Consider the following 454,305-nt stretch of genomic DNA (forward strand, 5'->3'; position numbering starts at 1 on the left):
GGCGAGCTGTTCGCTCCGCCGGCCCGTGTCCCGGTGGCGGACGTGTACGTGCCGCCCCGCTCCCCCGGCAGCCTGGCCGCGCCCCGGTCCGGGCCGCCCGTCCGGGAGTTCGTGCGGCCCGCCGCCCTCCTGCCCGTCACCGCCTCGGCGGGGCAGGTGCGGGCGCTGCTGACCGGCTCGCCCGACGTCTCCGGGGTGCTGCTCGTGGACCAGGCCGGGGTGCCCGTCCGCTCGGTCCACCGGTCCCGCTTCCTGCTGTCGATGTCCGGCCGCTACGGACACGCCCTCTACGCGGACCGGCCCGCCTTCAAGCTGGGCGACGCGCCCCGCACGGTCGGGGCGGACGCCACCGCGTGGGAGGTGCTGGACGTGGTCGCGGTCGGCGGCCGCGACCGTACCTCGGACGACGTGGCCGTCGTCGACCACCGCGGCCGGTGCGTGGGCGTCGTCCGCCTCGCCGACCTGGTCCGGGCGCTGGCCGAGACCCGGGTGGAGGAGGCGGCGGGCCTCAATCCGCTGACCCGGCTGCCCGGTTCGGACGCGATCACCGCCGAGGTGGACCGGTGGCTCGCCGAGGGGCGGACGTTCGCGCTGAGCTGGCTGGACATCGACCACTTCAAGCAGGTCAACGATGGTGCCGGGTTCGCCGCCGGCGACGAGCTGATCCGTTCGGTGGGCCGGACGCTGCAGGCGGCGGTCGCCGGGCACGCGCGCGTGGGCCACATCGGCGGGGACGACTTCCTGGTGCTGGCGCAGGAGGAGGTGCTGGACGCCCTGGCCGGCCCGGTGCTGGACACGCCCTGGGCGGCGGGCGGGCGACCGGTGACGCTGTCCCTGGCGACCGTCGTGTGCGGGCCCGGCGAGGTGTCCGACCACCGGCAGGCAGCCGCCCGGCTGGCTCCGCTGAAGAAGGCGGCGAAGGCGCTGCGCGGGACGAGCTGGGTGCTCGCGCGTGCGGGGCTGCCCGGGTACGAGATCCGGCGTGGCTCCGGGGCGGCCCCGGCCCAGGCGGGATACGCGGCGGCGGAGCCGCTGGGCTGAAACGCCGCTCAGCGCAAGGGCGTTGCCCGCCCGGCCGCCGGAAGGAGGGCCGCCGCGGGCCGGAGCGCGGCCCGGGGAGGACCGGGCGGACGGCCGGGCGGGAAACGCTGTCACCGTTGCCGTCGGCGACCTTGACGGCCTCCGGGCGCCGGTGAACACTTCCGGGTGTCAGCCGACATCGCCGTACATTCTCGGTGCAATCAGGCACTGCGCCATGGGCTTCTTCCTGCTCAACGGCCCTTCCCACAGGGCGGGTCGGCTGCGACGGCACGCTCGTCACGGACGCCGGGCGGGGCGCGGGGCCCTCCCTGCCTTCGGCTGAAGTCGCCAAGGGAACCGTTCCTGCACGGACGGCCGGGGCCACTCCCCGGGCCGGCGCCAAGGGAGCCGCCATGAGCAACGGAGACATTTTCGTCGGCGAGACCATCGGCACCGCGATCCTGATCCTGTTCGGTGCCGGCGTCTGCGCCGCCGTCACCCTCAGATACTCCAAGGCACGCGCCTCGGGATGGATCGTCATCGCGTTCGGATGGGGGTTCGGCGTGCTCGCGGGCGCGTACACGGCCGCTCCCCTCTCCGGCGGCCAGCTCAACCCCGCGGTCACCATCGGGATCGCGGTGGACACCGGTAAATGGGACAAGGTCTGGGTCTATCTGCTGGGCCAGATCGTCGGCGCCATGCTGGGCGCGGTCCTGGCCTACCTCGTCTATCTCGCGCAGTTCCAGGCCAACGTCCGCGAGGTGGGCACGACCGAGGGCACCATCGAGGAACCCCTGCCGACCCTGGGGATCTTCTCGACCATCCCCGAGATACGGAAGCCCGTCGCCAACCTCATCACCGAGATCATCGCGACGATGGCGCTGGTGCTGCCCGTCCTCGCCTTCGGGCTGACCAGGGGGCTCGGCGAGTCCGGCACCACGGTGCTGATCGTCTCGCTGCTCGTGGTCGGCATCGGGCTCTCCCTCGGCGGGCCCACGGGGTACGCCATCAACCCCGCCCGTGACCTCGGTCCGCGCATCGTGCACACCTTCCTGCCGATCCCGCACAAGGGCTCGTCCGACTGGGGCTACGCGTGGATCCCGGTGGTCGGCCCGCTGATCGGCGGGGCACTCGCCGGCCTCGTCTACAACCTGGCCTTCTGACCAGCGATCCGACCCAGCGACCCAGCGACCCAGGGACAGCCATGACGGACACCGCCGAGAAGTACGTCGCCGCCATCGACCAGGGCACCACGTCCAGCCGCTGCATCATCTTCGACCACGGCGGAGCCGTCGTCGCCGTGGACCAGCGCGAGCACCGCCAGATCTTCCCCAAGCCCGGCTGGGTGGAGCACGACGCGACCGAGATCTGGTCCAAGGTGCAGGCCGTGGTGGCGGGAGCGCTCGCCAGGGCCGGGCTGCGCGCCGACCAGCTGAGCGCCCTCGGGATCACCAACCAGCGGGAGACCACGGTCCTGTGGGACCGGGCCACCGGCAAGCCCGTGCACAACGCGATCGTCTGGCAGGACACCCGTACCGCGGCCCTGTGCCACGAACTGGGCGGCGGGGACGGCCAGGACCGCTTCCGCGACCGGACCGGGCTGCCGCTGGCCAGCTACTTCTCCGGCCCCAAGGCGGCCTGGCTGCTGGACCACGTGCCCGGACTGCGCGACCGCGCCGAACGCGGCGAGATCGCCTTCGGCACCATCGACTCCTGGCTGATCTGGAACCTCACCGGCGGCACGGACGGCGGCCGGCACGTCACCGACGTGACGAACGCGGGACGCACCATGCTGATGAACCTGGAGACGCTCCAGTGGGACTCCTCCATCCTCTCGGCGATGAACGTGCCCGAGGCGGTCCTGCCCGAGATCAGGTCGTCCGCCGAGGTGTACGGGACCGCCGTCGGCCAGTTGGCGGGCGTGCCCGTGGCCTCGGCCCTGGGCGACCAGCAGGCCGCCGTGTTCGGCCAGGCCTGTTACGACGTCGGCACCGCCAAGAACACGTACGGAACCGGCAGTTTCCTGCTGCTCAACACCGGGGATCGGCCGGTGCCGTCCAAGAGCGGGCTGCTGACGACGATGGGCTACAAGATCGGCGGTGAGGCGCCGGTGTACTGCCTGGAGGGGTCCATCGCGATAACGGGCGCGCTCGTCCAGTGGTTCCGCGACCAGCTCGGCATCATCCGCACCGCCGACGAGATCGAGACCCTGGCGGCGAGCGTCGACGACAACGGCGGCGCCTACATCGTGCCCGCCTTCTCCGGCCTGTTCGCCCCCTACTGGCGCTCCGACGCGCGCGGCGTCGTCACCGGCCTGACCCGCTACGTCACCAAGGCGCACCTCGCGCGCGCGGTGCTGGAGGCGACCAGCTGGCAGACCAGGGAGGTGGTGGACGCCATGTACCAGGACTCCGGTGTGCGGATCACGACCCTCAAGGTCGACGGCGGCATGACGAAGAACGACCTGCTGATGCAGCACCAAGCGGACGTCCTGGGCGTGCCCGTGATCCGCCCCCGGGTCTCCGAGACCACCTGCCTGGGCGCCGCGTACGCGGCCGGCCTGGCCACGGGCGTGTGGAACGACCTGGACGAGCTGAAGTCGCACTGGCAGCGGGACGCGGAGTGGGCCCCGGCCATGGAGGCGTCGGTACGCGACCGCGAGTACCGCAACTGGCGCAGGGCGGTGGAGAAGAGCTTCGGCTGGCTGGAGGACGACGAGATCTAGGTGCCGCTGACGCACCCGCACGCGCGCGTGCGGGTGCGCGCGCCGGGACCACGGCCCGTACCCCGGTCGGCGGGGGTACGGGCCGTGCCGCGGTCGCGGTCAGGTCGGGAGCGCGGCGCGGCGTTCGGCCGCGTGCTCCATCGCGTGCCGGACGACTCCGACCAGTACCTCCTTGACCGACTCCCGATCGCGGGCGTCGCACAGCAGGACGGGTACGCCGTCGTCCAGGTCGAGGGCCTGCCGCACCGTCTCGGCGGGGTACCTGGCCGCGCCCTCGAAGCAGTTGACGCCTACGAGGAAGGGGATGGAGCGCTTCTCGAAGTAGTCGACGGCGGCGAAGCAGTCCTCCAGGCGGCGTGTGTCGGCCAGGACGACGGCCCCGAGGGCACCTTCGGACAGCTCGTCCCACATGAACCAGAACCGTTCCTGGCCGGGCGTCCCGAACAGGTACAGCACGAGGTCCTCGCGCAGGGTGATGCGGCCGAAGTCCATGGCCACGGTGGTCGTGTGCTTGCCCTCCACGCCGCTGGTGTCGTCGACCGGGCGCCCGGCCTCGGTCAGGGACTCCTCGGTGCGCAGCGGCCTGATCTCGCTGACCGCGCCGACCAGGGTCGTCTTGCCCACGCCGAAGCCGCCGGCCACCAGGATCTTGAGCGTGACGGGCTCGACCGGTGGCACGCGGCGTTCAGAACGCCCGAAGATCATCGCTCTCTTCTCCTGCTCGGTGGTGGTCGGGCGACGGCCGGCCGTAGCCGCCGCCACCGGGGGTCTCGATGACGAGCACGTCGCCCGCGCCGACGTCGGTGGAACCGCTCGCGCCGAGGTCGGTGACGGTGCCGTCGGTCCGCTCCACCCGGTTGGCGCCGAGGGCGCCGGGCTCGCCGCCCGCCATTCCGTAGGGGGGAACCCGGCGGTGCTGGGAGAGCGTGGAGACGGTCATGGGTTCGAGGAAGCGGATGCGGCGCACGGCGCCGTCACCGCCGCGCCGGCGGCCCGCGCCCCCGCTGCCGCGCCGTACGGCGAACTCCTCGAGCCGGACGGGCAGGCGCCACTCCAGGATCTCGGGGTCGGTGAGCCGGGAGTTGGTCATGTGGGTCTGCACGACGTCGGCGCCGGGGAAGTCCGGGCCGGCACCGGAGCCGGAGGCGACGGTCTCGTAGTACTGGTGTCGTTCGTTGCCGAAGGTGACGTTGTTCATGGTCCCGGAGCCCTCGGCCTGGACGCCGAGCGCGGCGTACAGGGCGCCGGTGATGGCCTGCGAGGTCTCGACGTTGCCCGCCACGACGGCGGCGGGCGGTTCGGGGGCGAGCATCGAGCCGGGCGGTACGACGATGTCCAGCGGGCGAAGGCAGCCGTCGTTGAGCGGGATGTCGTCGGCGACCAGGGTGCGGAAGACGTACAGGACCGCCGCGTCGACCACCGCGGAGGGGGCGTTGAAGTTGGTGGCGAGTTGCGGCGAGGTGCCGGTGAAGTCGATGGTCGCGCGGCGCTCGGCGCGGTCGACGCGCACCTGGACGCGGATGACGGCGCCGGAGTCCGTCTCGTAGGCGTACGCGCCCTCGTCCAGGGTGTCGATCACCCGGCGGACGGCCTCCTCCGCGTTGTCCTGGACGTGCCGCATGTAGGCGTGCACGACGTCGAGGCCGAACTCCTCGATCATGCGCCGGACCTCGTCGACGCCCTTCTGGTTGGCGGCGATCTGGGCGCGCAGGTCGGCGAGGTTGGTGCGGACGTTGCGGGAGGGGTGGCGCGCCCCGGTGAGCAGGCGGCGGGTCTCCTCCTCGCGGAAGCGGCCGTCCTCGGCGAGCGGCCAGTTGTCGAAGAGGACGCCCTCCTCGTCGATGGTGCGGCTGTGGGCGGGCATCGAGCCGGGGGCGATGCCGCCGATCTCGGCGTGGTGGCCGCGCGAGGCGACGTGGAAGAGGATTTCGGGCTCACTCTGCGTGTCCGACGCCGGGCCGGTGCCGAAGACCGGGGTGATCACGGTGACGTCCGGCAGGTGGGTGCCGCCGTGGTAGGGGTCGTTCACGGCGTAGGTGTCGCCGGGGCGCATCGAGCCGCCGCGGCGGCGGATGACCTCTTTGACGCTGGTGCCCATGGATCCCAGGTGGACGGGGATGTGGGGCGCGTTGGCCACCAGGTTCCCGTCCGGGTCGAACAGGGCGCAGGAGAAGTCCAGGCGTTCCTTGATGTTGACGGACTGGGCCGTGGACTCCAGCCGGGCGCCCATCTGTTCGGCGATCGACATGAAGAGGTTGTTGAAGACCTCGAGCAGGACCGGATCCGCCTTCGTGTCCAGCTCGGAACTCTGCGTGACCGTCGTGTGTTCCATGAGCAGATGCCCGTCGTCGGTCGCCGCGGCCCGCCAGCCGTCGTCGACGACGGTCGTCGCGCCGGCCTCGGTGATGATCGCGGGTCCGGTGACGGGTTCGCCGGGTGGCAGCGCCTCCCGGCGGTGGAGGGACACGTCGCGCCAGGATCCGCCGGTGTGGAGGCGGACCTGTTCCGGTGCGGCGGGCAGGCCCTCGTAGGGGGCGAGCGCGGACAGATCGGGGGGTGCGGTGATGCCGGTGGCCTCGACGGAGAGGGCTTCCACCACGATCGGGCGGTCGAGGGTGAAGGAGTACGTGGCGCGATGCCGTTCTTCGAAGGCGTGCCTCATGGTGGCGGGCTCGGTGAGCTCCACGGTGAGGGTGGTGTCGGTGCCGTCGTAGCGGAGCTGGGCGCGGCGGGTGACCTCGATGCGCTCCTCGGGGACGTCCTCCGCGCGGAGTTCGGCGCGGGCGGCGCCCTCCAGGTCGTCGGCCGTCTTGCGGACGCCGGGCATCGAGGCCGCTTCCAGGGGTGCCTCGACGGACCGCTCGCGCATGGCCGTGGTGTCGGCGAGACCGATGCCGAGCGCGGAGAGGACTCCGGCCATGGGGGGTACGAGGACGGTGCGGATGCCGAGCGAGTCGGCGACCGCGCACGCGTGCTGGCCGCCCGCCCCGCCGAAGGTGGTCAGGGCGTAGCGGGTGACGTCGTGACCCTTCTGGACGGAGATCCGCTTCACGGCGTTGGCGATGTTGGCCACGGCGATCCGCAGGTAGCCCTCGGCCACCTGTTCCGGAGTGCGGTCGTCGCCGGTGCGCTCCCTGATCCCGTGCGCGAGGGCGGTGAAGCGGTCGCGGACCAGGTCGGCGTCCAGGGGCTGGTCACCACGGGGGCCGAAGACCGGCGGGAAGTGGGCGGGCTGGACGCGGCCGAGCATCACGTTGGCGTCCGTGACGGTGAGCGGTCCGCCGGCGCGGTAGCAGGCGGGGCCCGGGTCGGCGCCGGCCGAGTCGGGGCCGACCCGGTAGCGGGAGCCGTCGAAGTGGAGCACGGAGCCGCCGCCCGCGGCGACGGTGTGGATGTCGAGCATCGGGGCGCGCAGCCGTACACCGGCGATCCGGGTGGTGAAGACCCGCTCGTAGTCGCCGGCGAAGTGCGAGACGTCGGTGGAGGTGCCGCCCATGTCGAAGCCGATGACGCGGTCGAAGCCGGCCCGCCGCGACATGCGGGCCATGCCGACGATGCCGCCGGCGGGCCCGGACAGGACGGCGTCCTTTCCGCGGAACTGCCCGGCCTCGGTGAGGCCGCCGTTGGACTGCATGAACATCAGCCGCACGCCGCTGAGCTCGTCGGCGACGTGGCGCACGTAGCGGCGGAGCACGGGCGAGAGGTAGGCGTCGACGACGGCGGTGTCCCCGCGCGGGACGAGCTTCATCAGCGGGCTGACCTCGCTGGACAGGGAGATCTGCGGGAAGCCGGTGCGCGCGGCGAGGGCGCCGATCGCCTGCTCGTGGGCGGGGTGGAGGTGGCTGTGCAGGCAGACGACGGCGACCGCGCGGATCCCGTCGTCGAGGGCCTGCCGGAGCGGTCCCGCGAGGGCGTCGAGGTCGGGTGCCCGCAGTACGGTGCCGTCGGCGGCGATCCGCTCGTCGACCTCGATGACCCGTTCGTACAGCTGCTCGGGCAGGTCGATGCGGCGGGCGAAGATGGCGGGGCGGTTCTGGTAGGCGATGCGCAGGGCGTCGGCGAAGCCGCGCGTGATCACCAGGAGGGTGCGTTCGCCCGCGCGTTCCAGCAGGGCGTTGGTGGCGACCGTGGTGCCCATGCGGACGGCGTCCACGGGGTCCTGGGAGTCGCCGAGCAGCTCGCGGACGCCGGCCACGGCCGCGTCGGCGTACCGGGCGGGGTTGTCGGAGAGCAGCTTGTGGGTGCGCAGGCTGCCGTCCGGGCGCCGCGCGACGATGTCCGTGAAGGTGCCGCCTCGGTCGACCCAGAACTGCCAGCCTGTCACGTCACCACTCCGCTTCCGCGCCGGTCACAGCGCCCGGAGGCCGTCGATCACGTCGCGCAGAATACTCTCGTCCGGCAGCTCGGCCGGGGGAACCGGGCGGGTCACATGGACGAGTTCCGCGTGCACGAGATCCCCGATGAGGACGCGCACCACCCCGACCGGGAGATCGAGCTCCGCGGCGAGCTCCGCGATCGACTGCGGCGCGGCGCGGCAGAGTCCGACGATCTCCACGTGCTCGGGCGCGAGCGTCGTGTCCGTCTCGGCGTCGCCCGCTCCGGGTTCGGTGACGACCACCGCGATCAGATCGAGGCGGTGCTGGGCCGGGCTCGTGGTCCGGCCGCGCGTCATGGCGTACGGACGGACCACCGGTCCGGCCTCGTCGTCGAACCAGTGGCTTGTGTCCTGACCCTCTCCGCTCATGCCATCCCACTACCCGCCTGCGGGCAGATCGGTGCGCGGAACCGAGCCCAGATGCACGCCGACCCGCTTGACCAGGAGCGTCATCTCGTAGGCGACCTGCCCGACGTCGGAGTCGGCGTCCGAGAGGACGGCGAGGCAGCTGCCGTCCCCGGCGGCCGTGACGAACAGGAAGGCGTCGTCCAGCTCGACCACGGTCTGCCGGACGCTGCCCGCCTCGAAGTGGCGGCCCACGCCCTTGGCGAGGCTGTGGAAGCCGGACGCGACCGCGGCGAGGTGCTCGCCGTCCTCCCTGCTCAGGTCCTTGGACACGCCCGTGGGCAGGCCGTCGCCGGAGAGCACGACGGCCTTGCGGATGCTGGCGACCCGGTCGACCAGGTCGTCCAGGAGCCAGTTCAGCTCGCCCTTGCCGGTCTCCGTGAGGCCGGTGGCCTTCGGTGCGGTCATCGACCGTCCCCCTTTGTCGTTCCTTGTGCTGTGCTGTCGCGGGCCCCGTCGTCCGAGGCGTTCTCCTTGCGGCCGCGCTGCCAGCCGCGCTGGAGCGAGGCCATCCGGCTGCGGACCTCGTCGGCGTCGCGGTCGGCGGGCTGTGCCGGGGCGTCGGGGCGCCGTGCGGTGTCCTGCTTCAGCTGGGGGGCCAGGTTGGCCTGGCGCACCCGCCGGGGCAGGGGCCCGGTGCCGGGCTCGGGCACGGGGGCGGGCTCGGGCACGGGGGCGGGGCCGCCGGTGGGCGGGGTGCCGCCGCCCGGCGCGTCCTGCCGCGGCCGGGTCCGTCCGGGCAGTGCCGGTGCCGGGGAGGTCTCGTCCGTGTCGCCGGTTCCCGGGGCGGCGGTGCGGTCGTCGGTGCGGCCGGTGAGTCCGGCGCGCCGGGCGGTCTCGCCGCGGCGGCGGGCGGGCAGCGGCGCCAGGGCGCCGGTCTCGGGCCGGAACGGTCCGGCCGGGGGCTGCTCGTCGGGGTCGTCGCGGCGGGTCCGGTGCTCGCTGACGGGCCTGCCGTGGGAGCTGACCAGTTTCGGCGTCTGCCGCCGGGGCAGCGGCACGGGCCCGGCGGCCGGGCCGTCGTCGGTGCGCTCGGCGGCCGGCTGGTGGCTCTCGCCGGGGCGGGAGACGGCCTGCTCGTCGGTTCGGCGACGGGTGCGGCGGTGGCGGAACAGGCCACCGCGCTCGCTCTCCTCGTCCGCCAGGGCGCCCGGGAAGTCGTCGAGGGCGTCCAGGTCCACCGGCGCCTCCAGCTCGACCGGGCCGTCCAGCAGGGAGGCGGACAGCCCGGGCAACTGGACGGGGCCTCCCGCGCGGGCCGGGGTGAGGCTCGCCCGGGGCTCGGTCTCCCGGGTGGGGCGGTCGAGGCGGAAGCCGATGCCGTTGGTGTCCGGGACGTCGTCGGACAGCAGGGCGTCGGGGATGAAGACGACTGCGGTGGTCCCGCCGTAGGGGGACGGCTGCAGGGAGACACGGACGTTCTGGCGCTGGGCGAGCCGGCTGACCACGAACAGGCCGAGCCGGTCGGTGTCCGAGAGTTCGAACTCGGGGGTCTCGGCGAGCCGCAGGTTGGCGTCCAGCAGTGCTTCGGCGGTCATGCCGAGACCGCGGTCGTTGATCTCCAGGGTGAAGCCGTTGGCGACCCGCTCGCCGAGGACCTGCACGGCGGTGTGCGGCGGGGAGAAGGCGGTCGCGTTCTCCAGGAGTTCGGCCACGAGGTGGGTGACGTCGGCGACGGCCGGGCCGGTGACGGCGACCCGGGGCAGGCGCCGGACCTCGATGCGCTCGTAGTCCTCGACCTCGGCGACGGCGGCGCGCACGACGTCCATCAGCTGCACCGGCCGGCGCCACTGCCGCGAGGGTGCCGCGCCGGAGAGGATCACCAGGCCCTCGGCGTGCCGGCGCATCCGGGTGGTGAGGTGGTCGAGGCGGAACAGGTCGGCGAGTTCGTCGGTGTCCTCGGTCCTGCGCTCCATGGTGTCGAGCAGGGTGAGCTGCTTGTGCAGCAGGACCTGGCTGCGGCGGGCGAGGTTGACGAAGACCTCGGAGACGCCGGCGCGCAGTTCCGCCTGTTTGACGGCGGCCTCGACGGCGGCGCGCTGCAGGGTGTTGAGTGCCTGGCCGACCTCGCCGATCTCGTTCTTGTCGTACTCCAGGCGTGGCACCTCGGTCTCGACGTCGACCTGCTCGCCGGCCGAGAGGCGGCGCATCACGCTGGGCAGCCGTACCCCGGACGCCTCGTGGGCCTCCAGGCGCAGCTGCCGCAGGTCGCGGATGAGGGCGCGGCCGACCCGCACGGACAGCAGGACGGAGACGAGGAGGGCGACGAGGCCGAGGACGCCGGCGACCGCGGCCTGCGCGATCACGCCGACGGCCACGGGCCGGGTGCGGTCCTGGAAGCGGTCGCCGGCCTGGTCGTCGAGGGTGCCGAGGTCGTGGAGGGCGCTCGCCGCCGCTGAGTCCCAGCTCTGGGCGGTGACCCCGCGCGGGGTGCCGGACCGGCTCTCGACGACGGCGTGTTCGGCCGTCAGGAGCGGGGCGGTGGTGGCGCTCTTCCAGAAGTGTTCGTACCGCTCGCGTTCCGGGTCGGGCAGCACCGGCAGGCCGATGTCGTACAGCAGGCCGCGCTGGGCGACGAAGTCGGAGATGTGGCGGGTCTCGTCGTTCGAGAGCCTGCCGACCACCAGTGCCGAGCCGAGCAGGGCGTCCTCGCGGGAGAGGAACTCGCGGGCGCGGGCGAGGGTGACCAGGGCCCGTGCCTCCTTGTCCATCTCGACGTCGTCGATGTTGTCGAGGGCGGCGAGAAGGGTGAAGCAGGGGTCGACAAGGCGGTTGTAGCCGTCGAAGGCCTGGGCGCGGTCGACGGTGCGTTCCTCCACGCCGTGGCGCAGGGAGTCGAGTCCGTCGAAGGCGTCCAGGACGGTGGTGAGGCGCTCGCTGTCGTCGGCGTCCATGCCGTCGCGGACGTGGTGTCCGCGGGCGTTGCGGCGTACCTCGGCGACGGCCCGGTCGGTCGCGGCGCGGGTGCGGTGCAGGGCCGAGAGGGCGTCGGCGGCCCGCGGGTCGGCGAGGTAGACGAGGGTCTGGCGGCGTTCCTGCTGGAGCACGCGGACGGTGTCCTCGGTGGGGTAGCCGACGTCCTGGACGATGTCGGTGACCCGGAAGAGCCGGGTGACCTCACGCCCCGTGAGCACCGTGGCGAAGCCCCAGACGGCGGTCAGGGACACCAGCGGCACGAGAAGCAGCGCCACGATCTTCCGGCGGATCGACTTCCCGCGAAAGCGCATGGCCTCCCCCAGCTCGACCCCCGCCGGGCGGGGGTACACATGTCCAACAGCAAACGGCGCGAGCCTACTACCGCCTCACAGATAACTCGAAGACATGTCCGGAGGGCGAACTTCCGCGCCGGGGGCGAGAGATGACGAGTTGTCCGGGCATTGCGGGAGATTGCACCCGCGATGTGGGTGCCTGCGGCGGGATCGGCCGAAGCAGTACGGACAGCCGGTTGGCTGGAATTTTTCGCAAGTGGGGAATCTTCGGGAGCTGTTGTTCGTCCTTCTTTCTGAGAATCGGGTGCGAAATCGGCCACACGAGCCGCAGCCCGCACCTGGGCGGCGTAAAACAGCGCAAGCCGGGCAGCCACTGGGGAGACGGGGTCTTCGGACATCGGGGCGAGCGGTCTGCTGGCGGTGGGGAGTGACACGGTGATGGGCACGGCGGAGCAGCGTAAGGCGCCCGAGCGGAGCGTGGCGGAGCGCTCGGCGGAGCGAAGGGGCCGGGAGGCGCCGGATCGCGACGTCCCGGCGCAGAGGCGCGCCGGTGCGGGCGCCGGGAGTGAGCGGAGCGCGGATCACCGTCCCCTGTGGGTCGAGGAGCCCGCGCGGCGGTACCGGATGCCCGACCCGGTGCGTACGGCCGCGGTGCGGGCCGTGCTGATCATCTCGGTGACGCTGATCCAGGCCATGGTGGCGTTCCTGTGCACCATGGCCGAGTCCTGGCTCGCCTTCCCCATGGTGATCAGCAGTGTGGTCAGCACGGTGGTCGCCACGTGGGCGGTGGTCGACGTGTGGGTGACCCGGCAGGTGTGGAAGCAGCGCTACGGCGTGGTCTCCGAGCCCAGCAGCACAGCCCGTTCGCTCCGCCGTGAGCGCCGTGCCCAGCGGCGCCAGGAGCGTGCCACGTCCCGGGAGCAGGCGCGGATACGCCGCCGTGGCGGCGCCGGGCAGCTGTCGCACCCCTGACCACCGGGGCGGCCGGCCGGTGCGCGTCGCACGTCCTGACCGGCCCGCCCGCCATCGGTCGGACCGGTCAGGCCGCTCGGGCCGCTCAGGCCGGACGCTTGTACATCCGGGTCGCGGTGATCTCGCTGTGCACCGCCTCGCCCGCCCGGGGCTGCTGCGGCAGTCCGGGCCGCAGGTGTTCCTCCACGCTGATGTACTTCAGGCCCGCCCTGAGGTCGGCGTCGTTGCGCAACCGGATGACCAGCGGGAACTCGGCGAGGGCGGTCGTGTCGAACAGGCCGGTGGTGTACAGCAGCTGGACGCCGAGGGCATCGGAGACGGCCCGCTGGAGCTCCAGCAGATAGGTCGCGTTGGCGCGGCCGATGGGGTTGTCCAGGAACAGCGTGCCCGCGTGCCGGTGCTTGTCGCGCCCCCGGTCGTTCGACCGGAGCGCGGCCATCGTGCAGTACAGGGCGATGGCGGCGGTGAGCAGCTGTCCGCCGGAGAAGACGTCGCCCATCTGGCCGACGGGCACGCGTTCGGCGCGCAGGACGGCGTCGGGCTTCAGGATCTCGACGGCCACACCCTTGGGCTGCAGCGCCGCGGCGACGCCGCGCAGCAGCAGGGACATGCCGTCGCGGCGCAGGTCGGAGTTCTTCCTGACGGCCGCGCGGGTGGCCTCGTCGACGACCTCGCCGAGCCGTTCGGTGAGCGTGGCCTGGTCGGGCTCCTCGAAGCGGATGCGCAGGAACTCCTGCCCCGACCACTCGCCCAGGCCCTCGGGGAGGCGGGAGAGCCGCTGGGCGGAGCGCAGGGTGGCGAGGGCCGACTCGACCAGACCCCGGAGCCGGTCGACGATCGAGTCCCGGTTGCGTTCCAGCTGGGCGAGTTCGTCGGTGAGGACACGCAGCCGGGGCGCGAAGGCGTCGGCCCACTTCTGGGCGTGCTCGGGCAGCGTGGCGGCGGGCAGCTCGCGGATCTGCTGCCGCGCGGGCGTGCGGACCTGCTCGTAGCGCGTGGAGTTGGCGTGCCGGACGAGCACGTCGCTCGCCTCGCGCACGGCGCCCTCGGCGGCGGACAGGTCGGCGGCGCAGCCGCGCAGCGAGCGGCGGGCCTCGGCGGCCGCATGACGGGCCTCCTCCAGGCTGCCGGGGTACGGCTCCGGCTCCTCCTGGTCCTCGTCCGGGGTGTGCTCGCGCAGCAGGTCGCGGAGCATCGCGGCGATCTCGTCGAACCCGCCGGCCGCGTCCTCCGCGGCCCGGTGGGCCTCCAGCAGCTCCGCGTGCGCCTCCCGGGCCTCGGCCAGCGCCCCGGTGCGGGCGGCGAGTTCGGTCGTGGCGGTGCGCAGCAGGGCCTGGGCGTGCTCGGCGTCGCGCGGCACGAGGTCCTCGGGCAGTTCGGTGTGGGTTTCGGCGTCCTCGGGGGCGTGCCGTTCGGCCTCGCCGCGCAGCCGGCCGAGCTGCTCGCTCGCCGTCGACATACGGGTCTCCAGGAGCTGCACGAGCTCCTCGGCGCGCGCGGCGGCGGCCTGCCGGGAGGGGCCGTCGGAGCCGTCGGGCGACTGCAGGAGCTGCTCGGCGCGGGTGCGGACCTTGTTGCTGAGCCGGTCGAGTTCGGCGCGGGCCGCGCTCTCGTCGCTCTCCGCGCGGGCCTGCTCGGCGCGCAGGTCGGCGCCGACGCCCACCTTCTCGTACAGCTGGGAGGCGGCGCGGTAGGCCTCGCGGAGGGCGGGCAGCGACGCCGTGGGCGAGTCGGCGTCCGCGGCCGGCACGTCGTCGGGGGCGCCGGCGATCTCGGAGCGTTCGGCGCGCAGGGCGCGCGCGGTGCGGCGGGAGTCGTCGGCGGCGCGCTGGGCGGCGCGGCGGTCCTCGTCGGCGGCGCGGGCGCGCTCCAGGCAGGTCTGGGCGCGGGCCTCGGACTCCGCCGCCTCGTCGGCGAGTTCGCGGAGCCTGGCCTGCCAGCCTGCGCGCTCGCGCAGCCGGTGGGCGAGTCCGGCGAGGGCGTCGGCGGCGCGGCGTGCCTTCTGCGCGGCGTCCTGCCGCTCCTCGCGGACCCGGGTGGCCTCTGCGGCGATCTCGTCGGCCTCCGCGCGCGTGGTGCGGGTCTCGGTCAGTTCGGCCTCGGCCTCCTCGGCGAAGGCGCGGGCCTCCCGGGCGGCCTCGGCGAGTTCGGTGAGCCGTCCGGCCGGGCAGCCGGTGCGCCAGGAGGCGAGCCGGGCGGCCAGTTCGCGGTCCTTGCCGAGGCGGGCGGCGCGGGTACGGATCTCCTCGTCGCGCTCGGTGGCCCGGGCGCGCAGCGCCTGGCGTTCCTCGTCGGCCGCGTGCTCGTCGTGCATGGCCGGGTTCGGGGGCACCAGGAAGACGTCGCCGGGGGTGGTGCCGGGGGCCGGGGTGGGGGCGAGCAGGGCGGCGGCGGTGCCGACGGCCACGGCGGAGCGCGGCAGCAGGGCGGCGTCGCCGAGCGCCTCCCGGGCCCGTGCGTGCGTGTCCGGGTCGGTGATGATGACGCCGTCGACGAGTTCGGGACGGGCGGCGAGCACACGGGCGTGGTCGGCGGGGGTGACGGCCTGGGCGAGGTAGCGCCAGCCCGGCAGGGCCGGGATGCCGTGCTCGCCGAGGTACTCCACGGTGGCGAGCACGTCGGGGCCGGGCGGCAGCAGTCCGCCGTCGCCGAGGGCGCCGAGGATGCGGGCGTCGTCGGCCGCGGCGGTGCGCAGGTCGAAGAGGTGCCGTTCGGCGGCGGAGACGGCGTCGTCGAGCAGGGTGCGCAGTTCGTCGGCGTAGCGGTCGAGTTCCTCCGGGCCGAGCGGGCCCTCGGTGAGGGGGCGGGCCTCCTCGGGCGCGTCGGGCGCGGGCGCGGGGGCGGCCGCGGTCTCGGCCGTCCGCGGTCCCGGCACGCCGGGCCGTGCCGCGGTGGGGGCGCCCGGCAGGCTCAGCAGCTCGGCGAGCCGTTCCTCGGCGGCCAGGGCCTCGGCGAGGCGCCGTTCGGCCTCGTAGGAGCGCTCGGCGGCGGTCGCCGCGTCCGCGGCGCGGGCCGCGGTCAGCTCGGCGCGGGACTCGGCCGAGGCCGCCTCGCGGGCGTGCTCGGTCGCCTTGCGGGCGGCCTCGCGGGCGGCGTCCCAGGCGGCCACGGCGGTCTTCTCCGCGTCGTTCGCGGCGAGGGCGGCGCGGGCCGGGTCGGCGTCCGGGGTGCTGTCGTCGAGCCAGCCGGCGCGGACCGCCTCGGCGGTCTCCTGCTCGACCTCGGTGAGGCGCTGGCGCAGGTGCCCGGCCTCGCTGCGGGCGCGCTGCGCCTCGGTGGCGGCACCGGTGGAGTCGCGGTAGGCGCTGTCGCCGGCCTCCTGGAGGGCGGCGGAGCGCTCCTCCTCCTCGTTGGCGAGGGTCTCGGCGCTCCCGGCGGCGGCGTTCAGGGCCCGGACGAGGTCGACGGCGGCCTTGGCGCGGGCGGCGAGCGCGGGGGCCGCGTCCCGCTCGGCCTCCTGGATGGCGGCGGAGACGCGGGCGGCCCGGTCGGAGGCGGCGCGGTGGCGGAGCACGGCCTCGGCGGCCTGCCACGCGGCGTGCAGGGTGCGCGCGTCGGCCAGTTCGCGCTTCTGGGCCGCGGCGGACTTCTCGGCGGCGGCGAGCGCCAGGGAGGCGTGCCGGTAGGCGAGTTCGGCGGCGACCAGGGCGCTGCGCTCACGCGCGCCCTCGGAGTGCGTGACGGCGTAGGCGGCGGCCGTGACGCGCTGGGCCAGGTCGGTGGCGCGCACCCGCTCCCGCACGGCGCGGGCGGAGAGCCGCCGGGCCAGGGTGCGCGTACGGCGCTCGGCGCCGGTGTGGACGTCCCGCGCGCGGGAGCGGGCCTCGGCGGCCTCGACGATCCGCCCGAGCAGATCGACGGAGCCGGCCGTGAAGTCACGTTCGGCGATGAGTTCGGCGCGCCGTCCCAGCTTGTTGCCGAAGCCGCCGACGAGGTCGGCGAGGCCGTCGGTGTCGCGGGTGTCGGTGACCGCGCGCAGCAGCAGGTCGGTGAAGTCGGAGTCCTTCTTGACCGCGAAGAGGCCGGCGGCCTCGCCCTCGTCGGCGTTCATCTCGCGCTGGTACCGGAAGAGTTCGGGGTCGAGGCCGAGGTCGCCGAGGTGTTCGATCCAGCGGTCGTGGATCTCCTCCCAGTGCACCTCGAGGTGCGGGTACGCCTTGCCCGCCTCCGTGAGGGCGTCGCGGAAGCCCTTCATGGTGCGGCGGCGGCCCTGGGCGCCCGAGGCGCCTTCGACGGGCGGCCGTACGGCGGTGGACTCGGCGACGGGCAGGTTGTCGAGGCTGAGGCCGGGGCCGGGCCGGAAGGAGTACCAGGCCTCGGCGAACTTGCGCGGGTCGTTGGAGACCTGGCGTCCGCGCCACTCGCTGGCCTTGCCGACGACCACGCACTCGCCGGTCTGCACGTGCTGCCACTCCAGGGCCACGTGTCCGCAGTCGTCGGCGAGCAGGAACTTGCGCAGCACGCCGGAGCTGGCGCCGCCGAGGGTGTTGCGGTGGCCCGGCAGCATCACCGAGAAGATCAGTTTGAGCAGTACCGACTTGCCGCCGCCGTTCTCCAGGAAGAGCACGCCGGCGGGCGCGGGCCGGCGGGGCGGCCCGGACGGCTCGTCCTCGAAGAACTCCGCCTGCGTGGGCGCGGGGTCGGGCACGGGCTCGCCCACGCCCCGCAGGTCAAGCACGGTGTCGGCGTAGCGCGCACCGGCGGGCCCGATGGAGTAGAGGCGGACCCGGGACAGCTCGTACATGGCGGACTCTCGCGTTAAGTCTTCGGAAAGGTGCGGTGGTTCGGGGGCCGGGGCGGTTCGGGGCCGCGTCGGCCGCGGGGCGTCAGGAGTGGAACGGCAGCCCGGCGTCGGCCACCAGCTCCAGGTCCTCGGTGTCCTCGGCGGGCAGCAGGCCCGGGGTGCCGTCGGTGACCGGGACGACGCCCAGCTCCAGCAGTTCGGTCATGGCGGCGCCGCCGGCCATGTCGCGCACCTGGAGCTGGTAGCGCGCCGTGGTGCGGTAGGTGCCGCCGTGTTCGTCCCCGGTGCGCTGCAGGAAGCCCGAGTCGGTGAGGAAGGCCGCCGCCTTCGCCACCATGCCCGTGGTGGAGGCGGCGGGCCGGCGCGCGTCCTTGGTGGCGCCGGTGGCGCTGCGTCTGGCCCAGATCCGCCAGGCGGCCTCCAGGCCGGGCGCTTCGGTAGCCGGGTCGGTGTTCTCGCCCTGGGCCTCGGCGCGCTCCTCCAGCCTGCGGCAGGCCTGCCGTACGAAGGCGTCGACGCCGTTGACGGTGACCCGGCCGATGTAGGAGTCGTCGGCCAGGTCCTCGGGGCGCGGGAACGCCAGGGCGGCCAGGGCGAGGTGGGCCAGTCCGTGCAGGAAGCGGTCACCTGAGTCGGCGGTGGTGCGACGCGCGTAGTCGCCCATGCGGACGGCGAAGACGGAGTCCTCGGCGGCCGTCACGGCCATCCCGGCGCGCGGGGAGACCTCCAGCACGACGAGCCCGAGACCGGCGGCGACGGCGTCCGCGAGCCGTGCGAAGGCCGGGTCGTCGCGGTAGCGGCGCAGCAGCTCCGTGTACTCCTGGTCGCGGGCGGGCTGCAGCTTGGGCTGCAGCCCGAAGGCGACGAGCCGCGCCGCGTCGGCGGCGTCGGCGGGGGTGACGGCGGCGGGCGCCGACGGGGCTGGGGCCTCCGTGTCACTCCACTCGACGTGCTCGCTCACGGCTTGGGCTCCTTGTCGCGTACTCGGTCTGGCTGGTGCTGGGTCATGCCGCTTCCGTCCGGTCAGCGGCCATGCCCGCCGCGTCCAGCAGGGCGGTGCCGACGATCAGGTCGGCGCCGCCGAACTCGGGGTCGTCCAGTTCGGTGCCGTCGTCCACGGCGAACAGCAGTTTCTCCTCGCCCTGGCGGTAGGCGGTGCCCACGGGCGGGCTGGCCGCGTGGACCGCCAGCAGGGCGACCAGGTAGGCGAGGTCGGGGTCGCCGGTGCGGCGGGCCTGCGCCAGCAGTCCGGACAGTCTGCGGGGTGCGTCGGCGGGCAGGTCGAGCAGCTCCATGGCGGTGGCGAGCTGTTCCTCGCTGAACCGGCTGTCGTCCGGGGTCGCGATCAGGTCGGGTTCGGGCATCTCCGCGCCGAGGTGCTCGCGCTCCACCGGCGGGGTGAGCAGGATGTCGACGAGGTCGCCGACCCGCACGGACACCGGGGTGCGCAACCCGGTGCCCTGGGCGAAGAACGCGTCCGTCACCCGGATCGCCCGTTCCAGGGGCAGCGGGAGCACGGGGGCGACCAGGTGGCCGTACAGGTCGAGGCCGGAGGTCGTGGTGGGCGTGGCGAAGGCCTGCCGGTCCTGTTCGGCGCGGAACAGCGGGCCGGCCTCCAGGAGGCGGGACTGGAGCTGGGTGTGCCGCCGGATGCAGTCCTTGACGATGTCCACCAGCTCGGCGGCGCGGCGCTTGTTCCCGGAGTCCTCGGTCTCGTCGCGCGCCTTGCGGATGTTGGTGAGGATCGCGTTCTCGTGGCGGTAGCGGTCGGCCACGTGGTCCAGGGCCTCGGCGATCATGTCGGGCACGGCGTTGAGCCAGTCGACCGCGCGCACGTTGCGCCGGGTGGCCTCCAGGGCGCGGCGCAGGGTCTCGGAGTACTGCACGGTGCGGTAGCGGGCCTGTTCGGCGGCGAGCTGGGCGTCGGCGAGGCGGCCGCGGTTGATCAGCACCTCGAGCTTGACCTCGGCGGCGATCTGGGCGCTGGTGACGTCGGTGTCGAGGGCGCCGACCAGGACGTTGACCGCTTCGTCCGTCGTGCGGAGGTAGACCGTGCCGCCGGGGCCGGGTACCTCCTCGATCAGCTTGAAGTCGTAGTCACGGCGGACGTAGGTGCCGTCCGGCTCGAAGGTGCCGTACACCGCGCGGAAGCCGCGGTCGACGCTGCCGACGTTGATCAGGTTCTCCAGGACCCAGCGGGCGACACGCTCGTGCTCGCCGGCCGGGCGGTGCGGGGCCTGGGCGGCGATGCGCGGGACGAGCCGGGCCACGATCTGCTCGTGGTCGGCGCCCGTGTCGAAGTCCATGTTGAGGGTGACCAGGTCGATCGCGGACAGGGCCACCTCGGCCATGCCGTAGACCGAGTACTCGCCCGCCAGGTTCGCCTTGCGCGCGTCGAGGTCGTGCAGCGGCGCGGTGCAGGCGAGCGCGCGCAGCCGCCGCGCCAGCCCCTCGTCGGCGGCCGGGCCCGGCGCCGGGCGCGGCCCCGCGCTGAGCTGGGGCGGAACGCTGTCCGTCGAAGCAGGCGAAGTCACGGTGCACAGACTAGGTCCTCGGTCTGACAACGACCCAAACGACGCAGAAGCGACGGCCGTCACACAGGCGCGTCAGGACCCGGCGCCGTCCTCGCCGACCCGCCGCAGGTAGACCTCGACGACCCGGTCGAGCGAGTCCGTGAGATAGGTCTCCAGCAGCCGCTCCGCCCGGACGTGGTCCCCGTCCTGCAGGGCCCGCAGGATCTGGCGGTTGCGGGCGAGGTAGGGCTCGTGCAGCCGGCGCGGGTCGTCCACGACGTGGAAGGCGAGCCGCAGCTCCGCGAAGACGCTGCGCATCAGCTCGTCGGTGCGCTCGCTGCCGGCCAGCGCGACCAGCTCGCGGTGGAAGTGGATGTTGGAGGTGCCCAGCGCTTTCCAGTCGTTCCGCGCGGTGGCCAGTTCCCCCTCGGCGACGGCGGCGGCGAGCCCGTCCAGGGCGTACGGCGGCTCTCCGAGGCCCCGGACGACGGCGCACTCGACCAGCGTCCGGGTGCGGTAGATGTCCTCGACGTCCTCCACGGTCAGGACCCGGACGAAGACGCCGCGGTTGAGCTCGTGGACCAGCAGGCGCTCGTGGGTGAGCAGCCGGAACGCCTCGCGCAGGGTGTTGCGGGAGACCCCGAGCGCGCCACCGATGGCGTCCTCCGACAGGCGGGTCCCGGGCGGGAAGAAGCCTTCGGCGATACGGCTGCGGAGGATGTCCGAGACGCGTTCGGCGGTGCTGGTGCGCCCCAGGAGGGCGCGGTCGTCGGCCAGTTCCGAGAGCTGCTCTGCCATGCCCGGAATTCAATCGCAGACCGGGGGACGAGACAACGCGGGTATTGAAGGATCGTTGAACGATCCTCTACGGTGCTCGGCAGAACACCGGCACGACACCGGCACGACACAACTCAGGCACGTCACCGCTCAGTTGCCCGCACCCTCCGTCCCTCTCTGCGAGGTGCCCATGAGCACGACACCCCCGCCCCGGCCCGTGACGCCGGGCCTCCGACCCGCTCGGACCGAACAGGACGCCGGGACCGGCGCGTTCGGCTGGCTGCGCGCCCTGGGGCCGGACGGCCGGCGCGCCTTCGCTGGCGCTTTCGGCGGATATGCCCTGGATTCCTACGACTACTTCACCCTGCCGCTGAGCATGGTGGCCCTCGCCGCGTACTTCGGCCTGGACAGCGGCCAGACGGGCCTGTTCACCACCGTCACGCTGGTGGTCTCCGCGATCGGCGGCGCCGCGGCCGGCGTCCTCGCGGACCGCGTGGGCCGGGTCCGGGCCCTGATGATCACGGTGGTCACGTACGCCGTCTTCACCGTGGCCTGCGGCTTCGCCCCCGACTACGAGACGCTGCTCGTCTTCCGCGCCCTGCAGGGCCTCGGCTTCGGCGGCGAGTGGGCGGTGGGCGCGGTCCTGGTGGCCGAGTACGCGAGCGCCAGGCACCGCGGCCGTACCCTCGGCGCCGTCCAGAGCTCCTGGGCGGTCGGCTGGGCGCTGGCCGCGCTCGTCTACACGCTGGTCTTCTCCTTCGCCGGCGACGACCTGGCCTGGCGCGTGATGTTCTGGACCGGGGCACTGCCCGCGCTGCTCGTCGTCTGGCTGCGCCGCCGGGTGCACGACGCGCCCCGGGCCACGGCGGAGCGCGAACAGAGCGCGCGGCGCGGCTCGTTCGCGGCCATCTTCCGGCCCGGCGGGGCCGACGGCCCCGGGCTGCTGCGCACGACGGTCTTCGCCGGGCTGCTGTCCACGGGGGTGCAGGGCGGCTACTACACGCTGGCGACCTGGGTCCCGACGTACCTGAAGACCGAACGCGGTCTGTCCGTCGTCGGTACCGGCGGCTATCTGGCGTTCCTCATCTCCGGCGCCTTCCTCGGCTACCTGACCGGCGGTCATCTGACCGACCGGCTCGGCCGGCGCCGCACCATCTGGCTGTTCGCGCTGCTCTCCGCCGTGTGCACCCTGGCGTACGCGCACATCCCGCACGGCGCCGACACCCTGCTGCTGGTGCTCGGCTTCCCGCTCGGCTTCTGCATGTCGGCGATCTTCAGCGGGTTCGGCTCCTACCTCAGCGAGCTGTACCCGACGGCGGTGCGCGGCACCGGGCAGGGCTTCACGTACAACACCGGCCGCGCGATGGGCGCGGTCTTCCCGACCCTGGTGGGCTTCCTGGCCGACGGCTGGGGCGTGGGCGGCGCGCTGGTCTTCGGAGCGCTCGGCTACGGCCTCGCCGCGCTGGCGCTGCTGGGGCTGCCGGAGACGCGCGGGAAGGAACTGACGTGACGCGGCCGGAGCGCACCGGGGACCGGCCGGTGATTCTCGTCGACGAGCACGCGCACGCGTGGAGCCCGCGCACCGCGCGGACCCGCTTCCGGCAGGGGCTCGCGGGCCCCACGGCCGGTGTCGCGGCGGGCCACACGCAGGCCAACCTGATCTCGGTCCCGGCCGACTGGGCGTACGACATGCTGCTGTTCTGCCAGCGCAACCCCAAGCCCTGCCCCGTGCTGGACGTCACCGACGCCGGTTCACCCGCCACCGTCCTGGCCGACGGCGCCGACCTGCGCACCGATCTGCCGCGCTACCGGGTGTGGCGGGACGGCGAGCTGGTGGACGAACCGATCGACGTCCGGGCGCACTGGCGCCCGGACCTGGTGTCGTTCCTGCTCGGGTGCAGCTTCACCTTCGAGTGGGCGCTGGCCGCGGCGGGCGTCCCGATCCGGCACGTGGAGCAGGGCCGCAACGTGCCGATGTACGTGACCGGCAGGCAGTGCCGCCCCGCGGGCCGGCTGCGCGGGCCCATGGTGGTGTCGATGCGCCCGGTGCCGCCGGAGCACCTGCGCAGCGCGATCCGGGAGAGCGGCCTGCTGCCGGCCGTGCACGGCGGCCCGGTGCACTGCGGTGATCCCGCGGTCCTCGGCATCGAGGACCTGGGCCGCCCCGACTTCGGCGACCCGGTGGACGCGGCGCCCGACGACATCCCGGTGTTCTGGGCCTGCGGGGTCACCCCGCAGGCCGTGGTGACCGCTTCACGGCCGCCGTTCGCCATCACCCACGCGCCGGGCCAGATGTTCCTGACCGACGCCCGTGACGACCAGTACCGCGTGGTCGGCGTCGACTGACACCGGCCGCGCACCCGCCCCACCCGAGGATCCGGAGAGAACGAGGACCATGACCGCGATCGATCTGAACGCCGACCTGGGCGAGGGTTTCGGCCGCTGGCGGCTGACCGACGACGAACGGCTGCTGTCCGTCGTCAGCAGCGCCAACGTCGCCTGCGGCTTCCACGCCGGCGACGCGGCCACCATGCGCCGGGTGTGCGAACTGGCCGCCGCGCGCGGGGTGACGATCGGCGCGCAGGTCTCCTACCGGGACCTCGCCGGGTTCGGGCGGCGCGCCATGGACGTGCCGCCCGCCGAACTGGCGGCCGAGGTGGCCTACCAGATCGGCGCCCTGGAGGTGTTCGCGCGGGCCGCGGGAGCGCGCGTGGCCTACGTCAAGCCGCACGGCGCGCTCTACAACCGGGTCGTGCACGACGAGGAGCAGGCCGCCGCGGTGGTCGACGGGGTGCTCCTGGCCGGCGGCGCGCTGCCGGTGCTGGGCCTGCCGGGCTCGCGGGTGCTCGACCTGGCCGCGAAGGCGGGGCTGCCGGCCGTCACGGAGGCGTTCGCCGACCGGGCGTACACCGACCGGGGCACGCTGGTGCCCCGCGGCAGCGAGGGCGCCGTGGTGACCGACCCCGAGGCCGTCGTGGAGCGTTCGGTGAGCCTCGCGCGCTCCGGCGTGGTCGCCGCCCACTCCGGCGCGCGGATCGAGGTGCGCGCCCGTTCGCTGTGCCTGCACGGCGACACCCCCGGCGCGGTGGAGCTGGCCCGCCGGGTGCGCGAACGCCTCACGGCGGCCGGGGTACGGGTGGAGGCCTTCGCATGAGGGCGCTGCCCGTCGGCGACGACGCGCTCCTGGTGGAACTGGACTCGGGCGCCCAGGCGCAGGCGCTGCACGCGGAGCTGCTGCGCCGCCGCGCCGAGGGCGCGCTGGCCGTCCGCGAGATCGTGCCGGCGGCGCGCACGGTCCTGCTCGACGGCCTGGCCGATCCGGCGCTCTGGGCGTCCGAGCTCACCGCCTCGGCGGTGCCGCCCGCTCCCCCGCGCGCACGGGAAGCGGTCGAGCTGCCCGTGCGCTACGACGGCCCGGACCTCGCCGGGGTCGCCGCCCACTGGGGGGTGTCCGAGCGGGAGGCGGCCCGGATCCACGCGAGCACCGAGTTCACCGTCGCGTTCTGCGGGTTCGCACCCGGCTTCGGCTACCTCACCGGACTGCCCGCACGGTACGACGTCCCGCGCCGGGCCACCCCGCGCACCTCCGTGCCCGCCGGCGCGGTGGCGCTGGCGGGGCCGTACACGGGCGTGTACCCGCGTTCGTCGCCGGGCGGCTGGCAGCTGATCGGCAGCACGGAGGCGGTGCTGTGGGACCACGCGCGCGTACCGGCCGCGCTGCTCTCACCGGGCGACCGGGTGCGCTTCGTGCCGGTGGCGGACGCGTGAGCGACCGCGCGCTCCTCGTCGTACGGGCGGGAGCGCTGACCACCGTGCAGGACCGCGGGCGGCCGGGGTACGCGCATCTGGGCGTACCGCGCTCCGGAGCGCTCGACCCGGGCACGGCTGCCCTGGTCAACCGGCTGGCCGGCAACGGGCCGGACGCCGCCGTGCTGGAGACCACCCTCGACGGCTGCGCCCTGCGCCCGCGTTCGGCGGTCACGGTGGCGGTCGCGGGCGCGCACTGCCCGGTCTCGGTGGACGGCCGCCCCGCCGCCTGGGGCGCCCCCGTCGCGGTGCCCGCGGGAGCGCTGCTCCAGGTGGGGGCCGCCGTGGCCGGGGTGCGCGCGTACGTGGCCGTGTCCGGCGGCGTCGCCGTGGAGCCGGTGCTCGGCAGCCGCGCCACCGACCTGCTGTCGGGCCTCGGGCCGGCGCCGCTCGCCGACGGCACGGTGCTGCCGCTCGGCGTCCCGGCGGGTCCTCCCGCGCGCGTGGACGGTGTCCCGCGGCCGCGGCCGCCGGCCGAACTCGTCCTCCGGGTGGTTCCGGGGCCGCGCGCCGACTGGTTCACGGCGGGTGCGCTCCGGGACCTCGCCACGCGCGCGTACCGGGTGTCCTCGGCGAGCAACCGGATCGGGCTGCGCACCGAGGGGCCCGCCCTTGAGCGGGCCCGGACCGGCGAGCTGCCCAGCGAGGGCATGGTGCTCGGCGCGGTGCAGGTGCCGCCGGACGGGCGTCCGGTGGTGTTCCTGGCCGACCACCCGACCACCGGGGGCTACCCGGTGATCGCCGTGGTGCGCGCCGCCGACCTCCCCGCGGCCGCGCAGGCGGTCCCGGGCACGCCGGTCAGGTTCGTTCCGGTGCGCCGCCGCTGAGTCCCGGCGCCGGGTGCGGCATCCGCCGCCGGGAGCGCGGCCAGCGCCTCGGCCACGGCCGAGGAGGCGCGCAGGTCGAGCCGGGCGCCGGTGCCGCGGGCCTGGTGGCGCAGCTCGTCGGCGGCCAGCCGCAGCAGCTGGGGCAGCAGGTCGTCGCAGCGCCGGACCACCCAGCCGGTGCCGGCGGTGGCGAGCCACCACAGCCGGGCCGCCCGGGTCGGCGCCGGGAATTCCGGTTCGGGCGACGGCGGCGCGCCGGTGGCCAGTCCGGAGGAGCTCAGCAGGGCGTGGAAGCGCACCGCGAACTGCCGGTGGCCGCGCTCGCCCGGGTGCAGCCGGTCCGCGCTCCACAGGGTGCGGTCGGTGAGCCAGGCGCCCCGGGAGGCGTGCAGGTGGACGGCCCCGTAGCGGTCGGACAGCGCGTGGACGACCGCGTTGACCGCCTGCTGGCGGCGGGCCAGCGGGCGGGCGAGGGCGCCGGGCAGTCCGAGCATGGCCCCGGGGTCGGGCAGGCAGGCGGTGAGCAGGGTGGCGCCCTGGCCGGTGAAGGCCGCGCAGACGGCGTCGAGCCGGGCGGCCACGGCCCGGACGTCGAAGGTGCGGCGCAGCGTGTCGTTGACGCCGACGACCACGGACACCAGGTCGGGGCGGAGCGCCAGGGCGGCCGGTGTCTGCCGGTCGCGCACGTCGCGCGTCTGCGCCCCGCTGACGGCGAGGTTGGTGAACTCCACCTGCCCGGGGTCGGCGGCGAGGCCGTCGGCGAGCAGCGCCGCCCAGCCCCGCCACCCGCCGCCGACGGGGTCTCCCACGCCTTCGGTGAGCGAGTCCCCGAGCGCCACGAAGCGGACGGCTCTCATGCGGCGCCCTCCCGCGCGGCGGGCCGGGCCGGCGCGTCCCGCCGGCCGAGCACCTCGGTGTCGTGCGCCGCGAGGAAGGCCTCGACGGCCGTGCCCCAGCCGAAGCACTCCGCACGCGCGCGTGCCGCCTCGCGGCGCTCACGCCCGGGACGCGACAGGACCGCCTCGACGGCGTCCGCGAACGCCTCCGGGCGGTCGGCGGCGGCCGCGCCGGCCGCGCCGATCACCTCGGGCAGCGCCGACGAGGCGCTGGCCACCACGGGGGTGCCGCACGCCAGGGCCTCCAGCGCGGCCAGCCCGAAGGTCTCGGCGGGCCCGGGGGCCAGGCACACGTCGGCGGACGCCTGGAGCGCGCCCAGCGCGGCCCGCCCGGAGACGTGCCCGAGGAAGGTCACCGGCAGCCCGCGTTCCCGGGCGCGTTGTTCGAGGCGGGCGCGCAGCGGGCCGTCCCCGGCCACCACGAGAACCGCGCGCCGTCCGCGCCGCACGAGCTCCTGGAGGGCGTCCAGGGCCGTGCCGGGGCGCTTCTCGACGGAGAGCCGGGAGCAGAGCACGAGCAGCGCCTCGGCGCCGCGCGCGTGGCGCGCGCGCAGCGCCGGGTCGCACAGCGCGGGGTGGCGTTCCATCAGGTCGACGCCGAGCGGCGCGCGTACGACGTTGCGGGCGCCGATCCGCACGAACTCGCGCTCGGCGTACTCCGTAGTGCACACGACCCGCGAGTAGACGTGCGCGGTGCGGGTGTTGAGGGAGTCGGCGGTCCGCCGGGCGAGGTGGTCCGGCAGGCCCCAGGTGCGCAGGACGCCGTCGGCGGTCTCGTGCGAGACCATCACGGACGGCACGCGGGCGCGGCGGCCCCAGCGCCCGGTCCAGCGCAGGGTGGTGCGGTCGGAGACCTCGAGGCGGTCGGGGGCCAGGTCCTCCAGCAGGGCGGTCACCCGCCGCCGGTCGGTCAGGACGCGGTAGCCGCCGGTGCCGGGCAGCAGCGGTCCGGGCAGGGTGACGACCCGTCCCTGCTCGGTGTCGCGGTCGGTGAAGCGCTCGCCCGGCACGATCAGCACCGGTTCGTGTCCGGCGGCCAGGTAGCCGCGGCCCAGTTCGCGCAGGGCCGTGCGCAGGCCGCCGGAGGCGGGGGTGACGAAGTTGGCGAGCCGGACGATGCGCAGCGGTGTGCCGGTCATGCCGCCACCGCCGTCCGGCGTGCCGCGAGCACGTCCTCGTAGTGCTCGATGAGCTGGTCACCGACGGCGGCCCAGGTGCGTTCGCGCACCCGGGCCCGCCCGGCGGCGCCGTAGGCGGCCCGCAGGTCCGGGTCGGCGGCCAGGGCGGTGACCGCCCCGGTGACGGCGGCCGCGTCGTGCGGCGGGACGAGCAGTCCGGTGCGGCCGTGGTCGACGAGGTCGAGCGGGCCGCCGGCGGCGGGCGCGACCACCGGCACCCCGCTGGCCATGGCCTCCTGGACGGTCTGGCAGAAGGTCTCGAACGGGCCGGTGTGCACGAACAGGTCGAGCGACGCGAAGATCCGGGCGAGTTCGTCGCCGGTCCGGCGGCCCAGGAGGACGGCGCCGGGCAGGGCCTCGGTGAGCGGGGCCCGGCTGGGGCCGTCGCCGACCACCACGAGGCGGACGCCCGCGAGTCCGGCGACGCCCGCCAGGAGCTCGACGTGCTTCTCGGGGGCGAGGCGGCCGACGTAGCCGACGATCAGTTCGCCGTTCGGGGCCAGTTCGCGGCGCAGGGCCGCGTCGCGGTGGTCCGGCCGGAACCGGGCGGTGTCCACGCCGCGCCGCCACAGCCGGACGCGGGGCACGCCGTGCGCCCGGAGGTCGTGCAGGGCGGCGCTGGACGGGGCGAGGGTGCGGTCGGCGGCGGCGTGCACGGAGCGGATCCGGCGCCAGGCGGCGGCCTCGCCCGCGCCCATGTAGGTGCGGGCGTATCCGGCGAGGTCGGTCTGGTAGACGGCTACGGCCGGGATGCCGAGCCGGGCGGCGGCCGCCATGCCGCGGACGCCGAGAACGAACGGACTGGCGAGGTGGACCACGTCGGCGCGGTGCCCGGTGAGCGCCGCGCCGAGGCGGCGGCTGGGCAGGGCGACACGGACCTGGGGGTAGCCGGGGAGCGGGAGGGAGGGGACGCGGACGACGGGGCACGGCGCCTCGAGTGCGTCGGCCCTGGTGCCGGGCGCGGTGGCCGGCGCGACGACGAGCGGGAGGTGACCGCGGTCCACGAGGTGCCGGGCGGTCTGGAGCGCGCAGTGGGCGACGCCGTTCACATCGGGGGGAAAGGATTCGGTCACGATGACGACACGCATACGGGTGTTCTCGCCGTACCGGACGTGGCCGCGTCAACGTCGATCTTTCCGGCCGGGGAACGTCCCATGAGCGTTGGACCGCGCACCCTCGCGGGTCAGGCGGCCGCCACGCCCGCCTGACCCGCGGGTCACCCGGTGTTCACCCGGCGGGCGGATCGCCGCCCGCCCCGGGTGTCGTCGTCGGTGCCGGCCGGGTCACACGGCAGGTGCCCGGGTCACACGGCAGGCGCGTCCGGTCCGAAGCGGCTGCGGACGGCCGTCTGCACCTCGTCCTCCTCGGCCGGGTCGGCTGCGAGGCGGCGGAGCCGTTCGACGACCCGGGTGTCACCGGTCTCGGCGTGCCGGGCGGCCAGCTCCCGGGTGGTCTCCTCGCAGTCCCACAGGCACTCGACGGCGAAGCCGGCGGCGAAGGAGGGGTCGGTGGCGGCGAGAGCGCGGGCGGCGCGGCCGCGGAGGTGGGAGGAGGCCGTCTCGCGGTAGACGTGGCGCAGGACGGGGGCCGCGCAGGCGATCCCCAGGCGGCCGGCGCCGTCGACCAGGGTCCACAGGGTCGGGGCGTCCGGGCCCTCGCCGCGTACGGCCTCGCGCAGGGCGCCGAGGACGAGGTCGCTGTCCTTGGCCGCGCCGCGGCAGGCGAGCATGCGGCCGGCCGCGGCGCCGAGGGCGTCGGGGCGCTGGGCCCAGCGGCGGGCCCGCTCGACGGCGGCGATGCTGCGCATCCGTTCGAAGGCGTCGACGGCGGCCTCCACGACGAGCGCCGACCCGTCGGCCACGGCCTCCTCGATCAGGGCGAGGGCGTCGGGGTCGTTGCTGTCGGCGAGGTAGCGCAGTGCCGTGCAGCGGGCGCCCTCGGTGCCCGACCTGGCGGCCTGGAGGATCTCCGGCCGGTCCTCGGGTCCGGCCACGGCGACCAGGCAGCGGGCGGCCGGCACATGGAGGGCGGCACCGCGCTCGACGCCCTGCTGGGCCCATTCGAAGACGGCGCGCACGCTCCACCCGGGGCGTGGCCCGGTGGGCCGCATCTGGCGCTGCCAGCGGTCGAAACAGCCGGCCTCGTGGGCGGCACGCACGCGTGCGGCGATCGGTTCGCGCGGGTCCTCGGCCCACAGCCGCCATGGCCGCGGCTCGAAGGCGTCCCGTACGGCCGCGGCCAGTTCGGCCTCGCCCTCGGCATCGGTGGCGAAGCGGGCCAGCACGGGGGCGGCGAGGGCGCGCAGGCCCGCGTCGTCGTCCCGGAGGGCCAGCTCGTCCAGGGCCCAGGCCCAGTTGGAGCCCTGGGCGGCGTACCTGCGCAGCAGTTCGAGCGCGTCCCGCCTGCCGTAGGAGGCGAGGTGCCCGAGGACGGCCAGGGCGAGCCCCGTGCGGGACTCCTCGTCGTCGAGGACGTCCTCGCAGTCGAAGAGGTGCGCCTCGACCGCGTCCAGCTCGCCGTTCAGGTCGAGGTAGAGGCGGGCGTAGTAGAGGGAGCGGTTCTCCACCTGCCAGTCGTGGCGGGGGTCGCGGAGCACACAGTGGTTCAGGGCCGCGAGCGCTTCGGCGCGCGGTGCGGTGAGCGCGTGCAGTGTGCCGTCGCCACGGCCCCGCTGGAGCAGGCCGAGCAGCGTACCGCTGGGCGCTATGACCGGATCGAACATGGGAAACAGCCTCACATCAAGCGTCGACGCAACCGGGAAACACGCACTACCTGGCCACGTGACACAACGTCGGAGCGCCCGCCGTCTCTTGCTTGCTGTAGACCATCTCTCTCTGCCTCTCGTCGGTGGCCCATGCGGACCGCATCACGGCCCGCGCGGTGCGGCAACACCTGCCCAGCCATCGCGTCCGTGAATCACGTCGTCATGATGACCCGCGCTGTGAGCTGCCGCGACCGTATTTCCGGCGGCCTTGTACCGCCTCCCCCGTTTTCCGTGTCGTACCTGCTCAGGACGTTCGCGTCAGTGTGTGCCGAACAGTTCCAGAATTTCCGTCTTGCCGAACATGCGGGCGGTGTCGACGGCCGAGGGGGTGCCCGCGGCCGGGTCGGCGCCGGACTCCAGGAGCGCCTTGATGACATCGGTCTCACCCTTGAAGACGGCGCCGGCGAGCGGGGTCTGGCCCCGGTCGTTGATGCGGTCGGCGTCCGCGCCCCGGGCGAGGAGGGCACGTACCGCGTCGGCGTGCCCGTGGTAGGCGGCGAGCATCACGAGGGAGTCGCCCCGGTCGTTGGTGAGGTCGGCCGGAACGCCCGCGTCGACATAGGCCACCAGTTCCTCCGTCCGGCCCTGCCGGGCCAGGTCGAAGATCTTGGTCGCCAGCTCCACGACCTCGGGGTCGGGGGCTTCACTCATCGGCCGGACCGCCTCTCGTTACAACCGTTCAGGTGAATCGCAAGGGTACTGGCTCGCGCCTCACATCACCCGAAGTGCCCGAGGTAAAGATCACCGCAGACCCCGGCGCGCGCAAGCGCCCAGCTCAACCGGCCCACCGAGGGCTCCACCAGCCGGTGGAAAAGGGCGGGAATTCACCCAGTTGCACCTTTTATCGTATAGATACATGCTGTGATCCTGGAAGAACTCAGGGTGATTGTCCCCCTCGACACCAGGAGGCCCCGAATGATCCTCTCCATCTCAGGCGTCATGCTGCTCGGCGTCGTCGTCTTCCTCTTCTTCCGCAAGGACGGCCTCAAGGGCTCGCACGCGTGCACGTCGGCCCTGTTCGGCTTCTACCTGGCCAGCACGGGCATCGCGCCGAGCATCAAGGCAGGCGGCGAGAGTCTGGCGAGCCTCCTCGGTGGCATCAAGTTCTGACGCCCACGTCCCGCCCGTACGCACCATCAGGAGACAGCAGTGGCCCGGCGCCCTCTTCCCCGCATTCTGAGCAAGGACAGCGCGCAGATCGCCCGGACGCAGATCGCCCGGAGCCGGGAACTGGCCCGGACGGCGGCCGACAGTGCCACCGATGTCCTCCACCCGCTGATCACGGTCTCGCGCGGGCTGCGCCGGCTGGCCTCGGCCGGGCGGCGCAGATGGGTCGAGACGCCCAAGGACAAGCGCGGGCCGCTGCTGTTCCTGGCGGCCTCGGTGGTCCTGGTCGTGGTGCTGGCGCCATACGGACCGCTGCTCGCCGCCATCGCCCTGATGGCGGCGGCGGCATGGCAGGGCCGCGACCGCACCCCGCCGGCGCCGGACGGTCCCGACGAGTCGCAGGCCGAGCGGCTGAGGTCCCTGTACGAGGCGCTGGTTCCCTACTTCTCCACCGACGGGGACCCGGCGCCGCTGTACGCCCACGGCGGGGAGTGGGAGAAGGCGTTCGACACGCACGAGTTCGACGACACCGGCCGCGTCGGTCACCTCGTGATCCGCTACCCCGCCTACTTCCCGGACGGCGAGGGCGAGGCCCGGGCACGGGTCGAGCAGCTGCTCGCCGCGAAGGCGGGGCGGGGCCGCGAGTACCACTTCGCGTGGGACGAGGAGGGCAACCGGCTGACGGTGACCGTCCTGGCCCCCCTGCCCACCGACATCGCCGCGCAGCGCTTCGTCACCGCGCCGGGAGAGACGGTCCTCGGCTTCACCGACCCCACCGAGGTGCAGCGCACGCTCCCCCTCTCCTACGGGGACGAGCAGCGCGACACCCCGCCGGTGGTCTGGCGGACCGGTCTGCGCTCCACCGAGCCGCACCTGCTGGCCATGGGCCACCCGGGCAGCGGCACCTCGACCCTGCTCCGCTCGATCGCCCTGCAGGCGCTCCAGTACGGCGACGTACTGATCGCCGACGGCGGCGGCACCGGCGAGTACGCCTGCCTGATCGGCCGGGACGGCGTGCTGGCCGTGGAGTGCGCGCCGGCCGGCGCGCTGGCCAGCCTGGAGTGGGCCGCGCAGGAGACCGAGCGGCGGCTCGTCGCCATCAACCGGGCCCGGCAGGCGGGCGACCCGCCGCCGGAGGACACCCGGCGCCCGCTGTGGCTGATCCTGGACCGGCCGAGCGTCTTCACCCACCTCACCGCGGCGGAGGGCCGCCAGGACCCGCAGACCCTGCTGCAGATGCCGCTGCGGCACGGACGCGCGGCGAACGTCACCGTGGTCGTGGCCGAGCAGTTCGAGAGCGCGGAGGCGCTGAGCGACGCGGTGCGGCAGCACACGCGCGCGCGAGTGGTGCTGGGGCCCGCGTCGCCGGAACAGCTGCGGACCGTCCTCGGGGCGCCGCCGCACACGACCCCGCTGGCGCAGGTGCCGCCCGGGCGGGGGTACGCGCGGCTGGGCACGGGTCCCGTGCACCGGCTCCAGGTGCCCTCGACCCCGGATCCGTACGACGACGCGACCGGTGACGCGGACCGGCAGGCGGTGTCCGCGCTGCTGCCCCCGCGCACGACCCCCGCCGACGCGGCACCGGCGGAGCCGCTCGGGGCGGCCGCACCCGTGGAGACGGCACCGCTGGCCGCGGAGGCGATGGCGGCCGAGAGCTCCTGAACACCCGACCCGGCGGCTGGCGACGCCTCCCCCGCCGAGCGGCCCCGGTCACCTGCGGGCTGTCGGCCGCAGGGGCCGCCGGGCGGCTCGCCGGGTCCACCACGCCACGAACGTGCGAGCTGGGGCTGCCCGGTCTCCCTAGGCCACGAACGTGCGCGGTGCCTCCGTGCCGCCCGTCGCACCGGTTTCCACCAGACGGGCCGCCGCCGCGAGGCGTACCGCCGCTTCCTCCGCCACCGCTCCGCCGACCGTGAACGGCAGGCGGACGTAGCCCTCGAAGGCGCCGTCGACGCCGAAGCGGGGGCCCGAGGGGACCCGGACGCCGACCCGCTCCCCCGCCTCGGCCAGCCGCGAACCCGACAGGCCGCCGGCCCGGACCCACAGGGTGAGACCGCCGTCGGGCACCTCGAACTCCCAGTCCGGGAGCTCCCGCCGGACCGCCGTCACCAGGGCGTCGCGGTTCTCGCGGGCCTGGGCGCGGCGCAGGTCGAGGGCCTGCTCCCAGCCGCCGGTGCTGAACAGCCAGTTCACGGCGAGCTGCTCCAGCACGGGGGTGCCGAGGTCGGCGTACGCGCGGGCGGCGACCAGGCTGCGGATCACGTCGGGGGCCGCGCGCACCCAGCCGATCCGCATGCCGGCCCAGAACGCCTTGCTCGCGGAACCGACCGTGATGACGGTGGAGCCCGCCGGGTCGAAGGCGCACACCGGGCGGGGCATCCCGCCGTCCGCGTACTTCTCGTCGAGCCACAGCTGGCCCATCGTCTCGTCGGCCACGAGGACCGTCCCCGCCGAGCGTGCCGCGTCGACCATCCGGCGCCGCTGGTCCTCGTCGGCGAGCGCGCCGGTCGGGTTGTGGAAGTCGGCGACGACGTAGGCGAGCCGGGGCGCGGACTCGCGCAGGACCTGGCGCCAGCGGTCCATGTCCCAGCCCGACAGGCCCTCGGCCATGGCGACGGGGACGAGCCGTGCGCCCGCCTCCCGCATGAGCTGGAGGATGTTGGCGTAGGACGGCGACTCGACGGCGATGCGCTCGCCGCGGCCCCCGAAGAGGTGGCAGATCGCGTCGATGGCGCCCATCGCGCCCGTCGTCACCATGATCTGCTCGGGCATCGTGGGCACCCCGCGCGCGGTGTAGCGCTCGGCGATCATCGCGCGCAGGGCGGGGAGCCCGGCCGGGTAGTCGCCGTGGGTGTGGGCGTAGGGCGGGAGCTCCTCCAGGGCGCCCTGGACCGCGCGGGTCAGCCACGGCTCGGGGGCCGGGAGCGAGGCGCAGCCCAGGTCGATCACCGAGCCGAGGGCCTCCGGGGGCAGGGGCTCGAGGCCGCGCGCGGGCAGCGGGTTGCCCGCCGGGACGGCGGTCCAGCTCCCGGCGCCGCGCCGGGACTCCAGGAAGCCCTCGCCGCGCAGCGCCTCGTAGGCGGCCGCCACCGTGGTGCGGCTGACCGAGAGGCCGAGGGCCAGTTCGCGTTCGGCGGGCAGGCGGGCGGCGACCGGCACCCGGCCTTCGAGCACCAGGAGCCGGATGCCGTCGGCGAGCGCGCGGTAGGCGGGCGGACGGCGCGTGCCGGGGGCCGGGCGGTCCTGCTGGGAGTTGAGCAGCCGCGCGAGCTGTGCGGCACCTACCGCTGAGGTCCACTGAGCCACTACGATCAGTCCACCTTCCCCGAATTGGCCATGGATGGGGTTCGGTCCCACGCCACAGAGTGTCATGCATCAGGCCACCGCCACCACCCAGGGGGGTTTCTCATGTCCACTCACGGCGGACTCGGACGACGACTGACGCAGTTGTACGCGGGGCTCGCGCTGTACGGCGCGAGTTCCGCGCTGCTCGTGGCGTCGGGGCTGGGCCTCGAGCCGTGGAACGTCCTGCACCAGGGACTGGCCGAGCTCACCGGGCTGACCATCGGCGTGGTGTCGATCGTGGTGGGGGCGGGGGTGCTGCTGCTGTGGATTCCGCTGCGCCAGCGGCCCGGCCTCGGCACGGTCTCCAACGTCTTCGTCGTCGGCCTGGCCATGGACGGCACCCTGGCCCTGCTGCCCGGCGTGCACGGGCTCGCCGTCCGGGTGCCGCTGCTGGTGGCGGGCATCGTGCTGAACGGCGCGGCGACCGGTCTGTACATCGCGGCGAGCTTCGGCCCGGGCCCGCGTGACGGACTGATGACCGGGCTGCACCGGCGCACCGGCCGTTCCCTGCGGCTGATGCGGACGGCGGTCGAGGTGACGGTGGTGGTCACCGGCTTCGCGCTGGGCGGCACCATCGGCGTCGGCACCCTGCTGTACGCGCTGTCCATCGGGCCGCTGGCCCAGCTCTTCCTGCGGGTGTTCGCCGTTCCCGCGGCACCGGACGGCAGCACGGTCGTTGCCGAGGGGACACCGGGGCGCGCGATACTGCGTTCGTGAGCACCACGACGCGGCACGTACGCCATCCGTACCTGGACCACCCCGGCCCGATCGCCTTCGCCCACCGCGGCGGGGCCGCCGACGGCCTGGAGAACACCGTGGCGCAGTTCGGGCGCGCGGTGGAGCTGGGCTACCGGTACATGGAGACCGACGTGCACGCCACGGCCGACGGCCGGCTCGTCGCCTTCCACGACACGACCCTGGACCGGGTCACCGACGGGGCGGGCCGCATCGCCGACCTGCCGTGGCAGGACGTGCGGCAGGCGCGGGTGGGCGGGCGGGAGCCGGTGCCGCTGTTCGAGGAGCTCCTGGAGACCTTCCCCGGCGCCCGCTGGAACGTGGACGTCAAGGCGGAACCCGCCCTGCGGCCGCTGCTGGAGCTGATCGAGCGGGCCGGCGCCTGGGACCGGGTCTGTGTGGGCTCCTTCTCCGAGGCGCGGGTGCTGCGGGCGCAGCGGCTGGCCGGGCCCCGCCTGGCCACCTCGTTCGGCACCCGCGGGGTGCTCAGCCTGCGGCTGCGCTCCTGGGGGCTGCCCGCCGCGGTGCGCAGGTCCGCCGTGGCCGCCCAGGTGCCGGAGGCGCAGTCGGGCGTCCCGGTGGTCGACCACCGCTTCGTCCGCGCCGCCCACGCGCGCGGGCTGCAGGTGCACGTGTGGACGATCAACGAACCGGAGCGGATGCACCGGCTCCTCGACCTGGGTGTCGATGGCATCATGACCGATCACATCGACACGTTGCGCAAGGTCATGGAGGACCGCGGCGTCTGGGTCTGAGCGCCCGGGACGGCCGGCCCGCGCCTTCGCACGGCACTCCGGCGGGGAAGCGAGGGCACGGGTGGGCACCGAGACCGTGCGGGCAGGGGCGGCCGACGAGGCCGCGGGGCTGAAGCGCGAGCAGCGCGGCTGGTACTTCTACGACTGGGCCTGCTCGGTCTATTCGACGAGCGTGCTGACCGTGTTCCTCGGGCCGTACCTCACGGCGGTCGCCGAGCGGGCTGCGGACGCCGACGGCTATGTGCACCCGCTGGGGGTGCCGGTCAGGGCGGGGTCCTTCTTCGCCTACTCGGTGTCCCTGTCGGTGATCGTGGCGGTCGTGGTCATGCCCCTGGTGGGAGCGGCCGCGGACCGCGGCGGCCGCAAGAAGCCGCTGCTCGCGGCGGCGGCGTACACGGGGGCGGCCGCGACCACGGGTCTGTTCTTCCTCGACGGCGACCGCTATCTGCTGGGCGGCGCACTCCTCGTGGTGGCCAACGCGGCGCAGTCCGTCGGCATGATGCTGTACAACTCCTACCTGCCGCAGATCGCCGCCCCCGAGGAGCGCGACGCGGTCTCCTCCCGGGGCTGGGCCTTCGGGTACGCGGCGGGCTCCCTGGTTCTGGTGGTCAACCTGGTCCTGTACTCGGCGCACGACTCCTTCGGGCTCTCGGAGAGCGGCGCGGTGCGGGTCTGCCTGGCCTCGGCCGGTCTGTGGTGGGGCGCCTTCACCCTGGTGCCGCTGCGCCGGCTGCGGGACCGGCACGCGCGCGTGGAGGAGGCCGGCGTCCCGGGACCGCGCCGGCTGGCCGCGACCGTCCGGGACATGCGCCGGTATCCGCTGACGCTCGCCTTCCTGCTGGCCTATCTGGTCTACAACGACGGCATCCAGACGGTGATCTCCCAGGCGTCGGTCTACGGCTCGCAGGAACTGGGGCTCGGGCAGTCGACCCTCATCGGCGCGGTGCTGCTGGTGCAGGTGCTGGCGGTGGCGGGCGCGCTGGGGATGGGGCGGCTGGCCCGGACGTACGGAGCCAAACGGACGATCCTCGGTTCGCTGGTGGCCTGGACGGTCACGCTCGGGGCCGGCTACTTCCTGCCCGCCGGGGCGCCGGTGTGGTTCTTCGTGCTGGCCTCCGGTATCGGGCTCGTCCTGGGCGGCAGCCAGGCGCTGTCCCGGTCGCTGTTCTCCCATCTGGTGCCGCCGGGCAAGGAGGCCGAGTACTTCTCCGCGTACGAGCTGAGCGACCGCGGGATGAGCTGGCTCGGGCCCCTGCTGTTCGGCGTGACGTACCAGCTCACCGGGAGCTACCGGTCGGCGATCATCTCGCTGGTGGCGTTCTTCGTGATCGGTTTCGCCCTGCTGGCGCGGGTACCGGTACGGCGTGCGATCGGCGCGGCGGGCAACCCGGCTCCGGACACGATTTAGCACTCAGCGCGAAAGGGCGGTAGTGTACGCGTTTGGCCTGCCAGGCGGACCGTTACTGCGCGTCAAAGATGCCGAAACGCTGGGTGACATCTGCTAGCAGATGTGACAAACCGGGCGCCTGTGGGTACAACAAGGGGCGGCTACGACGGCGACGCATGACCCGGAACGGGACTCGGAACGGGAATCTTTACCGCCGACCGGACGTTGACCGGATGACGACGACAGCGACACCTGTCCTGTGGGCGACAAGCCCGGGAGGCACGATTCATGAGTGAGCGAGCTCTTCGCGGTACGCGCCTCGTGGTGACCAGCTACGAGACGGACCGCGGTATCGACCTGGCCCCGCGCCAGGCCGTGGAGTACGCATGCGAGAAGGGACATCGCTTCGAGATGCCCTTCTCGGTCGAGGCGGAGATCCCGCCGGAGTGGGAGTGCAAGGTCTGTGGTGCCCAGGCACTCCTCGTGGACGGCGACGGCCCTGAGGAGAAGAAGGCCAAGCCCGCGCGTACCCATTGGGACATGCTGATGGAACGGCGCACCCGTGAGGAACTCGAAGAGGTCCTCGAGGAGCGCCTGGCGGTTCTGCGTTCGGGGGCGATGAACATCGCGGTTCACCCGAGGGACAGCCGCAAGAGCGCGTAAGACAAGCGAAGAACCGCGGGCGCCGTACGTGACTCACGTACGGCGCCCGCGGTTTTCCACCGGCTCAGCCGGTCAGTTCTCCCCCGGGTCAGCGGGTCAGCGGGGGCCGCTGCTCCTCCGGCTCCGGGCCGCGCTCCCTGATGACCTCGCCCTGGACCACCTTGCCGTCGGGGCGGTGGATGCGGACCTGCTGGAAGGCGTCGCCGAGGCCGCCCGGGGCGGCCCGGCGCAGTCCGCGCTCCAGGGCGCTCTCGGTGAGGCGGCTCACGGCCGTACGGACCGGGGGCAGCAGCAGGAGCAGACCGGCCGCGTCGGAGATCAGGCCCGGGATCATCAGCAGCAGGCCGCCGAGCATCACCAGACCGTTGCCGCCGCCGCGCTCGGGGGAACCGCCGTCACGGAGCGCCTCGCTGAGGTTGCGGAAGGCGCGGCGGCCCGCACGCTTGATGACCACGGAGCCGGCGACCACGCCCGCCACCAGAAGCAGGAACACGGTGAGGCCGCCCGCCGCGCCCGCGACCAGGGTCAGCAGCCAGATCTCCAGCACCAGCCACACGGCGAGCCCGAGCGGCAGGTACCGGCGCAGCCGGGAGCGGCGGGGCCGGGCGGTGGGCGGAGCGGTGGCGGGACCAGTCGTCATGGTTCCAGTGTGCCTGGCCCCGCCTCAGCGCGGGATAAGCGGGGACTCAGCCCCCACCGCCACGGGCTCAGCCCTTGGCGCCCTTGCCCTTGAGCTTGTCGACGCGGTCCCCGACACCCCAGGCGGTGACCCGCCACAGGGCCTCGACCACGATGTTGCGGCTCATCTTGGAGTCGCCCAGCTCGCGCTCGACGAAGGTGATGGGGACCTCGACCACGTGGAAGCCGGCCCTGACCGCCCGGCGGGCCAGGTCGACCTGGAAGCAGTAGCCCTGCGAGGCGACCTCGTCCAGGCCCAGACCCTCCAGGGTCTCGCGGCGGAAGGCGCGGTAGCCGCCGGTGATGTCGCGCAGCGGCAGGTCGAGGGCCAGGCGGGAGTAGAGGCTGCCGCCGCGGGAGATGAACTCGCGGGACTTGGGCCAGTTCACCACCCGGCCGCCGGGCACCCAGCGCGAGCCGAGCACCAGGTCCGCGCTCTTGAGGGCGGTCAGCAGCCGGGGCAGTTCCTCGGGCTGGTGGGAGCCGTCGGCGTCCATCTCGATCAGCACGCCGTAGCCGTGCTCCATGCCCCAGCGGAAGCCCGCGAGGTAGGCGGCGCCCAGGCCCTCCTTGCCCCTGCGGTGCAGCACCTGGACGTGGTCGTCCTCGGCGGCCAGCTCGTCGGCGAGCTTGCCCGTGCCGTCCGGGCTGTTGTCGTCGGCCACCAGTACGTGGGCCTCGGGAACGGCCCTGCGCACCCGGCCGACAATGGTCTTGATGTTCTCCGCCTCGTTGTAGGTCGGAATGATCACCAAGGCCGTGCCGAGCGGCCCGAACTGCCTCTCCTGGGCCTTGGCCGCGAGGGTCCCGTCGCCGTCGTTCACTGCTGCCCCTTCATGTCGTACGCAGGCGTCCACCATAGTGGGCCGGGCCTGGGATGACGTGACCCCTCGTTCGTACGGGGGTGTCGATTCCACAAGAGTGGGGTAAGAATGCCCGTTTCGGCACTTCGGCACGCGACGGATGGGGGCCCGGCGCCCTTCGGGCCGACCTGGGACCCGCTGGCTGCGGGTCGACCGAAAGCCGTTGTCTACTGAGCGCCCGGGCCCCACCCGGGTCACACCTTGCCGACCGGCCGGACCGCTCACTCGGCGGCGCGGGCGCTGAGCCTGGCTCCCGGCGACGGTGCCCCGGTGCGGACACCGTCCTGACCCAGCTGCGCTGCGACGAGTTGCGTGAACGCTCCCCGGTCGGGCGTCCGGTGGTGGACTCGGCCGAACCTACCGGCCCCCGGCCGTCGACTGTCAACAGCCCTCCGACCTGCGCCGACGTCCGCCGTCACCGGGGTGACCAGGGAGGATGCGCAGGTGGGGCGAGGCGAGGACGGCGGACGATCACCACCCCGCCGCCCCGGGAGATCACTCGCCCGGCCCTACGAACACCGTCCGTCCGCCCACCACGGTGCGCAGGCAGACCGGCAGGTCGCGGCCCGGGGTCAGGTCGGGCAGTCCGGGGGTACCGGAGCGCGGGTCGGTCGACCAGCGGGCCACCCGGTCGTCGGGCGCCTGGACGACCAGCTCGTCGGTCCGCCAGACGGCGTAGTCGGCGGGCGCGCCCGGCACCAGGACGCCCGCGTCGTCGCGGCCGACGGCCCGCCAGCCGCCGCGCGTGTGCGCGGTGAACGCGGCGCGCACCGAGACCCGGTGCTCCGGGGTGCGGTGGAAGGCGGCGGCGCGGACCGTGCCCCAGGGGTCCAGCGGGGTGACGGGGCTGTCGGAGCCGAACGCGAGGGGCACCCCGGCCCGCAGCAGGGCGGCGAACGGGTTGAGGGAGCGGGCCCGCTCGGCACCGAGGCGCCGGGCGTACATGCCGTCCTCGCCGCCCCACAGCGCGTCGAAGGCGGGTTGCACGGAGGCGATCAGGCCCAGCTCGGCGAAGGCGGCGACGGTCTCGGGGGTGAGCATCTCGGCGTGTTCGACGCGGTGCCGTGCGGCCCGGACGCGACCGAGGCCGACCTTCTCGGCGGCGGCGCGCACCCCTTCCACGACGGCGGTCACGGCGGCGTCGCCGATGGCGTGGAAGCCCGCCTGGAGGCCGGTCTCGGTGCAGGCGACCACGTGGGCGGCGATGTCGTCGGCGTCCAGGTAGGCGGTGCCGGTGGCGTCGCTGTCGGCGTAGCGCTGGTGCAGGCAGGCGGTGTGCGAGCCGAGCGAGCCGTCCACGAAGAGGTCGCCGGCGGCGCCCCGCGCACCCAGCTCGCGGGCCCGGGCGACGCCCTCCTCGCCCTGTTCGGCCCAGTAGCCGACGACGCGCGGGCCCGGCAGCCCGGCGGCGAGCCGCAGCAGGCCGGCGAAGTCGTCCTCGGAGGAGATCCGGGGACCGCCGCACTCGTGCACGGTGCCGATGCCGAGCGAGGCGGCGTGGGCGAGCGCGGTGCGCTGCGCCTCGGTGCGCTGCGCCGGGGTGACGGCGGCCAGGGCGGCCTCGCGCGCCACGTGGTGGTCGTCGGCCGTGAGCGGCGCGTCGGTGCGGCCGAGGTCGCCGGGCAGCAGGTCCAGCAGGGCGGTGGTGACGACCGCCGAGTGGACGTCGATGCGGGAGAGGTAGAGCGGGCGGCCGCCGGTGGCGGCGTCCAGTTCCGCGCGCGTCGGCGGCCGGCCGCCGGGCCAGCGGGCGGCGTCCCAGCCGTGGCCGAGCAGCACACGGTCGTCCGGGCGGGCGGCGGCGAAGTCGCGGACGAGCGCGAGGGCCGCCTCAAGGGAGGGGGCGCCGGACAGGTCGAGTCCGGTGAGGGCCAGGCCCGTGGCGGTGGTGTGCACGTGGGCGTCGGTGAAGGCCGGGGTGACCAGGGCGCCGTCGAGGTCGACCACCTCGTCCACGCCGTCGGCGAAGGCGTCGGCGGCGCCCTCGGAGCCGACCCAGGCGACCTGGCCGCGCTCCACGACCATCGCGGTGGCGAAGGGGTCGGCGGGGCTGTGGACCTCGCCGCGGCGCAGGAGGACGGTCTGGGGCTCGGCGGACTGCTCACTCATGCCCGACAGTCTCTCGCGTGCGCGGGAGTCACGTGTCATCGGGGCGGCCGCCCGCCCCGGGCCGCCGGGCGGGGGCGGCGCCCGCCGCCCCGGACCTCGGCGCCCCGGCCTCAGACCTTGGGGGGACGCGCCTCGTACGGGGTGGACAGGACGACGGTGGTGCGGGTGGAGACGCCGGCGAGGGTGCGCACCCGGGCGAGCAGTTCCTCCAGCTCGTGCGGGGTGCCGACACGCACCTTGAGGATGTAGTTCTCGTCGCCCGCGACGCTGTGGCAGGCCTCGATCTCCGGGACGCCGGCGAGCCGGTCGGAGATGTCGTCCGGCGCGCTGGGGTCGAAGGGTTTGACCGAGATGAAGGCGGTGAGCGGCAGCCCGACGGCCTCGGGGTCGACGACCGCGGCGTAGCCGCGGATGACGCCACGCTGTTCGAGCCGGCGCACCCGCTGGTGCACGGCCGACGTGGACAGGCCCGTGGCCTTGCCCAGGTCTGTGTAGCTCATCCGCCCGTCCTTGACGAGCAGCTGCACGATCTGACGGTCCAGCTCCTCCATGGCGCCAAAACCTACCGTGCCTCTGATCTTCTCGGATACCTCGGCAACGCAGGTCACACCGGGTTCGGCACAAAAGCCACCGCACCGGGCACCCAGGAGCGGCATGTGACGAACACCACAGCGGAGGGACGGCCTCCGTGATGGTCTCGTGATTACCACCGGGACCGGGCGGGAAGTGCTTGCTGTGGTCGAGGCCGCAGCGCCGTCACGGCCCAGCCTTAGGGGGAGAATCCCATGCAGAGTGTGAAGCGCCCTGGTCGCTCCGCGTCCAAGCGGCACCAGCCGGTCGTCGAGCCCGAGCCGGAGGGCGTCGAACCCGACGCCTACGACGACGATCTCGACGCCTACGACACCTTCGAGATGTACCGGGTGGTCTGCCCGGACTGCGCCCAGCCGATCGCGCTGCTGGCGGACGAGGAAGTCCTGCCGGAGCACGCGCTGTGCGCCTCGCCGTGGAACCCGTTCGGGCTCACGGTCTGTGCGGGCACGGGCCGCGCGGCGGCCGAGGCCCGCCCCGCCGACGAGACCGTCACCCCCCAGGAGCAGGACACCGCCCTGCTGCTCACGCTCCCCCAGGGTCTGAACTGGCGGACGCAGCCCTTCTCGCACGTCGGCGGCCCGGGCTCGCGCCCGATGCACGTGCCGGTGATGCGCGGCCAGGCCGCCGCCTGAGCCCTCCGCCGGGCCCGCTCAGTACCGGTAACCGCCCCGCACCATGGCGCGCAGACTGTCGTGGTGCAGGATCAGTGTGTCCGGGTCCGCCGGAACGGCGGCCTCGCCGAAGTGCACCTGGCGGTACGCGATGCGCAGCATGACGATCGCGTGCCGCAGGGCGGCGTAGAGGGTGTGGAACTCCATGTCCCGCGGGGTGTGGCCGGTCAGGCGCGCGTAGCGCGCCTCGACGCGGTCGCGGCGCAGCAGGTCCGGCAGTCCGCGCTGTCCCGAGGCCACCGTGAGGTCCTGGAAGAAGCGGTGCAGGTAGACGGTCCAGCCGAGGTCCACCTCGCGCGGGGCGAGGGCCGCCATCTCCCAGTCCAGCACGGCCACGGGGTCGAAGCCGTCGTAGACGACGTTGCCGATGCGTGCGTCGCCCCAGGTGAGGACGGGGGCGCCGGGGTCGCGCGGCCACAGCAGCTCGAGCCGGTCGAACGCGGCCTCGATGAGGGGTGAGCGGGCGCGGCCGTCGACCACCCAGGCGTAGTAGGCCCGTTGGGCCGTCACATGGCGGCGCAGCGCGTCACCTCCGTCGGGACCGCCGGGTTTCCCGGGCCGTCCCGGCGTCGGCGGCTCCCCCGGCGGCGCGAGGAACCCGGCCTCGGCCGCGGGGACCTGGTCGTGCAGCCGGGCGAGCAGGCCCACCGTGGCGGCCTCCAGGTGCGCGCGCTCCGCCTCGCTCGCCGCGTGCAGCCAACTGCCCTCGTAGGTGTAGGGCATGACGTCCGGCGGGACCCGTCCGGCCACCCGTTCCATGACGAAGAACGGCGCCCCGAGCGGCTCCGGGTCCTCCTCCAGCCACAGGGTCCTGGGCACCGGGACGTCGGTACGGGCCGCCACGAGTTCCAGCGTGCGGTACTGGCGGGCCATGTCGTACTCGGGGAAGATGGTGTACGCCGCCGGGTCGGCCGCGAGCCGCAGCGCGCAGGACCGCGCGGGTGGCCGGGGGTGCTCGATGTCGAAGAGCAGCGTCTCGCTGGACATGCCGTTGGACGCCGGCACGGTGACCCCGGTGGCCCGGGCGCCGGGCAGCCGGGTGCCGAGCCAGCGGGTGAGCCGCCGGGCGAGCTCCTCGGGGTCGCGGGTGCTGGTGCGCGGGCGCGGTGCCGCGGTCATCGCTTCCTCCTCACGGTGCGACCGAGTCGAAGCCGGTGAAGCCGCTGGGGTCGTGGCGGCCGAACGAGCCGTGCTCGAAGATGCCGTGGCCCGTGCGGCCGTCCATCCGGAAGCGGGCGGAGTGGTCGGTGACGCCGTAGGCGGCGAGCGGGTGCGGAGCCGTCATGTCGTAGGTGCGGCGGTCCACCCAGCCCCGGCCCCGCCAGGTGCCGTGCTGCCAGTCGTCGGCGGGCGGGTAGCCCGCGCCGACCGCGAGCGGGGAGGAGGTGAGCACCTCCACGTCCAGCTCCAGCGGCTCGCGCGGGCCGCCGAGGTGGAGGACGGCGCGTTCGGGGTGCCTGGTCCCCGGACGGTAGGTGATCTCCGCGTGGGGCCAGCCCAGTTGGCGGTCGCGGTGGCCGGGGCGGACGAGGGTGGCGTCGTTGAGGGAGCGGTGGCCGTCGGCGTCCTCCTGGACGACGACCATCAGGAAGCGGTCCTCGAAGCGGACCGGGCACCAGATCCAGTGGAAGCCCTCGGCCGGGTGCTCCTCGGCGAGCCGGCCGCCGTCCTCCCCCGGTGTCGGGCGCACGCCCCAGCTGCGGTCGCGGGTGCCGGTCCAGTCCCCGGGGGTGACGGTGAAGGTGCGGCCGCCGGCCCGGATCGTGCCCTCGGCGGTGCCCGCCTGGACGAATCGGCGCCCCTCCAGGGTGAGCCGGTCGCCGCGGCGCTGGAGGTGGTGCGGCTCCCACAGGGCGGGGAAGGCCGCGGTCCAGACGAGGTCGCAGGACAGTTCGTCGTCGCAGACCAGCCGCAGTCGCCGCAGGGGCTCCTGGACCTCGATGCGCAGCGGGCCGACGGTGAGCCGCGTCCGGTCCTCGCCGAGTGCGTCGGAGGCGCGGACCGCGTGCAGGGTGCCACCGGTGCGCACGGTGGCGTAGGCGTCGATCACCCCGAGGTTGGGGTACACGCCGAGGCCGAGGACGAGCAGGGCCCGGCCCGCGTGGTCGAAGACGTGGAAGATGCAGCGGTCGTAGGCGTTGCGGTCGCCGGTGGCCACGTGCTTCATGGACAGCGGCACCTGGTGCACGGGGTACTCGTCGAGCGGTACGGGACGGTCGTCGGCCACCTGGACCCCCTGGGACGGATAGCTGACGGTACGTCAGGTGATCGTGGGAGGCCAGAGGGGGAACCGGCCGCCGCCGCGGAACCGGCCGTCGCCGCTGAACTCACGCGCGATTCCGCCGCGCGGTGACCTGCCCGGGCCGCGCCGCGTTGTCCCGGGTATGACCCCCCTGTACTCGGCGACCGGGCGTCAGCGCCGGATCTTCGTGCCCCGGCCCGCGGAATCGGTTCCGCCGCCCGTGCCGCAGGACCCGCCCATCTACCTGGACCTGATGCGCGTCTGGGCCGACCGGGGGCGCACCCTGCCGGGCCGCCACGACCCGGAATGGGTCAGGCTGGCGGCCCCGACGGTCCTCAGGGGGCAGTTCAGCGACCCTCCGGTCCTGCCACGTGACGGGCGATGACCATCCGCTGGATCTGGTTCGTGCCCTCGACGATCTGCAGCACCTTGGCCTCGCGCATGAAACGCTCGGCCGGGAAGTCGGCGGTGTAGCCGTAGCCGCCGAGTATCTGCACGGCGTCCGTGGTGACCTTCATGGCCGTGTCGGTGCAGTGCAGCTTGGCCATGGCGGCCTGCTTGGCGAACGGCCTGCCCGCGTCCCGCAGCCGGGCGGCCGCGAGGTAGAGGGCCCGGCCCGCCTCGATCTGGGTCGCCATGTCGGCGATCATGAAGCGCAGGCCCTGGAAGTCGGCGATGGGACGGCCGAACTGCCGGCGCTGGGTGGCGTAGGCGACCGCCTGGTCCAGCGCGGCCTGGGCCACGCCGATCGCGCAGGCGGCGATGCCGAGCCGCCCGGAGTCGAGCGCGGACAGGGCGATGGCGAAGCCCTGGCCCTCCTCGCCGATGCGCCGGTCGTCGCCGACGCGGACGCCGTCGAAGTGGACCTGGGCGGTCGGGCTGCCCTTCATGCCCATCTTCTTCTCGGGCGCGGCGCCGCTGACCCCCTCGGCGTCGCCGGGCACCAGGAAGGCGGTGATCCCGCGCGGGCCGTCCTCGCCGGTGCGGGCCATCACGGTGTAGAAGTCGGCGATGCCGCCGTGCGTGATCCAGGCCTTGGTGCCGGTGATCACCCAGCCGTCGCCGTCCCGGACGGCCTTGGTGCGCAGGGAGGCGGCGTCGGAGCCGGAGGACGCCTCGGAGAGGCAGTAGGCGCCGAGCAGGCCGCCGCCGAGCATCGCGGGCAGGTGCTCCACCTGCTGCTGCTTGCTGCCGTACGCGGCGAGACCGTAGGAGGCGAGCGTGTGCACGCTGACGCCGAGGCCGACGGTCAGCCGGGCCGCCGCCAGCTCCTCCAGGACCTGGAGGTACACCTCGTAGGGCTGGTCGCCGCCGCCGTACTCGGAGTCGTACGGCAGGCCCAGCAGCCCCGCGTCGGACAGCAGGGAGAAGACCTCGCGCGGGAAACGTCCGGCGTCCTCCTCCTCGGCCGCCTTCGGCGCGATCTCGCGCTGCGCGATCTCACGGACGAGCGCGAGCAGATCGCTCGCCTCTTCCGTGGGCAGTTGACGCTCCACCGGCTGCGGGTCGCGGTCGGACATGGCGTCGCTCTCCTCCCTGTTCGGGCGCATCGGCGGACGTGCGCCTTGGGTGGGGGCGGCTCCGCCTGATCGTTCAGTGGGCCGAGGACACCCGCTCCCGGGTCTCGGAAGCTGCTGACCAGCGGCTGTGCCGTGAGTATGCCCGATCGGCGACCTCCCGTCACCAGTTAACGACCGCTTACTTCAGGAATCCAGCCGGAACCGCGGACACCCCTCGATTGGTCCGCACCATTGACGCATTGGTCTAGTCCTCCTACTGTGCATTACCAACGCTTTACCGCGTTCATGCCAATCGGCGCGCGTTCCCCTCCCCCCACGAGGAGCCACCCGATGCACAGCACTCCCCGCCGTCCCCGCGCCCGTCTCCGGGCGCTGCTCGCCGCCGCCTGTTCCGCCGCCCTGGGGGCCGCACTGCTCGCCGGAGCGGGCACCGCGTCCGCCGCCGCCCCCGCCGCGCCGCAGGTCAAGGCGGGCTCGAAGGTCGTCGGCTACTTCACCGAATGGGGCACCTACGACCGCAAGTACTTCGTGAAGAACGTCGAGACCTCGGGCTCGGCCGCCAAGCTGACCCACATCAACTACGCCTTCGGCAACGTGACCGGCGGCAAGTGCGCGATGGGCGACTCCTACGCGGCCACCGACCGCGCCTACACCGCCGCCGAGTCCGTCGACGGCGTCGCCGACACCTGGGACCAGCCGCTGCGCGGCAACTTCAACCAGTTGCTCAAGCTGAAGAAGAAGCACCCGGGCCTCAAGGTGCTCTGGTCCTTCGGCGGCTGGACCTGGTCCGCCGGCTTCGGCGAGGCGGCGAAGAACCCGGCCGCCTTCGCCCAGTCCTGCTACGACCTGGTGAAGAACCCCAAGTGGGCGGGTGTCTTCGACGGCATCGACATCGACTGGGAGTACCCCAACGCCTGCGGCAACACCTGCGACGCCAGCGGCCGTGAGGCGTTCAGGAACGTCATGGCCGCGCTGCGGTCCAGGTTCGGCTCCGGCAGCCTGGTCACCGCGGCGATCACCGCCGACGCCACCGCCGGCGGGAAGATCGACGCGGCGAACTACGCGGGCGCGGCCCCGTACGTCGACTGGTACAACCCGATGACCTACGACTACTTCGGCGCCTGGGACGCGGCCGGCCCGACCGCCCCGCACTCGCCGCTGAACTCCTACACGGGCATACCGAAGGCGGACTTCCACACCTCGGCCACCATCGCCAAGCTCAAGGGCCTCGGTGTCCCGGCGTCCAAGCTGCTCCTCGGCATCGGCTTCTACGGCCGCGGCTGGACCGGGGTGACCCAGGCGGCACCCGGCGGCACGGCGACCGGCCCCGCGGCGGGCACCTACGAGCAGGGCATCGACGACTACAAGGTGCTGAAGGCCAAGTGCCCGGCCACCGGCACCGTGGCGGGCACGGCCTACGCCAAGTGCGGCAGCGACTGGTGGAGTTACGACACCCCGGCGACCATCGGCACCAAGATGACGTACAAGAACCAGCAGGGGCTCGGCGGCACCTTCGTGTGGGAGCTGAGCGGCGACACCGCGAACGGTGAGCTGATCAAGGCGATCAACTAGGCCGGCACACGGGTGCCGGGCGGTCGGCGCGCGCCGGCCTCCGGGGCGGGAGCGGGGGACCACGAGCCTCCGCTCCCTTCCCGTGCCCGGGGTGGTCAGTCCGGGCGGCGGGCCGGCGGCGGGGCCGGGTGGGACGGATCCAGCTCCTCGACCGCGCGCAGGGCTCCGCCGAGTGTCTTCACCAGCAGCTCGCGCATCGTCTCGCGGGAGAGCGCGGGACGGTCGATCCAGTCCAGGGTGGCCCCTTCGACGCCGCACACCCAGGAGAGCAGGCCCATGCGCGCCGGCGGGGCGATCTCGGTGCGGCCGTAGGCACCCTCGGCGATGGTGGCGATGATCGCCTCGCGGACACCGTCGCGGATGGCGTGCACCTCGGTGTCGAAGCCGACCCCGCCGCTGACGATGGTGCGGTAGGCGGCCTGGTGGTGCTCGGCGAAACGCAGGTAGCCGTCGACCGTGCGGTGGACGCGGTCCACGGCGGGCAGCTCCGCACCGCTCGCGGCGAAGTCGACCAGGTCGGCGACGGAGTCCCGGACGATGGCCAGGTAGTAGCCGCGCTTGGACTGGAAGTAGTAGTAGATCAGCCCCTTGGCGACATGCGCCTGGCGGGCGATGTCGTCCATGGACAGCGCGTCGTAGGACGTGTCGGCGAACAGCCTCCGCCCGATGGCGATGAGTTCGGCACGACGTGCAGCGGAGCGCTCGGTGCCGCGCGCCCGGGTACGGGCGACGGCATCCTGGTGACGCAGATTCACTTTCGACCCTGGTCTGGGAGGTCGGCGGGACCTCCGCAGTATGTCAGGTCATGCGCGCCGGGCCCGGGGCCGGGTCAGAGCAGGCCGAGCCGGGTCACGAGCATCGCGACCACGGCCACGAGCACCCAGCCCAGGACGTGTTCGAGGACCCGGGGGCCGTCCTGGCGGGGCCCGCCGGTACGGACGCGGGCGGCGGTGGCCTGGTGTGCGCTCATGAGTGCTCGCAGAGGTCGGACGGACGGATGATGTCCCCCCACCCGGTGCTCCCCACCGCTCCACCTTGCCACCCGCGTCGGCGTTCGCCGCGGAGACGTTGCTCACACGGGACCGCCCCGGCCGGACCGGTCAGACCACGCCCACCGCCGCGAGCGCCTTGCGCTGCACCGGGGTCGGGTGCGCCGGGAAGTACAGGTAGCAGACCCCGCCGGTGCCGGAGACGACCTTGCCGGAGGCGTTGTAGCGCTTGGTCCGCAGCCAGATGTTCTCGAACTCCCGCCGCAGGTAGACCCGCCGGACCGCGTCGTCGCCCGGCGAGGCCGGGTCGTTGGCGATCACGTCGCCGTCCGCCGTGAAGCCGATCACCGTCATCAGGTGGCCCGAGGTGCCGTAGCCCGCGCCGGTCAGCTCCGTCTTCAGGAAGGACTGGGACGTTATGGCCGGGATGCCGGCCGCGACGAGGGTCTCCAGGTCGGTCAGCGAGGCGAGCCGGGTGACCACGCCCTGGATGTCGTCGAAGGTGGCCGCGTAGGCGGCGTTGAAGGGCCAGTTGCCGCAGCCCTCGTACTGGAAGTCGTAGGTGTACCGGGCCGCGTGGTCCACCTGTGGGTCGGCGTAGGACGGGTCGACCCAGGACAGCTGCTGCGGGGTGAGCCGGCCGCCCCAGTACTCGACGATCATCTGCGAGGAGGTCGGGCTGCACCAGGCCTCGCCGCCGTTGTCGTACTCCGGGTACTGGCCCTTGTGGATCTCCTGCGAGTAGCGCGGGACGGCCAGCTCCCGGTCGAGGCCGGGCGCGGAGGCGGGGACGGTGAAGCGGTCGGGGATGTCCGAGCCCATGACGCCGAGCCGCCAGACCGTCGGGGTCAGCGTGGTGCCGGGCTTGCGGTAGAGCGTCAGGCGCAGCCGGTAGGAGGCCAGGCGCAGGCCGCTGCCGGCGTCGTCGATGGCGAAGGTGTCGGTCCAGATCGAGCTCTTGCCGTCGCTCTGGTCGTCCACCGAGGTCCGCTTGATGTCCTGGTCGCCGGCCGCCCAGCGGCCCATCACGTACCAGGGGGTGTCGGTGCCGTCCGAGTAGCCGCCCTGGAGTTCCACCTGGATCCAGGTGCCCGCGGGGGTGTGCGCGTTCCAGGAGGCGATGGCCTCGGTCGCGGGCACGGCGAGCCGGTGGACCGGCGCGGTCCACGTCGCGAACTCCCAGGTGGCGGTGGTGCCGGTGTGGGGGTCGGTGTAGTCGGTGCGGCCGGCCACGGTGCCGATCTCGACGCCGGGGCGGCGGCCGGCGACCACCCGGACGCCTGCCGCGGTGCCGCAGCGCCAGTCGTGGCTGGTCGTCCAGGAGTGGTAGTCGATGGGCCGCAGGGGCGCCTCGGCGGGGTCGGCGTCGGCGGCCGCCCGTGCGGTGCCGGCGGTCGCGGGAACGGCCCCCGTGGCGACCGCGGCGGCCACCGCGGCGGTGAGGACGGTGCGGCGGGACGGCTGCTGGGCTCTGCTCATGGGCGCGGTTACCCCCAGGTGTCCGGGTCGGGGCCGGTGCGGTGCGTGGCTGTGGGCCAACTATGGAGGAGACGCCATGCCCCTGCCAGCACTTCGGCGCACGGCGCGCCACCAATATTGGTCTGGCCCAGTGGAGGAAAGCGCGAGGTCGGACCGTACCGGGCCCCGGCGCACGGCTCGTCGGCCGCGCGCCGGGGTCTGAGCCGCGGGCGTCAGATGAGGTCCATCGCGGCGACCTCGTCGGGACGGCCGTAGCTGACCGGACCCTGGAAACGGCGGCGGGCGGTGGCGAACCACCAGACCGTGGCCACGAGGAGGACGACGGCCAGCGCGATCGGCGCGTAGTTGAAGGAGTCGACGGTGATCGGCGAGGCCTGCGGCAGCATGAACAGGACGCTGCTGAGCAGGATCCAGATCACCGCGAGCCAGCCGATCGGCCGGCCCCAGCGGCCCAGGTGCCAGGGGCCGGGCCGGAACCCGTCGCCGAGCCGCAGCCGCAGGAAGATCGGCACGGCGTAGGCGAGGAAGAGTCCCACCACGTTGACGCTGACGATGGCGGTGAAGGCCGTGTGCGACCACCAGCCGGGGACGACGAGGCCGAGCGAGCAGGCCACCGCGAGCCACACCGCCTTGACGGGCGTACGGGTGCGCGGGGAGACCGAGTGCCACCAGCGGGAGCCGGGCATGGCGCCGTCCCGGGAGAAGGCGAAGATCTGCCGGGTGTTGCTGGTGAGGTTGGCCAGGCCGCAGAAGAGCATGGCGCCGATCACGATGAGGAGCATCGCCTTGGCGGTGCCGAGGCCGAGGCCGTCGATGAGGATCTGGACGGGCGGCGCGGAGGAACCGGCCACCTTGGCGTAGTCGCTAATGCTGTAGACCAGTGCGAGCATCAGGATCAGGCCGGTGATCGCCGAATAGCCGATGGCGCGGGTGATCCCCTTCGGCGCGTTGACCGTCGCCTGGACCGTTTCCTCGGACATGTGGAAGCTGCCGTCGAAGCCGGTGAAGGTCCAGCTGGTGACCAGCAGTCCGAGCATGCCGCCGTAAAGCCCGCTGGAGAAGCCGGTGTTGTTCACGAAATGTGTCACGAAGGACGCCGACTGATGATGGTCCGGCATCACGATGAGTGCGCTCACGATCACCACCAGTCCGATCAGCAGCCACCAGACGGAAATCCGGTTCAGCAGGGCGACGAGCTGGACGGTGTAGGTGTTGGCGAGGCCCTGCAGCACGATGATCAGCGCTGTGATCAGCACCGTCTGGTGCACGGTCGGCCGGTACGAGGGCCACTGCAGGGCGACGAACGCCTGGACGAAGGTCGCCGCCGCATAACCCGTGGCGGCGGTGCCGCCGATCTGGCCCACGAAATTCAGCCAGCCGGTGAACCAGGACCAGGCGCCCTTGTGCCGCTTGGCGAGCTTCCCGGCGGAGAAGTACAGCGCACCGCTCGTCGGATAGGCGGAAGCGACTTCCGCCATGGCCGCGCCGATGAACAGCACCATGACGGAAACGCCTATCCAGCCGAACACGAGAATACGGGGTCCGCCCGCGTTCATGCCGTAGCCGAAGGACGAGAAGATACCCGAAAGGATATTGATGATGGTGAACGAGATCGCGAAATTGTCGAACGCCTTGAAGCGTCGGGTGAGTTTCCGCGGATAACCCATGGCGTGCAGGGTCGCGTCGTCGTCGAGCGCGACCGGGTCCGCATCACCACGGGACTTCGCCCGTGGCGCCGATGTCCGATCCGACACAGTTCGGCCTTTCTCTGGTGGGGGGCAGGGCACGTGCGCGGTCAGGCGGGTCCCGGGACGGGCAGGCCGCAGGCCCGGCGCGCCCTGGAGAGCTGCTCGGCGGGGTCGCCGAAGGCGCTCCAGGGCATGCGTGAGGCGTACGGGCCCATCGCCGTGAACACCGCCCGGGCCTCGAACTCGCGCTGGGCCATGACCAGCGCGTGCGCGAGGTAGGCCAGGTCGAGCACCGGGGTGAAGCGGTAACCGGTCGCCCTCGGCAGCCAGTGGTGGTAGATCGCCAGGGCGGTGGAGCGCCACTGGGGCTGCTCCCAGACCCGGTCGGCGAGCAGTTGCGTGGGGTTGTAGCTCTCCACCAGGGCCACCAGCGGCAGCAGCCGCAGGACGGAGTCGGCGGGCGCCCGCTGGCTGAGGAACGCGGCCACGTCCCAGGCCGCGTTGACCGAGCCGCCGTGCCGGGTGAAGAAGAACGACAGGAAGCGGTGGTGCCCCTCGCGGTGCCAGGGGTCGAGCGACAGGATGTGCGAGAACAGCCGCCAGGGCCCGGGCGGAGCGGTCAGCAGCCCGTGCGGTGCGGGATCGCGCAGCCGGTGCAGCCGGGCCATGGCCAGTCGGGCGACCCAGGGCGTGGGGTCCTTCGGCGCCACGGCGGCCGCCCGGTCACAGGCGGTCAGGGCGATCCGCTCCAGCGTCTCGGCCCGCTCGTCGCGGTCGTCGGCGGCCCGGATCGCGCGCTGCACCGCGACGCGGGCCCACATCAGCGTGGACTCGGGCCCCGGCTCCTCGGCGAGCCAGCGTTCGACCAGGTCGCTCCCGGCGGCCTCGGAGGCCAGCACCAGCGAGCGGTGGGCCCGCAGCGGGAAGTCGGAACGCGTCTCGGCGAGGGCTTCCTGCGCGTATCGATAACGCCCGGCGCGCACATCGACGCATACGCTCGCCAGGACGCGGTCGTCGGCCGCCGGATGCCAAACATAGTGCCCTTCGAATAACTCCGCGGCCATGTCCCCCTGTCCGTCCCCGTTCGATGTGTGCGTGGTCGCGCAGGAGGCACCTTACTCAGCAGCGGAGGCACCGGGAACGCCGAATTTCACATATCGGTCAACGGATCGGGAACGAATATCCCTTTGATTGACCGGAGGTCAGCCAGTGGTTCAAGAAGTGACGTTTCCGGGGCCGCCGGTCCGGTCCCTATGGGCCGCTACTAGACTGTTTGCGGGAAAAGGCCCCCACACCGCACCACACCTCAGGAACCGTCATTCACGACCTCGCCGCCCGGCTGCGCCGGCTCCCCCCGTCCTGCGGACCCGTCCGGCTGGTCGCCGTGGACGGCCACGCGGGCTCCGGGAAGTCCACGTTCGCCGCGCGGCTGGCCGCCACGCTCGGCGGGGCACCGGTCCTGCGCCTGGACGACATCGCCAGCCACGAGCGGCTCTTCGCCTGGACGGACCGGCTGATGAGCCAGGTGATCACCCCCTACTCCCGCGGCGAGGACGCGCGCTACACGCCGTACGACTGGCGCGCCCGGACCTTCGGCCCGCCGCGACCCCTGCCGTCCGCTCCCGTGGTGCTGCTGGAGGGGGTCGGCGCCGGACGCAGGGCACTGCGGCCGCATCTGGCCCGGCTGCTGTGGATGGAGCTGCCGCGCGAGGAGGCCTGGGCGCGCGGCCGGGCCCGGGACGGGGCGGAGCAGCGGGAGTTCTGGACCGGGTGGGTCGAGGCGGAGCGGGCGCACTTCGCCGCGGACCCCTCGCGCCCCCATGCGGACCTCCTGGTGCACCAGACACCGCAGGGGTACGAGGTGCTTCCGGGGCCCGCCGGCGAGGCTTGGACCGGACCAGTTCCTCACCCAGGGTGACGGGCCGTCCGTGATGTGGTGAACCCGTGAAGACCCCTGCGGGGGAACTTCTTTGACTGCTCCGGGGACGCTTGACCCGGGGACCGTGCAGGTCTTACGTTCTCAATGTGCGGCCCTGCGGAGCCGCCCGAAGACGCGAAGCCCCCGGTTGTTCCCCCGTGATCGGGGGCTTCGTTCTGCCCTCAGGGCCCCTTTTCCGCCGCTTCGCGCGCCGATCCGCTCACCCTGTGTCACCTCACGGTGCGCGCCCCGTCTGCTCCCACCTCGTCGAACGGCCCGTGCGGCACCCTACGGCGCGCGGTGCTCCCGCGGGTACGATGCCTTCGGTGCGACCTTCGAGCGGCTGCCCCGCGCACCGGCAACTCCGGTCCGCGGCACAGCGGTTCGACCGCGGCGGCCGCCGGGCGCCTGCCCGGCGGTGAACCAACGGGGGCACGGTCTGTGGGGGACGTGATGGACTTCGGCACGCAGGGCCCCGAGGCCCCGGCCGACCTCGCCTGGCTGCGAGGCGTGGACGCCTACACGATGGGCGCCTACCCGCAGGCCGAGGAGGAGTTCCGGGCTGCGGCCCGGCTGGACCCGGGGATGGCGGACGCCTGGCTCGGGCTGCACGCCCTGCGGGTCGACACGACGACCGCGCTGCTGCGGATGTTCCGGCACCGCGAACGCTTCGGGGAACAGCGCGCCCGGCACCGCAGGACCCTCAACTCGTGGTACTGGCTGGGCTGGTGGGTGCAGCCGGTGCTGGAGAGCCCGCGCGACCTGCTGCTGGCGCACGCCTCGCACTGGCTGGACGGCCGGCACGTGCCGGAGCTGGACCGGGCGCTGGCCGGGCTGCCGCCGGTGGACACCGACCCGCAGGTCCGCTTCCTGCACTCCTGCCGTGCCTACCTGGTCAAGGACTGGGACCAGCTGGTCCGGCACACCGACCCGCTGCTCGACGACCAGCTGCTCGGCATCGAGGCCGGCCTGTTCGGCGGGATGGCCCGGGTCAGGCTGGAGATGTACGGGCAGGCCGAGCCGCTGCTGTCGGCGGCCCTGATGCGGTGCCGCAGCGAGCAGCCGCAGCGCAAGGAGCTGCGCTACTGGCTGGCACGGGCGCACGAGGGGACCGGGCGCAGCGCCGCGGCGCTGCCGCTGTACCGGGCGGTGCACCGGGTCGATCCCGCCTTCATGGACACCGCGGCCCGGCTCGCGGCGATCGCCGAGGGCGACGGCTACGACGACTCCGCCGACCTCGCGGCGATCACCCTGACCGGTACCGGGGCCGACGCGGTGGACGGGCCGGACACCCTCGATCCCCTCTTCGGCACCGAGGGGCGCGACCTGCGGCTGTCCGAGCCGGACCTGCCGACCGGACCGCTGCCGTCGGTGCCCGGTCCCGCGGTGCGCCTGAAGAGCGGGATGCCGTCCTCGTCCTGGCCGCTGCCGGGGGGCCCGACCGACTCGGTGTTACTCGAGGAGGCGCTCGCCGAACTGGAGCGCATGGTGGGGCTGGAACCGGTCAAACGGCAGGTCAAGGCGCTGTCCGCGCAGCTGAACATGGCCCGGCTGCGGGCCGGGCAGGGGCTGCCGGTGCAGCCGCCGAAACGGCATTTCGTCTTCTCCGGGCCGTCGGGGACCGGCAAGACCACGGTCGCCCGGATCCTCGGCCGGGTCTTCTACGCGCTGGGACTGCTCGGCGGTGACCATCTGGTCGAGGCGCAGCGGGCCGACCTCGTCGGCGAGTACCTGGGACAGACGGCCGTGAAGGCCAACGAGCTGATCGACTCCGCGATCGGCGGGGTGCTGTTCGTGGACGAGGCGTACTCGCTGTCCAACTCGGGCTACGGCAAGGGCGACGCCTACGGGGACGAGGCGCTGCAGGTGCTGCTGAAGCGGGCCGAGGACAACCGGGACCACCTCGTGGTGATCCTGGCCGGCTATCCGGAGGGCATGGACCGGCTGCTCGCGGCCAACCCCGGTCTGTCGTCCCGTTTCACCACCCGGGTCGACTTCCCCTCCTACCGGCCGTCGGAGCTCACCGAGATCGGCAAGGTGCTCGCGGCGGAGAACGGGGACCTCTGGGACGAGGAGGCGCTGGAGGAGCTGCGCTCCATCGCCGGGCACGTGGTCGACCAGGAGTGGATCGACGAGCTGGGCAACGGGCGCTTCCTGCGCACGCTGTACGAGAAGAGCTGCGCGTACCGGGACCTGCGGCTGTCGGGGTGTCCGGGGGCGCTGTCCCGGCAGGACCTGGCGACCCTCAGGCTGCCGGACCTGATGCAGGCGTACGGAGAGGTGCTGTCGGGGCGCGGACCGCAGGACCCGTCGGCCCTGTGAGCACCGTGCGCCCCCGAGGGGGCGCACGGGCGGGCCGACGGGTCCTGCCGGGCTCGCGCGGCGGGCGCCGGGCCGTGCCGCCGGCACGACCTAGGTGGTCAGCGCCTCCTCCGGCTCACCGCTCGTCCTCGGTTCCGTCAGGCGGACGTCGCCCGCCTGACGGTGCGCGGGGTCGCGCACCTCGCCGACCAGCAGCTCCAGCACGTCCTCCATGGCGACCAGGCCCAGCACCCGGCCGGACGCGTCCGCCACCTGCGCCAGGTGGGTGGCCGCCCGCCGCATGACGGTCAGGGCGTCGTCCAGGGCGAGTTCGCTGCGCAGGGTCGTCATGGGGTGCCAGATGTGCTGGGGCACCGCGCGCTCCGAGTCCTCCAGGTCCAGGACGTCCTTCACATGGACGTAGCCCATGAAGGCGCCCTTCTCCGTGGCCGCCACGGGGAAGCGGGAGTAACCCGTACGGGCCGTCAGGGCGACGATCTCGCCGGGGGTCACCGCCGGCGTCACCGTCACCAGCGACTCACGGCGCAGCAGGACGTCCGTCACCGGGCGGGAGCCCAGCTCCAGGGCGTCCTCCAGGCGCTCCTGCTCCTCCGGGTCGAGCAGCCCCGCCTGGCCGGAGTCCTCCAGCAGGCGGTTGAGCTGCTCGCTGGTGACGACGGCCTCGACCTCGTCCTTGGGGTCGACACGGAAGATCCGCAGGATGCCCTGCGCGCACGCGCCCAGCGCCACGGTGATCGGCCGGCAGACCCGGGCGAACCAGACCAGGCCGGGGCTCAGCCACAGCGCGGCCTTCTCCGGAGCGGCCATGGCGAGGTTCTTCGGGACCATCTCGCCGATGACGAGGTGGAAGAAGACCACGGCGGCGAGGGCGATGACGTAACCGAGCGGGTGGATCACGCCGTCCGGGAGGTGGACCGCCTCGAACAGCGGCTCCAGCAGGTGCGCCACCGTCGGCTCGGCCACCGCGCCGAGCGTCAGGGAGCAGACGGTGATGCCGAACTGTGCGGCCGCCATCATCTGCGGCAGCCGCTCCAGGCCGTGGATCACCTGGCGGGCGCGGGCCGTGCCGAGCGGCTCGATCTGGCTGCGGCGCACGGAGACCAGCGCGAACTCGGCGCCGACGAAGAAGCCGTTGGCGAGGACGAGCAGCGCGGCGAAGAGCAGTTGCAGGACGCTCATCGCACGGCCTCCGCGACGTTGACCGCCGGGACCGTGCGGACCAGGCGGACCCGTTCGGCGCGGTAGTGGCCGACCTGGCGGACGGACAGCCGCCAGCCGGGCAGTTCCGCGCGGTCGCCGGGTGCCGGGATACGGCCGAGCAGGTCGGCGACCAGGCCGGCGACGGTCTCGTAGGGCCCCTCGGGCACGTCGAGGCCTATGCGCAGCAGGATGTCGACGCGGCAGCTGCCGTCGACGTCCCAGGCCGGCCTGCCGTCCTCCGGCAGGGCGACGGCCAGCTCGGGCACGTCCTTGGCGTCGTGCTCGTCGCGGACCTCGCCGACGAGTTCCTCGACGATGTCCTCCAGGGTGACCACACCGGCCGTGCCACCGTACTCGTCCACCACGACCGCGATGGGCTGCTCGCTGCGCAGCCGGGCCAGCAGGGGCTGGACCGGGAGCGTCTCGGGTACGAGCAGCGCCTTGCGGGCGATACGGCTGACCGGGGTACGCAGCCGGTCGTGCACCGGGACCGCCAGCGCGTCCTTGAGGTGGGCCATGCCGACCATCTCGTCGATCTTCTCCCGGTAGACGGGGAAGCGGGAGAGGCCGGTGGCACGGGTGAGGTTCACGACGTCCTCGGCGGTGGCCGAGTCCTGGAGCGCGCTGACCTTCACCCGGGGGGTCATGACGTGCTGCGCGGTGAGGTCGCCGAGGGACAGGGTGCGCACGAAGAGGTCCGCGGTGTCCTGTTCCAGGGCGCCGGCCTGGGCGGAGTGCCGAGCCAGGGACACCAGTTCGCCCGGGGTGCGGGCGGAGGCCAGCTCCTCGGTCGGTTCGACGCCCAGGGCACGCACCAGCCGGTTGGCGACCGTGTTGAGCATGGCGATCACCGGCCGGAACAGGCGGGAGAAATGGTGCTGGGGACCCGCGACGAAGCGCGCGACCTGCAGCGGCCGCGACACCGCCCAGTTCTTGGGCACCAGCTCGCCGATCACCATCTGGACGGCGGAGGCCAGCAGCATGCCGACGACCACGGCGACGCCGGAGACGGCGCCCTCGGGCAGTCCGACGGCCGTGAACGGGCCGCGCAGCAGGGTGGCCAGGGCCGGTTCGGCGAGCATGCCGACGACCAGGGAGGTGATGGTGATGCCCAGCTGGGTGCCGGAGAGCTGGAAGGAGAGCTCCTTCAGCGACTCCACGACCGTGCGGGCGCGCTTGTCGCCGTCGGCGGCGGCCTTCTCGGCTTCGGGACGCTCGACCGTCACCAGGCCGAATTCGGCCGCCACGAAGAAGCCGTTGGCGAGAATCAACAGGAACGCCGCTCCGAGGAGCAGCAGGGAGAGGGTCACGCTGCCACCGCCTTCCCGCTGTGTCGGGTCGGGGCGGCGCAGGTACTACAGGACGATCCGTCCATCGCCGGAGGGGGTCACTCCTCGGGTAGCAGGAGCCCCTGGCACCGGGCGGCGCACAGGGACGGAGGCGCAGCGAAGGAGCGCCTCCGCCACCAGGTTAATCAAGACACGGGCCAGGGGGGCAGGGTGGACGCCCCCGAGTCAGCCCTGATCTTGTGTTCCGCGGGCCGCGGAGCGGGCCTCGGCGAGCGCCCGCAGGGTCCGGGCGTCGGCGATGGCCCGCTGCCGGGCGATGCCCGGCTGGATGCCGAGCGCGGGCAGGCTGGTGCCGTCGCTGAGGTTCAGGAAGACCCAGGGATCGCCCGGACGGAGGTTCACCTGGACGATCTCCGCCCAGGCGAGGCGCCGCCTGCTCGCGATGTTGACCACGGTGACGCCGCTCTCGTCGGCGACGACCCGCACCCGGGCGAGCTGGGCCAGCACCCAGAAGATCAGCGCGGCGGTGACCACGAAGGTGAGCCGCTCCCCCGGGCCGAGGTCGAGCAGCAGGGCGATGCCCGTGATCACCAGGAAGATCACACCGGCGGCGGTGAGCAGGATCACCCGGGTGTGGCCGGGCCGGAAGGTGACGGGCAGGTCGGGCAGGTCGGACATCTCGGTGCGTGTCCCTTACAGGCGGCAGGCGTGGATGGCCGTGGTGAGGATGGCCCGGGCGCCGATCTCGTAGAGGTCGTCCATGATCCGCTGCGCCTCCTTGGCGGGGACCATGGCGCGCACGGCGACCCAGCCCTCGTTGTGCAGCGGGGAGACGGTCGGCGACTCCAGGCCCGGGGTCAGCGCGACGGCCTTCTCCAGCTGCTCGACCCGGCAGTCGTAGTCCATCATCACGTAGGTCCGGGCGACCAGGACGCCCTGGAGGCGGCGCAGGAACTGCTGGACCTTGGGCTCCTCGACATCGGCGCCGGTGCGGCGGATGACGACGGCCTCGGACTTCATGATGGGCTCGCCGAAGACTTCCAGGCCCGCGTTGCGCAGGCTGGTGCCGGTCTCGACGACGTCGGCGATGACCTCGGCGACGCCCAGCTCGATGGCGGTCTCGACGGCGCCGTCCAGGTGGACGACGGAGGCGTCGACGCCGCTGTCGGCGAGGTGCCCGGCGACGATGCCCTCGTAGGAGGTGGCGACCGTCCGGCCCTTGAGGTCGGCGACGCCCGTCGCGGTGCCGGGCTTGGCGGCGAAGCGGAACGTGGAGCGGGCGAACCCGAGCGGCAGGATCTCCTCGGCGTCGGCGCCGGAGTCGACCAGCAGGTCGCGGCCGGTGATGCCGATGTCGAGCCGGCCGGAGGAGACGTAGATCGCGATGTCGCGGGGGCGGAGGTAGAAGAACTCGACCTCGTTCACCGGGTCGACGATCCGCAGCTCCTTGGACTCGCGGCGCTGCTGGTAGCCCGCCTCATGCAGCATCTCCGCCGCAGGGCCGGACAGGGAACCCTTGTTGGGGACGGCGATGCGCAGCATGGGGCGGGCTTCCTTCGCGTTGGTGGGGTGTGCCGGTGGAATACGGGCGGGGCTCAGAGGTGGGCGTAGACGTCGTCCAGGGAGATCCCGCGGGCGACCATCATCACCTGGACGTGGTAGAGGAGTTGCGAGATCTCCTCGGCGGCCGCGTCCTTGCCCTCGTACTCGGCGGCCATCCAGACCTCGGCGGCCTCCTCGACGACCTTCTTGCCGATGGCATGGACGCCCTTGCCGACCAGCTCGGCGGTGCGGGAGGTGGCGGGATCGCCGGTGGCGGCCTTCTGCTGGAGCTCGACGAAGAGCTCCTCGAACGTCTTCTTGGACATGGTGAGCCCCACCCTACGCGGTGTGCGGGACTCCTCAGTGCCAGGGTTCGGATACTGAGCGGAGTGTGACGGCGGTGGCGACGGCCGCGGTCACCGCCTCGTGTCCCTTGTCCTCGCTGGAGCCCTCGATGCCGGCGCGGTCCAGGGCCTGGTCCTCGGTGTCGCAGGTGAGGACGCCGAAGCCGACGGGGACGCCGGTGTCCACCGAGACCTGGGTGAGGCCCTGGGTGACGCCCTGGCACACGTAGTCGAAGTGGGGCGTGCCGCCCCTGATGACGACGCCGAGGGCGACCACGGCGTCGTAGCCGCGGCCCGCCAGGACCTTGGCCGCGACCGGCAGTTCGAAGCTGCCGGGGACCCGGATCAGGGTCGGCTCGTCGATCCCGAGGTCGTGCAGGGCGCGCAGGGCGCCGTTCACCAGACCGTCCATCACCTTCACGTGCCACTGTGCCGCGATGACGGCGACCCGGAGGTCACCGGCGTTGCGTACGGACAGTTCGGGTGCGCCCTTGCCGCTCACGTCTCTCCTAAGTGCTGCTGTGTGCTGTCGGGGTGGTTCGTCTACTGGTTGGCGCAGGTGGTCGCGGACGCCGCCGCGGGCGCCGTCGCGGCCGGGGTGTCGAGCCAGGGCAGGTCGTGGCCCATCCGGTCGCGCTTGGTGCGCAGGTAGTGCAGGTTGTGCTCGCCGGCCTGGACCGGCATCGGCTCACGGCCGTTGACCCGCAGGCCGTGGCGCAGCAGCGCGCCGGTCTTGTCGGGGTTGTTGGTCAGCAGGCGCACGCTGCGCACGCCGAGGTCCGCGAGGATCTGCGCGCCCGCCCCGTAGTCGCGGGCGTCGGCGGGCAGGCCGAGTTCCAGGTTGGCGTCGAGGGTGTCGCGCCCCTGCTCCTGGAGCTCGTAGGCGCGCAGCTTGGACAGCAGGCCGATGCCGCGTCCCTCGTGGCCGCGCAGGTAGACGACGACGCCGCGGCCCTCCTCCTGGATGCGGGCGAGGGAGGCGTCGAGCTGGGGGCCGCAGTCGCAGCGCAGGGAGCCGAAGACGTCGCCGGTGAGGCACTCGGAGTGCACCCGGACCAGGACGTCCTCGCCGTCGCCGATGTCGCCGTGGACGAGGGCGACGTGCTCGACGCCGTCGAGGGTGGACCGGTAGCCGTAGGCGCGGAAGGTGCCGTGGCTGGTGGGCAGGCGGGTCTCGGCCTCGCGGCGGACCGTCGGCTCGCTGGCGCGCCGGTAGGCGATCAGGTCCTCGATGGAGATGATCGTCAGGCCGTGCTTGCGGGCGAACGGGATCAGCTCGGGCAGCCGCAGCATGCGGCCGTCCTCGCCGGCGATCTCCACGATGGCGCCGGCCGGGCGCAGGCCCGCGAGCCGGGCGAGGTCGACGGCGGCCTCGGTGTGGCCGTCGCGGACCAGGACGCCGCCGGGCCGGGCGCGCAGCGGGAAGACGTGGCCGGGGCGGACCAGGTCGGTGGGCTCGGCCGTGCCGCTCGCCAGGAGCTGGAGCGTGGTGGCGCGGTCGGCGGCGGAGATGCCGGTGCTGACGCCGTGCTCGGCGGAGGCGTCCACGGAGACGGTGAAGGCGGTCTTCATCGACTCGGTGTTGTCCTCGACCATCTGCGGCAGCCGGAGCCGGTCGAGTTCCTCGCCCTCCATGGGGGCGCAGATCAGGCCGCGGCACTCGCTCATCATGAAGGCGACGATCTCGGGTGTCGCCTTCTCGGCGGCGATGACGAGGTCGCCCTCGTTCTCCCGGTCCTCGTCGTCCACGACCACCACGGGGCGGCCCGCGGCGATGTCGGCGACGGCCCGCTCGACGGGGTCGAGCTCGAAGTTCTCGATGGTGTCCGTGTCGTACAGGGGCGGTGCCGAGGTCATGCCGGGGCTCCTTCCAGGACGGGCCGCGGGCTCTTGCGGGAGCGCAGCCACCAGTCGCGCATGCCCCACAGGACGAGCGCGCCGTAGATGACGTAGACGAAACCGGAGAAGGCGTAGCCGTTCGCGAAGTTGAGGGGCACTCCGACGAGGTCGACGAGCAGCCAGGCGATCCAGAACTCGACCATGCCCTTGGCCTGGGCGTACATGGCGACGACCGTGCCGACGAAGATGTAGGCGTCGGGCCAGGGGTCCCAGGACAGGCTCGGGTAGGCCGTGAACAGCAGGGCCACGGCGACGGTGCCCGCCGCGGCGGCGGCGGCCATGGCGGCGCGCTCGCGCCAGGTGGCGAACCGGGGGGTGATGTGCCCGTCCGCGGAGCCGTCCCGGTCGCGCCGCCACCGCCACCAGCCGTACAGCGCGACGGCCATGACGACCGTCTGCTTGCCGGCGCTGCCGGTCAGGTGGCCGTAGAAGGCCGCGAAGAGGACCAGTCCGGACAGGAACTGGACGGGCCAGGTGAGCAGGGAGCGGCGCCAGCCGAGGGCGAGGGTGATCAGGCCGAGGATGTTGCCGACCATGTCGGACCAGATGATGTGCTGGCCGAAGAGGGTGAAGGCCTCGGAGTTCATCCAGTTCACTTGGTCGCTCCCTGGGCACGGTCGCCGAGGAGCCGCTCGACGTACTTGGCGATGACGTCGACCTCGAGGTTGACCGGGTCGCCGGGCTGCTTGCGGCCGAGCGTGGTCAGGGCGAGGGTGGTCGGGATGAGGCTGACCGTGAAGTGGTCGGTCCCCGCCTCGACGACGGTGAGGCTGATGCCGTCGACGGTGATGGAGCCCTTCTCCACCACGTACCGGGTGAGTTCGGCGGGCAGCGAGATCCTGACGATCTCCCAGTTCTCGGACGGCGTGCGCGCCAGGACCTGTCCGGTGCCGTCGACGTGGCCCTGCACGATGTGGCCGCCGAGGCGCGCGCCGACGGCGGTGGGGCGCTCCAGGTTGACGCGGGACCCGACGGTCAGCGCGCCGAGGCTGGAACGCAGCAGCGTCTCGGCCATGACGTCGGCGGTGAACTCGTCGCCCTCGTGCTCCACGACGGTGAGACAGACCCCGTTCACGGCGATGGAGTCGCCGTGCTGCGCGCCCTCGGTCACGATGGGGCCGCGGAGCCGGAAGCGGGACGCGTCGCCGAGATTCTCGACGGCGGTGACCTCACCCAGCTCTTCGACGATTCCGGTGAACACTTCCCGGGTCCTCCTGCCTCACTAGGGCACGGACTCCGGGGCCTGTCGATGACGACAGAATGTACGGGTGAGCGCATCGTGAGAATCGCCGACGCCGAAAAGGACCCGTCCGCATACGGACGAGCCCAGATACGGCGACGCGCACACATGCGTGCTCGCCCGCCGCGCACTGCCTCCCATCCGGACTTTAACCGTCGGTCCAGGAATTTCACCTGGTCAACCGGCCGCTGGAAGCGACCGGGTCGCGGACTGTAACCGCCGGTTCGGACTTTCACCGACCCCGGAGTGCGCTGCTTCTGGTACAGGGCCAGTGTGCCACGTCCCGGGCTGATCCATGCGGGTGAATATGTGTGGGGTCACTCACAGACCGTCCCGGCTGCACTTCTTCATGCGTCAATTGGTCCGGACCATTGACCCCATTGGTCTAGTCCTCTTAGGGTGCGATCGGGCCCGGTGGCGGTGTCGACGGCCCTTGCCCGCCGCCGGGCCGCTCCAGCGCGTGCCGCGCCCGCGTCGCGGCCCCCGGACGCCGCGGCCACCCCGCCCCGTCGTCCTCAGTGGACCGCGGGTCCGAACAGTTCGTCCTGAGCGCGGTCCCTCGCCGTCAGGAGGGCTCCGCGCAGGACCGCCGTGCCGCCGAGGATGCTGGGGCGGACCTCGGTGAGCAACGGGGACATGCCCCGCAGGCGGTCCTCGACCCGGGCGGCGAGCACCGCTCCCCCGGCCCGGCCGACCTCTCCGCCGAGGACCACGCAACCGGGGTCGAGGATGGCGACCACGGAGGCGGCGCCGACGGCGATCCGGCCGGCCAGGGCGTCGAGGAAGCGGTCCGCCGGACCGTTCGCCGCCACCGGAGAGCCGGTGAGCAGCGCCACCGCCGCGCCCACCGCCCCGGCGGCACCGGGTCCGTCCGTGCCGTCCGCCGCCGGCAGGCCGTGCTCGCGTGCCAGCGCGCCGATCGCGGCGGCCCCGGCCAGTGAGTGGAAGCCTCCGTCGCAGTCCCTGGCCGAGGGCGGCGAGGCCGTCCCCGGGACCGGCAGGAAGCCGATCTCGCCGGTGCCGCCGGAGGCGCCGCGGCGCAGGGCGCCGTCCAGCACGACCGCCGCGCCGACCCCGTGGCCCAGCCACAGCAGTACGAAGGTGTCCCGGTCGTGGGCGGCGCCCTCGCGCTGCTCGGCCAGGGCGGCCAGGTTGGTCTCGTTCTCCACCGTCACCCGCGCCTCGGGCAGGCGTTCCTGCAGGGCGGCGGCCAGCCGCCGGTGCCAGGCGGGCAGCCCGCCGGAGTCGCGGAGGTCGCCGGTGGCGGGGTCGACGAGCCCGGGCGCCCCGATGCCGACGGTGTGCAGCCGGTCGGCGCCGGCCTCCTTCGCGGTCCGCTCCACCGCCGTCACCACCTGCTCCACGGCCGGTCCGGTCCCGGTGTCGCCGCCGATGGGCACGGACACCTCGGCCAGCACCCGGCCCACCAGGTCGGACACCAGCACGACGACGCCCTCGGTGCGGACGTCGAGCGCGGCGAGCTGCGCGCGGTCGGCGACGATGCCGTACAGCCGGGCGTTCGGACCCCGGCGCAGTTCGCCGGACTCCCCCACCACCGCGATCAGACCGGAGGCGGTGAGCCGTTCGACGAGGTCCGCGACCGTGGGCCGGGAGAGTCCGGTGAGCTGCTTCAACTGCCCCGCCGTGAGCGGGCCTTCCTGCTGGAGCAGCCGCAGGGCGAGCCGGTCGTTGATGGCCCGGGCGGTGCTCGGTGATGCGGGCATGACGGGCATCCTCCCAGACGCGGAACGGCGCGAACGCTCACTATCTATCAGGCAGGGTCCCTGATAGTTTACGGCGGAACAGCGTGGGGCGCGGTGGGGCGCCCCCGGGGAGGGCTGGAAACATGGGTGACGTGGCCTGCACGCGCGGGGAAGCCAGGCGCGCCCGGTACGCCGTGGCGGCCGTGTTCGCCGTACACGGTGCGGTGACCGGGTCCTTCGCGACCCGGGTGCCGTGGATCCAGGACCACGCCTCGCTGAGCGCGGGGCAGCTCGGCTTCGCGCTGGCGTTCACGGCGCTGGGCGCCTCGTGCGCGATGCCGTTGGCGGGCCGGATCAGTCACCGCTTCGGCAGCCGCGCCGCCCTGCGCGGGCTGCTCACGCTGTGGACGCTCTCCCTGGTCCTGCCGGGGCTCGCGCCGAACCTGTGGACCCTGTGCCTGGCGATGTTCACCTACGGCGCCAGCGCGGGCATGGCCGACGTGGCGATGAACGCGCTGGGGGTCGAGGTGGAGCGGCTGCTGGAGAAGTCGATCATGTCCGGCCTGCACGGCATGTGGAGCGCCGGCGCGCTCGTCGGCTCGGCCGCGGGCACGCTCGCCGCTCATCTGGGCTCGGACGCGCGCCTGCACTTCGCGCTGGCCGCCGCGACCCTCACCGCGCTCGGCCTGGTGGCCTGCACCTGGGTGCTCGACCTGCAGCCGGCCGAGGACGAGGAGCCGCCGCCGCGGTTCGCGCTGCCACCCCGCTCGGCGCTGCTGATCGGCGCGGTCGGCTTCTGCGCGGTCTTCGCCGAGGGGGCGAGCCTGGACTGGTCGGCCGTGTTCCTGCGGGACCGGCTGGACGGCTCGGCCGGGGTGGCGGCGGCCTGCACGACCGGCTTCATGCTCACCATGGCGGTGGCCCGCATCGCCGGGGACGCGGTGGTGAACCGGTTCGGCGCCGTCCGCACCGTCCGGGCCGGCGGTGTCGTGGCGGGCCTCGGCGGTCTGCTGATCGTCGTCGCGGGACACCCGGTGGTGGCGATGGCCGGGTTCGGACTGATGGGGCTCGGGATCGCGGTGGTCGTGCCGCTCTGCTTCGCGGCGGCCGGACACGCGGGCCCCCACCCCAGCCAGGCGATCGCGGGCGTGGCCACCATCACCTACACCTCGGGGCTGATCGCGCCCGGCCTGATCGGCGGCGTGGCCCAGGCGACCAGCCTGATGGTCTCGTTCTGCGTGGTGACCGTGCTGGCCTGCGGACTCGCGGTGTTCGCCGGCGTCCTGCGCACCGCCGAGCGCGGCGGCGCGCCCCAGGTCAGTCCGCGGGCCGCAGCAGTTCCCGACCCACGGTCCTGAACCCCTCGCTCCACGGCGCGGGGCGCAGGGTGGTCGCGTCCAGCCGGACCAGCACCCGGGTGCCCCGCGCGTAGGTCCGCGTCCCGTCGGCCGAGCAGAAGCGGAAGCCGTAGGTCAGGCCGGTGGTGCCGAGCCGCTCCAGCCACAGGTGGACGGCGTAGGTGCCCGGACGGGTGACCGGCGCCTCGTAGCCGATGGTCAGTTCCCGCACCGCGTTGCAGGCGTCGCCCGCGGCCGCCCAGTCCCCGTCGAAGCGGACGCCGTGCCCGTTCCACAGCTCGGTCCAGGCGCGCTCCACCATCAGCGGGTAGCGGGCGTTGTGCAGCAGCCCGAGCGCGTCCAGGTCGTCGAAGTGGACGGTGACGGGGATCAGCCGGCCGTACGGGAGGGCGGGGGCGGTCGGGGCTTCGGCGGTCACGGGAGGGGCTCCTGAGCGGCGTAGGGGCGGTGGGGACACCTCCATACTAAGCGACCGCTCAGGAGCCCCGGTCGGGAAGCCCCTGGTCAGACGGCCAGGCGGTCAGCCGGCGATGGAGTCCAACTGCTCGGCGGCGGGCCGCAGGGCCCACAGGTCACCGCCGGGCGGCGCCTGGAGCCGGGGCACGGCCGCCTCGGCCGCCGCGTCGCCGGCGTCGGCCGCCGCGTGCACGACGTCGCTCGCCGCGTAGCGCAGGAACTCCAGTTCGGGGTGCGGCCACGCGGCGGCGCCGGTCGCGGCGGGGAGCAGGTAGTCGACCGCACGGAACAGGCTCTGCCCGTCCGGCCCCCGGTGGGACCAGAGGTCCACGCCCACGTGTCTGCCGACGGCCGCGAGCCGGGTGTAGGCGACCAGGTCGAAGGCCGAGTAGTGCCAGCTCCGGGTGCGGGCGAGTTCCTGCGGCTGGCTCCCGTCGGCGGCGATCTGCGGGTCGATACGCCGGGCGCGGGCGTCGAGCACGGTCCGCCGGGCGAGGCCGGTGTCACCGGTGGCGCGGGCGAGGGCGGCGAGCTGGAGGTCGTAGAAGGTGCCGTGGTTGTTGGCGGCCGCGCTTTCCTGCCGACCGAAGTCGCCGCCCTTCAGCCAGCCGAGGAAGTCCGTGTTCCACCGGTTCATCGCGGTGCGGTCCGCGCGGCTCCAGCCGGGTGCGCCGGCGGCGAGGATCGCCTGGGCGTCGAGGACGCCGGTGTACGACTGCGAGAAGTCGATGATGCCGATGGCCCGGCCGTCGTACTTGCACGGGATGAACTGGGCGTGGTCCAGCTCGGGGTTCATCCGGGTGGCCGGGTCCAGGAACCAGGTGCGCAGGATCCGCCCGGCCTTCTCGGCGTAGCTCCGCCTGCCGGTGTAGTACCAGGCGAGCGCGAGGTCGTAGGTGGAGTCGAAGACCTTCTCGGCGTCCTGGCGGTCGGTGCCGGTGTCGACCTCGGGATTGCGCTGCCCGTCCCGCTGGACGTAGGGGCAGCCCCAGGGGTTCTGGGCGGTGGGGGCCGTGGTGGGCCACCAGTAGGGGGCCTGGCTCAGGTAGTCGTGGACGTCGCCGCCGGGGGCGGGCCTCGGCTTGTCGACGACCGTCCAGGGGCCCTGGTCCAGCCAGGTGTCGGCCCGGTCGGTCAGGTCCCGCAGCGCACGCCGCAGCCGGGGGTCATGCGGCAGACGGGCCCGGGTCCGCTGCAGACGGGCGCCGTCCAGGACGACCGTCCGCGGGGCCCCGGGCTCGGCGTGGGCCGATGCCCGGGCCCCGGGCGTGGCGCGCACGGAGGCGTGGGCGCCGGGAACGAGCACCGCCGCGAGGCTCACCAACGCGGCCAGCAGTACGGCCGCACGGGATCTTCCACCCATCGGACTCTCCGATCATCACTCGATCACTAGTCATACATGTGAACACAGTTCATGAGTGGGACCAGGTGAGCGTAGGGCGGCCAGGTAACCCTGACAATGGTTCGGACCGTCTTCACGTACAGAGAAAGAGAAACCCCACCATGGACCTCGGCGTGCGCTGGAAGCTGCACGGTGACGGGCGCACCCCCGCGCCCGGAGCGGTGGTACGCCCCGACGAACGGCTCTCCTGGCCGCGCACGGTGGGCCTCGGCGCCCAGCACGTCGTGGCGATGTTCGGGGCCAGCTTCGTGGCCCCCGTGCTCATGGGCCTCGACCCCAACCTGGCCATCATGATGTCGGGCGTGGCGACCGTGATCTTCCTGCTCGCCACCCGCGGCCGGGTGCCGAGCTACCTGGGCTGCTCCCTGTCGTTCGTGGGGGTGGCCGCCGTCATCCGCGCCCAGGGCGGCACGAGCGCCACGGTGACCGGCGCGGTGCTGGTGGTCGGCGCCGTGCTCTTCCTGGTGGGGCTCGCGGTGCAGCGCTTCGGGGCGCACATCATCCACGCCGTCATGCCGCCGATCGTCACCGGCGCCGTGGTCATGCTGATCGGCTTCAACCTGGCTCCCGTGACCGCCTCGACCTACTGGCCGCAGGACCAGTGGACGGCGCTGCTGGTGATGCTCTTCACCGGTCTCGCGGTCGTCGCCCTGCGGGGCTTCTGGTCCCGGATCGCGATCTTCCTGGGCCTGATCTTCGGCTACGGCATCTCCTGGGTGTTCGACCAGGTCCTCGGCCCGATCCACTCGGTGAACGCGAGCGGCAAGGTCACCGACCACCTGCGGCTCGACCTCTCCGGCGTCTCGAAGGCGGAGTGGATCGGCCTGCCCTCCTTCCACGGCCCGTCCTTCCAGTGGTCGGCGATCCTCGTGGCGCTGCCCGTGGTCATCGCGCTGGTCGCGGAGAACGCCGGGCACGTCAAGGCGGTCGGCGAGATGACCGGCACCCGCCTCGACGACCAGCTCGGCACCGCGATCTCGGCCGACGGCGTCGCCTCGGTGCTGTCCACGGCGGTCGGCGGCCCGCCCAACACCACGTACTCCGAGAACATCGGCGTGATGGCCGCGACCCGCGTCTACTCCACCGCCGCCTACTGGGCGGCCGCCTGCTTCGCCCTGCTGTTCGGCGTCTGCCCGAAGTTCGGCGCGGTCGTGGCCGCGATCCCCGGCGGCGTGCTCGGCGGCATCACCGTCATCCTCTACGGCATGATCGGCCTGCTGGGCGCGCAGATCTGGATCAACGCCAAGGTGGACCTGCGCAACCCGCTGAACCTGGTCCCGGCGGCCGCGGGCATCATCATCGGCGTCGGCAACGTCTCCATGAAGTTCAGCGAGCACTTCACCCTGAGCGGCATCGCGCTCGGCACCCTGGTCGTCATCACCGGCTACCACGCCCTGCGCGCCCTGGCACCCGCCCACCTCAAGCCGCAGGAGCCGCTGCTGGACGAGGGCACGTCCACCTACGACGACGAGGGCGACGAGCGCACGGGCGCGTAGTCGGGCGGCCGGCGTTCCCCCGTTCCGGCGAAGCACCGGTCCGGTCGGCCCACGGGGCGGTGCGCGGCTGGGACCCTTCCCCCATGGCGCAGTTGGAGCACTTCACCACCCCCGTCGACGCCGTGCTCGCGCGGATGCGCGCGCTCGACGCCGGCCTGCCCGAGCGGGACGGGGTCGCCGTGTTCAACCGCGTCTACCTCACCGTCACCGGGGAGGTGGGCCGGCTCCTGGACGCCGGGGCGTTCCCGGACCCGGGGGCGGCGACCGCGCTGGACGTGCGGTTCGCCGAGCGGTACCTGTCGGCGGTCGACGCGGCGGAGCGGGGGCACCGGCCGCCCGCCTGCTGGCGGCCCCTGTTCCAGTTCCGCCGCCATCCCGGCGTACGGCCGCTGCAGTTCGCGCTGGCGGGCATCAACGCCCACATCGGGCACGACCTGGCGCTCGCCGTGGTGGACGCCTGCCGTGAACTCGGCTGCGACCCGGGCGACCTGGAGGACGAGTTCGACCGCGTGGGCGATCTCCTGTGCGCGCTGGAGGAGCGCATCCGCGAGGACCTGATGCCGGGTCCCGACCTGCTCCAGATCGCCGACCCGGTCACCCACCTGCTCGGCTCCTGGAGCCTGGACCGGGCCCGGGACGCGACCTGGGCCGCGGCCCGGGCGCTGTGGGCGCTGCGCCACTGCGACGACGTCGCCGAGGAGTTCACCGAGCGCCTGGACGCGGCGGTCGGCTTCGCGAGCCGCATGCTGCTGACCCCGTGCGGCGGCTGACGGGGCCGTTCCGGCCAACCTGCGCCGGGCCTCCCGAAACCGCGCCCCGGTCTCTGTAGGTTGAAGCGGCAACCGATCACGAAGGAGCTCACGACACATGGCTACTCGGCTCGGACTCGGTCTCCCGCAGAACCGGCAGTACGACCTCGGCAGGGACGTGCCCGACGTGGCGCGCACGGCCGAGCGGATCGGATACGACAGCCTCTGGGTCTACGAGCGCGCCCTCTACCCGGAGCCGGCCACCCAGGGTCTGTACGGCGTACCGGGACTGCCCTGGCCCGACTCCTACCGGGGTGTCGCCGAGCCACTGGTCACCCTCACGCTCGCGGCCGCCGCCACCGAACGCGTCGAGCTGGGCTCCAGTGTGCTGGTCGCACCGCTGCACCTGCCCTTCCAGCTCGCCAAGGCCCTCGCCACGCTGGACGCGGCGAGCGGCGGCCGGGTGCTCGCCGGATTCGGCACCGGCTGGTCCCACGACGAGTACGCGGCGGCGGGCGTGCGCCCCTTCGAGGAGCGCGGCAAGGTGATGGACGAGCTGATCGACGTGTGCCGGGCGGTGTGGGGCCCGGACCCGGTGGTGCACGACGGCCCGGTCAGCAGGATCGACTCGGCCGTGGTCGGGCCCAAGCCGGCCCGCCCCATCCCGATCCTCCTCGCCGGGTCCGGCAAGCGGGCGCTGCGCCGGCTGGTGGACCACGCCGACGGCTGGCTGCCGGTGGGCGCCGGGGTCGAGCAGATCGCCGCCCAGTGGGCCGAGCTGCAGGACCTGGCCGCCGAGCGGGGCCGTCAGCAGCCCATCCGGACGGTGCTGCGCGTCAACGCGGTCCACTCGGCCAAGCCGTACGACGGCGACGACCGCCGGCCGTTCCAGGGCGACGCCGACCAGATCGTGGCGGACCTGGTCCAGCACGCGGAGCTGGGTCTGGACGAGATCCTGGTCGATCTCCAGGCGGCCACGCGGGACGCGCAGGAGCTCAAGGACGTCGCCGCCGAGGTGTTCGAGAAGGCGCGGGCGGCCGGGGTCTGATCCGGCCGGCCACCCGCGCCCAGGTCCGCGTGCCCAGGTGGGTACCGGTCAGTCCTCGGGCAGTTCCACCGGAGCGATCTCGTCGTAGACGTCGCCGGGGCCCGGGTTGGTCGGGTCGGTCTCGCCGCCGAAGTGGTGCATGACGCCCCAGACCGCGTTCAGCGCGGTCTGGATCGCGCCCTCGGCCCAGCCGGCCGTCCAGGAGATGTCGTCGCCGGCGAGGAAGATGCCCCGCTTGTCCTCGGCCAGCGACTCCTGCATGAAGTGCGTGAACAGGCGCCGCTGGTAGCGGTAGTGACCGGGCAGGTTGGCCTTGAACGCGCCCATGAAGTAGGGCTCGTTCTCCCAGGAGACGGTCACCGGGTTGCCGATGATGTGCTTCCTGATGTCGACCTTCGGGTAGATCTCGCCGAGCGACTTCAGCATGACCTCCATCCGCTCGCTCGCGGACAGCGGCAGCCACTTCAGGCTGTCGTCGCACCAGGTGTACGACAGGCAGATCACGGCGGGCTTGTCCGGGCCGTCGTCCAGCAGGTACGTGCCGCGGGTCATGCGGTCGGTGAGCGTCATCGACATGACGTCCCGCCCCGTCTCCTCGTCCTTGTCCAGCCAGAACGGCCGGTCGACGGGCACGAAGAGCTTCGAGGACTCCATGTAGTGGGTGCGCTCGATGGCGGTCCAGTGGTCGATCGGGAAGAGCGAGTCGTCACAGGCGATCTTGGACAGCAGCATCCAGGACTGGGCGGTGAAGATCGCCGCCTGGTACGTGCGGATGTCGCCGTTCGCGTCCGTCACGGTGATCCGGTTGCCCGCGGTGCGGTGCAGCCGGGTCACGGCGGGGCGCGGTTCGCCGTCCGCGTGCAGGCTCTTCAGCGAGGTGCCGTACGGCCAGTGGACGATCTTCTCCGGCTCGCGCTCCCACAGGCGCAGCGGGAGCTGCTGGGACCCGCCGACGATGCCGCGGTGGTGGTCGTCGGCCTCGGTGTAGACGACCCGCAGGATCTCCAGGATGGAGTTCGGGAAGTCGGTGTCCCAGCCGCCGGTGCCGAAGCCGACCTGGCCGAAGATCTCGCGGTGCCGGAAGGACTTGAACGCCTCGGAGTCGCAGAGGAAGCCGTAGAAGGTCTGGTTGTCGAGTTTCTCGACGAGCTTCGCCCAGATCTCGCGGATGCGCGGCACGTCCCGCTCCCGCATGGCGCGGTTCATGTCGGAGAAGTCGGCGCCCTCTTCGAGGCACCTGTTCCAGGCCTCGGCGACGTCCCGGTACACCTGGGGCAGGTCGGCGACGGTCTCGGCGTAGTGCGACTCGCCCTTGAGGTCGACCACGGTCGACGGGGTCGCCTCGGCGAGCGGGTTCGGGAACGGCCGGGTCTCCAGGCCCACCATGTCGATGTAGTGCTGGAGCGCGGTGGAGGACGGCGGGAAGCGCATGGCGCCCATCTCGGCGGTCAGCGACTCGTCGCAGCCCTCGAAGCCCACGGTGCGCAGCCGGCCGCCGATCTGGTCGGCCTCGTAGACGACGGGCTTCAGGCCCATCTTCATCAGCTCGTAGGCGGCCACGATGCCGGACAGACCGCCGCCGATGACGGCGACCTCGGTGCCGTGCTCGGTCGCGGGTATCTGGCCGAGGCCCGCCGGGTGGGCGAGGAAGTCGTCGTAGGCGTAGGGGAAGTCCGGGCCGAACATGGTGATCGGCGGCTGCTGCTCGTCGGCGTGCTCGACGGCGTTGGGCACCGTGGACGTCATGGGGTACGGACTCCTTGCGCGGGGGTGGTTCGGGGAGGGCTCGTCGGGGGCGGACGGGTCCGGGGGGCCGGGTCAGGGCCCCGGTGGGGTCAGACCAGGGACCCGTACAGGCCGGGACGGCGGTCCTTCAGGTACGGGTTGGCCTCGCGGGAGGCGGCGAGGAAGGCGGGGTCGGCGTCGGCGACGATCAGCTCCTCGCCGCGGCCGGCGCGGCTGCGGGCGATCCCGTCGGGCCCGGCCAGGGCGGAGAGCCCGAAGAACTCGAACTCGCCCTCGTGGCCCACCCGGTTGACGTACGCGACGTACATCTGGTTCTCCCAGGCGCGCACCGGCACCAGGGACTCGGCGACGAACTGGAACGGGTGCATGTTCGCGGTCGGCACGACGAGCAGGTCGGTGCCGGCCAGGGCGTGGGCGCGCGCGTTCTCCGGGAACTCGACGTCGTAGCAGATCATGATGCCGACGGTCAGGCCGCCCAGCCGGGCCTGCACGAGGGACTGCTCGCCCGGGGTGAAGTGGTCGCGCTCGGCGCAGCCGAAGAGGTGGGTCTTGCGGTAGTTCGCGAGCCGGGTGCCGTCGGCGGAGATCAGCTGGGCGGAGTTGTACACCGTCTCGCCGTCGCGCTCCGGGTAGCCGTAGACGACGGCCAGGCCGTGCCGCCCCGCGATGTCCGCGACCGCGTCGGCGGAGTCGCCGTCGGCGGGCTCGGCGAGGCGGGCGATGTCGTCGCCGATCGCGTACCCGGTGAGGAACATCTCCGGCGCGGCCAGCAGCGCGGCGCCGGAGGCGGCGGCGCGGCCCGCGGCGGCGTCGAGGACCTCGAGGTTCTCGGCGACGGAGCCGGGGCGGCCGGAGCTCTGGAGCAGGGCGGTGCGCATGCGGGGTCCTCACCGGGGAAGCGGGGGGTTCTGGGCGGCCCGGCCGGGTTTTCGGGGGCCACGAAGACGGTACGGTCGCCGCGCTCGGCCGGACAAGCGGGAGCCGTTGCGCGCCTGTGCGCGGTTCGTTGCGTGGAGACCGGGCCGGGCGGCGATTCGTTGCGCGCGCCCGGTGCCGGTTCCGGTCCACCGCCGGACGCGGCCGGGCTCGGGTCCCCCACCTGCAGGGGGCTGCCGTGGCAGCCGCGGCTCCAGGCCGTGCCCGGCCCGGGGTCTACAGCTCCCGCAGCCGGTCCATGATCTCCCGCAGCAGCGCCGGATCGGTGGCGGGGCCGTCCGCCGTGACGCGGCTCGGTTCGCCGATGCGGACCAGGCCCGCCTCGGCCAGGTCGCCGAGCAGGACCCGCAGGACGGTCAGCGGCAGGTCGGCGTCGGCCGCCAGCTCCACGACCGGTCGCGGGCCGCGCCTGATGAGGTCGAGCAGGGCGGCGCGGGCGTGGTCGACGTCCGGTCCTGGGGTGCCGGTGTCCAGCGCGCTGACCGGGGACATCAGGTCGATGGGGTGCGCGCCCGAGGGCCGGGTGCGGCCGCGGGTCACCGTGTAGGGGCGCACCATCGACCCGGTCTCGTCCTCGTACCAGTGCTCGTCGCTCACCGGCGGGTCAGGAGGCCGAGCGGTCGGCGGCGTCCAGGTGGCGGCCGAGACGGCGGACGAGCAGGGCCATCTCGTGGGCGAGCTGTCCGACGTCGGTGCCCGCCTCGCTCAGCACGGCGAGGCGGCTGCCGTGCCCGGCGGGGGTGATGAAGAGGTAGGCGTCCTCCAGCATGACCATGGTCTGCCGCACTTCCCCAACCTCGAACCGCTCCCCCGCCGAGCGGGCGAGGCCGTGGAAGCCGGAGCAGACGGCGGCCAGGTGCTCGATGTCCCGTCTGCGCATGCCGTCCGAGCTGCTCAGCGCAAGACCGTCGGCGGTGAGCAGCACGGCCTGGCGGACGTGGTCCGTGCGGGCCACGAGGTCGTCGAGCAGCCAGCCGAGGTCCGTCCCCGGCGCGCCGGCGACCGGGGACGGGTTCTCGGGGTTCTGGTCGTCACCGTGCATCGTCGGTGTCCGTCCCTTCGTCGGCGTGGGTGGGCACTGCGTCCGCGTCGGTGGGGCCGGCGGCGTCGGTGACGCGGGTGATGCCGGTGATCGACTCGCCGCCGTCGGCGAGGCGGCCCTCTCCGTCGGGTCCGTCCGGGCCGCCGGCCGCGGGCAGGCCCTTGCGGCCGCGGTCCAGGCCTCGCTGGAAGGCGCCGAAGATCGCGCGCATCTCGTCGGCGCCGATCTCGCGGGCGGGCGCCGCGGCCCGTGGCGGCGGCTCCTCACGCAGCTCCCGGGCGAGGGAAGCCTGCCGGGTGCGGGTGGGCAGCACGGGGGCACCGGGCGCCTCCGGCGCCTCGGGCACGGCCCCGGCCGCGCTCCGCCGCCTCGACGGCAGCGCCACCGCGGGCTCGCCCGCCTCGGGCCGCTGCCCGGGGTGCGGCTGCGCAGCAGGGGGCCCGGGAGGGGGGTCAGCGGCGTCGGGTACTCTCCGCCGCCGCGACGGCAGCTCGGCCGCCTCCGGACGCCGCCCGCGAAACGGCAGCTCGGCACCGGGCTCCGGAGCGGCATCAGCGGCGGTGCCCTCACCACCAGCGGGATCGGCCCCGGCGACGGAGCCGGGGGCCTGCGCCGAACCGGCGCCCGCCTCCGCACCAGCAGTGGACGCGACACCGGCGACGGAGCGGGCCACGTTCCCCGCGCGGGCGCCGTCCACGGCCACCGCACCGGCACCGCTCCCAGCCGCACCCGCACCGGCCACCGCCCTCGGGCCGGGACCCGCAGCCGCGCCCAGGCCCACACCCCCACCGCCCGCACCCTCCACCTCGGCCAGGACCCCGCGGGGCAGCAGTACCACCGCCGTCGTGCCGCCGTACGGCGAGTCGCGGAGGGTCACGGTGATGCCGTGACGGGCGGCGAGGCGGCCAACGACGTACAGGCCGAGCCGGTCGTGGCGGGTGGGGTCGAAGGCGTCGGGGTCGGTGAGGGTGCGCTCGGCGTGGGCGCGCTGCTCGGCGTCGAGGCCGAGGCCGCGGTCGTCGATCTCCAGGACGAAGCCGCCGCCGACCCGCCCCGGGCGCAGGGTGACCTGGGTGTGCGGCGGCGAGAACACCGTGGCGTTCTCCAGCAGCTCCGCGAGCAGGTGGGCGATGTCGGCCACGGCGTCCGCCGCGACGGCGGTCTCGGGCATCGGCGGGACCACCACGCGGGTGTAGTCCTCGATCTCGCTCACCGCGGAGGCGACGACGTCCGCGACCGGCACGGGCCCGCGCCAGCGCCGGCCGGGCGCCGCCCCGGAGAGGATGATCAGGCTCTCCGCGTGCCGGCGCATACGGGTGGTCAGATGGTCGATGCGGAACAGCTGGCGCAGCACGTCGGGGTCGTCCGTGCGCCGCTCCAGCGTGTCGACCAGCTTGAGCTGGCGGTGCACCAGCGCCTGGTTGCGCCGGGCGATGTTGAGCAGCACGGCGAACAGGCCCCGGCGCAGGCCGGCCTGTGTGACGGCGGCCTCCACCGCGGCGTGCCGCGCGGTGTTGAACGAGCGGGCGACCTGCCCGATCTCGTCGTCCCCCGTCTCGTCGGCGGCGAGTGGCGGCGCCTCGGCGAGCGCGTCCACCCGCTCCCCCGCGCTCAGCCTGCGCATCACGTCCGGGAGCTGCCGGGTGGTGAGCACGTCCGCCTCGTCCCGCAGGGTCTCCAGACGGCGCGAGATGCGCCGGGCGCCGCGTACCGCGAGCCACAGGGACAGCGTCACGGCGGCGAGCCCGGCCGCGCCGACGACGGCGGCCCTGGTCAGCTCGTGATAGGCGAAGGCACGCCCGCGCGCGGCGGAGTTCTCGGCGGAGCGGGTGCACAGCCGCATGTAGCGCTGGACGGCCCGGTCGGTGGTGGACCGCCAGGTGTCGGCGGCGACGGCCTGCCCGGCCCGCCCGGCACCGGCCCGCAGCAGCGCGTCCTCGCCCCGCGCCAGCGCGCGGTAGGTGCCGTCGCTCTGGAACCGTACGAACAGGGCGCGCGAGTCGGCGGGCAGGTCGGGCACGTAGGTGCGCTCGAAGACGCGCCGGTCCTCGATCGTCGAGGTCAGCATGTCGTACTGCCGGTCGGTGAGGGTGCCGGCGGCGCGCGCCCCGGCGACCAGGGCGTCCTCCCGGGAGACGAACTCGCGGACCCGGACGAGTTCGGTGACGACCTGGGCCTCGCGGGCGAGCTGCCCGGCCTGGAGCGCGGTGAGCGTGGACTGCACGTCGAAGCCGGGCTCGACCAGCGCGCTGTAGGCGTCGACCGCCCGGTCCCAGGTGATGTCCCTGGCGAGCACGCGTTCGCGCAGTCCTTCGAGTCTGCCGGTGGCGGCGACCATGGTGTCCAGGGCCTGCCGCTGGCGGTCGGTGAGCCGGTCGCGGTCCCCGTCCCGGACCGCCTGGCGCAGGGCGTCGACGGCCCGGTCGGTGCGGCGCTGCTGGCCCAGCAGGTCTCCGGCGGCGGCCGTGCCGCGGCGGGTCCCGAGGTAGGCGGCGGACATCCGGCGCTCGATCTGGATCTGCCCGACGGCGGTGTCCACGGGGGTGCCGAAGTCCTCGTACACCCCCTGGAGCCGGATCAGCGCGCGCAGTTCGGCCGTGACCGACACCATGGCGAAGCTCCACAGCGCCATCAGGGCGACGGCCGGGGCGAGCGCGAGCGCCACGATCCGCGAGCGGACGGTGGTGGGACGGCCGAGGGGCCAGCGCATGGATACCTGCCGGTGTTACCAGTCGGTAGAAAGTCCGGCACAACCTACGGGATCATTACCGGCCACGCAATGGTGACCTTCGGTAACCCCTGGTCACCCGACGGGCAGGGTGAAGGTCGTGACGACCGCCGCGTGGTCCGAGGGCCACTCGTTGCCCGCCACGTCCGGCCAGGGCCGCGGGGTGCCGGTGACCAGCGTCCGGGAGTCGAGCACGGTCAGTCCGTGGTGCAGGACGTAGTCGATCCGGTCCTGCGGTTCGGGCCGCCCGCTGCCGTCCTCGTGCACCGGATGGACGGGCGACCAGGTGTGCCCGGGTTCGGCGGCGGGGTCGGGGTGGGCCTCGCGGAAGGAGTCGGCGAACCCCGCCTTCTCGGCCGCCTCGGTCACCGGCCACCGTACGTCCGGCCAGTCCAGGTGCGAGGGGCAGTTGAAGTCGCCGACGAGCACGACCGGGACGCCTTCGCGCGCGGACCCGGCGATACGGTCCAGCGCGTCCCGCAGCTGGCCGAGCCGCAGCTCCTCGTGGGCGGTCAGCTCGTCGGCCGGCAGTCCGTCGAAGGCGGCCTCGTACGGCCCGTACGGCGTGTAGTGCAGGTGTGCGGTCCAGACGTCGACCTCGTGGCCGGGTGCGACCGCGATCCGGACCCCGGCCGCGCCGTAGAAGCCCACGTCCGGGTCGCCGAAGCGGGCGGTGACGGGGTGGCGGCTGAGGATGCCGAGGTTCTCGCCGGCCCGGTGGTGGTGCCAGCCGAGGGCCTCGGCCAGCTCCTGGGCGGCCGTCCCGCCGGTCTCCTGGAGCCCGACGACGTCGGCACCGGCGGCGAGGACCGCAGCGACCTGCTTGGCGCGGTGATCGTCGACCTGGCTGCCGCCGAGCCACAGGTTCCAGCTCATCACGCGGAGCCGGGGCACGACCATGCGTTCCAGGCCGGCGGCCGTGACCCCGGTCAGGCTGTCCCGGACGGTCCGGCCGGGCGCCTCGGCGATCGGCGCGAGCGAGGGCACGGCCAGCACCGCGCACCCGGCCGCCTCGGCGGAGGCCACGCCGGTCGCGGTGTCCTCGACGGCGACGCAGGCCGCCGGGTCGACGCCGAGGTTACGGCAGGCGGCGAGGTAGGGGTCGGGGGCGGGCTTGGTGCGGGCGGTGTCGTCGGCGGTGACGGAGGTGGCGAAGCGGTGGGCGCCCAGCGCGTCGAGCACGACGTCGGCGACCGCCCGCGGGGACGCGGTGACCAGGGCGGCCGGGATCCGGTCGGCGGCGAGGGCGTCCAGCAGCTCGACGGCGCCGGGGCGGGGCACGACACCGGTGCGGACGCGCTCGGCGAACTCGCGGTGCAGGTCGGCGGCGAGCCGGGCGGCGGGCGTGCCGGTGGCCGTGGCGAGCCAGTGGGCGGTGTGCTCCACCGGGCGGCCGAGCACCTCCGGCTGGTCGGCGTCGGTCAGCGCGCGTCCGGCGACCTGTTCGACCGCCTCCCACCACAGGCGCTCGGTGTCCACGAGGGTGCCGTCCATGTCGAAGAGGACGGCCCGCAGCCGGGGGTGGGGGCGGTTGGGGGTGTGGGGGGTCACGTCGGGTCTTTCCTCACTTCTGGATGCGTTCGGCCACCAGCACCGGCCGCTCGGGCAGCGACACGGTGACGGCGGTTCCGGCGCCGAGGCCGGCGGCCTCGTGGGCGGGCAGGTCGGCCTTGGCCTCGGTGCCGTCGGCCAGCCGTACGGTGACCCGGACGACCGCGCCGAGGAAGGCCGTGGCGACCACCCGGGCGCCACCCCGCTCGTCGGCGCGCAGCCGTACGGCCTCGGGCCGCACCAGCACGTCCACCGGGCCGTCGGGCACCTCGCCGTCGGCCGGCAGCCGCTGCCCGAGCACGTCGGCGGTGCCGTCCTTCAGCACGCCCGGCAGCCGGCTCATGGTGCCCACGAACTCGGCGACGAAGGCGGTGGCGGGCCGGCCGTACAACTCGGCGGGCTCGGCGCACTGTTCGAGCCGGCCGTCCCGCATGACGGCGACCCGGTCGGCGACGGACAGCGCCTCCTCCTGGTCGTGGGTGACGAAAAGCGTGGTGATGCCGAGCTCCTGCTGGAGCCGGCGGATCTCCTCGCGCAGGGTGAGGCGCACCTTGGCGTCCAGCGCGGACAGCGGCTCGTCGAGCAGCAGCACCCGCGGGCGCAGCGCGAGGGCGCGGGCCAGCGCGATGCGCTGCTGCTGGCCGCCGGAGAGCTGGTGCGGGTAGCGGCCACCCTTGTCGCCGAGGCCGACCAGCTCCAGCAACTCGCCTGCACGGGAACGGCGTTCGGCGGTGCGGACGTTGCGCATCCGCAGCCCGAAGGCGACGTTGTCGAGGGCGTTCAGGTGCGGGAAGAGGCTGTACGACTGGAAGACCATCCCGGCGTCGCGGCGGTGGGCCGGGACCCGGGTGACGTCCTCACCGTCCACCAGGACGGCACCGGAGTCGGGGTGCTCGAACCCGGCGAGCATGCGCAGCGCGGTGGTCTTGCCGCAGCCGGACGGGCCGAGCAGGGCCAGGAACTCGCCGGGCCGGACGCTCAGGTCGAGTCCGTCGAGGGCGACGGTGGACCCGAACTCCCGCCGCAGTGAGCGGAATTCGACGGTGGCGGCCTTGACGGCCGTTGCCTTCTCGGGCGTGGTGACGGTCATGGCGGTTCATCCCCGGTCAGAAGCGGTTCGGGCGCGTCCGCCGCCGGCACCGGCGAGCGCGAGGAGCAGGGCCCAGGTGACGAGCAGGCTGAGCACGGACACGGCGACGGACATCTGGGCCTGCGACCCGCCGACGTCGTAGATCCACACGGCGAAGGGCCGGAAGCCGAGGAGCTGGGCGACGGTGAACTCGCCGAGGACCAGCGCCAGGGTGAGGAAGGACGCGTTCAGCAGGGCCCCGCGCAGGTTCGGCAGCACGGCCCTGACCAGCGCCCGCGGCCAGGAGGCACCGCAGCTGCGGGCGGCCTCGACCAGGGTCCGCACGTCGACGGAGCGCAGTCCGGCGTCCAGGGCGCGGTGGACGAAGGGCAGCGCCATGACGACGTAGGCGAGGACCAGGACCACCGGGAAGTTCTCGTTCTGGATCGCCACGAACGTCTGGAACAGCGGGGTCCGGGACAGGTGCTCCGGCCCCCACTTCAACACGGTGACGATCCCGGCGACGAACGCGATCGGCGGCACCACCAGCGGCAGCGAGCACACCACCTCGACCACCGGCCGCAGCCGGGGCGCGCCGAGCCTGAGCGCGACCGCCGCGGGCACCATCAGCAGCAGGACGACCGCGATGGTGGCGACGGCCAGTTCCAGCGAGAGCAGCAGGCTGGAGACGAAGCCGTCGGTGGACAGGATCCTCGTGTAGGCGTCGAACGTGACACCGTGCCCGGGCACGTCCACCGTGAAGATCACGGAGGCGGTGAGCGGCACCAGGAAGTACAGGGCTGCCAGGCCGAGGACGGCCCATCGCCACGGGGTCAGGCGTCGAGCCATCGGGCGCTCCGTCGTTGCAGGGGCAGGTACACGGCCATCACCAGGCCCGCCACCAGCACCATGTCGAGGCTGAGGGCGAGGGCGACGTTCTCCTGGCCGACCAGGACGTTGCCGGACAGGGCGTCGGCGATCTGCAGGGTGACCAGCGGGACCGCGCTGCCGACCATCGCGGCGGCGGTGGCGTAGGCGGCGAAGGCGCTGCCGAAGAGCAGCACCAGGCCGCCGAGCAGGGAGGGCGCCAGCACGTGCAGGGCCACGTGCCGCCAGTACTGCGCCCCGGTGGCGCCGTTGTTCAGCGCGGCCTCGCGCCACTGGGAGCGCAGGCCCTCCAGGGCCGGGGTGATGGTGAGGACCATGAGCGGGATCAGGAAGTAGAGGTAGACGAGGACCAGGCCCCAGAAGCTGTACAGGTCCCAGCCGCTGTCCTTCAGGCCGAGGCGCACGGTGAGCACGCCGGCGTTGCCGAGGGTGGCGACGAAGGCGAAGGCGAGCGGGACCCCGCCGAAGTTGGCGAGCACACCGGACGCGGTCAGCACGGCCTCGCGCAGCGCGCGGGAGCGGGAGCCGACCACGGCCTGGGCGAGGGGCAGCCCGAGCAGGGCGCCGAGCGCAGCGGAGACCGCCGACAGCTTGACGCTGCCGAGCAGCGCGGTGAGGTACGGGCCCTGGAGCGAGGTGGTGAGGTTGCCGGTGGTGTACGAGGTGGCGCCGGTGGCCGGGTCCTTGGCCGTGAAGGCGCCGTCCAGGACGGCCAGGGCCGGCAGTCCGAAGGCGATCGCCGTGAACACCAGCAGCGGCACCACGGCCAGCCAGCCGAGGGCGTGGCGCCGCCGCTTCGCCGGAGCGACGGGCGCCACGTCCGCGCGCGGGAGGGCGGCGGTCATCCGGAGACGGCCTTGCCCCAGCCCTGCGCGAGGGCCGTCTTGGCCTTGCTCTGCTGGTCCTCGGTCGGGAAGGCGGGCGTGCCGGTGACCTTCGGGAGCTTGGCGGCGGCTGTCTTGTCGAGGGTGCCGGCCTTGTCCATGGCGGTCATCAGGGCGGGGCGGGCGTAGCCCTTGAGCCACAGGTTCTGGCCCTCGGTGCTGTAGAGGTACTCCTGCCACAGGCGGGCGGCCGCCGGGTGCGGGGCGTCCTTGTTGACCGCCTGGGAGTAGTACTGCGCGTACTGGCCGTCGGCCGGGATGGAGACCTTCCAGTCCACGCCCTTGGACTTGAACTCGTCGGCGTAGCCGGCGTTCAGGTAGTCCCAGTCGATGGAGATCGGGGTCTCGCCCTTCTCGACGGTGGCCGGGGTGGACTCGACGGGCGTGTAGTTGCCGTTCTTCTTCAGCTTGGCGAAGAAGTCCAGGCCGGGCTGGATGTCGTCGAAGGAGCCGCCGTCGGCGAGGGCGGCCGCGTAGACGCCGCCGAAGGCCGAGCCGGACTTGGTGGGGTTGCCGTTGAGGGCGACCTGGCCCTTGTACTGCGGCTTGAGCAGGTCCTTGAAGGTGGTGGGGCAGGTCTTCACCCGCTTGGCGTCGCAGCCGATGGAGATGTAGCCGCCGTAGTCGTTGTACCAGCGGGCCTGCGGGTCCTTCTGCGCCTCGGGGAGGTCGCCGTAGGCGGCCACCTTGTACGGCGCGAGCAGGCCCTGCTGGGCGGCGCCGAGGGCGAAGGAGCTGCCGAGGTCGAGGACGTCGGGCGCGCGGTCCTGGCCCTTCCTGGAGGTGACGGCGTTGATCTCGTCCTGGCTGGAGCCGTCGGGGCTCTCGTCCTCGATCTTGATGCCGTACTTCTTCTGGAAGCCGTCGATGATCGCGCCGTAGTCGGCCCAGTCCCGGGGCACCGCGATGATGTGCAGCTTCCCCTCCTTCCTGGCCGCCGCGACCAAGGCGTCCAGGCCGCCGAAGTCGGCCGCCGAGGTGGCGGTGGCGGCGTTCTTGCCGGTCTTGGTGGTGCTGGCCGCGTTGTCGGGGGCGGCGCCGCAGGCGCTCAGCGCGAGCGCGGCGACGACGGCGAGGGAGCCGCCGAGGACGGCGTTTCTCGGCAGGGACACGGTCACGGTCTCTCCAGGGGGCGCACGAGGGTGAGGTGGAGCGAAACTTGTCTGAACAAGTTGGCCTCAGTACGCCCGGCGTCGATGTCCCGTCCATGAACGCCGGTGAAACACCGGCCCCTGATTCCCTGCACACTTCCGGCCGCAACCGATCATGCTCGGCTGTCGACTAGGCTGGTCACGCTGTGCACAGCGGCCTACGCAGAGGGGAAGCATGACGGCGCGACACGAGGAGATCGCGGACGAGCTGCGCCGCGCGATCGACCGGGAGGAGTACACGGTCGGCAGCCGGCTGCCCTCGGAGTCGGAACTGGCCGCGCACTACGGCGTCTCGCGCGGCACCGTCCGCCAGGCCGTCGCGGCGCTGACCGCCGAGGGGCTCATCGGGTCCCGGCAGGGCGCCCGCCGGGTGGTGCTGGCCGGCCGCCCCAACCAGAGCTTCGCGGAGCTGCGCAGCTTCGCCCAGTGGGCGCGGGCCATGGGCCGGGAGGCGACCGGCCGTGTGGTGACCCAGGAGTACCGCCCGGCCGGCCACGAGGACGCCGTACGCCTGCAGCTGGCCGTCGGTGTCCCGGTGCTGCACGTGCTGCGGGTACGCGGCCTGGACGGCGAGCCGGTGCTGCTGGAGCGGACGGTGTACGCCGACTGGATCTCCCCCGCGGTCGAGGCGATCGAGCCCGACTGCGCCTCGGTCACCCAGCGTCTGTACGACGACACCGGTCTGGTCTTCGCCTACGGGGAGCACGTCATCGACGCGGTGGCCTCCGGCGCGCTGGACGCCGAGCTGCTCGGGGTGCGCCGGACGAGTCCGCTGCTGCGGGTGCGGCGCGTGACGACGACGCGCGAGGGGCGCCCGGTGGAGTGGTCGGACGACCGCTACCGGCCGGACGCGGTGAGCTTCAGCGTGCACAACTCGATCGGGAACAATCCGCTCGCGCGGAAGAGGGCGGAATAGCGCCCGCGAGCCTCGACCGTCGCCGGGCGCGGGCCCGCTGTGGCGGTTCGCGCAGTTCCCCGCGCCCCTGGGAGGGCGCGCGCTCGTCGCCAGGTGCGGGTCCGCTGTGGTTGCCCGCGCAGTTCCTCGCGCCCCTGGGCGTGCTCGGTCTGCGGCTTGCCGGCTAGCCCGGGGCGCCGGAGGAGAAGCGGCGCAGGAGGGGGGACAGGACCAGGACCGACTTGGTGCGTTCCACGAAAGGCTCGCCCGCGATGCGCTCCAGGACGCGTTCGAAGTGGCGCATGTCGGAGGCGAAGACCTGCACGACCGCGTCCGCCTCGCCGGTGACCGTCGACGCGGCCACGACCTCCTGGTAGCGCTCCAGGCCGCGCTGGATGGTCTCCGGCGAGGTGTTGCGCCGGCAGTAGATCTCGACGAACCCCTCGGTCTCCCAACCGAGGGCCGCCGGGTCCACCCGGACGGTGAAGCCGGTGATGGCTCCGGTGGCCCGCAGCCGGTCCACCCGCCGTTTGACGGCGGGGGCCGACAGGCCGACCATCTGCCCGATGTCCGCGTAGGAGCGGCGGGCGTCCTCGGCGAGGGCGTGCACGATGCGTTCGTCGAGATCGTTCAGCACGGGCGGTGGTTCACTTCTCCGGTTCGGTCACTTCTCTGCCGCCGGCACGACGTCCGGGGCGGCGGTCGCGAGGCGGGAACGGCGGTAGCCGTACCCGAAGTAGAACACGAGCCCCACGGCCATCCAGACTCCGAACACGACCCAGGTCACGGCGGACAGGCTGCCCATCATCCACACACAGAAGGCGAAGCCCAGCGCGGGCAGCACCGGCGACAGCGGGACGCGGAAGGTGCGCTCCATGCCCGGGCGGGTCCGGCGCAGCACCACGACGGCGACGTTGACCAGAGCGAAGGCGAACAGCGTGCCGATACTGGTGGCGTCGGCGAGCTGGCCCAGCGGGACGGCGGCGGCCAGGACACCGCAGAACAGGGAGACGATCACCGTGTTGGCGCGCGGGGCGCCGGTCTTCGGGTGCACCCTGGCGAAGATCTTGGGCACCAGACCGTCGCGCGACATCGCGAAGAGGATGCGGGTCTGGCCGTAGAGCACGGTGAGGACGACGCTCGCGATGGCGATGACGGCGCAGAAGGCCAGCAGCGTGCCCCAGAAGCTCTGGCCGGTGACGTCCTTCATGATCTGGGCGAGCGCGGCCTCGGAGTCGTTGAACTGCCGCCACGGCTTCGCGCCGACGGCGACCGCCGCGACCAGCACGTACAGGGCGGTCACGATGACCAGGGACAGCATGATGGCGCGGGGCAGGTCGCGCTGGGCGTTCTTGGCCTCCTCACCGGCGGTGGAGGCGGCGTCGAAGCCGATGTAGGAGAAGAACAGCGTGGCACCGGCCGCGCTGACGCCCGCCATGCCGAGCGGCATGAAGTGCGCGTAGTTGCCGGACTTGAAGCCCATGAAGCCGATGGTGCAGAACAGCACCAGCGCGGCGATCTTCACGCACACCATGATGGTGTTGGCCCGCGCGGACTCCTTGGCACCGCCGAGCAGGAACACCATGGCGAGGATGACGACGATCAGGGCCGGCAGGTTGAAGACGCCGCCGTCGACGCCGGGCGGGTTCGCCAGGGCCTTCGGGATGGTGACGCCGATGGTGCCGTCCAGCAGCTCGTTGAGGTACTCGCCCCAGCCGACCGCCACGGCGGCCACCGAGACGCCGTACTCCAGCAGCAGGCACCAGCCGCAGACCCAGGCGATGAGTTCGCCCATGGTCGCGTACGCGTACGAGTACGAGGATCCGGCCACCGGGATGGTGCCCGCCAGCTCGGCGTAGGACAGCGCCGAGAACAGCGCGGTGAGGCCGGCGATCACGAAGGAGAGGGTGACGGCCGGGCCCGCCTTCGGCACGGCCTCGCCGAGGACGACGAAGATGCCGGTGCCCAGCGTGGCACCGATGCTGATCATCGTCAGCTGCCACAGTCCGAGGGAGCGGCGCAGCGACCCTCCCTCACCCTGGCCGCCCTCCGCGACCAGGCGTTCGACGGGCTTGCGTCGCATGAGGCGCGCGGCGACGCCCGGGGACGCGGGGGCTGCCGTTCTCTCGTTCTGCGGGGGTGCGCCTTGGTCGAGCACGCGCGGGCTCCTTATCGCTGCCGGTCGATGCGGGCGGGGACGGGCGGGAGCCCCGCAGGGGCAGGGACCCGCCGAGCGGAGTCCCCGCCGCGCCACGTACAGCGCAGCACACTACGGGGGACCGCTTCACGGGCGTAATGCAGCAACCTTGCGCGCCCGGGCATCATCCTTGCGTTCATCCGCCCGGAACGCCGATTCGTTGCGCCCACGCTCACGACCGTTGCGCAACCCCCTCACCAGCGCCTTTTACGGAGTCTTGAGGAGCACGGCGCGGCGTACGGACCGGCGCGCCACCGCACGGGCCCCGGGAACGCCGACGGCCCCCGCGCCCTCCCGGTCGGGAAGGGGGCGAGGGCCGTCGGCCGGGGCGGCACGGGCCGGCCCGCGGCGGCTCAGCTCCAGCTGGCGTGCAGCGGCTTGCCCTCGGCGTAGCCGGCGGCGCTCTGGACGCCGACGATGGCCTTCTCGGCGAACTCCTCCAGGGAGCCGGCGCCGGCGTAGGTGCAGGACGAGCGGACACCCGCGATGATCGAGTCGATCAGGTCCTCGACACCGGGACGGGCGGGGTCCAGGAACATGCGCGAGGTGGAGATGCCCTCCTCGAACAGCGCCTTGCGGGCCCGGTCGTACGACGACTCCTCCGAGGTGCGGTTGGCCACCGCGCGCGCGGAGGCCATGCCGAACGACTCCTTGTACAGGCGGCCGCCCGCGTCCTGCTGGAGGTCGCCCGGGGACTCGTAGGTGCCCGCGAACCAGGAGCCGACCATCACGTTGGACGCGCCGGCCGCGAGGGCCATGGCCACGTCGCGGGGGTGGCGGACACCGCCGTCGGCCCACACGTGCTTGCCGTACTTGCGCGCCTCGGCGGCGCACTCCAGGACGGCGGAGAACTGCGGCCGGCCCACGCCGGTCATCATGCGGGTGGTGCACATGGCGCCCGGGCCGACACCGACCTTGACGATGTCCGCGCCGGCGTCGATCAGGTCCTTGACGCCCTCGGCGGAGACGATGTTGCCCGCCGCGATCGGCACCTGCGGGTCGAGCGCGCGGACCAGCTTGATCGCGCTGATCATCGACTCCTGGTGGCCGTGCGCGGTGTCGATGACGAGCGTGTCCACGCCCGCGTCGAGCAGCTGCTTGGCCTTGCCGGCCACGTCGCCGTTGATGCCGACGGCGGCGGCGACGCGCATCCTGCCGCGGCTGTCGACGGCCGGGGTGTACAACGTGGCGCGCAGCGCGCCCTTGCGGGTCAGGATGCCGGCGAGCCTGCCGTCCTTGTCCACGGCGGGCGCGTAGCGGCGGTTGTGGGTGTCCAGGGTGGTGAACGCCTCGCGCGGGTCGATGTCCGCGTCGAGCAGCAGCAGGTCCTTGGACATGACCACTTCGAGCTGGGTGAAGCGGTCGACGCCGCTCAGGTCGGCGTCCGTGACCACGCCGACGGGGCGCTGCTGGTCGTCGACGACGACACCGGCGTTGTGGGACCGCTTGGGCAGCAGCGCGAGGGCGTCGGCGACGGTCTGGTGCGGGGCCAGCACGATCGGGGTGTCCAGCACCAGGTGGCGGCTCTTGACCCAGGAGACGACGTCGGTGACCACGTCGATCGGGATGTCCTGCGGAATGACCACCAGGCCGCCGCGCCGGGCCACCGTCTCGGCCATGCGGCGGCCGGCGATGGCGGTCATGTTGGCGACGACGAGCGGGATGGTGGTGCCCGTGCCGTCCGGCGAGGAGAGGTCCACGCCCTGACGCGAGCCGACCGCGGAGCGGCTCGGCACCATGAAGACGTCGTCGTACGTCAGGTCGTACGCGGGCTGGATGTCATTGAGGAAACGCACGTGCCGCACATCCCAGTCGATCAGAGGTGACCCCCCGACGGGTGCGCCAGGGGGAAAGAAGCACGTACTTCATTCTCCCATGACGCACGCGCTGTCCGGCCCTCACAGAACCTCCAGGCCCGGCGGAGAGGGGCTAGGAGGATCCTCCAAGGGCCAGGACGACGGCGAGCCGGGGCGTGCGGTCGACGGCCTCGGCGAACACGTCCTGCGCGGTCTGCCACTCGCCGGGGGCCGCGTCCGCGTACGGCCGCCAGCCCCGCACGACGACCAGCATCCCGCGCTCGACGGCGGTCCCGGGCCACACCGTGTGGTCGCCGAGGGAGTCCGCGAGCGCGTCCCAGTTGCGGCCGAACCAGTCGGGCAGCGCCAGCGCCCGGGCGGCGCGGTCCATCAGGCCGGCCTTGTCGGTGACGCCCGTGAGGTCGAGGGTGACCACGAGCCGGTCCGTCAGGTCTTCGCTCATCTCAGCACCGCCCGGAACGAGTTGTAGTGGTCATCCGTGTAGTAGACCTCCCCGCGCCGGCCGGTGACGAGCCGCCGCGCCCCGCGGTCGTGCGCGCCGGGGGTGGGCACCGTGTACTCGTGGTAGTAGCCGCGCGGGTGGCCGGGCAGCAGCCGCTCCAGGTTCCCGAAGACGATGCCGTCCCTGGCGTACGGGAAGGGTCCGCCCCGGTCGATGAGGGCGAGGGTGCGCCGGGCCTCGGCCGGGAGCCGGGACTCCGGCACGGTGGCCGTGCCCCGGGCCCATGCGGGCGTGGACACGCCCGAGGCCGGCGCGGTGCCCGCGGTCGTGCCCGGGTCCGTGCCGGGTGAGCACCCCGCCAGCAGGGCGCACAGGCAGACCAGCAGCCCCGCGAGGGCGCGCAGGAGCCGCGGCAGCCGCGGGAGCGGTCGGGGGGCGGGACGGGGCAGCATGCCGCCGATGCTGCCACGCCCGTCCCGTCACGTCCGCCGTGCGACCCACCGCGGGTCCGTCATGCCCGCCGGCGACCCACCGGGGGGACCCGTCAGGTGCGGCGCGCGGACTGTCGCGGAGCTGCCTCAGTGACCGTCCGGGTCCGCCCGGCTGAGGGCGGGCTTCGGGGTCGGGCCCGCCGTCATCAGGTAGTCGGCCGCCGAGGTGTCGGTCACCAGGCTGGTGACCAGACCCGAGCGCAGCACCGCGTCGATCGCGGACGCCTTGCGCTGGCCGCCGGCGATCGCCACGACCTCCGGGATACGGCGCAGCTGGTCGGTCTTGACCGTGATGCACCGCTCCCCCAGGTCGCGCCCGATCCGGCGGCCCTCGGCGTCGAAGAGGTGCGCGGACATCTCGGCGGCGACACCGAGCGACGCGTAGTGCGCGCGCTCCTCGTCGCTGAGCATGTCGTGCACGGTCGAGATGCCGGGCTCCCAGGAGCCGATGGAGACGCAGGCGACCGTGACCTTGTCGAAGTACTCGAAGGCCCGGGCGATGCCGGTCTGGTGGCGCAGCGCCCCGGCGGTGGCCGCGTCCGGCAGCAGCATCGGCGCGTAGATGGGGTGGGCGTCGCCGCCCGAGACCTGGGCGGCGCGGCGCACCGCCTCGACCGAGCCGCGCTCGGCGGTCCCGGCGTCGTACACGCCCGTCAGCTGCACCACCGTGCACGGCGGCAGCCGGTCGAGCGCCGCCGCCATGTGGATGGTGGAGCGGCCCCAGGCCAGGCCGAGCACGTCCCCCTCGTTGACGAGCTCGCCGAGCAGGTCGGCCGCGACCTCGCCCAGGTTCTCCGGGTCGGGGGTCTCCTCCGCCTCGGCCGGGGACTCGACCACGACGGCGTGCCTGAGGCCGTAGCGGGCGCGGAGCGCGTCGGAGCGCTCTGCGTCCAGCTCGGCCGGGACGCGGATCTCGATCCGAACGAGATCCCGTTCGAGGGCGGTCTCCAGGACCCGGGCCACCTTGAAGCGGCTGACGCCGAACTCCTCGGCGATCTGGATCTTGGACTTGCCCTCGAGGTAGAAGCGGCGGGCCATGGCCGCCGCCTGCACCAGCTCAGCGGGTCCCATCCGCATGGCTGACCGGCCCGCCGACATACCCGACACGGCGATCTCCTCACTGCTGTTCACACTCTGGATTCGCCGTTCATCCTTGCAGATCCGGCGCGACTGCTCCGCCCTGATGGGCGGCCTACATTCAACCGTTCACATAGCCGTGGCTCAGTGGTCGCATGCCCAGGATGCCTGGGCGGTGGCCGCGTCCGCCTGGTTGCGCAGTGCACGTACCGCCTCCGCCGGGTCCTTCGCCCCGTAGACCGCCGACCCGGCGACGAAGACGTCCGCCCCCGCGTCCGCGCAGCGCTCGATCGTGGAGGCCGACACACCGCCGTCGACCTGCAGCCACAGCTCGAGTCCGTGCTTGCCGATCAGCTCGCGGGTGCGGCGGATCTTGGGGAGCATGATGTCGAGGAAGGCCTGGCCGCCGAAGCCCGGCTCGACCGTCATGATCAGCAGCATGTCGAGCTCGGGGAGCAGGTCCTCGTACGGCTCGATCGGCGTCGCGGGCTTGAGCGCCATGGAGGCGCGGGCGCCCTTGGCGCGGATCTCCCGGGCGAGCCGTACGGGCGCGGCCGCCGCCTCCACGTGGAAGGTGACGGAGGAGGCGCCCGCCTCGACGTACTGGGGGGCCCAGCGGTCCGGGTCCTCGATCATCAGGTGGCAGTCCAGCGGGGTGCCCGTGGCGCGGGCCAGTGACTCCACGACCGGCACGCCGAGCGTGAGGTTCGGGACGAAATGGTTGTCCATGACGTCGACGTGGAGCCAGTCGGCTCCCTCGACCGCCCGCGCCTCGTCCGCGAGGCGGGCGAAGTCGGCGGACAGGATGCTGGGGTTGATCTGCGCGGCCATGCCCCAAGCCTGCCATGTCGCTGCGCTCGGCAGTAACGGTGGTCTGTCGCGGTTGGGCTACGGCTGCCGGCCGGTGGGGGCTGGTCGCGCAGTTCCCCGCGCCCCTTGACGAGTTTCGGCTGCCGGCCGGTGGGGGCTGGTCGCGCAGTTCCCCGCGCCCCTGAGGTGGGGACAGCCGGCCGGGAGCATCGGTGTCCTGGGGGCGCGCCTCTTCTCGGGTCAGGCGGTGCGGCGGATCAGGGACAGGTACATCGCGTCCGTGCCGTGCATGTGGGGCCAGAGCTGGATGTCCGGGCCGTCGCCGAGGGCGGGGACGTTGGGAAGGAGGGGGCGGGCGTCGACGAGTTCGGTGTCGGGGTACTGCTTGAGCACGTCGGCGACGACCGCCCTGGTCTCGGCGAGGTGCGGGGAACAGGTGGCGTAGCCGACGATCCCGCCGACCCGCACCGAGTCGAGCGCGGTGCGCAGCAGGGCGCGCTGCAGCGGGGCGAAGTTCTCCAGGTCCTCCGGGCGTCGCCGCCACCTGGCCTCGGGCCGCCTGCGCAGGGCTCCCAGGCCGGTGCAGGGCACGTCCATCAGCACCCGGTCGAAGGTGCCGGGCCGCCACGGCGGCCGGGTGCCGTCGGCGGCGATCACCTGGTACGGCCCCGGGTTGCCGTCCAGGGCCTTGGCCACCAGGCCCGCCCGGTGCGGCTGCTTCTCGGAGGCGAGCAGCACGGCGCCGCGCTCGGCGGCGAGGGCGCCGAGCAGCGCCGCCTTGCCGCCGGGGCCCGCGCACCCGTCGAGCCACGCGCGGTCCGGACCGTCGAGCGGGGCGTTCGCGAGCGCGAGGGCGACCAGCTGGCTGCCCTCGTCCTGCACCCCGGCCCGCCCCTCGCGGATCGCCTCGACGGCTCCGGGCTCGCCGCCCTCGGTGAGCCGCACGGCGTACGGGGACCAGCGCCCCGGCACGGCGGCCTCCTCCCGGAGCAGCTCGTCCGTCGTGGCCCGGCCCGGCCGGGCCACCAAGGTCACCTCGGGCCGCTCGTTGTCCGCCTCCAGCAGGTCCTCGATGCCGGCGCGGCCGCCGCCCAGGGAGTCCCACAGCGCGGAGACGACCCAGCGGGGGTGCGAGTGCACGACGGCGAGGTGGTCCTCGGGGTCCTCGTCGTAGGGCGGCGCGACCTTCTCCAGCCAGCCGTCCAGGTCGTTCTGCGCGACCTTGCGGAGCACGGCGTTGACGAACTTGGCCCGCCCGTCGCCCAGCACGACCCGTGCCAGCTCGACGGAGGCGGACACCGCCGCGTGCGTCGGGATCCGGGTCCCGAGCAGCTGGTGCGTGCCGAGGCTCAGCACGTCGAGCACCGGTGGGTCGACCTCGCGCAGCGGCCGGTCCACACAGGCCGCGATGACGGCGTCGTACGTGCCCTGCCTGCGCAGCGTCCCGTACACCAGCTCGGTGGCGAGGGCGGCGTCCCGCGCGTCGAACTTGTCCGGCCCCTCCTTCTCGCGCGCCTTGCGCAGCAGCGGGGGCAGCACCAGGTTGGCGTACGCGTCGCGCTCGTCCACGGCGCGCAGCGCCTCGAAGGCGAGGATGCGGACGGGGTCCTTCTGGGGACGGCGGTAGGGCTTGGCGGGCCGGTGCGGCCGCCGGGACTGCTCGCTCACGAAAAGGTGCTCCGGATGGGAAGAAGGGGGTGCGGTTCCCAGCGTACGTCGCGACGCGGTCACCCCCGCCGCCCGGGGCGGAGCGGGCGGCCGCCGTCGCGGCGGGCGCTCAGCCGCCGACGTGCTCGCCCTCGGCGATGCGCACCCCGCGCGCCCAGTCAGCCGCCCGCATCGGCTTCTTGCCCTGCGCCTGCACCCAGAGCAGCTCGACGGCGTAGGAGCCGGTGCCGACGTGCACGCTGTTCTTGCCGACGGCGAGCTGCCCGGGGGTGAGGTCGGTGCGCTCGGGCACCGGCACGGCCTGGACGATCTTGAGCCGCTCGCCCCGGAACGTGGTCCAGGCGCCGGGGGCCGGGGTGCAGCCGCGCACCACCCGGTCCACGCGCAGCGCGGGCGTGGCCCAGTCCACCTGGGCGTCCTCGACGGTGATCTTGGGCGCGAGGGTGATGCCCTCCGCCGGCTGCGGCACCGCCTTCAGGGTGCCGTCCTCGATGCCGTCCATGGTGGCGGCCAGCAGTCCTGCGCCGGCGAAGGCGAGCCGGGTGAGCAGGTCACCGCTGGTGTCGGTGGGCCGGATCTCCTCGGTGACCGTGCCGTAGACGGGGCCGGAGTCGAGGCCCTCCTCGATGAGGAAGGTGGCGGCACCGGTGATCTCGTCGCCCGCCATCAGGGCGTGCTGCACGGGCGCGGCCCCGCGCCAGGCGGGCAGCAGCGAGAAGTGCAGGTTGACCCAGCCGTGCGCCGGGATGTCCAGGGCGGCCCTGGGCAGCAGCGCGCCGTAGGCGACGACCGGGCAGCAGTCCGGGGCGATCTCCCGGAGCCGCTCCAGGAACGCGGGGTCCCGCGGCCTGACCGGCTTCAGCACCTCGATGCCGGCCTCCGCCGCCCGTTCGGCCACGGGCGAGGCGACCAGCCTGCGTCCGCGCCCTGCCGGTGCGTCGGGCCGCGTGACGACGGCGGCGACCTCGTGCCGCCCGGAGGCGATGAGGGCGTCCAGGGCGGGAACGGCGACCTCGGGGGTACCGGCGAAGACCAGCTTCATGGGCGGGATCGGGCCTCTCGGGCGGGGGTTGGACGGGCAGCGCACCAGTCTATGGCCCGCGCCTGACCACCGCCCCGCCGGCCACGGGCGGAGGGCTCCCCGGGAGCGGTGGTGCACGAAGGGGAGGGCGGCGTACGCATATGCCTGTACGCCCCCAGCCCGTGACCAGCGGAGCGCCTACGCGTTGGTCAAGAAAGAGTTGACCACATCGGGCCGCTTTCGCGGGCCCAGTTCCTTTCAACGCCGGTTCGAGAGGCTTGTTCATGGCCGACCACGCAACCCACGACGCCCAGGCCCGGGCCAGCCTGCACTTGCTGGTGCGGGACATCGAGCGGGTCCGCCGGCAGGTGGACGCACTGCGCACGCTCACCGCCCAGCTGGGCAACGTCTACCGTCCCCGCCGCTCCGGCCCCTCCACGGGCTTCGTCGTCTACGGACGGGCACCCGCCCCGACGGTCCGCCTCGCCCAGGAGCTGCGGGACAGCGTCGAGACGCTGGTCACGGCCGCCGTGGACTTCGACCGCTCGCTGGGCTTCTCCTGGGACGCGGTGGGTTCGGCGCTCGGGGTCACCAAGCAGGCGGTGCACCGCCGTTACGGCGCCCGCCGCGCCGCCACCCAGGCCGCCGCCGAGACCGAGCGGGCGACCGAGCCGTCCGGCACCCGGACCCTCAACCCCGCGCTGCCCGCACTGCCCGCACTGCCCGCGGTCCCGACGGTGCCCGCCGCCCGCTCCATGCCCACCCAGCCCACCGCGGGCAGCCCCACCCTCCGCGAGGACCCCCGTCCCACGGCCTTCCCGGGCCCCCGCAACGGCTGACCGGCACCGGCCACCCCGCCCTCCCGGCCCCCTCCGGGAGGGCACCGAAAAACACCGCCCAAGCATCCCCACCCAGGGGCGCGGGGAACTGCGCGCCCAGCCCCCACCACCCCGCACCCAAAACGCCCCCCCCCCCGCCGGGACGGCACCCTCAGCCGATGTCGGGCGGATCGATCCGCACCCGCACCGCTTCCCCCGCCCCCCGCGCCATCCGCGCCGCCTGGGCCGTCTTCAGGGCGGCGGCCAGCGCGGAGCCGCTGCCCGGCGGCACCCGGACCAGCGCCCGCTCCCAGTGCTCGCCCGGCGGGGGCGCGCCCGGTCTGCGGGGCCGGCCGGGGAGGGTCGGCGGCACCGGCACCGGACCGAGCACCTCGGCGTCCTGCGGCAGCTGTGCCGCGCCCAGGAACTCGGCCACGGCCTCGCCGGTCCCCGAGACGGCCGCCATCCGGGACACCGGCGGGAAGCCCAGCTCGGCCCGCTCGGCCAGTTCCCGCACCGCGTGACCGACGGGGTCCCACCGCACCAGCGCCTGCACCGGCCGCAACGTCGGCTCGGCCACCACGACGACGGTCCCGTGCTCCCCCTGCGGCCGCACCAGGGCACCGGCCGCGATCCACCGGCGCAGCGCGTCCTCCCCGGCCCGCAGGTCGGGCCGGCCGAGCATGGCCCAGCCGTCCAGCAGCAGGGCGGCCGCGTAGCCGCCCTCGGCGACCGGCTCGGCCCCCGGGGTGCTCACGACCAGCGCGGGCGTGCCCGGCACGGTGTCCAGCACGTGCTCACGCCCCGAGGTGCGCACCGGCACGGCGGGGAACGCCCGCCCCAGCTCCTCGGCGGTCCGCCTGGCCCCGACCACCTGGGCGCGCAGCCGGAAGCCGCCGCACTCGGGGCAGTGCCAGGCCGCCTCCTCGCGCCCGCACCAGCCGCACGTCAGCGCTCCCGCGTCCCGCGCCTCCAGCGGCCCGGCGCAGTGCCGGCACCGGGCCGGCGCCCGGCACCGGTCGCACGCCATGCGGGGCACGTACCCCCGGCGGGGCACCTGGACCAGCACCGGTCCGTGCCGCAGCCCCTCGCGGACCGCCTGCCAGGCGAGGGTGGGCAGCCGGGCGGCCCGGGCGGCCTCGTCGCGCGCGAGGTCCTCGTCGCCGACGGTGCGCACCAGGGGCGCGGCCCGCCGTACCTCCTCGCGCCCGGCGACCAGGGGCCGCGCCCAGCCGCTCTCCACCAGTTGCGCGGCCTCGACCGTGCAGCTCCACCCGCCCAGCAGGAAGGCGCACCGGTCGAGGGCGGCGCGCAGCAGCAGCACGTCGCGTGCGTGCGGCTGGGGGGCGTGCTGCTCGCTGTGGCTGTCGTCGCCGTCGTCCCAGATGGCGACGAGCCCGAGGTCCCGCACGGGGGCGAACATGGCGGCCCGCGTCCCGACCACGGCCCGTACGGCGCCGCGCCGGACCGCCAGCCACTGCGCGTACCGCTTCTCGGGTCCCGCGTCGGCGGTGAGCAGGGCGTGCCGGCCCTCGCCCAGCAGCGCGGTCAGCGCGGCGTCGACCCGCGCCGCGGCCCGTCCGTCGGGGACGACGACGAGCGCGCCGCGTCCCGAGGCGAGCGTCGCGGCGACGGCCCGGGCCAGCTCATCGCTCCACTGCGGGCCCGGCAGGGCGCTCCACACCGCCCTGGGCGCTCCCCCGGCGGCCAGCGCGTCCAGGAAGGCGCCCCCGTGCTCGTACCGCGTCCAGGACCCGGCGCCGGGCGCGGACGGCGCCGGCAGGGGTTCGGGCGAGGGGCGTCGCTCGGCGCGGGCGCTGCGCGGCGGGACGGCGAGTTGCAGCACGTCGGCGAGGCTGCCCGCGTACCGGTCGGCGACGGCCCGGGCGAGCCCGAGCAGTTCCTCGCTCAGCACCGGCTCGGGCGACACGACCTGGGCGAGGGCGGCCAGCGGTCCCGCGTAGTCGGACTCGGCCCGCCGCTCGACGAGGTACCCGTCGATGAGCCCGCCGCCCTCCCGGCGCCCCTCGCGCACCCGGCCCCGGCCGGCCCCGAACCGCACCCGCACCCGCACCCCGGGCTGTGCGTCGGCGTCCATCTCCTCGGGCACCGCGTAGTCGAAGTACCGGTCGAGGTGCAGCACGCCCTTGTCGACGAGCACGCGGGCGACCGGCAGGTCCTTGGCGAGCGCGGCCCCGCGCCAGGTCCGGGGCTTGGCCCGGGGCACGTCGGCCCGGCGGACGGTCTCCCGGATGAGCGCGAGCTGCTCCGGCGGCGCCCCTTCGGCCCCGCCGTCCGTGCCGTCCCCGCCGTCCCGGGGCGCCCCGTTCTCGCTGCTCACGCTTGCATTCTTACCAAACGGCACCGACAACCGGACCGGACGGCCGAGGCCCGGCCCCCGTGCGGGGACCGGGCCTCGGTGGATGATCCGTGCGGGTTACAGACCCTTACAGACCCACGGCCTTGCGCAGGGCCTCCACGCGGTCCGTGCGCTCCCAGGTGAAGTCGGGCAGCTCGCGGCCGAAGTGGCCGTACGCCGCCGTCTGGGCGTAGATCGGGCGGAGCAGGTCGAGGTCGCGGATGATCGCGGCCGGACGGAGGTCGAAGACCTCGTCGATGGCCTTCTCGATCTTCTCGGCCTCGACCTTGGCCGTGCCGAAGGTCTCCACGAACAGGCCGACCGGCTCGGCCTTGCCGATGGCGTAGGCGACCTGGACCTCGCAGCGCGCGGCCAGGCCGGCGGCGACCACGTTCTTGGCGACCCAGCGCATGGCGTAGGCGGCCGAGCGGTCGACCTTGGACGGGTCCTTGCCGGAGAAGGCGCCGCCGCCGTGCCGGGCGAAGCCGCCGTAGGTGTCGATGATGATCTTGCGGCCGGTGAGGCCGGCGTCGCCCATCGGGCCGCCGATCTCGAAGCGGCCGGTCGGGTTCACCAGCAGGCGGTAGCCCTCGGTGTCCAGCTTGATGCCGTCGTCCAGCAGCGCCTTCAGCTCCGGCTCCACGACGAACTCGCGGATGTCGGGGGCGAGCAGCGACTCCAGGTCGATGTCGGAGGCGTGCTGGCTGGAGACCACGACCGTGTCGAGGCGGACGGCCTTGTCGCCGTCGTACTCGATGGTGACCTGGGTCTTGCCGTCGGGGCGCAGGTAGGGGATGGTGCCGTTCTTGCGGACCTCGGAGAGGCGCTTGGACAGGCGGTGCGCCAGGAAGATCGGCAGCGGCATCAGCGTCGGCGTCTCGTCGGACGCGTAGCCGAACATCAGGCCCTGGTCGCCGGCGCCCTGCTTGTCCAGCTCGTCCTCGTCGCCCTCGACCCGGGACTCGTACGCCGTGTCGACACCCTGGGCGATGTCCGGGGACTGCGCGCCGATCGAGACGGACACGCCGCAGGAGGCGCCGTCGAAGCCCTTCTTCGAGGAGTCGTAGCCGATCTCCAGGATCTTGCTGCGGACCAGGGTCGCGATGTCCGCGTAGGCCTTGGTCGTGACCTCGCCGGCCACGTGCACGAGGCCGGTGGTGATCAGCGTCTCGACGGCGACGCGGGAGGACGGGTCCTCGCGCAGGAGCGCGTCGAGAATGGTGTCGCTGATCTGGTCAGCGATCTTGTCGGGGTGACCCTCGGTCACGGACTCCGAAGTGAACAGGCGACGGGACACAACGCTCCCTGGGGTTGCAGCGGCTGCTGGCTGATCATTGGCGGACCACGCGCGGAGGCTGCGCCCGGCGTCGTCCGTGAACAGTTTATCGGTCGCGCTCGACCACCGGCCCACCCGTCTCGCCTCTCGGGAGCGCTGTGACCTGCGGCACGGGCATTCTGCACAATGCCGCGCGGCCTTGGCCAGGGGCGCCACGCGGGATCGCACGACATCGTGGTACGGAAAAATGACACCGAACGGCCGAATCGATGCGGTGCGAACGGCCCAACCGGCTCAGCCCAGCCGGACCGCCACGAGGTCCCAGACGGTGTCCGCGAGGGCTTCCTTCGGTCCGTGCGGAACGGGCGTCTCGCTGCCGTCGGCCCCGAGCACGAGGGCCTCGTTCTCCTCGGAACCGAAGGTCTTGCGCTCGCCCACCTCGTTCACCACGAGCAGGTCGCAGCCCTTGCGGGCCAGCTTGGCGCGCCCGTTGGCCAGGACGTCGTCGGTCTCGGCCGCGAACCCGACGACGACCTGTCCGGGGCGGCCGCGCTCGGCCGAGATCTCCGCGAGGATGTCCGGATTACGCACCAGGACGATCGGCTCCGGCTCCTGGCCGTCCTTCTTCTTGATCTTGCCGGAGGCGTAGACCGCGGGGCGGAAGTCGGCGACGGCGGCCGCCATGACCACGGCGTCGGCGTCCCCGGCGGCCTTCAGGACCGCCTCGCGCAGCTGCACGGCGGTGCCGACCTGGACGACGTCGACGCCCGCGGGGTCGGCGAGACCCGTGTTGGCGGCGATCAGGGTGACCCGGGCGCCGCGCGCGGCGGCCGTGCGGGCGAGGGCGTAGCCCTGCTTGCCGGAGGAGCGGTTGCCGAGGAAGCGCACGGGGTCGAGGGGCTCGCGGGTGCCGCCGGCGGAGACGACCACGTGCCGGCCGGCGAGGTCGGGCCCGGCCGCGCCCCGGGCCAGCACCCGGCGGCACACCTCGAAGATCTCCGCCGGGTCGGGCAGCCGGCCCTTGCCGGTGTCGACCCCGGTGAGCCGGCCGACGGCGGGCTCGACGACGACGGCGCCACGGCGGCGCAGCGTGGCCACGTTCTCCTGGGTGGCGGGGTGCTCCCACATCTCGGTGTGCATCGCCGGGGCGAAGACCACCGGGCAGCGGGCGGTGAGGAGCGTGTTGGTCAGCAGGTCGTCGGCGAGGCCGTGGGCGGCCTTGGCGAGCATGTCGGCGGTCGCCGGGGCCACCACGACGAGGTCGGCGTGCTGGCCGATGCGGACGTGCGGGACCTCGTGGACGGCGTCCCAGACCTCTGTGGAGACCGGGTTGCCGGACAGCGCCGACCAGGTCGCGGCGCCCACGAAGTGCAGGGCGGAGGCGGTGGGCACCACGCGCACGTCGTGGCCCGACTCGGTCAACCGCCTCAGCAGCTCACAGGCCTTGTACGCGGCGATGCCGCCACTGACCCCCAGAACGACCCTCGGCTTGTCCACCATCTCTCCCCGGCTCGACGACGTACGCGCCCTCGTACCGAGCAACGTACGGGACCATCACACACCACAGGCCCGGCAGGGTCCCCCTCCGGGGGGAGTGGCTGCCGGGCCTGTCGGATGAAGCAACTGCGATCGGGCGGTGCCGTTACGCCGGGCCCTCGATGGCCTCGGAGGTCAGCAGGCCCGCGTTGATCTCGCGCAGGGCGATCGAGAGCGGCTTCTCGTGCACGTGGGTGTCGACGAGCGGACCGACGTACTCGAGGAGGCCCTCGCCGAGCTGCGAGTAGTACGCGTTGATCTGGCGGGCACGCTTGGCCGCGTAGATCACGAGGCTGTACTTCGAGTCGGTGGCCTCGAGGAGCTCGTCGATCGGCGGGTTGATGATGCCCTCGGGCGCGGTGATGGAAGAGGACACGCTCTACCTTCCGATGGGTGGGAAAGAATCAGTCGGTGTGACCCGGTCGAACACGGCCGTCACGATCACACAACGTCCATCAAGGCTAGCAGCTCGCTGGCCACGTCCTCGACGGAGGTGTTGACCAAGGTCTCGTCGAACTCCGGCTCGGCGGCCAGTTCCGTCCTGGCCGCGGCCAGACGGCGCTCGATGACCTCGGGCGGCTCGGTCCCCCGGCCGGTCAGCCTGCGCACCAGCTCCTCCCAGGAGGGCGGGGCCAGGAACACCAGCTGGGCGTCGGACATGGACGCGCGGACCTGCCGCGCGCCCTGGAGGTCGATCTCCAGCAGGACGGGCTCGCCGTTCTCCAGCCGCTCCAGCACGGCCGCGCGGGGCGTGCCGTAACGGTTGCCGGCGAACTCGGCCCACTCCAGCAGTTCCCCGTTGGCGATCAGCTTGTCCATCTCGTCGTCGGTGACGAAGAAGTAGTGGACTCCGTGCTGCTCGCCGGGGCGCGGCTTGCGGGTCGTCGCCGACACCGAGAGCCAGACCTCGGGGTGTTCCTTGCGCATATGAGCGACGACCGTGCTCTTGCCGACCCCCGAGGGGCCGGAGAGCACGGTCAGCCGCGGACGTTCACTCATGCAGCGATTATTCCAGCAATCCCGGGGTGCCCGGGACTCCCGGTCCGGCGGGAGCCGGACTCAGGAACCGGTGCTGCCGAACTCACGCTCCAGGGAAGCGATCTGGTTGGACCCGAGACCGCGCACACGGCGGCTCTCGGAGATGCCCAGACGCTCCATGATCTGCTTGGCGCGGACCTTGCCCACGCCCGGCAGGGACTCGAGCAGCGCGGAGACCTTCATCTTGCCGATGACGTCGTTCTCCTGGCCCTGCTTGATGACCTCGTGCAGGGAGGCGCCGGAGTGCTTGAGTCGATTCTTGACCTCGGCCCGCTCCCGGCGAGCCGCGGCGGCCTTTTCGAGCGCGGCTGCGCGCTGTTCAGGGGTAAGGGGCGGAAGAGCCACGCCTACGTCACCTCGGATGTCGAACTGTCGGATACGGACCGGTGAGGAACCTAGTCGCCCCACACCTGGGGAGCCACGAGCAACACGCTGCCCGTTCTCCCCCACTGTTCTGAGGGGCGCGGGAGGTGCCCCCACTGCTCGGAGACTAGCGGTCAAGTCCGCCAGAGTCAGCGAGAACAGCGGAAAAGTACTGGTCAGCCGCCGTCAGGCCGGACATTTCAGACATACTGCCCCCGATTTGAGGATGTATTCACGCTCAAGCCGTCCCGGCACCGCCCGCCGAGGGCCGCGCGGAGGACTCAGCCACCGGCGACGGCGGTCCTGATCTCCTCCGCGAAGCGCTCCGTGGCCGCGCGCAGCGCCCTGACGTCGGGACCCTGCCGCAGCACACCCCGGCTGACGTTCGGCACGACGTTGCGCAGCGCCGGCCCGAACACCGCGGGGAGATCGGCCGGCGTCGCGCCCTGCGCCCCGACACCGGGCGCGAGGAGGGGGCCGTTGACCGCGAGGTCGTACGCCGACAGGTCGCCCACCGTCGCGCCGACGACCGCGCCGAAGGAGCCCAGCGGCTCCTCGCCCGCGTTCTCGGCGGCCAGGTGCGCCAGGACGGTGGCGGCCACGGTGCGCCCGTCGGCCCGCACCGCGTGCTGCACCTCGGGGCCCTCCGGGTTGGAGGTGAGCGCCAGCACGAACAGGCCGGCCCCGCTCTCCCGGGCCAGGGCGACGGCCGGGCTCAGCGAACCGTAGCCGAGGTAGGGCGAGACGGTGAGGGCGTCGGAGAACAGCGGGGCGTCCTTGTGCAGGTAGGCCTCGGCGTACCCGGCCATCGTGGAGCCGATGTCGCCGCGCTTGGCGTCCATCACGACCAGCGTGCCGGCCGCCCGTGCCTCCTGGACGCACGTCTCCAGGACGGCGACGCCGCGTGAGCCGAACCGCTCGAAGAAGGCGCTCTGCGGCTTCATGACGGCGACCCGGTCGGCCACCGCCTCCACGACCGTGCGGCTGAACCGCTCCAGACCGGCCACGTCGTCGCCCAGGCCCCACTCGGCGAGCAGGGAGGCGTGCGGGTCGATGCCGACGCACAGCGGGCCGCGCTCGTCCATCGCGCGGCGCAGACGGGCGCCGAAGGGCTCCAGAACACTCATGCGGACTTCCTCACGTCGGCGCCGACCGCGTCGGCGAGGGTGGCGTACGGGCTGGTGCGCAGACGCGCGGCGAGGCCCTTGTGGACGGCGCGGGACCAGAAGGGACCCTCGTAGATGAACGCGCTGTATCCCTGGACCAGCGTGGCACCGGCCAGAATGCGCTGCCAGGCGTCCTCGGCGGTCTCGACGCCGCCGACGCCCACCAGGGTGATCCGGTCGCCCACGCGCGCGTACAGGCGGCGCAGGACCTCCAGGGAGCGCTCCTTGAGCGGGGCGCCGGACAGTCCGCCGGTCTCCTTGACCAGGGAGGGCGCGGAGCGCAGGCCGAGGCCGTCGCGGGCGATGGTGGTGTTGGTGGCGATGATGCCGTCCAGACCGAGCTCCACGGCCAGGTCGGCGACGGCGTCGACGTCCTCGTCCGCGAGGTCCGGGGCGATCTTCACCAGGAGCGGGACGCGCCGGTGGGCGACGGTGCGGTCGGCGGCCTCGCGGACGGCGGCGAGCAGCGGGCGCAGCGCCTCGGTCGCCTGGAGGTTGCGCAGGCCGGGCGTGTTCGGCGAGGAGACGTTGACCACGAGGTAGTCGGCGTACGGGGCGAGCCGCTCGGCGGACTTCACGTAGTCGCCGACGGCCTCCTCCTCGGGCACGACCTTGGTCTTGCCGATGTTGACGCCGACGACGGTCCGGAAGACCGGCTCACGGGTCGCCAGGCGGGCCGCGACGGCGAGCGAGCCGTCGTTGTTGAAGCCCATGCGGTTGATCAGCGCGCGGTCCGCGACGAGCCGGAACAGCCGCCGCTTGGGGTTGCCGGGCTGCGGCTCCCCGGTGACCGTGCCGATCTCCACGTGGTCGAAGCCCAGCATCGACATGCCGTCGATGGCGACGGCGTTCTTGTCGAAGCCGGCGGCGAGCCCGAAGGGGCCGTGCATGCGCAGCCCGAAGGCCTCCGTGCGCAGCTCCTTGTGGCGGGGCGCGAGGGCGGCCGCGACGAACGTGCGCAGCACCGGGACGCGCACCGCGAGACGGATCCAGCGGAAGGCCAGGTAGTGGGCCTTCTCGGGGTCCATCCGCTTGAAGACGAGATTGAAGAAGATCTTGTACATGGTGTCCTCATGAAGAGGGGGACACCGTTTCCGGTGTCCCCCTCAGGGCTGCTAGTCGCGGGCCGCGGTCAGGTGTTCCGCGTGTTCCTGGAGCGAGCGGACGCCCACGTCGCCGTGGTTGAGGGCGTCGATGCCCTGGACGGCCGCCGCGAGCGCCTGGACGGTCGTCAGGCACGGCACCGAGCGGGCCACCGCGGCCGTGCGGATGTCGTAGCCGTCGAGGCGGCCGCCGGTGCCGTACGGGGTGTTGACGATGAGGTCGACCTCGCCGTCGTGGATGAGCTGGACGATGGTCCGCTCCCCGTTCGGGCCGGTACCCTCGGACTGCTTGCGCACGACCGTGGCGTTGATGCCGTTGCGCTTGAGGACCTCGGCGGTGCCCGAGGTGGCGAGCAGCTCGAAGCCGTGGGCGACCAGCTCGCGCGCCGGGAAGATCATCGAGCGCTTGTCGCGGTTGGCGACCGAGATGAAGGCGCGGCCCTTGGTGGGCAGCGGGCCGTAGGCCCCCGCCTGCGACTTGGCGTACGCCGTGCCGAAGACGGAGTCGATGCCCATGACCTCACCGGTGGAGCGCATCTCCGGGCCGAGCACCGTGTCCACGCCGCGGCCCTGGATGTCGCGGAAGCGCGACCACGGCATGACGGCCTCCTTGACGGAGATCGGCGCGTCCAGCGGCAGCTCGCCGCCGTCGCCGTTCGCCGGGAGCAGGCCCTCCGCCCGCAGCTCGGCGATGGTCGCGCCCAGCGAGATGCGGGCGGCGGCCTTCGCGAGCGGCACCGCGGTCGCCTTGGAGGTGAAGGGGACCGTGCGCGAGGCGCGCGGGTTGGCCTCCAGGACGTAGAGGATGTCGCCGGCCATCGCGAACTGGATGTTGATCAGGCCGCGCACCCCGACGCCCTTGGCGATCGCCTCGGTGGAGGCGCGCAGGCGCTTGATGTCGAAGCCGCCGAGGGTGATCGGGGGCAGGGCGCACGCCGAGTCGCCGGAGTGGATGCCGGCCTCCTCGATGTGCTCCATGACGCCGCCGAGGTACAGGTCCTCGCCGTCGTAGAGGGCGTCGACGTCGATCTCGATGGCGTCGTCGAGGAAGCGGTCGACGAGGACCGGCCGGGAGGGGCTGATCTCGGTCGACTCGGCGATGTAGGAGGCGAGGCGGGTCTCGTCGTAGACGATCTCCATGCCGCGCCCGCCGAGGACGTAGGACGGCCGGACGAGGACCGGGTAGCCGATCTCGTCGGCGATGGCCTTGGCGCCCTCGAAGGTGGTGGCCGTGCCGTGCTTCGGGGCCGGCAGGCCGGCCTCGGCGAGGACCCGGCCGAAGGCGCCGCGGTCCTCGGCGGCGTGGATGGCCTCGGGGGACGTGCCGACGACCGGCACGCCGTTGTCCTTCAGGGCCTGCGAGAGGCCGAGCGGGGTCTGGCCGCCGAGCTGGACGATCACACCGGCGATCGGTCCGGCGAGGGACTCCGCGTGGACGATCTCCAGCACGTCCTCGAGCGTCAGCGGCTCGAAGTACAGGCGGTCGGAGGTGTCGTAGTCCGTGGAGACGGTCTCCGGGTTGCAGTTGACCATCACGGTCTCGTACCCGGCGTCGGACAGCGCGAAGGAGGCGTGCACACAGGAGTAGTCGAACTCGATGCCCTGGCCGATGCGGTTCGGGCCGGAGCCCAGGATGATCACCGCGGGCTTCTCGCGGGGCGCGACCTCGGTCTCCTCGTCGTAGGAGGAGTAGAAGTACGGCGTCTTCGCGGCGAACTCGGCGGCGCAGGTGTCGACCGTCTTGTAGACCGGGCGGATGCCGAGGGCGTGCCTGACCTCGCGGACGACGTCCTCGCGCAGGCCGCGGATCTCACCGATCTGCTGGTCGGAGAAGCCGTGCCGCTTGGCCTCGGCGAGCAGGTCGCCGGTCAGCTCGGGCGCCGCGGCGAGCTCGTCGGCGATCTCCTTGATCAGGAAGAGCTGGTCCACGAACCACGGGTCGATCTTCGTGTACTCGAAGACCTCCTCGGGCGTGGCGCCCGCGCGGATGGCCCGCATGACGGTGTTGACGCGGCCGTCGGTGGGGCGCACGGCCTCGCGCAGCAGGGCGTCCTTGTCGCCGGGCTCGCCGACGAAGGTGAACTGGCTGCCCTTCTTCTCCAGCGAGCGCAGCGCCTTCTGGAAGGCCTCGGTGAAGTTGCGGCCGATGGCCATGGCCTCGCCGACCGACTTCATGGTGGTCGTCAGCGTGGAGTCGGCCTGGGGGAACTTCTCGAAGGCGAACCGCGGGGCCTTGACGACCACGTAGTCCAGCGTGGGCTCGAAGGAGGCCGGGGTCTCCTGCGTGATGTCGTTCGGGATCTCGTCCAGGGTGTAGCCGACGGCGAGCTTGGCGGCGATCTTGGCGATCGGGAAGCCGGTCGCCTTCGAGGCCAGCGCCGAGGAGCGGGACACGCGCGGGTTCATCTCGATGACGATCACGCGGCCGTCCTCGGGGTTCACCGCGAACTGGATGTTGCAGCCGCCCGTGTCGACGCCGACCTCGCGGATGACGGCGATGCCGACGTCGCGCAGGATCTGGTACTCGCGGTCGGTCAGCGTCATCGCGGGCGCCACGGTGATCGAGTCGCCGGTGTGCACGCCCATGGGGTCGAAGTTCTCGATGGAGCAGACGACCACGACGTTGTCGTGCTTGTCGCGCATCAGCTCCAGCTCGTACTCCTTCCAGCCGAGGATGGACTCCTCCAGGAGCACCTCGGTGGTCGGGGAGAGCGTGAGGCCCTGGCCGGCGATGCGGCGCAGCTCCTCCTCGTCGTGGGCGAAGCCGGAGCCGGCGCCGCCCATGGTGAAGGAGGGGCGGACGACGACCGGGTAGCCGCCGAGCGTGTCGACGCCCTTGAGGACGTCGTCCATGGAGTGGCAGATGACCGAGCGGGCGGACTCGCCGTGGCCGATCTTCTTGCGGACCTCCTCCACGACGCCCTTGAACAGGTCGCGGTCCTCGCCCTTGCGGATCGCCTCGGGCTTGGCGCCGATCAGCTCGACGCCGTACTTCTCCAGGACACCGTTCTCGTGCAGCGAGATGGCGGTGTTCAGGGCCGTCTGGCCGCCCAGGGTGGGCAGCAGGGCGTCGGGACGCTCCTTGGCGATGATCTTCTCGACGAACTCGGGGGTGATCGGCTCGACGTAGGTGGCGTCGGCGATCTCCGGGTCGGTCATGATCGTCGCCGGGTTGGAGTTGACGAGGACCACGCGCAGGCCCTCGGACCTGAGCACGCGGCACGCCTGGGTGCCGGAGTAGTCGAACTCGGCGGCCTGGCCGATGACGATCGGGCCGGAGCCGATGACCAGGACGGACTGGATATCGGTGCGCTTAGGCACGCTGGCCCTCCATCAGGGAAACGAAGCGGTCGAACAGGTAGGCGGCGTCGTGCGGACCCGCTGCTGCTTCGGGGTGGTACTGGACGGAGAAGGCCGGCTGGTCGAGCAGCTGCAGCCCCTCCACGACGTCGTCGTTCAGGCAGACGTGCGAGACCTCGGCGCGGCCGAATTTCGTCTCGCTGACCTTGTCGAGCGGCGCGTCCACGGCGAAGCCGTGGTTGTGCGCGGTGACCTCGACCTTGCCGGTCGTCCGGTCCTGGACCGGCTGGTTGATGCCGCGGTGGCCGTACTTCAGCTTGTAGGTGCCGAAGCCGAGGGCGCGGCCGAGGATCTGGTTGCCGAAGCAGATGCCGAACAGGGGCGTCCTGCGCTCCAGGACGGCGCTCATCAGTGCGACGGGGCCGTCGGCGGTCGCCGGGTCGCCGGGTCCGTTGGAGAAGAACACGCCGTCCGGTCCGACGGCGTAGACGTCCTCGGCCGTCGCGGTGGCCGGGAGCACGTGCACCTCGATGCCGCGCTCGGCCATCCGGTGCGGGGTCATGCCCTTGATGCCGAGGTCGATGGCGGCGACCGTGAAGCGCTTCTCGCCGACCGCGGGGACGACGTACGCCTCCTTGGTGGCGACCTCCTCGTAGAGGCTGGCGCCCTTCATCTGCGGCTGGGCCTGGACCCGCTCGACCAGCTCGGCCTCGGGGGCGACGGCCTCGCCGGAGAAGATGCCGGCGCGCATCGAGCCGCGCTCGCGCAGGTGGCGGGTGAGGGCGCGGGTGTCGATCCCGGAGATGCCGACGACGCCCTGCGCGACCAGCTCGTCGTCCAGGGAGCGCTTGGCGCGCCAGTTGGACGGCACGCGCGCGGGGTCGCGCACGACGTAGCCGGAGACCCAGATGCGGCCGGACTCGTCGTCCTCGTCGTTCCAGCCGGTGTTGCCGATCTGCGGGGCGGTCGCGACGACGATCTGGCGGTCGTACGACGGGTCGGTGAGGGTCTCCTGGTAGCCGGTCATGCCGGTGGAGAAGACGGCCTCTCCGAAGGTCTCCCCCACGGCCCCGTAGGCGCGGCCGCGGAAGGTGCGGCCGTCCTCCAGGACGAGTACGGCGGGAAGCGCCGTGTTCCTCTGGGAGGAGCTTCCCCTGGTGGAGGTCGTCATCGCGCGCCTTCCGTGTCGTTGGTCATCTGGTTCAGTGTGTCGACCCATTCGGTGTGCTCGGCCGCGTGGTCGGAGCGGAAGCCGGAGTCGATCAGCTTCTCGCCCAGGGCCCAGGTCACCACCAGCAGTCCGCCCTCGGTGAGGACCTTGCCGGCGATGCCCTTGTCGAGCCGGGCGCCGCGCAGCGCGGCGGTGGGGACGAAGAAGTCGGTCGCGCCGGGGCGCTCGACCTCCAGGCCCGCGTCGGTCAGGGTGAGCGAGGCCCGGCTGCGGGTGCCGAGGCCGTGGGCCACGATGCGGTCCAGCCACTGCCCGGCGGTGGTCGAGCCGTGGTAGCGGCCGCTCATGCTCAGTTTCACCGGGCCGGTCTCGTCCGGCGCGCTGGGCGGCTCGGGCAGGTCGCTCTGGAGCGTGCCGCGCCACTTCCAGCCCTCGCGCATCAGCCAGTAGACGAGCGCGACGAAGAGGGCGAGGCCGACGAGCCAGCCGATGCGGCCGGGCCAGTTGGTGACGTCGGCCGACTTCTCGGCCTCGGCCAGCAGGATCACAGGTGTCACGTGAGCTTCCCGTCGACGAGCGTCGCCTTGCCCCGCAGCCACGTGTGGGTGACTCGGCCCGGCAGCTCGCGTCCCTCGTAGGGGGTGTTGCGGCTGCGCGAGGCGAAGCCCGCGGGGTCCACCTGCCCACGGTATGCCGTGTCCACCAGCGTGAGGTTGGCGGGCTCACCGACCGAGACGGGACGGCCGTGTCCCCGGGCGCCGCCGATCCGCGCGGGCTTGGCGGACATGCGGTCGGCGACGCCGGCCCAGTCCAGCAGGCCGGTCTCGACCATGGTCGCCTGGACCACCGAGAGGGCGGTCTCCAGGCCGACCATGCCCATGGCGGCCGCGGCCCACTCGCAGTCCTTGTCCTCGTGCGGGTGCGGGGCGTGGTCGGTGGCGACGATGTCGATCGTGCCGTCGGCCAGCGCCTCGCGCAGGGCGTGCACGTCCCGCTCGGTGCGCAGCGGCGGGTTGACCTTGTAGACCGGGTTGTAGGTGCGCACCATCTCTTCCGTCAGGAGGAGGTGGTGCGGGGTCACCTCGGCGGTGACGTCGATGCCGCGGGACTTGGCCCAGCGGACGATCTCCACCGAGCCGGCGGTCGACAGGTGGCAGATGTGCACCCGGGAGCCCACGTGCTCGGCGAGCAGCACGTCGCGGGCGATGACCGACTCCTCGGCGACGGCGGGCCAGCCGCCCAGGCCCAGCTCGGCGGAGACGACGCCCTCGTTCATCTGGGCGCCCTCGGTGAGCCGGGGCTCCTGCGCGTGCTGGGCGACGACGCCGCCGAAGGCCTTCACGTACTCCAGCGCGCGGCGCATGATCACGGCGTCGTCCACGCACTTGCCGTCGTCGGAGAAGACGGTGACGCCGGCGGCCGACTCGTGCATCGCGCCCAGCTCGGCGAGCTTCTTGCCCTCCAGGCCGACGGTGACGGCGCCGATGGGCTGCACGTCGCAGTAGCCGTGGTCCCGGCCGAGCCGGTAGACCTGCTCGACGACGCCGGCGGTGTCGGCGACCGGGAAGGTGTTGGCCATGGCGAACACGGCGGTGTAGCCGCCGCTCGCGGCGGCGCGGGTGCCGGTGAGGACGGTCTCGGAGTCCTCGCGGCCCGGCTCGCGCAGGTGGGTGTGCAGGTCGACCAGGCCCGGCAGCAGCACCTTGCCGTCGGCCTCGACGACCTCCGCGCCCCCGGCGTCGAGGTCGGTACCGACCGCGGCGATGGTCTCGCCGTCGATCAGCACGTCCTGCGGCTCACCGCCGAGCACCTTCGCACCCCGGATCAGGATCTTGCTCATGGTTCTACTTCTCCTCGGTGGTACGGGCGTGGGTGACGGCGGGCTCGTTGCCGCCGAGCAGCAGGTACAGGACGGCCATCCGGATGGAGACGCCGTTGGCGACCTGCTCGACGACCGTGCAGCGGTCCGAGTCGGCGACCTCGGCGGTGATCTCCATGCCGCGGACCATCGGGCCGGGGTGCATCACGATGGCGTGCTCGGGCATCCGGGCCATGCGGTCGCCGTCGAGGCCGTAGCGCCGCGAGTACTCGCGCTCGGTCGGGAAGAAGGCCGCGTTCATGCGCTCGCGCTGGACGCGCAGCATCATCACCGCGTCGGACTTGGGCAGCGTGCTGTCGAGGTCGTAGGACACCTCGCACGGCCAGGTCCCGACGCCGACGGGCACCAGCGTGGGCGGGGCGACGAGGGTGACCTCGGCGCCGAGGGTGTGCAGCAGGTCGACGTTGGAGCGGGCGACCCGGCTGTGCAGGACGTCGCCGACGAGGGTGATGCGCTTGCCGGACAGGTCCTGGCCGAGTCCGGCGTCCCGGCCGACCAGGCGGCGGCGCATGGTGAAGGCGTCCAGCAGGGCCTGGGTGGGGTGCTGGTGGGTGCCGTCGCCGGCGTTGATCACGGCGGCGTCGATCCAGCCGGAGTTGGCGAGGCGGTAGGGGGCCCCGGAGGCGCCGTGCCGGATGACGACGGCGTCGACGCCCATCGCCTCCAGGGTCTGGGCGGTGTCCTTCAGGGACTCGCCCTTGGACACGCTGGAGCCCTTGGCGGTGAAGTTGATGACGTCCGCGGAGAGGCGCTTCTCGGCGGCCTCGAAGGAGATCCGGGTCCGGGTGGAGTCCTCGAAGAAGAGGTTGACGATCGTGCGGCCGCGCAGGGTCGGCAGCTTCTTGATCGGCCGGTCCGCGACCCGGGCCATCTCCTCGGCGGTGTCGAGGATCAGGACGGCGTCGTCGCGGGTGAGGTCGGCGGCCGAGATGAGATGACGCTGCATCTGTCAGGCTCCGTAAGGCAGTTCATTCGGGAGGATTGGGGCAGATCGGCGCATGGGTCGGCACACCGAGGCGGCCGTGCGCCCGACTTGCTACTGGCCGTCCGGCTTCACACCGAGCAGCACGGTGTCGCGACCGTCCTCCTCGGCGAGCTGGACCTTGACCGTCTCCCGCAACGACGTGGGGAGGTTCTTGCCGACGTAGTCGGCCCGGATGGGCAGTTCCCGGTGGCCGCGGTCGACCAGGACCGCGAGCTGCACCGCGCGCGGGCGCCCGATGTCGTTCAGGGCGTCGAGGGCGGCGCGGATGGTGCGGCCGGAGAAGAGCACGTCGTCGACGAGGACCACCAGGCAGCCGTCGATGCCGTCACCGGGGATCTCGGTGCGGGCGAGGGCGCGCGGCGGGTGCATGCGCAGGTCGTCGCGGTACATGGTGATGTCGAGCGAGCCGACGGGGATCTTGCGGTCGGTGATCTGCTCCAGCTTGGCGGCGAGCCGCTGGGCGAGGAAGACCCCCCGGGTCGGAATGCCGAGGAGCACCACGTCGTCGGCGCCCTTGGCGCGCTCGACGATCTCGTGGGCGATGCGGGTCAGCACCCGCGCGATGTCGGGGCCCTCGAGAACGGGCCGCGCGTCGGCGGTGTCAGGGTTCGCGTGCGAGTCCATACGAAACGGACCTCCTTCTCCGCCTCACGGGACGGACCTTAAAGGACGTCGGATTTGCGCCATCTACCGTAGCAGGCCCGCGGACGGCCTCGATCACCCGGTTGGCTCAATGCGTCGCCGTCACCACGGAAGAGTCGGTGTGGACCATTCGGCTTGACGCATGAGAGTCACGCTGCGTAACCTCACAGTGAGTTACCAGCCGCGCGGCGGGAAGCAGAGCCGACCGCCGTCGACACAGTGTCCGGGGAGCTATATGTCCAGCGAATACGCCAAACAGCTCGGGGCCAAGCTCCGGGCCATCCGCACCCAGCAGGGCCTTTCCCTCCACGGTGTCGAGGAGAAGTCCCAGGGTCGCTGGAAGGCCGTGGTGGTCGGTTCGTACGAGCGCGGTGACCGTGCCGTGACCGTGCAGCGTCTGGCCGAGTTGGCCGATTTCTATGGCGTCCCGGTGCAGGAGCTGCTGCCGGGCACCACGCCGGGCGGCGCCGCCGAGCCGCCGCCGAAGCTGGTCCTGGACCTGGAGCGGCTGGCCACCGTGCCGGCCGAGAAGGCCGGCCCGCTGCAGCGCTACGCGGCGACGATCCAGTCCCAGCGCGGCGACTACAACGGCAAGGTGCTCTCGATCCGCCAGGACGACCTGCGCACACTCGCCGTCATCTACGACCAGTCCCCCTCGGTCCTCACCGAGCAGCTGATCAGCTGGGGTGTCCTGGACGCGGACGCGCGCCGCGCCGTGGCCACCCACGAAGACGCCTGAGTCGCCCCAGACCTCAGCAGAAACGTGCCGCCGGGGTGGCTGGAACTGTACGGTTCCAGCCACCCCGGCGGCTTTCTGCGCGCCTCGCGGGGCGTCCGGGCACCGGGATGCCGGAGGGCCCGCAGCAAGCGCGCTGCGGGCCCTCCGGCGTCTTTCCCGTGACGGGCTCTACGCCTCGTCGCGGCGCAGCGTCGGCTTCAGCTCCTTGAGCCGGCCGAGCAGGCCGTTGACGAACGCCGGCGAGTCGTCCGTGGAGAACTCCTTGGCGAGCTGCACCATCTCGTCCAGCACGACGGCGTCGGGCGTCTCGTCCACCCAGATCAGCTCGTAGGCACCCAGGCGCAGGACGTTGCGGTCGACGACCGGCATCCGGTCGAGCGTCCAGCCCACCGCGTACTGGGCGATCAGCTCGTCGATGCGCCGCGCGTGCTCCGCGTAGCCCTCGACCAGCTGCATGGTGTACTCGCTCACCGGCGGCTGCCGGTCGTCGGTCCGGGAGAGCCGGATCCAGTCGGCGAGCACCGTCAGGACGTCGGCTCCCCGCTGGTCGCCCTCGAAGAGGATCTGGAAGGCGCGCTTGCGGGCCGTGTTGCGGGCAGCCACGGTTAGCTGTTCACCCGGCCGAGGTAGTCGCTCGTGCGGGTGTCGACCTTGATCTTCTCACCGGTGGTGATGAAGAGCGGGACCTGGATCTGGTGGCCGGTCTCCAGCGTGGCGGGCTTGGTGCCACCGGTGGAGCGGTCGCCCTGGACGCCCGGCTCGGTCTCCTGGATGACCAGCTCGACGGCGGCCGGCAGCTCCACGAAGAGCACCTCGCCCTCGTGCTGGGCGACGGTGGCGGTGAAGCCCTCGATCAGGAAGTTGGCGGCGTCGCCGACGGCCTTGCGGTCGACCATCAGCTGGTCGTAGGTCTCCATGTCCATGAAGACGAAGTAGTCGCCGTCCATGTACGAGAACTGCATGTCGCGCTTGTCGACAGTGGCGGTCTCGACCTTGACACCGGCGTTGAAGGTCTTGTCGACGACCTTGCCGGAGAGCACGTTCTTGAGCTTGGTGCGCACGAAGGCCGGGCCCTTGCCGGGCTTGACGTGCTGGAACTCGACGACGGACCAGAGCTGGCCGCCTTCGAGCTTGAGCACCAGGCCGTTCTTGAGGTCGTTCGTGGAAGCCACGGTTGCGGAATCTCCTGGACTGACGTACGACCCCGGGGCATGCGCACAGCGCGAGGCTAGAGCGCGAGCAGCTCCTTGGTCGTGATGGTGAGTAGCTCGGGTCCGCCGTCCGCCTCGGGGCGCACGACGAGCGTGTCATCGATCCGGACACCGCCCCGGCCCGGGAGGTGGACCCCCGGTTCGACGGTGACCGGCACGCAAGCGTCCAGTTTACCCATGGCCGCGGGGGCCAACTGCGGGTCCTCGTCGATTTCGAGTCCGACACCGTGTCCGGTCAGCGCTGGCAGCGCCTCCGCGTACCCCGCGGAGTCCAGGACCTGCCGTGCCGCGCGGTCCACGTCACGGAAGGCGGCACCGGGCGTCAGGGACTCGCGTCCGGCCCGCTGAGCGGCGAAGACGAGGTCGTACAGCTCGATCTGCCAGTCCGCCGGCGAGGTGCCGATGACGAAGGTGCGGCCGATCTCGCAGCGGTAGCCGCGGTAGGTGGCGCCCAGGCAGACGGAGAGGAAGTCGCCCTCCTCCACCCGGCGGTCGGTGGGACGGTGGCCGGGGCGGCCGGAGTGCGGGCCGGTCGCCACGGAGGTGGGGAAGGCGGGGCCGTCGGCGCCGTGGTCGACCAGGCGCCGCTCCAGCTCCAGCGCCAGGTGCCGTTCGGTCCGGCCGACCAGGATCGACTCCAGCAGCTCGCCGAGGGCCTGGTCGGCGATCTCGGCGCCGATGCGCAGGCAGGAGATCTCCTCCTCGTCCTTCACCACCCTGAGCTGCTCGACGGCGCCGCCGATGCCGGTCAGGCGCAGCCCGGGGGCGACGGAGGCCAGGGCCTTGTGGCGGCTGACGGTGAGGTGGTGTTCCTCGACGGCCAGCGAGTCGGCGTCCTGGGCCGCGGCGAGACCGGCCGCCGCGACCGCGGGATCGCCCCCGGGTGAGGGCAGGACGTGCAGCCTCAGGCTCTCGTCCGGCCGGCCCTCGAAGGGGCGGTCCTCGGGCGGGCCGGCGCACACCAGCAGGTCCTCGCGCCTGCCGAGCAGCAGGACGGAGTCCCGCGGCGCGGCGGCGGCGAGGTAGCGCACATTGGCGGGGCGGGAGATGAGGGCTGCCGCGGCGCCGGCCGCGTTGCAGCGCTCCCTCAGCCGGGATCGGCGGGTCGCGTACACCTCTGACATGAGATGAGCGTAGGAGTTCTGGGCGCTTTGTGCCGGTTGGGTGGGGCCGAGTGGGGTTCAGGGGCCGTGACAGGGCGCCTCGCGTGACCTGGTGGGCGAGCCCGGCCGCGCCGCCCCCGCGCCGCCGGAGCGGTCGCGGCGGCCCTTGGCTCCCGGTCCGCTACCAGGCCGGCGGGCTGGCGATGGCGCGCGCCAGGACGTCGTCCAGGATCCTCGCCGTGCCCGGGACGTCGAGCTGGGAGTTGTCGATGATCGGCAGGCCCGAGCCGTACCAGCCGGCCATGCGGCCGTGGATGCGGGCGACCTCCTCGTCGGAGAGCCGGCGGTTGCCGGTCCGCTCGGCGTTGCGCTCCAGGACGATGTCCAGGCCCGGGAGCAGGACGACCGGCAGCAGCCCGGGACCCACGTGCCGCTTCCAGCCGCCGAGGCCCACCACGGGCCGGTCGGGGAAGACGGCGTCGTCCAGGATGCAGGAGATGTTGTTGGCCAGGAAGTTCCGGGCCGCGAAGCCGCAGGTCCGGCGGGCGAGGCGGTACTGGGCCTCGGAGTGGTCGTTCCACCCCGACTGGGGGTCGGCGAAGCCCGAGCGGACCCATTCGCGCACGTCGTCGAGGCTGATGTGGGCGGTGGGCACCCGGCGGTGGTCCGCCCAGTACTTGGCCACGCTCGTCTTGCCCGCGCCCGCCGGACCGATCAGCAGCACGGCGAGGGTGGTGGCCGCCGGGTCCGGGGCGCCGGCCGTGACCGGCGGGGCCGGCGGCATGGCGACCGGGCCGCCCGGCGGCAGCGGCACGTGACCGGTGGTGTCGGGCGGCGGCGGCGCGGGGGCGTGCCGGGGCGCCGGGGGCTGCGGGTGCCCGGGCGCCACGGGGGCGGAGGTCGGCACCGGTCCGGCTCCGGTGCCCGGGTGGCCGGGGGGCGGCACGGGGCCCGTACCGGCACCGGTGCCCGGGTAGCCGGGTGGCGGAGGGGGCACGGGTGCGGGACCCTGCGGGGCTCCCGCGTGGTGTGCGGCCGACGCCCAGCCGGCGTGCGGCCCCTGCCCCGGCTGGTGGGGCGGCAGCGGAGACCCCACTGCGTGCTGCATCCGTTGCCACTCCGTCTCGTACACACATCTGGCGCTGGCAGGCGGGTGCGGAGCCCGCTCCCTACCGAACGGTACCGCCCCCGGCCGTCGTTTGGTGAAACGACCGGGGGCGGTCCGAAGTGCCCGGCCCGGCAAGGAATCCGGGCGCGGGGAACAGCGGGGTGCCTACTGGCCCACTTCTCCGTAGGCGGCGAGCAGGACGGCGGGGTCCGGGCCCTCCAGCACGGTCGGCCTGGCCAGGCCGTCCAGCACGATGAAGCGGAGCAGGTCGCCGCGGGACTTCTTGTCGACCTTCATCGTCTCCAGCAGCTTGGGCCACTGGTCGTAGCGGTAGTGCAGCGGCAGCCCGACGGCCTGAAGGACGCTGCGGTGCCGGTCCGCCGTCGCGTCGTCCAGCCGGCCCGCGAGACGGCCCAGTTCGGCGGCGAAGTGCATGCCGACCGCGACCGCGGCGCCGTGCCGCCACTTGTAGCGCTCGTTCTTCTCGATGGCGTGGCCGAGCGTGTGACCGTAGTTCAGGATCTCCCGCAGGCCCGACTCCTTCAGGTCCGAGGAGACGACGTCCGCCTTGACCCGGATCGACCGCTCGATCAGCTCGGCCGTGTGCGGGCCCGCCGGCGTGCGGGCCGCCTCCGGGTCGGACTCGATCAGGTCCAGGATGACCGGGTCGGAGATGAAGCCCGCCTTGATGACCTCGGCGAGACCGGAGACGTAGTCGTTGACCGGCAGCGAGTCCAGCGCGGCCAGGTCGCACAGGACACCGGCGGGCGGGTGGAAGGCGCCCACCAGGTTCTTGCCCTCGGCGGTGTTGATGCCGGTCTTGCCGCCGACCGCCGCGTCCACCATGGCCAGCACGGTGGTCGGGATCGCGATCCAGCGCACTCCGCGCAGCCAGGTGGCGGCCACGAACCCGGCGAGGTCCGTGGTGGCGCCCCCGCCGACGCCGACGATGACGTCGGTGCGGGTGAAGCCGGACTGGCCGAGCGCCTTCCAGCAGTAGGCGGCGACCTCGGCGGTCTTGGCCTCCTCGGCGTTGGGCACCTGGATGGCGACGGCCTCGTAGCCCTGGCCGGCCAGGTCGGCGCGCAGCGCGTCACCGGTCTCGGCCAGCGCCTCGGGGTGGACCACCGCGACGCGCTTGGCCCGGGGACCGATCAACGCGGCCAGCTCGCCGAGGAGTTGCCGGCCCACCAGCACCTCGTACGGGTCGGTGCCCGCGGTGCCGGCGACCTGGATCCGGGTGACTGCCTCGCTCATGCTTCCTTCAACTCCAGTGCGTCCAGCGCCTCTTGGGTGACCTCTTCGGGGGTGCGGCCGTCCGTCGGCACGACGGCGGTGGCGACCTCCTCGTACAGGTGGCGCCGGGCCTCCATCAGTTCGCGCCACTGCTTGCGCGGATTGACCGCCAGCAGCGGCCGGGCCACGTTCAGACCGGTGCGGCGGACCGCCTCCTCCACGTCCATCGAGAGGTAGACCACCCGGTGCCCGGCGAGCAGCGCGCGCGTGTCCGCGTCGAGGACGGCGCCGCCGCCGAGCGCGAGGACACCCGCGTGCTCGGCGAGCCCGGCGGCCACCGCGCGCTTCTCGATCGCGCGGAAGGCCGGCTCGCCCTCGTCGAGGAAGATGTCGGCGATGGTGCGGCCCTCGGCGGCGACGATGTCGTCGTCGGTGTCGCGGTAGCCGACGCCGAGGCGCTCGGCCAGCAGCCGGCCGACGGTGGACTTGCCGACGCCCATCGGACCGACCAGCACGACCGCAGGCACGGCGGTCACCGGATGTGGAGGTTGTCGAGGTACGACCGCACGTTGCGGCGGGTCTCCGCGACGGAGTCGCCGCCGAACTTCTCGGCGACCGCGTCCGCGAGGACGAGCGCCACCATGGCCTCGGCGACGATGCCGGCGGCCGGCACCGCGGAGACGTCCGAGCGCTGGTGGTGGGCCTGGGCCTCCTCACCGGTGGTGACGTCCACGGTCCGCAGCGCGCGGGGCACGGTCGCGATCGGCTTCATGGCCGCCCGCACCCGCAGCAGCTCGCCGGTGCTCAGGCCGCCCTCGGTGCCGCCGGCGCGGCCGGAGACGCGCCGGATGCCCTCGGGGGTGTTGACGATCTCGTCGTGCGCCTTGGAACCGGGCACCCTGGCCAGCTCGAAGCCGTCGCCGATCTCGACGCCCTTGATCGCCTGGATGCCCATCAGGGCTCCGGCGAGCCGTGCGTCCAGTTTGCGGTCCCAGTGCACGTGCGAGCCGAGGCCGACCGGCACGCCGTACGCCAGCACCTCGACCACGCCGCCGAGCGTGTCGCCGTCCTTGTGCGCCTGGTCGACCTCGGCGACCATCGCCTTCGAGGTGTCCGCGTCCAGGCAGCGCAGCGGGTCGGCGTCCAGCCGCTCGACGTCGGCCGGGGTCGGGTGGACGCCCTGCGGGGCCTTCACGGAGCACAGCTCCACGACGTGCGAGACGATCTCGATGCCGGCCGTCTCCTTGAGGTAGGAGCGGGCGACGGCGCCGAGGGCCACCCGGGCCGCGGTCTCGCGGGCGGAGGCGCGCTCCAGGATCGGGCGGGCCTCGTCGAAGCCGTACTTCTGCATGCCGGCGAGGTCGGCGTGCCCGGGGCGGGGCCGGGTCAGCGGGGCGTTGCGGGCGAGGCCGTCGAGGATCTCCCGGTCGACCGGGTCGGCCGCCATGACCTGTTCCCACTTGGGCCACTCGGTGTTGCCGACCATGACCGCCACCGGCGAGCCGAGGGTCAGGCCGTGCCGCACACCGCCCAGGAAGGTGACCTCGTCGCGCTCGAACTTCATCCGGGCCCCGCGGCCATAGCCGAGCCGCCGCCGAGCGAGGTGGTCCGCCACCATCTCCGTGGTGATCGGCACGCCGGCGGGAAGCCCCTCCAGCGTCGCGACAAGTGCGGGACCGTGGGACTCCCCCGCGGTCAGCCAACGCAGCCTGCTCAACGGTGCTCCTCAGTGTTCGCGCCCGGTACTGCCCGGCGTACCCGAGTCTCTCGTGTACGGCGACGGCGCCACCGGGTGCGCGACTGCCGGTGCGCCACCTCCGATCCTCCCACGTCCGCGGCCCGGTCCCGGCCGCCGGTCCAGCAGGCGGGACGGAAGACGCGGTTCAGCGGGCCGCGAGCGCCTTCTCGCCGGCCTGCCGCATGGCGTCCAGCGGGGCCGGGGAGTGCCCGGTCATCCGCTCGACCTGGAGGACGGCCTGGTGGACCAGCAGGTCGAGGCCACTGACCACGGCCCCGCCGAACATGGACCAGCGGGCGGCGAGCTCGGTGGGCCAGGGCTCGTAGAGCACGTCGAAGAGGGTGGCGGGGCGCTCGGGCACGGCGGCGGCGAGCGCGTCGGTGGTCCCGGCGGGGGTGGTGGCGATCACCAGGGGGGCGCTCAGGGCCCGGCCGGCGTCCGCCCAGTCGGCCGTGCGCAGGTCCACGTCCAGCCGCTCGCCCCACCGGCGCATCTCGGCGGCGCGGGTCTCGCTGCGGACGTAGGCGACGACCTCGCCGGTGCAGATCCGGGCGAGGGCGGCGAGCGCGGAGGAGGCGGTGGCGCCGGCGCCGAGGATCGCCGCGGACCCGACCTCCTCGATGCCGTGCTCGCGCAGGGCGGCCACCATGCCCGGGATGTCGGTGTTGTCGCCGACGCGGCGGCCGTCCTCCTCGAAGACCACCGTGTTCACGGCGTCGACCGAGGCGGCCGTCTCGCTGATCTCGTCCACCAGCGGGATGACCGCCCGCTTCAGCGGCATGGTCAGCGACAGCCCCGCCCACTGTGGCCCCAGCCCGTCCAGGAAGCCGGGCAGGGCCGCCTCGTCGATCTCGAAGCGGTCGTACGACCACGCGGTGAGGCCGAGCGCGTCGTAGGCCGCCCGGTGCAGCACCGGGGAGAGCGAGTGGGCGATGGGCGAACCGAGCACGGCGGCCCGGCGGGCGTCAGTTGCCCGAGCTGGCATTGAATTTGTCCTTGAGCTGTTTGAATTCTTCGTACGTCTTGGCGAATTCGGTGTTCGTCGTACCGTCGGTCGCCACGAAATAGATCCAGCCGTCGTGCGTCGGATTCAGTGCCGCCTTCAGCGCGTCCTCGCCGGGATTGCCGATCGGACCGGGCGGAAGTCCCTTGTGGGTGTAGGTGTTGTACGGGTTCCGGTTGGTGTTGATCTCCCGTTCGGAGATGTGGATGTTGCTGGTGCCCTTGAGGTAGTTGTACGTCGAGTCGAACTGGAGCAGCTGGTTGGTCTCGGTGTTGGTCGGCTTGAGGCGGTTGTAGACCACCTCCGCCATCTTGCGGAAGTCGTCGTGCGTCTTGCCCTCCGCCTGGACCAGGCTCGCGACCGTGACGAGCTGGAAGGCGTTGTCCAGGCCGAGCGCCTGGGCCTTCCTGGTGAGGCCGAAGGCCGCGTAGCGCTCCTTGGCCTGGCCGATCATCTGCTTGAGGACCGCGTCGGGCTTCATGCCCTTGGCGGCCGGATAGGTGCCCGGGAAGAGGAAGCCCTCCAGCGGGTCCTGGACCCCGGTGGAGTTCTGCGCCCAGCTCGGCATACCGAGGGCCTTGATCTGCCCCTTGGCGGCCTTCCTGGTGGTTCCGCTTGCGACACCGAGCTGTTTGTCGATGGCCTTGTAGACCTCGGCATTGCGCTCGCCCGGTTTCACGAGCACATTGCTCTGGCTGCGCGGGTCGAGCATCAGCAGCACGGCGCTGGCGGCGGACATCTCCTTCTTCATGAGATAGGCGCCCGCCTGGATCTGGTCACCCTTGGGGTTCTGGCCCTGCGCGTGCACGAACGCGTCGGCGCTCTTGACCACACCGGCCGCTTTCAGCCGGCGGCCGATCTCCCAGCCGCCCGCGCCCTTGGGGATCTCGACGGTGACGGACTCGCTGGTGCCCTCGCCCGCGTAGTCGGGGGCGGTGCCGAAACGATTTTGGTAGAACTTGTAGCCGAAATACCCGACGCCGCCGAGGCCGCCGCCGAAGACGAGCACGACCACCATGCAGGCGCAGCCGGTGCGCCGTTTCTTGCTCTTGACGGGCTTCTTGCCGCGCCGCTCGCCGCGGCCGGCGCGGCTGTCGGCCTCGTCCTCGGCGTCGTCGTCGGCGCCGCCCCCGGCGAAGAAGGCGTGCTCCTCCCCGTCGGCGCCCGGCTCGGGTTCCGCTTCCGGTTCCGGCACGGCCGCGGGCCGCCTGCGGCCGGGCGGCTGCGGCGGCGGGTAGGCGTCCTCGGTGCCGTAGAAGTCGGGCTGCTCCCCGCCGTAGGCCGCGGGCTGCTGGCCGTAGGGGTCGCCGGGGTCGGCCGCGTACGGCACATGGCCGTGGCTGCCCGTCGCGTCCCAGCCGCCCTGGTGGTACTGCTGCCGGCCCTGCGCCGCGTACTGCTGATCGTGCTGCGGGTCGTGACCGGCGTACTGCTGGCCGAAATGCTGCTGGTGCTGCGGGTGCTGCTGCTGTCCCTGTTCGTCGTAGTACGGGTACTGCTGCTGGTCGTACCCGGACTGCTGCTGGGCCCAGTCGTCGTACTGCTGCTGCTGCGGCTGCTGCGGGTACTGCTGCGGCTGGCCGCCGTAGGACTGCTGACCCGCGTGGGCCTGCTGTCCTCCCCATCCGCCGTCCCCGTACAACGGGTCCTCCGGATGCCACGGTTCGGAGCCAGGGCCCCGGCCATACTCAGTCATCGATCCCCTACGAGCCGCGAGGCCGACGGTGGTGCGGCCGGTGGACCGGCTGCCGTTCCGCCTCTTGCTGTGCAGCGGCTGTTCGAAAACCGCCGCATCGCGCGGAACGTTACCGTATCGCGATCAGATGACCACTTCGACGCCCTCGCCGGGTGCTTTACCTGACACCCGTTCGGATTCCAGGGCCTGCTGCAGAATGATGACGGCTGCGGCCTGGTCGATGACGGCGCGGCCCTTCTTGGATTTCACCCCCGAGGCACGTAGTCCCTGACTGGCCGTCACGGTCGTCATCCGCTCGTCCACCAGCCGGACCGGCACCGGGGCGATGCCCCGGGCGAGCTCCTGGGCGAAGCCGCGGACCTTCTGCGCGGCCGGGCCCTCGCCCCCCTTGAGGGAGCGGGGGAGTCCGACGACGACCTCGATCGGTTCGTACTCCTCCACCAGCTGACGCAGCCGGCGGTGGGCGGCGGGGATGTCCCGGCCGGGGACCGTCTCCACCGGAGTGGCGAGGATCCCGTCGGGGTCGCACGAGGCGACCCCGATCCGGGCGTCCCCGACGTCGATCGAGAGCCGACGTCCTCTGCGCATGTCCGACCGTTTCCTTACGTTCTCTTACGTCTTCTTACGCAGCCGTCACTTGGCCGTCTCGGTGACGAGACGCTCGACGGCGTCGACGGCCTCGCCGACGGCGGCCGGGTTCTGGCCACCGCCCTGGGCCACGTCCGGCTTGCCGCCACCGCCGCCACCGAGGGCCTTGGCGGCGGTGCGCACCAGGTCACCGGCCTTGAGACCACGCTCTCGGGCGGCCTCGTTGGTGGCGATGACGGTGAGCGGCTTGCCGTTGTTGACGGTGAAGAGGGCGACCACGGCGGCCCGGCCGCCCTGGATGCGCCCCCGCACGTCGAGGACCAGCTTGCGCAGGTCGTCCGGCGTCGTGCCGTCCGGCACCTGGCCGGTGACGACGGCGACACCGCGGACGTCCTTGGCGGACTCGGCGAGACCGGCGGCGGCCTGCAGCACCTTCTCGGCGCGGAACTTCTCGATCTCCTTCTCGGCGTCCTTCAGCTTGCCGAGCATCGAGGAGATCTTCTCCGGCAGCTCCTCCGGGCGGCCCTTGACCAGCTCCTGGAGCTGGGCGACGACCGTGTGCTCGCGGGCGAGGAAGTTGTACGCGTCGACACCGACCAGGGCCTCGATCCGGCGGACACCCGAACCGATCGACGACTCGCCGAGCAGCTTGACCAGGCCGAGCTGGGCGGTGTTGTGCACGTGCGTGCCGCCGCACAGCTCCTTCGAGAAGTCGCCGATGGTGACCACACGGACCCGCTCGCCGTACTTCTCGCCGAACTCGGCGATGGCGCCCTGCTTCTTGGCCTCGTCGATGCCCATGACCTCGGCGTGCACGTCCAGGTCGCGGGCGAGCACCTCGTTGATCTTCTGCTCGACGTCGGTCATCACGGCCGTCGGGACGGCGGACGGCGAACCGAAGTCGAAGCGGAAGCGGCCGGGCTGGTTCTCCGAACCGGCCTGGGCGGCCGTCGGGCCGAGGGCGTCGCGCAGGGCCTGGTGGGTGAGGTGGGTGGCCGAGTGGGCGCGGGCGATGGCCTTGCGGCGGCGGGCGTCGACGGAGGCGTGGGCCTTGGCGCCGACCGTCACCTCGCCGACCTGGACGACGCCCTTGTGGACGTACACACCCGGGACCGGCTTCTGGCAGTCGCGGACCTCGATGACGGCACCCGAGTCCACCCTGATCCGGCCGGTGTCGCCGATCTGGCCACCGCCCTCGGCGTAGAACGGGGTGCGGTCGAGCACGACCTCGACCTCGTCGCCCTCCGTGGCGGCCGGGGAGGAGACGCCGTCGACGAGGATGCCGACGATCGTGGTCTCGCCCTCGGTGTCGGAGTAGCCGATGAAGTCGGTGGCACCGGCGGAGTCGGCGATCTCCCGGTAGGCGCCCATGTCGGCGTGGCCGGTCTTCTTGGCCTGGGCGTCGGCCTTGGCGCGCTCCCGCTGTTCCTTCATCAGGCGGCGGAAGCCGTCCTCGTCCACGGACAGGCCCTGCTCGGAGGCCATCTCGAGGGTGAGGTCGATCGGGAAGCCCCAGGTGTCGTGGAGCAGGAACGCCTTGTCGCCGGAGAGGACACCGGAACCGGCGGCCTTGGTCTCGGCGACGGCGGTGTCCAGCACGTTCGTGCCGGCGTTCAGGGTCTTGAGGAAGCGGGTCTCCTCGGCGAGGGCGACCTTCTCGATGCGCTCGCGGTCGGTGACCAGCTCCGGGTACTGCTGGCCCATCATCGCGATGACGGTGTCGACGAGGTCCTTGACGACCGGGCCGGTGGCGCCGAGCAGCCGCATGTTGCGGATGGCGCGGCGCATGATGCGGCGCAGCACGTAGCCGCGGCCCTCGTTGCCGGGGGTCACACCGTCGCCGATGAGCATCACCGACGTGCGCATGTGGTCGGTGACCACGCGCAGCGAGACGTCCGACTCGTGGGCGTCGCCGTAGGCCACGCCGGTCAGCTCGGTGGCCTTGGCGATGACGGCCATGGAGGTGTCGATCTCGTACATGTTCTGCACGCCCTGCAGAATCATGGCGAGGCGCTCCAGGCCGAGGCCCGTGTCGATGTTCTTGCTCGGCAGCTCGCCGAGGATCTCGAAGTTGTCCTTCCCGATGCCCTCGCCCCGCTCGTACTGCATGAAGACGAGGTTCCAGATCTCCACGTACCGCTCGTCGTTGACGGCCGGGCCGCCCTCGACGCCGAACTCGGGGCCGCGGTCGTAGTTGATCTCGGAGCAGGGTCCGCACGGGCCGGGGACGCCCATGGACCAGTAGTTGTCCTTCATGCCGAGGCGCTGGATGCGCTCCTTCGGCACACCGACGACCTCGTGCCAGATGCGCTCGGCCTCGTCGTCGTCCTTGTAGACGGTGATCCACAGACGCTCGGGGTCGAGGCCGTAACCGCCCTTGTCCTGGGGGCTGGTGAGCAACTCCCAGGCGTACTTGATGGCGCCTTCCTTGAAGTAGTCGCCGAAGGAGAAGTTGCCGCACATCTGGAAGAACGTGCCGTGCCGGGTGGTCTTGCCGACCTCTTCGATGTCGGGCGTGCGCACGCACTTCTGCACGCTGGTGGCGCGCGCGAAGGGCGGCTTGACCTCACCCAGGAAGTAGGGCTTGAAGGGCACCATGCCGGCGGGGACGAGGAGCAGAGTCGGGTCGTCCGCGATGAGCGACGCCGAAGGGACGACGGTGTGCCCGCGCTCCTCGAAGAAGCTCAGCCAGCGGCGGCGAATCTCGGCCGACTCCATCAGTGGTCCTCATTCCGGTTGTGCGAGTACGTCGTGTCGTCGGCGTACGTCGGGTTGCTGCGGTTGTTCTCGATGGCGGTGTACCGCCGGGGTGCGGGGAGTTCGGGGTCGGCGCCGATGCCCAGCGCCTCGCCCAGCTCGGCCTCCCGCCGTGCCATGTTGTCCCGGACGTCGAGCGCGAAGACGACCGCGCGGTCCTTCAGGCGGTGACCGGTCTCCAGTGCCTTGTTGGCCGCGGTGGCGGCGAGGCTCTCCGGGGTCAGCTGCCTGAGCTTGCGGTTGACCTTGGTGGTGGCCCACACACCGGCGGCGACACCCGTGCTGAACCAGAACGTACGGCGGAACATCGCTCGGTCTCAGTCCTTACTTCCGCTTGCGTCGCGCGGCGGGGACCGTGCGGCCCACGATCACCGTACGCCGGGGCGACTTCGGGGGCACGTCCTCCTTGCGGCCGCCCAGGGCCCGGCGTACGCCGTAGCCGAAGGCCGCGACCTTGACCAGCGGGCCGCCGAAGGTGGAGGCCACGGTGGTGGAGAGCGCCGAGGCGTTCGACGTGACCTCCTGGACGTCGGAGGCGATGGCGTCCACCCGGTCGATCTGGGTCTGCGCGGAACGCACGGCCGCGGAGGCGTCGGCGAGCAGGGGGACGGCCTGATCGGTCACGTCCGCCACGAGTTTGGTGGTCGCCTTGAGCGTCTGGGCCAGCCTCACCAGTGCGACGGCGAGGAAGGAGACCAGGATCGCCCAGAAGACGGCCACCAGGATCCCGGCAACCTCTCCACCGGACACTGTGCGCACCCGCTCCCTGAAACGTGCTCTGAACTTCGGAACCATGTAAAAGCAGTGCACCGAGCCTATCGCGCCGGGCGCGGGGCTCCGTACCGGATTACCGGCGGCGGCCGCGAGAGTTGCGGGAAGCGATTGTACGGAATGAACACGGTTCAGTACGCTCCGTGTCCCATGCGAGGTCCTCAGCGCCCCGGTCCCGCCACGCGTGGCGATCTGCCCCCCGAACTCACCGCCTTCGTCGGGCGCTCGGCCGAACTGGCCGGGCTGGCCGAGGCGATGGGGACGGCCCGGCTGGTGACGGTGACGGGCGTCGGCGGCGTGGGCAAGTCCCGCCTCGCGGTCCGGGCGGCGGCCCGGTCGGCGCCCGGGGACGCGGTGTGGTGGGTCGAGCTGTCGCCGGTCCGCGATCCGCAGTCCGTCCACTACGCGCTGGCCGAAGCGCTCGGCCTGACCGACCACACCACCCGCACGCCCGTCGAGGCCCTGTGCCGGCACCTCGCCGGCCGCCGTGCGCTGCTGGTGCTGGACGGCTTCGAGCACCAGGTGGAGGCCGTCGCCCTGCTGGTCTCCCGGCTGCTGCGCGAGCTGCCCGGGCTGCGGGTGCTGGCCGCGGGTCGGCGGCCGCTGGGGCTCGCGGGCGAGCGGCTGTTCCCGCTGGCCCCGCTGAGCGGGGACGAGGCGGTGGAGCTGTTCGTGGACCGGGCGCGGCGGCAGGGGCCGGAGCCGGCGGACGGCCCGGCGGTGCGGGAGCTGTGCGAGCGGCTCGAGGGTCTGCCGCTGGCCGTGGAACTGGCCGCGGGACGGCTGCGGGCGCTGTCCCCCGCGCAGCTGCTGCAACGGCTGGACGACCGGTTCCGGCTGCTGACCGGCGGCGACCGGGACGCCCTCCCCCGCCACCGGGCGCTGCGCACGGCGATCGGCTGGAGCCACGAGCTGTGCACGCCCGCCGAACGGCTGCTGTGGGCACGGCTGTCGGTGTTCGCGCGGACCTTCGACCTGGAGGCGGCCGAGTACGTGTGCAGCGGCGACGGTCTGGCCGCCGAGGACGTGCTGGACGTGCTGTCGGAACTGCTGGCCCAGTCGGTGCTGACCCGCGAGGAGGGCCCGGCCGGCCCGCGCTACCGGATGCTGGACACCGTCCGGGAGTACGGCTGCGACTGGCTGGAGGCGACCGGGGACGCGCCCCGGCTGCGGCGGCGGCACCGGGACTGGTACCTGGGCCTCGCGACCTGGTGCGAGCTGGACTGGTTCTCGCCGCGGCAGCGCGAGGTCGCCGCGCGCGTGGAGGCCGAGCTGCCCAATCTGCGGGTGGCGCTGGAGTTCTGCCTGACCGAGCCGGACGAGGCGCATCTGGGCCAGTACCTTGCGGGCTCGCTGTGGTTCTGCTGGGCCGGCTGCGGGCGGCTGTCGGAGGGGCGGCGCTGGCTGGAGCGGAGCCTGGAGCTGGACTCGGGGTACGAGCGGTCCCGGCTGAAGGCGCTGTGGGTGCTCGGCTACGTGGCGGTCCTGCAGGGCGACACCGTGCCGGCGCTGGCCGCGCTGCGGGAGTGCCGGGAGCAGGCCGAGCAGGTCGCCGACGGGGCGGCGGTGGCGTACGCGGAGCACCGCACCGGGTGTCTGGCACTGGTCACGGACGACATGGCGCGCGCGGAGACGCTGCTGCGCTCGGCGCTGGAGCGCTACCGGGAGATCGGTGAGCTGAACAGCAACGTCCTGATGGGCCAGGTGGAGCTGGCGATGGCGCGGGCGTTCCAGGGTGATCTGCCGGACGCGGTGCGGCTGTGCGAGGACGTGCGCCGGGTGTGCGAGGACCACGGGGAGCGGTGGGCCCGTTCGTACGCCCTGTACGTGCTGGCGTACGCGGCCTGGCGGGACGGGGACCCGGTGGCGGCGCGGGAACTGCTCCAGGACTGCCTGGAGGACGCGCACACGTTCCGCGACCTGCTGGGTTCGGTGCTCTGCATCGAGCTGCTGGCCCTGGTCACGGCGGGTCAGGGCGACCCGGCCGAGGCGGCGGTGCTGCAGGGCGCGGCGGCCCGGCTGTGGCCGTCGGTGGGGCTGCCGCTGTTCGGTTCGGCGTACTACAACGCCCCGCACGAGCTGTGCGAGACGGCCGCCCGGCAGGCCCTCGGCGACGGCCGCTACGAGGAGTGCGTGCGCGAGGGGGCGCGGCTGGACCGGGACGCTGTCGTGGCCAGGGCGCTGGGGCACGGCGGGGTCCGGCCGCTGCCCGCGCTGCCCGCGCCGCGCGGGCCGGTGCCCTCCGAGGGCGAGGCGGGCAGACGCGAACCCGCCGCCTCGCCCACCCGGAAGGGCGGCGAGACGGCGGGCTGAGAGTGCTGCGCCGGGGCTGGGATCAGCGGGCGTAGTACTCGACGACGAGCTGCTCGTCGCAGATCACCGGGATCTCCTTGCGGTTCGGCTCGCGGTCCAGGCGGAACGCCAGGGCCTTGAGGTTCACCTGCAGGTAGCGCGGGGTCTCGCCGTCGGGGGCGAAGCCACCCTCACGGGCGATCTGGAAGAGCGTCTTGTCCTTGGAGCGGTCGCGGACCTGCACGACGTCGTCCGGACGGACACGGAAGGACGGCTTGTCGACCTTCTGGCCGTTGACCTGGATGTGGCCGTGGACGACCATCTGACGGGCCTGGTAGATGGTGCGGGCGATGCCCGAACGCAGGACCAGGGCGTCGAGACGGCGCTCGAGCTCCACGATCAGGGCCTCACCGGTCTTGCCCTGGACCTTGGACGCACGCTCGTAGGCGCGGACCAGCTGGCGCTCGGAGATGTCGTACTGCGCGCGCAGGCGCTGCTTCTCGAGCAGACGGACCTTGTAGTCCGAGTTCTGCTTGCGGCCGCGGCCGTGCTCGCCCGGCGGGTAGGGGCGGGCCTCGAAGTACTTGACGGCCTTCGGGGTCAGCGCGATGCCGAGGGCACGCGACTTCTTGACCTTGGGGCGGGACTGGTTCGCCACTGTCTGTTTCTCTTTCCTGGTTTTCGGCTTGTCAGGGTTGAGGGAGGTCGCATCCGCAGCCGGGGAAACCCGTCCGGTCCGTGTCGGACCTGCCGGGCAGCCGCTCCCCTGATCTGGGCACATACGTGCAGCACGCGAGTGGCCCACCGGCCGGTCCCGGGATTCCGGGTGGTGGTGGGCTGCCCGCGACACCGTTCGACGGTGCGCGACGCTCCTGGAGTCGGTCCGCGAGGGACCGGGTCTCCGGCTGGCTGTCCCGTTCTGACTGCACGGGACTCAGCACTTCGGGGCAGTCTACAGGCTGTTCATGAGCGCCTGCGACCGAGGTGCTTCCTGGTCCACTCGACGGCGTCGGCGTACCGGGCCTCGGTGCCGTGCCGGGTCGGGGTGTAGTACTCGCGGTCCTTCAGGGCGTCCGGGGCGTACTGCTGCGGGGCGATGCCCTCGGGCAGGTCGTGCGGGTAGACGTAGCCCTGCGCGTGGCCGAGTTTGGCGGCGCCCTTGTAGTGCCCGTCGCGCAGGTGGGCCGGCACGGGGCCGGCCAGGCCCTTGCGGACGTCCTCCATCGCCGCGCCGATCGCGGTGGTCGCCGCGTTGGACTTGGGGGCGAGGGCGAGCGCGATGGTGGCGTGGCTGAGGGTCAAGGATGCCTCGGGGAAGCCGATCATGGCGACGGCCTGGGCGGCGGCGACCGCGATGGGCAGCGCGTTCGGGTCGGCGAGGCCGATGTCCTCGCTGGCGGAGATCATCAGCCGGCGGGCGATGAACCGGGGGTCCTCGCCCGCCTCGATCATGCGGGCCAGGTAGTGCAGGGCCGCGTCGACGTCGGAGCCGCGGATGGACTTGATGAGGGCGCTGGCGACGTCGTAGTGCTGGTCGCCGTCGCGGTCGTACGTCACCGCCGCCCGGTCGACGGTGCGCTCCAGCGTCTGCAGGCCGATCTCGCTCTCGCCCTGGTCCAGGGCGGCGCCCGCGGCGGCCTCCAGAGCGGTCAGCGCGCGCCGGGCGTCGCCGCCGGCGATGCGCAGGAGGTGGTCCTCGGTGTCCTCGGGGAGGGTGACCGCGTTCTTCAGGCCGCGCTCGTCCGTCAGCGCCCGCTTGAGCAGGCCCCGGACGTCGTCGTCGGTGAGCGGTTCGAGGGTGAGCAGCAGGGAGCGGGACAGCAGCGGGGAGATCACCGAGAAGTAGGGGTTCTCCGTGGTCGCCGCGATCAGGGTCACCCAGCGGTTCTCGACGGCCGGCAGCAGGGAGTCCTGCTGGGCCTTGCTGAAGCGGTGGATCTCGTCCAGGAAGAGGACGGTCTCCTTGCCGAAGCCGCCGGTGGCCCGGCGGGCGCCGTCGATGACCGCGCGGACCTCCTTGACGCCCGCGGTGATCGCGGACAGCTCCACGAACCGTTTGTCGGTGGCCTTGGAGACGACGTAGGCCAGGGTCGTCTTGCCGGTGCCGGGCGGGCCCCAGAGGATCACCGAGGACGGTCCGGCGGGGCCGCCGCTGCCCTCTCCGACCAGCCGCCGCAGGGGCGAGCCGGGCTTGAGCAGATGCTGCTGGCCCACGACCTCGTCGAGCGTGCGCGGGCGCATGCGCACCGCCAGGGGGCTGGCCGCCGGGTCCTTCTCCTGGCGTTCCTCGGCTGCTGCGGTGAAGAGGTCGGGTTCCACGCTGAAACCCTAAAACACGGCACTGACAATCGGCGCCGGGCGCCCGGCGGCCCCGCCCCGAACCGTCAGCTGGTCCAGAAGTCCCACCAGCGGGTGAGGACCAGCATGCCGATGATCCCGACGTGCAGGACCGGCAGCACCCAGGTGAACTCGCCGAAGAACGACTTCAGCCAGTGCGGGGCGGCCAGGAAGTCGTTGCGGACGTTGAACGAGGTGACGTACCAGAACATGGTGATCGTGGCGACCCAGGCCAGCGAGCACCACAGGCAGAGCGCGTTGATCCGGTACAGGGACTGGAACTGCAGCCAGGTGCAGAAGGCGACGCCGAAGAGCGTGCCGAAGTTGAAGGTCAGCCAGTACCAGCGGGGGAAGCGGGCGCGGGCCAGCAGGCTCATGCCGACGCAGACGACGACGCCGTAGCAGACCAGGCCGAGCATCGGGTTCGGGAAGCCGAACGCCGCGGCCTGCTTGCTCTCCATGACGCTGCCGCAGGAGACGACCGGGTTCAGGCTGCACCCGGGGGTGAAGGACTTGCCCGCGACCTTCGCCTCGAGGATCTTGAACTTGTCGAGCGTGATGACCCAGGCGGCGAGCAGTCCGGCCGCGCCGGTGATCACCAGCAGCAGCGCGAAGGCACGGCTGCCGCCCGCCGTGCGCGGCCCCTCGGCGGCACGCTCGGGACCGGGCTGGGTGGAGACGTCCTTGACTGTCGTCTTGCTCATCACGCCGATTCCGTCACTTGAGAGTCGGACCTTCTTCGGGCACGGGTCATTCTGCCGCACCCGCGCGGGTGGGCACCGTTCGCTTCCCATAAGGATGTACGTACGACGAGTGCCTTCCGTTCGGTTCCGGACACCGGCCGCACGCCGCACGACAAGGGCGCCGGAGCCCCCCTGGAGGGAGCGTCCGGCGCCCACGCGCGCGTGCGGTCGGCTAGCCGAGCCGCGACTCCAGCTCGGCCACGATCTCGTTGACGCCGATCGCCGTCTGCTCGCCGGACTCCATGTCCTTGAGCTGCACGACACCCTCGGCGAGGTCGCGTTCGCCGGCCACCAGGGCGTAGCGGGCCCCGCTGCGGTTCGCGTTCTTCATGGCGCCCTTCAGGCCCTTGCCGCCGTAGGAGAAGTCCGCCGCGATACCGACCTTGCGCAACTCGGTGACCTTGGCGAACAGCACCCTGCGGGCCTCCTCGCCGAGGGGCACCGCGTACACGCTGGTCGAGGAGGGGAGGTCCAGCTCGACGCCCTCGGCCTCCAGGGCGAGGACCGTGCGGTCGACGCCGAGGGCCCAGCCGACGGACGGCAGCGCGGGACCGCCGATCATCTCGGACAGGCCGTCGTAGCGGCCGCCGCCGCCCACGGCGGACTGGGAGCCCAGACCGCCGTGCACGAACTCGAACGTGGTGCGGGTGTAGTAGTCCAGGCCGCGCACCAGCTTCGGGTCGTCCTCGAAGGCCACGCCCGCCGCGCCGATCAGCTCGCGGACCTCCTCGTGGTACGCCTTGCAGGCGTCGCACAGGTAGTCGCGCAGCAGCGGAGCGCCGGTGAGCTGTTTCTGCACCGACTCGCGCTTGTCGTCGAGGACCCGCAGCGGGTTGATGTCGACGCGTCGGCGCGTGTCCTCGTCGAGGTCGAGACCGCGCAGGAAGTCCTGCAGCGCGGCCCGGTACACCGGCCGGCACTCCTTGTCGCCCAGCGAGTTCAGCAGGATGCGGAAGTCGCGCAGGCCCAGAGAGCGGTACGCCTGGTCGGCCAGGATGATCAGCTCGGCGTCGAGCGCCGGGTCCTCGGCACCGATCGCCTCGGCGCCCACCTGGGAGAAGTGCCGGTAACGGCCCGCCTGCGGCGCCTCGTAGCGGTAGTAGGAGCCCGAGTACCAGAGCTTCACCGGCAGGTTGCCCTGGCGGTGCAGGCTGGCCTCCAGCGCGGCGCGCAGCACGGAGGCGGTTCCCTCGGGCCGCAGGGCGAGCTTGTCGCCGCCCTTGGTCTCGAAGGCGTACATCTCCTTGGTGACGATGTCGGTGGACTCGCCGACACCACGCGCGAACAGTTCGACGTTCTCGAAACCGGGGGTCTCGATGTAGCCGTAGCCCGAGTTTCGGAGCGGGGTCGCGATCGCCTCGCGGACCGCGAGGAAGACCGCGGAACGGGGCGGGATCAGGTCGTACGTGCCCTTGGGGGCCTGAAAGGTGCTCACGGAAGCTCTCTCGTCACATTCCTCGTCGGGGAGCCTCGAAGGCTCCCTGGCCGGCGGCCACCTGCCGCAGATAGGGGTTGGTGGCGCGCTCCTGGCCGATGGTCGTCTGGGTGCCGTGGCCGGACAGCACCACGGTGGAGTCGTCGAGCGGCAGGCACACGCGGGCCAGCGACTCGAGCATGTCCTCCATGGAGCCACCCGGCAGATCGGTGCGTCCGACGGAGCCGGCGAACAGCAGATCCCCGGAGAAGAAGATCGGCGGGATGTCCGCCGCCCCGGGCATCCGGAAGGTCACCGACCCCTTGGTATGGCCCGGCGCGTGCGCGACGGAGAACTCCAGTCCGGCCAGCGCGAGGGTGACGCCGTCGGTCAGCTCCTTGACGTCGTCGGGCTCCCCCACGGTCAGCTCGCCCATCAGCGGCATGCCGATCGACCGGCCGAGCGCCTTCTCGGGGTCGCTCAGCATGTACCGGTCCTCGGGGTGGATCCAGGCGGGTACGTCGTGCGCGCCGCACACGGGGACGACCGAGGCGACGTGGTCGATGTGGCCGTGGGTGAGGACGACGGCGACGGGCTTGAGCCGATGCTTCCTGAGTGCTTCCTCGACTCCTTGGGCGGCCTGGTGGCCCGGGTCGATGATCACGCACTCCTCACCGGCGGCGGGGGCGACGAGATAACAGTTCGTCCCCCAGGCCCCGGCGGGGAACCCGGCAATGAGCACGATCGTCCTTCGTTGTGTCGATACGGGAGGTCCCACGGGCGGTCGGCCCGTGGTCCAGAGCCTACCGGCGCTGCCGTTTCCTCAGCGAACCCATATACGGTACGGGGCTACACGCGGCTGTCGGCTCAGAGGACGCACGCGTACCGGTCGACACACGACACGCATGAGGAGAGAACCCGGTGGTCAGCCAGGAGCAGCGGCGGCGTCAGCTCGCCCGGGAGAAGTTCTTGCGGCAGCAGCAGCGGCGCACCAGCGCACGGCGCAAGGCGAACGTGCGGAACTCCGTGATCGCGTCGGTGCTGGGCGTGGTCGTGATCGGCAGTGTCGCGCTGTACACGACGGGCGTGCTGAAGAACGGCGACGACGACAAGAAGACCAACGCCGGCGCCGACGTCACCCCGAGCGCCACGCCGAGCAGCAAGGCGCCGGACCCGTGCGCGAAGCCGGCCGCGGGCTCGATCGGCAAGCTCCAGTGGAAGAAGGAGCCGGCGATGACGATCGACACGTCGGCGAAGTACACGATGAAGCTCGCGACGACGTGCGGTGACATCGGCATCGCGCTGAAGACGTCGGCGGCTCCGCACACCGTCAACTCCTTCGACTTCCTCGCGGCCAAGGGCTTCTTCGACCACACCAAGTGCCACCGTCTGACGACGAACGGCATCTACGTGCTGCAGTGCGGCGACCCGACGGGCCAGGGCAGCGGCGGCCCGGGCTACACGATCCCGGACGAGAACCTGAAGGACGCGAGCCTGAAGGGCAACAAGTACCCGGCGGGCACCGTGGCGATGGCCAACACCGGCCAGAAGCACACCGGCGGCAGCCAGTTCTTCCTGGTCTACAAGGACAGCCCGCTGCCGCCCAGTTACACCCCGTTCGGCACGATCGACGCGTCCGGCCTCAAGGTGCTGGACAAGATCGCGGCCGCGGGCGAGAACACGGGGGCGGGCGACGGCGCCCCGAACGCGACGGTCGTCATCAACAAGGCGACGGTCACCAAGTCCTGACGCCGTCGGCGAGATCACTGCGGCCATCTGCGGAATTTCGGTCGCGCTGGATGCGGACAGGCAACCCGCCGGTCGCCTATGTTGGCCGTGACGAAACTGTGGACGATGCCCGGGGGCGCTGAGACCCGCCGCAGGCATCATGTGGAGGAGGCGCTGTGAGCAGCGACCCGTGGGGCCGCGTCGACGAGACGGGGACCGTGTACGTGCGTACGGCCGACGGCGAGCAGGTCGTCGGTTCCTGGGCGGCCGGCTCCCCTGAGGAGGCGCTTGCCTACTTCGAGCGCAAGTACGAGGGCCTGGTTGTCGAGATCGGCCTCCTCGAGAAGCGAGTGAAGACCACCGACCTGTCGGCGAAGGACGCCCAGACCGCGATCGACCACCTGCGCGAGCAGGTGGACGCGCACCACGCGGTCGGCGACCTGGAGGCGCTGAAGACCCGGCTGGACAAGCTCGTGGCGACGGTCGAGGCGCGGCGCGAGGAGCGCAAGGCACAACGGGCCAAGCAGTCCGACGAGGCCCGCCGGGCCAAGGAGGACCTGGTCACCGAGGCCGAGCAGCTGGCGCAGTCCGACCAGTGGCGGGCCGCCGGTGAGCGGCTGCGGGCGCTGGTGGACACCTGGAAGGGTCTGCCGCGTCTGGACCGCAAGTCCGACGACGAGCTGTGGCACCGGTTCTCGCACGCCCGGTCGGCGTTCTCCAAGCGCCGCAAGGCGCACTTCGCGCAGCTGGACGCGCAGCGCGAGGAGGCGCGCAAGACCAAGGAGCGGCTGGTCTCGGAGGCCGAGGCGCTGTCCGGTTCGACGGACTGGGGTCCGACGGCGGCGCGCTACCGCGAGCTGATGGCGGAGTGGAAGGCCGCGGGCCGTGCCCAGCGCGAGCACGAGGACGACCTGTGGAACCGCTTCCGCGGCGCCCAGGACGTGTTCTTCGCCGCCCGCAGCGGGGTCTTCGCCGAGCGGGACGCCGAGCAGGCGGAGAACCTCAAGCTCAAGGAGGAGCTGGCCGAGGAGGCCGAGAAGCTCCTGCCGATCTCGGACCTGAAGGGCACCCGGGCCGCCTTCCGCTCGATCAACGAGCGCTGGGAGGCCATCGGCCACGTCCCGCGGGACGCGCGTCCGAAGGTCGAGGGCCGGATGCACACGGTCGAGCGGGCCATCCAGGAGGCCGAGGAGGCCGAGTGGCGCCGGACCAACCCGGAAGCGCGTGCGCGTGCCGAGGGCCTGACCGGACAGCTGCAGGCCGCGGTCGACAAGCTGCGCGGCCAGATCGAGCAGGCGCGCGCCCAGGGCAACGCGTCCCGGGCCGACAAGCTGGAGCGTGAGCTGGAGGGCCGCCAGGCGCTCCTGGACCAGGCTCTGAAGGGCCTGCAGGAGTTCGGCGGCTGATCCCTCGCCGACCACGTGGAAGGGCCCCGTACGCCGTACGGGGCCCTTCTGGTGTTCCGGGTGGCTCGGCGGCTCCGTGGCTCCGTGGCTCCTACGAGCGGGTGCGCGCCGAGGTCACGCGGTAGACGTCGTACACGCCCTCCACGCCCCGTACCGCCTTCAGGACGTGGCCGAGGTGCTTCGGGTCGCCCATCTCGAAGGTGAACCGGGAGGTGGCCACCCGGTCGCGGGAGGTCTGGACGGCCGCCGAGAGGATGTTGACGTGCTGGTCGGACAGGACCCGGGTGACGTCCGACAGCAGACGGGAGCGGTCCAGGGCCTCGACCTGGATGGCGACCAGGAAGACCGAGGACTGGGTGGGCGCCCACTCGACGTCGAGGATGCGCTCCGGCTCCCGGGACAGTGACTCCACGTTGACGCAGTCGCTGCGGTGAACCGATACACCGCTACCGCGCGTGACGAAGCCGATGATCGGGTCGCCCGGGACCGGGGTGCAGCAGCGGGCCAGCTTCACCCACACGTCGTCGACGCCCTTGACGACGACGCCGGGGTCGGCGCTGGAGCGGCGCTTGCGGCCGCGGCCGCGGGCCGGCGGGACCGTCTCGTCGATCTCCTCGGTGGCGGCCTCCTCGCCGCCGAGGGCCTGGACGAGCTTCTGCACGATGTTCTGCGCGGAGACATGGCCCTCGCCGATCGCCGCGTACAGCGCGGAGATGTCCGAGTAGCGCATCTCGTGGGCGAGGGTGACCAGGGAGTCGCCGGTGAGGATGCGCTGGATCGGCAGGTTCTGCTTGCGCATGGCGCGCACGATGGCGTCCTTGCCCTGCTCGATCGCCTCGTCGCGGCGCTCCTTGGAGAACCAGGCCCGGATCTTGTTGCGCGCCCGGGGGGACTTGACGAACCCGAGCCAGTCCCGGGACGGCCCGGCGCCGGCCGCCTTGGAGGTGAAGACCTCGACCAGGTCGCCGTTGTCCAGGGTGGACTCGAGCGGTACGAGCCGGCCGTTGACCCGCGCTCCTATCGTGCGGTGGCCGACCTCGGTGTGGACGGCGTACGCGAAGTCGACCGGGGTGGCACCGGCCGGGAGCGCGATGACGTCGCCCTTGGGCGTGAAGACGAAGACCTCGTTGCGGGACAGGTCGAAGCGCAGGGACTCCAGGAACTCGCCGGGGTCCTCGGTCTCCTTCTGCCAGTCGAGCAACTGCCGCAGCCACGCCATGTCGTTGATGGCGTCCTTGTCCTTGCCGGACGCCTTGGGCACGTCGGTGCGGACCTTGGAGGCGCCGGCCACGGCCTCCTGCTTGTACTTCCAGTGCGCGGCGATGCCGTACTCCGCGCGCCGGTGCATGTCGAACGTGCGGATCTGCAGTTCGACGGGCTTGCCGTTCGGGCCGATGACCGTCGTGTGGAGCGACTGGTACATGTTGAACTTCGGCATGGCGATGTAGTCCTTGAACCGGCCGGGAACCGGGTTCCATCGCGCGTGCACCGTGCCGAGGGCCGCGTAGCAGTCGCGGACCGTGTCGACGAGGACACGGATGCCCACCAGGTCGTAGATCTCCGCGAAGTCACGGCCGCGGACGATCATCTTCTGGTAGACGCTGTAGTAGTGCTTCGGGCGTCCGGTGACGGTCGCCTTGATCCGGGCGGCCCGCAGGTCGGCCTGGACCTCGTCGGTGACTATGGCGAGGTACTCGTCACGCTTGGGCGCCCGTTCGGCGACCAGCCGGACGATCTCGTCGTACATCTTGGGGTAGAGGATCGCGAACGCGAGGTCCTCCAGCTCCCACTTGATGGTGTTCATGCCCAGCCGGTGGGCCAGCGGCGCGTAGATCTCCAGCGTCTCGCGCGCCTTCTTCTCCTGCTTCTCGCGCTTGAGGTAGCGCATGGTGCGCATGTTGTGCAGGCGGTCGGCGAGTTTGATGACCAGGACGCGCGGGTCCTTGGCCATGGCCACGACCATCTTGCGCACGGTCTCGGCCTGCGCGGCCTCGCCGAACTTGACCTTGTCCAGCTTCGTGACGCCGTCGACGAGCAGCGCGACGACGTCGCCGAAGTCGCGGCGCAGGTCGTCCAGGCCGTACTCGGTGTCCTCGACGGTGTCGTGCAGCAGCCCGGCCATCAGGGTCGCCGGGTCCATGCCCAGCTCGGCGAGGATGGTGGTGACGGCGAGCGGGTGCGTGATGTACGGGTCGCCGCTCTTGCGCTTCTGGCCGCGGTGCCAGCGCTCGGCGACCTGGTAGGCGCGCTCGATCTGCCGGAGCGTCGAGTTCTCGATCTTCGGGTCGTTGCTGCGCACTATCCGCAGCAACGGCTCCAGCACCGGGTTGTACGGGTTCGCGCGCTGGACGCCGAGGCGGGCCAGGCGGGCGCGGACGCGGTTGGAGGAGCCGGAGCGGGCGGGCTGTCCCGCGGCGGGGCGCACCGGCGGGGCCGGTTTGGGACGGGCGACTTCGGCAGCCTTCTCCACCGGCGCGGACTGGGCGTGCTCCACCGCCCCACGCGTGTCGTTCTTCGCGTGCGACACGTTCGGCGCGGGTTTGGCCGCGGCCGCCGAGGCGGACTCGGGCTTGGCGGCGGTCAGGTGCTGGGCCTCGTCTGGCAAGAGGACTCCTCGTGCGCGATCCGGGTCCCCGGTCAGGCCCCAGACGTACATGGTAGCGAGCCGACGCGCCCGGTGCCGACGAGGCCGTACACAGCGGTCGGGGGCCCGCGTGCGCCGCGGGCCCCCGACCTCACCTCACCTCAGCATCGCGTCGGATGCCCGCGGTGATGAGCGGTTACGTCACTTCCAGTTGAAGAGCGCCGCGCCCTTCACCTTCATCTCCTTCTCGGCGAGGACGTTCCCCCACGGCACCTTGACGCTGCCGGTCTTGCCGCAGCCGGCGTTGTACCACTTCTTCCGGCCGTTGACGAAGCCCTTCACCTGGACGCAGATCGAGCCGCCCCGGTAGACCGCCCAGGTGTAACCCATCTTCAGCCCCGGACGCCCGAAGTGGCCGCAGCCGTCGTTGACGGTGCTCCACCGGCCCGGGAGGCTGACTGCCCGGTTCCAGTCACCGCAGTCGGCCGGTGAGACCTTGGACGTCACGACCGGTGAGGGAGCCGGGCTCGCGCTGGCGGTCGTCGCGCCGGCCGTGAGAGTGGCCGCGGACAGAAGCGAGACGACCCCCGTCGCCAGCTTGCCTGACATGTTCATCGAATCTCCTCCTGTGGTGTGCCTGGTCAGTGGCACACCAAGATCCCATCATGGCAGGGGCATGACTGGGTACAGAGTTGAGATAGATCTGAGCTACGACTCGTGGACGCACTGTCACCGGCGGCCGTAGGCGAAGGGCGCCCGGGATGTCCCCGGGCGCCCTTCGTGCCTCATCCGGCTCTGGCTGGCTGCCGGCGGTCCGTCTCAGATGGTGAGGAGTGCCTCCAGCGGCGCCCCCGCCAGAGCCGGCTCCAGCCGGCCGCGACCGCCGAGGAAGGCGAGTTCCATCAGCACCGCGACGCCCGCCACCTCGGCACCGGCCCGGTGTATGAGCCGGATCGCCGCCTCGGCGGTGCCTCCGGTGGCGAGGACGTCGTCGACGACCAGGATGCGGTCGCCCGAGGTGAGGTCCTCCGCGTGCACCTCGATCTCCGCCGAGCCGTACTCCAGGTCGTAGGCCTGACGCAGGGTCGCCCCGGGCAGCTTGCCCGCCTTGCGGACCGGGATGAAGCCGAGGCCGGCGTGGACGGCGACCGGGGCGCCCAGGATGAAGCCCCGGGCCTCCAGGCCGACGATCTTGGTCGCGCCGGTGTCCGCGGCGATCCCGGCGAGCGCGCCGGTCAGGCTCGTGAACGCGTCCGGGTCCGCGAGCAGCGGGGTGATGTCCTTGAACATCACGCCCGGCTCCGGGTAGTCCGCCACGTCCCGGATGCGGCTGAGGAGCAGCTCCTGGATGTCCGTCATCGGCGCTTCCCGGAGGTCCTGCCCCGGCCCCGGTTGCGGGAGACGGGCTGGTTGCGCGGGCCGACGACGGCGGGTGCGTTGTCGTCGGACTCGTCACCGGCGGTGCCCCGGGCGTCCGCGAGGTCCTCCCCCACCGCGGCCTGGGCGCGCTTGGCCAGCACCCGCTTGCGCAGGGCCTTCATCGCCGGCTCGCGCTCCTTGAGGTCGGCGACGAGCGGGGTGGCGATGAAGATCGAGGAGTAGGCACCGGCCGCGAGGCCGACGAACAGCGACAGCGAGATGTCGTTCAGCGTGCCGGCGCCGAGGAAGCCGCCGCCGATGAACAGCAGGCCGGCCACCGGCAGCAGGGCGACCACGGTGGTGTTGATGGAACGCACCAGCGTGCCGTTGATCGACTGGTTGGCGATGTCGCTGTAGGTGAAGCGGGTCTGCTTGGTGATGTCCTTGGTCTGCTCCTTGAGGCTGTCGAAGACGACGACCGTGTCGTAGAGCGAGTAACCGAGGATGGTCAGCAGACCGATGACCGTGCCGGGCGTGACCTCGAAGCCGACCAGGGCGTAGATGCCGGTCGTGATGGTGATGTCGTGGATGAGCGCGACGAGGGCGGCGATGGCCATGCGCCACTCGAAGGCGATCGCCAGGTAGATCACCACGAGCACCATGAAGATGCCGAGGCCCTCCCAGGCCTTGTTGGCGATCTGCTCACCCCAGCTGGGCCCGACCAGGTCGGCGGCCAGCTTCTCCGGGTTGAGCTTCAGGTCCTGGGCCAGCTTCGTCTTGATCTGGTCGGACTTGCCGGTGTCGATGCCGGCGATCTGGATGCGCAGGCTGCCGTTGCCGAGCTTCTGCACGATCGCCTCGTGGCCGGAGGCGTCCTTCGCGAACACCTCCGCCTGCGCCACCGAGGTGCTCATCTTGACCGGCGTGGTGAAGACCGCGCCGCCCTGGAACTCGATGCCCATGTTCAGGCCGCGCACCGCCAGGCCGAGGATGGCCGTGATGGTGATCAGGATGGAGACGCCGTACCAGATCTTGCGCTTGCCGACGAAGTCGTAGCTGATCTCGCCACGGTGCAGTCGGGCACCGAGGTTGCCGAGTTTCGACATCGCTCACGCCTCCTTCGGGTCGGCAGGGCCGGCGGCGGGACCGGCGGGACGGCGGGTTCGGCGCAGCGGCGGCTGGGCACCCAGGCTCTTCGGGTCGAGGCCGGACCACTTGTGGCCGTCGGCGAAGAACTTCCGGCGGGCCAGCAGCGTCATCAGCGGCTTGGTGAACAGGAAGACGACGACCACGTCGAGCACGGTGGTCAGACCCAGGGTGAACGCGAAGCCCTGGACCTTGCCGACGGTGACGATGAACAGCACGGCGGCGGCGAGGAACGACACGAAGTCGGAGACCAGGATGGTGCGCCGGGCGCGCGGCCAGGCACGCTCGACGGCGGGGCGCAGCGTGCGGCCCTCGCGGATCTCGTCCCGGATGCGTTCGAAGTACACGATGAACGAGTCCGCGGTGATACCGATGGCCACGATGGCACCGCAGACGGCCGGGAGGTTCAGCGCGAAGCCGATGGCCGGGCCGAGCAGCGACATGATCACGTAGGTGAGGATCGCGGAGACCAGCAGGGACGCCATCGCGACGAGTGACAGACCGCGGTAGTAGATCACCAGGTACAGCACGACCAGCGCGAGGCCGATCGCGCCGGCGAGCAGACCGGCGCGCAGCTGCTCACCACCGAGCGCGGCGGTCACCGTGGTGACGGACTGCTCCTTGAAGGTCAGCGGCAGGGCGCCGTACGACAGCATGTTCGCGAGGCTCTGCGCCTCCTTCTGGGTGAAGCTGCCGGAGATGTACGCGTTGCCGCCGGTGATGGCGGTCTGCACGTACGGGTGGGAGACGACCTCGTCGTCCAGAACGATCGCGAACTCGTTCTGCGGGGTGGTCCGCTGCGCCAGCTTGGCGGTGACGTCGGCGAACTTCTTCGCCCCGCTGGAGTCGAACGTCATGTCCACCTGCCAGCCCCCGGCACCCTGGGTGTTCAAGGTGGCCTGGGCCTTCTTGATCTCCGTGCCGGAGACGTCGACGGGGCCGAGCAGGAACTTGCTCCAGACCTTGCCGTCCTTGCCGCAGGCGACGGTGGTCTCCCCCGTCTTGACGTTCCGGCCGGCGACGGCGCGCTGCTTGGGGTCGTTGCAGTCGAGCGTGGCGTACTGCTTGGCCGCCGCGGCGGCCGAGGGGTCGGCGCTGCCGGACGCGGCAGGAGAGGGGCTGCCGGCTGCCTTCGGGCTGCTGCTCACGGACGGCGAGGCGTCGGCCTTCAAGGCGTCGGTGACGGCGCGGCCCTGTGAGGTGGCGCCGGCCGAAGGGCTGGCGGAGCTCCCGGAGACCTTGTCCTGGGCCTTGGCCGAGCCCGACGCGCTCGGAGAGGCGGAGCCGGCGCCCGGGGAGGCGGAGCCGCTCGGGCTGGCGCTCGGGGTGGGTGTCGCCGCGCCGGTCGTCGCCTCGCGCTGGATCACCGGCCGGAAGTAGAGCTTGGCCGTGGTGCCGACCTGCTGGCGTGCTTCCTCGGAGTTCGTCCCCTTGGGGATGTTGACGATGATGTTCCGGTCGCCCTGGGTCTGCACCTCCGCTTCCGAGACACCGAGCCCATTGACACGGCGGTTCATGATGTCGACCGCGGTGTCCATGTTCGTCTTGTTGATCGCGTTGGGCTGCCCCGGCTCGTTGACGGCTTCGAGGGTGATGCTCGTGCCGCCGGCGAGGTCGATGCCGAGACGCGGGGTGCGGTGCCCGGAGGCGAACATCCCGGCGGTGAGCGCCACGATGGCGATCAGAATGAGGGCCAGCGAGCGCCCTGGCTTGCTCTGGGCGCTCGCGCTCCGGCCCTTCTTAGGTGCTGCCACCTTCTCGTACTCCCTCTCGGGCCGCCCCGCTGCCGGTGGGCGCGGTCGGCCATGACATGGTGTCGGGATCCCGTGCGGAGACACACGCGGCCGGGGTGCGCGGGGCGCGGTCGGTGCCGCGCCGCACACCCCGGGACGTGGCTACTTCGCGTCGGCGTCGCCGTCGGTCTTCTTCGGCTCTTCGTCGGCCTCGGCCTTGGCCTCGGCAGCGGCGGCGGCCGCGTCCGTCCTGGCCTCGGCGGCGGCGGCCGCGTCGGCCTTGTCCTCGGCGGCGTCCTGCTTGCCCAGGTCGACGGCCTTGTCGTCGGAGGCGGCGGCGGGCTCCTCCGAGGCGTCGGTCCCGGTCAGGGAGGAGGCGTCGTCCGGGACGATGTCCGTGTCGGACTTCAGGTCGTGCTCGACGCCGTGGACGATGCGGTTGTACTCGTCGTCGGTGAGGACGGCGCCGATCGCGTTCTTGGCGAAGAGGAGCTCGACGCCCGGTCCGGCGTCGAGGAGGACGGTGTCCTCGTTGACCTCCTTGACCGTCGCGTACATGCCCCCGATCGTGCGGACGCCCGAGCCGGGCTGCAACTCGTTGCGCATGCTGGCGGCCTGCTGCTGCTTCTTCTTGGCCGATCGCGTCATCAGGAACATGGCCGCGATGAGCACGATGAAGGGGAGAAGGGTAAAGGCATTCACGGGACGGAATTTCCTTCGCGCGACCGCGCGGAGAGCGGCCTGTTGGATGGGGGTGGGTCGGCGCCGCCCGCAAGGGCGGCATCGGCGGAGTCTAAGCGAGTCCGCGCGCATGGAACAACGCTCAGCATGGCACCTGGGTTCCTGCTCAGGCCAATGTCCCGGCCGTCACGAACGCATCACGCCGCCCTCACGCCCCGAACAGGTCCCCTTGTCCGTTTCCCGCGGCCGACGAGCGGGGCGGGGTCAGACCGAGGTGCTCCCAGGCCGCCGGGGTGCCGACCCGGCCCCGTGGCGTACGGGCGAGCAGACCCTCCCGGACCAGGAAGGGCTCGGCGACCTCCTCGACCGTCTCGCGCTCCTCCCCCACCGCGACCGCCAGCGTCGACAGACCGACCGGACCGCCGCCGAACAGTTTCAGCAGCGCCTCCAGGACGGCCCGGTCGAGGCGGTCGAGGCCGCGCGCGTCGACCTCGTACACGGCGAGGGCGGCCGCGGCGATCTCTCGGGTGATCAGGCCGTCCGCCTTGACCTGGGCGTAGTCGCGCACCCGGCGCAGCAGACGGTTGGCGATGCGGGGCGTGCCGCGGGAGCGGCCGGCGATCTCGGCGGCGCCGTCCGGCTCGATCTCGACGTCCAGCAGGTGCGCCGAGCGGTGCACGACCCGTTCCAGCTCGGTGGGCTCGTAGAACTCCATGTGCGCGGTGAAGCCGAAGCGGTCGCGCAGCGGGGGCGGCAGCAGGCCGGCGCGCGTGGTGGCCCCGACCAGGGTGAAGGGCGGCAGTTCGAGCGGGATGGCGGTGGCGCCCGGGCCCTTGCCGACGATGACGTCGACCCGGAAGTCCTCCATGGCCATGTACAGCATCTCCTCGGCGGGCCGGGACATGCGGTGGATCTCGTCCAGGAAGAGGACCTCACCCTCCTGGAGGGAGGAGAGGATCGCCGCCAGGTCGCCCGCGTGCTGGATGGCGGGGCCCGAGGTGATGCGGATGGGGGCGCCCATCTCGGCCGCGATGATCATCGACAGGGTGGTCTTGCCCAGGCCGGGCGCGCCGGAGAGGAGCACGTGGTCGGCGGTGGCGCCGCGCGCGCGTGCGGCGCGCAGCACGAGGTCGAGCTGTTCGCGGACCTTCTCCTGCCCGATGAACTCGCCGAGGTCCTTGGGCCGCAGGGCGGCCTCGACGGCCTGGTCCTCCCGGTCGGCGACCGAGCCCACCAGCCGCTCCTCGGCGGTGTCGGACGTGTCGTCCCAGTTCATGAATGTGCCTCGACAGGGGTTGGGGTCAGCGGGCTCGGTTCAGGGTCTGCAGCGCGGCCTTCAGCAACTGGCCCACCTGGGGCGTGCCGTCGGCGGCCTCGGCCTGCGGGGCCACGGCCGCCACGGCCTCCTCGGCCTCGCGGGTGGCGTAGCCCAGGCCGATGAGGGCGGCGTGCAGCTGGTCGCGCCAGCCCTGGGTGACCGGGGCGCCGACCGCGGGGGCGCCGGTGGGCGCGCCGAGCCGGTCCTTCAGCTCCAGCAGCAGCTTCTGCGCGCCCTTCTTGCCGATGCCGGGGACGGCGGTGAGGGCCTTCTCGTCACCGGTGGCGACGGCGCGGCGCAGCGCGTCCGGGGTGTGCACGGCGAGCATCGCCTGGGCGAGCCGGGGGCCGACGCCGCTCGCGGTCTGGAGCAGGACGAAGACCTGGCGCGCGTCGTCGTCGGCGAAGCCGTAGAGGGTCAGGGAGTCCTCGCGGACGACCAGGGAGGTGTGCAGCTTGGCGGGCCGGCCGACGCGCAGCGTGGAGAGCGTGTCGGGCGTGCACTGGACGGACATGCCGACGCCGCCGACCTCGACGACCGCCGCGTCGGGGGCGAGCGCGGCGACCGTGCCGCTGACGAAGGCGATCATGCCGTACGGCCTTTCGTTGCGTGGGCGGTGTGCAGGGCGACCGCCCGCTGGAGCCGGTTCTGGGCGGGGGCGCGCCAGATGTGGCAGATGGCGAGGGCGAGGGCGTCGGCGGCGTCGGCGGGCTTCGGCGGGGCGCTGAGCCGCAGCAGCCGGGTGACCATGGCGCCGACCTGGGCCTTGTCGGCGCGGCCTGTGCCGGTGACGGCGGCCTTGACCTCGCTGGGGGTGTGCAGGGCGACCGGGATGCCGCGCCGCGCGGCGCAGAGCATCGCGACGGCGCTGGCCTGGGCGGTGCCCATGACGGTGCTGACGTTGTGCTGGCTGAAGACGCGCTCGACGGCGACGAACTCCGGCCGGTGCTCGTCGAGCCACTGCTCCAGGCCCTGTTCGACGGCGAGCAGCCGGAGGCTGAGGTCGGCGTCGGCGGGCGTGCGGACGACGCCCACCCCGAGCATGGTCAGCGGCCGGCCCGCGACCCCCTCGACGACGCCCACACCGCACCGCGTCAGTCCGGGGTCCACCCCCATCACGCGCACGCGCCCCTCCCTTCGACCGCCTGTTCCCGCAGGCTATCGGGTACCACCGACAACGCCCCGCAGCGGCGCCGGGAAGGCGACGGGCCGACGGGGTGTCCCGTCGGCCCGTGAGAACCCGTGCAGCCCTTCGGCGGTGCTGCGCGTCGACTACGCGTCGACCTTCTCCATGATCTCGTCGCTGACGTCGAAGTTGGCGAAGACGTTCTGCACGTCGTCGCTGTCCTCGAGCGCGTCGATCAGCTTGAAGATCTTCTTGGCGCCCTCCTCGTCCAGTTCGACCTGGACGGACGGCACGAAGCTGGAGTCGGCGGAGTCGTAGTCGATGCCGGCCTCCTGGAGGGCGGTGCGGACCGCGACCAGGTCGGTGGCCTCGCTGATGACCTCGAAGGTCTCACCGAGGTCGTTGACCTCCTCGGCGCCCGCGTCCAGGACGGCGCCGAGGACGTCGTCCTCGCTCAGCTCGCCCTTGGGGACGATGACGACGCCCTTGCGGCTGAACATGTACGACACGGAGCCCGGGTCCGCCATGTTGCCGCCGTTGCGGGTCATGGCGACCCGGACGTCGGAGGCGGCGCGGTTGCGGTTGTCGGTGAGGCACTCGATGAGCACCGCGACACCGTTGGGGCCGTAGCCCTCGTACATGATCGTCTCGTAGTCCGCGCCACCGGCCTCGAGACCGCCGCCGCGCTTGATGGCGGAGTCGATGTTCTTGTTCGGGACCGACTGCTTCTTGGCCTTCTGGACGGCGTCGTAGAGCGTCGGGTTGCCTTCGAGGTCCACGCCGCCCATGCGCGCCGCGACCTCGATGTTCTTGATCAGCTTCGCGAAGAGCTTGCCGCGCTTGGCGTCGATCACGGCCTTCTTGTGCTTCGTCGTGGCCCATTTAGAGTGGCCGGACATCTGCCTGTCTCCTTCGCGTAACCCATCTCTGCAACGACTCCAGAGATCCTACAAGGACTCCGGTGTCCGGTTGGCGCGCACCATGTCGACGAACAGCGAGTGCACGCGGTGGTCGCCGGTCAGCTCCGGGTGGAACGACGTGGCGAGCACGTTGCCCTGGCGGACCGCGACGGTGTGGCCGTTGTGCTCGGCGAGCACCTCGACGTCGGCACCCACGGACTCGACCCAGGGGGCGCGGATGAAGACGCCCTCCACAGGATGGCCCTCGACGCCCTTGACGTCGACCGCTGCCTCGAAGGACTCGTTCTGCCGGCCGAAGGCGTTGCGGCGCACGATCATGTCGATGCCGCCGACGGTCTCCTGGCCCGAGCGGGGGTCGAGGATCTTGTCGGCGAGCATGATCATGCCCGCGCAGGTGCCGTAGACGGGCATGCCCGCGCGCACGCGCGCACGGAGCGGTTCCATCACTCCGAACATGACGGCCAGCTTGGAGATGGTGGTCGACTCGCCGCCGGGCAGGACGAGACCGTCCACCTCGGCGAGTTCCTCGGGGCGCCGCACCGGCCTGGCCACGGCGTCGGCCGCGGCCAGGGCGATGAGGTGCTCCCGTACGTCGCCCTGGAGTGCCAGGACGCCAATGACGGGGGTGTTCATGTGGTTCGGTGCCTTACCAGCCGCGGTTGGCGTAGCGCTCGGTCTCGGGAAGGGTGTCGCAGTTGATGCCGACCATGGCCTCGCCGAGGTTGCGGGACGCGTCCGCGATGATCTTCGGGTCGTCGAAGGCGGCGGTGGCCTTCACGATGGCGGCGGCGCGCTTGGCCGGGTCGCCGGACTTGAAGATGCCGGAGCCGACGAACACGCCCTCGGCGCCGAGCTGGCGCATCAGGGCGGCGTCGGCCGGGGTGGCGACGCCACCGGCGGAGAAGAGGACCACCGGGAGCTTGCCCAGCTCGGCGACCTCCTTGACGAGCTCGTAGGGGGCGCGCAGCTCCTTGGCGGCGGCGTACAGCTCGTTGTTGTCGTAGCCGCGCAGGCGGGCGATCTCGTTCTTGATCTGGCGCAGGTGGCGGACGGCCTCGACGACGTTGCCGGTGCCGGCCTCGCCCTTGGAGCGGATCATGGCGGCGCCCTCGGCGATGCGGCGCAGGGCCTCGCCCAGGTTGGTGGCACCGCAGACGAAGGGGGTGGTGAACGCCCACTTGTCGGAGTGGTTGACCTCGTCGGCCGGGGTGAGGACCTCGGACTCGTCGATGTAGTCGACGCCGAGGGACTGCAGCACCTGGGCCTCGACGAAGTGGCCGATGCGGGACTTGGCCATGACCGGGATCGAGACGGCGTCGATGATGCCCTCGATCATGTCCGGGTCGGACATGCGGGCCACGCCGCCGTCCTTGCGGATGTCGGCCGGGACCCGCTCCAGGGCCATGACGGCGACGGCGCCCGCGTCCTCGGCGATCTTCGCCTGCTCCGGCGTGACGACGTCCATGATCACGCCGTTCTTGAGCTGCTCGGCCATGCCGCGCTTCACACGGGCGGTGCCGGTCTCGGGAGCCTGGTTCTCGGTGGTGGACACGGGTGACCTCACTGATGGGGTTGAGAGTTTCTGCAGCGTCGAGGTAACGCGAGCGGACCAGGCCACAGCAAGGGCCAATGACAAGCCGGTGGATCCTTTTGGCCCGCGGGCGGCTCAGGCGACGCGCTCGACCAGGGCGGCGGGCGGCTCGTCGTCCATCTCGACGGCCAGCGGGAAGGGGGCGTGGCCGGCCAGCCGGAACCAGCGGACCTTGCGGTGCTCCCGGAGCCTGCGGGCGGCGCCCACGGCGTCGTTGTGGAAGCGGCGGGCCATGGGGACCCGGCGCACGGCCTCGGCCAGCTCACGGGCCGCCTCCTCGCCGCCCGGGGCCTCGCGCACGGCCTCGACCTGCCGTGCGTCCCCGAAGACCGCGCGCAGGGCCTGGCTCAGCTCGCTCTCCGCGACCTCCCGGTGCTCCTCCTCGGCCTGCCGGGCGGCGTGCGCCGCCTCGTAGAGGACGATCGAGGCGGCCGGGTCCAGCACGCCCGAGGTCGCCAGTTCCTGGGCCACCGAGGCCCGGCGCAGCAACTGCGCGTCGAGCGCGGCCCGCGCGGCGTCCATCCGCACGTGCAGCCGGTCGAGCCGGCCGGCCGTCCAGCTCAGGTACAGGCCGACGGCGACGAGCGCGACGAGGATCCAGATGAGGGTTGCGGTCACGGGCGAAGGCTATCGGTGGGCCACGGTCAGTCGCGGGCCAGGCCGAACCGCGCCCGCAGGCCCGTCCGGTCGTCGGTGGCCACCGCCGACGTGCCGGTGGTGACCGTCTCGTACACCGACAGGATGTCCGCGCCGACGGTGGACCAGTCGAAGCGGCGGACGTGGGCGCTGCCCCGCTCGCGCAGTTCCTCCCGCCGGTCCGGGTCCGCCAGGAGCCTGACGGCCGCCTCGGCCAGGGCGTCCGCGTCCTCGTTGGCGAAGACCTCGCCGGCCGCGCCCTGGTCGAGGACCTGGACGAAGGCGTCCAGGTCGGAGGCGAGCACGGGGGCGCCGGCCGACATGGCCTCGACGAGGATGATGCCGAAGCTCTCGCCGCCGGTGTTGGGCGCCACGTACAGGTCGACGCTGCGCAGGAAGCGGGCCTTGTCCTCGTCGCTGACCATGCCGAGGAACTCGACGCGGGAGCGCAGCTCCTTCGGCAGGTCCTCGACGGCCGCCTCCTCGTCGCCGCGTCCCGCGACCAGCAGCCGGGCGCCCGGGCGGGCGGCGAGGATCTTCGGCAGGGCCCTCATCAGGACCGGGAGCCCCTTGCGGGGCTCGTCGATACGGCCGATGAAGCCGAGCGTCTCGCCCTGCCACTCGGGGCGCGGCTCGGCCTTGGCGAAGAAGTCGACGTCGACGCCGTTGGGGATGACGACCGCGTCGCCGCCCAGGTGCTCGACCAGCGTGCGCCGGGCGTACTCGCTGACCGCGATCCGCGCGCTGATCTTCTCCAGCGCGGCCTGGAGGATCGCGTACGCGGCGATCATGGCGCGGGAGCGGGGGTTGGAGGTGTGGAAGGTGGCCACGATCGGGCCGGAGGCCGCCCAGCAGGTGAGCAGGCCGAGCGAGGGCGACGTCGGCTCGTGGATGTGGACCACGTCGAACCCGCCCTCGTGCAGCCAGCGCCGTACCCGGGCGGCCGACAGGAAGCCGAAGTTCAGCCGGGCCACCGAGCCGTTGTACGGCACCGGCACCGCGCGCCCGGCCGACACGACGTAGGGCGGCAGCGGGGTGTCGTCGTCCGCGGGCGCGAGGACGGATACCTCGTGGCCGAGGCGGATGAAGTACTCGGCCAGGTCACGGATGTGGAACTGGACGCCACCGGGCACGTCCCAGGAGTACGGGCAGACGATCCCGATTCTCACGAGGGTCCCTTCGCGGGGTCGAGGTCGGCGAGCCACAGCCGCTGGAGCATGTGCCAGTCCTCCGGATGGTCGGCGATCCCGGTGGCGAAGGCGTCCGCCAGCGCCTGTGTCATGACGGACGTCTTCTCGGCCCGGGTACCTGATCCGGGCACCTCGATCGCCGGGTGCACCTGGCCCTTCATGACGGGCGAGTCGTCGTACCAGAGGGTGACCGGCAGCAGCAGGGCGCCGGTCTGCTGGGCGAGCAGGGCCGGGCCGGCGGGCATCCGGGCCTTCTCGCCGAAGAAGTCGACCTCCACGCCGGAGGCCGACAGGTCGCGGTCGGCCACCAGGCAGACCAGGCCGCCGTCGCGCAGCCGTCGGGCCAGGGTGCCGAAGGCGGAGCCGCCGCTGTGCGGCAGCACCTCCATGCCGAGGCCCTCGCGGTAGGCGACGAAGCGGTCGTACAGGGTCTCGGGCCTCAGCCGTTCGGCGACCGTGGTGAACGGCGTCCGCAGCTTGGTGGTGACCCAGGCGCCGGCCAGGTCCCAGTTGGCCAGGTGCGGCAGGGCGAGTATCACGCCCTGCCCGGAGGCCAGGCCGTCGGTGAGGCGGTGGATGTCCTTGGGGTCGAAGCCCGTGCGCACCCGCTCGGCGCTCCAGGCGGGGAGCCGGAAGGACTCCATCCAGTAGCGCAGGTACGACCGCATGCCCGCGCGCGAGAGGGCGCGCAGGCGCTCGGGCGTCGCGTCGGGCACCACGCGCGCGTAGTTGGCCTCCAGCCGCAGCACGCCCTTGCCGCGCTGCTTCCAGGCGAGGTCGGCGATGGTGCGGCCGAGGCGGACCGCGACCGGTTCGGGGAGCCTCTTCACGGTGCCCCAGCCGACTCCGTAGAGCGTGTCGCTGAGCCGGTCGGCGGCGCTCACGTCGAGGCCCCGCTCCCCCGGGCCGCGTCCTCGCGCGCGGCCGCCTCCGCCTCGGCGGACTCGCGGCGCACGGTGACCACCCGCTGGACCAGCGTGACCAGGCTGCCCACGGCGACGATCCACAGGGCGACCGGCAGCAGCCACTGGATGCCCGGCACCCCGAACTTGTGCAGGCCCGCGAAACCGGCGGCGACCAGCGAGATCACCAGCCGCTCGGCGCGCTCGACGAGCCCGTTGACGGCCACCGGCAGCCCGATCGACTCGCCGCGCGCCTTGGTGTAGGACACCACCTGTCCGCTCGCCAGGCAGAAGATGGAGACGGCGCACAGCGCGTTGTCGTCGCCGTTGCCCGCGTACCACAGCGCGAAGCCGCCGAAGATCGCTCCGTCGGCGACCCGGTCGAGGGTCGAGTCGAGGAACGCGCCCCAGCGGCTGGAACGGCCGAGCTGGCGGGCCATGTTGCCGTCGACCAGGTCCGAGAAGACGAACAGCGTGATGACGACCGTGCCCCAGAAGAACTCGCCCCTGGGGTAGAAGACCAGCGCGCCCGCGACCACACCGGCCGTGCCGATGAGCGTGACCGTGTCGGGGCTGACGCCCCGGCGGATGAGAAACGCGGCGAACGGTGTGAGGACACGCGTGAAGAATGCACGCGCGTACTTGTTCAGCATGGCCTTCCCGAGGGTCGGTGTCGCCGCGGCCCTGATGGCCTCCGGCTGGCCCATCGTAGCCACGCGCGCGCGTGCGTGACGGGCGGGCACCCGCAGCCGGTGGCGCGATCCGGTGCGGGCCGGCGCGCACGGGGTGCGCGTGGCGCGATCGGCCCGCCGCGGTGCCGGGCGACGTCGTTCGTATGGACGCGACGTGACGGGAGTGGAAAGCTCGAAGGACCGCGGGCGTCGCCGGAGCCGCCAGTGCACGCGGTGCCGCGTGTCCGCGCCCACAGTGACCTCACCGTCCACGGGAGGCAGGATCATGGGCGACAAGGCGCAATCACACCCCGGGGCCGCCGGCAGGGCTCTGACGGCCGACCACCCCGCGTCCGTACGGAATGTGGTGCTGGTCGGCCACTCCGGTTCGGGCAAGACGACCTTGGTGGAGGCTCTCGCGCTGACCGCGGGGGCCGTGAACCGGGCGGGCCGCGTGGAGGACGGCGGCACCGTCTCCGACTACGACGACATCGAGCACCGGCAGCAACGCTCCGTACAGCTCTCCCTGGTGCCGGTGGGCTGGGACGACATCAAGATCAACCTCCTCGACACCCCCGGGTACGCCGACTTCGTCGGGGAGCTGAGGGCCGGTCTGCGCGCGGCGGACGCGGCCCTCTTCGTCGTCTCCGCCGCGGACGGCGTGGACGGCTCCACCCGCATGGTCTGGGAGGAGTGCCAGGCCGTCGGCATGCCCCGCGCGATCGTCGTCACGCACCTGGAGGCCGCGCGCGCGGACTTCGAGGAGATGACCCGGGTGTGCGCCGAGGCCTTCGGCGCCGACGACCCCGACGCCGTGCTCCCGCTGTACCTGCCGCTGCGCGGCCCGGAGGGCCCCGACGGGCACGCGCCCGTGACCGGCCTCGTCGGGCTGCTCACGCAGAAGGTCTTCGACTACTCGGCCGGGGAGCGCAAGGAGTCCGAACCCGGCGAGGACCAGCTCCCGGACATCGAGGACGCCCGCAACCGGCTGATCGAGGGGATCATCGCCGAGAGCGAGGACGAGACCCTCATGGACCGCTACCTGGGCGGTGAGCGGATCGAGCTCAAGACGCTGATCGACGACCTGGAGCGGGCCGTCGCGCGCGGCACCTTCTTCCCCGTCCTCGCGGCGGCCCCCGCCGCCGACGGCGGCCGGCAGGGCCTCGGCACCGTCGAACTGCTGGAACTGATCACCGGCGGCTTCCCGACCCCGTTCGAGCACCCCATGCCCGGGGTCACCACGATCGACGGCAGGCCGCGCGAGCTGAAGGGCTGCGACACGCAGGGCCCGCTGGTCGCCGAGGTCGTGAAGACCTCCTCCGACCCGTACGTCGGCCGCGTCTCCCTGGTCCGCGTCTTCTCCGGCAGCCTGCGCCCCGACGAGACGGTGCACGTCTCCGGGCACGGCATGGCCGACCGCGGCCACGAGGACCACGACGTCGACGAGAAGATCGGCGCCCTGTCCATGTCCTTCGGCAAGCAGCAGCGCCCGGTCACCCACGCGGTCGCCGGCGACCTGGTGTGCGTGGCCAAGCTCGGCCGCGCGGAGACCGGGGACACGCTCTCGGCCAAGGACGACCCGCTCCTGATGGAGCCCTGGCAGATGCCCGACCCGCTGCTGCCGCTCGCCATCCAGGCACACAGCAAGGCGGACGAGGACAAGCTCTCGCAAGGGCTGTCCCGGCTGGTCGCCGAGGATCCGACGATGCGCCTGGAGCAGAACCAGGACACCCACCAAGTGGTCCTGTGGTGCCTGGGCGAGGCCCACGCGGACGTCGCCCTGGAGCGGCTGCGCAGCCGCTACGGCGTCCAGGTCGACGTGGTGCCGCACAAGGTGTCGCTGCGGGAGACGTTCGCGACGAAGGCCGCCGGGCGCGGCCGGCACGTGAAGCAGTCCGGCGGCCACGGGCAGTACGCCATCTGCGAGATCGAGGTGGAGCCGCTGCCGGGCGGCTCGGGCATCGAGTTCGTCGACAAGGTGGTCGGCGGTGCGGTGCCGCGCCAGTTCATCCCGTCGGTGGAGAAGGGCGTACGCGCGCAGGCGGCCAAGGGGGTGGCCGCCGGCTATCCGCTGGTGGACGTGCGGATCACGCTGCTCGACGGCAAGGCGCACTCGGTGGACTCCTCCGACGCGGCCTTCCAGACGGCGGGCGCGCTGGCGCTGCGCGAGGCCGCGGCCGAGACGCGGATCCATCTGCTGGAGCCGGTGGCCGAGGTGACGGTGCTGGTACCGGACGACTACGTGGGCCCGGTCATGAGCGACCTGTCGAGCAGGCGCGGCCGGGTGGTCGGCACCGAACAGGTGGGCGCCGGGCGGACCCTGGTCCGGGCCGAGGTGCCCGAGTTCGAGATCGGCCGCTACGCGATCGACCTGCGCTCCCTGTCGCACGGCACCGCGCGCTTCGACCGCGCCTACGCCCGGCACGAACCGATGCCGCCGCAGATCGCCGAACGGATCCGCGAGCAGGCGGGCGAGTCCTAGGCCGGGGGCACGGGAGAGACGGGGTTCACCACCCGGTGCGCCCCGTGCGCCGGCGGGCGGCTTCGGCCGTCCGCCGACGCGGTGTCAGTTGCTGCGGATACGCTGATCACCTGATCACGTGGTGCCGAAACCGTGCCGTCCCGGTGCGTCGACGGTACGACGGACCGGGCGACAGGTGTGCGGAGCGGAGAAGTCGGGAAGTCCGCAGGAGCGACACCGGCGGCGATGGGGGCGGGAATGTCGGTTGGAACGGAGTGGGACGGACCGCAGGTGCCCGTGTCCGGCGACGAGGGACAGGCGGCGACCTTCGCGCTGGCCTCGGCGGCCTACCGGGACAACGTGGTCGAGGACATCAAGAAGACCGACAACGACTGGCACCAGACCACGGTCAAGGCCGGCCGCTGGAAGCTGGTCCGGCCGAATCTCGGTGAGGCTTTCTCCCGCGCCGTCGTGGACCGCATGCTCGGGCCCGGCCGCAAGCCGCTGATCCAGTCCTTCGGCGCCGAGCCCCAGGTAGTCGTGGAGCACTGCCTGGCGGCGAACAACATCCGCCGTGAGCGCGACAACCGGCTGTCCACCGTGGTGGCGCTGTGCGGACTGATCTTCCTGCCGGGGTTCCTCGTCTGGCTGCTCGTCTTCCAGCTGCGCACCTTCGTCGCCCGGCGTGAGGACAAGCGGGCCGGGGCGATCGCCACCACCCTGCTCACCGGTGTCGGCATACTCGCCGCCCTGTTCCTGCTGAAGATGCCGTTCAGCGGATTCTGGGGGTGGTACGCACGCGGATGCGTCGTCGTCCCGGTGCTCGGCTGGTTCTGGGCGAAGCGGATCTGCGAGCGGACGGCGAACGACCTGCGGGCCCGCTGGGACGGACTGCTCTCGGGCAGCAGCGTCGGCGCCAAGGTCCCCGAGGCGGTGCCGCGCGGCCCCGGCGAGACCGCCGCCGAGCAGCTGCGCCAGTCGCTGGCCCGGCTGAGCGCCGAGCAGCAGTCGAACTCGGTCTTCTACGCCGGGCCCAAGGGCATACTCGGCATGGGCACCCGCTGGGGCGCCTGGCAGCTCGCCGAGGACCTGGTGCCCGCCGACCCCGCCCGGGAGATCCACCCCTTCCGCAGCTGGGACGTCGTCCGCGCGATCCACGACCAGCTCCGCATGCTGGAGCGGGGCCCGCTGAACACCGGCGGTTTCCCGCGGCCCTCGATACGGCACTGGATCGTCACGCCGATCGGTGAGAAGGCGACGGCGGTCGCCCGCCCGGGGGGCACGGACGTCGACGCGTTCCAGATCAAGCAGCACGCGATACAGGAGATCTGCAACAAGCAGCAGTTCGGCAGCGGCGACCGGCACTACCTCGGCGTGCAGTGGACCCTGTGGGACGGGCAGCTGGTCATCACCATGCTGATCACGGTGACCGTGCTGCACGAGACGCTGCGCATCGAGGTGACCGGACACGCCCTGGGACCGGTGAACCCGCTGTTCACCTCCAAGCCGGAGGCCCCGGCCAAGGAGGTCTCCAAGTCCTTCAAGCCCTGGGAGACCCGGACGGTGAAGCTGCCGCTGGTCACCGCCGACGAGGTCGTACGGCTCGCCGCGCGCGCCCCGCTGGGCTGGTACCCGCCGCTGCAGAAGTGGCTCGGCGGCTCACTCGTGCTGCCGGAGCCGTTCGGTCTGCGGCACGCCTGGGCCGACCAGCCCTGGCGGCACCGCTTCATGGCCGACGACGCCCTGCGCGCGGCCACGCCGGTGCTGCGCGTGGTGCACTCGGCCGCGCTGCGGGTCCTGGAGGAGAACGGCGTGAACATCGAGAAGTTCGGCAACCGCTCGTCCGTCCTCAGCGGCCTGGTCCAGGACGCCTCGCCGCGGAAGGCCGACCTGTACGACGCGTGAGCCCGCGGTCGGTCGGTCACGGGACCGGGGCCGGGGGCGGCCGCCCCCCGGCCCCGTGAAGAAGGAAGGTCAGGCGGTCGGCCAGGCTTCCGCCAGCATCTTCCTGGTGTCGGCCAGGAGCTGCGGCAGGACGCGTGTGTGCCCGACCACCGGCATGAAGTTGGTGTCGCCTCCCCAGCGGGGGACGATGTGCTGGTGCAGGTGGGCCGCGATGCCGGCGCCGGCCACCGCGCCCTGGTTCATGCCGATGTTGAACCCCTGCGCGCCGGAGGCGGTGCGCAGGGCCGTCATCGCCTGCTTGGTCAGCTCGGCCAGTTCGGCGGTCTCCGGCCCGGTCAGCTCGGTGTAGTCGGCGACGTGCCGGTAGGGCACCGTCATCAGGTGGCCGCCGTTGTACGGGTAGAGGTTGAGGACGGCGTACACGTGCTCGCCGCGGCGGACGATCAGCCCGTCCTCGTCGGACTTGGCCGGGATCGAGCAGAAGGGGCAGCCGTCGCCGGACCCCGGCCCGGTCGGCTTGTTCTCGCCCTGGATGTAGGCCATCCGGTGGGGAGTCCACAGGCGCTGGAACGCGTCCTGCGTCCCCACTCCGATCTGCTGTTCCGGCTCACTCGTCATGCAAGGCAGCATATGGCTTCGCCCGTTCGCGGCGTGTCGCCGGGGCGGCGCGACGGCGGCGACCGGCCAAGCTTGGCCGGTGGACGACGACAGCCCCGCGGCCCGTTGGGAGCAGCGCACCGAGATCCCCCTGTTCGTGGCGTCACTGGCCTTCACCGCCGTCTATGCGATCCGGGTGCTCGCCGTGGGTCTGCCGTCGAACGTGCAGGACCTCTGCTGGGCCGTGATGGGCACCCTGTGGCTGGTGTTCGTGGTGGACTACCTGGTGCGCTGGCGGCTCAGCGGGCTGCGCTTCCTGCGCTTCGTCACCACGCACGTGCTGCACTCGGTCGTGGTCGTGCTGCCGCTGCTGCGACCGCTGAGGATCGTCCCGCTCTACGAGGTGGTCCAGCGCCGGCAGGGAGAGCCGAGGCTGTCGCTGTACGCCCGGGTGATGTCCTACACCAGCATCTCGACCCTGCTGCTCGGCTTCTCCGGCGCGCTCGCGGTCTTCCAGCAGGAGCGCGGGGCGCCCGGCGCGACCATCCTGACGTTCGGCGACGCCGTGTGGTGGGCCGCCGCGACCCTGAGCACCGTGGGCTACGGGGACGTCGTCCCGGTGACCGCGGGCGGCCGGGCGATCGCGATCGGCATGATGGCCTGCGGCCTGGGGCTGCTCGGCGCGGTGACGGGTTCGTTCTCGTCCTGGCTGATGCAGGTCTTCACGCGCGAGGGCGACGAAAGGCCCCCGAGGAGATGATCCCCGGGGGCCTCGCGCGCACGGCGGGTCAGATCTGCGCCCGCTCCTCCACGACCTTCGCGATCTTGGCGATGGCCTCGTCGAACGGGATGCCGTTCTCCTGCGAGCCGTCGCGGTAGCGGAAGGACACCGAGTTGTTCGACATGTCCTCGTCGCCCGCGATGACCATGAAGGGCACCTTCTGCTTCTGGGCGTTGCGGATCTTCTTCTGCATACGGTCCGACGAGGAGTCCACCTCGACGCGCAGCCCCTTCCTGCGGGCCGCCGCGGCGAACTTCTCCAGGTACTCCACGTGCCCGTCGCCGATCGGGATGCCGAGCGCCTGGACCGGGGCCAGCCACGCCGGGAACGCGCCCGCGTAGTGCTCGAGGAGCACGGCGAAGAACCGCTCGATGGAGCCGAACAGCGCGCGGTGGATCATGACCGGGCGCTGCTTGGAGCCGTCGGGGCCGGTGTACTCGAGGTCGAACCGCTCGGGCAGGTTGAAGTCGAGCTGGATGGTCGACATCTGCCAGGTACGCCCGATCGCGTCCTTGGTCTGGACGGAGATCTTCGGGCCGTAGAAGGCGGCGCCGCCCGGGTCCGGGACCAGGGGCAGGCCCTGCTTCTCGGCGACCTGGCGCAGGGTCTCGGTCGCCTCCTCCCAGACCTCGTCGGAGCCGACGAACTTCTCCGGGTCCTTGGTGGACAGCTCCAGGTAGAAGTCGGTCAGGCCGTAGTCGCGCAGCAGGCCGAGGACGAAGGTGAGCGTCTTGTCCAGCTCCTCGGACATCTGCTCACGGGTGCAGTAGATGTGCGCGTCGTCCTGGGTGAAGCCGCGGGCCCGGGTCAGGCCGTGCACGACACCCGACTTCTCGTACCGGTACACGGTCCCGAACTCGAAGAGGCGCAGCGGCAGTTCACGGTACGAGCGACCGCGCGCGTCGAAGATCAGGTTGTGCATCGGGCAGTTCATGGGCTTGAGGTAGTAGTCCACGCCCTCGTCGAGCTGCATGGGCGGGTACATGCCGTCGGCGTACCAGTCCAGGTGACCCGAGGTCTCGAAGAGCTTCCCCTTGGTCGCGTGCGGGGTGTAGACGAACTCGTAGCCCTCCTCCTCGTGCCGGCGGCGCGAGTAGTCCTCCATCACGCGGCGGACGATGCCGCCCTTGGGGTGGAAGACGGCGAGGCCGGAGCCGATCTGCTCGGGGATCGAGAAGAGGTCCAGCTCGGAGCCGAGCTTGCGGTGGTCGCGCTTCTCGGCCTCGGCGAGGAAGTCGAGGTACGCCTTCAGCTCGTCCTTGGACGGCCACGCGGTGCCGTAGATGCGCTGGAGCATGGGGTTCTTCTCGCTGCCGCGCCAGTAGGCGGCCGCGTTGCGCATCAGCTTGAACGCCGGGATGAGGCGGGTCGAGGGCAGGTGCGGACCGCGGCAGAGGTCCTTCCAGCACAGCTCGCCGGTCTTGGCGTCCAGGTTGTCGTAGATCGTCAGCTCGCCGGCGCCGACCTCGACGTCCGCGCCGTCGTCGTGGGACGCGGAGCCCTTGAGGCCGATCAGCTCCAGCTTGTACGGCTCGTCGGCCAGCTCCTCGCGGGCGGCCTCGTCGGTGACCACGCGGCGGGCGAACTTCTGCCCGCGCTTCTGGATCTCCTGCATCTTCTTCTCGATGGCCTTGAGGTCATCGGGGTGGAAGGGCTTCTCGACGTCGAAGTCGTAGTAGAAGCCGTCCTTGACGGGCGGGCCGATGCCCAGCTTGGCCTCGGGGAACAGCTCCTGCACGGCCTGCGCCATGACGTGCGCGGTGGAGTGGCGGAGGATGCCGAGACCGTCCTCGGAGGAGATCTCGACGCCCTCGACCTCGTCGCCGTCGGACAGCTCGTGGCTGAGGTCCCGCAGCTCACCGGCCACGCGCGCGGCGATGATCGAGCGCTCGCCGGCGAAGAGGTCGGCGGCCGTAGTGCCCGTCGTCACCACGCGTTCTTCCCGCTCGGAATCGCGTTGGATGATCACACGGACGTCTGACACCGGTCTCTCCTGACTGAAGGTGGGTGCGGCGCCATACCAGGAGCGCGCGCACAGGCGATCGTACCGACCCGACCGCTCGGACCGCGAAACGGTTACGCCCGGTCCCCGTCCCCGTACGCGTCCGCATCCCCCTCGCCGCACGCCTCCTCGAACCAGCCGGGGCTCTCCTGGAGGGACTTCATCAGCCGGTCCCGCTCGGCGTCGTCCACCTCCACGGGGACGACCCCGCGGGCGCCGGTGAGCCTGCGGAAGCCGCCCCGGCGCTCCAGCAGGCCCTGGACCCGCACGGGGAGGCCGACGAGGTGGGCGTGCCCGGCGACGCGGTAGTCCTCCTCGTCGAGGGTGACGCGCAGGTGCGGGACCTCGGCCCCGGCGAGCACCCGGAGCCGTACGGTGCCGGCGCCGCGCGGCCCTGAGCGGCGCAGGCGGACCACGGCGCCGGTGATCCGCACCGGCACGGAGGGCTCGCCCCGCAGGTAGCGCAGCCCGGCGGCGTGCAGCGCGGGCAGGTCGCCGGGTGAGAACTCGACGGGTTCGGCGGTGGTGGCACAGCCGTCGGGCACGCCGGGACCCGGTGCCCAGGCGACGGCGACGCGCGCGCCCTCGGTACCGCGGACGAGCGCGGTCAGCGCCTCGGTCAGCTCGCGGCTGACGCCCGCGGCCACGGCGCCGTCGAAGGCGTCCATGCCGCCGGTGGCCCGCTGGTAGTCGATGGCCTCGCGGGTCGCGTACAGGGCCTGGTGGAGGCGGACGGCGAGCGCGCGGCCGGTGGGCACCGGCACGAACGCGGTGAGCCGGCGGCCTTCGGCGGCGGGACTCACGAGGACGTGCTCCAGGAGCGCGGCGGCGGGCCCGCGGTGCCGGGCGCCGTGGTAGCCGGTCCGGGCGCGGGTGGCGAGCGCGGCGGCGAGCAGCATGCCACGGGCCGCGGTGCGCAGATGCTCGTCGGCCGTCCAGGCGGCGGCGCCCGCGGGGCCGTCGGGCACGTCCCGCCACCAGCGGATCTCGTCGCTGGGCACGGTGAGGGAGATCAGCACTTCGCGGGCGGCGGGGGTGGCGCTGCGGGCGAGGGCGTCGAGGGCCTCGCCGAGCAGGTCGTCGCTGTCGGGGAAGGCCCGGCTCTCGGGCACCAGCAGGCTGGTGGCGCCGACGCCGGGTCCCGGCGGGGTCCAGCGGCCGTAGCGGCCGGGCGCTCCGCCGCGCCGCTGCCAGCCGTGCCGGTGCAGCAGGGCGCCGAGCACGGCGGGGTCGACGTCGGCGGGCTCGGGCGGCCGGTGCCAGGCGAGGTCGTCGGGGTGCGGCCGGACCTGGCGGCCGGGCTCGTCGTACGGACGGATCATGGTCTGCCTCCCGTCCCGACCCGCGTCATGATCTCGCACAGCGCCCGGTCGTCGAAGACCCGCGCGGTCGGTATCCGCACGGTGGTCCGGTGCCGGCCGGTGACCGGGTGGCCGGCCAGGTTGACCCAGTAGCAGCAGTGCCTGAGGTCCAGCCGGTCGTGGCCGGCGCGCAGCCAGTCGTCCTGGGAGCGCGGGACGAGCATGACGACCAGGATCTTGTGCACCGTGACGGGTGTGCGGGCGAGTTTGCGCAGGTGGTCGTTGTCCAGCGTGAAGGAGAAGAAGGGGCCCGGCGGGTTCGGCGCGATCTGGTAGGTGCACTTGAGCTGCACCTTGATGGTGACCTCGTCGTCGACGGTGTGCGCGGGCGCGCTGTGGCTGACGTGCCAGTCGATGCCGTTGTCCGGGAAGGGCTGGGACAGCGAGCAGCCCGCGGCCGCGGCGACCGCGTGCAGATAGCCGACCTGCAGTGTCTCCATGCAGGCGGTGGTGGCGAGTGTGCCGCGAAGGGGGCCCGTGCGTTCGGGCAGCAGCCCGCCCCGCTCGGGCTGCAGAGTGGCCATGACCAACAGCCTTCCGAGCCATGAGTTTCCCCGTAGCGGGCCGCTGAACTGCAAAGACCCGTACTCCTGTTGTCTCCGTCCGGCGTACGGCGCAAACGGCCCGGGTATCACCAAACAGGCAGAAGACGGAACGTCACCTGCCTTGGGTGAACGAGGAGTTGTGTGGGGATGACGACCTGGTACGAGGGGCCGCTGGCGGCCTTCGACACGGAGACGACGGGCGTGGACGTCGAGACCGACCGGATCGTGTCGGCCGCCGTCGTCGTCCAGGACGCGCCGGGCACCCGGCCGCGGATCACGCGCTGGCTGGTGAATCCGGGCGTGGCGGTGCCTGAGGCGGCGACGGCGGTGCACGGACTGACGGACGAGCACCTGCAGCACCACGGGCGCTGGCCGGCGCCGGTGATGTACGAGATAGCCGAGCAGCTCGCCGAGCACGCGGCGATGGGGCGCCCGCTGGTGGTGATGAACGCGCCCTTCGACATGACGCTGCTGGACCGGGAGTTGCGCCGGCACCGGGCCTCGTCGCTGGACCGCTGGTTCGAGCGGGCGCCGCTGCGGGTGCTGGACCCGCGGGTCCTGGACAAGCATCTGGACCGCTACCGCAAGGGCCGGCGCACACTGACCGACCTGTGCGCGCACTACGGCGTGACGCTGGAGGGCGCGCACGACGCGGCGGCGGACGCGCTGGCCGCCATGGAGGTCGTCCGGGCGCTGGGCCGGCGGTTCGCGACCCGTCTGGAGCGGCTGTCCCCCGCCGAGTTGCACACGCTCCAGGCGAACTGGCACGCGGCGCAGGCGCGGGGGCTGCAGGCGTGGTTCGCGCGCAGCGGCTCGGAGGAGATCGTCAGCACGGAGTGGCCGCTGCGGCCGGAGCTGCCCGCGGCGGCGTGAGGGCCGTGCGCCGGACACGGAGAAGCGGAAGAGCCGGTCCGCGTGCTGCGGACCGGCTCTGTCCCGGTGGGCGATACTGGGTTCGAACCAGTGACCTCTTCGGTGTGAACGAAGCGCTCTCCCACTGAGCTAATCGCCCGGGAACGCACTGAACAATACAGGTCCCGGCGCCCTTCGTTCAAACCGCTCGCAGGTGCCGCAGCAGTCCGCGCCGTCCGGCCCGCATCATCAGCCGGTGGTTGGCGCGGAAGACGGGCCGTCCCGGTACGGCCAGCAGCCGGAGCAGCGGCTTGCGTACGTCGACCTCCTGGTCGTAGCGGGCGAGTGTGCCGGGGCCCTCGGCGGTGACCGTCCAGCGCGCCCAGCCCTCGATGTCCCCGGACAGGCCGACCGCCAGGACGCCGGCGGCCGGGTCGCGGCGGGTGGTGCGGGCGGTGAGGGTCATGGCGTACGGCAGTGCGGAGCGGATGGTGAGCACTCCGGTCTCGTCGTCCAGCCGCGTCACCGTGCGCACCTGCGGCCACCAGGCGGGGTAGTCCTCGGGCCGCTCCAGCGCCGCGTAGACCGCGGCGGGCGGGGCGGGCAGGGGCCACCGGCTGTGGAAGCGGTAGTGGTTCCAGTCCATGGGCCGAGTGTGCCCGGCCGCACCGGGGCGGGCCCGGGGTCCCCTGAGTACGGGTACTCATGCGGCCCGCCGTGCGGCGGGGCACACTGCGGGGGCGAGCGCCGCCGCCCGTGCGACGGCGCTCGCCCCACCAGGAATTCCCGCTTGTCGTACTTCCGAGGGAATGTGACGGCCTATTGGAAAACGTCCGGGGAATTCGCCGGCCGCCCTGATCCGGAACATCTCCGCACACTTCTTCCCGACGGGCACGAGGGCCCGGTCGATCTTCCCGGCCCGCGCCTCGGCACTCCCGCCGGAGGTAACGGACCGTCACCTTCATCCTCCGGCGATCAAGGTCGCGTCCGCCCGGACACGACGACGGCCCATCCGCTGTGGCGGATGGGCCGTCGGTCCGGGTGGGCGATACTGGGTTCGAACCAGTGACCTCTTCGGTGTGAACGAAGCGCTCTCCCACTGAGCTAATCGCCCGGGCGCAGGAAGAACATTACCCCATGTCAGGGGGTGCCCCCGACCATGGGCCGCACCGGGGCCGGGCGCCGGATCACTGGTCCTTGATCTTCCACGGCATCACGACGCCGAACTTCCACAGGTAGACCGCGACGAGCGCGGCGACGATCACGAGGCCGACCACGGTAAGGGCGATGTTGCGGCGCCGCACCTCGGGGTCGAGCGCCCGCTGGGCCGCCTCGGTCACCTTGCGCTTGGTCCAGCGCAGCACGAGCTGGGCCCAGACGAACTCGGTCGCCCAGATCGCCATGCCGCCGAAGATCACGACCCAGCCGGGTCCGGGCAGCGGCAGCATCACGATGCCGGCCCCGACGACCGCCAGGCCGACCACGAAGACGCCGACCTGCCAGCTGAGGTGCAGGGCCCGGCGGGCCTTGACGTACTCGGGCGCGCGGGAGCCCAGCCCCTGCCCGGAATCCGTCGCGGCCGGCCCCGACTCGTCACTCCCCGTATTCATGCAGACAAACCCTACCGGAGTGAATCAGGCCACCGGAATGGGTGTAGACCTCGTCCGAGTTCTCGGCCGGAAGAGTTACGTAAACACACGCAAAACCCTCAGAGGGGTTTACAACGGCACCGTAGGTGGCATGTCGATTTCGCCGACGTGCGAATCCCCGAGCGCACACTGAGCGAAAGGCCCTGGCGCTTATGAACACCACGGTCAGCTGCGAGCTGCACCTGCGCCTCGTTGTGTCGAGCGAGTCCTCCCTGCCTGTCCCCGCAGGCCTGCGGTACGACACGGCCGACCCCTACGCCGTGCACGCCACCTTCCACACCGGAGCCGAGGAGACCGTCGAGTGGGTGTTCGCCCGCGACCTCCTCGCCGAGGGGCTTCACCGGCCCACCGGCACCGGCGACGTCCGCGTCTGGCCATCCCGCAGTCATGGCCAGGGCGTCGTGTGCATCGCCTTGAGCTCCCCGGAGGGGGAAGCACTGCTCGAGGCCCCTGCGCGGGCTCTGGAGTCCTTCCTGAAGCGGACGGACGCCGCCGTGCCCCCCGGCACGGAGCACCGTCACTTCGATCTTGATCAGGAGCTCTCACACATCCTGGCGGAGAGTTAGGCCGCGGCACCACTGAGCCGCCCGGCGCCGTCCACTCGGGGAGACGGCTCGGGCCAAGACAACCGCATAGGCACGGGCAAGCGCCGTCACCGTGGGTGTCCACGAGACGGCGCCGGCCTGTTGCGCGACCGGCCCGGGCGGCGGCCGGGCCCCGGGAACCCGCGGGGCCACGGAGGCGTTGTACCGGCGATCGTCGATGAACGGAACCAGGTGCGGTGGGCGCGGTTGTCGCTACCATCGGCCAGCATCGGCGGGCGCCCGCCCGACCCCCAGGCCAGGGAGCGAAACGTGCTGATCACCCACGACACCCGGTGCGCGCTGGACACCGTGGTGGATCTGGTGAACACCGCGCCGGAGGACGACGCCGCGGCGGACGGACTGCCGGACGTCGCGGCTCTCGCCGATTTCGTGCGAAGCCACGAGATCAGCGACGTCGGCGTGCTGTCGGAGTTCGACCTGTCCGCGGTGCGCAAGGTCCGGGGCAGGTTCGCCGGGATCTTCGCCGCCACGGAGGCCCGCGCCGCCGCCGGGATGATCAACGAGCTGGTCGCCGCGGCGGGCACCACCCCCCGGCTCACGAACCACGACGGCTACGACTGGCACGTGCACTACTTCGCGCCGGGCGCCTCCGTGGCCGACCACCTCGCCGCCGACTGCGGGATGGCGCTGGCCTTCTTCGTGGTGGCCGGGGAGGAGGAGCGGCTGCGGCGCTGCGAGGCACCGGACTGCCGGCGCGCCTTCGTCGACCTATCCCGCAACCGCTCACGCCGCTACTGCGACAGCCGTACCTGCGGGAACCGGCTGCACGTGGCCGCCTACCGGGCGCGGCGCAAGGAAGCCGCGGGCTGATCCACGGGCGGCGCGCGGGGCGACGCCGGTCCCGGCGGGTGGCGCCGGGACGGACGTGTACGTCTCACAGCAACAGCAGATCGTGCAGCGCAGCCATGAGGATCAGACACCCGATCACCGCCAGGAAGATCATCAGCGGTGGCTGGGAAAGGGCGAAGAGGCACCCGCGCGGCTCGTCCTTGGGCGGCGCGGCCTCGCTCTGTGACGTGTCCAGCATCTCGCGGCCGATGATGGACCAGGCGGCACCCCGTTGGCGATCACCACGCTCACTGAGTGCCGGTCTTCACCGATTCCGCGCCCGCCGGGTCACCTTGCTTCCGGTTGTGACCGGTTCCAGGTCATATGCCGTGCTTCTTGAGGATGGCCTCGATGTCGCTGAAGTCGTCGGCCGAGCCGCTGGAGCGCGGCGGGCCTGCCGGCCGGGCCGCCGGGCCCGCCCCCGCGCCGAGCGAGGGCGCCGAGGCGGTCGGGGCCACCGCTTCGGTGCGGCCGCCGCGGGCCGCCCTGCGCTCGGCCCGGGTGCCGCCGCGGCGGCGCTCCACGGCGCGGGTGCCCGCGAACAGCAGCCAGGCCACACCCAGCAGGCCGAAGCCGGCCCAGGCGGTGGGACTGAAGGCGGTGTCCGAGAGCCAGCCGACCACTCCGGTCATGACCAGGCCGATCGGCACGAGCGCGTACGCGGCGATCCGCGCGGCCGACAGGAAACGCTTGCGGTAGGCCGCGACCACCGCGATGCCCAGGCCCGCCGCGGAGGCGGCGGAGCAGACGGTCTCGGCAATCATCCGGTCCTCCAGGCGGGCTCGGTCGGCGGGGACGCGAGCGCACGTCAGGGTGCGCTTCGTCCCTTCCATCCTGCACCGCCCGGTCCGCCCGGTGCCATGCCCGGGACCGAGATCAGGGAGATCTCCGGGTCGCCTCCTCCCGGGGTGCCGGTCCCGATTGGGTCGGCCGCCTCCGGCCTGGGAGACTGGGCCGCATGAGCGACTCCTCCCCCGCCGGCGCCGAGGCCCCCGTCCTCGACGTCTGGTGCGAACTCCAGTGCCCCGACTGCCGCAGCGCCCTGGACGACGTCCGCGCCCTGCGCGCCCGTTACGGCGACCGGCTGGAGCTGCGGCTGCGCCACTTCCCGCTGGAGAAGCACAAGCACGCCTTCGCCGCCGCCCAGGCCGCCGAGGAGGCCCTGGAGCAGGGCAGGGGCTGGGAGTACGTGGAGGCGGTGCTGGAGCGGGTCGCCGAGCTGGACCGCGGCGGCGAGGCCCTGCTGGTCGAGGTCGCCCGTGAACTGGGCCTGGACGCCGAGGAGTTCGACACCGCGCTGATCGACGGCCGGCACATCCTGATCGTCGACGCGGACCAGGCCGAGGGCAAGGCGCTCGGCGTGACCGGCACGCCGACCTACGTCATCGGCGGCGAGCGCCTGGACGGCGGCAAGAGCCAGGAGGGACTGCGCGAGCGCATCGAGGAGATCGCCGACCGCCTGCTGGCCGCGGGCTCCTGACCCGGACGCCCGCGGCAGCGCGCCCGGGCGTCGCGTCGTCCGCCCGCAGGGCGTGGGGCACACGGGACGTCGCGGACGCGGCCTAGAGCAGCGGCTTGGTGAAGGTGCGGTCCGTCGTGTCGTAGCCGAGCGACTCGTACAGCCGCTCCGCCGGGGTGTTGCCCGCGAACACGTTCAGCCCGAGCACGGGCCGGCCGGCCTCGATCGCCTGGCGCTCCGCCAGCAGCATGAGCGTCCGGCCGTGGCCCCGGCCGCGGTGGGCCCGGTCGGCCTCGACGTCGAAGACGAACGCCTTGTCCTCCTTCAGGGCCAGCCACAGGGTGCCCACCCGCGTCCCTTCGTGCTCCAGGACGCTGATCAGCGTGTTCGCGGTGCCGGCTCCGTCCGGCAGCAGTGTCTCCTGGTCCCTCCGGGCCTTGGACCGGGCCGCGGCCTCGGGCACGCCGAGGGCGATCCACTGCTGCGCGTACTCCTCGAACCCGTACTCCTGCCAGGCGTCGTACTCGGCCGGGTCCATCGGCCGGGCGCGGCTGCCCGGGGGCAGCGCGGGCGGGGTGGTGCCGAGGCGCTTCTCCATGCCGCGGTTGCGCGGCCGGTAGCCGAGGGCGGTGACGAGCCGCAGCGCGCCCTCGGCCCCGGCGGGCACCACCGCCTCGACGGAGGTGCAGCCCCAGCCCCGGGCCACCTCCTCGGCCGCGAGCGCGGCCACCGTGCCCCGGCCGCGCCGCTGGTCGGGCTCCGCTATCCGCAGATGCTCGACACGGGCCACGGAGGGGCCGAGGGAGGGCGAGGTGCACAGGTGGATCTCGCCGACGGGGCGGCTGTTCACGCACACGTGGTAGTGGCGCGAACGGCCGCCGTCCGTCTGCTGCTGGAGCGGCTCGGTCGGCCGCAGGGTCGTCGTCATCACGGGAGTTCTACCCGCTCGCGGGCCTCCGGTCAGCCGGATTTCCCGCGGCCGTCCGGGGGTCCGGGCCGCAGGTCCGGATCACGGGTCCAGGTCGTGCCCGGCCCGCTCGGCGAAGATCCGCATGACCTTGGCGGTCACCGGACCGGGCACCGCGGGCAGTTCCGCGCTGTCGATCCGGTGCACGGCCTGGACGTCCCGCAGGGTGGAGGTGAGGAAGACCTCCTCGGCCCGCTCCAGGACGTCGAGCGGCAGGTCGGTCTCCCTGGCGCCGGTCCACTCGACGGTCAGCGCGCGGGTGATGCCCGGGAGGCAGCCGGAGGAGACGGGCGGGGTGTGGATCTCGCCGTCGAGGACGACGAAGACGTTGGACCCGGTGCCCTCGCAGAGCTGCCCGACCGTGTTGCCGAACAGCGCCTCGGAGGCGCCGTGTTGGTGGGCGCGGGCGAGGGCGACGACGTTCTCGGCGTACGAGGTGGTCTTCAGGCCGGTGAGGGCGCCGCGTTCGTTGCGGGTCCAGGGGACGGTGATCACGGCGGTGGTGTCGGGCCGGCGCGCGGTCTCGCCGAGGGCGACCACCAGGGTCGGCCCGTGCTCGCCGCGGTCGGAGCCCAGCGGGCCGTGACCGCCGGTGTAGGTGATGCGCAGCCGGCCCAGGGGCATCGGGTTGGCGTCCAGGACGGCCGCGCAGGCCCGGCGGATCTCGTCGTGGTCGGGGTCGGGCAGCCCCAGGCCGTGGGCCGAGCGGGTCAGCCGCTCCAGGTGCCGGGTGAGCGCGAAGGGCTGCCCGTGGGTGGCCTTCACGGTTTCGAAGATGCCGTCGCCGACCGTCAGGCCGTGGTCGAACACGGAGACGCGGGCGGACTCGACGTCCTGCAGCCCGCCGTCCAGCCAGATCATCATGAGAGCGCCCCTTCGTCCGTGCCGGCGCCGCCCGCCGCGTCTTCCTCGTACGCCCCCGACGCTACCGCGAGCAGCCGGGACGCCTTCAGCTCGGTCTCCCGCCACTCCCCCTCGGGGTCCGAGCCCCAGGTGATGCCGGCGCCGGTGCCGAAGCGCAGGGTCGCCGCGCCCGCCTCGCGGTCGATCCAGAAGGTGCGGATGCCCACGGCCAGCTCGCCGGTGCCGCGGTCGGCGTCGATCCAGCCGATGCCGCCGCAGTAGGGACCGCGCGGGGCGGTCTCCAGGGCCTCGATGATCCCGAGGGCGCTCGGCTTGGGCGCGCCGGTGACCGAGCCGGGCGGGAAGGCCGCGCCGAGCAGGTCGGGCCAGCCGGCGCCGTCCCGCAGCTCGCCGCGCACGGCGGAGACCAGGTGGACCAGGCCGGGGTGCTTCTCGACGGCGCACAGGTCCGGCACGGTCACGCTGCCGGTGGCGCAGACGCGCCCGATGTCGTTGCGGACCAGGTCCACGATCATCACGTTCTCGGCGTAGTCCTTCTCCAGGAGGTCCGCCTCGGTGCGGCCGGTGCCCTTGATGGGGCCGGACTCGACGGTGCGGCCCTGCCGGCGCAGGAACAGCTCGGGCGAGGCGGTCGCGATCTCCACGCCGTGCCCGGGCAGCCGGATCGTGCCCGCGTACGGCGCCGGGTTGCCCCGGGCCAGCACGGCGGTCAGGGCGTCCACGTCGGCGTCGGCGGCGACCGGCGCGCTGAGCACGCGGCAGAGGTTGGCCTGGTAGACCTCGCCGGCCGCGATGTGCTCGCGGATCCGGCCGACGGCGGCGGTGTAGGCGGCGCGGTCCAGGGAGGACGTCCAGTCCCCCGCGGCGGGGCCGCGCCAGCCGCCGGGCACCGGGGCGGGCACCGGCTCGTGGCGCACCTCGGCGAAGCGGGCGCAGGTCAGCCGGCCCTCGAAGTCCGCGCAGACGGCCCAGAAGCCGGTGGAGTCCAGGGCGGCGGGATCGCCGGTGACGTCGAGCAGGCCGGTGGCCAGCCGGTCGCCGAAGCGGGCGAGCGGGGGGAGCGCGGACGGGCGCCGTGGAGGGTGGTGGAGCACGGGGTCGAGTCTAGGACGGGTGTCCGAAAGGCGGCCCGGCTACGAGCCGCCGGCGGCACCGGGGGCGTCCTCGCGCGGGCGCACCGCAGCACGCTGCGCAAACGCGTTTTTGTACTGGCCCAGGAATCCGCTAGAGTTCAACACGTCGCCGGGACGCGCAAGCGCACCGAAACGACAGGCGGACGTAGCTCAGTTGGTAGAGCGCAACCTTGCCAAGGTTGAGGTCGCGAGTTCGAGCCTCGTCGTCCGCTCGAAGGAAGAAGGGGTCTTCCCGATCCCCTACACTCCTGGTGGAGTGGCCGAGAGGCGAGGCAACGGCCTGCAAAGCCGTCTACACGGGTTCAAATCCCGTCTCCACCTCCAAGGACGATTAGCTCAGCGGGAGAGCGCTTCCCTGACACGGAAGAGGTCACTGGTTCAATCCCAGTATCGTCCACTGGATCCTCTCCGAGGATCCGAGGGTCTTCACGAAGATCCGAACCCGCGCGATTAGCTCAGCGGGAGAGCGCTTCCCTGACACGGAAGAGGTCACTGGTTCAATCCCAGTATCGCGCACTGTCTGTGGTCCACGGATCACAGCCCGCGGACGATTAGCTCAGCGGGAGAGCGCTTCCCTGACACGGAAGAGGTCACTGGTTCAATCCCAGTATCGTCCACACACCGAAGAAGCCCCCGGCCGTCCCGCACGGCCGGGGGCTTCTTCGTGCGCTCAGCTGGAGAACAGCATGTGGCCGAAGCTCTTGTGACGGTGGTGTCCGCCGTGGTGGCCCCCGTAGTGACCGCCGTGACCGCCGCCGTGGGGGGCGCCCCAGGCGGGTGCGGACGGCGCGGGGTACGCCTGCGGGGCCGGCGGGGGCGCCGGCTGCACCCACTGGGACTCCAGGCGGGTCAGGGCCTCCAGCTCGCCGTAGTCGAGGAAGATCCCCCGGCAGCCGCTGCACTGCTCGATCTGGACGCCGTTGCGGTTGTAGGTCTGCATGGGCGCGTGGCACTTCGGACACTGCATGGTCGGCTCAACTCCTCGCCGTCGGGTCCTGCTTCGTGTTTCCCCAGGACAGACTCCGTCCGGCCCCGGTCGGTTGCACCCTATGCGGGGAATCGGCGCGTCAACTGGTGAGGTACCGACGCCATTCGGGCACAGGCGTCCACCAGGGCCAGCTCCACCTCGTCCGGCGGGCGCCGGGCCGCGGCCGCCTTGGCGAGGGCGCGGGCCGCCGTCTGCACGGTCAGGGCGCGGGCCGGGACGTCCAGGGCGGCCCAGGGGTCGCCGTCCGCGGGTACGGCTGGACCGCCGGCCTCGCGGTAGGCGGTGAGGAAGCGGGTCCACTCGTCGGGCGGCAGCAGACCGCAGGCGTACCAGGCGGCGGGACGGGCGAGGTCCCAGGCCGGGTCGCCGAGGCCGAGGTCGTCCACGTCGATCAGCCGCCAGGGGCCGTCGGGTGCCGGGTGGCGGACGAGCTGGCCGAGGTGCAGGTCGCCGTGGCAGAGCGCGGGGGTGCCGGACACGGGGGCCTCGCCGCGGGCCCAGGCGGGGAGGGCGCGCCAGGCCCGCAGGACGGCGGACGCCGCGGGGTGGGGCGAGGTGTCCGGGGCCGCGCACAGCCGGCCGACGGCCAGGGCGGCCTTCTCGGGGCCCCGCATGGGCGGCAGGCCGTCGGGCGGTGCCGCCCGGTGCAGCCGGGCGAGGAGTGCGGCGGCCGCCTCCCAGGGGGCGGCGTCCGGGTCGTCCGGGTCCACGGGCGCGCCGTACGGCCAGAGAGTCACCAGGCGGTCGTGCACGGTGGCGGGCTCGGGGGCGAGCGGGGCGAGGAGGACGTCAGGGAGCCGGGCGGCCGCGGCGAGGCGGCGGGCCAGCCCGGTGGCGTCGGTGCCGGGGGCGTGGGCCTTCGCCACGGTGCCGGCGTGCCGGACGACGGTGGCGTCGGGGCGGTCGGCGAGGGGGGACGTGGCGCAGGAGCAGGGGGCGCCGCCGGGGTCCGGGTGGACGGTGGCCGCGAGCCGTGCGGTGAGGGCGGGGAGGAGGGCGGGGTGCTGGGACCGGTCCGCTCGGCCTGATCGGCCGGGCGGGGCGGCCTGGGCCGGGAGGGCGGGCGGGTCTGGGGTCACGGGGGCCTCGGCAGAGTGGACTGTGGGGGTGAGGGTACTGCCGCGGGTCCCGGCCGGTGGCGGAGCAGGGGCGGTGCGGGTACGGGTACGGGTACGGGTACGGGTACGGGTACGGGTACGGGTACGGGTACGGGTACGGGACCAGGCCGTGCGGCCGGCCCCGGAAACGGCGCAATGCCGGCGCAGCTCCCCAGCTGCGCCGGCATCCGTGCCGTCCGCCGCACCCCCGTCCCCACGGGGTTTCATGGATGGATGTCCCCGCCCGGACCGCTCTTCCGGGCCTGGGGACGCCGCTCAGCGCCCCAGCATCACACCCACGGACGACGCCTGTGTGGCCACCGTCTCCCAGCCGTCGAAGACGACGAGGAGCAGGGCCGCCAGGGGGAGGGCCATGAGCGTCGCCACCAGCGGGTGGCGACGGCCCGTGCGGCGGGGGGCGAACGTGGTGCGCCGTGGTGCCGTGTGGGCCATGGTCCCTCTCCTGACCGTTTCTGTTGTCGTTGACAGCGGCGAGTACCTGACCTCGGGGGACGAGTGCTGCACCCGCCGCTTGACCTCAAATCTAGGCGCGCGGCCTCCGGCGGGCGTCATGCCGTCGTACCGATTGACGGGCCTCCCGGAGGATGAGCCGTCGCCGGTCGACTACTCCCCTGGGTGGAGACGGGGTTCCGGGTCTCGGGGTCTTCCCTGAGGGGGCCGCCCGCTGTGCCCCGGCATGTCCGGACCGTCCGGAAGGGCGGTTCGAGTGACTTCGATCACTTCGACCCGGTCCGGGAAGGCGGCCGGGTCCGCGCCGGGGACGCTCCCGGGCACCGGGCGCGCGGCCGTCCGCGGGTCCGGCGCGGCGCGGACAGGTCACCCGCCCTGGTCGGCGGCTCCGAGATCAACGCACGTGTCGCAGAACCGCGTTGGAGCGGCGGATGCCTCAACGGCATCGGCGGGGGCGGTCTCCTGACCGCGCCTCACCCCGGGTGCCCGCCGTGCACAATCCGACCGCACGGGAGGGCGCGGCCTCTGCGCGCAGGCGGCCGTGGAAACGTAAGCTGTGCCACGTCACAGGGACCGGGCAGCGGGGATGAACATGGCGATGATGCGCCTGAGGCGCGAGGACCCGCGCGTCGTCGGCTCGTTCAGGCTTCACCGACGGCTCGGCGCGGGCGGGATGGGCGTGGTCTACCTCGGCTCCGACAAGAAGGGGCAGCGGGTCGCGCTCAAGGTGATCCGGCCCGATCTGGCGGAGGACCAGGAGTTCCGCTCGCGGTTCGCGCGTGAGGTCTCGGCGGCCCGGCGCATCAGGGGCGGGTGCACGGCCCGCCTGGTGGCGGCGGACCTGGAGGCCGAGCGGCCCTGGTTCGCGACGCAGTACGTGCCCGGCCCCTCCCTGCACGACAAGGTGGCCGACGAGGGTCCGCTCGGCGCCGCGGAGGCGGCGGCGGTCGGGGCCGCGCTGTCCGAGGGGCTCGTCGCCGTGCACGAGGCCGGCGTGGTCCACCGGGACCTGAAGCCGTCCAACATCCTGCTGTCCCCCAAGGGCCCGCGGATCATCGACTTCGGCATCGCCTGGGCCACCGGCGCCTCGACGCTCACCCATGTCGGCACCGCGGTCGGCTCCCCCGGCTTCCTCGCCCCCGAGCAGGTGCGCGGCGCCGCGGTCACCCCGGCGACGGACGTCTTCTCGCTCGGCGCCACCCTGGCCTACGCCTCGACCGGCGACTCCCCCTTCGGGCAGGGCAGTTCCGAGGTGATGCTGTACCGCGTGGTGCACGAGGAGCCGCAGCTGTACGGCGTGCCCGATGCCCTCGCCCCGCTGGTCCGGGCCTGTCTGGCCAAGGACCCCGAGGACCGGCCCAGCACGCTCCAACTGTCGCTGCGGCTCAAGGAGATCGCCGCCCGGGAGGCGCACGGCCTGGCCGACGTACGGCCGCCCGCGCCGCGCTCCGCCGAGGCGGACCGGGCCACCGGGCGACTCGTGGACACCTACCCCGACCAGCAGCGCGGCCAGCGGCGGACCTCCCCCGGCACCCCACTCCCACGCGGGGGCGCTCCCGCGCGGGGCGGTGCCCCCGGGCGCGGCGGCAACGCCGGGCGCGGCGGGGGCGTCGCCTCCCGGCCGGGCGGGGCCCGCCCCACCCCGGCGCCGCGGGTCGGCGGCCCGCGCTCCGGGAGCGGGAGCCGTCCCGCTCCGCGCAGCGGTACGGGACGCCCGGCGCCGCGTCCGACGGGCACGGGACGGCGGCCCGCCAATCCCCGGCTGCTGCGCCAGCGGCTGTTCGTGTTCGTGGTGGTGACACTGCTGGTCGCTCTGGGCATCGCCGTGGCGCAGGGCTGTCAGGGCCCGGCACGCGGTCTCGGCGGGGACGACGGTGCGCGGCGCTCGCGCTCCGGAACGGCCTCGGCCCCGCCGGACGTCACCCGGTCCCCGCAGCCGCGGACGTCCGCCGTCGCCTTCACCCCGGAGGCGTGAGCGTCCTCAGCCCGGGAGCGTGAGGCACCCTCGCTCCGCGGACGTGGGCACGCTCACCCCGGAAGCGCGGCCGGTTTCACCCCCGGGACGTGAAGCACCCTCCCCCTGGAGGCGCGCGTCGCCTCCGGCCCCACAGACGCGAGGGACCCACACCCCGGGAGACACAAGTCGCCTCGCCCCGCAGAGGCGAGGCACCCTCACCCCCGGAACACGCGGCACTCACCCCGGGAGAGATGAGTCGCCTTCGCCCCACAGCCGCGAGGCACCCTCACCCCGGGAGACACGCGGCACCCTCACCCCGCCGACGCCAGGCACCATCACCCCCGAAACACGCGGCACCCTCACCCCGGAAACTCGCAGCACCCTCACCCCACAGACGCGAGGCACCCTCACCCCGGGGACGTGAGTCGCCTTCGCCCCCGAGGCGGGACGCGCCTCGGCCCCCGGTCGGGAGGCCGCAGGCACCCCAGCCCCCGGTCGGGAGGCCGCAGGCACCCCAGTCCCCGGCCGGGAGGTCGCAGGCACCCCAGTCCGCGGCCGGGAGGTCGCAGGCACCCCTGCCCCCCGGGCCGGGAGACAGGCTCCCGTCAGGCCCCCGGTCGGCCCGTCGCCACCGCGTAGAAGGCCACCGCCGCCGCCGCGCCCACGTTCAGGGAGTCGACGCCGTGGGACATGGGGATGCGTACCCACTCGTCGGCCGCGACCAGGGCCTGGGTGGACAGGCCGTCGCCCTCGGCGCCGAGCATCAGGGCCACCCGGTCCATCCGGTGCGGAGCGGCCTCGTCCAGGCTCCTGGCCTTCTCGTCCGGGGTGAGCGCCAGCAGGGTGAAGCCCGCCTCGCGGACCGAGTCCAGCCCCTTCGGCCAGGACTCGAGCCGGGCGTACGGGACGGAGAACACCGCGCCCATCGAGACCTTGACGCTGCGGCGGTACAGCGGATCGGCGCAGTCGGGTGACAGCAGCACCGCGTCCATGCCGAGGGCGGCCGCCGAACGGAAGATCGCACCGATGTTGGTGTGGTCGTTGACCGACTCCATGACCACCACCCGGCGGGCGGTGCGCAGCAGCTCGGCGGCCGTCGGCAGCGGCTTGCGCTGCATCGAGGCGAGGGCGCCCCGGTGCACGTGGTAGCCGGTGACCTGCTCGGCGAGTTCGGGGCTGACGGCGTACACGGGCGCCGGGAGTTCGTCGATGACGTCGCGCATGACGTCGATCCACTTGGCCGAGAGCAGCATGGAGCGCATCTCGTAGCCGGCCTCCTTGGCCCTTCTGATGACCTTCTCGCCCTCCGCGATGAACAAGCCCTCGGCCGGTTCGCGCTTGCGGCGCAGTTCGACGTCGGTCAGGCCCGTGTAGTCGCGCAGGCGCGGGTCGTCGGGATCCTCAACGGTGATGAGATCGGCCACAGGGTGATACTGCCTTGTCCTGGGTGTGCTGCCAACGGCTGGGGAGGGGCTGGTTACCCCGGGTTACGCGTGATCAAGCCACCGGCGGACCGGCGTTCACGACCGGGCCGACGACGATGACGGCCGGCGGCCGCACGTCCTCGGCGCGCACGGTCTCGGCGACCGTGGCGAGGGTCGCGTCCACGCGGCGCTGCGCGGCGGTCGTGCCCTCCTGGACGAGGGCGACGGGCGTCGCGGGCGGCCTGCCGTGCGCGACGAGGGTCTCGGCGATCTTCCCGATCTTGTCCACGCCCATGAGGATCACGAGCGTGCCGGTGAGCCTGGCCAGCGCCGGCCAGTCGACCAGGGACCGCTCGTCGTCGGGCGCGACATGGCCGCTGACCACGGTGAACTCGTGGGCGACACCCCGGTGGGTGACCGGGATGCCGGCCGCGCCCGGCACCGAGATGGAGCTGGAGATGCCGGGGACCACCGTGCAGGGGATGCCGGCCTCGGCGAGCGCCTGGACCTCCTCCATGCCCCGGCCGAAGACGAACGGGTCGCCGCCCTTGAGCCGGACGACGGACTTGCCCTGCCTGGCGTGCTCGATCAGCGCGTTGTTGATGGCCTCCTGGGCCATGTACCGCCCGTACGGGATCTTCGCGGCGTCGATCACCTCGACGTGCGGCGGGAGTTCGGCGAGCAGGTCGCGCGGGCCCAGCCGGTCGGCGATGACGACGTCGGCCTCGGCGAGCAGCCGGCGGCCGCGGACGGTGATGAGGTCCGGGTCGCCGGGGCCGCCGCCGACCAGGGCCACGCCGGCCGTGCGGGTGCGGTGGTGCGGGGCGACCAGGGTGCCGTCGCGCAGCCCCTCGACCACCGCGTCGCGGATGGCGGCCGTGTGGCGCGGGTCGCGGCCGCGCGCGTCCGTGGTGAGGACGGCGACGGTGACGCCTTCGCTGTGACCGGTCGCCGGGGTCCAGGCCGTCGCCCGGTCGGCGTCGTCGGAGCGGACGCACCAGACGCGGTGCCGCTCCGCCTCGGCCGAGGCCCGCTCGTTGGCCTCGGGGTCGCTGGTGGCGATGAGGGCGTACCAGGCGTCGGCGAGGTCGCCCTCGGTGTAGGGGCGCCGTTCCCAGCGGATCTCCCCCGCGTCCGCCATGGCCTCCACCGACGGTGTGGCCTCCGGCGAGACGAGCACGACGTCCGCACCCGCGGCGGTGAGCGCCGGCAGCCGCCGCTGGGCCACCTGACCGCCGCCGAGGACGACCACACGGCGGCCGGAGAGGCGGAGGCCTACGGGATAGGCGGGGTGTTCGGCCATGAGGTTCGGCTCCTCGTGCAGCGGTGTGGGGGCGCGCTGCAGCTCCGGAGCGGCCCTGACGTGCGGATTTTATGCTGTGGGCAGGGCAGACGGCACGGGTGGTCCGGTGGCTGAACACCGGACCACCCGTGCGCGTCCCCTACTTCTCGGTGACTCCCGCCGAGTCGAACGTCGCCACCTCGTGCATCGCGCGGGCGGTGCTCTGCACCAGCGGCAGCGCGAGCAGCGCGCCGGTTCCCTCGCCGAGCCGGAGGTCGAGGTCGACCAGCGGGCGCAGGCCCAGCTTGTTGAGGGCCGCCACGTGGCCGGGCTCGGCGCTGCGGTGGCCGGCGATGCAGGCGGCGAGGACCTCGGGGGCGATCGCCCGGGCGACGAGCGCCGCCGCACCGGCGCTGACGCCGTCCAGGATCACCGGCGTGCGCAGCGAGGCGCCGCCGAGGAGCAGGCCGACCAGGGCCGCGTGCTCGAAGCCGCCGATGGCCGCGAGGACACCGATCGGGTCGGCCGGATCCGGCTGGTGGAAGTCGAGGGCGCGGCGGACGACCTCGGTCTTGCGGGCCAGTGTCTCGTCGTTGATGCCGGTGCCCCGGCCGGTGACCTCGGCGGGGTCGGCTCCGGTGAACACCGAGATGAGTGCGGCGGACGCGGTCGTGTTGGCGATGCCCATCTCGCCGGTGAGCAGCGCCTTGTTGCCGGCCGCGACCAGGTCGCGGGCGGTCTCGATGCCGACCTCGATGGCCGCCTTGGCCTCCTCGCGGGTCATCGCGGGCCCGGCGGTCATGTCGGAGGTGCCGCCGCGGATCTTGCGGGGCAGCAGGCCGGGCGTGGCCGGCAGGTCGGCGGCGACACCGACGTCGACGACGCACACCTCGGCGCCGACCTGGGTGGCGAAGGCGTTGCAGACCGCGCCTCCGCCGAGGAAGTTGGCCACCATCTGGGCGGTGACCTCCTGCGGCCACGGGGTGACGCCCTGGGCGTGCACACCGTGGTCGCCCGCGAAGATGGCGACGGCCGCGGGCTCCGGGATCGGCGGCGGGCACTGCCGGGACAGCCCGGACAGCTGCGCGGAGATGATCTCCAGCATGCCGAGCGCGCCGGCCGGCTTGGTCATGCGCTTCTGGCGCTCCCACGCCTCGCCGAGCGCCTTGGCGTCGAGCGGGCGGATCTGTGCGACGGTCTCGGCAAGCAGGTCGTGGGGTTCCTCTCCGGGCAGGGCGCGGCGGCCGTACGTCTCCTCGTGCACCACCCAGGACAGCGGGCGCCGCTTGGACCAGCCGGCCTGCATCAGCTCCGGCTCGTCCGGGAACTCGTCGACGTACCCGACGCACAGGTAGGCGATGACCTCCAGGTGCTCGGGCAGGCCGAGGGCGCGGACCATCTCGCGTTCGTCGAAGAAGCTGACCCAGCCGACGCCGAGGCCCTCGGCGCGGGCGGCGAGCCAGAGGTTCTCCACCGCGAGCGCGGCCGAGTACGGGGCCATCTGCGGCTGGGTGTACCGGCCGAGGGTGTGCCGGCCGCCCCGGGTGGGGTCGGCCGTGACGACGATGTTCACGGGGGTGTCGAGGATGGCCTCGATCTTCAGTTCCTTGAACTGCTTGGCCCGGCCCTTGGGCAGCGACTTCGCGTACGCCTCGCGCTGGCGCGTGGCCAGTTCGTGCATGGTGCGACGGGTGTCCTCGGACCGGATGACCACGAAGTCCCAGGGCTGCGAGTGGCCCACGGAGGGCGCGGTGTGGGCCGCCTCCAGGACGCGGAGCAGCACCTCGTGCGGGATCGGGTCGGAACGGAAGCCGTTGCGGATGTCGCGCCGTTCGCGCATCACCTTCAGGACGGCCTCGCGCTCGGCGTCGTCGTAGGCGGGCGCGGCCGGTCCGGCGGACGGTGCCGCCTCGTCCGGCACGGCCTCGTCCGACGGGGCGGCGGCCGTGTCGTCGTCCTGGTCGGCGGCCCTGGTCTCCAGGTCGTCCGCCCGCTGTACGACGTCGGGTCCCGGCTCACCGGCCGGCGCGGCCTGCGCGGCGGCGGGCTCCGCCTCGCGCGGCGCGGGCACCGTGGCCTGCGCCTCCTGCTGCTCCTGGACGGGCAGGACGAGGGGGTGCGGCGGGGTCGGCGCCAGGTGCGGGGTGGTCGGCACCTGGCCCTCGACGGGCACGAACTGCCCGAGCGGCTGCTCGGGGTGCGCCTGCAGCGGGACACCTGCGGGCAATGGCTCCGTGTCGGCGGCGGCCGGCTGCGGGATCTGCGCGGCCGGGTCCGTCCCGGCGGGCGCGCCGGGCTCGGCCGGGGCCTCGTCGGCACCAGGGGCCGCCGCGGTTCCGGGGGCCACGGCGGCGTTCCGGAGCTGCGGACCGGTGGGCACGACGGGCGCGGTGGCGACGTCGGCGGGCTGGTCGGTGCCGGCCGGTGCCTGCTGCGGCCCGGTGGGCGCGGCTTCGCCGTCGTGCCCGGCCGGTGCGGTGAGCTGCGGGTCCTGGGCCTGCGGGTTCTGCGTCTGGGGGCCCTGGGCCTGCGGCGGCACGGTTCCGGACGCCGGGGGGAAGCCGTCGGCGGGCGGCGTCTGTACGGCGTCCTGCGCCGCGGCGGCCACCTCCGGGGCCGGCTGCGCGACGACGGGCCCGTGGGCCACCACCGGCTCGGCGGCCGGGACGGACTCGGGCGTCTGCGCGGGGGCGGGCCGGACCTGGTCCACGGGGGCTTGTTCCGGGGCAGTGGCTACGGCGTCCGGGGCGGCGGGGACCGTCTCGGCGGCATCGGGCGCGAGCTGCGCGGCGGCCGGGTCGGTGACGGGCTGGGCCCCGGGGGCGGCGACGTCCTGGGCGGCTACGACGCCCTCGGCCCGCGCCGGAGCCTCGGCGACTGCCTGGTCGGCGGGCGCGGGGGCAACGGGCTGCGGGGCCTGGGCGATCTGCGCGGCGCCGGCGGTCAGCGCGCCTTCGGCGGGCGGCGCGAACTCGGGCGCCCGCACGGGCTCGGCCTGCGGAACGGCATCGCTCTCCTGCACGGGCTCGGCCTGCGGAACGGCATCGCCCTGCTGCACGGGCTCGGCCTGGGGAACGGCATTGCTCTCCTGCACAGGCTCGCTCTGCTGGAGGGGCTCGCTCTGCTGCACGGGCTCCGGTGCCTGTGCCTGCTCGGCCGGGAGGGCTTCCTCGGGCTGCTGCGCGGGCTCGGGCAGCTCGACGACGGCCTGCGCGTCGGGGCCGGGGTGCGCGGCCGGGGCGGCGGCGTGAGCCGCTTCCGGTGCCTCGACCGGTGCCTCGACCGGCGCCACGGGCTGCGCCTCGGCGGTCTGCTGCGCGGTCCCGGCCGCAGCGGCGACCTCACCGGTGCCGTCGGTGACTTCGACGGGTGCGACGTCGTCCGGGGCGGTCCCGGCCTCCGGCGCGGGCGTGGCCGCGTCAACATGCGGGCCGGCCTCCGCCCCGGCCGGCGCCTCCGCGCCGGTGGCAGGGGCGGCCAGGGCCTCGGCGGCTTCCGGGCCCTCGGGCGCGTGCCCGGTCAGGGCCTCGACGGGCTGCTCGACCGGCAGGCCGTGGCCGGCGGGCGCGGCGGCGGTTCGGGGTGCGTCCGGCGCCTGGCCGGAGCCGGGCACCTGGCCCGGGACGGCCTGGGCGACGTACACGCCGTCGTGTCCGTGGGCGGGCTGCATGCCGTCGTGCGCGTGCACGCCCTGGGCCTGCTGCTGGTCCGCGGCGGCCTCCTCGGCCGGTGCCTGGGCGCCCGCCTGGATGACGAGTCGGGCCATGGTGGCCTGGGCGGCGTCCGGGGTCTCGGCGACGGGCTGCGGGGCGTCCGCCGGACTAACCGTTTCGGCAGCCGGGGCCTGCGCGCCGACCGGCGCCACGGCGGGTGCCGCGCCCCAGGGAGCGGCGTTCTGCGGGGCCATCTCGCGCAGCGGCTGGGCGTCGAGGTACTCGGGCCCGGCCGGAGCCGGACCCGGCTGCCGCACCGGAGCTCCCGCGGGGCCGCGGTCGGCGAGGGAGCGGACCGGGCTGGCGGAGGCGTCGGGGATCGGCGGGCCGAGGTGCAGCGGCCGGCGCGGCGGCTGGGGAGCCGCGGCCGGGTCGTGCGGGGCCGACAGGATGGGGGACGGCGGCACGGACGGCGGAGCGCTGGGCAGCCGGACGCCGTTGAGGTCGACCGAACCGCTGTCCCGGCCCGCGGTCTCGTGCGGGCCCGGCTCGTGCACGGCCTCGACGACCGGTTCCGGCGCCGGTGGCGGTACCTCGTTGCCCCACGCGCCCTGGGCACCCGGCAGCAGCAGGTCTTCGTCCTCGGCGGGTGCCTCGGAGAGGTAGGTGTACGCGCCGCCGTGCGCGGAGGCGCCCGGCTGTTCCACCATGCCTGCGCTCTCCGGCTGTCCCTCGCCCGGGACCTGGCCGGTGTCCGTCATGCGTACCCCTCGCCCATCGGTTAGTGCTCCTACGACCAGCTCACCCGGAACGGCGCACCGACCGCCCCGTAGTGAAGAACGAGCGTGCGTGCCCAGCGGCACGAACGACCCGCCCAAAAAAGGCGACAAAGCCATTCAGTGGCATTGTCCCGGCCGTTCCGCCGTCGCGACAGCATGATCCGCGACAGTCCGCTGTGGACTGCGCCACGTTGCGCGTCCTCGAGTTCTGCCGTACCACACCCGCCCTAAACGGGGCGCGTTTTCCGGACATTGGCGAACGAAGTTCCGGGCCACCGGTGCGGTGCAACGATCGGCCAGCCTACCGCGCGCGGTACGACAACAGGATCACGGGGCACGATCCGGCAGAACCCCGCTGAGCAGGAACGCCACGTTCCGCTCGGTCTCCGTCCAGGCTCTCGTGTCGAGTTCGACGGACTGCATCAGGGCGCACTCGACGCGGTACCCGTGCTCGGTCAGCCCGCGGCCGACGAGTTCGGCCTCGTCGCGGGTCGCGGCGTGGGTCACGATGCGCTGCGGGCGGCGGTCGGCGACCGCGGAGACGACGGCCGCTCCCCCACCGCCGACGCGGACGACGTCCGGTTCCGGCAGGTTCTCCAGGACGTGCGGGGCGGTCCCCTCCACCACCTGCAGCTGGACCCCGAAGCGGCGCGCGACCGCCTCGGCCCGGGCGCAGGACTCGGGGCGCCGGTCGACGGCGATGACGGCGGCCCCGGCGCGGGCGGCCTCGCCGGCGAACGCGCCGCTGCCGCAGCCGATGTCCCACACGAGGTCGCCGACCCGGGGGCCGAGCCGGGCGAGTTGGGCGGTCCGGAGCAGCTGGGTCTCGCCCTCGCCGAGGCCGCCGTACGCGGCGTACTCCTCGTCGGGCCGCACCCAGCCGCGCGGGCCGGCCGCCGGGTCGCGGCCGGCGAACCAGCCGCCGCCCTCGGCCGGGGCGGCCGGGCCGCCGGACCCGCCGATGACGATGACGACGTTCGGGTCGCGCCAGCTGTGGTCGGCGGCGTTGTCGGAGGTGACGACGGCGACCCGCTCGTGCTCGGTGCCCAGTTCCTCGCAGATGACGAAGGTGCGGTGGACCCCCTCCAGCAGCAGGCCGAGTTCGGCGGGACCGGCGCCCGGCGCGGTGAGCACGGCGACCTTGGTGTGGGCGCGGCACACGTTCACGGCCCGGCGCAGGGTGCGCGGGTGGGCGACGACCACCTGGGCGTCGTCCCAGGGCATGCCGGCCCGGGCGAAGGCCGCGGCGACGGAGGACACGGCGGGGACGACCTCGACCTCGAGGCCGAACTCGGGGGCGCGCAGCGTCCGTACGACGCCGAAGAAGCCGGGGTCGCCGTCGGCGAAGACGACTGCGGTGCCGCGGTGGGCGGCGATGCGGCGGGCGGCCAGGGCGACACTGCCGAGGCGGATGCGCTCGGCGCCGGGCGGGACGCCGGGCAGTGCGAGGTGGTGGGCGGCGCCGGCCACCAGCGTGGCGGCGCCGAGGGCGCCGCGTGCCGCGTCGGTCAGCGGCGAGCCGTCCCAGCCGATCACCGTGACCCGGTCGGCCATCGTCGTCAGTCTCCAGAATCGCGCGGGTCGTCAGGTGCAGGAGCCCGAGGGGGCCCGGTGAGCGTATCCGCCCGGGCCGGCGAGCGTGCTCCCGGGGCTCCGCGGGACGCGGCTCCCGGTGCGCCGGGGCGGGTCAGTTCCAGTCGGAGTAGGCGGTGAAGCCGGTCTCGGCGAGCTGCTCGTCGTTGCCCTCCAGGTCCTCCGGGAGGAGGCTCCAGACGATGAAGTCGGTGCGCACGTCGCTCCAGGTGCCGTCGTCGGAGCGGTGGTGGACTATGCAGGCGTTGCGCAGCACGCCCTCGCTGATGCAGCCGATCTTCTGGGCGACCTGCTGGGAGGCGGTGTTGTCGGCGGCGGTGCGGATCTCGATGCGCTCGAACTTCTGGTCGCCGAGCAGCCATTGCGCGGTGGCGAGGGCGGCCTCCGAGGCGTAGCCCTCGCCGCGGGCCCAGGGGGCGATGATGTACGACAGCTCGGTGGCGCGGATGCGCCAGTCGGTCCCGGTGAGCTGGATGACGCCGACCAGGCGCTGGGTGAGGAACTCGGTGACGGCGAGGTTGAGGCCCCGGCCGGCGGCGCGTTCGGTGGGCGCGTACCCGGTGATCCAGTGGCGGGCGCCGTCCTGGGTGAAGGGCTGCGGGACGTCGGTCCAGGCGGCGACCTGCTCGTCGTTCATCATCTCGGCCAGGGCGGGCACGTCGTCCTCGTCGAGGGGACGCAGCACCAACCGCTCCGTGCTGATGGAGACGTTGGGGAAGGTGCTCGTCATGCGCCGCTCCGTAACCTTCGGAAAATCCGTGGGGGACCGTCAGGACCCCGCAGTGCCCTGCTGAACTGCCCAGCATGCAGCATGAAACCACTCAACCGTACGACGGGGCCCACTCCGGGTGAGGGAGTGGACCCCGTGCGTGGCGATACGCGGTATACGCCCTGTCGGACGGCCCGTCAGGGCACCGGCAAGGAGGACGTCGGCCGGAAGGACGTCGGTCAGGTCGGTCAGAAGGAGGGGATGACCGAGCCCTGGTACTTGTCCTCGATGAACTTCTTGACCTCGGGCGAGGTGAGGAGCTTGGCGAGCTTCTTCACGCGCGGGTCCTTCTCGTTGCCCTTCTTCACGGCGAGAAAGTTGCCGTAGGGGCTGTTCTTCGCGGACTCCAGGACGAGGGCGTCCTTCGCCGGCTTCAGGCCCGCGGAGATGGCGTAGTTGCCGTTGACCACCGCGGCGTCCACGTCGTCCAGGGAGCGCACGGTCTGGGCCGCCTCGACCTCCTTGAACTTGAGGTTCTTGGGGTTCTTGGTGATGTCCTGCGGGGTGGCCTCGGTGCCGGCGGCGTCCTTGAGACCGATGAGGCCGTTGGCGGCGAGCAGTTTCAGCGCGCGGGCCTCGTTGACGGCGTCGTTCGGGACGGCGACGGTCGCACCGCTCTTGAGGGCGTCGGCGCTCTTGACCTTGTGGGAGTAGAGGCCGAGCGGCTCCAGGTGCACCGTGACGACGGGCACGATGTGGGTGCCGCGCTTCTGGTTGAAGTCGTCCAGGTACGGCTTGTTCTGGAAGTAGTTGGCGTCGACCGAGCCGTCCTCGGTGGCGGTGTTCGGGACGATGTAGTCCTGGAACTCCTTGACCTCCAGGTCGAGGCCCGCCTTCTTCGCCAGGTTCTTCTTGACGAAGTTCAGGATCTCGGCGTGCGGGGTCGGGCTCGCCGCGACGACCAGCGGACCGCTGTAGTCGGAGGCGGTGGAGGAGCCCTTGTCCGAGCCGCAGGCGCTGAGTCCGAGGGTGAGGGCTCCGGCGGCGAGGACGGCGGTGGTGAGCTTGGCGGTGTTACGCACGAAAAGTGCCTTTCCTTATGGGTGGTGCTGCCCCGTCGTGGGTGGACGGGGGAGTTCTGGGGGGCGAGGCGGGTCAGGCGGCCTTGCTCACGTCGGCGCGGGCGGGCTCGGGCTTGGGCCGGAGCAGGCGCAGCCTGGGTGCCGGGCCCGAGTGGCCGCCGCGGCCGTGCAGCGCGCGGGCCGCGTAGTCGCCGGCGAACTGGATGAGGGAGATCACCACGGCGAGGATCGCGACGGTGATCCACATCAGCTGGGTCTCGAAGCGCTGGTAGCCGTAGCGGATGGCGATGTCGCCGAGGCCGCCCGCGCCGACCGTGCCGGCCATGGCGGAGTAGCCGATGAGCGCGACGATCGTGGTGGTGGTGCTGGAGATCAGGGAGGGCAGCGACTCGGGCACGAGGACCTTGCGGACGACCGTCCAGGTGTTGCCGCCCATCGACTGCACGGCCTCGACCAGTCCCCCGTCCACTTCGCGGACGGCGGTCTCGACGAGTCGGGCGAAGAACGGGATGGCACCGACGGCGAGGGGCACGATGGCGGCCTCGCGGCCGATGGTGGTACCGGTGAGGGAGCGGGTGAAGCCCATCAGCGCGACCATCAGGATGATGAACGGCATGGAGCGGGCTATGTTCACGACCTGCCCGATGACCTTGCTCGCGACGACGTTCTGGAGCAGTCCGCCGCGGTCGGTGAGGACCAGCAGGATGCCGAGCGGCAGCCCGCCCACGACGGAGATGAACGTGGCCCAGCCCACCATGTAGAGCGTGTCCCAGCTCGCCTGCGACAGCAGCGGCTGCATCTCGGACCAGGTCACTTGGCACCTTCCTTCACCAGCAGGGGCTCCTCGCCCACGACGTCGATCTGCAGGCCCCGCTCGCGCAGGAAACCGACGGGCACCACGTTGTCCTCGTAGCGGCCGGGCAGTTCGATGCGCATGCGGCCGATCTGGAGACCGCCGACGGTGTCGATGGCGGCGCCGAGGATCGAGATGTCGATGTTGTAGGTGCGCGAGAGCTGGGAGATGACGGGCTGGGTTGCGGCCTCGCCGTGGAAGGTGACGTCGAGGACGGTCCGGTCGGCGTCCGTGGCCTCGCCGCCCACCGGGAACAGCGCGGCGGCCAGTTCGGAGCCGGGCGTGCCCAGCAGCTCGGTGACGGTGCCGGACTCCACGATCCTGCCGTTCTCCATGAGGGCGGCGGAGTCGCAGATCGACTTCACGACGTCCATCTCGTGGGTGATGAGCAGGACGGTCAGGCCGAGCTGCCGGTTCAGGTCGCGCAGCAGCTGGAGGATCGAGCGGGTGGTCTCCGGGTCCAGCGCGCTGGTGGCCTCGTCGGACAGCAGCACCTTGGGGTCGCCGGCCAGGGCGCGGGCGATGCCGACGCGCTGCTTCTGGCCGCCGGAGAGCTGGGCGGGGTGGGCCTTGGCCTTGTCGGCGAGGCCGACCAGGTCGAGCAGTTCCAGCGCCTTGCGGGAGCGCTCCCTGCCGGACTTGCCGAGGATCTCCAGCGGCAGCTCGACGTTGTCCTGCACGGTCCGCGAGGAGAGCAGGTTGAAGTGCTGGAAGACCATGCCGATGTGGCTGCGCGCCCGGCGCAGCTCGCGGCCGGCACGGGAGCCGCGCCCGGCGAGCGCGGTGAGGTCCCGTCCGGCGACCGTCACGGTGCCGGCGGTGGGACGCTCCAGCAGGTTGACGCAGCGGATGAGCGAGGACTTCCCGGCGCCGGACTGGCCGATGACGCCGTAGACCTCGCCTTCGCGGACGTGAAGATCGACGCCGTCGAGGGCGGTGACCTCGCGGCCGCGGGAGCGGTAGACCTTGGTCAGGCCCGATGTGGTGATCACAGGGTTTCCGTCACTGTCGAGTGGCCGGGCGCGGGTGGGCCCGGACAACGGTGTGTTCGTGCGCTCTGTCGGGGCGCGGCACGGTTCTCGGACATGGTCGACCTGCGAGAACGTCGTGTGCGCGGGGCGGCCTCGGTGCACGGCCGACCGGAGTCGGGCGGCGGGCAGGCCACGGCTCTCGCTTCGGGGCGCGAGGCTCAGATGGTGCGGGGGCCCTCTAGAAGGCGCACATTCGACACGGACACATACAACGAGCACCGGGCGTCGTGGTCGCCTCGGTCGCAAGGATGCGGCTGCTCGTCGTGGTCATGAGAAACAGTAAAGCAGACGTTTGCTGCCGACCGGTCACCGCTGTCCGCATACTGGACAGCGGTGGACACTGGACAGCGGTGGACACCCGCGGTCCCGGGTCAGCCCCGGACGGAGATCTCCAGTCCCCGGTGGGTGACCAGTGCCGACAGGGCCGCCAGGTTCTCCACCACCAGATCGGCGTCCAGTTCGTGCGCCCGGTGGGTTGTGGCCAAGGCCACGGTGGTCATGCCGGCCGCGCGGCCGGCCCGGAGCCCGGCGGGGGCGTCCTCGAAGACCACGCAGCGGGCGGGGTCGACGCCGAGCTGCCGGGCGGCGAGCAGGTAGGGCTCGGGGTCGGGCTTGCCGCGGGTGACGTCGTCGGCGCTGACCAGGATCTTCGGCGTGATGCCGACGGCGCCGAGGCGGGCCTCGGCGAGGCGGCCGGTGGCGGAGGTGACGACGGCCCAGCGGTCGGCGGGCAGGGAGTCCAGGAAGTCCCGGGTGCCGGGCAGCAGCCGCACACCGCCATGGGGCACGTCCTCCACCTCGAGCTGTTCGACGCGGGCGACCGCCTCGGGCACCAGCCGGGCGGGCAGCAGGTCGCCGACTATCTCCACCGCGGTCCGCCCGTGCAGCTCCACGCGCCCGAACTCCTCGGCCGTGATCCCGTACTCCCGCGCCCAGCGCGTCCAGCAGCGCTCGACGGATGCGAGGGAGGAGACCAGGGTGCCGTCGTTGTCGAACAGGAGGGCATGTGCGTGGATCGTCATGGTCTAGACCCTACGGCGTACGGCGGGGGCGACGGCTCGGTGCCGTTTGCGCCGTAATAGGGTCTCGGCATGCTCAATGCCCTGACGCTGGCGACCGGTGTCGCCGCGCTGCTGCTCGCCGCCTGGTGCGGCTGGGCCGCCTACCGGGACCAGCCGACCAAGGACTGGCACTTCATCGGCATGGCCGTGGTGTCCCTGCTGGCGCTGGTGCAGCTGGTCGTCGGCATCGTGCAGCTGGCGCGGGGCGAGAAGCCCGGGCAGGGCACGGCGATCTTCGTGGCGTATCTGCTGGGCGCGTTCGCGTGCGTGCCCGCCGCGGGCTTCATGTCGCTGGCCGAGCGGACCCGCTGGGGCTCGGTGACGGTGGCGGCCGGCGGTGTGGTGCTGGCCGTGCTCGAGGTGCGGCTCTATGACATCTGGGGAGGCTGAGGTGACCGCGGTTCAGGAGAAGCCGGCCCGGTTGATCACCGGGCCGGGCATGCTGCTCGTCTGGTTCTACGGCGTGATGGTGGTCGGCGCGGTGTCGCGCTCGGTGTACCAGATCGCGACCGACTTCGGCCGGGCGCCGCTGGCCTACTCGCTCTCCGCGGTGGCGGGGGTCGTGTACGGCTTCATCACCTACACGCTGATCCGCGGCGGCGAGCGGGCCCGCAGGGCGGCACTGGTGTGCTGTGCCGCCGAGCTGGCGGGCGTGCTGATCGTCGGCACCTGGACGCTGGCCGACCCGTCGGCCTTCCCGGACGCGACGGTCTGGTCCGACTACGGCATGGGCTACGTGTTCATCCCGGTGCTGCTGCCGCTGTCGGCCATGTACTGGCTGCGCAGGTCGCGCACGGCCGTCACGCGGTAGCCGCGTACGTGCCCGCCTGCTTCTCCAGGATGATCAGCTCCACGCCGTCGGCGCCGGTGGACCGGCCCACCGTCTCGTAGCCGACCCGGCGGTAGAGCCGGAGGTTGCCCTCGCTGCGGTGGCCGGTGTGCAGGCGGAAGCGGGTGGCCCCGCGCTGCTCGGCGAGGGCCGTCTCGGCGGCGCGGAGCAGCCGGGCGCCGATGCCGTGGCCCTGCAGGCGCGGGTGGACGCAGAGCTTGCCGATGGCGGCGGCGCCGTCCTCGGTGGCCTTGCCGCGCACCGAGCCGACCACTTCCTCACCGAGCCGGGCGACGAAGACGCAGTCGGCGGCCACTTCCTCGCGGACCGAGTCGAGGCTCTGGACGAGCGGGTCGATGCGGTAGTTGCCGTACAGCGCCGCCTCCCTCTGGAAGCACAGGTACTGGAGCCTGAAGATCTGCTCCGCGTCCTGCTCGGTCGCCACCGAGATGGTCACGCTCATGCCCATGTGCGCACGCCTCCCGCTCACCTGATCACCGGTCGTCCCCCACTCCTCTCCCCGCGCTCAGCGGGCCGCAACCTCCGGGGTGAGCAAACGACGCAGACATCCGAGACATCTGGAGCGTTCCGGTCCGAGACTGCCCTGTGAGATACCCAACTCCCCCGCGATCTCCCGGTATGTGAGGTCTCTCGGGGAGAGCAGCGCCTCCATGAGGCGGGGGCAGCGGCCGGGCAGCCGGCGGACCGCGTCGCGCAGGGCACGGTGCCGGGCCGCGCTCAGCGCGAGCTGCTCGGGGTCCGGACGGCCCTCGTCGACCGGCTCCGCGCCGTAGGGGCGTTCGTGCCGGCGGGTGCGGCGGCTGCGCCGCGCCTCGGCACGCACGGCCCTGCGCAGCCAGCCCTCGGGATCCACCGGGGGCCGGCCGGTCTCCAGCCGCTCCAGGAGGCGGAGCCAGACGGCCTGCTCCAGGTCGCCCGGCTCGCCTCCCGAGGCGTGTGCCTCGGCCGAGGCCTCGGCGGTGAGCAGGGGGCGCAGGGCGGCCACGAGGTCGTGCGTCATGTGCGCAACGACGCGCCGCCCCGGCGGCGGGTTTCCGGGGCGGCGCACAGCCACCCGAACGGGTGTGATGGGCCCAGCGGGTTGACGCCGGCTCAGCCGGCGAGGCGGCCGGCCCGACCAGGGCCGCTCAGCCGGCCAGGAAGTCGGCGCGGGCGAGCACACCGGTGTCGGCGTTGTCGGTGAAGACGCCGTCGATGCCGGTCGCGAAGTAGGTCCGGAACGCGCCGAAGGCGTCACCGTAGGCGTCGGCCGCCGCGCCCTTGCGGTACTCGGCCGGGAGGAAGGGGTTCTCGTTGCGCATGGTGTACGGGTGCAGGATCAGCCCCACCTTGTGCGCGTCGGCGACCAGGGTGGTCGGCGAGCCGAGGGTGCCGTCGGCGTTCTTCGGGATGACCAGGTCGAGCGTGGGGCCGATGCCCTGCGCGTAGCCGGCGATCTCCCTGAGGCCCTTGGGCGTGATCAGGTCGGCGACCGTGCGCGGGTCGCCCGTCTCGACGAAGTCGTAGGGACGGCTGCCGGCCGAGGCGAGCAGGACGACGAGCGGGTTGTCGACGAGCCGGTTCAGCCTCTGGATGCTGGTGGGCTCGAAGGACTGCAGGATGACGGGCGCGTTCCGGCCGTCCTTGCCGTGCTTGCCCAGCACCTTGGCGACCCGCTCCTCCAGGCCGAGGCCGAGCTTGCGGAAGTAGGTGGGGTGCTTGGTCTCGGGGTAGATCCACACCTGCCGGCCGCGCCTGCGGGTCTGCTCGTCCTGCCACTTCAGGACCTCTTCGAAGGTGGGGATCTCCCAGCGCCCGTCGTAGAGGGTGTTGTGCGGGCGGTTGGCCGGGATGCGCTCGACCGCGCGCAGGGTCTTCAGCTCGGCGAGCGTGAAGTCCTCGGTGAACCAGCCGGTGGTGGGCACGCCGTCGAGGACCTTGGTGGTCCGGCGGCCGGCGAACTCGGGGTGCGAGGCGACGTCCGTGGTACCGCCGATCTCCGGCTCGTGCCGGCAGACCAGGTGCCCGTCCTTGGTGGGCACCAGGTCGCCGGCCTCCACCACGTCCGCGCCGAGGTCGAGGGCCAGCTCGTACGAGCCGAAGGTGTGCTCGGGGCGGTAGCCGCTGGCACCGCGGTGGCCGATGATCGTCGGCACCGGCAGCCCCTTGAGGCCGCGGCCGCCGTGCGCGGCCGTCCGGGTGCCGGCCGCCCGGGCGGTGCCGGGCAGTCCGAGGACCGCTCCGCCCGCGCCGAGCACCGCGGCGCCGAGGAGCGCCCGTCGTGCCGTCGCCCGCGTCTGCTCGTCCACCCGGTCGCTGTCCATGCGCGTCTCCTGCCGTCGGCCTTCGGTGCGGCCCGATCGTAGGGGCGTGCACATGACCGACGGGAGACCCCGGCGCGAACACCCGGATGCCGCCGGATGGCCGGTGGGCGGCGGGAGATGACGGCCCGTCGGCGGCGCGGCGGCATCGGGAGGCGAGGTCCGGGTAGCCGGAGAGTGACGACTCCGCGCGACGTCCGTCACATCGGCACCGGAAGGTCACCGACGCCCTCCGGCGCGTCACCGCAGGTAAACCCACGTCAACAATGAGTAAGACCTCGGTGAACCGGCCTCACCCGATGTGCGCTTCCCCCGGAGCCGCGAGTAATGTCCTCACCTGCACAGACTCATATCGCTCCCCTCGACATCGGAGGACCCGTTGTCCCGCTTCGCGCTCATCAAGGCAGTGCTCGGACCGATCATGCGCCTGATGTTCCGTCTTCGGGCGGAGGGTGTGGAGAACATCCCGGGCGAGGGCCCGGTGATCCTCGCGGGCAACCACCTGACCTTCATCGACTCGATGATCCTGCCGCTGGTCTGCGACCGTCAGGTGGTCTTCATCGGCAAGGACGAGTACGTCACCGGCAAGGGCTTCAAGGGCCGTCTGATGGCCTGGTTCTTCACCGGCGTGGGCATGGTCCCGGTGGACCGGGACGGGGCCAACGGCGGTGTCGCCGCGCTGATGACCGGCCGCCGCATCCTGGAGGAGGGCCGGATCTTCGGCATCTACCCCGAGGGCACCCGCTCCCCCGACGGCCGTCTGTACCGCGGCCGCACCGGCATCGCCCGCCTCACGCTGATGACGGGCGCTCCGGTGGTCCCGTTCGCCATGATCGGCACGGACAAGCTGCAGCCGGGCGGCTCGGGGATGCCGCGTCCGGGCCGGGTGACCGTGCGCTTCGGCGAGGCGATGGAGTTCTCGCGGTACGAGGGGATGGACCGGGACCGCTATGTGCTGCGGGCCGTGACCGACTCCGTCATGACCGAGGTCATGCGGCTGTCCGGCCAGGAGTACGTCGACATGTACGCGACCAAGGCGAAGGCGGCCTAGCGAGGGCCGCCGTCGCCCCACGCGCGGCACGCGTCGGGCGACCGGCCCCGGGTCATCGGGCGCCGGCTCAGCCGGCGCCCTCCAGCTTCTGCCCCCTCAGCAGGAACCACGCGGCCGCCGCCGTCGCCAGCAGGACCACCGCGCCCGCGCCCGAGGCCAGTTGCAGGCCGTGGACGAAGGCGTCCCGGGCCGCCGTGAGCAGCGCCTCCGCCCGGTGCGGAGCCATCTGCGCCGACGCCTGGACGGCGGCGCCCAGTGATTCGTGCGCCTCGGCCGGGGTGCCGGCCGGACCCGCGAAGCCGCGGTAGACACCGGTCACGATGGAGCCGAGCAGCGCGATGCCCAGGGCCGCGCCCAGCTCGTACGCCGTCTCGGAGACCGCCGAGGCGGCGCCCGCCTGGTCCCGCGGGACGCTGGAGAGGATGACGTCGGCCGTCACCGTGAAGGAGAAGCCGGCGCCGACACCGACCACCAGCAGCGCCGCGCCGAGGACCGGGTAGCCCGTCGAGCGGCCGAGGGTCGTGAGCACGGCGAGGGCGACGCCCACGGCGGCCAGGCCGCCGGAGACCACCACGCGCACCGAGAACCGGCGGGCCGCGCGGCCCGCCACCAGACCGGCCGCCACCGCGCCGACCGCGGCGGGCAGTTCGGCCAGGCCCGCCTCGAACGGGCTCCTGCCCTGCACCAGTTGCAGGTACTGGGAGAGGAAGAACACCAGGCCGGACATGCCCAGCACGGTCAGCAGGTCGGCGAGGACCGCACCGCTGAAGCCGCGGCGCCGGAACAGGCGCATGTCCAGCAGCGGGGCCGGCATGGTGAGCTGGCGGTGCACGAAGCCGTACAGGGCACCCGCGCCCAGCAGACCCGTCGCGGGCGTCAGCCAGGTGAACCCGTGGGTCGCGGCCTCCTTCACCGCGTACACCAGGGCGATCATGCCGACGAGGGAGAGCACGACGCTGACCAGGTCCCAGGGGCCGGGGTGGGGGTTGCGGGACTCGGGCAGGGTGCGGATGCCGACGAGCACCAGGACGGCCATCACCGGCAGGTTGATGAGGAAGACCGAGCCCCACCAGAAGTGTTCGAGCAGGAAGCCGCCGGCGATCGGGCCGACGGCCGTGCCCGCCGAGGCCGTCGCGCCCCAGATGCCTACGGCGAGGCTGCGCTCGCGCGGGTCGTGGAAGAGGTTGCGGATCAGGGCGAGGGTGGCGGGCATCAGGGTCGCGCCCGCGACGCCGAGCAGCGCCCGCGCCAGGATCATGAACTCTGGCGTCGTCGCGTAGGCGTTCAGCACCGAGATCGCGCCGAACGTGGTCGCGCCGACGAGCAGGATGCGCTTGCGGCCGATGCGGTCGCCCAGGCTGCCCATGGAGACCAGCAGGCCGGCGATGACGAAGGAGTAGACGTCACCGATCCACAGCAGCTGGGTGCCGGACGGTTCGAGGTCTTCGCTGATGTAGGGGGTCGCCAGGCCGAGGACGGTGGCGTCGACGGCCACCAGCAGCACGGCCAGGACGAGGACGCAGAGCGCGAGCCAGCGGCCCGGTCGCCTCTCCGTCTCCGCCGCGCGGGCCGGCTGCAGGGTGCTGGTCATGATTCCTCTCTTCGTGGTGCGTCCGTGCGTCGTGCGCCGCCGAGCAGCAGCTCGACGATCATGTGGGTGAAGTCCTTGGAGGCCACGCGGCCCTCGGCGACCGCCCAGGCGCCGGAGGCCAGCAGGCCGTACAGCGCCTCGGTGAGCCAGGCGGGGGTGAGGTCGATACGGAACTCGCCATCCTGCTGGCCGCGCCGGAAGAGTCCGGTGAGGCGTTCGTCCATGCGCGCCCAGCCCTGGTTCTGCTGCTCGCCCTCGAAGAGCTGGTTCTCGGTGTAGAGGAAGGCGAGCAGGGCGGCCGACGGCTCGATCGCCCGGACCAGGCGGCGCACCGCCTCGCCGGCGGGGCCGTCGTCCAGGCGGGCCGTGTCCAGGGCGGCCTCACACTCCGCGATGCCGAGCGCCTCCAGCGCCCGGACGAGCGCGTCGCGCCCCGCGAAGTGCCGGTGCAGCGTGGCCCGGCTGATCCCGGCGGCCTTGGCGACCTCGTCCATGGTCGCCGTGGATTTGCGGGTCAGCAGGGCGGCTGCACTGCGCAGCACGAGGTCACGGTCCAGGGCCATGAGACAAGGGTAGCCCATGTGAGACATTCATGTCTCATCGAAGCCATCGCTGACTCATCCCTGCTGGTCAGGGAGCGGATCGGTGCCGGAGAGCCCGGCGATCAGGGTGCCGGAGAGCCGCCGGTGAGCCGGAGGCCGAGCAGGGTGCGGAGGAGCGGGAGGGCCGATCAGTGCCAGGGAAGCTGTCCGCGCCGCTCCCAGTAGGCGCGCGGGTCCTCGGCCAGCGCGGCGAGGCGGGCGACCTGGCCCTCGTCCAGGTCCACGGCGGCCGCGTGGAGGTTGGAGGCGAGCTGGGTGAGGGTCGCGGCGCCGGACAGGACGACGCCCGCCCACGGCTCGCGCAGGATCAGGGCGAGGGCGACGGCGTCGCAGCCGAGGGAGATCTCCTCGGCGACGGCGCGCAGCGCCTCGGGCGCGTGCGGTGCGGCGAGCCTGCCGTTGGCCATGCCCTCCTTGACCAGGACGGTGAGCCCGGCGTCGTGCGCCTCGGCGAGCGCGGGTCCCGCCGAGGTCTCCAGGGCGTTGTACGTCGACTGGACGGTACGGAAGAGGGGCTCGCCGTCGACGGTGACCTCCAGGGCCGCGCGGATGGCGTCGGCCTGGGCGGGACCGCTGGTGGAGAAGCCCACGGTGAGCCCGCCCGCGGCGGCCTCGGCGAGCCGCGCGTGCAGCTCCTTGTCGGTGAGTGCCGGGCTGTCCGGGGTCACCGAGTGGATCTGGTAGAGGTCGAGACGGTCGCCGAGCAGTGCGTCGGTCTCGGCGCGCTGGCGCTCGTACGTGGCCGCGCCGTGGTCCTTCACCTCGTGCTTCTCGGCGTCGGTCGACCAGCCGGCGGTGTAGGTGTAGCCCCACTTGCTGCCGACGACCACGTCGTCGAGGCCGGGGCGGGCACTGAGCCAGTCGGCGAGGAACTCCTCGGAACGGCCGTAGGAGCGGGCCGCGTCGATGTAGCGCACGCCCTGGGCGTAGGCGGCGTCGAGGAGTTCGTGGGTGCGCTCGCGCAGTGCGTCGACGCTGCGGTCCTCACCGAGGTCCCGGTCCCGGCCGAGATTGATGTAGCCGGGACGGCCCACCGCGGCGAGGCCGAGGCCGATGTGGCAGGTGGGCGTGGTGGCGTGGGCCAGGCGGGCGAAGGGCATCGCTGGTTCCGTTCGGTCGGCTCCGTGCGGCGGCGGCTTGCGACCAACGTAACCCGCGACGCCCCGCGGATCCGCCCGACCCCTCGGGCGGAGGGTGCGCTCAGCCCCGCTTCTTCGCTTCGGCCCACGCGTGCTGGGCCGCGACGTCCGCCTTGACCTCGGCGAGCTGGACGGCGACCGCGCTGGGCGCCGTACCGCCGCGGCCGTCGCGGGAGGCGAGGGCGCCGGGGACGTTGAGGACGGAGCGGACCTCGGGGGTGAGGTGCGCGGAGATCTTCGCGAACTGCTCGTCCGTCAGCTCGTCCAGTTCCTTGCCCTCGGCCTCGGCGGCCTTCACGCACTCGCCGGCGACCTCGTGTGCGACCCGGAACGGCACGCCCTGCTTCACCAGCCACTCGGCGATGTCGGTGGCCAGTGAGAACCCGGCCGGGGCCAGCTCCTCCATGCGCTCGCGGTGCACGGTGAGCGTGGCGACCATGCCGGTGAACGCGGGGAGCAGCACCTCCAGCTGGTCGCAGGAGTCGAAGACCGGCTCCTTGTCCTCCTGGAGGTCGCGGTTGTAGGCGAGGGGCAGGGCCTTGAGGGTGGCCATGAGGCCGGTGAGGTTGCCGATCAGGCGCCCCGACTTGCCGCGCGCCAGCTCCGCGATGTCCGGGTTCTTCTTCTGCGGCATGATCGAGGAGCCGGTGGAGAACGCGTCGTGCAGGGTGACGAAGGAGAACTCCTTCGTGTTCCAGATGATGATCTCCTCGGAGATCCTGGAGAGGTTCACGCCGATCATCGCGGTGATGAAGGCGAACTCGGCGACGAAGTCACGGGAGGCCGTGCCGTCGATGGAGTTGCCGGCACTGCCGCGCTCGAAGCCGAGGTCCTCGGCGACCGCCTCCGGGTCCAGGCCGAGGGAGGAGCCGGCGAGCGCGCCGGAGCCGTACGGCGACACGGCCGTCCGCTCGTCCCACTGGCGCAGCCGCTCGGCGTCCCGGGAGAGGGACTGGACGTGGGCCAGGACGTGGTGCGCGAAGAGGACCGGCTGGGCGTGCTGGAGGTGGGTGCGGCCGGGCATCGCCACGTCCGGGTGGGCCTCCGCGAGGCCGATCAGGGCGTCCTGGAGTTCGGCGACGAGGCCGCCGATGATCCGGGCGTGGTCCCGCAGGTACATCCGGAAGAGGGTGGCGACCTGGTCGTTGCGGGAGCGGCCGGCGCGCAGCTTGCCGCCGAGGTCGGGGCCGAGGCGCTCCAGGAGCCCGCGCTCCAGGGCGGTGTGGACGTCCTCGTCGGCGATGGTGCCGACGAACGAGCCGTCGGCGACGTCGGCCTCCAGCCGGTCGAGGCCGTCGAGCATGCGCGTCAGCTCGTCCTCGGTGAGCAGGCCCGCCTTGTGCAGCACGCGCGCGTGGGCGCGTGAACCGGCGATGTCGTAGGGCGCGAGCCGCCAGTCGAAGTGGACGGACGCGGACAGCTTCGCCAGGGCCTCGGCGGGACCGTCGGCGAAACGGCCGCCCCAGAGCCGTACGTCACCGCTGTTGCTGCTCACTTGCGCTGCTCCTAGAGAGATACGGACAGGGAGACGCCGACCGCACACTGCGTCACTGCATGCATGAGTATGCAGAACTCTGCATGATTCGTCAATCGAGAATCTGGTTGAACGGTTGAACAACGGCAATCGCTTTCCCGTATCTCCCACCGAGCACCGGCGCCGCAGTGATGAACGACCACCCCCGTCCCCCGACCCCCGAGTGAGGCAGTCGCATGTCCAGGGCACTTCCGAAGTACAGCAAGCGTCGCGTGGCGATCATCGGAGGCGCCGCCGCCGTGGCGCTTTCGGGCGCGGTGATCGCCGGTACCGCCCTCGCCGGGCAGCCGGCCAAGGGCGACGGCGCCCAGAACGCGCGCACCCTGGCGGACCCGGGCACCATCTCCTGCCCGGACGTCGCCTCCGGACTGCCCGCGGTCCCCGCGTCCGCCAAGGCCGAGGTCGACCGGAACCTCGCCCTGCTCCAGACCCAGATCCAGGAGGCCAACACCCGGCTGAAGAACACCGTCGGCCAGGGCGGACCCAACTTCGTGAACAACGCGATCCTCGGCCCCCTGAAGGACAAGCGCGTCTCCACCATCGACCGCATCGCCATCGCCATCGGCCGCAAGGGAACCAAGCCGGCCGGACTCGACGCGCTGGCGGCCTGCACGCTCACCAAGTGAGCTGACAGGCGGCCGCGGCCGCCCCGTGGAAAGCGCCGGCCGGGGCGGCCGCGGTGGTCCGCGCAGCTTCGCGGACCCCTCAGTTCCTCAGAGATCATCCCGTTCGCGGTTCACCGCGGACCGGCTCGCTCAGGCCGGCGTGGCCGGCTCCACTCGTGTGCGGGATGCCGGAACCGTCAGTGCCACAGCTGGTACTGGCCGTCGTTCCCGGGCTCCGTGTAGGTGCGCGAGCCGTCGCTGTCCAGATAGAAGCCCTGCACCCAGCCGTCGCCCCGGTGCCTGAGCTTCCAGCCGTTCCCGGTCCGGACCTCCTCCCACTGCTGCCACCAGTTGCCGTCCTGGCAGGTCTCCAGGTAGACGAGGGTGTTGTAAGAGGTCAGGCACATGTTGACCTGGTGGCCGTTGACGGTGTCGTCGGGGCGGAACGTCCAGTACTTCCCGTCCACCGACGTCTCCTTCCACTGCGACCACCCGTGGGTGGACCTGTCGCAGTTGCCCGGCGGGTCCAGCCGGTAGTTGCCGAAGGCGTCGTTGCCCCAGTTGAGGCACTTGCGCGTCTGGTCGTTCTGCCAGCTGACGGTATTGCCCGCGGCCGAGGCCGAGGTGGACATCGTCAGCGCGAGCGCCGGCGCGGCCACGGCGACCGCGAGCATCCGGGCTATGGAGTTCTTGAGCATGAGTGTGGCCTTCCCCCTGGGACGTCGAAGCGCGGTCGCCTCTCCGGCGACCCGGGACGAACGTAGGACAGGGCGGAGCGGCGGCCGGTGTCCTGCCGCACAGTGAACGCCGGGTTCCAGTGCCCGAACGCACAGCGGACCGCGCGGCGGCCGGGACGCGGCGCACGGAAACCCGGCCGATCTCCCTTTGATTAGGATCTGTACGCCGGCCCGTGCAGGGATGCTCGCCTCGAAGACCAGATGAAGGAAGGCGAGTCGGGCCGGCTGGGGCATGGTTTTTGGGGGAATGCATGGCCAGTGGGACGGGCACGATCGGCGCTGCCTTCGACCGGGCGGCACCGACTGCGAGACGGGTGGAACAGGCCGACGAGGTGCTGGCGCTGCATCGCGCGGCCCGGACCGGGGGCTCCCAGGCGGCGCTCGACTACGTGGCGGATCGCGGCGGGACGGACGCGTTACTGGTCGACGCCCGTGGAGTGGTGCTGTCCGCGGCGCGGCGGCCACGGCGCGCGACCGCCGAGGGGATCTGGAAGGCCGTCCTGTGCGGGGTGCGCGAACTCGCCCGGCGGCGAGCGGGGTCCATGGCCGTCGACGTGCAAGGTCACACCGTGTTCCTCTACCCGCTGGACGGCCCGGCGGGGGCGTCCGCGCCCGTACTCGTGGCGATGGCGCCGCGGCCGAAGGCCGCCGGGCTGGTGTCGTTACTCGCGAACGCGGCACCGGTTCTCGGACTGTGCTGGAAGGCCGAGACCGCGGAACGGCTGCGTTCCCGGCTGGACGCCGCCGACGGCCGTACCCGCGAAGCGGTGCTGCAACTGCTGATGAACGGCCAGGTGGCGGCGGCGCGCCAGGTCGCGGGAGTGCTGCTGCCTCAACTGCCCGACACGATCCGGATCTGGGTCGTCGAACGGCCACGCGGGCTGCGCGGTGAGGTGGCCGCCCGTCTGAGGGTCGGCGCTCCGGAGGCGTGGGTCGTGCCCTGCACGGTGTACGACGAGCATCTCATCGTCCTCGCCCCCACCGCCGAAGACGGGGACGACGCGGAGGGACCGTCCCCCGAACACGCCCACGACGCCATAGCCGAGTGCTGGATGGGCGTGAGCGACGCGGTGGCGCTGACGGACACGGCCGCCGCGTACGCCCAGGCCATCCACGCCCTGGCCGCCGCCCGTCACCGGGCCGACCGCCGGGCCTGCTTCGCCTCGACGCCGGACCTGGCACTCGCGATCGGCCCTGACCTCGCCGACTGGGCCGAGCACTTCCTGGCACCGTTGCGCGTGCACGCGGCCAGACGTCCGCAGGACCCCGGCAGCACGGAACTCCTCGCCACCGCGGCCTCCTGGCTCCGATTCTCCTCCGGGGCCGCGGACCACCTCCGGATCCACCGCAACACCCTGTCCGCGCGCCTCAAGCACATCGCCCGCCTGCTCGCTCTCGACCTCGACCGGCTCGCCGACCAGTCCGTCCTCGCGCTCGCCCTTCGCGCCACCACCACGGCCCGCCCCGCCGGCCCGGCACCCCTCGGGAGCGAGCCGCCGCTCCGCCGCCTCGACGACCTGCTGGCCATGCCCGCCGTCACGGGATGGGCCCGCAACCAGTTCCGGCCCCTCACCGCGGCCACCGGGCCGGCTGATCTCGCGCGGACACTGACCGTGTGGCTGCACCACGATGCCCGCGTCGACGCCACCGCCGCCGCCCTGTCCCTGTCGGCCACCGCCGTCCGCAAACGGCTGGCACGCGTCGAAGCACTCCTGCAGCGCTCCCTGCTCCGCCCCCCGACCGCCCGCCACGACCTCTGGCTCGCGCAGCGCGCACTCGGCCTCACCACACCCGCTGCCTGTCGGCACCCCGATGAGGCGATGTCCCGGACAGCGGAAGAGGCCACGCCGATAATCGTCGGACATGGGAAAGACCTATGAGCGCATAGACGGCAGGCTCCGCACGTTCATCGAGGAGCAGCCCCTCTTCTTCACCGCGACCGCTCCCCTCGCCGGTGACGGCACGGTCAACCTCTCCCCCAAGGGACTCCGCGGCTCCTTCGCCGTGCTCGACGAACGCACCGTCGCCTACCTCGACTTCGCCGGGTCCAACGCCGAGACCATCGCGCACCTGCGGGAGAACGGCCGGATCACCCTCATGTGGTGCGCCTTCCAGGGCCCGCCGAACATCGTGCGCGTCCACGGCCGGGGCGAGCCGGTCTTCCGCGACGACCCGCGGTTCCCAGGACTGCTCGCCCGCTTCCCCGACATCGACCCGGGCACCCACGGGCTGCGAGCGGTCATCGTGGTCCACGCCGAACTGGTCCGGGACACCTGCGGCTACGCCGTCCCCTTCATGGCGTACGAGGAGGACCGCGATCTGCACGGCAAGCGCTTCGCCCGGGAGGACGACGCCTCGCTGAGCGCGTACTTCACCAAGAAGGAGCACATCGCGACGAGCCTGGACGGCCTACCCGGGCTGCCGCTGCCGCTCCCGCCGTCTAGCGTCTGAGCCATGCGCCCCGCCGCCGTCGCCGCCCTCGTGTCCGTGTCCGCCCTCGCCCTGCTCGGTCTCGCGCCGGGCGCCGGGTCCGAACCGCTGCCCGCGCGGATGGCGGACACCGGTGGCGGCAGCCAGCTCATCACCGCCGAGGCCCCGGCAGCCGACTCGACCTCCGGGACGGTCACCTGGTGGGACTTGCGCGACGGGCAGTGGGTCCGGGCAGGCTCGGCGCCGGCCCGGTTCGGGGCCAAGGGGCTGGTGGAGGGCGACACCCGCACGCAGGGCACGAACACGACGCCGACGGGGCTGTACGGGCTTCCGTTCGGCTTCGGGATCAAGGCGGCCCCGGCGGGCACCCGCGTCACCTACCGCCCGGTCGGACAGAGTTCCTGGTGGTGCGAGGACACCGCGTCCACGGCGTACAACCGGTGGGTCGACCCGCTGCCCGCCGACTGCCGGGCCGCCGAGTCGGAGCAGCTCATCACGTACACCACGCAGTACGCCCACGGGCTCGTCGTCGGCTTCAACTACGACCGACCCGTGCGGGGCCGCGGGGCGGGGATCTTCCTGCACGTCAACGGGCGCGCGGCGACCGCCGGGTGCGTCTCCGTGCCGGAGGACGCGATGCGGCAGATCCTGACCTGGGCCGACCCCGCCCGCAAGCCGCACATCGCGATCGGCACCACGGACGGCGGGACGGCGATCACCCGCTACTGACGTCGCCCAGGGGCAGCAGCACGGTGAACGTCGTCGCCCCCGGCCGGCTGTCCAGGACCACCCGGCCGCCGTGCGCCTCCACCACGGCAGCCACGATCGACAGGCCGAGGCCCGCCCCGCCGCCGGAGGCGTCCGGACGGCGGCGGTGCTCGGCCCGGGTGAAGCGTTCGAAGACACCCGGCCGCAGGTCCTCGGGCACGCCCGGGCCGTCGTCGTGGACGGACAACCGCGCCGTGCCCGCCCCCGTACGGGCCGTGGTGCCGGTTCCGGTTCCGGAAGCCTCTCCGGCCGCCCCGGACGCCACCGCGGCCGCCTCGGTCTCCAGGGTGACCGTGACCTTCGTGCCCGCGGGCGTGTGCAGCCGCGCGTTGGCCAGCAGGTTGGCCAGCACCTGGTGCAGCCGGTGCGTGTCGCCCGGCACCGTCACCGGTTCCTCCGGGAGGTCCAGTGTCCAGCGGTGGCCGGGGCCCGCCGCCCGGGCGTCCGTCACGGCGTCCAGGACCAGCCGGGTCACGTCGACCGGGCCGCGCTCCAGCGGGCGGCCGGCGTCGAGGCGGGCCAGCAGCAGCAGGTCGTCCACCATCTCGCCCATGCGGGAGGACTCGGCGGCGATGCGCTCCAGGGCCCGGGTCACCTCGGCGGGCACCGGGCCCGGGTGCAGCAGGGCCAGTTCCGCGTGACCGCGCACCGAGGCGACCGGGGTGCGCAGCTCGTGACTGGCGTCGGCGGCGAAGCTGCGCAGCCGCTCCTCGCTCGCGTGCCGCTTGGTCAGGGCGTCCTCGACGTGCCCCAGCATGCGGTTGAAGGCGCCGGCCACCCGGCCGACCTCGCCGCGCGGGTCGGTCTCCGGGGCCCTGGCCGGCAGCGCGACCACGCCGCTGGCCAGCGGCAGCTCACTGACCCGGGTCGCGGTGTCCGCGACCCGGCTGAGCGGGCGCAACGACCAGCGGACCCACAGCGCCCCGGCCACGCCGGTCACCACGAGCGCCAGGCCGAAGACGACCCCGGCCACCAGTTCCAGACGGTGGACGGTGGCCTCGACGGGCCCCAGCGGCAGGCCGGCGATCAGGACGTCCCGGTCCCGGCCGGCCGAGGCCACCACCCGGTAGTCGCCGAGCGCCGACAGATCGACGGTGTGCGGCCGGCCGTCGGCCGGTACCCCGGCGAGCCGCGCCCGGTCGGCGGCGCTCAGGTCGACGTCCAGGTCGGCGGACGGGTCACCGGAGCGGATCAGGCCCTTGTGGGTCACCCGGCCGTCCAGCAGCCGGGCGCCGAAGGTGCCGGTGGCCAGCCGGCGGGTGTCGCCGTGCTCGTCCCCGTCGTGGTCGTCCGGCAGCGCGCCCTTGTGCTCCAGGCTCTCCGGGAAACGGGTGCCGACCTGGGCGAGCTGTTCGTCCAGGCGCTGGGTCAGGAAGCCGTTCAGTTCGACGACCGCGGCGAGGCCCACGGCCGCGCAGCTCACGGCGAGCAGGACCACCAGGCCGAAGGTGAGGCGGGCGCGCAGGGTGCGGGGGCGGGGCAGCCGGCGTGCCGGCCTCACCGGGCCACCGGCTTCAGGACGTACCCGGACCCGCGCACTGTGTGGATCATGGGTTCGCGCCCCGCGTCCACCTTCTTGCGCAGATAGGAGATGTACAGCTCGACCACGTGGGCCCGGCCGCCGAAGTCGTAGGACCAGACCCGGTCGAGGATCTGCGCCTTGCTGAGGACGCGGCGCGGGTTGCGCAGGAGGAAGCGCAGCAGCTCGAACTCGGTCGGCGAGAGCTCGATCAGCTCGCCGCCCCGGGTCACCTCGCGGGCCTCCTCGTCCATGACGAGGTCGCCGACGGCCAGCCGCGGGCCGTCCTCCTGCTGCCGGGCCATGCCCGCCCGGCGCAGCAGGCCACGCAGCCGGGCGACCACCTCCTCCAGGCTGAACGGCTTGGTGACGTAGTCGTCGCCACCCGCGGTGATCCCGGCGATCCGGTCCTCGACGGCGTCCCGCGCGGTCAGGAACAGCACGCAGACCCCGGGTCTCACCTCGTGCAGCCGGCGCAGCACGGCGAAGCCGTCGGTGTCCGGGAGCATCACGTCGAGGACGACGGCGTCGGGCAGCAGCTCGCGCGCCGCGGTGACCGCCGAGGTGCCGTCGCCGGCCGCGCGCACCTCCCAGCCCTCGTAGCGCAGGGCGCCGGTGAGCACCTCGGCGAGGTCGGGGTCGTCGTCGACGACGAGGACGCGCAGGGGCGTGCCGTCGGGGCGGGTGAGGGCGGGGCGGCCGGAGCGGGTCGTGTTCATCGCGCCTCCCAGCATCCCTCGCCGGCCGGGCGGCCGTCCTCCCGGCCTCCTCTGAGTTTCCTCTGAGTGATCGGGCGGCTCTCTGAGATCTGTCTGAGAAAGCCGCCGGGAACCGCACGTGAGAGCCCTTTTCAGAGGTCCCTCAGAACTTCGGCCCGCACAGTGGCATGGCGGACGGACGAAGGGAACAGCACTGATGACGACCGTGGAGACGAGGCGGCCGGCACCGCACCTGCGGGGGAGCGCCGCGCGCTCCCCCGCAGGTGCGGTGCCGGCCGTGCTGTGGGCGGGGGCGGCGGCCGTGGTCGCGCTCTGGTGGGCGGACACCGGGTCCGTGGTCGGCACGGCCGGCTGGCTGACCGGGGCCGGGCGGATCGCCGGGCTGCTGTGCGGGTACGCCTGCGCGGTGCTGGTGGGCCTGATGGCCCGGGTGCCGCTGCTGGAGAACCGGGTGGGCTCGGACCGGGTGGCGCGCTGGCACGCGATGGCCGGCCGGTACACGATCTGCCTGCTCGTCGCGCACGTCGTCCTGATCCTCACCGGGTACGCGGCCCAGGACCGGGCCTCGCTGTGGCACGAGGCGGTCACGGTGGTGATGGACTACCCGGACATGCTGAAGGCCACCGCCGGCACGGTGATCCTGTTCGCGGTCGGCGTCACCTCCGCGCGGGCCGCCCGCCGCCGCACCAGCTACGAGTTCTGGTACTACGTCCACCTGCTCACCTACGCGGCCGTGTTCCTGGCGTTCTTCCACCAGCTCGCGCTGGGCGAGCAGTTCAACGGCGCTCCGGTCGCCACCGCCGCCTGGTACGTGCTGTACCTGGGGGTCGCCGCGCTGGTGGTGTGGTTCCGCGTCCTCGTCCCGGTCCGGCTCAACCGCCGCCACCGGCTGCGTGTGGAGTCGGTGCGGCAGGAGGCGCCGGGCGTGTACTCGGTCGTCGTACGCGGCCGGCACCTGGACGAACTGGGCGCACGCCCGGGGCAGTTCTTCCGCTGGCGGTTCCTCGGCGAGGGCCTGGGCTGGGCGTCGACGCCGTACTCCCTGTCGGCGCCGCCGCGCCCGGACCGGATGCGCATCACGGTGAAGGCGCTCGGCGACCACAGTGCGGCCGTGCCCCTGCTCCGGCCGGGCACCCGGGTGTGGGCGGAGGGCCCGTACGGCGCGCTCACCGCGGACCGGGCGACCGCCCGGCGGTCCCTGCTGATCGCGGCCGGAGTCGGTGTCACCCCGCTGCGGGCGCTGTTCGAGACGCTGCCCGGCGAGGTCACCCTGCTGTACCGGGCGCGCGCCGCCGAGGACCTGGCGCTGGGCGGCGAGCTGGAGGCGATCGCCCGCTGGCGCGGCGGCCGGGTGCTGTACGCGCTGAACGGGCCGCGGGGCGAGCGCCCGGATCTGACGGCAGGCTCCCTGCGGGCCACCTTCCCCCGGCTGGCCGCCCACGACGTCTACATATGCGGGCCGCACGGTTTCGCGCGGGACGTGTACGAGGCGCTGCGGGCCGCCGGCGTCCCCGACCGTCGTATCCACCACGAGTCGTTCGAGCTGTGAGGGCGCAGAAGTGCACGCGTTGAGGAAGAACCGACCGCTCCGCCGGATCGTGCTGGCCAGTGCCGCCACCGTCTCCGGGATGGTGCTGCTGCTGTCGCTGAAGCCGCACACGAGCCCCGGGCTCGCCGTGGGCTCCGCCGCCGCGGTCCCGCGCGCGAGCGCGCCGGCCGCGTCCGGCGGCTCGTCAGGGAGTTCGTCCGGGAGTTCGTCCGGCTCATCCGGCGACTCCGCCGGCGGCTCCGGGAGCAGCGGCTCCGGCGTCTCGAAGTCCGTCACCGGGAACACCGTCCAGACCCGCTGGGGGCCGGTCCAGGTGCGGGTGACGATCAGGAGCGGCAGGCTCACCGAGGTGACAGCGGTCCAGTACCCGCAGGACAACCCGCGCGACCAGGAGATCAACGGCTACGCGCTGCCCCGGCTGCGCCGCGAGGCGCTGGCCGCGCAGAGCGCCGACATCGACATGGTCTCGGGCGCCACGTACACCAGCACCGGGTACAAGCAGTCGCTGCAGTCCGCGCTCGACTCCGCGACCGGCTGAACACACCGCGCACGCGACACGTATCTGAGGGCCGACGGTCAAGTCCCCCCGGAGGAACCGTGACCACCACGCTCGCAGGCGGACGTGCCGCCCGCCGCCAGACGATGCGCCGCATCCGCCCGCGCCGTTCCCCGGCCGTACCGCTGCTGCTCGCGGTGTGGGCGGGCGCGGCGGCCGTGCTGTGGCTCTGGTGGCACAACACCCCCTCGATCGCCGACGACAACGGCCGGATCCTGAACGCGGGCCGGATCACCGGCCTGCTGGCCGGCTACCTGATGGCGCTGGTCGTGCTGCAGATGGCGCGGGTGCCCGCGCTGGAACGGCGCGTCGGCTCCGACCGGGTGGCCCGCTGGCACGCGATGAGCGGCCGGTACACGCTCTGCCTGGTCGCCGCGCACGTCTTCCTCACCATGTGGGGGTACGCGCTCCAGGCGGGCAAGTCGCTCGGCGACATCGTCCAGCAGACCGTCGACTCCGTCGAGCAGCTGCCGGACATGGGCAAGGCCGCGATCGGCACCGGCCTGTTCGTGCTCATCGGGCTGAGCTCGATCGGCGCCGTCCGCCGCCGGCTGCCCTACGACACCTGGTACCACGTGCACCTGCTGACCTACGCGGCGGTGTTCCTGACGTTCTGGCACCAGATCACCACCGGCAACGACTTCGCGGTCGAGCCCACCGCCAAGACCTTCTGGTACGCGCTGTACGGCATGGTCACCGCACTGGTGGTGTGGTACCGGATCATCACCCCCGTGCGGCTGAACCTCCGTCACCGGATGCGGGTGGAGGCGGTCATCGAGGAGACCCCGGGCATCGTGTCGGTGCTGATCGGCGGCCGGAGGCTGCACCGGATGGGCGCGGAGGCCGGCCAGTTCTTCCGCTGGCGGTTCCTGGCGCCCGGGATGCGCTTCAGCTCGCATCCGTACTCGCTGTCGGCGGCGCCCCGCCCCGACATGCTGCGGATCACCGTGAAGGCGATCGGCGACCACAGCGCCCGGCTGCGCGAGCTGACGCCCGGCACCCGGGTGTGGGCGGAGGGCCCGTACGGCGCGCTCACCGCGCAGCGGCGCAGCCGGGGCAAGGTGCTGCTGGTCGCCGGCGGGGTCGGCATCACCCCCATGCGGGCGCTGTTCGAGACGCTGCCCGGGGCGGCCGGTGACATCACCCTGCTCTACCGGGCCAACACCACCCAGGACCTGGCTCTGTGGGACGAGCTGGCCGCGATCGCCGACGAGCGGGGCGCCCGGCTGATGTACGCGGTGAACAGCCCCGACGGCGAGCGGCCGGACATCTCCGCGGAGAACCTGGAGCGGAAGATCCCGGACATCGACCGCCACGACGTCTTCATGTGCGGCCCGCCCGGGTTCGCGCAGACGGTGTACGAGGCACTGCGCGGCGCGGGGGTCCCCGCGCGCCGTATCCACCACGAGTCGTTCGAGATGTGAGCGGGAGCTGCTGAGCGATGAGGAAGAGCCACCCCATTCGGCGCGTCGTGCTGGCCACGGCCGCCACCGTGTCCGGTGTCGTGCTGCTGCTGTCGCTGAAGCCCGCCTCGGACCCGGCGGCCGCGTCGGCGGCGGGCGCGGCGCCGCAGCAGACCGCGCCGGGCCGGCAGACGCCCCAGGGCGGTCAGCAGGGCGGCGCGCAGGCCGCCGCCGGCTCCGGCACGGTGACCGGTGACGCCGCGCAGACCCAGTACGGGACGGTGCAGGTACGGCTGACCGTCGCCGGCGGGAAGATCACCAAGGCGGAGGCGGTGCAGGCGCCCAAGGGCGGCCTGAGCGACCAGAAGACCCAGCTCTCCGTGCCGAAGCTCAACCAGGAGGCGGTGGCCGCGCAGAGCGCGCGGATCGACGCGGTGTCCGGGGCGACGTACACGAGTGCCGGGTACAAGAAGTCCCTGCAGTCCGCACTGGACAAGGTCAAGGCGTCCTCGGCCGGGTCCGGCGGGTCCTCGGCGACCTCCGGTTCGACGGGGTCCGGCGGGTCCTCGGGCGCGGCCCGGGCCCGTACGGTCACCGGCAAGGTGTCGCAGACGCAGTACGGGCCGGTGCAGGTGCGGATCACGGTCAGCGGCGGGAAGATCACCAAGGCGGAGGCGGTGCAGGCGCCCAAGGGCGGCCTGAGCGACCAGAAGACCCAGCTCTCCGTGCCGAAGCTCAACCAGGAGGCGGTGGCCGCCGGGAACGCGGACATCGACGCCGTCTCCGGCGCCACCTACACCAGCACCGGCTACAAGCAGTCGCTCCAGTCGGCCCTCGACCAGGCCGGTGGCTGACACGGTGACCGAACCGGCTGAGACGCCCGCCGCGCTGCGGCACGCGGAGGAGGTCATGGGGACCGTCTTCTCCTTCGACGTGCGCGGCGGCGACCCGGACGCGGTGCGGCAGGCGCTGCGGGAGGCGGTCGCGGGTCTGCACCGCGTCGACGCCCTCTTCTCCACCTACCGCGAGGACAGCGAGGTGTCCCGGCTCTCCCGCGGCGAGCTGGCCGTGGCCGAATGCGCCCCCGAGGTCGCCGAGGTGCTGGGGCTGGCGGCCGAGGCCGAGCGGGTGAGCGAGGGCTGGTTCAGCACCCGGTACCGGGGGGTGCTGGACCCGACCGGGATCGTCAAGGGCTGGTCGGCGGAGCGGGCGGCACGGCTGCTGGCGGCCGTCGACGGGGTGTGCGGGGTCAGCGTGAACGGCGGCGGTGACGTCCAGATGCTGGGCGCGCCGGAGCCGCAGCGGCCCTGGCGGGTCGGGGTGTCCGACCCGCTGCGCCCCGGCGGCCTTGCGGCGGTGATCTCGGCGGCGGGGGTGGACGAACTCTCGGTGGCGACCTCCGGCACGGCGGAGCGGGGCGCGCACATCGTGGACCCCCGCACGGGCCGCCCGGCGGTGACCGACCTGGTGTCGGTGACCGTGGTGGGCCCCCGGCTGACCTGGGTGGACTGCTGGGCCACGGCCGCGTTCGCGATGGGCTCGCGGGCGGGGCTCGACTGGCTGGAGTCACTGCCCGGGGTGGAGGCCCTGCTCATCACGGCCGGCGACGAGGTGCGGTGCACCGGGGGGCTGGCCGCACGACTGGGCTGACGCTTCCTTCCGCGCCGGCCGCGTTGCCTTTTTCCTGCGGATTAACCGCAGAAGCCATCCAAGTTCCGTTCTGAGACGTATCCCAAGTGCAGCGAATTTCAGGAGGAACGACATGGCCATCTTCAGCAGACTGATGCCGGCAAGGCGGGACCACCGTGACGACTCCTCGAACAATGGCGGTTCGGGGCACGGCGGCTTCGACCATGGAGACCACGGGGACCATGGAGACCACGGAGACCACGGAGACCACGGGGACCACGGGGACCATGGCGACCACGGAGGTCACGGAGGTCACGGCGGCTACTGATCACACCCGCGGGCTGAGCGGACCGGAGCCGGGAGGACCCGGTCCGCTCGGCCGACCTGCTACGGACCCCTGCCATGGCGCATGTCCTGCGGCGCCTGCTGTCGGTGGGTGAGCCCACCGACGCACTGGTCGCCCCCGCTCCCCCGGTGCCGCCGAGCGCGGTGTTCCGGCGGTTCTGGCCCTACACCCGGGGCTGGCGGCGCTGGCTCCTGCCCATCGTGTTCTTCAGCCTGGTCGGCCCCCTCGTCGACGCCGCCGAGATCTGGCTCTTCAAGATCGTCGTGGACGACGTGCTGGTCCCGCGCGATCTCAGGCCGTTCCTGTGGATCGCCCCGGCCTATCTGGGGCTGGTCCTCGCCTCCGGTGTGCTGGGCTTCGCGGACGACGTCTCGTCCACCTGGGTGAGCGAGCGGTTCCTGCTGTCCCTGCGCGCCGACGTCTTCCGGCACGTGCAGGGGCTCTCGCTCGGTTTCTTCGAACGCAGACGGCTCGGTGACGTGCTGTCCCGGGTCACCGGCGACGTCGACGCGGTCGAGACGTTCCTGCTCTCGGGTGTGGCGGACGCCCTCTACTACGTGATCCGGCTCGGGGTCTTCCTGGGCCTGCTCCTCTATCTGCGCTGGGACCTCACCCTGCTCGCCCTCCTCATCGTGCCCCTGTTCTGGGGCGCCGGCCGGCACTTCTCCCGGCTGATCAAGGAAGCCTCGCGGGAACGCAGGCGGCTGAGCGGCTCGGTCAGCGCGATCGCCGAGGAGTCGCTGGGCAACGTCGCCCTCGTGCAGGCGTACAACCGGCAGGCGTGGGAGGAGCGCCGCTTCGAGCGGGAGAGCGCCGGCCGGTTCCGGGCGGCGATGGCCTCGGCCCGCATCCGGGCCGTGTACCGGCCCGTCGTGGAGGTCATCGAGGTGACCGGCGGCCTGGCCGTCATGGGCCTGGGCACCTGGAAGCTGACCCAGGGACAGCTCACCCTCGGCGGCCTGCTGGTGTTCCTGGCGCTGATCGGCAAGCTCTACAGCCCGGTGCGGGGCCTGTCCCGGCTCGGCACCACCTTCTACACGGCCTCCGCGTCGGCGGAACGGATCATCGAGCTGCTGGACCAGCGGCCGCAGGTGACCGAAAGCCCCGGCGCCCGGCGGATCGGCCGGGCCCGCGGGGACGTGGAGTTCGACGGCGTCTGCTTCCGCTATCCCGGCGCCGCCTCGTGGGCGCTGTCCGACGTGTCCTTCCACGCGGCACCCGGTCAGACACTGGCGCTGGTCGGGGCGAGCGGGGCGGGCAAGTCGACCGTGGCCAAGCTCCAGCTGCGCTTCTACGACCCCGACCGGGGCGCGGTCCGGCTGGACGGGACGGACCTGCGGGACCTGGACCTGTCCGGGGTGCGGGAGAACGTCGCCGTGGTGCTCCAGGAGACGCTCGTCTTCCACGGGACCGTCCGGGAGAACATCGCCTACGGCCGGCCCGAGGCGACGGAGGCGGAGATCGTGGCGGCGGCCCGTGCCGCGGACGCGCACGACTTCATCGAACTGCTCCCCGAGGGCTACGACACGCTGGTCGGCCAGCGCGGCCGGACGCTCTCCGGCGGGCAGTGCCAGCGTCTGGCCATCGCCCGCGCGATGGTCAGGGACGCTCCCGTGCTGCTGCTCGACGAGCCGACCAGCGGACTGGACGCCGGCTCGGGCCGGCGGATCATGGACCCGCTGCGCCGGCTCATGGCCGGGCGGACGACCATCGTCATCTCGCACAACCTGATGACGGTCCGGGAGGCGACCCGGATCGTGGTGCTCGACCACGGCCGGGTCACCGAGGACGGCACCCACGACCAGCTGCTCCGGCGCGGGGGGACGTACGCCCGGCTCAACCGGCTGAACGGCACCACCGGCGTCGGCGCGCCGGGAAAGGTGCTGTCGTGAGCGCCCCCGCCACCAGGGATGCCGCGCCGCTCACGCCGGGCACGGAACCGGTCGCCGGCTACGAGGTCCTGGCACACCTGGCACGCACCGGCTGGCTGGACGTCTACGACGCGTGGAGCGACGAACGGGACTGCCGGTGCGTGCTCAAGACGGTGCGCGCCGACCTGCGCGACGAGGAGCGGCTGGCCCGGCGGCTGCTGCGGGAGGGACGGTGGCTGCGGGACTTCACCCATCCGCACCTGGTGCGCGCCTACGAGACCTTCGAGTCGCCCGAACCGCTGGTCGTCCTGGAGACGCTGACCGGCGAGATGCTGTCCCACCTCGTCGACCGGCTGCGGCACCGGGTGTCCGCCGCCGACGTGGCGCTGCTCGGGGTCCAGCTCTGCTCGGCCGTCCACTACCTGCACGGGCGCGGGCTGCTGCACCTGGACGTCAAGCCGGCCAACGTGGTGGTGGACCGGGGCCACGCGAAACTGCTCGACCTGAGCCTCGCACGGCCGCCAGGACCCGCGCCGGCGGGCCTCGGCACGTACGGCTATCTCGCGCCCGAGCAGATCGGCGGCGGACCGCTCACGGCCGCCGCCGACGTGTGGGGCATCGGCGCCACCCTCTTCGACGTCGCCACCGGCGGGCCGCCGTTCGACGGGCCCGGGTCGCGGCCCCGACCGGAGCGGAGCGCCCCGCCGGTCGCGTCGAGGCGGCGGCTGCCCGGCGCCCTCGCCGCCGCCGTGGACGCCTGTCTGCGCACCGACGCCGCGTCCCGGCCCACGGTCGCCGAACTGTCCGCCGCCCTGGAGGCGACGCTGCCCGTCCCGCAGCGCCGGGCGCCCGGCCCCTGAGGCGCACGGAGCGGCCCGTACGGGTCCGGCCCGCGGGGAACCCGCCTCGAACGGCGGGGGCGAGGTCAGTCCACGGGTGTCAGCACGTGGGCCGTCTGCAGGTGCGCCTTGGCCAGGACGGTGCCGTCCGAGGAGGTCACACGGGCGCCGGAGACCGACGCGGGGTCCACGTGGGCCGAGCCGCCCCACGCGCCGCGCCCTTTGCGCAGCCAGAAGTCGCCGGCGCGGACGGTGGTGCCGTCCGGGCGCTCCAGGATGCAGCTGACCTTGCCGCTGTACGGGGTGCCCGACCCGTCGAGCGCGACGGTCATGAAGATCCAGCCGGGGGTGCCGGGATGGGCGTACACCTCGCCGGCCGGTGCCCCGTCCTGCGCGGCCGCGGTCATGTCCCCGACCATGACGGGCTCGGAGGAGACCTGGGCCGGCGGCGAGGCGGTGATCTCCTCGATGGCGCTGCCCACCGCCCAGCTCGCGAACCCGAAGGCGATGGCGAGCGCCGCCGCGATCGAGGCGACCCGCAGCCTGGCCCGGCGGGCGCGGACGCGCACGCCCTGCTGGGTGGCGCCGGCCGCGTGGGCGTGCCGCGCCTCGTGCGCCGCCGCGTCCCGGGCGATCCCGCGGGCCATCCGCGACTCGAAGCCCAGCGGCGGCTCGCGGTCCGGCAGCAGACCGATCAGCTTGTCACCGACGACGCACAGCTCCTCGACGTACTCGCGGCAGTCCGCGCACCGGTCCAGGTGGGCCAGAGCGGCGGCGCGCTCCCGGCCCGGCAGGACCCCGAGTGCCAGCTCGGCACCTGCCTCCCGCAACTGCTCGCAGGTCACGTCATTCGACATGGTCGCCTCGCTTCGGAGACGTGAGGGCGGTCCGCAGTTTCTGCATGGCCGCTCGGATCCGCGTCTTGGCGGTGCCCAGCGGGATCTTCTCCGCCTCGGCGACCTGCTGGGCCGTCATTCCGTAGACTCCTGCCATCACCAGGGCCCGGGCCTGTTCCCGCGGCAGTCGCGCGACCGCCGCGCGGAGCTGGGACGACGCCTCGTCGGCGAGCGCCCACCGCTCGGGGGTCTCGGTGACGACACCCAGCAGCGCGTCCAGGTCCTCGGGTGCCACCGGCTCGGTGCGACGCGCGCGGACGGCGTCGATGGCGAGGTTGTGCGCGATGGTCGTCAGCCAGGTCGTGACCGACCCGCGGCGCGAGTCGTAGATCTGCGCGTGCCGCCACGCACGTTCGAACGTCTGCTGGGCGATGTCCTCGGCGAGCTGTGGATCCCCGGTGACGGCCATGGCCACCCCGAAGACCCGGTGCTGGAACCTCCGTACGAAGGTGAGGGCGAGTTCCGGATCGCCGGTGGCCAGCCCGGACAGCAGTGCCTCGTCCGGGAGACGGCCCACGGGGAACCGGAAACCCGACACACCTTGGTATACGGCCGGGCGCCGCCAGCGGATTGCCCGGCCGCCGGGGAAGATCACAGATCCATTCTCCGCCGACGGGCCGGGCCCCGCACGCGGGTCAGTGCCCGTTCTGCGCCAGTCGCAGCAGATGCTCCGCCAGGGCCTGTCCCCCGGTGGGCTCGCGGCTGATCAGCATCAGCGTGTCGTCACCCGCGATGGTGCCGAGGATGTCGTGCAGCTCGGCCTGGTCGATGGCCGAGGCCAGGAACTGGGCGGCGCCCGGCGGGGTGCGCAGGACCACCAGGTTCGCCGACGCCTCGGCCGAGATGAGCAGCTCCTGGGACAGGCGCCGCATCCGCTCCTCCTTGGCCGACTCCCCCAGCGGGGCGCGCGGGGTGCGGAACCCTCCCTCGCTCGGCACCGCGTAGATCAGGTCCCCGTCGTTGTTGCGGATCTTGACGGCGTTCAGCTCGTCGAGGTCCCGGGACAGCGTCGCCTGGGTGACGCTCAGCCCGTCGTCGGCGAGGAGCTTCGCCAACTGGCTCTGTGAGCGCACCGGTTGCCGGTTGAGGATGTCCACGATCCGGCGGTGGCGCGCGGTGCGGGTCTGCGGCACGGCCGGGCCGTTGCCCGCCGCCTGCTCGTGGTCCTGCGCCTGGCTCATCGTCGTCTCATTCTCCGGATCGTCCGTCCCCGCCCACCGGGCTCGCTGCGTCGAGGATGCCGGGCAGCGCCCGCAGGAAGGCGCCTGTCTCGTCGTCGCGCAGGTTCAGCGGCGGCATCAGCCGTACGACGTCGGGAGCGGGCGCGTTCACCAGGAACCCGGCCTCCTGGGCCGCCTGCTGCACCTGTGCTGCGTGCGGCCCGGTGAGCACGATACCCAGCAGGAGACCCGCGCCCCGGACATAATCGATCACCGGGTGGTCCAGGGCCTCGATTCCGTCGCGCAGCGCCTCGCTCTGCCGCTTGACGTTGTCGAGCAGGCCCTCGTCCGCGATGGTGTCGAGGACGGCGAGCCCCGCGGCGCAGGCGACCGGGTTGCCGCCGAAGGTCGTCCCGTGCTGGCCGGGGCCGAGCAGCTCGGCGGCCCGGCCGAAGGCCACGGTGGCGCCGAGCGGGAGTCCGCCGCCGAGTCCCTTGGCGAGCGTGACCACGTCGGGCAGCACGCCCTCGTGGGCCTGGTACTCGAACCAGCCGCCGGTACGGCCGACGCCGGTCTGCACCTCGTCCAGGACCAGCAGCGCCCCGGTGGCCGCGGTGATCGCGCGGGCCGCCTTGAGGTAGCCGGCCGGGGGCACCACGACGCCGTTCTCGCCCTGGATCGGCTCGATGACGACGAGCGCCGTCTCCTCGGTCACCGCGGCGGCGAGCGCCTGGGCGTCGCCGTAGGGGACGTGGGTGACGTCGCCGGGCAGCGGCCGGAAGGGCTCCTGCTTGCCGGGCTGTCCGGTGAGCGCGAGGGCGCCCATGGTGCGGCCGTGGAAGCCCCCCTGGGTGGCGACCATGTGGGTGCGCCCGGTCAGCCGGCCGATCTTGAAGGCGCCCTCGTTGGCCTCGGCGCCGGAGTTGCAGAAGTAGACCCTGCCGTCGCGGCCGAAGAGCTGGAGGAGCCGTTCGGCGAGGGCGACGGGCGGTTCGGCGACGAAGAGGTTGGAGACGTGGCCGAGCGACGCGATCTGCCGGCTCACCGCCTCCACGACGGCCGGGTGGGCGTGGCCGAGCGCGTTGACCGCGATCCCGCCGACGAAGTCCAGGTACTGAGTGCCGTCGGCGTCCCAGAGCCGGGTGCCCGCGCCGCGCACGAGGGGCAACCGCGGGGTGCCGTAGTTGTTCATCAGCGCGCCCTGCCAGCGCGCGGTCAGCTCCGCGTTGGTGGCGGTCCCGGTCATGACTGCTCCCCCTCGGCTCCGTCGGGCACGACCATGGTGCCGATGCCCTCGTCGGTGAAGATCTCCAGCAGGATGGAGTGCTGGACCCGGCCGTCGATGACGCGGGCGGTGTGCACGCCGCCCCGCACGGCGTGCAGGCAGCCCTCCATCTTCGGCACCATGCCGGAACTGAGGTCCGGCAGCAGCTTCTCCAGCTGGGACGCGGTGAGGCGGCTGATCACCTCGTCGGAGTGGGGCCAGTCCTCGTAGAGGCCCTCGACGTCCGTGAGGACCATGAGGGTTTCGGCCCCCAGTGCCGCAGCGAGTGCCGCAGCCGCCGTATCAGCATTGACGTTGTAGACATGTCCGTCGTCCTGACTGCGGGCGATCGAGGAGACGACCGGGATGCGGCCGTCGGCCAGCAGGGCCTCGATCGCGCCGGTGTCGATCGCGGTGATCTCGCCGACCCGGCCGATGTCGACCGGTTCGCCGTCGATCTCGGGCCGGTGCCGGGTGGCGGTGATGGTGTGGGCGTCCTCGCCCGTCAGGCCCACCGCGAGCGGGCCGTGCTGGTTGAGCAGTCCGACGAGCTCGCGCTGCACCTGGCCGGCCAGCACCATCCGGACGACGTCCATGGCGTCCTCGGTGGTGACCCGCAGGCCGGCCTTGAACTCGCTGACGATGCCGTGCCGGTCGAGGGCGGCGCTGATCTGGGGGCCGCCGCCGTGCACGACGACCGGCCTGAGGCCGGCGTGGTGCAGGAAGACGACGTCCTGGGCGAAGGCGGCCTTGAGGTCCTCGTCGATCATGGCGTTGCCGCCGAACTTGATGACGACCGTCCGCCCGTTGTGCTTGACCAGCCAGGGCAGCGCCTCGATGAGGATCTGGGCCTTGGGGAGCGCGGTGTGCTTGCGCGTGGTGCTCATGAGGAGTAGGCGCTGTTCTCGTGGACGTAGTCGGCGGTGAGGTCGTTGGTCCAGATGGTGGCGGTCTCGGACCCGGCGGCGAGGTCGGCGACGATGTGCACCTCGCGGTAGCGCATGTCCACCTTCTCGCGGTCCTCGCCGACACCGCCGTCCTTGCACACCCAGACGCCGTTGATCGCGACGTTGAGCCGGTCGGGCTCGAAGGCGGCCCGCGTCGTGCCGATCGCGGAGAGCACACGGCCCCAGTTGGGGTCCTCGCCGTGGATGGCGCACTTGAGGAGGTTGTTGCGGGCGATGGAGCGGCCCACCTCGACGGCGTCGTCCTCGGTCGCGGCGTTGATCACCTCGACCTTGATGTCCTTGCTGGCGCCCTCCGCGTCGCGGATGAGCTGCTGGCCGAGGTCGTCGCAGACGGTCCGGACGGCCTCGGCGAACTCCGCGTGGTCCGGGGTGACGCCGGAGGAGCCGGAGGCGAGCAGCAGCACGGTGTCGTTGGTGGACATGCAGCCGTCGGAGTCGACCCGGTCGAAGGTGACCTTGGTGGCGGCCCGCAGCGCACGGTCCAGTTCGTCGCCGCCGACGACGGCGTCCGTGGTGAGGACGACGAGCATGGTGGCGAGCCCGGGGGCGAGCATGCCCGCGCCCTTCGCCATGCCGCCGACGGTCCAGCCGTCCCTGGTCACGACGGACGTCTTGTGGACGGTGTCGGTGGTCTTGATGGCGATGGCGGCCTTCTCGCCGCCGTGCTCGCTCAGCGCGGCGGCCGCCGCCTCGACGCCCGGCAGCAGCCTGTCCATCGGGAGCAGCACACCGATCAGGCCGGTCGAGCAGACGGCGATCTCGATCGCGCCCCGCCCGAGCACCTCGGCCGCCTTCTCGGCGGTGGCGTGGGTGTCCTGGAAGCCCTTGGGGCCGGTGCAGGCGTTGGCGCCGCCGGAGTTGAGGACGACCGCCGAGACCTGACCGCCCTTGAGGGCCTGCTCGGACCACAGGACGGGCGCGGCCTTCACGCGGTTGGAGGTGAAGACGCCGGCGGCGGCGCGGCGGGGCCCGTCGTTGACCACGAGGGCCAGGTCCGGGTTGCCGTTCTCCTTGATCCCGGCGGCGATCCCCGCGGCCGTGAATCCCTTTGCTGCCGTCACGCTCACGGCGCAACTCCGATCGTCGTCAGCCCGGTGGACTCCGCGAGCCCGAGGGCGAGGTTCATGCTCTGGACGGCACCGCCCGCGGTGCCCTTGGTCAGGTTGTCGATGGCGCTGATCGCGATGATGCGGTGCGCCGCCTCGTCCAGGGCGACCTGCACCTGAACGGCGTTGGAACCGTGGACGGACGCCGTGGCCGGCCACTGGCCCTCGGGAAGCAGGTGGACGAAGGGCTCGTCGGCGTAGGCCTTCTCGTAGGCGGCCCGCAGCGACTCGGCGGTGACGCCGTCCCGCGCCCGGGCGCTGCACGTGGCCAGGATGCCGCGGGGCATCGGCGCGAGGGTCGGGGTGAAGGAGACGGAGATCCGCTCGCCGGCCACCCCGCTGAGGTTCTGGATCATCTCGGGGGTGTGCCGGTGGCCGCCGCCCACGCCGTACGGTGACATGGAGCCCATGACCTCGCTGCCCAGCAGGTGCGGCTTGGGCGCCTTGCCCGCGCCGGAGGTGCCGGAGGCGGCGACGATCACCGCCTCGGGCTCGGCGAGGCGGGCCGCGTGGGCCGGGAACAGGGCGAGGGTGACGGCGGTGGGGTAGCAACCGGGCACCGCGATGCGCTTGGACCCCTCCAGCGCGGCGCGGGCACCCGGCAGTTCGGGGAGGCCGTAGGGCCAGGTGCCGGCGTGCGGGGAGCCGTAGAAGCGCTCCCAGTCGGCCGGGTCCTTCAGCCGGAAGTCGGCGCCCATGTCGATCACGAGGACGTCCGGGCCGAGCCGCTCGGCGACGGCGGCGGACTGTCCGTGCGGCAGCGCGAGGAAGACGACGTCGTGTCCGGCGAGCGCCTCGGGGGTGGTCTCGGTCAGCACGCGGTCGGCCAGCGGCAGCAGGTGCGGCTGGAGTGCGCCGAGGCGCTGGCCCGCATTGGAGTTGCCGGTCAGGGCACCGATCTCGACCTCGGGGTGCGCGAGGAGCAGCCGCAGGACCTCTCCGCCCGCGTATCCGCTCGCCCCGGCCACCGCCGCACGTACCGTCATGTCCATCCTCCTCCTGATGGCATGACTATACGGATCGCTGCACTTTTATGCAATCACTATGCAGTCGACTCCGGGAGCATGACCCGGCGGGAGACGACGAAGGTGACCGGGACCGCGGCCGCCGAGGCGAGCAGCGGGGCGAACCGGCTGCCGGCGTGCAGGACGTCGACGATCACGTACACCCCGGCGGTCGTGATCAGGAAGTTGGTGACGTTGGTGAGCGGGAACAGCAGGAACTTCCGCCAGGTGGGCCGGGTGCGGTAGGTGAAGCGCGCGTTCAGGAAGAAGGACCCGACCATGCTGAGCAGAAAGGCCAGGACGTGCGCCGCGAGATAGGGAAGGCCGGCCAGGAACAGCAGATAGAGGCAGTAGTAGACGGCCGTGTTCACGACACCGACCACGGCGAAGGTGAGCAGTTGCCTCGACATCAGGGGATGAGATCCTTCGTCCGGTCCACGCGGGTCGCCTGACCTTCAGGATGACCAACTGGACGCTCGCGAGGGCGACGAAAGCGGTGACGATGGTCACACACCCGGGCCCGCACGCCGCGGGCGAGCGTCAGGAAACCCGCTTGACCTGGAGTGCGCTCCAGGTCCTACGGTCCTTGATCGAACCCCCTGTCGACCCCTTGCGTACGGCCGCCGCACACCGGACGGCCGGGAACGGACGAGTGACATGAGCGAGTCGAGCGAGCGCACCTCCCGTGACGAGCGTTTCGCGCGCGGCCTGGAGGTACTGCGGGCCGTCGACGGCGAGGCCGGGCAGCGGGTCATCGACTCGCTCGCCGACGTCAGCCCCGAGCTGGGCCACCAGATCGTCTCCTGGGGGTTCGGCGAGATCTACGCCCGCCCCGGGCTCGCTCCCCGCGACCGCCAGCTGGTGACCCTCGGTATGCTGACCGCGCTCGGCGGCTGCGAGCCCCAGCTCGAGGTGCACGTGAACGCGGCCCTGAACGTGGGCCTGTCCCCCGAGCAGATCGTGGAGGCCCTGCTGCACTCGGCCGGGTACTGCGGCTTCCCCAAGGCGCTGAACGCCACGTTCGTGGCGAAGAAGGTGTTCGCCGAACGCGGGCTGCTGCCCGTGGAGCAGGCGCCCGGGTCGGGCACCGACGGCAAGGAGTGACGATGGGCGGGTTCTGGCCCGTGGCCGACGTACTGGCCCACCTGGCCGGGCGCTGGCGGGTCGAGCGGGACGTGCGGGACCTCGCGGGCGGCGCCGAGGGGCGCTTCGAGGGGGTCACGGTGTTCGGTCCGCTCGACGGGGGCGGGCTGCTGCACGAGGAGTCCGGCACCTTCACCTGGTACGGGGTGACCCGGCCGGCGACCCGGACCCTGCGCTTCCTGCCCGGCGACGCGCCGGGCACGGCGGACGTACGGTTCGCGGACGGCCGGCCCTTCCACGCCCTGGACCTGACCTCGGGACGGTACGTGGCCGACCACCCGTGCGCGGCCGACTTCTACCGCGGCGAGTTCACGGTCGCGGACGCCGACCACTGGCGCACGGTGTGGCGGGTCGGCGGTCCGGCGAAGGACCTCGTGCTCACCACGGACTACGTCCGCGAGGGCTGACCCGACGGACGGTCGAGCCGCAGGTTCCAGCGGCCCGCGCGGCCGGTCACCGCGGTCGACGACAGCGGGCGGACGTCGATGTTCCAGTAGGTCGAGGGCGGCGCCTTCAGGGCGTACACCAGGGCCGCGCGGATCACCGAGGGCTCGGCGACGGCGACGATCCGGCCGCCCTCCTCCACCGGTCGGGTGTCCAGCCAGCCGCCCACCCGGGAGATGAAGCCCAGCAGCGACTCACCGCCGTGCGGGACGGACCGCGGGTCGGCGAGCCAGGTGTCCACCGCGTCCGGCTCGCGCGCCATCGCCTCGCCCAGGGTCAGCCCGCGCCAGCGGCCCATGTCGCAGTCGCGCAGGGCGAGCTGCACCAGCGGCGCGTACCCGAGCGCGTCACCGGTGGCCCGGCTGCGCGGGGTCGGCGAGCAGTAGCGGAGTTCGGACGCCGCCAGCGGCAGCAGGTCCCCGGCGGCGCGCTGCACCTCGTCCCAGCCGGCCTGGTCCAGCGGCCGGTCGTCCTCGAAGCGCTCCGCGAGCAGCGGGGAACTGCGCGCGGCGGCGACGAACGTCACCCGAAATGGCATGCCGTGATGGTGAGCCCCGCGTGTGCGCGGGTCAAGGGCTGCCCGCAGCGAGTTACCCAGGGTAATCGCATGGTCGCGCAGGTCCCGGTCCCCCCGGTCACTCGAAGGGCAGGACCATGAAGTCGACGGGACGGTCCAGCGGCCGGAAGCCCACCTTCTCGTAGACGCCGTGCGCGTCCCGCGTGGCCAGCAGGACGCGTCGCAGCCCGAACGGCCGCAGGTGCTCCCGGATGCTCTCGACGAACGCCGTGCCGACGCCCTTGCCGCGCACCGAGGGGTCCACGTACACGTCGGCGAGCCAGGCGAACGTCGCCCGGTCGGTCAGCACCCGCGCGTAGGCCACCTGGGCGCCGGAGGCCGTGTCGTAGACCCCGAAGTTGACCGAGGAGGCCATGGCGCGCTCGTGCTTCTCGCGGGGGCGGTCCCTGGCCCAGTAGGCGTCGCTCGACAGCCAGCGGTGGACGCGGTCGACGTCGACACGTGAGGTGTCGTCGGAGAACTCGTAGCCTGCGGGGAGGCCGGGCAGGTCGCTCATGCGCAGATCCTCACAGCCCCGGCGACCGGGAGTCGACCGGATATTCCGGGGCCCGGGCCGCGCTACAGCGCCTCGTCGCACGCCGTCCGCAGGCGGTGGACGCCCTCGGTGATCTCGTCCGTGCTCGCCACGGCGGCGAAGCTCAGCCGGAGGTGCCCCGCGGGGGGTTCGGCGCTGAAGTACGGGCGGCCGGGGGTGAGGGCGACGCCCGCGCGCAGGGCGGCGGCGGTCAGGGCGCTTTCGTCGGTGCCGTCGGGCAGGCGGACCCAGAGGTGGTAGCCGCCGGCCGGGACGTGCGGGAGGGCGAGTTCCGGGAGGTGGCGGGCGAGGGCGCCCGTCATGGTGTCGCGGCGGGTCTTCAACTCGGCCGACAGCGACCGCAGGTGGCGCGGCCAGGCCGGGGAGCCGACCAGTTCGAGGGCGGCCTCCTGGAGCGGGCGCGGGACGAAGAAGCTGTCGACGACCTGGATGGCGCGCAGGCGTTCCAGCACGGGCCCGCGCGCGGCCAGCGCGGCCACCCGGAAGCTGGGCGAGGTCGCCTTGGTCAGGGAGCCGACGTGGACGACGACGCCGTCCGGGTCGTCGGCGGCGAGCGGGCGGGGCAGCGGTCCCGCGTCGGCGTGCACCAGGCGGCGTACGAAGTCGTCCTCGACGACGAAGGCGCCCGCCGCGCGGGCGATGCGCAGCACCTCGGCCCGGCGGCCGGGCGCCAGGACCGCGCCGGTCGGGTTCTGGAAGAGCGGCTGGCAGACGAACACCCGGGCGCCGCTGGCCCGGAACGCGTCGGCCAGCAGTTCGGGGCGCACGCCGTCCGCGTCGACGGGCACCGGGACCGGGCGCAGGCCGGCCGCGCGGGCCAGGGCGAGCATGCCCGGGTAGGTGGGCGACTCGACGAGCACCGGCGCTCCGGGCGGCGCCAGCGCGCGCAGGGCGGTGGCCAGGGCGGACTGGCCGCCGGCGGCGACCAGCACCTCGGCGGCGGTGACGGCCCCGCCGATGCCGCGCGCGAACCACTCGCGCAGTTCCGGCAGGCCCTCCAGCGGGGGTCGTCCCCAGGCGCCGGGCCGCCGTCCGGCCCGGGCCAGGGCCGCGGCCATGGCGCGCTCGGGCTGCAGAGAGGGGTGCGGGTAGCCGCCGCTGAACTCCAGCACGCCGGGGGGCGGGGCGGCGAGCGAGACGGTGACGCCGTAGGCGTCCACGGTGCGCGGGACGAGGTCGGCGGTGCCGTCGGCGCTCAGCGCGACCTCCTGCCAGGAGGTGTCGCCGGCGGGCCCGGCCGGCGTGTGCGGGCGCGCCGCCCGGAAGGCGCCGGCACCGGGCCGGGTGACGACCAGGCCCTCGGCGGCGAGCTGGGCCAGGGCCCGGGAGACGGTCACGGGGCTCACCCGGAACCGCTCGACAAGAGCCCTGCTCGACGGCAGCTTTCCACCTGGTGAGTAGCGGTGAAGCTCCCGCCGCAGCTGTTCCGCCAACTCTCCCACACTGCTACTCTGTTGCATGAGAGTACAGAGTAGCGCTACTACGCCCACGGCGATAGCGGTCCCCGCGCCCCGCGAAAGCCGGTCCTCCGGCACCGTGCTGGCCGCCCTCGGCGTGATCGCCTTCTCCCTGACCTTCCCGTCCACGGCCTGGGGACTGGAGAGCTTCGGGCCCTGGTCCCTGGTGGCGGTCCGCGGTGTGCTCGCGGCGCTCGTCGCGGGCGGCTGTCTGCTGGCGCTGCGCGTGCCACTGCCCGAGCGCCGGCACCTGCCGGGGATCGCCGTGGTCGCGCTGGGTGTGGTGTTCGGCTTCCCGATGCTGACCACGCTCGCCCTGCGCACCTCGACCACCTCGCACGCCGCCGTCGTGGTCGGCCTGCTGCCGCTGACCACCGCCGTCTGCTCGGCGCTGCGCACGGGCCACCGGCCCTCGCGGCGGTTCTGGGTGGCGGCGCTGGCGGGCGCGGCGGCCGTGCTCGCCTTCACCGTCGGGCAGAGCGGCGGCGCGCTCACCACGGCCGACGGCTACCTCTTCGCCGCGCTGGTGGTGTGCGCGGCCGGATACACCGAGGGCGGCAGGCTGGCCCGGGCCATGCCGGGCTGGCAGGTCATCGGCTGGGCGCTGGTGCTGTGCCTGCCGCTGAGCCTGCCGGCCGCCGCGGTGGCGCTGGCGTACGAGCCGGTACACCTCACCGCGCACGGCGTGACGGGCCTGCTGTGGGTGGCGGTGGGCTCGCAGTTCCTCGGTCTGGTCGTCTGGTACCGCGGCATGGCGGCCATCGGGATACCGAGGGCCAGCCAGTTGCAGTTGGCCCAGCCGCTGCTCACACTGGTGTGGTCGGCGCTGCTGCTGGACGAGCACCTGACTGCGGCCGCTCCGCTGACCGCTGTCGCCGTGCTCGTCTGCATCGCCGTCACCCAACGGTCGTGACCGTGAGGAGAGCCCGATGCGCGCAATCGTGGGCGACCAGCTCGTTCAGCACGGCAGAGTGGTCGGTCAGCACGACCAGGTCTCGGTAGTCGTCGAGGTGATGGGCACGGAGGGCAACCCGCCCTACCGCGTCCGGTTCCCGGACGGGCACGAGGCGGTCATGTCCCCCGGCCCCGACTGCCAGATCAAGCACGGGGACGAACGGCAGCACTAGTTCAGCGCGGTGGCGTCGCCGGCTCCCGGTAGTGGTCGGCGACCACCCGCGCCATCGCCCCGACCGGATCGGCCGCCACCTCCTTGGCGGCGAAGAAGACGTGCCCGCGCACCTGGGGGTGACGGGCCGCGAGCGTGAGGTGGCGGGACAGTTCCACCGGGTCCTGCCACGCGGAGGGCTGCCCGGCCGCCCCGGCCTTGTACAGCGCCTCGCCGAGGTAGAGGCGGGTCCCGGTGCCTTCGGCCACCTGGGCCCACCAGTCGACCAGGGTCGCGTAGTCGGCGGCGGCGAAGCCGATGTGCCAGTACAGCTGCGGGACGACGTAGTCGATCCAGTGGTTGCGGACCCATGTGCGGGTGTCCGCGTACAGGTCGTCGTACGTCTGCACGCCCGCCCGGGTGTCCGAGCCGCGGGAGTCCGTGGCGGCGTTGCGCCACACGCCGAAGGGGCTGATCCCGAACCTGGTGCCGGGCCGCACCCGCCTGACGCCGGCGGCCGTCTCCCGCACCAGGCGGTCGATGTTGTCGCGGCGCCAGTCGGCGCGGCTGCCGAAGTCGCCGCCGTAGCGGTCGTAGGCGGCGTCGTCGTCGAAGGTCTGCCCGGCGACCGGATAGGGGTAGAAGTAGTCGTCGAAGTGCACGGCGTCGACCGGGTACCGGGCGACCGCGTCGAGCACGGCCCGCTGCACGAAGGCGCGCACCTCGGGCAGCCCCGGGTCGTAGTAGAGCTTCCCGCCGTACGTCACCACCCAGTCCGGGTGCGTGCGCGCCGGATGCGAGGCCGCCAGGCGGGCGGGATCGTCGTGTTCGGCGACGCGGTAGGGGTTGAACCAGGCGTGCAGTTCCAGGCCGCGGGCGTGCGCCTCCCGCACGGCGGTGCCCAGCGGGTCCCAGCCCGGATCCCCGCCCTGGGTGCCGGTGAGGCACTCGGACCAGGGCTCGTACGGCGAGGGCCACAGGGCGTCCGCCGTGGGCCGCACCTGGAGGACGACCGTGTTGAGCCGGGCGCGCACCGCCCGGTCCAGGTGGGCGATCAGCTCCCCGCGCTGCTCGGCGGCGGTGAGGCCGGTCCGCGAGGGCCAGTCGCGGTTGGACACCGTCGCCAGCCACACGCCCCGCATCTCACCCTCCGCCCGCGGCTCGCGCCGGCCGGGGACGGAGCCGGGGGGACCGGCGGGTCCGGCGGGTCCGGCGGATCCGGCCGCGGCCGCGCCGCCCGCCGTCGCCAGCGACGACAGCGCGGCCGTCGTGAACGCGCGCCGTGACAGGAACCCCATCCACACACCCCGTACGCTCCGGATCCGCGCCGTCACGGATCGTTCCGCGCCCCAGAATGCCCCCACCCGGACGATCGATCATCGATACTTCGCGGTAACGTGCACGATCGGAGCAGGCGCCGAACCCCGGAGGTCTGCCAGCGAGCCGGAGAACCAGCTAAGGGGACGAAGTGACAGGCTTCCCATCGGGAGATATCACGCGCGTCGGAGTCGTGGGCTGCGGCCAGATGGGCGCGGGCATCGCCGAGGTGTGCGCCCGCGCGGGACTGGACGTGAAGGTCGCCGAGACCACCGGCGAGGCCCTGGAGATCGGCCGTACCCGGCTGCTCAACTCCCTCACCAAGGCCGCCGAGCGGGGCAAGATCACTGAGGAGGAGCGGGACTCCACCCAGGCCCGGCTGAGCTTCACCACCGACCTCGGCGAGTTCGCCGACCGGGATCTGGTGATCGAGGCCGTCGTGGAGAACGAGCAGGTGAAGACCGAGATCTTCCAGGTGCTCGACCAGGTGGTGACCCGCGCGGACGCGATCCTGGCCTCCAACACCTCCTCGATCCCGCTGGTGAAGCTGGCGGTCGCCACCTCGCGTCCGGACCACGTGGTCGGCATCCACTTCTTCAACCCGGCTCCGGTGCAGGCGCTGGTCGAGCTGATCCCGGCGCTCACCACCTCCGAGGGCACCCTCAGCCGCGCCCAGGTCTTCGCCGAGAAGACGCTCGGCAAGCACGCCATCCGCGCCCAGGACCGCTCCGGCTTCGTCGTGAACGCGCTGCTGGTGCCCTACCTGCTGTCCGCGATCCGCATGTTCGAGTCGGGCATCGCGAGCCGTGAGGACATCGACAACGGCATGGAGATGGGCTGCGCCCACCCGATGGGCCCGCTGAAGCTGTCCGACCTGATCGGTCTGGACACCATCGTCTCCATCGCCAACTCGATGTACGCCGAGTACAAGGAGCCGCTGTACGCCGCTCCCCCGCTGCTCCAGCGCATGGTCGAGGCCGGCCGGCTCGGCCGCAAGACGGGCTCGGGCTTCTACACCTACGGCTGACTACCGTCCGCCACTCCCGTGGGCCCGGCACCGGTTCTGGTGCCGGGCCCACGCGTTTCACACACCGTGTGCGCGCCGGGCCCGCATATGCCCTTCGCACACGCTCCCCTCGCGCCCACCAGGCGGGTTCACTCTTGATGCGCATGCAAGGGATGCGAAGCAAGCGCATTCGACTACGGAAAGGAGTGGACCCGTGACCACCGATCCGGAGCGTCCCGCGGTCCCCGGAGAACTCGCAGAGTTACGGCGCCGGCTCGACGTGGCGTACGCCCGCGTCGAGGGCGGGCTGGCTCTGCTCAGTCACCGCACCGAGGAGACCGCCAAGGAAGTGGACGAGCTGCACTCGCGCATGGTCTCGCTGGAACACGCGCGCTGGCCGCTGCCCTCGCTCGCCGCGCTCACCGCACTGGGGGCGCTGGTGGCGACGGTCTGGCAGGTGCTGTCGGCCCACTAGTCGTCGGCGAGCCTGAGGTGGTGCAGCAGGAGTAACGCGGCCGCCATGTTGGCGGCCGGGACCTCCCCCCGGGCGATCAGGTCGGGGACGACCTTGAGCGGGACCCACTCGCGGCGGTCCGACTCGAAGTCGTCCACGGGATGTCCGACGTACTCGCCCCGGTCGGACCAGTAGATGTGGTGCCGGGCGTCGGTGAGACCGTTGGACGGCTCGACGCTCATCAGGTGGTGCAGGGGTCCCGGCCGCCAGCCGGTCTCCTCCTCCAGTTCCCTGGCGGCCGCGGTCGCGACGTCCTCGCCGTCCTCCACCACGCCGGCGGCCAGTTCCCAGCCCCAGCTGTCGGTGATGAACCGGTGCCGCCACAGCAGCAGGACCTCGTTGGCCTCGTTGACCACCGTGGCGACGGCGACCGGCCGCAGCCGGATGAGGAAGTGGTCGAGGTGCCGGCCGTCCGGCAGCTCGACATCAGCGAGGTTGACGCTGAACCAGCGGTTCTCGTACACAGTTTGTTCGTTCTGTTTCGTCCACTGCACGGTTCTGCCACCTTCCGACGAGTAAGTGGCAATATCGCAGCAGGGACTGGGTACCTACAGGGCGCCTACAGCGGTACGCGCAGTGCGCCGTCGATGAGCTCGGCGGCTTCCGCCGTTCCGGCCGCGCCGCAGCGCACCAGGTGTTCGCGCACCGCGCGCAGCCGGTCGCGCAGCCGCCGGGACTCCATCCCGCGGGCCTGCTCGGCCATCCGCACGGCGGTGACCACCGCCTTGTCCGCGTTGCCCTGGCGCAGTTCGATCGTGCTCAGCATGGCGAGCCGGTGCACCCGGCCCCGGTCGTGCGCCGGGTTGTCCACCGCGGCCGCCGCGTGCTCCCGGGCGGCGGCGAGTTCCCCGAGGCTGAGGAGCGCCTCCGCCACCTGCACGTTGACCAGGCCCGGCTGGACGTAGCCGGTCTCGTCCGGCTCGTACCCGCGCCGGATGCGGTCGGCGGCCGTCTCGGCGCGCCGGATGCAGGACAGCGCGCTGCCGCCGTCGCCGAGGTGGGCGTACGCCTTGGCCTGCATCGCGTACAGGTCGGAGGCGAGCGCCGGGGTGATGTGCTTGCCCGCGGCGCGCAGCGCGGCCTCGGCGAAGGCGACGGCCTGCCGGTACTCCCGCATGAACAGCGCCTGGTTGACCAGCAGCGCGATCACGTAGGCGCCCAGTCCCCGGTCCCCGCTGGCCTTGGCCAGCCTGAGCGCCTGGTGGAAGTAGCGCTGGGCGAGCCCGTGCGCGTCGGAGTCGTACGCGCAGATTCCCGCGATGGCCACCAGCCCGCCGGTGGCGCGGTGCAGTTGGCGCCCGGTGGCGTCGGTGTAGCTGCCGCGCAGCAGCGGCGCGGCCTCCGCGTTGAGGAATCCGACGATGCGGGTGCGGGTCGCGATGCCGCCGGCCTTGCGGTACATCTGCTCGTAGTGGGCGCGGGCGGCGCGCAGCATCTCGATGTCGGCCGGGGTGACCCGGTGCCGGCCGCCGCGGGAGACGTCCGTGTCCTCGGGCGGGTTCTCCCATTCCCACACCGGCATCACAGCGGGGGTGCCGGTGACCGCGGGCGCGCCGAGCACGTGCGGGCGCTGCTGTTCGTCGGAGCGCCACAGCGCGGTGGCGCGCTCGACGAAACCGGAGAGCGAGCCGGTGGACGGGGCGCTGGGCTCCCCGGGGACACCGAGGCCGATGTCGTCGAGGGTGACCGGCCGGTGCAGCCGGGCGGCGAGCACCTCGCAGATCAGGTCGGGCACCTGGCCGCGCGGCCGCTGGCCCTTCAGCCACCGTGCCACGGCGGTGTGTTCGTAGCGGAGCGCGAGGCCGCGCCGCCGGCCCGCCTGGTTCACGTGGGCGGCGAGACCGGCGTGGGAGACCCCCGCCTCGTCCAGGATCGCGTCGAGCAGAGTGTTGGGCTGCATGGGTTGCCCCCCGGGTGGCCTGGTGCGGTCAGCGTAGTGCTTCCGGGTTCACACGGGGTGTGAACGGAGTACGCGCATCCGCACGGTGCGCGCGCTGTCGCCCAGCGTGTTCCGCCGCTTGACTGAGGTGCCTCGCAAGAGGTCGGCCGGGCCGTCGGCTCCCCCTCGAAAAGCGGCGGCCCGGCCCCGACATCCGGTCACCGCAGGTCCGCACCCCGGGTATGTGGCGGCGGCGTACGGAACGTGTCACAGAGCTCGTACCCTCGGCCGCCGTCGCTTCCCCGGAGCTGCGCCGGGTGGGATGTTTGCCGCCGGAGCGGCCCACGGCGGGTCGCGGACAGCCCTCGGGGGGACACCTTGACGCACCAGCACCACGCAACCGGCGGCGACGGCACGGCCGGAGCGGGACGAAGAACCGTCAGGACCGGCGGAGCCGGTGCGACGCGGCGTCGCCGGGCGGCGGTGACCGCCGCAGCGCTCGCCATGACCGCGCCCTTGACGCTCACCGCGGCAGGAGACGCGGGAGCGGCGGCGGACCACGCCATCGTCTTCGCCCGCTACACGGCGGGAGCTCCCGTCGAGGACCTCTACGCCGTCTCGGCCGGCGGCGGCACGCCGGTGGAACTCACCCACACCCCCACCGTCAGCGACGTGATGCCCAGCTGGTCCCCGGACGGCAAGCGGGTGGCCTTCGTGCGCTACGGGTCCGGCGGCGCCATCGACGGCATCTGGACGATGAAGACCACGGGCGGCGGCCTGAAGGCCGTCCCCGGCACCAAGGGCGCGTCCGACCCGGCGTGGTCCCCGGACGGCAAGCGGATCGCCTACGCCAAGCCGGTCGGCACCCAGCGCGAGATCTACGTGGCCGACGTCGACGGCACTTCCGCCACCCGGCTCACCCACACCGCGGCGGACGACCTCCATCCGACGTGGTCCCCGGACGGCAAGTACCTCGCGTTCAACCGGGCGGACACCGGGGGACACAGCAGGGTGATGCGGATCCGGCTGTCCACCCTGGCCCAGACGGCGGTCACCGGTTCGGGCTCCCACGACTGGACGCCGGACTGGTCGCACGGCAACCGCATCGCCTTCAGCCGGGTCGACTCCTCGGGCTTCGCGCATCTCTACGTCGTCCACCCCGACGGCACCGGAGTGCACCGCATCACCTCGGCCCGTTTCAACGACAAGTACCCCTCGTGGTCCCCGGACGGCAGCCGTCTGGTCTTCACCCGGGGCGGGGGCGACGACGCGGACCCCGAACACCTGTACCTGGTCCGCGCGGACGGCACCGGAACGACCGAGCTCACCAAGACCGACTCCCACGACCTGGAGGCGGACTGGCGCCCCTGACACACTCTTCGGCCATGGAACGGTAGGTGGGTCAGGCCGGCACGGTGGCGTCCGTGCCGGTGTCGCACGGCCCCGGGGAGCGCGCTCCGCGCCGGTCGTTGCGCAGGACCAGCAGGGCGACGTCGTCCGCCGGCCGGCCCGCCGTGTGCCGCAGCAGGGCCGTGAAGACCGTGCGGAGCACCGTCTGCGGGGTGACCGGGTGGTGGCCCAGGGCCTCGCGCAGCACCGTGGGCAGGGGAAAGAACCGCCCCCGGGCGTCCCTCGCGTCCTCGGCGCCGTCGGTGAACAGCACCAGCGACTCACCGGGCAGCAGCCGGCCGCAGGGCTGAGCGGCCGGCTCCGCCGGGAGCGGGAAGGCGCCGAGCGGCGGGAGCGGGTCGGCGCGGGTGAGGGTCTCCACCCGGGTGCCGCTGAGCAGATAGGGCCAGGGATGGCCGCAGTTGAGCGCGCGCACCCGCCCGTCGCGGGCGATCTCCAGCAACAGGACGGTGACGAACTCCTCGGCGACGGGCGGCCCCGGGTCCCGCCCGCTCGCCGGGTGGTCGCCGCGGCAGCGCTCCCGCAGGTGGCGGGCGTGGGCCCGCTCCAGCCGGCGCAGCACGAGGGCGAGTTCGGGCTCGTCGTGGGCGGCCTCGCGGAAGCTGCCCAGCAGAGCGGCGGCGGTGCCGAGGGCGGCGAGTCCGTGGCCGCGCACGTCGCCCATGACCACGCGGACGCCGTGCTCGGTGGCGACGGCCTCGTAGAGGTCGCCGCCGATGGCCGCCCCCCGCTCGGCGGAGAGCTGGGCGGCCGCCAGGTGCAGTCCGTCGAGGCGGGGCGGCGGGGGCCGCAGCAGCGCGCTCTGCGCGGCGCCCGCCACCCGCCGGGCCTGCCGGAGCTCGCGCAGCAGGGAACGGCGGACCTGGACGATGAGACCGGTCCCGACCGCGATGAACACGGCGCCGGTGACGACGCGGGCGGCGAGTCCGTTCTGCTGGGCGAGTGGGCAGCCGAACTTGTAGCCGACCGCCAACGCTCCCCAGACCGCGGGGAGTACGCCCTCTCGTGCCGCGGGCGCCCGTGCCTTGATGCGGATCATGTCTCTGGTCCCCCATGTGGGCCCTGACAGAGCGGACGGACCGGCCCCGGAAGGCCGGTCCGATTCTGTCGACGGCATGCGCCGGGCGGCGGGGATCACCCCGGATTCCCACCCGAACGAGTGAGAACGCACCCCGTCCGACCCGCATTTATGCACCGGGGACGCCGGCTGGACCGGGGGCGCGGCACAAAGGCGCGGCCGGCCGGGGAAGACCCCGGCCGGCCGCGTGCGAAGCCCCTGCGGCGGCTAGCCCCGCAGCACCGCCCCGGTCCGCTCGCCCGCCAGGGCGACCGCGGCGTCCCGGGCGGCCGACGCCTCGTCCACGGTCAGCGTCCGGTCCGTGGCCCGGAAGCGGAGCGCGTACGCCAGCGACTTCCTGCCGTCGCCGAGCTGCTCGGCGTTCTCGTACACGTCGAACAGCCGGATGGACTCCAGCAGTTCACCCGCGCCCTCGCGCAGCGCCGCCTCGACCTCGACGGCCGGGACCGGCTTGTCGACCACGAGGGCGACGTCCTGCGTGGCGACCGGGAACGTGGAGATGGCCGGCGCCTGCGGGACGCCGTCGCCGGCGGCCTCCAGCGCGTCCAGGTCGAGCTCCATGGCGCAGGTGCGCTCGGGCAGCCCGAGCGCCTTCACGACGCGCGGGTGGAGCTCGCCCGCGTGGCCCACGACCCGCTCCGTGCCGTCCACGACGACGGCCAGTTCGGCGCAGCGGCCGGGGTGCCAGGGGCCGTACCGGCCCTTGCGGACGATCAGGTCCGCGCCGGCCTCGGCCGCGACAGTGCGCGCCGCCTCGACGGCGTCGGCCCAGTCGGCCGGGCGGCCCTTGCCCCACCAGCCGGCCTGCTCGCGGGCGCCCGCGAGGACGGCGGCCACGAGACGCGGCTGCTCGGGCAGCGCCGCGTTCAGCCGTGCGATCTCCTCGTCGGTGGGACGCCGGTCGACGGTCAGGTGGACGGCGGCCGGCTGCTCCTCGCGCGGCCGGAAGACCAGGCCGGTCTCGAACAGGGCGAGGTCGTGCGAACCGCGGCCGTCGTTGCGCCGCAGGGCGCCCAGCAGGCCCGGCAGCAGCGTCGTGCGGAGCGCGGGCTCCTCGTCGTTGAGCGGGTTGACCAGCTTGACGACACGGCGGGCCGGGTCGTCGGCCTCCAGGCCGAGGTGGTCGAAGACCTGCTCGGAGACGAAGGGGTAGTTCGGCGCCTCGACGTAGCCCGCGCCGGCCAGCGCGCGGCCGACCCGGCGGTGCAGCCGCTGCCGGTGCGTCAGGCCGCGTCCCGCGGGGGGCCTGGGCAGCGTGGAGGGCAGGTTCTCGTAGCCCTCCAGCCGGATGACCTCCTCGGCGAGGTCGTTCGGGTCGGTGAGGTCGGGCCGCCAGGACGGGGCGGTGACGACCAGCTCGTCCTGCCCGTAGACGTCGCAGCCGACCTCCTGGAGCCGGCGCACCACGGTCTCGCGGCCGTAGGTGACGCCCGCGACCTTGTCGGGGTGGTCGGCCGGGACGGTGATGGTGTGCGGCGCGGTGGGCGCGACGACCTCGGTGACGCCCGCCTCGGCGGTGCCGCCGGCGAGCAGCACCAGCAGGTCGACGGTGCGCTGGGCGGCGGCGGCCGCGGCCTGCGGGTCGACGCCGCGCTCGAAGCGGCGGGACGCCTCGGTGAGCAGCTTGTGGCGGCGGCCGGTGCGCGCGACGGAGACGGCGTCGAAGTGGGCGGCCTCGATCACGACGTCGGTGGTCGGGGCGGCGCCGTTCCCGGCGTCCGTGTGGTCGGCGATCTCCGTGTTGGCGCCGCCCATCACGCCGGCGAGGCCGATGGGGCCGCGGTCGTCGGTGATGACGAGGTCCTCGGCGTGCAGCTTGCGCTCGACGCCGTCGAGGGTGACGAGCTTCTCGCCCTCCTCGGCCCGGCGCACGCCGATGGTGCCCTGGATCAGCGTGCGGTCGTAGGCGTGCAGCGGCTGGCCGAGCTCCATCATCACGTAGTTGGTGACGTCGACGGCGAGCGAGATCGGGCGCATGCCGACCTTCTGCAGCCGGCGCTGGAGCCAGATCGGGGAGCGCGCCTCGGGGCTCAGACCGGTGACGGTGCGGGCGGTGAAGCGGTCGCAGCCGTGCGGGTCGGTGACCTGGACCGGGTAGCCGAACGCGTTCGGGCCCGGCACGTCGATGAGCGCCGGGTCGCGCAGCGGCAGGCCGTAGCCGATGGCGGTCTCGCGGGCGACGCCGCGGATGGACAGGCAGTCGCCGCGGTTGGCGGTGACGGCGATGTCCAGGACCTCGTCGACCAGCTCCAGCAGCTCGATGGCGTCCCTGCCGACCTCGGTCTCCGGCGGCAGCACGATGATGCCGTGGGTGCCGTCGTCGCCCATGCCCAGCTCGTCGGTGGAGCAGATCATGCCGTGGGACGTCTTGCCGTAGGTCTTGCGCGCGGCGATGGAGAAGCCGCCGGGCAGCGTGGCGCCCGGGAGGACCACGACGACCTTGTCGCCGACCGCGAAGTTGCGGGCGCCGCAGACGATCTCCTGGGGCTCGCCGGTGCCGTTGGCCTGGCCGACGTCGACGGTGCAGAAGCGGATCGGCTTCTTGAAGCCCTCCAGCTCCTCGATGGTCAGCACCTGGCCGACCACCAGCGGACCCTTGAGGTCGGCGCCGAGCTGCTCGACGGTCTCGACCTCGAGACCGGCCGAGATGAGCTTGGCCTGGACGTCGCGGCCGGTCTCGGTGGCCGGCAGGTCGACGTACTCCCGCAGCCAAGAAAGCGGGACCCGCATCAGATCTCCATCCCGAACGGCCGGGTGAACCGGACGTCACCCTCGACCATGTCTCGCATGTCCTCGACGTTGTGGCGGAACATCAGCATCCGCTCGATGCCGAACCCGAAGGCGAAGCCGCTGTACTTCTCCGGGTCGACGCCGCAGGCGGTGAGCACCCGCGGGTTGACCATGCCGCAGCCGCCCAGCTCGATCCAGCCCTCGCTGGAGCAGGTGCGGCAGGGCCGGTCGGAGTTGCCCACGGACTCGCCCTTGCAGACGTAGCAGAGCATGTCCATCTCGGCGCTCGGCTCGGTGAAGGGGAAGAAGTTCGGCCGCAGCCGGGTCTTCGTGCCCTCGCCGAACAGCGACTGGACCATGTGGTCCAGGGTGCCCTTGAGGTCGGCCATGGTCAGGCCCTCGTCCACGGCGAGCAGCTCGACCTGGCGGAAGACGGGCGTGTGCGTGGCGTCCAGCTCGTCGGTGCGGTAGACGACGCCGGGGCAGATCACGTAGACCGGCAGCTCGCGCTCCAGCAGGGAGCGGATCTGGACCGGCGAGGTGTGGGTGCGCAGCACGACACCGGACTCGGTGCCGCCGTCCGGGCCCTGCACGAAGAACGTGTCGGCCTCGCCGCGGGCCGGGTGGTCGGGGCCGATGTTGAGGGCGTCGAAGTTGAACCACTCGGCCTCGGCCTGGGGGCCCTCGGCGACCTCGTAGCCCATGGCCACGAAGATGTCCTCGATGCGCTCCGAGAGCGTGGTCAGCGGGTGGCGGGCGCCGGCGCTCACGCGGTCGTACGGCAGCGTGACGTCGACGTCCTCCTCGACGAGCACGCGGGCGTCGCGCTCGGCCTCCAGCTCGCTCTGCCGAGCGGCGAGGCCCTTGTTCACGGCGCCGCGTGCCATGCCGACGCGCTTGCCCGCGTCGGCCTTGGCGTGCGGCGGCAGGGCGCCGATCTCGCGGTTGGCGAGGGCCAGCGGGGAGGCGGGGCCGGTGTGGGCGACCTTGGCCTCGTGGAGCGCGTCGAGGGAGTCCGCGGCGGCGAAGGCGGCGAGCGCCTCGTCCCGCATGCGCTCGATCTCTTCCGGTTTCAACGCCTCGACCTCGACTGGGTCGTACGACTTATTGGGTGCCGACATCTCTTCCCGTGCTTCCGATTGCTGGCGGATGGTCCCCGTCACCGACTCCGTGCTGCCTGAGGGCCGTGTGCCGTGTGTCGTGTGTAGGACACAAAGGTGCCAAAGGCCGAGTCTAACGGGGTGGAGACAGGCGAAGAGCCCGTGGGCCGCTAGGCGAGATACGCCGGCGTGCTCACGGGCAACGTAAATCGGAACTCGGCGCCGCCGCCGGTGGCGCGGCCGACCGTGATGACACCGCCGTGGGCTTCGACGATGCCCTTGACGATGTAGAGCCCGAGGCCCGTGCCACCGCGCTTGCTGCCCCGCCAGAAGCGGGTGAAGACGCGGTTCATGGACTCCTCCGGGATGCCTGGCCCCTCGTCGCTCACCGTGACCGACGTGCCGGTTTCCTCGCCCTCGCGCGGGGACGCCGAGGGTGTGACGTCAATGGTGACGGTTCCCTCGCCGTGCCGCACGGCATTTTCCAGCAGGTTGCTCAGCACCTGGTCGACCTTGTCGGGGTCGGCCCACAGGGCGGGCAGCGGCTGCTCGATGCGCAGCAGGAACCGGTCGGCGGGCTGGCCGGAGGCGACGTAGGCCTGGATGTGCCGGCCGACGGCCGCGCCGATGTCGACGGGCTGGCGGCGCACCTCGAGCCGGCCGCTGTCGATCCGGGATATGTCGAGCAGCTCGGCGATCAGCCGGGTGACCCGGTCGGCGTCGGCGTCGACGGTCTCCAGCATCAGCCGCTTCTGGTCGTCGGTGAAGCGTTCCCACTTGGCCAGGAGGGTGGCGGTGAAGCCCTTCACGGAGGTCAGCGGGGAGCGCAGCTCGTGGGCGACGGTGGCGATCAGCTCGGCGTGGCTGCGCTCGGTGCGCCGGCGGGCCTCGGTGTCCCGCAGCGAGACGACGACGCACCGGACGGGTCCGAGGGGTTCGGCGCGCACGTAGCGGGCGGAGACCAGGACCTCGCGGCCGCCGGGCAGCAGCAGGTTGCGCTCGGGCTGGCGGACCCGGATGGCGAGGCCGCCGTAGGGGTCGGTGAGCTGCCACCAGCGGCGGCCCTCCAGGTCCTCCAGCGGCAGCGCCTTCTCCAGCGGCCGGCCGAGGGCCTCGGCGGCGCGGAGGGCGGTGACGCGTTCGGCGGCGGCGTTGAAGCGGACGACCCGGCCGTTCTCGTCGGCGACGACGAGTCCGTCGGGCAGCTGGTCGGGGTCGACGCCGGTGTCGTCCCCGCACCGGGGCGCGGGGGCGCGCCGCGCGTCCCGTCCTTCCGGCGCGGTGCTCGTGCCGGCCACACTCATCCCCGTACCCCACCTCTCAGACGGCGCAGGGCCCCGAGTGGGTCACCCTACTAGCTCTCGGTGACGGAGCGGCACCCTCCGGAGGCACGCTGTGCCCGCGCCGACGCGTAGAGACATACGGCCGCGGCGGTGGCGAGGTTCAGACTCTCGGCCCGGCCGTGGATGGGGACGCGGACGACGGCGTCGGTGAGGGCGCGGGTCTCCTCGGGGAGCCCCCAGGCCTCGTTGCCGAACAGCCAGGCGGTCGGGCCGCCCATGGCGCCCTTGTCGAGTTCCTGGTCCAGGTCGTGGTCGCCGGCCCCGTCGGCGGCGAGGATCCGCACCCCGGCGTCCCGCAGCCCCCGCACGGCGTGCTCGACGGGCACGCCCACGGCGACCGGCAGGTGGAACAGGGAGCCGACGGAGGCGCGTACGGCCTTGGGGTTGTACAGGTCGACGGAGGCGTCGGTGAGCACGACCGCCTCGGCGCCGGCGGCGTCGGCGCAGCGCAGCACGGTCCCGGCGTTGCCGGGGTCGCGGACGTTGGCGAGGACGGCGACGAGCCGGGGCCGGGCGGCGAGCACGTCGGCGAAGGGGGTGTCGAGGAACCGGCACACACCGACGAGCCCCTGGGGGGTGACGGTGGTGGAGATGTCGGCGATGACCTCTTCGGAGGCGAGGTGCACCCGGGCGCCGGCGTCGCGGGCCGCTCCCACGATGTCGGCGTAGCGGTCGGCGGCCTCGACGGTGGCGAACAGCTCGACCAGGACGGGGACGCCGTCGGTCCGGTGCGCGGCCGCTTCCCTGACGGCCTGCGGTCCCTCGGCGAGGAACAGCCGGTCCTTGCCCCGGAAGTTGCGCCGGGCGAGCCGGCGGGCGGCGGAGACGCGTGCGGACCGGGGGGAGATCAGCTCGGGGGCGGGCGGCATCCTCTTCTTCACCTTCGGGAAAGTCTGGTTCCGGTGGCGCCGGCGGGGCGGGCCCGCCAACGACAGGACCCGCAAGCCATACAGCCTGCGGGTCCTCAGTGAGCGTCAGCTCGAAGCCGGTCCGGCGTCACGCGGCCTTGGGGGCGTTGACGTCCGACGGCAGCGCCTTCTGGGCGACCTCGACGAGCGCGGCGAACGCGTTCGCGTCGTTGACGGCCAGCTCGGCCAGGATCTTGCGGTCGACCTCGACGTTCGCGGCCTTCAGACCCTGGATGAAGCGGTTGTAGGTGATGCCGTTGGCGCGGGCAGCGGCGTTGATGCGCTGGATCCACAGCTGACGGAAGTCGCCCTTGCGCTTCTTGCGGTCGTTGTAGTTGTAGACCAGCGAGTGGGTGACCTGCTCCTTGGCCTTGCGGTACAGGCGCGAACGCTGACCGCGGTAGCCGGAGGCCGCCTCGAGGATCGCCCGGCGCTTCTTGTGGGCGTTGACTGCCCGCTTGACGCGTGCCACTTGTTAACTCCTTGTAGCGGGGCCGTGGGGGTGCTCACACGGCCCGGAAACGATTGGGTCCCGGTCCAGACGTACGGCGCTCAGGCGGCGCCGTGACGTCACTTGCCGAGAAGCTTCTTGATCTTCGCGGCGTCGCCCGGGGCCATCTCGGCGTTGCCGGTGAGGCGGCGCGTCACGCGGGACGACTTGTGCTCGAGCAGGTGGCGCTTGCCGGCGCGCTCACGGAGCACCTTGCCGGAGCCGGTGACCTTGAAGCGCTTGCTGGCACCGCTGTGCGACTTGTTCTTCGGCATAGCGCCGTTCTCTCCTCGTCGGTGGCGCTCTGGTGCCCGGTCGCGAAAACCGGGCACGGTGGAGCGTCGCTCTGTGTTTCGGTTACATCCTGGGGACGGGGGTCCCCCGGGGTCACGCCTCGGCAGGCTCCTCGGAAGGTGCCTCTGCCTCGGCGGGGTGCTCGGCCGCGTTCTGCGACTTGCCGGGATTCGCCTTCGCGTCGGCCTTGCGGGCCTCCTGCGCCTGACGGGCCTCGGCCATCGCCTCGGTCTTCTTCTTGTGCGGACCGAGGACCATGATCATGTTTCGGCCGTCCTGCTTCGGGTTCGACTCCACGAAGCCGAGGTCCTGGACGTCCTCCGCGAGACGCTGCAGCAGTCGGTAGCCCAGCTCGGGCCGGGACTGCTCGCGACCACGGAACATGATCGTGATCTTGACCTTGTCGCCCTGCTTGAGGAACCGGACGACGTGACCCTTCTTGGTGTCGTAGTCGTGCGGGTCGATCTTCGGCCGGAGCTTCATCTCCTTGATGACCGTGTGCGCCTGGTTCTTGCGCGCCTCACGAGCCTTCATGGCCGACTCGTACTTGAACTTGCCGTAGTCCATGAGCTTGCAGACGGGCGGACGAGCGGTCGCCGCCACCTCGACGAGGTCGAGGTCGTACTCCTGAGCAAGCTCAAGGGCCTTGGCAAGCGGAACAATCCCGACCTGCTCGCCGCTGGGACCGACAAGTCGCACTTCGGGAACGCGAATCCGGTCGTTGATGCGGGGCTCGGCGCTGATGGATCCTCCTCGGTAGCACCACACGGCGGTCTGGCGGACAGCCGCGTTACGTCTTTTCGTTAGACCTAACCGCGCCGAAGCACAAAAAATGCCCCGGACGATCACAGGCGGGGCTCCATGGCAACCGGAGCACCGCCGCGACGATCGCGGGGCGCGCTTTCGGACGGCTCCATCGTCCGTACGGAACGATGGTGGCCGTCTGACCGGATGACCCGCCGCCCCGGAGGACGGTCAGGTGGGAGATCGGAGCCTCCACTTGTGGGCCGAGCACATACGTGTCCGGCCGGTCGACATCCAGGTTACCAGGATCGCCCGACGGGGGCTAATCGGGACGGAGGGCGGCGGGGGCGGGGCTGACGAGGGGCACCGCCGGCCCTCGCCTATCGTGTGGGGCATGAGTGAGACCCCTCCTGAGAACACCGACTTCGACGCGATGACCCGGGACATCGCCGAGGTCCCCGCCGTCGAGGTGATCGTGACGGTCGCCGTCAACCTGATGAGCGCCGCCGCCGTCAAGCTCGGGCTGAGCGAGGAGGGCGACAAGTACAAGGACCTGGACGAGGCCCGCAAGCTGATCAGCGGGCTCGCCGGGCTGCTGGACGCGAGCGCGACCGAGATCAGCTCCTTCCACGCGGCCCCGCTGCGCGACGGCCTGAAGTCGCTGCAGCTGGCGTTCCGCGAGGCGTCGATCGTGCCGGACGAGCCGGGCCAGGGCCCGGGCGAGAAGTACACCGGCCCGGTCTACGGCTAGGACCGCCGTCCGTTCATCCGCGTACGTACAGGGGCTCGCCCGGAGGGGTGGTCCCGGCCGGCAGCAGTGCCAGGTCGAGACCGCGCACCAGGCGGGCCCTCAGTGTCTCGTCGGCCGACAGCCGCTCGGCGACGGCGCGGGCGGCCTCGGCGGGCGGCGCGGCCGGGTCGAGGACCAGGGCGAGGGTGCCGTCGGCCTGGCCCGGCCCGAGGTGCGCGCGCAGCACGGCGGGCACGCCGGCCACCGCGGCGCGGACGGCCTCGACCACGGCCGGGTCGGCGAGCGGGTCGGTACTGCTCCGGCCCTCGGCCAGGGCGAGCAGCGCCGGGCCGGTCAGCTCGAACGGCACCGGTCCGGCCAGGTCCAGCACGACCGTGTCCGCCTTCTCGTGGGCGGCGGCCTGCAGCGCCTGGTGCAGGGGTACGGCGACGGGCCGGGCCGCCGGGTCCCAGCGGGCCAGGGAGTCGGTGGAGGTGAAGGCCGGCAGGGCGGTGCGGGCGCCGGCCTTCAGCGTCGGCACGGCCATGTCGCTGGTCTTCTCGCGGCGCAGCCCGTTCTCGTCCTCCTCGACCTCGCCGAGCACCGCGACGACGGGGACCAGCAGCCGGGCGCCGCGCAGCGCCTCCAGGACGGGGCCGACGGCCGTACGGTCCTCGGCCCAGGCGGCGAGAGCGGCGCTCAGCCGGGGGTCGGCGGAGCCGTCGTCGTCGGAGAAGCCGGGGTCGGGAATGTTCTTGTTCGCCACGGTCACCGACCCTATAGGGGGGTGGCCGTCCCGCTCGTACGGGGCCGGTGGCGGCGGCCCTCCCGGCCGGTGCACAGGTGTCCCGGCGTTCGCCGACCCGGCTCTCATCCGCGTCCCACGTGGTGCACGGGCCCCGCCCCGAGCATCGAGGGCATGGAGTCCCCCGGAGCCCGCCGTGGCCGGGCCCGCAGCGCCCGCCGTGCCCGCAGCGCCCGCCGTGCCCGCAGCGCCCGCCGTGGCCGTCGTCGTCCGCTGTCGATGGTCGCGCCGGCCGTGGTCGCGGTCGCCGCGGTGACGGCGGGCGGCACCGTCTGCGTCAGGGCACGCGCGCACCCCGGTACCGGGGCCGTATCGTCGGCGGCGACGCCGTCGGCCTCCTCCCCGGTCACGGCGGGCGAGGAGGCACCGATGGAACCCGCTACCCCGTCTTCCGCCGTCGCGCGGAAGGCGTCGCTGTCCCGGGCCATGGCGTCGGTGGCGGTGCCGTCGGGGGCGCGGGTGTCGGCCGCCGTGTTCGACCCGCACTCCGGTGACGGTGCCGTGTACGGCCGGGACGCCTTCGACACGGCGAGCATCGTCAAGGTCGACGTCCTCGCCGCGCTGCTGCTCCAGGTGCAGGACGCGGGACGGCACCTGACGGACGCGGAGAAGGCGTACGCCACGAAGATGATCGAGAACAGCGACAACGCCTCGACCACCGCGCTGTGGCACACGATCGGGCGGGCCGAGGGGCTCGACGCGGCGAACCGGCGGTTCGGGCTCGGCTCGACCTCCGGTGGCGCCGACGGGCTGTGGGGGCTGACCCGAACCACCGCCGCGGACCAACTGCGCCTGCTGCGACAGGTGTTCACGGCGGATTCCAGGCTGAGCGCGGCCTCGCGGGCGTATGTGCGGGGCCTGATGGAGTCGGTGGAGCCGGACCAGCGGTGGGGGGTCTCCGCCGCGGCCCCGGGGTCCTCCCCCGCCCTGAAGAACGGGTGGCTGCCGCGCAGTACGACCGGGCTGTGGGATGTCAACAGCATCGGCCGGGTGCGCGTGGACGGGGCCGACTACCTGGTGGCGGTGCTGTCGGAGGGGACCGTCAGCAAGGCGAGCGGCATCTCGCTGGTGGAGGCCGCCGCGAAGGCGGCCGTGTCCGGGTTCACGGCGGCCCCGGCGTCGGCGTCATAGCCGCGCGAGCCGCACGCGGGGCCCGGCCGGGCGGGTCCGTCCCGGCGGCGGGCCGGGCTCAGCGGGTGGTCCGGCGGCCGCGCCACAGGACGACCGCCGCCACCAGCAGGACCGCGCCCGCGCCGCCCGCCAGGAGGCCCGCCCAGTCGGCGGCGGAGCCGCCGGGACCGGCCGTGTCCGGGCCCGGGCCGAAGTACTTCCCGCTGTACGACGCCGGGTGCAGTCCGCGCGGTTCGAGGCGGGCCGCGGCCTTCAGGGCGGCCGCCGGGTCGATCATCCCGAAGCCGCGGGAGTCGTCGCGGCCGCCGACCGGGGCGTCGCGGGCGGTGTCCTCCAGGAGCTTCTTGATCTGGGCGGGGGTGAGTCGGGGGTGGGCTGCCTTGACGAGGGCGGCCGCGCCGGAGACGAACGCGGAGGCCGCGCTGGTGCCCCAGCCCTCGTAGTACTTGTGGTCGGGGTCGGCGATCACGACGTCCACGCCGGGTGCGCTGACCGCCGCGTACCAGCGGCGGGTGGAGAAGGAGCCCCGGGTGCCGAACTTGTCCACGGCGGTGGCGGCGATGACGCCGGGGTAGGCCGCCGGGTAGGAGACGTGGTCGCCCTTGTCGCCCCCGTTGCCCGAGGAGGCCACGACGACGACCCCCTTCTTCAGGGCGTACTGCACGGCCTCGTCCTCGCTGGGCTCGGGGTGGGCGGAGGCGGAGTCGTCGCCGAGGGAGAGGTTGATGACGTCGGCGCCGTGGTCGGCGGCCCAGCGGATGCCGTCGGCGAGGGCGTTGCCCCGGGTGGTGCGGGCCTTGGTGCGGGCGGAGTCGCCGTCCTCCAGGATGACCCGCACGGGCAGGACCTTCGCCTCGGGCGCGACACCCACGACACCGTCGGTGCGGCCCGGTCCGTGGCCGTGCCCGGCGATGATGCCGGCCATGGCGGTGCCGTGCCGGGCCCAGGCGCGGTCGCCGGGTCCCGCGCCGAAGCCGATCATGTCCTTGGCGGGCAGCACGTTCCCGGCGAGGTCCGGGTGGTCGGCCTCGACGCCGGTGTCCAGGACCGCGACGGTGACGCCCCGGCCCTTGGTGGTGCGCCACGCCTCGTCGAGGTGGAGCGCGGACAGGCCCCACTGCTGGGCGCGGATGCTGTCGGCGTGGGCCGCGGCGGACGGAAGGACGGCGAGCGAACCGGCGAGCAGCGCGGTGAACGCCGAGGCGGTGGCGCGGGCGCGGCGGCGGCCGCGGGTGGGTCGCGGCGGCGTCGGTCTCGTCATGAGGGCTTCTCCGTGGCCTTGCCCGCGGTCTGGCGAAGCCGCCGCTCGACGCGGTCGGCCAGTCCCTGGGCCTCGTTGCCGAGGCCGGCCTGGGCGGGTGCCGTGGTGGCGCCGGAGTGCACGGCGTCCGCGGCGGGCTGGGGCGAGTCGACGGTGCGGCCGTCGGCCCAGCCGGAGACGGCGTAGGCGACGACGGGGACGTCGGCGAGCACGGAGATGGTCCAGCTCGCGCGCTGCCGGTCGCCGAAGTGCGCCGCCGCGGTGCCCTTGGCGGCGTAGGGCCGGGGCATCAGGTCGGCCCGGCGGTCCAGGTGCTCCTCGCGGAAACGGGTGGCGAGGGCGGACATGGCGGCGGGGTCGCCCTTGGTGAACAGCAGGCCGACGGTGGTGACGTAGCTCTGCGTGGCGTCGGTGTAGGTGGCGCGCAGCAGCCGGCGGCAGCCGACGGGGGCGAGCGCCCTGCGCAGCAGGGGGTCGAAGGCGTCGGCGCAGGCGCTGTCCCGGGCCACGGCGATCCGCGTCCAGGTGCGGTCGGCGCCGCCGGGTCCGGCGCCGGTCCCCGGCACGGTGGGCGGGAACAGCTGGTCCACGGGCACGCTGTGCCAGAGCGTCGCGGCTGCGCTGAACCCGCTTGCCGCCGTGCCGTCACCACCGTCGCCGGTCAGCCAACTCCCGGTCGCCGCACCGCCGATGAGGCCGAGCCCGAGGACCAGGCAGGCGGCGGCAGCGGCGGTCCTGGGCCGCATCCGCAGCCCCAGCGGCCGCGCCCGCATCCGCCCGTCGTAGCCGTCGTACCCCTCGGGCTTCCCGAAGGACACCACGGGCCGCGCCGCGGCGGCGCTCCAGGACAGGGCGGGGTCCGGGGAGGCGGGCGGGGGGCTCGCGGGCGCGCTCGGGCTCCACCCCGCGCGCGCACCGGGCGCGGAGGACGGCGCCTGCGCCACCTGTTCCCCCCGCGCCGGGGCCCCGGAACCGGAGCGCGGCTGCGGCGCGGAGGGCGCCGGCGGCGTGGAACGTGGTGACCGAGCTTGCTGAGGCTGCGGCTGCGGGCGGAGCCGGGTCGTCGTCTCCGACAGCGACTCCGGCCCGGTGGCCGGCGTGCCCGGCCGCTGCGCCGGACGCGGGGGCGCCGCCGGTGCGGCCTCGGCACGGCCGGGTTCCGCTCCGGGGCGGCGGTCCGGAAGCGGGGGCACCACGCACGCGGCCTCGTCCCGGCCCGGCTGAACACCTGAAGGACGAGCCGAGCCCGGGGGCACCACTGACGCGGTCTCACCACGGCCCGGCCGGTCGCCAGGACGATGAACCGGGCTCGACGGCACCGCGGGCGACGCCTCGCCGTGGCCCGGCCGCGGACCCGGACGCTGAGCCGGGCTCGGAGACACCACCGCCGACGCCTCGCCACGCCCCTGCTGCGGAGCCGGACGGTGACCCGGACGCGGAGGCGCCACGGGCGCGGCCTCGTCCCCGCCCGGCCACGGGCCAGGACGTTGCCCGGGACGCGGCGGCGTCACCGTCCCCGCCTCACCGCGACCCGGCTGCGGAGCCGGACGCGGAGGCGCCACGGGCGCGGCCTCGTCCCCGCCCGGCCACGGGCCAGGACGTTGCCCGGGACGCTGCGGCACCACCTGCGGCGCCTCGGTGCGGGCCGGCCCGGGTCCGGGGCGGTGGTCCGTGCGCGGAGGGCGTCCCGGGGGCGGTGTCGCGAGACGCGGTCGGCGGGGCGTCGGGGAAGCGTGCCGAAGCGGGCGGCGGGGGCGGGCTCACGGGATCGGCGGCCTCGGGCACGGCGGACGGCCTGGAGCCCCCGAAGCGGGAGCCGGACGCACCGCTCCCGGGTCCGGCCCCGCGCGTCACGGGCCCCCGCCCGCCGCTCCCGGCGCCGGAGGAGCCGGTCACGGCACCCCGCCCGCCGGACCCCGCTCCGGGGGATCCAACGGCAGGGGCGGCTGTGGGACGGGTGCGGGGGGTGCGGGGGGCGAAGACCGAGGGCTCGTCGTCGAAGTCGGTGGCCGTGGGCGGCGTGTGCTCCGGCGGTTCGGCCGGGGCGTGCGCCGGGGTGCTCGGTGCGGGCGCGTCCGGTCCGGCGCCGGGGCGGCCGGGTACCGGGGCGCGGCGCGCTTCCGTGCTCACTGCACCCCCCGTTTCCTCGTGCCCGGGCCGTTTCCTCGTACGCGGGCCGTTCCTGCAGCGGCCGCGCCCGGGGTGAAGAGTCCGTCCGGGCACGCATACCCGTACGGCTGGACCGGCATCCCGGTTCAGGTGATGCGGCCGGAGGCGTTCCGCCGTACGTGCGCGTCACTCTACGGGTTGCCCGGGACGGAACGAGCACCAGTCCGCACGCCGGGGGCATCTGCCCGGAACGTCCCCCTACCCTGCGGTAATCCTGTCTGGCAGGCTTCCGTCATGACTGCGCGCGCCGCCGACCGGGCCCGTTACGACCGGGCCACCGCCCCTCTCGACGCCCCTCTCGCGATCGTGGATCTGGACGCCTTCGACGCCAACGCGGCCGATCTCGTCCGCCGCGCCGCGGGCAAGCCGGTCCGGGTCGCGAGCAAGTCGGTCCGCTGCCGGGCCCTGCTGGAACGCGTCCTGTCCAGGGACGGGTTCCAGGGCATCATGTCGTTCACCCTCGCCGAGTCGCTGTGGCTCGCGCGCTCCGGGTTCGAGGACGTCCTGCTGGCCTACCCGTCCGCCGACCGGTCCGCTTTCGCGGAGCTGGCCGCCGACCCCAAGCTCGCCGCCGCCGTCACCGTGATGGTCGACGACGTCGCGCACCTCGACCTGATCGACGCGGCCCGTGACGGCGGGCGCGAGGAGGTGCGGGTCTGCCTGGAGCTGGACACCTCGCTGAAGCTGCTGGGCGGCCGGGTGCGGGTCGGGGCGCGCCGCTCTCCGCTGCACTCCCCCGCCCAACTCGCCGAGCTGGCGCGGGCCGTGGCCCGGCGGCCCGGGTTCCGGCTGGTGGGGATCATGGCGTACGAGGGGCATGTCGCGGGGGTCGGGGACGCGGTGGCCGGGCGGCCGCTGCGGTCGCGGGCCGTCCGGCTGATGCAGGCCGCCGCCCGGCGCGAGCTGGCCGAGCGGCGGGCCGCCGTGGTGCGGGCGGTCCGGGCGGTGGCGCCGGACCTGGAGTTCGTCAACGGCGGCGGCACGGGCAGTGTGCAGCACACGGCCGCCGAGGACGCGGTCACGGAGATAGCGGCCGGTTCGGGGCTGTACGTGCCTCGGCTCTTCGACAACTACACGTCCTTCACCGGCCGTCCGGCGGCCCTGTTCGCCCAGCCGGTCGTACGGCGGCCGGGCGTGGGCGTGGTGACCGTGCTGGGTGGCGGCTACCCGGCGTCCGGCGCGGCGGGGCCCGACCGGCTGCCGGTGCCGTACCTGCCCGAGGGGCTGAAGTACGACCCCCAGGAGGGCCCCGGTGAGGTGCAGACGCCGTTGCTCGGCTCCCCCGCCGACGACCTGCTGATCGGCGACAAGGTGTGGTTCCGGCACGCCAAGGCGGGCGAGCTGTGCGAGCGGTTCGACACGCTGCACCTGATCGAGGGCGACGCGGTGACGGCGACCGTGCCCACCTACCGGGGCGAGGGCCTGACCTTCCTCTGACTCCTGAGCGCTGAGAGCTGAGCGCCGAACCGCCGGGCTCAGTACACGGTGTCCGTCTGGTCCGGCACCACGGAGCCGTCGGGGCGCAGGAGCGGCCCGGCGGTGCCGTCGGGTGCGGTGCGGGCGGTGCTCGCGCACGGGTACGGCTGCGTCCTGCGCGGCAGCGGGGCGATGAACATCGGCTCGACCAGCCAGCGGCCGTCGGCGTCGTCGTACGCCCGGCACATCAGCTCCGGCTTGTTGCGGTTGAGCACGAGGTGGGCGCCGGTGGCGTCGGCGACGAAGGTGACGTCGGTGTCGGCGTCGCCGGCCGCGATCGCCGGCCGGAGCCGCGGGGGCTGCCGGTGCCAGGCGTCGGCACCGTGGATGCCGTAGATCTCCTGGTTGATCCAGCAGCGTTTGCCGTCGATGTAGGGGATGACGGCGCCGCGGGACGCCGGGGCGCCGCCGCAGCCCTCGGTGCGCGGGGTGATGCGGCCCCGGCCGTCGAGGACCGGGCGGATGGCGATGGTGTGCGCGGCGTCGACGCCGACGGCGCGGGACCAGACCTCGGTGACGGGTTCGGCGCCCGCCGAGACGACGTAGACCCGGAATCCGGCCCGGTGGAGGGTGCGGATCAGGTCGCGCTGCTGGTCGTAGTAGCGGACGTAGGCGGGGACGGTCCGGGTGCCGAGGGTGCGGGTGGCGCCGACGGGTGCGGCGAGGGCCTCGCGGCGGGCGGCGGTGGCGTAGGAGGCGAGTTCGGCGGGGGTGCGGCCGGCGAAGAGCTGCGGGACCCAGGCGTACTGCGGGACGGTGCGCCGGTGGTTCCAGGACCCGGCGAAGGCGGGCGCGCCGCTGGTGGTGGTGCCGTTGTCGCGGACGCTCGTGATCTCGTCGGTGCAGCGGGGTGCGGTGGAGGTGCGCAGGGGTGCGCCCGCGCCGGTGCCGCAGGCGGCCGTGAGGGCCCGGTCGGCGGCACCGGTCAGCCAGGCGCTGGTGTCCTTCCAGCGCGCGGGCCGCGGCAGCCGGTCGTGGCGCAGGGCCCAGGAGAGGGTGGCGTCGGTGACGTCGTTCTTGGTGACCGTGTTGTCCCAGTCGAAGACGGCGACCGCGCCCGTGTGCCCGGAGCAGGTGCCGCCGGCGTCGATCACCTGCTGGAGGCGGGCGCGGTGGTCGCCGTGCCAACGGCCGCCGAGCCGCGGGCAGTCGGGGGTGGCAGCCGGTGCGGTGGGCGCGGCCGCCAGGACGGCGGCCGCTGCCAGGATCCACGCGAGATGCTGTCGCATATGACGGGGACCGTACACCTTCGTCCCTACAGGGGGGTGACGTACGCGCCCGAGATGCCGCCGTCGACCAGGAAGTCGGTGGCGTTGACGAACGAGGAGTCGTCGCTGGCCAGGAAGGCCACGGCGGCGGCGATCTCGTCCGCCTCGGCGAACCGGCCGACCGGGATGTGCACGAGCCGGCGCGCGGCCCGCTCCGGGTCCTTGGCGAACAGCTCGCGCAGCAGGGGGGTGTTGACCGGTCCGGGGCACAGGGCGTTGACCCGGATGCCCTCGCGGGCGAACTGCACGCCCAGTTCGCGGGACATGGCGAGGACCCCGCCCTTGGAGGCGGTGTAGGAGATCTGGGAGGTGGCCGCGCCCATCCGGGCGACGAAGGACGCCGTGTTGATGATGGAACCCTTGCCCTGGCGGCGCATGTAGGGGATGGCGGCCTTGCAGCACAGGTAGACGGAGGTGAGGTTGACCTCCTGGACGCGCTTCCACGCCTCCAGGCCGGTCTCCAGGATGGAGTCGTCGTCGGGCGGCGAGATGCCGGCGTTGTTGAAGGCGACGTCGACGCTGCCGTAGGTGTCGTACGCCGTCCGGAACAGCGCCTCGACCTGTTCCGGGTCGGTGACGTCGGCCTGGACGAAGAGTCCGCCGACCGCGTCGGCGGCGGCCTTGCCCGCGGTGGTGTCGACGTCGGCGCAGACGACGTGGGCGCCCTCGGCGGCGAGACGGCGTGCGGTGGCGAGGCCGATGCCGCTGCCGGCTCCGGTGACGACGGCGGTACGGCCGGTCAGGCGGCGGCAGAGATGGGTGTCGGTCACTGTGCGGGGCCCTCCGTGCTGATGAAGACGTTCTTGGTTCCGGTGAAGGCGGTCAGGGCGTCGGGGCCCAGCTCGCTGCCGAGGCCGGACTGCTTGAAGCCGCCGAACGGGGTCCAGTAGCGGACGCTGGAGTGGGAGTTGACGGACAGGTTGCCCGCGCGGACGGCCTGGGAGACGCGCAGGGCGCGGCCGACGTCCCGGGTCCAGACGGATCCGGACAGGCCGTAGGGGGTGTCGTTGGCGAGGCGGACCGCGTCCGCCTCGTCGGTGAACGGGAGCAGCACGGCGACGGGGCCGAAGATCTCCTCGACGGCCGCCCGGCCGTCGTGCCGCTCGCCGGTGAGGACGGTGGGCGGGAACCAGAAGCCGGGGCCGCCGGGGGCGCTGCCGCGCAGGGCGGGCGCGTCCTCGGGGACGTAGGACCGTACCCGGTCCAGCTGCTGACGGGAGATCAGCGGGCCCATCTGCGTCCTGGCGTCGGCCGGGTCGCCCACGACGACGGCGGCGAGCGCCTCGGCGAGGATGTCGCGCGCCTCCTCGTACACCGTCTCCTGGACCAGGACGCGGGTGCGGGCGCAGCAGTCCTGGCCGGCGTTGTCCAGGAAGGAGAAGGGGTCGAGGGCGGCCTGCAGGTCGGCGTCGGCGAAGACGACGTTGGGGCTCTTGCCGCCGAGTTCCAGGGTGACCGGCTTGACCAGGCGGGCGCAGCGCTCCATGACCTCGCGGCCGGTGCGGGTGGAGCCGGTGAACACGATCTTGGCGACGCCCGGGTGGTCGGTCAGGGCGCGGCCCGCGGTGCGGCCGTGGCCGGGCAGCACCTGGAAGAGGTGCTCGGGCAGGCCCGCCTCCAGGGCGAGTTCGGCCAGCCGCAGGGCGGTGAGCGGGGTGGTCTCGGCGGGTTTGAGGACGACGGCGTTGCCCGCGGCGAGGGCCGGGAAGGAGCCCCAGGCGGCGATGGGCATGGGGAAGTTCCAGGGGGCGATCACGCCGACGACGCCGAGGGGTTCGTGGAAGGTGACGTCCCAGCCGCCGGGGACCGGGATCTGCCGGCCGAGGAGGCGTTCGGCGCCGCCGGCCGCGTACAGCAGCAGGTCGCGGGCGTTCCCGGCCTCCCAGCGCGCGTTGCCGATCGTGTGACCGGCTTCGCGCACCTCGAGGCCCGCCAGTTCGTCGAGGTGGGCGTCGACGACGTCGGCGTAGCGGCGCAGCAGGCGGGCCCGGTCGGCGGGTGCGAGGGCGGCCCAGGCGGGCTGGACGCGCGCGGCGCGTGCGACGGCGGCGTCCACGTCGGCCGCGCCGGCCGCGGGGACGGTGGCGACGACCTTCTCGGTGGCGGGGTCGAGGACCGTCAGTTCGTGCGGGTCTGACGGGGCTGAGGCTGACGGGTCCGGCAGGCCGGACGGTTCGGGTGCCTCGGACGGTTCGGACACGGGTCGGCCTTTCACAGACGTTCGAAGGAGCGGCGCAGCTCCCAGTCGGTGACCGCGGCGTCGTAGGCCTCCACCTCGACGCGCGCCATGTTGCGGTAGTGCGCGACGACCTCCTCGCCGAAGGCCGCCTTGGCGATCGGGCTGGTCTCCCAGAGTTCGGCGGCCTCGCGCAGGGTGGTCGGGACGTGGGCGAGGTCGGCGGCGTAGGCGTTGCCGGTGCAGGGTTCGGGCAGTTCGAGTTTCCGCTCGATGCCGTACAGCCCTGCGGCGACGAGTCCGGCGACGGCGAGGTAGGGGTTGACGTCGCCGCCGGGGAGGCGGTTCTCGAAGCGCAGCGAGCGGCCGTGGCCGACGACGCGCAGGGCGCAGGTGCGGTTGTCGGGGCCCCAGGCGACGGCGGTGGGGGCGAAGGAGCCCGGCTGGAACCGCTTGTAGGAGTTGATGTTGGGGGCGTACAGGAGCGAGAAGTCGCGCAGGGCGGCCAGTTGCCCGGCGAGGAAGTGGCGCATGACGTCGGACATGCCGCCGTCCCCGTCGCCGGCCATGGCGTTGGCGCCGTCCGCGTCGGTGAGCGAGAGGTGGATGTGGCAGGAGTTCCCCTCGCGCTCGTTGAACTTCGCCATGAAGGTCAGGGAGACCCCCTCCTGGGCGGCGATCTCCTTGGCGCCGGTCTTGTAGAGGGCGTGCTGGTCGCAGGTGACGAGGGCCTCGTCGTAGCGGAAGGCGATCTCGTGCTGGCCGGGGTTGCACTCGCCCTTGGCCGACTCGACGGTGAGCCCGGCGCCGGCCATGTCGTTGCGCAGGCGGCGCAGCAGGGGCTCGATGCGGCCGGTGCCGAGGACGGAGTAGTCGATGTTGTACCGGTTGACCGGGGTCAGGTCCCGGTAGCCGGCGTCCCACGCCTGCTCGTAGCTGTCCTTGAAGACGATGAACTCCAGCTCGGTGCCCACCTGCGCGGTGTAGCCGAGGTCGGCGAGGCGGTCGAGCTGGCGGCGCAGGATCTGGCGCGGGGCGGCGACGACCGGGGAGCCGTCGTGCCAGGCGAGGTCGGCGACGAGCAGGGCGGTGCCGGGGTGCCACGGGACGCGGCGCAGGGTGGAGACGTCCGGGTGCATGGCGAAGTCGCCGTAGCCGCGGTCCCAGGAGGACATCGCGTAGCCGTCGACGGTGTTCATCTCGGTGTCGACGGCGAGGAGGTAGTTGCAGCCCTCGGTGCCGTGCCCGAGCACCTCGTCGAGGAAGAACCGGGCGGCGAACCGCTTGCCCTGGAGCCGTCCCTGCATGTCGGGGAAGGCCAGGACGACGGTGTCGATCTCACCGCCGGCGACGAGGGCCCGCAGCTCCTCGACGCTCAACGGGGGTGTGCGGTCTGCCACGGCAGAGCCTCCTTCGGCTTCTTCGCGTGTTGCGGCGGGGCCGGGAGCCATAAGGTATGGCCACGAACCATTGCCTGGGAAGGGGGCACGGCCGGATGCCGCGGGAGACGGATGCGCGGGGGGCGCAGGCGCCGGGTGCCGACGACCGGCTCGCCCCGGTGCTGCGGCCGGTGCGGGCGGGCAACGGCTTCGAGGAGGCCCTGGAGCAGATCCTCCAGGTGGTGCGCCTCGGCCTGGTGCCGGGCGGCGAACGGCTGCCGGCCGAGCGGGAGCTGGCCGAGCGGCTCGGGATCAGCCGGGTCACGCTGCGCGAGGTGCTGAGGGTCCTTCAGGACCAGGGCCTGGTGGAGGCGAGGCGCGGACGGTACGGCGGAACGTTCGTGCTGCCCCGCGCGGACGGCGGCGGCGAGGACGAGCTGCGGCGCCGGATCGCCGAGGTCGACATCGAGGACGTGCTGCGCTTCCGGGAGGTGCTGGAGGTCGGGGCGGCCGGGCTGTGCGCGGCGCACGGTCTGACGGCCGAGCGGGGCGCGCGGCTGCGGGCGGCCCTGGAGCGCACCCGCGAGGCGCCGCTCGCGGACTACCGGCGGCTGGACACGCTGCTGCACCTGACGCTGGCCGAGCTGTGCGGCTCGCCGTCGCTCGCCGCGCAGTACGCGGCGGTCCGGGCGACCGTCAACGACCTGCTGGACTGCATCCCGCTGCTGGTGCGCAACCTGGAGCACTCGCAGCGCCAGCACACCGCGCTGGTGGAGGCGGTGCTCGCGGGGGACGCGGACGGCGCGCGGGAGACCATGCGGGAGCACTGCGCGGGGACGGCGGCGCTGCTGCGGGGGTTCCTCGCGTGAGCGGCCCGTCCGGGGGCGGGGGCGGGGGCGGCGCGAGTGGGCAGAGGTGTGCCGGCGGACCATGGGATCGTTCTTGGATTCCCGGGAGGGCAGCGTGAACGGACGACCGCTGATCGGTGTGAGCACCTATCTGGAGAACAGCGCGCGCTGGGGCGTGTGGGAGCTGGAGGCGGCGCTGCTGCCGGCCGCGTATCCCCGGCTGGTGCAGCGGGCCGGTGCGCTCGCGGCGATGCTGCCGCCGGACGCGCCGGAGCACGCGGCGGCCGCGGTGGCCCGGCTCGACGGGCTCGTGATCGCCGGCGGACCCGACGTCGATCCCGGGCGGTACGGCGCGGAACGCTCGCCCCGCACGGGGCCGCCCGCCCCCGAGCGGGACGCCTGGGAGCTGGCGTTGATCGACGCCGCCCTGGCCGCGCGCGTGCCGCTGCTCGGGATCTGCCGGGGCATGCAGCTGCTGAACGTGGCGCTCGGGGGGACGCTGGTGCAGCATCTCGACGGGCACGCGGAGTTGGTCGGTGTGTTCGGCGGGCATCCGGTGACGCCGGTGCCGGGCACGTTGTACGCCGGGATCGTGCCGGAGGAGCTGATGGTGCCGACGTATCACCATCAGGCGGTGGAGCGGCTCGGCGCGCGGCTGGTGCCGTCCGCGCACGCGGCCGACGGGACGGTGGAGGCGGTCGAGCTCCCGGCGGCGGAGGGGTGGGTGCTGGGGGTGCAGTGGCATCCGGAGATGGGGGAGGATCTCCGGGTGGTGCGTGCACTGGTCGCTGCCGCGGGCTGAGCGGGGTTTGGCGCCGTTGGGCCGGCTGTGTTTCGTCGGGTGCGGGTGCGTTGTGGTCGGTCGCGCCGTTCCCCGCGCCCCTGGGGGGCCTGAGGTCGCCTTCGAGTGCGGGTGCGTTGTGGTCGGTCGCGCCGTTCCCCGCGCCCCTGGGGGGCCTGAGGTCGCCTTCGAGTGCGGGTGCGTTGTGGTTGGTCGGGCCGTTCCCCGCGCCCCTGGGGGGCCTGAGGTCGCCTTCGGGTGCGGGTGCCTTGTGGCTTGTCGGGCCGTTCCCCGCGCCCCTGGGGGGCCTGAGGTCGCCTTCGAGTGCGGGTGCGTTGTGGTTGGTCGCGCCGTTCCCCGCGCCCCTGGGGGGCCTGAGGTCGCCTTCGGGTGCGGGTGCCTTGTGGCTTGTCGGGCCGTTCCCCGCGCCCCTGGGGGAGGTCAGGCTCGGGTCAGAGTGAGGAGTTCTCTGGCTGGGCCGGTGGGGCGGTGGCCTGTGGGCCAGACCGCTCTCAGGTCGCGGCGCAGGGAGACGCCCTCGACCGGGATGCTCACCAGGCGGCGCATCGCCAGTTCCTCACCGACCGCCAGCTCGCTCAGGACCGAGGGGCCGGCGCCGCTGACCGCGGACGCCTTCACCGCCGTGGTCGAGGACAGCTCGATCAGCGGGCGGGCCAGGCCACCCAGGGCGGTGTGCAGGACCTGCCGGGTGCCGGAACCGCGCTCGCGCAGGATGAGCGGGGTCGCCGCCAGCTCCTCGGGGGTCAGCGGGCGCCGGCGGCGGGCCCAGGGGTGGCTGGGGGCGGTGACCACGATCAGGCGGTCGCGGGCGATCACCGTGGAGTCCAGGCCGGCCGGGACGGCGACGCCCTCCACGAAGCCCAGGTCCGCCTCGTCGGCCAGCAGGAGTTCGGCGACCTTCGCCGAGTTGCCCGCGAGCAGGGACACCGCGGTGTCCGGCCGTTCGGCGTGCAGGGCGAGCAGCCAGCCGGGGAGCAGGTACTCCGCGATGGTCATGCTGGCCGCGACGCGCAGCCGCGAGTCCCGCCGGTCGCGCAGGGCCCGCGCGCCCGCGTCGAAGGCCGCCGCCGCCTCCACCACCCGGCGGGCCCAGTCCGTCACCAGGGCGCCCGCGTCGGTGAGCCGGGAGCCACGCGGCGAACGGTCGACCAGGGCGACGCCGAGCTGCCGCTCCATGGAGCGGACACGGCTGCTCGCGGCCGGCTGCGTGATGCCGAGCTCCCGCGCCGCCGCCCCCAGGCTGCCGAGCCGCGCCACGGCCAGCAGGAGTTCCAGCGCGCCGAGGTCCGGCACCCGGTGGGCCAGCGAGCCGGCGGGGCCGCCGTCCACGGTCGCGTACTCGTCGCTCATAAGACCAGCTTATGCCCTCATAGAGGGGTACTCCCTGGTCAGCGCGGCGGGGGCGCGGGACGGTGGTGTCATGGTCATCGCAGCGGCACCGTCCGTGCCCCTCCCCCGCTCCGCCCGTGTGCGGCATCTCGGCCCCAACTGGTACGCCGCCGTCATGGGCACCTCCGTCGTCGGCACCGCCGGGGCCGCGCTGCCGCTCCGCGTCGAGGGGCTGCGGGAGGTCGGCACGGCGGTCTGGGCGCTGGCGCTGGTGCTGCTGGTGGTCCTGCTGGCCGGGCGCGCCCTGCACTGGACCCACCACCGCGACCAGGCGCGCGCCGACCTCCTCGACCCGGCCATGGCGCCGTTCTACGGCTGTCTGTCCATGGCGCTGCTGGCGGTGGGCGGCGGTGCCGTCACCGTCGGCCGGGACTGGATCGGTGTCCGTGCGGCCGTCGCCCTGGACTGGGTGCTCTTCCCGGCCGGCACCCTGATCGGGCTCGCGGCCGCCGTGGCGGTGCCGTACCTGATGGCGGTGCACCACCGGGTGCGGGCCGCCGAGGCCACCCCGGCCTGGCTGCTGCCGCTGGTCGCCCCGATGGTCTCGGCCGCGGTCGGCCCGCTGCTGGTGCCGCACCTGCCGCCGGGCCAGCCCCGCGAGACGCTGCTCCTCGCGTGCTTCGCGCTGTTCGGGCTCAGCCTGCTGGCGACGCTGCTGATGCTGCCGCTGGTCTTCGCCCGGGTGATCGGCTCCGGCCCGCTGCCGCTCGCGCTGACCCCGGCGCTGTTCCTGGTGCTCGGTCCGCTCGGGCAGTCCACCACCGCGGTCGGGCTGATCGCCGACCGGGCCGACGGGGTCGTACCGGCGCCGTACGACCACGGTCTCGGTGTCTTCGCGGTGCTGTACGGGGTGCCGGTCATGGGGTTCGCGCTGCTGTGGCTGGCGCTGGCCGCCGTGCACGTGGTCCGGGCCCGGCGCCGGGGCATGGGCTTCTCGATGACCTGGTGGGCGTTCACCTTCCCGGTGGGCACCTGTGTCACCGGCGCCGCCGCGCTCGCCCGGCACACCGGTCTCGCCGTGTACGAGGGACTCGCCGTCGGCCTGTACGCGCTGCTGGTCGCCGCCTGGCTGGCGGCCGGTGCCGGGACCGTGCGCGGCCTGCTCAGCGGCGAGTTGCCCGCAGCGCCTCGCCCAGCACCCGCGGCGCCTCGGCCAGTGAGGGGCCGTACCAGGTGAGATGGCGCCCGCTGACCAGGGCGCAGGGCGGACCGGGGAAGGCTTCGGGGCCGTCGTCGGCGGTGAAGCGGTAGGGCTCGTCGGGCAGCACGACCAGGTCGGGACGGGCCGCCGTCAGCTCGTCGAGGGGCACGCGGGGATAGCGGTCGGGATGGCCCGTGTACAGGTGGTGCACGCCCAGTCGGGCCAGGACGTCGCCCGCGAAGGTGTCGCGGCCGAGGACCATCCAGGGGCGGCGCCAGACCGGGACGACCGCCGTCCTGCGGCTCGCGGGCACGGGCAGCGCGCCCCAGGCGGCCTCCGCCTCGTCGAGCCAGCGGGGGCGGGCCCGCGCGCCGCAGGCGGTGAGCACCCGCTCCAGCTCCCCGAACGCCTGCGGCACCGAGCGCACCTCGGTGACCACCACGGTCAGGCCCGCCCCGCGCAGGGCGTCCAGGTCGGGGACGCGGTTCTCCTCCTCGTTGGCGATCACCAGGTCGGGGGCCAGGGCGCGGATCCGCTCGACGTCGGGGTTCTTGGTACCGCCCACCCGGGTCACGTCGAGGCCGGGCGGGTGGGAGCACCAGTCGGTTGCGCCCTTCAGCGCCCCGGGCAGGGTGGCGGCCACCGCCTCGGTGAGCGACGGGACGAGGGAGACGACCCGCACCGGGCCGTGTCCGCGAAGTCCCGCCCGCCGCACGCCGCGACCTAGCGGGTCCGGTCCTGGACCGCCTCGATGTGCTCGGCGACCGCCACCACGACGATCCGGGTGTCCGGGACGGTGGCCCGCCAGCGGTGGCGGACCCCACCGGTCAGGTAGAGGGTGTCACCGCGGCCGAGGCGGTAGGCGCGGCCCTCGGCCTCGATCTCGACGGCGCCGTCGGCGACGTACATCAGCTCGTCGTTGCGGTGCTGGAACTCGCGTCCGGCGTCGTGGTCGCCGGTGTACTCGGAGGCGTGCAGCTGGTGGTGGCCGCGGACCAGGGAGCGGGTGCGGGGGGCGAAGTCCGCCTCGGCGGCGTTCTCGGCCCGTACGACGTCCACGCTGGCCGCCGGGTCGGCGGCGGCGAGCAGCTCCACGGCGGTCGTGCGCAGGGCGTCGGCCAGCTTCTCCAGGGAGGTGTGGCTGGGGCGGGCCTTGTCGTTCTCGACCTGGCTGAGGAAGGGCACCGAGAGACCGGTGCGCTCGGCCACGACGGCGAGGGTGAGCTCGAGCGCGCGGCGGCGGCGCCGGACGGCCGCGCCCACCCGCGCGGGCTGCTGCTCTTTGTGGTCGCCCATCGCTCCGGCTCCCTCCTTCACTCGTCGTGTCCCCTGCCGGGTGCCCCGCGCCGGGCGCACCTCCGAAGAGTTCTCTGCACCCTACGCATGTTCGGCAAACCGTTTCAGGCGGCTGTCACATCCCCGACACGTCGGTGGGCCCGCACCCCCACAGTTCGCGCCATGCGGCGACGGCCCGCGCGGGACGGGTCTCCCCTGGTTCAAGGCACGCGGAGCCGCGGGTGTTCCCGGTGCGGCCGGGTGCATGGCGTTGCGTGGTTGGCCGGAACCGTACCGTAGTCGCCGGGGCGCCGGTACGGCACCAGGGGTGGGCGGCGGTCGGTGCCGTCAGGTCACCCGGCCACCTGGCTCTCGGCGCCCTTCGGACGGCGTCCCGGGGAACCCTTGCCGACGTCCGTGCCGACGCCTCGGAGGTCCCGGCGGAGGGGCCGAAGAGGCGCCGCCGGGTCGCTGTCGGTGCCGTGCGGCATGATGCGAGCGTGACCGGACGACTGATGCTCCTCGACACCGCCTCGCTGTACTTCCGCGCCTACTTCGGCGTGCCGGACTCCGTGAAGGCTCCGGACGGCACGCCGGTGAACGCCGTGCGCGGACTGCTCGACTTCATCGACCGGCTGGTCAAGGACCACCGGCCGCAGCAGCTCGTGGCCTGCATGGACGCCGACTGGCGGCCGCAGTGGCGGGTGGACCTGATCCCGACCTACAAGGCGCACCGGGTCGCCGAGGAGCGCGCGGGCGCGCCGGACGAGGAGGAGGTGCCGGACACGCTGACCCCGCAGGTACCGGTCATCGAGGCGGTGCTGGACGCGGTCGGCATCGCCCGGGTCGGGGTCGCGGGGTACGAGGCGGACGACGTGATCGGCACGTTCACCGGGCGTGCGGCCGGGCCGGTGGACATCGTCACCGGCGACCGTGACCTGTACCAGCTCGTCGACGACGGGCGGGAGGTCCGGGTGCTGTACCCGGTCAAGGGCGTGGGCACGCTGCAGCTCACGGACGAGGCGGTGCTGCGCGCGAAGTATGGGGTGGACGGCCGCGGGTACGCGGATCTGGCGCTGCTGCGCGGTGACCCGAGCGACGGCCTGCCGGGTGTGGTCGGCATCGGCGAGAAGACGGCCGCCAAGCTGCTCGCCGAGTTCGGCGACCTGGCCGGGATCATGGCGGCGGTCGACGACCCGCGGTCGAGGCTCACGCCGTCGCAGCGCAAGCGGCTGACCGAGGCGCGGCCGTACGTGGCGGTCGCGCCGAAGGTGGTGCGGGTGGCGGACGACGTCCCGCTGCCGGACGTGGACACGGCGCTGCCCCGCACCCCGCGCGATCCCTCGGGGCTGGAGGCGCTGGCGGCCCGGTGGGGCCTGGGTGGCTCACTGCAACGGCTGCTGACGACGCTGGCGGAGTGATCCTCATCGGAATATTCCGGCAAAGGGCGATCACCGAGCGCTCGCGGGAGGTCCTGCCGACGGAAGAGGGATGCTAACTTAGGTAAACCTAACCAATGCAGCAGGAGGCCGTGATGGCAGAGCGCCCGGGACGGAAGCCGCGCAAGCCCCATACCGCCCAGGTGGTGCGCACCGAGCGGCTGTCCCCGCACATGCAGCGCGTCGTGCTGGGGGGCGAGGGCCTCGCCGGCTTCGCCGCGGACACCTGCACCGACCACTACGTGAAGCTGCTCTTCGGTCCCGCGGGCGTGACCTACCCGGAGCCCTTCGACCTGGAGCGGATCCGCGCGGAGTTCCCCCGCGAGCAGTGGCCGGTGACGCGGACCTACACGGTGCGCGACTGGAACCCGGAACGGCGCGAGCTGACCCTGGACTTCGTCGTCCACGGCGACGAGGGGCTGGCCGGCCCCTGGGCGACGCGGGTGCGGCCGGGCGAGAGCGTCCGCTTCATGGGCCCCGGCGGCGCCTACGCGCCCGACCCGAGCGCCGACTGGCATCTGCTCGCCGGTGACGAGAGCGCACTGCCCGCGATCGCCCGTGCCCTGGAGACGCTGCCCCCGGGCGCCGTGGCGCACGCCTTCGTGGAGGTGGCGGGCCCCGAGGAGGAGCAGAAGATCGACTCCGAGGTGCCGGTGGTCTGGCTGCACCGCGGGGACCGGCCGGTGGGCGAGGCGCTGGTGGAGGCCGTACGGGCGCTGCGGTTCCCGGCGGGCCGCCCGCAGGCGTTCGTGCACGGCGAGGCCGGTTTCGTGAAGGAGCTGCGCCGGCTGCTGCGGCTGGAGGCGCAGATCCCGCGCGAGGACCTGTCGATCTCCGGTTACTGGCGCCTGGGCCACAACGAGGACGGCTGGCAGGCCTCCAAGCGCGAGTGGAACGCCCGTATCGAGGCCGAGCAGGAGAGCGGGGACGCGGCGGCCGCCTGAGCGGGCCTCCCCCTCCTCCCCGGCCACGAGGCCCGTACCCTTGTCCCCGATGAGACGCCGTACGCCACCCCCGCCCGCCCCGCTCCCCCAGCGTGACGGTGTCGACCCGGTGCGGGTGCGGCTGCCGTACGAGGGCGCCTGGGGCACCGTGCGGGAGCATCTCGTGGCCCGGCTGACCGGCGCCGGACCCGGCGTGGTCGAGGCGATGTTCGACGCCGGGCAGGTCGTCGGGGCCGACGGACGGGCGGTGGCGCCGGACGCGCCGTACGAGCCCGGCCGGTACGTGTGGTTCCATCGCGACCCGCCGGCCGAGGTGCCGGTGCCGTTCCCGGTGGAGGTCGTCCACCGGGACGAGCACATCGTCGTCGCCGACAAACCGCACTTCCTCGCCACCACCCCGCGCGGCACGCACGTCACCCAGACCGCGCTGGCCCGGCTGCGGCACGAGCTGGGCATCCCCACGCTGACCGCCGCCCACCGCCTGGACCGCCTGACCGCCGGTCTCGTGCTGTTCACCGTGCGGCCCGAGGAACGCGGCGCCTACCAGACCCTGTTCCGGGACCGCGCGGTGCGCAAGGAGTACGAGGCCGTCGCGCCGTACGACCCCTCGCTCGCCCTGCCGCTGACCGTGCGCAGCCGCATCGTCAAGGAACGCGGGATACCCGCGGCACGGGAGGTCGAAGGCGAGCCGAACGCGGTGACCCGGGTGGATCCGGCCGGGCACCGCGACGGTCTCGGCCGCTACCGGCTCGTCCCCGAGACCGGGCAGACCCACCAGCTGCGCGTCCATCTCAGCGCCCTCGGCGTGCCCATCCTCGGCGACCCGCTCTATCCGCGGGTGACCCCGCCGGTGCCGGCCGGCGACTTCCGGCGTCCCCTGCAACTCCTCGCCCGGCGGCTCGAGTTCACCGATCCCGTCACCGGGGTCGAGCACGCCTTCACCAGTGGCCGTACGCTCCGGGCCTGGGCGTCCCCGCGGGAGTGGAGCGCCGGGACGCCGTAGCGCGGGCCGGTTTCCCGGGCCGGCGGTCAGTCGCCGCGCCACCAGCGCAGCAGCCGGTGCCACAGGGTCTCGCGGCGGGCGGGCTCCGCCGCCGGGGCGGGGTCCACCGGGACCGGGGGCGGTGCCACCGGCCGGGGGCCGGGGGCGGGGGCCGGATCGGTGTGGGCGGTGCCCACCTGCCAGGTGGAGCGCTGCGGCGGGACGGCCGAGGCGCTGGGCGGCAGGCCCACGTCCTGCTGCGGCTTCGGCTCGAAGCGGACCGGCAGGGCCACCAGGTGCCGGGAGGCGATCGAGGACCGCCAGCGCAGGTCCTCCTCGGGGCAGTCGAGCCGGATGTCCGAGAGCCGGGTCAGCAGCGCGTCCACACCGACGTCGGCGATGGCACGGCCGATGTCCTGACCGGGGCACTCGTGCGGGCCGCCGCCGAAGGCGAGGTGGGACCGGTTGCCCTGCATGTTGGCCGACAGGTCGGGGCGCACCCGTGGGTCCACGTTGCCCGGGGCCGGGGCGAACAGCAGCCCGTCGCCCTTGCGGATGCGCTGGCCGCCGAGCTCGGCGTCCTGCTTGGCGAAGTAGCCGAAGACGGTGCTGAACGGCGGCTCGTCCCACAGGGACTGCTCGATCGCCTCCGGCACGGTCATCTGCCCGCCGTTGAGCTGGGCCCTGAAGCCCGGCTCGGTGAGGACCATGCGCAGCGCGTTGGCGAGCAGGTTGGCGGTCGCCTCGTAGGCGGCGAACAGGACCAGGCGCAGGTGTTCGCGGACCTCGTCGTCGGACAGCCCGGCGGGGTGGGTGATGAGATGGCTGGTGAAGTCGTCGTCGGGCCTGGCCCGCCGCCGGGTGGTGAGCCGGCTCAGCGCGTCCATGACGTAGCCGTGGCTCTCGATGGCGGTCTCGGTACCCTTCAGGGCGTCCCGGGCGGCCTGCACCATCCGGTCGTTGTACTCCTCCGGCATGCCGAGGATCTCGCACATGACGGCCATCGGCAGGTGCTCGGCGAACTGGGGGACGAGGTCGGCCCGGCCGCGTTCGCAGAAGGCGTTGACCAGTTCCTGTGTGTGGCGGCCGATGTGCCGGCGCATGCTGCGGTGGTCGATGGTCGACATGGCGCCGGTGACCGCGGCGCGCAGCCGCTGGTGCTCGTCGCCCTCGGCGTGCGAGCAGATGGGCTGCCAGGCGATGTGCGGCATGAGCGGATGGTCGGGCTTGACCATGCCCTCCTGCAGCGGGGTCCAGATCCGGCTGTCGCGGCAGTACTGGGAGGGGCTGCGCACCAGGTGCAGGTTCTCGGCGTGCCCGAGCACCACCCACATCGGTACGTCGTCGTGCAGGAGCACGGGCGCGACGGGTCCGTGCTCCTCGCGCAGCCGCTCGTAGAGGTCGTCCAGGTTCTCCGCGTCGGGCCCGTAGAGCCGGTGCAGTCCCCCGGGCCCCAGGCCGTGCGCCGGGCAGCCCGGCGGCGGGCCGGAGGTGGGGTCGGTGCCGGTCAGGGATTGCTGTTCAGGCGTCACAGTGTCGCTCCGGGAACGGATGGTGTGTGCGAGGGGGGCGGCCGGGTGGGGACCGGGCCGGGGGGGGTCGCGCGGGTCAGGTGAGCGCGCCGGACAGGGCGAGTGAGTGCAGGAAGCGCATCAGGGCCATCAGCACGTCCCTGCTGGAGGCCCGGCGGCGCACGTCGCACTCCAGGATCGGGACGTCCGGGCCCAGGTCGAGCGCGGTGCGCAGTTCCTCGACGGGGTAACGGGGTGCGTCCGGGAAGGAGTTGACGGCGACGACGAACGGCACGCCACGCTCCTCCAGGCGCCCCATGACGTCGAAGCTGACCTCCAGGCGCCGGGTGTCGACCAGGACGACCGCGCCGAGCGCGCCCTCGAACAGGCCGTTCCACAGGAACCAGAAGCGCTCCTGGCCGGGGGTGCCGAAGAGGTAGAGCACCAGCTTGTCGGTGATGCTGATGCGGCCGAAGTCCATGGCCACGGTGGTGGCCGTCTTGGAGTCGGAGCCGTAGTTGTCGTCGACGCCGATCCCGGCCTGCGTCATGGTCTCCTCGGTGGTCAGCGGCCTGATCTCGCTGACGGAGCCGACCATGGTGGTCTTGCCCACGCCGAAGCCGCCCACGATCACGATCTTCACCGCGGCCTGCGCCGACTGCGGGAGGTGGTCCTCGGTGCGGGGGCCGGGGATCGTGTCAGAGCCGTTGAAGTCCATGCATCACCGCTTCGAGGAGTGACCGGTCGGGGAGCGCCTGACGGGCGATCGGGGCGCGCGCCTGCACCAGTTCGTTCGTGATCAGCTCGGTGATCAGGACGGTCATCGCGCTGAACGGCAGGCGGAGGTAGGCCGAGAGCTCGGCCACGGACAGGGGGGCGGTGCACAGCCGGAGCACGGCCGCCTCCTCCGGGGTGGCGGAGGGCGGCGGCGCGCAGCGCGCCACGATCAGGGTGACCAGGTCGAGTTCGGCCCGGCCGCCGTCGGCGCCGCCGGCGATGGTGTAGAGCCGTTCGGGATTCCTGGGGGTCTCCTCGCCCTCCGCCCGTTTCGCGGGCGGCGGTGGCGGGGGCGGCAGGTGCTGCCGGCGCCGTTTGCGTCGCGGAGGAGTCATACGGTCTGCCCGTTCCGCCGGGGCGGACTGGTGAGGTGGGCGCCGATGCGGACCACGAGGTCGCGCATCATGCCGCTCATCCGGCCGGGTTCGCAGGTGACGTCGGCGAGCACGGCGAGGTAGGCGTTGGCGCCGGCGTTCATGAGGTAGAAGTAGCCGCCGTCGATCTCGATGACGACGAGCTTCATGTCACCGGCGCCGGGGATCTCCTGGATGATGGCGCCGGCCAGGCTCTGCATCCCCGCGCAGGCGGCGGCCACCCGGTCGGCGGCGTCGGGGTCGCCGCCGTAGCGCGCGATGCGCAGTCCGTCGGCGGACAGCACCACGATCATCTCGATGCCCGGCACGCCGTCGTTCAGCTGCTTGAGCATCCAGTCGAAGTTCGCTCGCTGCTGGATCACTTGAGGTCTCCCTCGTCGTCGGCCTCGGTGGTGGCCGCGGGGGCCGGGTCCGAATCGTTGAGCAGGTGCAGGTACGCGGTCGGGTTCCGCGTGAAGTCGGTGAGTTCGGCCGCGGTGGCGTCCTCCGGCATGCCCTTGCGCAGGCCGTCCCAGAAGGCGTCGACCCACATGCCGGGCGGCCGGTCCCGGAGCTTCTGGCGCTCGGGGTCGATCTCGGGCTCCGGTTCGGGCCGGGGCTGGGACCAGATGGTCGGCCTGCCCTCGCGCTCGGCGCGCTCGATGGCGGCCTGCTCGGCGATCCGCTGGTGGAGCGGGGTCTTCACCCGGCTGCGGCGCTGGGGCAGACCGCCCGCCGTCCACTCGGTGACCTCGGGGACGTCGTCCTCCATCGAGATACCGGCGGGGATCCGGGGACTGGTGGGGCGGCGCTTCTTGGGCGGGCGCTTCGGGCCCTCGACGGCGCCGAGTTCGGGCTGCGGCACGGCGGTGGCGCCGATGCCGTGGGCGGCGCCGACACCGGGCTCGGTGGTGGTCATGCCGCGCGGGACGACGAGGATCGCCCGTACGCCGCCGTACGCGGAGGCGCGCAGCGAGACCTGCATGTCGAAGGCCTTGCAGAGGCGGCCGACGACGGCGAGGCCGAGGCGCGGGGTGGAGCCCAGGTTCTCCGCGTCGTCGCCCGCCATGGCGTCCGTGATCGCCTTCTCGATCCGGGCCCGGGACTCCTCGCTCAGGCTGACGCCCGCGTCCTCGATCTCGATGACGAGGCCGCTCTGCACCTCGGCGGCGGTGACGTGCACCTTGGTGGACGGCGGCGAGTAGCGGGTGGCGTTGTCGAGGAGTTCGGCGGCCGCGTGGATGATCGGCTCGACGGAGGTGCCCTTGATGTTGATGTTGACGATGGAGTTCAGCTCGATGCGCCGGTACTCCAGGATCCGGGACATGGCGCCGCGCAGCACGCTGTACAGCGACACGGGCAGCGGCCACTGACGGCCGGGGCGGCCGCCGCCGAGCACCGAGATGGAGTCGGCGAGGCGGCCGATCAGCGCGGTGCCGTGGTCGATGCGCAGCAGGTCGTCGAAGACCTCGGGGTTGCGGCCGTGGTCCTCCTCCATCTCCCGCAGTTCGTTGGCCTGCTGGTGGACGATGGCCTGGACGCGGCGGGCGATGCTGACGAAGGAGCGCTCGGTGGCGTCGCGCATCGAGATCTCGTGGTCGGCGCCGCGCAGCGCGTTGCGCAGCAGGGTGCGCTGGGAGTCGGGCATGTGGCGCAGTTCGGGGTCGAGGTCGACGACCTTGCGCATCACCTCCCGCAGCGGTTCCCCGGCCCGCAGCCGGCGCAGTCCGAGGGAGAGGACATCGGTGCCGAGGCGGACGATGTCCGCGTCGTGATCGGCGAGACGGCGTTCCAGATACGCGGCGTGACGGGCGTGCTCGGCCTGTGCCTCGCGCAGCGCCCGTCCGCGGCGGACGGCTTCGGCGCCCGTGGCGAGGACCAGCAGCAGGGCCACGGCCCCGCACCCGCCGACGGCGATCCGGGCCGGCGCCGGGACCAGGGCGACCGCGGCCCCGGCCGCCGCGGCCATCACTATGGCCGGCAGCAACAGCACACGCGCGTAGGGACGTTCACGGCCACCGGGAGGCTTCTGAACACTCACCATGGATGCCTTCTGAGACGGATCGGCTGGGTGTCGGGGGAGCTCGTGGGGGGAATGTTCCTGGAACTGACGGGATCTTCGGGAATTTTGGGAACAGGCGCACGAATTCACCTCAACTCGGTGCGCCGCGGGCGAGCTTAGTCCGACCGGATCATCGCCGTGTCATATTCGGCAAGCACCTGAAATCGCCCACGCCCCAGGAGTACGCTCGAATCCATTTACACTCTCGGCAGTTATTCGAACACCAGGAGTGACGGCGTTCGGGCATGCGAGGGTCACTCACCGTGAGGAGTGAAAAAGACCGGACCGCCCCTGAGGGCGGTCCGGCCATGCGGGATGGCGCCGGGTGTCATCCGACGGACGAGTAGGCCACCACACCCCGCAGCAACTGCTCCACCGCCTTGCGGGCGGACTTCGCGACGGTCGAGCCCTCGGTGGGGGCCGCCGCGGAGATCTGCCCCAGCACGTCGATGACCTGCTTGCACCAGCGCACGAAGTCGCCGGCCGGCATCTCCGCCTCGCGCAGCACCTCGTCCAGCCCCTTGCCCGAGGCCCACATGTAGGCGGCCCAGGCGAAGCCGAGGTCGGGCTCGCGCTGTCCGACGCCTTCCGTCTGGTTGATCCGGAAGTCCTCCTCCACGGCGTCCAGCCGGCCCCAGATCCGGACCATCTCGCCGAGCGCGGCCTTCGCCCTGCCGGACGGCAGCTTGGGCGCCATGGCGTCGTCGCCGACCCGCGCCTCGTACACCAGCGCCGAGACACAGGCCGCCAGTTCGGCCGGGCCGAGGTCCTCCCAGACGCCCTCGCGCAGGCACTCGCTGGCCAGCAGGTCGAGCTCGCCGTAGAGCCGGGCCAGCCGCTTGCCGTGCTCGGTGACCTCGTCGCCGCGCAGGTAGTCCAGTTCGGTCAGCAGCGCCACGATCCGGTCGAAGGTGCGCGCGATGGTGTTCGTGCGGCCCTCGATCCGGCGCTCCAGCTGCGAGGTGTCGCGCATCAGCCGGTGGTACCGCTCGGCCCAGCGGGCGTGGTCCTCCCGGTCGTCGCAGCCGTGGCAGGGGTGGGCCCTGATCGCCGTGCGCAGCCGGGCGATCTCGCGGTCGTCGGCGGCCTGCGAGCGCTTCTTGCGGGCCCGCTCCGGCGGGATGTGCCCGGCCTTGGTGCGCAGCGCGGAGGCGAGGTCCCGGCGGGACTGCGGGGAGCGCGGGTTGAAGGACTTCGGGATGCGCATCCGGTCCAGCGCCTCCACCGGCACCGGGAAGTCCATCGACGCCAGCCGCTTGACCTGACGCTCGGCGGTCAGCACCAGCGGGCGCGGGCCGTCCTGGTGGTCGAAGCCGCGGTGGCCGTTGGAACGGCCGGCCGGCAGGCCCGGGTCGAGCACCAGCGCCAGGCCGGCGTACTTGCCCGTGGGCACGTGGATCACGTCGCCCGGCTTGAGCCGTTCCAGGGCGACCGCGGCCTCCGCGCGACGGCTGGCCGCGCCCTGCCGGGCCAGCTCGGTCTCCCGGTCCTTGAGTTCGCGGCGCAGCCGCGCGTACTCCTCGAAGTCGCCGAGGTGGCAGGTCATGGAGGCCTTGTAGCCCTCCAGGCCCTCCTCGTTGCGCTGCACCTGACGGGAGATGCCGACGACCGACTTGTCGGCCTGGAACTGCGCGAAGGAGGTCTCCAGCAGCTCGCGCGAGCGGTGCCGGCCGAACTGCTCGACCAGGTTGACCGCCATGTTGTACGACGGCTTGAAGCTGGAGCGCAGCGGATAGGTGCGGGTGCCCGCGAGCCCGGCCAGGTGCTCCGGGCTCATGCCGCGCTGCCAGAGCACCACGGCGTGGCCCTCGACATCGATGCCACGTCGTCCCGCGCGGCCGGTGAGCTGCGTGTACTCGCCCGGCGTGATGTCGGCGTGCTGCTCGCCGTTCCACTTGACGAGCTTCTCCAGCACCACCGAGCGGGCGGGCATGTTGATGCCGAGCGCGAGGGTCTCGGTCGCGAACACGGCCTTGACGAGACCGCGTACGAACAGTTCCTCCACGACCTCCTTGAAGGTCGGCAGCATGCCCGCGTGGTGGGCGGCGATGCCGCGCTCCAGGCCCTCGAGCCACTCGTAGTAGCCGAGGACGTGCAGGTCCTCGGTGGGGATGGCGGCGGTGCGCTCCTCGACCAGCGCGCGGACCTTCTCCCGCGCCTCCTCGTCGTTGAGCCGCAGACCCGCGTACAGGCACTGCTGGACGGCGGCCTCGCAGGCGGCCCGGCTGAAGATGAAGGTGATCGCGGGCAGCAGCCCCTCGGCGTCGAGGCGCTCGATGACCTCCGGCCGGCCCGGCGTCCACACCCGGGAGCGCTGTCTGCGCTCCCGCTCCCGGTCGGCCTCGCGCATCGCGCGGCCGCGCCTGCGGTCCTGGTACGACGGCCGGCTCGCCTCCATGCGGGCCAGCCGGACGAGGTCGGGGTTGACGGCCTTGCGGTGGCCCTCGCCCTCCTCGAACAGGTCGTACATCCGGCGCCCGGCGAGCACGTGCTGGAACAGCGGCACGGGCCGGTGCTCGGAGACGATCACCTCGGTGTCGCCGCGGACGGTGTCCAGCCAGTCGCCGAACTCCTCGGCGTTGGACACGGTCGCGGACAGCGACACCAGGGTCACCGACTCGGGCAGGTGGATGATCACCTCTTCCCAGACGGCGCCGCGGAAGCGGTCGGAGAGGTAGTGCACCTCGTCCATGACCACGTAGCCGAGGCCGAGGAGGGTCTGGGAGCCCGCGTACAGCATGTTCCGCAGCACCTCCGTGGTCATCACGACCACGGGGGCGTCGGAGTTGACGCTGTTGTCGCCGGTGAGCAGGCCCACCTGCTCGGAGCCGTAGCGCCGGCACAGGTCGGCGTACTTCTGGTTCGACAGCGCCTTGATGGGTGTCGTGTAGAAGCACTTCTTGCCCTGCAGCAGGGCGAGGTGGACGGCGAACTCGCCGACGATCGTCTTGCCCGAACCGGTGGGGGCGGCCACCAGCACGCCCTTCCCCGCCTCGAGCGCCTGGCAGGCCTCGATCTGGAAGGGGTCGAGGCCGAAGTCGTACATCTCGCGGAAGGACGCGAGCGCGGTGGCCTGCTCGGCTGCCCGTCGCCGGGCTGCCGCGTACCGCTCGGCCGGTGAGAGGTCCTCTGTCATCGTGCTTTCGAGCGTACCGGGCCCCACCGACAACAGGACGATCATTATCCGGAACGTGCGCTGATCGACAAAGACGGCTGCCCCCGCCGGTCAGGGCGGGGGCAGCCGTCGTGCGCGATGCGGTGGGCCTCAGGTCACGTCGTCGTAGCCGTTGACCCGGTCCGTGGTCGTCTGCTCGGGCAGCCGGCCGGCGGAGACGGGCTCGACCTCGCCGATGGCCTCGGGGGTGAGGTCCAGCTCGGACGCCTCGTCGTCGCCCGGGCCGTCGGCCGCGCGGCGGGCCCGGCGCCGGTCGTTGATCAGCGCGATGGCCACGGCGATGAAGTACAGACCCCAGATCGGCGCCGCGAGCGCCAGCATCGTCATCGGGTCCGGGCTGGGCGTGGCCACCGCAGCGAAGGCGGTGATGCCGACGACCATGCCGCGCCACCAGCCCAGCATCCGGCCGCCGGACAGCACGCCGGTGAGGTTGAGCATGACCAGCAGCAGGGGCATCTCGAAGGCGAGGCCGAAGACGACGACCATGCGCGTGACGAGGTCGAGCAGGTCGTCCAGCGGCAGCAGGTTCTCGGCGCCGGACGGCGTCAGGTCGATCATCACCCGGGCCGTGGTGGGCAGCACGTGGAAGGCGAGGTAGCCGCCGCCGAGGAACAGCGGGAAGCCGAAACCGACGAACGCGTAGGCGTACTTCTTCTCGGTGCGGTGCAGGCCCGGGGCGACGAACGCCCAGAGCTGGTACAGCCAGACCGGCGACGCGAGCACGACGCCGGTCATCAGCGAGACCTTCAGCGCCAGGGTGAACGGTGCGAGCAGGCCGCTGACCGTGATGTGCGCACAGTGGACGTTCTTCGAGGACGCCAGCTCACCGAAGGACTGGTGGCAGCCGATCTGGTCCAGCACCGGCTCGGTGATGAAGTTGATGATGTCCCTGTAGAAGAACGCCGCCACGATCGTGACGAGCACGATCGCCAGGACACCCTTCGCGAGCCGGTTGCGCAGCTCACGCAAGTGATCCGCGAGCGGCATCCGCCCCTCGGGATCCTTCTCCTTCTTGCGGGCAGACTTGGGCAACCCACATCCTCATCTCGTGCAGCGGACCGGACCGACCCGGCCCTCGCGTCAGCGCTGGGTGGTGTCCGTCGGCTCGTTGACCGGGCGCGAGCTGGTCACGTCGCCGGGGGCGGCCTGGATCGTGCGCTGCGCCGGAGCGGGGTCCTCGGTGGACTGGGCGGTGCCGGCGGGCTGCTTACCCTCGTCCTTCATCGCCTTGGCCTCGCTCTTGAGGATGCGAGCGGACTTGCCCAGCGAGCGCGCCATGTCCGGGAGCTTCTTGGAACCGAACACGAGGACGATGACCAGGACGAGGAGCAGCAGGTGCCACGGCTCAAGTCCGTTGCGGAACATAAATCTTCACCTTCTCACCGAGGCGGGCATGTCCGACAGGTCAGACACTTGTCCGAACGTCTTGCTGGCTGCGATCGTAACGCGTCGGGGTGAACGCGGGACAATCCCCGGGCGTACTCCTGCTCTGCGGACCGCGCCTCATTTCCGGGCCGCGACCAGCAGCGTACCTGGCTGGGTGGCAAAGGTGACAGAGTGGTGTGACCGACCGCGCACGCCCATGCGCCGACGAGGATCCCGGACCGGCCGCGCCCGCCGGAGGCGGGCCGCGCTCAGAGTGTGTCGACGGCCCGGGCCGTGCTCACCGCCGCCCGCTCCAGGTCCTCGGCCGCCCGGTTGATGCGGCGCGCGGAGTCCGCCACCTGCTGCCCGAGGCGCCTCGCCTCCAGGAACACCCGGACGGCGAGCACCCCCAGGACGGCGAGACCCAGGAAACCCACGGCTACCGCGAACATCGGCCAGAACATGAGCCGAGCCTAGACGGTCCTACACCGTGGAGTGCAGCCGCAGGGTACGGACGCCGCCGCCGGTGAGCAGCTCGACGATGCGCTCCCCCGCGGGCTTGCGCACCGCGACCCCGCAGTCGGGGCAGGTGAAGGAGTAGAACGTGGTCCGGCTCGACGCGCCGATGGCCAGGCGCAGGGCGCCCGCGGCGAGCTCGAACCGGCCCCGGCAGTCCGGGCAGCCGGCCCGGAACATCACCGGGACGACTCTTCTCATCCCGGCGAAGGCCGCCGCCGCCGTCATTTCCCGCGGACCCCTCGCACCGGACACCGGAGACTCGCTCAACGCCCTAGCTCCTCTTTTCCTGGTCGTCCTGCCCGCCCCCGGCACCGCGGCCCGTGCCCGGCCGGCCCTCGTACGCCGCCAGTGCGTCGCGGGCCGCCCGGCGGGCGCTGTCGGCCAGTTCGGGCGGTGAGACGATCCGGCCGTCGCGGCCGAGGCGCAGGGCCAGCCGGCGCAGGGAGGCCGGGTCGGGGGTGCGCAGAGTGATACGCAGCCCGCCGTCGGGAAGCTCATCGGCGCTGTCGTGCGGGTAGTACTCGGCGACCCAGCGGCCGCCGGGGCCGACCTCGATCACGACCTCCGGGTCCTCGGCGGCCGGCTGGACCAGGGCCTCGGACAGGTCCCGCAGTTCTATCTCCGGGGGCGCCGAGGGCTCGTCGAGGATCCTGATCTCCGCGACCCGGTCGAGCCGGAAGGTGCGCCGGGCCTCGGAGCGGCGGCACCACGCCTCGACGTAGGTGTGGCCGACGCTGACCAGGCGGATGGGGTCGATCTCGCGCTCGGTGACCTCGTCGCGCGCCGGCGAGTAGTAGCGGATCCACAGCCGGCGGCGCTCGGAGATGGCCCGGTCGACGTCGGCGAAGACGCCGCCCTCGGACTCGAAGGTCACCGAGAGCCGGGCGCTGGCGCCGGCCGCCTCGCCGGCCGCCGTCTCCACCTTGGCCGTCGCCCGCAGCAGCGCCTGCCGGTCGCTCTCGCGCAGGCCGGGCAGCGTGGACACGGCGCGGGCGGCCACCAGCAGGGCCGTGGCCTCGTCGGCGGCGAGCCGCAGCGGCTCGGCCGCCTCCTCGCCGAGCGCCGCCGGGTTGTGCCACCAGATGCGCTCGCCGTCGGTGTCGATGTCGAGCAGGTCGCCGCCGCGGAAGCTGGTGCCGCACATGGGCAGCAGATCGAGGTCGGAGACCAGTTCGTCCTCGGTGATGCCGAAGGCGCGCGCGACGTCGGCGATCCGCGCGCCGGGGCGCTCCCTGAGGTAGGTGACCAGCGAGAGCATCCGCCGGGTCTGGTCGATGGCGTTCACGGGCCTGACCGGTTTGCCTGCCATGGTTGTGCTCCGCTCCCCCTCAGCCCTTGGCCACGGCACGCAGCCGGTCCACCACGTCGGCCCGCAGCTCGGCCGGCTCCAGCACGACCACGTCCGGGCCGAACTCCACCAGCCAGGCGTCCAGGCCGTGCCCGTACGGGATCTCCAACTCGTCCCAGCCGTCGCCCAGTTCCCGCACCCCGGTGGCCTTCGCCCGCAGCGGGTAGCCGGCGCCGGTGCGCAGCCGGATCAGCGCCGTGCCGTCGGCGATCTCGCCGGCCCAGCTCGCGACGGTCTCCCGGACGGTGACGACGTCGGGGACGGGCGCGGTGAAGGCCGCCCCGCGGGAGCGGACCCGGCCGGTGATGCGGGACAGCCGGAAGACCCGCTCGGCGCCCCGGTCGCGGTCCCAGCCGGCCAGGTACCAGTGGCCGCGCCAGCACTCCAGCGCCCACGGCTCGACGTGCCGGGGCTCGGGGTGCACGGCGGAGGCCTTGCGGTACTCGAAGACCACCGGGCGGCGGTCGCGGCACGCGAGCATCAGCGGCTCGAAGGCGGCCTCGTGCACGGGGATGCGCGGTTCGAGGGCGCCGTGCGCCTCGTAGGGGTCGACGTCCTCGGGCAGGCCGGCCGCGCGGAGCTTCTGCAGGGCGCCGCTGGCCGCGCCGGCCAGCCGGGCCTGCTGCCAGACCTTGGCGGCCAGGCCGAGGGCGGCGGCCTCCTCGGCGTCGAGGGTGATCGGCGGCAGCCGGTTGCTGTCGCGGCGGGCGAGGTAGCCCACCTCGCCGTCCAGGTTCTCGACGGTCTCGATGACCAGGCCCAGTTCGCGCAGGTCGTCCTTGTCGCGCTCGAACATCCGGTTGAAGGAGTCGTCGCTGCCCGCCGTGCCCCTCTCCGGCCGCGACGCCTCGACGTAGGCCTCGATGGAGTCGCGCAGCTCACGCTTGCTGAGCGGCCGCCGGGTCCCGAGCAGGCACAGCGCGAGGTTCATCAGCCGCTCGGCCTTGGCAATGGCCATCGACGCCCTTCACCTTCCCTATGGTGCTTACGGACGATGACCGTACCGCCCCGCCGGTGCGGGGCAAAGCCGAGGGCCCACGCCCGGACAGGCGTGGGCCCCAGGTGATCGGGTCCGGTCGGATCCCGTCAGCAGGCTGTACGACGATCAGACCGCGACCAGGTCGACCACGAAGATCAGGGTCTCGCCGGGCTGGATCGCCGGGGTCGGGCTCTGGTCGCCGTAGGCGAGGTGCGCCGGGATGGTCAGCTGGCGGCGGCCACCGACCTTCATGCCCTGCACGCCCAGGTCCCAGCCCTTGATGACACGGCCGCCACCCAGCGGGAAGCGGAACGGGGTGCCGCGGTTCCAGCTGGCGTCGAACTCCTCGCCGGTGCTGAAGGCGACGCCGACGTAGTGGACGGTGACGGTCTGACCCGCCTGCGCCACCTCGCCGTCGCCCTCCCAGATGTCCTTGATCTCGAGGTCCGCCGGCGGCTCGCCGCCCGGGAAGTCGATCTCGGGCTTCTCGATGCTCACGTCAAAAGCTCCTGCTTGTGTACGACACGGAACACGGACAGTCTGTCATCTTCGCAGGTCTGGCGGTGCCGGGGCGGCCGCGCCACGGACCCCGCTACATCGCGGCGAGGATGTCCACCGAGAACACCAGCGTGGAGCCCTTCTTGATGGCACCGCCGCTCGGCGGGTTGTTCCCGTAGGCCAGGTCCGGCGGGACGACGACCAGGACCCTGCTGCCCACCTTCTTGCCGGTCAGTCCCTGCGGCAGCCCCTTGACGACCTGCCGCATCTGCTCCAGCGAGAACTGGCTGAGCCGGCCGGAGCCGTACGTCTGCTCGAAGGGCTTGCCGCTGTCCCAGACGACGCCCTTGAACTGGCACAGGATCGCCTGGTCCGCCTTCAGCTCGGGACCGTCGCCCTCCAGGACGTAGGCCGACACCAGCTTCTTCGGCGGGGCGGTCTTCGGGACGCTGATCGAGGGGGCCTGGCCGTCGGTGTTGGTGCCGACCTTCGGCAGGGCGGCGTCGGTCTGCGGGACCTGCGTGCCCTTGGCGGAGCTCTTGGAGTTGAAGGAGTCGATCACGTCGATGACGAAGACCAGGGTGTCGGTGCCCTTGATGCCCGCCTGCGCGTTCCCGGACTTGCCGTAGCCCCAGGTGGGCGGGACGGCGATCTGGACCCGGCTGCCGGTCTTCCTGCCCGCGAGGGCGTAGCGCCAGCCGTCGATGATGCTGCCCTGGGCGAGCTGGATGACCAGCGGGCTCTTGCGGTCGTAGGAGTTGTCGAAGACCTTGGCGGTGCTCCAGATCTGGCCCAGGTAGTTGGCCTGGATGAAGTCGTTCTCCGCGACCGTGCGGCCGCTGCCCGCGATCACCGTCTTCACCGCGAGGTCCTTCGACGGCTCGCCCGGCCCCTTCGCGACCGTGGGCTTCTCGTCGAACTTGGTGCCCGCCGTGATCGCGGGCAGCGGCCCGTCCACGATCTTGGGCGGGGGCGGTGCGGACGCCGAGGCCGACGGTGAGGGCGAGGGTGCGGCCTTGCCCGAGTCTGACTTGCCGCCGCCGCATCCGGCGAGCGTGGCGAGCCCGGCGGGCACGGCTGCGAGGAGGAGTGAGCGTCGGCGCACGGAGATGCCTCGTAATCGGTCGATCTTGTGGACTGGCGTGCGCGCAACTCTACGGCGTGACACGGGCGCCGTACGGGAAACGTACGGCGCCCGTGTGGCGCTCCGGCATTCCTGCCCGGAAACGCTTGACTCGTGGGCCTTTCGCTACATTCCGGCGATCAGCTTCTCCACCCGGTCGTCCACCGAACGGAACGGGTCCTTGCACAGGACGGTGCGCTGCGCCTGGTCGTTGAGTTTCAGGTGCACCCAGTCGACCGTGAAGTCACGGCGCTGTTCCTGTGCCCGGCGGATGAAGTCGCCGCGCAGCCGTGCCCGAGTGGTCTGCGGGGGAACCGACTTGCCTTCGAAGATCTTCAAGTCGTTGCAGATCCGGGTGGCTTGGCCCTTCTTCTCCAGCAGGTAGTACAGACCACGACGGCGGTGGATGTCGTGGTAGGCGAGGTCTATCTGGGCGACCCGCGGGTGCGACATGGTCATGTTGTGCTTGGCCCGGTACCGCTCGATGAGCTTGTACTTCATGACCCAGTCGATCTCGGTGCCGATGCGGTCGAGTTCCTCGGTCTCGATCGCGTCGAGGGTGCGGCCCCACAGCTCCAGCACCTGCGCGACGGTGCCGGTGCGGATGCCCCGGCGGTCGCAGAAGTCCACGGCCTTGTCGAAGTACTCGCGCTGCACCTCCAGCGCGGACGCCTCCCGGCCGCTGGCCAGGCGCACCTTGCGCCGGCCGGTGATGTCGTGGCTGACCTCGCGGATCGCCCGGATCGGGTTCTCCAGGGTGAGGTCGCGCATGACGGTGCCCGCCTCGATCATGCGCAGCACCAGGTCGGTGGCGCCGACCTTCAGCAGCATGGTCGTCTCGGACATGTTCGAGTCGCCCACGATGACGTGCAGGCGGCGGTAGCGCTCGGCGTCCGCGTGCGGCTCGTCGCGGGTGTTGATGATGGGCCGGGAGCGGGTCGTCGCCGAGGAGACGCCCTCCCAGATGTGCTCCGCGCGCTGGCTGACGCAGTAGACGGCGCCGCGCGGGGTCTGCAGGACCTTGCCCGCACCGCACAGGAGCTGCCTGGTCACCAGGAAGGGGATGAGAATGTCCGCGAGCCGGGAGAACTCCCCGTGCCGGGCCACCAGATAGTTCTCGTGGCAGCCGTAGGAGTTGCCCGCCGAGTCGGTGTTGTTCTTGAAGAGGTAGACGTCGCCCGCGATTCCCTCCTCGTGCAGGCGTCGTTCCGCGTCCACCAGGAGTCCCTCGAGAATGCGCTCGCCGGCCTTGTCGTGGGTGACCAGTTCGGTCACGTTGTCACATTCGGGTGTCGCGTATTCCGGATGTGATCCCACGTCGAGATAGAGCCGGGCGCCGTTTCGCAGAAAGACATTGCTGCTGCGGCCCCATGACACGACACGGCGGAAGAGGTACCGCGCCACCTCGTCAGGAGACAGGCGGCGCTGTCCCCTGAACGTGCACGTGACGCCGTACTCGTTCTCCAGCCCGAAAATGCGGCGGTCCATGACTGAACATTACGCCCGATCCCCTGAGCTGAAACGGGGTTCGACGGCACGATTTGGATCATTTTCCGATGAAGCCGCAACGACCCCGCCCCGCACGGGAGCTGCGAGGACCCGTCCGGTGGCGAGCAGGACCAGCAGGGACACGGCCCCGGCGGCGGCCGGCAGCGCGAATCCCCACAGCGCGCCACCGGTCTGGACGACCGGCCCCGCCAGGCCCGTTCCGACCGAGGCGCCCACGGTGAACGTCGTCACCAGCCAGGAGAACGCCTCCGTGACGGTGCCGCTCGGCGCGTGCCGGTCGACGATGATGAAGGCGCAGGCGATGCAGGGCGCGAGGAAGACTCCGGCGACCAGGGTGAGCAGCACCATGGCGACCGTGCCGGGCATCAGGGTGAGCGGCAGGTAACAGACCGCCAGAAGGGCCACCAGGAGCCGCAGTCGCCGTTCGGGGGTGCCGCCCCACTGGCGGGCCCCGTAGACGGTGCCGCCGATGAGCGCCCCGAGGCCGAGCGCGGCCATCAGCCAGCCGTAGACGGCGTCGCCGCCGTGGTCGTCGGCGTAGGGCACGGAGGCGACCGTGATGGAGCCGAGCGCGATGCCGATGAACAGGAAGGCGCCGAGCAGCGCGAGCAGGCCGGGCGAGCGCAGGGCGCCCAGCCAGTGCGCCTCGCGGGGCGCCGAGCGCCACGCGCGCGAGGGCGGCGAGACGACCACCGAGAGGGCGCCGAGGACACCGACGGCGTTCAGCACGAGCAGGGCCGCGCGCTCCGACCACAGCGAGACGCACAGGGTCACCAGCAGCGGGCCGACGGTGAACATGACCTCCTGGGCGATCGCGTCCATGGCGTACGCGGTGTGCACCTGCTCCTCGCGGCGCAGCACGGAGGGCCACAGGGCGCGCAGGCCGCCCTCCAGGGGCGGGGTGAACAGGCCCGCGGCCGCGACGCAGACGTAGGCCAGGGGCAGCGGGTCGGTGCCCAGGAAGGCGAAGGCCGTCATGGCGAGCGCCGCCAGGACGGCGGCCGGCAGCTGCACGCGCGGCTGGCCGTGCAGGTCCACGAGCCGGCCGAGGACCGGCTGGCCGACCGCGTTGGCGACGCCGTACACCGCGGCGAGCGCCCCGGCCAGGCTGTAGGTGCCGCCCTCGGCGCGGACGAACAGCACCAGGGCGATCGCGGCCGTCGCGTTGGGCAGCCGGCCCACCAGCGTGCCGGTCAGCAGCCGGGCCGCGTGTCTCGCCCGGAGGATCTCTAGGTATCCCGCGGCCATGCCCGCCTCCAAGTGTTACGTATAACTTCGCCGCTCATACGTACCATGTGCGCTGTTCACGCGTCCAGACGAGCGGCAACCCCAAGCAGAGGAGCAGGCCCACGGTGCCACGCAGCAGCACGCGCCCGACCAGCCGTGACGTCGCGCAGGCGGCCGGGGTGTCCCAGGCGGCCGTCTCGCTCGTCCTCGGCGACAAGTGGCGCGGCCGGGTCTCCGAGGCCACCGCCGAGCGGGTCCGCGCGGCCGCGCGCGAGCTGGGCTACCGGCCCAACCTGGCGGCCCGCAACCTGCGCCTGGGCCGCACCCGCACCGTCCTGCTCGTGGTGCCGGCCCTGACGACCGAGTTCTTCGCCGGCGTCTACACCGGCGCGGCACGCGTGGCGGCCCGGCACGGCTTCGGCGTCGTGCTCTACCCCTCCCCCCAGGGCATCGGCCCGGCCCGTGACCCCTTCGCCTCCGCGCAGGCGGCCCTGGACGGCGTCATCGCCTCCTCGATGGCCGCCGACGCCCTCACCGCCATCCGCGGCGACCAGCTCCCGCTGGTCATGCTCGACAGCGATCCCGAGGGCAGCCTGGGCGCCGCGACCGTGAACCTGGACATCGCCGACGGCGTCCGCCAGGTCACCGAGCACCTGCTCGGTCTCGGGCACCGCCGCTTCCTGCACCTCGCGGCCGACGTCCCCTCCTGGACCTTCGAGCTGCGCGCCCGCGAGCTGGCCGCACGGCTGGCCGCCGTCCCCGGCACCGCGATCCGCACGGCCGCCGCGCCGATCTCCATCGACGACGCGGTCGCCGCCGCCGAGGCCGCGCTCACCCGGCCCGGCCCCCGGCCGACCGCCGTGGTCTGCGACGACGACAAACTGGCCGCCGGCGCCTACAAGGCCATACGCCGCCTCGGCCTGCGCGTCCCCGACGACATCTCCGTCACCGGCCTGGACGACCTGGCCCTCGCCACCGCCCTCGACCCGGAGCTCACCACGGTGCGCCTGGACGCCGAGCGGTTCGGTGAACGCGGCATGGAGGCCCTGCTGGCCGTCCTGGACGGCCGGGATCCCGAGGGCGAGGACATCCCGGTCGAACTGGTCGTACGAGGCTCCACGGCCCGAGCGTCCGCGCCGGCCCCCTAGAACGGGCCCACGGCCGAAAGCGACCGACCGCCTGCACGCCACGGCCGGAGGCCGGGCCTGCCGGGAGCCGGGGCTGTCGGGCCTGCCGGAGGCGGGACGGCTGCGGCTGGATGCCTGGCGCAGGGGCGGCTGCGGCGGGACGCCTCCGGCGGAAGGCGGTCTGCCGGCCGTCCGGACCACGGCGCAGCCGCTGCGGCCGGAGCCCCGGGCCCACCGCCGATCAGGCGACGGGACGGCCGCGGCCAAGCGGCGACCGGCTGGCTGCGGGCCGGATGCCCGGCGGCACGGCTCCGGACCCGATGCCCGGCGGAAACGGCGCGGCGGCGGCACGATGCTGGGCGGAAGCGGCACGGCTGCGGTCGGAGGCCGGGGCGCCGGCGGCCGGGGCGCTACGCAGCCGCTGCGGCCGGGGCCCGGGGCGCCGCTGATCAGGTGCGGGGACGGCCGCGGCTAGGCGGCGGCCGGCCGGGGCGCCGCCGGTACCAGGCGGGTCACCGTCTCCTCCAGGCGGGGCAGGGCTCGCTGGCCCGCCAGTGCGGCGAGGATGCCGAGGGCGACGCCCGCCCATGCCACCGGGCCCAGCGGGGTGCAGCCGAACGCGCCGCTCACCCCGGGCGTCTCGATGAGCGCGACCAGGGCCAGCGCCGAGCCCAGCACGGTGAACCGCACCAGCGGGCTGTTCCTGCGGTCCAGCAGGGTCTGGACGAGCTGGGTGCCCACCACCCCGCACAGCGCCATGGTGCTGGACCGGCGCTCCGTCCCCGGCGTGAAGCGGCCCACCAGCCAGGCCGTCAGCGCGCCCACGGACGTGGTCAGCGCCCGGTGCCGGATCTGCCGGACCAGCGGCTCCCCGAGCACCCCGCCGGCCACGTCCTCCGGTGCCCGGGGGCCCGTCTGCCGGCCGGCCTCCTGACCGGCCTTCGGGGTCACCGCCACCGCCATCGCCGGGAACAGGTCCGTGAACAGGTTCACCAGCAGCATCTGCCGCGTCGACAGCGGCGCCCGGCCCGACACCAGCGTCCCCAGCAGCCCGAAGCCCACCTCACCCGCGTTCCCGCCGATCAGGATCGCGATGGCGTCCGCCACGCTGTGCCACAGGGCGCGGCCCTCGCCGACGGCCGCGATCAGGGCGGTCAGGTCCTCGTCCGTCAGGACGATGTCGGCGGCGTTGCGGGCCGCCGCCGAACCGCGGGCGTTGATCCCCACGCCGATGTCGGCCGCCCGGATCGCCGCCGCGTCGTTCGCGCCGTCGCCGACCATGCCGACCACCCGGCCCGCGTCCCGCAGCGCCTCGATGACCTGGAGCTTCTGCTCGGGAGCCACCCGGGCCACCACGGACGCGTCGCGCAGCATCCGCGCCCGGGCCGAGCGGTCCGCCGACGCCAGCTCGTCCCCCGTCACCACCACCGGCTCCTCCGGCCAGCCCAGACCGCGCGCGATGGCGCGCGCCGTCTGCGGGTGGTCCCCGGTGAGCATGACGGGGCGCACCCCGGACTCGTACAGCCCCTGCACCAGCGCCTCGGACGTCTCCCGGGGCACGTCCGACAGGGCCAGCAGCCCCGTGAACCGCAGTCCGCGCAACGGCTCCACCAGGGCCGCCGCCTCGTCCTCGCCGTCGGCCAGCCGCCGTTCGGCCACCGCCAGCACCCGCAGCCCGTCCCCCGCCAGGTCGTGCGCGGCGTCGGAGGCACCCGGCACCAGGTCCTCGCACGCGGGCAGCACGGTCTCCGGCGCGCCCTTCACGACCAGCACCGGGCCGCCGTCGCCCGTCCGGCCCACGGCGGCCGCGTACCCCCGCCCGGCCTCGAAGGGCAGCCCCTCCGACTGCACCCACCCGGGGTCGTCGCCGGCCGCGTCGAGCACCGCCTCGTCGGTGGCGTGCACCGGGCGCTGAGACCCGCCGTTCAGCCGGGGGCAGGCGCGCGCGGCGACCCGTACGGTCTCCTCCACCGCCGCGTCGTCCGCGGCGCGCACCCCGCCTCCGGCGTCCGACGCCCGTACCAGGCGCAGCCGGTTCTCGGTGAGGGTGCCGGTCTTGTCGAAGCAGATCGTGTCCATCCGGCCCAGCGCCTCCAGCGTGCGCGGCGTGCGCACGAGCACGCCGCCACGGCTCAGCCGCCGTGCCGCTGCGAGCTGCGCCACCGTGGCCACCAGCGGCAGCCCCTCGGGCACCGCGGCGACCCCGACGGCCACCCCGCCGCTGACCGCCTCCCGGATCGGCGTACCGCGCAGCAGCGCCACGCCGGTCACCGCCGCGCCGCCCGCGAGCGTCCACGGCAGCGCCTTGCGGGTCAGCTCCTGCAGCCGGGCCTGCACCCCGCCCGCCGGGGGCGTGCGCGCGGCCAGGTGGACGGCGCGGGCGGCCTCCGTACGGTCGCCGGTGTCCACCACCACGGCCCGGGCCTGTCCGGCCACCACCGTCGTGCCCTCGAAGACCATGCAGTGCCGGTCGGCCACCGGCGCGTGCGGTGTCGGATCGGTCTGCTTCTGCACCGGCAGCGACTCGCCCGTCAGCGCGGACTCGTCGACCTCGAGGCCGTCCTCCCAGAGCAGACGCGCGTCCGCCGGGACGACGTCGTCGCCCTTCAGCTCGATCACGTCACCCGGCTCGAGGCGCCCGGCGTCCACCGTGCGGGTGCCGCCCGCGGGCGCCTCGCTCTCCGGCGGCGCCACCCGCGCCTTCTGCTGCTGCTCCGCCACCAGACCGGACAGCGCCCGCTCGGCGCGCAGCCGTTGTACACCCCCCACCAGCGCGTTCAGGTCGAGTGCTCCCACGACGAGCAACGCGTCCACCACCGAGCCGAGGATCGCCGACGCCGCCGAGCCGACCGCCAGCACCGGCGTCAGCGGGTCGTGCAGCTCGCCCCGCACCGCCCGGCCCAGCTCCACCGTCCAGCGCGCCGGGGCGACCGCCGGGTGCCGCGTCACGGCCCGGACGGCGCCCCGCACTCCTTCGCCAGCCCGCCGCAACGGCGTGGGCGTGCCCGCCTCCGACTCCCGTTCCAGCCGTTCGCGCGCCTCCCGCGGGGCCAGTTCGTGCCAGTGCACCCGGGGCCGGGGGTGCGGGGCTCCGGCCGCCGCCACGGACAGCGCCGCCCGTGCCCCGGACAGCAGGGCGCCCGCGGCGCCCACGTCCACCGGCGCGTGCCGCAGGCCCGGCAGCACCGACCGGCGCCCGCGCCCGCCGCCGGACTCGCCGACCGCCACGAGCAGCCCGGAGAGCGCCGCGCCCGAGCGCGCCAGCGTCTGTGAGCGGCGGCCCACCGTGCGGGCCGCCGGGACCGCCGTCAGCAGCCGCCACACGTCCGTCAGACCGTGCAGGGCCAGCACGTCCGCGCCCCACACCACGGCGCCGGCCGGATCGGCCAGCGCCACCGCCACGTCGCTCGCCCGCAGCCCCGCGAGCACGTCCCGTTCCTGCGCCGAGCGCATCCGGGCGACGGTCAGCACCACCCGCTCGTCCTGGCGCAGTTCGTACACCACGTCGTCCAGCGGCCGCCGGGCGTCCACCACCTGGTCGGCCAGTCCCGTGAAGTCCTCCAGCACCGGGTCGTCCACCACGACCACCCGCAGCCCGGCCCGCCGCGCCGCGTCCAGCACCGGCTCCACCCACGGATCGGCCTCGCCGTCCGCGCCGCGCAGCGCACTCGGGTGCAGGACGACCGTGCCCACCAGCTCGAGCTGCCGCAACCGCTCGGGATCGCGCACCAGCACCCCGGAGCGGGCCAGCATGCCCCCCAGCACCGCGTGGAAGGCGGCGGGTCCGTAGCGCGCCGCCTTCGGGGAACCGGCCAGCACCGCCTCCGCGGCCTCCGCCGTGTCGTGCTTGACCAGCAGCGTCGCCAGTGCGCCCAGCACGCTGCCGGTCGCCGCGTGCGACGCGTACTCCTGGGCCGGGGTCACCCGGGGCGCCGGGCGCGGCGCCCCGTCCGCGCCCACGCTCACCCGCTCCGGCAGGCACAGCTCGTCGTGCACGGCGTCGAAGGCGGCGGCCCGGGCCACCGCCTCGGCGAGCTGGCAGCCCCGCAGCGCCCCGTCGAGCACCAGGGACGACGGGGTCTGCCCGGCGCCGTGCGCCGCCGCGTTGGCGCAGGCCAGCGCAAGATCCATGCCCGGCCCGCCGAGCTTCGCGCGCAGGGTGCGCCGGACCCACGGGTTCTCCCGCAGGAACGTCACCGCCGCGGTCACCGCGCGAGGCGACGGCGGCAGCCGCAGCGCGTACGCCGTCAGCGCCGCACCGGCGCCGAGCACATCCGCGGCCAGGGCCGTCGCGGCCACCCGGACCGCCACCGGGTCCGCCGGGTGCGTGATCTCCTCCGGCCCCTCGGGGGCCGCCAGCACGAGACCGTGCCGTTCCGCCAGCTCCTGCGCCCGTTCCAGCACCAGGTCGGCGAACCGCTCCTCGGTGGCCGTCACCACCAGCCGTGCCAGCCCCTCGTCCCAGTAGGCCAGCAGCACGTCCGGGTGTTCCGCGAGGGCCGCCGCCACCTGGCGAGCCACCTGCTCCATGCCGTGCCGCACGGCGGCGGCGTCCGCCGGCCGCAGGGCCAGGTGCTGCCGGGCCCCGGCCCGCCAGCGGTGACCGCCGCCCGGCATCGCGTTGCCGGCGACCCGCGCCACCCGCACCGTGGCGTCCGCCGTGCGGACCCCCGCGCGCGCCGTGCCCGCCGCCAGCCCGGCCGCCGCGCCCACGGCGGGCGCCGCCGCCCGGGCGAGGAGCCTGGGGGCCGCCGGCAGCAGCCGCGCGGCGGCGGAGGGCACCGTGAGCAGTGTGAACGTCATGGGGCATCCTCGGTGGTGTCGTGAGCGGTCGCCGGAGATTCATCGACAAGTCGACTTCGGCGCGGGGAAGGGTCTCCGTCGGGCCCGTCGGCGGGTCGTCAGCGGGTCGTGCGGGTGGGCCGGGCCGTGGGGCCCATCCGGCCGCCCTGCGTCATGCCTCTGACCGGTCCCGGCGCCTTGTGGTGACCGGGCTCCCCGGGCTGCCTGGCGTGGGTCGCCGCCCACACCACGGCCTCGTCGTCCGGGTCCGCCGTGACGCCCTCCGCCTCCCTGCCTGGCCGCCGGTGCCGGGGCCTGCCGGACCGCCCGCCGGGCTGCCCGGCCGGGACGTCGTCCCTCGCCCCGCCGGACCGCTGACGGTCCTCGGGCCGCGCCTGGGTCAGCCACGCGACCGCCGCGCCGGTGGCCGCCACCGGCCACTCCACGACGCCCGCCACGCCGAGCACCCCGGCCCCGGCGTACACGGCCAGCCGCCGGCTCCGCGGCGACACCGCACCCACCTTGTCCAGGGCGCCCTCGGCCACCCGGCCGACCGTCCCCGCGCCGGGCAGCCGGCCCAGCAAGGAGGCCGCGCCCCGCACGGGAGCGGTCAGTACCGAGGACGACTTCCGCTCAGTCATCGCTCACACCTCCGGGACACACGTCTCGCCGTCATCCCCGAGTGCCCACAAGAACGCGGTCATCCCGCCACTACCAGGGAATCGCATCCGCACCAAGAACGCACCGCGCCCCGGCCGGAGGGCCGGGGCGCGGTGGGTCGCCGTGCGCGGCGAAGGCGCGGGCGGAGCCGTCTACTCCTCCTCGGACTCGTCGGAGCTCTCCGCCTCGGTGGCGGCGCCCTCCGCCTCCAGGAGGCGCGAGAGCTGACGGCCGACGATGCGCTTGAACTTGCGCTGCTGCGGGCGCGTACGGTCCAGCACCGCGACCTCGAGGCGCTCGGCGGGGATCTCCCGCTCGCTGCCGTTGGTGTCGCGGGACAGGGCCTGGACGGCCAGCTTCAGGGCTTCCGCCAGCGACATCCCGTCCCGGTGGCGCTGGTCGAGGAAGCCGCTGATCTGCTCCGCGTTGCCGCCCACCGCGACCGAGCCGTGCTCGTCCACGATCGAGCCGTCGTGCGGCAGCCGGTAGATCTGGTCGCCCTCGGGGGTCTCCCCCACCTCGGCGACGACCAGCTCCACCTCGTACGGCTTCTCCGCCGCCGACGAGAAGATGGTGCCCAGGGTCTGCGCGTAGACGTTGGCCAGGCCCCGTGCCGTGACGTCGTCCCGGTCGTAGGTGTAGCCCCGCAGGTCGGCGTAGCGGACGCCGCCGATGCGCAGGTTCTCGTACTCGTTGTACTTGCCGGCGGCCGCGAAGCCGATCCGGTCGTAGATCTCGCTGAACTTGTGCAGCGCGCGGGACGGGTTCTCACCGACGAACACGATGCCGTCGGCGTACTGCAGCACGACCAGGCTGCGGCCACGGGCGATGCCCTTGCGGGCGTACTCCGCCCGGTCGGCCATGGCCTGCTGGGGTGAGACATAGAACGGCGTCGACACCGGTTATCCGTCCCTTTCTGTGATGGTCACTGGATCACCTCGAAAAAGAACCGGCCCGCTCAGAGCAGGGCGGCCTTGGGGCCGTCCGGCTCCTCCAGGCGCCGCTGGAGCACCGAACGGGAGAGCTCCGAGGCCTCGTCCTCGGTCAGCCGGCGGAAGCCGTCCTCGGTGATCACGGTGATGATCGGATAGATCCGGCGGGCGACATCGGGACCACCGGTCGCCGAGTCGTCGTCTGCCGCGTCGTACAGGGCCTGGACCACCAGGGTCGTGGCCTGCTCCTCGGTCAGGTCGTCGCGGAACAGCTTCTTCATCGCGCCGCGCGCGAAGATCGAGCCCGAACCCGTCGCCGAGTAGTTGTGCTCCTCGGAGCGGCCGCCGGTGACGTCGTACGAGAAGATGCGGCCCTTCCCGCGGTCCACGTCGTACCCGGCGAACAGCGGCACCACGGCCAGGCCCTGCATGGCCATGGCGAGGTTGGACCGGATCATCGTCGACAGCCGGTTCGCCTTGCCCTCGAGCGAGAGCTGGGCGCCCTCCACCTTCTCGAAGTGCTCCAGCTCCAGCTGGAAGAGCTTCACCATCTCGACGGCCAGACCGGCGGTGCCGGCGATGCCGACGGCCGAGTACTCGTCCGCCGGGAACACCTTCTCGATGTCCCGCTGGGCGATCACGTTGCCCATCGTGGCCCGGCGGTCACCGGCCAGGACCACGCCCCCCGGGAACGTCACGGCCACGATCGTGGTCCCGTGCGGCGCCTCGACCACGCCCTGCACGGGCGGCAGCTGCCGCTTGCCGGGCAGCAGCTCGGGCTGGTGGTCGGAGAGGAAGTCCATGAAGGAGGAGGACCCTGGCGTCAGGAAGGCAGCTGGTAGACGCCCGGTGCCACGATTGTTGGCTTCCACGAGTTTCCTTCCAGGTAGGCGGCGGCCCGGCGGACGGCGTCGGGGGCGCCCCCCAACTTGCCGATGGCCGAATTGCAGTTGAAGCACAGTACGCCTGGGACCCTACCCCCCTTGCGGCAGTGATCCACATGCGCGGCGGGGGCCTTCGGACAGATCACGTACGCGGGCGGCCGTGCGTCCGCGCCGCACCCCGGGCGCCGCTTTCCCGACGGCCTCCGGGCAGCACCCGGAGGCCGTCTCGCCGCTGCCTGTCCCTCGCGAACGCTCCCCCGCTGCCTTCACTTCGAAGGCGACGCGACCCGAGGCGCTCTTACTCTCCGCCCTTTTGCACGAAGGAGCGCACGAAGTCCTCGGCGTTCTCCTCGAGGACGTCATCGATCTCGTCGAGGACGGAGTCCACGTCGTCGCTCAGCTTCTCGTGCCGCTCCTTGAGGTCCTCGGAGGCCTGCGCGTCCTGCGCCTGCTCCTCGACCTCCTCGGTGGAGCGCGTCGCCTTCTGCTGACCGCCGCCGGTGTCCTTGGTTGCCATAACCCTCACCCCGCTCAGTTCGCCCGACATGGTCGACGGGTCGGCATTCCTGCCGATCGGTGATGATCAGACCCTACAAGCCGGGTCCGACATCGGCCCCGCAGTTTCGACAACGTGCGGGGGCCATCTCGATGATTCCCGGCCGCCGGGGTTTCCACCCTGCCCGCCCGGGACGGTCCGGGTACCCGTGGGAGTACCCGCTGGTCACCCTCATCCGCCGGAGAGGACCCTGACCAGGTCTTCCGCCGTGCGGCAGCGGTCCAACAGCTCCTTGACGTGATTTCGCGTTCCGCGAAGCGGTTCGAGGGTTGGGACGCGCTGGAGGGAGTCCCGGCCCGGCAGGTCGAAGATGACCGAGTCCCAGGAGGCCGCGGCCACGTCGTCCGCGTACTGCTCCAGACAGCGCCCGCGGAAGTAGGCGCGGGTGTCCTCAGGAGGCGTCGTACGGGCCCTGTCGACCTCGGACTCGTCCAGGAGGCGCTTGATGCGGCCGCGGGACGCCAGGCGGTTGTACAGGCCCTTCTCGGCGCGTACGTCGGCGTACTGCAGGTCCACCAGGTGCAGCCGGGCGGCGTCCCAGTCCAGGCCGTCGCGGCGGCGGTAGCCCTCCATGAGCTCCCGCTTGGCGACCCAGTCCAGCTCGCCGGCCAGGCTCATGGGGTCGTTCTCGAGCCGGTTGAGGGTGTCCTCCCAGCGGCTGAGCACGTCCTTGGTCTGGTCGTCGGCGTCCGCCCCGAACCGCTCCTCCACGTACTTGCGCGACAGCTCGTAGTACTCCATCTGCAACTGCACGGCGGTCAGGGTCCGGCCGCTGCGCAGGGTGATGAGCCGCTGCAGCGAGGGGTCGTGGGAGACCTGGTGCAGGGTGCGGACGGGCTGGTCGACCGCGAGGTCCACGGCGATGAAACCGTCCTCGATCATGGACAGGACCAGGGCGGTCGTGCCCAGCTTGAGGTAGGTCGAGATCTCGGAGAGGTTGGCGTCGCCGATGATCACGTGGAGCCTGCGGTACTTCTCCGCGTCGGCGTGCGGCTCGTCGCGCGTGTTGATGATCGGGCGTTTGAGCGTGGTCTCCAGGCCGACCTCGACCTCGAAGTAGTCGGCGCGCTGACTGAGCTGGAAACCGTGCTCGTGGCCGTCCTGTCCGATGCCCACGCGGCCGGCGCCGGTGACCACCTGGCGGGAGACGAAGAAGGGCGTGAGGTGGCGCACGATGTCCGAGAAGGGGGTCTCCCGCTTCATCAGGTAGTTCTCGTGCGTGCCGTACGAGGCGCCCTTGTTGTCGGTGTTGTTCTTGTACAGGTGGATCGGCTGGGCGCCGGGGAGCTGCGCGGCCCGCTCGGCGGCCTCGGCCATGATGCGTTCGCCGGCCTTGTCCCACAGGACCGCGTCGCGCGGGTTGGTGACCTCCGGGGCGCTGTACTCGGGGTGGGCGTGGTCGACGTAGAGGCGCGCGCCGTTGGTGAGGATCACGTTGGCGAGGCCGATGTCCTCGTCGGTGAGCTGGCTGGAGTCGGCGGCCTCGCGGGCGAGGTCGAAGCCTCGCGCGTCCCGTAGCGGGTTCTCCTCCTCGAAGTCCCAGCGGGCCCGGCGGGCCCGGTGCATCGCCGCCGCGTAGGCGTTGACGATCTGGGACGAGGTGAGCATGGCATTGGCGTTGGGGTGACCGGGGACGGAGATGCCGTACTCCGTCTCGATGCCCATTACTCGCCGTACGGTCATGCGGCCCTCCTTGCCCGGCGGCGCCCTCGGTCGTGGGCGCCGCTCACTACCGCTGGCGCTCCGGTGCGTGTGCGGTGCCCGTCCCCGCACTGCGCGACTCGGCGGTAGGAAAGAGCCTAGAACGCCTTTGCGCTGGTGGGGAGATCATTTGCGTCATTGCCTGCTCCGGTCGTGGCCTGAAAAACAGTCGGCTGCGGGTACCCCCGTCGAGGGCACCCGCAGCCGCCCTGCTTCTTACAGGTACTGACCGGTGTTCGCCACCGTGTCGATGGAGCGTCCGGTGTCCGCGCCCTGCTTTCCGGTGATCAGCGTACGGATGTAGACGATCCGTTCGCCCTTCTTTCCGGAGATCCGGGCCCAGTCGTCGGGGTTGGTGGTGTTGGGCAGGTCCTCGTTCTCCTTGAACTCGTCCACGCAGGCCTGGAGGAGATGGGAGACGCGGAGACCCTTCTGGTTCTTCTCCAGGAAGTCCTTGATCGCCATTTTCTTGGCGCGGCCCACGATGTTCTCGATCATGGCACCGGAATTGAAGTCCTTGAAGTAGAGGACTTCCTTGTCGCCGTTGGCGTAGGTGACTTCCAGGAAGCGGTTCTCCTCGGATTCGGCGTACATGTGCTCCACCGCGGTCTGGATCATGCTGCCGACCGTGGTGGCCTTGTCGCCGCCGTGCTCGTCGAGGTCGTCCGTGTGCAGCGGGAGACGCTCGGTGAGGTACTTGCCGAAGATGTCCTTCGCGGCCTCGGCGTCCGGACGCTCGATCTTGATCTTCACGTCGAGACGGCCGGGGCGCAGGATGGCGGGGTCGATCATGTCCTCGCGGTTGGAGGCGCCGATCACGACCACGTTCTGCAGGCCCTCCACACCGTCGATCTCGGCGAGCAGCTGCGGGACGATGGTGTTCTCCACGTCCGAGCTGACACCGGAGCCGCGGGTGCGGAAGAGGGACTCCATCTCGTCGAAGAAGACGATGACGGGGGTGCCCTCGCTGGCCTTCTCGCGCGCACGCTGGAAGACGAGGCGGATCTGCCGCTCGGTCTCGCCGACGTACTTGTTGAGGAGCTCGGGGCCCTTGATGTTGAGGAAGAAGCTCTTGCCGGCGGCCTGGCCGGTCACCTCGGCGACCTTCTTGGCCAGCGAGTTGGCCACGGCCTTGGCGATGAGCGTCTTGCCGCATCCGGGGGGACCGTAGAGCAGGACGCCCTTGGGCGGGCGCAGCTCGTGCTCCTTGAAGAGGTCCGGGTAGAGGTACGGCAGCTCGACCGCGTCGCGGATCGCCTCGATCTGGTTGCCCAGACCGCCGATCTGCTCGTAGCCGATGTCCGGGACCTCTTCGAGGACGAGCTCCTCGACCTCGCTCTTGGGCACGACCTCGTAGACGTAGCCGGAGCGCGGTTCGAGCAGCAGGGCGTCGCCGGGGCGGATGGTGACGTCCAGCAGCGGCTCGGCGAGCCGCACCACCCGCTCCTCGTCGGTGTGCCCCAGTACGAGCGCGCGTTCGCCGTCCTCGAGGATCTCCTTGAGGGTGACGATGTCGCCGACGCTCTCGTACTCCATGGCCTCGACCACGTTGAGCGCTTCGTTGAGCATGACCTCCTGGCCGCGCCTGAGGTCGTCGAGCTCGACGCTCGGGCTCACGTTCACCCGGAGCTTGCGGCCGCCGGTGAAGATGTCGGCGGTGCCGTCCTCGTTGGCCTGCAGGAAGACGCCGAAGCCGGCCGGCGGCTGGGCGAGTCGGTCGACCTCCTCCTTGAGGGCCACGATCTGGTCGCGGGCCTCGCGCAGGGTGTTGGCCAGTCTTTCGTTCTGGGCGGAGACACCGGCCAGGTTCGTCTGCAGCTCGACGATCCGCTCTTCGAGAATCCTCGTGTGCCGCGGAGAGTCGGCGAGCTTGCGTCGCAGGACGGCGATCTCCTGCTCAAGGTAGGCGATCTGCCCGGCCGGGTCGTCGGACCCTCGTCCCGGGCGGATGCCGCGGTTCATGTCGTCGTCGTGGGCTGCCACGGTCCTCACCTCCTCCAAGGGGAGCTGGACGCTTCCAGACCCTACCTGGGTGGGTGTCGATTGAAACCCCTAGATCACAAAGACTGTCAAGGTGTGTCGTCGGTCACCCGGTGCGCTCCCTCTCGCACGGAGGGGATACCCACTCAACGTGATTCAGAAGCCGCTTGTTCCATGTCGGGAACGGTCAAAACCCTTCAGGAGTGGCCTGAGTTGCCCCATCCCGGCCGGTCGCCCGGTACGAGGGCAGCCCGAAGGCCGCTCTGCCGGTCGACGGGCGGTCATCACGCAGAGCGACGGTCCTGACGGTCGGGGTCACGCGCGGGGCGGCCTGAAGTGATCGCCCCGGGGCCCGGGGCTCCCTTCCCCGGTCGGGCGCTGGTACCCGACGGGGCCGGGGAGGAAACCCCCTCCCCCCGCCGGGCAACGGCGGAAACAGGGCGGAGGTAGGGTCGGGATGTCCAACAGCCGCTGGAGCGGACCCGGCCGGCGCGAGCGCCCCCGGGAAGCGCCCGGCGAACCGACGGCAGGAGAGATGACCGTGCAGCAGGAGGCCCCGGGCGGCGAGGCGCTGGAGGTCTGGATCGACCAGGACCTGTGTACCGGCGACGGGATCTGCGCCCAGTACGCCCCGGAGGTGTTCGAGCTGGACATCGACGGGCTGGCGTACGTGAAGGGCGCGGACGACGCGCTGCTGCAGGCCGCGGGGGCGACGACGCCGGTGCCGCTGCCGCTGCTCACGGACGTCGTGGACTCGGCCAGGGAGTGTCCCGGCGAGTGCATCCACGTGCGCCGGGTTTCGGACAGGGTCGAGGTGTACGGCCCCGACGCGGAGTGACGCCGCCCGGGCCGGCCCGGGCGTGAGTCCGGCCGGTTCCGGAGGGTCACGCGCGCGTGCCCGCAGTTCGCCGCGGGGCGTGCGCGCGGGCGCGCGGGCCGGTGGGGCGCCGGAGCGTCACACGCTGTGCGCGACGGTGCCGGTGGAGCGGAGGAACGCGCTGCCGTTCCACCGCCACTTGGCCGGAGTCTTCAGGTCGGGGCAGCAACTGGGCACGTCGGACGACGAGTAGCCGAGCAGGGTGGCGCTGACGGCCCCCTCGTGCAGGGCGAACTCGGTGACGGTGACCCGGTCCTTGGGGTCGACGAGGGTGGCGACCACGCGCGCCGCGCCGCCGTTCCTGCCCCGGGTGAGGACGTAGACGCCGTCCGGCGGGGTGCCCATGGGGGCGTCGCAGTGCACCACCGCGACGGTCTCGGGTATGCCGTCCCCGTCGAGGTCCCCGGTGGCCTTCTTCACCACCAGCGCCTTGACCGGGCCGCAGCTGAGCGGGAAGGCCACGCCCGCGGTGCCGGGCGGCGCGACCGCGGCCGCGGGGGCGGACTCGGCCTCGGTGCCGGGGGCCGGCTGGGCGGCCGTCGCCGAACCGGGCTGCACGACGGAGGACAGGGCGATCACACCGGCCACGGCGGTGGCGGTGGCGACCCAGTGGATGGGCCGGGTGTGCGTGTGGGCGAGCTCCGGAACGGCGGATTGCTGCACTAGGAGTGTCTCCTGTGAGGGCTGTGCCGGTGGGGGGGGTGGCCTGCATGGTGCCACACGTCACAGAGCGAGGGAACGGCGGGGTCGGAACGGGATTCCCGCAGGCGGGCAGCCCGCGCGCGCGGGAGTCACCCGCGCCTCGGTGCCCGGTCAACGCACGGACGCCGTGGCCCAGTTCCCGGTGCCGTCCGGGAGGCGGGTCACGGCGCCCTGTGGCGTCCTGGGACGCGGTGGCTCAGCGGCCGCCGCCGTCGGCGTTCGGTCCGGCGTAGTCCTCGCCGTAGGCGCCCTTGGCGGGGCGGCGGCGGCGCATGGGCGGCTCGACGCCGTCGGCGAGCCGACGGGCGGTGAGCAGGAAGCCGGTGTGGCCGATCATCCGGTGGTCGGGACGGACGGCGAGGCCCTCGATGTGCCAGTTGCGGATCATCGTCTCCCAGGCGGTCGGCTCGTTGAAGGAGCCGATCTCCCGGATGGACTCGACGGTCCGGGCGAGCTGGGTGGTGGTGGCCACGTAGCAGCACAGGATGCCGCCGGGCACGAGGGCCTTGGAGACGGCCTCCAGGCACTCCCAGGGGGCGAGCATGTCGAGGATGACGCGGTCGACGTCGGTGTCGGACAGGTTGTCCTGGAGGTCGCCGACGGTCAGCTGCCAGGCGGGGTGCGGGCCGCCGAAGTAGCGCTCCACGTTCTGCTGGGCGATCTCCGCGAAGTCCTCGCGGCGCTCGTAGGAGTGCAGCATGCCCTGGTCGCCGATGGCGCGCAGCAGGAAGCTGCTGAGCGAGCCCGAGCCGACACCGGCCTCCACGACGCGGGCGCCGGGGAAGATGTCGGCGAAGGCGAGGATCTGCCCCGCGTCCTTCGGGTAGACGACGGCTGCGCCGCGGGGCATGGACAGGACGTAGTCGGGGAGCAGGGGGCGCAGCGCGAGGTAGGCCACGTTGCCGGTGGTGCGGACAACGCTGCCCTCGGGAGCACCGATCAGTTCGTCGTGCGGGAAGGAGCCCTTGTGGGTGTGGAAGTTCTTCCCGGCTTCGAGCGTGAACGTGTAGTGGCGGCCCTTGGGGTCGGTCAGCTGAACCTGGTCCCCGACCTTGAAGGGCCCGCGCCTGCGGGCGGCACCGGTCGGTTCGGACATGTGAACAGACTACCGGCCTTTGCGGGGGCCGCCGACCACCGGACGCGGGGCGGGGAGGCGGGAGGCGCGGGGCCGGGAGGGGGTCAGGAAGCGGGCCGGGCCATGGCCTTGACGAAGGCGCGCTCGACGTCGGCGGCGGAGAGCACGCCGTAGATCTCGCCGGTCTCCTCGACCACGAGGTACTCGGAGGCCGGGGTGGCCCGCAGGGTGTCGAGGAGTTCCTCGCCGGCCAGCTCGGCCGAGACGCGCATGCCGTCGGTGAGCTCCTGGGCGAGACCGCTGACGGCGACCCAGGGGCGGCGGTGCTCGGGCACCCCGACGATGGCGGCCTCGCGGACGAGGGAGAGCGGGTTGCCGTCGGCGTCGACGACGACGAGGGCGCGGGCGCCGGCGGCGTTGGCGCGGCGCAGTGCCTCGGACAGCGGGGTGTCGTTCTCGACCGGCACGGCCCGCCGGGTCAGGGTGCGTGCGCGCAGTTCGGGGAGGTGCTCGCGCAGGCGGGCCATGCGCAGACTGTTGCCGGCGCCGGTCCAGATGATCGCGGCGAGGATGGCGGCGAGCAGGGCGTCGGTGACGGTGTCCATGCCGCTGATGTTCTCGTTGCCGCCGCCGAGGACGCCGGACTGGTTGAGCAGCGGCAGCCCGACGAGGACGGAGATGGCGAGGGCGCGGCCCACCCAGGCGGCGGCGACGGTGCCGCTCATGGGCTTGCCGGTGATCTTCCAGACGACGGCGCGGAGCATGCGGCCGCCGTCCAGGGGGAGGCCGGGCAGCAGGTTGAAGGCGGCCACGATGAGGTTGGAGATCATCAGGCCCGCGAGCAGGACGCCGGGGACGGTGTCGGGCTCGACGGGCTTCATGGCGAGGTAGAAGATCCCGGCCAGGACGAGGGAGAGCAGGGGCCCGACGAAGGCGAGGACGAACTCGCGTCCCGGGGTCTCGGCCTCCTTCTCGATCTCGGAGACGCCGCCGAAGAACTGGAGTTGGATGCGGCGGACCGGGAGCCGGAAGCGGATCGCGGCGACCGTGTGGGCCAGCTCGTGGACCAGTACGGAGGCGTAGAAGGCGACGGCGAAGAACAGCGAGACCAGGTAGCGGGCGGCGCCCAGTTCGGGCAGCACGCGGTCGAGCTGGCCGCCGAAGACCCAGGTGATCAGGGCGGCGACGAGGAACCAGCTCGGCGCGACGTAGACGGGGACGCCGAAGGGGCGTCCCATGAGCAGGCCGCCGCCCGGTTCCTTCGGCCGGGGCCGGGGCGGCTCGCCCTTGGCGATGCCGGCGTGGGCGAGGGAGCGGTGCTCGCCGGACGCGGCCGGTTCGCCCGCTTCGGCGGCGGGGTGGTCCTCGACCGGTGCGGGGCGGCGGCTCTCGGACGGCGTGCCCTCGGCGGGGCCGGGACCGGTGCCGCTGTGCGTGCCGGTGCCGGTGTCCGTGCCGGGGCGGCTGCCGCTGCCCGCCTCGTCGCTGCGGCCTGCGCTCGTGCCGTCACTGCCGGTGCGGCTGCCCGCGTCGGCGGCGGGGCCGTTGTCCGTGGCGGTGCTGCTGCCGGCGCCTGTGCCGTCGTCCGGGCCGGTGCGGCCGCCGGGCGTCGTCTCCGGGTCGGCAGCGGCCGGGTGCGGGGGCTCGGGGCGGGCCGGGTCGGCGGACGGGGGTGCCGGGGCCTCGTGGGGCTCCGGGCCGGGGTGGTCGGTGGGTCCGGTCGCCGGGGCCGCAGGACCCGCGGGGTGCTGGGCCGGCTCGTCGTCGCCGGGCCGCGGCTGCCCGCTCGCGCCGCTCACGTCCACGGTTTCCCCTCGTTCGAAGCGTCTTCCGCTCCTGCCGGGCGGAAGCTCTCGGGTCGATGGTATGCGGCCGTGGTGGTGTGTTCCGCCCCGGCACCCCTTGTCCCTGCCCCGCCGGAGGGTGATCGACGCGGTCGGCGACTGGGTGACTGTCAGTGCCGGGCCGTATGGTCGGGGGTCATGGACAGCAGCATCGAGGACGCGGGGGCCCTGGCGCCGGAGACGGGCGTGGCCGCGGAGGCGGAGCCGGTGGCCGTCGTGGCCCCGGGCGGGGCGCCGGCCGCCGAGGCGGAGGCGTCCGGCGTCGTGACCGGGGCGCCCGGCGTCGTGACCGGGGCGCCCGGCGTCGTGACCGGGGCGTCCGGCCCCGGAGCGGACGGGGGCGTGGCCGTACGGCCGCCGGCGGCGCCCACCTCGCTGTCGCCCTCCCGGGCCGGCGACTTCATGCAGTGCCCGCTGCTGTACCGGTTCCGGGTGATCGACCGGCTGCCGGAGAAGCCGAGCGAGGCGGCGACCCGGGGGACGCTGGTGCACGCCGTGCTGGAGCGGCTGTTCGACGCGCCCGCCGTGGAGCGGACGGCGCCGCGGGCGAAGTCGTTGATCCCGGGCCAGTGGGACCGGCTGCGGGAGAACCGGCCGGAGATCGGCGAGCTGTTCGCCGACGACCCGGACGGCGAGCGGCTGGCCCGCTGGCTGGGCGAGGCCGAGCGGCTGGTGGAGCGCTGGTTCACGCTGGAGGATCCGGCGCGCCTGGAGCCCGCCGAGCGGGAGCTGTTCGTGGAGGCCGAGCTGGACTCGGGCCTGCGGCTGCGCGGGATCATCGACCGGGTCGACGTGGCGCCCACCGGTGAGGTGCGGATCGTCGACTACAAGACGGGCAAGGCGCCGCGCCCGGAGTACGCCGAGGGCGCGCTGTTCCAGATGAAGTTCTACGCGCTGGTGGTGTGGCGGCTGAAGAACGTGGTGCCGCGCCGGCTCCAGCTCGTCTACCTCGGCAGCGGGGACGTGCTGACCTACGACCCGGTCCCCGCCGACCTCGAACGGGTGGAGCGCAAACTGCTCGCCCTGTGGGAGGCGATCCGGCAGGCCACCGAGACCGGTGAGTGGCGGCCCCGGCCGACCAAGCTGTGCGGCTGGTGCGACCACCGGGCGCACTGCCCCGAGTTCGGCGGCACTCCCCCGCCCTATCCGCTGCCCGTGAGGGCGCCCGGATCGCTGCCCGTGGAGCAGGGCAGAATGGGGCCGGACTAGCGAAGGAGTGTCACGTGGCCATCCGCGTCCTACTGGTCGACGACCAGCCCCTGCTGCGTACCGGTTTCCGGATGATCCTGGAGGCCGAGCAGGACATCGCGGTCGTCGGTGAGGCCGGCGACGGCCTGCAGGCCCTCGACCAGGTGCGTGCCCTGCAGCCGGATGTCGTGCTCATGGACATCCGGATGCCGCGGATGGACGGGGTGGAGGCGACCCGGCAGATCACCGGGCCGGGCCGGGACGGTCCGGCGAAGGTGCTGGTGCTGACGACGTTCGACCTCGACGAGTACGTGGTGGAGGCGCTGCGGGCGGGGGCCAGCGGCTTCCTGCTCAAGGACGCGCCCGCCAACGAGCTGGTGCAGGCGATCCGGGTCGTCGCGGGCGGCGAGGCCATGCTGGCGCCGAGCATCACCCGCCGGCTGCTGGACAAGTACGCCACGCATCTGCCGTCCGGCGAGGAGCCGGTGCCGGACACGCTGCACACCCTCACCGACCGTGAGGTGGAGGTGCTCAAGCTGGTGGCGCGCGGGCTGTCCAACGCCGAGATCGCCGCCGACCTGTTCGTCAGCGAGACCACGGTGAAGACGCACGTGGGGCACGTCCTGACGAAGCTGGGCCTCAGGGACCGGGTGCAGGCGGCGGTGTACGCGTACGAGAGCGGCCTGGTGCGTCCGGGCGCGCAGTAGGCCCCGGGCGGCCGGCCGGGTCACGCCGGGTCCGTACGAGACGCGCGAAGGGCGCCCCTCCCGAGCGGGAGGGGCGCCCTTCGTGGCGTCGGGGCTTCGCCGGACTCGGCGTCAGCCGCTCACACCGCGGCCGAGCTCCCAGAGCTGGAGCGTCGAGGAGGAGTTGAGGGCGTAGGCGACACCCGTGATGTTGTCCCGGGCGGCGACGTACTGCTTGCCCTGCCACAGCGGGATGACCGGGACGTCCTCGGCGACGATGTCCTGGATCTGGGTCAGGCTCTTGGAGGCGTTGAGCCGGTCCGCCTCACGACGGGACTGCGGGATCAGCGAGCGCTGGATCTGGCTGTTGGAGTACGGGGACCCGAGGAAGTTGCCCTTGTCGAGGAACGGCGCGACGAAGTTGTCGGCGTCCGGGAAGTCGGGGAACCAACCCATGCCGTAGACGTCGTACTTGCCCTTCATCTCGGCGGGCCGGAAGGTCTCCCACGGGTGGCCCTGGATGGAGACGTCGAACAGGCCGGAGGCGTTGAGCTGCTTCTGCAGGATCTGGAACTCCTGCTTGGTCGCCGAGCCGTAGTGGTCGGTGGTGTAGTGCAGCGTCAGCTTCACCGGGGTGGTGATGCCGGCCTTGGTGAGCAGGTTCCGCGCCTTGGCGGCGCTGGGGTCGCCGTACTTGTTGAAGAACGAGTTGGAGTGGCCGGTCAGGGAGGCCGGGACGAGCGAGTACAGCGCCTCGGCCTGGGTGCCGTAGACCTTGGAGACCAGCTCGCCGCGGTTGACGACCTGGGCGATGGCCTGGCGCACCGCCTTGTCCTTCACGGTGGGCGCGTCGGTGTTGAAGGCGAGGTAGCGGATCTCGAGGCCCGCCATGTCGACCAGGTCGACGTTCGCGTCGGAGCCGCTGTCCAGCTTGTTGATCTGCGCCGGGGACATGGTGCGGGTCATGACGTCGATCTCGCCCTTGTCGATCGCGGCGCCCATGGCGTCCGCGTCGGGGTAGGTGCGCATGACGACCTGGTCGTTGTTCACCGTCACGCTGCCCTTGTAGGAAGGGTTCTTGGTGAAGGTGGCGCTGACGATCGCGTTGTCCTTGACGTCGGCCTTGAAGGTGTAGGGGCCGGAGCCGTCCACCTCGAAGCCGTCGCGCAGCTTGTCCTTGGCGTAGTCCTTGGGGTTGACGATGGCCGCGACCGGGGTGGACAGCTTGTACGGGAAGGTGGCGTCGGCCGTCTTCAGGTGGAAGATGACCTCGCGGTCGCCCTGGGTCTCGACCGTGTCGACGGTGTTGAGCAGGGTGGCGACACCGCTGTCGGCCTTGATGCCACGGGCCCGGTCGATGGAGTACTTGACGTCCGCGGCCGTGACCTTGTCGCCGTCGGCGAACTTCAGCCCCTCACGCAGCTTGCACGCGTAGCGCTCGTTGCCGCTGTCGGTGAAGGAGCAGCTCTCCGCGGCCTCCGGGACCGGGTCGCCCTCACCCTTGGGCTGGGTCATCAGGGTCTGCACCGTCTGGCGCAGGATGTTCCAGGTGCCGACGTCGTAGGCGTAGGCCGGGTCGAGGGGCGCGGGCGCGTCGCTGGTGGCCGTGAACCGGTCCGTGGTACCGACGCCGATGGCGTCGCCGCTCTTGCTCCCGCTGTCGGATCCGCCGCACGCGGCGAGAACCGGCGTGAGCAGGCCGGCCACTGCCGGCAGCACCAAAGTCTTGCGGTTCATGCGGGAGTTTCTCCAGAGCTGTTCGAGTCCGTGTACCCGGCATGCAAGGGTGGTGCGGCGGATCACGGGGTTGCGACGATGTTCTCGCGACGAGATTAGTCCGCGCCCGCAGGAGCACTCACAGGCGCGCGAGTTGAGCCCCCATCACGGAGTGAAACCGGGTGTGGACACACCGAAAACCCGACAGCGGCAGGATTCGTACAGGGTCCCCTCAATCGGGACACAAAGTCGCTCCCCCAGGGCTCGCTCGCGGGTGCTCGGCACACCAAGGCAACGTTGTCGAGGGCACCTGAGGTGGCGAACGTCACATTTTCAACTGGTAGGGCGCTCCGTGGAATTCGGTCGGGCGGCCCGCTCTGGAATTCCACTCGGTGTACTTCCGCGGCAATCCGTCCAGCGGGTCCTGCGGAAGTCTGACGCTGGGTGAACGGTCAGCGCATTTCCGTCATCGGCCGGACATCAGACCACGCAGGAATGTCAGGTCGACCTCCTGGAGGGAGCCGACGACGGTGCGCCGTTCGGCCGGGACGATGGCGGCGACGGAGGGCACGGCGACCACGTGGCAGCCGGCCGCCTCGGCCGCGGCGACGCCCGTCGCGGTGTCCTCGACGACGGCGCATCTCGCCGGGTCCACGCCGAGTCCGGCGGCGGCCAGCAGGTACGGGTCCGGGTAGGGCTTGGTGCGCGAGACCTCGTCGCCGGCGATGGAGAGCCGGAAGTGATGCGGGCCGAGCACGGTCAGCACCCGGTCGATGATGCGCCGGTGGGAGGCGGAGACCAGGGCGGTGGGCACGGCGTGCTCGTGCAGTTCGGCGAGCAGCCGGGCGGCGCCGGGCATCAGCGGCAGGCTGTGCCCGATGCGCTCCTCGAATCCCGCGTTGAGCAGGACCGACAGGTCGGCGAGGGAGATGTCGGCGCCGGTGGCCTCGATCAGGAAGCCGGCGCTGCGGGTCATGGGGCCGCCGACGACGACGTGCCGCCAGGAGTCGTCGAGGGTGTGGCCGAGGGCGCCGAAGACCTCGACCTCGACGTCCCACCAGAAGCCCTCGGTGTCCACGAGGGTGCCGTCCATGTCGAGGAGCACCGCCTGCAGGGCGGAGTCCCCGGCCGCCGGGGTCCGGCCTGCCGGGGTGGTGCCGGGAACGTGGGGAAGGGTTCCGGGCGCGGGGACCGTACTGGTCATCCGGGCACACCTCCTTGAGGGACGACCAGGCCGGCCCCCCGGAACAGGGGAACCGGCCTGCAGTGGACCGACCAGTGTACGACTCCCGCGGGCGAAGCGCCTCGTTTATCACCTGCGTGTCGGGGTACCTCCTGAAACACCCCCGCGCAGGCCAGGGAGCCTTCCGGTGTGCCCGCGCCGGGCCGGCCGCGCCCGCCCCGGTGGGCCGTCGCCCAGCGGTCGGCGGGCCGCCGGGCGACGGGTCAGCGGGCGTTGAAGTACTTGGCCTCCGGGTGGTGGATCACGATCGCGTCCGTGGACTGCTCGGGGTGGAGCTGGAACTCCTCGGAGAGGTGGACTCCGATTCGCTCGGGCCGCAGCAGCTCGGCGATCTTGGCGCGGTCCTCCAGGTCGGGGCAGGCACCGTAGCCGAGGGAGAAGCGGGCCCCGCGGTACTTCAGGGCGAACATGTCCTCCATGGCGGCCGGGTCCTCCCCCGCGTAGCCGAGTTCGGCGCGCACGCGCGCGTGCCAGTACTCGGCCAGTGCCTCGGCCAACTGCACGGACAGGCCGTGCAGTTCGAGGTAGTCGCGGTAGGAGTTGGCCGCGAAGAGCTTCGCCGTCTCCTCGCCGATGCGGGAGCCGACGGTCACCACCTGGAAGCCGACCACGTCGGTCTCGCCGGACTCCTCGGGGCGGAAGAAGTCGGCGAGGCAGAGCCGGCGGCCGCGGCGCTGGCGCGGGAAGGTGAAGCGGGTGCGCTCGTTGCCCCGCTCGTCGAGGATGATCAGGTCGTCGTCCTTGGAGACGCACGGGAAGTAGCCGTGCACCACCGCCGCCTCCAGCAGGTTCTCGGTCTGGAGCCGGTCGAGCAGGCCGCGCAGCCGCGGGCGGCCCTCGGTCTCCACGAGTTCCTCGTACGAGGGCCCGTCACCGGTGCGCGCCTGCTTGAGCCCCCACTGCCCCTTGAACAGCGCGCCCTCGTCGAGCCAGCTCGCGTACTCCTTGAGCTGGATGCCCTTGATGACGCGGGTGTCCCAGAACGGCGGGGTGGGCACGGGGTTGTCGGTGGCGACGTCGGAGCGGACGTGGCCCTCCTCGGGGCGCTCCTCGACCTCGACGGCGGCCGTCGCGCGGACCCGGCGCTGCCGGAGTTCGGGCAGCTGCGCACCGGGCACGCCCCGCTTGACGCCGATCAGGGCGTCCATGAGGCGCAGTCCCTCGAAGGCGTCGCGGGCGTAGCGGACCTCGCCCTCGTAGATCTCGTAGAGGTCCTGTTCCACGTAGGCCCGGGTCAGGGCGGCGCCGCCGAGGATGACCGGGAAGCGGGGGGCGAGGCCGCGCTGATTCAGCTCCTCCAGGTTCTCCTTCATGATCACCGTGGACTTGACCAGGAGGCCGGACATGCCGATCACGTCGGCGCGGTGCTCCTCGGCGGCTTCCAGGATCGCGGAGACCGGCTGCTTGATGCCGAGGTTGACGACGTTGTAGCCGTTGTTGGACAGGATGATGTCGACGAGGTTCTTGCCGATGTCGTGCACGTCGCCGCGCACGGTGGCCAGCACGATGGTGCCCTTGCCCTCGGCGTCCGACTTCTCCATGTGGGGTTCGAGGTGGGCGACGGCGGCCTTCATCACCTCGGCGGACTGCAGGACGAACGGGAGCTGCATCTGGCCGGAGCCGAACAGCTCGCCGACCACCTTCATGCCGTCCAGGAGCGTGTCGTTGACGATGTCCAGGGCGGGCCGGTCCCGCAGCGCCTGGTCCAGGTCCTGCTCCAGGCCGTTGCGCTCGCCGTCGATGATGCGGCGCTTGAGGCGCTCCTCCAGGGGGAGGGCGGCCAGTTCCTCCGCCTTGCCGGCCTTGAGGGACTTGGCGGTGGCGCCCTCGAAGAGCTGCATGAGCTTCTGGAGGGGGTCGTAGCCCTCGCGGCGGCGGTCGTGGATGAGGTCGAGGGCGGTCTGTACCTCTTCCTCGTTGAACCGGGCGATGGGCAGGATCTTGCTGGCGTGCACGATGGCGGAGTCCAGTCCGGCCTTGACGCACTCGTCCAGGAAGACGGAGTTCAGCAGGATGCGGGCGGCCGGGTTGAGCCCGAAGGAGATGTTCGACAGTCCCAGGGTGGTCTGCACGGCCGGGTGGCGCTTCTTCAGCTCGCGGATCGCCTCGATGGTGGCGACGCCGTCCTTGCGGGACTCCTCCTGGCCGGTGCAGATGGTGAAGGTCAGGGTGTCGATGAGGATGTCCTCCTCACGGATGCCCCAGTTCCGGGTGAGGTCGTCGATCAGCCGTTCGGCGATCTCGACCTTCTTCTCGGGCGTGCGGGCCTGGCCCTCCTCGTCGATGGTCAGCGCGATCAGCGCGGCGCCGTGCTCCCTCGCGAGCTCGGTCACCCGGGCGAAGCGGGAGCCGGGGCCCGCGCCGTCCTCGTAGTTCACCGAGTTGATCACGGCGCGGCCGCCGAGCTTCTCCAGGCCCGCCTCGATGACGTCGACCTCGGTCGAGTCCAGCACGATCGGCAGGGTGGAGGCGGTGGCGAAGCGGCCGGCCAGTTCCCGCATGTCCGCGACGCCGTCGCGGCCGACGTAGTCCACGCACAGGTCGAGCATGTGCGCGCCCTCGCGGATCTGCTCGCGGGCGATCTCCACGCAGTCGTCCCAGCGGCCCTCCAGCATGGACTCGCGGAACTTCTTGGAGCCGTTGGCGTTGGTGCGCTCGCCGATGGCCAGGTAGGAGGTGTCCTGCCGGAACGGCACCGACTGGTAGAGGGAGGCGGCGCCCGGCTCGGGGCTTGGCCGGCGCTCGGGCGGGGTCATCCCCTGGACGCGCTCGACGACCTGGCGCAGGTGCTCGGGGGTGGTGCCGCAGCAGCCGCCGACCAGCGACAGACCGTACTCGCGGACGAACGTCTCCTGCGCGTCGGCCAGCTCGGGCGCGGTCAGCGGGTAGTGCGCGCCGTCCTTGCCGAGGACCGGCAGGCCCGCGTTGGGCATGCAGGACAGCGGGATGCGGGCGTTGCGGGCGAGGTAGCGCAGGTGCTCGCTCATCTCGGCCGGCCCGGTGGCGCAGTTCAGGCCGATCATGTCGATGCCGAGCGGTTCCAGCGCGGTCAGCGCCGCGCCGATCTCGGAGCCCAGCAGCATGGTGCCGGTGGTCTCGACGGTGACCGAGACGATGACGGGCAGGTCGAGGCCGAGCGCGGCGAGGCCGCGGCGGGCGCCGAGGACGGCGGCCTTGGTCTGCAGCAGGTCCTGGGTGGTCTCCACGAGCAGCGCGTCGGCACCGCCCGCGACCAGGCCCTCGGCGTTGCTCTGGTAGGCGTCGCGCAGGGTGGTGTAGGGGGCGTGCCCGAGGGTGGGCAGCTTGGTGCCGGGGCCCATGGAGCCGAGCACCCAGCGGGGGCGGCCGTCCTCGGCGGTGAACGCGTCGGCGGCCTCGCGGGCGACCCGGGCGCCGGCCTCGGACAGCTCGTGCACCCGCTCGGCGATGTCGTACTCGCCGAGCGCGGAGTGGTTGGCCCCGAAGGTGTTGGTCTCGACGCAGTCGACGCCCACCGCGAAGTACGCCTCGTGGACCGAGCGGACGATGTCCGGACGGGTGAGGTTCAGGATCTCGTTGCAGCCCTCGAGCTGCTGGAAGTCCTCGAGGGTGGGCTCCTGCGCCTGGAGCATCGTGCCCATGGCACCGTCGGCCACCACCACCCGGGTGGCGAGGGCGTCTCGGAGCGCGGACACACGGGTCCGGCTGTCGGCGGAAGGGGACGTTGGCGACGAGGCCATGAAAGGGCTCCCTGGGATGCGACGGCTGTCGGCTATGCGGCTTCCCCGGTCGGACCGGGCAAGGGGGCACGGCGTCAGAGTAACCGGGAGTGGGCTTGGATGGGCACCGGCGTCCACGAGGCGGACGCGGGTGGCCGCCGGGGAGGACCCGGATGCCACATCCGGGTGCCCCGCGGCGTAACAGGTGTCGACCGAACGTTGGCGGGAGGTCGGCGACGACCGGTAGTGTTCGGCATTGTCGAACACTGTGACTCCATGCGGGTTCGATGGCGGTCGACGGAGACGGAGGCAGGACGGCGATGGCACGGAACATCCAGTCGCTCGAACGGGCGGCCGCGATGCTGCGACTGCTCGCGGGCGGCGAGCGACGGCTCGGCCTCTCGGACATCGCCTCGTCGCTCGGACTCGCCAAGGGCACCGCCCACGGCATCCTGCGCACCCTCCAGCAGGAGGGGTTCGTCGAGCAGGACGACGCCTCCGGCCGCTACCAGCTGGGCGCCGAGCTGCTGCGCCTGGGCACGACCTACCTGGACGTGCACGAGCTGCGGGCGCGGGCGCTGGTGTGGACCGACGACCTGGCCCGGTCCAGCGGGGAGAGCGTGTACCTGGGCGTCCTGCACCAGCAGGGCGTGCTGATCGTGCACCACGTCTTCCGGCCGGACGACAGCCGGCAGGTGCTGGAGATCGGGGCCATGCAGCCGCTGCACTCCACGGCGCTGGGCAAGGTGCTCTCGGCGTACGACCCGGTGGCCCACAGCGAGGCCCTGGAGGCCGACCGCAAGCCGTTCACGGACCGCACCGTGTGCGGGCCCGAGGAGTTCGAGCACCTGCTGGACCTCACGCGCGCGCGTGGCTACGCGGCGGACGTCGAGGAGACCTGGGAGGGCGTGGCCTCGGTGGCCGCCCCCATCCACGACCGGCGCCGGATGCCCGTGGGCTCGGTGGGGATCACCGGGGCCGTGGAGCGGCTGTGCCGGGACGGCGAGCTGCGCCCGGAGCTGATCGCGGCGGTGCGGGACTGCGCCCGCGCGGTCTCGCGCGACCTCGGCGGCGGGCGGTTCTGACCCAGGGGTGACCCGCGCCCTCGAAGCGGGTGACCGACCGGAGACGACCGGGACGCGAGCGGCGTCCCGGTTCTCGCCATACCCTGAAATGGACATATAGGGCGATTAGCTACGTCAGCACACAAAGAGTGATAGTCGGCAGCGATCAATAACGATCCTGTTTTCGATAACAGAACCCTTGACGCATGCGTAAGGCCGCAGCAAGACTCCCGTCCATCGGTCGGCATTGTCGAACACCTACCGGCAATACGCGCTAGAGTGTGACAACGCCAAGGGCCGGATTTCGCTCTCACCCCCGAGGGCGCCAACCCCCGGAGGGACCCGGGGTTCGGCTTCCCTGGACGAAGGACAAAGGAGTCGCGGGTGTCCAGCTCCGACATCTTCATCGGCGAGACCATCGGTACCGCCATACTCATCCTGCTCGGTGGCGGCGTGTGTGCCGCTGTGACGCTGAAGGCCTCCAAGGCCCGTAACGCCGGCTGGCTCGCCATCACCTTCGGGTGGGGTTTCGCCGTTCTGACGGCCGTTTACACCTCGGCACCCCTGTCCGGTGCCCATCTGAACCCGGCCGTGACGCTCGCGCTCGCGATCAAGGACAAGGACTTCAGCAACCTGCCCACGTACTGGGGCGGCCAGCTGCTTGGCGCCATGATCGGCGCGACCCTGGTCTGGCTCGCCTACTACGGCCAGTTCCGTGCCCACCTCACCGACAAGGAGATCGTCGGCGGTCCGGGCGCCCAGGCCACCACGGCCAAGGCCGTCGAGGCCCAGGAGCAGGGTGCCGGCCCGGTCCTCGGCGTCTTCTCCACCGGTCCGGAGATCCGGAACGTGGTGCAGAACCTCGCCACGGAGATCATCGGCACCGTGGTGCTGGTGCTCGCCGTCCTCACGCAGGGCCTGAACGACAAGGGCAACGGCCTGGGCACCCTCGGCGCCCTGGTCACCGCTCTCGTGGTCGTCTCCATCGGCCTCTCCCTCGGCGGCCCGACGGGCTACGCGATCAACCCGGCCCGCGACCTCGGTCCCCGTATCGTCCACGCCCTGCTGCCCCTGCCCAACAAGGGCGGTTCCGACTGGAGCTACGCCTGGATCCCGGTGGTCGGCCCGCTGATCGGCGGCGCGATCGCTGCAGGCATCTACAACGTCGCGTTCGTCTGAGACACCTCACGCGCGCCGTACGTACAGCCCCATCACCACGGATCTCTCAGGAGCACACAGTGACCGACGCCCACACCGCAGGCCCGTTCATCGCGGCCATCGACCAGGGCACGACTTCCTCGCGCTGCATCGTCTTCGACCGGGACGGCCGCATCGTCTCCGTCGACCAGAAGGAGCACGAGCAGATCTTCCCGAAGCCGGGCTGGGTCGAGCACAACGCCAACGAGATCTGGACGAACGTCCAGGAAGTCGTCGCCGGGGCCATCGAGAAGGCCGGCATCACCCGTGACGACATCAAGGCCATCGGCATCACCAACCAGCGCGAGACCACCGTGCTGTGGGACAAGAACACCGGTGAGCCCGTCCACAACGCCATCGTCTGGCAGGACACCCGCACCGACGCCCTCTGCCGCGAGCTGGGGCGCAACGTCGGCCAGGACCGCTTCCGCCGCGAGACGGGCCTGCCGCTGGCCTCGTACTTCGCCGGGCCCAAGGCCCGCTGGCTGCTCGACCACGTCGACGGCCTCCAGGAGCGCGCCGAGGCGGGCGACATCCTCTTCGGCACGATGGACAGCTGGGTCATCTGGAACCTGACCGGCGGCGTCAACGGCGGCAGGCACGTCACCGACGTCACCAACGCGTCCCGCACCATGCTGATGAACCTGCACACCATGCAGTGGGACCCGAAGATCGCCGAGTCCATCGGCGTCCCGCTGGCGATGCTGCCGGAGATCCGCTCCTCCGCCGAGGTCTACGGCGAGATCACCGGCGGCAAGCTGGGCGACCTGCTCGGCGGCATCCCGGTCGCGTCGGCGCTCGGCGACCAGCAGGCGGCCCTGTTCGGCCAGACCTGCTTCTCCGAGGGCGAGACCAAGTCCACCTACGGCACCGGCACCTTCATGGTGATGAACACCGGTGACAAGATCATCAACTCCTACGCGGGCCTGCTGACCACGGTCGGCTACAAGATCGGCGACCAGCCGACGGTGTACGCGCTGGAGGGCTCGATCGCCGTCACCGGCTCCCTGGTGCAGTGGATGCGCGACCAGATGGGCCTGATCTCCACCGCCGCCGAGATCGAGACGCTCGCGCTCTCGGTGGAGGACAACGGCGGCGCCTACTTCGTACCGGCCTTCTCCGGCCTGTTCGCCCCGCACTGGCGCTCCGACGCCCGCGGTGTGATCGCCGGCCTGACCCGGTACGTCACCAAGGCGCACCTGGCCCGCGCGGTTCTGGAGGCCACCGCCTGGCAGACCCGCGAGATCGCCGACGCGATGGTCAAGGACTCCGGCGACGAGCTGGTGGCCCTCAAGGTCGACGGCGGCATGACCTCCAACAACCTGCTGATGCAGACCCTGGCCGACGTCCTGGACGCACCGGTGGTGCGCCCGATGGTCGCCGAGACCACCTGCCTCGGCGCCGCCTACGCCGCCGGTCTCGCCGTCGGCTTCTGGTCCAGCACCGACGAACTGCGCGCCAACTGGCGCCGGGCCGCCGAGTGGACCCCCCAGATGGACGCGGACACCCGCGACCGTGAGTACAAGAACTGGCTCAAGGCCGTCGACCGGACCATGGGCTGGATCGAGGACGAGGACTGAGCGGCCCGGCCCGCCCAGCCAACTCTGACTAGGAGTAAGAACCCGAAATGACCAGTCAGCCCACCCTGCAGTCCGTGCCTGCCCTGGGGACGCACCCCGCCTCCGGCTCCAACCCGAGCCGGGCCGAGACCAGGGAGCAGCTCGCCAAGGCGTCGTACGACCTTCTTGTGATCGGCGGCGGCATCCTGGGCATCTCCACCGCCTGGCACGCCGCGCAGTCCGGACTCAGGGTGGCGCTGGTCGACGCCGGCGACTTCGCCGGTGCCACCTCCTCCGCCTCCTCCAAGCTGCTCCACGGCGGTCTGCGCTACCTGCAGACCGGCGCCGTGAAGCTGGTGGCGGAGAACCACTTCGAGCGCCGTGCGGTCTCCCGCCAGGTGGCCCCCCACCTGGCGAACCCGCTCACCTTCTACCTCCCCGTGTACAAGGGGGGCCCGCACGGCGCGGCGAAGCTCGGGGCGGGCGTCTTCGCCTACTCCGCGCTCTCCGCGTTCGGTGACGGCGTCGGCCACCTGCTCTCGCCCGCCAAGGCGGCGCAGGACGTGCCGGAGCTGCGCACCGAGAACCTCAAGGCCGTGGCCGTCTACGGCGACGACCAGATGAACGACGCGCGCATGGCGCTGATGACGGTCCGCGCGGCCGTCGAGGCGGGCGCGGTCGTCCTCAACCACGCCGAGGTCACCGGCCTGCGCTTCACCAAGGGCCGGGTCACCGGCGCCGACCTGAAGGACCGGACCTCCGGCGACGAGTTCGGCGTCAACGCCCGTCTGGTGCTGAACGCGACCGGCCCCTGGGTCGACCACCTGCGCCGGATGGAGGACCCGGCGGCGGCGCCGTCCATCCGTCTGTCCAAGGGCGCGCACCTGGTGCTCAAGCGCACCGCGCCCTGGAAGGCCGCGCTGGCGACCCCCATCGACAAGTACCGCATCACCTTCGCCCTCCCCTGGGAGGACATGCTGCTGCTCGGCACGACCGACGAGGAGTACGAGGGCGACCCGGCCGACGTGTCGGTCACCGAGAAGGACATAGCCCAGATCCTGGACGAGGCCGCGTTCTCCGTCCGGGACCAGCAGCTCCAGCGCGACCTGATGACCTACGCCTTCGCCGGTCTGCGGGTGCTGCCGGGCGGCCCCGGCGACACCGCCAAGGCCAAGCGCGAGACCGTGGTGACCGAGGGCAGGGGCGGCATGCTGTCCGTCGCGGGCGGCAAGTGGACGACGTTCCGGCACATCGGCCGCACGGTGATGCAGAAGCTGGAGGAGCTGCCGGGCCACCCGCTCGGTGACGACTTCGAGCCGATCTCCTCGCTGCCGAAGAAGCTCCCGCTGCCCGGCGTGGCCAACCCGCGCGCGGTCGCCCACCGCCTGCTGGTGGACCACCCGGCGCCCGGCCCGCGCATGTCGGCCGACACCGCCAAGCACCTCGCCACCCACTACGGCTCGCTGGCCTTCGACATCGCCCGGCTGGCGAACGAGCACCCGGAGCTGGCCGAGCGCGTCCACCCGGACGCCCCGGAGATCTGGGCGCAGGTCGTGTGGGCCCGTGACCACGAGTGGGCCGAGACGACCGACGACGTGCTGCGCCGCCGTACCACGCTGACCATCCGCGGCCTCGCCACGGACGAGGTCCGCGCCAAGGTCCAGGACCTGCTCGACAAGAAGTAGGTCCCGGCCGGCCCCACCCCCTGACCGGGGCCGGAACGGATGAGGGCCGGCTCCTCCCGCACGGGGAGCCGGAGAGACGACAGGGGCGGTTCCACACCGGTGGAGCCGCCCCTGACGCATGTCCGGCGTCGCCGTCAGAGACCGGTCATAGACCCCGCCTCCATTGTCATGAACCTGCGATCCGAAGGGCGGATCGCGGTTCTCATGGAGGTGTGGGATGCACCGCAAGCTCGCCACCGGATTCGCCGCCTCGGCCATGGCCGTCCTGACCGTCACCGCCACCGCCACCGCGGCCACCGCGGCCCCGGCCGACAAGCCCCAGGTGCTCGCGAACTTCACCCAGACCACCGCGTCCAGCTACAACGCCTGGGCCGCCGCCCGCGCCGACCAGGGGGCGTGGGCCGCCTACGCCTTCGACTGGTCCACCGACTACTGCTCCGACTCCCCCGACAACCCGCTCGGCTTCCCCTTCAAGATGTCCTGTGCCCGCCACGACTTCGGCTACCGCAACTACAAGGCGGCCGGCACCTTCAGCGCCAACAAGTCGCGCCTGGACAGCGCCCTGTACGAGGACCTCAAGCGTGTCTGCAACGGCTACAGCGGCGCCACGAAGACCGCCTGCAACAGCACCGCGTGGACCTACTACCAGGCGGTGAAGGCCTTCGGCTGACGCACCGCCACACCTCGGGAACTCCCCGCGGGACACCGCTACGGCCCTGCCGCGATCCGGACGCCCGGACGCGCGGCGGGGCCGCGGCGCGTGCGCCGGGCCCGGGCGGCACCGGCCCGGCCCGAACTGCCCTCGTGGGCGGCGGGCTTCGCCTCACCGCGCGGGCCAGGGGTGTTCCGGGGTGGTGATCGGGGCAGTGATCTCGCATCCCCCGGGCAAGGGGGCTGCGGGCGCCCCCGCGGGACGCCGTAAGGTTGGGACGTCAGGCGAGGGCACGTCGGAAGGAGGCGCTGGGTGATCGAGCTGGAGGGGGTTCCCGAGCTGATCGACCCAGTCATGGTGGCCGCGTTCGAGGGCTGGAACGATGCCGGCGACGCCGCCTCCGCGGCGGTCGCGCATCTGGAACGCGAGTTCAAGGGCGAGGTGTTCGCGGCGCTGGACGCCGAGGACTACTACGACTTCCAGGTGAACCGCCCCACGGTGTTCATGGACGGCGGCGTGCGCAAGATCACGTGGCCGACGACGCGGCTGTCGGTCGTCCGGGTCGGCGGCGACAAGCCGCGCGACCTGGTGCTGGTCCGCGGCATCGAACCGTCCATGCGCTGGCGCTCGTTCTGCAACGAACTGCTCGGCTTCGCGCACGAGCTGGGCGTGGAGCTGGTGGTCGTCCTGGGCGCCCTGCTAGGCGACACCCCGCACACGCGTCCCGTCCCGGTCAGCGGGGTCACCTCGGACGCCGATCTGGCCCGCCGCATGGACCTGGAGGAGACCAAGTACGAGGGCCCGACGGGCATCGTCGGCGTCCTCCAGGAGGCCTGCACGCACGCCGGCGTCCCCGCGGTGTCGCTGTGGGCGGCCGTCCCGCACTACGTCTCCCAGCCACCCAACCCCAAGGCCACCCTGGCGCTGCTGAACCGCCTGGAGGACCTGCTGGACCTGCGCGTCCCGCTGGGCGAGCTGCCCGAGGACGCGCGCGCCTGGCAGGTGGGCGTGGACCAGCTCGCCGCCGAGGACAGCGAGGTCGCCGAGTACGTCCAGACGCTGGAGGAGGCCCGGGACACCGCCGAGCTGCCGGAGGCGTCCGGCGAGGCGATCGCCCGCGAGTTCGAGCGGTACCTGCGGCGCCGGGACGTCAGCCCGCCGGGCGGCCACGCCACGGCGGACGGCGGGGACGGCTCGTACCTGCGGGACACCCCGGGCGCCGGCCGCGCCCGGCCGCCGAAGCCGACCAGGCCGGGGACCTCCGGGGCCGCGGAAGGCGCCCAGGAAGGCGCTCCGGAGGGGACCGGCGAGGACACCCCGGGCGGCGCTCAGGACGGACCGGGCGAGGACGCGCCCGGCGGCGCCCCGGACGGCACGGCGGAGGGCTCCGCGGAGGGCCGCGACGAGCACACACCCGACACGCCGGACACACCTGACGCCCCGGAACGGCCCGAGACCCCGGACACCCCGGAGGACTGAGCACGGCGACGCGGCACGAGTGCCGCGGGAGACGGACGAGGGGCGGTTCCCGTGACGGGAACCGCCCCTCGCCGTACGGACGGCGTCAGGCCGCCGGGCCCGGACCTACAGGGCCACGCCCAGCAGCGCGTCCACGGCGCGGGTCACGACACCGGGCGCGCCCGGGTCGGTGCCGCCCTCGGCCTCCTGGCGGGCCGCCCAGCGGTCCACCGCGGCCAGCGCGGCCGGCGCGTCCAGGTCGTGGGCCAGCGCCTCGCGGATCTCCTCCACGAGCGCGTCCGCGGACGGGCCGTCGGGCCGCGAGACGGCCGCGCGCCAGCGCCCGAGCCGGTCCACCGCGTCACGCAGGACCTGGTCGGTCCACTCCCAGTCGGCGCGGTAGTGGTGGGCGAGCAGGGTCAGCCGGATCGCGGCCGGGTCGACGCCGTCGTGGCGCAGCCGGGAGACGAAGACGAGGTTGCCCTTCGACTTGGACATCTTCTCGCCGTCCAGGGCGACCATGCCGGCGTGGACGTAGGCCTTGGCCATCGGGAACTCGCCGGTGAGCACCTGGGCGTGCGAGGCGCCCATCTCGTGGTGCGGGAAGGCCAGGTCGGAGCCGCCGCCCTGGACGTCGAAGCCCATGCCGAGGTGGTCGAGGGCGATGGCCACGCACTCGATGTGCCAGCCGGGCCGGCCGCGGCCGAGCGAGCCGCCGTCCCAGCTCGGCTCGCCCTCGCGGGCGCTCATCCACAGCATCGGGTCGAGCGGGTTCTTCTTGCCCGGGCGGTCCGGGTCGCCGCCGCGCTCGGCGGACAGCAGCCGCATCGCGGCCGCGTCGAGGTTCGAGACCTGGCCGAAGTGCGGGTCGGACTCGACGGAGAAGTAGATGTCGCCTTCCAGCTCGTAGGCCGCGCCGAGGTCGCGCAGCCGCTCCACGAGCGGGACGATGCCGGGTATCGCCTCGACGGCGCCTATGTAGTGCCGGGGCGGCAGCATCCGCAGGGCGGTCATGTCCTCGCGGAAGAGGGTGGTCTCCTTCTCGGCGAGGGCGACCCAGTCGACGCCGTCCCGCTCCGCGCGCTCCAGCAGCGGATCGTCGACGTCGGTGACGTTCTGGACGTAGTGGACCTGCCGCTTGGTGTCGAGCCACACGCGCTGAACGAGGTCGAACGCGTTGTAGGTCGCCGCGTGACCCATGTGGGTCGCGTCGTACGGCGTGATGCCGCAGACGTAGATACGGGCGACGGGACCGGGGTCGAGGGTGACGAGGCCGCCGGTCGCGGTGTCGTGGATCCTCAGGTCGCGGCCCTGACCAGGCAGGGCGGGGACCTCGGAAGCGGGCCAGGCATGCATGTACATGAGCCTAACCGGCGACGAGCCGCGGATACGAACGGGATCGGGCCGGATGGCCTGTTGTGCCCTCTTGTGGAACTTCCGGCGGTGTGCTCGGGGCGCGCTCAGACGGGCGGCCACGGGATCGCGGGCCACTCCCCGCCCGGCTCCGGGTGCCGTCCGGAGGCCAGCAGCGCGTCGACCCGCGCGCGCGTGGCGTCGAGCTCGGCCGGCGTGATCAGGCCGGCCAGCCGCGCGGCCAGGTCGCCGTCCCCGGCGAGCCTCGCGCGCAGCCCGCCGAGCACCTCGACGGCCTCCGCGGTGAGCGGCTCCCCGGCCCAGCCCCACAGCAGCGTGCGCAGCTTGTCCTCGACGTTGAAGGTGACCCCGTGGTCGATGCCGTAGAGCCGGCCGTCCGGGGTGGGCAGCAGGTGGCCGCCCTTGCGGTCGGCGTTGTTGATCACCGCGTCGAGGACGGCGAGGCGGCGCAGCCGCTCGTCGTCGGCGTGCACCAGCAGCGCGGTGCGGCCCTCGCCGACGTCGGCGAACCCGATCGCCTTCCAGCCGGGTTCCGGCTCCTCGCCGTCGACCAGGGCGAGCAGCTCGGCGTCGGCGCCCACCTCGATCCAGAGCTGGCACATGCCCTCGCCGTACGGCCCGTCGCGCAGCACCGTCGGGGGGACCAGCCCCCAGCCGGTGGCCTCGGAGACCTCGTAGGCGGCCACCTCGCGGCCGGCCAGGGTGCCGTCGGGGAAGTCCCACAGCGGGCGCTCCCCGGCGACGGGCTTGTACACGCAGGTGGCCTCGCGGCCGTCGAGGGCCACGGTGCAGAACAGCGCCGCGTTGGACGCCTCGCGGATCCGGCCGCGCACGGACAGCTCACCGCGGGCCAGCAGCTCCGCGGTGTGCGGGTCGGCCGTCACGCTCCCCGGCGGTATCCGTTCTGGCGCGGGCATACGTGTCCTTCCGGATCGAGCGGGAGGCTGCACAGCGGGCACGGCGGCCGCCCGGCGTTGACGACGTCGAGGGCCCGCTTGGCGAAGGATCGTGCCTGCGCCCCGGTCAGCCGGACCCGCAGCATCGGGGGCCCGTTCTCCTCGTCCTGGAGCAGCCGCTCCTCGGCCTCGGCGAGGTCCTCCTCGGTGTCGGCGTCCAGTTCCACCAGGGCCTGGGCCTCGACGATCATGCGCTGCTCGTCGCCGTCCCAGGCGAGGGCCATGGTGCCGACGCGGAACTCCTCCTCGATGGGGACCTCGAGGGGGCCGGTGTCGGCGATCTCCGAGGGCGCCACGGCGGGGACGGCCGCGCTGCCGCCGCTGCGCCGCACGACCTCGTCCAGCAGTTCGTCCATGCGCTCGGCGAGCGCGGCGACCTGGGTCTTCTCCAGGGCCACGCTGGTCACCCGGGCGCCTGCGGTGGCCTGGAGGAAGAACGTACGGCGTCCGGGCAGTCCGACCGTGCCGGCCACGAAGCGGTCCGGCGGATCGTAGAGGAACACCTGACGGGACACGTCCTGTCTCCATGGGACTCGAGGGTTGCTGCGGTGCTGGCGGTGCGTGCGGTGCGGGCGAGGCGCCGTGCGGACCGCTTCACCCTACTGCGGCCGACGATCACGGTGCGCCCGCACCACCCCCGACCGGTGCGTCTTCCTCGCCGTGTTCCTCGCGCGGGGCGAGAGATGCGAAATCGCCGGTGTCGCCGAGGCGAACGAGGAACGGCCGCAGACGGGTGTAACGGATCGCTGTGATGGAACACGGTTCCACGGAGATCCGCTGGAAGAGGTCGAGATGCAGTCCGAGGGCGTCGGCGACGAGGGACTTGATGATGTCGCCGTGCGAGCACATGAGGTAGACGGCGTCGGCGCCGTGGTCGCGCTCCACGCGCGCGTTCCACTCGCGTACGGCCTCGGCGGCGCGGGTCTGCATGGCCCGCATGGACTCGCCGCCCGGGAAGGCGGCGGCGGTCGGGTGCGCCTGGACGACCTCCATGAGCGGCTCGTCGGCGAGTTCGGCGAGTTTGCGGCCGGACCAGTCGCCGTAGTGGCACTCCCCGATCCGTTCGTCGGTGTGGGAGCGCAGTCCGGGGCGGGCGTCGAGCAGCGGCCGTACGGTTTCCTGGCAGCGCTGCAGGGGGCTGGCGACGACCTCGGAGAGCGGCAGCCCGGCGAGGCGGCCGGGCAGCGCGGCGGCCTGGGCGGCCCCGCGGTCGTCGAGGGCGACGCCGGGGGTCCAGCCGGCGAGCACGCCCGAGGTGTTGGCGGTTGACCGTCCGTGCCTGACGAGGATCAGCGTGGGCATGCGGCCCAGGGTAAGCGCACCACCACAGGCACAGTCGGCCGGACGAAGGGAGAATGCGCTCCGTGATCGTGGATTGCGCGGTGTACCGGCACGGGCACCGCACCGAGGGCCCGGAGGATCTGTCCGACGCGCTGGACGCGGCGCGGGCGGCGGGCGGTTTCGTGTGGATCGGTCTGCACGAGCCGTCGGAGCGGGAGTTCGAGCTGGTCACCCATGAGTTCGGGCTGCATCCGCTGGCCGTCGAGGACGCCCTCAAGGCGCATCAGCGGCCCAAGCTGGAGGTGTACGACGACTCGCTGTTCATGGTGCTCAAGCCGGTGGTGTACGAGCCGGAGAGCGACACCGTCTCGGCCGGCGAGGTCATGGTCTTCGTCGGTGACGCGTTCGTCGTCACGGTCCGGCACGGCGAGGGCGCGCCGCTCGCGGCGGTGCGGCGCCGGCTGGAGGAGGAGCCGGAGATGCTGGGCAAGGGCCCCACGTCGGTGCTGTACGCGATCTCCGACGCCGTGGTGGACCACTACCTGGACGTGGCGACGGAGTTGCAGACGGACCTGGAGGAGCTGGAGGCCGAGGTCTTCCAGCCGGACGGCGGCGGCTCGCGCAACACCGCGTCGCGGATCTACACCTTCAAACGCCAGGTGCTGGAGTTCCGGCGGGCCACCGGTCCGCTGGTGCCGCCGCTGACGCGCCTGGCGGGCACCGGCCAGTTCGGCAGTGGCGTGCCGTTCGTGGACGACAAGGCACGGCCCTTCTTCCGGGACGTGAACGACCACCTAGCGCGCGTGAACGAGTCCGTGGAGAGCCTGGACCGGCTGGTGTCGGACATCCTCAACGCGCATCTGGCGCAGATGAGCGTGCGGCAGAACGACGACATGCGGAAGATCTCGGCGTGGGCGGCGATGGCCGCGGTCCCCACGATGATCGCGGGGATCTACGGCATGAACTTCGACCACATGCCCGAGCTGCACTGGTTGTGGTCCTACCCGGTGGTGATCGTGGTGATGGCCGTCCTGGAAGTGCTGCTGTACCGCCAGTTCAAGCGGCGCGGCTGGCTGTGAGCGCGGCTCACGCGAACTCGGGTCCGGAGGCCGGGGCGGCGGGGCCGGACGGATCGCCGAGGGGGTCGGGGCGGTCCGGCCGGCGCAGGGTCACCATGCGGCGCCGGCCGCCCAGCCGCTCGTAGGCGTACAGGACGTGGATGCCGGCCGCGAGCAGCCGGGACCTGGCCCGGGACCAGCGCAGGATACGGCCCATGTGGGCCATGACGGCGAGGCTGACGTCCCGGTGGACGCGGATCTCGGCGAGCGCGCAGGCGCGCAGGGTGCGCCGGACGAAGCGGCCGTGCCCGGCGGCGGTCAGGCGCAGGAGTTCCTCGTGGGTGTAGGCGAGGTGGTTGTCCTCGTCGTGCGCGATCATCCGCACGGCCCGGCCGATCTCCGGGTCGTCGCCGAACCACCTTTCCAGCAGGCCCATCTGGTCGGCGGCGCGCTGTTCGGTGACCCGGCTGTGCGCGAGGTAGACGATGATGTCGCGGACGGTGAGCGGCTCGTCGCGCCGGAGCCTGTCGTGGGCCAGGCCGATGCCCGCGCGCTCCAGGAGCATCGTGTAGTCGGTCTCCGGCGGGACGGGCACCGGGGCGAGGCCGCGCTTCGTCATCAGGGCGTCGAAGATGCGCCCGTGCTTGTCCTCGTCGGCGCCGTGGCGGGCGATCTTGGGGGCCAGGGCGCGTTCCTCCGCCGGCACCAGCGCGGCGATCCTGCCGTTCTCCCAGCCGCCCTGCGCCTCTCCGCCGGCGGCGACGGAGCAGAAAAGCCGGAACGACCTGTCGTCGGCGAGGATCTCCTGGAACAGTCTCTTGGCCGAAAGCGCCGAGAACATCGATGCCACCTCTCTGCGGGTCCCGCGAAGATCGAGTCAAATCGGGACAGAGTGGTGGCGCAACAGCAGGACGGGCCGGTTCTGCCGAAAGGAGGAGCGCCGGGGTCGTAACCGGGCGGCGCCCGGCGCGTTGTTCCCCGTGACGGCCGTGGCGGGGAAGACCCCCGAGCCCCCACCACGGCCGCGGAAGCCCGTCAGGCGAGGCCCGCGCGCTCCAGGGCCTCGCTGCCGGCCCGCAGGGAGGCCAGCCGCTCGTCGAGGGTGAAGCCGGCGGGGGCGAGGCTGAGGGTGGTGACGCCGGCGGCGGCGTAGGCCTTCATCCGGTCGGCGATGCGCTCCACGGACCCCAGCAGCGTGGTCCGGTCGATGAGGTCCTGCGGGACCGCGGCCGCGGCTCCCTGCTTGTCCCCGGACAGGTACTTCTCCTGGATCTCGGCGGCTTCCTTCTCGTACCCCATGCGCCGGGCGAGCTGGTTGTAGAAGTTCTGCTTGATGCTGCCCATGCCGCCGACGTACAGGGCGGTGTAGGGGCGGAAGGTGTCGGCGAGCCGGGCCACGTCCTTGTCGTCGCCGACGGCCAGCGGCAGGGTCGGGCAGACGTCGAACCCGTCGAGGGTCAGTCCGGCCTTCTCCCGGCCCGCGCGCAGGTGCCTGATCGTGGTCTCCTCCAGGTGCTCGGCGGAGGGGAAGATCAGCAGCGCGCCGTCGGCGATCTCGCCGGTCTGTTCCAGGTTCCTGGGACCGATGGCGGCGATGTAGAGCGGGATGTGCTCACGCTCGGGGTGCACGGTCAGCTTGATCGGCTTGCCCGGGCCGCCGGGCAGCGGCAGCGTCCAGTGCTCGCCCTCGAACGACAGCCGCTCGCGGGTCATCGCCTTGCGCACGATCTCCACGTACTCGCGGGTGCGCGAGAGCGGCTTGTCGAACTTCACGCCGTACCAGCCCTCGGAGACCTGCGGTCCGGAGACCCCGAGGCCCAGCCGGAAGCGCCCCTTGGACAGCGAGTCCAGGGTCGCCGCGGTCATCGCGGTCATGGCCGGCTGCCGGGCCGGGATCTGGAAGATGGCCGAGCCGACGTCGATGCGCTCGGTCTGCGCGGCGACCCAGCTGAGCACCGTGGCCGCGTCGGAGCCGTACGCCTCGGCGGCCCAGCACACGGAGTAGCCCAGCCGCTCGGCCTCCTGTGCCACGGCGAGATTGTCCGCGTCCATCCCGGCGCCCCAGTAGCCGAGGTTGATCCCGAGCTGCATGGCCGATCCCCTTACCCATGAGTAACGTCCTTGGCGGAGACCATAGCGCGGGGGCGGCCCCGACCGGCAGGGCATGCCCGGGATCGGGTGCAGGTCACCCGGTCACGGGTGGTCGATCCGAGTTGTCCACAGGCAACCCACGGCACCAGTTCTGGCCAGTAATCTCGCGCTCATGGAGCAGAGGCATCTCGGCCGCACAGGCCTGCGCGTGTCCCGCATCGGGCTCGGCACCCTCACCTGGGGCCGGGACACCGACGAGCACGACGCCGCGGACATGCTGAAGGCGTTCTGGGAGGCCGGCGGCACCCTCGTCGACACCGCCGACGTGTACGGCGACGGGGAGGCCGAGTACCTGCTCGGACAGCTCATGGACGGCCTGGTGCCGCGCCGGGACCTGGTGATCTCCACGAAGGCGGGCAGCGTCCCCGATCCCGACCGCCGCGTCGACGGCTCCCGCGGCCATCTGCTCGCCGCGCTCGACGCCTCCCTGGCCCGGCTCGGCACGGACCACGTGGACCTGTGGCACGTCCACGCCTACGACCCGGCCACGCCGCTGGAGGAGACCCTCCAGGCGCTCGACCTGGCGGTGAGCAGCGGCCGCGCCCGGTACGCCGGCGTCTCCAACTTCTGCGGCTGGCAGCTCGCCAAGGCGGCGACCTGGCAGCTCGCGGCGCCCGGGGCGCGCACCCGGCTGGCCGGAGCGCAGATGGAGTACTCGCTGCTCCAGCGCGGAGTGGAGCGCGAGGTGCTGCCCGCCGCGCTCGACCTGGGGCTCGGTCTGCTGCCCTCCTCCCCGCTGGGCCGCGGTGTGCTCACCGGCAAGTACCGGCACGCCACTCCCACGGACTCGCGGGGCGCCTCGGAGCAGCTCGCGCCGTTCGTGGAGCCGTATCTGGACGACACCGCGACCCGCATCGTGGACGCGGTGACGACGGCCGCCGACGGGCTCGCGGTCACCCCGCTCCAGGTGGCCCTCGCCTGGGTCAGGGACCGCCCGGGCGTGGCCGCGCCGATCGTCGGCGCGCGCAACGCGCAGCAGCTCGCGGCGGCACTGTCAGTGGAGGCGCTTAGTCTTCCTGACGAGATCTGCCGGGCGCTGGACGATGTGTCGGCGCCCGTGCACCGCTATCCCGATCACGACTGGAGCACGCTGTGAGCACGGAGCCGGAGACCACGGAGGACACCGGGCCCGGGACCCCGGGCATCCCGGAGGGCCCGGACACCTCGGAGGCCCGGGACACCACGGGCACCCCGGACACCGCGGGCACCCCGGACGCCCTCAACGCCCCGGACTCTCCGGCCGCTCCGGAGCGGGACGCGGCGGCCGGCGGGGACCCCGAGGGCGGCGGGGAGCCGGCCGGGGCCGAGGCCCCGGGCGAGGGTGACGGCGCGGCCGGGGACACCGGCACGGCCGGGGGCGAGGGCTCGGGCGACCGGTCCGAGGCGGAGGCCGAGCTGGCCGCGCAGCGGCTCGAGCGGGAACGCATCGAGCGGCGCAAGGCCGAGAAGAAGGCCCCCATCGAGAGCGGCACCAAGCTGAGCGGCTCGGCCGCCGACCTGCTCGCCGCGGTCCGGGCGGTGGAGAGCGGGGCCAAGCCCCTGGCCACGGTCTTCGCCGAGCCCGCGCCCGCCCCGCGCCGCCAGGCCCCGGAGCCGGTGCGGCGCCCCCAGCAGCCCGTGCCGGCCGTGGTGCCGAGCGGGCCCGCCCCCGAGGCCGTCGAGTCCGTACGGCGGGTGCTGGCCCGGGGCGGCGCTCCCGAAGCGCTGGCGCCACAGGTGGCCGCGGCCCTCGGCGAGGCCGCGGGCGACGCGCTCCAGGAGGACCCCTGGCAGCTGCTGCGGATCGGCGGTGTCCGCCCGGAGCAGGCCGACGGGTTCGCACGGGCCCTGCTCGGCGCGGACTGCGGCCCGGACGACGAGCGGCGCGGCCGCGCGCTGACCGTCTGGCTGCTGGAGCAGGCGGCGTCGGCCGGGCACACCGCCCTCGAACTGCCGGCGCTGACCGCCGCGCTCGCCCAGCGGGCCGTACCCGACCCGGACGCCGCCGTGCAGAGCACCCTCGCCGAGGGCGAGGCACTGGCGTTCCAGGACGCGCTGGAGGAACCGGGCGCCCCCGCCCCGCGGCAGGAGGAGGACGGCGAGGAGGAGGAACGCCCGGTCCGGGTCCTCGTCGGCCTGGAGCGGTACGCCCTCGCCGAGGAGAGCCTGGCGGACGGTCTGGCCCGGCTGGTCAACTCGCCCGGGGAGGCCGCGGGCCCGTGGGAGGCGCTCGCGGCCGGGGTCACCGGCGGCGCGGCGGAGCTGGCCCGCGCGGTCGCCGGGCACGGCCTGGTGCTGCACACCGGCGGTGAGGCGGCCCGCGCGGAGCCGGCCGCGCTGCTCGGCGCCGCCCGCGCGGCGGGCCTGCGCGCCTTCGCCGTCTGCCACACCCCCGACGGCCGCCGCCGCCTCGGCGTGCTGCCCGGCGGGGGCGACGACGCCTCGCCGGCCTCGTCGACCGGCACGGTCGCCGGCGTCCTCGCCGGTGCCGAGGGCCCCGGCCGGGACGCGGACGGCGCGCTGGACCTCGATCTGCTGATCGTGCTGGACGCGCCCCAACTGGACGTCGAGAACGCGGCGATGCTGGTCGAGTCGCTGCGCGACGGCGCCCGGCTGGTGCTGAGCGGCGACCCGGCGGTGCTGTGGTCGGCCGGCGCGGGGCGGGTCTTCGCCGACCTGCTGGCGGCCCGCGCCTGCCCGCAGATCGCCTCCCGCACCCCGGACCCCGGCCCGCTGGGTGAACTCGTCTCTGGTGTCGGCGTCGGCGAGCTGAACCAGGTCGAGGCGCCCGGCAAGGAGGTCGTCATCGTGCCGGTGCGGGACGCGGGCGAGGCCGTGCACCGGACCGTGCAGCTCGTCGCGGACTCGGTGCCGCGCGCGTTCGGGGTGCCGCCCGAGCAGACGGTGGTGATCACCCCGGGACACGGCGGTGCCGCCGGCACCCGGGCCCTCAACTCGGCCCTGAAGGAGCGCCTCAACCCGGGGCCCGGCCGCTTCGGCGGGTTCGACCCCGGGGACCGGGTCGCCTACTCCCCCGCCCCGGGCCGCACGGTGCCGGGCCGGGTGGTGACTGCGGACGCGGACGGGCTGCACCTGGAGTGCGCGGGCGCACCGATGGTCGTCCCGCGGGAGCGGGTGGAGCAGCGGGTGCGGCACGGCTGGGCGCTGACGGCGCACCAGGCGGTGGGCGGCCGCTGGCCGGCCGCGGTCGTGGTCCTGCCCGGGGATGCCGCCCAGGCGCTCAGCAGACCGTGGGTGTACACGGCGTTCGGCCGGGCGGAGCGCCACCTGTCAGTGGTGCACGGCGTGGACCAGGCGCTGCCGAAGGCGGTGGCGGAGACGGCGGCGAAGCCCCGTACGACCCGCCTGCAGACGCTGCTGCGCGCCCAGGTACCCGCGGCCGGCTAGGAACGGCGGTGCCGCGCGGACCGCGCGGCACCGCCACCGGCCTCAGCGCCGCGGTCTCACCGCCGGGCGGCCGGCGACCCCTCGCCGCCGTCCGCGTCCTCGCGGTCCTCGCCGTCCTCGATGTCCTCGCCGTCCTCGAATTCGAGGTCGTCGTCCTCGTCGAGGTCGTCGGAGGCGTCCTCGTCGAAGACCGCGCTCACGTCGAACCTGCACACCACCCGCTGCGGGTCGACCTGCTCGAACGGCGCCTCCAGCCACTCACCGGGGTCGGCGGGCTCGTCGGCGGCGGTGACCCAGAGCGTGGAGTCGCCCTCCTCCAGGCCGAACTCCTTGTGCCGGGAGGCGATCTCGTCGGGCTCGAACTCGCCGAACAGGATGCCCAGGGCGCCGGGGACCGTCGCCGCCGCGTCCCCGTCCGCGCCGACGGCCTCCTCGTACTCGGCCGCCTCGACCCGCTGGGCCTGCGCCAGCAGCCGCTGCGGCTCCGCCACCGCGTAGTCGCGCCGGATCAGCACGCTGACGGCGTTCGGCTCCTCGGGCCCGGTGTAGGGCGGCAGTGTGTCGTCCCCGCCGGGGATCTCGAAGGGCGTGACCTCGTCGTAGCGGTCGTAGAGCAGTTCGTCGTACACCTCGGCGGCCGCGGCCAGCTCGTTGAAGGCCTCGTAGACGGCCGGGTCGTCGTCCCCCGTCCTGCGTTCGACCGCCGCAAGGTGGCGGTCGAGCGCGGTCTTGACCGCCTCGGCGGCGGCGCGTACCTCGGCAGCGGTGGGCTGCGCAGCATCAGACATAGTGCAGACGCTATCCGTACCGGGCACCAGCCCGCACAATAGATGCGATGGCGGAATACGAATTTGTCGACGTGTACGTACCTCGCGGGGTGTCCCGCAAGGACGCCACACGTCTGCTGACGGAGCATGCCGAGTACGGACACTGGGAGTTGGACCGACTGAGCCTCATGCGCGACGGCAGCCGCAGGGTGCGGTTGCGCCGGCGGATCATCCGCCAGGTGCGGGCCACGTGGTGACTCAGGACGCGTGAACGGAGCGGGCCCCGCCGTGCGGCGGGGCCCGCTCCGTTCTTCCGTCCGCCCTGCGCGGAAGGTCTTCCGTCCGCCCTACGCGGAGGCGCGGGACTTGCGGTACAGCACCGCGCCGGCGAGCAGCGCGCCCGCGCCAGCCGGCAGCGCCAGACCCAGCGGCACGTCACTGCCGGTGTGCGCGAGCTGAGCCGCGGCCAGGGACTGGTCCGCGCGACCGCCGAGCTGCTTCACCTGGGACGAACCGGTCGTTCCCGACGATCCGGACGGCCCGTGCGGCGCGTGGCCGCCCTGGCCGGGCGTGCCCGGCTGTCCGGGCGTACCGGGGTGTCCGGGGGTGCCGGGCGTACCCGGGTGACCAGGAGTGCCGGGGTGGCCGGGCGTGCCGGGCGTGCCGGGGTGGCCCGGGTGACCGGGATGTCCCGGGTGACCCGGATGACCGGGGTGGCGCGGGCCGCCCGGCTCGTTGGGGCCGCCGGGCGGGGCCTTGTGCCCGCCGCCACCGCCGTTGGCGCAGTCGTTGCCCGTGGCCGGGTTGCCGACACCGATCACGTCGACGCTGTTGCCGCACACGTTGACCGGGACGTCGATCGGTACCTGGACGGTGTTGCCGGAGCCCACACCGGGCGAGCCGCCGGTGTGACCGCCCGCGTGCGAGCCGCCGTGGTGCGAGCCGCCGTGGCCGGAGTCGCCGTACCCCCCGGAGCCGGAGTGGCCGCCGCCGTTGGCGCAGGCGTTTCCGGCGGCCGGGTTGAGCGCCCCGACGACGTTCACCGTGTTGCCGCAGACGTTCACCGGTACATGCACCGGAGCCTGTACGGTGTTGCCGGACAGTACGCCGGGCGAATGGGACGCGGCTCCCACCGCTCCCGAGTCGGCCTGTGCGTAACCGCTCGCCGCGGCGATCACGCCGGTGGCGGCCACCATGGTCATCAGACCCTTGCGGGTGCCCTGTCGCATTTTCTGAATTCCCCCCTGCCTTCGGTTTTCTGTGCGTTTCCGCGAAGAGGAATTCCGCGGAAGAGAAGACCGGTCGGCCTCGGAGCGCATGGCGCGCGCTCCGAGGCCGACGGCTCGAAAAAGACGCCCCTCAGGGAGTCGGCGTCAGTGGTTGACGCAGGTGTTGCCGAAGGCGGGGTTCAGGAGCCCGATCACGCTGATCGTGTTGCCGCACACGTTCACCGGGACGTGGACGGGCACCTGGATGACGTTGCCGGAGACGACGCCGGGCGAGTGCACGGCGGCACCCTGGGCACCCGAGTCGGCGACGGCCAGGCCCGCACCCGCGAGAACCAGACCACCGGTGGCAGCCGCGGCAGCGACGACCTTCTTGATCATTATTCCTCCTAGTAGGCAATGCGACTCCAAGGTGCGGAGTCACATCACCTGTAACGAGGAAGGAGTAATGGAGCTACGAGCTTATCGTCGCATTCACTCTTCTCAGTCGATTTCGCACGGGCGCCCGATTGCCCGGGCCCATGGCGTCACGGCCCATTGCTTCACGACGCGTCGATGAACCGGTCCAGCACCCGGACGCCGAACTTCAGTCCGTCCACCGGAACCCGCTCGTCGACGCCGTGGAACATGCCGGCGAAGTCCAGCTCCGGCGGCAGCTTGAGCGGCGCGAAACCGAATCCGCGGATGCCGAGGTCGTCGAAGGACTTGGCGTCCGTGCCGCCGGAGAGCATGTAGGGGATCGCCTTGGCCGCCGGGTCCTCGGCCAGCAGCGCGGACTGCATGGCCTCGACCAGTGCCCCGTCGAAGCCGGTCTCGACCGCCTTGTCGGCGTGCACGTCCTCGCGGCGGACGTTCGGGCCGAGCAGCCGGTCGAGGTCGGTGAGGAACTCCTCCTCGTGCCCCGGCAGGAACCGTCCGTCGATGTGCGCGGTGGCCTCGCCGGGGATGACGTTGACCTTGTACCCGGCGTTCAGCTGGGTGGGGTTGGCGGTGTTGCTCAGCGTCGCCCCGATGAGCTTGGCGATACCGCCGAGCCTGGCGAGGGTGGACTCCATGTCCTCCGGGTCCAGCTCGGTGCCGAGCGCGTCGCCGAGTTCGTCGAGGAACGCCCGGGTGGTCTTGGTGACCCGTACCGGGAACTTGTGCCGGCCGACCCGGGCGACGGCCTCGGACAGCTCCGTGATGGCGTTGTCCCGGTGGATCATCGACCCGTGCCCGGCGGTCCCGGCCACGGTCAGCTTCATCCAGTGCATGCCCTTCTCGGCCGTCTGGATCAGGTAGAGCCTGCGCTGCTCGCTCACCGTGAAGGAGAAGCCGCCGACCTCGCTGATCGCCTCGGTGACGCCCTCGAAGAGACCGGGGTGGTGGTCGACCAGGTAGCGGGCGCCGTAGGTGCCGCCGGCCTCCTCGTCGGCGAGGAACGCGAGCACGATGTCCCGCGGCGGCCGCCGTCCGGAGCGCATCCGGTCGCGCACGACCGCGAGGGTCATGGCGTCCATGTCCTTCATGTCGACGGCCCCGCGCCCCCACACGCACCCGTCGGCGACCTCGCCCGAGAAGGGGTCGTGGGTCCAGTCGGCGGCGTTGGCCGGCACGACGTCCAGGTGCCCGTGGATCAGCAGCGCGGGCCGCGACGGGTCCTCTCCCTCGATGCGGGCCACGGTGGAGGCGCGCCCGCGGTGCGACTCGAAGACCTGTGGCTCCAGTCCGACCTCGGCGAGCTTCTCGGCGACGTACTCGGCGGCCGCGCGCTCGCACGGCCCCGAGTGGTCGGCGTAGTTGCTGGTGTCGAACCGGATCAGTTCACGGCAGAGGTCCACGACCTCGTCCTCGCCGGTGACGCTCCTGGCCGTGTCCGTCTCGCTCACGCTGCTTCCTCCCGCTGTCCGCTGGTGGTTCTCCTCATCCTCTCCCCGGTACCGCCTCCGGCCCAAGACCGGTCCCGGCCCGTCACACGCCGTTCACGCCCTGCGGGCGCCGGGGACGGGAGGTGATCGGCCACCCCGGAAAGCCTGGTAGTGTTTCCTTCGTCGCCGCGGGGAGAACCCGCACGACAGACACCTTGTCCGGGTGGCGGAATGGCAGACGCGCTAGCTTGAGGTGCTAGTGCCCTTTATCGGGCGTGGGGGTTCAAGTCCCCCCTCGGACACCAGTGAGGCCCCTGCTCAGCAGGGGCCTTTCGCGTGTGCCGGTCGGGTGGGTGCCAGGTGGCCGGTGAACCAGTCGCGGGCCAGTTCGGTGACCCGCTCCAGGGCTCCCGGTTCCGCGAAGAGATGGGTGGCGCCGGGAACGACGTCGAGCCGGCTCTCGCAGCGCAGCAGCCGGGCGCGCGCCGCCCGGTTGAGGTCGAGCACCTGGGTGTCGGCCCCTCCCACGACGAGCAGCGTGGGCGCGGTGACCTCGGGCAGCCGGGGTCCGGCGAGGTCGGGACGGCCGCCGCGGGAGACGACGACGGCGGGGCGTGCCGAGGGTTCGGCGGCGGCCCACAGGGCGGCGGCCGCGCCGGTGCTGGCGCCGAAGTAGCCGATGGCGAGCCCTTCGGTGTCGGGTTCCTCGCGCAGCCAGGCGGTGGCGTCCGCCAGTCGTCCGGCCAGCAGGGCGATGTCGAAGACGTTGGCGCGGTCGCGTTCCTCGTCCTCGGTGAGCAGGTCGAAGAGCAGGGTGCCGAGCCCGGCGCGGTTCAGCCCCTCGGCGACGAACCGGTTGCGCGGGCTGTGCCGGCCACTGCCGCTGCCGTGGGCGAAGGCGACGACCGCGGTGGCGCCGGCGGGCAGGGTGAGCCGGCCGCGCAGCCGTACGGCGCCGGCGGCCACCTCCGCCTCGCGGTCCTCCGGGCCGGTCCCGGCGACCCGGTCGTGGTGTCCGGCGGCCTGCCGCAGACAGGTGGTGACCTCGTCGTCGCCGACCTGGGTGAAGTCGTCGTAGAACTGGCCGATGGCGAGGAAGCCGGCCGGGGTGTGCAGGCACACCAGTTCGTCGGCCTCCTCGCCGAGCCGCCGGGGGAAGTCCTGCGGGGCGACCGGGACGGCGAGCACGACGCGGGCGGCGCCGCGGGCCCGGGCGATCCGGCAGGCGGCGCGGGCGGTGGAGCCGGTGGCGACGCCGTCGTCGACGACCACGACGGTCCGGCCGGCGACGGGTACGGGCGCGTGTGCGTCCCGGTAGCGGCCGGCGCGGCGGCGCAGCACCTCGCGTTCCTGTGCCTCGACCCGCTCCAGGTCCGCGTCGCCGACCCCGGTGGCGTGCCGGACCTCCTGGTTGATCACCCGTACGCCGTCCTCGCCGATGGCGCCCATGCCGAGTTCCGGCTGGTGGGGCACGCCGAGTTTGCGGACCATGCAGATGTCCAGGGGCGCGTCGAGCGCGGCGGCGACGGCGGCGCCGACCGGTACCCCGCCGCGGGGCAGCCCGAGCACCACGACGTCCTGGCCCCGGAGGTACGCGAGCCGTTCGCCGAGCAGCCGTCCCGCTTCGCGCCGGTCGGTGAGGAGCACGGTGGGGCCCCGTCACTCCTGGGACGGCCAGAGCGGAGCGGGGGTCTCCGTCTCGGTCGCCCCGATCGCCTTCATGTCGCCGGCGGCGGCGCGCAGCAGCAGCCGGCCCATGGCCATCAGGGCGCGGCCCGCGGCGAGTTCGTCGCCGATGTCCGCCATGGCCGGGTCGTAGGGGCTGCGGCGGGCCTCCGCGTGGCTCTCCAGGACGTTGTCACCGGTGTCGAGGACGATCCGGGCCGTGGTGTCCGGGTCGTGTTCGGACAGGTAGAGGTTGAGCCGCCATTCCTTCACGGCGGGAGGACGGCTGCTCACGGGTCGGGTCATCGTCCGTCTCTCCTCACTGCGTTGCGAGAAACGGGACGCAGCGGCGCGTCACCCCTTCCACTGTGCACCGCGGCGGCGGCGGGCGCCTCCCCTGGTACGGGCAGAATGTGTGCCATGACCACGCGCTCCTGCCCCTGCGGCCGTCCCGAGTCCTACGACGTGTGCTGCGGCCGCTTCCACGCGGGTACGGCCGCCGCGCCGACCGCCGAGGCGCTGATGCGGTCGCGCTACAGCGCGTTCGTGGTGGGCGACGCGGGTTACCTGCTGCGCACCTGGCATCCGGGGACCCGGCCGGGCCGGCTGGACCTGGACCCGGGGACGCGGTGGACGGGGCTGGAGATCCTGGGCACCACCGACGGGTCCGCGTTCCACCGCACGGGGACCGTCACGTTCCGGGCCTCGTACCGGGGCGGCTCGCTGCACGAGCGCAGCCGGTTCGAGCGGGTGGACGGCGCGTGGGTGTACGTGGACGGGGACTTCCCCGACGAGTGAGCGGGGCGCGGCCGGGGCGCCGCGACCGGGACGCCGTGACTAGGGCGCCAGGATCTCCAGTTCCTGGAGGGCTCCCTCGGTGATCTCGCGGGTCAGCCGTTCGGCGCGGACGGCGTCGCGCTCGCGGACCGCTTCGGCGACCTGCACGTGCAGGGTGACGGCGGCGGGGTCGGGGTCCTCGAACATGACCTCGTGGTGGGTGCGGCCGGCCAGCACCTCGGCGACGACGTCGCCGAGGCGGGCGAACATCTCGTTGCCCGACGCCATGAGGATGACGCGGTGGAAGGCCACGTCGTGGACCAGGTACTCCTCCAGCCGGTGGCCGCGGGAGTTGGCGACCATGCCCAGCGCGCACGCGGTGAGTTCGGCGCACTGCTCGGCCGTGGCGTGCCGGGCGGTGAGGCCGGCGGCGACCGGTTCGACGGCGGAGCGCAGCACGGTCAGCGAGCGCAGCTGGTGCGGGCGGTCGGCACCGGCCAGACGCCAGCGGATGACCTGGGGGTCGTAGACGTTCCACTCGGGCTTGGGCCGTACCGTCACGCCCACCCGGCGGCGGGACTCGACGAGGTGCATCGACTCCAGGACGCGGACCGCCTCGCGCATCACGGAGCGTGACACCTCGAAGTGCTGGGCGAGTTCGTCCGTGCGCAGCACGCTGCCGGGCGGGTACTCGCCCGCGGTGATCGCTGGGCCGAGGCTGTCGAGTACGCGGCCGTGCAGCCCCCGGCCCGGAGTGGTCATGCACTCAGCGTACGGCGTGGATCACGGGAACAAAAAGTCAGACTTATACGTCACACGCTCTTGAATTCATCGTACTAATGGGTTTCAGTGTGGCGACGCCGGATGCGGCGTCGGATGTCGAGGAAGACAGCGAGGCAGTCATGCGCACCCCCCACGTGGTCGTCGTGATGGGCGTCGCCGGGACGGGCAAGACCACGATCGGTCCCCTGCTCGCCGCCCGGCTGGGCGTCCCGTACGCCGAGGGCGACGACTTCCACCCGAAGGCCAACATCGACAAGATGTCGGCCGGGATCCCGCTCGAGGACACCGACCGGTGGCCGTGGCTGGACGCCATCGGTCACTGGGCGCACGGGCGGGCGGGACTCGGCGGGGTGGTCAGCAGTTCGGCGCTGAAGCGGTCGTACCGCGACCGGCTCAGGGCCGTGGCTCCCGGGGTCGTGTTCGTGCACCTCACGGGCGACCGGAAGCTCATCGAGGACCGCATGTCCCACCGCGAGGGCCACTTCATGCCGACGGCACTGCTGGACTCCCAGTTCGCCACGCTCCAGCCGCTGGAGCCGGACGAGGCCGGGGTCGCGGTGGACGTCGGCGGCGGCCCCCAGGAGATCACCGAGCGCGCGGTGAAGGCGCTCGACGCGCTTCCCGACATCACCGAGTAACACCTCACCCCACCCCCGTACCTGCAAGGGAACCCCCGTGACCAGACTCAGCGTCGAGATGCTGGCAGCGGACACGCCTCCGCCGATCACCTCGGCCGGCCACGCCCAGCTCGGCATAGCCGTCCTGGTGGGCATCGCCGTCATCGTCGTGCTCATCACCAAGTTCAAGTTGCACGCCTTCCTTGCGCTGACCATCGGGTCGCTGGCGCTCGGGGCGGTCGCGGGAGCGCCGCTGGACAAGGCGATCGTCAGTTTCACCACCGGGCTCGGCACCACCGTGGCCGGCGTCGGCGTCCTGATCGCGCTCGGGGCGATCCTGGGCAAGCTGCTCGCCGACTCCGGAGGCGCCGACCAGATCGTCGACACGATCCTCGCCAAGGCGGGCGGGCGCGCCATGCCGTGGGCGATGGTGCTGATCGCCTCGGTGATCGGCCTGCCGCTGTTCTTCGAGGTCGGCATCGTGCTGCTGATCCCGGTCGTGCTGATGGTCGCCAAGCGCGGCAACTACTCGCTGATGCGCATCGGCATTCCGGCGCTGGCCGGTCTCTCCGTGATGCACGGCCTGATCCCGCCGCACCCCGGCCCGCTGATCGCGATCGACGCGGTGCACGCCAACCTGGGCGTGACCCTGGCCCTCGGCCTCCTGGTCGCCATACCGACGGTGATCATCGCCGGTCCGGTGTTCTCCCGGTTCGCCGCCCGCTGGGTGGACGTCCCGGCCCCCGACCGGATGCTGCCGCAGCGCCCGTCGGAGGAGCTGGAGCGCCGTCCGGGGTTCGGGGCGACGCTGGCGACGGTGCTGCTGCCGGTCGTGCTGATGCTGCTCAAGGCGCTGGTCGACATCGTCGTGGACGACGCGGCGAACACCACCCAGCGGGTCTTCGACGTCATCGGCTCCCCGCTGATCGCGCTGCTGGCCGCCGTGATCGTCGGCTTCTTCACGCTGGGCCGGCCCGCCGGGTTCAGCAAGGAGCGGCTGCAGCAGACGGTCGAGAAGGGCCTGATGCCCATCGCCGGCATCCTGCTGATCGTGGGCGCGGGCGGCGGCTTCAAGCAGACGCTGATCGACTGCGGTGTGGGTCAGATGATCCTGGACGTGTCCAAGAGCTGGTCGATCCCGGCGCTGCTGCTGGCCTGGCTGATCGCCGTGGTGATCCGGCTGGCCACGGGCTCGGCGACGGTGGCGACGGTCTCGGCGGCCGGTCTGGTCGCGCCGCTCGCGGCCGACATGTCGACCGCCCACACCGCCTTGCTGGTGCTCGCCATCGGCTCCGGCTCGCTCTTCTTCAGCTTCGTCAACGACGCCGGCTTCTGGCTGGTGAAGGAGTACTTCGGGCTGAGCGTCGGTCAGACCGTCAAGACCTGGTCGATCATGGAGACCATCCTCTCGGTGGTCGGCGGCGGCCTGGTGCTGCTGCTGTCCCTGGTGGTCTAGCGACGGTACGGCGACGCGGGCCCACCCCCTCCCCGACGTGACCCCCGGCCTCTCCGAGGCCGGTCACGGAGGCCGGAGAGGGGGTGGGCCCGCTCGGCTTCCCCGCCGACGACGGGGGGACGCGAGGGCGCGCCACGGCGCGTGCGGCCCGCGGGCGGAGAAGCCGCCGGTCCCCGGACCGGCGCCCGGCCGGGCCGGCGATTCGCGGACTAGGGCCGCCACAGCGGGTGTTCGCGCTTCGCCCACTCCCGGCTCACCGAACCCGTGCGCAGGCCCCTGCGTGCCTCCGGGTCGCCCAGGGCCATGCCGATGTGGCCGGCCAGGACCACGCCGATCGTCAGGGCCAGCCAGTCGTGGACGAAGGTCGCCGAGGTGCGCCAGACCAGCGGCGCCAGGTGGGTGAACCACATCATCAGGCCGGTGCCGAGCATGACCAGCGCGGCCCCGGCGATCCAGGCGGCGTAGATCTTCTGGCCCGCGTTGAACTTGCCCGCCGGGCGGGAGGAGCGCCGTTTGTCGCGCACCAGCGCGGCCCGCAGCCACATCCGGTCGTGCGGGCCGAAGCGGTTGAGGAAGCGCAGGTCGGCGCGGAAGGCGCGGGAGGCGAGGCCCAGCAGGACGGGGACCGGCAGGGCGAGTCCGGCGCACTCGTGGACGCGGACGACCAGTTCGCGGCGCCCGACGAGCACGGCGAGCTGCGGGACGTAGAGGCAGGCCGCCGTCACGACGCACACGCCCATCAGCGCGGCCGTCGTGCGGTGCACCCACCGCTGGGCCGGGCCGAAGCGGCGGACGCGGGCGCTCGGCGGCGCCGGGGTCTCAGCTCGTAGGCTCATCGGTCCGTCCGTTCGAGCGGCCCACCCAGGCGTCCACGTCGTAGCCGAGGTTCTCCCAGTAGCCGGGCCGGACGCGATCGGTCACGGTGATGCCGGAGAGCCACTTGGCGGACTTGTAGAAGTACATGGGCGCGACGTAGAGGCGGACCGGGCCGCCGTGGTCGTGGCCGATGTCCTTGTCCTGCATGCGCAGGGCGACCAGGACGTCCGGGCGGCGGGCCTGGTCGAGGGTGAGGCTCTCGCTGTAGGTGCCGTCGAAGCAGGTGAAGCGGATGGCCCGGGCCGAGGGGCGGACGCCCGCGGCGTCCAGCAGGCGGGAGAGCCGTACGCCCTGGAAGGGGGTGCCCGGGACCCGCCAGCCGGTGACGCACTGGACGTCTCTGACCAGCCGGTTCTGCGGCATGCCCCGCAGGTCGTCCAGGGTGTAGGTGTGCGGGCGGTCGACCAGGCCGTCGACGGTGAGCCGGTAGTCGGCGGGTCCCCGGTCCGGGACGGACGCGGCGACCGAGTAGTAGCGGAAGCCGCCGCCGTTGGGCAGCAGTCCGCTCAGGCCGGTCGGGTCGCTGCCGGCGACCGCGCCCAGGATGCCTTCGAGGCCGCGTTGCAGTGCGGGCGCGGTGGCGACGCCGAGGGCGCCGAGGCCCAGGGTGCCGAGGAACACGCGGCGGCCGACGGGCCTGCCCTGCGCGCCGGGGTCCTCGGTCGGTTCGGGATTCACCTGTTCATTCGAGCACTTCCGGGGCGGTCGGTGCCAGGGAGTCGGGCGACCGGTCAGGATTCCGTAAGGAAGTCCCGGGTGCCGTGCCCGCGCAGCGCGTGGGCCCGGGCGGTGTGGAAGGCCCGCCAGGGGTCGCGGTGCGGGTAGGACCAGGGGGCCCTGGTGGCGTGGCGGCCGATGCGCCGGAAGAGGGCGGCCGCCTCGGCCGGGCGGCCGGCGCAGGACATGGCGAAGGCCAGGTGGTTGAGGTCGGTGTGGTGGCGGGGGTGCTCGTCGCGCTCCCATTCCAGCCACCAGTCGAAGGCGGCGCGCAGGACCCGGCGGGCCCGGGGCCCCGACCAGTGCCCGGAGGCGGCCGGGTCGGCGGGGGCGAGGCCGGTGGCGGCGAGGACCCGGTAGCGCTCGGCGTAGGCGACCACCGGCAGGACGGCCAGCGGGGAGTCGGCGGGGGCGTCGGCCGCCGCGCGCTCGGCGAGGTCGTACACCTCGTGGGACTCGGCCCGGCCGCCCTCGGGCCGTTCGGCGAGCCGGGCGACCAGCAGGTGGTGGGCGTGGTGGTGGTCGGGGTGGCGCTCGCGGAGTTCGGCGAAGACCCGCAGCAGTTCCTGTTCGGGGCCGAGGGTGCGGGCGAGCAGCAGCAGGCCGAGCCAGGGGGTGGGGTCGGCGGGGGCGAGGGCGGCGGCGGTGCCGCAGGCCTCGCGGGCCCGGTCGGCGTCCTCCTCGCCGCGCAGGGCCCGCTGGACCAGGGCGAGGGCGTGCAGGGTGACGGCGTCGGCGGACCCGGGCTCGGCGAGCAGCCAGTCGTGGGCCCGGGCGGCGGCGTCCGGCGCGCCGGCCAGGACGGTGACGCGGTGGCCGCGGCGGTCCCAGTCGTCGCCGGTGTGCAGCAGCAGCGAGCGGGCGGCCTGCCTCCGGCCCTGCGTGAGCGCGGCCCGGGCCGCGAGCAGTTCGGCGTCGCTGAGGGCGTCGTCCAGGGCGTCGTCCAGGGCGTCGGCGAAGGGGTCGCCGACCGCGCCGGGTAACACGCCGGAGTCGTCCGGGGCGGTGTCGCCGGACGGGGCCGTGGGGGCCCGGCGAGCGCCGAGCAGGGGCGGGAGAGGGGGCACCGCGGAACTTCCTGTTTCTCGGGCTGCCATCGACCGATCACGCACAGCAAACCCCCAGCCATGGATCGCGTCAAGCGGAACCGGAATGTTCCCGGCTTCAACCATTCTGTCGGCAGGAGCCGCCCGGGCGCGAGTGCCCTGCTCGGGGTGGTGCGGGCGCGGGACACGGCCGGAAAGCGGCCGGAACGCTGTGGCGTACGCCATGGCGCCGGGTCCGCCCGCGGCCCACCATGGCCGGACGGTCCCGCCGCGCCGGACGGTCCCGCCGCCCCGGGCGGTCCACCGCCGGGCCGGGCACCGTGGCCGGGCCGTGGGTCCGGTTCCGGGTACTCTCCGGGTCAATGCCGTCCCGGAGCGCTACAGTCGGGCCCCTACGCGTCCATGGTCCGGCCGGATGATCGAGGTACGCAGCTTGTCCGTTCTGGTTCTCCTCCTCGCCGTGAGTGCGGCCTGCTGCGTGGGCTTCGGCTTCGTGCTCCAGCAGGACGTCGCCCAGAGGGCACCGCTCGGCGACTTCCTGTCGTTCCGGCTGCTCCTGGACCTCATGCGGGTGCCGCGCTGGCTGGGCGGCATCGCCCTGATGGTGGCCGGCATGGCGCTCGGCGCCGTGGCCCTCGGCAAGGGCGAGATCTCCCTGGTGGAGCCGTTGCTCGCCACCAACCTGCTGTTCGCGCTCGCCCTGTCCCGGTACCGGACCGGCAGGTCCCTGGGCCGGCAGGGCTGGACCGGCCTCGCGCTGCTCGCGGGCGGCGTGAGCGCCTTCATCCTCGCGGGCCAACCGCGGGCGGGCAGCGCCGTCGCCGATCCGGTGCGGCACTGGCTGATCATCGGGGCGATGCTCGGCACCGCGCTGGTGCTCACCACGTACGCCAAGCGGTCCCGGCTGGAGCGGGGCCCGGTCCTGCTGGCCACCGCCGCTGGGCTGCTGTACGGCGTGCAGGACGCGCTCACCCGGGTGAGCGGCACCCGCTTCTCCGAGGGCGGCCTCGCGGGCCTGGTCACCGACTGGCAGCCGTACGGCGTGCTGGTGCTGGGCGTCACCGCGCTGGTCCTGGTGCAGAGCGCCTTCGAGACGGCCGAGCTGCGCATGTCGCTGCCCGCGCTCACGGCGGCCCAGCCGCTGGCCGGCATCCTGTGCGGGGTCGGCTTCCTCGGCGACCGGCTGCACACCGACACCGGGGCGCTGGCCTGGGAGGCGGCGGGGCTCGCCGCCATCGTCGCGGGCATCGTCCTGCTCGGCCTGCACCCGGCGATGCCCTGCGGCCCGTCCCAGCCCCGCCCCGACCACGACCTCCAGCACCGCTGAGCCCGCCGGGGGCATCTCCGGCGGCGCCTGGCCCGCCGGGCGGCATCTCCGGCGGCGCGGACCCCGGCGGGCGGCGTCTCTATCGGTGCCGAGGCCGCCGGGCCCGCCGGGCAGGGGCCGGCCTCCGGCGCCGGCGAGCCCACCGGCGGAGTGCGGGCCGTGCCTGGCCGGCCTGCTTGGATGCGGGCATGAATCCTGCTGACGAGATCCTCGACATCGTCGACGAGCACGACCGGGTCGTGGACCGGGTCCCGCGCGGCGAGGCGTACGCGCGGGGCCTGCGCCACCGGTGCGTCTTCGTCCAGGCCCGGGACGCGGCCGGGCGGCTGTTCGTGCACCGCCGCACCGCCACCAAGCTGGTCTTCCCCTCCCTCTACGACCTGTTCGTCGGCGGTGTCGTCGGCGCGGGCGAGTCCTACGACGAGGCGGCCCTGCGGGAGGCGGAGGAGGAGCTGGGCGTCACCGGCCTGCCCCGGCCGCGGCCCCTGTTCCGGTTCCTCTACGACGACGGGGCCGGGCACAGCTGGTGGTCGGCGGTGTACGAGGTGCGCTGCGAGCTGCCGGTGCGGCCCCAGGCGGAGGAGGTCGCGTGGTACGGCTTCCTGACCGAGGACGAGGTCGCACGGCGCCTGGACGAGTGGGAGTGGGTGCCGGACGGGCTGGCCGCGTACGAGCGGCTCGGGGAGTTCCGGTCGGCCGGGTGACGCCCCGGTAGGGTCCTGCGCGTGATCGAATTCGCGCGGAACGTACGGCTCTGGTTCGCCCCGGAGCAGGTACGGGACGAGGGCAGCACCCCCGACTACCGGTTCTCGCTGGCCAACGAGCGCACCTTCCTGGCCTGGCTGCGCACCGCGCTGGCGCTGATCGGCGGCGGCTTCGCGGTGGACCAGTTCCTGCCGGACCTGCGCTGGGCCTGGCGGGTGGGGCTCGCGCTGGCCCTGCTCGGCGCCGGGGTGCTGTGCTCGCTGCGCGCGGTGAACCACTGGGTGCGCTGCGAGCGGGCGATGCGGCGCGGCGAGGACCTGCCGACGTCCCGCTTCCCCGCGGTGCTCGGCCTGGTGGTCGCGGTGGTGGCCGTCGCCATGGTCGTGGTGGTGCTGGTCGGATGGGCGGGATGAGCGCGCCCAGGGCCGTCGGGGACCGCGACCCGGGGCTCCAGCCGGAGCGGACCCGGCTGGCCTGGCGCCGTACGACGCTGTCGAGCACCGTGGCCGCCGTCCTCGCCGTGCGGACCGCCCTGCACGGCGGGCCCACGGCCGGCGGGGTCACGGTGTGCGCGCTGTGCTGCGCGCTCTGGCTCGGCTTCCTGGGGGTGGCCCAGCGGCGGATCCACGCCCTGGCCTCCCGGCCCCGGCCGCCCGCGCTCGCGGGCCGGCAGGCGACGGCCGCGGTGCTGTGCGCGGTGGCCCTGGCCGTCTGCGCGGCCGCGCTGGTGGTCTGACGGTCCGGCGGGGCCGACGGGTCCACCGGCCGTCCGGCCGCCGGCCTCAGACGAAGTCCGCGGCCGACTCCATCCTCAGCAGGACGTCCCGCCACTCCGCCCCGGACAGCTGCATCGCCACCCGGCACAGGTCGAGGGGGTGCCCCGCGGCCAGGGACACGGCGATCTCCAGCACGGCCAGGTGCGGGCCCATGCTGCCTCGCTCCCGGCGGTCGTCGTCCAGCAGCTCGGGCCGTCGCAGCAGGTCCCGCAGGCGCGCCCAGTCCACCGAGGTCGGGCGGTCGTGCGGCCGCACGGCGCCCAGGTCGGGCTCCTCCGTGAAGCGGCGCAGCCAGTAGCCGCCCCGGAAGGAGGCGAGGACCACCGTCGCCTTCCGCTCCTGATGGCTGCCCACTCCCTCGACAAGCTGCCGCGCCAGGACCGTCGCCTGCGGGGCCTGCAGGACGATCAGTTCGTCGGTGCCCTGATCAATGCTCATGCCGCCACTATGAGGCGACCGGGCGGACGCGCTCCGTACGGCGCCAGCCCCCTCACGCGAACAGACCATCCGCTTTCCGTATGTCGGCACCGCGGCCCGGCCGCCGGCTCACCCGCCCGGCGGAACCGGACGGCGCCCGGCGGGCCGCCGCGCGGGCAGCGCCGTACCGTGCGCCTACGGTGGCGCCAGGAGGTGGCGATGCGGCTGGGGTTGCACGCGCTCGGCATCGGCGACGGTGCCCGTCCGGAGGTGATCCGGGCCGTGGCCGTGGCCGCGGAGGCGCACGGGTTCGCGCGGCTGTGGTGCGGTGAGCACGTGGTGCTCGTGGACGCGCCCGTCTCCCGCTACCCGTACGCGGACGACGGCCGGATCGCGGTGCCCGCGGACGCGGACTGGCTGGACCCGCTGCTCGCCCTGGCCTTCGCCGCCGCGGTCACCAGCCGGATCGAGCTGGCCACCGGTGTGCTGCTGCTGCCCGAGCACAACCCGGTCGTGGTCGCCAAGCAGGCCGCCACGCTCGACGTGCTCTCGGCCGGGCGGTTCGGCCTCGGGGTCGGGGTCGGCTGGTCGGCCGAGGAGTTCGCCGCGCTCGGGGTCCCGTTCGCCGGGCGTGGGCGGCGCACCGAGGAGTACCTGGCCGCGATGCGCGCCCTCTGGTCCGGGGACCCGGCCTCGTTCGACGGCGAGTTCACCCGCTTCGACGCGATCCGGGTCAACCCCAAGCCGCTGCGGGGCGGCCGGCTCCCGGTCGTCGTCGGCGGCAACAGCGACACCGCGCTGCGCCGCGCGGCCGGCCACGCGGACGGCTGGTACGGCTTCAACGTCCCGGCGGCGCAGGTCCGCTCGCGTGTCGGCGTCCTCGCCGAGGAGTGCGCCCGCCGCGGCCGCGCGGTGGAGGAGCTCACGATCGCCGTCGCGCTGAGCGACGGCACACCGGAGCACCTCCCGGGCCTGGCCGCGGCGGGCGTCACCGAACTCGTGGTCGTCGGCGCGCCCCCGCCCGAGCCCGCCGCGGCGGCGGCCTGGGTGGCGGACCTGGCCCGGACGTGGGTCCGCCCGGACGGACCGGCGGGGGCAGCGGATCGCTAGATCGTCTCCGCGAATCCCGTCGCCCACCCGGAGGGCGGCCTCGCGGCGTCCGGTACGTGCGCCGGGCGTGGCGGTCGCCGTGGGGCAGGCGGGACTTCCCGGACACGGCCCGGCGCGTCCCCGGCGGATCGCTTCGGCGGATCCCCGGCGGATCGCTTCGGCGGATCCCCGGCGGATCGCTTCGGCCCCTAGCCTGCGGATCGCCCGCGACGCGGACGCGCTCGCTAGTCCTCCTCGTCGGGCCAGTCCACCGTCACCACGATCTTGCCGCGGGTGCGCCCCTCCTGGCTCAGCCGGTGCGCGTCGGCCGTCCGCTCCAGCGGGAACGTCTCCTGCACGTGCACGGTGACGGCACCCTCCTCCGCGAGGCGGGCCAGCTCGGTGAGGTCGGCGGAGTCGGGACGGACGAAGGCGTACCGGCCGCCGAAGCCGACCACGTCCGGGTCGGCGATGGACGCCAGCCGGCCCTCGGGGGCGAGCAGGTTGGCGGAGATCTTCAGGGTGTCGCCGCCGATGGTGTCGAAGACCGCGTCCACGCCCCCGGGCGCCAGCGCGCGCACCCGCTCGGCCAGCCCCTCGCCGTACGTCACCGGCTCGCCGCCGAGGTTGCGGACATAGTCGTGGTTGCGTTCGCTCGCCGTGCCGATCACCCGGACGCCGAGGTGGACGCCGAGCTGGACGGCGAGCGAGCCGACCCCGCCGGCCGCCGCGTGCACCAGCAGCGTCTCCCCGCGCTTGACCTCCAGCACCTTGACGAGCACCTGGTAGGCGGTGAGGCCGGCCAGGGGCAGTCCCGCGGCCTCCTCGAAGGACCGGTTGCGCGGCTTGCGGGCCAGGGTGCGCACCGGGGCGGCCACGTACTCGGCGAAGGTGCCCCGGGACAGGAAGTCCTCGCGGACGTAGCCGATCACCTCGTCCCCGACGGCGAACTCCGTGACCGAGACGCCGGGCTGGACCACCACCCCGCTGACGTCCCAGCCGGGGATCACCGGGAAGACGGCGTCCAGCGCGCCGTCGAGGTAGCCCTCGCGGCACTTCCAGTCGACCGGGTTGACCGCGGCCGCGCGCACCTTGACCAGGACCTGGTCGGGACCCACCTTCGGGTCGCGCAGCTCGCCGTACTCCAGTACGTCGGGTCCGCCGTACCGGCTGTAGCTGATGCCTTTCATGCCCTCGACCCTCCGGGGTACTCGTGCGCCACGCAACCGGGATGCCCCGATATGTGGCCTTCGCGTGGCAGCCTGTCCGTCGTCAACCCCCGTACCCCGAAGGCACCCACCATGACCACGCTGCACCAGGAACACACCGAACACGCCTCGCACCGCCACGGTCCGGACTGCGGGCACACGGCCGTGCCGCACGGCGACCACGTCGACTACGCGCACGACGGCCACCTGCACCGCGAGCACGGCGGGCACTGGGACGAGTGCGAGCCGGCCGGGCACACCGCGCACGAGGGGCACGAGCACGTCCACCACGACGAGTGCGGTCACGCGCAGGTGCGGCACGGCGACCACGTGGACTACCTGCACGACGGGCACCGGCACGCCGAGCACGGGGACCACTGGGACGACCACTGAGAGCCCCGTCCGCCCACTGACCCCGTCCGCCCGCCGGCCCTGACGTACGGCCGGGTCCGGCGGCTCCCCGGCGCCGGCCGGGGAGCCGCCGCCCTAGGGTGGCTCCCGTCACGTTTCCCCCCGGGGCGAGCCCACGCACTGGACGGCATACCGACCGGTCGGCATCATTGGTCGCGTTCCTGTTCGCCCGTTCGTGGGAGTGATGTATGAGCGCCGACCACCCGCCAGGACTCGATCTCGACCGGCTGCGCGGCCTGCTGGACCGCGAACGGCCCGGCCTGGTGAACGGCCCGCTGTCCGGCCGGCTGATCGAGGGCGGACGGTCGAACCTCACGTACGCGCTCTCCGACGGCACCGCGAAGTGGGTCGTCCGCCGGCCCCCGCTCGGCCATGTGCTGGCCACCGCGCACGACATGCGGCGCGAGCACCGGGTGATCAGCGCGCTGCACCCGACGGACGTGCCGGTCCCCCGCCCGGTGCTGCTGTGCGAGGACGAGGAGGTGCTCGGAGCGCCGTTCTACGTCATGGACTTCGTCGAGGGCACTCCGTACCGCACCGCCCAGCAGCTCGCCCCGCTCGGTCCGGAGCGCACCCGCGACGCGGTGCTGTCCCTGGTGGACACCCTGGTCGAGCTGCACGCGGTGGACCCGGCCGAGGTGGGCCTCGCCGACTTCGGCCGTCCGGAGGGCTTCCTCGACCGCCAGCTGCGCCGCTGGGGCAAGCAGCTCGACGCCTCCCGCAACCGCGAGCTGCCCGGCATCGACGAACTGCACGCGGCCCTCGGCCGGGAACTGCCCGCCTCCCCCGCCGCCACGGTCGTCCACGGCGACTACCGGCTGGACAACGTCCTGATCGGGGACGACGACCGGATCAGGGCGATCCTCGACTGGGAGATGTCGACGCTCGGCGACCCGCTCACCGACCTCGGCCTGCTGGTGATGTACAGCCGGCCGCTCGGCATGCCGCACTCCCCCGTCTCCACCACCGCCGAGGCGCCGGGACACCCGTCCCCGCGGGAGCTGATCGAGCGGTACGCCGCGCGCTCGGGGCGCGACGTCTCGGCCGTCTCCTGGTACACCGCCTTCGCCTGGTTCAAGCTCGCCGTGATCCTGGAGGGCATCCACTACCGGTACACGCTCGGCCAGACGGTCGGGCGCGGCTTCGACCGCATCGGTGAACTCGTGCCGGTCTTCATCGACCACGGACTGACCACTCTTCAGGAAGGCTGACCGGACATGGACTTCGCGTTCGACGCGCGCACCGAGGAACTGCGGGCCAGGCTCCTCGCCTTCATGGACGAGCACGTGTACCCGGCGGAGCCGGTGGCCGAGGAGCAGCGGGCGGCGCTGGACTCCCCCTGGGACACCCCGGCCGTGGTCGAGGAGCTGAAGGCCGAGGCGCGCAGGCAGGGCCTGTGGAACCTCTTCCTGCCGGACACCGAGTACGGCGCCGGTCTGACGAATCTCCAGTACGCGCCGCTCGCCGAGATCACCGGCCGCTCCCCGCACCTCGCGCCCACGGCCCTGAACTGCGCGGCTCCGGACACCGGAAACATGGAGGTGCTCGCGCAGTTCGGCGACGAACGGCAGCGCAAGCAGTGGCTGGAGCCGCTGCTCGCCGGCGAGATCCGCTCGGCGTTCGCGATGACCGAGCCCGAGGTCGCCTCGGCGGACGCCACCAACATCACCACGCTGATCGAGCGGGACGGCGACGAGTACGTCGTCACCGGCCGCAAGTGGTACATCTCCGGGGCGATGAACCCGGACTGCAAGATCTTCATCGTGATGGGCAAGACCGACCCGGACGGGGCGGACATCCGCCGCCAGCAGTCCATGGTGCTCGTCCCGCGCGACACGCCGGGGGTCACCGTCAAGCGCGCCATGAAGGTGTTCGGCTACGAGGACCACTCGCACGGCGGCCACGCCGAAGTCGTCTTCGACCACGCGCGCGTGCCGGTCACCCACCTGATCGGCGAGGAGGGCGGCGGCTTCGCCATCGCCCAGGCCCGGCTCGGCCCCGGCCGTATCCACCACTGCATGCGGCTGATCGGCATGGCCGAGCGGGCCATCGAGCTGATGTGCCGGCGCGCGGTGTCGCGCACCGCCTTCGGCAAGGCGCTCGCCCAGCAGGGCGTGGTGCAGAACTGGATCGCCGACGCCCGGGTGACGGTGGAGCAGCTGCGGCTGCTGGTGCTGAAGACGGCCTGGCTGATGGACACCGTCGGCAACAGGGGCGCCCACACCGAGATCCAGGCCATCAAGATCGCCACGCCGCGCGCGGTGGTCGACATCATCGACCGTGCGATCCAGCTGCACGGCGCGGGCGGGGTGAGCCAGGACTTCCCGCTGGCCGACCTGTACGCGGGGGCGCGCACCCTGATGATCGCCGACGGTCCGGACGAGGTGCACCAGCGGTCGCTGGCCCGCAGGGAGCTGAAGAAGTACCTGTGACGGGCGGCGCCGCCGCCTCGTGCGGGCCGTGGCGGCCACCGTCCGGGCCGAGGTGTTCGTGCGGGCCGTGACCCGCGTGGCCCGGGTGGCGGCCGTGCGGGCCGTGGCCTTCGTGCGCCGTTGAGCGCGCGGCCCGCATGTGATGTCGTACCCCTGCCGGGACCGGCGCGGCGGCCGGCGGACCGAGGAGGGGGCGGCGTGACGGACCTGCGGGAACAGCCGGAGTGGAGCAGGGCCGCCGACTCCCGGGTGACGCTGGAGCGGCTGCTGTCCGTCGTGGGCCCGGGGGCCCTGGAACTGGACACGGCACCGGCCGGGCTCGCGGTGCCCGTCGGCGGGGTCGGGGTGCTGGACGCGCTGGACCCCGAGACGAGACACGGGGTGCTGTTACTGGCCGTGGGCGTCGACCCCGGATCGGCGCAGGCGCTGGACGTGCTGCGCCGGGCCGGCGCGGCGGGAGCCACCGGGGTGGTGTTCGGCCCCGACCGGCCCGGCGGGGCCGCGGCCGCGCTGCGGCCGGCCGCCGAGCAGTCCGGTACGGCGGTGCTGTTCCGCACCGCCTGGTGCCCCTGGGACCAGCTCGTGGGCGTGCTGCGGTCGGGGCTGGCCTCGGCGGGGGCGCCCCCGGTACCGGGGGTGCCCGGTCCGGCCCTGGGCGACCTCGACGGCCTCGCCGACGCGGTGGCCGCCCTGGTCGGCGGCTCGGTGACGATCGAGGACACCGAGTCCCGGGTCCTCGCGCACTCCTCGACCGAGGAGAACGTCGACGAGATGCGCCGGCTGACCATCCTCGGGCGGCGCGTCCCGCCGTGGCGCGTGGCCGCCATGCGCGAGGCGGGGCTGTTCCGCGCCCTGTGGACGACGGACGACGTGCTGCACCGGCGGGCCCGGGGGGACGACCCGGAGCGGCTGGTGTGCGCGGTCCGGTCGGGCGGCGAGGTGCTGGGCTCCCTCTGGGTGGCCGCGATCGCCGGCCGGCCCCTGGCGCCGAACGCGGCGGAGGCTTTGCGGGCCGCGTCCCGGGCGGCCGCCGCCCATCTGCTCCACCACCGCACGCGTGGCGGGGACAGCCGCCTGGTGGAGGACGCGGCGCGGGCGCTGCTGGAGGAGCGCGGTTCGGCCGAACTGCTCGCCGACCGCATGGCGCTGCCGGCGCGGGAGCCCTGCGCCGTGCTCGCGGTCGGTCTCGGCGACCGCGGCCCGCAGGGGGCACCGGCCGAGGACCCCACGCGGCTGTACGGCCTGCTCGGCCTGCACTGCGCCGGGTTCGGCCACCGGGCCGTGGTGGTCCCGGCGGGCGGCCGGGCCCTGGTGCTGGTCGGCGCGCTGGAGCGGGACCTCGAGGCGGCCCGCGAGCAGGTGACGAAGCTCGGCGGGTCGCTCGCCGCGCAGCTGGCCGCCGCGACCGGCGGGCGGGTGCGCGTGGGCCTCGGCGAGGCGGTCCCGTCGCTGGCGGCGGCGGCCGGGTCGCGCCGGGAGGCCGAACAGGCGCTGCGGGCCCTCCAGGGCGCGGCGGACGGCCGGAGCGTGGCACGGGTGGCGGACGTGGCGGACGCGATCGGTGTCCTCCAGGTGGTCGAGGCGCTGCGGGACGTACGCCTGCCGCCGGGGACGTCGGTGGAGCGGCTGGCCGCGTCCGACGCCGAGCAGGGCGGCAGCCTGGTGGAGACGCTGCGGGCCTATCTGGACCACTTCGGCGACGTGTCCGCGGCCGCGCGCAGCCTGTCGCTGCACCCCAACAGCCTGCGCTACCGGCTGGGCCGGATCACCAAGGTCTCCGGGCTCGACCTCGACAGTCCGGACGCCCGCCTGCTGGCACAGCTACAACTGCGGCTGCGGCGCCGGGCGGACGACGACGCGGGGCCGGAGGCGGGGACCTCGGGGCGGCCGTGACGGGCCGGGCCCCCGACTGCTCGCGGGTCCGGCCCTGCGTACAGCCCTGCGTACGGCCCTTCCACCGGCCCTTCGTACGGCCGTTCCCCCGGCCGTTCGTCCCGACTTCGTCCGTCCGCACCACGGAACGGCCCCGTCCTCGTGGGCGCGCACAACGCGCGGTCCCGGGGGCGGGGCGGTACGGCTCCTCCCCCGTCGCGGGCGGGGTGTCTGTGCCGAACCGACGAAGACGGGCGGTGCGTGCGGCGGGAAGTCTGGGGTGGTGCCCGGGGAGCGGTTCCCCGGGTGGCGATCCCGACCCCGGAAGGCTCACCATGACCGTTGTGAACCCCGCCGCCGCACGGCGTGAACGCATCCTCCAGGAGGCCGTACGGCAGGGACTGCTCGATCCGGAGCGGGCCCTGCTGGCCGCCTTCGTCGACCTGGACGGGGTCGAGGTCACGGTCGGGGACCTGCGGGACTCCTTCCCCGGTCCGCCTGAACTGCCGGGTGTGCTGCACACGTTCGCCGCCAAGGCGAACTGTCTGGTGCCCGTGCTCGCGGAGCTGGCCGGGCTCGGCATGGGCTGCGAGGTGGCGACCGCGGGCGAGCTGGCCCGGGCGCTGGCGGCCGGCTTCCCCGCCGAACGGATCGTGTTCGACGCCCCGGCCAAGACCCGGGCGGAGCTGGAGCGGGCCCTGGCCCTCGGGGTGTCCGTCAACGCGGACAGCTTCCAGGAGCTGGAGCGGATCGCGCAGACGCTGGCGCACCGCCCCTCGGCGTCACGGATCGGGGTGCGGCTGAACTGCCAGGTCGGCGGGGGTGCCATCGCCGCGATGAGCACGGCCACCAGCACGTCGAAGTTCGGTGTCCCGCTGGGCGACCCGGGCAACCGGGAACGGCTGCTGCGGGCGTTCGCCGAGCACCCCTGGCTGACCCGGGTGCACACGCACACCGGGTCCCAGGGCTGCCCGCTCGACCTCATGGCCCGCGGGGTGGCGCAGGCGGTGGAGTTCGCCGACGAGGTCGTGGCGGCCTTCGGGCCGGGCCGGGTCGCGGGCATCGACATCGGCGGCGGGCTGCCCGTCAACTTCGCCGACGACGCGTTCACGCCCACGTTCGCGGAGTACGCCGGGCAGCTGCGCGCCCACGCCCCCGGCCTGTTCTCCGGGCGGTACGAGGTGGTCACCGAGTTCGGCCGCTCCCTGCTCGCCAAGAACGGTTTCATGGCGGCGTACGTCGAGTACACCAAGACGGCCGGGGGCCGCCCGATCGCCGTCACCCACGCGGGCGTGCAGGTCGCCACCCGGACCGTGTTCGGGCCCGACGCGTGGCCGCTGCGGATCGAGGCGCACGCCGGCGACGGCACGGCCAGGACGGGCCGCGCGGTGCGCCAGGACGTCGCGGGCCCCGCGTGCTTCGCCGGCGACCTGCTGGCCCGTGACCGGGCGCTGCCCCTGCTGCACCCCGGCGACCTGGTCGTCGTGCCGGACACCGGCGCCTACTACTTCTCGACGCCGTTCCACTACAACAGCCTGCCCGAGCCGGCGGTGCACGGGGTCCGGGTGCTCGCGGACGGCCGGGTGGACTTCTCGCTCGTCCGGCCCGCGCAGGATCCGTGGCTGCTGTCGGAGCGCGACGGCGTGCGGGTGCGGCCGCGGGAGTCGGCGGGCGCCGCGGCCCGCGGCGTCGGCTGAGGAGGCCGGGGTGCACCGGCCTCCCGACCGCACGCGGCCCGAACGGGACGGGCCGCTCCTCACCCAGCGGGCCGCCCTGGTGTTCCTGCTGGCGGCGCTGGCCGGCGTCGGCGCCGCCGTCCTGGCGGCGCTGGCGGGCAACGCCTGGCCGGTCGCGGTGAGCCTGGGCTGCGGCGCGGCCGTCACCGGGGTGATGTTCTTCAAGGAGATCATCGGCTAGCCGGGCGGCCGGACCGGACCGGCGCTACGGCCGCAGTGCTCGCAGCAGCAGGTCGGCCAGGTGGTCGGCCACCTGCTGCGGGGTGAGGGGGCCGTCGGGGCGGTACCAGGTCGACAGGTGGTGGACCGAGCCGAAGTGGTAGTCCACGACCAGGTCGGCCGGGGTCGCCGTGGAGAAGACGCCCTCGCGCTGGCCCTCCTCGATGAGCGCGCGGAAGCGTTCGTGGTAGCGCCGGCGCTCCGCGCGCACCTGCTTGTTCTTCTCCGGGCTGAGCTGGTGCATGGAGCGGAAGAAGATCATCGCGTCGTCGAGGTTCTCGATCGTCGTGACCACGACGTCCGCCGCCGCCGCCCTGAGCCGCTTCTCGATCGGCTCGTCGGCGCCCGCGAAGGCGTCGAGCCGTTCCTGCTGGACGCGCAGCACGCGCGCGTACACCTCGTGCAGCAGGTCGTCCTTGGAGCCGAAGTAGTGGTACAGCGCCCCCTTGGTGACGCCGGCCGCCTCCACGATCTCCTGCACCGAGGTGCGGTCGTATCCCTGCTCGGCGAAGAGGCGGGTGGCGGCGTCCAGCAGCCGCTGCGGAACGGGGGTCCCGTCTCCGTCCGTCGTCCTGGGCACTGCCGCCACCTGCCTTTCCGTCGTGTCTACTGACTGTCGTCGGCGCTGTCCCGCGCGCGGGAGCGCAGTTCCCGCCGGAGGATCTTCCCACTTGCCGTCTTCGGCAGGTCGGGCAGGATCTCCACCTGGCGGGGGTATTTGTAGGCGGCCAGTCTCTCCTTGCAGTACGCCGCCAGTTCGTCCGGGTCCGTGTCGCTGTCCGGGCGCAGGCTGATGTAGGCGCGTACGGTCTCCCCGCGGTAGCCGTCGGGGACACCGACCACGGCCGCCTCGCGTACCGCCGGATGGGTGTACAGGACGTCCTCGACCTCGCGGGGCCACACCTTGAAGCCGGACGCGTTGATCATGTCCTTCTTGCGGTCGACCACGTAGAGCCAGCCCTGCTCGTCCATGAACCCGATGTCACCGGTGCGCAGTTCGCCGTCCGGGAAGGTCTCGGCGGTGGCGTCGGGCCGCCGCCAGTAGCCGGGCACCACCTGGGGCCCGCGGACGACGATCTCGCCGGGTTCGCCGAGGGGCACCTCCTCGCCCCGGTCGTCCAGGACGCGCACCAGGGTGTCGGCGCCGGGCAGGCCGACCGACAGGGTCCCGGAGCCGGGGTCGACGGGCGCCTCGAGGCCGGGCGGGACGGAGGCGCAGGGCGCGGTGCACTCGGTGAGGCCGTAGCCGACCCGGATGTAGGGCCCGAAGCGCTCGCGGAACCGTTCCACCAGGGCCGGGGGCACGGGGGCGCCGCCCGAGGAGATGTTGACGAAGGAGGCGAAGTGCTCGCGGGTGGCGGCCGGGTGGGCGGCCAGCGCCATGAAGGCGGTGGACGGCCCGACGGTGTAGTGCGGCCGGTGCTCGGCGAACGCCTCGAGGACGACGCCGGGCTCGAAGCGGTAGGTCAGCACCAGGGTGCCGACGCCGGCCAGGCAGGCGCCGAACTGGCACACCATGCCGGTGATGTGGAACAGGGGTGCGAGGGCGTAGTAGACGGGCGCGTCGGGCAGGCCGAGCCCGGTCCGCTGGCGCTCGGCGTTGTGCATGATGTTGGCGTGCGTGTTGGTGGCGCCCTTGGGGGTGCCGCTGGTGCCCGAGGTGTAGCTGATCAGGGCGATGTCACCGGGGCGCGGGTCGCGGTCCGCGGGCGCCTTGCCGCCCTGCCGGGCGACGGCCGCGAGGTCGTCGGTGTCGACGGGCCGGGGCAGCCGCTCGAAGGCGAGGACGCGCGCGTCGTCCCGGGTCTGGAAGTCGCGTTCGCACGCGGTGAGCACGGTCCGCACCGGCGATCCCGCCGCCGTGTCGCGCAGGTAGGACTCCCAGGCCCGGTCGGAGCAGACCAGCGCGGTCACCTCGGCGTCCCGCAGGACGTGGGCGACCTCGGCCGACTTGTACATGGGGTTGACCGGCACGACGGTCGCGCCCGCCTTCCAGGCGCCGAGCACGGCCAGCACGAAGTGCGGGGAGTTCTGCAGCAGGACGGCGACCCGGTCGCCGCGCCGCACACCGCGTTCGGCGAGGTGGGCGGCGAGCGAGTCGGTGAGCGCGTCCGTCTCGCGGTAGGAGAGGCGGGCGTCAAAGTAGGCGAGGAAGGCGCGGTCGGGGGCCTCGGCGACGGCGTCGCGCAGGGAGTGCACGAGGGAGTCGGCGGGGGTGACCGGGGCGCGCTGGACGTCGGTGAGCAGGGCCAGCCAGGGGCGGGCGGCGTAGGGGGAGGCGGTCACCGGTTGGCCTCCCACTTGCGCTGGAGGTGGTTCATGCCGGCCAGCCACCGGTCGGGATCGGCGGCCCGCGCCTGGTGGTACTCGGCGACCTCGGGGTGCGGCAGGATCAGGAAGCGGTCCTCCTCGATGCCCCGGAAGAGGGCTTCGGCCACGTCGTCCGGCTCGATCGCGGAGGGCCGGAGCACCAGGTCGCCGGCGCTGCCGGTGGCGGCCAGCATGTCGGTGCGCACGCCCTGGGGACAGATGGCGTGGACCCGTATCCCGCGGTGGCGGTAGGTGAGGGAGAGCCATTCGGCGAAGGCCAGCGCGCCGTGCTTGGTGACGGCGTAGGAGGGGGCGCCGATCATGGTGAGGAGCCCGGCGGCGGAGACGGTGGAGACGAACCGGCCGCTGCCGCGCTCCAGCCACCCGGGCAGCAGCGCGTGGGCGGCGCGGACGTGGGCCATCACGTTGACGTCCCAGGACAGGGCCCAGGCCCGCTCGTCGAGCGGCTCCCCGGCGCCCGCGTCCTCGAAGGCGACGCCCGCGTTGGCGCAGTAGACGTCCACGGTGCCGCCGAGCGCGTCACGGGCGTCGGCGACGATCGCGCAGGCGTCGCCGGGGACGGCGGTGCCGCCGATCTCCGCGGCGACGGCCTTGGCCTTCTCGGCGTCCAGGTCGTTCACGACGACACGGGCGCCCGCGGCGGCGAACCGGCGGGCCAGCGCGGCCCCGATCCCCCCGCCGGCTCCGGTGACCACCACTCCCGCATCCTGCACGGCTTCCACCATCGGTCTCCTTCGGCACGGCGCGACTGGGCTCGGCGACGGCCAGACTAACCGGTCGGTATGTGTGAGGGAAGGGGAACTGTCCCAACCTCAAAGGGCACGGTGCCACCACGTTCCCCCGGCGGCGCCGCGCGAGCGCGACCCGGCAACGTCCCGCACCTTCCCCACGACGGAGGCAACCCCATGCGCCTGTCCCGACGGAAACTCCTCGCCTCGGCCACGCTGGCGGCCTCGGCCTCGGCGGCGTCCGTTCCCGTCCTCTCCTCCCACCGCTCCGACCGCGCCACGCCCCGGCACCGCGCACCCCTGCGCACCGGGTTCGAGAGACTCGCGGCCGACGGGTACGCCGCGCTCGACGGCCGGCGCGTCGGCGTCGTCACCAACCCCACCGGCGTCACCCGGGACGCCCGGCACATCGTCGACGTCATGCACGCGGACCCCCGGGTCCGGCTGACCGCCGTGTTCGGCCCGGAGCACGGCTTCCGCGGCACCGCGCAGGCGGGCGGCTCCGAGGGCCGCCACGACGACCCGGCGACCGGCCTGCCGGTCTACGACACGTACCTCAAGAGCGGCCGGCCGCTCGCCGACGTGTTCACCGCCTCCGGGGTCGACACGGTCGTCTTCGACATCCAGGACGTGGGCGCCCGCTTCTACACGTACATCTGGACGCTCTACGACTGCATGGAGGCGGCCGCGCTCGCGGGCAAGCGGTTCGTCGTGCTGGACCGCCCGAACCCGGTGACCGGCCGGGCGGCCGAGGGGCCGGTGCTGCACAGGGAGTTCGCCACGTTCGTCGGCAGGCAGCCGATCGCACAGGCGCACGGCATGACGGTCGCCGAGCTGGCCCGGCTGTTCAACGGCGAGTTCCTGACCACGCCCGTCCCGCTGGAGACCGTGCGGATGACCGGCTGGCAACGCGACACGTTCTACGACGCCTCCGGCCTGCCCTGGGTGCCGCCGAGCCCGAACATGCCGACCCCGGACACCGCGCTGGTCTACTCGGGCACCTGCATGTTCGAGGGCACCAACCTCTCCGAGGGGCGCGGCACCACCCGGCCCTTCGAACTGCTCGGCGCCGAGGGCGTCGACGGGCGCTGGGCCGCCGCCGCGAACGAGCTGGGGCTGCCGGGCGTGCGGTTCCGGGAGGCGTACTTCGCGCCCACCTTCTCCAAGTTCCAGGGCAAGACCGTCGGCGGTGTGCAGATCCATGTGCACGACCGCGCCGCCTACGACCCCGTGCGCACCGGGGTCGCGCTGCTGGTGACCGCCCGGAAGGTCTGGGACGGCTTCGCCTGGCGTGCGGACGACTGGATCGACAAGCTCACCGGTTCCGGCCGGGTGCGCACGATGATCGACGCGGGGGCCGGCGTGGACGAGGTGACCGGCGCCTGGCAGACGGAGCTGGCGGCGTTCCGCCGGGTCCGGGAGGGATACCTGCTCTACAAGTGACCCGCGCGGTATGGCCAACTCTGCCCCGTCGCAGGACGATACGCGCACATCGCATCGTTTCGGGGGGACGAGGGAGCCTGGCATGGCGGATCCGGGGATGAGCGTGACTCCCTACTGGGAGCTGACCTTCGACACCGACGGGGACGTGGACGGCCCCGAACGCGACCGGCTGCTGACGCAGGTCACGGACCACGGCGTCCGTGACCTGGTCGTCTTCGCGCACGGCTGGAACAACGACCGCTCGGGCGCCACGGCGCTGTACCGGGCGTTCTTCGCGCCGTTCCCGGGGCTCGCCCCCGAGGCGCGGATCGGGTACGTGGGGGTGATCTGGCCGTCGATGCGGTTCTGCGACGAGCCGATCCCCGACTTCCCCCGCTCGGTGGCGGCCGCCGCGGCGCAGGCGGTGCCCGGTCCCGCCCTGGACAAGGACACCCGGCGGGCCCTGCTGGACGTCTTTCCCGGCCGGGCCACCGTGCTCGACCAGCTGGCCCGGATGCTGGACGAGCAGCCGGCGGGCGACGCGGGGCCGGCGGAGTTCGGGCGGCTGGTCCGGCTGCTGGCCGACTCCCCGCGGACGGCCGCCGTCGGCGACACGACCGACGACGAGGGCGAGCCCCTGGTGTTCGGCGGGGACGCGGGCGCCGCCTGCGCCGAGTTCGCCGGGGCGCTGGCGGGCCTCGGCGCGCCGCGGGAGCCGGCCGGGTTCGCGCTGCCGAACCCGTGGGACGGCGCCAAGGAGCTGCTGCGGCAGGCGACGTACTACACGATGAAGAAGCGGGCCGGGACCGTGGGCGAGCGCGGGCTCGGGCCGTTCCTCGGCCGGCTGGCCGCCGCGGCCCCGGGGGTGCGGGTGCACCTGGTCGGGCACAGCTTCGGCGGGCGGCTGGTGTCGTTCGGCTTGCGCGGGCTGCCCGGCGGCGTGCGCACGGTGAAGTCCGTGACCCTGCTCCAAGGGGCCTTCTCGCACTACGCGTTCGCCGCCCGGCTGCCCGGCGCGGCGGACACGGCGGGCGCGCTGGCCGACCGGCACAAGCGGATCGACGGCCCCCTGGTGTGCTGCCACTCGCGCTTCGACGCGGCCCTGGGCACCTTCTACCCGCTGGCTTCCCGGATGTCCGGCGACGACCGGTCGCTCGCCGGGTTCGACCTCGGCCGGGCGCTGGGCGCGCGGTGGGGTGCGATGGGCCACGACGGGGTCCAGGCGGTGCCGGGCACCGCCGTCCACGACCTCGCCGCGGCCCTGCGCGGGCCGCTGCCCGCGTCGGGCTGCGTGAACGTCGACGCGGCCGCGGTGGTGTGCCGCGGGGGCGGGCCGGCCGGGGCGCACAGCGACATCCTGCACCCGGAGCTGGCCCGACTGGTGCTGGCGGCGGGCCGCATCCGCTGACCCGCCGCCCACGTCACCTCACCGGTGCGAGGTGTACTCCACCACCTGCTGGAAGGTCGGCCGGTTCTGCCAGCTGATCCGGCCGTGCTTGATGCCGCCCAGGGTGCGCTGGACGATGGAGTCCGCGCACCACTGGTCGCCGGCCGAGCACTGGTCGTCGCCCGGGTAGACCTGGGCCGCGGTCAGTCCCGCCGCCTGCTTCAGGGTGCTGATCAGGGCGTCCCGGCAGGCGCTGAGGCTGCCCCCGCCGCAGTACTTCTGCGCCAGGGCGCCCTGCACCGGCTCGCCGAGCACGGCCCGGATGTCCTTGTCGACATAGCTCCACCAGCCGTACTGGAAGGAGCTCCCGGCGTGCGATCCGGTCGGGCCGTGACCGGCCGACGGGGCCTCGTCCACGGGCAGGTCGGCGGTGAACGCCGTGTACAGGTCGCTGCCGAGCCCGGGTTCGAACTCCGCCTTCACCAGCAGCGGCCACCAGGCGTCCAGGATGCGGATCGCGTCGGCGTCGGCGTACTTCTTGGAACCGGCCGCGGTCTCGGTGCGCCTCGCGCCCGCGGTCGCCCACGCCCGCAGCTCGCTCACCGCGGCGGCGGCCGCGGTGTCGGTCACCGGGGAGGAGTCGATCACCTTGAGCAGCTTCGGCAGCACGTCCTCGGCGCGCAGGTCGGCGAGGGCGGCGTCGGCCATGGCCTGGGTGAGCTTCGCGCGGGTCACCCCGCCGGCCGCGACCAGCCGGCGCACCCGGTCGTCGAGCAGGTTGCCGCGGTGCACGGAACCGTCGCCCCAGGACGCGGTGGTGTAGTCCTTGGCCTGCTTGTTGTTCCAGGAGATGTAGTAGTCCTGGTCGACGGAGTTGGGGTGGGCCGAGGCCGGCGTGTAGGCGGCGGTGTTGGTGGCCGGGTCCCAGCTCTGCCACTCGTACGCCGGCTGGGCCCAGACCGGGAACTCGGCGTCGACGCCGGCCGCCCGCACCGGGTTGTCGCCGCTGTTGTAGTACGCGGTGTGCCGGGAGTCGGCGTAGAACCAGTTGAAGGTGTAGTTGATGTGCTGGGCCGCGCTCTGGAAGTCCTGCGGGCCCTTGACGTAGTCGGGGTCGTTCAGCATCTGGAAGCCGATGATCGAGTCGGCCTCGTGCAGGTAGGAGGAGCGCAGGGAGGTGTAGGCGACCTTCTTGCCGCCGACGGTGGCCCGGTACTGCACGGGCCCGTACTTCGTGCGCCACACGCGCATCGTGTACGACCCGGCGGCCGTGCCGTCGGCCACGGTCGGCTTCCAGGCGTTCTTCTGCTCGACCTTGTCCATCGCGGTGCAGGTGCCGTGGAACAGGTAGTGGTAGTCGTCCTGGCACAGTTCGACCGCGTAGGTGTCGACGATGTCCTGTCCGGAGGTGGTGGCGCTCCAGGAGTAGTCCTGGCCGCGGCCCAGTTCGACGTACATGCTCAGGCCGGCGAAGGAGGCGCCGCGGGCGCTGATGCCCGGACCCTGGATCTCCTGGAGCATGAGCAGCTGCGGGGCGAAGTAGCCGGTCTGCGGCCCGAAGACGGCGATCGGGTGGCCGCTCGCGGTGTACTTGCCGCTGACCACGAGGGCGTTGGACATGCCGCGCCGGGCGGATCCCAGGGTGGCCTTCGCCGCGGCCGCCGAGGTGCTCTTCGCGCTCGCGGTGGCGGCGCTGCCGGTGCGGTCGTGGACGAGCGGTTCCTGGGTGACGGAGCCGGCGTCGGGCAGCGCCTCGCCCTTGGGGTCGGCGGGCTTGGTGGCGTAGGGGAAGCTGTGGCCGTCGTGCACGGTGAGGGCGGCCTCGGCGTCGTTGCGCTCGCGGAACGACTCCCAGACCGCGGTGCCCCGCTCCACGCCGTACTTGGACTGGGCGGCCAGCAGCGACAGGGCGTTGTCGACCTCTCCGCCGCCGCCGGAGCCGAACAGGGAGCCGATGACGGAGGCCAGCGCCACCATGTCGGTGACCTTGAAGTGGTCGATGGTGCCGGCGTTGGTGATCGAGTCCTTGTGGCCGGTCAGGACGTACTCGCCGGGGAAGTAGCGCCCGCTGTCGGAGGCGTCGATGTAGGCGTTGACGCCGTCGAGGTAGGCGTCGACGTCGGCGAGGGCCTGCTGCCCGCGGGCGCCGTTGCGGGCGACGGCGCCGTCGATCTGCGCCTGGAGGTCGGCCTCGGTGTACGGCGCGTTGCGGTAGAACTGCTGCTCCAGGCCCTGGTTGGCAGCGGCGCCGCCCGCGAAGCCGGTGAGCTGGCCGCGGCCCACGTGCCGGAAGACGTCCATCAGCCACAGCCGGTCCTCGGCGGCCGCGTACCCGGCGCCGAACTCGGTGCCGTAGCGGGTGGTGCCCGTGATGTGCGGCACACCCGCCTTCTTGTCGCGGACGATCGTCACGTCGCCGCGGCCGGCGGGCTTCTCGGTGGAGGCGACCTGGTCCGAAGGCACCCCGAAGGAGGCGTCGTTGAAGAACGTGTTGATCTTGGCGTCGGTGAGGCCGGAGTAGCCGGTCGCCAGGCTGGCGTAGGGGCCGAGCTGGTCCTCGGCGTGCGAGGGCTGGGTCCCGAATGCCTGGTTGAGCAATATCTGGGCAAGCGTGGCGTTGCCGTTCTCACCGGGCGGCAGGATGTCCGAGCACTGGCCGCCGCAGTAGTCGTTCGAGGTGGCGGCGGGTTCGGCGGCGGCTGCCTGGGTGAGCGGGGAGAGCAGGCCGGCGATCAGTACGCATACGGACGCCGTCTTCAGGAACCCGGCGAGCTTGCGGGGAGTTCTCAGTGTGTCGAACAGCGCGTTGCGTGGGGTGCGCCGTGGCATGGCGACTCCTCCCGAACGGGGGTGGGCCGGACGTTACCGCCGGTATCCCCGGGATTGAAGATGAACATGCGTCAACTTTCGGAGTCGTTGAACCGGTGTCAGGCGGTCAACCCGGGGCGCCTTATGGGAGGGCATCGGAAAACGGATGGAGCCGAATCGTGTGTCGACACGTCTACTCGGCGATGTCGCGCGGAACCCGTACGGCGACGACGAAGTGACCGAAGTGCGGACGCAGGTGTGACGGAGGTGCAGGGCGATGGCCGGATTCCGAAGTCTCGCGAGACAGGTGCGAGATCCGCGATGTGATCTGGCGCTGCGGCGCTACTCACTGCGCAAGTGTCTGGAGCGGTTCGCTCCTTACGGGCACCGCGCGACCTGGGACCATCTCTGCTCGCGGGCCGGCTTCGGCCCGGAGGACCGGTCCCCCGACCCGGCGCGGCTCGTGGCCGCACTGGAGGAGCTGGAGGAGGCGCGGGCGGTATGGCTCGGCTACGAGGCCGAGTTCGCCGAGCGCCGCAAGAAGGAGAAGCACGACGGGCTGCGCCGGCCGGGCAGCGTGGACGACTGGCACCGGCTGACCTGGGGCGGGTTCGGGGTGGCCTGGTGCGACGATCCGCGGGTGCACCCGGACGAGCCGCTGGCGGAGGTGCTGCGCCGGCTGATCGCCGCGCTGAACCGCGATCCGGGGGCGGCCTGTCCGGTGTGCGGCGGTGAACGCCTCGTGTGGAGATACGGCCTGGACCACGAGCCCTCCTCAGGACCGGTCTGCGCGGACTGCGGGATCCTCGTGCCCCGGCCCGTGCTCACGCCCCAGGCGCTGGCGTACGCCAGGCACGGGCGGCTGCTGATGTCGGCCTGACGAAGGGGCCGGACCGTTCGGCGGGGATGCACGGGGGGGTGCGCCGGGGATGCCGCACCCCCTGATGTGCCCGGGCACGGGGGCTTGTCGGTAGGCCCTGGCACCATCGGGGACATGGTGCAGGTGTGTCTGAACGGGCGCCGCTCGGGCGCCGACGGAGCGGCGGTGCCGCTGTCCCCGGGGGAGTTGGCGCGCTCCGCGGCCGAGGCCGTGGCGGCCGGCGCCACGGAGATCCACGTCCACCCGAGGACGCCGTGCGGACGGGACAGTCTCTCCCCGCGCGTGGTCGAGGAGACGATCGACGTGCTGCGGCGGCGGGTGCGGGTGCCGCTCGGGGTCACCACGGGCGCCTGGGCCGCCCCCGACCCGGCGGTACGGCTGGCGCGGGTGTCCCGCTGGTCGGTGCTGCCCGACTTCGTCTCGGTCAACTGGCACGAGCCCGGCGCCGAGGACGTGGCCGGACACTTCCTCACCATGGGCGTCGGCGTGGAGGCGGGCATCTGGTCCGGCACGGACGGCGCGGCCCGGTTCGCGGCCTCCCCGCTCGGGCCCGCCGTGCTGCGGGTGCTGGCCGAGGTGACGGACCCGGACCCGGCGACGGCCGAGGACTCGGCGCGTGCCCTGCTGGTCGGCATCGGCGACGCCTTCGGCCGCCCCGTCCTGCTGCACGGCGAGGAGGGCGGCACCTGGCCGGTGCTGCGGCTGGCGGGACGGCTCGGTCTGGCCACCCGGATCGGCCTGGAGGACACGCTGTTCCTGCCGGACGGCGAACGGGCTCCGTCCAACGCCGAATTGGTGGCCGCGGCACTTGCGCTGCGGGACGACGCCGGTCCGGCGCGGAGACGTTAGCAGCCTCGAATCCGTTCGCTCCACCCGTTTCACGTCCGGACAGTGGAAGGCGATGACACCGCGCTGAGCACCCGAGGAGTGCCCCATGTCGACGCTGCGCGTCACCGCCGAAGTGCTGACCGTCCACGACCACCCCGACGCCGACGCGCTCGAACTGGCCCAGGTGGGCCTGTACCGGGCCGTGGTCGCCAAGGGCGCGTACCGCACCGGCGAGGCCGCGGTCTACATCCCCGAGCAGTCCGTGCTGCCGCCCGTGCTGATCGAGGAGCTGGGGCTGACCGGGCGGCTGTCGGGTGCCGGCGCCGACCGGGTCAGGGCGGTGCGGCTGCGGGGTGAGCTGTCGCAGGGCATCGTGTGCCGGCCGAAGGCGCTGGCCGGCGTCGACCTGGCGCGGGCCGCGGCCGAGGGCACCGACTTCGCCGAGTGGCTGGGCATCACCAAGTGGGTGCCGCCGATCCCGCCGACGATGGACGGGGAGGTGGAGTCGGCGCCGGACCTGCTGCCCTGGGTCGACATCGAGAACATCCAGCGGTACCCGGACGTCTTCGCGCCGGGCGAACCGGTCGTCCTGACGGAGAAGCTGCACGGTTCGGCGTGTCTGCTCACGTACGTCGCCGGGGCGGACAGGGTGTACGTGTCCTCCAAGGGGTTCGGCGCGAAGTCCCTGGCACTGCGGGAGGACCCGCGGAACCTGTACTGGCGGGCGGTGCGCGGGCACGGCGTCGCCGAGGCGGCGGCCCGGCTGGCCGAGCGGCTCGGAGCACGCCGGATCGGCGTCTTCGGCGAGGTGTACGGCGCCGGGGTGCAGGATCTGGCCTACGGGGCCGACGGGCGGCGGGAGACGCTGGGGTACGCGGCCTTCGACGTCTCGGCGGAGATCGACGGGACGGTGCGCTGGCTGGACCCGGCCGACGTGCTGGCGGGCGAGCTGCCGCTGGTGCCCCGGCTGTACGCGGGCCCGTACGACGTCGAGCGGGTGCTGGAGTGCGCGAGCGGCCGGGAGACGGTGTCCGGCCGGGGGCTGCACCTGCGCGAGGGGGTGGTGATCCGTCCGGCGGTGGAGCGCTACAGCGCGGTGACCGGTGGCCGGGCGATCGCCAAGGCGGTGAGTCCGGCGTATCTGACCCGGAAGGGCGGAACCGAGTACGAGTAGCCGCGGCCCGGCGGGCGCCGGTCAGCCGGGCATCAGCCTCGATCCGGTCCCCCGCTCGCCGAACACGTCGTCCGGGTTGGACAGCACACAGCCGTCCAGGGACAGGCAGCCGCAGCCGATGCAGTCGGTGAGGTGGTCCCGGAGCCGGTTGAGCTGCCTGATCCGCTCGTCCAGCTCCGAGCGCCACGCCTCGGACAGCCGCGCCCAGTCCGCGCGGGTGGGGGTGCGCTCCTCCGGGAGCCGCGCCAGGGCCTCGCGGATCGTGGCCAGCGGGATGCCGACGCGCTGGGCGGCGCGCACGAAGGCGACTCGGCGCAGGGTGTCCCGGGTGTAGCGGCGCTGGTTGCCCGCGGTGCGGCGGCTGCTGATCAGCCCCTTGGACTCGTAGAAGTGCAGGGCGGAGACCGCGGCGCCGCTGCGCGCGGACAGCTGGCCCACGGTCAGCTCGTGGATCTGCTCGGGGATCTGGGGCACCCGGCGGAGCCTACCGGCCGGGCCGGTCGTGGTCCGTTGACAGGGACCGCGTACCCGAGCATGCTAAGCAGTTGCTTAGACATGCGAGCGAGAGGCCGGGAACATGGCAGAACCGAGGACCTTCACCTCCCCCGACGAGCTGCGGTCCGCCGTGGGCGAGCAGCTGGGCCACACGGACTGGGTGGAGGTCGACCAGAAGCGGATCGACCTGTTCGCCGAGGCCACCGGGGACCACCAGTGGATCCACGTGGACCCGGAGAAGGCCGCCGCCGGGCCGTTCGGGACCACGATCGCCCACGGGTACCTGACCCTCTCGCTGCTGCCGCTGTTCGGGCCGCAGCTGATCAGCGTCGAGGGCGTGCGGATGGGCGTCAACTACGGCACCAACAAGGTCCGCTTCCCCGCGCCCGTCCCCGTCGGCTCCCGGCTGCGCGCCACGGCGGCCATCACCGGGGTCGAGGACGTACCGGGCGGTGTGCAGGTGACCGTGGCCTTCACCGTGGAGCGCGAGGGCGGCGACAAGCCGGTGTGCGTCGCGGAGTCGGTGTCGCGGTACTACCTCTGAGCCGGGGGCACGGCCGCCCCCGGGCCGGGCGCCCTAGCCGGCGCCCACCATCCGCAGCACCAGGTCGGCGTAGAGCGCGCCGACCTGCTCGGGGGTGCGCGGCCCGTTCACGGTGAACCAGCGGGCCACGTCGATGCACAGCGACAGCACCGCGAGCGTGGTGCCCTGGACGTCCGGCACCTGGAACTCGCCCGAGGCCACGCCGTCCTCGATGATGCCGCGCACCTCGGCGTCCACCTGCCGGCGCAGCGCGACGATCTCGGCGCGGGCCTCGGGGCCGAGCGCGTCGAGTTCGTACTGCACGACCCGCGCGGTGGTGCGCCGCCCCGCGTGCCAGCGCACGAAGGAGCTCACCGCGTCGGCGAGCCGCTCGGTCGCGGTGCCCTCGCGCCGGGCGGCCGTGCGCAGGATGTCCAGCGCCTTGTCGTGGCCGATGCGGCTGATGCGGTGGAGCAGCTCTTCCTTGGTCTTGTAGTGGATGTAGAGCGCCGCCGGGCTCATGCCGGCGCGGCCCGCGATGTCACGGGTCGTCGTCGCGTGGTAGCCGCGCTCGGCGAAGGCCTCCACAGCCGCGACCAGCAGTCGCCGGGCCGCGTCAGGGGTGACCTCTTCCCACGGCTCGACCTCGCCGCCGGTCGTCTCCTGCGCCGTACTCATCGCTCGCTCGCCCCTCTCGGTGACAGGAGCACCACCATACCGCCGACGGTGAGCGGGCGCTTAGCGTGGCTGCTCGGAGCTTTTCACAGCTTCTCGAACGGGTCGTGCTCGGCGAGCAGCTTCTCCAGCCGGGCCTGGTCGACACGGCTGACGATCCGCCCCGCCTCCTGGCGGTCCCGGATCACCTTGGCGAGGGTGAAGGCGGAGGTGACGAGGTACAGGACGGCGATGGCCAGGAAGGCCCGCACCCAGGCGTCGGCGTCCAGCCGGAGGATGCCGACGGCGGTGGCCGCCATGGCGACCGCGAACGAGGCGACGGCCTGGCCGTAGAAAGCGGCCGTGTTCTGCTGCTTGACCGGTGTGTCACTCATGACGTCGATCGTCGGCGGACGCGGCCCGCGCCACATCCGCCGGGATACTCAGGGCGCGTACTCAGAAGGCGGAGACCCCGGTCAGCGCCCGCCCGATGAGCAGCTTCTGGATCTGGCTCGTGCCCTCGTAGAGGGTCATCACGCGGGCGTCGCGCAGCAGTTTGCCGACCGGGTACTCGTCGATGTAGCCGTAGCCGCCGAACACCTGGATGGCGTTGTTCGCGGCCCGGACGGCCGCCTCGGAGGCGAACAGCTTGGCCTTGGAGGACTCGACGGCGAACGGCTCGCCCCGGTCGACCAGGTCGGCCACCCGCCAGGTGAGCAGCCGGGCGGCGTCCACGTCCACGGCCATGTCGCTGATCAGCTCCTGCACGAGCTGGTGGTGGGCGATGGACCTGCCGAACTGCTCGCGCTCCCCGGCGTAGCCGACCGCCGCGTCCAGGGCCGCCTGGGCGATGCCGACGCAGCCGGCGGCGACCGACATCCGCCCCTTGGCCAGCGCGGACATCGCGACGGAGAAGCCCTTGCCCTCCTCGCCGAGCATCGCGGTGGCGGGCACGCGGACGTCCTCGAACACCAGCTCGGCGGTGGCCTGGCCGCGCAGGCCGAGCTTGCCGTGGACCGTGCGGCGGGTCAGCCCGGGGGTGTCGGTGGGCACCAGGAAGGCGGAGACGCCCTTGTGGCCGGGGGCGTCCGTGGAGCGGGCGAAGAGGAGGACGACGTCCGCCCAGGTGCCGTTGGTGATGAACATCTTGGAGCCGTTGACGACGTAGTCGCCGCCGTCGCGCACGGCACGCGTGGCGAGGCTGCCCGCGTCGGAGCCGGTGCCCGGCTCGGTCAGGCCGAAGCAGCCCACGTACTCGCCCGCGGTCAGCCCCGGCAGCCAGCGCCGCTTCTGCTCCTCGCTCCCCCAGGCCGCGACCGACTTGGCCACCAGGCCCAGGGAGACCGAGACGATCCCGCGCACCGAGGAGTCGCCGCGCCCCAGCTCCTCGGTGACCAGGCAGTAGGCGAGGTGGTCGCCGCCCGAGCCGCCGTACTCCTCGTCGACGGTGAGCCCGAGGAAGCCGACGTCGCCGAGCTTCCTGACGATGCCGCGGTCGACCTCCTCGGCCCGGTCCCAGGCCACGACGTGCGGGGCGATCTCGCGCTCCACGAAGTCCCGGGCGAGCCGCCGCACGGCGGCCTGCTCCTCGCTGAGCCCCAGGTTCACCACGAGATCACCCCACACCAGACAGATCTTGAAAGCCGTACATTTAAATTAGCACTGCTAGTTTCCGGTCGCAGCCCTACTATGTGCGCCATGGCCCGACCGCGCAAGCCCCTCCTCAGCACCGACCGGATCGTCGAGACGGCCCGGGAACTCGTGGACACGGAGGGCCTGGCGGCCGTCTCCACCCGGCGGCTCGCCGCCCGGCTCGGGGTGAGCGGGCCCTCGCTCTACAACCACTTCCGCACCAAGGACGAGATCCTGGAAGTGGTCGCCGACTCGGTGAGCGCTCTGGTCGACCTGTCGATGTTCGAGGACGGCCGGAACTGGCGGACCGCGCTGCACGACTGGGCGGTCTCCTACCGGGCGGCGCTGCGCGCCCATCCGAACATCGTCCCGGTCCTCGCCCGCGGGCCCGGGCGCCGCCCCGCGGCGCTGCGGCTGGCTGACGCGGTGTACGGCGCGATGGTCGACGCCGGCTGGCCGCCCGCGCAGGCCACGTCCATCGGCGCGCTGATGCGGTACTTCATCATGGGCTCCGCGCTCGGCTCCTTCGCCGGGGGCTTCGTGGACGACGCGAGCGCCTACGACCCCGCCGACTACCCGCACCTCGGGCAGGCGCACCTGCTCGCCGACCAGCAGGAGAAGATCGACGAGCGGGCCTTCGAGACCGGTCTGACGGCGCTGCTCGACGGTCTGGCGCAGCAGTACGAGCAGGTGCGGCAGAGCGTGTAGCGCCGGTGCGAGGGCGGACGGGGAAGGTACGGGGCGGCCGCGGGGAGCGGCCGCGGACGCTTCGGCCGTCGCCGAAACGTCGGTGTCCCATGCTGGACCTGTGACCGCCACCGACTCCCGGGCCGCCGCCCTCGCCGCCTTCGCCGCGCTGATCGCCGACGAGACCCGGGCCACCTGCCTGCTGGCCCTGCTGGACGGGCGGGCCTGGACCGCCGGGGAACTGGCCCGGCACGCCGGCGTCGCCGCCTCCACCCTCAGCGAGCACCTGGGCAGGCTGGTCTCCGGCGGCCTGCTCACCGAGGAACGGCAGGGCCGCCACCGTTACGTGCGGCTGGCCGGGCCGGGGGTGGCCCAGCTCGTCGAGGACCTCGCCGCGCAGGTGCCGGCCGCCGCCGCGGTGGACGCACGGCGCCCGGTGCGCGGCCTGCGGGAGGCGAGCGCGGGCGCGGCGATGGCCCGGGGCCGCACCTGCTACGACCATCTCGCGGGCCGGCTGGGCATCGCGGTCACGGACGCGCTGACCGGGCGCGGGCTGCTGCGCCAGGACACGGGGTTCGCGCTCACGGACGCGGGGATCGAGTGGTTCGGCGCGGCGGGCATCACCCTGGACCTCTCCGGCCGGCGCCCGCCGGCCCGGGCGTGCCTGGACTGGACCGAGCGGCGGCCGCACCTCGCCGGGGCGGCCGGGGCGGCACTGTGCCGACACGCCCTGGACGCGGGCTGGTGCGTGCGCGTCGGCTCCGCCCGGGCGGTGAAGGTGACCCCCGCCGGGGAGCGGGCCCTGTCCGAACTGCTGGGCATCGAGCCGGCCACGCTGCGCTGAGCACGCCGGGGCCCGGCCGCCGTCCGCCTACGCCCCGTCCGATATACGCCAGTCCTCGCTCGCGGGACTGCCTAACCTCAGGAGCATGATGAATGTCCTCCGGAACCGCCCCCACATACTTCCCACCTGCGCGGCGGCCGTCGCCGTCGTGCTGTGGGCCTCCGCCTTCGTGTCGATCCGGAGCGCCGGGGACGCCTACTCGCCCGGCGCGCTGGCGCTCGGCCGGCTGGCGTCGGGCTCGCTCGCCCTGGGGGTCATCTGGGCCGTACGCCGGGAGGGGCTGCCGCCCAGAGCCGCCTGGCGCGGGATCCTGCTCTCCGGGCTGCTCTGGTTCGGCTTCTACATGGTCGTGCTGAACTGGGGCGAGCAGCAGGTGGACGCGGGGACCGCGGCGCTGGTGGTGAACGTGGGCCCGCTGCTGATCGCCCTGCTGGGCACCCGGCTGCTCGGGGACCCGATGCCGCCGAGGCTGCTGGCGGGGATGGCCGTGTCGTTCGCGGGCGCGGTGACCGTGGGGCTGTCGATGTCGGGCGGCGGCGGGTCCTCGCTGCTCGGCGTGGCGCTGTGCCTGCTCGCGGCGGTGGCGTACGCCTCCGGTGTCGTCGCGCAGAAGCCCGCCCTGGGCCGGGGCAGCGCGTTGCAGGTGACGACGTTCGGCTGCCTGGTCGGTGCGGTGGCCTGTCTGCCGTTCGCCGGGCAGCTCGTCCACCAGGCCGCCCACGCGCCGGTGTCGGCCACGCTGAACATGGTCTACCTGGGTGTCTTCCCGACCGCGCTGGCCTTCACCACCTGGGCCTACGCCCTGGCCCGCACCACCGCGAGCCGGATGGGCGCGACCACGTACGCGGTGCCCGCGCTGGTGGTGCTGATGTCGTGGCTGGCGCTCGGCGAGGTGCCCGGGGCGCTCACGCTGGCGGGCGGTGTGCTGTGCCTGGCGGGTGTGGCGGTGTCGCGCTCCCGGACGCGGGCCGGCCGGACGACCCGGGTCGCGGCCGGGGAGCCGCGACCCGAGAAGGTGTCCTGAGCGGGTGTCCTGAGCCTCAGAAGACGACCAGCGCCCGGCCGCCCTTGCCCGCGAGCATGTTCTCGAAGGCGGCCGGGATGCCGTCCAGTCCGATCCGCTCGGTGACCAGGGCCGAGAGGTCGAGCCGGCCCTCCCGTACGTGCTCGGCGAGCACCGGCAGGTCGCGCGCCGGGTCGGTGTTGCCGTACACGCAGCCGGACAGGGTGCGGCCCCAGTGGAAGATCTCCAGCGCGTTGAAGGTGACCTCCTGGTCCTTGCCGCCGATGCCGACGACGGTCGTGCGGCCGCCCCGGCGGGTGGAGTCCCAGGCGGCACGGATGGTGGCCGCGCGGCCCACGCACTCGATGGCGACGTCGGCGCCCTGCTTGCCGGTGAGGGCACGGATCTCGCGGGCGGTGGTGTCGGAGGCGACGACGAAGTCGGTGGCGCCGGCCGCGCGGGCCAGTTCCTCCTTGGCCGGGGAGACGTCGACGGCGATGATCCGGGAGGCGCCGGCGATGCGCGCCGACTGGAGAGTGGCGAGGCCGACCCCGCCGGCGCCGAACACGGCCACCGTCTCGCCCCGGCGGACCCGCGCCGCGTGGTGGACGGCGCCGTAGCCGGTGAGGACGGCGCAGCCGAGCAGGGCGGCGTCGGTCAGCGGGACGCCGTCCGGGAGCGGCAGCACGCAGGAGGCGGCGACCACGGTCTCCTCGGCGAACGCGGCGACGTTCAGGCCGGGGTGGAGCTCGGTGCCGTCGGCGGTGCGGGCGTGGACGCCCGCAGCGCCGTTCAGCGCGTTGGCGCACAGCCACACCTCGCCGAGCGCGCAGGCGTGGCAGTCGCCGCAGGCGGGGGCCCAGTTGAGGACGACGGGGGCGCCCGGTGCCAGGTGGGTGACGCCCTCCCCCACGGACACGACCGTCCCCGCGCCCTCGTGGCCGAGGACCGCCGGGACGGGCACCCGCATGGTGCCGTTGGACAGGGACAGGTCGGAGTGGCAGACGCCGGCGGCGGCGAGGCGGACCCGGACCTGTCCGGGGCCGGGCTCCGGCAGGTCGATGCCGGTGATCTCCAGGGGCGCGCCGACGGCGGGCAGGACAGCGGCTCGTACGGTCATGGCTCGGGGCTTCCTCGGAGCTGGAGGGACTAGAACTGGAGGGACTTGGTCTGGAGGTACTCGGCGAGTCCGTGTCCGCCGAGTTCCCGGCCGACCCCGGACTGCTTGTAGCCGCCGAAGGGGGCGAGCGGGTTGAACCGGCCGCCGTTGATGTCCACCTGTCCGGTGTCCATGCGGCGGGCGAAGGCGACCGCCTCGGCCTCGTCACCGGCCCAGACGGCGCCCGCGAGACCGTACACCGTGCCGTTGGCGATGCGCAGGGCGTCCTCCTCGTCCTCGTAGCGCAGGATGGTCAGGACCGGGCCGAAGATCTCCTCCTGCGCGACGGTCATGTCGGCGGTGACGTCCGCGAAGACCGTGGGGCTGACGAACCAGCCGGTCTCGCGCGGCGCCTCGGGTCCGCCCGCGACGAGCCGGGCGCCCTCGGCGACGCCCGTCTCGATGTATCCGCGCACCCGGTCGCGCTGGCGGGCGCTGACCACCGGGCCGATGCGGTCGCCGTAGCGGGCGGCGGCGGCCGCGGCCAGCGCGACGGCCTCGTCGTACTGGTCGCGGTGGACCAGCATCCGGGTCCAGGCGCTGCACGTCTGCCCGGAGTTGGACATCACGTTGGCCACGCCGACGTTGACGGCCTTGGCGAGGTCGGCGCTCGGCAGGATGACGTTGGCGGACTTGCCGCCGAGTTCCAGGGCCACCTTCTTGACGGCACCGCCGGCCAGCGCGCCGATGCGGCGGCCGACCGCCGTGGAGCCGGTGAAGGAGACCAGGTCCACGCCCGGGTGCTCGGCGAGGGCCTGGCCGGCGACCGGGCCCAGGCCGGTGACGAGGTTGAACACACCGGCCGGTACGCCCGCCTCGTGCACCGCCTCGGCGAAGAGCTGGGCGGTGAGCGGGGTGTCCTCGGCGGGCTTGAGGACGATGGCGCAGCCCGCGGCGAGCGCGGGGGCGACCTTGGCGACGATCTGATGGAGCGGGTAGTTCCAGGGGGTGATCGCGCCGACCACGCCGATCGGCTCGTGCAGGACGGTGGAGTTGCCGACCTTCTCCTCGAAGGGGTGGGTCGCGGCCAGTTCGGCGTAGGAGCCCGCGACCGCGATGGGCACCCCGGCGTGCACGGCCTGGGAGAACTGCGGCGGGGAGCCCAGTTCCAGGGTGACCGTCTCGGCGATCTCGTCCTTGCGGGTCACCAGGACGTCGCGCAGGGCGGCCAGCCGGGCGGCCCGCTCGGCGGGGGGTGTGGCGGCCCAGCTCGGGAGCGCGGCGCGCGCGGCGCGTACGGCGGTGTCCACGTCGCCGGCGTCACCGGCCGGGACCCGGGCGACGACCTGCTCGTCGGCCGGGTTCACCACCTCGATCACGTTCCGGCTCGCGGCCGGGCGCCAGGCGCCGTCGATGTACAGGCCGTCGTGTGCCTTCATGGTGCTTCCTCCTGGCGGGTCTCCGTCGTCCGGCAACAAACTAGCGGCGATAGTTTTCGCGCGCCAGGGACACCCGGCCACCGGCCCCGCCAGGACACCGACGACGGCGGCCCACCGCGCGTCGGCCGTCGCGCGTCGACGGCGGTGGCCCACCGCGCCGGACTCACTCCTCCAGGTCGGGCAGCCGCGCCGGCGACGGGCAGATGCGGTCGCCGTGCTGGTCGAAGACGAACAGGTGGGCGAGGTCGACCAGGAGCGGGACCTGCATGCCGTGCCGGAGCCGGATGTCGGGGGTGGTGCGCACCACCAGGTCACCGGGGAGCCGGCCCTCCGGGGGCGCGGGCTCGGCCTCCGTGTCCGCCGGGTGGTCCAGCACGACCACCGGGCCCGCCCGCAGGGCGCCGGCCCGCTCCCGCAGCCGGTCCAGCACGCCGGGCGCCTCCCGGCGGCGCCGCCGGGCCGGGCGGGCGGCCGGGCGCGGAGACTCCAGCTCGGGCACGACGGCCGGGCGGGAGCCGGTGTCGAAGTGGACCAGGGTCTCGTGCCCCTGGAACTCCACGTGCTCCACCAGCCCGGTGAGCGGCACCTCGCCGGGCCGGGCGGCACTGTGCCTGGCGATGCGCACCGCCTCCGAGCGCAGTCCGACGATCACCTCGCGCCCCTGCTGCACCCGGAGCAACTGGTGGTCGAGGGAGAGGGGTTCGGGCAGCCGCAGGAACTGCTTGCCCAGGCTGACGGTCATGGCGCCGTCCAGCGGGGCGCGGACCAGCCCGCGCAGCAGGTTGATGCGCGGGGTGCCGATGAAGGCGGCGACGAAGACGTTGCGGGGCAGGGCGTAGACCTCGCGCGGGTGGCCGACCTGCTGCAGGACGCCGCCGCGCAGGACGGCCACCCGGTCGCCGAGCGACATGGCCTCGGACTGGTCGTGGGTGACGTACACGGTGGTGACGCCCAGTTCGCGGGTGAGCCGGGAGATCTCCGCGCGCAGGTGGTTGCGCAGCTTGGCGTCGAGGTTGGACAGCGGCTCGTCCATCAGGAACGCGGACGGGTGGCGGGCGATGGCCCGGCCCATGGCGACGCGCTGGCGTTCGCCGCCGGAGAGCTGGCCGGGGAAGCGGTCGAGCAGGTCCTCGATGCCGAGCATGCGGGCGGTCGCGTCCACGCGGGGGCGGGGGTCGGCGCCGGGGGCCTCGATGCGCAGCGGGAAGCCGATGTTGTCGCGGCTGGTCATGCTCGGGTAGAGGGCGAAGTTCTGGAAGACCATCGCCATGTCGCGCGCCGAGGGCTGCCAGTCGTTGGCGTACTCGCCGTCCAGCAGGAGCCGGCCCCGGTCGATGTCCTCCAGTCCGGCGATCATGCGGAGCACGGTGGACTTGCCGCAGCCGGAGGGGCCGAGCAGGACCAGGAACTCGCCGGGCGCGATGTCCAGCGAGAGGTTCTCGACGACGCGGGGGCCCCGCGCGTAGGACTTGCTCACGTCGTGCAGAGATATGGCGCGTGTCATCTTGCCGCCCCCGGGGGCTGTCCGGAGCGCCGCTGCTCCGTGGGTCCGAAGGCCCCGCGCGGGTTCGTACGGGACCGGGGCACGTCGTCTCGTTCCGCCCGCGCGACCGCTCTCGGGCGGACGACGAGCCCTACGGGTCACGGAAGTTAACGGAATGTGCCCGGCCGGGGAAGAGTGGCGGCGGCACCGTGCGCGGAGCGCCTGGCAGCGGCGGAAACGGACAGCGGCATCCGGGGCCGCCGGACCCCGGCCCGGCCGCCGCCGTCCGCGCGGCGCGCTCACTTCGTCGCGGTCAGATGGGCGAAGACCACCACGTTGCTGGTGTAGCCGGTGCGCCGGGTGAACAGGCCGCCGCAGGTGAGCACCCGCAGCTCCGGCCGCCGGGAGGGGCCGTAGACCTCCTTGTCGGGGAAGCCGGTCTTGTCGAAGACCTTCACGCGGTCCACGGTGTAGACGGCGGTGCGCCCGTCCGCGCGCCGGGCCTCGATCTGCTTGCCGGGCTTGATCAGGGCGAGCGCGGAGAAGACCGCGGGGCCGGTCGCGGTGTCGCGGTGGCCGACGGCGATGGCGGTGCCGGTCTCGCCGGGCGTGGCGCCGCCCTCGTACCAGCCGACCAGCTTGGGCCTGTCGAGCGGTGGGGTCTCCAACTGCCGGTCCCGGTCGAGCTGGAGACCGGTGACCGGGGCGTCGATCCCGAGGGAGGGGACGCGCAGGGACGTCGGCCGGGAGCGGGGCAGCGGGCGGGGCGGGGGTGTGGGGCTGGGCGTCGCGTCGGCCGGACCGGACTCCTCCCGGCTCCCGCCGCCCGCGTCGCCGTGGGCGGAGTCGGGGCCGGCGGCCGGGCCGCCCGCCTGGACCGCGGGGGCCGACCCGTGGTGTCCGTCGCACCGGACCCCCACCGTCACCAGGACGGTCGCGAGCAGAGCCGTCCTGGCGAGGCGGTAGGCGCGGGTCCGGTGCCACGGCCTGCGTCCGCGCCTACGCGGCGCCATGCGGCCGCCGGCGGATCAGCCGGAAGTACACCGCGCCGCTGACCGCGACCAGCCCCACGGCCGCGGCGGCGGCCACCGGGGAGAACGCGCCCGCGGTGTCGACCAGGCCGCCGCCGCCCGCGTGCACGCCGCCCTTCGGCCCGTCGTTGTGGTCGCCGCCGCCGCTCTGGCCCCAGCCGGTGTCGGAGTGCTGGTCGTCCCGCTGGTGGTCCTCGATCTGGCCCTGGCCGCCCGGGGAGTGCTGCCCCTCCTGCTTCTCGTCGTGGCAGCGGACCCGGAAGACCTTCTCCTTGGGGGCGCCCCCGACGATCCAGGTGATCTTGTACTGGCCGTCCGCGAGGCCCAGCGGGTCGGTGTGCCCGGCGCCGCCGGCGAGCTGGATACCGCCGGTGACGGTGGCCGCGGTGGGCAGCGGGGGCTGCGGGGTGATGGTGTAGGCGATGGTGGGCAGGATGTCGAAGTTGACGGCGTCCAGGTAGAACTTGCAGGTCACCGGGTCGTCCTTGGAGACCCCGAAGGGCACGCCCTCGCGGTGGATCCTGATGTCGCCGTTCTCTCCCTGGGCCGCCGCGGGGGCTGCCGCCACCCACGACGCGCCCGCCGTGGCGAGGGCGGTGAGGACGACGGTGGCGCCCGCGCGGGAGAAGGTCCGCGGAAGTGTCAGCGTGGCCATGCAAGCTCCTCCGAGTTAGACGATTTTCATACAAATCGACCTTTCGATGGGACTCTCACGCATATACGTCATGACCCACGGCACCAACGCCGGACACGCCGTCAGATATCGCCCGTGCGGCGCAACGACGGCCGCTTCCCGCTCGCCCGCGCGCCCCCGGCGCCGTCGCGTGCGCGACAGGCTCGGAATGCCCGGCTCACCGGCTCGCGGCGAGCTCGACGGGGACACCGTTGAGCACCGCGTTGCCGGACAGCGGGTCCAGCAGGCTGCCGTCGAGGAGCTGGTTGACGTTGACGCCGGGCACGCCCGCCGCGTGGCCGAGCCGGGTGCCGGGGCGGTCGTGGCCCCAGCCGTGCGGCAGGCTCACCACGCCGGGGCGCACCTCGTCGGTGACCTCGGCGGGCGCGGTCACCTCTCCCCCGGCGCCCCTGACCCGCACCGGCGCGCCGTCGGTCACACCGAGGCGGGCCGCGTCCGCGGGGTGGATGTGCAGGGTGCAGCGGTTGGAACCGCCGGTCAGAGCGGGCACGTTGTGCATCCAGCTGTTGTTGGAGCGCAGATGGCGGCGGCCGACCAGGACGAGCCCGGCGGGCCGTTCGCGCAGCGCCTCCCGCAGCCGGGGCAGGTCGCCGGCGATCGGTCCGGGCAGCAGCTCGACCTTGCCGCTGACCGTCTTCAGGGGTTGCGGCAGCCGGGGGCGCAGCGGGCCGAGGTCGATGCCGTGCGGGTGGGCGAGCAGCTTCTCCAGCGTCAGGCCGTCGGGCCGGGCGCCGAAGCCATCGCCGTACGGGCCGAGGCGCAGCATCATGTCGAGCCGGCGTTCGGGGCCGTCGTCCCCGGTGAGCCGGGTGGCCAGTTCGCGCGGGTCGCGGCCGTGCACCGGTGAGTGCGCCTCGGTCACGGCCTTGCCCAGGGTCTGGTCGACGACCATGGCGTCCACGGCGGCCGGGTCGGTGCCGTGCATCCCGGTGACGGCCAGGACCAGCCGGGCGAGGATCTCGGTCTCGGGCATGCGGCCGGGTTCGAGGGGAACGGCGGGGCGGCTGTAGCGGACCTGGTTGCGGACGGCGAAGGTGTTGAAGGCGAAGTCGTGGTGCGGGCTCTGCGAGGGCGGCGGCGGGGGCAGGACGACGTCGGCGTGGCGGGAGGTCTCGTTGAGGTAGGGGTCGACGCTGACCATGAAGTCCAGTGATGCCAGGGCCTTGTCGAGGCGGTCGCCGTCGGGGGCGGACAGCACGGGGTTGGCCGCGACCACGAGCAGCGCGCGGACCGGCTCGCCCTGGTCGGTGGCGGTGTCGATCTCCTCGGCGAGCGCCGAGAGCGGCAACTCGCCCTTCGCCTCCGGCAGTCGCCGCACCCGGGAGTGCCAGCGGCCGAGGGCGAAGCCGCGGCCGGGGCCCGCCGGGCGGGGCGTGCGGTCGGTGGCGGCCTGCGGGAACAGGGCGCCGCCCGGCCGGTCCAGGTTGCCGGTGAGGACGTTGAGGACGTCGACCAGCCAGCTCGCCAGGGTGCCGTGCGGGACGGTGCAGCTGCCGATGCGGGCGTAGACGGCGGCGGTGGGCGCGGCGGCCAGCTCCCGCGCCAGGGCGCGCACGACGTCGGCGTCGAGGTCGCAGGCGCCGGCCACGGCCTCGGGGGTGAACTCCCGCAGGGCGTCGCGCACGTCGTCGACGCCCTCGACGTGCGGGGCGAGGTGCCCGAGGTCGACGAGGTCCTCGGCGAAGAGGGTGTGGGCCGTCGCCGCGAGCAGCAGGGCGTCGGTGCCGGGGCGGATCGCCAGGTGGCGGTCGGCGAGTTTCGCGGTGCGGGTGCGGCGCGGGTCGACGACGGTGAGCCGGCCGCCGCGGGCCTTCAGGGCCTTGAGCCGGCCGGGGAAGTCGGGGGCGGTGCACAGACTGCCGTTGGACTCCAGGGGGTTGGCGCCGATGAGAAGCAGGTGGTCGGTGTGGTCGAGGTCGGGCACCGGGATGGCGTGGGCGTCGCCGAAGAGCAGGCCGCTGGAGACGTGCTTGGGCATCTGGTCGACGGTGGAGGCGGTGAACAGGCTCCGGGTGCGCAGGGCGCCGAGCAGGACGGGCGGGTAGAGGGCGCCGGCCACGGTGTGCACGTTGGGGTTGCCGAGGACGACACCGAGGGCGTCGGGGCCGTACCGCTCCACGACCGGGCGCAGTCCCGCGGCCACCGCGTCGAACGCCTCCTCCCAGGTGGCCTCGCGCAGGGCGCCGCCGGTGCGGACCAGGGGGGCGCGCAGCCGGTCGGGGTCGCCGTCGACGGCGCCGAAGGAGGCGCCCTTGGGGCAGATGAACCCCTTGCTGAAGACGTCGTCGCGGTCGCCGCGGGCGCCGGTGACCCGGGTGCCCTCGACGGTGAGGGTCAGCCCGCAGGTGGCCTCGCACAGGGGGCAGATTCGCAGGGCGGTGCGGGACACGGGTCCTCCCGGGGTGGTCGGCGGGTGCCGGGGCCGCCGTGCGGCCGGGGCCGACGGCGTGCCGCGCGGGCACGGGCGGGTCCCGGCGAGCATACCGACCGGTTGGCATGGACGGGAGCCCCTGATGCCGCCCGGGTGCCGCCCTCAGTCCAGCACCCGTCCGAGGTACGCGCGCAGCAGCTCCCGCGTCTCGTGGATGATCGCCTCGTCGCCCTGCGGGTCGACCCGGAAGGCGAGCTGGACGAGGGTGTCGGCGCTCTCCACGGCGACGAGGAAGACCCGCCGCAGTTCCTCGTCCGGGGTGCGGCCGAGGTGGCCGGAGACCAGGTCGGTGAGGCGGTCGGCGACACGGGTGTTGGGCTCGGCCTGCCGGGCGCCGACCGGTATCTGGTTGCCGAAGTCGACGAGCGAGAAGCCCGGGGCGGTGCGCTTCATGCTCAGGTACTCGTCCAGCACGGCGTCCATGGCGGCCCGCCAGTCCCCCGGGCGCGCGCCGTCGAGGCGTCCGGCGACCTGCTCGGTGTACCGCTCCAGGTTGCGCTGGGCGAGGGCGTCGGCCATCTGCCGCTTGTTGCCGAAGAAGCGGTAGACCGAGCCGATGGGCACGCCCGCGCGCGTGGCCACGGCGCGGGTGCTCAGGGCGTCGTAGCCGACCTCGTCGAGGAGGGCGGCGCAGGCGTCGAGGATCCTGGTCAGCCGTTCCGCGCTGCGCCGCTGGACGGGCGCGCGGCGAAGCGATGTCGCGTGGGGCACGGACTTCATGATGCCTTTCCGCCGGGGTCCGGTGAACCTCGCCCCCCAGTACGCGAAAAGGTGACCGGTGCACTCATCGGCCGCCGCCGGGGCCTGCCGCGACGGACGGGGCCGACGGCACGGCCGGGGCTGCCGGGGTCCGGTCGGCCGGTTACGGGGTGGACTCCGACGGGGCGCCCGCCGGGCCCGGTTCGGCGCCGGACGCGGTGATGTCGGCGGTGCTCTCGACGGGCCGGCCGCGCACGGCCCACACCGTGCCGTCGTCGGCGTAGAGGCGGGCGGTGAGGTGATGGGTGCCGTGCGGGACGAGGCGGCCGGACAGGTGGTACCCGGGTGCGCGCAGCCGGGTCACCGGGCGGCCGTCGAGGAAGAGCCGGGCGTGCCCGCGCCCGGGCACCGCCGCGCGCCGCGCGCCGGCCGCCGAGAAGCGGAAGCGGCGCACCGTCAGCAGGACGTCCCAGCCGCGGGCACGGTCCGGGGTCACCTCGACGCCGACCTCGGGCGCTTCCTCTCCGGCGACCTCGCGCAGGTGGCGGCCCGTCCCGTCGGTGTCCCGGAGCACCTTGCCCACCGGTGAGGGCGAGACGGTCCCGGCGTGCCCGGAGGCCCCGCCGGTCGCGCAGCCCTCGGCGCCGAGCGGCACCAGGACGCAGACCGCGAGCGCGACCAGGGTTCTGCGTGTCCACGACATGACCGGGACACTAGAGCAACGTTCCCGCACCCAAATCCCCCTGAAGTCTGGTTCCCGCCCTACCCGGGACGGAGGAGCCGGCACCCTCTTGCGCCCGCCCCCTCTGATTCCTACGGTGATACATAGGAATCAGGAGCGCAAGGGAGCGATCATGAGCGGGGACGCACGGAAGACCGCCGAGGGGCTGTCGTACCTCACCGGGTTCGGCAACGAACACGTCTCCGAGGCGGTGCCGGGTGCCCTGCCGGAGGGCCGCAACTCGCCGCAGCGCGCACCGCTCGGCCTGTACGCGGAGCAGCTCAGCGGTACGGCGTTCACGGAGCCGCGCTCGCACAACCGCCGGTCCTGGCTGTACCGCATCCGCCCGTCGGCCGCGCACCCGGCGTTCACCCGCACCGGCAACGGCGCGATCCGCACCGCTCCCTTCACCGAGACGGTGCCCGACCCCAACCGGCTGCGCTGGAACCCGCTGCCGGAGCCGCCGGCGGGCACGGACTTCCTGGCGGGGCTGTGGACCCTGGGCGGCAACGGCGACGCGACCCAGCGCTGCGGCGTCGCCGTGCACCTGTATCACGCCAACTCCTCGATGGAGCGGGTGTTCTCGGACGCCGACGGCGAGCTGCTGATCGTGCCGGAGCGCGGCGGGCTGCTGCTGCACACCGAGTTCGGCCGGCTCCACGCGGAGCCCGGCCACGTGGCGCTGGTCCCGCGCGGGGTGCGCTTCCGGGTGGAGCTGCTGGACGAGTCGGCGCGGGGCTACGTGTGCGAGAACTACGGGGCACCGTTCCAGCTCCCCGACCTCGGGCCGATCGGCGCCAACGGGCTCGCCAACGCGCGGGACTTCCGGGCGCCGGTCGCCGCGTACGAGGACGTGGAGGGGCCGGTGGAGGTGGTGAACAAGTTCTGCGGCAACCTCTGGACGGCCACCTACGACCACTCCCCGCTCGACGTGGTCGCCTGGCACGGCAACCATGTGCCCTACGTCTACGACCTGCGCCGTTTCAACGTCATCGGCACCATCTCGTACGACCACCCGGACCCGTCCGTCTTCACCGTGCTGACCTCGCCGTCCGACACCCCGGGACTGGCCGGCGTCGACTTCGTGGTCTTCGCACCGCGCTGGCTGGTGGGCGAGGACACCTTCCGGCCGCCGTACTTCCACCGGAACGTGATGAGCGAGTACATGGGCCTGATCGAGGGCGCCTACGACGCCAAGGCGGAGGGCTTCGTGCCGGGCGGCGGCTCGCTGCACAACATGATGTCCGCGCACGGCCCCGACCGGGAGACCTTCGACCGGGCGAGCGCGGCCGAGCTGCGACCGCAGAAGATCGACGACGGGCTGGCGTTCATGTTCGAGACGCGCTGGCCGGTGACCCTCACCCCGCAGGCCGCCGGGGCCGACCAGCTCCAGCGGCGCTACGACGACGTGTGGCAGGGTCTGGAGCGTCACTTCCGCGCGCTGTGACGCCTCCGTTGCACCGGACGTTCCCCACCAGGTACGGATAGCCGTGTGACCTCCTTCGCTCCGGATTCGATCGTCCTGAACCGCAAGCTGCCGCTGTGGTACCAGGTGTCGCAGTCGCTGCGCGCCTCGATACTCGGCCGGTCGCCGCGCGACCCGCTGCGCCTGCCCACCGAGGAGCAGCTGGCCGGGCACTACGGCGTCAGCGTGCTGACCATGCGGCAGGCGCTGAAGGAACTGGAGGACGAGGGGCTGATCAGCAGGCACCGGCGGCGCGGCACCTTCATCGAGCCCGGGGTGCGGCGCGGGGCACCGGTGCGGCTGCTGGGGTCCGTGGACGCGATCGTGGCCCAGCAGTCCGGCATGACGACGGAACTGCTGGACCACGGGCACGCGCCCGTGGCCGGCGAACTCACCGAGTACTTCCCGGACCTCGCGGAGGTGGCGACCTACCACCGGCTGCGCAGCGACGAGAAGACCGGTGAGCCGACCAACCACGCCCGCAACCACGTCCGCCCCGAACTGGCGGCCCGCATCGACCGGGAGGACCTGGTCCGCTGGCCGATGACCAAGGTGCTGCGGGACGTCGTACGGGCGGACATCGGCCGGATCACCGACACCGTGGAGGCGCGGCTCGCCGACCCGGAGACGGCGCGCCTGCTCCAGGTGCCGCTGCTCAGCCCGATCCTGCACTACACGGGCGTCACCTACGACGCCCAGGGCCGGGTGCTGGACGTGGCGGTCATCCACTACCGCGGCGACCGTTTCTCCTTCACGGTGACCTTGGACGCGACCTGACCCGTCCGGCGGGACGAGCCCGTACGATGCCCAGCGTGACGCACGACGACGCTCCGCCGCTGGCGGACCTCATGCCGTGGTCCGTCGCACCGCTGCGGCTCGGCCGCGCCTGGCCGACGGCACCCGACCCGGGCTCGCTGAGGGCCCGCTGGGACGCCCTGCTCAAGGCGGACGGGCCGGACCGGGAGGCCCTGTTCGAGCCGACCCGGGCCCGCACCCTGCGGACGGCGGTGGGCCAGCTCCCCGGCCGGGCCGGCGGCACGGAACGGCTGGTGCGCGCCGAGGGCCCCTGCGCCGAGCCGGTGCGGGTGCTCGCGGCGCCCTTCGACGAGCGGTGGCTGATCCCGGACCACCGGCTGATCGACACCGCCCGCCCGGAGCTGTGGCGGGTCGCCGACGAGCACCAGGTGTTCGTGGTCGAGACGGCGGGCGACGACGACCCCCTGCTGGCGACCGCCCACCTCCCCCTCCTGCGCACCGGCCGCGTCCGCCCGCTCCACCGCCGCCCCGGGGGCGGCGAACCCAACCTGGCACCGGGCCTGCTGGACCACCTGGCGGCCCGGCTGGGGTTCCGCCCCGGCGCACTCGACGTGCTGGCCTGGATCCTCGCGGCGGGCCGCCCGGACCTCACGGTGCCGCTCACCGGCGACGCCGAGAACTGGCACCGGGGCGTGGAGCTGGGCCGGCGCGCGCTCTGGCTGATGCGCCGCGACGGCGAGCGGCCCAGACTGCCGGGCGGGCGCCGCCCCTACGTCCGCGCGCCCCTGCCCGCACGGCCCGCCACCCTCACGTACGACGGTGACGAGGAGACACTCCACCTGGACGAGGGCCGTATCTCCCCCGTCCCGGCCCAGGCCTGGGAGTACGAGGTCGCCGGGGTCCGGGTGCTGGAAGCGTGGTTCGCGGCCCGCACCGCACCGGCCGCACCCGGCGGTCTCGACGCCGTCCGGCCGCCGGCCTGGCCCCAGGCGTGGACGTCGGAGCTGCTGGAGCTGATCACGGTGCTGGCCCTGCTGGGCGGCCTGCGCCCGCTGCGGGCGGAGCTGACGGTGACCTCCCCGGTGACGGCGGCCGAGCTGCGCCGGGCCGGCGTGCTGCCCGTGCCGGCGGCGTCCCGCCGCCCGGCCTCGGTCCTCGACCACCACGAGGAGGGCCCGGAGGGCCAGTTCGCGCTGCTGTAGCGAGGACGCCCGCGCTGTTCCGGCAGCGGCCTCCCTGCTGACAGAACCGCCGGCCGGAGGAGATCATCCACCGCATGGACCTTCTCCCGCTGCCCCTGGAGGGCATCACCGTCGTCGCCGTCGAACAGGCGGTGTCCGCGCCGTTCGCGACCCGGCAGCTCGCCGACCTGGGCGCCCGGGTGATCAAGGTGGAACGGGTCGACGGCGGCGACTTCGCGCGGGGCTACGACACCGCGGCCGGCGGCCTGGCCTCGCACTTCGTGTGGTGCAACCGCGGCAAGGAGTCCCTCGCCCTGGACCTGAAGGACCCGCGCGGTCTGGACGTCGTACGGCGGCTGGTGGCGGACGCCGACGTGTTCGTGCAGAACCTGGCCCGGGGCGCCGCCGCCCGGCTCGGCCTGGACGCGGCCACGCTGTGCGCGGCGCACCCCCGGCTGATCGCCGTGGACATCTCGGGGTACGGCGGCTCGGGCCCGTACGCGGACAAGCGGGCCTACGACATGCTCGTGCAGTGCGAGGCGGGGCTGGTGTCGGTGACGGGGACGCCCGGGCAGCCCGTGAAGGCGGGGATCCCGGCGGCGGACATCGCGGCGGCCATGTACGCCTTCTCCGGGGTGCTGGCCGCCCTGGTGCGGCGCGGCACGACCGGGCGGGGCGGGCCGGTGGAGGTGTCCATGCTGGAGGCGCTGGCCGAGTGGATGGGCCATCCGCTGCACCACGCGATGCACGGCGGCGAGCCCCCGGCCCGCACCGGTCTCGCGCACGCCGTCATCGCGCCCTACGACGCGTACCCGACGGCGGACGGCGGACGGGTGCTGCTGTCGGTGCAGAACGACCGCGAATGGCGGCGGCTGGCCGAACAGGTCGTCGGGAGGGCGGAGCTGGGGACGGACCCGGCCTACGCGACGAACGCGGCGCGGGTGGCCAACCGGGAGCGGACCGACGCACTGGTGGCGGGCGCACTGGCCGTGCTGGACGCCGACGAGGCGGTGGCCCGGCTGGAGAAGGCCGGCATCGCCTGCGCACGGCTCAGGGATCTGCACGAGCTGGCCGAACACCCCCAGCTGGCGGCCCGGGAGCGGTGGCGCCAGGTGGGGACGCCGGTCGGGCCGCTGAGGGCGTTGCTGCCCCCCATCACGCTGCCGGGCGGGGACGAGGCACGGATGGGCGACGTGCCCGCGCTCGGGCAGCACACCGAAGCACTGCTGCGCGCCGTGGGGATGACGGACGGCGAGATCGCAGCACTGCGCCGGGACGGTGTGACGGCCTGAGCGCGGGTCCTGGAAGTGGTTTCCGAGGAGGCCGGTCCGGTCCGGTTCGGCCGGTGGCCGCTCAGCGGCCGGTCGGCCGGCGGTCGGCGGTCGCTAGTGACCGCCGAACAGCGAACGGCGCAGCCGGCGCAGCGGAGCGAAGAGGGAGACGCGGCGGACCCGCGCGCCCCGGTCGCTGCGCTTGTGCGCGGTGTCACGCGCCGTCAGCTCCAGCATCAGCGAGGTCGCCTCGATCGTCTCCCGCTGCGGTATGGCGGGACCCGCCAGCACCGACAGATGGCGGTCGAGACGCGAACTCGTCGCGCTGCTCCCGCAAGTGATCGCAGGGACCCTCGCCCTGCTGCGCACTGTTATCTGCTCCATGTCACTCCCCACCCGTACGAGTCCACCCGGCCCGGGCAGGGTAACCCTATCGTCCCGGTGGGGCGCGCGTGTATCGCGGTCACAGGATTCACCTTCCCCGCAAGGCGGTTGACCATCCCATTTTGACTACTCTCCGAATCCGACCGATTTCAGGGTGAGTTGGACAACCGGCTGGCTGGTGGGCTGTGCTGAGCCGCCATCAGGCTCGACGGTCACGGCGAGTGACGTCGAGGACGGGTCGAGCCCCTTCGCCAGCAAGGGCGTGTCGCCCGCGAGGAGGCCCAGGGAGCGCGGTTGCACATGGGGGCGCATGAGCCAGAGCTGGTGGACGCGGCCCCCGGACGGGGTGCCGTATCCGCTCAGGGTGACGACGGCCCGCCGCTCCGATGCGGAGGCGATCACTCCGATACCGCGGCCGCGGGCGTCCGTGCTGCCGGCGGCGCGCGCGTCCGGAGCGGCGAGAACGTGGGCGATCTCACGTGCCCGGTCCCGCTCGGCGTCGAGCCGCGCCTGGGTGTGGTGCGCCTGGACCGCGAAGAGCGAGGCGACGACGAGGGCCGCCGCCGCGGTCGCCGTGGCGAACGGCACGAACAGGGGGCGCCCCCGGGGCGTACGGGTGCGCGCGGGCGGGGGCTGGACGCCCCAGACGTGCGGCGGGAGCTGGGGGGCGCGCTCCCGGACGGGCCCCCGCGGCTGCTCCTGCGGGAGGGTGCGGACGGCGGCCAGGACCCGGTCGCGCAGCGCGGCCGGCGCGGGGGCTGCCGTGGACCAGGCCAGCCGGACCGCGTCCTCGGACAGGGCCCGGACCTCGTCCGCGCAGCGGCCGCAGGAGCCGAGGTGCTTCTCGAAGCGGCGCCGCTCCCCCGGTTCGAGGGCGTCGAGCGCGTAGGGCGCGGCGAGGGAGTGCAGGTCCTCGCGGCCCAGCAGGCGGCCGATGACACTCACGCGGCACCTCCCAGGCACGCGCGCAGCCGGGTGAGCCCGTCGCGCATCCGCGTCTTGACCGTGCCCAGCGGCAGTTGGAGCCGCTCGGCCACCTCGCGGTAGGTGTAGCCGTCGTAGTAGGCGAGGGTCACGGACTGGCGCTGCAGCGCGGTGAGCCGGTCCAGGCAGCGGCGCACCCACTCGCGCTCCAGGCCCGCCTCCACCTCCTCGGCCACGTGGTCGAAGGCGGGTTCACCGGCGCGCAGCGCCTCCCGCTGCTCGCGCTCCCCGGCCGCGCGCGCACTGCGCACCCGGTCGACGGCCCGGCGGTGGGCGAGGGTGAGGATCCAGGACAGGGCGCTGCCGCGCCGCGGGTCGAACCGGGCGGCGGAGCGCCAGAGTTCGAGCAGCACCTCCTGGGACACCTCCTCGGACTGCGCGGGATCGCGCACGATCCGCCGGACGAGTCCGAACACCGGCCCCGAGACCAGTCCGTAGAGATCCTCGAACGCCCTCTGGTCGCCGCCCGCGACGCGTATCAGGAGTTCGTCCGCCTCCACCCCGGCCGCCCTTCCGTGGCCGCAGCCGGCCCTGCCTCTGGCTCCACGCATCCGCACGAGCGCACACCTCCGGCGGTTGATACGGATCGGAGGGCCGAAATCGCGGGTCCGGAACGCCGAAAAGATTTTTTCCGTCCGACCAATCCGATCCGGCGCCCGGCTCCGTATACCCGTCCGTCAAAGGCAAGTCGGCACTGAGGACGGACGGCATGACACCTCTCTTCTCCAGGAGCGGCACAGGACGCAAGGGCCTGGTCTCGCTCATCTGTGGCGCGCTGGCCGCCGGGGGGCTCGCAGCCGCCGGCGTCGCCACGCTGGAACCCGGGGCGGCCTCCGCCTCCTCCCACCGGGAGGCCCCGCTGATATCGGGGACACCGCAGTACGACAACACGGACCTGTACGCGTTCGTCAGCCCGGACAAGCCCGACACCACGACGATCGTGGCGAACTGGATCCCGTTCGAGGAGCCGGCCGGCGGCCCGAACTTCTACACGTTCGCGGACGACGCCCAGTACGACATCCACGTGGACAGCAACGGTGACGCGCAGGACGACCTGCTGTTCCGCTACACGTTCAGGACGCACACCAAGAACGGCAACACGTTCCTGTACAACACCGGTCCGGTCACCAGCCTCGACGACCCCGACCTCAACATCACGCAGACGTACGACATCGAGCTGATCCGGCTGAAGCACCAGCACGTGGTGTCGAGGACGAAGGTCGCGGACGACGTGCCGGTCGCGCCGTCGAACGTGGGCAAGGCGTCCATGCCGGACTACGGCAAGCTGCGCGCCCAGGCCGTGTACAAGGCGGCGGGCGGTGCCGCGACCTTCGCCGGTCAGGCCGACGACCCGTTCTTCCTGGACCTGCGGGTCTTCGACCTGCTGTACGGCGGCAACCTCACCGAGGTCGGCCGGGACACCCTCAAGGGCTACAACGTCAACACGATCGCGCTGCAGGTGCCCAACGACCTGATCCGCGAGTCGTCGAAGCAGCCGGTCGTCGGCATCTGGTCCACCACCCAGCGCCGTAACGCGCAGGGCTACTACGCGCAGGTCTCGCGGCTGGGCAACCCGCTGGTCAACGAAGTGGTGAACCCGCAGAAGGACAAGGACCGGTTCAACGCCTCCCAGCCCGCGTACGACGGGCAGTTCCTGAAGAACGTCACCAACCCCGAGCTGCCCAAGCTGATCGAGTCGATCTACAAGATCAAGGCGCCCGCCGAGCCGCGCAACGATCTGGTCGACGTCTTCCTCAAGGGCGTCAAGGGGCTCAACCAGCCGCCGAACGTACGGCCCGCGGAGGAGCTGCGGCTGAACACCTCGATCAAGCCGGCCATGCACCCCAAGCGGCTGGGCGTCCTGGACGGCGACAACGCGGGCTTCCCGAACGGGCGCCGGCTCACCGACGACGTGGTGGACGAGGCGCTGCAGGTCGTGGAGGGCGAACTCGTCGGCTCCAAGAACGACCTGGGCGACGCGGTCGACAAGAACGACAAGAACTTCGAGAAGTACTTCCCGTACGTCGCCGAGCCCACCTCGGGTTCGCGCGGCGCGCTCGCCAAGGGCACGACCTCGGGCGCGGACGTGCGCAGCCAGCTCGGTGACGCGCTCTCGCCGGCCGGCTCGTCCTCCGGCGGCTCGGGCGACACGGTCCTGATCGCCGCCTCCGCGGCCTCGGGCGCGGCCGGGATCCTGCTGATCGGCACCGCCTTCGCGTGGTGGCGCCGCCGGATGCAGCGCCCGTACTGACCCGCACCCCACCGACCGGCGCGGCCCGTTTCCCCTTCCCCCACGGCGGGCCGCGCCCTTTTCTCCACCCACCAGGCGACCGAGGAGAGGCATGTCCGCGCGCACGAACGACGAGGAGCCCGGCGAGCGGAGCCCGGCACCCCCCGGCCCGCCGCCCCACCCGGACGGCCTCTCCCCGGCCGCCCCGGCCGCCGTCGCCGGCGGAGCCGCCGCCGCGCCCGGCACCACCGACGAGCGCGTCACCGCCGTCCGCCGGGTCGGTGCGCAGCGGTCGGCTCGACCGGCCCGCGCCGCATCGGAGTCGGCGGCTGCCACCGCTCCCCCCACGGCGGTGGACCCGGCGGCGGACACAGCGCTCGCCGTCGCATCCGTCCCCCCGGAAGCCGCGCCCGCGGAACCCACCGCAGGCGCAGCCGCGGCGGACGGCGGCTCGGAGGCCGGGGACCCGCCCCGGGCGGAGGGGTCCCGCCGGGGCGCACCGGCCGGGCCCGGCGCCCAGGAACCGGGCACCCACGAACCCCTCGGCGACGACCGTGTCGCCGCCGTGCGGCGGGTCGCCGCCGCCGGGCGGCGGTGGCGGGGGGTGCGGCTCGTCGGGTGTGCGGCGCTGCTGGCCGTGGCGCTCACCGGTGGGGCGATCGCGTTCGGGGCCGCGCGGGACCAGGGGTCCGTGGCCGTGGCGGCCTCCTCCAGCGCCGTCGATCCGGGGGCGCTGGGCAGCGGGGACCTGGACGCGGGCATCGCCGCCCTGCAGAACCACCTGCGGTCCCAGCCGAGGGACGCGGGCAGTTGGGCCACCCTCGGCCTGGCCTACGTCGAGCAGGCGCGCACGAAGGGGGACCCGGCCCGGTACCCGCAGGCGGAGAAGGCGCTCCGGCGGTCCCTGGCCCTGGCCCCCGGCAACGACCAGGCGCTGGCCGGCCGGGCCGCCCTCGCCGCCGCGCGGCACGACTTCAAGGACGCCCTCGGCTGGTCGGACCAGGCACTGAAGCGGAACCCGTACAGCGAACGCGCCCTGTCCTCGCGCATCGACGCCCTCGTCGAGCTGGGCCGCTACACCGACGCGTTCCGCGCCGCCCGGACCGCAGACGACCGCAGGCCGGGCGTGCCGGTCTTCACCCGGTACGCGTACGTGTACGAGCTGCGCGGCGACGTGACGACCGCGCGGCGCGTGCTCGAACAGGCCCTCACCGCCGCCGCGTCACCGGGCGACGTCGCGTACGTGGCCGCCCAGCTCGGCCAACTCGCCTGGAACCAGGGGAAGTACACCGAAGCGCTCGGCTACTACGCCCGCGCCCTGGCCGCGGACGAGAACTACCTCCCCGCGCTGGAGGGCCGGGCCCGTGCCCAGGCGGCCACCGGCCGCCGGGACGAGGCGATCGAGGGCCTGCGGACCGTGGTCGCCCGCTACCCGCTGCCCGGACCGCTGGTCGAACTGGGCGAGCTGTACGAGGCCCGGGGCGGGGCCGGCGACCGGGCCAGGGCACGCGAGCAGTACGCGCTCGTGGACGCCTGGATCGCCCTCGCCCGCGCCAACGGCGTCAACGCCGACCTCGACACCGCGCTGGCGGCGGCCGAACACGGCGACAAGGCGGCCGCGCTGCGCGCCGCCCGCGCCGAGTGGGCCCGCCGCCACACCGTGCACACCGCGGACGCCCTGGCCTGGGCGCTGCACGTCAACGGCCGGGACGGGGAGGCCCTCGGCTACGCCCGCAAGGCCACGGCGACCGGCTACCGCAGCGCCGCCTTCCGGTACCACCGCGGGATGATCGAGCTGGCCACCGGCCACACCGCGGCCGGCCGCGCCTCGCTGCGGGCCGCCCTGAAGCTGAACCCAGGCTTCTCCCCGCTGGGCGCGGCCGCGGCCCGCAAGGCGCTGGAGGCCGCCGAGTGAACCTGCGCCGCCCGGTGGCCTCGGCCGCCGCCGTCCTCACCGCCGCCTGCGCCCTCCTGCTGGCCCCGGCCGGCGCGGCGAGCGCGCACCCCCTCGGCAACTTCACCGTCAACCGCTACGACGGTCTGGTCACCGCACCCGGGCAGGTGCGGATCGACCACGTCGAGGACCTCGCGGAGATCCCGGCCACCCAGGCCGGCCCCGCCGTCCGCCGCCTCGGCCTGCCCGCCTGGGCCGGGCAGCGGTGCGCCGGGGCCGCCCGGGACAGCAGGCTCACCGTCTCCGGCCGTTCCGTCACGCTGACCCCCGGTTCCGCGCGCGCCGCCCTGCGCCCCGGCCAGGCCGGACTGCACACCCTGCGCGTCGAGTGCCGGTTCACCGCGCCGCTGCCCCGCGGCAGGACCGTCACCGTCGGCTTCCACAGCGCGGGCGGCACCGGCGGCCCGGGCTGGCGGGAGATCACCGCGCGCGGCGACCGTACGACGCTCACCGCGACGGACGTGCCGAAGACGTCGGTCTCGCACGAACTGACCACCTATCCGAAGGACCTGCTGTCCTCGCCGGCCGACACCGTGGACGCCTCCCTGCGGGTGCGCCCCGGCGGTCCGGCCCTCGCGCGGGAGCGGCAGGACGCCCCGGGCGCCTCCGTGCTGCCCCGGGGCGCCGACCGCTGGACGCGCGCCCTGGACGACCTGGTGGCCCGGCACGACCTGACCGTGGGCTTCGCCGCGCTGGCCCTGCTCATCGCTGTCGTGCTCGGCGCGATGCACGCCCTCGCGCCCGGGCACGGCAAGACGCTGATGGCCGCGACGGCGGCCGCGCGCGGGGGCCGGGCCCGGCTGCGGGACGTGCTGCCGCTGGCCGCCTCGGTGACGGTGACCCACACGCTCGGCGTGGTCGCCCTGGGCCTGCTCGTCACGGCCGGCTCCGCGGCCACGCCCTCGGTGATCGCCTGGCTGGGCATCGCCAGCGGCGCCCTCGTGCTGGTGGCGGGCGCGAACCTGACCCGACGGGCCTGGCGCAACCACACCCACCCCCACCCCCACACCCACCCCCACACCCCCGTCTCTGCCGAGGCGACCGCGGCGGCCGAGAGGGCACGGCGCCTGCCGGTCGCCGTCGGCGCCCACCACGGCACGGCCCCCCACCCGCACGGCCGGCTCGGCCACGACGACGCCGACCAGCACGAGCACAGCCATGCCCACGACGGCGCACACGGCCACGCGCACCACGGCCACGGTCCTCACGACCACCACAGCCACGATCACCACGCCCCGCACGATCACGGCCACGGACCCGAACACAGCCACGACCACAGCCACACCCACAGCCACGCCGTCCTCGAACACACCCACGGCGGTCACACCCACACCCACCCCGTCGCCCCCACCCTGCGCGGCACGATCCTGCTCGGGTTCGCCGGTGGCCTGGTGCCCAGCCCGTCCGCGGTCGTCGTGCTGGTCGGCGCCGCCGCGCTCGGCAAGGCGTGGTTCGGGCTGCTGCTCGTCGTGGCGTACGGCGCCGGTCTCGCACTGACGCTCACCGCGGCCGGCTTCGCCGTCGTCCGGCTGGGGTCGGGCGTCAGCCGCGTCCTGGACCGGCGTCCGCGCTGGACCGGGCACCCGCTGGCCGGCCTGCTGCGCCGGGCCCTGCCGCTCGCGTCCGCGCTGGTGGTGCTCGCCCTGGGTGCCGGACTGGTGCTCAAGGGGGCGGCAACCGCGCTGGGCTGAGCTAGTTTTGTGTTGATATCGCGTCAGATGCCGTGGGGGGACCCCGTGTCCGAAGAGCCGGGCCGTGAACGAGTGATCGCGGACCGTTACCGTCTGCTGTCCCCGCTGGGCGAGGGCGGCATGGGCACCGTGTGGCGGGCCCGGGACGAGGTGCTGCACCGCGAGGTGGCCGTCAAGGAGGTGCGGGCCCCGGCCGGGCTGGACGGCGCGGACGTCGAGCGGCTGTACGCGCGGCTGGAGCGGGAGGCGTGGGCGGCGGCCCGGGTCGGGAACCGCAACGTGGTCACCGTCTACGACGTGGCCATGGAGGGCGGCCGCCCGTGGATCGTGATGGAGCTGGTCCGGGGCCTGTCGCTGGCCGACCGGCTCGACGCCGAGGGCCCGTTCCCACCGGAGCGGGCCGCGCACATCGGCGCGGAGGTGCTGGCCGCGCTGCGCGCCGCGCACGCCGCCGGGGTGCTGCACCGGGACGTGAAGCCGGCCAACGTGCTGCTGGCCGACGACGGACGGGTGGTGCTCACCGACTTCGGCATCGCGACGGTCGAGGGCAGTTCCGCGCTCACCATGACCGGCGAGGTGATCGGCTCGCCCGAGTTCCTCGCCCCCGAGCGGGCGCTGGGGCGCAACCCGGGCCCCGAGTCGGACCTGTGGTCGCTGGGGGTGCTGCTGTACGCGGCCGTGGAGGGCATCTCCCCGTTCCGGCACGACACTCCGCTGAGCACCCTGCGCGCGGTGGTGGACGACGAGCTGCCCGAGCCCCGGCGGGCGGGGCCGCTCGCGCCGGTCATCGAGGGGCTGCTGCGCAAGGACCCCGCCGAACGGCTGTCCGCCGAGCGGGCCGAGCAGGATCTGCGGACCGTCGCGGCGGGCGGAGCGGCCCGCACCCGCCCGCTGCCGTCCTCGCCGTACGCCCCGACGGTCGCCGCCGGGGCGCACCGGCCCGCGCCCACGCCGCCGGTGCCGCTGCCCACCGGGTACCCGGAGCCGCGCACCACGGCGGCCGCGCCGGAGCGCGGACGGCGTTCGGGCGCGGTGCTGGTGGCCGGTCTGCTGGCGGTCGTCCTGGCGGTCGCGGGGCTGACCTACGCACTGCTCGACCACGGGCGCGGGGGCGGTGACGGGAGCGGGGACGCGCGCACCGGACGGGCGAGCGGCACCGCGCGCTCCCCCTCCGCGAGCACCGGCACCGGCACCGGCACGAAGTCCGGGGCGCCGCCGCCGACACCGAGCAGTGCCGCGCCGAGCAGCCGGCCGGCGCAGTCGGTGCGGGTGACGCTGGCGGGTGCGCACACGACGTACGACGGCACATGTCCGCCGCCGGCCGCCCAGGCGCCCGCGTTCACCGCGACGTTCACGGTGGGCCGGCTGCCCGCGCAGGTGGAGTACCGGTGGGTGCTGGCCCACGGGTCGGTGTCCGACCCCGGGTGGAAGACGTTGTCGTTCCCGGCGGGCGGCGGCACCACCCGGCAGGTGCGGGTGGTCGTGACCGCCTACTCCGACAGCGGGACGGTGGAGAACCAGATCAGCGTGGAGGTGCGCGCTCCGGTGCGGGCCACGTCGAACGCGGTGCCGTTCACGGTGACGTGCGCGACGACGGCAACGGAGACCCCGTCGGACGGGGTCTCCGCATCCCCTTCGGCCTCACCCTGAGCGTGCGCTGAGGGAACCGCGGGGAGATCCGCACGGGGAACCACACCGTGCATTCACCCTGACGGGTCGGGCTGGGAACGGTCGCGCGTTGACGATGCCGGCCGTGCGGCTCAGGCCGCGCTGGTGAGCACCGGCAGGTAGCCACCGGACTGGCCGGTCGCCGTGGGGTGGTACGACTCGCCGATGTCGAGCCAGTTGAGGCTGTGCAGCCAGGAGTCGCCGGAGCAGATCTCGTGGCCGGTGAACGGGGTGCGGACGTCGCCGAAGACGAAGTTGTGGTCCAGGGCGCGTTTCTGGATGGCGCTGTCCAGGTAGTCGGCCGCGCTGTTGATGGCGGACCGCTTGGTGTCGGAGAGCCCGATGCAGGTCTGGCCGATCTTGTAGAAGCGGGGGTAGCCGATCACGACCACCCGGGCGTACGGGGCCTTGGCGCTGATCGCGTTGTAGACGGCGTCGAGCTTGCCGGGGAGCGTGGAGTCGACGTACGCCCTGGCGGTGTCGATCTTGGCGAGGCAGGTGCTGTCGGAGCTGGTGACACAGGTCGTCATGACGTCGGAGAAGCCCGCGTCGTTGCCGCCGATGGTGATGGACACCAGGCCGGTGGAGGAGCTGAGGGAGCCGAGCTGGTTCGCCAGCACGTCGTCGGTCCGGGCGCCCGAGCAGGCGTTGAAGGCGAACGAGGACGGGCTGTGGGCGGCGTTCCACAGGTACGGGTACGCCTTGGTGCTGCGGTCGCAACTGCCGCTGGAGCTGATGTAGCTGCCCGATCCCACTCCGGAGGAGTAGGAGTCGCCGAGCGCCACGTAGCCGCCGGTCGCGGCCGTCGGTGAGGCCTGCGCCGTGGCGGCTCCGGTCAGACCGAGACCGGTGGCGAGGAGGAGTGAAGTACCGAATCCGGTAAGTCGGGAACGTCTCATGGAACCTCCCTTTAGCAGGATCTCTGCCGTAACTTTCGTAGCAACTACGCGAGTTGAACGGAAGTGTTCATGCCAAGACTTTTCAGCTCTCAACGACGTCTCGACCGGATCGCCCCAGGAAGTTCACGCGCCCAGGGGTTGCGTGTACATGCCATCCCTGCGGCCATGTCGACGAAGCGTCAATTCCGCTCCCCGGCGGCCGGAGATCCCGCGATGGGAACACATGTTTAAAGAAGGGGTGCCGTCTTGACGGCCCCGCGTGGCTGCGCGACATTGAAGCCGACATCCGGCGCCTTGGGGGGCAAAGTCGCCAATGCAGACGTTACGCATCAAGACACCTTCGACGGACGGCGCCGCAGGCGACGCCGAGCGGACCGGGACAGGACCGGGGAGGGACCTGTCACCCCTGCTCGCGGGGGCGGCCACGGCCGTCGCGGCGGTCGGCGCGACGCTCGCGCTCACCGACGCCGGCACTCCATTGCGCGGCCCGTGCACGCTGTTCTTCCTGCTGGCGGCGCCCGCCGCGGGCATCGGGGCGGCGCTGCGCGGGCTGGAGACGTTCGGCCGGGTCATCGCCGCGCTCGCGGGGGCGGTCGTGCTGAACATGCTGGTCGCCCAGGCGATGCTGGCGGTGCACCGCTGGTCGGTCCGCGGCGGCGTCGTCGCGGTGACCGTGCTCAGCCTGCTCCTCCTCCTGCCTCTCCTGGCGCACCGGGAACGGCATTCGAGGAAACACACACAAGAGTGACCAACCACGGCCAAAGTTGTGTAACGGCCAAACCAACAAAAACGTGAGACTCGTTCCAGGTCTTGCCATACTGCTTCAATCGTCAATACCGTCGTACGTCACCCGCATCGGTCCGTCGGCACGCGGCTCAGGGGAGGGCTCAGGGCCGTGACGTTCCGGCGCGGGGCGCGGTAGGGGGGTGCCGTGCTCGGTGACCGCACGTGTCACCGAGTCGTGCCGCGCGACCGCCTGTCCTCTTCTTCGGGCAGGCCGGCCAGCTTTGCCAGCTCGTCAGGGTGCACGGAGATCGCTCCGCCGTGCCCGGGACGAGAACCCCCCTTTCGAACCGGACCCAGAGCCGGGCCGCCCAGGGGCGGGCGGTCCACCGGACGAGAGGGACACACACTCATGAGTTCCGTTCTGCATCCGCCCAGTTCGGGCAAGAATCCACTGATCGCCACCCACTACCGGCCCATCTCCTCCCACCTGGCGATCACCCCGCCGGTGAGCGTGGTGATCCCCGCCATGAACGAGGCGGAGAACCTGCCCTACGTGTTCAAGTCGCTTCCGGGCTGGATCCACGAAGTCGTCCTCGTCGACGGCAACTCCACCGACGACACCGTCGAGGTCGCGCGTTCGCTGTGGCCCGCGGTCAAGGTCGTCGAACAGCGCGGCAAGGGCAAGGGGGACGCACTGATCTCGGGTTTCGAGGCGTGCACCGGCGACATCGTCGTGATGGTCGACGCGGACGGCTCCGCCGACGGGGGCGAGATCGTCTCCTACGTCTCCGCGCTCGTCTCGGGCGCCGACTTCGCCAAGGGCTCGCGGTTCGCCAACGGCGGCGGCACCGACGACATGACCTTCGTCCGCAAGCTCGGCAACTGGGCACTGTGCACCGTCGTCAACCGCAAGTTCGGCGCCCGCTACACCGATCTGTGCTACGGATACAACGCGTTCTGGCGGCACTGCCTCGACAAGATCGACCTCGACTGCACCGGCTTCGAGGTCGAGACGCTGATGAACATCAGAGTGGTCAAGGCGGGTCTGAAGGTGCAGGAGATCCCCAGCCACGAGTACCTGCGCATCCACGGCACGAGCAACCTGCGCGCGGTCCGGGACGGGTTCCGGGTGCTCAGGGTCATCCTCGGGGAACGCTCCAACCGGCGGGAGCTGCGCCGCCAGGAACACCACTCCCCGCTGCTCGACTCCGGCCGGGGAGAGGTGTCTTGAGAGATCCCGGCATCTCCGTCGTGATCTGCGTGTACACCGAGGACCGCTGGGAGGACATCCTCGCCGCGGTCTCCTCGGTGCACGCGCAGTCGTGCCCGGCGCTGGAGACGCTCCTGGTCGTGGACCACAACGCCGCCCTGCTGGAACGGCTGGCCCGCGCGTACGAGACGGACCCGGAGGTACGGGTGCTGGCCAACGCGGGCCCGCGCGGCCTGTCGGCCGGCCGCAACACCGGCATCGCCGCCTCCCACGGCGAGGTGATCGCCTTCCTCGACGACGACGCCGTGGCCGAGCGGGACTGGCTGCGGCGCTTCGCCGAGGGGTACGCCGACCCGAGGGTGATGGCCGTCGGCGGCCGTACGGTCCCCGTCTGGGCGTCCGGCCGGCGTCCGGCCTGGTTCCCCGAGGAGTTCGACTGGGTGGTGGGCTGCACCTACCGGGGGCTGCCGCCCGGCCGGGTCCGGGTCCGCAACGTCCTCGGCGGCAACGCCTCCTTCCGGCGCACGGCGTTCGAGGCCGCGGGCGGCTTCGCCACCGGCATCGGCCGCGACGGCGACCGGCGCCCGCTGGGCTGCGAGGAGACGGAGCTGTGCATCCGCCTCACCCGGGTCCGCCCCGACGCGCTGCTGCTCATCGACGACCGCGCGGTGATCCACCACCGGGTGCCCGGCCCACGGGAGCGCTTCGCCTACTTCCGCACCCGCACCTACGCCGAGGGCCTGTCGAAGGCGCTGGTGGCGCGGAGCGTCGGCGCCGCCAAGGGGCTGGAGTCCGAACGCCGGTACACCACCCGGGTGCTGCCCGCGGGCGTCGCCCGGGGCCTGCGGGACGCGCTGCTCGCCCGGCGGGGCGGCGCGGGACGCGCGGGCGCGATCGTCGCCGGGGTGCTGACGGCGGCGAGCGGCTACCTGGTGGGACGGGTGCGCGCCCGGCGGGGCGGGACCACGTTCTCCGTCGTACGGATCGAGGGGGAACGCCCATGACCGACGCGCCCGTGCCGATCCTCATGTACCACGCGGTGGCGAGCGCGCCCAACGACGCCACCCGGGCCCTGTCGGTCGCCCCCGAGGCGTTCGCCGAACAGATGGCGCTCATCGGCGACCTCGGACTGACGCCGGTGACCACCGCCGGCCTCGCGGCGCACTGGCGCCGCGGCGGACCGCTGCCCGCCCGGCCGGTGCTGATCACCTTCGACGACGGCTACGAGGGCGTCCACCGGCACGCCCTGCCCGTGCTCGCCCGGCACGGCTTCCCGGCCACGCTATTCGTCTCCACCGGCTGGATCAAGGGCGCGTACGACACCGGCGGCGGCCTGGACACCATGCTGGACTGGCCGCAGGTGCGCGACCTCGCGGACACCGGCGTCGAGATCGGCGGCCACAGCCACACCCACCCGCAGCTCGACCAGCTGGACGACACGGCGCTGCGCGCGGAACTCGGGCACAGCACCGACATCCTCACCGCCGAACTCGGCGCGCCTCCGGTGTCGTTCGCCTACCCCTACGGCTACTCCAGCCGCCGGGTGCGGCAGGCCGTGCGCGCGGCGGGGTACGGCCAGGCGCTGGCCGTCGGCAACGGGCTCGCCCGCCGCCGGCAGGGCCCCTACGCCCTGCGGCGCGTCACCGTGCGCCGCGGCACGGGCGTCGAGGAGTTCGAACGGCTGCTCCAGGGCCGCGCGATCGCCCGGAACTTCGCCAGGGACCGCGCCCTCACCCAGGGCTACGCACTCGTCCGAAGAGCACGCCAGGTCCGCCGGAAGGCCATCAGCTCCCGTGTCTGACACGACCACCACCACCGAGACCGCGCCGCCCGGGACACAGGCGCCCGAGCGGCCCGGACGCCGACTGCGCCTGCCCGGGGCGGGCCGCCCGGCCGGCGGCAGCCCGCTGTTCCGCAACGCCTACGCGCTGATGCTCAACACCGGCATCTCCGCCGTCCTCGGGCTCGGCTTCTGGCTCGCCGCGGCCCGCTACTACTCCGAGTCCGCGGTCGGCCAGGGCTCCGCGGCCATCGCCGCGATGAAACTGCTCGCCGGGCTGACCGCGGTGACCCTGACCGGCGCGCTGGCCCGCTTCATCCCGGTGTCGGGGCGGCGCACCGGACGGCTCATCTTCCTCACGTACGCCGGCAGTTCACTGGTCGTGGCGCTCGCAGCCGGGGTGTTCCTGACGACCCTGGGCGCGTGGGGGCCGTCGTACCGCTTCCTGCACGGGCCGGTGAACGGGCTGGGCTTCGTCGCGGCCGTCGTCGCCTGGAACCTGCTCACCCTCCAGGACGGTGTGCTGACCGGGCTGCGCAGCGCGCCCTGGGTGCCGGTCGGCAACACCGTGTTCTCGGCCGTGAAGCTGGGGCTCCTCGTCGCGTTCGCGGTGGCCGTCCCGACCACCGGCGTCTTCGTGTCCTGGGTCGCCGCGATCGCCACCTCGGTGGTGCCGCTGGGCTGGCTGGTGTTCCGGCGGCTGGTGCCCCGGCACGTCCGGTCGACCGAGGGCCACGCCGAACCGCCGGCACTGCGCGAGATCGGCAGGTTCCTGGCCGGGGACTACACCGGGTCCCTGTTCTCGCTCGCCGTGGTCTACCTGGTCCCGGTGATCATCGCCTCGCAGGTCAGCGCCGAGGACAACGCCTACTTCTACATCACCACCACCATCGGCGGCACGACCAACCTGCTCGCCATCAACATGGGCGCGTCGCTGACGGTCGAGGGCGCGCACGATCCGGGGCGGCTCGCCGCCGACACCCGCGCCGCGCTGCGGCGGATGGCCCGGATCATGCTGCCGATCGCGGGCGCGCTCTTCGTCGGCGCGCCCTGGATCCTGGGTGTCTTCGGCGACGGCTACGCGGACGCGGCCACCCCGCTGCTGCGCTGGTTCGCGGTCGGCGCGGTGCTGCGGGTCGTGATGGAGACGCACTTCGCAGTGCTCCGCGCGCAGAGCCGGACCGCCGGACTGGCCTGGTTGCAGGGCCTGTTGTGCCTGCTGGTGCTCGGCCTGACCCTGCTGCTGCTGCCGCGGATGGGGCTGACCGGCGCGGGCGTCGCCGAGATCTCCAGCCTGACCGTGATCGTGGCGCTCGCGGCGCCGAGACTGTGGCGGACGGTCCGGGCGGCTCCCGCCCCCGTACCGGACCGCGCGGCACCGGACGGCGACCTCGCCGACCTCGGCGAGCCCTCCCGCTCCCGGCCGCGCCTGGCCGGCCGCCCGCGCGGGGACGCCCCCGGCCTCCCGGCCGACTCCCCCACCCACCGGCACAGCCCGGGCTGGGCGCTGGAGAACGACACCCTCGCCCTCGGCATCCACGTCGACCTCGACCACCTCGAACGCCGCCCCGACGTCCGTCCGGGCCCCGGCACCCCGCCGGCCGGCGTTCCCGTCCCGCGCCCGGCCGAGGAGCCGGAACCGGGCGCCGAGGCCTCCCTGGGCCCGGCCGAGGCGGCCCTCCTGCGGAAGGCGGAGGAGGACTCCGACGCGCCGTTCGGCGGAGTCGACGCCCTGTTCGAGACGTCCGACGCCCCGTTCCACGAGGCCGACGCGCTGTCGCGGGAGACGGAGGCAGCGGCCGGACGGTCCGATGGGACGGCGCAGGACGCCGACACGCCGTTCGGAAGGCCGGCGGCGGCCACCGGCCCCGCGGACGGCGACGCCGTGCCCGACGAGCCGCCACCGCCCGCGCCGCCCGCACGGCTCGCGCCCACCCGTTCCGGAGTGGTCCTCGGCTGTCTGCTGGTCGCGGCGCTGCTGCTGTACTGGGTGCCGGCACTGCGGCTCGGTGAGGGCGACCTCGACGCGATGGGCGGCCTCGGCCTGGTCTCCGTGCTGCCGCTGCCCACCCTGGTGGGGGCCGCGCTGCTGGTCACGGTGTTCGCCTCGCTGCTCCGGCTGCGCCGCGAGCACCGGACGCTGCTCCTGGTCACCCTGCTGGCGACGGTGGTGTCCCTGCACGCGCTGCCCGCCGTGCTGGAGACCGAGCCGCGGTTCGCGACGGCCTGGCAGCACCTCGGCTTCATCGACTACATCGACCGCACCGGGTCCGCCGTACCCGACCTGGACGCCCGCTGGAGCTGGCCCGGCTTCTTCGCCGCGGCCGCGTTCGTCGCCCGGGCGTGCGGGACCGACGACTTCACGGAGATCATCCGCTGGTGGCCCACGGCCGTACAGCTCGCCTATCTGGCCCCGGTGTTCCTGCTGACCCGGTCGCTGCGGGCGAGCTGGCGGGCCAAGTGGACCGGTGTGTGGCTCTTCGTGCTGAGCGGATGGGTCGGCCAGGACTACTTCTCCCCGCAGGGCTTCACCTACCTGCTGTACCTCGTCTTCGTCGCCGTCCTGCTGGTCTGGTTCCGCGCCCCGCGGGTGCTCTGGTCCGTGCGCCGCCCCGGCGAGGCCGAGGTGGCGCCGGCCGGCCGGCGGCAGCGCGCGGTGCTGCTGCTGGTGCTGATCGGCCTGTACGCGGCGAGCGTCCCGGCCCACCAGCTCACCCCGTTCGTGATGCTCGGTGTGCTCACGGCCCTGGTGCTGGCCGGCCGGTCGGAGCTGCGCGGGCTGCCCATCCTGTTCGCGGTGCTGGTGGCCGCCTGGGTCGGCTTCATGGCCGAGCCGTACTGGTCCGGCCACTTCGACGATCTGTTCGGCGGGGTCGGCGGGGTCGGCAGCAACGTCTCGACGTCCGTCTCCGGCCGCATCCAGGGCGGGAGTTCGACCCACAAGCTGGTCCTGTACACCCGGGTCCTGCTGGCCGGTTCGGTGATGGCGTTCGCCTGCTGCGGCTGGTGGCGCAGACGCGTCCACCGGTACCGCGAGCGGTCCCTGCTGGTGCTGACCTTCGTGCCGTTCCTGGGCTTCGGCATGCAGTCGTACGGCGGTGAGATGGCGCTGCGGGTCTTCATGTTCGCGGTGCCGGGCGCGGCGCTGCTCGGCGCCCTCGCGCTGTTCCCGCGCGCCGGTGTCACCCCCGGGGAGCGGGCGAAGGACCACAACGCCCTCGCCCCGGTGGCCGCGCTGCTGGCGGGGCTGCTGCTGATGGGCGGGTTCCTGGTGGCCCGGTGGGGCAACGAGCCGTTCGAGCGGACCCGGCCCGGCGAGGTCACGGCCATGGACTGGGTGTACGCCCACGACCGGCCGACGGTACGGCTGCTGTGGCTGACCCAGGACCCGGTCAACGACGTGACCCCGGCGCTGCCGTGGGGCGCGCGGGACATGGAGCGGGTGAACTACGTGCCGACCCAGGCACCGGTCGACCCGGCGCTGGTGTCCGGCCTGGTCAAGGCGCTCAGGGACGCGGGACCGAACTCGTACCTGATGGTCGACCGGAGCCAGGTGACCTACCTGCAGCTGGACGCGGGCTACGCCCCGGCCTGGGAGTCCCGGCTGGTGCGGCACCTGGACGAGCGGCGGGAGCTGACCAGGGCCCTGGTCAACGACGACGTCACGGTGTACGCGATGCGCGAGCGGCCGGCGGGCCGGGTGCCGGCGCCCGACCCGGGGCCCATCGGGCCGCAGGTGACGTGGACACCCTGGTCGGTGGCGGGCGCGCTGGCCGCCGTCGCCCTGGTCCTGCTGCTCACCGCCCGCGAGGTGGCCCGGGTCGCACTGCGGCCGGGAGTGCGGCGACTGCGGCTGCTGCAGGGCAGTTTCTGGTTCTCGCTGCCGCTGCTCGCGCTGCTGCTGGCGTCGCTGGTGCAGCGGTTCCTGACCATGAAGTGAGGCGGAGCGAGGTGACGGGTGCGGGGTGGGCGGCTCAGCGGTCGAGCCACTTCACCTCGTACGCGTGCAGGTCGAACCGCTTGCCGTCGACCCGGGCGCTGATCGTGCGGCCGAGGGTGTTGACCACCAGCACCCGCTCGCGGTCGGCGAGGACGCGGACGTTGGGCACGTCGTCCGGGGCGACGGAGACCGTCTCGTAGCGTGTGCCCGGCCCGAACGCCTCGCCGAACCGTGACAGCAGGGCGTACATGGGCAGTTCGCGTCCCCCGCCGGCGCGGTCCGTGGGTGTCCACAGGCAGCCGGGGCAGTCGGTGCCCCTGGCCTCCTCCGGGTTCCAGTAGAAGCCGGAGGACGCGCCGCCCTCGGCCATCGCGATCAGCCCGGCGGCGTGCACGGCGAGGCGGTGGGCCTCGGACCAGCCGGTGCGCTCGCCCTTGCCGTCGGCGGGCTCCACGTAGTACTCGGCCCACCACAGGGGAAGGCCGTGGGTCTGCCGCCCGACCCAGTCGCCGACCGCGGTGAACTTGGCGGTGGCGGCGAACTCGTCCGGCAGCAGCTCGTCGTCGTTGGTGTAGCTGGAGCCGTCGACGACCACGAAGTCGGCTCCCACCCGGTGGGCGTTCCAGTAGCGGAAGGCGTCGAGGACCCGCCGGTCCACGGCGCCCCAGGGGCCCTTCAGCGCGTCCGAGGCGTTCGGGTCGCGCGGGTCCAGGCTGTCCATGACCAGGTAGGGGCCGCCGACCATGACGTCCTTGTCGACCTTCTTCAGCGCCCGGTAGACGAGGTTGTACATCCTCGTGTAGCCCTCGTAGTCCCAGCGATGTCGGGCGTCGTTCCAGAAGCCCTTGAACTCGTTCCAGACGACGAAGTGGCGTACGTCGGGATAGCGCCTGGCGACGGTCGCGGCCAGGTCGGCGAAGTCCTGGTAGTGGTCCGGGGTGGGCGCGGTCTCCAGCGCGGCCCGGCTCCAGTCGGTGTTCCCGGCGCCGGGCCTGCCGCCCTTCATCCAGTCCGGCGAGCAGCACAGCGTGACCACCGGGGTGCCGCCCGACCTGCGGATGAAGTCGATCCGGCGGTCCATCGCCCCGAAGTCGTAACGGCCCTTCACCGGCTCGGGGTTGTCGGCGCCCCAGCCCATCAGCGCCTGATCCTGCGGCAGCCCGCCGTCCCCGGCGAGCAGCCGCTCGACCCGGCCGACGGCCGTGCCGCTGCCGTCGTCGGCGCTGTACTGGGTGTGGGTGAAGCCCCAGCCGACCTCGGGCCGCGGGGGCCCGGACGGGCCGGCCGGGGTGCCGTGCACCTTGTCGCCGTCGCGCGTGGTGCCGGCGGTGCTCGGGCCGCCCCCGGGCAGCGTGTTGAGCAGGGTCACCACCAGGGCGAGCGCGGCCGCCCCGACTCCCAGCAGAGCGGTGAGCCGCCACCGCCGAGCCCCCGAACACCACCCATGACGTCCCATCAAGGACAACAGTAACGGCGTACGGCACATACGGGGCAGGTCTTGGGAACACCCGGAACAAGCGGCGGAAATGCCGTGCGCGGGGGGCACCGGTGGCAGATCATGGCGGCATGTCTGCGAACCCACACGACGCTCTGCCGATCCGGCTCCACGTCGACGACTCCGACTCGCCGTCCGACGTCGTCGACGCGCTGTTCCTCGGCCGCTTCGCGACGGGCGAGCAGCCGTACTCGCACGCGGCGAACATCGACCGGGTGCGCTCCGGGGCCACCCTGCTCCCGGACGGCGCCCGGGTGCTGCGGGTGGCCCGCGACGACGACCGCAGCGCGACCCTCGCCGAGGGCGAGGGCTGGACCCTGCTGGTCTCGCGCTGGAACCGCGGCGCGGACGTCACGGTCACCGCGACCACCGCCGAGCTGGCCAAGACCGTCCTCGACCGGGCCACGGACGGCGCGGCCGACGAACCGGAACCCCAGCCGGAGAACGTCACCATGGGCTTCTGGTACGTCTCCCCGCGGCGCGGACCGCACCGCACCACCCGGCAGATCTCGGCGGGCACCTGGGACGAGGTCAGGCCCAACTACACGGCGCCGGTGGCGGACGCGATGGACCGCCTGATGAAGACGACGCCCGAGGACATCGCGGGGCGCCTGCTCCTGCTGCACGGGCCGCCGGGCACCGGCAAGACGTCCGCGCTGCGCACGCTCGCCCGCTCCTGGCGGGACTGGTGCCAGGTGGACTGCGTGCTGGACCCGGAGCGGCTCTTCTCCGACGTCGGCTACCTGATGGACATCGCGATCGGCGAGGACGACAGCACGGGCAAGGGCCGCTGGCGCCTGCTGCTGCTGGAGGACTGCGACGAGCTGATCCGCGGCGAGGCCAAGCACACCGCGGGCCAGGCCCTGTCCCGGCTGCTCAACCTCACCGACGGCCTGCTCGGCCAGGGGCGGAACGTGCTGGTGGGCGTCACCACCAACGAGGACCTGGAGCGGCTGCACCCGGCCGTGGTCAGGCCGGGGCGCTGTCTGGCCCGGATCGAGGTGGGACCGCTGACCCGCCGGGAGGCGATGACCTGGCTGGGCGACGAGGCCGAGGGGCACGGGGACGCCGTCGGCCGGGACGGCGCGACGCTCGCCGAGCTGTTCGCGCTGCGCCGGGGCAGCACGCCGACGTCGGTGCCGGGGGCGCGGGACGGGGCGGACGCGGGGCTGTACCTGTAGTGCTTTAGTGGTGTCATGACCTTGTTCGTCGGCACTTCGGGGTGGCAGTACAAGGACTGGCGGGACGTCGTCTACCCGGCGGGCGTCCCGACGCGGCTGTGGCTCGAGGAGTACACGCGGCTGTTCGCGACGGTGGAGATCAACAACGCGTTCTACCGACTGCCGTCCCGGGAGAACTTCGCGGCCTGGCGGGACCGGGTGCCGCCGGACTTCGTGGTCGCGGTGAAGGCCAGCCGCTATCTGACCCACATCAAGCGGCTGAAGGAGCCCGCGGAACCGGTCCACCGCCTGATGACCCACGCGGCGGGCCTCGGCGACCGTCTCGGCCCGGTGCTCCTCCAGCTCCCGCCGAACCTGCGCGCGGACGCGGCCCTGCTCGACGACTGCCTCGCCCGCTTCCCGCGGGGCACCCGGGTCGCGGTCGAGCCGCGCCACGACTCCTGGTGGACGCCCCAGGTGCGGGCGGTCCTGGAGGCGCGGGGCGCGGCGCTGTGCTGGGCGGACGTCCTGGCCCGGCCGGTGAGCCCGCTGTGGCGGACCGCCGACTGGGGGTACGTGCGCTTCCACCAGGGCCGCGCCCGGCCGTGGCCGCGCTACGGCAGACGGTCGCTGGAGACGTGGGTGGACCGTGTCGCGACGACCTGGCCGGACGCGGCGGACGTGTACGCGTACTTCAACAACGACCCCGGCGGGGCGGCGGTGGCCGACGCGGTGGCCTTCGCGAGGGCGGCCCGCCGTGCGGGCCGCACGGTGACCCACACCCCGGCCCACGCACCGACCCGCACACCGGAACCGGCCCGGCACGGCTAGGAGGCCGGTCGGCCGGGTCAAGCCCCGGGTGGACGCCGGCCGGGTCAAGGCCCGGGTGGGGACGCCGGCCGGGGCAAGGCCGACGGCGATCCGGCGAGACGGGTTCGCCGGCCGGACCCGGCCACAGGACGGTGACCGGACGGGGCCGACGACCAACCGACCGGACAGGCCACTGCCTGGACCCGGCCGCACGACGGTGACCGGGCGGGGCCGACGACGAACCGACCGGACAGGCCACTGGCCGGACCCGACCGCAGGACGGTGAGGGGACGGGGCCGACGGCGATCCCGCGGGACGGGCCGCTGGGTGGACCCGGTCGCGGGACGGTGAGGGGCGAGGCCGACGGCGAACCGGCGAGACGGGTTCGCCGGCCGGACCCGGCCACAGGACGGTGACCGGACGGGGCCGACGACCAACCGACCGGACAGGCCACTGGCCGGACCCTGCCGCAGGACGGTGACCGGGCGAGGCCGACGACGAACCGACCGGACAGGCCACTGGCCGGACCCGACCGCAGGACGGTGAGGGGACGGGGCCGACGGCGATCCCGCGGGACAGGCCGCTGGCCGGACCCAGCCGCAGGACGGTGACCGGGCGAGGCCGACGGCGATCCGACGGGACAGGCCGCTGGCCGGACCCGGCCGCGGGGTGAGGCCGGCGGCGGACGGGCGGGGCCGGTGCCGGCGCAGGGCCGGCGGCTGCCGGGAGCGGCCGGGCAGGCCGGGGGCGGCGGGCAGCCGGGCCGCGTTCAGTGGGCTTCGTAGGCCGCCCGCAGGGCGTCCCGTACCGCGGCCAGGGCCTCCGGCTCGCCGAGGCCGAGCCGCCGCACCCGTTCCACGTACGCCTGGGCGGCCAGCGCGGCCTCGCGCTCGGCGGCCGAGCCGGCGGCGGCCACGAACGTCCCGTTGCGCCCGCGGGTCTCGATCACCCCGTCGCCCTCCAGGGCGCGGTACGCCTTGGCCACCGTGTTCACCGCGAGCCCCAGCGACTCCGCCAGCCCCCGCACGGTCGGCAGCCGGTAGCCCACCGGCAGCACGCCGGACCGCGCCTGCTCGGAGATCTGCGCCCGCACCTGCTCGTACGGGGGCGCGCTGTCATCGATACGGATCTTCAGGCTCACAGGGCCGATTGTCCCGCACCCGGGAGAAAATGAGAGGCACCCACGACAGGTCCGCCCGTACGGTGCCTCCTCATGACCGTGATCGTGCGTGATCTCGACCCCGACGTCCCGGCCGACACCGAGGGCTACGCCCGGGTCCGGCAACTCGCCCTGCCCTACATCCTGTTCACGGCCGACTCGGTGCGTCACCTCGCGACCCGCGGCCATCCGGACGCCCACCTCCGCACGCTCGTCGCGGTCGAGGACGGCGAGGTGATCGGCGCGGCCGGGGCGTCCCTGGCGCACGACGCCGCGGAGCCGGGCCAGGGGCTCCTGACCGTCTACGTGCGCCCGGACCGGGTCGGCCGGGGGGCCGGCCGGCTGCTGGCCCGGGTGGGCGAGGAGCACCTCGCCACCGTCGGGGCGACGCGGCTGTACACCTGGGTCCTCGACGAGCCCGCCGACCGCGCCTTCGCCGAGCGGCACGGCTACACGGAGGGCCGCCCCGCGCACTTCCTCCGCCTCGACCTGGCGCACCGCGCACTGCCGCCGCTCCCGGAGGTCCCGCCGGGCGTCGAACTGCGCACGGCCGCCGACTTCGCCGGCGATCCGCGTCCGGTGTTCGAGCTGGAGGCGGAGACGGTGTCGGACGAGCCCGGCATGGTGCCCGTGCGGCTGACGGACTACGCGGCCTGGCTGGCGGAGACCTGGCGGCATCCGCTGCTGGACCACGACCTGACCGTGCTGGTGGTCGTCGACGGCCGTCCCGTCGCGCTCAGCATGGCCTGCACCGACGGCGCCACCCGCTACTCCACGTCGATGACCGGCACCGCCCGGCCGCACCGCGGCCGCGGCCTGGCCAAGCTGGCCAAGATCCACTCCCTGTACCGGGCCCGTGCCGCCGGGATCACCGAGGCCTTCACGGGCAACGACGCCGGGAACGACCCCATGATCGCGATCAACAAGTGGCTCGGGTACGAGATCTGCGCCACGGAGGTGCGCCATGTCCGCGAACTCGGCTGAACCGGCGGCCCGGGTGGAGGTCGTGCTGGTCAAGGGCGGCCGTACGAAGATCCGTTACGCGGCGGAGCTGCTGCGCGACGACGGCGTCCACGTCCTCGTCCGCGCTCCGTGGGCGGGTGAGGGCGTGCGCGACTTCGGCTTCGTGCGCTTCGAGCCGGGCGACGTGTTCTTCGAGCACTACTGGCGGGACCGCTGGTACTCGGTGAAGGAGGTCCGGGCCGGGGACGGCACCGTCAAGGGCTGGTACTGCGACATCGCCCGTCCGGCCGCCCTGTCCGGCGGCCGGCTGGTGGTGGAGGACCTCGACCTGGACCTGTGGCGGTCCGCCGACGGCGCGGACGTGCGGCGGCTGGACGAGGACGAGTTCGCCGAGAGCGGGCTCGCCGAGGCCGACCCCCGGGCCGCGGCGGCCGCCGTGGCGGCCCTGGACCAGCTGGAGGCGCTGGCCCGCGAGGGCGGCTTCGAGGACCTGTTGGCCTGAGGCCGCCGGCACCCCGCTCCGCCCCGGCGGCCCCTCCGCCCCGCCCCGCTTTTTCGTCCCTCCGTCCGGCCGCGCCTCGCCCGGCGTCCGTCCGGCTAGACCCCCGCCACCACCGCGTACCGCTCGTCGTCCACCGTCCTCCCCCACAGCAGGGGGTCGTCGGACAGTCGCTCGACGCGCACCCGCCGGGCGACGGGCTCCAGGAGCGCGGTGAGGCGGGCGGCGGGTATGCCGACGGGGCTGAGCGTGCCCCAGACGCCCTCGACGAGCACGAACCGGCCCCCCGGGCGCAGCAGGGTCCGCCAGTGGCGCAGGACGCGTGCGGGCTCGGGCAGGGTCCACAGCACGTGCCGGACCAGGACGACGTCGTGCCGCCCCTCCGGCACCGGCGGGGCGGCCGCCTCGCCGGACAGGACCTGCGCGTCCTGTCCGGCGAGCTTGGCGCGGGCCAGCGCGACCATGGCCGGCGAGCTGTCGACGGCGGTCACCCGGTGTCCCTGTCCGGCCGCGAGGAGCGACAGACTGCCGGTTCCGCAGCCGAGGTCGAGGACGTGGCAGGGGTGCGCGGGCAGCCACGACCGCAGGCGGGCGGCCCAGGCGGCCCGGACCTCGGGTGCGCGCAGGCCGTGGTCGGGCTCGTCGTCGAAGGCGGCGGCCGCCGCGTCCCAGTCCACGCCGGCACCCACCGCGACCGTCCGCTCACGTTCGTTCGTCATGGCCCCACAGTGACACCCGCCACTGACAGTCCCGACGTGACAGCCGCCACTGACAGACCCGCCCCGATGAGGAACTCTCCCCGAAAGCGTCTACCTCCGTGACAACGCGGAACCCGTAGGCACTGAAGGAGGCAGCCATGCGCCGTGTGACCGTGCAGAAGCCCCTGAAGAGGACGGACAGCCGCCGGATCCGTGAAGAGGCGGAGGAGCGCCCCGCGGCGCGCCCGGAGGTGCGCAAGGACATCGCACGCACCTGGTGGCCCGACCGCTGAGCGGCGGGGCCGTCAGGCGAGCCGTTTGCGGTAGTGGATCCGGTCGTAGGGTCCCTCGACACGGCGTTCGACGACCTCGTAGCCGTACCTCGGATAGATCTGCTGGTTCTCCCACATGAGCGCGTTGGTGTAGAGCCGGACCTCGCCGAGACCCAGCGCACGCGCGTGCGCGTCGACGAAGTGCAGCAGCCGTCGCCCCACGCCCCGGCCGTGGGCGTCGGGGCGGACGGCGACGCTGTCCAGGAAGAGGTGGCCGGGGAACGCCTCGACCACCACGAGCCCGATGACGGGCTCCCCGGTGACGAACACCTTCCCGGCGGCCACGTCCGCCGCGTGGTCGGCCTCCATGGGCTGCGGCACCACGCCGATGCGTTCGACGTAGGGCCGGTAGGCCGCGTCGGTCACGTCCCGCACGGCCGGCACGTCGTCCGCGACGGCGCGCCGGACCCGTGCGCTGAGGTCGTTCGTCATACCGGGAACGCTATCTACCTGAGCGCAGTCTGAGCACGCCCTTAAGCCGACCATAAGGATCTCCTCCGTCCGCCGTGAGCGGGCGATTTCGCGGCTTCCCGGGGCTAGCTTCTGATCACCCCACGGGATCCGTCCCCCAGAGCACCGCTTTCCGAGGAGTTCCGCATGGCCGCACACCGCGTGCCCGCGCACCGCAGGGCCGCCGCCGCGGCCGTCGCCGGTCTCGCCCCGCTCGCGCTGACCGCCCTCGCGGCGGCGCCCGCGTCCGCGCACGGCACGATGGGCGATCCGGTCAGCCGGGTGTCGCAGTGCTACGCGGAGGGCCCGGAGAGCCCCCGGTCGGCGGCCTGCGCGGCGGCGGTGGCGGCCGGCGGCACGCAGGCGCTGTACGACTGGAACGGCATCCGGATCGGCGACGCCGCCGGGCGGCACCGGGAGCTGATACCGGACGGCAAGCTGTGCAGCGCGGGCAACGAGGAGTTCAAGGGTCTCGACCTGGCCCGCGCCGACTGGCCGGCGACGCGCGTGCGCGGCGGGTCGTACACGTTCAGGTACCGCGTGACGGCCCCGCACAAGGGCACCTTCAAGGTCTACCTGACCAAGCCGGGCTACTCCCCCGCCAAGCCACTGGCCTGGTCCGAACTGGACCTGGCGCACCCGGTGGCGACGGCCACCGACCCGGCGGCCTCGGGCGGCTTCTCCACCTTCTCGGGCACCCTTCCGGCGCGCACGGGACGGCAGTTGCTGTACGCGGTCTGGCAGCGCTCGGACAGCCCGGAGGCCTTCTACTCCTGCTCCGACGTCGACTTCGGCGGCGGCAGCGGCGGCTCGGCCCCGGCGCCGAGCGCCTCCGCGCCCTCCGACGAGCAGATCGAGGACGGCGCCGGCCGGTCGACGGTCGGGCACCACGGGCACGGGGACGGTGACACGAGCGCGTCCGCGGCGCCGACCGCCCCGAGGTCCGCGGAACCGTCCGCCACGAAGCCGGCGGCGAAGGCCGCCACGGGACCGGCCACCACGGCTGCCGCGGCCGGCTCCGGCAACCGGGGCGCGGCCGAAGGGACTTCGCGGGATCTGGCCGAGACCGGGGCCACGGCCGGGACCTCCTACGCCGCCGTCGGCGGTGCGGCGGCCCTGGCCCTCGGCTCGGCCGTGCTGTTCCTCTCGGTGCGGCGGCGGGCGGCGGGCGGCGGCCGGCGCCGCTGAACCCCGCCCGGCAGCGTTCCGGGGCCCGTCCGGCGGCTCAGGCCGGACAGGCCCCGGCGGCGGCTCAGCTGAAGGCCGAGGCGCAGGTGGTGCTGGTCGCGTGGGCCGGGTCGAGCGCGTTGGCCACCTCGTGGAAGGCGATCCGGTCGAACAGGCCGATCGCCACGTGCTCGGACAGGTCGAGCGGGCACAGGTCCTGGAGCAGGACGTTGTGGACGTCCTCGCCGCTCAGGTACTGGTTGCGCCAGGGCGTGGCCACCTCGTCGTACTTGGTGGCGATGACCGTGTAGTGCACTCCGGGGACGGTGTCGCCGCCCGCGTTGAGCTTGGTCAGGAACGCGGAGCCGGTGATCTGGTCGGCGAGGCCGGGGGTGGTGGCCTTGATCAGGTCGCCGGCGCCGGGGAAGTACGGCAGCAGGTGGGTGAGGCCGTCGAGGTCGGTGCCGTGGTTGTCGGGGGCGAGGCCGACGAGGGCGTTCACCTTGGCGGCGCCGCCGAGGAACTTCAGGTAGTAGCGGGGCATCATGCCGCCCTGGGAGTGGCCGACCAGGTCGGCCTTGGCGGCTCCGGTGGCGGAGAGCACCTGGTCGACGAAGTCGGAGAGCTGCTGGGCCGACCTGTCGATGGGGCCGAGGCCGTGGAAGAGCGGGACGCCCGGCAGCTGGCCGTAGTCGACGGAGTAGACGCAGTATCCGCGCGTCTCCAGATAGGGGGCGAGGGACAGCCAGTTGTCGATGGAGTTGCCCAGGGTGCCGTGCACCAGGACGACCGGGCGGGGATGGGCGGCGGAGGGCTTGCAGGAGTAGTCGTTCCAACCTCCCCCACTCTCGGCTGCGCTCGAGCGGGGGGACCCCCCGCTCGGTGCGGTCGCGGTGGGGGTGGAGGCGTGGGCGGTGGCGGCGGGCACAGCGGCTACTGCGGCGGTCAAAAGCAGCGCGGTGAGGGGTCTGAGCACTCGCTTCCAGGGCAGCATCGGGTGATCTCCTTGCGGCTCAAGGGGAGGTGCGACGGCCTAACCCTGTGATCCGGATCACGAGGATGCTGTTCACTCGTCAAGTTACGGGCGAGTAGCCCAGGTGTGAAGTTACGCGTCAGTAAAAACTTCCAGTGATAACCGGAATGCCGTTCGTCCACTGACCGGCCGTCACCAGGCGGGCCTGACCGGACCGTAGGGCGCGAGCCGCAGCAGGCGCTCCCGCAACACGCTCACTTCACCCTCGCCCAGCAGTTCGGCCCATCCCCCCACGACCTCGGCGGCCGCCGCCTCGGCCGCTCGCGTGCACTCCCGGCCCCGCCCGGTGAGCACGACGAGACGGGCCCGCGCGTCGGCCGGGTGCGGCCGCCGCTCGGCATACCCCTTGCGCACGATCTCGTCGACCAGCTGACTCGCCGCCTGCTTGGTCACCCCGAGGTGGACGGCGAGGTCGGTGACGGTGGCGCCGTCCGGCGCGAGCCGTGCGAAGGCGAAGCCGTGGGCGGGCCTGACGTCCGTGAAGCCGCGCGCCACGACCCCGTCGTTGATGCGTTGCGTGAGGTCGCCCGCGACGGCGAGCAGGGCGGCGGACAGGGCCATGGCTTCGGAGTTCTGCACGTACGCATTGAAACACCCTTGACGTGATGGTCAAGCCGGTTGACTATATGGTCAAGCAGCTTGACCACTACTCCGGGGAGTCCCCTTGCCCGTCATCCGTTCGTCCGAGGCCGTGACCCACGAGATCCACGGCGCCCGCTTCGTCTCCTACGCCACCCCGCGTACCGGCAGCAGGGAACTCTGCGCCTGGCGCGGGGAGATCCCGCCCGGCACCAAGGCGCCCACCCACACCGTGAGCCGGGAGGAGATCTTCCACCTGCTCGTCGGCGAACTGCTGATCGGCGTCGACGGCCGCACCGAGCGGATCTCCGCCGGCGACACGGTGATCGTCAACCCCGGTGCGGCCCTGACCGTCGAGAACCCGACCGGCCACACCGCGATCTCGTGGGTCACCACCTCGGTCGGCCTGGAGGCGCTGCTGGCCGACGGCACGCGCCTCACACCGCCGTGGGCCAACTGAGCCGGGCGCGGGGGCGGATCACGCCGCCAGCGTCCCCGGCATCACCGCTCGCGGCCCGAACCTCGCGCGGGCCCGGTCGGCGGCCTCCTCGATCCGGCGGACCTTCTCGTCCACCGGGTCGAAGGTGAGCTGGTGGGAGGCCTGCTCGGCGGGGACCAGGCCCTCGGCGCGCAGAGCGAGCGCCCGGACCCGGGCGCGCTGCAGACCGAGCGCCCCGTACAGGTCGTAGGCCGTCCCGGTCAGGGCCGCCGAGTGCGCGGTCGGCTCCCGCAGGGTGCGGCTGCGGGTGGTCGAGGAGCGGTCGGCGTAGCGCACGGTGAGCGTCAGGGTGCGGCACACCCTCGCCACCGCGCGCAGCCGGGCGCCGATCTCCTCGGCCGCCGACAGCAGCGCCCTGCGGTGCCGGTCGGGGTCCAGCTCGTCGAGTGCGAAGGGGCGTTCGGCGGCCGCCAGGGAGGTACCCGCCCGGGCTCGGCCGAACGCCCCGGGCAGGGAGCCGGCGTTCGGCACGACCCGGCCGCGGTCGACGCCGGCGGCCTTCTCGCGCAGTTCACGGCCCGCCCTCGCGCCGATCAGCCGCTGGAGCGTGGACAGCGGCGCGGCGGCGACCAGCCCCAGGGTGTCCAGGCCGTACTCGCACAGGGTGCGGGCGGTCGCCGCCCCCACACCGGGCAGCACGGACACGGGCCGGCCGGCCAGGAACTCCGCGACCGCCTCCGGCTCCCCGGGCACCACGCCGGTCACCCCGGGACGGGCGTCGCGCATCGCGATCCGGGCCAGCATCGGGCCGGGACCGGCGCCGATCACACAGTCGACGCCGTGCAGCGCGAGGGCGCGGACCCGGATCACCGAGGCCAGTTCGACCGCGTCGCGCCCGAAGTACCGCTCGGCGCCCCGGAGATCGGCCAGCGCCCCGTCCGGCGGCAGCGCCTCCACGACCGGCGTGAACTCCTCCAGCAGCGCGAGCAGTCCGGGCAGGGCCTCCTCGGCCGGCCGCGGCCGCTGGAAACGTACACAGAGAATGGTCATCCCGCGCTCCCCGGACTCTGGTGCCACAACTTCCTTCCCACCGCGGGCCCTTCGCCCGCGGGGCGCAGATCGGCCCAGGGGTGCATCTCGTACCCCGTGGGCATGCGGATGGTCCGGTCCCCCATCGGGTCGCGGGCCGCCGAACCGGTGCGCCGGGGCAGCCCGTCCGAACCGGCGTCCCGGGCCCGGGACGGACCCACGGCGTCCTCCGGCGCGCGGTCCTCCCCGGCGCCGCCGGTCGCCCCGGCCAGCCGGGCCGCGACCCCGTCGAGCCCCTCCTCGCGGCGCACCTCGAGCAGTTCGGCGAGGTTCCAGGCTGCCGCGCCCACCACGCTCAGGCTGCGCGGGCCGCGCCGCTGCACCACTCCGCGCACCAGCAGCAGCCAGGAGTGGAAGACCGTGTGGGCGCAGGCGTCGTGCGAGTCGTCGAAGAAGGCGAGGTCGACCAGGCCCGTGCCGTCGTCCAGGGTGGAGAAGATGACCCGCTTGCCGGACCGGATCGGCGGGGTCTGGGTGGCCGCCTTGGCGCCCGCGACCAGCACCGTCTCCCCGTGCCCGGCCTCGCGCAGCCGGCGCGCCGACAGCACGCCCAGCTCCTTGAGGAACTCCCGGTGGTCGTCCATCAGATGGCGTGAGGCGTCCATGGAGAGCACGCCCAGCTCGGCGCTGAGCCGCTCCGCCGAGGTCAGGTCGGGCAGGCCGGCCGGGGCGGTCCGCCGGCCCCCGGCGAGGGGGAGCTGGCCCCCGCCGCCGCCCCGGGCGCCCCGGTGCAGCTCGGTCAGGTGCAGCTGCAGGTCACGGCGGTTGGCACCGAACGCGTCCAGCGCGCCCACCTGGGCCAGCCGCCCGGCCAGCGGACGGCTCGGGCGGGCCCGCTCCCAGAAGTCCAGCAGGGAGGCGTACGGCTGTCCGTCCGCGATCCGCCCGGCCTCGGCCTCGCTGATGCCGTGCACGTCGCTGAGGGCGAGCCGCAGCCCCCACACCCCTGATTCGGACACCAGTTCGATCCGGTGGTGCACTCCGGACACGTTCACGTCCAGCGGCAGGATGGGCACCCCGCGCCGCCGCGCGTCCGCGAGCAGCAGCCGCTTCGGGTACATCCCGGGGTCGTGCGTGAGCAGCCCGGCGTAGAAGGCGGCCGGGTGGTGGGCCTTCAGCCAGGCCGACTGGTAGGTCGGCACGGCGAACGCGACCGCGTGCGCCTTGCAGAAGCCGTACGAGCCGAAGGCCTCGACGATCTCCCAGGTCCGCCGGATCGCCTCCGCGTCGTACCCGTTCGCCGCCGCGTGCTGGGCGAACCACACCTTGATCCGCCCCTGCGACTCCGGGTCGGACAGCCCGCGCCGGATCCGGTCCGCCTCGCCGCGCCCGCAGCCGGTCATGACGGCGACGATGTCGATGACCTGCTCGTGGAAGACGACGACCCCGTACGTGCCCTTCAGCGCCTCCTCCAGGTCCGGGTGCGGGTAGCGCACGGGCGCCCGCCCGTGCCGCGCCTCGATGAACGGCCGGACCATGTCGGCGGCGACCGGTCCCGGCCGGAAGAGGGAGATGTCGACCACCAGGTCGTGGAAGGTGCTCGGCTGCAGGCGGCCCACCAGGTCGCGCTGGCCCGGCGACTCGATCTGGAAGCAGCCCAGCGTCTCGGCCGCCTGGATCATCCGGTACGTCGCCGGGTCGCCCGGCGCCACCGCGTCCAGGTCGATCCGCTCCCCCGTGGCCCGCTCCACCTCGGCGGCCGCGTGCGCCATCGCCGACTGCATCCGCACGCCCAGCACGTCCAGCTTGAGCAGACCGAGGTCCTCCACGTCCTCCTTGTCGAACTGCGCCATCGGCAGCCCCTCGCCGCTGGTCGGCACCACCGGCGTACGGGCGAGCAGGGAGGCGTCGGACAGCAGCACCCCGCACGGGTGCATGGCGACCCCGCGCGGCAGGGCGTCGAGGGCCTCGACCAGTTCCCAGAGCCTGCCGTACCTCTCCTTCTCCCCCGCCAGCGCCTTCAGTTCGGGCAGTTCCTCCAGCGCCGCGCGGGCGTCCCGGGCCCGGATGTGCGGGAAGGACTTGGCCACCCGGTCGATCTCGGCCGGGTCCATGGACAGGGCGGCCCCCACGTCCCGTACGGCGTGCCGCACCCGGTAGGTCTCGGGCATGGAGACGGTGGCGACCCGCTCGGTGCCGAACCGGCCGATGATCGCCCGGTAGACCTCCAGCCGGCGCGCGGACTCCACGTCGATGTCGATGTCGGGCAGGACCACCCGCTCCTTGGACAGGAAGCGTTCCATCAGCAGCCCGTGCTCGACCGGATCGGCGTGCGCGATGCCGACGAGGTGGTTGACGAGGGAGCCCGCGCCGGAGCCGCGGGCGGCCACCCGGATGCCCATCTCCCGTACGTCGTCGACCACCTGGGCGACCGTGAGGAAGTAGGAGGCGAAGCCGTGGTGGGCGATGATGTCCAGCTCGTGGTGCATCCGCTCCCAGTACGCGCGGCGGCTGGCGTAGCCCAGCCGCACCATGCCCGCCGCCGCCCGGGAGGCGAGCGCCCGCTGGGCGGTGCGGCGGCCGGCGCCGACGAGGTGCGGCTCGGGGAAGTGGACGGTGCCGATGCCGAGGTCGTCCTCGGGGTCGACCAGGCACTCCGCGGCCGTGACCGCGGTCTGCTCCAGCAGCCGGCGGGCGGTGTCCGGCCGGTAACCGGCCGCCTCCACCACCCGCTCGGCGACCCGCAGCATGGCCTGCGCGTCCTTCAGCCAGGCCGTGCCCGGGTCCAGCTCCTTGCGCGGGTCGATCGGCACCAGCCGGCGGGCCGCGTCCAGGACGTCGGCGACCGGCCCCTGACCGGGGTCGGCGTACCGGACGGCGTTGCTGAGGACCGGCCGGACCCCCTGCTCGGCGGCGAAACCGACGGTGCGGGCGGCCAGCCGCAGAGAGCCGGGGCCGGTGCCCCCGCGGCCGTGGCAGACGGCCTCCAGGCGCAGCGCGCCGCCGTAGACCTCGCGCCAGGGGGCGAGCAGCCGCGCGGCGCGGTCGGGCCGGCCCGCGGCCAGCGCGCGCCCCACCTCGGAGCCGGGGCCGAGCAGCACGGTCAGGCCGTCGCCGTGGTTGGCGTCCCAGGGCAGCACGGGCACACCCCCGCCCGGTCCGGCAGCCACTCCCCCGCCCGGCCCGGCCCGGTGAGCCGCCGTGACGAGCCGGCACAGGTCGGCCCAGCCGCGGGCCCCGTCCCGGGCGAGGAAGGTCACCCGGGGGGCCGACTCGTCCACGAAGGCGCCGCCGCGCACCGGGGTGCGGCGGCGCTCAGGACGGGGGGCCGCCGGCTCGGCCACCGCCAGGTTCACGCCGAACAGCGGGCGGACCCCCGTCCCGGCACAGGCCTTGGCGAACCGGACCGTGCCGGCGAGGGTGTCGCGGTCGGTGAGGGCGAGGGCGTCCATCCCCCGCTCCCCGGCGCGCGCGGCCAGCCGCTCCGGGTGGGAGGCGCCGTACCTCAGGGAGAACCCGGAGACGGTGTGCAGATGCGCGAAGCCCGGCACGCACACCTCCACGACTCATGAGCCCCGTCCGACTCTCGAACACCTGTTCCCACAACCACCATACCCCCATTCCCGAACAAGTGTGCGACATCCGCTCGACCGCCTCCCACCTGCGCAAACACCGGCACGCAAGCGGGCCCCCGCACGCGCAACGCGTGCGGGGGCCCGCCGGAGCCGTACCCCTCAGGGAAGGGTCACGCCGTACCCGTCAGGGAAGGGTCACGCCGTAGTAGCTGAGCGCCTCGGTGACCGGCTGGAAGAACGTCGTGCCGCCAGAGGTGCAGTTGCCGCTGCCGCCCGACGTCAGGCCGTAGGCCGTGGACCCGGCGTAGAGCGGGCCCCCGCTGTCGCCGCCCTCGGCGCACACCGTGGTCTGGATCAGGCCGGAGACGACGTCACCGCTGCCGTAGTTGACCGTGGCGTTGAGCGCCGTGACCCGGCCGCTGTGGGTGCCGGTGGTGGAACCGCGCCGGTAGACGGTCGTCCCCACGGACGGGGTGGCCGCGCTGCTGATGGTCTGGCTGCCGACCGCGCTCGGGTGCGCGATCGAGGAGTTGGTGTACCGCACGAGCGCGAAGTCGTTGCCCGGGAAGCTGTAGCCGACGTTCGTCCCCAGCACCGTGGAGTGGCTGGAGTTGCTGTACCAGGTGGAGGCGACCTGACCGCAGTGTCCCGCGGTCAGGAAGTAGTACGTGCTGCCGCTGCGCACGTTGAAGCCGAGCGAGCAGCGGTAGGAGCCGCCGTAGATGGCGTCGCCACCGGTGATCAGCTTGTTGAACTTGCCCGCGGTGTGCTTGATGGTCAGCGCGCCCGAGTCGACACCGGCCTGCCGCCTGATCCTGGCGATCTCGGCCTTGGACACCGTGCTGTCCACGGTGACGACGACCCGGTTGGTCCTGCTGTCCACCGCCCAGGCCGTGCCGGGCACGTCGGCGTTGAGGACGGCGTCGCTCGCCTTGGTCAGCTGGGTGGCGCTGAACGTGTGGGCATCGCTGGCGTTCGCGGTGGGGGCGGCGAACGCGGCCGCGGCCAGGAAACCGGTCGCCACGGCGATCAGCCGGGTCCGTCTCGCCGTGCCGCTGCGGGGAGTGGTGCGCTTGATCCTCACGTTTCGTTCCCTCCCAGGGAGAGTCGGGGGGCCCGCGTGGGGTCGGGGCCCGTGAGGCGCAGCCAGGGACGGCCCGGGATCCCCGGGTATTCATGCCCCTGACAAGCGCTGGGGGGGAGTATTCGGCCGAACGGCCGGTCGGCACAAGGGCACCTTTCGGCCGTGCAGCGTTCAACCGTCCGCCCGCCCGGGGACCTTGACTTCTCCGAACGGGAGGTCGGATCGGCCGGTATTCACCCCGCCGCCCCGCGCCCTCCCGTACCGGGGATGTCCGGAATTCGCCCCTCCGGATGATCCGGGTCCCGTCCGCTCAGCAACTGTCGCAGGGGCAGCAGCAGTCACAGCAGTCGCACCCGTCGCAGCAGTCACCACAACCGGCGCAGCCGTCACAGCCGCCGCACCCGCTGCAGCCGTCGCAGTCGCAGTCCCGGCAGCAGCCCTCGCGCTTCTTCCGGGACCAGGGGCCCTCGTACTCCTCGGCGCAGCACATCCGGCAGGTGCAGCAGAGCAGCAGGAACGCCCCGCACCCGGGCAGCAGGGCGCGCGGCACCTTGGGCTTGTGCGGCAGGTGCGGCCCGCCCGGCCCGAACGGCACGTAGGGGTCGGCCCCGGACTCCGGCCCGTGCGGGGCGGGGCCGCGCGCGGCGGTTCCGTGAGCCGCGGATCCCCGGGCCGCGGATCCCTGGGGGGCCGGCCCGTGCGCGGCGCAGGCCGGCAGCGTGCCGAAGGCGCGGTCCACGGAGCGCCGGAGTTCGTGCACGAGCAGCAGGTGGGCGAGCCGGCCGTCGGCGAACTCGGCCTCCCGCAGGGCGAGCCGGATGCCGTGCAGGGCGTCCTCGGCGAGCCTGCGGGCCTCGGTCAGGGAGGTGCCGGTCGCGGTGAGCGGGTTCCAAGCGCCCGAGCGCGCGTCGGCCTCCCGGTCCTCCACGGCGTCCAGCAGGTGGGCGAGCCGCCCGAAGAGCCGGCCGGCCTCGGCGAGCGGACCGGCGTTGCCCGGCCGTCCCGCGAGCACCGCGGTGTGCGCGAAGGCGGCCGCGGTGGCGGTCTCGGTCGGCTCGGTGACCGTCAGCAGCGGGGTGCCGACCCCGGCCAGGGCCTCGATGCCGGTCTGCCGGTCAACGGCGTCCAGGAGGACGCCGGTGTCGAACCCGACCGCCGATCCGCCGCGCTCCCCGGCCCGCCCCCAGCCGGCCGCGACCCGGAGCGCCGCCGCCGCCACCGGCTTGCGGGCCAGCAGCCCGTCCCGGTCGGCGACGTGGTCGCGCACCTTGGCGGAGGCGAGGACCAGCGAGACGGCGGCGGCCAGCCGCGCGCCCTCGCCCTGCGCGACGGACGCGGTCCGCATCCCGCGCAGGGCGCACGGGCCGGCCGTGCGCCGGGACCCGCCCGCCAGGCCCGCCTGAGCCTCCGTCAGCACCGATATGAGAAGCCCGTCATAGTTCGTCACGATACGGGCGAACTGTCCGTGATCACGGCGCAATGCCAGGCAGAGCCCGCACAAGTGCGCCGTCCACTGGGCCTTGAGGCCCTCCCCCAGCCGATGGCCGCACGGCCTGACGATTCCGAACACGACGATCCCCCGTGATGCGTTGCGACGTAGAGCCGGGGCATCGTATCGGCCGACTGTCAGCTCGTATCAGGTCACGCGTTCACCCGTACGCACCGTGCATCACCCGTCCGCCAACGACAATCATATTTCACTCACAGTCAGCAGCCGTATGAGTCGCGACCCTTGGGGCACAAGGACTCTCGACGGATCCGCTGTGCACCAGTACCGTCACAAACCCCCCGCACGGCGTCTATCCACTTGGCACGCCGTCCGCATCATGGATGACCATAGGGATGCGGAAAGCAAGAAGGACCGCTGTGAGAGGAGGCGTCCATGGGATCGGTACGCAAGGCGAGTGCGTGGCTCGGCCTCGTCGACGACAACGATGACGAGCGCTACTACGACGACGACTACTCCGAGGGCACCGGGTCCCAGGACGCCTGGGTCACGGACCCCCGGGTGAAGGTGGCCACGGACACGGCCGAGGAGAAGGGCCGCCGCATCGGCACGGTCACGCCGGACAGCTTCCGGGACGCCCGTGCCATCGGCGAGCTGTTCCGGGACGGTGTCCCGGTCATCGTGAACCTCACCGCCATGGAGCCGGCCGACGCCAAGCGCGTCGTCGACTTCGCGGCTGGCCTGACCTTCGGCCTGCGGGGCACGATCGAGCGGGTGGCCACCCGGGTCTTCCTGCTGACGCCGTCGAACACGGAGATCGTCAGCGGCGAGCCGGCCAAGCACCGTGAGGACGGCTTCTTCAACCAGAGCTGAGGCAGGGCCGCTCGCCGGCCCTGCCCTCCCCCCGGGGGCTCACCGGAAGGCGTCGAGCCCGGTGAGCGCCTTGCCCAGCACGAGCTGGTGCATCTCGACGGTGCCCTCGTAGGTGAGCACCGACTCGAGGTTGGTCGCGTGCCGCATCACGGGGTATTCGAGGGAGATCCCGTTGGCACCGAGGATCGTCCGCGCCGTACGGCAGATCTCGATGGCCTCGCGGACGTTGTTGAGCTTGCCGAAGCTGATCTGCTCGGGGCGCAGCCGGCCGGCGTCCATCCGCCGCCCCAGATGGTGGGCGAGCAAGATCCCCTTGTGCAGCTCGACCGCCATGTCGGCGAGCTTGGCCTGGGTGAGCTGGAAGCCGCCGATGGGCCGCCCGAACTGCTCCCGGGTCCGCGCGTACCCGAGCGCCGCCTCGAAGCTGCTGCGCGCCGCGCCCATCGAGCCCCAGACGATGCCGTAGCGGGCGTGCGAGAGGCAGCCGAGCGGTCCGCGCAGACCGGTGACCTCGGGGAGTACCGCGGTGGCGGGCAGCCGTACGTCGTCGAGGACGAGTTCGCTGGTCACGGAGGCGCGCAGGGACCACTTGTGCTTGATCTCGGGCGCCGAGAAGCCGGGGCGGTCGGTGGGCACGACGAACCCGCGGATGCCGTCCTCGGTCTGCGCCCAGACCACGGCGACGCCGGCCACGGAGCCGTTGGTGATCCACATCTTGCGGCCGTTCAGGATCCAGTCGTCCCCGTCGCGCTTGGCGTGGGTGCGCATCGAGGAGGGGTCGGAGCCGTGGTCGGGCTCGGTGAGCCCGAAGCAGCCGATCACCTCGCCCGCCGCCATCCGCGGCAGCCACTCCCGCTTCTGCTCCTCGCTGCCGAACCGGTGGATCGCGTACATGGCGAGGGAGCCCTGGACGGAGACCAGGGACCGGATGCCGGAGTCGGCGGCCTCCAGCTCCAGGCAGGCCAGGCCGTACTGCACGGCCGTGGCGCCGGCGCAGCCGTACCCGGTGAGCGACATGCCGAGGGCGCCGATCCCGCCGAGTTCGCGCGCGAGGTCCCTGATGCCGGGCAGCTCGCCCTTCTCGTACCAGTCGGCGACGTGGGGCAGCACGCGGTCGGCGGCCCAGGCGCGGACGGTGTCCCGGACCGCGAGGTCCTCCGGGTCCAGCAGGTCGTCGATGCCGAGCGGGTCGGTGGCATCGAACGGGGGCAACTTCGCGGACGCGGACATGGAACACCCTCCGGGACACGGGGACACGCTGCGGCGCACTGCGGGAAAACTAGCAGCGCTAGTCACGACTCCGCAGCCGACGTTACGGTGCAGTCTCCCGCACGTAAAGAGCGGGGGTCAGGCCGACACCCGCGGCTGCACGGCCTCCCGCGGCGAGGGCACCCCCGCCTCGGCCGCGCGCTCCGCCGCTTCGCCCGGCCCGGCCTCCGCGGTCTCCTCGCCGCACTGCATGACCCGGGGCAGCCGCAGCGCCATCACGGCACCGAGCAGCAGCAGGCCCGCGCTCACCAGCAGGGTGACGTGGAGTCCGTGCACGAAGGAGTCCCGGGCGGCCCGGCGCAGCGCGGCCCCGGCGGACCCGCCCAGCCGCCCCGCCACGTCGTAGGCCTCGCCCAGCGAGTGGCCGGCCGCGGCCGAGGCGTGCGAGGGCACCCCGGGGACCGAGGCGAGGCCGGGGGCGTAGGACGCGTTCATCACGCTGCCCAGCAGGGCGATGCCGATCCCGGCGCCGAGCTGGTACGACGTCTCGCCGATCGCGGCGGCACCGCCGGCCTGCCCGGCGGGCGCCTCGCTCAGCATGGACTCGTAGGCCCCGAAGAGCGTGGTCTCCAGACCGAAGCCGAGGAGCACGAAGCCGAACAGCAGCAGGCCCGCGTCGTCGGCGGGGCCCATCGCCGTCAGGGTCAGGACCGCGGCGGCGGTGAGACAGAAGCCGAAGCAGACCATCCGGCGCGGCCCGAAGCGGCGCAGCATCCGGGCGCCCGCGAGGCCGGCCGCCATCGCGGCGACGGTCAGCGGCAGCAGTCTCAGACCCGTCTGGAGCGGCGAGAGGCCGAGGACCAGCTGGAGGTACTGGGCGGCGATCAGTTCGAGGCCCACCAGCGCGAGCATCGCCAGCACGATGCAGCCCACCGAGGTGCTGTAGGCGGGCCGGCGGAACATCCGCAGATCGACCAGCGGGTGCGCGCGCCGCGCCTGGCGGCGCACGAACAGGACGATCAGCGTGCCGCCCAGCAGCAGCGGCACCAGGGTGAGCAGGCCGGCCACCGGCTCACCGCCGCCGAGCCGCTTCACCCCCAGCACCACCCCGAACAGTCCGCCCGCCGCCATCAGGGCGCCGACGACGTCCCAGGGGCCGTCGCGGTCGCCGCGCGACTCGGGCAGCAGCAGCCGTCCGACCGGCAGGCTGACCAGCATCAGCGGGATGTTGACGAGGAAGACCGAGCCCCACCAGAAGTGCTCCAGCAGGAAGCCGCCGAGCAGTGGCCCGACCGCCGCGCCGACGGCCGCGACCGCGCTCCAGATGCCGATGGCCAGCGCGCGTTCGCGCCGGTCGGGGAAGACCTGGCGGAGGATCGACAGGGTGGCGGGCATGATCATGGCGCCGCCGACGCCGAGCAGCGCGCGGGCGAGGATCAGCGTCGGCGCGCTGGGCGCGAGGGCGGCCACCGCGGAGGCGACGCCGAACAGGGCGTAGCCGAGCAGCAGCACGCGTCTGCGGCCGATCCGGTCGCCCAGGGTGCCGAAGAGGATCAGCAGCGAGGCGCAGACCAGCGGGTAGACGTCGACGATCCAGAGCAGCTCCATGGCGCCGGGCCTGAGGTCCTCGGTGACGGCGGGGACCGCCACGTGCAGCACGGTCGCGTCGAGGGCGACGAGCAGCAGGCTGACGCAGAGGACGACGAGGACGACCCAGCGGTTGGCACCGGCCGCGGGCGCCCGACGGAGCGGCCGTACGGCAGCCGTGGTCGTCCCGGACATGTACGTACCTCCCAGATGATCCCTCGCGTGCGGCGGATCGGCGGGGTGGGGATCCCCGTCGTACGGCCGGAGAGGAGCGGTGTCCCCGGCCCGCGCAAACCCACGCAGGTGACTCGCCAGCGTACGCGAGTCCTCCCTGGGGGCACGTGGCGGACCTCTCACACGCGGGACCCAACCCGTGTGGCGTACGCCACCCCGCACGGCCCTTGTCACGCCCGGCTGCCGGGGCGGTTTCGCGGCCGGTCGATAATCGGGCCCGTGACCGACCTTGCGACCCGCGCGGCCCCGCCCCGCACCCCACTCCCCCGCCGGGCCGCCCCGGCCCTGCTCGGGTACGTGGCGGTGCGCGCCCTGGGCCTCGTCGTGCTGGCCGGGTGGAGCGCGGCGCGCGGCAAGAGCGCCCACACCCTGCTCACCGCGCGCTGGGACTCGCTCTGGTACGCCCGGGTCGCCGGCCCGGGATACGGCTACGAGGTGCGGCTGCCGAACGGCGACGTCCACTCCGACCTGGCGTTCTTCCCGCTGCTGCCCTGGCTGGAGCGGCTGCTGCACGCGCTCGCGCCGCTGTCGTACGCGGATGCCGGCCTCGTCGTCTCCGTGCTCGCCTCGCTCGCGGCGGCCGCCGGGATCTTCGCGGTCGCGGAGCACGTGTACGGCGGCCGGGCCGGGGTCTGCGCGGTGCTGCTGTGGGCGGTGCTGCCGGTCGGGATCGTGCAGTCGATGGCGTACAGCGAGTCCCTGTTCACGGCGCTGGCGGCGTGGTCGCTGTACACGGTGCTGACCGGCCGGTGGGTGGCCGCGGGCGCGCTCGCGGCGCTGGCCGGGCTGACCCGGCCGGTGGGGCTCGCGGTGGTGGCCGCGGTCTGGGCGACCGGCGTGATCTCTTTCGTGCGGTATCGAAGCGCCCGGGACGCGCACGGCGCGCACGGCGGCGGTCACGCTCCCGAACCGGCGGTCGGAGTGCGCGCGGGGCGGTCGGCGCACACCGGGAGCGCGGGCGGGACCGCGCACGCCTCTTCCGCGTCGGGGGGCGCGCCGGTCGCCGCGCACGCCTCCGTCTCTTCGTCTCCGCCCCTCCGGTCACTCCCGTCACTCGTCGCCGGTCTGCTGATCGCCCCGCTGGGGGCCGCCGGTTACGTCCTGTGGGTCGGCCACCGCACCGGCGCGGGCCCGCTCGGCTACCTCGACGTGCAGGCGGGCTGGCGCAACGGGTTCGACGGCGGGTACGCCTTCGCCCGTTTCGTCGCCGAGAAGTTCACGTCGTTCCCGTCGGCCCTCGCGGGCGCGGGCCTGATCGTCGGGGTGGCGCTGCTGATCCGGCTCTACGTGGCGTGCGTACGCCGGCGCCAGCCCGTGGCGCTGCTGGTGTACACCGGTGTCGTCCTGGCGCTCGCGCTGTGCGCGTCCAGCTACTTCGGTTCCAAGCCGCGGCTGCTGATGCCCGCCTTCCCGGTGCTGTTCCCGCTCGCCCGGACGCTGGCCCGGACCCGGACCTCAAGGGCGGTGCTGGTCACGGCCGGTGTGGCGGCGGCGAGCGCGGTCTACGGGGCGTTCTGGCTGAACGGCTCCGGACCGCCATGATCGACTCCGGCGGTCCGTGACGCTCCGGAGAATTCCACACCAGGGCCGGGTGAACGAATTCGTAAGGGCGATATAAACAACACCCGGCATGATCAAAGGAATTGCACGAAGAACTCTCACCGGATTGCCGAATCCTGTGAATTCTGGCCTCTCCTGAGAGGTTTCCCACATCACATCGTCATCACAAAGACCCTGTTTCGACCGGGAACACAGCTCACTCGCTGTAACGTCGATTGAGTGCGTACCGAACGAAACCTGACCCGGCGTCTGGACCGGGTCTTCGCCAGACTCGACCGTGAGCCGGAACGGCCGGCCCACATCGATGTGCCGAGGATGAGCCGGCACCGGGTCGTGCTGTTCACCGCGACCCTCGCCTTCTACCTGGCGATCGTGTGGGCCGTCGTGATCAGCTCCTGGCTGGTCCGGCTCGACTGGCAGGTCATGTTCTTCCGGCCGTACCAGCAGTGGCCGCAGATCCACGCCTTCCTCGACTACTACGTGGTGCTCGGCCAGCGCGGCCCCACCGCCGTGATGGTCGCGGCCTGGCTCGGCTGGCGCTCCTGGCGGCAGCACACGCTGCGCCCGCTGCTGACACTGGCCGCCTCCCTGCTGCTGCTCAACATCACGGTCGGTGCCGCCAAGCTCGGCATGGGACGGCTCGGTCCGCACTACGCGACCGTGATCGGCTCGAACGAGATGGGTCTCGGCGGCGATATATTTCCCAGCGGCCACACCGCCAACGCCGTGGTGACCTGGGGAATCCTGGCGTATCTGGCCTCCAGCCCGAGGGCCCGCCGCTGGCTGTCCGCCCTGTCGGCGGTCACCTCGCTCGGCGTCGGCCTCACCACCGTCTACCTCGGTACGCACTGGCTGAGCGACGTGCTGCTGGGCTGGGCCGCGGGGCTGCTGATCCTGCTCGCCCTGCCCTGGTTCGAGCCCCTGGTCACCAGGGCCGAGACCGGGCTCTTCGACCTGCGCGACCGCTGGCGCGCCCGCCGCGGCCGCACCGTGCCCGTGCCGCCCGTGCCCGTCACGCCGGTGGTCCTCAAGCCACGGACCGCCACCGCCGACCAGCACGCACCGGCCCGCGAGCCGGTGGCCTCGGGACGCGGCTCCCGGGCGCCGGCCCACCTGGCTCCCGGTCCGCACACGGCCCGTTCGGAGCGCACCCCGGTCACCCCGGCGGGCAGCCGCCGGCCGCCGCACGCCGACCGCGTGCCACGCGGCACCTCCCAGCCGGTCCGCCCGCTCACCGGCGGCTGACCGGCCACCACGGCCACGGGGCCCGGTACGCACCACCCGCCCCGCCATGACGAGGGCCCCGCTCCCGGTTCCGGGAGCGGGGCCCTCGTCGTGCGCGTGCGGGCGGGTCAGCCCTTCCAGGCGCGCGCCACCCGGCCGTCGCGCACCTCGAAGTTGAGCCGGCCCACCCGGTACTCCATGGTGATGATCGCGCCCGGCGGCAGGGCCCGCACCGTCGACCAGCCGCGCTGCCGGGCGAGCCGCTCGGCGCCCTGGGCGTCGAGGCCGACGTACGCGTCGGGACTGTCCTGGGGCTCCGCCGGCGGAGTGGGATTCGATGCCATGCGGCCACGCTAGGCCGCATCGCCCGGTGACGGAAGCGCAGCCCGTGATCGGCGCCCCGTCATCCCCCGGTCACACTTCTGTCACAGCTTCCCGGCGCCGGATACCGTCGAACTGCGTCACACGTACGGGGGTTTCCGTTCACCGGACGCGGGTATTCGAACAGGATTTCCGCGTGCCGGAGCGTGGCCCCGGAATATCCGGCGGGAAGGACGGGGGCGCGGCCCGCGGCCGGGGTTCGGGACCGGTTATCCCGTGGAATCGGCCGGAATCGGCCCCCCTGCCGGGCGAACTGACGCCGCATGGGAAATAGCCGGATTCCGCACCCGCCCCGCGCGGACGTCAGCCCGCGGCCGGCCGGGCCGTGCTCCGCTCCAGAGCGGCGTCGAGGCGGTCCCGGAGCGTCCTGACGGCCTCGGTCAGCCCGGCCGGCTCCAGCACCTCGAAGGGCAGGCCCAGGAGCATGATGTGAACCACCATCACGTCCAGGTTCGGCGCCCCGCTGCGCAGGACGCAGGCGTGCTCCCCGTCGGGCTCCAGGGTCCCGGCGGACGGCGAGACCCGCTCGGCGGCCTCGTGCAGCGGCACCAGCAGCCGGACGGCGGAGTGGGTGGCGTACGCGCGCGTGGAGACACCCCGCGAGACATGGGCGGCGAGGTCCTCGGCCGGTCCCTCGCGCGGGGTGAAGCGCGGGCCGTGCGGCGGCTTCGGCGTGATGCGGTCGACGCGGAAGGTCCGCCAGTCCTCCCGGTCCACGTCCCAGGCGACCAGGTACCAGCGCCGCTCGGTGCACACCAGCCGGTGCGGCTCGACGGTACGGCGGCCGGCCACACCCTCGTGAGTGCGGTACTCGAAGCGCAGCCGCTCGGCGTCCCGGCACAGGTGGGCGAGCTCGGTGAGCAGGGCCGGCTCGACGGGTGACACCGGCGGGCCGTCGCGCAGCATCGGCACGGTGAACGCGTTGAGCGCGCTCACCCGGTGCCGCAGCCGGTCCGGCAGCACCTGCTCCAGCTTGGCGAGGGCGCGTACGGAGCTCTCGCCGATGCCCTCGATGCCCTGCCCCGCCGCGGTGCGCAGGCCGACCGCCACGGCGACGGCCTCGTCGTCGTCGAGCAGCAGCGGGGGCAGCCGGGCGCCCGCACCGAGCTGGTAGCCGCCGCCGGTGCCGGGGCTCGCGTTGACCGGGTAGCCCAGCTCGCGCAGCCGGTCCACGTCGCGGCGGACGGTGCGCGCGGTGACGCCGAGCCGTTCGGCGAGGTCGGCCCCCGACCACTCGCGGTGGGCCTGGAGGAGCGAGAGCAGACGCAGCAGCCGTGCCGAGGTCTCCAACATGCGGCCGAGTCTGCCAGCCGATGCGGACAGCCGCTGTCCTCGTCGGGACAGCGGCTGCCGGGATGCGGACCGTCGCTCAGAGCGCGAGGCGCTGGCCGGGCACGATCACGTCCGGGTCGCCGCCGATGACCGACCTGTTGGCCGCGTAGATCCGCTGCCAGGTGGTCCCGTGCCGGGCGGCGATGATGCTCAGGGTGTCGCCCTCGCGGACGGTGTAGGCGCCGCGCGAGGCGCCGCGGTTGACGTGGGTGCTCGACCGTTCGGGCGCCTTCGACGGGGCGGACTTCGTCGTCACGCCCGTCTTGGCGGCGGCCCCGGAGGCGGCCCCGGGAGCGGCTCCCGAGGCGCCGGCCCGGCCCGAGCAGACCGGCCAGGCGCCCCAGCCCTGGGCCTGCTGGACCTTGGTGGCGACGGCGATCTGCGCGCCCCTGGAGGCCTGGTCGGCCGTCGCGGCGTAGGCGGAGCCGCCGTACGCGCGCCAGGTGCCGGCGGAGAACTGGAGCCCGCCGTAGTAGCCGTTGCCGGTGTTGATGTGCCAGTTGCCGCCGCTCTCGCACTGGGCGATGCGGTCCCACACTCCGCCGTCCGCCGCCGCGGCGTTGCCGGTCGCGGCCAGCAGGCCCAGCGGGGCCAGCAGCGCCGCCCCGGTGAGGGCGGCCGTCGTACGGCCCTTGCGGGCGCCGTCCTGACGAGCGGTGGTACGGCTGGTATCGGCACACTCGGACATGTAGATCCCTCTCCCACGAACCCGGGGTCCCCCGGACGGGACACGGTTCCCCGCGCATGGCCGCGGTGTTCCGTGCCCGCCCCGTCCGCCGCGACCGGTGCCGGTCGTGCTCTGTCCGGTGCCGGCCGGCGGACGTACCCGAGCGGTGCTGTCTGCACACGGCGGAGGAATGTAGGGAGTGCGGGCGGTCGATATCAACCAACTCCTCGTCATTCCAGGCCAGTTCGCCGTTACCGCAGGTATCGTCGATTTTCGGCCAGCCGGTTCATACTCTTATTTCCTGATTATTCGACCACCAGCTGAGGCGATCTGTGACCCACTTCACCCGTTCAAGTTCCTTGACTTCGCGTTGAGTTGACGGTGAGTGGCCAATTCCGTACCTCAGGTGACCCTGTGCGGTGGATGGTTCGATTCCGTCGGGCCCGGGGCGTGACCCCCACCACAGGACGCCCGTTGTCTTCTTCATGAGCCCGGAACCCCGGGGCTCAGGGGCCGGGAGCCACCCGGCCGACCCCGCACCGCATCCCGAGGGAGCCACCGTGCCGCGCATGCTCGACGTGAGTGACGCCGTACGCGCCGAGATCGGCGACGAAGAAGCCGACCGGCTGCTCGCCGGAGAGAACGCCCCGGGCAGTTACGACTGCACGTCCTGCCGCACCCCGGGCGACTCCGAGCAGGAGCGCACCAGCACCGTTCTGTTCGTCGGTGACGAGACCGCCGTCCTCGCGTTCGCCCACGCCGGGTGCCTGCCCTCCCAGGTCGTCCAGGTCACCGAGGAGCAGCTGCAGGGCGCCGTACGCTCCATCGGCGGCACCGGCGGCGACCTGGCCACGGGCGGCACGCCGCAGCGGCCCGTGCCCGAGCAGGCCGTACTCGGCGTGACCAGCGGACTCGTGCTGGTCGAGGGCGAGCTGCACCCCGCGCTGGTGGTCGAGCCGACGGCGCCGATCGTGCGACCCGGCTCCACCGGGGTGGGCGACGACTTCCTCCCGCTCCTCATCGAGCAGGGCTTCATGCCGGTGACCGAGCTGGTGTCCGTGCCGCCGGTGCTGCACGGCTGGTCGGTGCTGCTCGCCGTCGGCCAGCTGCACGCGGTGCTGCAGCCGGGCCCGGGCGGCGGCCAGCCCGTGGCCTGGTGGCAGGCGCACCAGCCGCTGCAGGTCACGGACAGCTGGCGGGCCGCCGCCAACAAGCACCAGCAGGTGCTGATGTTCGCGGCCCCGGTGGGCTCCATCGGGCGCCAGCCCCGTGAGGACCTGCTGCGCGAGGCCCTGGACAGGGCGGCGGCCAACGGCAAGCTGGTCGCGGCGGCGCTGCCGCTCGCGGGCACCTGAGCACCGGCCGGGACGCAGGTGGCGCCGGAAACCCGGCGCCACCCTCCCAAAAGCCGCGCATCGGCCGCATCCCTTACGGGCTGCCGTCGTTTGGACATACGTGCACGCATACGACACCCCTCCTCCCCGCCGGTCCCCCTACTCCTCCATCCCGTCCGCACGGGCGGGCCAGGAGCCGGTCGGCAGCGCGTCCGCAACGCCGATCTACGACTCCCTCTACGCGGAGTGGGTCAGGACCTTCCGCACGCTGCCGGGTGACCGCAGCGGCGAGGAGGAGCTGGGGTTCAGTGCCTTCGGGATCGCCCCGCACAGCACCGGCTCGTACCGGGCCAACTACAGCGCCTACAGCGCGGGGGCGTACAGCGCCCGGCAGGGCAGCGGCCAGCAGCAGGCGCAGTGGCAGCGGATCGGCACCCTGGGGCGGTCCCAGGAGACCGGGATGCACCATGTCCCGGCGGCGCTGCCGCCCGGTCCGCGCCGGGGCGCGTGACCCGCGGGACGTGACGTACGGCGAAGGGCGGCCCCCACACCGGGGGGCCGCCCTTCGCCGTCGTGCCGCCGGCGCCTGGGGCGCCGGCGGTCTCCTCCTGCTACTTCTTCTTCGTGCCGCGCTTCTCGCGCACCCGCACCGAGATGTGGATCGGGGTGCCCTCGAAGCCGAACTCCTCGCGCAGCCGGCGCTCGATGAAGCGCCGGTAGCCCGCCTCGATGAAGCCGGAGGCGAACAGGACGAACCGCGGGGGCTTGGTGCCGGCCTGGGTGCCGAACAGGATGCGCGGCTGCTTGCCGCCACGGACCGGGTGCGGGTGGGCCGAGACCAGCTCGCCGAGGAAGGCGTTCAGCCGGCCGGTGGGGACACGGGTCTCCCAGCCGTCGAGGGCGGTCTCGATCGCCGGGACCAGCTTCTCCATGTGCCGGCCGGTGCGGGCCGAGACGTTGACCCGGGGCGCCCAGGCGACCTGGCCCAGCTCGGTCTCGATCTCCCGCTCCAGGTAGTAGCGGCGCTCCTCGTCGAGGGTGTCCCACTTGTTGAAGGCGAGGACGATCGCGCGGCCCGCTTCCACGGCCATGGTGACGATGCGCTGGTCCTGGACCGAGATGTTCTCGGACGCGTCGATCAGGATGACGGCCAGCTCGGCCTTCTCGACGGCGGCCGCGGTGCGCAGCGAGGCGTAGTAGTCGGCGCCCTGCTGGAGGTGGACGCGCTTGCGGATGCCCGCCGTGTCGACGAACTTCCAGGTCACGCCGCCCAGTTCGATCAGCTCGTCGACCGGGTCGCGGGTGGTGCCCGCCATCTCGTTGACGACGACGCGCTCCTCGCCGGCCACCTTGTTCAGCAGCGAGGACTTGCCGACGTTCGGGCGGCCGATGAGCGCGATGCGGCGCGGGCCGCCGACGGCGGTGCCGAAGCTCTGCTCGGGCGCCTCGGGGAGCGCCTCGAGGACGGCGTCCAGCATGTCGCCGGTGCCGCGGCCGTGCAGCGCGGAGACCGGGTGCGGCTCGCCGAGGCCCAGGCTCCACAGATAGGAGGCGTCGGCCTCGCCGCTCGGGCCGTCGACCTTGTTGGCGCACAGCACGACCGGCTTGCCGGCCTTGCGCAGCAGCCGGACGACGGCCTCGTCGGTGTCGGTGGCGCCGACCTTGGCGTCCACGACGAAGACGACCGCGTCGGCCGCCTCGATCGCGTACTCGGCCTGGGCGGCCACGGAGGCGTCGATGCCGAGGACGTCCTGCTCCCAGCCGCCGGTGTCGACGACCTTGAAGCGGCGGCCCGCCCACTCGGCCTCGTAGGTGACGCGGTCGCGGGTGACGCCGGGCTTGTCCTCCACGACGGCCTCGCGCCGGCCGATGATCCGGTTGACGAGCGTCGACTTGCCGACGTTCGGCCGGCCGACGACGGCGAGGACCGGGAGCGGTCCGTGGCCGGCCGCCTCGATGGCGCCCTCGACGTCCTGGAGGTCGAAGCCCTCCTCCGCGGCGAGCTCCATGAACTCCGCGTACTCGGCGTCGCCGAGCGCCCCGTGCTCGTACTCGTGCTCGGCCGAGCCTTCGGGCTGGATGTGGTCGCTCATGAAGTCCGTACCTCGTCGTTCATCGTGGTGATCGGTGGAACGACCCTTTTGGGCTGATCCACTACTCAAGTGTCGCCTAGCGCCCGGTCAGGCGCCTGGCGTTTTCCAGGTGGCTGGTGAGCTGCTTCTGGATGCGCTCGGTCGCCTCGTCCAGCGCCCGGCGGGTGCGCCGCCCACTGCCGTCGCCCGCCTCGAACGGGTCGCCGAAGACGACGTCGACGCGGGAGCGCAGCGGGGGCAGCCCCTTGACCATCCGTCCCGGCCGGTCGGAGCTTCCGAGGACGGCCACGGGCACGATCGGCGCCCCGCTGCGGACCGCGAAGTAGGCGAGACCGGCCCGCAGGGAGGCGAAGTCGCCCTCGCCCCGGGTGCCCTCGGGGAAGATGCCGAGCACTCCCCCGTTCTCCAGAACGCCGAGCGCCTGGCCGATGGCCGCGCGGTCCGCGGACGCGCGGTCCACCTTCAGCTGGCCGATCCCGCTCAGGAAGGCGCCCAGCGGGCCGACGAACGCCTCCTTCTTGATCAGGAAGTGCGTCGGCCGGGGGGCCACGCCCATCACCATCGGTCCGTCGATGTTGTGGGAGTGGTTCACGGCGAGGATCGCCGGACCGGTGGCGGGCATCCGCCAGGCGCCCAGCACACGCGGCTTCCACAGCCCGAACATCAGCCCGACGCCGATGCGCCGGCCGACCTCGGCACCCCGCTCCGTGGGCGGGGACGGAAGGCTCACTTCCCGGCTCGCTTCTCCTCGACCAGGGTGACGACGCACTCGATGACCTGGGCGAGGGTGAGTTCGGTGGTGTCCACCTCGACCGCGTCGTCCGCCTTGGCGAGCGGCGAGGTCTTGCGGCTGGAGTCGGCCGCGTCCCGCTTGATCAGGGCCTCGCGGGTGGCCTGGACGTCGGCGCCCTTCAGCTCACCGCTGCGGCGGGCCGCGCGGGCCTCGGCGGAGGCGGTGAGGAAGATCTTCAGGTCGGCGTCGGGCAGCACGGTCGTGCCGATGTCCCGGCCCTCGACCACGATGCCCCGCTCGGCGCCGGAGGCCAGCGAGCGCTGCAGCTCGGTGATCCTCGAGCGCACCTCGGGCACCGCGCTGACCGCGCTGACCTTGGAGGTGACCTCCTGGGTGCGGATCGGGCCGGCCACGTCGACGCCGTCGACCGTGATGGCCGGGGCGGCCGGATCGGTGCCGGAGACGATCTCCGGCTTGCCGGCGACGGCCGCGATCGCGGTGGGGTCCTCCAGGTCGATGCCGTTGGAGACCATCCACCAGGTGATCGCCCGGTACTGGGCACCGGTGTCCAGGTAGCTCAGGCCGAGCTGCGCGGCCACGGCCTTCGACGTGCTCGACTTGCCCGTGCCGGAGGGACCGTCGATCGCGACGATGACGGGCTTGGCGGTCGGGGCGCCGTTTTCCACGGGGGGACACCTTCCTGGTGCGGTGCGGGGAGCGGGGAGCGAGAGCGCCCCGCACAAGGTTACTGGGTACGGGTCACTCGTCCGGACGCACGCGTGCCGGACGGGTGCGGGGCGCGGTGCCGCGGGCGGTCCTGCCGTCCTGCCGCCGGTCCCACCGGCAGTCCCACCGGCGGTCCTACTGGCGCAGCGCCCAGCCGCGCTCACGCAGCGCGGCCGTCAGGACGGGCACCGCCTTCGGCTCGACCATGAGCTGGACGAGACCCGCCTGCTGTCCCGTCGCGTGCTCGATGCGCACGTCCTCGACGTTGACCCCGGCCTGTCCGGCGTCGGCGAAGATCCTGGCCAGCTGTCCGGGCTGGTCGTCGATGAGCACGGCCACGACCTCGTAGACCCGCGGCGCGGACCCGTGCTTCCCGGGTACCCGCACCTGCCCCGCGTTCCCGCGCCGCAGCACGTCCTCGATGCCGGCGCTGCCCTCGCGCCGCTTGGCCTCGTCGGAGGACTGCAGGGCGCGCAGCGCGCGCACGGTGTCGTCCAGGTCGGTGGAGACGTCCGCGAGGAGGTCGGCGACCGGGCCGGGGTTGGCGGAGAGGATGTCGATCCACATCCGGGGGTCGGAGGCGGCGATCCGGGTGACGTCCCGGATGCCCTGTCCGCACAGCCGTACGGCGGCCTCCTCGGCGTTCTCCAGGCGGGCGGCGACCAGGCTGGAGACCAGGTGGGGCATGTGCGAGACGAGGGCGACGGCCCGGTCGTGGGCGTCGGCGTCCATGACCACGGGGACCGCGCGGCAGTGCGAGACCAGTTCCAGGGCGAGGTTCAGGACCTCGGTGTCGGTGTCGCGGGTCGGGGTGAGCACCCAGGGGCGCCCCTCGAACAGGTCGGCCGTCGCGGCGAGCGGCCCCGACTTCTCCCGGCCGGACATCGGGTGGGTGCCGATGTACGACGACAGGTCGAGGCCGCGCGCCTCCAGCTCCCGGCGCGGTCCGCCCTTGACGCTGGCCACGTCGACGTAGCCGCGCGCCAGGCCCCGGCCCATGGCGTCCGCGAGGACGGCGGCCACGTGGGCGGGCGGGGCGGCGACGAGCGCCAGGTCCACCGGGCCCGCGGGGGCCTCGTCGGTGCCGGCGCCGAGCGCGGCGGCGGTGCGGGCCTGCTCGGGGTCGTGGTCGGCGAGGTGCACGACGACGCCCCGCTGGGTGAGGGCGAGCGCGGCGGAGGTGCCGATGAGTCCGGTGCCGAGGACGAGTGCGGTCCTCACCGGGCGACGTCCTCGCGCCGGGCGGCCACCCGCTCGTCCCTGTGTCCGGTCTCGTCCGGGTCCCGCTGGACGGCCCCCCGGACCGCTCGTACCGCCACGGCGCTGCTCCTCGCTGACATGCGTACCGACTCTCTGCCCGTCCAGCGTAGTCAGCCCCGGCCGGCCGGACGCGCGGCGCCCGCCGGGTGAGACGGGGCCCGATCCGGTGACGGCCGGTCCGGTGTTCCGGCGCCCCGGGGGCCTTCGATGCGAAGATGACCGGGTTTGGCGCATTCGCCGCCTCTGTCCTCTCGGTCTTCCCCTTCGGAGTGGCACATGACCAACAGCACCACGCGGCGCACGGTTCTCGCGACGGGCGTGGCGACGCTCGCCGCCGGGTGCGGCGGGAACCAGGGCGGTTCCGCGCCCGGCACCGAGAAGCTGGCCGGGACCGGCGAGATCCCGGTGGGCGGCGGCAAGGTGTTCAAGGAGCAGAAGGTGGTCGTCACCCAGCCGGCCAAGGGCGACTTCAAGGCCTTCTCGGCGATCTGCACCCACATGGGCTGCACGGTGGACAAGGTGGCGAACGGCACCATCGACTGCCCCTGTCACGGCAGCAGGTTCGAGATCGGCGACGGATCGGTGGCGCACGGCCCGGCGACCAAGCCGCTGCCCCCGCGGACGATCACGGTGAAGGGAAATTCGATCCACCTGGCGTGAGCGGCCCGCGTACGCTCCCGGCATGCGGCCCCAGACCCCCGAAGAGCACCCGGACCCGCAGGACCTGGTGCGGGAGCACACGATCTACTCCTGCGTCATGGGGTCACGCGCCTTCGGCCTGGCCACGGAGACCAGCGACACCGACCGCAGAGGCGTCTTCCTCGCCCCCACTCCGCTGTTCTGGCGCTTCCACAAGCCGCCGACCCATGTGGAGGGGCCGGGCGAGGAGCGGTTCTCCTGGGAGCTCGAGCGGTTCTGCGAGCTGGCGCTGCGCGGCAACCCGAACGTCCTGGAGTGCCTGCACTCGCCGCTGGTCGAGCACGTGGACGACACGGGCCGTGAGCTGCTGGCGCTGCGCGGCGCCTTCCTGTCCCGGCAGGTCCACGGCACCTTCACCCGCTACGCCCTCGGCCAGCGCCGCAAGCTCGACGCCGACGTCCGGACGACGGGCGCCCCGCGCTGGAAGCACGCGATGCACCTGCTGCGCCTGCTGCAAAGCGCCCGCGACCTGCTGCGCACCGGCGAGCTGCGGCTCGACGTCGGCGACCGGCGCGAGCCGCTGCTCGCGGTGAAGCGGGGCGAGGTGCCGTGGGCCGAGGTGGACGCGCGCATGGTCCGGCTCGCCGCCGAGACCGACGAGGCCCTGCGGCACACCCCGCTGCCACCGGAGCCGGACCACGCGCGCGTGGCCGGCTTCCTGCACCGGGTCCGGCGTGCCTCAGCCTGCGCGCCTGACCCGTACCAGGAAGTCGTGCAGGGCGTCGTGGGCGGTGGGCGCGTCGGGCAGCGCTGAGGCGGCCTGCGCCGCGTCGAGCGTGGCGTGCAGCCGCTCCACGTCGGCCGCCACGCGCGCGTGGTCGACGTCGGCGCCGCCGTGCTCGCGCTCCGCCTTGGCGGCGATCAGCTCCGGCAGGTAGCCGGGCGCGTCCACCTGTTCCAGGAGGGTGGGCAGATGGGCCTGGACCTCGCCGCTGCGCATCAGGTGGATGCCGGTGAGCAGCACGCGGAAGGTGTAGAGCAGCGGCTTGAGTTCGCCGGTCTTCTCGAACAGCCGCCACTGGGTGACCGCGAAGCCGCGGTAGTGGTGGGCGTGGTGGCCGGTGAGCACGCCGGGGACGAGGGCGGTCAGCTCCCGGTGCTCCTCCGTGGTGTGCGCGACCAGGGGCGAGAGCAGCTGCTCCAGCACGTAGCCGTTGCGCCGGAGCATCAGCCGGACGAACTTGCGCACGTCGTGGGTCACGAGGTCCATCTCGACGCCGAACCGCACCCACGCCAGGGACCGGGTCTCCTCCGGCTCCCGCAGCCCCACCAGGTCGGCCACCGGCAGCAGGTGGGCCCCGCGCAGGTCCAGGTCGGAGTCCTGGGACGGAAAGCCGTACAGGTGCGCCCCGGAGACCGTCGCGAACAGCAGGGGGTGGGGCTGCTCGGCGATCACGGGCGTCAGGTCCATGTCGAGGTCGTCGATCATGGACCCAAGCGTCCCAGAGCGCCGCCGGGGCCGACAGGTCGGCCCCGGCACTCGATCGCACAAGCCCCTCAGCGCGCCCTGGAGCCCCGTTTGCGGCATACGCCGACGGCCGGTCCCGGGGGCCCGGGACCGGCCGTCAGAACGCCGTGCAGGCGCCTCTCGGAGGTCGTGCTCCTAGAGGTCGACCTCCTTCATGAGCATCCCGACCTCGGTGTTGCTCAGGCGGCGCAGCCAGCCCGACTTCTGGTCGCCCAGGGTGATCGGGCCGAAGGCGGTGCGCACCAGCTTGTCGACCGGGAAGCCGGCCTCGGCGAGCATGCGCCGCACGATGTGCTTGCGGCCCTCGTGCAGGGTCACCTCGACCAGGTAGTTCTTGCCGGTCTGCTCGACCACCCGGAAGTGGTCGGCGCGCGCGTAGCCGTCCTCCAGCTGGATGCCGTCCTTCAGGCGCTTGCCGAGGTCGCGCGGGATCGGGCCGACGATGTGCGCGAGGTAGGTCTTCTTCACGCCGTACTTGGGGTGCGTGAGGCGGTGCGCCAGCTCGCCGTGGTTGGTGAGCAGGATGACGCCCTCGGTCTCGGTGTCGAGCCGGCCGACGTGGAAGAGACGGGTCTCGCGGTTGGTGACGTAGTCACCGAGGCACTGGCGCCCCTCCGGGTCCTCCATGGTGGAGACGACACCGGCGGGCTTGTTGAGCGAGAAGAACTGGTACGACTGCGTCGCGACCGTCAGGCCGTCGACCTTGACCTCGTCCTTCTCCGGGTCCACGCGGCGGCCCTGCTCCAGGACGATCTCGCCGTTGATCTCGACCCGGGCCTGTTCGATCAGCTCCTCGCAGGCGCGCCGGGAGCCGTAGCCCGCGCGCGCGAGGACCTTCTGCAGCCGCTCGCCCTCCTGCTCGGCGCCCGGGAACGTCTTGGGCAGCCTGACGTCCTTCTTGTCCGCGTACCGCTCGCGGTTGCGCTCCTCCGCCCGCGTCTCGTACTCGCGCGAGCGGGCCGGCGCCGAGCGGTCGCGCCCGGTGCCCTGGCCCTGCCGGGGGCCGCCCTTGGCGCCGCCGCGCGCCGAGGCGCCCCGACCGGACTTCGGGCCGGCCTGGGTGGCGCCGGGACCGACGTCGTAGCGCCGCTCCTCCGGACGCGGCTTCTTCGGCCGGCCGCCCTGGTTGTCGTCTCGGGAGTTGCCGGCGCCGCGGTAGTTACCGCGACCGCCACCGCTCCCGCCGCGGCCGCCGCTGTTGCCACCACGGCTCCCGCCGTTGTTTCCGCTGCTGTTCCTGCCGCTGCTGCTTCGCATCAAAGTTCCGTCTTGTCGTCTGCGTCCTCGGAATCCGGGGCGTCCGGATCGAACGACGGTACGCCCTCCTGGGTCTCGGCCTCGATCGCCTCCGCCTCCGGGAGGAAGGGCGCGAGCTCCGGGAGCTCGTCCAGGCCGCGCAGGCCCATCCGCTCCAGGAAGTAGTTCGTCGTCCTGTACAGGATCGCACCTGTTTCGGGTTCCGCGCCCGCCTCCTCGACGAGACCCCGCTGGAGCAGGGTCCGCATCACGCCGTCGCAGTTGACCCCGCGCACGGCGGACACGCGGCTGCGGCTGACCGGCTGGCGGTAGGCGACGACGGCCAGGGTCTCCAGCGCGGCCTGGGTGAGGCGGGCCGTCTGGCCGTCCAGCACGAGCCGTTCGACGGCGGGCGCGTACGCGGCGCGGCTGTAGAACCGCCAGCCGCCCGCGACGAAGCGCAGCTCGAAGCCGCGGCCCTGCACGGTGTAGTCGTCGGCCAGCTCCCGCAGGGCGTCGGCGATCTGCCGCCTGGGCCGCTCCAGGATCCGGGCCAGGTGCTCCTCGGTCGCGGGCTCGTCGACCACCATGAGGACCGCTTCGAGGGCGGGCTTGAGGTCCAGGCCGGCGACGGCACCCGGGCCCGGGGCGGAATGGGTCTCGCTCATGCCTTCTCCTCCTCGGGCGCATCGGGCGCATCGGGCACCTCGGGTGGCCGGTCGAACTCGTCGGTGACCCTCGGGGCCGCCTCCCCGTCGCCGCCGGTCCAGCGCACCAGCAGCTCGCCGAGCGCGGCCTCCTGCTCCAGGGAGACGGCCTTCTCCCGGTACAGCTCCAGCAGCGCGAGGAAGCGGGCGACGACGGTGAGGGTGTCGTCGGTGTCCTCGACCAGGATCCGGAAGCTGGCCTCGCCCAGTTCCTTCAGCCGGGCGACCACGATCCCCGCCTGCTCCTGGACGCTGACCAGCGGGGCGTGGATGTGGTCCACGTAGACCTGCGGCTTCGGCCTGGGCTGCATGGCCTTGACGGCGAGCTGCGCGAAGCCCTCGGGGCCGATGCTGATGACGACCTCGGGCAGCAGCTCGGCGTGCTCGGGTTCGAGGCCGACGGTACGGGGGTAGCGGCGGGCCTCCTCGTCCAGGCGCCGGTTGAAGATGTCGGCGATCTGCTTGTAGGCCCGGTACTGCAGCAGCCGCGCGAACAGCAGGTCGCGGGCCTCCAGCAGGGCGAGGTCGGCCTCGTCCTCGACCTCGGCGGTGGGCAGCAGTCGCGCCGCCTTCAGGTCCAGCAGCGTGGCGGCCACGACCAGGAACTCGGTCGTCTGGTCCAGGTCCCAGTCCGGCCCCATGGCCCGGATGTGCGCCATGAACTCGTCGGTCACCTTCGACAGCGCGACCTCGGTGACGTCCAGCTTGTGCTTGGAGATCAACTGAAGCAGCAGGTCGAACGGCCCCTCGAAGTTGGCCAGCCGAACCTTGAACACCCCGTCGACGGCCTCGGGAGCGGCGTCCTGCGCGGCCGCGTTCGCGGGGCCCGGCGCGGACGGGCCGGCGGGTGCCGTGCCCGCCGCGGGTGCGGCCGCGGGCGTGGCCCCGGACGCGGGCGATGCCGCGGAGGCCCCCGGAGCGGCCGCGGCCGCGGCCGCGGGCTCCCGGCTCGACGCAGGCGTACCCACCGGCTCCCGGCTCGCGGCGGGGGCGTCCCCAGACTCCGGGCCAGGCACGGGCTCGTGCACGGCCCCCGGACCGGATGCTGCCGCCTCAGCGGGCCCCCGACCCACTACGGGCGCGTCCGCAGGGGCCAGGTACGGCGCGGGCGCGGGCGCGGTTCGGTGGCCCGACTCGGTGGCTTCTCCGGGACCCTGCGCCGGCGCGGGCGCGGTCTCCGGTTCGCCGCCCGGCTCGGGCGTGTCCTCGGGGATCCGGGTGGGCTCGGCTGGGGCGGGGGCCGGAGGGTGGTCGCTCCGCGGTGCGGGCTCGTGTCCGGTGGGGTCCTGCGGGTCCCCGGGCGGGGGCGTGGTGCCCGGTCCTCGGCCCAGGGCGCGCCTGCGGCCGGCGCCTGGGCCGGGGGCGGGTGCGTCGTTCGAGGTCATGGCCGTCGCAGGCTACCGCCTGACGGCCGCCGGGCCGACTACCGACCCCGCAGCCGCCGGACCAGGATGCTGGCGTCCCCTCGGGACTCCAGATCGGCGAGGACCACCGCGACCGCCTCGCGGACGATCCGGCCGCGGTCGACGGCGAGCCCGTGCTCGCCCCTCAGCACCAGGCGCGCGTGCTCGAGGTCCATGAGCTCCTCGGCCGAGACGTACACCGTGATCTTCTCGTCGTGCCGCTCGCGCCCGCTGGGCCGCCGGGCCGCCGCCCGGCCCCGCTTGCGGGGCTGCTGGGCAGCGGCGGCGGAAGAACCTTCCTGCCCCGCCTGGCGCCGGGCCGGCCGGGTCCGGGACTCGCCCGTGTCCGCCGGTTCCGCCTCCGCCGCCACATGCTCCGCGCCCTCGCCGTCACCGCCCCGCACGGGCACCGACGGCGGCGCGTCCTCCGCGGCCGCCACGTCGTCGCTCTCCCCGGCGGGAGCCGGCACCCGGGCCTCACCGCCCGCCCCGCGCCGGGGCGTGGACGGCTGGAGCGCCATCCCCCCTGTCGTACGGAAGAGTTCGTCGGCCCCCGGCAGACTCACTCGGCGTGACACCGGGCGAGCACCTCCCTGGCGAGCTGGCGGTAGGCGGCGGCACCCACGGAGTTGGAGGCGTACGTGGTGATCGGCTCACCGGCGACCGTGGTCTCCGGGAAGCGGACGGTGCGCCCGATGACCGTGTGGTAGACGTGGTCGTCGAACGCCTCGACGACACGCGCGAGCACCTCACGGCTGTGCACGGTGCGCGAGTCGTACATCGTGGCGAGGATGCCGTCCAGTTCCAGCTCGGGGTTGAGCCGCTCCTGGACCTTCTCGATCGTCTCGGTCAGCAGAGCCACACCGCGCAGCGCGAAGAACTCGCACTCCAGCGGCACGATCACCTTGTGCGCGGCCGTCAGCGCGTTGACGGTGAGCAGGCCGAGCGAGGGCTGGCAGTCGATGACGATGTAGTCGTAGTCGTCCATCAGGGGCTTCAGGGCCCGCTGCAGCGTCGACTCGCGGGCGACCTCGGAGACCAGCTGGACCTCGGCGGCCGACAGGTCGATGTTGGAGGGCAGCAGGTCCATGTTGGGGACCGCGGTCTTCAGCAGGACCTCGTCGGCCGACATGCCCCGCTCCATGAGCAGGTTGTAGACCGTGAGGTCGAGCTCCATCGGGTTGACACCGAGACCCACCGACAGCGCGCCCTGCGGATCGAAGTCCACGAGCAGCACGCGCCGGCCGTACTCCGCGAGCGCGGCACCCAGGTTGATGGTCGACGTCGTCTTGCCGACGCCGCCCTTCTGGTTGCACATCGCGATGATCTTCGCGGGGCCGTGGTCGGTCAGCGGGCCCGGGATCGGGAAGTACGGCAGCGGGCGCCCGGTCGGGCCGACGCGCTCACGGCGCTGGCGGGCCGCGTCGGGCGCGAGCGTGGCCGCGTACTCCGGATCGGGCTCGTACTCGGCGTCGGGGTCGTAGAAGTGCCCCTCGGGCAGTTCGTCGTAGTCGGCGAAGTGGTTGTGGGGCGCGCCACTTCCGTCGCCGGCCATGGCGTTCACGTGATGGCCATCCATGCTCTGGTGTGCTGTCCGGACCGTCTTCGGCCCGGGACTCTGGTGGGCTGCGAAGGTGCGCACTGCGACGGAGCCGACAGCCTCGAATCCCGCGGAGCCCTGGCCCCGTACAGGCATTCCTGGTTGACCACCCCCGGGAGAAAATGTCGACTCATTCACAAGTCGTCTTACCTCCTTGGTGACCAGGAAACTTCTAGACAAGGTCAGCGTGGCACCATGCCGACGGTTGGCGACTCTATGGCGTGTCGGCGGTCCGCAGCAACACAATCCGCCGGACCCGGCAGGATGTGTCGGCAATGAAACATCCCGCTGTCAAGGGCGTAAGGCCGTCGCACAGCAGGTTTCACCGGTGTGCGAATCGGTCGAAGGGTTACGTTCGAGGCGAGTTGACCGAGAGCCGCAAAGTGACCATACACACATCCGGCCGGACCTTGTCGGGCAAGGTCCGGCCGGGTGTGTGTCGTTGACGAACCGTGTTGACGAATCGCCTTTTGGCTGCCGGTGACTTAGCGACTCACCAGGCAGGACGGCTCAGCCGAGCAGCGACTCGAGCTCCACGTGCTCCAGGCCGTGGGCCTCGGCGACCTCCTTGTAAACGACCTTGCCGTCATGGGTGTTGAGACCCTTGGCGAGGGCGGGGTCGCGGCGCAGCGCCTCGACCCAGCCGTTGTTGGCGACGGAGACGATGTACGGCAGCGTCGCGTTGGTGAGGGCGTTGGTGGAGGTGTTGGGCACACCGCCGGGCATGTTGGCCACGCAGTAGAAGACCGAGTTGTGGACCACGAAGGTCGGCTCGGCGTGCGTGGTGGGACGGGAGTCCTCGAAGCAGCCGCCCTGGTCGATCGCGATGTCGACAAGGACACTTCCGGGCTTCATGCGGGCCACCATCTCGTTGGTGACCAGCTTCGGGGCCTTGGCGCCCGGGATGAGGACCGCGCCGATGACGAGGTCGGCGTCGAGGACGGCCTTCTCCAGCTCGAAGGAGTTGGACATGATCGCCTTGACCTTCGAACCGAAGATCTTGTCGGCCTCGCGCAGCTTGTTGATGTCGCGGTCGAGCAGGGTCACGTCGAAGCCCATGCCGACGGCGATCTGGGTGGCGTTCCAGCCGGAGACACCGCCACCGATGACGACGGCCTTGGCCGGGGTCACGCCCGGGACGCCGCCCGGCAGCACGCCGCGGCCGCCGGCCGCGCGCATCAGGTGGTAGGCGCCGACCTGCGGGGCCAGCCGGCCCGCGACCTCGGACATCGGGGCGAGCAGCGGCAGCGCGCGGTTCGGCAGCTCGACGGTCTCGTAGGCGATGGCCGTGGTGCCGGACTCGATGAGCGCGTCCGTGCACTCCCTGGAGGCGGCCAGGTGCAGGTAGGTGAAGAGGATCTGGTCCTTGCGGAGGCGGTGGTACTCCTCCGCGATGGGCTCCTTGACCTTCAGCACCAGGTCGGCGGCGGCCCACACCTCGTCGGCGGTGTCGAGGATCCCGGCACCTGCGGAGACGTACTCCTCGTCCGTGATGGAGGAGCCGAGGCCGGCGCCCCGCTCGACGACGACCTGGTGGCCGTTGCGCACCAGCTCGTGCACACCGGCGGGGGTGATGGCCACCCGGAACTCGTTGTTCTTGACCTCGCGGGGGATGCCGACCTTCACGTCGATCACGGTCCTTGGCTCAGAGGGTATGGGGGTGCATTACAGACGTACCCAGACATGCGGCGGCATACCGGGAGACACCGCCGGAGAACGAGCGGCAGAGCCAGTTTAATGAAGGTGTTCCGGCTGTCTAGCCTTTCATTGCATCAATCTTCTTCGGATGCGGTACGGATTTCGCAGGCCGTAGCGTCCTGTTCCGGGCTGGAGTCGTCCTCCGGACCTTCCTCACCCAGCATGCGCTCGGCCGCCGCCCGGTGCAGGTGGGCGGATGTGGGGTCGCCGAGCCGGTCCAGGGTGTCGGCCAGCCGGAGCTGCAGCGCGGCCTGCAACCGGACGTCCTCGGCACGCCGCGCCCACTCCACCGCCTCCTGGCAGGTCCGCAGTGATTCGGTGGGCCGGCCCGCGTACTCCTGCACCCGGGCCACCTCGCTCAACGCCCTTGCGTGCCCGGCCACATCGCCGTTCTTGCGGTACCCGGCGGCGGCCGCCCGCCAGTTCCTGAGCGCCTCGCCGTAGCGGCCCGCGTAGGTGTGCGCGGTGGCGATGCGGCCGTAGAGCCGGGCGGCCTCCGGGCGCTCGCCCCGGGCCAGCCGTTCGGCGAGCGCCCGGCCGAACCAGTCGGCGGCCCGGTCGTAGTCCCCCAGCTCCTGGTGCGCGCCTCCTACGGATTCCATCGCGCGGCCGGTCGCGTACGGGTCGTTCGCCTCGCGTCCGGCGTCCAGCGCGGCCCGGTAGCGGGCCAGCGCGGCCCGGGTGCGGCCGGTCTGGGCGTCCAGATCGCCCAGGTTCAGCAGGGCGGCGGCCTTCTCCCGGTGCAGTCCGCGCCGCTCGGCGACGTCCAGGACCAGACCGTGCACCCCGTACAGGTCGGCCGCGGCCGCCTGGGTGCCGACGTGCGCGGCCATGGCCCTGACCAGCTGGGACATCAGCCTGCGCGCGAGGGTGTCCAGCTCCCCGTCGGCCACGGCCAGGCGGACGGCGGCCAGCAGGGCGGGCCTGCGGACCCGGAGCCAGTCGGCGGCCGCGCGGGGCGTGGGGAAGCGCAGCGCCCGGGGCATCTCCTGGAGCTTCTCCCGGGCCTGCGGGCTGTCCGTCTCGGTGATCAGCCGGCACGACTGCAGCAGCCGTACGGTCCGCTCCAGCATCCGGGCGGTGGCGAGCTGCAGCTCCGCCGGGCGCTCCAGGCTCGCGGCGAGGGAGCGCATCAGGGGGTGCAGGCAGCCGGGGACCTCGTACTCGGGCAGCGGGGAGTCGACCGCGCGCAGCAGGCCGAGGGCGACGAAGTCGTCCAGGGCCGCGCGCGCGGAACCCACCGAGCAGCCGGCCAGGGCCGAGGCGGTGTGCGGGTCGACGAGGCCGGCCGGGGCGAGGTGGAGCAGGCGCAGCGTCCGGGCGGCCTGGCCGGGGAGCTGGTCGTGCACGAGCCGGAAGATCCGGGCCAGCGGGCCGGCGTCGGCGCCGTCCTCCCGGTCGGCGTGCATCCGTTTGGCGAGGTCGGAGACGGCCGCCTGGGGCCGGGAGGCGAGCCAGCCGCCGGCCAGGGTGAGCGCGGCGGGCCGGCCCTGGCAGGCCTCCGCCAGGCTCTCGGCGGAGCGCGGGTCGACGGTGATGCGGACGGAGCCGGTGTGGCGGGTGAGGAGTTCCACCGCGGACTTGGTGTCGAGGCCGCCCAGGGTGCAGGGGCGGACGTCCGTGATGCCGGTGAGCGGCCCGCCGGAGACGGCGACCGCGAGGCAGTCGGGGGCGTCCGGCAGCAGCGCGTCGACCTGTTCGGCGCCGGCCGCGTCGTCCAGCAGGAGCAGGGCCCGCCGGCCGGCGAGCGCGGCGCGCAGCGCCTCGGTCAAGTCGTCCTCCGCGGCCCCGGCGGGGGCCCGCACGCCCAGGGCGGCGAGCAGTTCGCGTGCGGTGTGCTCGACGGGTACGGGGGTGCCGTCGGGCTCGCTGAGCCGGGCCCGCAGCACTCCGTCGGGGTAACGCTCGGCTACCTGCCGGGCGAGTTCCGCGGCGAGCGCGGTCCGGCCGGAGCCGGGTGAGCCCGCGATCAGGAGCACGCGCGCGCGGGGTGCCTTGCGGCCGGACAGGGTGTCCAGGCCCGCGCGCTCGATGTCGGCGCGCAGCTCCTTCAACTCCCGCGTGCGGCCGAGGAAATGGTCCTCCGCGGGCCCGGGCGCGGACAGCCGCGCTCCGTCCGTGTCCACCGCCTGATCCGCCACGGGCCACACTCCCGTCCCACCGCACGCGCAACCCCGCCGGGTCTTCCCGGTACGGGCGTTTCCAGAGCCTAGTTCACGCTCTGCGACGTTCCGGGAGGAGCGCGGCGGGCAGGTCGCCCGATCGGATCAGGCGATGGTCACACCAACGGGCGCGGGTGGCGTCAGGACGCGAAGGGGCGGGCGGGCCAGGGCGCGTCGGCCGGGCGCAGGGCGTCCTCGCCGTCCCCGCCGCGGGCGGCCACCAGGGAGAGGACTCCGACCACCAGGCAGTTGTTGTGGACGTCCCCGGCGAGCACCCGGCGCACCAGTTCGTCGACCGGCACGCGCGCGTGCTCCATGTCGGTCTCCTCGTGCTCCGCCTCGAAGCGCGCTCCCTCGGCCTCCGACAGATCGCGGGCGAGGAAGATCCGCACGGCCTCGTCGCAGCCGCCGGGGGTGGTGTAGACGTCGGTCAGCACCCGCCAGTCCTCGGCCTTGACGTGCGCCTCCTCGTACAGCTCGCGCTGGGCGGCGTGCAGCGGGTTCTCGCCGGGCACGTCCAGCAGGCCGGCCGGGATCTCCCACAGCTTGTGCCGTACGGGGTGGCGGTACTGGTTGATGAGCAGGACCCGGTCCTCCTCGTCCAGGGCGAGGACGGCGACCGAGCCGGGGTGGACCTGGTAGTCACGGCGGACCACGGAGCCGTCGGGCATGACGACGTCGTCCGTGCGCACGGAGGTCTTGTTGCCCGTGAAGGGGGTCTCCGTCGCGCGGATCTCCCACTCCTCGGGGGTGTCCTTGATCGTCATGCCCTGTCCTTCCACACGCGCAGGCGAGAATCCGGCCCGGTACGGGGTCCGGGGTACGAAAGCCGGGGTGCCCACCGTCGAAGGCGCGCACCCCGGCCACCGTACAACCGGTGTGTTACTCGGCGATCTTCCGCTCGACCGCGGCCTTCACCAGGCCGGCGAACAGCGGGTGCGGGCGCGTCGGCCGCGAGCGCAGCTCCGGGTGCGCCTGCGTGGCGACGAGGTAGGGGTGCACGTCGCGCGGGTACTCCACGTACTCGACGAGCTTGCCGTCCGGGGAGGTGCCGGAGAACAGGATGCCCGCCTTCTTCTCCAGCTCCGCACGGTAGGCGTTGTTCACCTCGTAGCGGTGGCGGTGCCGCTCTTCGACGTACTCCTTGCCGTCGTACACCTCGCGGACGATGGAGCCCTCGGCCAGCTTGGCCGGGTACATGCCGAGCCGCATGGTGCCGCCCATGTCGCCCTCGCCGGCGACGATGTCCATCTGCTCGGCCATGGTGGAGATGACCGGGTGGGCGGTGGCCGGGTCGAACTCGGTGGAGTTGGCGTCCTCGATGTCGGCCAGGTTGCGGGCGGCCTCGACCACGATGCACTGCAGGCCCAGGCAGAGGCCGAGCAGCGGGATCTTGTTCTCGCGGGCGTAGCGGATGGCGCCGACCTTGCCGGTCACGCCGCGCTCGCCGAACCCGCCGGGGATGCAGATGCCGTCCACGTCGCCGAGCTGGGCCTTGGCGCCGGCCGGGGTCTTGCAGTCGTCCGAGGTGACCCACTTGATCTTGACGCGGGCCTTGTTGGCGAAGCCGCCGGCGCGCAGCGCCTCGGTCACCGACAGGTAGGCGTCGGGCAGGTCGATGTACTTGCCGACCAGGGCGAGGGTGATCTCGTGGTCGGGGTTGTGGACGCGGTCGAGCAGGTCGTCCCAGGTCGTCCAGTCCACGTCTCGGAACGACAGGTCGAGCTTGCGGACGACGTAGGCGTCCAGGCCCTCGCCGTGCACGGTCTTCGGGATGTCGTAGATCGAGCGGGCGTCGGGGCAGGCCACCACGGCGGCCTCGTCGACGTCGCACATCAGCGAGATCTTCCGCTTGATCGCGGTCGGCACCTCGCGGTCGCAGCGCAGCACGATCGCGTCCGGCTGGATACCGATGTTGCGCAGCGCGGCGACGGAGTGCTGGGTCGGCTTGGTCTTCAGCTCGCCGGACGGGCCGATGTACGGCAGCAGCGAGATGTGCACGACGAAGACGTTGTCCCGGCCGACCTCGTGGCGGACCTGGCGGACGGTCTCCAGGAACGGCAGCGACTCGATGTCGCCGACCGTGCCGCCGACCTCGGTGATGACGACGTCCACCTCGTCGGTCGCCATCCGGCGGATGCGGTGCTTGATCTCGTTGGTGATGTGCGGGATGACCTGCACGGTGTCGCCCAGGTACTCGCCGCGCCGCTCCTTGGCGATCACGGTCGAGTAGACCTGGCCGGTGGTGACGTTCGCGGAGCCGTCCAGGTCGCGGTCGAGGAAGCGCTCGTAGTGGCCGATGTCCAGGTCGGTCTCGGCGCCGTCGTTGGTGACGAACACCTCACCGTGCTGGAACGGGTTCATCGTGCCCGGGTCGACGTTCAGGTACGGGTCGAGCTTCTGCATGACGACGCGCAGTCCGCGGGCCTTGAGCAGCATGCCCAGGCTGGAGGCGGTGAGGCCCTTGCCGAGCGAGGAGGCGACACCCCCGGTGACGAAGATGTGCTTGGTCGTCGTAGATTTCGGCGGCATGGCCAAGAGGGGGCTCCCGTGGTCGCTGGCTGTCGTGCGGGGCGGCTGCCGGATCCCGGATGCTTCCGGGGGCGCCGTCGCTGCGGTTCGGGGGTTTGTCTCCCACCGGTCCACGGGCTACCAGCGTAACAGCGCCTGACCGGGATGGCTTCCGGCCACGCTCCGCTTCCGGCCCGACACGCGACGCCCGGCACACGCGCCGTCACCCCACGCGTCGGTCACATGGTCATCACCGCCCGCTCACTCGTTCGGCCCACACAGGTTGCCCGGAGCGGCACGCGGATCATCTACGTGCGTCGTATCCTGCTCGGACATTCGCTGCCGAGCCCGGCCGGAAACGACGGCACACCCCCGCCACCATCAGCCGGAACAACGAGAGCGCGGCAGTTCGTTGAGCAAGGACTGTCGTTTTGCCTCAGGGCTCGGCGGGCTGCTTTGCTTCACCGCTCAACGACGCACAACAACGACACCCTTGACCGCACTAGCGACAGCCCCCCTGCGCGGGGGTGACGTGGCCGTTCGACTGGAGTTGCACGTGGCCGGGCGCATCGAAGACTACGCACTCATCGGAGACATGCAGACCGCTGCCCTGGTCTGCCGGGACGGCACAGTCGACTGGCTGTGCCTGCCCCGCTTCGACTCGCATGCCATCTTCGCCGGCCTGCTGGGCACCGAGGAGCACGGCTTCTGGCGGCTCGGCCCGGCGCACGCGGCCGACTCCCCGCCGCCCACCGCGGCGCGGCGCACCTACCGCGGCGACTCGCTGATCCTGGAGTCGGAGTGGGACACCCCGCGCGGCACCGTCCGCGTGACGGATTTCATGCCTCCGCGTGACGGCGCCCCGCAGCTCATCCGGATCGTCGAGGGCGTCACCGGCCGGGTGCCGATGCGCTCCGCCCTGCGGATGCGGTTCTCGTACGGCCGGGTCGTGCCGTGGGTGCACAAGCACGAGGGCCGGACCGTGGCCGTCGCCGGCCCCGACTCCGTGTGGTTCGACACCGAGGCGGAGACCTACGGGAAGTCGCTGACGACCTACGCCGACTTCACGGTCGCCCCCGGTGACCGGATCGCGTTCACCATCTCGTGGCAGCCCTCGCACAAGGAGCCGCCGCCGCTGCCGGAGCCGGAGACCTCGCTGGAGGCGACCGAGGACTTCTGGCGCGAGTGGGTCGAGCACTGCACCTACCACGGGCCCTACCGCGAGGCCGTGGTCCGTTCCCTGATCACCCTGAAGGCGCTGACGTACGCCCCCACCGGCGGCATCGTCGCGGCCCCCACCACCTCGCTGCCCGAGGACATCGGCGGCGTGCGCAACTGGGACTACCGCTACACCTGGCTGCGGGACGCGGCGATCACCCTGTCCTCGCTGCTGCGCACCGGCTACCGCGAGGAGGCCCGCGCCTGGCGCGAGTGGCTGCTGCGGGCGGTCGCGGGCGACCCGGAGAACCTGCAGATCATGTACGGCATCGCGGGCGAGCGCGAGCTGGGCGAGGCCGAGCTGGACTGGCTGCCGGGCTACGAGGGATCGGCCCCGGTGCGGGTCGGCAACGGCGCGGCGCACCAGCTCCAGCTCGACGTGTACGGCGAGGTCACCGAGGCCCTGCACCTGGCCCATATGACCGGCCTGGCGCGCAACGACTACGCCTCGCTGCTCCAGCTGAAGCTGATCCGCTACCTGGAGGACCACTGGCAGGAGCCGGACGAGGGCATCTGGGAGGTGCGCGGGCCGCGCCGGCACTTCGTGCACTCCAAGGTGATGGCCTGGGTGGCGGTGGACCGCACCATCAAGCTGATCCAGTCCGGTGACGCGGACGGCCCGCTGGAGCGCTGGAAGGAACTGCGCGACGACATCCACCGGGACGTGTGCGAGAAGGGCTACGACAAGGAGCGCAACACCTTCACCCAGTCCTACGGCTCCCGGGAGCTGGACGCCTCGCTGCTGCTGATCCCGCAGATGGGCTTCCTGCCGCCGGACGACAAGCGGGTGATCGGCACGATCGAGGCGATCCAGCGTGAGCTGTCGACCACGGACGGGTTCATCCTGCGCTACCCGACGGAGGGCCAGGACGAGGGCGTCGACGGCCTGCCGGGCGACGAGGGCGCCTTCCTGGCCTGCTCCTTCTGGATGGCGGACGACCTGGCGATGATCGGCCGGGTGGACGAGGCCCGCAAGCTGTTCGAGAAGCTCCTGGCGCTGCGCAACGACCTCGGTCTGCTCGCCGAGGAGTGGGACCCCAGGCTGCAGCGCCAGGTCGGCAACTTCCCGCAGGCCTTCAGCCACGTGCCGCTGATCGACACCGCGCTGCGGCTGACGGCGTCGGGGGCGTACGGCGGCTAGCGGGGAACGGGTTGCCCGCGCTGCGGAGTGCCCGCGCCTAGGCTGGGACCGGACACATCCCCCGTTCCGGAAAGGGGGCGGCCATGGCTTCCCCTTCGAAGGCGGGCGCGGCCCTCGAAGCGCTCCGCGAGGATCTGGTCGGCGACGTGTTGGCCCCCGGGGACATGGGCTACGACGAGGCCCGCGAGGTCTTCAACGCCATGATCGACCGGCGCCCCGCCGTGATCGCCCAGTGCGCGGACGCCACCGACGTGGTCCGCGCGGTGCGGTTCGCCCGGGACCTCGACCTGCCGATCGCGGTGCGCGGCGGCGGGCACGGCGTCGCCGGGACGGCCCTGGGCGACGGAGCGCTGGTGGTCGACCTGCGCCGGATGCGTCAGGTGACCGTCGACCCGGCGGCCGAGGCGGTACGGGTCGGGGGCGGCGCCACGATGGGCCACCTGGACCGGGCCACCCAGCGGCACGGTCTCGCGACCACCGGCTGCCGGGCCTCCACGACCGGCGTGGGCGGCTTCGTCCTCGGCGGCGGCACCGGCTGGCTCGACCGCACCTTCGGCCTCGCCGTCGACAACCTCCTCGGTGTGGAGCTGGTGACCGCCGACGCGGAGCGGGTGCACGCCAACGCCGACGAGAACCCCGAGCTGTTCTGGGCCCTGCACGGCGGCGGCGGCAACTTCGGCGTCGCCACGGCGATCACCCTGGAGCTCCACGAACTCCCCGAGTTCGCCGTCGCCCTGCTGCTGTTCGAGCCGCAGTACGGCCAGGACGTGGTCCGCGTCTTCCGCGAGATCATCGGCAGCGGCCCGGACGAGGTGAGCGGCGCGGTGCTGTACCTGACCGGCCCGCCCGAGGAGTTCGTCCCGCCGGAGCAGGTGGGCAAGCTGGTGTGCGCCGCGCTGCTGACCTACGCGGGCGGCGAGGACGACCTCCGCAAGCTCGCCCAGCCGCTGCTGGCGCTGCCGCACGAGGCGGCGCTGGTCGGCGACATGCCCTACGTGGACCTGCAGTGCATGCTGGACGCTCCGCCCGGCCGGCGGAACCACTGGTCCGCGGAGTACCTCACCGGCCTGCCCGACGAGGCCGTGGACGCCTTCTGCGGCCGCGCCGGGACCATGCCGGTGCCGACCTCCACCCAGCACCTGCTGTTCCCGCAGGGAGGCGCGATCGCGGCCGGTCCGCACGCGTACCCGGTCCCCTACCGGGACGCCGCCTGGGCGGTCCACCCCTTCGCCGTCTGGGCGGACCCGGCCGACGACGAGCGGGCCGTCGCCTGGGTGCGGGAGGTGCGCGCGGCCGTCCGGGCGTGGAGCACGGGTGCGGTGTACCTGAACTTCATCGGCGAGGAGGGCGGCGAGCGGGTGCGCGCGGGGCTGGGCGCCGGGAACCTGCTGCGGCTGGAGAAGGTCAAGCGCCGGTACGACCCCGACAACGTCTTCCGCTTCAACCACAACATCCGTCCGGTCTAGGTCGCGGACACGGCCTGGGCCGCGCACCCGGCCCGGCCGGCGTCCCGATCTGTCGTCCGTGCGTTCGCGCAGGTAGCGTCCGCTGCATGGACAGCGGCACGGACAGCAGATTCGCCACTCAGGGCGCCGGGATCACCGTTCAGCGGGCGCTCGAACTGCCCGGACTGCGCAGCGGCCTCCCGGAGATCCTGGCCGGGGCCGACCGGCTGGGCCGCACCGTGCGCTGGGTGCACGCGGGCGAGGTGCCCAACATCGCCTCGCTGCTCAAGGGCGGCGAACTGCTGCTCACCACGGGATACGGCCTGGGCACCCGCCCCGCCGACCAGCGGGCGTTCGTGCGCACGCTCGCCGAGCGCGGGATCGCCGCGCTGGTGGTGGAGCTGGGCCCGCGCTTCACCCGGCTGCCCGCCGCCCTGGTGGACACCGCACGCGGCGCGGGGCTGCCCCTGGTCCAGCTGCACCGCGAGGTGCCGTTCGTGACCGTCACCGAGGAGATCCACACCGAGATCGTCAACGGACACTACGCACTGCTCCAGCGGGCCGAGGAGGTCCACCGGCGGTGCACCGAGGCCCTGCTGGGCGGCGGCGGGGTGCCCCAGGTCCTGGGCATCCTGGGCGACTTCAGCGGCAACCCGGTGTTCCTGGAGGCGTCGGACGGCCGGCTGCTGTACGCGGCCGGGTCCGGCCCCGAGGGCGCCGATCCGCTGCAGGTGTGGGAGGGGCTGCGCCATCCGCACAAGGACGCGCCGCCACCCGCCGGCTCGGTGCTCGTGGACGTGCCCGGCGGCGGGCCCGGCGGGGGCCCGGGGGCGGTGCGGGCCCGGCTGGTACTGCTGCCGGTCCGCTCCCCGCTGGCCCCGGTGCACCGGATCGCGGCCGAGCGGGCCGCGGGCATCCTGGCCGTGGTGCTGATGCAGGCCCGGCAGGAGGAGGAACTGGCGGCGCGGGGACGCGGCGACTTCCTCACCGACCTGGCCGAGGGCCGCATCACCGCGGAGGACGCCCCGGCGCAGGCCCGGGTGCTCGGCTTCAAGCCCGGCGACGGCCCGCTGCTGCCCGTGGTCATGCGGATCGGGGACTCCCTCTCCCCGGGCGGGGGCTGGGCGGTGCTCGCGCGCGCGGTCGCGGAGGAGCTGGCGGCCGTCGGGGTGCCCGTACTGCTCGGCGTGCGGCCGGTCGAGGGCCGGGTGCCGGTGCTGCTCGGGCTGCGCTCGGAGACGGAGCGTTCGGCGGTCGCCGACCGGGTGGCCGCCGCGCTGCGGGCCGGCGTCGAACGAGCCGGGATGCGACGGCCCGGTGCGCCGCCACCGGTGGTGGTGGTCGGGGTGGCCGGCGGCTGGGCGGCCGCCTCGGCGGGGCTGCGGCACGCGGCGGAGACGGCGACGGCCGCCCAGGGCCTGACCGACCGGCCCTGGTACGACGCCCGGCGGCTCGACATCGACCTGCTGCTGTGGCGGCTGCGCGACCACCCCGACCTGGCCGCGTTCGTGGAGCGCGCCATCGGTCCGCTGCGCGACCACGACCACCGCTCCAAGCCGCCGCTGCTGCCCACCCTCGAGACCTATCTGGCGCACGCGGGGCGCAAGGCGGAGACCGCGCGCGAGCTGCACCTCAACCGCCAGACCCTCTACAACCGCCTCGCCCGCATCGGGGAGTTGCTGGGCACGGACCTCGACGACCCGCAGACCGTACTGGCGTTGAGCCTCGCCCTGCGGGCCCGCCGGCACGCGCCCGGCACGGGGGCCTGAGGACCCGGCGCCGCGACGGGCTCAGGCGAGCGGCGTCGGGCGGGTCAACTCGTCGTAGACGCTGAGCACCTGGGCGACGGTCTCGTCCTCCGTCGGCCAGGTCGCCGCCTGCCGCACGCCCCGCTCCCGCAGCAGCTCCCGCCGCCCGGGGTCGGCCAGCAGCCGGACGACCGCCTCGGACAGCGCCTCCGGGTCGTCGCGCGGGACGAGTTCGGCGGCGTCGCCCACCAGGTCCGGGATGCCGCCGACACGCGTCGCGACGAGCGGGACCCGGGCGTGCAGCGCCTCCTGGGCGAGCACGGACCGCGACTCCCACCTGCTGGTCAGCAGCGCCAGGTCGGCGGCCGTGAGCAGTTCGGGCACGTCCTCGCGCAGCCCGACGAGCCGCACCGGCAGTTCCTCGTCCTCGATCCGCCGCTGGAGCACCGGCCGCAACGGCCCCTCCCCCGCGACGACGACCAGCGGCACCGGGTCGAGGTCCCGCCAGGCCCTGGCCGCGTCCAGCAGCACGTCGTAGCCGCGCTGCTGGTCCAGGGAGCCGACGGCCATGAGCAACGGGCGGCCGGTGGCGCCGAGTTCGGCACGGATCTTGGGCCGCAGCCGGTCGGGGTCCTCCGCGTCGACGGGCCTGCGGCCGCCGGGCAGGGCCACGGGCGCGAGCCGGGCGTCGCGGGCGCCCGTCCGGCGGGCCCGGTCCACCAGGTCCGAGGTGGTGCCGAGCACCACGGCGGCCGTCCGCATCACGCGCCGCTCCAGCAGCCGCAGGAGATGCGCCCGCGCGCCCTCGGCCCGGGCCCGGTTGTGCCAGGTGACCACGAGCGGGGTGCTGCGCCCGCCGAGCGCGAGCACGGCACGGAAGGAGGCGTGCAGGCCGTGCGCGTGCACCAGGTCGGCGTCCGCGCAGGCCGTGCGGAGCGCGGCCACCGAGGCCGGATCGCTGCTGCGCGGCACGTGCACGTGGTCGGCGCCGGTGCCGGTGAAGTCGTAGGTGCGATCGGCCTCGACGGGGGCGCACACCGTGACCCGCACGCCCCGGGCGACGAGCCCCTCGGCCAGGGAGCGTACGTGCGCGCTGCTGCCGGCGTTGCCCCCGCCGAGCACCTGCACGGTGCGCAGCGGCGACTGACCGTGCGGTGCGTTGCTGCTCACGGGGCTCACGGGGCCGGGGCTCCTGACTCGGCGCTGACGGTCACGGGGGACGTACAGAAGGTAGTGGGTGGTGCCGGGTGGAGAGGGGCGTACGGAGGTCACGCGCCGCTCGTCCGCACGGGACGGACCAGCCGCGCACACCGCGTGGAATCCACCGCTCGCACGGCGCCTGACCCACCGCCCGCACAGCACCGGACCCGCCGCCCCCTGCGTTCCCCGCCAAGCATGCCAGCAACTGCGGCCCTTCCGGGAAATCCGGGGAGGCGCACAGCGCGGCGGTCCGGGTCAGCGCGCCGGAGCATGTCACCCGTACGAGTGAGAGACAGTCAGGCGCCTCTCGTCCCGCCCCGGCCCGCACCGCGAGTCCGGAGGGTCACAGTGCCCGCGCCCACGCGCTCACCCGGTCGCCGTACACCGCGGCCGCGACCACCGCGGCGGCGTGCGCCAGCAGTCCCGCGCGCCCGTTGCACGCCACCGCGGCGGCCCCGGACACCGCCCCCAGGGCGTGCGCGCCCGTGTCACCGAGCATCATGTGCTCCCCGAGGTCCCCGGGCAGCACGGCCGCGGCCCCGCCGAGGGCCACCGCGGCCAGTTCCGCTCCCGGCCCGCCGCGCACCAGTCCGGGCGCCCCCAGCGCGAGCACCGCGCCGGCAGCGCGTCCCGGCCGTACGTCGACCAGGTTGACGAAGTGCGCGGCCCCGGCGATGACGACACCCGCCAGCACCCGGTCGACGAACCGCTCCTTGAGCACGTGTCCCGCCGCCAGCCCGGCCGCGGAGATCCCGAACAGCTTGACCGCACCGCTGGTGACCTCGCCGTGCCGCAGCGCCCGGAGATGCGCGCGGAAACCGCGCCGGTCGTCCCCGGCCACGTCGTCGTAGGCACCGCACGCCCCGGCTGCCAGCACGGCGAGCCCGGCAGCCGGGCTGACCCGGGCGGCCGCCACCGCCGTGCCCAGCGCCGCGGCGGGCCCGGCGTAGAGCCCGACCGGCCGCCCCGCGTGGTTCGTCCGCTCCCAGCGACCGCGGCCACCGGGCGCGGCCGCCCGCAGCAGCGCCTGGCCGGCCGCGGTGAGCGCGACGGCCGGCAGGAACGAGCGGGACCTGCGCCCCGGGCGCCCGGGAGCCGGCCTCACAGGTCCGCGCGTGCGGTGGCCAGCAGTTCCTCCGCGTGTGCCCGGGCCGTCTCGGAGTCCTCCTGGCCGGCCAGCATCCGGGACAGCTCCCGGACCCGCTCCTCGCCCTCCAGGACCTTCACGCCGGAGCGGGTGACCGAGCCGTCGTCGGTCTTCTCCACCAGCAGCTGCCGGTCGGCGAACGCCGCCACCTGAGGCAGGTGGGTGACCACGACGACCTGCGCGGTCCTGGCGAGCTTCGCCAGCCGCCGGCCGATCTCCACCGCGGCCTTGCCACCGACACCGGCGTCCACCTCGTCGAACAGGTACGTCGGCACCGGGTCGGTCCCGGCGAAGACGACCTCCACGGCCAGCATCACCCGGGACAGCTCACCGCCGGAGGCACCCTTGGCGATCGGCCGCGGCGGCGCGCCCGGATGCGGCGCGAGCAGCAGCTCGACCTCGTCCACGCCCGAGGGCCCGTAGGCCACCGCACGCCCGCCGACCTCCACGCCCTCCGGGTCGTCCTGCTGCCGGAGGGCGAAGGACACGCGCGCGTGGGGCATGGCGAGAGAGGCCAGCTCGGCCGTGACGGCGGCGGCGAAGCGTTCGGCCGCCTCGGTCCGCGCGTCCGTCAGCGCCTGCGCGAGCCCGCCCAGTTCGGTGCGCAGCGCGTCGCGCTCGGCGGTCAGCTCGCCGATCCGCTCGTCGTCGCCGTCCAGCTCGGTCAGACGGACGGCGCTCTGCTCGGCCCAGGCCAGGACGGCGTCGACGTCGTCACCGTACTTGCGGGTGAGGGCGGTCAGCGCGGCCCTGCGCTCCTCCACGGCGGCCAGCCGCAGCGGGTCGGCGTCCAGGTCGTCGGCGTACCCCGCCAGCTCACCGGCCACGTCCGCCAGGAGGATGCCGATCTCACCGATCCGGTCGGCGAGGGCGGCGAGCGCCGGGTCGTGACCGCGGACGGCCTCCAGGGCTCGGTGCGCGCCCGCGACGAGCATCGAGGCGTCGATGCTCTCGGGGTCCTCGGGAACACCCGCGAGAGCGCCGTGGGCGGCGGTGGCGGCCGACGACAGCGCCTCGGCGTGCCCAAGCCGCTCCGCCTCCTCGGCCAGCTCCGCGTCCTCGCCCGCCCGCGGCTCCACGCCGCCGATCTCCTCCAGGCCGTACCGGAGCATGTCGGCCTCCTGGGCACGCTCGCGCGCCCGGGTGACGATCTCCTCCAGCTCGGCGGAGACGGCCCGCAGCCGCCGGTAGGCCTCGGTGTACTTGGCGAGCGGCACGGCGACCGCGTCACCGGCGTACCGGTCCAGCGCCTGCCGCTGCCGGGACAGCTTCAGCAGCCCCTGCTGGTCGGTCTGCCCGTGCACGGCCACCAGGTCGTCCGCCAGCTCGGCCAGCAGCCCGACCGGCACGCTGCGCCCCCCGAGGTGCGCCCGGGAGCGGCCCTCGGCAGAGACGGTACGGCTGATCAGCAGGGCGCCGTCGTCCAGCTCGGCCCCGGCCTCCTCGGCGCGCACGAGCGCGGCGGCGTCCGCGGGGACGGCGATCCGCCCCTCCACGACCGCCCGGTCCGCGCCGAGCCGCACCAGCGCCGGGTCGGCACGCCCACCGAGCAGCAGCCCGAGGCTGGTGACCACCATGGTCTTGCCCGCACCCGTCTCACCGGTGACGGCGGTGAACCCGGGCGACAACTCGACCACGGCATCGTCGATGACCCCGAGCGACCGTATCCGCATCTCCTCCAACACGGAACAGACCATACGAGGTCCGGGGCGGCGAGCGCACATGGCCCGCCCATGTGACCCACGAGACCCTGGGCCGTGTCCGCAAAGTCCCGCCTGCCCTCCGGGTGGACGACGGGACTTTACGGACACGACCTAGTGCGGCGCCCCCCGCCACCCGGCGACGGGCAGCGCGAACTTCGCGACCAGCCGGTCCGTGAACGAGGCGTGGTGCAGCCGGGCCAGCCGCACCGGCACGGCCCCGCGCCGCACCTCCACCCGCGCCCCGGGCGGCAGCTCGACGGTCCGCCGGCCGTCGCACCACAGCACCCCGGGCGGGATGTGCGGCAGCACCTCCACGGCGAGGACCGAGTCCGGCGACGTGACCAGCGGCTTCGCGAACAGCGCGTGCGCGGAGATCGGCACCATCAGCAGCGCCTCCACCTCGGGCCACACCACGGGGCCGCCGGCCGAGAACGCGTACGCGGTGGACCCGGTGGGCGTGGACAGCACGATCCCGTCGCACCCGAACCCCGTCACCGGGCGGCCGTCGATCTCCAGCACGACTTCCAGCAGCTTCTCGGCGCCGGCCTTCTGCACGGCCGCCTCGTTCAGCGCCCAGTCGGTGTGCACGATGTCCCCGTTGCGGTGCACGACGACGTCGACGGTCATCCGCTCCTCGACCTCGTACGACCGCGCCACCACCCGGTCGACCACCCGGTCGAGGTCGTCCCGCTCGGCCTCGGCGAGGAACCCCACCCGTCCGAGGTTGACGCCGAGCATGGGCACACCGGAGGCCCGGGCGAACTCGGCGCCGCGCAGCAGCGTGCCGTCGCCGCCGAGCACGATCAGCAGCTCACAACCGTCGAGGCACTGCGGTGTGGCCTCCTTGACCAGCTCCACCTCGTCGGGGAGCGGCAGGTCGCGCGCCTCCTCCTCCAGCACCCGCACCCCGATGCCGTGCCGCTGCAGCCCCTTGACCACCAGCTCCGCACTGCGGATGGCCGCGGGCCGCCCGGTGTGGGCGAGCAGGAAAACAGTACGCGCTCGGTTCTGTGTCAACGCGGCCCCTCCGCCACTGCACGGTCGACGTCGGCCGGGTCCACCTGGGGTGCCCCCGCCCGCAGCCAGAGAAAGTACTCGACGTTCCCCGAGGGCCCCGGCAGCGGACTCGCGGTGACCCCCCGCACCCCGAGCCCCAGCTCCCAGGCCTTCTCGGCCACTCCCCGCACGGCCTCCGCCCGCAGCTGCGGACTCCGTACGACACCCCCGCTGCCGAGCCGCTCCTTCCCCACCTCGAACTGCGGCTTGACCATCATCACCAGGTCGGCGTCCGGCTTCACGCACCGTTTCAGGGCGGGCAGCACCAGCCCGAGCGGGATGAAGGACAGATCGCCCACGACAAGATCCACAGGTTCCCCATCGATCGCCTCAAGCGTCAACTCGCGTACGTTCGTACGGTCCTTGACGGTGACGCGTTCATCGTTCTGCAGAGACCAGGCGAGTTGGCCGTATCCGACGTCCACCGCGACCACGTGCGCCGCGCCCGCGCGCAGCAGCACGTCGGTGAAACCGCCGGTGGAGGCGCCGGCGTCCAGCGCGCGCCGGCCCTCGACGACCAGTCCCCCGGGCCCGAAGGCGGCCAGGGCACCGGCCAGCTTGTGACCGCCTCGGGAGACGTAGTCCGGATCGCTGTCGTCGGCCTGGACCACGATCGCCGCCGCGGTCTCCACCTGGGTGGCCGGTTTCGTCGCCACGGTCCTGCCGACGGTGACCCGCCCGGCGGCGATCAGCTGGCTCGCGTGCTCGCGCGAGCGCGCGAGCTTCCGGCGGACCAGCTCCGCGTCCAGACGGCGGCGTGCGACTCCTGCCACGGTGGGTTCAGCTCCTGCTCTGGTGGTACGAAGATCGAACATGTGACCCGAAGGGTCTCATCGGGGGCCGGCGGCCGCGTGGCCGGCGGGCGCCGGAGGTCCCGGCCGGGCGTCGAGCGCCGTGAGCGCGTCGCGCAGCCCCCGGTGGACATCCTCGTACACCTCGAGGTGCCCGTCGGTGGCGAGGTGGTCGGTATCGGCCAGCCGCTCGAGCCCGGCGTCGACCTCCGCGTTCCCGGTCGGCGTGCGCGGGACGTTCAGGGGGGCCGGGGCGGCGGGGTCGTACGCGGTCACGGGGGCGTGCTCGGCCCCCGCCTCGGGTACGGCCTCTTCCTCGGACGCGGACTCGCTCATGCCCAGACGCTACCCCGAACCGCTGGGGTACCGTCGATGGCCATGGCCACGATCGAGGAGTGCAGGACCGCACTGGGGAAACTCTCGGACAACATGCGGGGCGCCGAGGGCGACGTCCGCGCGGCAGCCGCGCTGGACCGCTCGGTCAGCTGCCACATCACGGACCTCGACGTCACCTTCGCCGGCCGGATGACCGGCGGCCGGATCGAGGTCGACGAGACCCTTCCGGGGCCCCCGCGCGAGAAGGCGCAGATCAGGCTCGCCCTGGCCGGCGACGACCTGGTCGCCCTGGTCGACGGCGAGCTGAACTTCGCCACCGCCTGGGGCAAGGGCCGGGTACGCCTGGACGCGAGCCTGCTCGACCTGTTCCGGCTCAGGAAGCTGCTGTGACCCTCCCGCCCGGCGTACCGCGCTGAGCCCCACGCCCTGGAAGCCGCCGCGAGCCTTCGGCTCAGGTAGCCGCCGTGAGCCGCGCCCTGCGGGCGGCCGGGACCACGAGCGGGGTCCCCGTCTCGGGGTCGTCGATGATCTGGCAGCGCAGCCCGAAGACCTCCTCCACCAGACCGGCCGTGACGATGTCGTTCGGGGCGCCCTCGGCGATCACCTCGCCGCCGCGCAGCGCGATGAGGTGCGTGGCGTACCGGGCGGCGTGGTTGAGGTCGTGGAGCACCGCCACCAGCGTGCGCCCCTGCGCCTCATGCAGTTCGGCGCACAGGTCGAGGACGTCGATCTGGTGCTGGATGTCGAGGTAGGTGGTCGGCTCGTCCAGGAGCAGCAGCGGGGTCTGCTGGGCGAGCGCCATGGCGATCCACACCCGCTGGCGCTGGCCGCCGGACAGCTCGTCCACGTACCGGTCGGCGAGTTCGGCGACGCCGGTCTGCGCCATGGACTCCTGGACGACCCGCTCGTCGTCGGCCGACCACTGGCGCAGGATGCCCTGGTGCGGGTAACGGCCGCGCCCGACGAGGTCGCCGACCGTGATGCCGTCCGGCGCGATGGACGACTGCGGCAGCAGGCCGAGGGTCCGCGCGACCTTCTTCGCCGGCAGGGACTGGATGACCTGCCCGTCCAGCAGCACCCGGCCCCGGTTCGGCTTCAGCATCCGGGCCAGCGCCCGCAGCAGCGTCGACTTGCCGCACGCGTTCGGGCCGACGATCACCGTGAAGGAGTGGTCGGGGATCTCCACCGACAACTGCTCGGCGATGACGCGCTGGTCGTAGGCGAGGGTGACGTTCTCGGCGGACAGGCGGTTCACGGTGCTCCTTCGGTTGTGCGGCGCGCTGCCGGCGGTCATATCCGGCCCGCCCTGCGCTCGGTGACCAGCAGCCACAGCAGGTAGACGCCGCCCAGGACGCCGGTGACCACGCCCACGGGCAGCTGGTCGGCGCCGAAGACGCGCTGTGCGGCCCAGTCGGCGGTGACCAGCAGGGCGGCGCCCATACACAGGGAGGGCAGCAGGTTGGGCCCGGGCGAGCGGGTCAGGCGCCGGGCGAGCTGGGGCGCGGTGAGCGCCACGAAGCTGACGGGGCCCGCGGCGGCCGTGGCGGCCGCGGTGAGCAGGACGGCGCAGACCATCAGCACCAGCCGTACGCGCTGGACGCGCACCCCGAGGGCGCCGGCGACGTCGTCACCCATCTCCGTCATCCGCAGGCCCCGCGCCCCCGCCGACACGAGCGGCACGAGGACGGCACACAGCCCCGCCAGCGGCCACACCTGGTCCCAGTCCCGGCCGTCGAGGGACCCCGTCATCCACACCACCGCGCGGGCGGCGTCGACGAGGTCCGCCTTGGTGAGCAGGTAGCCGTTGACCGCGGTGGCGACCGCGGAGACCCCGATGCCGACCAGGACCAGCCGGTAGCCGTGCACGCCCTGCTTCCAGGCGAGCAGGTGGATGGCGAGCCCGGTCACCAGGCCGCCGACCAGCGCGCCGACGGTGACCTGGACGGCGCTGCCGGACATCAGCACGATCACGACCAGCGCGCCCGCCGTCGAGCCCTGCGACAGGCCGAGCACGTCCGGACTGCCCAGCGGGTTGCGGGAGACGGTCTGGAACAGGGCGCCGCCCAGCCCGAGCGAGGCCCCGACCAGCAGGCCGACCAGGACCCGCGGCAGCCGCAGCTCGTTGACGATGAAGTCCTGGTAGGCGCTGCCGTGCCCGGTCAGCGTCCTGATCACGTCGGCGGCCGGGATCTTCGCGTCGCCGGTGCCGATCAGCGCCACGCCCGCGGTGAGCGCGGCGGCCAGCAGCAGGACGACGACCAGCAACGCACGGACGTCCAGACGCAGGGAGAGCCCGCCGGGGGTGCGCACGGCACGGCTCCTGGGGAGTGTCTTCACAGCTGGGCCGTCCTCCGCCGACGTACGAGAAGGACGAAGACCGGGCCGCCGATGATCGCGGTGACGATGCCGACCTGGAGCTCCGAGGGGCGGACCACGACCCGGCCGACGACGTCGGCGCCGAGCAGCAGCACCGGCGACAGGACGGTCGCGTAGGGAAGGATCCAGCGCAGATCGGGTCCGGTGAAGGAGCGCACGACGTGCGGGACCATCAGGCCGACGAAGACGATCGGGCCGCAGGCGGCGGTCGCGGCCCCGCACAGCACGGTCGCGGCCAGCATGGCCAGCACCCGGGTGCGGCCCAGGTTCGCCCCGAGGGCGCGCGCGGTGTCGTCGCCCATCGCCACGGCGTTCAGCGGCCGGGCCAGGGCGAGCGCGAGGACCGTGCCGGCCGCGAAGAACGGCAGCACCTGCGCGATGGCCGAGTCGGTGGCCGAGGTCAGCGACCCCACCGTCCAGAACCGCATCCTGCCGAGCGCCGCGTC

Annotated in this window: 409 protein-coding genes, 8 tRNA genes, 3 pseudogenes and 1 riboswitch (2 of these 421 cut by a window edge); of the genes and pseudogenes, 141 read left to right on the forward strand and 279 right to left on the reverse strand. The window is 73.2% G+C overall.

The genetic code is table 11. The features are described 5' to 3' along the window. The 3 genes from B446_RS07125 to glpK (B446_RS07135) all read left to right on the forward strand — a co-directional run. Positions 1-1,041, forward strand: the 3' portion of a protein-coding gene (locus B446_RS07125; RefSeq protein ID WP_020938747.1) for a GGDEF domain-containing protein. 609 nt of this gene lie to the left of the window's left edge; only the last 1,041 of its 1,650 coding nucleotides appear in the window; its start codon lies beyond the left edge, outside the window; it ends in the stop codon at positions 1,039-1,041. A gap of 392 nt (positions 1,042-1,433) precedes the next feature. Further along, positions 1,434-2,183 (forward strand): MIP/aquaporin family protein, encoded by a 750-nt coding sequence (locus B446_RS07130; RefSeq protein WP_020938748.1) that lies wholly within the window; start codon positions 1,434-1,436, stop codon positions 2,181-2,183. A 41-nt stretch (positions 2,184-2,224) separates the two neighbouring features. Further along, a complete protein-coding gene (gene glpK / locus B446_RS07135) occupies positions 2,225-3,745 on the forward strand; it encodes a glycerol kinase GlpK (RefSeq protein WP_020938749.1) in 1,521 nt (506 codons plus the stop codon). A gap of 99 nt (positions 3,746-3,844) precedes the next feature. Here the strand turns inward: glpK (B446_RS07135) and B446_RS07140 are convergent, their stop codons facing one another. The 5 genes from B446_RS07140 to B446_RS07160 are packed head-to-tail and all read right to left on the reverse strand — an operon-like array spanning position 3,845 to position 11,752. Then, entirely contained in the window at positions 3,845-4,450 is a 606-nt protein-coding gene (locus B446_RS07140; protein WP_020938750.1) for a GTP-binding protein, read from the reverse strand. Then, complete coding sequence (locus B446_RS07145) at positions 4,431-8,069, reverse strand: hydantoinase B/oxoprolinase family protein (RefSeq protein WP_020938751.1); 3,639 nt, start codon at positions 8,067-8,069, stop codon at positions 4,431-4,433. Before B446_RS07145 ends, B446_RS07140 begins: the two co-directional genes overlap by 20 nt. Before the next feature lie 24 nt (positions 8,070-8,093). Beyond that, positions 8,094-8,489, reverse strand: a complete 396-nt coding sequence (locus B446_RS07150; RefSeq protein WP_020938752.1) for a DUF742 domain-containing protein — start codon at positions 8,487-8,489, stop codon at positions 8,094-8,096. 9 nt (positions 8,490-8,498) lie between these two features. Further along, positions 8,499-8,933: a roadblock/LC7 domain-containing protein gene (locus tag B446_RS07155; protein WP_020938753.1), complete on the reverse strand. Its 435-nt coding sequence runs from the start codon at positions 8,931-8,933 to the stop codon at positions 8,499-8,501. Beyond that, on the reverse strand, positions 8,930-11,752 hold the full coding sequence (locus tag B446_RS07160) for a nitrate- and nitrite sensing domain-containing protein (protein ID WP_020938754.1): 2,823 nt from the start codon (positions 11,750-11,752) through the stop codon (positions 8,930-8,932). Before B446_RS07160 ends, B446_RS07155 begins: the two co-directional genes overlap by 4 nt. A gap of 420 nt (positions 11,753-12,172) precedes the next feature. Between B446_RS07160 and B446_RS07165 the strand changes: the two genes are divergently transcribed. Beyond that, complete coding sequence (locus tag B446_RS07165; protein ID WP_020938755.1) at positions 12,173-12,706, forward strand: hypothetical protein; 534 nt, start codon at positions 12,173-12,175, stop codon at positions 12,704-12,706. 85 nt (positions 12,707-12,791) lie between these two features. Here the strand turns inward: B446_RS07165 and B446_RS07170 are convergent, their stop codons facing one another. The 4 genes from B446_RS07170 to B446_RS07185 all read right to left on the reverse strand — a co-directional run bounded on the left by B446_RS07170 (position 12,792) and on the right by B446_RS07185 (position 20,761). Next, entirely contained in the window at positions 12,792-17,450 is a 4,659-nt protein-coding gene (locus tag B446_RS07170; RefSeq protein ID WP_020938756.1) for a hypothetical protein, read from the reverse strand. 82 nt (positions 17,451-17,532) lie between these two features. Further along, a complete protein-coding gene (locus tag B446_RS07175; protein ID WP_020938757.1) occupies positions 17,533-18,411 on the reverse strand; it encodes a hypothetical protein in 879 nt (292 codons plus the stop codon). Between the two features lie 43 nt (positions 18,412-18,454). Continuing rightward, positions 18,455-19,984, reverse strand: coding sequence for a hypothetical protein (locus B446_RS07180; protein WP_020938758.1), 1,530 nt, complete (start codon positions 19,982-19,984; stop codon positions 18,455-18,457). Positions 19,985-20,056: 72 nt separating this feature from the next. Next, positions 20,057-20,761, reverse strand: a complete 705-nt coding sequence (locus B446_RS07185) for a GntR family transcriptional regulator (RefSeq protein WP_020938759.1) — start codon at positions 20,759-20,761, stop codon at positions 20,057-20,059. A gap of 169 nt (positions 20,762-20,930) precedes the next feature. Between B446_RS07185 and B446_RS07190 the strand changes: the two genes are divergently transcribed. From B446_RS07190 to B446_RS07210, 5 genes are read left to right on the forward strand one after another with little or no spacing between them, the layout of a single operon-like run. Further along, positions 20,931-22,250, forward strand: a complete 1,320-nt coding sequence (locus B446_RS07190) for an MFS transporter (protein ID WP_043474964.1) — start codon at positions 20,931-20,933, stop codon at positions 22,248-22,250. Further along, on the forward strand, positions 22,247-23,086 hold the full coding sequence (locus B446_RS07195; protein ID WP_020938761.1) for a putative hydro-lyase: 840 nt from the start codon (positions 22,247-22,249) through the stop codon (positions 23,084-23,086). Before B446_RS07190 ends, B446_RS07195 begins: the two co-directional genes overlap by 4 nt. A gap of 49 nt (positions 23,087-23,135) precedes the next feature. Next, on the forward strand, positions 23,136-23,894 hold the full coding sequence (locus tag B446_RS07200) for a LamB/YcsF family protein (protein WP_020938762.1): 759 nt from the start codon (positions 23,136-23,138) through the stop codon (positions 23,892-23,894). Then, positions 23,891-24,508 (forward strand): 5-oxoprolinase subunit PxpB, encoded by a 618-nt coding sequence (gene pxpB, locus B446_RS07205; protein WP_020938763.1) that lies wholly within the window; start codon positions 23,891-23,893, stop codon positions 24,506-24,508. The genes B446_RS07200 and pxpB overlap by 4 nt, the downstream gene beginning before the upstream one ends. After that, a complete protein-coding gene (locus B446_RS07210; RefSeq protein WP_043474967.1) occupies positions 24,505-25,374 on the forward strand; it encodes a biotin-dependent carboxyltransferase family protein in 870 nt (289 codons plus the stop codon). Before pxpB ends, B446_RS07210 begins: the two co-directional genes overlap by 4 nt. On the opposite strand, the gene B446_RS07215 is transcribed toward B446_RS07210, so the two are convergent. The 5 genes from B446_RS07215 to B446_RS07235 form a co-directional block, all read right to left on the reverse strand. After that, positions 25,275-26,231 carry an SGNH/GDSL hydrolase family protein gene (locus tag B446_RS07215; protein WP_020938765.1) on the reverse strand — a complete coding sequence of 319 codons (957 nt, stop codon included), beginning with the start codon at positions 26,229-26,231 and terminating at the stop codon, positions 25,275-25,277. The two genes, B446_RS07210 and B446_RS07215, sit on opposite strands and share 100 nt — an antisense overlap. After that, entirely contained in the window at positions 26,228-27,409 is a 1,182-nt protein-coding gene (locus B446_RS07220; protein ID WP_020938766.1) for a glycosyltransferase, read from the reverse strand. Before B446_RS07220 ends, B446_RS07215 begins: the two co-directional genes overlap by 4 nt. After that, positions 27,406-28,536 carry a glycosyltransferase family 4 protein gene (locus B446_RS07225; protein WP_020938767.1) on the reverse strand — a complete coding sequence of 377 codons (1,131 nt, stop codon included), beginning with the start codon at positions 28,534-28,536 and terminating at the stop codon, positions 27,406-27,408. Before B446_RS07225 ends, B446_RS07220 begins: the two co-directional genes overlap by 4 nt. A gap of 215 nt (positions 28,537-28,751) precedes the next feature. Next, positions 28,752-30,170, reverse strand: a complete 1,419-nt coding sequence (locus B446_RS07230; RefSeq protein WP_020938768.1) for a HEAT repeat domain-containing protein — start codon at positions 30,168-30,170, stop codon at positions 28,752-28,754. A 300-nt stretch (positions 30,171-30,470) separates the two neighbouring features. Continuing rightward, positions 30,471-30,863, reverse strand: a complete 393-nt coding sequence (locus tag B446_RS07235) for an ankyrin repeat domain-containing protein (protein WP_020938769.1) — start codon at positions 30,861-30,863, stop codon at positions 30,471-30,473. 264 nt (positions 30,864-31,127) lie between these two features. Between B446_RS07235 and B446_RS07240 the strand changes: the two genes are divergently transcribed. Then, positions 31,128-31,322 carry a hypothetical protein gene (locus tag B446_RS07240; protein ID WP_020938770.1) on the forward strand — a complete coding sequence of 65 codons (195 nt, stop codon included), beginning with the start codon at positions 31,128-31,130 and terminating at the stop codon, positions 31,320-31,322. Positions 31,323-31,361: 39 nt separating this feature from the next. Continuing rightward, positions 31,362-32,981, forward strand: coding sequence for an ABC transporter ATP-binding protein (locus B446_RS07245; protein ID WP_020938771.1), 1,620 nt, complete (start codon positions 31,362-31,364; stop codon positions 32,979-32,981). 138 nt (positions 32,982-33,119) lie between these two features. Here the strand turns inward: B446_RS07245 and B446_RS07250 are convergent, their stop codons facing one another. Beyond that, a complete protein-coding gene (locus tag B446_RS07250) occupies positions 33,120-34,625 on the reverse strand; it encodes a PLP-dependent aminotransferase family protein (RefSeq protein WP_020938772.1) in 1,506 nt (501 codons plus the stop codon). Between the two features lie 102 nt (positions 34,626-34,727). On the opposite strand from B446_RS07250, the gene B446_RS07255 reads away from it, so the two are divergent. From B446_RS07255 to B446_RS07270, 4 genes are all read left to right on the forward strand, one after another. Then, the gene (locus tag B446_RS07255) at positions 34,728-35,381 is read left to right on the forward strand and encodes a YczE/YyaS/YitT family protein (RefSeq protein WP_043474971.1); all 654 of its coding nucleotides are present in this window, start codon (positions 34,728-34,730) and stop codon (positions 35,379-35,381) included. After that, complete coding sequence (locus B446_RS07260; RefSeq protein WP_020938774.1) at positions 35,378-36,154, forward strand: glycerophosphodiester phosphodiesterase; 777 nt, start codon at positions 35,378-35,380, stop codon at positions 36,152-36,154. The genes B446_RS07255 and B446_RS07260 overlap by 4 nt, the downstream gene beginning before the upstream one ends. A gap of 61 nt (positions 36,155-36,215) precedes the next feature. Next, positions 36,216-37,562 (forward strand): MFS transporter, encoded by a 1,347-nt coding sequence (locus B446_RS07265; protein WP_020938775.1) that lies wholly within the window; start codon positions 36,216-36,218, stop codon positions 37,560-37,562. 267 nt (positions 37,563-37,829) lie between these two features. Further along, complete coding sequence (locus tag B446_RS07270; protein WP_003977404.1) at positions 37,830-38,204, forward strand: RNA polymerase-binding protein RbpA; 375 nt, start codon at positions 37,830-37,832, stop codon at positions 38,202-38,204. Between the two features lie 88 nt (positions 38,205-38,292). Here B446_RS07270 and fxsA read toward each other — a convergent pair whose 3' ends face one another. From fxsA to B446_RS07290, 4 genes are all read right to left on the reverse strand, one after another. Continuing rightward, positions 38,293-38,844 carry an FxsA family membrane protein gene (gene fxsA / locus B446_RS07275; protein ID WP_020938776.1) on the reverse strand — a complete coding sequence of 184 codons (552 nt, stop codon included), beginning with the start codon at positions 38,842-38,844 and terminating at the stop codon, positions 38,293-38,295. A gap of 67 nt (positions 38,845-38,911) precedes the next feature. Next, positions 38,912-39,706 carry a polyprenol monophosphomannose synthase gene (locus tag B446_RS07280; protein ID WP_020938777.1) on the reverse strand — a complete coding sequence of 265 codons (795 nt, stop codon included), beginning with the start codon at positions 39,704-39,706 and terminating at the stop codon, positions 38,912-38,914. A gap of 534 nt (positions 39,707-40,240) precedes the next feature. After that, a complete protein-coding gene (locus B446_RS07285) occupies positions 40,241-41,854 on the reverse strand; it encodes an amidohydrolase (protein WP_020938778.1) in 1,614 nt (537 codons plus the stop codon). A 110-nt stretch (positions 41,855-41,964) separates the two neighbouring features. Beyond that, a complete protein-coding gene (locus B446_RS07290) occupies positions 41,965-42,405 on the reverse strand; it encodes an Lrp/AsnC family transcriptional regulator (protein ID WP_020938779.1) in 441 nt (146 codons plus the stop codon). Between the two features lie 234 nt (positions 42,406-42,639). On the opposite strand from B446_RS07290, the gene B446_RS07295 reads away from it, so the two are divergent. Continuing rightward, the gene (locus tag B446_RS07295; protein WP_020938780.1) at positions 42,640-43,077 is read left to right on the forward strand and encodes a hypothetical protein; all 438 of its coding nucleotides are present in this window, start codon (positions 42,640-42,642) and stop codon (positions 43,075-43,077) included. 18 nt (positions 43,078-43,095) lie between these two features. On the opposite strand, the gene B446_RS07300 is transcribed toward B446_RS07295, so the two are convergent. The 3 genes from B446_RS07300 to B446_RS07315 form a co-directional block, all read right to left on the reverse strand. Beyond that, the gene (locus tag B446_RS07300; RefSeq protein WP_020938781.1) at positions 43,096-44,235 is read right to left on the reverse strand and encodes a phosphotransferase family protein; all 1,140 of its coding nucleotides are present in this window, start codon (positions 44,233-44,235) and stop codon (positions 43,096-43,098) included. Positions 44,236-44,245: 10 nt separating this feature from the next. After that, positions 44,246-45,343: a hypothetical protein gene (locus B446_RS07305; RefSeq protein WP_020938782.1), complete on the reverse strand. Its 1,098-nt coding sequence runs from the start codon at positions 45,341-45,343 to the stop codon at positions 44,246-44,248. A gap of 362 nt (positions 45,344-45,705) precedes the next feature. Next, positions 45,706-46,878 carry an acyl-CoA dehydrogenase family protein gene (locus B446_RS07315; RefSeq protein ID WP_020938784.1) on the reverse strand — a complete coding sequence of 391 codons (1,173 nt, stop codon included), beginning with the start codon at positions 46,876-46,878 and terminating at the stop codon, positions 45,706-45,708. 330 nt (positions 46,879-47,208) lie between these two features. Between B446_RS07315 and B446_RS07320 the strand changes: the two genes are divergently transcribed. Continuing rightward, complete coding sequence (locus B446_RS07320) at positions 47,209-48,450, forward strand: glycoside hydrolase family 18 protein (RefSeq protein WP_020938785.1); 1,242 nt, start codon at positions 47,209-47,211, stop codon at positions 48,448-48,450. Between the two features lie 95 nt (positions 48,451-48,545). On the opposite strand, the gene B446_RS07325 is transcribed toward B446_RS07320, so the two are convergent. The 5 genes from B446_RS07325 to B446_RS07340 form a co-directional block, all read right to left on the reverse strand. Continuing rightward, entirely contained in the window at positions 48,546-49,199 is a 654-nt protein-coding gene (locus B446_RS07325) for a TetR family transcriptional regulator (protein ID WP_043477851.1), read from the reverse strand. Between the two features lie 80 nt (positions 49,200-49,279). Next, the gene (locus B446_RS38095; RefSeq protein ID WP_020938787.1) at positions 49,280-49,420 is read right to left on the reverse strand and encodes an SCO1431 family membrane protein; all 141 of its coding nucleotides are present in this window, start codon (positions 49,418-49,420) and stop codon (positions 49,280-49,282) included. A gap of 130 nt (positions 49,421-49,550) precedes the next feature. Next, entirely contained in the window at positions 49,551-50,918 is a 1,368-nt protein-coding gene (locus B446_RS07330; protein ID WP_020938788.1) for a peptidase C39 family protein, read from the reverse strand. A 212-nt stretch (positions 50,919-51,130) separates the two neighbouring features. Beyond that, positions 51,131-52,672 (reverse strand): amino acid permease, encoded by a 1,542-nt coding sequence (locus B446_RS07335; RefSeq protein WP_020938789.1) that lies wholly within the window; start codon positions 52,670-52,672, stop codon positions 51,131-51,133. A gap of 41 nt (positions 52,673-52,713) precedes the next feature. Next, positions 52,714-53,670 carry a hypothetical protein gene (locus B446_RS07340; RefSeq protein ID WP_043474981.1) on the reverse strand — a complete coding sequence of 319 codons (957 nt, stop codon included), beginning with the start codon at positions 53,668-53,670 and terminating at the stop codon, positions 52,714-52,716. 254 nt (positions 53,671-53,924) lie between these two features. Here B446_RS07340 and B446_RS07345 point away from each other — a divergent pair. Beyond that, positions 53,925-54,546 (forward strand): annotated as a pseudogene (locus tag B446_RS07345) (uridine kinase family protein). Between the two features lie 431 nt (positions 54,547-54,977). Continuing rightward, positions 54,978-56,846: an AAA family ATPase gene (locus B446_RS07350; protein ID WP_020938792.1), complete on the forward strand. Its 1,869-nt coding sequence runs from the start codon at positions 54,978-54,980 to the stop codon at positions 56,844-56,846. Positions 56,847-56,936: 90 nt separating this feature from the next. On the opposite strand, the gene B446_RS07355 is transcribed toward B446_RS07350, so the two are convergent. From B446_RS07355 to B446_RS07400, 10 genes are all read right to left on the reverse strand, one after another. Beyond that, on the reverse strand, positions 56,937-58,025 hold the full coding sequence (locus tag B446_RS07355; RefSeq protein ID WP_020938793.1) for a hemolysin family protein: 1,089 nt from the start codon (positions 58,023-58,025) through the stop codon (positions 56,937-56,939). Continuing rightward, on the reverse strand, positions 58,022-59,356 hold the full coding sequence (locus B446_RS07360; protein WP_020938794.1) for a hemolysin family protein: 1,335 nt from the start codon (positions 59,354-59,356) through the stop codon (positions 58,022-58,024). Before B446_RS07360 ends, B446_RS07355 begins: the two co-directional genes overlap by 4 nt. Before the next feature lie 204 nt (positions 59,357-59,560). Continuing rightward, positions 59,561-60,013 carry a PH domain-containing protein gene (locus B446_RS07365; RefSeq protein WP_020938795.1) on the reverse strand — a complete coding sequence of 151 codons (453 nt, stop codon included), beginning with the start codon at positions 60,011-60,013 and terminating at the stop codon, positions 59,561-59,563. A gap of 15 nt (positions 60,014-60,028) precedes the next feature. Next, on the reverse strand, positions 60,029-60,877 hold the full coding sequence (gene hisG / locus B446_RS07370; protein ID WP_020938796.1) for an ATP phosphoribosyltransferase: 849 nt from the start codon (positions 60,875-60,877) through the stop codon (positions 60,029-60,031). 53 nt (positions 60,878-60,930) lie between these two features. Further along, a complete protein-coding gene (locus B446_RS07375; RefSeq protein ID WP_020938797.1) occupies positions 60,931-61,203 on the reverse strand; it encodes a phosphoribosyl-ATP diphosphatase in 273 nt (90 codons plus the stop codon). 34 nt (positions 61,204-61,237) lie between these two features. Continuing rightward, entirely contained in the window at positions 61,238-61,723 is a 486-nt protein-coding gene (gene ribH / locus B446_RS07380; RefSeq protein WP_020938798.1) for a 6,7-dimethyl-8-ribityllumazine synthase, read from the reverse strand. A 41-nt stretch (positions 61,724-61,764) separates the two neighbouring features. Continuing rightward, complete coding sequence (locus B446_RS07385) at positions 61,765-63,078, reverse strand: bifunctional 3,4-dihydroxy-2-butanone-4-phosphate synthase/GTP cyclohydrolase II (RefSeq protein ID WP_020938799.1); 1,314 nt, start codon at positions 63,076-63,078, stop codon at positions 61,765-61,767. After that, positions 63,075-63,716 carry a nicotinamide mononucleotide transporter family protein gene (locus B446_RS07390; RefSeq protein ID WP_020938800.1) on the reverse strand — a complete coding sequence of 214 codons (642 nt, stop codon included), beginning with the start codon at positions 63,714-63,716 and terminating at the stop codon, positions 63,075-63,077. Before B446_RS07390 ends, B446_RS07385 begins: the two co-directional genes overlap by 4 nt. After that, the gene (locus tag B446_RS07395; protein ID WP_020938801.1) at positions 63,713-64,321 is read right to left on the reverse strand and encodes a riboflavin synthase; all 609 of its coding nucleotides are present in this window, start codon (positions 64,319-64,321) and stop codon (positions 63,713-63,715) included. The genes B446_RS07390 and B446_RS07395 overlap by 4 nt, the downstream gene beginning before the upstream one ends. A 162-nt stretch (positions 64,322-64,483) precedes the next feature. Beyond that, positions 64,484-64,614: riboswitch (FMN riboswitch) on the reverse strand. A gap of 261 nt (positions 64,615-64,875) precedes the next feature. Further along, positions 64,876-66,084 (reverse strand): ROK family transcriptional regulator, encoded by a 1,209-nt coding sequence (locus tag B446_RS07400; protein ID WP_020938802.1) that lies wholly within the window; start codon positions 66,082-66,084, stop codon positions 64,876-64,878. Between the two features lie 122 nt (positions 66,085-66,206). On the opposite strand from B446_RS07400, the gene B446_RS07405 reads away from it, so the two are divergent. Further along, entirely contained in the window at positions 66,207-67,421 is a 1,215-nt protein-coding gene (locus tag B446_RS07405; protein ID WP_020938803.1) for an MFS transporter, read from the forward strand. On the opposite strand, the gene B446_RS07410 is transcribed toward B446_RS07405, so the two are convergent. Next, positions 67,381-67,839 (reverse strand): acyl-CoA thioesterase, encoded by a 459-nt coding sequence (locus B446_RS07410; RefSeq protein ID WP_020938804.1) that lies wholly within the window; start codon positions 67,837-67,839, stop codon positions 67,381-67,383. The two genes, B446_RS07405 and B446_RS07410, sit on opposite strands and share 41 nt — an antisense overlap. 102 nt (positions 67,840-67,941) lie before the next feature. After that, the gene (locus B446_RS07415; RefSeq protein ID WP_020938805.1) at positions 67,942-69,240 is read right to left on the reverse strand and encodes an alginate lyase family protein; all 1,299 of its coding nucleotides are present in this window, start codon (positions 69,238-69,240) and stop codon (positions 67,942-67,944) included. Positions 69,241-69,380: 140 nt separating this feature from the next. Between B446_RS07415 and B446_RS07420 the strand changes: the two genes are divergently transcribed. The 3 genes from B446_RS07420 to B446_RS07430 all read left to right on the forward strand — a co-directional run bounded on the left by B446_RS07420 (position 69,381) and on the right by B446_RS07430 (position 72,572). After that, positions 69,381-70,775 (forward strand): uracil-xanthine permease family protein, encoded by a 1,395-nt coding sequence (locus B446_RS07420; RefSeq protein ID WP_020938806.1) that lies wholly within the window; start codon positions 69,381-69,383, stop codon positions 70,773-70,775. 83 nt (positions 70,776-70,858) lie between these two features. Beyond that, positions 70,859-71,545 (forward strand): DUF5995 family protein, encoded by a 687-nt coding sequence (locus B446_RS07425; protein WP_020938807.1) that lies wholly within the window; start codon positions 70,859-70,861, stop codon positions 71,543-71,545. A gap of 97 nt (positions 71,546-71,642) precedes the next feature. Further along, complete coding sequence (locus B446_RS07430) at positions 71,643-72,572, forward strand: LLM class F420-dependent oxidoreductase (RefSeq protein WP_020938808.1); 930 nt, start codon at positions 71,643-71,645, stop codon at positions 72,570-72,572. Between the two features lie 48 nt (positions 72,573-72,620). Here B446_RS07430 and B446_RS07435 read toward each other — a convergent pair whose 3' ends face one another. The 10 genes from B446_RS07435 to B446_RS07480 form a co-directional block, all read right to left on the reverse strand. After that, the gene (locus tag B446_RS07435; RefSeq protein ID WP_020938809.1) at positions 72,621-74,318 is read right to left on the reverse strand and encodes a flavin monoamine oxidase family protein; all 1,698 of its coding nucleotides are present in this window, start codon (positions 74,316-74,318) and stop codon (positions 72,621-72,623) included. 89 nt (positions 74,319-74,407) lie between these two features. Further along, positions 74,408-75,196, reverse strand: a complete 789-nt coding sequence (locus B446_RS07440; RefSeq protein ID WP_020938810.1) for a carbon-nitrogen hydrolase family protein — start codon at positions 75,194-75,196, stop codon at positions 74,408-74,410. Between the two features lie 274 nt (positions 75,197-75,470). Then, positions 75,471-75,851, reverse strand: a complete 381-nt coding sequence (locus tag B446_RS07445; protein WP_020938811.1) for a DUF742 domain-containing protein — start codon at positions 75,849-75,851, stop codon at positions 75,471-75,473. A gap of 7 nt (positions 75,852-75,858) precedes the next feature. Then, complete coding sequence (locus B446_RS07450) at positions 75,859-76,296, reverse strand: roadblock/LC7 domain-containing protein (protein WP_020938812.1); 438 nt, start codon at positions 76,294-76,296, stop codon at positions 75,859-75,861. Beyond that, positions 76,286-79,006, reverse strand: coding sequence for an ATP-binding protein (locus tag B446_RS07455; protein WP_020938813.1), 2,721 nt, complete (start codon positions 79,004-79,006; stop codon positions 76,286-76,288). The genes B446_RS07450 and B446_RS07455 overlap by 11 nt, the downstream gene beginning before the upstream one ends. A gap of 93 nt (positions 79,007-79,099) precedes the next feature. Continuing rightward, positions 79,100-80,575, reverse strand: a complete 1,476-nt coding sequence (locus B446_RS07460) for an HAD-IA family hydrolase (protein ID WP_020938814.1) — start codon at positions 80,573-80,575, stop codon at positions 79,100-79,102. Positions 80,576-80,588: 13 nt separating this feature from the next. Continuing rightward, positions 80,589-81,665, reverse strand: coding sequence for an ABC transporter ATP-binding protein (locus B446_RS07465; protein ID WP_020938815.1), 1,077 nt, complete (start codon positions 81,663-81,665; stop codon positions 80,589-80,591). 6 nt (positions 81,666-81,671) lie between these two features. After that, entirely contained in the window at positions 81,672-82,493 is an 822-nt protein-coding gene (locus tag B446_RS07470) for an ABC transporter permease (RefSeq protein WP_020938816.1), read from the reverse strand. Next, on the reverse strand, positions 82,478-83,377 hold the full coding sequence (locus tag B446_RS07475) for an ABC transporter permease (protein WP_020938817.1): 900 nt from the start codon (positions 83,375-83,377) through the stop codon (positions 82,478-82,480). Before B446_RS07475 ends, B446_RS07470 begins: the two co-directional genes overlap by 16 nt. After that, the gene (locus B446_RS07480) at positions 83,374-84,534 is read right to left on the reverse strand and encodes an ABC transporter substrate-binding protein (protein ID WP_020938818.1); all 1,161 of its coding nucleotides are present in this window, start codon (positions 84,532-84,534) and stop codon (positions 83,374-83,376) included. Before B446_RS07480 ends, B446_RS07475 begins: the two co-directional genes overlap by 4 nt. Positions 84,535-84,742: 208 nt before the next feature. Here B446_RS07480 and B446_RS07485 point away from each other — a divergent pair, with 208 nt between their 5' ends. Beyond that, positions 84,743-85,483: a GntR family transcriptional regulator gene (locus B446_RS07485; RefSeq protein WP_020938819.1), complete on the forward strand. Its 741-nt coding sequence runs from the start codon at positions 84,743-84,745 to the stop codon at positions 85,481-85,483. 163 nt (positions 85,484-85,646) lie between these two features. Here the strand turns inward: B446_RS07485 and B446_RS07490 are convergent, their stop codons facing one another. From B446_RS07490 to fmt, 9 genes are all read right to left on the reverse strand, one after another. Continuing rightward, a complete protein-coding gene (locus B446_RS07490; RefSeq protein ID WP_020938820.1) occupies positions 85,647-86,099 on the reverse strand; it encodes an Lrp/AsnC family transcriptional regulator in 453 nt (150 codons plus the stop codon). Positions 86,100-86,126: 27 nt separating this feature from the next. Next, positions 86,127-87,620 carry an amino acid permease gene (locus B446_RS07495; protein WP_020938821.1) on the reverse strand — a complete coding sequence of 498 codons (1,494 nt, stop codon included), beginning with the start codon at positions 87,618-87,620 and terminating at the stop codon, positions 86,127-86,129. Between the two features lie 392 nt (positions 87,621-88,012). Next, entirely contained in the window at positions 88,013-89,455 is a 1,443-nt protein-coding gene (locus B446_RS07500; RefSeq protein WP_020938822.1) for a GuaB1 family IMP dehydrogenase-related protein, read from the reverse strand. 133 nt (positions 89,456-89,588) lie between these two features. Next, the gene (locus B446_RS07505; protein WP_020938823.1) at positions 89,589-89,918 is read right to left on the reverse strand and encodes a barstar family protein; all 330 of its coding nucleotides are present in this window, start codon (positions 89,916-89,918) and stop codon (positions 89,589-89,591) included. Then, on the reverse strand, positions 89,915-90,370 hold the full coding sequence (locus tag B446_RS07510; protein ID WP_020938824.1) for a ribonuclease domain-containing protein: 456 nt from the start codon (positions 90,368-90,370) through the stop codon (positions 89,915-89,917). The genes B446_RS07505 and B446_RS07510 overlap by 4 nt, the downstream gene beginning before the upstream one ends. Positions 90,371-90,496: 126 nt before the next feature. Then, entirely contained in the window at positions 90,497-91,540 is a 1,044-nt protein-coding gene (locus B446_RS07515; RefSeq protein ID WP_020938825.1) for a sugar-binding transcriptional regulator, read from the reverse strand. A 90-nt stretch (positions 91,541-91,630) separates the two neighbouring features. Continuing rightward, positions 91,631-92,317, reverse strand: a complete 687-nt coding sequence (gene rpe / locus B446_RS07520; RefSeq protein ID WP_020938826.1) for a ribulose-phosphate 3-epimerase — start codon at positions 92,315-92,317, stop codon at positions 91,631-91,633. 219 nt (positions 92,318-92,536) lie between these two features. Further along, the gene (locus B446_RS07525) at positions 92,537-93,964 is read right to left on the reverse strand and encodes an RsmB/NOP family class I SAM-dependent RNA methyltransferase (protein WP_020938827.1); all 1,428 of its coding nucleotides are present in this window, start codon (positions 93,962-93,964) and stop codon (positions 92,537-92,539) included. Between the two features lie 109 nt (positions 93,965-94,073). Continuing rightward, complete coding sequence (gene fmt / locus B446_RS07530; RefSeq protein ID WP_020938828.1) at positions 94,074-95,006, reverse strand: methionyl-tRNA formyltransferase; 933 nt, start codon at positions 95,004-95,006, stop codon at positions 94,074-94,076. Between the two features lie 263 nt (positions 95,007-95,269). On the opposite strand from fmt, the gene B446_RS07535 reads away from it, so the two are divergent. Further along, the gene (locus B446_RS07535) at positions 95,270-95,824 is read left to right on the forward strand and encodes a hypothetical protein (protein WP_020938829.1); all 555 of its coding nucleotides are present in this window, start codon (positions 95,270-95,272) and stop codon (positions 95,822-95,824) included. Positions 95,825-95,975: 151 nt separating this feature from the next. Here the strand turns inward: B446_RS07535 and B446_RS07540 are convergent, their stop codons facing one another. From B446_RS07540 to pyrR, 14 genes are all read right to left on the reverse strand, one after another. Continuing rightward, positions 95,976-98,144: a primosomal protein N' gene (locus B446_RS07540; protein WP_020938830.1), complete on the reverse strand. Its 2,169-nt coding sequence runs from the start codon at positions 98,142-98,144 to the stop codon at positions 95,976-95,978. Between the two features lie 106 nt (positions 98,145-98,250). Then, complete coding sequence (gene metK / locus B446_RS07545) at positions 98,251-99,459, reverse strand: methionine adenosyltransferase (RefSeq protein WP_020938831.1); 1,209 nt, start codon at positions 99,457-99,459, stop codon at positions 98,251-98,253. Between the two features lie 273 nt (positions 99,460-99,732). Then, on the reverse strand, positions 99,733-100,935 hold the full coding sequence (gene coaBC / locus B446_RS07550; RefSeq protein ID WP_020938832.1) for a bifunctional phosphopantothenoylcysteine decarboxylase/phosphopantothenate--cysteine ligase CoaBC: 1,203 nt from the start codon (positions 100,933-100,935) through the stop codon (positions 99,733-99,735). 145 nt (positions 100,936-101,080) lie between these two features. After that, positions 101,081-101,350 carry a DNA-directed RNA polymerase subunit omega gene (gene rpoZ / locus B446_RS07555; protein ID WP_023842852.1) on the reverse strand — a complete coding sequence of 90 codons (270 nt, stop codon included), beginning with the start codon at positions 101,348-101,350 and terminating at the stop codon, positions 101,081-101,083. A 65-nt stretch (positions 101,351-101,415) separates the two neighbouring features. Next, positions 101,416-101,973 carry a guanylate kinase gene (gene gmk, locus B446_RS07560; protein WP_020938833.1) on the reverse strand — a complete coding sequence of 186 codons (558 nt, stop codon included), beginning with the start codon at positions 101,971-101,973 and terminating at the stop codon, positions 101,416-101,418. Positions 101,974-102,033: 60 nt separating this feature from the next. Then, positions 102,034-102,357, reverse strand: coding sequence for an integration host factor (locus B446_RS07565; RefSeq protein ID WP_003977346.1), 324 nt, complete (start codon positions 102,355-102,357; stop codon positions 102,034-102,036). Between the two features lie 299 nt (positions 102,358-102,656). Next, positions 102,657-103,502 carry an orotidine-5'-phosphate decarboxylase gene (gene pyrF, locus B446_RS07570; protein WP_020938834.1) on the reverse strand — a complete coding sequence of 282 codons (846 nt, stop codon included), beginning with the start codon at positions 103,500-103,502 and terminating at the stop codon, positions 102,657-102,659. Further along, the gene (locus tag B446_RS07575) at positions 103,499-104,605 is read right to left on the reverse strand and encodes a quinone-dependent dihydroorotate dehydrogenase (RefSeq protein WP_020938835.1); all 1,107 of its coding nucleotides are present in this window, start codon (positions 104,603-104,605) and stop codon (positions 103,499-103,501) included. The genes pyrF and B446_RS07575 overlap by 4 nt, the downstream gene beginning before the upstream one ends. 51 nt (positions 104,606-104,656) lie before the next feature. After that, positions 104,657-107,965 carry a carbamoyl-phosphate synthase large subunit gene (gene carB / locus B446_RS07580; protein WP_020938836.1) on the reverse strand — a complete coding sequence of 1,103 codons (3,309 nt, stop codon included), beginning with the start codon at positions 107,963-107,965 and terminating at the stop codon, positions 104,657-104,659. After that, positions 107,958-109,115, reverse strand: coding sequence for a glutamine-hydrolyzing carbamoyl-phosphate synthase small subunit (carA, locus tag B446_RS07585; RefSeq protein ID WP_020938837.1), 1,158 nt, complete (start codon positions 109,113-109,115; stop codon positions 107,958-107,960). The genes carB and carA overlap by 8 nt, the downstream gene beginning before the upstream one ends. Next, complete coding sequence (locus tag B446_RS07590) at positions 109,112-109,672, reverse strand: hypothetical protein (RefSeq protein ID WP_043474989.1); 561 nt, start codon at positions 109,670-109,672, stop codon at positions 109,112-109,114. The genes carA and B446_RS07590 overlap by 4 nt, the downstream gene beginning before the upstream one ends. Beyond that, positions 109,669-110,955, reverse strand: a complete 1,287-nt coding sequence (locus B446_RS07595; protein ID WP_020938839.1) for a dihydroorotase — start codon at positions 110,953-110,955, stop codon at positions 109,669-109,671. The genes B446_RS07590 and B446_RS07595 overlap by 4 nt, the downstream gene beginning before the upstream one ends. A 4-nt stretch (positions 110,956-110,959) precedes the next feature. After that, entirely contained in the window at positions 110,960-111,940 is a 981-nt protein-coding gene (locus tag B446_RS07600) for an aspartate carbamoyltransferase catalytic subunit (RefSeq protein WP_020938840.1), read from the reverse strand. A 90-nt stretch (positions 111,941-112,030) separates the two neighbouring features. Continuing rightward, positions 112,031-112,603, reverse strand: a complete 573-nt coding sequence (gene pyrR / locus B446_RS07605; RefSeq protein WP_020938841.1) for a bifunctional pyr operon transcriptional regulator/uracil phosphoribosyltransferase PyrR — start codon at positions 112,601-112,603, stop codon at positions 112,031-112,033. 253 nt (positions 112,604-112,856) lie between these two features. Between pyrR and bldD the strand changes: the two genes are divergently transcribed. Continuing rightward, complete coding sequence (gene bldD / locus B446_RS07610; protein ID WP_020938842.1) at positions 112,857-113,360, forward strand: transcriptional regulator BldD; 504 nt, start codon at positions 112,857-112,859, stop codon at positions 113,358-113,360. Positions 113,361-113,528: 168 nt separating this feature from the next. Here the strand turns inward: bldD and nusB are convergent, their stop codons facing one another. The 13 genes from nusB to B446_RS07675 all read right to left on the reverse strand — a co-directional run bounded on the left by nusB (position 113,529) and on the right by B446_RS07675 (position 126,559). Next, positions 113,529-113,963, reverse strand: coding sequence for a transcription antitermination factor NusB (gene nusB / locus B446_RS07615; RefSeq protein ID WP_020938843.1), 435 nt, complete (start codon positions 113,961-113,963; stop codon positions 113,529-113,531). Between the two features lie 2 nt (positions 113,964-113,965). Further along, positions 113,966-114,532, reverse strand: a complete 567-nt coding sequence (gene efp / locus B446_RS07620) for an elongation factor P (protein ID WP_020938844.1) — start codon at positions 114,530-114,532, stop codon at positions 113,966-113,968. 56 nt (positions 114,533-114,588) lie between these two features. Next, positions 114,589-115,695, reverse strand: a complete 1,107-nt coding sequence (locus B446_RS07625; protein ID WP_020938845.1) for an aminopeptidase P family protein — start codon at positions 115,693-115,695, stop codon at positions 114,589-114,591. 160 nt (positions 115,696-115,855) lie between these two features. Beyond that, positions 115,856-116,782, reverse strand: coding sequence for a Pro-rich N-terminal domain-containing protein (locus B446_RS07630; protein WP_078614886.1), 927 nt, complete (start codon positions 116,780-116,782; stop codon positions 115,856-115,858). Positions 116,783-116,947: 165 nt separating this feature from the next. Beyond that, on the reverse strand, positions 116,948-118,039 hold the full coding sequence (gene aroB, locus B446_RS07635; protein ID WP_020938847.1) for a 3-dehydroquinate synthase: 1,092 nt from the start codon (positions 118,037-118,039) through the stop codon (positions 116,948-116,950). Continuing rightward, positions 118,036-118,554 carry a shikimate kinase gene (locus B446_RS07640; RefSeq protein ID WP_020938848.1) on the reverse strand — a complete coding sequence of 173 codons (519 nt, stop codon included), beginning with the start codon at positions 118,552-118,554 and terminating at the stop codon, positions 118,036-118,038. Before B446_RS07640 ends, aroB begins: the two co-directional genes overlap by 4 nt. Next, complete coding sequence (aroC, locus tag B446_RS07645) at positions 118,551-119,735, reverse strand: chorismate synthase (protein WP_020938849.1); 1,185 nt, start codon at positions 119,733-119,735, stop codon at positions 118,551-118,553. The genes B446_RS07640 and aroC overlap by 4 nt, the downstream gene beginning before the upstream one ends. Before the next feature lie 166 nt (positions 119,736-119,901). Further along, positions 119,902-120,741 (reverse strand): shikimate dehydrogenase, encoded by an 840-nt coding sequence (locus tag B446_RS07650; protein ID WP_043474992.1) that lies wholly within the window; start codon positions 120,739-120,741, stop codon positions 119,902-119,904. Further along, a complete protein-coding gene (gene mltG, locus B446_RS07655) occupies positions 120,722-122,455 on the reverse strand; it encodes an endolytic transglycosylase MltG (protein WP_078614657.1) in 1,734 nt (577 codons plus the stop codon). Before mltG ends, B446_RS07650 begins: the two co-directional genes overlap by 20 nt. A gap of 123 nt (positions 122,456-122,578) precedes the next feature. Beyond that, positions 122,579-123,043 (reverse strand): Holliday junction resolvase RuvX, encoded by a 465-nt coding sequence (gene ruvX, locus B446_RS07660; protein ID WP_020938852.1) that lies wholly within the window; start codon positions 123,041-123,043, stop codon positions 122,579-122,581. A gap of 45 nt (positions 123,044-123,088) precedes the next feature. Continuing rightward, positions 123,089-125,761: an alanine--tRNA ligase gene (alaS, locus tag B446_RS07665; RefSeq protein ID WP_020938853.1), complete on the reverse strand. Its 2,673-nt coding sequence runs from the start codon at positions 125,759-125,761 to the stop codon at positions 123,089-123,091. Continuing rightward, a complete protein-coding gene (locus B446_RS07670; protein WP_020938854.1) occupies positions 125,761-126,108 on the reverse strand; it encodes a hypothetical protein in 348 nt (115 codons plus the stop codon). The genes alaS and B446_RS07670 overlap by 1 nt, the downstream gene beginning before the upstream one ends. Positions 126,109-126,124: 16 nt before the next feature. Then, on the reverse strand, positions 126,125-126,559 hold the full coding sequence (locus B446_RS07675; protein WP_106960549.1) for a DUF948 domain-containing protein: 435 nt from the start codon (positions 126,557-126,559) through the stop codon (positions 126,125-126,127). 162 nt (positions 126,560-126,721) lie between these two features. On the opposite strand from B446_RS07675, the gene B446_RS07680 reads away from it, so the two are divergent. After that, on the forward strand, positions 126,722-128,884 hold the full coding sequence (locus B446_RS07680) for an ATP-binding protein (protein ID WP_020938856.1): 2,163 nt from the start codon (positions 126,722-126,724) through the stop codon (positions 128,882-128,884). Between the two features lie 22 nt (positions 128,885-128,906). Here the strand turns inward: B446_RS07680 and rpsD are convergent, their stop codons facing one another. From rpsD to B446_RS07705, 5 genes are all read right to left on the reverse strand, one after another. Further along, the gene (gene rpsD, locus B446_RS07685; protein ID WP_020938857.1) at positions 128,907-129,521 is read right to left on the reverse strand and encodes a 30S ribosomal protein S4; all 615 of its coding nucleotides are present in this window, start codon (positions 129,519-129,521) and stop codon (positions 128,907-128,909) included. 305 nt (positions 129,522-129,826) lie between these two features. Continuing rightward, complete coding sequence (locus tag B446_RS07690) at positions 129,827-131,182, reverse strand: replication-associated recombination protein A (protein ID WP_020938858.1); 1,356 nt, start codon at positions 131,180-131,182, stop codon at positions 129,827-129,829. A 65-nt stretch (positions 131,183-131,247) separates the two neighbouring features. Next, positions 131,248-131,904 carry a vitamin K epoxide reductase family protein gene (locus B446_RS07695; RefSeq protein ID WP_020938859.1) on the reverse strand — a complete coding sequence of 219 codons (657 nt, stop codon included), beginning with the start codon at positions 131,902-131,904 and terminating at the stop codon, positions 131,248-131,250. Positions 131,905-132,115: 211 nt separating this feature from the next. Continuing rightward, positions 132,116-133,378 carry a histidine--tRNA ligase gene (gene hisS, locus B446_RS07700; protein ID WP_020938860.1) on the reverse strand — a complete coding sequence of 421 codons (1,263 nt, stop codon included), beginning with the start codon at positions 133,376-133,378 and terminating at the stop codon, positions 132,116-132,118. Between the two features lie 13 nt (positions 133,379-133,391). Beyond that, positions 133,392-134,099, reverse strand: coding sequence for an MBL fold metallo-hydrolase (locus B446_RS07705; RefSeq protein WP_020938861.1), 708 nt, complete (start codon positions 134,097-134,099; stop codon positions 133,392-133,394). Between the two features lie 179 nt (positions 134,100-134,278). Here B446_RS07705 and B446_RS07710 point away from each other — a divergent pair, with 179 nt between their 5' ends. Then, on the forward strand, positions 134,279-135,106 hold the full coding sequence (locus tag B446_RS07710; protein ID WP_020938862.1) for a peptidylprolyl isomerase: 828 nt from the start codon (positions 134,279-134,281) through the stop codon (positions 135,104-135,106). Positions 135,107-135,261: 155 nt separating this feature from the next. Beyond that, the gene (locus B446_RS07715) at positions 135,262-136,491 is read left to right on the forward strand and encodes a DUF349 domain-containing protein (RefSeq protein ID WP_020938863.1); all 1,230 of its coding nucleotides are present in this window, start codon (positions 135,262-135,264) and stop codon (positions 136,489-136,491) included. A 91-nt stretch (positions 136,492-136,582) separates the two neighbouring features. On the opposite strand, the gene B446_RS07720 is transcribed toward B446_RS07715, so the two are convergent. From B446_RS07720 to pgsA, 16 genes are all read right to left on the reverse strand, one after another. After that, the gene (locus B446_RS07720; protein ID WP_020938864.1) at positions 136,583-139,096 is read right to left on the reverse strand and encodes a RelA/SpoT family protein; all 2,514 of its coding nucleotides are present in this window, start codon (positions 139,094-139,096) and stop codon (positions 136,583-136,585) included. 180 nt (positions 139,097-139,276) lie between these two features. After that, entirely contained in the window at positions 139,277-139,690 is a 414-nt protein-coding gene (locus B446_RS07725) for a hypothetical protein (RefSeq protein ID WP_020938865.1), read from the reverse strand. 204 nt (positions 139,691-139,894) lie between these two features. After that, complete coding sequence (locus B446_RS07730; protein ID WP_020938866.1) at positions 139,895-140,434, reverse strand: adenine phosphoribosyltransferase; 540 nt, start codon at positions 140,432-140,434, stop codon at positions 139,895-139,897. Further along, positions 140,431-141,540, reverse strand: coding sequence for a protein translocase subunit SecF (secF, locus tag B446_RS07735; RefSeq protein ID WP_020938867.1), 1,110 nt, complete (start codon positions 141,538-141,540; stop codon positions 140,431-140,433). The genes B446_RS07730 and secF overlap by 4 nt, the downstream gene beginning before the upstream one ends. Before the next feature lie 3 nt (positions 141,541-141,543). Further along, the gene (gene secD, locus B446_RS07740; protein WP_078614658.1) at positions 141,544-143,334 is read right to left on the reverse strand and encodes a protein translocase subunit SecD; all 1,791 of its coding nucleotides are present in this window, start codon (positions 143,332-143,334) and stop codon (positions 141,544-141,546) included. Positions 143,335-143,475: 141 nt separating this feature from the next. After that, on the reverse strand, positions 143,476-144,015 hold the full coding sequence (yajC, locus tag B446_RS07745; RefSeq protein WP_020938869.1) for a preprotein translocase subunit YajC: 540 nt from the start codon (positions 144,013-144,015) through the stop codon (positions 143,476-143,478). Positions 144,016-144,202: 187 nt separating this feature from the next. Continuing rightward, entirely contained in the window at positions 144,203-145,270 is a 1,068-nt protein-coding gene (gene ruvB / locus B446_RS07750; protein WP_020938870.1) for a Holliday junction branch migration DNA helicase RuvB, read from the reverse strand. 25 nt (positions 145,271-145,295) lie between these two features. Continuing rightward, a complete protein-coding gene (gene ruvA / locus B446_RS07755; protein WP_020938871.1) occupies positions 145,296-145,901 on the reverse strand; it encodes a Holliday junction branch migration protein RuvA in 606 nt (201 codons plus the stop codon). Next, positions 145,898-146,437 (reverse strand): crossover junction endodeoxyribonuclease RuvC, encoded by a 540-nt coding sequence (ruvC, locus tag B446_RS07760; protein WP_020938872.1) that lies wholly within the window; start codon positions 146,435-146,437, stop codon positions 145,898-145,900. Before ruvC ends, ruvA begins: the two co-directional genes overlap by 4 nt. A 147-nt stretch (positions 146,438-146,584) precedes the next feature. After that, the gene (locus B446_RS07765) at positions 146,585-147,337 is read right to left on the reverse strand and encodes a YebC/PmpR family DNA-binding transcriptional regulator (RefSeq protein ID WP_020938873.1); all 753 of its coding nucleotides are present in this window, start codon (positions 147,335-147,337) and stop codon (positions 146,585-146,587) included. A gap of 48 nt (positions 147,338-147,385) precedes the next feature. Further along, positions 147,386-147,991, reverse strand: a complete 606-nt coding sequence (gene pdxT / locus B446_RS07770; protein WP_020938874.1) for a pyridoxal 5'-phosphate synthase glutaminase subunit PdxT — start codon at positions 147,989-147,991, stop codon at positions 147,386-147,388. 13 nt (positions 147,992-148,004) lie between these two features. Further along, complete coding sequence (gene pdxS, locus B446_RS07775; protein WP_020938875.1) at positions 148,005-148,910, reverse strand: pyridoxal 5'-phosphate synthase lyase subunit PdxS; 906 nt, start codon at positions 148,908-148,910, stop codon at positions 148,005-148,007. A 114-nt stretch (positions 148,911-149,024) separates the two neighbouring features. Then, positions 149,025-149,567, reverse strand: a complete 543-nt coding sequence (locus B446_RS07780; protein ID WP_020938876.1) for a hypothetical protein — start codon at positions 149,565-149,567, stop codon at positions 149,025-149,027. A gap of 26 nt (positions 149,568-149,593) precedes the next feature. Further along, entirely contained in the window at positions 149,594-150,754 is a 1,161-nt protein-coding gene (locus tag B446_RS07785) for a glycosyltransferase family 4 protein (protein ID WP_020938877.1), read from the reverse strand. Continuing rightward, on the reverse strand, positions 150,751-151,659 hold the full coding sequence (locus tag B446_RS07790; protein ID WP_020938878.1) for a phosphatidylinositol mannoside acyltransferase: 909 nt from the start codon (positions 151,657-151,659) through the stop codon (positions 150,751-150,753). The genes B446_RS07785 and B446_RS07790 overlap by 4 nt, the downstream gene beginning before the upstream one ends. Beyond that, positions 151,656-152,384: a phosphatidylinositol phosphate synthase gene (gene pgsA / locus B446_RS07795; protein WP_020938879.1), complete on the reverse strand. Its 729-nt coding sequence runs from the start codon at positions 152,382-152,384 to the stop codon at positions 151,656-151,658. Before pgsA ends, B446_RS07790 begins: the two co-directional genes overlap by 4 nt. A 250-nt stretch (positions 152,385-152,634) precedes the next feature. Between pgsA and B446_RS07800 the strand changes: the two genes are divergently transcribed. Together B446_RS07800 and B446_RS07805 are read left to right on the forward strand one after the other, a co-directional pair. After that, a complete protein-coding gene (locus B446_RS07800; RefSeq protein WP_043475001.1) occupies positions 152,635-154,830 on the forward strand; it encodes an elongation factor G-like protein EF-G2 in 2,196 nt (731 codons plus the stop codon). Between the two features lie 237 nt (positions 154,831-155,067). Then, positions 155,068-156,714: a membrane protein gene (locus B446_RS07805; RefSeq protein WP_043475004.1), complete on the forward strand. Its 1,647-nt coding sequence runs from the start codon at positions 155,068-155,070 to the stop codon at positions 156,712-156,714. Positions 156,715-156,783: 69 nt separating this feature from the next. Here the strand turns inward: B446_RS07805 and B446_RS07810 are convergent, their stop codons facing one another. Beyond that, a complete protein-coding gene (locus tag B446_RS07810; protein ID WP_043475007.1) occupies positions 156,784-157,344 on the reverse strand; it encodes an HIT family protein in 561 nt (186 codons plus the stop codon). A gap of 67 nt (positions 157,345-157,411) precedes the next feature. Here B446_RS07810 and B446_RS07815 point away from each other — a divergent pair, with 67 nt between their 5' ends. After that, on the forward strand, positions 157,412-158,071 hold the full coding sequence (locus B446_RS07815) for a potassium channel family protein (protein WP_020938883.1): 660 nt from the start codon (positions 157,412-157,414) through the stop codon (positions 158,069-158,071). Between the two features lie 28 nt (positions 158,072-158,099). Here the strand turns inward: B446_RS07815 and thrS are convergent, their stop codons facing one another. The 3 genes from thrS to B446_RS07830 form a co-directional block, all read right to left on the reverse strand. Next, complete coding sequence (thrS, locus tag B446_RS07820; protein WP_020938884.1) at positions 158,100-160,076, reverse strand: threonine--tRNA ligase; 1,977 nt, start codon at positions 160,074-160,076, stop codon at positions 158,100-158,102. A gap of 92 nt (positions 160,077-160,168) precedes the next feature. Next, a complete protein-coding gene (locus tag B446_RS07825) occupies positions 160,169-161,416 on the reverse strand; it encodes a hypothetical protein (protein WP_020938885.1) in 1,248 nt (415 codons plus the stop codon). Further along, positions 161,413-161,979: a DUF4365 domain-containing protein gene (locus B446_RS07830; protein WP_020938886.1), complete on the reverse strand. Its 567-nt coding sequence runs from the start codon at positions 161,977-161,979 to the stop codon at positions 161,413-161,415. The genes B446_RS07825 and B446_RS07830 overlap by 4 nt, the downstream gene beginning before the upstream one ends. Before the next feature lie 168 nt (positions 161,980-162,147). On the opposite strand from B446_RS07830, the gene B446_RS07835 reads away from it, so the two are divergent. After that, a complete protein-coding gene (locus B446_RS07835; RefSeq protein WP_020938887.1) occupies positions 162,148-162,873 on the forward strand; it encodes a 3'-5' exonuclease in 726 nt (241 codons plus the stop codon). 67 nt (positions 162,874-162,940) lie between these two features. Here B446_RS07835 and B446_RS07840 read toward each other — a convergent pair. The 4 genes from B446_RS07840 to B446_RS07855 form a co-directional block, all read right to left on the reverse strand. Continuing rightward, positions 162,941-163,012 (reverse strand) — tRNA-Val (locus B446_RS07840). A gap of 39 nt (positions 163,013-163,051) precedes the next feature. Next, positions 163,052-163,498 (reverse strand): SRPBCC family protein, encoded by a 447-nt coding sequence (locus B446_RS07845; protein ID WP_020938888.1) that lies wholly within the window; start codon positions 163,496-163,498, stop codon positions 163,052-163,054. A 396-nt stretch (positions 163,499-163,894) separates the two neighbouring features. Beyond that, positions 163,895-163,966, reverse strand: a tRNA-Val gene (locus tag B446_RS07850). Between the two features lie 73 nt (positions 163,967-164,039). Further along, a complete protein-coding gene (locus B446_RS07855) occupies positions 164,040-164,462 on the reverse strand; it encodes a TIGR02611 family protein (protein WP_020938889.1) in 423 nt (140 codons plus the stop codon). A gap of 191 nt (positions 164,463-164,653) precedes the next feature. On the opposite strand from B446_RS07855, the gene B446_RS07860 reads away from it, so the two are divergent. Beyond that, positions 164,654-165,067 (forward strand): SsgA family sporulation/cell division regulator, encoded by a 414-nt coding sequence (locus tag B446_RS07860; RefSeq protein ID WP_004002642.1) that lies wholly within the window; start codon positions 164,654-164,656, stop codon positions 165,065-165,067. Positions 165,068-165,355: 288 nt separating this feature from the next. Next, complete coding sequence (locus B446_RS07865; protein ID WP_020938890.1) at positions 165,356-165,916, forward strand: CGNR zinc finger domain-containing protein; 561 nt, start codon at positions 165,356-165,358, stop codon at positions 165,914-165,916. Between the two features lie 64 nt (positions 165,917-165,980). Here B446_RS07865 and B446_RS39590 read toward each other — a convergent pair whose 3' ends face one another. After that, positions 165,981-166,133: a hypothetical protein gene (locus B446_RS39590; RefSeq protein WP_020938891.1), complete on the reverse strand. Its 153-nt coding sequence runs from the start codon at positions 166,131-166,133 to the stop codon at positions 165,981-165,983. Between the two features lie 121 nt (positions 166,134-166,254). After that, positions 166,255-166,698 (reverse strand): hypothetical protein, encoded by a 444-nt coding sequence (locus B446_RS07870; RefSeq protein WP_020938892.1) that lies wholly within the window; start codon positions 166,696-166,698, stop codon positions 166,255-166,257. Between the two features lie 194 nt (positions 166,699-166,892). On the opposite strand from B446_RS07870, the gene B446_RS07875 reads away from it, so the two are divergent. Further along, positions 166,893-167,414 carry a DsbA family protein gene (locus tag B446_RS07875; RefSeq protein WP_020938893.1) on the forward strand — a complete coding sequence of 174 codons (522 nt, stop codon included), beginning with the start codon at positions 166,893-166,895 and terminating at the stop codon, positions 167,412-167,414. Positions 167,415-167,496: 82 nt separating this feature from the next. On the opposite strand, the gene B446_RS07880 is transcribed toward B446_RS07875, so the two are convergent. From B446_RS07880 to B446_RS07890, 3 genes are all read right to left on the reverse strand, one after another. Beyond that, positions 167,497-168,321 (reverse strand): GNAT family N-acetyltransferase, encoded by an 825-nt coding sequence (locus tag B446_RS07880; RefSeq protein ID WP_020938894.1) that lies wholly within the window; start codon positions 168,319-168,321, stop codon positions 167,497-167,499. A gap of 81 nt (positions 168,322-168,402) precedes the next feature. Next, the gene (locus B446_RS07885) at positions 168,403-169,224 is read right to left on the reverse strand and encodes an aminotransferase class IV (RefSeq protein WP_020938895.1); all 822 of its coding nucleotides are present in this window, start codon (positions 169,222-169,224) and stop codon (positions 168,403-168,405) included. Continuing rightward, the gene (locus tag B446_RS07890) at positions 169,221-170,318 is read right to left on the reverse strand and encodes a chorismate-binding protein (RefSeq protein WP_020938896.1); all 1,098 of its coding nucleotides are present in this window, start codon (positions 170,316-170,318) and stop codon (positions 169,221-169,223) included. Before B446_RS07890 ends, B446_RS07885 begins: the two co-directional genes overlap by 4 nt. A gap of 178 nt (positions 170,319-170,496) precedes the next feature. Between B446_RS07890 and B446_RS07895 the strand changes: the two genes are divergently transcribed. From B446_RS07895 to B446_RS07915, 5 genes are all read left to right on the forward strand, one after another. Then, a tRNA-Gly gene (locus B446_RS07895) sits at positions 170,497-170,569 on the forward strand. A 38-nt stretch (positions 170,570-170,607) separates the two neighbouring features. Further along, positions 170,608-170,681 (forward strand) — tRNA-Cys (locus B446_RS07900). Position 170,682: 1 nt separating this feature from the next. Further along, positions 170,683-170,754: transfer RNA gene (locus B446_RS07905), tRNA-Val, on the forward strand. A gap of 47 nt (positions 170,755-170,801) precedes the next feature. Continuing rightward, a tRNA-Val gene (locus B446_RS07910) sits at positions 170,802-170,873 on the forward strand. A 29-nt stretch (positions 170,874-170,902) separates the two neighbouring features. After that, a tRNA-Val gene (locus B446_RS07915) sits at positions 170,903-170,974 on the forward strand. Between the two features lie 53 nt (positions 170,975-171,027). Here B446_RS07915 and B446_RS07920 read toward each other — a convergent pair. The 3 genes from B446_RS07920 to B446_RS39595 form a co-directional block, all read right to left on the reverse strand. After that, the gene (locus B446_RS07920) at positions 171,028-171,324 is read right to left on the reverse strand and encodes a zf-TFIIB domain-containing protein (RefSeq protein ID WP_020938897.1); all 297 of its coding nucleotides are present in this window, start codon (positions 171,322-171,324) and stop codon (positions 171,028-171,030) included. An 80-nt stretch (positions 171,325-171,404) separates the two neighbouring features. Beyond that, positions 171,405-172,424: a phosphotransferase family protein gene (locus tag B446_RS07925; RefSeq protein ID WP_020938898.1), complete on the reverse strand. Its 1,020-nt coding sequence runs from the start codon at positions 172,422-172,424 to the stop codon at positions 171,405-171,407. Between the two features lie 294 nt (positions 172,425-172,718). Beyond that, the gene (locus tag B446_RS39595) at positions 172,719-172,895 is read right to left on the reverse strand and encodes a hypothetical protein (protein ID WP_020938899.1); all 177 of its coding nucleotides are present in this window, start codon (positions 172,893-172,895) and stop codon (positions 172,719-172,721) included. Between the two features lie 604 nt (positions 172,896-173,499). Here B446_RS39595 and B446_RS07935 point away from each other — a divergent pair. Further along, positions 173,500-174,888 (forward strand): serine/threonine-protein kinase, encoded by a 1,389-nt coding sequence (locus B446_RS07935; protein WP_043475015.1) that lies wholly within the window; start codon positions 173,500-173,502, stop codon positions 174,886-174,888. Positions 174,889-175,475: 587 nt separating this feature from the next. On the opposite strand, the gene B446_RS07940 is transcribed toward B446_RS07935, so the two are convergent. The 9 genes from B446_RS07940 to B446_RS07980 all read right to left on the reverse strand — a co-directional run bounded on the left by B446_RS07940 (position 175,476) and on the right by B446_RS07980 (position 188,298). After that, positions 175,476-176,294 (reverse strand): TrmH family RNA methyltransferase, encoded by an 819-nt coding sequence (locus B446_RS07940; protein ID WP_020938901.1) that lies wholly within the window; start codon positions 176,292-176,294, stop codon positions 175,476-175,478. Positions 176,295-176,367: 73 nt separating this feature from the next. Further along, on the reverse strand, positions 176,368-177,597 hold the full coding sequence (cobA, locus tag B446_RS07945) for a uroporphyrinogen-III C-methyltransferase (protein ID WP_020938902.1): 1,230 nt from the start codon (positions 177,595-177,597) through the stop codon (positions 176,368-176,370). 139 nt (positions 177,598-177,736) lie between these two features. Then, positions 177,737-181,990, reverse strand: a complete 4,254-nt coding sequence (gene cobT / locus B446_RS07950; RefSeq protein WP_020938903.1) for a nicotinate-nucleotide--dimethylbenzimidazole phosphoribosyltransferase — start codon at positions 181,988-181,990, stop codon at positions 177,737-177,739. A gap of 345 nt (positions 181,991-182,335) precedes the next feature. Beyond that, positions 182,336-183,562, reverse strand: coding sequence for a precorrin-6y C5,15-methyltransferase (decarboxylating) subunit CbiE (gene cbiE / locus B446_RS07955; protein ID WP_020938904.1), 1,227 nt, complete (start codon positions 183,560-183,562; stop codon positions 182,336-182,338). 133 nt (positions 183,563-183,695) lie between these two features. Further along, complete coding sequence (locus tag B446_RS07960; RefSeq protein WP_020938905.1) at positions 183,696-184,331, reverse strand: GNAT family N-acetyltransferase; 636 nt, start codon at positions 184,329-184,331, stop codon at positions 183,696-183,698. 227 nt (positions 184,332-184,558) lie between these two features. Continuing rightward, complete coding sequence (locus B446_RS07965; RefSeq protein WP_020938906.1) at positions 184,559-185,392, reverse strand: MetQ/NlpA family ABC transporter substrate-binding protein; 834 nt, start codon at positions 185,390-185,392, stop codon at positions 184,559-184,561. A 73-nt stretch (positions 185,393-185,465) separates the two neighbouring features. Next, entirely contained in the window at positions 185,466-186,206 is a 741-nt protein-coding gene (locus B446_RS07970; RefSeq protein ID WP_020938907.1) for a methionine ABC transporter permease, read from the reverse strand. Then, positions 186,203-187,237, reverse strand: a complete 1,035-nt coding sequence (locus B446_RS07975; protein WP_020938908.1) for a methionine ABC transporter ATP-binding protein — start codon at positions 187,235-187,237, stop codon at positions 186,203-186,205. Before B446_RS07975 ends, B446_RS07970 begins: the two co-directional genes overlap by 4 nt. A gap of 410 nt (positions 187,238-187,647) precedes the next feature. Then, positions 187,648-188,298, reverse strand: coding sequence for an HAD family hydrolase (locus B446_RS07980; RefSeq protein WP_020938909.1), 651 nt, complete (start codon positions 188,296-188,298; stop codon positions 187,648-187,650). A gap of 69 nt (positions 188,299-188,367) precedes the next feature. On the opposite strand from B446_RS07980, the gene B446_RS07985 reads away from it, so the two are divergent. Both B446_RS07985 and B446_RS07990 read left to right on the forward strand, forming a co-directional pair. Continuing rightward, the gene (locus tag B446_RS07985) at positions 188,368-188,727 is read left to right on the forward strand and encodes a hypothetical protein (protein WP_020938910.1); all 360 of its coding nucleotides are present in this window, start codon (positions 188,368-188,370) and stop codon (positions 188,725-188,727) included. A 1-nt stretch (position 188,728) separates the two neighbouring features. Continuing rightward, positions 188,729-189,148, forward strand: a complete 420-nt coding sequence (locus B446_RS07990; protein ID WP_043475020.1) for a hypothetical protein — start codon at positions 188,729-188,731, stop codon at positions 189,146-189,148. Here B446_RS07990 and B446_RS07995 read toward each other — a convergent pair. The 3 genes from B446_RS07995 to B446_RS08005 all read right to left on the reverse strand — a co-directional run bounded on the left by B446_RS07995 (position 189,138) and on the right by B446_RS08005 (position 191,490). Next, positions 189,138-189,635, reverse strand: a complete 498-nt coding sequence (locus B446_RS07995; RefSeq protein ID WP_020938912.1) for a GNAT family N-acetyltransferase — start codon at positions 189,633-189,635, stop codon at positions 189,138-189,140. The genes B446_RS07990 and B446_RS07995 overlap by 11 nt on opposite strands. A gap of 57 nt (positions 189,636-189,692) precedes the next feature. After that, a complete protein-coding gene (locus B446_RS08000) occupies positions 189,693-190,187 on the reverse strand; it encodes a sigma-70 family RNA polymerase sigma factor (RefSeq protein WP_020938913.1) in 495 nt (164 codons plus the stop codon). Between the two features lie 127 nt (positions 190,188-190,314). Then, positions 190,315-191,490, reverse strand: coding sequence for a glycerophosphodiester phosphodiesterase (locus B446_RS08005; RefSeq protein WP_020938914.1), 1,176 nt, complete (start codon positions 191,488-191,490; stop codon positions 190,315-190,317). A 418-nt stretch (positions 191,491-191,908) separates the two neighbouring features. On the opposite strand from B446_RS08005, the gene B446_RS08010 reads away from it, so the two are divergent. Beyond that, entirely contained in the window at positions 191,909-192,538 is a 630-nt protein-coding gene (locus B446_RS08010) for a lysophospholipid acyltransferase family protein (RefSeq protein ID WP_234967620.1), read from the forward strand. Between the two features lie 67 nt (positions 192,539-192,605). On the opposite strand, the gene B446_RS08015 is transcribed toward B446_RS08010, so the two are convergent. The 4 genes from B446_RS08015 to argH all read right to left on the reverse strand — a co-directional run bounded on the left by B446_RS08015 (position 192,606) and on the right by argH (position 197,365). Continuing rightward, positions 192,606-194,129, reverse strand: a complete 1,524-nt coding sequence (locus B446_RS08015; RefSeq protein ID WP_020938916.1) for an MFS transporter — start codon at positions 194,127-194,129, stop codon at positions 192,606-192,608. Beyond that, on the reverse strand, positions 194,126-194,692 hold the full coding sequence (locus tag B446_RS08020) for a TetR/AcrR family transcriptional regulator (protein WP_020938917.1): 567 nt from the start codon (positions 194,690-194,692) through the stop codon (positions 194,126-194,128). The genes B446_RS08015 and B446_RS08020 overlap by 4 nt, the downstream gene beginning before the upstream one ends. A 167-nt stretch (positions 194,693-194,859) precedes the next feature. Further along, complete coding sequence (locus tag B446_RS08025; RefSeq protein WP_020938918.1) at positions 194,860-195,831, reverse strand: aldo/keto reductase; 972 nt, start codon at positions 195,829-195,831, stop codon at positions 194,860-194,862. 100 nt (positions 195,832-195,931) lie between these two features. Next, positions 195,932-197,365: an argininosuccinate lyase gene (gene argH, locus B446_RS08030; protein WP_020938919.1), complete on the reverse strand. Its 1,434-nt coding sequence runs from the start codon at positions 197,363-197,365 to the stop codon at positions 195,932-195,934. 215 nt (positions 197,366-197,580) lie between these two features. On the opposite strand from argH, the pseudogene B446_RS08035 reads away from it, so the two are divergent. Further along, a pseudogene (locus tag B446_RS08035) lies at positions 197,581-198,021 on the forward strand (hypothetical protein); the annotation flags it as partial. 185 nt (positions 198,022-198,206) lie between these two features. On the opposite strand, the gene B446_RS08040 reads toward B446_RS08035, so the two are convergent. Further along, positions 198,207-198,707, reverse strand: a complete 501-nt coding sequence (locus B446_RS08040) for a hypothetical protein (RefSeq protein WP_020938921.1) — start codon at positions 198,705-198,707, stop codon at positions 198,207-198,209. Between the two features lie 290 nt (positions 198,708-198,997). Between B446_RS08040 and B446_RS08045 the strand changes: the two genes are divergently transcribed. From B446_RS08045 to B446_RS08055, 3 genes are read left to right on the forward strand one after another with little or no spacing between them, the layout of a single operon-like run. Beyond that, on the forward strand, positions 198,998-200,626 hold the full coding sequence (locus B446_RS08045) for a helix-turn-helix domain-containing protein (RefSeq protein WP_234967466.1): 1,629 nt from the start codon (positions 198,998-199,000) through the stop codon (positions 200,624-200,626). Then, positions 200,610-201,197, forward strand: coding sequence for a pyridoxamine 5'-phosphate oxidase family protein (locus B446_RS08050; RefSeq protein ID WP_020938923.1), 588 nt, complete (start codon positions 200,610-200,612; stop codon positions 201,195-201,197). Before B446_RS08045 ends, B446_RS08050 begins: the two co-directional genes overlap by 17 nt. Positions 201,198-201,200: 3 nt before the next feature. Next, positions 201,201-201,905 (forward strand): L,D-transpeptidase family protein, encoded by a 705-nt coding sequence (locus B446_RS08055; RefSeq protein WP_020938924.1) that lies wholly within the window; start codon positions 201,201-201,203, stop codon positions 201,903-201,905. On the opposite strand, the gene B446_RS08060 is transcribed toward B446_RS08055, so the two are convergent. Together B446_RS08060 and B446_RS08065 are read right to left on the reverse strand one after the other, a co-directional pair. Further along, positions 201,892-203,445: a sensor histidine kinase gene (locus tag B446_RS08060; protein ID WP_020938925.1), complete on the reverse strand. Its 1,554-nt coding sequence runs from the start codon at positions 203,443-203,445 to the stop codon at positions 201,892-201,894. The genes B446_RS08055 and B446_RS08060 overlap by 14 nt on opposite strands. After that, positions 203,442-204,182: a response regulator transcription factor gene (locus B446_RS08065; protein WP_020938926.1), complete on the reverse strand. Its 741-nt coding sequence runs from the start codon at positions 204,180-204,182 to the stop codon at positions 203,442-203,444. The genes B446_RS08060 and B446_RS08065 overlap by 4 nt, the downstream gene beginning before the upstream one ends. Before the next feature lie 196 nt (positions 204,183-204,378). Between B446_RS08065 and B446_RS08070 the strand changes: the two genes are divergently transcribed. The 7 genes from B446_RS08070 (at position 204,379) to B446_RS08100 (ending at position 212,396) form a co-directional block, all read left to right on the forward strand. Beyond that, entirely contained in the window at positions 204,379-205,731 is a 1,353-nt protein-coding gene (locus B446_RS08070; RefSeq protein ID WP_020938927.1) for a ferric reductase-like transmembrane domain-containing protein, read from the forward strand. Between the two features lie 10 nt (positions 205,732-205,741). After that, entirely contained in the window at positions 205,742-206,269 is a 528-nt protein-coding gene (locus tag B446_RS08075) for an FMN-binding protein (RefSeq protein WP_043475030.1), read from the forward strand. 59 nt (positions 206,270-206,328) lie between these two features. After that, positions 206,329-207,711, forward strand: a complete 1,383-nt coding sequence (locus B446_RS08080) for a ferric reductase-like transmembrane domain-containing protein (protein WP_020938929.1) — start codon at positions 206,329-206,331, stop codon at positions 207,709-207,711. Between the two features lie 17 nt (positions 207,712-207,728). Then, positions 207,729-208,544, forward strand: a complete 816-nt coding sequence (locus B446_RS08085; protein WP_193384436.1) for an FMN-binding protein — start codon at positions 207,729-207,731, stop codon at positions 208,542-208,544. Positions 208,545-208,599: 55 nt separating this feature from the next. Next, positions 208,600-209,340 (forward strand): FAD:protein FMN transferase, encoded by a 741-nt coding sequence (locus B446_RS08090; protein ID WP_388070520.1) that lies wholly within the window; start codon positions 208,600-208,602, stop codon positions 209,338-209,340. 381 nt (positions 209,341-209,721) lie between these two features. Next, positions 209,722-211,557 (forward strand): ABC transporter ATP-binding protein, encoded by a 1,836-nt coding sequence (locus tag B446_RS08095; protein WP_020938932.1) that lies wholly within the window; start codon positions 209,722-209,724, stop codon positions 211,555-211,557. Continuing rightward, positions 211,554-212,396 (forward strand): serine/threonine-protein kinase, encoded by an 843-nt coding sequence (locus tag B446_RS08100; protein WP_020938933.1) that lies wholly within the window; start codon positions 211,554-211,556, stop codon positions 212,394-212,396. Before B446_RS08095 ends, B446_RS08100 begins: the two co-directional genes overlap by 4 nt. 65 nt (positions 212,397-212,461) lie before the next feature. Here the strand turns inward: B446_RS08100 and B446_RS08105 are convergent, their stop codons facing one another. From B446_RS08105 to B446_RS08140, 8 genes are all read right to left on the reverse strand, one after another. Further along, on the reverse strand, positions 212,462-213,232 hold the full coding sequence (locus B446_RS08105) for an anti-sigma factor family protein (RefSeq protein WP_043475033.1): 771 nt from the start codon (positions 213,230-213,232) through the stop codon (positions 212,462-212,464). Then, entirely contained in the window at positions 213,222-213,809 is a 588-nt protein-coding gene (locus B446_RS08110; protein WP_043477869.1) for an RNA polymerase sigma factor, read from the reverse strand. The genes B446_RS08105 and B446_RS08110 overlap by 11 nt, the downstream gene beginning before the upstream one ends. A 97-nt stretch (positions 213,810-213,906) precedes the next feature. Continuing rightward, the gene (locus tag B446_RS08115; protein WP_020938936.1) at positions 213,907-214,452 is read right to left on the reverse strand and encodes an arginine repressor; all 546 of its coding nucleotides are present in this window, start codon (positions 214,450-214,452) and stop codon (positions 213,907-213,909) included. A 7-nt stretch (positions 214,453-214,459) separates the two neighbouring features. Then, on the reverse strand, positions 214,460-215,677 hold the full coding sequence (locus B446_RS08120; protein ID WP_020938937.1) for an acetylornithine transaminase: 1,218 nt from the start codon (positions 215,675-215,677) through the stop codon (positions 214,460-214,462). After that, positions 215,674-216,582 carry an acetylglutamate kinase gene (argB, locus tag B446_RS08125; RefSeq protein WP_020938938.1) on the reverse strand — a complete coding sequence of 303 codons (909 nt, stop codon included), beginning with the start codon at positions 216,580-216,582 and terminating at the stop codon, positions 215,674-215,676. The genes B446_RS08120 and argB overlap by 4 nt, the downstream gene beginning before the upstream one ends. Continuing rightward, positions 216,579-217,730, reverse strand: coding sequence for a bifunctional glutamate N-acetyltransferase/amino-acid acetyltransferase ArgJ (argJ, locus tag B446_RS08130; RefSeq protein ID WP_020938939.1), 1,152 nt, complete (start codon positions 217,728-217,730; stop codon positions 216,579-216,581). Before argJ ends, argB begins: the two co-directional genes overlap by 4 nt. After that, a complete protein-coding gene (gene argC / locus B446_RS08135) occupies positions 217,727-218,755 on the reverse strand; it encodes an N-acetyl-gamma-glutamyl-phosphate reductase (RefSeq protein ID WP_020938940.1) in 1,029 nt (342 codons plus the stop codon). The genes argJ and argC overlap by 4 nt, the downstream gene beginning before the upstream one ends. Positions 218,756-218,811: 56 nt before the next feature. Then, on the reverse strand, positions 218,812-219,183 hold the full coding sequence (locus tag B446_RS08140) for a GtrA family protein (RefSeq protein WP_020938941.1): 372 nt from the start codon (positions 219,181-219,183) through the stop codon (positions 218,812-218,814). 247 nt (positions 219,184-219,430) lie between these two features. Between B446_RS08140 and B446_RS08145 the strand changes: the two genes are divergently transcribed. Together B446_RS08145 and B446_RS08150 are read left to right on the forward strand one after the other, a co-directional pair. Beyond that, complete coding sequence (locus tag B446_RS08145; RefSeq protein ID WP_020938942.1) at positions 219,431-219,877, forward strand: carboxymuconolactone decarboxylase family protein; 447 nt, start codon at positions 219,431-219,433, stop codon at positions 219,875-219,877. A gap of 2 nt (positions 219,878-219,879) precedes the next feature. Then, the gene (locus tag B446_RS08150) at positions 219,880-220,323 is read left to right on the forward strand and encodes a DUF6314 family protein (protein WP_020938943.1); all 444 of its coding nucleotides are present in this window, start codon (positions 219,880-219,882) and stop codon (positions 220,321-220,323) included. On the opposite strand, the gene B446_RS08155 is transcribed toward B446_RS08150, so the two are convergent. From B446_RS08155 to B446_RS08165, 3 genes are all read right to left on the reverse strand, one after another. Next, positions 220,305-220,898, reverse strand: a complete 594-nt coding sequence (locus B446_RS08155; RefSeq protein WP_043475037.1) for a histidine phosphatase family protein — start codon at positions 220,896-220,898, stop codon at positions 220,305-220,307. The genes B446_RS08150 and B446_RS08155 overlap by 19 nt on opposite strands. Before the next feature lie 97 nt (positions 220,899-220,995). After that, complete coding sequence (locus tag B446_RS08160; RefSeq protein ID WP_020938945.1) at positions 220,996-221,433, reverse strand: GNAT family N-acetyltransferase; 438 nt, start codon at positions 221,431-221,433, stop codon at positions 220,996-220,998. A 62-nt stretch (positions 221,434-221,495) separates the two neighbouring features. After that, on the reverse strand, positions 221,496-222,932 hold the full coding sequence (locus B446_RS08165; RefSeq protein WP_193384437.1) for a PLP-dependent aminotransferase family protein: 1,437 nt from the start codon (positions 222,930-222,932) through the stop codon (positions 221,496-221,498). On the opposite strand from B446_RS08165, the gene B446_RS08170 reads away from it, so the two are divergent. Continuing rightward, complete coding sequence (locus B446_RS08170; protein WP_078614662.1) at positions 222,931-223,842, forward strand: DMT family transporter; 912 nt, start codon at positions 222,931-222,933, stop codon at positions 223,840-223,842. The genes B446_RS08165 and B446_RS08170 overlap by 2 nt on opposite strands. Positions 223,843-223,858: 16 nt before the next feature. Continuing rightward, on the forward strand, positions 223,859-224,056 hold the full coding sequence (locus tag B446_RS08175) for a DUF1918 domain-containing protein (protein WP_020938948.1): 198 nt from the start codon (positions 223,859-223,861) through the stop codon (positions 224,054-224,056). Between the two features lies 1 nt (position 224,057). Here the strand turns inward: B446_RS08175 and B446_RS08180 are convergent, their stop codons facing one another. Beyond that, entirely contained in the window at positions 224,058-225,332 is a 1,275-nt protein-coding gene (locus B446_RS08180) for a glycoside hydrolase family 10 protein (protein WP_020938949.1), read from the reverse strand. Between the two features lie 170 nt (positions 225,333-225,502). Here B446_RS08180 and B446_RS08185 point away from each other — a divergent pair, with 170 nt between their 5' ends. Beyond that, complete coding sequence (locus tag B446_RS08185) at positions 225,503-226,378, forward strand: 3-hydroxybutyryl-CoA dehydrogenase (RefSeq protein ID WP_078614663.1); 876 nt, start codon at positions 225,503-225,505, stop codon at positions 226,376-226,378. Between the two features lie 193 nt (positions 226,379-226,571). Further along, the gene (locus tag B446_RS08190) at positions 226,572-226,832 is read left to right on the forward strand and encodes a hypothetical protein (RefSeq protein ID WP_020938951.1); all 261 of its coding nucleotides are present in this window, start codon (positions 226,572-226,574) and stop codon (positions 226,830-226,832) included. On the opposite strand, the gene B446_RS08195 is transcribed toward B446_RS08190, so the two are convergent. Both B446_RS08195 and B446_RS08200 read right to left on the reverse strand, forming a co-directional pair. Next, on the reverse strand, positions 226,829-227,365 hold the full coding sequence (locus B446_RS08195; protein ID WP_020938952.1) for an NUDIX hydrolase: 537 nt from the start codon (positions 227,363-227,365) through the stop codon (positions 226,829-226,831). The genes B446_RS08190 and B446_RS08195 overlap by 4 nt on opposite strands. Positions 227,366-227,430: 65 nt before the next feature. Continuing rightward, positions 227,431-228,771, reverse strand: a complete 1,341-nt coding sequence (locus B446_RS08200; protein ID WP_020938953.1) for a hypothetical protein — start codon at positions 228,769-228,771, stop codon at positions 227,431-227,433. 462 nt (positions 228,772-229,233) lie between these two features. Between B446_RS08200 and B446_RS08205 the strand changes: the two genes are divergently transcribed. Beyond that, entirely contained in the window at positions 229,234-230,121 is an 888-nt protein-coding gene (locus B446_RS08205) for a PD40 domain-containing protein (protein ID WP_020938954.1), read from the forward strand. Positions 230,122-230,152: 31 nt separating this feature from the next. Here B446_RS08205 and B446_RS08210 read toward each other — a convergent pair whose 3' ends face one another. From B446_RS08210 to infC, 8 genes are all read right to left on the reverse strand, one after another. Next, positions 230,153-231,199 carry a PP2C family protein-serine/threonine phosphatase gene (locus B446_RS08210; RefSeq protein WP_020938955.1) on the reverse strand — a complete coding sequence of 349 codons (1,047 nt, stop codon included), beginning with the start codon at positions 231,197-231,199 and terminating at the stop codon, positions 230,153-230,155. Between the two features lie 246 nt (positions 231,200-231,445). After that, positions 231,446-233,968 (reverse strand): phenylalanine--tRNA ligase subunit beta, encoded by a 2,523-nt coding sequence (pheT, locus tag B446_RS08215; RefSeq protein ID WP_020938956.1) that lies wholly within the window; start codon positions 233,966-233,968, stop codon positions 231,446-231,448. Then, positions 233,968-235,089, reverse strand: a complete 1,122-nt coding sequence (gene pheS, locus B446_RS08220) for a phenylalanine--tRNA ligase subunit alpha (protein WP_020938957.1) — start codon at positions 235,087-235,089, stop codon at positions 233,968-233,970. Before pheS ends, pheT begins: the two co-directional genes overlap by 1 nt. Positions 235,090-235,238: 149 nt before the next feature. After that, on the reverse strand, positions 235,239-236,372 hold the full coding sequence (locus B446_RS08225) for a sensor histidine kinase (RefSeq protein ID WP_043475054.1): 1,134 nt from the start codon (positions 236,370-236,372) through the stop codon (positions 235,239-235,241). Between the two features lie 50 nt (positions 236,373-236,422). After that, on the reverse strand, positions 236,423-237,280 hold the full coding sequence (locus B446_RS08230) for a TrmH family RNA methyltransferase (RefSeq protein ID WP_020938959.1): 858 nt from the start codon (positions 237,278-237,280) through the stop codon (positions 236,423-236,425). 127 nt (positions 237,281-237,407) lie between these two features. Next, a complete protein-coding gene (gene rplT, locus B446_RS08235; protein ID WP_020938960.1) occupies positions 237,408-237,791 on the reverse strand; it encodes a 50S ribosomal protein L20 in 384 nt (127 codons plus the stop codon). A gap of 98 nt (positions 237,792-237,889) precedes the next feature. Further along, complete coding sequence (gene rpmI, locus B446_RS08240; RefSeq protein WP_004933563.1) at positions 237,890-238,084, reverse strand: 50S ribosomal protein L35; 195 nt, start codon at positions 238,082-238,084, stop codon at positions 237,890-237,892. 112 nt (positions 238,085-238,196) lie between these two features. After that, complete coding sequence (gene infC, locus B446_RS08245) at positions 238,197-238,871, reverse strand: translation initiation factor IF-3 (RefSeq protein WP_078614664.1); 675 nt, start codon at positions 238,869-238,871, stop codon at positions 238,197-238,199. A gap of 370 nt (positions 238,872-239,241) precedes the next feature. Between infC and B446_RS08250 the strand changes: the two genes are divergently transcribed. After that, the gene (locus B446_RS08250) at positions 239,242-239,598 is read left to right on the forward strand and encodes a DUF1844 domain-containing protein (protein WP_020938962.1); all 357 of its coding nucleotides are present in this window, start codon (positions 239,242-239,244) and stop codon (positions 239,596-239,598) included. Between the two features lie 13 nt (positions 239,599-239,611). Here B446_RS08250 and B446_RS08255 read toward each other — a convergent pair whose 3' ends face one another. Continuing rightward, complete coding sequence (locus tag B446_RS08255) at positions 239,612-240,343, reverse strand: SseB family protein (protein WP_020938963.1); 732 nt, start codon at positions 240,341-240,343, stop codon at positions 239,612-239,614. A gap of 153 nt (positions 240,344-240,496) precedes the next feature. Between B446_RS08255 and B446_RS08260 the strand changes: the two genes are divergently transcribed. After that, positions 240,497-241,513: a serine hydrolase gene (locus B446_RS08260; RefSeq protein WP_052352134.1), complete on the forward strand. Its 1,017-nt coding sequence runs from the start codon at positions 240,497-240,499 to the stop codon at positions 241,511-241,513. 58 nt (positions 241,514-241,571) lie between these two features. Here the strand turns inward: B446_RS08260 and mycP are convergent, their stop codons facing one another. Together mycP and B446_RS08270 are read right to left on the reverse strand one after the other, a co-directional pair. Continuing rightward, positions 241,572-242,774: a type VII secretion-associated serine protease mycosin gene (gene mycP, locus B446_RS08265; protein WP_020938965.1), complete on the reverse strand. Its 1,203-nt coding sequence runs from the start codon at positions 242,772-242,774 to the stop codon at positions 241,572-241,574. Then, entirely contained in the window at positions 242,771-243,718 is a 948-nt protein-coding gene (locus tag B446_RS08270; protein WP_234967467.1) for a hypothetical protein, read from the reverse strand. Before B446_RS08270 ends, mycP begins: the two co-directional genes overlap by 4 nt. Before the next feature lie 1,459 nt (positions 243,719-245,177). Between B446_RS08270 and B446_RS08275 the strand changes: the two genes are divergently transcribed. Continuing rightward, positions 245,178-246,380 (forward strand): amino acid deaminase/aldolase, encoded by a 1,203-nt coding sequence (locus B446_RS08275; protein ID WP_020938967.1) that lies wholly within the window; start codon positions 245,178-245,180, stop codon positions 246,378-246,380. Between the two features lie 38 nt (positions 246,381-246,418). Here the strand turns inward: B446_RS08275 and B446_RS08280 are convergent, their stop codons facing one another. The 4 genes from B446_RS08280 to B446_RS08295 are packed head-to-tail and all read right to left on the reverse strand — an operon-like array spanning position 246,419 to position 251,263. Next, positions 246,419-247,648, reverse strand: coding sequence for a haloacid dehalogenase-like hydrolase (locus B446_RS08280; RefSeq protein ID WP_020938968.1), 1,230 nt, complete (start codon positions 247,646-247,648; stop codon positions 246,419-246,421). A 26-nt stretch (positions 247,649-247,674) separates the two neighbouring features. Beyond that, positions 247,675-248,457, reverse strand: a complete 783-nt coding sequence (locus B446_RS08285; protein WP_020938969.1) for a 3-oxoacyl-ACP reductase — start codon at positions 248,455-248,457, stop codon at positions 247,675-247,677. Continuing rightward, a complete protein-coding gene (locus B446_RS08290; RefSeq protein WP_052352257.1) occupies positions 248,454-249,851 on the reverse strand; it encodes an aldehyde dehydrogenase family protein in 1,398 nt (465 codons plus the stop codon). Before B446_RS08290 ends, B446_RS08285 begins: the two co-directional genes overlap by 4 nt. Before the next feature lie 47 nt (positions 249,852-249,898). Continuing rightward, on the reverse strand, positions 249,899-251,263 hold the full coding sequence (locus tag B446_RS08295; RefSeq protein ID WP_020938971.1) for a glutamine synthetase family protein: 1,365 nt from the start codon (positions 251,261-251,263) through the stop codon (positions 249,899-249,901). A 95-nt stretch (positions 251,264-251,358) separates the two neighbouring features. Between B446_RS08295 and B446_RS08300 the strand changes: the two genes are divergently transcribed. After that, positions 251,359-252,111, forward strand: a complete 753-nt coding sequence (locus tag B446_RS08300) for a FadR/GntR family transcriptional regulator (protein ID WP_020938972.1) — start codon at positions 251,359-251,361, stop codon at positions 252,109-252,111. Positions 252,112-252,205: 94 nt separating this feature from the next. Continuing rightward, the gene (locus B446_RS08305) at positions 252,206-252,892 is read left to right on the forward strand and encodes a gamma-glutamyl-gamma-aminobutyrate hydrolase family protein (RefSeq protein ID WP_043475064.1); all 687 of its coding nucleotides are present in this window, start codon (positions 252,206-252,208) and stop codon (positions 252,890-252,892) included. A 420-nt stretch (positions 252,893-253,312) separates the two neighbouring features. Here B446_RS08305 and B446_RS08310 read toward each other — a convergent pair whose 3' ends face one another. Continuing rightward, on the reverse strand, positions 253,313-254,242 hold the full coding sequence (locus B446_RS08310) for a LysR family transcriptional regulator (protein ID WP_020938974.1): 930 nt from the start codon (positions 254,240-254,242) through the stop codon (positions 253,313-253,315). Between the two features lie 70 nt (positions 254,243-254,312). Here B446_RS08310 and B446_RS08315 point away from each other — a divergent pair, with 70 nt between their 5' ends. Continuing rightward, positions 254,313-255,458 carry a TDT family transporter gene (locus tag B446_RS08315; protein WP_020938975.1) on the forward strand — a complete coding sequence of 382 codons (1,146 nt, stop codon included), beginning with the start codon at positions 254,313-254,315 and terminating at the stop codon, positions 255,456-255,458. On the opposite strand, the gene B446_RS08320 is transcribed toward B446_RS08315, so the two are convergent. Together B446_RS08320 and B446_RS08325 are read right to left on the reverse strand one after the other, a co-directional pair. Further along, positions 255,385-256,104, reverse strand: coding sequence for a helical backbone metal receptor (locus B446_RS08320; RefSeq protein ID WP_020938976.1), 720 nt, complete (start codon positions 256,102-256,104; stop codon positions 255,385-255,387). The genes B446_RS08315 and B446_RS08320 overlap by 74 nt on opposite strands. A gap of 41 nt (positions 256,105-256,145) precedes the next feature. Next, positions 256,146-256,718, reverse strand: a complete 573-nt coding sequence (locus B446_RS08325) for a helix-turn-helix domain-containing protein (RefSeq protein ID WP_020938977.1) — start codon at positions 256,716-256,718, stop codon at positions 256,146-256,148. A gap of 479 nt (positions 256,719-257,197) precedes the next feature. Between B446_RS08325 and B446_RS08330 the strand changes: the two genes are divergently transcribed. From B446_RS08330 to B446_RS08340, 3 genes are all read left to right on the forward strand, one after another. Beyond that, positions 257,198-258,118, forward strand: a complete 921-nt coding sequence (locus B446_RS08330) for a 5'-3' exonuclease (RefSeq protein WP_078614665.1) — start codon at positions 257,198-257,200, stop codon at positions 258,116-258,118. A 113-nt stretch (positions 258,119-258,231) separates the two neighbouring features. Beyond that, positions 258,232-259,080, forward strand: a complete 849-nt coding sequence (locus B446_RS08335) for a siderophore-interacting protein (protein WP_020938979.1) — start codon at positions 258,232-258,234, stop codon at positions 259,078-259,080. A 49-nt stretch (positions 259,081-259,129) separates the two neighbouring features. Beyond that, positions 259,130-260,083 (forward strand): pseudouridine synthase, encoded by a 954-nt coding sequence (locus B446_RS08340; protein WP_043475067.1) that lies wholly within the window; start codon positions 259,130-259,132, stop codon positions 260,081-260,083. 26 nt (positions 260,084-260,109) lie between these two features. Here the strand turns inward: B446_RS08340 and B446_RS08345 are convergent, their stop codons facing one another. The 16 genes from B446_RS08345 to B446_RS08420 form a co-directional block, all read right to left on the reverse strand. Continuing rightward, positions 260,110-261,594: a cytochrome P450 gene (locus tag B446_RS08345; protein WP_020938981.1), complete on the reverse strand. Its 1,485-nt coding sequence runs from the start codon at positions 261,592-261,594 to the stop codon at positions 260,110-260,112. Between the two features lie 76 nt (positions 261,595-261,670). Further along, positions 261,671-262,291: a GTP-binding protein gene (locus B446_RS08350; RefSeq protein ID WP_020938982.1), complete on the reverse strand. Its 621-nt coding sequence runs from the start codon at positions 262,289-262,291 to the stop codon at positions 261,671-261,673. Next, positions 262,272-262,685: a DUF742 domain-containing protein gene (locus tag B446_RS08355; RefSeq protein ID WP_020938983.1), complete on the reverse strand. Its 414-nt coding sequence runs from the start codon at positions 262,683-262,685 to the stop codon at positions 262,272-262,274. Before B446_RS08355 ends, B446_RS08350 begins: the two co-directional genes overlap by 20 nt. Continuing rightward, positions 262,682-263,086 (reverse strand): roadblock/LC7 domain-containing protein, encoded by a 405-nt coding sequence (locus B446_RS08360; protein ID WP_020938984.1) that lies wholly within the window; start codon positions 263,084-263,086, stop codon positions 262,682-262,684. Before B446_RS08360 ends, B446_RS08355 begins: the two co-directional genes overlap by 4 nt. Beyond that, positions 263,083-264,747, reverse strand: coding sequence for a sensor histidine kinase (locus tag B446_RS08365; protein WP_106960553.1), 1,665 nt, complete (start codon positions 264,745-264,747; stop codon positions 263,083-263,085). The genes B446_RS08360 and B446_RS08365 overlap by 4 nt, the downstream gene beginning before the upstream one ends. Before the next feature lie 346 nt (positions 264,748-265,093). Beyond that, a complete protein-coding gene (locus B446_RS08370; RefSeq protein ID WP_043475070.1) occupies positions 265,094-267,946 on the reverse strand; it encodes a DEAD/DEAH box helicase in 2,853 nt (950 codons plus the stop codon). An 84-nt stretch (positions 267,947-268,030) separates the two neighbouring features. Beyond that, the gene (tatC, locus tag B446_RS08375) at positions 268,031-268,972 is read right to left on the reverse strand and encodes a twin-arginine translocase subunit TatC (RefSeq protein WP_193384438.1); all 942 of its coding nucleotides are present in this window, start codon (positions 268,970-268,972) and stop codon (positions 268,031-268,033) included. A gap of 48 nt (positions 268,973-269,020) precedes the next feature. Then, positions 269,021-269,305, reverse strand: a complete 285-nt coding sequence (gene tatA, locus B446_RS08380; protein ID WP_020938988.1) for a Sec-independent protein translocase subunit TatA — start codon at positions 269,303-269,305, stop codon at positions 269,021-269,023. Between the two features lie 269 nt (positions 269,306-269,574). Next, the gene (locus B446_RS08385; RefSeq protein WP_020938989.1) at positions 269,575-269,769 is read right to left on the reverse strand and encodes a hypothetical protein; all 195 of its coding nucleotides are present in this window, start codon (positions 269,767-269,769) and stop codon (positions 269,575-269,577) included. Positions 269,770-269,788: 19 nt separating this feature from the next. Further along, positions 269,789-270,049, reverse strand: coding sequence for a hypothetical protein (locus B446_RS08390; RefSeq protein WP_043475073.1), 261 nt, complete (start codon positions 270,047-270,049; stop codon positions 269,789-269,791). Positions 270,050-270,095: 46 nt separating this feature from the next. Beyond that, complete coding sequence (locus B446_RS08395; protein WP_020938991.1) at positions 270,096-271,133, reverse strand: helix-turn-helix transcriptional regulator; 1,038 nt, start codon at positions 271,131-271,133, stop codon at positions 270,096-270,098. A gap of 19 nt (positions 271,134-271,152) precedes the next feature. Then, positions 271,153-272,130: a helix-turn-helix transcriptional regulator gene (locus B446_RS08400; RefSeq protein ID WP_020938992.1), complete on the reverse strand. Its 978-nt coding sequence runs from the start codon at positions 272,128-272,130 to the stop codon at positions 271,153-271,155. 147 nt (positions 272,131-272,277) lie between these two features. Beyond that, complete coding sequence (locus B446_RS08405) at positions 272,278-272,649, reverse strand: FKBP-type peptidyl-prolyl cis-trans isomerase (protein ID WP_020938993.1); 372 nt, start codon at positions 272,647-272,649, stop codon at positions 272,278-272,280. A gap of 94 nt (positions 272,650-272,743) precedes the next feature. After that, on the reverse strand, positions 272,744-273,754 hold the full coding sequence (locus B446_RS08410; protein WP_020938994.1) for an FKBP-type peptidyl-prolyl cis-trans isomerase: 1,011 nt from the start codon (positions 273,752-273,754) through the stop codon (positions 272,744-272,746). Positions 273,755-273,898: 144 nt separating this feature from the next. Beyond that, a complete protein-coding gene (pafA, locus tag B446_RS08415; protein ID WP_020938995.1) occupies positions 273,899-275,260 on the reverse strand; it encodes a Pup--protein ligase in 1,362 nt (453 codons plus the stop codon). Between the two features lie 9 nt (positions 275,261-275,269). Beyond that, positions 275,270-276,529 (reverse strand): MFS transporter, encoded by a 1,260-nt coding sequence (locus B446_RS08420; protein ID WP_020938996.1) that lies wholly within the window; start codon positions 276,527-276,529, stop codon positions 275,270-275,272. A 104-nt stretch (positions 276,530-276,633) separates the two neighbouring features. Between B446_RS08420 and B446_RS08425 the strand changes: the two genes are divergently transcribed. Then, positions 276,634-277,656, forward strand: coding sequence for a LacI family DNA-binding transcriptional regulator (locus B446_RS08425; protein ID WP_020938997.1), 1,023 nt, complete (start codon positions 276,634-276,636; stop codon positions 277,654-277,656). A gap of 450 nt (positions 277,657-278,106) precedes the next feature. Here the strand turns inward: B446_RS08425 and B446_RS08430 are convergent, their stop codons facing one another. The 8 genes and pseudogenes from B446_RS08430 to arc all read right to left on the reverse strand — a co-directional run bounded on the left by B446_RS08430 (position 278,107) and on the right by arc (position 289,133). Then, a complete protein-coding gene (locus B446_RS08430) occupies positions 278,107-282,438 on the reverse strand; it encodes a cation-translocating P-type ATPase (RefSeq protein ID WP_020938998.1) in 4,332 nt (1,443 codons plus the stop codon). A gap of 98 nt (positions 282,439-282,536) precedes the next feature. After that, positions 282,537-283,058 (reverse strand): lipase chaperone, encoded by a 522-nt coding sequence (locus B446_RS38960; RefSeq protein ID WP_020938999.1) that lies wholly within the window; start codon positions 283,056-283,058, stop codon positions 282,537-282,539. Between the two features lie 171 nt (positions 283,059-283,229). After that, the gene (gene prcA, locus B446_RS08440) at positions 283,230-283,976 is read right to left on the reverse strand and encodes a proteasome subunit alpha (RefSeq protein ID WP_043475079.1); all 747 of its coding nucleotides are present in this window, start codon (positions 283,974-283,976) and stop codon (positions 283,230-283,232) included. A 59-nt stretch (positions 283,977-284,035) separates the two neighbouring features. Then, positions 284,036-284,881, reverse strand: coding sequence for a proteasome subunit beta (gene prcB / locus B446_RS08445; RefSeq protein ID WP_020939001.1), 846 nt, complete (start codon positions 284,879-284,881; stop codon positions 284,036-284,038). Continuing rightward, positions 284,833-285,039: pseudogene (locus B446_RS36925) on the reverse strand (endonuclease domain-containing protein); the annotation flags it as partial. The pseudogene B446_RS36925 and the gene prcB, both read right to left, overlap by 49 nt. 152 nt (positions 285,040-285,191) lie before the next feature. Next, on the reverse strand, positions 285,192-285,410 hold the full coding sequence (locus tag B446_RS08455; protein ID WP_020939002.1) for a ubiquitin-like protein Pup: 219 nt from the start codon (positions 285,408-285,410) through the stop codon (positions 285,192-285,194). Between the two features lie 210 nt (positions 285,411-285,620). Then, a complete protein-coding gene (gene dop / locus B446_RS08460; RefSeq protein ID WP_020939003.1) occupies positions 285,621-287,132 on the reverse strand; it encodes a depupylase/deamidase Dop in 1,512 nt (503 codons plus the stop codon). 234 nt (positions 287,133-287,366) lie between these two features. Further along, entirely contained in the window at positions 287,367-289,133 is a 1,767-nt protein-coding gene (gene arc / locus B446_RS08465; protein WP_020939004.1) for a proteasome ATPase, read from the reverse strand. Positions 289,134-289,665: 532 nt separating this feature from the next. Here arc and B446_RS08470 point away from each other — a divergent pair. Beyond that, positions 289,666-289,968, forward strand: coding sequence for a ferredoxin (locus B446_RS08470; RefSeq protein ID WP_020939005.1), 303 nt, complete (start codon positions 289,666-289,668; stop codon positions 289,966-289,968). Positions 289,969-290,085: 117 nt separating this feature from the next. Here the strand turns inward: B446_RS08470 and B446_RS08475 are convergent, their stop codons facing one another. From B446_RS08475 to B446_RS08485, 3 genes are all read right to left on the reverse strand, one after another. Further along, positions 290,086-290,670 (reverse strand): hypothetical protein, encoded by a 585-nt coding sequence (locus B446_RS08475; protein WP_020939006.1) that lies wholly within the window; start codon positions 290,668-290,670, stop codon positions 290,086-290,088. A 235-nt stretch (positions 290,671-290,905) separates the two neighbouring features. After that, the gene (locus tag B446_RS08480; protein WP_020939007.1) at positions 290,906-291,805 is read right to left on the reverse strand and encodes a tRNA (adenine-N1)-methyltransferase; all 900 of its coding nucleotides are present in this window, start codon (positions 291,803-291,805) and stop codon (positions 290,906-290,908) included. An 83-nt stretch (positions 291,806-291,888) separates the two neighbouring features. Further along, positions 291,889-293,589 (reverse strand): site-2 protease family protein, encoded by a 1,701-nt coding sequence (locus tag B446_RS08485; protein ID WP_020939008.1) that lies wholly within the window; start codon positions 293,587-293,589, stop codon positions 291,889-291,891. A gap of 177 nt (positions 293,590-293,766) precedes the next feature. Between B446_RS08485 and B446_RS08490 the strand changes: the two genes are divergently transcribed. Further along, positions 293,767-294,837: a RecB family exonuclease gene (locus tag B446_RS08490; protein ID WP_020939009.1), complete on the forward strand. Its 1,071-nt coding sequence runs from the start codon at positions 293,767-293,769 to the stop codon at positions 294,835-294,837. A gap of 14 nt (positions 294,838-294,851) precedes the next feature. Next, a complete protein-coding gene (locus B446_RS08495) occupies positions 294,852-295,523 on the forward strand; it encodes a response regulator (protein ID WP_020939010.1) in 672 nt (223 codons plus the stop codon). A 111-nt stretch (positions 295,524-295,634) separates the two neighbouring features. Here the strand turns inward: B446_RS08495 and B446_RS08500 are convergent, their stop codons facing one another. The 3 genes from B446_RS08500 to metH form a co-directional block, all read right to left on the reverse strand. After that, entirely contained in the window at positions 295,635-297,239 is a 1,605-nt protein-coding gene (locus tag B446_RS08500; protein WP_020939011.1) for an ABC transporter substrate-binding protein, read from the reverse strand. A 445-nt stretch (positions 297,240-297,684) separates the two neighbouring features. Further along, positions 297,685-298,422 carry an HAD family hydrolase gene (locus B446_RS08505; RefSeq protein ID WP_020939012.1) on the reverse strand — a complete coding sequence of 246 codons (738 nt, stop codon included), beginning with the start codon at positions 298,420-298,422 and terminating at the stop codon, positions 297,685-297,687. A 242-nt stretch (positions 298,423-298,664) separates the two neighbouring features. Further along, positions 298,665-302,180 carry a methionine synthase gene (metH, locus tag B446_RS08510; RefSeq protein ID WP_043475088.1) on the reverse strand — a complete coding sequence of 1,172 codons (3,516 nt, stop codon included), beginning with the start codon at positions 302,178-302,180 and terminating at the stop codon, positions 298,665-298,667. A gap of 299 nt (positions 302,181-302,479) precedes the next feature. On the opposite strand from metH, the gene B446_RS08515 reads away from it, so the two are divergent. The 6 genes from B446_RS08515 (at position 302,480) to B446_RS08540 (ending at position 309,795) form a co-directional block, all read left to right on the forward strand. Further along, a complete protein-coding gene (locus tag B446_RS08515; RefSeq protein WP_020939014.1) occupies positions 302,480-303,244 on the forward strand; it encodes an IclR family transcriptional regulator in 765 nt (254 codons plus the stop codon). A 363-nt stretch (positions 303,245-303,607) separates the two neighbouring features. Further along, complete coding sequence (locus B446_RS08520) at positions 303,608-304,402, forward strand: MIP/aquaporin family protein (RefSeq protein ID WP_020939015.1); 795 nt, start codon at positions 303,608-303,610, stop codon at positions 304,400-304,402. A 59-nt stretch (positions 304,403-304,461) separates the two neighbouring features. Next, the gene (glpK, locus tag B446_RS08525) at positions 304,462-306,000 is read left to right on the forward strand and encodes a glycerol kinase GlpK (RefSeq protein WP_020939016.1); all 1,539 of its coding nucleotides are present in this window, start codon (positions 304,462-304,464) and stop codon (positions 305,998-306,000) included. Positions 306,001-306,047: 47 nt separating this feature from the next. Beyond that, complete coding sequence (locus B446_RS08530; RefSeq protein ID WP_020939017.1) at positions 306,048-307,664, forward strand: glycerol-3-phosphate dehydrogenase/oxidase; 1,617 nt, start codon at positions 306,048-306,050, stop codon at positions 307,662-307,664. Positions 307,665-307,881: 217 nt separating this feature from the next. Next, positions 307,882-308,334, forward strand: a complete 453-nt coding sequence (locus tag B446_RS08535; RefSeq protein WP_020939018.1) for a phospholipase — start codon at positions 307,882-307,884, stop codon at positions 308,332-308,334. 294 nt (positions 308,335-308,628) lie between these two features. Beyond that, positions 308,629-309,795: a PAC2 family protein gene (locus B446_RS08540; protein ID WP_020939019.1), complete on the forward strand. Its 1,167-nt coding sequence runs from the start codon at positions 308,629-308,631 to the stop codon at positions 309,793-309,795. A 105-nt stretch (positions 309,796-309,900) separates the two neighbouring features. Here the strand turns inward: B446_RS08540 and mshC are convergent, their stop codons facing one another. From mshC to B446_RS08560, 4 genes are all read right to left on the reverse strand, one after another. After that, positions 309,901-311,130: a cysteine--1-D-myo-inosityl 2-amino-2-deoxy-alpha-D-glucopyranoside ligase gene (gene mshC, locus B446_RS08545; protein WP_020939020.1), complete on the reverse strand. Its 1,230-nt coding sequence runs from the start codon at positions 311,128-311,130 to the stop codon at positions 309,901-309,903. Positions 311,131-311,234: 104 nt separating this feature from the next. After that, positions 311,235-312,065: an SCO1664 family protein gene (locus B446_RS08550; protein ID WP_052352136.1), complete on the reverse strand. Its 831-nt coding sequence runs from the start codon at positions 312,063-312,065 to the stop codon at positions 311,235-311,237. Further along, a complete protein-coding gene (locus B446_RS08555) occupies positions 312,029-312,619 on the reverse strand; it encodes a DUF3090 domain-containing protein (protein WP_020939022.1) in 591 nt (196 codons plus the stop codon). Before B446_RS08555 ends, B446_RS08550 begins: the two co-directional genes overlap by 37 nt. Positions 312,620-312,719: 100 nt before the next feature. Continuing rightward, the gene (locus B446_RS08560) at positions 312,720-313,406 is read right to left on the reverse strand and encodes a histidine phosphatase family protein (protein ID WP_020939023.1); all 687 of its coding nucleotides are present in this window, start codon (positions 313,404-313,406) and stop codon (positions 312,720-312,722) included. A 62-nt stretch (positions 313,407-313,468) separates the two neighbouring features. Here B446_RS08560 and corA point away from each other — a divergent pair, with 62 nt between their 5' ends. Continuing rightward, positions 313,469-314,464, forward strand: a complete 996-nt coding sequence (corA, locus tag B446_RS08565; protein WP_043477899.1) for a magnesium/cobalt transporter CorA — start codon at positions 313,469-313,471, stop codon at positions 314,462-314,464. 7 nt (positions 314,465-314,471) lie between these two features. Here corA and B446_RS08570 read toward each other — a convergent pair whose 3' ends face one another. Next, a complete protein-coding gene (locus tag B446_RS08570) occupies positions 314,472-315,284 on the reverse strand; it encodes a hypothetical protein (RefSeq protein WP_020939025.1) in 813 nt (270 codons plus the stop codon). A gap of 194 nt (positions 315,285-315,478) precedes the next feature. Further along, positions 315,479-316,534 (reverse strand): LLM class F420-dependent oxidoreductase, encoded by a 1,056-nt coding sequence (locus B446_RS08575; protein WP_020939026.1) that lies wholly within the window; start codon positions 316,532-316,534, stop codon positions 315,479-315,481. 172 nt (positions 316,535-316,706) lie between these two features. On the opposite strand from B446_RS08575, the gene B446_RS08580 reads away from it, so the two are divergent. Both B446_RS08580 and B446_RS08585 read left to right on the forward strand, forming a co-directional pair. Then, positions 316,707-317,690, forward strand: a complete 984-nt coding sequence (locus B446_RS08580) for an aldo/keto reductase (protein WP_020939027.1) — start codon at positions 316,707-316,709, stop codon at positions 317,688-317,690. Further along, positions 317,687-319,981, forward strand: coding sequence for a helix-hairpin-helix domain-containing protein (locus B446_RS08585; RefSeq protein WP_020939028.1), 2,295 nt, complete (start codon positions 317,687-317,689; stop codon positions 319,979-319,981). The genes B446_RS08580 and B446_RS08585 overlap by 4 nt, the downstream gene beginning before the upstream one ends. A 56-nt stretch (positions 319,982-320,037) precedes the next feature. Here B446_RS08585 and B446_RS08590 read toward each other — a convergent pair whose 3' ends face one another. Then, a complete protein-coding gene (locus B446_RS08590) occupies positions 320,038-320,769 on the reverse strand; it encodes a hypothetical protein (RefSeq protein WP_020939029.1) in 732 nt (243 codons plus the stop codon). Between the two features lie 47 nt (positions 320,770-320,816). Here B446_RS08590 and B446_RS08595 point away from each other — a divergent pair, with 47 nt between their 5' ends. After that, entirely contained in the window at positions 320,817-321,005 is a 189-nt protein-coding gene (locus B446_RS08595) for a DUF5703 family protein (RefSeq protein WP_020939030.1), read from the forward strand. Between the two features lie 90 nt (positions 321,006-321,095). Here the strand turns inward: B446_RS08595 and B446_RS08600 are convergent, their stop codons facing one another. From B446_RS08600 to B446_RS08610, 3 genes are all read right to left on the reverse strand, one after another. Next, positions 321,096-321,977 (reverse strand): chaplin, encoded by an 882-nt coding sequence (locus tag B446_RS08600; protein ID WP_020939031.1) that lies wholly within the window; start codon positions 321,975-321,977, stop codon positions 321,096-321,098. A gap of 144 nt (positions 321,978-322,121) precedes the next feature. Further along, on the reverse strand, positions 322,122-322,355 hold the full coding sequence (gene chpH, locus B446_RS08605; protein WP_020939032.1) for a chaplin ChpH: 234 nt from the start codon (positions 322,353-322,355) through the stop codon (positions 322,122-322,124). Between the two features lie 161 nt (positions 322,356-322,516). Next, positions 322,517-323,842: a M20/M25/M40 family metallo-hydrolase gene (locus B446_RS08610; RefSeq protein WP_020939033.1), complete on the reverse strand. Its 1,326-nt coding sequence runs from the start codon at positions 323,840-323,842 to the stop codon at positions 322,517-322,519. 196 nt (positions 323,843-324,038) lie between these two features. On the opposite strand from B446_RS08610, the gene B446_RS08615 reads away from it, so the two are divergent. Beyond that, positions 324,039-324,126, forward strand: a tRNA-Leu gene (locus B446_RS08615). A 13-nt stretch (positions 324,127-324,139) separates the two neighbouring features. Here B446_RS08615 and B446_RS08620 read toward each other — a convergent pair. Then, complete coding sequence (locus B446_RS08620; RefSeq protein WP_020939034.1) at positions 324,140-325,468, reverse strand: phosphoribosyltransferase family protein; 1,329 nt, start codon at positions 325,466-325,468, stop codon at positions 324,140-324,142. A 12-nt stretch (positions 325,469-325,480) separates the two neighbouring features. After that, positions 325,481-325,792 carry a dsRBD fold-containing protein gene (locus B446_RS08625; RefSeq protein ID WP_020939035.1) on the reverse strand — a complete coding sequence of 104 codons (312 nt, stop codon included), beginning with the start codon at positions 325,790-325,792 and terminating at the stop codon, positions 325,481-325,483. A 114-nt stretch (positions 325,793-325,906) separates the two neighbouring features. On the opposite strand from B446_RS08625, the gene B446_RS08630 reads away from it, so the two are divergent. Beyond that, positions 325,907-326,284 carry a YchJ family protein gene (locus B446_RS08630; protein ID WP_020939036.1) on the forward strand — a complete coding sequence of 126 codons (378 nt, stop codon included), beginning with the start codon at positions 325,907-325,909 and terminating at the stop codon, positions 326,282-326,284. Positions 326,285-326,323: 39 nt separating this feature from the next. Here the strand turns inward: B446_RS08630 and B446_RS08635 are convergent, their stop codons facing one another. Then, a complete protein-coding gene (locus B446_RS08635) occupies positions 326,324-327,025 on the reverse strand; it encodes a FadR/GntR family transcriptional regulator (RefSeq protein ID WP_020939037.1) in 702 nt (233 codons plus the stop codon). Between the two features lie 140 nt (positions 327,026-327,165). On the opposite strand from B446_RS08635, the gene B446_RS08640 reads away from it, so the two are divergent. Next, the gene (locus B446_RS08640; RefSeq protein ID WP_020939038.1) at positions 327,166-327,684 is read left to right on the forward strand and encodes a gluconokinase; all 519 of its coding nucleotides are present in this window, start codon (positions 327,166-327,168) and stop codon (positions 327,682-327,684) included. Positions 327,685-327,721: 37 nt separating this feature from the next. Continuing rightward, complete coding sequence (locus tag B446_RS08645; protein WP_020939039.1) at positions 327,722-329,119, forward strand: GntP family permease; 1,398 nt, start codon at positions 327,722-327,724, stop codon at positions 329,117-329,119. A gap of 209 nt (positions 329,120-329,328) precedes the next feature. On the opposite strand, the gene B446_RS08650 is transcribed toward B446_RS08645, so the two are convergent. Genes B446_RS08650 through B446_RS08660 form a run of 3 tightly spaced genes read right to left on the reverse strand, consistent with a single transcriptional unit; the run spans position 329,329 to position 331,779 of the window. After that, positions 329,329-329,955: a cytochrome b/b6 domain-containing protein gene (locus tag B446_RS08650; protein WP_043475097.1), complete on the reverse strand. Its 627-nt coding sequence runs from the start codon at positions 329,953-329,955 to the stop codon at positions 329,329-329,331. Beyond that, the gene (locus B446_RS08655; protein WP_020939041.1) at positions 329,939-330,673 is read right to left on the reverse strand and encodes a molybdopterin-dependent oxidoreductase; all 735 of its coding nucleotides are present in this window, start codon (positions 330,671-330,673) and stop codon (positions 329,939-329,941) included. The genes B446_RS08650 and B446_RS08655 overlap by 17 nt, the downstream gene beginning before the upstream one ends. A gap of 53 nt (positions 330,674-330,726) precedes the next feature. Continuing rightward, entirely contained in the window at positions 330,727-331,779 is a 1,053-nt protein-coding gene (locus B446_RS08660; RefSeq protein WP_020939042.1) for a hypothetical protein, read from the reverse strand. Between the two features lie 412 nt (positions 331,780-332,191). On the opposite strand from B446_RS08660, the gene B446_RS08665 reads away from it, so the two are divergent. The 4 genes from B446_RS08665 (at position 332,192) to B446_RS08680 (ending at position 334,526) form a co-directional block, all read left to right on the forward strand. Next, positions 332,192-333,085, forward strand: a complete 894-nt coding sequence (locus tag B446_RS08665) for a DMT family transporter (RefSeq protein WP_043477901.1) — start codon at positions 332,192-332,194, stop codon at positions 333,083-333,085. Between the two features lie 188 nt (positions 333,086-333,273). Beyond that, on the forward strand, positions 333,274-333,789 hold the full coding sequence (locus B446_RS08670; protein ID WP_020939044.1) for an NUDIX hydrolase: 516 nt from the start codon (positions 333,274-333,276) through the stop codon (positions 333,787-333,789). A 21-nt stretch (positions 333,790-333,810) separates the two neighbouring features. Continuing rightward, on the forward strand, positions 333,811-334,203 hold the full coding sequence (locus B446_RS08675; RefSeq protein ID WP_020939045.1) for a YidH family protein: 393 nt from the start codon (positions 333,811-333,813) through the stop codon (positions 334,201-334,203). Beyond that, entirely contained in the window at positions 334,200-334,526 is a 327-nt protein-coding gene (locus tag B446_RS08680; protein ID WP_043477902.1) for a DUF202 domain-containing protein, read from the forward strand. The genes B446_RS08675 and B446_RS08680 overlap by 4 nt, the downstream gene beginning before the upstream one ends. A 46-nt stretch (positions 334,527-334,572) precedes the next feature. Here B446_RS08680 and B446_RS08685 read toward each other — a convergent pair whose 3' ends face one another. Further along, complete coding sequence (locus B446_RS08685) at positions 334,573-335,004, reverse strand: hypothetical protein (RefSeq protein WP_020939047.1); 432 nt, start codon at positions 335,002-335,004, stop codon at positions 334,573-334,575. A 198-nt stretch (positions 335,005-335,202) separates the two neighbouring features. On the opposite strand from B446_RS08685, the gene B446_RS08690 reads away from it, so the two are divergent. Continuing rightward, complete coding sequence (locus B446_RS08690) at positions 335,203-336,093, forward strand: LLM class F420-dependent oxidoreductase (protein WP_020939048.1); 891 nt, start codon at positions 335,203-335,205, stop codon at positions 336,091-336,093. 224 nt (positions 336,094-336,317) lie between these two features. On the opposite strand, the gene B446_RS08695 is transcribed toward B446_RS08690, so the two are convergent. Next, positions 336,318-337,262 carry an NADP-dependent oxidoreductase gene (locus B446_RS08695; protein ID WP_020939049.1) on the reverse strand — a complete coding sequence of 315 codons (945 nt, stop codon included), beginning with the start codon at positions 337,260-337,262 and terminating at the stop codon, positions 336,318-336,320. A gap of 111 nt (positions 337,263-337,373) precedes the next feature. Between B446_RS08695 and B446_RS08700 the strand changes: the two genes are divergently transcribed. From B446_RS08700 to B446_RS08725, 6 genes are all read left to right on the forward strand, one after another. After that, a complete protein-coding gene (locus B446_RS08700; RefSeq protein ID WP_020939050.1) occupies positions 337,374-337,673 on the forward strand; it encodes a hypothetical protein in 300 nt (99 codons plus the stop codon). Positions 337,674-337,879: 206 nt separating this feature from the next. Beyond that, the gene (locus tag B446_RS08705; protein WP_020939051.1) at positions 337,880-338,902 is read left to right on the forward strand and encodes a phosphotransferase family protein; all 1,023 of its coding nucleotides are present in this window, start codon (positions 337,880-337,882) and stop codon (positions 338,900-338,902) included. 6 nt (positions 338,903-338,908) lie between these two features. Beyond that, positions 338,909-340,123: an acyl-CoA dehydrogenase family protein gene (locus B446_RS08710; RefSeq protein ID WP_020939052.1), complete on the forward strand. Its 1,215-nt coding sequence runs from the start codon at positions 338,909-338,911 to the stop codon at positions 340,121-340,123. 198 nt (positions 340,124-340,321) lie between these two features. Continuing rightward, positions 340,322-342,016 carry a helix-turn-helix domain-containing protein gene (locus B446_RS08715; protein WP_020939053.1) on the forward strand — a complete coding sequence of 565 codons (1,695 nt, stop codon included), beginning with the start codon at positions 340,322-340,324 and terminating at the stop codon, positions 342,014-342,016. Positions 342,017-342,330: 314 nt separating this feature from the next. Next, a complete protein-coding gene (locus tag B446_RS08720; RefSeq protein WP_052352137.1) occupies positions 342,331-343,692 on the forward strand; it encodes a diaminopimelate decarboxylase in 1,362 nt (453 codons plus the stop codon). A gap of 10 nt (positions 343,693-343,702) precedes the next feature. Beyond that, the gene (locus B446_RS08725; RefSeq protein WP_020939055.1) at positions 343,703-343,912 is read left to right on the forward strand and encodes a hypothetical protein; all 210 of its coding nucleotides are present in this window, start codon (positions 343,703-343,705) and stop codon (positions 343,910-343,912) included. Positions 343,913-343,936: 24 nt separating this feature from the next. On the opposite strand, the gene B446_RS08730 is transcribed toward B446_RS08725, so the two are convergent. The 3 genes from B446_RS08730 to B446_RS08740 are packed head-to-tail and all read right to left on the reverse strand — an operon-like array spanning position 343,937 to position 347,006. Continuing rightward, a complete protein-coding gene (locus B446_RS08730) occupies positions 343,937-344,530 on the reverse strand; it encodes a TetR/AcrR family transcriptional regulator (protein ID WP_020939056.1) in 594 nt (197 codons plus the stop codon). 26 nt (positions 344,531-344,556) lie between these two features. After that, on the reverse strand, positions 344,557-346,236 hold the full coding sequence (locus B446_RS08735) for a class I adenylate-forming enzyme family protein (RefSeq protein ID WP_020939057.1): 1,680 nt from the start codon (positions 346,234-346,236) through the stop codon (positions 344,557-344,559). Beyond that, positions 346,233-347,006, reverse strand: coding sequence for an SDR family NAD(P)-dependent oxidoreductase (locus tag B446_RS08740; RefSeq protein ID WP_020939058.1), 774 nt, complete (start codon positions 347,004-347,006; stop codon positions 346,233-346,235). Before B446_RS08740 ends, B446_RS08735 begins: the two co-directional genes overlap by 4 nt. A gap of 180 nt (positions 347,007-347,186) precedes the next feature. Here B446_RS08740 and B446_RS08745 point away from each other — a divergent pair, with 180 nt between their 5' ends. Both B446_RS08745 and B446_RS08750 read left to right on the forward strand, forming a co-directional pair. After that, on the forward strand, positions 347,187-348,452 hold the full coding sequence (locus B446_RS08745) for an exo-beta-N-acetylmuramidase NamZ domain-containing protein (protein ID WP_020939059.1): 1,266 nt from the start codon (positions 347,187-347,189) through the stop codon (positions 348,450-348,452). 82 nt (positions 348,453-348,534) lie between these two features. Then, complete coding sequence (locus tag B446_RS08750; protein WP_020939060.1) at positions 348,535-349,839, forward strand: hypothetical protein; 1,305 nt, start codon at positions 348,535-348,537, stop codon at positions 349,837-349,839. Positions 349,840-349,857: 18 nt separating this feature from the next. Here the strand turns inward: B446_RS08750 and B446_RS08755 are convergent, their stop codons facing one another. Beyond that, positions 349,858-352,647, reverse strand: coding sequence for a penicillin acylase family protein (locus B446_RS08755; protein WP_020939061.1), 2,790 nt, complete (start codon positions 352,645-352,647; stop codon positions 349,858-349,860). A 256-nt stretch (positions 352,648-352,903) separates the two neighbouring features. Between B446_RS08755 and B446_RS08760 the strand changes: the two genes are divergently transcribed. From B446_RS08760 to B446_RS08770, 3 genes are all read left to right on the forward strand, one after another. Further along, complete coding sequence (locus tag B446_RS08760; RefSeq protein WP_043475104.1) at positions 352,904-353,506, forward strand: hypothetical protein; 603 nt, start codon at positions 352,904-352,906, stop codon at positions 353,504-353,506. 114 nt (positions 353,507-353,620) lie between these two features. Further along, entirely contained in the window at positions 353,621-354,355 is a 735-nt protein-coding gene (locus tag B446_RS08765; protein WP_020939063.1) for a 3-keto-5-aminohexanoate cleavage protein, read from the forward strand. Positions 354,356-354,440: 85 nt separating this feature from the next. Beyond that, a complete protein-coding gene (locus B446_RS08770; protein ID WP_020939064.1) occupies positions 354,441-355,508 on the forward strand; it encodes an RNA ligase (ATP) in 1,068 nt (355 codons plus the stop codon). 21 nt (positions 355,509-355,529) lie between these two features. On the opposite strand, the gene soxR is transcribed toward B446_RS08770, so the two are convergent. Beyond that, positions 355,530-355,982: a redox-sensitive transcriptional activator SoxR gene (soxR, locus tag B446_RS08775; protein ID WP_020939065.1), complete on the reverse strand. Its 453-nt coding sequence runs from the start codon at positions 355,980-355,982 to the stop codon at positions 355,530-355,532. Positions 355,983-356,085: 103 nt separating this feature from the next. On the opposite strand from soxR, the gene B446_RS08780 reads away from it, so the two are divergent. Further along, entirely contained in the window at positions 356,086-356,547 is a 462-nt protein-coding gene (locus tag B446_RS08780; RefSeq protein WP_020939066.1) for a MaoC family dehydratase, read from the forward strand. A gap of 33 nt (positions 356,548-356,580) precedes the next feature. Here B446_RS08780 and B446_RS08785 read toward each other — a convergent pair whose 3' ends face one another. The 3 genes from B446_RS08785 to B446_RS08795 all read right to left on the reverse strand — a co-directional run bounded on the left by B446_RS08785 (position 356,581) and on the right by B446_RS08795 (position 358,788). Further along, positions 356,581-357,204: a TetR/AcrR family transcriptional regulator gene (locus B446_RS08785; protein ID WP_020939067.1), complete on the reverse strand. Its 624-nt coding sequence runs from the start codon at positions 357,202-357,204 to the stop codon at positions 356,581-356,583. A gap of 83 nt (positions 357,205-357,287) precedes the next feature. Then, positions 357,288-357,575 carry a YiaA/YiaB family inner membrane protein gene (locus B446_RS08790; RefSeq protein ID WP_043477909.1) on the reverse strand — a complete coding sequence of 96 codons (288 nt, stop codon included), beginning with the start codon at positions 357,573-357,575 and terminating at the stop codon, positions 357,288-357,290. A 61-nt stretch (positions 357,576-357,636) separates the two neighbouring features. Beyond that, the gene (locus tag B446_RS08795; RefSeq protein ID WP_020939069.1) at positions 357,637-358,788 is read right to left on the reverse strand and encodes an acyl-CoA dehydrogenase family protein; all 1,152 of its coding nucleotides are present in this window, start codon (positions 358,786-358,788) and stop codon (positions 357,637-357,639) included. 90 nt (positions 358,789-358,878) lie between these two features. On the opposite strand from B446_RS08795, the gene B446_RS08800 reads away from it, so the two are divergent. The 3 genes from B446_RS08800 (at position 358,879) to B446_RS08810 (ending at position 361,367) form a co-directional block, all read left to right on the forward strand. Continuing rightward, positions 358,879-359,520, forward strand: a complete 642-nt coding sequence (locus B446_RS08800) for a TetR/AcrR family transcriptional regulator (RefSeq protein WP_020939070.1) — start codon at positions 358,879-358,881, stop codon at positions 359,518-359,520. Between the two features lie 100 nt (positions 359,521-359,620). Continuing rightward, a complete protein-coding gene (locus B446_RS08805) occupies positions 359,621-360,343 on the forward strand; it encodes an ArsR/SmtB family transcription factor (RefSeq protein ID WP_020939071.1) in 723 nt (240 codons plus the stop codon). A gap of 88 nt (positions 360,344-360,431) precedes the next feature. Continuing rightward, a complete protein-coding gene (locus tag B446_RS08810) occupies positions 360,432-361,367 on the forward strand; it encodes a DMT family transporter (protein WP_043475109.1) in 936 nt (311 codons plus the stop codon). A gap of 16 nt (positions 361,368-361,383) precedes the next feature. On the opposite strand, the gene B446_RS08815 is transcribed toward B446_RS08810, so the two are convergent. From B446_RS08815 to B446_RS08850, 8 genes are all read right to left on the reverse strand, one after another. Continuing rightward, positions 361,384-362,466 (reverse strand): Zn-dependent alcohol dehydrogenase, encoded by a 1,083-nt coding sequence (locus B446_RS08815; RefSeq protein WP_020939073.1) that lies wholly within the window; start codon positions 362,464-362,466, stop codon positions 361,384-361,386. A gap of 29 nt (positions 362,467-362,495) precedes the next feature. Next, positions 362,496-363,884 carry an aldehyde dehydrogenase family protein gene (locus tag B446_RS08820; RefSeq protein WP_020939074.1) on the reverse strand — a complete coding sequence of 463 codons (1,389 nt, stop codon included), beginning with the start codon at positions 363,882-363,884 and terminating at the stop codon, positions 362,496-362,498. A gap of 163 nt (positions 363,885-364,047) precedes the next feature. Beyond that, positions 364,048-365,388: an ABC transporter ATP-binding protein gene (locus B446_RS08825; protein WP_020939075.1), complete on the reverse strand. Its 1,341-nt coding sequence runs from the start codon at positions 365,386-365,388 to the stop codon at positions 364,048-364,050. Between the two features lie 278 nt (positions 365,389-365,666). Next, entirely contained in the window at positions 365,667-366,380 is a 714-nt protein-coding gene (locus B446_RS08830; RefSeq protein ID WP_020939076.1) for a class F sortase, read from the reverse strand. Further along, entirely contained in the window at positions 366,367-367,053 is a 687-nt protein-coding gene (locus B446_RS08835) for a hypothetical protein (protein ID WP_020939077.1), read from the reverse strand. The genes B446_RS08830 and B446_RS08835 overlap by 14 nt, the downstream gene beginning before the upstream one ends. A 196-nt stretch (positions 367,054-367,249) precedes the next feature. Continuing rightward, a complete protein-coding gene (locus tag B446_RS08840) occupies positions 367,250-369,481 on the reverse strand; it encodes a molybdopterin oxidoreductase family protein (RefSeq protein WP_020939078.1) in 2,232 nt (743 codons plus the stop codon). Positions 369,482-369,625: 144 nt separating this feature from the next. Continuing rightward, the gene (locus B446_RS08845) at positions 369,626-370,243 is read right to left on the reverse strand and encodes a TetR/AcrR family transcriptional regulator (RefSeq protein WP_020939079.1); all 618 of its coding nucleotides are present in this window, start codon (positions 370,241-370,243) and stop codon (positions 369,626-369,628) included. 142 nt (positions 370,244-370,385) lie between these two features. Beyond that, a complete protein-coding gene (locus tag B446_RS08850) occupies positions 370,386-370,925 on the reverse strand; it encodes a hypothetical protein (RefSeq protein WP_020939080.1) in 540 nt (179 codons plus the stop codon). Between the two features lie 151 nt (positions 370,926-371,076). Here B446_RS08850 and hmgA point away from each other — a divergent pair, with 151 nt between their 5' ends. The 4 genes from hmgA to B446_RS08870 all read left to right on the forward strand — a co-directional run bounded on the left by hmgA (position 371,077) and on the right by B446_RS08870 (position 375,637). Continuing rightward, positions 371,077-372,390: a homogentisate 1,2-dioxygenase gene (gene hmgA / locus B446_RS08855; protein ID WP_020939081.1), complete on the forward strand. Its 1,314-nt coding sequence runs from the start codon at positions 371,077-371,079 to the stop codon at positions 372,388-372,390. Between the two features lie 45 nt (positions 372,391-372,435). Beyond that, a complete protein-coding gene (locus tag B446_RS08860) occupies positions 372,436-373,185 on the forward strand; it encodes a GntR family transcriptional regulator (protein ID WP_020939082.1) in 750 nt (249 codons plus the stop codon). A 26-nt stretch (positions 373,186-373,211) separates the two neighbouring features. Continuing rightward, positions 373,212-374,366: a type ISP restriction/modification enzyme gene (locus B446_RS08865; RefSeq protein WP_020939083.1), complete on the forward strand. Its 1,155-nt coding sequence runs from the start codon at positions 373,212-373,214 to the stop codon at positions 374,364-374,366. Between the two features lie 74 nt (positions 374,367-374,440). Beyond that, a complete protein-coding gene (locus B446_RS08870) occupies positions 374,441-375,637 on the forward strand; it encodes a CaiB/BaiF CoA transferase family protein (protein ID WP_020939084.1) in 1,197 nt (398 codons plus the stop codon). Between the two features lie 93 nt (positions 375,638-375,730). On the opposite strand, the gene B446_RS08875 is transcribed toward B446_RS08870, so the two are convergent. The 3 genes from B446_RS08875 to B446_RS08885 all read right to left on the reverse strand — a co-directional run bounded on the left by B446_RS08875 (position 375,731) and on the right by B446_RS08885 (position 377,484). Beyond that, positions 375,731-376,000: a hypothetical protein gene (locus tag B446_RS08875; RefSeq protein WP_043475115.1), complete on the reverse strand. Its 270-nt coding sequence runs from the start codon at positions 375,998-376,000 to the stop codon at positions 375,731-375,733. Positions 376,001-376,126: 126 nt separating this feature from the next. Then, positions 376,127-376,945: an anti-sigma factor gene (locus B446_RS08880; protein WP_020939086.1), complete on the reverse strand. Its 819-nt coding sequence runs from the start codon at positions 376,943-376,945 to the stop codon at positions 376,127-376,129. Continuing rightward, entirely contained in the window at positions 376,942-377,484 is a 543-nt protein-coding gene (locus B446_RS08885) for a sigma-70 family RNA polymerase sigma factor (RefSeq protein ID WP_020939087.1), read from the reverse strand. Before B446_RS08885 ends, B446_RS08880 begins: the two co-directional genes overlap by 4 nt. Before the next feature lie 209 nt (positions 377,485-377,693). Between B446_RS08885 and B446_RS08890 the strand changes: the two genes are divergently transcribed. The 4 genes from B446_RS08890 (at position 377,694) to B446_RS08905 (ending at position 384,509) form a co-directional block, all read left to right on the forward strand. Further along, a complete protein-coding gene (locus B446_RS08890) occupies positions 377,694-379,235 on the forward strand; it encodes a DUF4331 domain-containing protein (RefSeq protein ID WP_020939088.1) in 1,542 nt (513 codons plus the stop codon). Between the two features lie 91 nt (positions 379,236-379,326). Further along, on the forward strand, positions 379,327-381,129 hold the full coding sequence (locus B446_RS08895; protein ID WP_020939089.1) for a tetratricopeptide repeat protein: 1,803 nt from the start codon (positions 379,327-379,329) through the stop codon (positions 381,127-381,129). After that, positions 381,126-382,859 carry a hypothetical protein gene (locus tag B446_RS08900; protein WP_020939090.1) on the forward strand — a complete coding sequence of 578 codons (1,734 nt, stop codon included), beginning with the start codon at positions 381,126-381,128 and terminating at the stop codon, positions 382,857-382,859. Before B446_RS08895 ends, B446_RS08900 begins: the two co-directional genes overlap by 4 nt. Positions 382,860-382,904: 45 nt before the next feature. Continuing rightward, complete coding sequence (locus B446_RS08905) at positions 382,905-384,509, forward strand: protein kinase domain-containing protein (protein ID WP_043477913.1); 1,605 nt, start codon at positions 382,905-382,907, stop codon at positions 384,507-384,509. Positions 384,510-384,619: 110 nt separating this feature from the next. On the opposite strand, the gene B446_RS08910 is transcribed toward B446_RS08905, so the two are convergent. Next, entirely contained in the window at positions 384,620-385,426 is an 807-nt protein-coding gene (locus B446_RS08910; protein WP_020939092.1) for an SGNH/GDSL hydrolase family protein, read from the reverse strand. 313 nt (positions 385,427-385,739) lie between these two features. Here B446_RS08910 and B446_RS08915 point away from each other — a divergent pair, with 313 nt between their 5' ends. The 5 genes from B446_RS08915 (at position 385,740) to B446_RS08935 (ending at position 393,082) form a co-directional block, all read left to right on the forward strand. Beyond that, on the forward strand, positions 385,740-386,174 hold the full coding sequence (locus tag B446_RS08915; protein ID WP_020939093.1) for a hypothetical protein: 435 nt from the start codon (positions 385,740-385,742) through the stop codon (positions 386,172-386,174). 387 nt (positions 386,175-386,561) lie between these two features. Further along, positions 386,562-387,383, forward strand: coding sequence for a glycosyltransferase family 2 protein (locus B446_RS08920; RefSeq protein ID WP_020939094.1), 822 nt, complete (start codon positions 386,562-386,564; stop codon positions 387,381-387,383). Beyond that, on the forward strand, positions 387,380-388,366 hold the full coding sequence (locus B446_RS08925) for a glycosyltransferase (RefSeq protein WP_043475121.1): 987 nt from the start codon (positions 387,380-387,382) through the stop codon (positions 388,364-388,366). The genes B446_RS08920 and B446_RS08925 overlap by 4 nt, the downstream gene beginning before the upstream one ends. Then, entirely contained in the window at positions 388,363-389,163 is an 801-nt protein-coding gene (locus B446_RS08930; protein ID WP_020939096.1) for a polysaccharide deacetylase family protein, read from the forward strand. Before B446_RS08925 ends, B446_RS08930 begins: the two co-directional genes overlap by 4 nt. Beyond that, positions 389,156-393,082 carry a hypothetical protein gene (locus B446_RS08935; RefSeq protein WP_020939097.1) on the forward strand — a complete coding sequence of 1,309 codons (3,927 nt, stop codon included), beginning with the start codon at positions 389,156-389,158 and terminating at the stop codon, positions 393,080-393,082. The genes B446_RS08930 and B446_RS08935 overlap by 8 nt, the downstream gene beginning before the upstream one ends. Positions 393,083-393,116: 34 nt before the next feature. On the opposite strand, the gene B446_RS08940 is transcribed toward B446_RS08935, so the two are convergent. Then, complete coding sequence (locus B446_RS08940) at positions 393,117-394,538, reverse strand: GH39 family glycosyl hydrolase (protein ID WP_043475124.1); 1,422 nt, start codon at positions 394,536-394,538, stop codon at positions 393,117-393,119. Positions 394,539-394,648: 110 nt separating this feature from the next. Between B446_RS08940 and B446_RS08945 the strand changes: the two genes are divergently transcribed. After that, positions 394,649-395,758 carry a DUF5925 domain-containing protein gene (locus B446_RS08945; RefSeq protein ID WP_020939099.1) on the forward strand — a complete coding sequence of 370 codons (1,110 nt, stop codon included), beginning with the start codon at positions 394,649-394,651 and terminating at the stop codon, positions 395,756-395,758. A gap of 15 nt (positions 395,759-395,773) precedes the next feature. Next, positions 395,774-396,568, forward strand: a complete 795-nt coding sequence (locus B446_RS08950) for a DUF72 domain-containing protein (RefSeq protein ID WP_020939100.1) — start codon at positions 395,774-395,776, stop codon at positions 396,566-396,568. Positions 396,569-397,316: 748 nt separating this feature from the next. Here the strand turns inward: B446_RS08950 and B446_RS08955 are convergent. Beyond that, the gene (locus B446_RS08955; RefSeq protein ID WP_020939101.1) at positions 397,317-397,688 is read right to left on the reverse strand and encodes a GntR family transcriptional regulator; all 372 of its coding nucleotides are present in this window, start codon (positions 397,686-397,688) and stop codon (positions 397,317-397,319) included. 72 nt (positions 397,689-397,760) lie between these two features. On the opposite strand from B446_RS08955, the gene B446_RS08960 reads away from it, so the two are divergent. Together B446_RS08960 and B446_RS08965 are read left to right on the forward strand one after the other, a co-directional pair. Then, positions 397,761-398,690, forward strand: coding sequence for a GNAT family N-acetyltransferase (locus tag B446_RS08960; RefSeq protein WP_020939102.1), 930 nt, complete (start codon positions 397,761-397,763; stop codon positions 398,688-398,690). Next, entirely contained in the window at positions 398,671-399,171 is a 501-nt protein-coding gene (locus B446_RS08965) for a DUF402 domain-containing protein (protein WP_020939103.1), read from the forward strand. The genes B446_RS08960 and B446_RS08965 overlap by 20 nt, the downstream gene beginning before the upstream one ends. 95 nt (positions 399,172-399,266) lie before the next feature. On the opposite strand, the gene B446_RS08970 is transcribed toward B446_RS08965, so the two are convergent. Further along, a complete protein-coding gene (locus B446_RS08970) occupies positions 399,267-399,887 on the reverse strand; it encodes a class I SAM-dependent methyltransferase (protein WP_020939104.1) in 621 nt (206 codons plus the stop codon). Between the two features lie 137 nt (positions 399,888-400,024). Here B446_RS08970 and B446_RS40725 point away from each other — a divergent pair, with 137 nt between their 5' ends. Then, positions 400,025-400,159, forward strand: a complete 135-nt coding sequence (locus tag B446_RS40725) for a hypothetical protein (protein WP_020939105.1) — start codon at positions 400,025-400,027, stop codon at positions 400,157-400,159. A gap of 12 nt (positions 400,160-400,171) precedes the next feature. Here B446_RS40725 and B446_RS08975 read toward each other — a convergent pair whose 3' ends face one another. Next, positions 400,172-400,630, reverse strand: coding sequence for a GNAT family N-acetyltransferase (locus B446_RS08975; protein ID WP_020939106.1), 459 nt, complete (start codon positions 400,628-400,630; stop codon positions 400,172-400,174). Between the two features lie 180 nt (positions 400,631-400,810). Between B446_RS08975 and B446_RS08980 the strand changes: the two genes are divergently transcribed. Then, positions 400,811-401,836 carry a lytic polysaccharide monooxygenase auxiliary activity family 9 protein gene (locus B446_RS08980; protein WP_043477920.1) on the forward strand — a complete coding sequence of 342 codons (1,026 nt, stop codon included), beginning with the start codon at positions 400,811-400,813 and terminating at the stop codon, positions 401,834-401,836. A 64-nt stretch (positions 401,837-401,900) separates the two neighbouring features. Here the strand turns inward: B446_RS08980 and B446_RS08985 are convergent, their stop codons facing one another. Together B446_RS08985 and B446_RS08990 are read right to left on the reverse strand one after the other, a co-directional pair. After that, complete coding sequence (locus B446_RS08985; protein ID WP_043475128.1) at positions 401,901-402,809, reverse strand: esterase/lipase family protein; 909 nt, start codon at positions 402,807-402,809, stop codon at positions 401,901-401,903. Positions 402,810-402,980: 171 nt separating this feature from the next. Further along, positions 402,981-403,427: a MarR family winged helix-turn-helix transcriptional regulator gene (locus B446_RS08990; protein WP_043475130.1), complete on the reverse strand. Its 447-nt coding sequence runs from the start codon at positions 403,425-403,427 to the stop codon at positions 402,981-402,983. Between the two features lie 85 nt (positions 403,428-403,512). On the opposite strand from B446_RS08990, the gene B446_RS08995 reads away from it, so the two are divergent. Next, complete coding sequence (locus B446_RS08995; protein WP_020939110.1) at positions 403,513-403,887, forward strand: cupin domain-containing protein; 375 nt, start codon at positions 403,513-403,515, stop codon at positions 403,885-403,887. Positions 403,888-403,905: 18 nt separating this feature from the next. Here the strand turns inward: B446_RS08995 and B446_RS09000 are convergent, their stop codons facing one another. From B446_RS09000 to B446_RS09015, 4 genes are all read right to left on the reverse strand, one after another. Further along, entirely contained in the window at positions 403,906-404,916 is a 1,011-nt protein-coding gene (locus B446_RS09000) for a DNA polymerase Y family protein (protein ID WP_020939111.1), read from the reverse strand. Next, on the reverse strand, positions 404,913-408,446 hold the full coding sequence (locus B446_RS09005) for a DNA polymerase III subunit alpha (protein ID WP_020939112.1): 3,534 nt from the start codon (positions 408,444-408,446) through the stop codon (positions 404,913-404,915). The genes B446_RS09000 and B446_RS09005 overlap by 4 nt, the downstream gene beginning before the upstream one ends. Positions 408,447-408,654: 208 nt before the next feature. Further along, positions 408,655-409,554 carry a S1 family peptidase gene (locus B446_RS09010; protein WP_020939113.1) on the reverse strand — a complete coding sequence of 300 codons (900 nt, stop codon included), beginning with the start codon at positions 409,552-409,554 and terminating at the stop codon, positions 408,655-408,657. 310 nt (positions 409,555-409,864) lie between these two features. After that, positions 409,865-411,124 carry a DUF5685 family protein gene (locus tag B446_RS09015; RefSeq protein WP_078614666.1) on the reverse strand — a complete coding sequence of 420 codons (1,260 nt, stop codon included), beginning with the start codon at positions 411,122-411,124 and terminating at the stop codon, positions 409,865-409,867. 312 nt (positions 411,125-411,436) lie between these two features. Here B446_RS09015 and B446_RS09020 point away from each other — a divergent pair, with 312 nt between their 5' ends. Then, on the forward strand, positions 411,437-411,874 hold the full coding sequence (locus B446_RS09020; RefSeq protein WP_020939115.1) for a cell division protein SepF: 438 nt from the start codon (positions 411,437-411,439) through the stop codon (positions 411,872-411,874). 39 nt (positions 411,875-411,913) lie between these two features. Here B446_RS09020 and B446_RS09025 read toward each other — a convergent pair whose 3' ends face one another. Continuing rightward, positions 411,914-413,104, reverse strand: a complete 1,191-nt coding sequence (locus B446_RS09025) for an acyl-CoA dehydrogenase family protein (protein ID WP_020939116.1) — start codon at positions 413,102-413,104, stop codon at positions 411,914-411,916. 117 nt (positions 413,105-413,221) lie between these two features. Next, complete coding sequence (locus tag B446_RS09030; RefSeq protein WP_020939117.1) at positions 413,222-414,865, reverse strand: MFS transporter; 1,644 nt, start codon at positions 414,863-414,865, stop codon at positions 413,222-413,224. Positions 414,866-415,123: 258 nt separating this feature from the next. Between B446_RS09030 and B446_RS09035 the strand changes: the two genes are divergently transcribed. Beyond that, entirely contained in the window at positions 415,124-416,446 is a 1,323-nt protein-coding gene (locus B446_RS09035; RefSeq protein WP_020939118.1) for a glycosyltransferase family 39 protein, read from the forward strand. A gap of 237 nt (positions 416,447-416,683) precedes the next feature. Next, the gene (locus tag B446_RS09040; RefSeq protein ID WP_020939119.1) at positions 416,684-417,709 is read left to right on the forward strand and encodes a phosphatase PAP2 family protein; all 1,026 of its coding nucleotides are present in this window, start codon (positions 416,684-416,686) and stop codon (positions 417,707-417,709) included. Between the two features lie 107 nt (positions 417,710-417,816). Here the strand turns inward: B446_RS09040 and B446_RS09045 are convergent, their stop codons facing one another. The 3 genes from B446_RS09045 to B446_RS09055 form a co-directional block, all read right to left on the reverse strand. After that, positions 417,817-418,032 carry an I78 family peptidase inhibitor gene (locus tag B446_RS09045; protein ID WP_020939120.1) on the reverse strand — a complete coding sequence of 72 codons (216 nt, stop codon included), beginning with the start codon at positions 418,030-418,032 and terminating at the stop codon, positions 417,817-417,819. A gap of 340 nt (positions 418,033-418,372) precedes the next feature. Continuing rightward, positions 418,373-419,362: a helix-turn-helix transcriptional regulator gene (locus B446_RS09050; RefSeq protein WP_020939121.1), complete on the reverse strand. Its 990-nt coding sequence runs from the start codon at positions 419,360-419,362 to the stop codon at positions 418,373-418,375. 76 nt (positions 419,363-419,438) lie between these two features. Next, on the reverse strand, positions 419,439-420,089 hold the full coding sequence (locus B446_RS09055; protein WP_020939122.1) for a transglycosylase family protein: 651 nt from the start codon (positions 420,087-420,089) through the stop codon (positions 419,439-419,441). A gap of 539 nt (positions 420,090-420,628) precedes the next feature. On the opposite strand from B446_RS09055, the gene B446_RS09060 reads away from it, so the two are divergent. Then, entirely contained in the window at positions 420,629-421,423 is a 795-nt protein-coding gene (locus tag B446_RS09060; protein WP_020939123.1) for a hypothetical protein, read from the forward strand. A 100-nt stretch (positions 421,424-421,523) separates the two neighbouring features. After that, positions 421,524-421,913, forward strand: a complete 390-nt coding sequence (locus tag B446_RS09065; protein WP_020939124.1) for a hypothetical protein — start codon at positions 421,524-421,526, stop codon at positions 421,911-421,913. A gap of 100 nt (positions 421,914-422,013) precedes the next feature. Here the strand turns inward: B446_RS09065 and der are convergent, their stop codons facing one another. The 4 genes from der to B446_RS09085 all read right to left on the reverse strand — a co-directional run bounded on the left by der (position 422,014) and on the right by B446_RS09085 (position 426,175). Next, positions 422,014-423,495, reverse strand: coding sequence for a ribosome biogenesis GTPase Der (der, locus tag B446_RS09070; RefSeq protein ID WP_020939125.1), 1,482 nt, complete (start codon positions 423,493-423,495; stop codon positions 422,014-422,016). 76 nt (positions 423,496-423,571) lie between these two features. After that, positions 423,572-424,159 (reverse strand): lysophospholipid acyltransferase family protein, encoded by a 588-nt coding sequence (locus B446_RS09075; protein ID WP_052352259.1) that lies wholly within the window; start codon positions 424,157-424,159, stop codon positions 423,572-423,574. A gap of 62 nt (positions 424,160-424,221) precedes the next feature. After that, positions 424,222-424,914: a (d)CMP kinase gene (cmk, locus tag B446_RS09080; RefSeq protein ID WP_020939127.1), complete on the reverse strand. Its 693-nt coding sequence runs from the start codon at positions 424,912-424,914 to the stop codon at positions 424,222-424,224. 175 nt (positions 424,915-425,089) lie between these two features. Continuing rightward, on the reverse strand, positions 425,090-426,175 hold the full coding sequence (locus tag B446_RS09085) for a prephenate dehydrogenase (RefSeq protein ID WP_020939128.1): 1,086 nt from the start codon (positions 426,173-426,175) through the stop codon (positions 425,090-425,092). A 315-nt stretch (positions 426,176-426,490) separates the two neighbouring features. Here B446_RS09085 and B446_RS09090 point away from each other — a divergent pair, with 315 nt between their 5' ends. Both B446_RS09090 and B446_RS09095 read left to right on the forward strand, forming a co-directional pair. Next, positions 426,491-426,874 (forward strand): Rieske (2Fe-2S) protein, encoded by a 384-nt coding sequence (locus B446_RS09090; RefSeq protein ID WP_020939129.1) that lies wholly within the window; start codon positions 426,491-426,493, stop codon positions 426,872-426,874. Between the two features lie 22 nt (positions 426,875-426,896). After that, positions 426,897-427,667 carry a DNA polymerase beta superfamily protein gene (locus B446_RS09095; RefSeq protein ID WP_020939130.1) on the forward strand — a complete coding sequence of 257 codons (771 nt, stop codon included), beginning with the start codon at positions 426,897-426,899 and terminating at the stop codon, positions 427,665-427,667. On the opposite strand, the gene B446_RS09100 is transcribed toward B446_RS09095, so the two are convergent. The 10 genes from B446_RS09100 to B446_RS09145 all read right to left on the reverse strand — a co-directional run bounded on the left by B446_RS09100 (position 427,593) and on the right by B446_RS09145 (position 439,719). Next, entirely contained in the window at positions 427,593-428,342 is a 750-nt protein-coding gene (locus B446_RS09100) for a DNA polymerase beta superfamily protein (RefSeq protein WP_020939131.1), read from the reverse strand. The two genes, B446_RS09095 and B446_RS09100, sit on opposite strands and share 75 nt — an antisense overlap. Before the next feature lie 174 nt (positions 428,343-428,516). Further along, the gene (locus B446_RS09105; RefSeq protein ID WP_020939132.1) at positions 428,517-429,638 is read right to left on the reverse strand and encodes a pseudouridine synthase; all 1,122 of its coding nucleotides are present in this window, start codon (positions 429,636-429,638) and stop codon (positions 428,517-428,519) included. Further along, a complete protein-coding gene (scpB, locus tag B446_RS09110) occupies positions 429,638-430,285 on the reverse strand; it encodes an SMC-Scp complex subunit ScpB (protein ID WP_020939133.1) in 648 nt (215 codons plus the stop codon). The genes B446_RS09105 and scpB overlap by 1 nt, the downstream gene beginning before the upstream one ends. Further along, on the reverse strand, positions 430,282-431,340 hold the full coding sequence (locus B446_RS09115; RefSeq protein WP_419184170.1) for a segregation and condensation protein A: 1,059 nt from the start codon (positions 431,338-431,340) through the stop codon (positions 430,282-430,284). Before B446_RS09115 ends, scpB begins: the two co-directional genes overlap by 4 nt. Positions 431,341-431,747: 407 nt before the next feature. Continuing rightward, the gene (locus B446_RS09120; protein ID WP_043475138.1) at positions 431,748-432,305 is read right to left on the reverse strand and encodes a hypothetical protein; all 558 of its coding nucleotides are present in this window, start codon (positions 432,303-432,305) and stop codon (positions 431,748-431,750) included. After that, positions 432,290-433,423 (reverse strand): ParA family protein, encoded by a 1,134-nt coding sequence (locus tag B446_RS09125; RefSeq protein WP_078614667.1) that lies wholly within the window; start codon positions 433,421-433,423, stop codon positions 432,290-432,292. The genes B446_RS09120 and B446_RS09125 overlap by 16 nt, the downstream gene beginning before the upstream one ends. 414 nt (positions 433,424-433,837) lie before the next feature. Then, positions 433,838-434,953 carry an alanine dehydrogenase gene (ald, locus tag B446_RS09130; protein WP_020939136.1) on the reverse strand — a complete coding sequence of 372 codons (1,116 nt, stop codon included), beginning with the start codon at positions 434,951-434,953 and terminating at the stop codon, positions 433,838-433,840. A 146-nt stretch (positions 434,954-435,099) separates the two neighbouring features. Then, positions 435,100-437,166, reverse strand: coding sequence for a tetratricopeptide repeat protein (locus B446_RS09135; protein WP_020939137.1), 2,067 nt, complete (start codon positions 437,164-437,166; stop codon positions 435,100-435,102). 161 nt (positions 437,167-437,327) lie between these two features. Continuing rightward, complete coding sequence (locus B446_RS09140) at positions 437,328-437,954, reverse strand: NUDIX domain-containing protein (RefSeq protein WP_020939138.1); 627 nt, start codon at positions 437,952-437,954, stop codon at positions 437,328-437,330. Between the two features lie 115 nt (positions 437,955-438,069). Then, complete coding sequence (locus B446_RS09145) at positions 438,070-439,719, reverse strand: CTP synthase (RefSeq protein WP_020939139.1); 1,650 nt, start codon at positions 439,717-439,719, stop codon at positions 438,070-438,072. A 535-nt stretch (positions 439,720-440,254) separates the two neighbouring features. On the opposite strand from B446_RS09145, the gene B446_RS09150 reads away from it, so the two are divergent. The 3 genes from B446_RS09150 to B446_RS09160 all read left to right on the forward strand — a co-directional run bounded on the left by B446_RS09150 (position 440,255) and on the right by B446_RS09160 (position 445,271). After that, the gene (locus B446_RS09150) at positions 440,255-442,057 is read left to right on the forward strand and encodes a glycoside hydrolase family 15 protein (protein WP_020939140.1); all 1,803 of its coding nucleotides are present in this window, start codon (positions 440,255-440,257) and stop codon (positions 442,055-442,057) included. A gap of 83 nt (positions 442,058-442,140) precedes the next feature. After that, positions 442,141-443,523 (forward strand): FAD-binding oxidoreductase, encoded by a 1,383-nt coding sequence (locus tag B446_RS09155; protein WP_020939141.1) that lies wholly within the window; start codon positions 442,141-442,143, stop codon positions 443,521-443,523. A gap of 86 nt (positions 443,524-443,609) precedes the next feature. Then, positions 443,610-445,271 carry a PucR family transcriptional regulator gene (locus tag B446_RS09160; RefSeq protein WP_020939142.1) on the forward strand — a complete coding sequence of 554 codons (1,662 nt, stop codon included), beginning with the start codon at positions 443,610-443,612 and terminating at the stop codon, positions 445,269-445,271. 21 nt (positions 445,272-445,292) lie between these two features. Here B446_RS09160 and B446_RS09165 read toward each other — a convergent pair whose 3' ends face one another. The 6 genes from B446_RS09165 to B446_RS09190 all read right to left on the reverse strand — a co-directional run bounded on the left by B446_RS09165 (position 445,293) and on the right by B446_RS09190 (position 451,483). Further along, positions 445,293-446,429: a glycosyltransferase family 4 protein gene (locus B446_RS09165; protein ID WP_043475147.1), complete on the reverse strand. Its 1,137-nt coding sequence runs from the start codon at positions 446,427-446,429 to the stop codon at positions 445,293-445,295. Between the two features lie 364 nt (positions 446,430-446,793). Continuing rightward, positions 446,794-447,555: a hypothetical protein gene (locus B446_RS09170; protein WP_020939144.1), complete on the reverse strand. Its 762-nt coding sequence runs from the start codon at positions 447,553-447,555 to the stop codon at positions 446,794-446,796. Further along, positions 447,552-449,294, reverse strand: a complete 1,743-nt coding sequence (gene recN / locus B446_RS09175; protein WP_020939145.1) for a DNA repair protein RecN — start codon at positions 449,292-449,294, stop codon at positions 447,552-447,554. Before recN ends, B446_RS09170 begins: the two co-directional genes overlap by 4 nt. Positions 449,295-449,411: 117 nt before the next feature. After that, on the reverse strand, positions 449,412-450,317 hold the full coding sequence (locus B446_RS09180) for an NAD kinase (protein WP_043475150.1): 906 nt from the start codon (positions 450,315-450,317) through the stop codon (positions 449,412-449,414). Continuing rightward, positions 450,314-451,129: a TlyA family RNA methyltransferase gene (locus B446_RS09185; protein ID WP_020939147.1), complete on the reverse strand. Its 816-nt coding sequence runs from the start codon at positions 451,127-451,129 to the stop codon at positions 450,314-450,316. The genes B446_RS09180 and B446_RS09185 overlap by 4 nt, the downstream gene beginning before the upstream one ends. Before the next feature lie 57 nt (positions 451,130-451,186). Beyond that, positions 451,187-451,483: a hypothetical protein gene (locus B446_RS09190; RefSeq protein WP_020939148.1), complete on the reverse strand. Its 297-nt coding sequence runs from the start codon at positions 451,481-451,483 to the stop codon at positions 451,187-451,189. A gap of 42 nt (positions 451,484-451,525) precedes the next feature. Here B446_RS09190 and B446_RS09195 point away from each other — a divergent pair, with 42 nt between their 5' ends. Continuing rightward, positions 451,526-451,873 (forward strand): hypothetical protein, encoded by a 348-nt coding sequence (locus B446_RS09195; protein WP_020939149.1) that lies wholly within the window; start codon positions 451,526-451,528, stop codon positions 451,871-451,873. Positions 451,874-451,934: 61 nt separating this feature from the next. Here the strand turns inward: B446_RS09195 and B446_RS09200 are convergent, their stop codons facing one another. The 3 genes in view from B446_RS09200 to B446_RS09210 are tightly spaced (each overlapping or abutting the next) and all read right to left on the reverse strand, a layout consistent with a single transcriptional unit that may run on beyond the window. Further along, on the reverse strand, positions 451,935-452,777 hold the full coding sequence (locus tag B446_RS09200; protein ID WP_063632793.1) for an ABC transporter ATP-binding protein: 843 nt from the start codon (positions 452,775-452,777) through the stop codon (positions 451,935-451,937). Beyond that, positions 452,774-453,820 (reverse strand): FecCD family ABC transporter permease, encoded by a 1,047-nt coding sequence (locus B446_RS09205; RefSeq protein WP_043475154.1) that lies wholly within the window; start codon positions 453,818-453,820, stop codon positions 452,774-452,776. The genes B446_RS09200 and B446_RS09205 overlap by 4 nt, the downstream gene beginning before the upstream one ends. Next, positions 453,817-454,305, reverse strand: the end of a protein-coding gene (locus B446_RS09210) for a FecCD family ABC transporter permease (protein WP_043475157.1). 555 nt of this gene lie beyond the right edge of the window; only the last 489 of its 1,044 coding nucleotides appear in the window; the start codon falls outside the window, past its right edge; the stop codon is at positions 453,817-453,819. The genes B446_RS09205 and B446_RS09210 overlap by 4 nt, the downstream gene beginning before the upstream one ends.

The organism is Streptomyces collinus Tu 365 (assembly GCF_000444875.1).
Lineage (GTDB): Bacteria > Actinomycetota > Actinomycetes > Streptomycetales > Streptomycetaceae > Streptomyces > Streptomyces collinus_A.

What these genes read in the sequence shown, in the direction of transcription:
- B446_RS07130 (WP_020938748.1), top strand. Translation starts at nt 1,434, where the DNA reads ATGAGCAACGGAGACATTTTCGTCGGCGAGACCATCGGCACCGCGATC.
- glpK (WP_020938749.1), top strand. Translation starts at nt 2,225, where the DNA reads ATGACGGACACCGCCGAGAAGTACGTCGCCGCCATCGACCAGGGCACC.
- B446_RS07140 (WP_020938750.1), bottom strand. Translation starts at nt 4,450, where the DNA reads ATGATCTTCGGGCGTTCTGAACGCCGCGTGCCACCGGTCGAGCCCGTC.
- B446_RS07150 (WP_020938752.1), bottom strand. Translation starts at nt 8,489, where the DNA reads ATGAGCGGAGAGGGTCAGGACACAAGCCACTGGTTCGACGACGAGGCC.
- B446_RS07155 (WP_020938753.1), bottom strand. Translation starts at nt 8,933, where the DNA reads ATGACCGCACCGAAGGCCACCGGCCTCACGGAGACCGGCAAGGGCGAG.
- B446_RS07160 (WP_020938754.1), bottom strand. Translation starts at nt 11,752, where the DNA reads ATGCGCTTTCGCGGGAAGTCGATCCGCCGGAAGATCGTGGCGCTGCTT.
- B446_RS07165 (WP_020938755.1), top strand. Translation starts at nt 12,173, where the DNA reads ATGGGCACGGCGGAGCAGCGTAAGGCGCCCGAGCGGAGCGTGGCGGAG.
- B446_RS07170 (WP_020938756.1), bottom strand. Translation starts at nt 17,450, where the DNA reads ATGTACGAGCTGTCCCGGGTCCGCCTCTACTCCATCGGGCCCGCCGGT.
- B446_RS07185 (WP_020938759.1), bottom strand. Translation starts at nt 20,761, where the DNA reads ATGGCAGAGCAGCTCTCGGAACTGGCCGACGACCGCGCCCTCCTGGGG.
- B446_RS07190 (WP_043474964.1), top strand. Translation starts at nt 20,931, where the DNA reads ATGAGCACGACACCCCCGCCCCGGCCCGTGACGCCGGGCCTCCGACCC.
- B446_RS07200 (WP_020938762.1), top strand. Translation starts at nt 23,136, where the DNA reads ATGACCGCGATCGATCTGAACGCCGACCTGGGCGAGGGTTTCGGCCGC.
- pxpB (WP_020938763.1), top strand. Translation starts at nt 23,891, where the DNA reads ATGAGGGCGCTGCCCGTCGGCGACGACGCGCTCCTGGTGGAACTGGAC.
- B446_RS07215 (WP_020938765.1), bottom strand. Translation starts at nt 26,231, where the DNA reads ATGAGAGCCGTCCGCTTCGTGGCGCTCGGGGACTCGCTCACCGAAGGC.
- B446_RS07220 (WP_020938766.1), bottom strand. Translation starts at nt 27,409, where the DNA reads ATGACCGGCACACCGCTGCGCATCGTCCGGCTCGCCAACTTCGTCACC.
- B446_RS07225 (WP_020938767.1), bottom strand. Translation starts at nt 28,536, where the DNA reads ATGCGTGTCGTCATCGTGACCGAATCCTTTCCCCCCGATGTGAACGGC.
- B446_RS07230 (WP_020938768.1), bottom strand. Translation starts at nt 30,170, where the DNA reads ATGTTCGATCCGGTCATAGCGCCCAGCGGTACGCTGCTCGGCCTGCTC.
- B446_RS07235 (WP_020938769.1), bottom strand. Translation starts at nt 30,863, where the DNA reads ATGAGTGAAGCCCCCGACCCCGAGGTCGTGGAGCTGGCGACCAAGATC.
- B446_RS07240 (WP_020938770.1), top strand. Translation starts at nt 31,128, where the DNA reads ATGATCCTCTCCATCTCAGGCGTCATGCTGCTCGGCGTCGTCGTCTTC.
- B446_RS07255 (WP_043474971.1), top strand. Translation starts at nt 34,728, where the DNA reads ATGTCCACTCACGGCGGACTCGGACGACGACTGACGCAGTTGTACGCG.
- B446_RS07270 (WP_003977404.1), top strand. Translation starts at nt 37,830, where the DNA reads ATGAGTGAGCGAGCTCTTCGCGGTACGCGCCTCGTGGTGACCAGCTAC.
- fxsA (WP_020938776.1), bottom strand. Translation starts at nt 38,844, where the DNA reads ATGACGACTGGTCCCGCCACCGCTCCGCCCACCGCCCGGCCCCGCCGC.
- B446_RS07285 (WP_020938778.1), bottom strand. Translation starts at nt 41,854, where the DNA reads ATGAGTGAGCAGTCCGCCGAGCCCCAGACCGTCCTCCTGCGCCGCGGC.
- B446_RS07290 (WP_020938779.1), bottom strand. Translation starts at nt 42,405, where the DNA reads ATGGAGGAGCTGGACCGTCAGATCGTGCAGCTGCTCGTCAAGGACGGG.
- B446_RS07295 (WP_020938780.1), top strand. Translation starts at nt 42,640, where the DNA reads ATGCAGAGTGTGAAGCGCCCTGGTCGCTCCGCGTCCAAGCGGCACCAG.
- B446_RS07300 (WP_020938781.1), bottom strand. Translation starts at nt 44,235, where the DNA reads ATGACCGCGGCACCGCGCCCGCGCACCAGCACCCGCGACCCCGAGGAG.
- B446_RS07315 (WP_020938784.1), bottom strand. Translation starts at nt 46,878, where the DNA reads ATGTCCGACCGCGACCCGCAGCCGGTGGAGCGTCAACTGCCCACGGAA.
- B446_RS07320 (WP_020938785.1), top strand. Translation starts at nt 47,209, where the DNA reads ATGCACAGCACTCCCCGCCGTCCCCGCGCCCGTCTCCGGGCGCTGCTC.
- B446_RS38095 (WP_020938787.1), bottom strand. Translation starts at nt 49,420, where the DNA reads ATGAGCGCACACCAGGCCACCGCCGCCCGCGTCCGTACCGGCGGGCCC.
- B446_RS07330 (WP_020938788.1), bottom strand. Translation starts at nt 50,918, where the DNA reads ATGAGCAGAGCCCAGCAGCCGTCCCGCCGCACCGTCCTCACCGCCGCG.
- B446_RS07340 (WP_043474981.1), bottom strand. Translation starts at nt 53,670, where the DNA reads ATGGCCGCGGAGTTATTCGAAGGGCACTATGTTTGGCATCCGGCGGCC.
- B446_RS07350 (WP_020938792.1), top strand. Translation starts at nt 54,978, where the DNA reads ATGGACTTCGGCACGCAGGGCCCCGAGGCCCCGGCCGACCTCGCCTGG.
- B446_RS07355 (WP_020938793.1), bottom strand. Translation starts at nt 58,025, where the DNA reads ATGAGCGTCCTGCAACTGCTCTTCGCCGCGCTGCTCGTCCTCGCCAAC.
- B446_RS07365 (WP_020938795.1), bottom strand. Translation starts at nt 60,013, where the DNA reads ATGTCCGACCTGCCCGACCTGCCCGTCACCTTCCGGCCCGGCCACACC.
- hisG (WP_020938796.1), bottom strand. Translation starts at nt 60,877, where the DNA reads ATGCTGCGCATCGCCGTCCCCAACAAGGGTTCCCTGTCCGGCCCTGCG.
- B446_RS07375 (WP_020938797.1), bottom strand. Translation starts at nt 61,203, where the DNA reads ATGTCCAAGAAGACGTTCGAGGAGCTCTTCGTCGAGCTCCAGCAGAAG.
- B446_RS07385 (WP_020938799.1), bottom strand. Translation starts at nt 63,078, where the DNA reads ATGACCTCGGCACCGCCCCTGTACGACACGGACACCATCGAGAACTTC.
- B446_RS07400 (WP_020938802.1), bottom strand. Translation starts at nt 66,084, where the DNA reads ATGCCCGCATCACCGAGCACCGCCCGGGCCATCAACGACCGGCTCGCC.
- B446_RS07405 (WP_020938803.1), top strand. Translation starts at nt 66,207, where the DNA reads ATGGGTGACGTGGCCTGCACGCGCGGGGAAGCCAGGCGCGCCCGGTAC.
- B446_RS07415 (WP_020938805.1), bottom strand. Translation starts at nt 69,240, where the DNA reads ATGGGTGGAAGATCCCGTGCGGCCGTACTGCTGGCCGCGTTGGTGAGC.
- B446_RS07420 (WP_020938806.1), top strand. Translation starts at nt 69,381, where the DNA reads ATGGACCTCGGCGTGCGCTGGAAGCTGCACGGTGACGGGCGCACCCCC.
- B446_RS07425 (WP_020938807.1), top strand. Translation starts at nt 70,859, where the DNA reads ATGGCGCAGTTGGAGCACTTCACCACCCCCGTCGACGCCGTGCTCGCG.
- B446_RS07430 (WP_020938808.1), top strand. Translation starts at nt 71,643, where the DNA reads ATGGCTACTCGGCTCGGACTCGGTCTCCCGCAGAACCGGCAGTACGAC.
- B446_RS07435 (WP_020938809.1), bottom strand. Translation starts at nt 74,318, where the DNA reads ATGACGTCCACGGTGCCCAACGCCGTCGAGCACGCCGACGAGCAGCAG.
- B446_RS07440 (WP_020938810.1), bottom strand. Translation starts at nt 75,196, where the DNA reads ATGCGCACCGCCCTGCTCCAGAGCTCCGGCCGCCCCGGCTCCGTCGCC.
- B446_RS07450 (WP_020938812.1), bottom strand. Translation starts at nt 76,296, where the DNA reads ATGCACGGTGACGACCAGAACCCCGAGAACCCGTCCCCGGTCGCCGGC.
- B446_RS07455 (WP_020938813.1), bottom strand. Translation starts at nt 79,006, where the DNA reads ATGCGCTGGCCCCTCGGCCGTCCCACCACCGTCCGCTCGCGGATCGTG.
- B446_RS07465 (WP_020938815.1), bottom strand. Translation starts at nt 81,665, where the DNA reads ATGACCGTCACCACGCCCGAGAAGGCAACGGCCGTCAAGGCCGCCACC.
- B446_RS07470 (WP_020938816.1), bottom strand. Translation starts at nt 82,493, where the DNA reads ATGGCTCGACGCCTGACCCCGTGGCGATGGGCCGTCCTCGGCCTGGCA.
- B446_RS07475 (WP_020938817.1), bottom strand. Translation starts at nt 83,377, where the DNA reads ATGACCGCCGCCCTCCCGCGCGCGGACGTGGCGCCCGTCGCTCCGGCG.
- B446_RS07485 (WP_020938819.1), top strand. Translation starts at nt 84,743, where the DNA reads ATGACGGCGCGACACGAGGAGATCGCGGACGAGCTGCGCCGCGCGATC.
- B446_RS07505 (WP_020938823.1), bottom strand. Translation starts at nt 89,918, where the DNA reads ATGAGCGAAGACCTGACGGACCGGCTCGTGGTCACCCTCGACCTCACG.
- B446_RS07510 (WP_020938824.1), bottom strand. Translation starts at nt 90,370, where the DNA reads ATGCTGCCCCGTCCCGCCCCCCGACCGCTCCCGCGGCTGCCGCGGCTC.
- rpe (WP_020938826.1), bottom strand. Translation starts at nt 92,317, where the DNA reads ATGGCCGCGCAGATCAACCCCAGCATCCTGTCCGCCGACTTCGCCCGC.
- fmt (WP_020938828.1), bottom strand. Translation starts at nt 95,006, where the DNA reads ATGAAGCTGGTCTTCGCCGGTACCCCCGAGGTCGCCGTTCCCGCCCTG.
- B446_RS07535 (WP_020938829.1), top strand. Translation starts at nt 95,270, where the DNA reads ATGGCCGACCACGCAACCCACGACGCCCAGGCCCGGGCCAGCCTGCAC.
- gmk (WP_020938833.1), bottom strand. Translation starts at nt 101,973, where the DNA reads ATGAGTGAACGTCCGCGGCTGACCGTGCTCTCCGGCCCCTCGGGGGTC.
- pyrF (WP_020938834.1), bottom strand. Translation starts at nt 103,502, where the DNA reads ATGAGTGTTCTGGAGCCCTTCGGCGCCCGTCTGCGCCGCGCGATGGAC.
- B446_RS07575 (WP_020938835.1), bottom strand. Translation starts at nt 104,605, where the DNA reads ATGTACAAGATCTTCTTCAATCTCGTCTTCAAGCGGATGGACCCCGAG.
- carA (WP_020938837.1), bottom strand. Translation starts at nt 109,115, where the DNA reads ATGACGACCTCCACCAGGGGAAGCTCCTCCCAGAGGAACACGGCGCTT.
- B446_RS07595 (WP_020938839.1), bottom strand. Translation starts at nt 110,955, where the DNA reads ATGAGCAAGATCCTGATCCGGGGTGCGAAGGTGCTCGGCGGTGAGCCG.
- B446_RS07600 (WP_020938840.1), bottom strand. Translation starts at nt 111,940, where the DNA reads ATGCAGCGTCATCTCATCTCGGCCGCCGACCTCACCCGCGACGACGCC.
- pyrR (WP_020938841.1), bottom strand. Translation starts at nt 112,603, where the DNA reads ATGGACTCGCACGCGAACCCTGACACCGCCGACGCGCGGCCCGTTCTC.
- bldD (WP_020938842.1), top strand. Translation starts at nt 112,857, where the DNA reads ATGTCCAGCGAATACGCCAAACAGCTCGGGGCCAAGCTCCGGGCCATC.
- B446_RS07625 (WP_020938845.1), bottom strand. Translation starts at nt 115,695, where the DNA reads ATGTCAGAGGTGTACGCGACCCGCCGATCCCGGCTGAGGGAGCGCTGC.
- B446_RS07630 (WP_078614886.1), bottom strand. Translation starts at nt 116,782, where the DNA reads ATGCAGCACGCAGTGGGGTCTCCGCTGCCGCCCCACCAGCCGGGGCAG.
- aroB (WP_020938847.1), bottom strand. Translation starts at nt 118,039, where the DNA reads ATGAGCGAGGCAGTCACCCGGATCCAGGTCGCCGGCACCGCGGGCACC.
- B446_RS07650 (WP_043474992.1), bottom strand. Translation starts at nt 120,741, where the DNA reads ATGCCAGCTCGGGCAACTGACGCCCGCCGGGCCGCCGTGCTCGGTTCG.
- mltG (WP_078614657.1), bottom strand. Translation starts at nt 122,455, where the DNA reads ATGACTGAGTATGGCCGGGGCCCTGGCTCCGAACCGTGGCATCCGGAG.
- ruvX (WP_020938852.1), bottom strand. Translation starts at nt 123,043, where the DNA reads ATGCGCAGAGGACGTCGGCTCTCGATCGACGTCGGGGACGCCCGGATC.
- alaS (WP_020938853.1), bottom strand. Translation starts at nt 125,761, where the DNA reads ATGGAGTCGGCCGAGATTCGCCGCCGCTGGCTGAGCTTCTTCGAGGAG.
- B446_RS07670 (WP_020938854.1), bottom strand. Translation starts at nt 126,108, where the DNA reads ATGTTCCGCCGTACGTTCTGGTTCAGCACGGGTGTCGCCGCCGGTGTG.
- B446_RS07680 (WP_020938856.1), top strand. Translation starts at nt 126,722, where the DNA reads ATGCGAGGTCCTCAGCGCCCCGGTCCCGCCACGCGTGGCGATCTGCCC.
- B446_RS07695 (WP_020938859.1), bottom strand. Translation starts at nt 131,904, where the DNA reads ATGAGCAAGACGACAGTCAAGGACGTCTCCACCCAGCCCGGTCCCGAG.
- B446_RS07725 (WP_020938865.1), bottom strand. Translation starts at nt 139,690, where the DNA reads ATGAACATGTCAGGCAAGCTGGCGACGGGGGTCGTCTCGCTTCTGTCC.
- B446_RS07730 (WP_020938866.1), bottom strand. Translation starts at nt 140,434, where the DNA reads ATGACGGACATCCAGGAGCTGCTCCTCAGCCGCATCCGGGACGTGGCG.
- secF (WP_020938867.1), bottom strand. Translation starts at nt 141,540, where the DNA reads ATGTCGAAACTCGGCAACCTCGGTGCCCGACTGCACCGTGGCGAGATC.
- ruvB (WP_020938870.1), bottom strand. Translation starts at nt 145,270, where the DNA reads ATGAACTGGGACGACACGTCCGACACCGCCGAGGAGCGGCTGGTGGGC.
- ruvA (WP_020938871.1), bottom strand. Translation starts at nt 145,901, where the DNA reads ATGATCGCCTTCGTCAGCGGCACGGTCGCCGCGCTCGCCCCCGACGCG.
- B446_RS07765 (WP_020938873.1), bottom strand. Translation starts at nt 147,337, where the DNA reads ATGTCCGGCCACTCTAAATGGGCCACGACGAAGCACAAGAAGGCCGTG.
- pdxT (WP_020938874.1), bottom strand. Translation starts at nt 147,991, where the DNA reads ATGAACACCCCCGTCATTGGCGTCCTGGCACTCCAGGGCGACGTACGG.
- pgsA (WP_020938879.1), bottom strand. Translation starts at nt 152,384, where the DNA reads ATGGGCCAGCCGGAGGCCATCAGGGCCGCGGCGACACCGACCCTCGGG.
- B446_RS07800 (WP_043475001.1), top strand. Translation starts at nt 152,635, where the DNA reads ATGGGCGACAAGGCGCAATCACACCCCGGGGCCGCCGGCAGGGCTCTG.
- B446_RS07805 (WP_043475004.1), top strand. Translation starts at nt 155,068, where the DNA reads ATGTCGGTTGGAACGGAGTGGGACGGACCGCAGGTGCCCGTGTCCGGC.
- B446_RS07810 (WP_043475007.1), bottom strand. Translation starts at nt 157,344, where the DNA reads ATGCTGCCTTGCATGACGAGTGAGCCGGAACAGCAGATCGGAGTGGGG.
- B446_RS07825 (WP_020938885.1), bottom strand. Translation starts at nt 161,416, where the DNA reads ATGATCCGTCCGTACGACGAGCCCGGCCGCCAGGTCCGGCCGCACCCC.
- B446_RS07830 (WP_020938886.1), bottom strand. Translation starts at nt 161,979, where the DNA reads ATGGCCACTCTGCAGCCCGAGCGGGGCGGGCTGCTGCCCGAACGCACG.
- B446_RS07835 (WP_020938887.1), top strand. Translation starts at nt 162,148, where the DNA reads ATGACGACCTGGTACGAGGGGCCGCTGGCGGCCTTCGACACGGAGACG.
- B446_RS07845 (WP_020938888.1), bottom strand. Translation starts at nt 163,498, where the DNA reads ATGGACTGGAACCACTACCGCTTCCACAGCCGGTGGCCCCTGCCCGCC.
- B446_RS07855 (WP_020938889.1), bottom strand. Translation starts at nt 164,462, where the DNA reads ATGAATACGGGGAGTGACGAGTCGGGGCCGGCCGCGACGGATTCCGGG.
- B446_RS07860 (WP_004002642.1), top strand. Translation starts at nt 164,654, where the DNA reads ATGAACACCACGGTCAGCTGCGAGCTGCACCTGCGCCTCGTTGTGTCG.
- B446_RS39590 (WP_020938891.1), bottom strand. Translation starts at nt 166,133, where the DNA reads ATGCTGGACACGTCACAGAGCGAGGCCGCGCCGCCCAAGGACGAGCCG.
- B446_RS07870 (WP_020938892.1), bottom strand. Translation starts at nt 166,698, where the DNA reads ATGATTGCCGAGACCGTCTGCTCCGCCGCCTCCGCGGCGGGCCTGGGC.
- B446_RS07875 (WP_020938893.1), top strand. Translation starts at nt 166,893, where the DNA reads ATGAGCGACTCCTCCCCCGCCGGCGCCGAGGCCCCCGTCCTCGACGTC.
- B446_RS07880 (WP_020938894.1), bottom strand. Translation starts at nt 168,321, where the DNA reads ATGACGACGACCCTGCGGCCGACCGAGCCGCTCCAGCAGCAGACGGAC.
- B446_RS07885 (WP_020938895.1), bottom strand. Translation starts at nt 169,224, where the DNA reads ATGATGATCTGGCTGGACGGCGGGCTGCAGGACGTCGAGTCCGCCCGC.
- B446_RS07920 (WP_020938897.1), bottom strand. Translation starts at nt 171,324, where the DNA reads ATGCAGTGTCCGAAGTGCCACGCGCCCATGCAGACCTACAACCGCAAC.
- B446_RS39595 (WP_020938899.1), bottom strand. Translation starts at nt 172,895, where the DNA reads ATGGCCCACACGGCACCACGGCGCACCACGTTCGCCCCCCGCCGCACG.
- B446_RS07935 (WP_043475015.1), top strand. Translation starts at nt 173,500, where the DNA reads ATGAACATGGCGATGATGCGCCTGAGGCGCGAGGACCCGCGCGTCGTC.
- cobA (WP_020938902.1), bottom strand. Translation starts at nt 177,597, where the DNA reads ATGGCCGAACACCCCGCCTATCCCGTAGGCCTCCGCCTCTCCGGCCGC.
- cobT (WP_020938903.1), bottom strand. Translation starts at nt 181,990, where the DNA reads ATGACGGACACCGGCCAGGTCCCGGGCGAGGGACAGCCGGAGAGCGCA.
- cbiE (WP_020938904.1), bottom strand. Translation starts at nt 183,562, where the DNA reads ATGGCCGACCGGGTCACGGTGATCGGCTGGGACGGCTCGCCGCTGACC.
- B446_RS07960 (WP_020938905.1), bottom strand. Translation starts at nt 184,331, where the DNA reads ATGACGAGCACCTTCCCCAACGTCTCCATCAGCACGGAGCGGTTGGTG.
- B446_RS07980 (WP_020938909.1), bottom strand. Translation starts at nt 188,298, where the DNA reads ATGACGATCCACGCACATGCCCTCCTGTTCGACAACGACGGCACCCTG.
- B446_RS07985 (WP_020938910.1), top strand. Translation starts at nt 188,368, where the DNA reads ATGCTCAATGCCCTGACGCTGGCGACCGGTGTCGCCGCGCTGCTGCTC.
- B446_RS07995 (WP_020938912.1), bottom strand. Translation starts at nt 189,635, where the DNA reads ATGGGCATGAGCGTGACCATCTCGGTGGCGACCGAGCAGGACGCGGAG.
- B446_RS08000 (WP_020938913.1), bottom strand. Translation starts at nt 190,187, where the DNA reads ATGACGCACGACCTCGTGGCCGCCCTGCGCCCCCTGCTCACCGCCGAG.
- B446_RS08005 (WP_020938914.1), bottom strand. Translation starts at nt 191,490, where the DNA reads ATGGACAGCGACCGGGTGGACGAGCAGACGCGGGCGACGGCACGACGG.
- B446_RS08010 (WP_234967620.1), top strand. Translation starts at nt 191,909, where the DNA reads ATGCGCCTGATGTTCCGTCTTCGGGCGGAGGGTGTGGAGAACATCCCG.
- B446_RS08015 (WP_020938916.1), bottom strand. Translation starts at nt 194,129, where the DNA reads ATGACCAGCACCCTGCAGCCGGCCCGCGCGGCGGAGACGGAGAGGCGA.
- B446_RS08020 (WP_020938917.1), bottom strand. Translation starts at nt 194,692, where the DNA reads ATGGCCCTGGACCGTGACCTCGTGCTGCGCAGTGCAGCCGCCCTGCTG.
- B446_RS08025 (WP_020938918.1), bottom strand. Translation starts at nt 195,831, where the DNA reads ATGCCCTTCGCCCGCCTGGCCCACGCCACCACGCCCACCTGCCACATC.
- B446_RS08040 (WP_020938921.1), bottom strand. Translation starts at nt 198,707, where the DNA reads ATGCTCAAGAACTCCATAGCCCGGATGCTCGCGGTCGCCGTGGCCGCG.
- B446_RS08045 (WP_234967466.1), top strand. Translation starts at nt 198,998, where the DNA reads ATGGCCAGTGGGACGGGCACGATCGGCGCTGCCTTCGACCGGGCGGCA.
- B446_RS08050 (WP_020938923.1), top strand. Translation starts at nt 200,610, where the DNA reads ATGGGAAAGACCTATGAGCGCATAGACGGCAGGCTCCGCACGTTCATC.
- B446_RS08055 (WP_020938924.1), top strand. Translation starts at nt 201,201, where the DNA reads ATGCGCCCCGCCGCCGTCGCCGCCCTCGTGTCCGTGTCCGCCCTCGCC.
- B446_RS08065 (WP_020938926.1), bottom strand. Translation starts at nt 204,182, where the DNA reads ATGAACACGACCCGCTCCGGCCGCCCCGCCCTCACCCGCCCCGACGGC.
- B446_RS08070 (WP_020938927.1), top strand. Translation starts at nt 204,379, where the DNA reads ATGACGACCGTGGAGACGAGGCGGCCGGCACCGCACCTGCGGGGGAGC.
- B446_RS08085 (WP_193384436.1), top strand. Translation starts at nt 207,729, where the DNA reads ATGAGGAAGAGCCACCCCATTCGGCGCGTCGTGCTGGCCACGGCCGCC.
- B446_RS08090 (WP_388070520.1), top strand. Translation starts at nt 208,600, where the DNA reads ATGGGGACCGTCTTCTCCTTCGACGTGCGCGGCGGCGACCCGGACGCG.
- B446_RS08095 (WP_020938932.1), top strand. Translation starts at nt 209,722, where the DNA reads ATGGCGCATGTCCTGCGGCGCCTGCTGTCGGTGGGTGAGCCCACCGAC.
- B446_RS08105 (WP_043475033.1), bottom strand. Translation starts at nt 213,232, where the DNA reads ATGTCGAATGACGTGACCTGCGAGCAGTTGCGGGAGGCAGGTGCCGAG.
- B446_RS08115 (WP_020938936.1), bottom strand. Translation starts at nt 214,452, where the DNA reads ATGAGCCAGGCGCAGGACCACGAGCAGGCGGCGGGCAACGGCCCGGCC.
- B446_RS08120 (WP_020938937.1), bottom strand. Translation starts at nt 215,677, where the DNA reads ATGACCGGGACCGCCACCAACGCGGAGCTGACCGCGCGCTGGCAGGGC.
- argB (WP_020938938.1), bottom strand. Translation starts at nt 216,582, where the DNA reads ATGAGCACCACGCGCAAGCACACCGCGCTCCCCAAGGCCCAGATCCTC.
- argC (WP_020938940.1), bottom strand. Translation starts at nt 218,755, where the DNA reads ATGACGGTACGTGCGGCGGTGGCCGGGGCGAGCGGATACGCGGGCGGA.
- B446_RS08140 (WP_020938941.1), bottom strand. Translation starts at nt 219,183, where the DNA reads ATGTCGAGGCAACTGCTCACCTTCGCCGTGGTCGGTGTCGTGAACACG.
- B446_RS08145 (WP_020938942.1), top strand. Translation starts at nt 219,431, where the DNA reads ATGAGCGAGTCGAGCGAGCGCACCTCCCGTGACGAGCGTTTCGCGCGC.
- B446_RS08150 (WP_020938943.1), top strand. Translation starts at nt 219,880, where the DNA reads ATGGGCGGGTTCTGGCCCGTGGCCGACGTACTGGCCCACCTGGCCGGG.
- B446_RS08155 (WP_043475037.1), bottom strand. Translation starts at nt 220,898, where the DNA reads ATGCCATTTCGGGTGACGTTCGTCGCCGCCGCGCGCAGTTCCCCGCTG.
- B446_RS08160 (WP_020938945.1), bottom strand. Translation starts at nt 221,433, where the DNA reads ATGAGCGACCTGCCCGGCCTCCCCGCAGGCTACGAGTTCTCCGACGAC.
- B446_RS08170 (WP_078614662.1), top strand. Translation starts at nt 222,931, where the DNA reads ATGAGAGTACAGAGTAGCGCTACTACGCCCACGGCGATAGCGGTCCCC.
- B446_RS08165 (WP_193384437.1), bottom strand. Translation starts at nt 222,932, where the DNA reads ATGCAACAGAGTAGCAGTGTGGGAGAGTTGGCGGAACAGCTGCGGCGG.
- B446_RS08175 (WP_020938948.1), top strand. Translation starts at nt 223,859, where the DNA reads ATGCGCGCAATCGTGGGCGACCAGCTCGTTCAGCACGGCAGAGTGGTC.
- B446_RS08180 (WP_020938949.1), bottom strand. Translation starts at nt 225,332, where the DNA reads ATGGGGTTCCTGTCACGGCGCGCGTTCACGACGGCCGCGCTGTCGTCG.
- B446_RS08200 (WP_020938953.1), bottom strand. Translation starts at nt 228,771, where the DNA reads ATGCAGCCCAACACTCTGCTCGACGCGATCCTGGACGAGGCGGGGGTC.
- B446_RS08210 (WP_020938955.1), bottom strand. Translation starts at nt 231,199, where the DNA reads ATGATCCGCATCAAGGCACGGGCGCCCGCGGCACGAGAGGGCGTACTC.
- pheT (WP_020938956.1), bottom strand. Translation starts at nt 233,968, where the DNA reads ATGCGGGTCCCGCTTTCTTGGCTGCGGGAGTACGTCGACCTGCCGGCC.
- pheS (WP_020938957.1), bottom strand. Translation starts at nt 235,089, where the DNA reads ATGTCGGCACCCAATAAGTCGTACGACCCAGTCGAGGTCGAGGCGTTG.
- B446_RS08225 (WP_043475054.1), bottom strand. Translation starts at nt 236,372, where the DNA reads ATGAGTGTGGCCGGCACGAGCACCGCGCCGGAAGGACGGGACGCGCGG.
- B446_RS08230 (WP_020938959.1), bottom strand. Translation starts at nt 237,280, where the DNA reads ATGCCGCCCGCCCCCGAGCTGATCTCCCCCCGGTCCGCACGCGTCTCC.
- rpmI (WP_004933563.1), bottom strand. Translation starts at nt 238,084, where the DNA reads ATGCCGAAGAACAAGTCGCACAGCGGTGCCAGCAAGCGCTTCAAGGTC.
- B446_RS08250 (WP_020938962.1), top strand. Translation starts at nt 239,242, where the DNA reads ATGAGTGAGACCCCTCCTGAGAACACCGACTTCGACGCGATGACCCGG.
- B446_RS08260 (WP_052352134.1), top strand. Translation starts at nt 240,497, where the DNA reads ATGGAGTCCCCCGGAGCCCGCCGTGGCCGGGCCCGCAGCGCCCGCCGT.
- mycP (WP_020938965.1), bottom strand. Translation starts at nt 242,774, where the DNA reads ATGACGAGACCGACGCCGCCGCGACCCACCCGCGGCCGCCGCCGCGCC.
- B446_RS08275 (WP_020938967.1), top strand. Translation starts at nt 245,178, where the DNA reads ATGACTGCGCGCGCCGCCGACCGGGCCCGTTACGACCGGGCCACCGCC.
- B446_RS08280 (WP_020938968.1), bottom strand. Translation starts at nt 247,648, where the DNA reads ATGCGACAGCATCTCGCGTGGATCCTGGCAGCGGCCGCCGTCCTGGCG.
- B446_RS08300 (WP_020938972.1), top strand. Translation starts at nt 251,359, where the DNA reads ATGCCGCGGGAGACGGATGCGCGGGGGGCGCAGGCGCCGGGTGCCGAC.
- B446_RS08310 (WP_020938974.1), bottom strand. Translation starts at nt 254,242, where the DNA reads ATGAGCGACGAGTACGCGACCGTGGACGGCGGCCCCGCCGGCTCGCTG.
- B446_RS08315 (WP_020938975.1), top strand. Translation starts at nt 254,313, where the DNA reads ATGGTCATCGCAGCGGCACCGTCCGTGCCCCTCCCCCGCTCCGCCCGT.
- B446_RS08325 (WP_020938977.1), bottom strand. Translation starts at nt 256,718, where the DNA reads ATGGGCGACCACAAAGAGCAGCAGCCCGCGCGGGTGGGCGCGGCCGTC.
- B446_RS08335 (WP_020938979.1), top strand. Translation starts at nt 258,232, where the DNA reads ATGGCAGAGCGCCCGGGACGGAAGCCGCGCAAGCCCCATACCGCCCAG.
- B446_RS08340 (WP_043475067.1), top strand. Translation starts at nt 259,130, where the DNA reads ATGAGACGCCGTACGCCACCCCCGCCCGCCCCGCTCCCCCAGCGTGAC.
- B446_RS08350 (WP_020938982.1), bottom strand. Translation starts at nt 262,291, where the DNA reads ATGGACTTCAACGGCTCTGACACGATCCCCGGCCCCCGCACCGAGGAC.
- B446_RS08355 (WP_020938983.1), bottom strand. Translation starts at nt 262,685, where the DNA reads ATGACTCCTCCGCGACGCAAACGGCGCCGGCAGCACCTGCCGCCCCCG.
- B446_RS08365 (WP_106960553.1), bottom strand. Translation starts at nt 264,747, where the DNA reads ATGGTGAGTGTTCAGAAGCCTCCCGGTGGCCGTGAACGTCCCTACGCG.
- B446_RS08370 (WP_043475070.1), bottom strand. Translation starts at nt 267,946, where the DNA reads ATGATCGTCCTGTTGTCGGTGGGGCCCGGTACGCTCGAAAGCACGATG.
- tatA (WP_020938988.1), bottom strand. Translation starts at nt 269,305, where the DNA reads ATGTTCCGCAACGGACTTGAGCCGTGGCACCTGCTGCTCCTCGTCCTG.
- B446_RS08385 (WP_020938989.1), bottom strand. Translation starts at nt 269,769, where the DNA reads ATGTTCTGGCCGATGTTCGCGGTAGCCGTGGGTTTCCTGGGTCTCGCC.
- B446_RS08390 (WP_043475073.1), bottom strand. Translation starts at nt 270,049, where the DNA reads ATGACGGCGGCGGCGGCCTTCGCCGGGATGAGAAGAGTCGTCCCGGTG.
- B446_RS08395 (WP_020938991.1), bottom strand. Translation starts at nt 271,133, where the DNA reads ATGGCAGGCAAACCGGTCAGGCCCGTGAACGCCATCGACCAGACCCGG.
- B446_RS08400 (WP_020938992.1), bottom strand. Translation starts at nt 272,130, where the DNA reads ATGGCCATTGCCAAGGCCGAGCGGCTGATGAACCTCGCGCTGTGCCTG.
- pafA (WP_020938995.1), bottom strand. Translation starts at nt 275,260, where the DNA reads ATGGACCGCCGCATTTTCGGGCTGGAGAACGAGTACGGCGTCACGTGC.
- B446_RS08420 (WP_020938996.1), bottom strand. Translation starts at nt 276,529, where the DNA reads ATGGCCGCGGGATACCTAGAGATCCTCCGGGCGAGACACGCGGCCCGG.
- B446_RS08430 (WP_020938998.1), bottom strand. Translation starts at nt 282,438, where the DNA reads ATGACGTTCACACTGCTCACGGTGCCCTCCGCCGCCGCGCGGCTGCTG.
- B446_RS38960 (WP_020938999.1), bottom strand. Translation starts at nt 283,058, where the DNA reads ATGACTGAGCGGAAGTCGTCCTCGGTACTGACCGCTCCCGTGCGGGGC.
- B446_RS08455 (WP_020939002.1), bottom strand. Translation starts at nt 285,410, where the DNA reads ATGGCAACCAAGGACACCGGCGGCGGTCAGCAGAAGGCGACGCGCTCC.
- dop (WP_020939003.1), bottom strand. Translation starts at nt 287,132, where the DNA reads ATGACCGTACGGCGAGTAATGGGCATCGAGACGGAGTACGGCATCTCC.
- B446_RS08470 (WP_020939005.1), top strand. Translation starts at nt 289,666, where the DNA reads ATGACCGTGCAGCAGGAGGCCCCGGGCGGCGAGGCGCTGGAGGTCTGG.
- B446_RS08480 (WP_020939007.1), bottom strand. Translation starts at nt 291,805, where the DNA reads ATGTCCGAACCGACCGGTGCCGCCCGCAGGCGCGGGCCCTTCAAGGTC.
- B446_RS08490 (WP_020939009.1), top strand. Translation starts at nt 293,767, where the DNA reads ATGGACAGCAGCATCGAGGACGCGGGGGCCCTGGCGCCGGAGACGGGC.
- B446_RS08500 (WP_020939011.1), bottom strand. Translation starts at nt 297,239, where the DNA reads ATGAACCGCAAGACTTTGGTGCTGCCGGCAGTGGCCGGCCTGCTCACG.
- B446_RS08505 (WP_020939012.1), bottom strand. Translation starts at nt 298,422, where the DNA reads ATGACCAGTACGGTCCCCGCGCCCGGAACCCTTCCCCACGTTCCCGGC.
- metH (WP_043475088.1), bottom strand. Translation starts at nt 302,180, where the DNA reads ATGGCCTCGTCGCCAACGTCCCCTTCCGCCGACAGCCGGACCCGTGTG.
- B446_RS08515 (WP_020939014.1), top strand. Translation starts at nt 302,480, where the DNA reads ATGGCACGGAACATCCAGTCGCTCGAACGGGCGGCCGCGATGCTGCGA.
- B446_RS08530 (WP_020939017.1), top strand. Translation starts at nt 306,048, where the DNA reads ATGACCAGTCAGCCCACCCTGCAGTCCGTGCCTGCCCTGGGGACGCAC.
- B446_RS08535 (WP_020939018.1), top strand. Translation starts at nt 307,882, where the DNA reads ATGCACCGCAAGCTCGCCACCGGATTCGCCGCCTCGGCCATGGCCGTC.
- mshC (WP_020939020.1), bottom strand. Translation starts at nt 311,130, where the DNA reads ATGCATGCCTGGCCCGCTTCCGAGGTCCCCGCCCTGCCTGGTCAGGGC.
- B446_RS08550 (WP_052352136.1), bottom strand. Translation starts at nt 312,065, where the DNA reads ATGCCCGCGCCAGAACGGATACCGCCGGGGAGCGTGACGGCCGACCCG.
- B446_RS08560 (WP_020939023.1), bottom strand. Translation starts at nt 313,406, where the DNA reads ATGCCCACGCTGATCCTCGTCAGGCACGGACGGTCAACCGCCAACACC.
- B446_RS08570 (WP_020939025.1), bottom strand. Translation starts at nt 315,284, where the DNA reads ATGTTCTCGGCGCTTTCGGCCAAGAGACTGTTCCAGGAGATCCTCGCC.
- B446_RS08575 (WP_020939026.1), bottom strand. Translation starts at nt 316,534, where the DNA reads ATGCAGCTCGGGATCAACCTCGGCTACTGGGGCGCCGGGATGGACGCG.
- B446_RS08580 (WP_020939027.1), top strand. Translation starts at nt 316,707, where the DNA reads ATGGAGCAGAGGCATCTCGGCCGCACAGGCCTGCGCGTGTCCCGCATC.
- B446_RS08590 (WP_020939029.1), bottom strand. Translation starts at nt 320,769, where the DNA reads ATGTCTGATGCTGCGCAGCCCACCGCTGCCGAGGTACGCGCCGCCGCC.
- B446_RS08595 (WP_020939030.1), top strand. Translation starts at nt 320,817, where the DNA reads ATGGCGGAATACGAATTTGTCGACGTGTACGTACCTCGCGGGGTGTCC.
- B446_RS08600 (WP_020939031.1), bottom strand. Translation starts at nt 321,977, where the DNA reads ATGCGACAGGGCACCCGCAAGGGTCTGATGACCATGGTGGCCGCCACC.
- chpH (WP_020939032.1), bottom strand. Translation starts at nt 322,355, where the DNA reads ATGATCAAGAAGGTCGTCGCTGCCGCGGCTGCCACCGGTGGTCTGGTT.
- B446_RS08625 (WP_020939035.1), bottom strand. Translation starts at nt 325,792, where the DNA reads ATGACCCGACCCGTGAGCAGCCGTCCTCCCGCCGTGAAGGAATGGCGG.
- B446_RS08630 (WP_020939036.1), top strand. Translation starts at nt 325,907, where the DNA reads ATGACCACGCGCTCCTGCCCCTGCGGCCGTCCCGAGTCCTACGACGTG.
- B446_RS08635 (WP_020939037.1), bottom strand. Translation starts at nt 327,025, where the DNA reads ATGACCACTCCGGGCCGGGGGCTGCACGGCCGCGTACTCGACAGCCTC.
- B446_RS08640 (WP_020939038.1), top strand. Translation starts at nt 327,166, where the DNA reads ATGCGCACCCCCCACGTGGTCGTCGTGATGGGCGTCGCCGGGACGGGC.
- B446_RS08650 (WP_043475097.1), bottom strand. Translation starts at nt 329,955, where the DNA reads ATGAGCCTACGAGCTGAGACCCCGGCGCCGCCGAGCGCCCGCGTCCGC.
- B446_RS08670 (WP_020939044.1), top strand. Translation starts at nt 333,274, where the DNA reads ATGAATCCTGCTGACGAGATCCTCGACATCGTCGACGAGCACGACCGG.
- B446_RS08680 (WP_043477902.1), top strand. Translation starts at nt 334,200, where the DNA reads ATGAGCGCGCCCAGGGCCGTCGGGGACCGCGACCCGGGGCTCCAGCCG.
- B446_RS08685 (WP_020939047.1), bottom strand. Translation starts at nt 335,004, where the DNA reads ATGAGCATTGATCAGGGCACCGACGAACTGATCGTCCTGCAGGCCCCG.
- B446_RS08690 (WP_020939048.1), top strand. Translation starts at nt 335,203, where the DNA reads ATGCGGCTGGGGTTGCACGCGCTCGGCATCGGCGACGGTGCCCGTCCG.
- B446_RS08695 (WP_020939049.1), bottom strand. Translation starts at nt 337,262, where the DNA reads ATGAAAGGCATCAGCTACAGCCGGTACGGCGGACCCGACGTACTGGAG.
- B446_RS08700 (WP_020939050.1), top strand. Translation starts at nt 337,374, where the DNA reads ATGACCACGCTGCACCAGGAACACACCGAACACGCCTCGCACCGCCAC.
- B446_RS08705 (WP_020939051.1), top strand. Translation starts at nt 337,880, where the DNA reads ATGAGCGCCGACCACCCGCCAGGACTCGATCTCGACCGGCTGCGCGGC.
- B446_RS08710 (WP_020939052.1), top strand. Translation starts at nt 338,909, where the DNA reads ATGGACTTCGCGTTCGACGCGCGCACCGAGGAACTGCGGGCCAGGCTC.
- B446_RS08720 (WP_052352137.1), top strand. Translation starts at nt 342,331, where the DNA reads ATGACCGTTGTGAACCCCGCCGCCGCACGGCGTGAACGCATCCTCCAG.
- B446_RS08740 (WP_020939058.1), bottom strand. Translation starts at nt 347,006, where the DNA reads ATGGTGGAAGCCGTGCAGGATGCGGGAGTGGTGGTCACCGGAGCCGGC.
- B446_RS08745 (WP_020939059.1), top strand. Translation starts at nt 347,187, where the DNA reads ATGCGCCTGTCCCGACGGAAACTCCTCGCCTCGGCCACGCTGGCGGCC.
- B446_RS08750 (WP_020939060.1), top strand. Translation starts at nt 348,535, where the DNA reads ATGGCGGATCCGGGGATGAGCGTGACTCCCTACTGGGAGCTGACCTTC.
- B446_RS08755 (WP_020939061.1), bottom strand. Translation starts at nt 352,647, where the DNA reads ATGCCACGGCGCACCCCACGCAACGCGCTGTTCGACACACTGAGAACT.
- B446_RS08760 (WP_043475104.1), top strand. Translation starts at nt 352,904, where the DNA reads ATGGCCGGATTCCGAAGTCTCGCGAGACAGGTGCGAGATCCGCGATGT.
- B446_RS08765 (WP_020939063.1), top strand. Translation starts at nt 353,621, where the DNA reads ATGGTGCAGGTGTGTCTGAACGGGCGCCGCTCGGGCGCCGACGGAGCG.
- B446_RS08770 (WP_020939064.1), top strand. Translation starts at nt 354,441, where the DNA reads ATGTCGACGCTGCGCGTCACCGCCGAAGTGCTGACCGTCCACGACCAC.
- B446_RS08780 (WP_020939066.1), top strand. Translation starts at nt 356,086, where the DNA reads ATGGCAGAACCGAGGACCTTCACCTCCCCCGACGAGCTGCGGTCCGCC.
- B446_RS08785 (WP_020939067.1), bottom strand. Translation starts at nt 357,204, where the DNA reads ATGAGTACGGCGCAGGAGACGACCGGCGGCGAGGTCGAGCCGTGGGAA.
- B446_RS08790 (WP_043477909.1), bottom strand. Translation starts at nt 357,575, where the DNA reads ATGAGTGACACACCGGTCAAGCAGCAGAACACGGCCGCTTTCTACGGC.
- B446_RS08800 (WP_020939070.1), top strand. Translation starts at nt 358,879, where the DNA reads ATGGCCCGACCGCGCAAGCCCCTCCTCAGCACCGACCGGATCGTCGAG.
- B446_RS08810 (WP_043475109.1), top strand. Translation starts at nt 360,432, where the DNA reads ATGAATGTCCTCCGGAACCGCCCCCACATACTTCCCACCTGCGCGGCG.
- B446_RS08815 (WP_020939073.1), bottom strand. Translation starts at nt 362,466, where the DNA reads ATGACCGTACGAGCCGCTGTCCTGCCCGCCGTCGGCGCGCCCCTGGAG.
- B446_RS08820 (WP_020939074.1), bottom strand. Translation starts at nt 363,884, where the DNA reads ATGAAGGCACACGACGGCCTGTACATCGACGGCGCCTGGCGCCCGGCC.
- B446_RS08825 (WP_020939075.1), bottom strand. Translation starts at nt 365,388, where the DNA reads ATGACACGCGCCATATCTCTGCACGACGTGAGCAAGTCCTACGCGCGG.
- B446_RS08830 (WP_020939076.1), bottom strand. Translation starts at nt 366,380, where the DNA reads ATGGCGCCGCGTAGGCGCGGACGCAGGCCGTGGCACCGGACCCGCGCC.
- B446_RS08835 (WP_020939077.1), bottom strand. Translation starts at nt 367,053, where the DNA reads ATGGCCACGCTGACACTTCCGCGGACCTTCTCCCGCGCGGGCGCCACC.
- B446_RS08845 (WP_020939079.1), bottom strand. Translation starts at nt 370,243, where the DNA reads ATGAAGTCCGTGCCCCACGCGACATCGCTTCGCCGCGCGCCCGTCCAG.
- B446_RS08850 (WP_020939080.1), bottom strand. Translation starts at nt 370,925, where the DNA reads ATGTCGTGGACACGCAGAACCCTGGTCGCGCTCGCGGTCTGCGTCCTG.
- hmgA (WP_020939081.1), top strand. Translation starts at nt 371,077, where the DNA reads ATGAGCGGGGACGCACGGAAGACCGCCGAGGGGCTGTCGTACCTCACC.
- B446_RS08865 (WP_020939083.1), top strand. Translation starts at nt 373,212, where the DNA reads ATGCCCAGCGTGACGCACGACGACGCTCCGCCGCTGGCGGACCTCATG.
- B446_RS08870 (WP_020939084.1), top strand. Translation starts at nt 374,441, where the DNA reads ATGGACCTTCTCCCGCTGCCCCTGGAGGGCATCACCGTCGTCGCCGTC.
- B446_RS08875 (WP_043475115.1), bottom strand. Translation starts at nt 376,000, where the DNA reads ATGGAGCAGATAACAGTGCGCAGCAGGGCGAGGGTCCCTGCGATCACT.
- B446_RS08890 (WP_020939088.1), top strand. Translation starts at nt 377,694, where the DNA reads ATGACACCTCTCTTCTCCAGGAGCGGCACAGGACGCAAGGGCCTGGTC.
- B446_RS08895 (WP_020939089.1), top strand. Translation starts at nt 379,327, where the DNA reads ATGTCCGCGCGCACGAACGACGAGGAGCCCGGCGAGCGGAGCCCGGCA.
- B446_RS08910 (WP_020939092.1), bottom strand. Translation starts at nt 385,426, where the DNA reads ATGAGACGTTCCCGACTTACCGGATTCGGTACTTCACTCCTCCTCGCC.
- B446_RS08915 (WP_020939093.1), top strand. Translation starts at nt 385,740, where the DNA reads ATGCAGACGTTACGCATCAAGACACCTTCGACGGACGGCGCCGCAGGC.
- B446_RS08920 (WP_020939094.1), top strand. Translation starts at nt 386,562, where the DNA reads ATGAGTTCCGTTCTGCATCCGCCCAGTTCGGGCAAGAATCCACTGATC.
- B446_RS08930 (WP_020939096.1), top strand. Translation starts at nt 388,363, where the DNA reads ATGACCGACGCGCCCGTGCCGATCCTCATGTACCACGCGGTGGCGAGC.
- B446_RS08940 (WP_043475124.1), bottom strand. Translation starts at nt 394,538, where the DNA reads ATGGGACGTCATGGGTGGTGTTCGGGGGCTCGGCGGTGGCGGCTCACC.
- B446_RS08945 (WP_020939099.1), top strand. Translation starts at nt 394,649, where the DNA reads ATGTCTGCGAACCCACACGACGCTCTGCCGATCCGGCTCCACGTCGAC.
- B446_RS08950 (WP_020939100.1), top strand. Translation starts at nt 395,774, where the DNA reads ATGACCTTGTTCGTCGGCACTTCGGGGTGGCAGTACAAGGACTGGCGG.
- B446_RS08960 (WP_020939102.1), top strand. Translation starts at nt 397,761, where the DNA reads ATGACCGTGATCGTGCGTGATCTCGACCCCGACGTCCCGGCCGACACC.
- B446_RS08965 (WP_020939103.1), top strand. Translation starts at nt 398,671, where the DNA reads ATGTCCGCGAACTCGGCTGAACCGGCGGCCCGGGTGGAGGTCGTGCTG.
- B446_RS08970 (WP_020939104.1), bottom strand. Translation starts at nt 399,887, where the DNA reads ATGACGAACGAACGTGAGCGGACGGTCGCGGTGGGTGCCGGCGTGGAC.
- B446_RS40725 (WP_020939105.1), top strand. Translation starts at nt 400,025, where the DNA reads ATGCGCCGTGTGACCGTGCAGAAGCCCCTGAAGAGGACGGACAGCCGC.
- B446_RS08975 (WP_020939106.1), bottom strand. Translation starts at nt 400,630, where the DNA reads ATGACGAACGACCTCAGCGCACGGGTCCGGCGCGCCGTCGCGGACGAC.
- B446_RS08985 (WP_043475128.1), bottom strand. Translation starts at nt 402,809, where the DNA reads ATGCTGCCCTGGAAGCGAGTGCTCAGACCCCTCACCGCGCTGCTTTTG.
- B446_RS09000 (WP_020939111.1), bottom strand. Translation starts at nt 404,916, where the DNA reads ATGACCATTCTCTGTGTACGTTTCCAGCGGCCGCGGCCGGCCGAGGAG.
- B446_RS09020 (WP_020939115.1), top strand. Translation starts at nt 411,437, where the DNA reads ATGGGATCGGTACGCAAGGCGAGTGCGTGGCTCGGCCTCGTCGACGAC.
- B446_RS09025 (WP_020939116.1), bottom strand. Translation starts at nt 413,104, where the DNA reads ATGTCCGCGTCCGCGAAGTTGCCCCCGTTCGATGCCACCGACCCGCTC.
- B446_RS09030 (WP_020939117.1), bottom strand. Translation starts at nt 414,865, where the DNA reads ATGTCCGGGACGACCACGGCTGCCGTACGGCCGCTCCGTCGGGCGCCC.
- B446_RS09045 (WP_020939120.1), bottom strand. Translation starts at nt 418,032, where the DNA reads ATGGCATCGAATCCCACTCCGCCGGCGGAGCCCCAGGACAGTCCCGAC.
- B446_RS09050 (WP_020939121.1), bottom strand. Translation starts at nt 419,362, where the DNA reads ATGTTGGAGACCTCGGCACGGCTGCTGCGTCTGCTCTCGCTCCTCCAG.
- B446_RS09055 (WP_020939122.1), bottom strand. Translation starts at nt 420,089, where the DNA reads ATGTCCGAGTGTGCCGATACCAGCCGTACCACCGCTCGTCAGGACGGC.
- der (WP_020939125.1), bottom strand. Translation starts at nt 423,495, where the DNA reads ATGAGCGACCACATCCAGCCCGAAGGCTCGGCCGAGCACGAGTACGAG.
- B446_RS09075 (WP_052352259.1), bottom strand. Translation starts at nt 424,159, where the DNA reads ATGTTCGGGCTGTGGAAGCCGCGTGTGCTGGGCGCCTGGCGGATGCCC.
- B446_RS09090 (WP_020939129.1), top strand. Translation starts at nt 426,491, where the DNA reads ATGACCAACAGCACCACGCGGCGCACGGTTCTCGCGACGGGCGTGGCG.
- B446_RS09095 (WP_020939130.1), top strand. Translation starts at nt 426,897, where the DNA reads ATGCGGCCCCAGACCCCCGAAGAGCACCCGGACCCGCAGGACCTGGTG.
- B446_RS09100 (WP_020939131.1), bottom strand. Translation starts at nt 428,342, where the DNA reads ATGATCGACGACCTCGACATGGACCTGACGCCCGTGATCGCCGAGCAG.
- B446_RS09105 (WP_020939132.1), bottom strand. Translation starts at nt 429,638, where the DNA reads ATGCGAAGCAGCAGCGGCAGGAACAGCAGCGGAAACAACGGCGGGAGC.
- scpB (WP_020939133.1), bottom strand. Translation starts at nt 430,285, where the DNA reads ATGAGCGAGACCCATTCCGCCCCGGGCCCGGGTGCCGTCGCCGGCCTG.
- B446_RS09125 (WP_078614667.1), bottom strand. Translation starts at nt 433,423, where the DNA reads ATGCCTGTACGGGGCCAGGGCTCCGCGGGATTCGAGGCTGTCGGCTCC.
- B446_RS09140 (WP_020939138.1), bottom strand. Translation starts at nt 437,954, where the DNA reads ATGACGATCAAGGACACCCCCGAGGAGTGGGAGATCCGCGCGACGGAG.
- B446_RS09145 (WP_020939139.1), bottom strand. Translation starts at nt 439,719, where the DNA reads ATGCCGCCGAAATCTACGACGACCAAGCACATCTTCGTCACCGGGGGT.
- B446_RS09155 (WP_020939141.1), top strand. Translation starts at nt 442,141, where the DNA reads ATGGCTTCCCCTTCGAAGGCGGGCGCGGCCCTCGAAGCGCTCCGCGAG.
- B446_RS09160 (WP_020939142.1), top strand. Translation starts at nt 443,610, where the DNA reads ATGGACAGCGGCACGGACAGCAGATTCGCCACTCAGGGCGCCGGGATC.
- recN (WP_020939145.1), bottom strand. Translation starts at nt 449,294, where the DNA reads ATGGTCTGTTCCGTGTTGGAGGAGATGCGGATACGGTCGCTCGGGGTC.
- B446_RS09190 (WP_020939148.1), bottom strand. Translation starts at nt 451,483, where the DNA reads ATGAGCGAGTCCGCGTCCGAGGAAGAGGCCGTACCCGAGGCGGGGGCC.
- B446_RS09195 (WP_020939149.1), top strand. Translation starts at nt 451,526, where the DNA reads ATGGCCACGATCGAGGAGTGCAGGACCGCACTGGGGAAACTCTCGGAC.
- B446_RS09200 (WP_063632793.1), bottom strand. Translation starts at nt 452,777, where the DNA reads ATGACCGCCGGCAGCGCGCCGCACAACCGAAGGAGCACCGTGAACCGC.